Origin of the sequence: Serratia bockelmannii (genome assembly GCF_008011855.1) — a bacterium.
GTDB lineage: Bacteria > Pseudomonadota > Gammaproteobacteria > Enterobacterales > Enterobacteriaceae > Serratia > Serratia bockelmannii.
This window is the reverse complement of sequence record NZ_VOUX01000033.1, coordinates 286,457-737,061: the sequence shown is the minus strand read 5'-3', so window position 1 is coordinate 737,061 and position 450,605 is coordinate 286,457. Positions and strand designations below refer to the sequence as shown.

The following is a 450,605-nucleotide window of genomic DNA, read 5'->3' as shown; positions in this document are numbered from 1 at the left end:
TCACCACCGAGCGCGCCCGGCCTTCGGCACCGAGAATGTTCTCGATAAAGTCTTTGACCTCGCGGCCGCGCTCGCCGATCAGGCCAACGACGATCACATCTGCCTGGGTATAACGGGCCATCATGCCGAGCAACACGCTCTTGCCGACGCCGGAACCGGCGAACAGGCCCATGCGCTGGCCGCGACCGACGGTCAGCAGACCGTTGATGGTGCGCACCCCCACGTCCAGCACCTGCTCGATCGGCGTGCGCTGCAAGGGGTTGAACGGCGCGGTGATCAGCGGCGCGCGGTAACCGGTTTCCGGTGAAGGCAGGCCGTCGAGCGGTTTGGCGCTGCCGTCCAGCACCCGTCCCAACAGGGCTGGGCCGAGCGGCAGCTGTTTGCCGGCGCTTTGGCCTTCCGGCGCGATGCGGGCGTAAACCCGCGCGCCCGGCACGATGCCTTCGACTTCTTCCAGCGGCATCAGGAACAGCCGCTGGCCGTTGAAGCCGACCACTTCGCTTTCCACTTCCTGCACTTCACCGGCGTCGTGCCGTTCGATGAGGCAGGTCGCGCCGAGCGGCAGCTGCAGGCCGGTAGCCTCCAGCACCAGCCCGGTGGCGCGGGTCAGGCGGCCGTAGCGGCGCACCGTCGGCGCGCGGGCGATGCGTTTTTCCAGCGTATCCAGAGAACTCAGCCAGCGGCCGAGACGCGCGGTCATCAGACTTCTCCCGGTGCCGCCAGGCGGCACAGTTCATGCCAGCGCGTCGCCAGGCTGGCGTCGAGATCGCCTTCCTCGGCGCTGACCTTGCAGCCGCCCGGATGCAGTTCGCCGTCCGCCAAAAGGCGCCAGCCGTGCAGGCTGAGGGTAACCCCCAACTGTTGCTCGACGCGGGGGTAGTCGTCCGGGTGGACCCGCAGCTGCGGCTTACCGTTGAACATCGGCTCCTGCTGGATCAGCTGTTGGATCTGCGCGAGCAGGGCGGTGCCGTCGCACACCGGCGGCTGGCCCAGCACCTGTTTGGCGGCGGTCAACGCCAGCTGCATCAACCGTGAAGCGATCACGCTGTCGAGCGCGTCCAGCGTGTGCTGGAATTCGGTAACCAACTGCTGCCAGTGGGCGGTCAGCGGCTGTTGCTGCTGCTGCGCTTCCAGCAGCCCTTGCTGACGGCCTTCTTCCAGACCGGACTGAAAACCGGCTTCATAGCCTTTTTGCTGGCCGTCGGCATAGCCCAACTGCTGGCCCTGTTGCTCAGCCTGCAGCCGCAGCGTCGCCAGCTGCTGTTGCAATTCGGCCTGCGCGTCCGGCGACGGATCGCTTTGTTCGAGATCCGGCAGCGGCGGCAGGTCGAACGCCGGTTTCTGTTCACCCAAATCGTTGAGCGACCAGGGCTGCCAGGGCAGGGTGTTAATGCGATCAGACATAGGTGTCCTCGCCGCCGCCAATGATCATTTCGCCGGTTTCCGCCAGGCGTCTTACTACCAACAGGATGGCTTTCTGCTCGTTCTCCACCTGCGACATGCGCACCGGCCCACGGTTGGCCAGATCGTCGCGCAGGATGTCGGCGGCGCGTTGCGACATGTTCTTGAGGAACTTCTCGCGCAGCGGCTGTTCGGCGCCTTTCAATGCGATCAGCAGCGACTCGCCTTCCACTTCCTGCAGCAGACGCTGGATGCTGCGATCGTCGACTTCCACCAGGTTTTCGAACAGGAACATCTCGTCGATGATCTTCTGCGCCAGCTCGCCGTCGTATTCGCGCATCGCGTCGATGACCGCTTCTTCCTGCTGGGTTTTCATCAGGTTGATGATCTCGGCGGCGGTGCGCACCCCGCCCATTTTGCTGCGCTTGAGGTTCTGGCCGTCGAGCAGGTTGTTCAGCACTTCGGTCAGCTCCGCCAACGCCGCCGGCTGCACGCCGCCGAAGGTGGCGATACGCAGCATCACGTCGTTGCGCAGACGTTCGTCGAACAGGGCCAGGATATCCGCCGCCTGGCCGCGTTTGAGGTGCACCAGAATAGTGGCGATGATCTGCGGGTGTTCGTCGCGGATCAGATCGGCAGCGCTCTGCGGCTCCATAAAGTTGAGCGTTTCCATGCCGGTGGTGGTCTCGCGCGATTCGAGAATGTCTTCCAGCAGGCTGGCGGCGCGCTCTTCGCCCAGGGCCTTGACCAGCACCGAGCGCAGATAGTCGCTGGCGTTGACGCTCAGCGCCGCGTATTGCTCGGCGTCGTCTTCAAACTCGGTCAGTACTTCGCCGAGCTGTTTGTGCGAAACCTGGCTCATGCCGGCCATGGTGCCGCTCAGCAGCTGTACTTCGCGCGAGGAGAGGTGCTTGAACACCTCCGCCGCGCGATCTTCACCCAGCGTCATCAGCAAGATGGCGCTTTTGTCGGTTCCGGTCAGGCTCATATCTCGTTACTCATCCATTGGCGGATTACCAGAGCGACCACGCGTGGGTCTTTATCAGCCAGATCGCGGATCCGCTGGCTCTGGACTTCTGCGCTGACGCGCTGCTGCGATTTACGACGCTGCGCCAGCTCCTCGTTGCTCGGTTTGCCGCTGTCGGCCGGTTTGGCGGCAGGGGCATTGGCGGCGGCGATGGCGGCCTGTTGCGCCGCCTGGCGCTGTTGCAGCTGTGGCCGCACCAGTTTGCGCCACAGCAGCCAGGCCACCAGCAGCACCAGCAGATAGCGGCCCGCGTCGATCAGGCGATCGATAAACGACTGGCTTTGCCAGAACGGCAGTTCGCCACCGGTCACCTGACTGTCGGTAAACGGCGTGTTGACCACGTTCAGGGTATCGCCACGGCTGCTGGAGTAGCCCATCGCTTCACGCACCAGCGCTTCGATCTGCGCCAACTGCTCTTTGCTCATCGGCTGCGGTTTGCCGTCTTTATCTACGCCGAGGTAGTTGACTACCACGGCGACCGACAGACGCTGCACGGTGCCGGCTTTTTGCTGGGTGTGGCGAATGGTGCGGTCGAGTTCGTAGTTGGTGGTCGCGTCGCGACGGGTATTTTGCGGTACGCCGTTGGCCGCCGCGCTGCGGGTGGTTGCGGCGTTTTGCGCGGTGGCATTGTTGCCTGCGGCGTTGGCCGGCTTGGCGGTCTCAATCGGCGCGGTGGCCGGTGCGCTTGGCTGATTGGACAGCGCGCCTGGCACGCCGCCCACCTGTGGCCCGCCGATCTGCTCGCTCAGGCTGGTTTGCTGAGAGCGAATAGCGGCTTTGTCAGGCTGTTGGTTAGGTTGGTACTGTTCATCGGTTTGTTCGCGCGTGGCGAAGTCGATCTGCGCCGTGACCTGCGCGCGCACGTTGGCGCTGCCGACCACCGGGGCGAGGATCGCCTCGATGCGGCGCTGGAAGCCATTTTCCACTTCGTTGGCGTATTTCAGCTGCGAGGCGTTGAGATCGCGCCCGGTGCCGTCGGACTGCGTCAGCAGGCGGCCAGCCTGGTCGACCACGGTCACGTTGCCCGGCGGCAGGCCGGCGACGCTGCTCGACACCATATAAACGATGGCGTTGATCTGGCCGTCGTCCAGCGCACGGCCGGGTTGCAGGGTCAGCGTCACCGACGCGGAAGGGGATTTCTGTTCGCGTACGAACAGCGAAGGTTTCGGCAACGCCAGGTGAACGCGGGCGTTTTGCACCGGCCCCAGCGACTCGATGGTGCGCGACAGCTCGCCTTCAAGGGCGCGCTGATAGTTGATCTGCTCGCTGAACTGGCTGATGCCGAATTTTTCCTGATCCAGCAGTTCGAAACCGACGGCGCCGCCTTTCGGCAGCCCTTGCTGCGCGAGGCGCAGACGGGTTTCATGCACTTTTTCCGCCGGGATCAGCAGCGCTGCGCCATTTTCGGCAAAGCGATAAGGGATATTCATCTGCGTCAGCTGGGTGACGATGGCGCCGCCGTCGCGGTCGTTCAGATTGCTGTACAGCACGCGGTAGTCGGGGCTTTTCACCCACAACAGCAGCGCGACGACGATCGCGATCGCGGCGGAAGCGGCGACCAGCAACGGAATTTTCGGGTTGGCGCGCAGACGATTCCAGATGGCTTGCAGGCCGTTGTCGCGGCTTTCGCCGGCGGTTATCGAAGCACTCATTTTAGGTCTCGTCCTTCAATGGCGCTCACGATCCCGTATGGGCCGCTGAGCAGCTCCCTGCCAGGCTGATGAACGGTATGGTTAGCGTTGTGTGACAAAACAGACTCCCTGATACACATATCTTCTAAATAGCGGCGCTCCCATTTCTGGGCAGGCCATTATTCGCCTTATCAGACGATTCCGATTGCCCGATAAGCCGGGTTTTTTGCAGTTAATTAACCGCTTTAGGTCTGAAAACGCTGTGCTAGGGTGTGCATCATTGGAGAAGTGCAGGGTGAAAACGTCACCCGGCGAGACGAGATGATTGAGGATCAGATGGCGATTCAGGGCATTGAAGGGGTACTGCAGCAGATGCAGACCATGGCAGTTCAGGCCGGCAAGATGGGGCAGAATGCGGCGCCGCAGGGCGTCAGCTTCGCCAGCGAACTGACCGCGGCGCTCGGCAAGATCAGCGAGACCCAGCAAACGGCGCGCAAACAGGCGCAGGATTTCGAACTGGGCGTGCCGGGCATCAGCCTGAACGATGTGATGGTCGATCTGCAGAAATCGTCGGTGTCTTTACAGCTGGGCGTACAGGTGCGCAACAAGCTGGTGGCGGCCTACCAGGATATTATGAATATGCCGGTGTGATGAACGTGCCGATCATTTTTCAGTGAAATTTGGGTCGGCGCTGTTACCCTATAGCGACGGTCATTTATCGGGATAGGATGATGTACAAATCGCTGTATCTTGCTCTGGGTATCATGGCGTTGTCTGGATGCGCCGGGCAAAACGATGACTATTCATCGGCACAAAAAAATGCGGCTCATCAGGACGCCGGCAAAGAATGGAAAGCGTTTGTCGCGCCACTGTCGGTGAAAACGCAGTCGCCCGGCGAGCGAGAAATGAAACGCGCTGCCCGGCAATACTGAAGTCACGACTTCAGCCAATAGGCAAAAAAAACCAGCTATCGAAATAGCTGGCTGAAGGTGCGATAAAACATTTATGTATGTGATGTAGGAGCGTCGACGCCCGCTCGAAGTGGTGCCGACGCGGTTATCATATTTGTTATGTTATAACAAATCAATGCTGCTGTGCGTTTGCTTCAGCCTGCCAATTCTGCGATCCGCTCGCGGGCGTTCGCCAACCCCTGAGCGAGGCCGTGCGGTTTCATATCCAGCCCTTCGGCATAGATAAACTGCACGTCGCCGATCCCCATCAGCCCCATCACCGAGCGCAGGTACGGCGTCACGGCGTCGGTCGGCTGGCCGGCGTGTACGCCGCCGCGTGAACTGAATACCAGCGCATTGACGCCCTCGACCAACCCGACCGGGTAGGTGGCGGTATAGTTGAACGTTACCCGGGCGCGGGCCACCAGATCGAACCAGTTTTTCAGCTGGGTTGGTACATTGAGGTTGTACATTGGTGCCCCGATCAGCAGCATATCGCTCCCTTTCAGTTCGGCAATCAGCCGATCGGAAAGCGCCACCGCCGCTTTGGCGCGTTGACTGGTGTTTTCTGCGCCTCGCAGCGCATCGAACAGCTCGCCGTCCAATACCGGCAGATCCAAGGCCGTCAAATCGTGTTCGACGATCTGATCTTCATATCCTTTGGCCCGACGCGCCGCCAGATAGTGGTCAATCAGGTTATTGGTCTGCGAGTCGTTTCCCATAATGCTGGATTTGAGTACCAGTATTTTTTTCATGCTGTTGTCCTCTGACGGTAATCTGTGGTTTTCACCGGGACTCCGGAATGACTGCAGGTTACCATTGCCTGATTCTCACCAGTGGTGATAGGTTTTCACTTGATTGATTCCAATTTGGAAGCATTAAGATGAAAAGCGATCTCAGCGCACTGCCGGCGTTTGTTGCCGTAGCGGAAGGCGGCAGTTTTGCCGCCGCCGCAGAAAAACTGCATCTGACACGTTCTGCGGTCAGCAAAATCGTGTCGCGTCTGGAGGCGCGGCTGGGCGTGATGTTGTTTATGCGCACGACGCGCAGCCTGAGCCTGACGGATGAAGGGGCGTTGTACTACGAGCACTGCCGGCAGGCGTTGGCGAACGTTCAGGCGGCGGAAAACCAGTTGGACAGTGGCAAGATGCAGGTCCGAGGCCGGCTCAGGATCTCGATGCCGGTGTTGTTCGGCCATCTGTGCATTGCACCCTTGATGACGGCACTGGCGAATGAGCATCCCTTACTGACGCTGGAAATTTCGTTCAACGACCGCAGGATCGATCTGATCGATGAGGGGTTCGATCTGGCGGTTCGCATCGGCGAACTGGCGGACAGCGGCAGTTTGGTTGCCCGGCGCTTGGGCGAACACGGCATGCTGCTGTGCGCCTCGCCCGACTACCTGCGGCGCAGTGGTGAACCGAGCACGCTGGACGCGTTAAGCCAACACCAGGCGGTGGGGTATCTGCACGCCGGCGCCGTGTTGCCCTGGCAACTTCGCGGCGAAAACGGTGAGCTGCAGTCGTTCAGGCCACCGGCCAAGATGATGATGGATGACATGCAGGGGATCGTCGATGCCGTTTCCGCCGGAGCCGGTATTGCCTGGCTGCCGGAGTGGCTGGTACGCGAGCGGCTGATGGCAGGGACGCTGGTGGAAATCATGCGCGGTGGATCCAGCCTCAGTTTTCCGGTGAATGCCGTGTGGCCCTATATGCCTTACCAGCCGCTCAAGGTGCGGCTGGCGGTGGAAAAACTGGTGGCGGAGCTACCGGGGAAATTGGCGCTTGTGGCACCACCGGTATTGCCGTGCTAATGGCCGGTGTCGCAACCGACAAGGAATGGGCGCTAATCTACCGAATAGAGGGGCGAAAACGGTGCTGTCAGGCTTATTGAATACGCAGGTGACCGTTTATTATAGCCTGATTAGTAGGGTTATTATTCGAGGCAGGTCAATGAGCACGAAAAGCGAATCCAGATGGCGTCTGATCAGTATTTTAATGCTGACGGTACTTGCCGTATTAATTGGCGTTCTGGTTAAACTGGACTGAAGTCTGACCAGGCGATAAAAAGCCTGGCCGTTTTATTGTGCGGCAAGTAAACGCATCATGTCTTCTTCATACAACAATACCAACAGCCACAGCCCCAACAACGTGATTGCTAGAGAAAATAATCGCTTTTCATTACGCATCATTTATTTCGCTCTTCGGCGGATGAACGTTGCGTAGCGTATCTCGGCGGTGTGACAATCGTTAGGGATCTGTGTCAAATAAAGCCATTTTGTTACGCGTCTATTTAGGTTTCTCCGGCGACCAGCGACTCAATGCCTTGAGAGCCGGGTTCCATAATCCTTTGATGACCGCGAATAGCGGTAGGGGCGAAACCGAAACGTTTGCGAAAACGTTCGGCGAAACGTGATGCGCTTTCATAGCCGACATGTTGCGCAATGGCGGAGATCGGCCAGTCGGTCGACTGCAGCAGGGCCAGCGCGCTACTCATGCGCACGTCGATCATCAGATTACGCAATGCGGTATTTTCCATCGACAGTTTGCGGCGCAGCATCACTTCACTCATCGACAGGCTCTCCGCCACTTTGGCCGCCGTCCAAATGCTGTGCGGATCGGTTGCCAGGCAGCGACGCACGCGTTGGGTGAGGTCTTTGGCTTCGTTGTGGATGAAGCGAATGCCGAACTGGGCCAGCCACAGCAGAATTTCCAGCATTTTGTGCCGCACGATGATGGTGGGAAACCGCTGCCGGAGCGCCAGCGCCAGGCTGGTCGTCTCAAAACTGTGCTTCAGGGCGCAGGGCAGGTTGCGCAGCGCCAGGACGGCATCGAACGGCATTGGCGTCGGCGCTTCCTCAGCCGGAGGCTGAATCGTGAGCAGCCGTGGATCGCAGGTCAGCAACTGGCAGCTGAAAACACCTTCTGCGGATGGGCCATTAATAATATCCACCGTTTGCCCCCCGTCGATAATCAACAGCTCGCCGGCATGAGCCACCACCTCGTGTTGTTGCCAGCGTACGCGCTTATGGCCTTGTTGTATCAGATACAGATGTGGTTGCTCAAAATAGACTGAAGGGAATAATAATTCAGTATGCTGAATGATGTGCGCTGAGGCGCCAATTCCTGGACAGAGATTAATTGTACGTTCCATCGATATTCATTTCGCAGCCATTATCTGAGAATATCTTTACGCTTTGATCCGCGTTGGAGCAACATTTTTCCATGGGCCGTGAAACACAGCGGCGTGTTTTATCTATCAAAAATCAATTTCCTGCTGAACAGAAAACGTCCGTGTCGGGATAATGTTTATCCATTAAAGTGAGAGCCAGGCTCGAAGCGCGCATTTTACCAATTACCCATAAACTGAATAATTCAAATGCCATAGATTAATATCCTAACGTAACCCGAGAGTAATAGCGCATAGTGCTATTTAATCCATTTTCGTCAGTATTGTCGATCTTATCGGACCTGTGGTTCCCCCAGCAACAGCGCACGATCATGAAACTGGCCGTAGGTATTGTTGACCACGTTCTGGCGCGTGGACTGTTCGATCAGCATCTTCAGCTCATCCATCCGCTGCTGTAACAGACGTTTGAGCTCGGTTTCGTTGTCGAGGATCTGTTGCAGCTTATTGCGCAGCATTTCCTGCAGCGCCATTGACGGGCCGGCTTGCCCGGTGAAGGCGGCGGTTTTTTCCACCGCCGTCACGTAAGCGAATTCGAGCTCGACGAGCTCCTCCCAGCGCCCGGTTTGCGCCAGCGCGATCATCTGGCTGCTCAGGCTATAAATTTGTTGATAAGCGGCTAACAGCTGCTGTTGACGTTCCATTACATGGCGTCCTGCGAAGGTTGGTAGTTAGGGCCAATCTGGCGCCAGGCGTCGGCGATGTTTTCCAGCAGTTTGACCACTTCGGCGATCGCCGCTTCGTCGTTGTGCAGGTTGGCCTGCATCAGCCGACGCTTCATATAGTCGTACAACGCCGCCAGGTTTTCGGCGATCTCGCCGCCCTGCTGAGGATCGAGGCCGCTTTTCAGACCGTTGTCGATGATGTTGATGGCTTTGGACAGCGCCATACCTTTGCCGGCGATATCGCCCTGGTTCATCAGGATGCGTGCGCGAAGCAGGGCGCTGAGCGCCCCGTCGAACAACATCACGATTAACTGGTGCGGGCTGGCGCTCATGGCGCCGCTTTCCAGACTGACCTGTGCATAGGCCTGAGTGCCGCTACGGTTATACATGCTGTTTTCTTTACCTTGTTAAAGGGTTACTTGAACTGTTGAGCCAAATAGTTACTGGTGCCGTTCATTTTCGACATCATGGTATCCAGCTGAACGAACTGTTGTTTATAACGATCGATGGTGTTCTGAATGCTGGCGGTGACCGTGGTGATCTGGCTGTTCAGGCGATCGAGGTTGGTGTTGATGCTCTTGGTCGAGTTCTCGATGATGCCGCCGGATTTGATGTAGCTTTGGATCTGGTTGTGGATCTCGGTGGCCATGCCGGTGTCTTTGCCGTTGCCGACGAAGAAGTTGCTGACCTGATCCGGCTTCTCATCCATCGCTTTCTTCAGCTTGGCGCTGTCGATTTCCAGCTTGCCGGTTTTGGTGTTGGTGGAAATACCGAGGTTGCCCAGGCCTTTCAAATCCGGGTTATCCTGGGCTGCGCTCAGGGCGCTTTTGATCGACGACTGAACGCCGCGCAGGGTGTTGTCGCCCAGCAGCGGACCGTTGCTGGGGTTTGGCGCTTCGCCGGTTTTCACCGGGGTGAACTTGGACAGTGCGTTGAAGGTGTCCAGCAGTGAGTTATAGCTATCGACCCACTCTTTGATTTTGTCGGTGGTGCCGGCGGTGTTGGCGCTGATCACCAGGTGCTGCGGTTCATCGGTTTTGGTTTTGGTTTTCAAATCGATGGTAACGCCCTGCAGGGCATCGCTGATCGAGTTGGTGCTGCGCTTGATGGCTGTGCCGTTCACCATCAGCTCCGCATCCTGCGGCGCGACCGTCTGCTTCATGGCAGTGGTGGTGCCGCGGGTGGCGTTGTAGTTCAGGATATCGCCCAGCTTATCGTCGTTATCGACCTGGAGGGAAATCTTGTTGTTTTCGCCGGTGGTGGAGGAGCTGATCGCCAGCTGATAGTCGTTGTCGCCGACGCGCATGATGCTGGCGGTGACGCCGGCTTTGGCGCCGTTGATGGCGTCGCGCATCTCAAGCAGAGAGGTTTGATCGTCGCTGAGCGGGATCTTGGTTTCTTTCGGCGGGTTGCCGGCGGTGATGGTCAGAGAGCGGTTGGTGATGCCTTCTTTACCTAATTTTTCGCCTTGATCGCTGACTTTCGCCTGCGTGGTCAGGGTTTGCGCCTGCGCCAGTTTGTTCACTTCCACCACGTAGTTGCCCGGTACCGCCTTGGCGTTGGTGGTGATTTTAAAGGCGTCATGTTCGGTGGCGGTAGTCGCCTTGAAGAAGTCCTCTTTCGCCATCTCCTTGCTGAGGTTGTCGAACTTTTCCAATGCGCCTTTGAGCGTGCCGTAACCGGTCAGCTGGGCGTTATAGCTGGATTGCTTGGTGGTGTAGGGGGTCAGGCGCTGTTGTTCCGCCTTGGTCAGCTTATCCAGCAGGCCGTTGAGGTCGAGTCCTGAGCCGAGACCTAATGAACTGATCGTTGCCATGAGTAATTCTCCTTGATGATGACTTTATTCGCTTTACGCGTTATCGGCCCAGTGATGAAAAAGTTTACCGAAAAAAGCAAAAAACCGATGGCGCAATAGAGGAGGGAAAAACCACGTTATTTCTGCCATTGCCGCAGACGCAAAAAATTTTAAAAAATTGCTAAAGGTTGTTAGGGGAGGGCCGATACCTGAGGGGACGGTGGTTGACGCCGTGGGCAAATAAGCCCGAACCTTTTAACTGTGTTGCGAAGAACGCAACTGACTCGTAAGGAAAGCAAACAATGGCACAAGTAATCAACACTAACAGCCTGTCGCTGATGGCGCAGAACAACCTGAACAAATCTCAGTCTTCTCTGGGCACTGCGATTGAGCGTCTGTCTTCCGGTCTGCGTATCAACAGCGCGAAAGACGATGCTGCGGGTCAGGCGATCTCCAACCGTTTCACCGCGAACATCAAAGGCCTGACTCAGGCTTCCCGTAACGCCAACGACGGTATCTCTCTGGCGCAGACCACTGAAGGCGCACTGAACGAAGTTAACGACAACCTGCAGAACATCCGTCGTCTGACCGTACAGGCGCAGAACGGTTCTAACTCCAGCAGCGACCTGAAATCCATCCAGGACGAAATCACCGAGCGCATGTCGGAAATCAACCGTATCTCCGCGCAGACTGACTTCAACGGCGTGAAAGTGCTGAGCAGCGATCAGAAACTGACCATCCAGGTTGGCGCTAACGACGGTGAAACTATCGACATCAACCTGCAGAAAATCGACTCCACTAAACTGGGTCTGGATGGCTTCGACGTTACTACTAAAGGCCCTACTGCGGGTTCCGCGATTGCTACCGGCGCTCACATCAAAGCTGCTACCGGTGAAGACGTTGTTTACGATGCTGCCACTGCGAAAAGCGGTTTGGCTGACGGTAAGGCGCTGATCTCTGGTAAAGGTGCAGATGGTAAAGATGCGATGTTTGTCGAAACTACCGACAAAACTACCGGTGCTAAAACTTACGCTGCAGCCTCTGTAGACAAAGACGGTAAAGTAACCGAAGGCACTGCCGTCACCATGAAAAACCCACTGGATACCCTGGACAAAGCGCTGGCACAGGTTGACGGCCTGCGTTCTTCCCTGGGTGCGGTACAGAACCGTTTCGATTCTGTTATCAACAACCTGAACAGCACCGTGAACAACCTGTCCGCCTCTCAGTCCCGTATTCAGGATGCTGACTACGCGACCGAAGTGTCCAACATGAGCCGTGCCAACATCCTGCAACAGGCTGGCACCTCTGTTCTGGCACAGGCTAACCAGTCTACTCAGAACGTTCTGTCCCTGCTGCGTTAATCGTCTCTCCCGATTAACTGTCGCAAAGAAACCCCGCTTCGGCGGGGTTTTTTTATGCTCGCGCACCGCGCTGTTATTACATGGCGCAAATAAAGCCTGTTTTGTGCGACTGTTCAGCCGATTGGCATTTCGCCCCCTACGCATAATAGCGCTGACTCTCTTATCCGCAGGTTTAAGACATAGTGAGCGATCTGTATACCGCCGAAGGCGTGATGGACAAAAATTCTCTCTGGCTGCGCTACGTGCCGTTAGTGCGCCACGAGGCGTTGCGCCTGCAGGTCAGGCTGCCCGCCAGCGTGGAGCTTGACGACCTGCTGCAGGCCGGGGGAATCGGGCTATTGAACGCCGTTGAGCGTTATGACGCCCTACAGGGAACCGCCTTTACCACCTATGCGGTGCAGCGCATTCGCGGCGCGATGCTCGACGAGCTGCGCAGCCGCGACTGGGTGCCGCGCAGCGTGCGACGCCATGCGCGTGAGGTCGCGCAGGTGATGCGGCAACTGGAACAGCGTTACGGCCGCCCGGCGAGCGAGACGGAAGTGGCGCAGACGCTGAATATCTCGCTGGATGAGTACCGTCAAATTCTGTTGGACACCAATAACAGCCAGCTTTTCTCCTACGACGAATGGCGCGAGGAGCATGGCGAAAACGCGGAACCGATGCTGGAAGGGCATGAAGAGGCCAACCCGCTGCATCACCTGTTGGAAGGCAGCCTGCGCCAGCGGGTGATCGACGCCATCGAGGCGTTGCCGGAGCGCGAAAAAATGGTGCTGACGCTGTATTACCAGGAAGAGTTGAATCTCAAAGAGATCGGCGCCGTGCTGGACGTCGGGGAGTCCCGCGTCAGCCAACTGCACAGTCAGGCGATCAAACGGCTGCGTGCGCGGCTGGCGAACGATACCTGACGGCGACCCGCCGCCCCTCAACTCGATGACTCATGCGACAATCGGACTGCCCTTTATGCCAGGAATACTGTTGAAGAAACGGCCGCTTAGCCGTTACCTGAAAGACTACAAGCACAGCCAGACCCATTGCTCCCAGTGCGGCAAACTGTTGGACCGCATGGCGCTGGTGTTTCGCGGCAAGATTATCAATAAAGAAGCCATCGCGCGCATGGATCAGCCGATCGACGATGCGGTCTGGCAAAACGTGCAGCACGAGCTGACCGCGCTGTGCCGCTTTTGCAGCGAGATCTCCTGCAACAGCCACCCGAGCTATTTCGACATCATGGCGTTCAAGCAGTATCTGTTCGAACAGACCGAGATGAGCCACAGCACCATCCGTGAGTATGTAGTGCGGCTGCGCCGGCTGGACGAAATGCTGGTGGCGCGCAACTATCCGGCGGATAAATTCGCCAGCAGCGCCAGCCATCAGCGCATCATCGACGATCTGCCTACCGCGGCGCACAATAACTACCGCATTGCGCTGCGCAAATACGATCAGTATCTCGCCTGGCAGCGCAGCTACTGAGACTTTTCCCCGGCCGTTGGGCCGGGGCCTGCTGTTTCCCCCGTGATAAAGGATGATTATTCAGTTCACATCTGCTAAATCTATCGGTTATCAGATGTTGATATTCGATTCCCTGGGGGGAAGTAGTGAACCTGCAACAACAACTGGCGCAATTTCCGCGTCTGGATCTGGTTGGCACCGCCACACCGCTCGAAAAGCTGTCCCGTCTCTCCGATTACCTCGGCCGCGAAATCTACCTCAAACGTGACGATGTCACTCCAATGGCCATGGGTGGCAACAAGCTGAGAAAGCTCGAGTTTCTGGCCGCCGACGCGCTGCGACAAGGCGCCGATACGCTGGTCACCGCCGGCGCCATTCAATCCAACCACGTGCGCCAGACGGCGGCGGTGGCGGCGAAACTCGGCCTGCACTGCGTCGCGCTGCTGGAAAACCCTATCGACACCCGCGCGGAAAACTACCTGACCAACGGCAACCGCCTGTTGCTCGGCCTGTTCAACGCCGAGGTGGTGATGTGCGAAGCGCTGCACGATCCGCAGCAACAGCTGGCGGAACTGGCGACGCGCCTTGAGGCGCAGGGGTTCCGGCCTTACGTGGTGCCGGTGGGTGGTTCCAATGCCCTGGGCGCGCTGGGATACGTGCAGTGCGCATTGGAAATTGCCGAACAGAGCCAACGCAGCAACGTGGCGTTCAGTTCTGTGGTGGTGGCGTCCGGCAGCGCCGGCACTCACGCCGGGCTGGCGGTGGGGTTGCAACAGCTGCTGCCGGAAACCGAGTTGATCGGCGTGACGGTCTCGCGCACCGTGATCGATCAACTGCCGAAGGTGGAGCAGATCCAGAAAGCCCTGGCTTGTTCGCTGAATATCGACGAGCTGGCGCCGATCGCGCTGTGGGACGATTATTTCGCGCCGCAGTACGGCATGCCGAACGAAGAGGGCATGGCGGCGGTTCAGCTGCTGGCGCAGCAAGAGGGCGTGTTGCTGGATCCGGTATACACCGGCAAAGCGATGGCCGGTTTGATCGACGGCATCGCCCAGCGGCGCTTCCGCGATGAGGGCCCTATTCTGTTCGTTCACACCGGTGGTGCGCCGGCGCTGTTCGCCTACCATCCGCAGGTGTAAAAACCGCTTGTTATTCCATTTTGAACTATATTTATAAAGTTATATTCCTTTATGCGGGCGGTCGCACTGTTAAAGTGCTGATATCAAAAAAGATAAATAACACACAGGGGTGTTTATGATGTTTGCGAAAGTTCGTCGTCAATGGTTGTTGGGCGTGGTGGGTATTGCGTTGGCCGCCGGTGTGACGACTCAAACCTACGCCGCTGATAACCTGCTGCAGCAGGTGAAACAGCGCGGCACGCTGATCGTCGGGCTGGAAGGCACCTATCCGCCGTTCAGCTTCCAGGGTGAAGACGGCAAGTTGACCGGTTTTGAAGTGGATTTCGCCAACGCGCTGGCGGAACATCTGGGCGTGAAAGCCAAGCTGAACCCGACCAAGTGGGACGGCATGCTGGCGTCGTTGGACTCGAAACGTATCGACGTGGTTATCAACCAGGTGACGCTCTCCGATGAGCGCAAGAAGAAATATGACTTCTCCACTCCGTATACCGTTTCCGGTATTCAGGCGCTGGTGAAAAAGGGCAACGAAGGCACCATCACCAAGCCGGAGGACCTGAAGGGCAAGAAGGTCGGCGTTGGCCTGGGCACCAACTATGAGCAATGGCTGCGCGAGAACGTGCAGGGCGTAGACGTGCGCACCTACGACGACGATCCGACCAAGTATCAGGATCTGCGCGTTGGCCGCATCAACGCCATTCTGGTGGATCGCCTGGCGGCGCTGGATCTGGTGAAGAAAACCGGCGATACGCTGGCGGTAGCCGGCCCGGCGTTCTCTCGCCAGGAATCCGGCGTGGCGCTGCGCAAGAACAACCCAGAGCTGCTGGCCGCGATTGACCAGGCGATCGCCGAGATGCAAAAAGACGGCACGCTGGCGAAGATCTCCGAGAAATGGTTTGGCGCGGACGTAACTAAATAATGCACGAAAGTATTCAACTGGCGCTGGATTCAGCGCCATTTTTATTGAAGGGCGCAATACTGACGCTTCAGCTCAGCCTGGGCGGTATGGCGTTGGGGTTGCTGCTCGGTTTTCTGCTGGCGCTGATGCGTCTTTCACCGCTTTGGCCGCTGTCGTGGCTGTCGCGTATCTACGTGTCGCTGTTCCGCGGTACGCCGTTGATCGCCCAACTGTTTATGATCTATTACGGTCTGCCGCAGTTCGGCATCGAGTTCGATCCCTTCCCGGCGGCGCTGATTGGCCTGTCGCTCAATACCGCCGCCTACACCTCGGAAACGCTGCGTGCGGCGATTTCGTCGATCGACAAAGGGCAGTGGGAAGCCGCCGCCAGCATCGGCATGACCCGTTGGCAAACCCTGCGTCGGGTGATCCTGCCGCAGGCGGCGCGCACCGCCTTGCCGCCGCTGGGCAACAGCTTTATCGGCCTGGTGAAAGACACCTCGCTGGCCGCCACCATACAGGTGCCGGAACTGTTCCGCCAGGCGCAGCTGATCACCTCGCGCACGCTGGAAGTGTTCACCATGTACCTGGCGGCATCGCTGATTTATTGGGTGATGGCAACCCTGCTTTCCGCGCTGCAAAACCGTCTGGAAGCCCACGTTAATCGCCAGGATCAGGAGTAGCGCATGAGTGCCATTGAAGTTAAGCAATTGACCAAGCAGTTCAAGGGTCAGACGGTGCTGCATGGGATCGATCTGGCGGTGGACGCCGGCGAAGTGGTGGCGATCATCGGGCCGAGCGGTTCGGGGAAAACCACCTTGTTGCGCTGCATCAACCTGCTGGAGGAGCCGGATTCCGGCACCATTCGCGTCGGCGATATCCTGATCGACGGCAGCAAGCCGCTGAGCAAACAGAAAAATCAGGTGCGGGCGCTGCGTCAGCAGGTCGGTTTCGTGTTCCAGAACTTCAACCTGTTCCCGCACCGTTCGGTGCTGGAAAACATCATCGAAGGGCCGGTTATCGTTAAAGGCGAGGCGAAAGCCAGCGCGGAACAGCGCGCCCGCGCGTTGCTGGCCAAGGTGGGCCTGAGCGGCAAAGAGCAGGCTTATCCACGTCGACTGTCCGGCGGGCAGCAGCAGCGGGTGGCTATCGCGCGCGCGCTGGCGATGCAGCCGGAGGTGATTTTGTTCGATGAGCCGACGTCGGCGCTCGATCCCGAGCTGGTGGGGGAAGTGCTCAATACCATGCGCTCACTGGCGGAAGAGAAACGCACTATGGTGATCGTCACGCATGAGATGAGCTTCGCCCGCGACGTGGCCGACCGGGTTATCTTTATGGATCACGGCCGCATCGTCGAACAGGGCCCGGCCAAAGCGCTGTTCGCCAATCCGCAGCATCAGCGCACCCAGCAATTCCTCGACAAGTTCCGGAATCAATAAGGCGTCGGGGGCGTTTCCCCCGACCGCATTCACTCCGCTTTCAACCATTCGTTTCGCGCGGCGGCGAGAAATCCGCTGCGGCTGCCGTATCCCGGATATTGCCGAACCCGAGAGTCAATGCGTCTCGTAGCGCTCTGACGCGGCTTTCAAACAGAATAATCCGTCTATGTTGTTATCGTCCAAGAGCGACGCCCCACCCTGTAAGGATAATAAGGCGCTAACGGCTGATCGGCCTGCGGACAATAAAAAACCCTGCACGAGTGCAGGGTTTGCGTAGCGGTGAGCCAATCAGGCGGCCATGCATGGCCGCCTTGGCGATGCGTTAACCGATGGTCATCAGGCTGGCGTTACCGCCGGCGGCGGCGGTGTTGACGCTCAGCGAACGTTCGATCAGCAGGCGTTCCAACAGGATGTTGGTTTCACCGTGGGCGAAGCCCTGCACCGAAACGATGGCGCCGCCGCGCTGCGCGATCTGCTCGCACAGGGTGCGCAGCTGGTCGGCATCGCCGTGGTAGATGGCGGCGTCGAACTCGACCTTATCCTGCTGCCAGTCTTTGCTGAAGGCGATGCGCGCCTGCACATCGTTCGGCAAGCGGCGGAACAGATTGCGCTGCAGTTCCGCTTCCGGCCACAGCACGCAGCTGCCAACCGCCAGCACGGCGGCCAGCTGGGTCAGCGCGTCGGTTTCGTTATCCGCCAGGCACAGCACGCGTTCACGCGGCAACAGGGCATAGGTATTGCGCTCGCCGGTTGGGCCCGGCAGCGGGCGTACGGTGCCGCCCTGGCCCAGTTCCGCATAGCGCTGCGCCAATGCCGCCAGTTCGCCGTGTTGGCTGGTGACCGCCCATTTCTCCAGCGATTGCAGCGCACCCAGCAGCTGCGGCCGTGCGGTGGCTTCCATCGGGCGCTCTTCGTCCTGACGGTGCAGCGTACGTTGCAGCGCGTCGTCCGGGCGGTTGGCCAGCAGACGGTACAGGTACAGCGGACCGCCGGCTTTCGGGCCGGTGCCTGACAGGCCTTCGCCGCCGAACGGCTGCACGCCGACCACTGCGCCGACCATGTTGCGGTTGACGTACAGGTTGCCGACCTTGGCACGTTCGGTCACCCGGGCGATGGTTTCATCGATACGGGTGTGAATGCCCAGCGTCAGGCCATAACCGGCGGCGTTGATCTGATCGACCAGCGCGTCCAGATTGTTGCGCTGGAAGCGCACCACGTGCAACACCGGGCCGAAGATCTCTTTCTGCAGCTCGTCGAAGCTGTCGAGCTCGATCAGCGTCGGCTTGATGAAGGTGCCGCGCGCCCACTCTTTCTCATCCTGCGCGCTGCCTTTGGCGGCCTGGTAGACCTTGCGGCCTTTGGCACGCATCGCTTGGATGTGGCGTTCGATGCCGGTTTTGGCTTCGGCGTCGATCACCGGGCCCACGTCGGTCGACAGGCGCTCCGGATTGCCCATGCGGCATTCGGCCATCGCGCCGCGCAGCATTTGCAGCGTGTGCTCGGCCACGTCTTCCTGAATGCACAGGATTCGCAGCGCGGAGCAGCGTTGGCCGGCGCTGTCGAAGGCGGAGGCCACTACGTCAGTCACCACCTGTTCGGTCAGGGCGGAGGAGTCGACGATCATGGCGTTCAGGCCGCCGGTTTCGGCGATCAGCGGCGTCGGACGGCCTTGAGGATCCAGACGGCCGGCGATGCTGCGCTGCAGAATGCCGGCGACGTCGGTGGAGCCGGTAAACATCACGCCGCGGACGCGGGCGTCGTTAACCAGCGTCGAGCCGACGGTTTCACCCTGGCCCGGCAGCAGCTGCAGCACGCCTTGCGGAATGCCGGCTTCCAGCAGGATACGCACCGCCTGCGCGGCCACCAGCGGCGTTTGTTCGGCCGGTTTGGCCAGCACGCTGTTGCCCGCCGCCAGCGCGGCGGCGATTTGGCCGGTGAAGATCGCCAGCGGGAAGTTCCACGGGCTGATGCAGACCACCGGGCCCAGCGGGCGGTGGCTGTCGTTGGCGAAGTCGTCGCGCACCTGGCCGGCGTAGTAGTGCAGGAAGTCGACCGCTTCGCGCACTTCGGCGATGGCGTTGTTGAAGGTTTTACCCGCTTCACGCACCAGAATGCCCAGCAGGCTTTGCAGCTGGCTTTCCATCAGTTCGGCGGCGCGTTCGAGGATCGCGGCGCGCTCCGTCGGCGGCGTAGCGAACCAGATTGGGCCGGCGGCCGCGGCGGCGTCGAGCGCACGGCTGACTTCGCCTTCGGTGGCTTCACGCACGTAGCCGACCACATCGCCTGGCTCTGCCGGGTTGATCACCGGCTGCTCGACGCCCTGATCCAACTCGGCATCGATGATAGGTTCCGCGCGCCATGGATGGCTAGCGCTGGTGAGCAGGGCACTGGAGAGTGAGGCCAGACGCTGTTCGTTGGACAGATCCAGGCCGCTGGAGTTGGTACGTTTCTCGCCATACAGCTCGCGCGGCAGCGGAATGCGCGGATGCGGCAGACCAATCTGGCCTTCGCTGGCCGCCAGCGCTTCCACGGCGCTGACCGGATCGGCCACCAGCTCGTCGAGCGGCAGGGTGGCGTCGGCGATGCGGTTGACGAACGAGGTGTTGGCGCCGTTTTCCAGCAGGCGGCGCACCAGGTAAGCCAGCAGCGTTTCATGGGTGCCGACCGGTGCATAGATGCGGCAAGGGCGGTTCAGTTTGCCGTCGGCCACTTTGCCCACTACCTGTTCGTACAACGGTTCACCCATGCCGTGCAGGCATTGGAACTCATACTGGCCAGGATAGTAGTTATTGCCGGCCAGGTGATAGATGGCGCTCAGCGTATGGGCGTTGTGGGTCGCGAACTGCGGATAAATCAGGTTCGGCACCGACAGCAGCTTGCGGGCGCAGGCCAGGTAGGATACGTCGGTGTACACCTTGCGGGTGTAAACCGGATAACCTTCCAGGCCATCCATTTGGGCGCGTTTGATTTCGCTGTCCCAGTAAGCGCCTTTCACCAGACGGATCATCAGGCGACGGCGGCTGCGTTGCGCCATGTCGATCACCGCGTCGATGGCGAACGGGCAACGTTTTTGGTAGGCCTGGATCACGAAACCGATGCCGTTCCAGCCGGCCAACTGCGGCTCGAAGCACAGCTTCTCCAGCAGATCGAGCGAGATTTCCAGTCGGTCGGCCTCTTCGGCATCGATGTTGATGCCGATATCATACTGGCGTGCCTGCAGGGTCAGCGACAGCAGGCGCGGGTAAAGCTCTTCCATCACGCGTTCGTACTGCGCGCGGCTGTAGCGCGGGTGCAGGGCGGACAATTTGATGGAGATGCCGGGGCCTTCATAGATGCCGCGGCCGTTGGAGGCTTTGCCGATGGCGTGGATCGCCTGCTGGTAGGAAACCAGGTAGGCCTGGGCGTCGGCCTCGGTCAGGGCGGCTTCGCCCAGCATGTCGTAGGAGTAGCGGAAACCTTTTTCTTCCAGCTTGCGCGCGTTGGCCAGCGCCTCGGCGATGGTTTCGCCGGTCACGAACTGTTCGCCCATCAGGCGCATCGCCATGTCCACGCCTTTGCGGATCAGCGGCTCGCCGCTCTTGCCGATAATGCGGTTCAGCGAGCGGGACAGATTGGCTTCGTTATGGGTCGACACCAGCTTGCCGGTGAACAGCAGGCCCCAGGTGGCGGCGTTGACGAACAGCGACGGGCTGCGCCCGAGGTGCGAATGCCAGTTGCCGTTGCTGATCTTGTCGCGGATCAGGGCATCGCGGGTCGGTTTGTCCGGAATGCGCAGCAGCGCTTCCGCCAGGCACATCAGCGCTACGCCTTCCTGCGAGGAGAGGGAGAACTCTTGCAGCAGGCCTTGCACCATGCCGGCGCGGCCGTTTGCACTTTTTTGGTTACGCAACTTCTCGGCGATGCCGTAGGCCATTTTGTGAGTAGCCTGAGCCAGATCGGCAGGTAATCGCGCCTGTTCGAGCAACATCGGCACCGCTTCGGTCTCCGGGCGACGATAGGCGGCGGTGATGGCGGCGCGGGTCACCGATTGCGGCAGAATTTGTTCGGCGAAATCGAGGAATGGCTGGTGTGACTCTTCCTGCGCTTGCGGCATAATGTCGTCCGCTTCAGGCTGGCCCGCAGCGGCCAGCGCTGGAATTTCAGGAATATCGGTACCGCTCTCGAGACGCTCGAGGTAATTAAAGATGGCCTGCTTGATGAGCCAGTGCGGCGTGCGATCGATGCGCTGCGCGGCGCTCTTGATCCGGTCGCGTGTTGCCTCGTCGAGTTTCACGCCCATTGTGGTAGTGCCCATGCCTATCCAACTCCTGTGTTTAGAACCTATCCCATCAGGCTAGACAAACAGCAGGCTGGAAAGCCTGTTGGGATAGGTTCGTGTGATGTGTGGTGTCAAGAATGCAGACAATATCCTGCATGTTGCAACTTTGTGCAACCTTGTTAAATCAGGCGGATGAACGAAGTGTGAGTTTCATCGATTTTTTAACACAGGCAGTTGGCACGAATGTTGCGTTATTGAGCGAACGCGGCGGGGTTTATTACGCCGCAGGCGCTTTACCTTGCGGTATATGAGGGTAATAGCAGGGTGCAACTCATTTTGTTTGTCGTGAGTGCAACCTTTGAGCCCGGTAAATGTGACGCAGGGTAAACTTTGTGTAACTTTGTTGTTAAATATCTTGTTGGTTGATGAAAGGCTCATCTAGGATAACCGACGGTCAACAATTACGGGCAGAAACTATTTTACCTGCACTTGCTCGCAGGCTGCGCCACGTTCCGGCGCGGCGGCCAGTGAAATGCATTGCGCGTGGGTTTACCGGCGCCGGCTTGGCCGGAGCGAAACGCGAATAATAATGAAAGTGGAGAATTAAATGACAATGAGCACACCTATGCTGGTGACCTTCCTGGTGTACATTTTCGGGATGGTGCTGATCGGCCTGCTTGCCTACCGGGCAACCAACAACTTTGATGACTATATTCTCGGCGGTCGCAGTTTGGGCAGCGTGGTGACCGCGCTGTCCGCCGGCGCTTCCGACATGAGCGGCTGGTTGCTGATGGGCCTGCCGGGCGCCATCTTCCTCTCCGGCATCTCCGAAAGCTGGATCGCCATCGGCCTGACCATTGGCGCTTACCTGAACTGGAAGCTGGTGGCAGGAAGGCTGCGCGTACATACCGAAGCCAACAACAACGCCCTGACGCTGCCGGACTATTTCACCAGCCGCTTTGAAGACAACAGCAAGTTGCTGCGGGTGATCTCGGCCATCGTCATCCTGGTGTTCTTCACCATTTACTGCGCCTCCGGCATCGTGGCCGGCGCGCGCCTGTTCGAAAGCACCTTCGGCATGAGCTACGAAACCGCCCTGTGGGCCGGCGCCGCAGCGACCATCCTCTACACCTTTATCGGCGGTTTCCTGGCGGTGAGCTGGACCGACACCGTGCAGGCCAGCCTGATGATTTTCGCGCTGATCCTGACGCCGGTGATCGTGATCTTCGCCGTCGGCGGCATCGATACCTCGATGCTGGTGATCCAGGCGCAGAACCCGGCCAACCTCGACATGCTGAAGGGCTTGAACTTCGTCGCCATCCTGTCGCTGCTGGGTTGGGGCCTGGGCTATTTCGGCCAGCCGCACATCCTGGCGCGTTTCATGGCGGCGGATTCTCACCGCACCATCCGCAGCGCGCGTCGCATCAGCATGACCTGGATGATCCTGTGCCTGGCCGGCACCATCGCCGTCGGTTTCTTCGGCATTGCTTACTTCGCCAATAACCCGGATCAAGCCGGTAACGTGTCGCAGAACGGCGAACGCGTGTTCATTGAACTGGCGATGTTGTTGTTCAACCCTTGGGTGGCGGGCGTGCTGCTGTCGGCGATTCTGGCGGCGGTCATGAGTACCCTGAGCTGCCAGCTGCTGGTGTGCTCCAGTGCGATCACTGAAGACCTGTACAAGGCATTTCTGCGCAAAGGCGCCAGCCAGCGTGAGCTGGTATGGGTCGGCCGCGTGATGGTGCTGGTGGTGGCGTTGATCGCCATCGCGCTGGCGGCCAACCCGGAAAACCGCGTACTGGGCCTGGTGAGCTATGCCTGGGCCGGTTTCGGCGCCGCCTTTGGCCCGGTTGTGCTGATTTCGGTGATGTGGTCGCGCATGACCCGCAACGGCGCGCTGGCCGGGATGCTGGTCGGTGCGGTGACGGTGATCGTCTGGAAACAGTATGAATGGCTGGGCCTGTATGAAATCATCCCGGGCTTTATTCTGGGCTGTTTCGCCATCGTGGTTGTGAGCCTGATGGGCCGCCAGCCTTCCTCCACCATGACCGAACGTTTCGATCAGGCGGAAGCCGAGTACAAAACGGTATAACGCCGTTCGATGTCAGTCAGCAAGGGGCGCGCAGAGCGCCCCTTCTTTTTGCCTGTTCGCCACTGTCACTCAACTGTAACACCTGGCGACATTTGATTAGAAAAAATCACGCTTGCGCCTCTTGTATTTCTTCTTGGCAGAATGATAATCACTCTCGTTGTATTTTACGTTTCTTTACAGAGTTGCCGCCGCTCATTTCGAGTCAGTTTTCTCTGCCGCCGCGGTCTATTCAGGGGTGATTATTTATGTTCGTTCCCTTTCTTATCATGTTCCGCGAGGGGCTGGAGGCTGCGCTGATTGTCAGCCTGATCGCCAGCTACCTGAAACGCACGCAGCGCAGCCAATGGCTCGGTACGGTGTGGATCGGCGTGATTGTCGCCGCGGCGCTGTGTCTGGCGCTCGGCATCTTCATCAATGAGACCACCGGCGAGTTCCCGCAAAAACAGCAGGAGCTGTTTGAAGGCATCGTGGCGGTGGTGGCGGTGCTGATCCTCACCTATATGGTGTTTTGGATGCGTAAGGTGTCCAAATCGGTCAAGGTGCATCTGGAAGGCGCGATCGATCAGGCGCTTAACGCTGGCAAAGGGCAGGGTTGGGCGCTGGTGGCGATGGTGTTCTTCGCCGTAGCGCGTGAAGGGCTGGAGTCGGTGTTCTTCCTGTTGGCGGCGTTTCAGCAAGACGTGGGCGCCGCGGCGCCGATCGGTGCGGTGCTCGGTCTGGTGGCCGCCATCGTGCTGGGTATGATGATTTACTGGGGCGGGGTGAAGCTGCACCTGGCCAAATTCTTCAAATGGACCAGCCTGTTCATTCTGTTCGTCGCCGCAGGCCTGGCCGCCGGGGCGATCCGCGCCTTCCACGAAGCCGGTCTGTGGAACCATTTCCAGGACATCGCCTTCGATTTCAGCAGCACCCTGTCGACCCATTCGCTGTTCGGTACTCTGCTGGAAGGCATTCTCGGCTATCAGGAAGCCCCAACGGTCAGCGAAGTGGCGGTCTACTTCCTGTATCTGATCCCGGCGCTGATTTTCTTTTTCCTGCCGCAGCGCGCGGAGCCGGCAGCGGCCCCGGCGCAACGTAAAATCAATCATTAATGTTTAATAGGGAATCTCGTATGTCTACTCCGTTATTTCGCCGCAAGGCGTTGCACGCAGCATTACTGGCTATCCCGGCGTTTGCGCTGAGCATCGACGCCTTGGCGGCGGACGTGCCGCAGGTCAAGGTCACGGTCAACGACAAGCAGTGCGAACCGATGCAGCTGACGGTCCCGGCCGGCAAGACGCAGTTTGTGGTGCACAACACCAGCCAGAAAAACGTCGAATGGGAAATCCTGAAAGGGGTGATGGTGGTGGAAGAGCGCGAGAACATCGCGCCGGGTTTCACCCAGAAAATGACCGCCACGCTGGAAGCGGGCGAATATGACATGACCTGCGGGCTGCTGAGCAATCCGAAAGGCAAACTGACCGTCACCGCAGCGGCCAACGGCGCGACCGAGGGCAAACCGAGCGCGCTGGATCTGGTTGGCCCGATCGCCGAATACAAAGTCTACGTCACCAAAGAAGTCGATGGGCTGGTGAAACAGACCAAGCTGTTCACCGACGCGGTGAAGGCCGGTAACGTGGAGCAGGCGCGCAAGCTGTACGCGCCGACCCGCCAGCACTATGAGCGCATTGAGCCGATCGCCGAGCTGTTCTCCGATCTGGACGGCAGCATCGATGCCCGCGAAGACGACTACGAGAAGAAAGCGGCGGATCCTAACTTCACCGGTTTCCACCGCCTCGAGAAGGCGCTGTTTGCCGACAACTCGACCAAAGACATGGGCAAATATGCCGATCGTCTGTATCACGACACCGTTGAGCTTCAAAAACGCGTGAGTGAACTGACCTTCCCGCCGAGCAAAGTGGTGGGCGGCGCAGCCGGGCTGATCGAAGAGGTGGCGGCCAGCAAGATCAGCGGTGAAGAAGACCGCTACAGCCGCACCGATCTGTGGGACTTCCAGGCCAACGTCGACGGTGCGCAGAAGATAGTCAACCTGCTGCGCCCGCTGCTGGTCAAGGCCAATAAGCCGCTGCTGGACAAGATCGACGCCAACTTCAAAACCGTGGACACCATCTTGGCGAAGTACCAAACCAAAGACGGCTATGAGTCCTATGAGAAGCTGACCGATGCCGATCGCAATGCGTTGAAAGGGCCGATCACCACGCTGGCGGAAGATCTTTCCCAACTGCGCGGCGTGTTGGGCCTGGACTGAGGCATACGGTTATGAGCAACAAGGCAGGCCCGCACAGCGGGCCGCATCCGCACTCTCAGGGGGCGGCATCGCCTTCGCGGCGTCGTTTGCTGCAAGGGTTGGGGCTGGGCGCGCTGGCGCTGGGCGGCACCCGCCTGGCGCAGGCGGCGGGCAACGCGGCGGAGCCGTTGGCGACGCCGCAGGATGAGCGCTGGCAGAAACAGCCGTTTTATGGCCGCCATCAGGCTGGGGTGCTGACCCCGCAACAGGCGGCGATGATGCTGGTGGCGTTCGATGTGCTGGCGACCAGCAAAGCGGATCTGGAGCGCCTGTTCCGGCTGCTGACCGATCGCATCGCCTTCCTGACCCACGGCGGCAAGGCGCCGGAGGTGGACGCCAAGCTGCCGCCGCTCGATTCCGGCATCATGGGGCCGGAGATTTACCCGGACAACCTGACCATCACCGTCTCGGTCGGCGCATCGCTGTTTGATGAACGCTTTGGTCTGCAGGCGCACAAGCCGCTGAAATTGCAGAAAATGACCCGTTTCCCCAACGATGCGTTGGACGCCGGGCTTTGCCACGGCGATCTGCTGCTGCAGATCTGCGCCAACACCAATGAAACCGCTCTCCACGCGCTGCGCGATATCATCAAGCACTCTCCGGATCTGCTCAGCGTGCGCTGGAAGCGGGAAGGGTTCATCTCCGCGCACGCCGCGCGCAGCAAAGGCAAAGAGACGCCGATTAACCTGTTGGGTTTCAAAGACGGCACCGCCAACCCGAAAACCGACGACAAACCGCTGATGGATAAAGTGGTGTGGGTCGGCGACAGCGTCGGTGAACCGGCGTGGACGGCGGGCGGCAGCTATCAGGCGGCGCGCATTATTCGTTTCCGCGTCGAGTTTTGGGATCGCACGCCGCTGCAAGAGCAGGAAACCATCTTCGGCCGCGAGAAGCACAGCGGGGCGCCGCTGGGCATGAAGCATGAACATGACGAGCCGAATTACGCGAACGATCCCGACGGCAAGGTGATCCCGATGGATGCGCACATCCGGCTGGCTAACCCGCGCACGCCGGAAAGCCAAAGCAACCTGATGCTGCGGCGCGGCTACAGTTATTCCCTTGGCGTCTCCAATGCCGGGCAGCTGGAAATGGGGCTACTGTTCGTCTGCTATCAGGCCGATCTGGAGAAAGGCTTCCTGACGGTGCAAAAAAGGCTGAACGGCGAAGCGCTGGAGGAATACATCAAGCCGATTGGCGGCGGATATTTCTTCGTCTTGCCGGGCGTGAAAGAGGGCGGCGATTATCTGGCCAGCGGCCTGCTCAAGGCCTGAAGCCGGAATGACGAGGTGGGATCGCCTGCCTCGTTTTACCTGCCGTACGAGAGATTGAGCGTCGAAAGTCAATTCGACACCAGGCCTATGGATTAAAAAGTTTTCACCGCCCGCACTTTTAAACTGCGCAAAATTTAATCAGGAAACCAAAGTGTCATTCGCGGTATTTAATTGCAATTAATTGATATTTATAGATTATAAATTCTTGTGGAATGACGTGTCGTGCGTGATATAGTGTTTTAGCGATAACTAAAAACAAAGCATATAAAATTTTTTTACATTTTAGTAACGCGACCGGATTGAATGTCATTATACTGTAATCATCTGGCGGTAGTTTTCACAGGGTGCACAGCTTGAAGCTGTAAATATCACTGCGGGGATCGCTAATGGTAAAGTCCTTGGTTGGGCTGGAAAGAAAAAATAACACATCTCCCCTGATTTCTCGTTGTAACGAGGGTTCTCTCTCCGACTCTCTTTTACCGGCAACTCCGCACTCTTATCGCTACCGAATCTCATCGCTTTTTACTCCACGTTTATTGATGCAGTCCGCGTTGTCCCGTGAAGACACGGCGCTTAAGCGTTGCCGTCGATTCACCTTGTCCCTTGGCTCTTATTGGCTCGGAGGAGGCCAAAACCTAATACGTGTGTGAAACATAATCGCGCGGCCTGGCCGTTGCGGTAGGTGAAACAAACTGTAAGGTGCCACTATGGGTAGACAGAAAGCAGTGATCAAAGCACGTCGTGAAGCGAAACGCGTTATTCGTCGTGACGCTCGTAGTCATCGCCAGCTGGAAGAAGAGTCTGTGACCTCGCTGGTGCAAATGGGGGGAGTCGAGTCTATCGGCATGGCGCGAGACAAGCGCGATAGCTCACCCATCGAGGCTAGAACCGAAGCTCAGGGTCATTACTTATCAGCCATAGAGAATAAGCAGCTGATCTTCGCCACCGGCGAAGCGGGCTGTGGCAAAACATTCATCAGCGCCGCCAAGGCGGCGGAGGCGCTGATCCATAAAGAGGTGGATCGGATTATCGTTACCCGTCCTGTTTTGCAGGCGGATGAAGACCTCGGTTTCTTGCCGGGGGATATCTCCGAGAAGTTCGCGCCTTATTTCCGCCCGGTGTATGACATTCTGGTGCGCCGTTTAGGATCTTCCTTTATGCAGTACTGCCTGCGGCCGGAAATCGGCAAGGTGGAGATTGCGCCGTTCGCTTATATGCGCGGGCGCACCTTCGAAAATGCGGTCGTTATCCTGGATGAAGCCCAGAACGTGACCGCCAGCCAGATGAAAATGTTCCTGACCCGCCTGGGCGAAAACGTGACGGTTATCGTTAACGGCGACGTGACCCAGTGCGACTTGCCGCGCGGCGTGAAATCCGGTCTCAGCGACGCGCTGGAGCGCTTCGAAGAGGACGAGATGATCGGCGTTATCCGCTTTGAAAAACAGGACTGCGTACGCTCCGCTTTGTGCCAGCGCACGCTCAACGCTTACAGTTAACCTATCCGCTAATGGAAAGGCCGCTTCGGCGGCCTTTTTTATCGCCCCTCATTTATCATTTCGTTTAACCTTTGTGTAAATTATTGTGGTTTTCTGTATAGATTTTCGTTGAGTTAGCGTTAATGATTAATGGGTTCCAGATTGGCGCGCAATTTGCCTGTGCCGCCAAAAGGACATTATCTGGGGTGTGCGCCGCGCGGCGCATAGCGTGTGGGTTCCTTGATGCGATTCAAACATGAAATACATCATTCTGATTTTGCTTATTTTATGCGTCGTCTATGTGCATTACCGCGGACGGGTGCGCTACAACGTGTGGCGACAGCTGTCTGACCATTCTACCTTTACTGCACCGCTGAACGTTTTCATGTATCTGTTTTCCCGTGTGCCGACTACGCCGTACCTGAAGCCGGAGCAGTTCCCTGAGTTGGCGGTACTGCGGGAGAACTGGGAAACCATCCGCGACGAAGGACAGAAGCTGATGGAGATCCAGCAGATCAAGGCGTCCGATCAATTCAACGACGCCGGTTTCAACTCATTCTTCAAGACTGGTTGGAAACGCTTTTATCTTAAATGGTATGAAGACAGCCATCCTTCCGCCATGACCCTGTGCCCGCAGACCACGGAACTGCTGCGCAGCCTGCCTTCGGTCAAGGCGGCGATGTTCGCCGAACTGCCGGACGGCAGCCGGTTGCCGCGCCACCGCGATCCTTACGCCGGTTCGCTGCGTTATCACCTGGGGCTGATTACTCCCAACGATGACCGCTGCTTCATTGAGGTGGACGGCGAACGCTACAGCTGGCGCGACGGTGAAGGCGTGATGTTCGATGAAACCTATCTGCACTATGCGGAAAATCAGAGCGGGCAGAATCGTCTGATCCTGTTCTGCGACATCGAACGGCCGATGCGCTACCGCTGGGCACAGGCGGTGAACCACTGGCTGGGGCGCAATCTGATGAGCGCCGCCACCGCGCCGAACGAAGAGGGCGATCGCACCGGCGGCGTCAACAAGATGTTCAAATACATCTATGCGATACGCCGGGTGGGGAAACGCTTGAAGGCCTGGAACCGCACCGGTTATTACATCATCAAGTGGATTTTGTTCGGGGGGATCGCCGCGGCGATATTCTTCTCGGTATAACGAAGGCAGGGGCGCACAGAGTGCGCCCCTTTTTGATCAGGCGAAGATAGTCATCATGTAGGCGGCGAACAGCGCCAGGTGGGCGGTGCCGTTCAGCACGTTGGTGCGTCCGGTCGAGAACGACAGCTGGCACAGCAGCAGCACCGTCAGCATCACCACGATATGCGGCGTTTGCAGGCCGAAGATCAGCGTCTGCCCGGTCAGGGTGGCGATGATGGTCACCGCCGGCACGGTCAGGGAGATGGTCGCCAGCACCGAACCGAAGAACAGGTTCATGGCGCGTTGCACCTGATTGTTCAACACGGCGCGCAGCGCGCCCAGACCTTCCGGCGACAGGATCAACAGCGCCACCAGGAAACCGGTGAACTGCGCCGGTGCATTCATCTTGGTCAGCAGGCCTTCCAGCGGATTGGCGTTGAACTTGGTGACGGCGATAACCGCGATCAGGTGCACGATGAGCCAGGCGGCGTGCCAGGCGCTGCTGTGCGAAGAGGGCTTGCCGTGATGCGGATCGCCATCGTCGTCTTCATGCTCGTACACGAACAGGCTCTGATGGGTTTTGGTCTGGATCACCAGGAACACGCCATACATGGCGGCGGAGATCAACGCCACCAGCAGCGCTTGCCCGGTGCTGAAGTTGCCGCCAGGCAGCGCGCTCGGGAACACCAGCACGATCACCGCCAACGGGAAAATCGCCATCAGATACTGTTTGATGCCGCCGAGGTTGACGTACTGGGTGGCGAACTTGCGCCCGCCGAGCAGCAGCGCGAAACCGACCAGGCCGGCGGAAACGATCATAATGATGGAATACAGCGTGTCGCGCATCAGCGCCGGTGCGGCGTCGCCGGTGGCCATCAGCGCGGAAATCAGGCTGACCTCGAGGATCACCACCGACAAACTGAGGATCAGCGAGCCATAGGGTTCGCCCAATCGGTGGGCCAGCACGTCGGCGTGGCGCACCACGCTGAAGGCGCTGCTGAGGATCCCCACCAGCGCGAGAATATTGATGCCGACGATTAGCGGAAAGTTATCGGTGCTACCCCATAGATTTAACACCACCAGCGCGGCGATAGGGAAGATCAGAGAGTATTCGGTGTGGCGAGATTTGGTGGATCGGCCAGGATCGTGTTGCGACTTCATGAGGGTGGCACTCCTTCTCAAACAGCGTAGCCCGTCAGCGCCGGTTGCCGTGATACGGCAACTCTGCGTTTCCAGTAGGTATTTTATATTAGGATACACCCACGGCGCCGGTGTGATGTTGTTTTTATCTGAGAAAGCAATTGCTTGCTTTATGTGATCAGGGTAGCAAAAAAACCGCACGGGGTGCGGTTTTATTTACTTACTTTTACGCAATAACGTCAAGTTTTAACGTTAGATTTGAGAAAAGTCATGTTTACTTGTTTAGTACTCGGTTAATCAAGGAAAATGAGACGATCAGTCGTCAATGTTATCCATGATTTCATGCCGTTTATTGTGGTAACCCTCTTCATTTAGCCCCTCACGCCAGTAAGGCACAGCATAAAGACGATTACGATCGCATTGACGTTCACGGCGTAGGTAGCGGCGCAGCTCTACCACCAGGCGATCTTCACCGGCGAGCCAGAAGTGGGTATCGCTCTGCGGCACGGACTGCGCGCGGAACCGAGCGACCAATTCGTCGGTTTTCTCTGTGCCGCCGACAACCCAATTCACCTCAACGCCGGCAGGCTTTTTCAGGTCAATCACGTCGGCAGTACTGTCGACGCGGACGAAAGCGCGTCCGGCGCTGTGCGGCGGCAGGTTTTCCAACAGCGCGGCCAGCGCAGGCAGTGAGGAGGGATCGCCCGCCAGGGAGTAGAAATCGGCGGCCGGCAGCATCGGTTTGGGGCCGCCTGGGTTGCTGATGCCGATTTTATCGCCGGCTTTCGCCTGGCGCGCAAAGTCGACCGCCGGGCCCTGATGGTCATGAATGGCGAACTCGATGTCCACTTCCGCCAGTTCCGGGCGCACGGCGCGGATGGAATAGGTGCGCACGATCGGGCGTACGGCATCTGCGGCCCAACGCGGGCCGTTTTCGGTCAGCGTCGGCAGGTCCGGCTGCGTTTGGCCGGCGAGCGGCAAAAAGACTTTGATGTGTGCAGCGGCGGCGTTGGCCGGGTAGTAACGCAGATCGGGGGCGGTAAAGGTAATGCGGCGCAGGTGCGGCGTAATGTCCTGTACGCGGCTGACGGCGATCAGGTAGGGGGCGCGTGAGCGAGGGGCTTCGGTAGTCACGGGGATCTCCTTATAGTTCGTTTGGCGGTGAGTATAACATGTCGTTTGATAATGAGAATTGTTTGCTAATTGAGGCGAAACCGCATGTGGGCTAGGCTTAAGGTTCACTCATCCTGAAAGGGGAGGCCATATGCCCTACCACAGCACGAACGACTTGCCGGACAATGTGAAGCATGTGCTGCCGGAACATGCGCAGGCGATCTATAAAGAAGCGTTCAACAGCGCCTGGCAACAATACCGCGATCCCGATGACCGGCGCGGTGACGACAGCCGGGAAGAGACGGCGCATAAGGTGGCTTGGGCGGCGGTCAAGCAAAGCTATCGTAAGGGCGATGACGAACGTTGGCATAAAAAGTAACGAATTATCACGCAGTAAAAATCGCGCAGACATTATGTGGAGCCCGGCAATTAATATTATTGCTGCTCAGTACAAATACTTTTTCACTTTAACGCCGCTTTGTAACTTGATTGCACGTCAGGAAAAGAATAAGGTCATTCTTATAAGGCGCGGTGATTGAATTAATAAAAATCCGCAGCCGAAAATAAAACATCAAAGGTTCAGCAGTGGCGAGGGAAGGCGAGAAATCGTATTCCCGGGAGGTAATATCAGTGTTAACGCGAGATTTTCTGCAAAAAGCGGATTGCAAAACTGCATTCGGCGCTATTGAGGAGTCGTTGTTGCTGACGCCTGAACAGCGTGCAGCCTCGTTGGATTGCACCTTATCGCGCCGGCCGGGTCACAGCCCCGTATGGATATTCGGTTACGGTTCGCTGATGTGGAACCCGGTTTTCGAATCGGAAGAAGTGCGGCCGGCCAAGCTGCAGGGTTGGCACCGGGCGTTCTGTATGCGCTTGACCGCCGGGCGCGGCACGCTGCATCAGCCGGGGCGCATGCTGGCGTTGAAGGCCGGCGGCCACACTACGGGCCTGGCCTTTCGCTTGCCGGAAAGCAAACTGCGTGAAGAGTTGGAGCTGCTTTGGAAGCGCGAAATGGTGACCGATTGCTACGTGCCGACCTGGTGCGAGCTGCAGTTGGATGGCGGCGAGAAGGTTACTGCGTTGGTATTCGTGATGAACCCGCAGCATCCGCTGTTTGAAGAAGACACCAGCTACCAGGTGATCGCGCCATTGATCGCCAGCGCCAGCGGCCCGCTGGGCACCAACGCGCAATATCTGTTTGCGCTGGATAACGAGTTGAAGCACCACGGCATGCAGGATGATTGCATCGGCGATCTGGTGCGCTGCGTGCAGCAATGGCTGCAGCAGAACCGCACCGGCGGCATCGGCAGTGAGGCCACCGCCTGAGGCTGCTGCGGGAATGCGCACGGTGAGGGGCTCAGCATGCTGAGCCCTTTTTTTATATCTAATGCCTATATTTAATAACTTTAATTTGCACAGTGATTGAAGGCATGTTTTTATTGTGGTTATCTATCCCTTTATTTTTAAAGTCATTCGCTGTTTTTTTTCAGTTTCCCATCCCCTATGCGAAGCAGAATGATCGACTTAGTATTAAATTGCATAAGTAAAGGTTATTTCTTATTTGTTCAGCCCCGCGGGACTCCGTATCAATATGGCTAACGCTACTGGAAGAAACAGGGAGACGGGGATGAACTTTCAACAATTAAAAATTATTCGTGAATCGGCGCGCTGCAACTACAACCTGACCGAGGTCGCCAATACGTTATTTACCTCGCAGTCCGGCGTCAGTCGGCATATTCGCGAGCTGGAAGAAGAGCTGGGCATCGAAATATTCATTCGCCGGGGCAAACGGCTGCTGGGCATGACCGAGCCCGGCAAAGAGCTGCTGGTGGTGGCGGAGCGCATTCTCAACGACGCCAATAACATCCGTCGCCTGGCGGATGTCTTCAGCAGTAACGACTCGGGCCAGCTGCATATCGCGACAACGCACACCCAGGCGCGCTATAGCCTGCCGGGGGTGATCAAAGAGTTTCGCGCGCTTTATCCGCGGGTGCGGGTGGTGCTCAATCAGGGCAGCCCTGAAGAGATCGTCTCGATGTTGGCCGCCGGCGAAGCCGATATCGGCATTGCCAGCGAACGGCTGATGAGCGACGAATCGCTGGCGTCGTTCCCATATTACCGCTGGCATCACACCATTCTGGTGCCGGAAGGGCACGAGTTGACGCGTCAGCCGCAGGTGACGCTGGAGATGCTCAGCACTTTGCCGCTGATCACTTACCGGCAGGGCATTACCGGGCGCGCGAAGCTGGATGCGGCGTTCAAAGCGGCGGGCCTGACCCCGGACATCGCGCTCAGCGCACAAGACTCCGACGTGATTAAAACCTATGTCGAACTGGGATTGGGCGTGGGCGTGCTGGCGGACATATCGTATGAAAAAGAGCGCGATCGCGGGTTGGTCAGCCTCAACGCCGAGCATTTGTTTGAACCCAATACGGTATGGCTGGGCCTGAAACGCAGCCAGCTGCAGCGCAACTATGCCTGGCGCTTTATCCAACTGTGCAACCCAACGCTGTCGCTGACCGAAATCAAAGACAAGGTCTTCTCGTCGCAGCTGGACGCGGTGATTGATTACCAGATTTAACCGATAAGCGGCAGGCAATTCCTGCCGCGCATTCTGCATTGCCCGCCTAATAATCAAAACCCCATCTATATACATAAAAAGAATATCTATAGTGATTTAAGTACCTTCAGCTGCCGATCGCGCTCGCATACACTCGCAAAATTATTATAAATTCCATCTGCTTGGAGAGTTTCAGATGAAAGCGCTCGTTCCTTCTTTGCTGTTTTTGGCCGTGGCGGCCAGCGTTAACGCACAGGCGGCGACGCCAGCCAACACGTTGGTGATCGCACAGTCTATCGATGACGTGGTCAGCTTTGACCCGGCCCAGGGATTTGAGTTAACCACGGTGCAGTCGTTCAACAGCCTGTATCAACGTTTGATCCAGTCCGATCCGCACAACCCCATCGATCTCAAGCCGACTCTGGCCAGCAGCTGGCAGGCCGGCACCGATAACCGCAGCCTGACTTTCAGCCTGCGCACGGACGCTAAATTCGCCAGCGGTAACCCGCTGCGGCCGGAGGACGTGATCTTTTCGCTTTCACGGGTGGTGAAATTGAATCTGGAGCCGTCGTTTATCCTAACGCAGCTGGGCTGGAACGCGAAGAACGTGGATCAACACCTGACCAAGGTGGATGACCATACGGTAAAAATCAGCTGGGATGAGAACGTCAGCCCGGCCTTCGTGCTCAGCCTGCTGTCGGCGCCGGTATCCTCGATTGTCGACGCCAAAGAGGCGCTGGCGCACCAGCAGGGCGACGATCTGGGGCACCAATGGTTGAACAGCCACTCCGCCGGCAGCGGCCCTTACAAAATTCGCACCTATGTGCCGCACGAAGTGGTGGTGCTGGACGCGAACCCCGGCTCGCCGGAAGGGGCGCCGACGTTGAAAACCATCCTGATCAAAAACGTGCCCGATCCGGCCGCGCGCCGTTTGCTGATTGAGCAGGGCGATGCCGATATCGCCCGCAACCTGGGGGCGGACCAGATGGCGGCCCTGAAGGGCAAGCCGGGCGTCAAACCGTTGGCCATTCCTTACGCCTCGCTTTATTACCTGCAGTTCAACGCCAAGGCGTCGCCGGCGCTCGGCAACCCGGCGTTTTGGGAGGCGGCGCGCTGGCTGTTCGATTACCAAGGCATCGCCGACGATCTGCTGAAAGGGCAGTTCCAGAGCCATCAGGCATTCCTGCCGGACGGTTATCTGGGCGCGCTCAAGGATCAGCCGTACAGCTTCAATCCACAGAAAGCCAAAGAAATACTGGCCAAAGCGGGGCTGAGCAACGTCAGTTTCCGTCTGGACGTCAACAACCAGCCGCCGTACCTGGATATCGCTCAGGCGCTGCAGGCCAGTTTTGCTCAGGGCGGCGTGAAGGTCGAACTGGTACCGGGCATCAGCTCACAGGTCTCCACCAAGGTGAAAACGCTTAACTACGATGCGACGCTGACTTCCTGGGGACCGGATTACTTCGATCCTAACACCAACGCGGCCGCCTTTGCCTACAACCCGGAGGACGGCAGCAAGACGCTGGCCTGGCGAGCCAACTGGCAGATCCCGGCGCTGAGCAAGTTGACGCTGGCCGCCACTGCAGAAAACGACACCGCCAAACGGGTGGCCGACTACCAGCAACTGCAGAAAGAGGTGCAGCAAAGCTCGCCGTTTGTCATCGGCCTGCAGGCGCGCAGCCTGATCGCAGTGCGTGACAACCTTAAGGGCTATGTGCAGGGCATCAACCCTGACATGGTGTTCTACAGCAAGGTCAGCAAGTAATGGCTGCTGACCTGTCCGCCAGCGTCGGGGCGGCCCGGCGGTATTGGCGCAGGGGCGGGCGGCTGCTCGGTGGCGCGCTGTCGCTGGCGTTAACGCTGCTTGGTCTGCTGCTGTTCACCTTCATGCTGTCGCACCTGGCGCCGATCGATCCGGCGCTGCAGGTGGCGGGCGATCACGCCAGCGAAGCCACCTATGCGCAGGTGCGGCACGAGCTGGGGCTGGATCAGCCTCTGCCGGTGCAATTTTGGCGCTATCTGGTGCACCTGGCGCATGGCGATCTGGGCATTTCGCGCATCACCGCCCAGCCGGTGTTGAGCGATCTGCTGCGTACCTTCCCGGCGACGGTGGAACTGGCCACCTGCGCCATTATCCTCGGCGCTCTCGGCGGCATTACGCTGGCGTTTCTGGCGGTGCTCAAACCGGGCAGTTGGCTGGATAACGCGGCGCGTTTGCTGTCGCTGATCGGTTATTCGGTGCCGATTTTCTGGTTGAGCCTGCTCGGGCTACTGCTGTTCTACGCCACGCTGCACTGGTCGGCGGGGCCGGGGCGGCTGGATGACATTTACTTGTACAGCATGGAGCCGCGTACGGGTTTCGTGTTGATTGACAGCTGGCTGTCCGGCGATCGCGAAATGTTCTACAACGCCATCAGCCACCTGTGGCTGCCGGTGGTGGCGCTGGCGCTGCTGTCGATGGCGGGTATCACCCGGCTGCTGCGCGCGGCGATGCTGGAAGAATGCAACAAGGAATACGTGACGCTGGCGCGCTCCAAGGGCGCCGGCCGCCTGCGCATTCTGCTGCGTCATGTGTTCCCCAACGTGCTGGGCACGCTGATCACCGTACTGTCTCTCTCCTACGCCAGCCTGCTCGAGGGCGCGGTATTGACCGAAACGGTGTTCGCCTGGCCCGGCGTCGGGCGTTACCTGACCTCGGCGCTGTTTGCCGCCGACACGCCGGCGATCCTCGGCGCCACGCTGCTGATCGGCACCTGTTTCGTGCTGTTGAATGCGCTGGCTGACGCCTTGACCTATTTAGTGGATCCGCGAACCCGATGAGCCAATATCTCTCTGAACACGAACCGCAAAGCGAGCCGGCCGTCGGTTACCGCCGCGGTCGGCGCCTGACCACGCTGACGCTGGGCGCGGCGCTGGTGGCGATCCTGATCGTCACCGCGCTGCTGGCTCCGTGGCTGGCGCCTTTCGATCCCAATCTGCAGCATATCGAGCTGCGGTTACTGCCGCCTTCCGCCGCACATTGGCTGGGCACCGACGGCTTCGGCCGCGACTTGCTCTCCCGCGTGATTTACGGCGCACGGCCGACGTTGATCCTGGTGTCGTTGATTCTGGTGTTGACCATTCCCATTGGTCTGCTGGTCGGCATTTGCGCCGGTTATCTCGGCGGCTGGGTAGAGCGTATTTTGATGCGTCTGACCGACATTTTCCTGTCGTTGCCGAGCCTGGTGATCGCGCTGGCGTTCGTGGCGGTCATGGGGCCGGGGCTGATGAACGGCGCGCTGGCGTTGGCATTGACCAGCTGGCCGGCCTTTGCCCGCCAAGCGCGGGCCGAAACCCTGGCGCTGCGCCGCAGCGACTACCTGGCGGCAGCGCGTATGCAGGGCATCAACGGGCTGCGGCTGATGGTCGGCCACATTTTGCCTTTATGCCTGCCGAGCGCGGTGGTGCGCGCGGCGTTGAGTCTGGGCGGCATCATCTTGTCCGCCGCCGGTCTGGGGTTCCTCGGCATGGGCGTCGCGCCGCCGACCGCCGAATGGGGATCGATGGTGGCCGAAGGCAGTAAAGTGATTTTCGACCAATGGTGGGTCGCCGCCGCACCGGGCGGGGCGATCCTGTTCGCCAGCCTGGCGTTTAACCTGCTGGGCGATGGCCTGCGCGACAAAATGGATCCTCGTCATGGGCACTGATAACACCTTATTGACCGTTGAACGTTTGGCGATCGGCGTGCCGGGGCCGCAGCCGGTGGCGCTGGTGAAGAATATTTCGTTCAGCATGGGGCGGGAGCGACTGGCGCTGGTCGGTGAGTCCGGCTCCGGCAAATCGTTGACCGCGCGTGCGCTGATGGGGCTATTGCCGCCGCCGTTGCAGCTGCAGGCGCAGCGCCTGACGTTGGGCGATGAAGACTTGACGCGCCTGAGCGAACGCCAGTGGAGCCGCCTGCGCGGCGACCGGGTGGCGATGGTGATGCAAGATCCCAAACATGCGCTGAATCCCAATCAGCCGATCGGCCGTCAGGTGGAGGAACCGCTGGTGCTGCATGCCAAGCTAAGCCGCGCCGAGCGGCGTGAAAAAGTGCTGGATATGTTGGCGGCGGTGGGGTTGCCCGATCCGGCGGCGCTGTGTGGCCGTTATCCGCATCAGCTCTCCGGCGGGATGGGGCAGCGGGTGATGCTGGCCATTGCGTTGATCAACGATCCGCAGCTGTTGATTGCCGATGAACCCACGTCGGCGCTGGATCACCAGATGCGCGATCAGGTGCTGCAACTGATAGACAATCTGGTGGCGCAACGCAACATGGGGCTGATCCTGATCAGCCACGATTTGCAGCAGGTGGCGCACCACTGCGAGCGGGTGCTGGTGATGTACAAAGGCGAGCTGTTGGATCAACTGCCGGCAGCAGAGCTGGCGCAGGCCACGCACCCTTATACTCGCACGCTGTGGGCGTGTCGGCCGAGCCGCGAGACGCGCGGCAAACCGCTGCCGGTACTGGACCGCGCGCTGTTGGAGACGTTGAAATGAGCGTAATTGCACTGGAGAACCTCAGCGTCAGTCACCGTCAGGGCTATGAACAGCGCACCGTGGTGCACGACGTTAACCTGCGCATCGAACCGGGCGAGTGTTTCGGCCTGGTGGGGCCTTCCGGCTGCGGCAAGTCCTCGTTGCTGTGGGTGCTGGCCGGGCTGAACGACAGCTGGCGCGGCGGTTTTGAACTGCTCGGGCGGCAGCTACAACCGGCGCAGGCATTTACCGGTGAACTGCGGCGCGAGGTGCAGATGGTGTTTCAAGATCCCTATGCTTCGCTACACCCTAAACACCGGCTGTTGCGTACGCTGTCGGAACCGCTAAAACTGCTGCAGGAAAGCGACATTGAACGCAAAATCGGCGCGGGCTTTCGCCAGGTGGGGTTGGATCCGCGCCTGCTGGATCGCTATCCGCATCAGCTGTCGGGCGGGCAGCGGCAGCGCGTGGCGATCGTGCGCGCATTGCTGCTGCGGCCGAAGCTGTTGCTGCTGGATGAGCCGACCTCGGCGCTGGACATGTCAGTGCAGGCGGAAATCCTTAACCTGCTTAACGAGCTGAAACAGGCGGGCGATCTGACTATGGTGCTGGTCAGCCACGATGCGGACGTGATTGACCACATGTGCGATCGTTCGGTGGCAATGGCGCACGGCCGCATCATCGTTTGACCCTATGCCCGCCAACGTGGCGGGCATATCCATCTTGGTAATAAATAAAGCAATTTATCGTCGTTCTTCTGTTAATTCTTACCCTCTACACTCGTCAAACAGCGCAACCGCGTGATTGTGGAGAGTGTATCGATGAAACGGTTAATCCCAACCTTGTTGTATGGCGCGCTGGCGGCCGCTTTCGGTGCGCAGGCCGCCACCCCGCAGGATACCTTGGTGGTGGTCAGTTCGCTGGAGGGCATTATCAGCCTCGATCCGGCGGAGAGCTTTGAAACCGTCAGCTCGGCCAATCTGGTCAACCTCTATCAGCGCCTGGTGGCGCCGGATCGCGCCGCGCCGCAAAAGCTGGCGCCGGACGCCGCAGGCAGTTGGCAGGCGGGCGCCGATGGCCACAGCCTGACCTTTACCCTGAAACCGCAGCAACGTTTTGCTTCCGGCAATCCGCTGCGGCCTGAAGACGTGATTTTCTCGCTGGTGCGTGCGGTAAAGCTGAACAAGGCGCCGTCGTTTATTCTCGGTGAGTTTGGCTGGACGCCGGATAACGTTGAGCAGCAGCTGAAGAAGGTGGGGGATAACCAGGTGCAACTCACTTGGCCCGCCAACATCGGCAGCGAGCTGGCGCTGCGGCTGCTGACGGCGAACGTGGCTTCGATCGTGGATGAGAAGCTGCTGAACGAGCACGCGCAGCAGGGGGACTACGGTAACGCCTGGCTGCGCAGCCATTCCGCCGGCGGCGGCCCGTATCGGGTAAATAACTATGTGCCGCATGAGGCGCTGCTGTTTGGCCGCAACGATTACGCGCCGTCGCCGGCAAGGTTGAAAACGGTGCTATTCAAGAACGTCAGCGACGCCGGCACCCGCCGTTTGCTGTTGCTGAAGGGGGATGCCGACGTGGCCTACGATCTGGGCGCCGACCAGTTCGACTCGCTGCGCAACGCGCCGGGCGTGCGCATCGAACAGGCCGATGCGCCCCGGATCTATTACCTCGGTTTCAACACCGGCAGCAAAGACAATCCGGCGCTGGGCAATCCGGCGTTGTGGCAGGCCGCACGCTGGCTGGTGGATTATCAGAGCATCGCCGAGCAGCTGCTGAAAGGGCAATATCGCGTGCATCAGGCCTTCTTGCCGCAGGGATTGGACGGCGCGCTCGACGATCGGCCATTTAAGCTCGACGTAGACAAAGCCAAACAGATCCTGCGCGAGGCCGGCATCGCTGAAGGTACGCGCATCGATCTTATCGTCATCAATCAGCCGCCGTATACCGACATCGCGCAGGCGCTGCAGGCCAGCTTTGCGCAGGCCGGACTGCGGTTGGATATCCATCCGGTGGTGGAAAGCGATCTGTGGGGCAAGATGCGCGGCCGCGATTTTCAGGCGATCTTCACCTACTGGGGCGCCGACTACCTGGATCCGAACACCAACGCCAGTGCCTTTGCTTACAACGTGTCAGGCGGGCCGAAAACCTTGGCCTGGCGCACCCAGTGGGGCATTCCCGCCATCAGCGCGGAAACGCGTGCCGCGGCTGCGGAAGGGAATAGCGCCGCGCGCAGCGCACGCTACGTCACGTTGCAACGGGAATTACAGGCCAGTTCGCCCTATGTGGTGGCGCTGCAGGGGCAAACGCTGGTGGCATTGCGGGACAATGTCGAAGGTGCCCGGCTGGATATCGCCAACAGCATGTTGTATCTGGATCGGGTCAGTAAGTGACGGCAACGCCGTGCGCCTGGCCGAGCTTTCTGTCGCGCCATAGGCCGACAGCGCGTGAAATCGCTTGCTGTTGCCACCACGAATCGTGAAATGTTGTGTCAGGGTGAAATAAAATGAAATTTCATAGCGTGCTCATATGACGGTGATAGATTGGCTTCGAAAGGCGGCGTTGTTTACGCCTTTCACCGCGGTCGTCCGCAATGATGCGGACACATCACGTCAGGAGAGATTATGGACAATAACGAAAATGCTTCAGCAGCGCGCGCAGCAACCTTGCTTGCCACCGGTGAGGTGGTTACGCCGGAACAGTTTTATCAGGACAGCGACGGAAGCAACTGGGGGCCGGCGATCAACAAAGCGGCGGCGGCGGCGCTGCAAGCCGGCGGTACGTTGTCCCTGGGGAAGCGGGTGTATACGGTCGCCGGACACGTACTCATTCAGACGACAACGGACATCTACGGCGGCATCGGTTTACGGGTGGTCGGATTGGGGCGGGCGACCAAAATTGTCAAGACGGCAGACAGCAGTTACACCAACGAACAGGGCGAAACGAAGAAAGCGGTGATCGTGGTGAAAGGCTTCGCCAATCTGACGCTGCACGGCTTGACGTTGCGGGATGATACCGGCGTAGACGACACCCACGGCGTGTGGTTCAGCGACCGCAATATGACGAAGTTTGATATTCGCGACATTTACACCAAGGTCGGCGGTTATTCGCTGTTTGTCTCGGGCGACATGTTCATCAACTGGCTGGTGAACGTGCAGATGGAGGCAAACGCCAATCGCCCGGGCGATGGGGTGCTGTGGATGGACAAGTCTGGCACCACCAATTTTATAGACGGCCTCTACGCCGCTCGCGCCAAGGGTACGGCGTTCAGAATTTCAGGGTTTTACTCTACTATCGGCTCGTTGGCTGCGGATGACTGCATCGGCGATATCTACTCTTTCAAAGATTTTAACGGCACGATCAATTCGTTGGGTTGCGAGAACCGCAACACGCGGCGCGCCGCCAATGTCAGCGTGCTGTCCACCAACTTTGCTCAAGGCACGATAGGCAATATCAATATCCAGGACGCGCAGAATGTGGAGAGCGGGGGCGTGTTGTGCCGATTCATCAACGAATCTCGTTGGGATATCGGTCAGTTGACTCTTTACAGCGGTTCTAAGACGCCTTTCCCGGTGGCGATCGCTGCCTGCAGCAACAATACCGAGGTAACCTTCAGTAACGTATACAACGGCGGCGTCCCGGTGGCCGGCAAAAGCACCGTCGATGTGACGTCGTTTTTAAGCGGGGTTGAAGCGATGTACAGCCTGGGCGAGCGGGGAATTGCCCCTTCCGCCACCAGCAATCATTTGCCGCGCAATATCTCGAAACAGCCATCGTGGACTTTTTTAGGCACCCTGACCGCGCCGGATCGGCAGCCTACAACGCGCATTACGCTTCAACAGGGCGTAAGCACCAAGGTGCTGGCGTGCGATTTATACATCACGTTCGATCTGTCTTCGCAGGCGACCGCTTTTGTCGTCAATAAAGGCAGCTATAGTGCGAAAGGCGCCTTTATGTTGCGGCGCTCCGGGCCGTTGAGCTGCGAAATATATTACCGCGTCGAGAAAGATTTCGGCTTTGGCAGTTATCAGGTGCAGACTACGCGCGGCAGCTACTGGCGGCCGGACGGCGTTTCGTTGAGCGCGCCTCCCTCCGACGCATTGGAAATTCGCAGCGATGAGGTGTTATCCACGACCAGATTCGCGGTGATCCAACCACTGGCCAATCCGACAACGGCCAGCACGGCAGAAGTGGCCGGATTGCTCAATAGGCTGATCGAGACCCTGAAGAACTAACCGAACAACGCCGGCGCGTTCTGACCGGCGCCCATCAAGAGCAGCAGCCAGCCGGCGGCCACCAAGGCGATGCCGAAAGGTTGCGGCGTTCGCCAGGCGCGACGGTTGCGTCGGCCGCGCGCCAATGCCATGCCTAATCCGAACATTGCCGCCAGGCAGACCAGCAGCGGCAACATCGTCCAACCGAGCCAGGCGCCCAGTGCCGCCAGCAGTTTGAAATCGCCCTGGCCAATGCCGTTGCGCCGCCGCACCTGTCGATAAAGCGCGTTGAGCAGCCACAATGCCCCGTAACCGGCCACGGCGCCGAGAACCGCGTCGTCAAGCGTTGCCCAGCGAGCGTCAAGATTGCACAGCAGCCCGCCCCACAGCAGCGGCTGGGTTAGCCGGTCCGGCAGCCACCGGTGACGTCCGTCTAGCCAGGCCAGGGCGATCAGCAGTGCCGCGGCCGGCGGTAACCACAGCCGGTGTGCTGCCGGCAGGTCGAAGGGCAACGCCGTCAACGCCAAACCCAGGGCCGTTAGCAGCAGGCTGCGGCGGCGCAATCTCGGCGGGCTGGCGCGCACGGCCGCCGTTCGCTCCAAGCGGGTGATGAGCGCGAAGGCGACCAGACCCGCCGACAGCAGCGCGGTGAAAAACAGCGCGTGCCACAGTGAGGAAATAAACATCAAGGCTCCGCCAGTCGTGAAACAGATGTTTAAAATAACGGCAAAATGCATATTTCATCGGGGTGAAATGCGGTGGATTGTGAGGAATGCGCAGTCGTACGCATCGCCACTTTACGTATTGCAGAGTGATACAATGCCTTGCGCGGTGGCGCTCAGCAGTGGTGTGCTGTGCTTTTTATCGGCAAAATCGACGCTAAAATGCGGTGAATTCATTTGGCGGCGGGAATGGATCGGTAAATGGTGCAAGTGACGCTGTCACTGAAGCGCGATTGGGGTTTATCCTATTGTTTCTGCTCGTCAAGCCGTTAGGCTTTAAGAGAGAGGCGTCCCCGCCAGGCCGGGACGTAATGTTTTTCAGATCTGCCGTGGGAAAGGCGGCAGCAAAGCAGTGGGTTGGCATGCTCCAGGAGGGAGGGAGGCCAACGGTGTCATGAAAGACGTGATTCAGGCAATACTTATCAAGACCAAAAAACGATTCTGGCGCCGACGCCAGACGGCGTGGCTGGCCGGGCCACTGGTGTGGCTGGCCGGCGCAGCGGCCGCGTGCGCCGAATCCCCGCCGGCGCCGGACAGCGTCATCTCTTCTGAACAGGCCGCCGCGGACCCGGCCGCGAATTTGCCGGAGTTGGGCGGTGCGCCCGACGATGCCGCGCGCGAGAAGCAGTGGGCCGAGATGGCCAAGCAACTCGGCGAAAAAGAGTTGAACAACGTTTCACGTCAACAGATGCGCAGCCGCGCCGAAGATTATTTGCTGGGCCAGGCGACCGGTGCGCTGCAGCAACAGGCGCAGGAGCTGTTGTCGCCGTTGGGTACCGCCAAGCTATCGCTGAAGATGAGCGGCGAGGGGGACTTTACCGGCAGCAACGGGCAGTTATTCAGCCCGCTGTACGACGTCGACGGATTGTTGACCTACAGCCAGATCGGCTGGCTGCAGCAAAGCGCCGGGGCGCTTGGCAATTTCGCGCTGGGGCAACGCTGGATCGCCGGCGACTGGCTGCTGGGGTACAACACGGCGCTCGACAGCGATTTTGCTCGGCAGCGCAATAGAGGCAGCGTCGGTGCGGAAGCCTGGGGGGATTATCTGCGTTTCTCCACCAACTATTACTACCCGCTGTCGGCGTTGTCGCAACAGCCCGGCGATGGGGTATTTTTCAGCCGTCCGGCGCGCGGTTACGACATCACGACGCAAGGTTATCTGCCGTTTTATCGCCAGATCGGCGGTTCGCTCAGTTATGAGCAGTATCTGGGCGATAATGTCGATCTGTTCGGCAGCGGCAAAAAACAAAACGATCCGCGCGCGATGCAGCTGGGGCTCAATTACACTCCGGTGCCGCTGGTGACGATGAAGGCACTGCATAAGATTGGCGCGGGCGGGCAGAGCCAGGATCAGGTCGAACTGGCGCTGAGCTATCGGCTCGGGGTACCGCTGGTGAAGCAGATTTCGCCGGAGTATGTGGCGCAGGCCAAGTCGCTGCGCGGCAGCCGCTACGATCCTATCGAACGCAAGAACGTGCCGGTGCTGGAGTTCCGTCAGCGCAAGTCGCTGCAGGTGTTCCTGGCTACGCCGCCGTGGAGCCTGCAGGCGGGGGAAACCGTGCCGCTGGTGCTGGAAATCAAGGCGCTGAACGGCATCACTCACGTCAGTTGGCAGGGGGATACGCAGGCGCTGAGCCTGACGCCGCCGCACAACGCCAACGATCCGCAGGGCTGGACAGCGATCGTGCCGCCGTGGGACGACGCGCCGGACGCCGCCAACAGCTACCGGCTATCGGTCACGCTGGAGGATGATAAACAGCAGCGCGTGACGTCCAACTGGATAGAGCTGAAAGTGGCGCCGCCGCTGACGGCAACCGCCGGCGATGACGCGGGCCTGCCGCCGATCAAAACCTTGACGCCACCGCCGATCCCGGCGCAAACCGGGCCGCTGTACGGCGGCGATTAACCGTTTTTGCCCTGCAGCACCCATACGGCGGCCTCGACGCGGGATTTTAGCTTCATCTTTTTCAGCAGGTGTTTGACGTGTACCTTGACGGTGCTTTCAGTGATGGTCAGGCGACGGGCGATCAGCTTGTTTGGCAGCCCTTGGGCGATCAGCTTCAGGATATCTCGTTCCCGCGGCGTCAGTTGCTGAATATCACGATCGGCGCTGGGGCGGTTTTCCCGCAGGCTGGCGGCGAGGATCGGCGTCAGCGCTTCGCTCAGTACCATCTGCCCGGCTGCCGCCTGATGCAGCGCCTTCAGCAGATCCTCCGGCTCCATGTCTTTCAACAGATAGCCGTCGGCGCCGCGTTTGAGCGCGCTGACGACGTCATCTTCATGGTTGGACACGCTGAACACCACGATGCGCCCTGACAGGTCGGTTTGGCGCAGACGATCCAGCGTTTCCAGCCCGTTGATGCCGGGCATGTTCAGGTCGAGCAGGATCAGATCCGGATCGTGCTGCTCCGCCAGCGTGACCCCTTGTTCACCGTTGCTGGCTTCGGCAATGACCTGCAGACGAGCATCCATGCCAATCAGCTGTTTTACGCCGTTGCGCAGCATCGGGTGGTCGTCGATCAGTAAGATGGTGGCGGCGGTTTCTGTCGTCATGGTGTCTCCGTTAGTCGATGGCGTGGTTATCTGGCGTGAAGCTGACCCGCACCTCAGTGCCGCCGCCGCTGCGCGGTAAAATGTCGCAGCGGCCGTGCAGGCTCTTGGCGCGATCGCGCATGATGATCAAGCCGTAATGGTCGGGGCGAGACGTCTCGGCCGGCAGGCCGCGTCCGTTGTCGCAGACGCTTAGGGTCACTTCGCCCCGTTTATTGATGACCTGAATGCTCACCTCACTGGCGGCGGCATGCTTAAGGATGTTGCTGAGCGCCTCGCGGGCGATCTGCAGCAGGTGAATGGCCTGATAGGCCGGAACCGTGCGTGGCCCCAGCTGGTAATCGAGGCTGATGGTCAGGCCCAGCTTGGGATTGAACTCCGCCACCGTCGATTGCAGCGCCGCCAGCAGGCCCGGTTCGGTCAGCTGCAGGCGGAAGGTGGTCAACAACTCGCGCAGCTGGCGATAGGCGCCGTTCAGCTCTTCACGCATCTGTTGCACCAGCGCCTGGCTGGCCGAAGTGAGCGTTTCTCCCTGCATCTGCAGACAGGCGATCTGCATTTTCAGGCAGGAGAGCGATTGGGCGATGGAGTCGTGCAGCTCGCGGGCGATCGCCGCCCGCTCCTCCATCAGCATCAGCTGCTGTTGGTGGTCGACCTGACGCTCGATGGCCAGCACGCTGGTCAGCTGTTCCACCAGGGTATTGATCAGTTGGCGATGTTCATCGTTCAGCGGTTGCTGCGGCGCATGCTGTGCCACGATCACGCCGTAGTCGCCGAGCTTGTCGCTCAGGCTCCAGCTCAGCGACGGATTGTCGGGATGCTGGCGGTGGCTGTCGTTCAGGCAGGCGCTGCACACCGGGTTATGGCAATGCTCCGGCCTTAGCGGTTGGTTGCCGCTCAGCTGCAGCAGCGGTTCCCGGCTGTCGTTTTCATACAGCCGCACCTGAATGGCGCGCAACGGCGTCAGGGTTTGCAGTTGGTTGAGCAGCGGCGTCAGGCGGCTGCACAACGGCTCGCTGGCGTGCAGCTGGCGACTGGCGCGGTAGAGGAAGCTCAGCACCTGATTTTTCTGCTGCAGGTCGGCGGTCTTCTCGGCCACGCGCTGCTCCAGCCCACTGTAGGTCGCCGACAGCTCGTCGGACATGGTGTTCAATGCGCCGCCAAGCGACGCCATTTCATCCTGGTGGCCGCGTTGTGCATAGCGGCGGCTAAAATCGCCGCGGCCTACCGCCAAGGCCATCTCCACCAGTTGCCGCCACGGATGCAGCAACCGGCGCCGCAGGTAGCAGGTGGTGCCGATCAACAGCAGCAGGGTCAGCGCGATGAAGCCGGCCTGCACCAGCGTCACCATCAGCAGGCGGCGCTCGGTTTGCCTGTCGATATCCGAGACCAGCTTGTCCAGCAGCTGCACGAAGTGCGCCACCTGCGGGGCGGCATCGGCCGGGCGCTGCGCGCTGCGCAGGCGAGGTTGCAGAGTCTGTTGCCAGTAATCACGCAAGGCGTCGAACGGTTGGGTCAACCCTTCCTGCTCCACCGAACGCTGCAGATCGGGGCTGTTTTCGTCGCGCTCCAGTTCGCGGATCAACGTTTCATGCCGTTCATCCAGCGGCACCTGCGCCAGCAGTCGGTAGCTTTGCATACGCAGCGAGCCGGCTTTGTTGATGGCATGCGCGTTGCCCTGAATGCTTTGCGACATCCAGGCGGAAATCCCCATGCCGGCCACGCCCAGAATGCCCGACAGCAACATCAGCAGGGCGACCTGATTCACGATCGAAAGCGGGGCCAACAGGCGTTTCATAAGCGCGGGTTCCTGGCATTTGGCGCCGCTGAAGCTCAGGGGCGAAGGCGGCGACGAGGTAAATAAGTAACGATTCAGCCGTATTTTTGATTATCCCTGAGCATAACCCCATACCTCGAATGAAGTACCCATTAGTTTCCAGCAGGACGGTGAAGCGGTAAAAATGACGGAGTGATGCTTTCTAATGCATTGATTAAAAGTGATTTAATTTTTATTCGAGGTGTACCCCTAAGGGGATGAAGGCGCTATTTGTGCCGCCAACTACTTGCATTCGGGTTGATATACATCAACTTTGCCGCCGGGGCCGCCCCCTAGGGTGTGCGGAATGATCCCCCGTGTCTGAGGTTTTTATGTCGCAACTTGCAACGCCTTCATCAAAGAAAACCGGTGCGCTGATTCAGGACTGGCGTCCTGAAGACAGCGCCTTTTGGCAGCAGCGTGGCCATCGCATCGCCACCCGCAACCTGTGGATTTCCATTCCCTGCCTGCTGCTGGCCTTCTGCGTCTGGATGCTGTTCAGCGCCGTTGCGGTCAACCTGAACAAGGTCGGTTTCAACTTCACCACCGACCAACTGTTCCTGTTGACCGCGCTGCCGTCGGTCTCGGGCGCTATTTTACGCGTGCCGTATTCCTTCGTGATCCCGCTGTTTGGTGGCCGTCGCTGGACCGCCATCAGCACCTGCTTCCTGCTGGTGCCGTGCCTGTGGCTGGGGTTCGCGGTGCAGGACAGCAGCACGCCGTACAGCGTGTTCGTCATTATTTCCCTGCTGTGCGGTTTCGCCGGCGCGAACTTTGCCTCCAGCATGGCCAATATCAGCTTCTTCTTCCCGAAAGCGCGTCAGGGCGGTGCGTTGGGGCTCAACGGCGGTCTGGGAAATCTGGGCGTCAGCGTCATGCAACTGGTCGCGCCGCTGGCGATTTCTTTCAGCCTGTTTGGCCTGTTTGGCGGCACGGCGCAAAATCAGGCAGAGGGGGGGCAGCTGTGGCTGGAAAACGCCGCCTGGATCTGGGTACCGTTCCTGCTGGTTGCCACCCTGGCGGCCTGGTTCGGCATGAACGATCTGGCCGCGGCCAAGGCATCGCTGCGCCAGCAACTGCCGGTGCTCAAGCGTGGGCATTTATGGATGCTGAGTTTGCTGTACCTCGCGACCTTTGGTTCTTTCATCGGTTTCTCCGCCGGTTTCGCCATGCTGTCGAAGACGCAATTTCCGGACGTAGTGATCCTGCATTACGCCTTCTTTGGGCCATTCCTCGGTGCGCTGGCACGGCCAGTCGGCGGCGCGCTGTCTGACCGTTTCGGCGGCGTGCGGGTGACGTTGATCAACTTTGTAGTGATGGCCGTGTTCGCCGCGCTGTTGTTCCTGACCTTGCCGATGGCGGGTGAGGGCGGTTCGTTCATCGCCTTCTACGGTATCTTTATGGTGCTGTTTCTCACGGCGGGGCTGGGCAGCGGGTCGACTTTCCAAATGATCGCCGTCATTTTCCGTAAAATCACTGTCGATCGCGTGAAAGCGGCCGGCGGCAGCGACGAGAGCGCGCAGCGTGAAGCGGTGACGGACTCCGCCGCCGCATTGGGTTTTATCTCGGCGATCGGTGCCGCAGGCGGCTTCTTCATTCCCCAGGCATTCGGCACTTCGCTGGCGCTGACCGGTTCCCCGGCGGGGGCAATGAAAGTATTCCTGGTGTTCTATATCTTGTGTGTGGTCATCACTTGGGTGGTGTATGGCCGCAAGAAAAAGGCCTGAGTATCAAACGATTTTCTCAATCCCTCCCGACAGGGGAGGGATATTTCGCTCATTCCGAGTCATCTCTCCTCGCTCTCTCAGTGAAATTTTCTGCCTTTAGGTAAAATTCTCATCTCCGCTTGCCGTTTTTTTCTTTTTTTATAGTTATATCTCTCAATATGGGAATGTCTTCTCCCAAGCGTATTATATTATTTGCACGGTTTTTTCGTTTTGTTGAGAGTATTCTTACATTAAAAGATTAATGTCTTTCCCGCAGGTTAAATGAAATTTCTGGGAGGGTAAGGCATAATTAGTGCGATTGTTATAAAATCAGCAATAGGGTTTTGTCTTAGATGCTGCACGCGCCGTGTGGAATGTGTGACAGGGTTAAATCAGATAACTCTCATTCTGTTTTTTCCGGCTTTTTGTAGTCTATCTGACAATCCCATTAGGTGGAAAAACACAATGAACTCACGGAGAAGAATGAAATTTCACAATTTCATTCGGTTAACAACTGAACAGGGTTGTTATTTTTTTCTTTTTAAATCAATGAGGTGATCATTTGAACTTTACGGTAGTCATGAAGGAAATCCATGTTGCCAACAGGGAAAAAGAGTCATTTGGATAAACGGAACATCCTTAATAAGGCCTAATGTAAAAAATGAAATCAGAAAATTTTTATAAAGGCCAATATCCGATGAATGCAACCTGTTGAGTTTACATTTAATTTCTTGAACATTTTTTGATATTTCTATACAAAGTGTGCAGGACAGGCACGCTAAGGAAATTAAAAGTGAATCTTGATAGAAGAATAAAGATTAGGAATCTCGATGTTCTGACTCCTGCCGGGGAGAAATTTCGTCTGCGTTGGAAGGAGTATCAAATTCTTTCGCTGCTTGTCGCCAGATCACCAGAACTGGTAACCCGAACGGAAATTATAGAAAATATCTGGAAAGGAACTTACTGCTCAGATTCAACGATAAATCAAACAATTAAATCTATTCGCCAAAAAATCAGCGACTCGGAACATACGCTTATCAGAACCATTCCTCGGCTGGGTTACAAGGTGGAAAATCAAGCGGCATTTCACTTTATATCCGAGGATGAAGACTACGCTGATGATGATATATTAAATGGCGGTGAGGATATTGGCGTTAATATTCAAGCGGAACTTTCTGAAAGTGAAAGTGAGTCCCCTGAGGCACACGATGAAAAAATAGATAAGCCGCGTAAAACGACGCTTGTTGCAGCGCCTGTTGCAACGGTAGAACCCTCCCAGGAACCCACTCGTGATAAAAAGTCGGCGACGGTGCGCCGATTTTTCAGCATGCCCGCCAGTCGCGTAGTGAAATACCTGACGGCATTTGCTTCTTTGCTGGTTATTTCACATTTTTCATATGTGCTCGGCAACCAAACTCGCCCGCCGGTGATCAATGATATTCAGAACAATACGCGCGTCGTGTTGACGCTGACGTTGAATAACCCCCATACCAACAGCCCACAAACCCTGTTCTGCCTGTACCAGGGGGAGAGCATGGAGCAGGCGACCATCGAATGTGTCGACCCTAAGCAGGGGCAGCTTAAATTACCGGTAAAATATGAGACCTCTTCTACGTCGGGTAAAGGTCGGATTAATCTCATATTGCCGAATAAAACCTTGCAATATCAAGTTTCTTACGATGTTAAAAATTAGTGCTAAATGAGGTTTTATCTTTAGCGATAATTTTACATTTGATGAAATATTTTATTTCATTATTTGTTATTTGAAAGCCGGGTTCGATTTGTCCAGTCTGGAACTCATTACCTAACGCATATTAGCGTCCTGTTTCCATCGAGGTGACAGGAATAATGAGAACCTGCTGAGTGACAAATTATGGATAAGCGTAAAGTAGCTATTATCGGGGGTTCCGGTTTTATCGGAACACGCCTGGCGAAACGTCTCAGTGTGCGCGATGATCTGACGTTGGTCATCGTTGATAAACAACCTAGCGCACATTTTCCGGCGCTCTATCAGTATGGCGACGTGACGCAACCCGAGACCCTGCAAGAGCCGCTGGCGGGCTGCGACGCCATCATTAATCTGGCGGCGGAACATCAGGACAACGTCGATCCCATTTCGCTCTATTATCAGGTCAATGTAGAAGGTGCACGGCATGTCTGCATGACCGCCTCCGCGTTGAATATCCACCAAGTCATTTTCACTTCCTCGGTTGCCGTTTATGGGTTCGTCGAGCAGGAAACCGATGAAGGAGGGCGTTTCGATCCTTTCAATCATTACGGCAAATCCAAGCTCGAAGCGGAATACGTTTATGAAGCGTGGCGCAAGGCGGATAGCGCCAACAAATTGACCATCATTCGCCCGACGGTGGTATTCGGTGAAGGCAACCGCGGCAATGTGTATAACCTGTTCCGCCAGATCGCCAGCGGCCGATTCGTGATGATTGGCAGTGGCAATAATATGAAGTCGATGGCTTACGTTGAAAATATTGCCGCGCGGCTGGAGCATGCGTTGGACCAGCAGTCAAGTTATCAGGTCAGCAACTACGTCGATAAACCGGACTTTACGATGAATCAATTGGTCGACGTTATTTCCTCCTCGCTGGGCAGAGAAAATAAGACGATTCGCATTCCTTATGTGGTGGGAATATGCGGGGCGACCGCATTGGATGTCGTGAGTAAAATAAGTCGTAAAAAATTCCCAATCAGTCGCGTCAGAGTGCAGAAATTCTGCGCCAGAACGCAATTTAAAAGTAATGTGCAAAATAATTTCGTGGCGCCGGTTGAACTTGATTCGGCAATCGAAAGAACCATTAAACATGAGTTTTCTGATAGATAACTTAACCGCACGCTGACGTTATTTACTTATTTCCGCCGACAAGCGGATAAATCTGTATTTTTCAGGATTAATTCATGCTGACTTATATCCTGGCAGGATCAATTTTGTTTTTGTTAATAGCGCATTGGGAGCTGTAACTCAAGGGCGGTAGCGTGCTTATTCGCTGGAGGAACGATGTTATATCAACTGAGCGTGATATTTGTGCTGGCGGTAGCGTGGGTCCTTATTGCCCGCCGGGCCGCCTTAACGGTGGGATTAGTGGATAAGCCCAATGCGCGTAAGCAACATCTGGGACACATTCCGCTGGTCGGCGGTATCGCCGTGTACCTGACGCTGATGCTGATGACGCTGTGGCAACCCGCCTGGCTGCCTGACAGCACCGTCTATCTGCTGTGCATTACGGCGCTGGTGGTGTTGGGCGTGCTGGATGACCGCTTTGATCTGCCCGTGGCGCCACGCGTCATGGTGCAGGGAGGGATCGCGCTGGCGATGATGCTGGCGGCAGGGATGCAGCTTTCCTCATTGGGCTATGTTTGGGGGCATCAGGAAGTGATGCTCGGTTATGGCGCGTTGCTGCTCACGCCGCTGGCGGTATGGGGAGCGATCAACGCCTACAACATGGTGGATGGCATCGATGGGCAACTGGGCGCCTTGTCCTGCGTGACCTTCGTCGCGTTGGCTATCGTGTTCGGATTGGGCGGCAGGGAAGATCTGGCGCTGTGGTGCCTGGGCCTGATCGTCGCGCTGGCGGCCTATCTGTTGTTCAACCTGAGCCTGTTCGGCGCGCGCAACAAGATCTTTATGGGGGACGCCGGCAGCATGGTGATCGGCTTCAGCGTGCTGTGGCTGGTGTTGCTGGCGACGCAGGGGCCACAGGCGGTAATGCGTCCGGTCACCGCGCTGTGGCTGATCGCCATTCCTCTGATGGACATGGTGACTGTGATGGTGCGTCGCCTGTTGCGTCGCCAAAGCCCCTTCAAAGCGGGCCGCGATCATTTGCACCATATTCTGATGCGTCGTGGGCTCAATGCGCGTCAGGCGCTGGCGATGAGCACCATGCTGGCGGTGACGTTGGCCTGCATTGGCATTTGCAGTGAAGTGTTGCAGCTGCAGGAAAGCCAAATGTTGGTGGCGTTTCTGTTCTGTTTTTGCGGTTATTTCGTCATGTTGCGCGAACCGCGTCAGGCGACGGTGTTCAGCGATAATCCGACCGTCGGCCGTTAATCCCCTCACGGGCTGCGGCAGCAGCCCGTTTATCACGGTACTTCCATGAATTTTCATTTGCCTCTTTTGATGCCATTGGCCTTCACCTCCGCGCTGTTGAGTGGATGTACGGTGGTTCCCGGTTCACATTTACCGACCAGCGGAAAAGCCATCGTCGTGCAACAGGACGACGATTTCGATTTGAATGACCAGGTACAGGTTTATCGCATGTCGCCGATGCTGCTGCAGAAAATGCGGCGCGTAGAACCGGTCGCCCGGCCGAACCCGGCGCTGGATCAGCGATTGCAGAGCTATCAATACCGTATCGGCGTCGGTGACGTGTTGAACGTCACCGTCTGGGATCACCCCGAGTTGACCACGCCGGCCGGGCAATACCGCAGCGCCAGCGACACCGGCAACTGGGTGCATGCGGATGGCACGATTTTTTATCCCTATATCGGGCGAGTGGCGGTGGTGGGCAAGACCGTCACCGAAGTGCGCAGCCTGATCGCCGGCCGTCTGGCGCAGTATGTGGAAAGCCCTCAGGTAGACGTCAGTATTGCCGCTTTCCGTTCGCAGAAGGCTTACGTGACCGGCGAAGTGAAAACCTCCGGCCAACAGGCGATCACCAACGTGCCGTTGACCATTCTGGATGCGATTAACGCCGCCGGCGGCCTGACGGACAACGCCGATTGGCGCAACGTGGTGCTGACCCATCAGGGCAAAGAGCGGGCTATCTCGTTGCAGGCGCTGATGCAGCGCGGCGACATCAGCCAGAACGCGCTGCTGCAGCCGGGCGACATCCTCTACATCCCGCGCAATGACGAATTGAAAGTGTTCGTGATGGGCGAGGTGGGCAAGCAAGCGACGCTGAAGATGGATCGCAGCGGCATGACCCTGACCGAGGCCCTCGGATCTTCCGAAGGGATCAGCCAGACGGTGGCGGATGCGACCGGGGTGTTCGTGATCCGGCCGAGCGGCGGTAAAACACCGCAGCGACTGGCGACGCTGTATCAGTTCGATCTCTCCGACGCCAGCGCGCTGGCGATGGGCGCTGAATTTCAGCTGCAACCTTACGACGTCGTGTACGTCACTGCGGCGCCGGTCGCGCGCTGGAACCGTTTGATCAGCCAGCTGGTGCCGACCATCAGCAGCTTTAACGATCTCAGCGAGGCGACCTTGCGCGTGCGCAACTGGTAACTCCGCAGGGTGAATAAGGAACAGAAGATGAAAAATAATGCGCTGTCCGTGATGGTGGCCGAACAAGACGAAAAGCTGGAGTGGGAACGCCTGATTGGGCCGCTGTGGGATAACCGCTGGCGGATCGCCGTCGTGACCGGCGTGGCAGGCATGTTGGGCGTCGCCTACGCCCTGTTGGCCACCCCGGTGTACCAGGCTACGGCGGTGGTGCAGGTGGAGAAGCAGCTGTCCGGCGATTCGCTGCTGCGTGAAACGTTGGACAGTTCAATGATGGGGCAAAATTCGGCGACACAGGATGAGGTGACGCTGGCTAAGTCGCGCTACGTGCTGGGAAAAACGGTGGACACCCTCGGTCTGACGGTGCGCGTCAGCCCGGACTATTTCCCGGTGTTCGGCAAAGGCTTTGCCCGCTTGAGCGGTGAAAAGCCGCCGGTGCTGAGCATTGCCACGCTGACGACGCCGGCGGACATGGAGGGCGAAGCGCTGACGCTGACGGTGCGCGATGGGCAGCATTACGAGCTGAGTTATGACGGCAGCAAACTGTTCAGCGGCGTGGTCGGGCAGCCGGTGGCGCAAGGCGGTTGGAACATGACCGTCTCGGCGCTGGACGCTTCGCCGGGCGCCAGCTTTACCGTGGTCAAAGTCGCGCGTCAAGAAGCGGTGGACGATCTGCGTAAATACCTGGACGTGGTGCCGGGTGGCAAGGATAGCGGCATCATGACCTTTACGCTGCCGAGCGAAGATCCGCAGAGCGCCGAGGCAATGCTGAAGAACATCACCGACAACTACCTGCAGCAGAACGTGGACCGCAAAACGGAAGAAGCTCAGCGAATGCTGGCGTTCCTGCAAGAGCAGCTGCCGCAAACGCAAACCTCGTTGAACAACGCCGAAACCCAACTTAATCAGTTCCGCCAGCAAAATGACTCGGTGGATCTGTCGCTTGAAGCCAAATCGGTGCTGGATACTCAAGTGCAGCTCGAGGCCCAGCTCAACGAGCTGACCTTCAAGGAAGCGGAAATCTCCAAACTCTACACCCGCGCGCACCCGGCTTACCGGGCGCTGCTGGAGAAGCGCGCCACGCTGGAGGCGGAAAAGGCACGGCTGGGTAAACAGGTGCAGACGTTGCCGAAAATGCAGCAGGAGATCCTGCGTCTTACCCGCGACGTGCAGGTGGATCAGCAGGTTTACATGCAGCTGATGAACAAGCAGCAGGAACTGAGCATCAGCAAGGCCGGCACGGTGGGCAATGTGCGCATCATCGACGAAGCGGAAACCGCGCTGCGGCCGATTAAGCCGCAAAAGATGCTGATCGTATTGTTGGCGCTGCTGCTTGGCGCCGGGGGCGGCGCCATCGTAGTGCTGCTGCGTGCGGCCTTCCATCGCGGCATCAATGACATCGATACCCTGGAGAAGCGGGGCATCAACGTCTACGCCACCGTGCCGCTGTCGCCGTGGCAGGTGAAGCGCAACCGCGAGCAACGTCAGCTGCTGCCAAGGTCCGGGGGGCGGCGCTTGCCGATCCTGGCGGTGGCCGAACCGACGGACCTGTCGGTGGAAGCGATCCGCAGCCTGCGCACCAGCCTGCATTTCGCCATGATGGAGGCCAAGAACAACATTCTGATGGTCTCCGGCGCCAGCCCGGAAAGCGGCAAGAGCTTTACCAGCACCAACCTGGCGGTGGTGGTGGCGCAGGCCGGGCAGCGGGTGCTGTTGATCGACGCCGATATGCGCAAAGGCTTCCTGCACCGCTGGCTGGCGGATGATGGGCATCAGGGGCTGTCCGACATGCTGGTGGGCAACGTGATGGCGGAACAGGCGGTGCGGAAAACTGCCATCGCCAATCTGGACTTCGTGCCGCGCGGTCAGGTGCCGCCGAACCCGTCCGAACTGCTGATGCACCGCCGTTTCGCCGACTTCCTGCGCTGGGCCGGGCAGAACTACGATCTGGTGCTGATCGACACGCCGCCGATTCTGGCGGTGACGGACGCGGCGATCGTCGGCAATCACGCGGGTACCTCACTGCTGGTGGTGCGCTTTGAGGTGAATACCGTCAAGCAGATCGAAACCAGCATGCGTCGTTTCGAACAGAATGGCGTGGCGATCAAGGGCGTGATCCTCAACGGGATGGTGAAGAAGGCGGCAACCGACATGAGCTATTACAACTTCGCCTACCCAAGCCATCGGGAAGATCACCCGCAGGCAGGGGAATAAGCGGGTGAAGGCCATTATCACCAATGCCCTGTGGCTGATGCTTGAACGCGTTTCGCTCAGCCTGTCCGGCATCTTCGTCTCCATTTACGTTGCGCGCTATCTGGGGCCCGCGCAGTTTGGCACCCTCAACTATCTGTTGGCGACGATCGCCATCGTAGTGCCACTGGTGCAGTTGGGCGCCGACAGCATCATTTTCAACCGCGTCGCCCGCCGACAGCCGAGCGGCATTCGCCTGATGCTGGCGTCAATACGCCTGCGTCGTTGGCTGTTCCTGGTGGTGGCGCTGCCGATGCTGATATGGAGCTATTTCAGCCAATCGCCCGTCAGCCAACTGATGACGCTGTTGCTGCTTATCAGCGCCTATTTCTCGATTCAGGACGTGTACAAAATTTATTACGATGCCCGCCTGCAGTCGAAACGCAATACGCTGATCAACAACCTGGCGCTGCTGCTGTCGATCGGGCTGCGGCTGGCGCTGGTGAGCGCGGCGCTGCCGCTGGTGTGGTTCGCGGTACCCTACATCCTCAGCAGCGCCGTACCTTACCTGGCGCGCCTCTGGTTATTCCGTGCGGAAGCGGCGGCCTCGCCGCGGGTTACGCCGCGCCAGGCCAGGCGCTATGGCCGTTATTTGCTAAAGGTGGGCCTGCCGTTGGCCATCTCCAGCCTGTCGATAGTGATCTATACCCGCATCGATCAAATCATGCTGGGCAATCTGGTCGGCGAGCAGGCGGTAGGCTGGTTCAGTGCCGCCACCACCCTCAGCCAAGGCTGGGTTTTCGTGCCGATGGCGCTGATCACTTCGTTGATGCCGGGCATTGCCAGCTGTCGCGATCCGTTGGAGCAGGAGTACCGTATTCGGGTGCTTTATCTGGTGGTCTTGGGCCTGTCGTTGCCGGTGTTGCTGGGCCTATGGTGGTTCGCCCACCCGGCGATTGCGCTGCTGTACGGCGCCGCTTTCCAACCGGCCGCCAATATCCTGGCTATTTGCACGCTGACCTCGCTGTTCTCGGTAATGGGGACGGTTTCGTACCGCAGCATCGTGCTGTTCGCCGGCTATCGTTTTATCGCCATCAAGATGCCGTTGGTGGCGGTGGCGAACGTGGTGATGAATCTGCTGCTGATCCCGCGCTACGGCCTGATCGGTGCGGCGGTATCTACGCTGTTGGCGGAGTTCATTTCGTTCTTCGTGCTGAACAGTTTATTCCGTGGCGGAAAAATTACCCGACTGCAGCTGACCTGTTTTTACTGCCTGCCGCGTCTTGTCAGCAAATTAAGGAGAGAGCATGTTAAACATCCTGGTTAAAAATATTTCCAAGCGCCTGCCCGATGCCTGGCACCATCAGGTTAAATACGCGCTCTATTTCAAGAAGCTGCCGCACCTGTCAAAACCGACCGGCTTCAGCGAAAAGATCATGCGCCGCAAAATTTATCCGCGCAGCATCTACACCACTTTGTCGGACAAGTTCAAGGTGCGTGAATTTATCGCCGGCCTGTGGGGCGAGGAGTATCTGGTGGAGCTGTATGCGCATGGCACTGAACTTAGCTACGACATGTTCAGTCAATTGCCTAACGCCTTTGTGCTGAAGGCCAACCACGGCAGCGGCTATAACCGCTTGGTGTTCGACAAGCAGCAGATTAGCTACGCGGAGTTGTACGATCTCAGCAACGCGTGGATGCGCAGCAACTTTTATGAGCAGAGCCGCGAAAAGCATTATCTGGATATCGAACCCTGCATCATGGTGGAGCGCCTGTTGCTGGATGGCGAACAGGTGCCGAACGATATCAAGTTTCATTGTTTCAACGACAATCATGAAATTCGTATGTTCATCCAGGTGGATTACCAGCGTTTCGGCACCCATCGGCGCGATATTTTTGATATCGACTGGAACCGCACCGAAATTCGTATCAACTTGCCGAATGCAGACGAACCGATGCCGCGTCCTACACGGCTGGAGGAAATGATACGTTTGGCTCGCCAGACCGCGCAGCAGTTCTCTTATGTCCGTGTGGATTTCTACCAGGTCGGTGAGAAGGTGTATTTCGGTGAGTTGACGTTTACGCCTGGCGCGGGGTTAAGCAAGCTGATGCCGAAAAACATTGAGCAGGAATGGGGCAGTTATTTTACTGAGTAAACGCTTATGCAAAGAGTCGCCTCCAATTTTCAAATGCATGCCAATGCGGGTTATAATCAGTCGCGAGATTTAGTCAATCAATCAATTGTATTGACCTTCCTGCTGATGTTTTTCGTGAAAACGTTCCTGACCTCGGGATCGTTCAATAGCGAGCTGATTAATAAAGCGGTCATGGGGCTTAATGGCTTGATGTTGCTCTATGTTGGCTATGCATTTTTTATCGCTACGCTGGCGGAAAAGGCGGTTGCGGTTTTTTTGGTTCTGCTGTTTCTTGTTAATATTGCCACCGGTCATGGTGATTATCTGTTTGGTGCGGTATTCAGCACGGCGGTGATCATTTTATTCCGTCGCATCGAAATGGGGCGTGGCGCTGAAATGTTTGCCATCACCTTTGTGGTGGCAGGGTTACTGGTGGTTATTCCCTATATCTTTTACACCGATGGGTTTGTTTACCTTGATGAGCGTTACGGCAATCGATTAACGCTGGGGTTCGATAATCCGAATACCCTGGCGTATTATTCTTTTGCCTTGTTCGCCACACTGCTGTGCCTGATCGACCATGCGAAATTAACGCGAGGAATGAAAAATATCGCTTCGCTGGCGGTATCGGCGTTAATTCTCCCGGTGCTGATGTATTCCTATTCTCGCACCTGTTTTATGTTGGCGCTGTTGATGTTGTTGCTGTTTTGGCTGGCGCCGCTGCTGCGTGTCGCGCCGAACAGAAAAGTCTGCATCGCGCTGACGTTGGCCATTGTAGGCTTTCAATTCGCCAGCGTTATACGCTGGGGGAGTAATCCGGCCTTGGACGTCCTCTTGAACCAGGCGTTGACCGGGCGAATCTGGTTCTCCTGGCAGATGTTTCAGGCGGTGGGGCTACCCAATCCGCTGTTCGGCATGAATATAGAGCCTTATAAGCCCGTCGATTTCTTCTTCATCGCCATGTTTTATTCGGCCGGTGGCATCGCTTCTGTCGTCATGCTTTTTTGTTATTTTCACCTGTTGGGCAATATGCGCAGGCTGAGTCGGTTCATGCGCTGGGTGGTGGTTGTTTTCCTGCTGACAACCTTTACGGAAACCTATTTTTTGGTCCCGGTATTTAACGTGTCGTTATTGTTGCTTTGCCGTGGAAAAGAAATGATAAATTCTAAGTTGGAGGGTTAAGAAATGGATTTCTCGATCGTTATCCCTATTTATAATAGTGCACGCTACCTGCCGAAAACGCTGAAGCGGATTTTCAACGCTTGCCAAGGATTCGACTATCAGGTGATTTTGGTTGATGATTGCTCTGACGAGGATGATATCAAGTATATTCGTCAGATAGCGGCGACGAATAGCAATGTGATGCTGCATGAGAAAAAACAGAAGAGCAATGCGGCGGTGTCGCGCAACTTAGGTACCAAGTTAGCGCAATCGGAGATCGTGTTTTTCCTCGACTCTGATGATTACTTCACGACCAACTATATTATTCGTCGCATGAATAAACATGAGGATCGCCATATTGATATTATCTTCGGCAACTATGCGGAGGTGAGCGGCGATTCGGTGCGTGATTTCAACTTCCATTATAAATCCGGTTCCTCCGGCGAGGATTTTCTTTTTCTGGAAATGGGCGATATTCGTTCATCCACCATCAGCATCCGTAAAAAAAGCGATCGCCGCTTTTTATTTCCCGAGTTCCTCAATAAGCATCAGGACTGGGGTTTTTTGGTCAATGCCACCAATTTGGGCGCGCATGTGGCGCACGACGCCGGCGGAGGGGTGTTTCTCGACGTAGGGCGCTATGGGCGCATGACGGCGAAGCTCAATCTGGAGGCCAGCGACCGGTTTATCAATACCTTCCTCAGCCCCAGCGATCGCCATATCAGCGGATTCGCCTGCAAGCATCTGCTGGCCTCGCTGTATTCGGAAAACGCCCAGGCGTTCAATTATTACTCGTCGCGCATCGTGCGGCACAGCCTGAGTGGCAAGTTCAAGGTGATCAAATGGTATGGCGATTGTCTGGCGCGGTTGGGATTGTTCTCGGTTGGCGGCCGGCTGCTGCGCAATGTGCGCCAGGGATTCAGGAGATGATATGCAAGCACGCAAGGTAATCATCGTTATCGAAAATATCGCGGGCAAGGGCGGTACTGAACGGGTCGCCAGCGGTTTGGCCAACGCGCTGGCGCGTCTGCCGGGTTATGAGGTGGCGGTGTTTTCGCTGTTTGGCGAGCGGAGCTTCTTTCCGCTGGCGAGTGACGTCCGGTTGCGCTGCGGCGGTGGCGATTCGCTGTTCTGGCCATGGCGGCTGGCATTGGCGCTGCGGCGTGAACGCACGGACGTGATCATTACCGTTTCTATGGGAAAACTGTCGGTGGTGATGACGCCTTTTCTGCGTTTGTTCTGTGCCCGCAGCCGGTTGCTATTAAGTGAGCACGTCAGCTTTCACCAGTATCCGCGCGTATTTAAGTGGCTGAAGTTGCTGGTTTACCGGCTGAGCGATCGCGTGATTTTCCTGACGCGGCAAGATAGCGACGCCATCGCTCGCTGGGTGGGGGCCGGAAAATGTCGGGTGATCGAGAACGTTTCGCCATTCGGCGCACAGGCGCCGACGCCGGCGCTGCAAAAAAAGGTGGCGCTGGCGGTGGGGCGATTGAGCAATCAGAAAGGCTTCGATCGACTGATCGCACTGTGGCGAGGGGTGGTGGCACAGGCGCCGGATTGGCGTCTGCTGATTATTGGCGACGGTCCGGAGCGCGACGCATTGCGGCGACAGATTGAAGACGCCGGGCTGGAGCAGCAGGTGAGTCTGCTGCCGGCCACCGCTAACGTGGCGGACTATTATCGCCAGGCCAGCCTGTATTTGATGACCTCTCGCTATGAGGGATTGCCGATGGTGCTGATCGAAGCCATGAGTTTCGGCCTGCCGCTGGTGGCCTACGACTGCAAGACCGGCCCGGCCGAGTTGATAGACGATGGCGTCAACGGCTATCTGGTGCCCGATGACGACGCCGCCGCCTTCAGCGAAGGGGTGATCAAACTGATGCTCGATCCGGGTTTGCGCGAGCACTTCTCTATCGCCGCGTTAGAGAAGTCTCGTCGTTTTTCTCCCGAACGTATTTATCCCCAGTGGCAACAGCTCACCGAGTGAGGACAGAATGGAAAAGATATCCGTGATAATGCCGGCCTACAATGCTGCGAACTCTATTAAAGAGTCGATTCTAGGCGTGCTGAATCAGCGATTTACCGATTATCACCTGTATGTGATCGATGATGCGTCTACCGACGATACTGCCGAGGTGGTACGGCCGTTCATCCACGATCGCCTCACCTATATCCGTAATGAGCATAACCAGGGCGTGGCGGAAACGCGCAACATCGGCATTGAGGCGGCGAAAGGCGACTATATCGCCTTCTGCGACAGTGATGACGTATGGCTGCCCAACAAGCTGTCGCGCCAGGCGAGCATTTTGCAAACCCGCCGCTACGACGTGGTGTGCTCCCATTATTACACCTTCGAAGACGACCTGAAATTGATCAAAAACACCCGTGGTGCGGATGAGCTTATTGGCTATCAGGATATGTTGAAAAGCAACTGGATTGGCAATCTCACCGGCATCTACAACCAGAAGCGCATCGGTAAGGTGTATCAGCAAAAAGTGGGCCATGAGGACTATTTGATGTGGCTGGCGGTGCTGCAGAAGGCGCGTAACGGCCTGGCCTACTGCATTCCCGAACCGCTGGCCTGTTACCGATTGTCTACCCATTCGCTGTCGGGCAACAAAATCCGCGCCGCGGACTGGCAATGGCGGATTTACCGTCAGCATTTGGGGCTGTCTTACCAGAAATCCTGCTATCTGTTCGCCACCTATCTGTTCAATGCCGTGGTGAAAAGGAAGTGACCATGAGGGGAATGTATCAGAGGGTGGCTCTGGGCTGTTGCGCCTTGTGGAGCGCTTCGGCTCTGGCGCAGAGCTGCCAACCCAATCTGTTGGCCAACCCCGGCTTTGAGCAGGGGCTCAGCGGCTGGCGCGCGCAGGGCGCACAGGGCGACGGCGATACGCACAGCGGCCGTGGCAGTTTGCGTTATGACAATGCAGATGCAGCGCAGTACCGTACCTTCAACCAGGCGCTGCAGGTTGTACCCGGGCAGACGATCGATTTCGGCGTCTGGCTCAAGACCCGCGGCGTACGCGGGCAAAGCCGCGACGGCGGCGCCGGGGTTTATCTGCAAAGCTTTGATGCGCAGGGGCGCTTTCTGGAAGGCAGCTATCCGGCTGGCGTGACCGGCGACAGCGGTTGGCGGCAGGTGAACGCCAGCTATACCGTGCCGCCGCAGGCGGCGCGAATCACTTTTGGCGTTTACCTGCGTAAGGGGAGCACCGGTACCGTCTGGTTTGACGACGCCTATGCGTGTACTCGAGCGCCTAAGCCGGCATTGTATCAGCTCGGCGCGTCGGCGCAGGGAAAGGTCGACACGCTGATAGTCACTGCGCAGCCGCAGCATTTGCAGGTCGATAGCGAATTGCTTAATGCCGAGGGGCAGGTTGTTCACCGTAGTCGCGACCGTTATCAAGTTGAAGGGCAGCGCCGTATCGAATACCCACTGCCGACCGGCCTGGCCCAGGGAGAGTACCGCCTGCGTCAGCAGGTCACCGGTCAGCAATCCCAGCCGGCACAGGGCAGCGAGCTGTCTTTTCGCGTTGGCCAGCCTGCGGCCAAAGTGGCGATCGACAGCAAAGGCTTTACCCTGCGCGATGGTCAACGGCTTTTCCCGTTGGGCATTTACGCCAACGTGGCTACCGATGAACATTTGGCGCGCATCGCCTCGGCGGGATTCAACACGGTGCTGAACTATGATTATGGGGAAAAGAAAGATCCTTACGCCTTTTTCCGCAACGCACGCAAGCGCGGGCTGCTGGTCATTTACTCCGTCAAAGATCAGTACCGCGGCAGCCGTTTCGCGCCGGCCGTGCGCGGTGGCGGCTACGCGGCGATGACGGCCTGGTACGTGCAGCGCTTGCGCTCTCAGCCCAACCTGCTCGCCTGGTACATCAACGATGAACTGGGGCCGGAATATCTCGATAAGATCGAGGAAAAAAACCTGCAAATAAAGCGGCTTGACGGCGATCACCCCACCTTCCAGGTGTTGAACAAAACCGGGGAGTTGGACGCCTACTTTAACAGCAGCGACATTTTGGCGACCGACCCTTACCCGGTGGGGAACGATCGCGATCTGACGCGCACTACGCGTTATACCGAACTGACGGTGCAGGCCGCCCGCCAGGCACGCGGGGCCTGGGTGGTGATGCAAATCATGGATCACGCCGCTTATGACGCCCGCCGCAAGCCACATCCGCCGTCAGAGGCGGAAATCCGCAACCAGGCCTGGCAGGCGCTGATCGGCGGCGCTAAGGGGCTGTTGTTTTATTCTTATACCGATCTGTTTTACAAGCGTAAAACCGACCGCTTCGACCAACGGGAGTTTGACGCCACCTGGCGTGGCGTGGCTGCCGTGTCGCAGCAAATTGCCGCTTTCACCCCTTATCTGCTGACGGGAAAATCGACGCCGCTGGCGGGAAGCGACCCGCAAATGCCGGCGCGGATGTTTATTCTGGGCGATCGCGCCTTGCTGCTGGTAGCCAACCCCTACTATCGAGAGGGAAGCACCCGCTTGCGCCTTCCGGCGGGCTGGCGGCAGCAGGGAGAGGGCACGGAGGTCAAGCTGGCGTTGCCCGCCGTGGGCACCGCGACGCTGTGGCTTCAACGCTGAAAGCGACGAGTTAGCATCACGCGGGAGGTTTCTCCCGCGTCCTACCCCCAAATACCCCACCTTGCCCCTCGCCCGTCAGTCTCTGTCATGAATTCCTGGTTTATTCATTCAAATTCAATTAATTAAAGTTAATTCTCGCACCTATACTTTGGTGGTATTTCATCCCCGATGCGCGCGTCGCCTCCCGCTTTCTCTTGATCGCAATCAATTTGCCGCCGGTTGGCCGTCAGTAGGCTGGCGGCAGATTGAGCATGTCTTCTTATAACGACAAGAGCCTTCAGGAGCATTCCGGATGAGCAAATTTTTAGACCGTTTCCGCTATTTCAAGCAGTTGGCGGAGCCTTTTTCTGGCGATCACGGCCAGACCTTGAACACCAACCGCGACTGGGAAGACGGCTACCGCAGCCGTTGGCAGCACGACAAAGTGGTGCGTTCCACCCACGGCGTGAACTGCACCGGTTCCTGCAGTTGGAAGATCTATGTGAAGAATGGTCTGGTGACCTGGGAAACCCAGCAAACCGATTATCCACGCACCCGTCCCGATCTGCCTAACCATGAACCGCGCGGCTGCCCGCGCGGCGCCAGCTACTCCTGGTACCTGTACAGCGCCAACCGGCTGAAATATCCGCTGATGCGCAAGCGTCTGCTCAAACTGTGGCGCGAAGCGAAAGCGCAGCACAGCGATCCGGTCGCGGCCTGGGGCTCTATCGTCGGCGATGCGGAAAAAGCCAAAAGCTACAAGGTGGCGCGCGGCCGCGGCGGTTTCGTCCGCTCCAGCTGGCAAGAGGTCAATGAACTGATCGCCGCCGCCAACGTCTATACCGCCAAAACCTTCGGCCCGGACCGCATTATCGGCTTCTCGCCGATCCCGGCGATGTCGATGGTGTCCTACGCCGCCGGCGCCCGCTACCTGTCGCTGATCGGCGGCGCCTGCCTGAGCTTCTACGATTGGTACTGCGATCTGCCGCCGGCCTCGCCGATGACCTGGGGCGAGCAGACCGACGTGCCGGAATCCGCCGACTGGTACAACTCCTCCTACATTATCGCCTGGGGCTCCAACGTGCCGCAGACGCGTACCCCGGACGCCCACTTCTTTACCGAAGTGCGTTACAAGGGCACCAAAACCGTGGCGGTGACGCCGGACTATGCCGAAGTCGCCAAGCTGTGCGACCACTGGCTGAATCCGAAGCAGGGCACCGACAGCGCGATGGCGCTGGCGATGGGCCACGTAATGCTGAAAGAGTTCCATCTCGACCGCGAAGTTGGCTACTTCCGCGACTATGTACGCCGCTATACCGACATGCCGATGCTGGTGCTGCTGGAGCCGCGTGAAGGCGGCCACTACGCCGCCGGCCGCCTGCTGCGCGCCGCCGATCTGGTGGACGGATTGGGCCAGGAAAACAACCCCGAGTGGAAAACCGTCGCCATCGACAGCCACAGCGGCGATCTGGTGGCGCCGCAGGGTTCCATCGGTTTCCGCTGGGGCGAGAAGGGCAAGTGGAACCTGGAACAGCGCGAGGGCAAATCGCAACAGGAAGTCGAGCTGCAGCTCAGCCTGTTGGGCATGCATGACGACGTCGCCGAGGTGGGCTTCCCGTACTTCGGCGGAGCCGACAGCGAGCATTTCAACAGCGTGGCACTGGACGAGATCCTGCTGCACAAGCTGCCGGTGAAACGCCTGCGGCTGGCGGACGGCAGCGAAGCGCTGGTGACCAGCGTGTATGACCTGACGCTGGCCAATTACGGCCTGGAACGCGGGCTGGACGACGCCAACTGCGCCGCCGACTATGACGAGGTCAAGGCCTACAGCCCGGCCTGGGCCGAACAGATCACCGGCGTGTCGCGTCACAACATCATCCGCATTGCCCGCGAGTTCGCGGAAAACGCCGAGAAGACCCACGGCCGTTCGATGATCATCGTCGGCGCCGGCGTCAACCACTGGTATCACATGGACATGACCTACCGCGGCCTGATCAATATGCTGATCTTCTGCGGCTGCGTCGGCCAGAGCGGCGGCGGCTGGGCGCACTACGTCGGCCAGGAAAAACTGCGGCCGCAAACCGGCTGGCTGCCGCTGGCGTTTGGCCTCGACTGGCAGCGCCCGCCGCGCCACATGAACAGCACCTCGTTCTTCTACAACCATTCCAGCCAATGGCGCTATGAAACTGTCGGCACCGACGAGTTGCTGTCGCCGCTGGCGGACAAGTCGCGCTTCGGCGGCAGCCTGATCGACTTCAACGTGCGCGCCGAGCGCATGGGCTGGCTGCCGTCGGCGCCGCAGCTGGGCACCAATCCGTTGCGCCTGGCGGAGCAGGCCCGCGCCGCCGGCCAGTCACCGGTCGAGTTCACCGTCGACGGCCTGAAAAACGGCACGCTGGGCTTCGCCGCCGAGCAGCCGGACAATCCGCAGAACTTCCCGCGCAACCTGTTCGTCTGGCGCTCCAACCTGCTGGGGTCTTCCGGCAAGGGCCATGAGTACATGCTCAAATACCTGTTGGGCACCGAAAACGGCATCCAGGGGAAAGATCTCGGCCAGCAGGGCGGCGTGAAGCCACAGGAAGTGGAGTGGCGCGAGCAGGGCGGCGAAGGCAAGCTGGATCTGGTGGTGACGCTCGATTTCCGTATGTCGAGCACCTGCCTGTACTCTGACGTGGTGCTGCCGACCGCCACCTGGTACGAAAAAGACGATATGAACACCTCCGACATGCACCCGTTCATCCATCCGCTGTCGGCGGCGGTCGATCCGGCCTGGGATTCGAAGAGCGACTGGGAGATTTACAAGGGCATCGCCAAGGCCTTCTCCGAAGTGTGCGTCGGCCATCTGGGCCAGGAAACCGACGTGGTGACCTTGCCTATCCAGCACGACTCCGCCGCCGAGCTGGCGCAGCCTTACGGCGTGCAGGACTGGAAGAAAGGCGAATGCGATCTGATCCCCGGCAAAACCGCGCCGCACATCATCGCGGTAGAGCGCGATTATCCCGCTACCTACGAGCGCTTCACCTCGCTGGGGCCGCTGCTGGACAAACTGGGCAACGGCGGCAAGGGCATCAGTTGGAACACCCAAACCGAGGTCGACTTCCTCAAGCAGCTTAACTACGTCAAGGCCGACGGCCCGGCGGTAGGGCGGCCGAAGATCGAGAGCGCGATTGACGCGGCGGAAGTGATCCTGTCGCTGGCGCCGGAAACCAACGGCCAGGTGGCGGTAAAAGCCTGGGAGGCCCTGAGCAACGTCACCGGCCGCGATCACCGGCATCTGGCGCTGAACAAGGAAGACGAGAAAATTCGCTTCCGCGACATTCAGGCGCAGCCGCGCAAAATTATCTCCAGCCCGACCTGGTCCGGTCTGGAGGATGAACATGTTTCCTATAACGCCTGCTACACCAACGTGCACGAGTTGATCCCGTGGCGCACCCTCAGCGGCCGTCAACAGCTGTATCAGGACCATGAGTGGATGCGCGCCTTCGGTGAAAGCCTGCTGGTATACCGGCCGCCGATCGACACCCGTGCCGCGCAGCCGCTGCTGAACAGCAAGCCGAACGGCAACAAGGAGAAGGCGCTGAACTTCCTGACGCCGCACCAGAAGTGGGGCATTCACTCCACCTACAGCGACAACCTGTTGATGCTGACGCTGTCGCGCGGCGGCCCGATCGTCTGGCTGAGCGAAGACGACGCCAAAGATCTGGGCATCGCGGACAACGATTGGATCGAGGCCTTCAACGCCAACGGCGCGCTGACGGCGCGCGCGGTGGTCAGCCAGCGTATCCCGGCCGGCATGACCATGATGTACCACGCGCAGGAGCGCATCGTGAACCTGCCGGGCTCGGAGATCACCAGCCAACGCGGCGGCATCCACAACTCGGTGACCCGCGCCTGTCCGAAGCCGACCCACATGATCGGCGGCTATGCGCAGTTGGCCTACGGCTTCAACTACTACGGCACCGTCGGCTCCAACCGCGACGAGTTCGTGGTGGTGCGCAAGATGAACCGCATTGATTGGTTGGACGACGAAGGCAACGACTACGCGCAGGGCAGTCAGCAGGAGAACAGCAAATGAAAATTCGTTCGCAAGTCGGCATGGTGCTGAATCTGGACAAGTGCATCGGTTGCCACACCTGTTCAGTCACCTGCAAAAACGTCTGGACCAGCCGTGAAGGTATGGAATACGCCTGGTTCAACAACGTGGAAAGCAAGCCTGGCGTCGGGTATCCGCACGCCTGGGAAGATCAGGAAAAATGGAAGGGCGGCTGGATCCGTAAAATCAACGGCAAGCTGGAGCCGCGCATGGGCAGCCGCGTCGGCGTGTTGGCGAAAATCTTCGCCAACCCGGACGTGCCGGCGCTGGACGACTACTACGAGCCGTTCGATTACGACTACCAGCATCTGCACACCGCCAAACAGGGCAAACACCAGCCGGTGGCCCGCCCGCGCTCGCTGATTACCGGCCAGCGCATGAACAAAATCGAAAGCGGCCCGAACTGGGAGGAGATCCTCGGCGGGGAATTCGAAAAACGCTCGCAGGACAAGAACTTCGATAACCTGCAGAAGGCGATGTACGGCCAGTTCGAAAACACCTTCATGATGTACCTGCCGCGCCTGTGCGAGCACTGCCTCAACCCGGCCTGCGTCGCCACCTGCCCGAGCGGGGCGATCTACAAACGCGGCGAAGACGGCATCGTGCTGATCGACCAGGACAAGTGCCGCGGCTGGCGCATGTGCCTGACCGGCTGCCCGTACAAGAAAATCTATTTCAACTGGAAAAGCGGCAAGTCCGAGAAGTGCATCTTCTGTTACCCGCGTATCGAAGCCGGGCAGCCGACGGTCTGTTCGGAGACCTGCGTGGGCCGCATCCGCTATCTCGGCGTGCTGCTGTACGACGCCGATCGCATCGAGCAGGCGGCGGCGGTGGAGAACGACAAAGATCTGTATCAGAGCCAGCTCGATATCTTCCTCGATCCGCATGATCCTAAGGTGATTGCTCAGGCGCTGGCGGACGGCGTGCCGCAGGGCGTCATTGAAGCCGCCCAGCAGTCGCCGGTGTACAAAATGGCGATGGACTGGAAGCTGGCGCTGCCGCTGCACCCGGAATACCGCACGCTGCCGATGGTGTGGTACGTGCCGCCGTTGTCGCCGATTCAGTCCGCCGCCGACGCCGGCGAGCTGGCGCACAACGGCGTATTGCCGGACGTCGAGAGCCTGCGCATTCCGGTGCAGTATCTGGCGAATCTGCTGACCGCCGGCGATACCGAACCGGTACTGCTGGCGCTGAAGCGCATGCTGGCGATGCGCCACTACAAACGGGCGGAAACCGTCGACGGCGTGGTGGACACCAGCGCGCTGGAGCAGGTTGGCCTGAGCGAAGCGCAGGCGCAGGAGATGTATCGCTACCTGGCGATCGCCAACTATGAAGATCGCTTTGTGGTGCCGTCGAGCCACCGCGAACTGGCGCGCGAAGCCTTCCCGGAAAGCAAGGGGTGCGGCTTCAGCTTCGGCGACGGCTGCCACGGCAGCGATGGCAAGTTCAATCTGTTCAACAGCCGCCGTATCGACGCCATCGACGTGACCGCGAAAACCGCGCGGCCGGAGGATGCCTCATGATCAGCCTGAAAGTGATCGCCCGCCTGCTGGATTATCCGGAGCAGGTGCTGTTTGACCATCAGCAGGCGCTGATCGAAGCGCTGGAGCCGGCCAGCGAGCTGGATCTGCACCACAGCGCGCAGCTGATTCTGTTTATCCGCCGCCTGTGCGCGCGCCCGTTGCTGGATGCTCAGGCTGACTATTGCGAGCTGTTCGATCGCGGCCGCGCCACCTCGCTGCTGCTGTTTGAGCACGTGCACGGTGAGTCGCGCGATCGCGGCCAGGCGATGGTTGACCTGATGGCGCAGTACCGCACCGCCGGGCTGGAGATCGACAGCCGCGAGCTGCCGGACTTCCTGCCGCTGTACCTGGAGTATTTGGCCAGCCGCAGCGCGGCGCAGGCGCGGGAAGGGCTGCAGGACATCGCGCCGATCCTGGCGCTGCTGGGCGCGCGCTTGCAACAGCGTGAAAGCCCGTACGCGGTGCTGTTCGATCTGCTGCTGGCGCTGTCCGGCAGCGAGGTGCAGGCCCAGGCGCTGGAGACCCAGGTGGCGCAAGAGGCGCGCGACGATACGCCGCAGGCGCTGGATGCGGTGTGGGAAGAGGAGCAGGTCAAGTTTCTCGGCGAACAGGGCTGCGCCTCCGCCCAGCAGACGGCGCACCAGCGGCGCTTCGCCGGCGCGGTGGCGCCACAGTATCTGGATCTGACGGATGCGTTAACCGGAACCAAAGGACGCTAATCATGCAATTTTTGAATCAGTTCTTCTTCGATATCTACCCTTATCTGGCCGGCGCGGTATTCCTGATCGGCAGCTGGTTGCGTTACGACTACGGGCAGTACAGCTGGCGCGCCGGCTCCAGCCAGATGCTGGATAAAAAGGGCATGCGGCTGGCGTCCAACCTGTTCCACATCGGGATTATCGGCATCTTCGCGGGCCACTTCCTCGGCATGCTGACGCCGCACTGGATGTATGAGGCCTTCCTGCCGATCGACGTGAAGCAGAAGCTGGCGATGATCGCCGGCGGCGCCTGCGGCCTGATGACGCTGATCGGCGGCGCGCTGTTGCTGAAGCGCCGGTTGACCAACCCACGGGTGCGCGCCACCAGCAGCTTCGCCGACATCATGATCCTGACGTTGCTGGTGGTGCAGGTGTGTCTGGGGCTGCTGACCATTCCGTTCTCCGCCCAGCATATGGACGGCAGCGAAATGATGAAGCTGGTGGCCTGGGCGCAGGCGGTAGTGACCTTCCACGCCGGCGCCTCTGCGCACCTGGAAGGGGTGGCGATTATCTTCAAACTGCACATGGTGCTGGGCATGACGCTGTTCGTGCTGTTCCCGTTCTGCCGCCTGGTGCATATCTGGAGTGCGCCGGTAGAGTACCTGACCCGCCGTTATCAGCTGGTGCGCAACCGCCGCTGAGCCTGACCCCGCCGCCGCCGATCGCCAGCGGCGGCGCTATTCCGATAATTCCCCCGCCGTCTGCCCATTCTCGCCGCCTTGTCGTAAACTAATTATCTCAGTCATGTTACGCTTATGCTTCCGCCGACGGACGTCGGCCCGTGGTAGCCGATAACAAGAGATACCGCCTTGATGAAAGGCATTTTGGGACATAAAAACCGGGGATGATCCGTGTGGCCTTCGTGCCGTGCGGGAGAATCGCTTTATGGATAGTCAGGTTAATCAATAACAATAATGACCACACAATGTCGCTCACCCGAGCTGTTGCCTCTGAAAATCATTGCCACCGGGGCCGCGTTGCCGCCCAACCGCGTGGCGTCTTCTACGCTCGACGCTCGCCTGGGGAAACCGGCCGGCTACGTTGAAAAACGCTCGGGCATCGTTTGCCGCTATCACGCCGCCGACGATGCCAGCCAGGCCGAACTCGCTGCCGCTGCGCTGCAAGATGCGCTGGCTCGCCACGCCATCCCGGCAGCTTCCATTGACCTGCTGATCTCCGCCTCGGCGATATCGGTGCAGGCGCTGCCATGCACCGCCGCGCATATTCTCAAGGTGGCGGGGCTGGCGGCGGGCACGCCGGGCTTCGACATCAACAGCAGCTGCGTCAGCTTTATCTCTGCGCTGCAGGTGGCGGCGGGGCTGTTGAACGCCGGGACGTATCGGCGTATCGCCATCGTTTCGGCGGATCTCGCTTCACGCGGCATCGACTGGCAGCACGAAGAGTCGTCGCTGATTTTCGGCGATGGTGCCGCCTGCGCCATTGTGGAGTGCGGCGACGGCGCGAGCGGTATCCTCGCCAGCCTGGTGGAAACCTATCCCGCCGGCAGCGAACTGTGCGAGATCCGCGCCGGCGGTACGCGTCGTAACCCGCGCGCCGGCATGTGTGAGCAAGACTTCCTGTTTCATATGCAGGGCAAGCCGCTGTTCCGTCAGGCGTCGGCGCTGATTGAGGGCTACCTCGACCGGCTGCTGAACGCCAGCGGCCTGACCCTGGCCCAGATCGCCACCGTGGTGCCGCATCAGGCCAGCCATCTGTCGCTCGAACATATGCGCAAGCGGCTGCACGTCTCCAGCGAGGCGCTGGTCGACATCTACCGCCATCATGGCAATCAGGTGGCGGCGTCCATCCCGACGGCGCTGCATGCCGCTGCGACCACCGGGCGCTTCAATCCCGGTCAGCCGGTGATGCTGATCGGCACCGCCGCCGGGCTGGCGCTGGCCGGCATGGTGTTGCTGCCATGAGGGTGCTGGTCACCGGGGCGACCAGCGGGCTGGGACGCAACGCGGCGCAGTGGTTGCTGGAGGCCGGACATCAGGTGCGCGCCACCGGCCGCGATGAACGGGCCGGCGCAACGCTGCGTCAGCTGGGCGCCGAGTTTTGTGCGCTCGATCTGGCGCAGGCCACGCCGCAGCAATGTCGGGAGCTGGTGACCGACTGCGAGTGGGTGTGGCACTGTGCGGCCAAGTCTTCGCCCTGGGGCAGCAAGGCGGAATTTCACCGCATCAACGCCGCAGCGACGGAGAAGCTGGCGGAGGCGGCGGGGCGCTGTGGCGTGCGGCGCTTCGTGCATATCTCCACGCCGGCAATCTACTTCGATTTTCAGCCGCATTACGATCTTGACGAGGGTTACCGTGCCCGGCGCTTCGCCAATCACTATGCCGCCAGCAAGTATGCGGCCGAACAGCGCCTGTTGGCGCAGGCGAAGATCTATCCGCAAACCACCTACATTATGCTGCGGCCGCGCGGCCTGTTTGGCCCGCACGATCGGGTGATCGTGCCGCGGCTGTTGCAGCAGCTCGAACGCGATCGCGGCGTATTGCGATTGCCCGGCGGCGGGCAGGCGTTGCTGGATCTGACCTTCGCTCCCAACGTGGTGCACGCCATGGAGCTGGCCAGCCGGCAGCGCGGATTGCCGTCCGGCGCCGTGTACAACATCACCAACCACCAACCGCAGCGGCTGGCGGAGATGCTGGATGCGCTGCTGCGCCAGGCGCTGGGGCTGCGCTACCGGCTGCAGGCCGTGCCCTATCCGCTGCTGCATACGCTGGCCGGCGGCATGGAGCTGTGGGCAAGCCTGAGCGGCAAGGAACCGATGCTGACGCGCTACAGCGTGGCGGCGGTGCATTTCGACATGACCCTGAGCCAGACCCGCGCGATCGAAGAGCTGGGCTATCGGCCGCGTTACTCGATGGAAGAGGGGATCCGCCTGACCGGCGAATGGCTGCGGCAGCAAGGAGGCGGACAACATGGCTAAAGTCACCGTTTTTGAAGTGGGCTATTGCACGCATATCGGCTGCATGGCGCTGCGCGGCGCCGGGTTCCGGGTGTGCAAATTCCCGGCGCGCGCCTATCTGCTGGAGGTAGGGGAGCGCCGCTGGCTGTGGGATACCGGCTACGCGCATTATTTTCAGCAGCACACGCAGTCGGGGCTGTTCAGCCTTTACCGCCGCATGACGCCGGTCTATTTCGATCCCGCCGAGTCGTTGGCGCACCAGCTGCGCGAAGCCGGTTACACCGAAGGTGACATCCAGGCGCTGATCGTCTCGCATTTTCACGCGGATCACATCGCCGGGCTGCAGGATTTCAGCCAACTCGACTTTATTTGCTCTGGCGAAGGCTGGCAGCAAACCCGTGGGCTGCGCGGTTTTGCGGCGCTGAAGCGCGCCTTTATTCCCGGCCTGATCCCGGCGGACTTCGAGAGCCGCCTGCAGTTTATGGAGGCTTTTCCCTCGGTGGCGTTGCCCGCGCTGCTGGTGCCGTTCGATCGCGGTTACGTGCTGCCGGGCAGCGAAGGGCAGATCGTGCTGGTGCCGCTGCCGGGGCATGCGGCCGGCCATATCGGCGCCTTTATCCTCATCGATGCCGGTTGGACACTGCTGGCCAGCGACGCCGCCTGGTCGCCGCAGAGCTACCAGACGCTGCGCGGGCCTTCGCGCCTGGCCAATCTGGTGATGGACGACGCGGCGGCGTACACCCGCACGCTGGAGCGGCTCAACCAGCTGTGGGCGGGCGGCCAGGTCAACATTTTGCTGTGTCATGAGGGGGACCTGTGATCCCCTTCATGACCCTTTGGCACTATTTCCGCGCCCGACGCCTGCGCTTTGGCGATCGTGCGGCGCTGGAGGCGTATCAGGCCCGGCAGCTCACGGGCTTTGCCCGCCGGGTGCTGAGCAAGAGCCCCTATTTTCAGCGGTTCAGCCGCCGGCCGTTCGCCGAATGGCCGCAGATGGACAAGGCGCTGATGATGGCGCAGTTCGACCGGATGAATACCGCCGGGCTGCAGCGCGATGCGGTGCTGGCCTGCGCGCAGCGCAGCGAGGCGGATCGCGATTTCACGCCGAAGATCGGGCGCTACAGCGTCGGATTGTCGTCCGGCACCTCCGGGCAGCGCGGCGTGTTTGTCGTCAGCCCGCGCGAACAGCAGGTGTGGGCCGGCGGCATGCTGGCGAAAATGCTGCCGGACGGGCTGTTGGCCGGCGAGCGCGTTGCGCTGTTTCTGCGGGCGGACAATAACCTCTATCACAGCGTGAACAACCGTTGGCTGAGCCTGGCGTTTTACGATCTGCTCGCGCCGTTCAGTGCGCATCTGCCCGCCTTGGAACGGCAGGCGCCCAGCATCATCGTGGCGCCGGCGCAGGTGCTGCGCGCCCTGGCGCTGGCGGTGCTGGCCGGGCAGGTGACGCTGCCGGTCAAAAAAGCGATCTCGGTCGCCGAGGTGTTGGAAGAACAGGATCGCCGCCTGCTGCTGCAGGTGTTTCCGGCGGTTGGCGAAGTATATCAGGCCACCGAGGGGTTCCTGGCCGCTACCTGCGCGCACGGCACGCTGCATCTGAACGAAGAGTTTTTGCATATCGAACCGCAGTGGATCGACGAACTGCGCTTCACGCCGCTGATCACCGACTTTACCCGCAGTACGCAGCCGATCGTGCGCTATCGGCTGGATGATGTATTGGTGCTGCGCCAGGAACCCTGCCCATGCGGGCAACCGACGCGGGCGATTGCGCGTATCGAAGGGCGGCGCGACGATCAGCTGATGTTACCCGATGCGCAGCGGCAACCGCAGGCGGTGTTCGCCGATGCCTGCAGCCGGACGATCGCCAATGCGTTGCCGCTGACCAGCGATTACCGCCTGATCCAGCGCGGCGAGCAGCGGCTGGAGCTGATTGCCGATTGCAGCCAAGCGGAATTGGCGCACTGCCAGGCGCAGCTGATCGCGCTGTTCGCTCGCCAGGGCATCGCCACCGATCGGCTCGAATGGCGGCTGACGGTGCAGGCGGTATTGCCGCAGTTCGATCGCAAGCGGCGGCGCATCGTGCGCCAGGCGGAGGAAACATGAAAAATACGCTGTTCAGGCTAGGGCACATGTTGCTCGGCTGGGGGACGGTCGGGGTCGTGTATAGCCTGACCGATCGCCTGCAGGGGGCGGGAACCCTGTTGCCGCCGTCGGCGCTTGACCGGGCGATCCCGTTTAACCCGGCGGCCATTTGGCTCTATCTGTCGTTTTTTCTCATCGTCCCGGCAGGCTATTTGCTGGCGCCGCTGCGGCGAATCAAATGGCTGACGCTGGCGATGCAGCTGACGGCGCTGGGCGCCGGAGCGGTTTACCTGCTGTGGCCGACCACCATGGCCTATCCGCAGAACGAGGGCGTTGGGCTCAGCGCGCAGCTGCTGGCGGCGTTAACTCAGGTGGATTCGGCGCAGAACTGCCTGCCTTCGTTGCACATGGCGCTGACGGTGCTGGCGGTGTGGGCGCTGAGCGACGGCGAGCGCAAAATGCGGACGGCGCTGTGGATGCTGTGGGGCGTGGCGATCGCGTTCTCCATTCTGCAGCTGCGCCGTCACTTGTTTGTCGATTTGGCAGGTGGCGCCTTGCTGGCGCTATGCGCCGGTGGGCTGGCGCTGCGTATAAAGGCCCTGCGCAGGCGCGTGGTTAAAGGAGAAATGGGATGAGCGATCTGGCGTTGCCGATAGTGTTCATGCTGTTCATCGTGGTGGCCGAGGCGGTGGCGCTGCAGTGGGGGCGCCGTGAGCCGGTCAACTGGCACGATCTGGTGTTCAACCTGAACTCCGGCCATATCATGCTGTGGCTGTTCCGCGGGCTGGAGATCACCTGCTACGGCTACGTGGCCGCGCATTTCAGCCTGGGGCTGCTGGACGCCTGGCCGCCGCTGCTGATGTGGCTGTTCGCCCTGCTGGCGTGGGACTTCGGTTTCTACTGGCTGCATCGCCTGCACCACCGCTTCCGCGTGCTGTGGGCGGTACACGTGGTGCACCATCAGGGCGAGCACTTTAATTTGTCGCTGGGGGTGCGCAACTCCTGGTATTCGTCGCTGACGTCGATCCCGTTCTTTTTACTGTTGGCGTTGGCGGGCGTACCACTGTCGGTGTTCGTCGCGGTGTCGATTTTTCACTATAGCATTCAGCTGTTTAACCACAATGCGCTGACGCCGAAACTCGGCCTGCTGGAAAAAATTCTGGTCACGCCGGCGCATCACCGGGTGCACCACGTCAAGGACATGGCGTATTCCAATAAGAACTTCGGCGGCAGCTTTATCTTTTGGGACAAGCTGTTCGGCACCTTCTGCCCGGCGTTGCCGACCACGCCGTTCAGCTATGGCGTCAGCGGTGACAGGCCGTCTGCCAACCCGTTCTGGGCGAGTAATCTGCCGTTCCTGCGCTATTTGCGTCTGACATGGCGCCCGGCGCCGGGCCGACCACGCGACCGCCGTTCGGCACTCAGCGTATTCAGCGGCGCCATGCTGTTGTTCACGCTGGTGGTCGGCTACGTCTACCAATACGGCTATGGTTACGGCGACATCAGCTGGCCGCAAATGGCGCTGCTGGTGCTGCTGGCGTTGGGATCGGTAGCGCTGGGCGGCATGACGGAAGGGCGACCGTGGGCGAGCGCCGTCTGGCTGCTGATCGCGCTGGGCATGCCGCTGCTGTTTATCGGCTATCTTGGCTGGCCACAGCGCTATTGGCATATCGCCATGGCCGCCGTGGCGCTGCATGCCCTGTGCATCGCGCTGGGCTGGGGGCGAGTGGCCGCATCGGCCGCCGTGGAGGAACCGCATGGCTGAGTCATTGCCGCCGCTGCGTTTTCCCGCCGATGGCGAGCAGGCGTTTCATCGCGATCTCAAGCGCGCGGCGCACGCCTGCCTGGTGGGCGATCATCGCTATGCCGATGCCGCGCGGCTGGTCAAGGCCGCGCTGTTGTTGGTGTTGTGCGCCGGGTTTTACGCGCTCAGCCTGATGCAGCATCAGCCATGGGCGTTTTTCCTCTGCTATTTCCTGTTCGTGACCATGGGTATGCTGCTCAACGTCAACGTCAACCACGATGCTTCGCATAACGCCTTCCTGCGTGCGCCCTGGGCCAATCGCCTGGTGGGGCGGGTGGTGACGCTGCCGCTGGGCGTCGATCCGGACTATTGGCGTACGCGGCACGTGGATTACCACCACGTTTACGCCAACGTGGAGCATTACGATCTGGACACCGAAGAGAACGGCTTTTTCCGCCAGACGCCTTTCCAGCGCTGGCGGCCCCATATGCGCTATCAGCATCTGTACTGGCCGCTGATCGCCGCGCTCTCCTTGCCCTATATCGCCTGGATTTTCGATTGGTCCGATCGGCTCGATAAAACGCCGCTGCGGGAAAAACGCGTGCTGGCGGGGCGCGGCGGTTGGACGCTGTTCGTGCTGTGCAAGCTCGCGCATCTGGCGCTGGTGCTGGTGGTGCCGCTGATCGTGGGCCACTTGCACGGCATCGGCTGGGGCTGGGTGTTGCTGGCTTACGCGCTCAGCCAGATGTGCGCCTCGCTGCTGGTGGTGTTCTTGCTGCTGGGCACCCATTGGGCGCAGGCCGAGTTTTACCCGGCGCCGACGGGCGACAGCATGCCGCAAGGCTGGTATCGGCACAATTTCGCCACCGCCTGCGACTGGCAGCCCGAACCGCGCTGGCTGGAGCATCTGACCGGCGGGCTGAACTATCACCTGACCCATCACCTGTTTCCCGGTTGGAATCACCGCCACTATCCGGCGCTGGCCGCTGCGGTGGCGGAAGTGGCACAGCGGCACGGCATGGCGTACCGCTGCATCGGCTATCGCGAACTGCTGGCGCAGCAACAGCGCTTCTTGCGGCGGATGGGGCAGCCATGAAACCGCTGCGTCCGTTAGCCTATCGGCGCGACGACAGCGGGTTGCATCGCGCGCTGATGCAGGCCGCCCAGCACTATCTGGCGGCCAACGGCGATCACCGTTTCGCCGACGGCGGCATGCTGGCGAAGGTGACGCTGCTGCTGGCACTGTGCGGCCTGTGTTACGGGCTGAGCCTGCAGCAGCAAAACTGCTGGGCGTTTTTCGCCTGCTATTTCGGTTTTATCTTTATCGGCATGTTCCTGACGGTGAACGTGGTGCACGATGCTTCGCACAACGCGTTTTTCCGTCGGCCCTGGGCCAACCGCTGGTTGAACGCCCTGGTGAGCGTGCCGCTGGGGCTGGATCCCGACTGTTGGCGCGTGCGGCACGTGCTGTTCCACCATGCCCATAACAATATCGAACATTACGATCCCGACATCGACGCCAACGGCGTGCTGCGGCAAACGCCGTTCCAGCGCTGGCGCCCCTTTATGCGCGCGCAGCGTTACTATTGGCCGCTGGTGGCGGCGCTGACGTTCCCGTACTACATCTGGTTGTTCGATTGGCTGGACAGGGCGGGCCGCACCCGCGTGGCGGCGCGCATGGCGCAGCAGGGCGTGCGTGGCTGGTGCGGGTTTCTGGCGGGTAAGGCGGCACACCTGCTGCTGGCGCTGGCGATCCCATGCTGGCTGCTGCCGCCGGCTATCGGCATCGGGCAAATTCTGCTGGTCTATTTGCTGAGCCAGATGCTTTCTTCCTTGCTGTTCGTGATGTTGATCATCGGCACCCACTGGGCCAAGGCCAACTTTTATCAGGCGCCGGCGCAGGGCACGATGCCGCACGGCTGGTATCACCACGTGTTCGCCACCACCTTCGACTGGCTGACCCGGCCGCGTTGGCTGGGGTACTGGCTCGGCGGGGCGAACCTGCATTTGACGCATCATCTGTTCCCGCACTGGAGCCACCGCCATTACCCGGCGCTGAGCCGCATCATCGGCGAGGTGGCGCCGCGTTTCGGCATCGACTACCGCCTGCTGGAACTGGAGGAGCTGTTGCGTCTGCAGCAACGCTTCCTCAGCGCGATGGGCCGCAAGCCGTACTAGCGTTGCATGCGGATTGTGCGAGGCGTTACGCAGTTCACTAATTGAACGATATTTGCCCTTCCAGTAGACTTTCCCTCTGTGAATCAACGGCCACAGGAGGTGGACTATGCGCAGCTTGCCGATTCGGTTATCGAACAAAATTGATGATGATCTGAACGATATCGCCCGGCGTCACGGGATGGAAAAAACCGAGGTAATCAAAATGGCGTTTGCACTGATTACCCTTGCCGATAAGTACTGGATGAAACAGGATGGTACTTCTCTTGGCATTGTTCGGGAGAAGGGTGAACAGCTTGAAGCGGTGGGGCGGGTCGTGGAGATCTTCCCATGAACATCGAAAGCCGTAATCTGCGCGATGAGGCCAGCCAGGTTTATCTGGAGCAGGTCTTGGTCTTCGACGAAATGGAGCGGCTGCGCCTGGCACGCCAGGTGCTGTGCGGGATATTCGCCGTCAGCGTGGGCGTATTCGCCGCCCACGCGTATTGGGAGAAAAACGAAGCGCTGAATCAGGTGTTTGAGCTGGTGAAGATCGGCGCCTTGCCGCTGGTCACGCTGGTGGTCTCTTTTTACTTTCCCAACAGCGCGTCCAGATAAGGCGCCGCGTCAATGCGACTTCATGCCCGCCGCGGTCATCAGCAGGCGGAACAGTGAGGCAACCACGAATAACCCCAGCACGCTGGCGCTCCAGATGATCACCAGCCAACCGATGCGTTTCCACCAGGGCGCCGGAGCGGCGGTTGCCGTTTTATCTTGCATAGCGTCCTCCCTTCTCAATGATAGCCGTGTTCATGGCTGATCTTGCCGCGGAACACGTAGTAGCTCCAGAAGGTGTAGACCAGAATGATTGGGATGATGAACAGCGCGCCCACCAGCATAAAGCCGAGGCTCTGCGGTGGTGCTGCGGCGTCCCACAGGCTGATGGCCGGCGGGATCAGGTGCGGCCAGATGCTGATGCCAAGCCCGCTCAGGCCGAGGAACACCAGCAGCAGCGTCAGCATAAACGGCGAGTAGTGCGCGCCGCGTTTCACTCCGCGTTGAATTCCCCAGGCGCTGAGCAGCACCAGCAGCGGTACCGGCAGCAGCCAGAACAGGTTAGGCAGCGTAAACCAGCGGGCGGCGATTTCCGGATGGGCGATCGGCGTCCAGACACTGACCGCAGCCAGCACCAGCAACAGGATGGCCAGCAGCGGCGTCGCCAGGTGATACATGCGTGCCTGCAGTTCACCGGCGGTTTTCATCACCAGCCAGGTACAGCCGAGCAGGGCATAGGTCACCACCAGCCCCAGCCCGCAGAACAGCGCGAACGGCGTTAGCCAGTCCAGCGCGCCGCCGGCGTAGGTGCGGCCTTCTACCGGGAAGCCGTTGATCACGGCGCCCACCACCACACCCTGGCTGAAGGTGGCGAACAGTGAGCCCCAAATAAACGCCTTGTCCCAGATATGGCGCTTCTCCGGCGTCGCCTTGAAGCGAAACTCGAAGGCCACGCCGCGGAAAATCAGCCCGATCAGCATCAGCGTCAGCGGGATCGCCAGCGCGTCGAGGATGACCGAATAGGCCAGCGGGAAGGCGCCGAACAGTGCGGCGCCGCCCAGCACCAGCCAGGTCTCATTGCCGTCCCACACCGGGGCGACGGTGTTCATCATCAGATCGCGGTCGCCGCTCTCTTTCACCCACGGAAACAGGATGCCGATGCCCAGGTCGAAACCGTCCATCACCACGTACATCATGGTGCTGAACACGATGATGACAAACCAAATCAGCGGAAGATCGATACCCATGTTCAGCTCCTGTCGTCCAGAGTGTCGTTGACCGCGGACAGCGGACGCGCCGGCCGGCCCTCGGTATTGTCTTCTTGGTGTTCATGCGGCTGCGGCCCTTTGCGGATCAGGCGCATCATGTAGGAATACCCCACGCCGAACACCGAACAGTAGACGATGATGAACGCCAGCAGGCTGATGCTCATGTGCAGGTCGCCGTGCGCGGAGACCGCATCCTTGGTGCGCAGCAGGCCGTACACCACCCACGGTTGGCGGCCGATCTCGGTGGTGAACCAGCCCGCCAGCAGCGCCAGCAGCCCGGAAGGGCCCATCCACAAAATGAAGTACAGGAACGGACGCGACTGATACAGCCCGCCGCGCCAGCGCAGCCACAGGCTCCACACCCCGGCCAGAATCATCAGCATGCCCAGCCCGACCATGATGCGGAACGACCAGAACACCACGGTGGAGTTGGGGCGATCTTCCGGCGGGAAGGATTTTAGCGCCGGCACCTGTTCGGTCAGGCTGTGCGTCAGGATCAGGCTGCCGAGGTACGGCACCTCCAGCTTGAAGCGGGTTTCTTCGCGCTGCATGTCCGGCCAACCGACCAGGATCAGCGGCGTGGCTTCGCCCGGCGGGTTCTCCCAGTGGCCTTCGATGGCGGCGATCTTCGCGGGCTGGTGTTTCAGCGTATTCAGGCCGTGCGCATCGCCGATCATCGCCTGCACCGGCGCGACGATCAGCGCCATCCACATCGCCATCGACAGCATTTTGCGCATCGCCGGGGTATCGCGGCCACGCAGCAGGTGCCAGGCGGCGGAGGCGCCGACGAAGAACGCCGAGGAGAGGAAGGCGGCGGTGGACATGTGCAGCAGGCGGTACGGGAAGGATGGGTTGAAGATCACCTTCAGCCAGTCGACCGGCACCACCTGGCCGTTGATGATTTCATGCCCCTGCGGCGTCTGCATCCAGCTGTTGGAGGCCAGGATCCAGAAGGTGGAGATCAACGTGCCGAGTGCCACCATGCAGGTAGCGAAGAAGTGCAGCCCCGGGCCGACGCGGTTCCAGCCGAACAGCATCACGCCGAGGAAACCGGCTTCGAGGAAGAAGGCGGTCAGCACTTCATAGGTCAGCAGCGGCCCGGTAATGCTGCCGGCGAACTCGGAGAAGAAGCTCCAGTTGGTGCCGAACTGATAGGCCATCACCAGCCCGGAGACCACGCCCATGCCGAAGTTAACGGCGAAAATCTTTGACCAGAAATGGTAAAGCTCGCGGTAGGCTTCATTGTGCGTTTTCAACCATAACCCTTCCAGCACCGCCAGATAGCTGGCTAAACCGATGGTGATGGCGGGGAAGATGATATGGAAAGACACGGTGAAGGCGAACTGTATTCTGGCGAGTTCCAGTGCATCAAGACCCAGCATGGCGCCTCCTAGGGTTGAACATAAATTAACCTCTTGAGTATAGCTGTCATTTTTATGTGAAATACTTGGCGTTAAGTTAAGCACGGAGTACAGTGACTATAATAGTGACAGTTATTTTACTTTTTCATATAACAGTTAATGGTTATGACCCGATACGAGCAGCTTGCGCAGCAGATTAGAGAACAGATCCAGAACCGGGTGTGGCGGGCGGGCGACAAGCTGCCTTCGCTGCGCGAGAGCGGCAAACGCGCCGGATTGAGCCTGATGACGGTGGTGCAGTCTTACCAACTGCTGGAGAGCCAGGGGTGGATCGTCGCCCGGCCGCAGTCGGGCTACTACGTGGCGGCGCGTCCGCAGCCGCTGCCCCAGCCTTCGCGCGGCGAGAAGCTGTTGCTGAGCGAGCAGGTGGACATCAACGCCTTTATTTTCGACGTGCTGCAGGCCTGCAAGGATCCGGATATCGTGCCTTTCGGTTCGGCCTTTCCCGACGCCACGCTGTTCGCCCAGCCGAAGCTGGCGCGGGCGCTGAGCAGCGTAGCGCGCAAGTTCACGCCGCACAGTTCGCTGGCCAACCTGCCGCCGGGCAATGACGCGCTGCGGCGGCACATCGCCCAACGCTATGCGCTGAGCGGCATGCAGGTTGCGCCGGACGAAATCGTCATCACCGCCGGGGCGATGGAGTCGCTCAGCCTCAGCCTGCAGGCGGTGACCCAGCCGGGCGACTATGTGGCGATCGAATCGCCGGCGTTTTACGGCGCGCTGCAGGCGCTGGAACGGCTGCGGTTAAAGGCGGTGGCGATCGCCACGCATCCGCAGGACGGTATCGATCTGGACGCGTTGCAGCAGGCGGTGGAACAGTATCCGATCAAGGCCTGCTGGCTAATGACCCACTTCCAAAATCCGCAGGGCGCCACCCTGCCGGAGGCCAACAAGCAGCGCCTGGTGGAGCTGCTGCGCGAACGGCAGATTTCGCTGATCGAAGACGATGTCTACGGTGAGCTGTACTTCAGCGCCGAACGGCCGCTGCCGGCCAAGGCGCTCGACAGCGGCGGCCAGATCTTGCACTGCTCGTCGTTTTCCAAATGCCTGGCGCCGGGCTTTCGCGTCGGCTGGGTGGCGGCGGGGCGTTATGCGCAGCAGATCCAGCGTTTACAGCTGATGAGCACCGTTTCCACCAGCGTGCCGACCCAGATGGCGCTGGCGGATTATCTGCTGCACGGCGGCTACGATACCCATCTGCGGCGGCTGCGGCGCCTGCTGGCTCAACGCCAAAGCGCGATGCGTCAGGCGATCGCCCACCATTTCCCGCCGACGGTGAAGGTCAGCCAGCCCGACGGCGGGTATTTCCTGTGGCTGGAGCTGGATCCGGCGCTGTCGTCGATGGAACTGTACCGGCGGGCCCTTTCCCGGGGCATCAGCATCGCGCCGGGGCGCATGTTCACCACCGGCGACCATTTCAACCACTGCTTCCGCCTCAACGCCTCTTTTGAATGGAACGATCGGTTTGAAGAGGCGATCAAAACCTTAGCCAAACTTATCCGGGGGCTGGCTGCGACCGGTTGAACCGCGATTTGCAGCGGGCTTTGCCCCAGAAAAATTCATAATGCTTTTTTCGGCAATGGAATGCCGGTTTCGTTGTTAGACAGCCCTCCAGCCGCCCATTACTCTGCGATAAATTTTGTCACATTTTTATCAACGGGTAGACGAGGGGCAGTGGGTGAGTAGAATAAAAAACAAGCTAAACAAACTGTTGCGTTATAGGTTGACGCCGCTGGCGTTGATCTGCGCGCTGGGATTGAGCGGCGTCGTTCAGGCGGAAACGCTGGCCGAAGGCATCACGCCGGCCAGCGACGTCAGCCGGGTGCCGGTCGCCGCCAAGCTGCGCAAAGACACCGTGGTGGCGGGCATCTCGGAACCGCAGGGGATTTTCAACCCGTATCTGTTCACCAACGGCTGGGACGAGAACGTAACCGACGTGATCTTCAGCCGCCTGATCGGCCTGGACAGCCAGGGCAAGCCAGAAGGGCGATTGGCGGAGTCCTGGCAGGTCAGCCCCGATAATCTGACCTATACCATCAAGCTGCGGCCGAATCTGGTCTACAGCGACGGCTCGCCGCTGAAAGCCGACGATATCGCCTTTACCCTGACGCTGCTGCACGATCCGGCCTATGACGGCGACACCGATATCACGCCGGCGCACATCCAGGGCGGCGCCGAGTATAAAAACGGTACCGCCGCCGGCATCAGCGGGCTGAAGGTGATCGACGATCGCACCATTCAGATCGTCACCACCCAGCCGGGCGCGACCACGTTGCAACTGATTGGCGGGCCGGTATTGTCGCGGGCTTACTACGGCAAAGACTATCAGCGCGGCAAGCTCGACAGCGTGCGCGCCTTGAACGGCAAGCCGCTCGGCAACGGCCCCTATATTTACGACAAGTACGTGCCGGGGCAGGAGATCCGCTTCCACGCCAACCCGAACTTTTACCTCGGCCCGCCGCCGATGGCGCGCTTTATCTACCGCGTCACCAACCCGGCCACCAACTTCCAGCTGTTCCAGACCGGTGAGACCGACTACGACGCCTTTACCGCCAAGCCGGACGATATCGAACAGCTCAAGCTGCTCGGCTTCGCCAATATCAACCTTTACAGCTCAAGCGATTACAGCCGCGTTGATTTCAACCTCAGACGCCCGGCCCTGCAGGACAAGCGGGTGCGTCAGGCGCTGATTTACGGCCTGGATCGGCAAAAACTGATCGCCGTGGTGTACCAAGGGTATGGCAAGGTCGCCAACCAGCCGATTTCGCCGATCTCCTGGGCTTACGACGCCAACGGCATCAATCCTTACGCTTACGATCTCGATAAGGCCAAAAAGCTGTTGGACGAGGCTGGCTGGCAAGTGGGCGCTGACGGTATCCGGCAGAAAGACGGTAAAAAGCTGGAGCTGACGCTGCTGGTGACCAAAAAGCTGATCAACGACGCGCTGGTGCCGATCGCCAAGGATAACTACCGCCGGCTCGGCGTGGTGCTGAAACCGCAGGTATTGGATTTCAACGCGCTGCTGGCGCAGCGCAAGGCGGGCAATTACGACCTGGCGTCCCTCAGTACCAGCACGCTGAACGATCCGCACGACGGCGTGCGCGATTTCATCAGCCGCGAGAGCGAGACCGGCTACCACAACCCGCAGGTGGATGCGCTGATCGCCAGGGCCAACGCCACGCTGGATATCGCCCAGCGCAAGCCGCTGTACCACCAGCTGTATCAGGCGCTGTCGGACGATCCGCCGGTGATCCTGCTCGGCAACCGCGAGATTTTGAGCGCCAGCAGCGCGCGCGTCACCGGCTTTAAACCGGATATCTACAACGGATTGGTCGGCAGCCTGCCGAACGTCAAACCGGCGCCGTAACGCCCTGACGCCGCCGCGCCATTCCGTGCGGCGGCGATGGAACCCGCGATGAGAAACTTTATCTTGCGCCGTCTGTTGCAGACTATCCCGATGCTGTTGTTGGCTTCCTTGCTGATTTTTTGCATTTTCGCCCTGGCGCCCGGCGATTTTATCGACGGCAACATCAATTTGACCGCGCAACGCGCCGCCGAGCTGCGGGCGCTGTATGGGTTGGATCAGCCGTTGTTCAGCCGCTACCTGCACTGGCTCGGCCGCTTGCTGCAGGGCGATCTCGGTTTTTCGCTGCAGTATCAGATCCCGGTCAGCACGTTGCTGAATCAATACATCTGGAACTCGTTCCTGCTGGCGGCGGTGGCGATGGTGCTGTATTGGGGCATCGCGTTGGCGGTGGGGGTGATCTCGGCGATGAAACCCTATTCGCTGTTCGATCATCTGATCACCGTGGCGGTGTTCGCCGCTATGTCGTTTCCGACGTTCTTCCTGTGTCTGCTGCTGATCAAATGGTTCGCCGTCGACCTGCACTGGCTACCGGCGGGCGGCATGTTGCGTACCGGCAGCGAAGCGAGCGGACTGGCCTGGGCGCTGGAGGTGGCGGCGCACCTGCTGTTGCCGGTGCTGGCGCTGGTGATGCTGCAGGCCGGCAGCCTGACGCGCTATTTTCGCGCCAGCATGCTGGAGGTGATCCGCATGGACTATATCCGCACCGCGCGCGCCAAGGGGCTCAGGGAGAAAACGGTGATCCTCAAACACGCGCTGCGCAATGCGCTGTTGCCGATCATCACCCTGCTGGGGTTCGAGCTGCCGGGATTGTTCTCCGGCGCGCTGATCACCGAAAAAATCTTCAACTGGCCGGGCGCCGGACATATCCATATCGATTCGTTGGCGGCGCGTGATTACCCGGTATTGATGGGGTTCACGCTGTTTCTGGCCGCCTTGACCATTCTCGGCAATCTGCTGGCGGATATTCTGTACGCCTACGCCGACCCGCGCATTCGCTTGAGGTAACACGATGTTGGTTACGCTGTTTTTCGGCCGCCGTCGCCGCTGGCGCCAGGCGCAACTGCCTGCGCTGGCGCAACTGTCGCCACCGCCCGCCGCTCAGGCCTGGCGACGTTTGCGCCGCCACCGACCGGCGATGATTTCGCTGGCGTTGCTGGTGCTGTTGGCGCTGCTGTGCCTGATTGGGCCGTCGCTGTCGCCGTGGCACGACGATGCCGGCGACGTGCTGAATATCAACCAGGCGCCGAGCGGCGCGCACTGGCTGGGCACCGACTTTCTCGGCCGCGATATCTGCACCCGGCTGCTGCTGGCGGGGCGGATATCGCTGACCATCGGCCTGGTGTCGATGCTGCTGTCGGTAACGCTGGGCTACGTGCTGGGGGCGCTCGCCGGTTATCTGGGGGGCGTGGCGGACAGGCTGATCATGCGCTTCGCCGATCTGCTGATGACCATTCCCGGCCTGCCGCTGTTGATCATCATGGGCGCGATGCTGACCGAACTCGACGTGTCGCCGGACTACCGCATCTACATGGTGATGATCATGCTGAGCCTGCTGGGCTGGCCGTCGCTGGCGCGGCTGGTGCGCGGCCAGATCCTGTCGCTGCGCGAGCGGGATTTCATGTTGGCCACCGAAGTGCTGGGGCTCTCCACCCGGCGGCGCCTCTTCGGCCATCTGTTGCCCAATACCGTGCCGATTTTGGTGGTGGTCGCCACCATGGCGGTGGCCAACGCCATCCTCAGCGAGTCGGCGTTGAGCTACCTTGGGCTGGGCGTGGTGCCGCCGACGCCGTCGTGGGGCAACATGATGGACGCCGCCAATAGCCTGATCGACTTTCAGCGCCGCCCCTGGCTGTGGATGCCGCCCGGGCTGGCGATCTTCGTCACCGTGGTGGCGATCAATATTTTGGGCGACGGCCTGCGGGACGCGCTCGATCCGAAAATGAACGGGGTAACACGATGAGCCAACCGCTGGTGGCGTTCGAGCGACTGTCGGTGTCGTTTCAGGGGGAACAAGGGCCGGTGCGGGCGGTGCAGCAGGTCAGCCTTGAGCTGCAGGCCGGGCAAACGCTGGGGATCGTCGGTGAGTCGGGCTGCGGCAAAAGCGTGACCGCCATGGCGCTGATGGGGCTGTTGCCGCAGCCGCTGGCGCAGGTAGACGGCGGTGAAATTCGCTTTGAAGGGCAAAACCTGCTGTCGCTGCGGGCCTCCAAGATGGCCGATCTGCGCGGCAACCGACTGGCGATGATCTTTCAGGAACCGATGAGCGCGCTCAATCCGGTGTTGACCCTCGGCGAACAGCTGGTGGAGCCGCTGATTCGCCACCTGACCCTGTCGCCGAAAGCGGCCTGGCGTCAGGCGATTCAACTCTTGACTGAAGTGGGGTTGGCGCGCGCCGAGGCACTGATGCGCTGCTATCCGCATCAGCTTTCCGGCGGCATGCTGCAGCGCGTGATGATCGCTATGGCGATCGGGTGCCGTCCGGCGCTGCTGATTGCCGACGAACCGACCACGGCGCTCGACGTTACGGTGCAAGCGCAGATCCTGGCGTTGCTGCGTGAGCAGAACCGGCGACACAACATGGCGATGATCTTGATCACCCACGATCTTGGGGTGCTCGCTCAGATGGCGGATCGGCTGGCGGTGATGTACGCCGGGCGCGTCGTCGAGCAGGGCACGACGCGGGAAGTGCTCGCCGAACCGCGGCACCCTTATACTCAGGGGCTGATCGCCTCGCGGCCGGTGCCGGGGCAGCGGCTCCGCCGTCTGTATTCCATTCCCGGCCAGGTGCCGGATCTGGCGCGCTTGCCTGATCACTGTGCGTTTGCCGAGCGCTGTGCGCAGGCTTCCGCTCGCTGCCGCGATGGCATTCCGCCGCTGTACGGCACGCCGCAGCGCCAGTCCGCCTGTTTCCTCAACGCCGGAGGGCGCCCGCATGTCGACTGAACCTTTGGTGGAAGTGAAAGGATTAAAGAAATATTTTCCGCTGCGCGACGGACTGTTCGGGCGCACCACCGGTCAACTGAAGGCGGTGGACGACGTCAGCTTCAGCATTCGCAAGGGGCGCATTTTCGGGCTGGTGGGCGAGTCAGGCAGCGGAAAAACCACCGTCGGCCGCACGCTGCTCGGCCTGCACGACAAGACCGCCGGTGAGGTAATGTTCAAAGGGCTGGCACTGGATAGCCTGAGCAAAGATGCGCTGCGCGCCCTGCGGCCGAAAATGCAGTTAGTGTTTCAAGATCCGTACAGTTCGCTGAACCCGCGCCTGCGCGTGGGCGACGCTATCGGCGAAGCGCTGTTGCAGCACGGCCTGGCAAGCAAGGCAGAACTGCGCGAACGCGTGCTCGATACCCTGGCGATCTGCGGGCTGTCGCCGCAGCATTATGGGCGGTTTCCGCATGAGTTTTCCGGCGGCCAGCGGCAGCGCATCGGCATCGCGCGCGCGCTGATCCTGCAGCCGGAGTTTATCGTCGCAGACGAACCGATATCGGCGCTCGACGTGTCGATTCAGGCGCAGATCATCAATCTGTTCTCCGATTTGCAGGAACGGCAGGGGGTGACGCTGCTGTTTATCTCGCACGATCTCGGCGTGGTGGAGCATCTGTGCCAGGATGTGGCAGTGATGTATCTGGGGCAGATCGTTGAGAGCGCCGATCGCGACGCGCTGTTTCGCCAACCGCTGCATCCCTACACGCAGGCCTTGTTGGCAGCGGTGCCGACGCTGGATGTGCAACGCGCGCCGGCGTGGGTGGCCGGCGGCGAGCCACCGAACCCCGCCAACCCGCCGCGCGGCTGCCGTTTCCATCCCCGCTGCCCGCTGGCCACGGCGCAGTGCCGCGAACAGGCGCCGCAGCTGCGCAGCGTGGCGCCCGGTCATCAGGTGGCTTGCCACCTGGTCGGCTAGCGTCAGGACAGGTAGTGCTTCAACGCGCGCCCGGCCTGGTGGATCGCCGAATGCACCGCCGGGACGTGGGCGAGCGGATTCAACAGGCCGTAGTCGTGGATCAGCCCGTTGTAGCGGGTGGCGGTGACCTCGACGCCGGCGGCATCGAGCAGACGCGCGTAAGCTTCGCCTTCATCGCGCAGCACATCCAGCTCGGCGGTCTGCACCAGCGCCGGCGGCAAGCCCCGCAGCTGTTCCGGCGTGGCGTTGAGCGGCGAAGCGTAGATATCTTTGCGCTGCGCCTTATCGGGCGCGTAGCTGTCCCAAAACCACTTCATCATGTTGCGGGTCAGGAAATGGCCTTCGGCGAACTGATGATAGGAGTCGGTATCAAACTGGGCACGGGTGACGGGCCACAGCAGGATCTGGCAACGCAGTGCCGGTATGCCTTTCTCTTTGGCCATCAGGCTGACCACCGCCGCCATATTGCCGCCGGCGCTGTTGCCGACCACCGCCAGCCGTGAACCGTCGACGTTGATCTTCTCACCGTACTCGGCCACCCATTCGGTGGCGGCGTAAGCCAGGTTGATCGCCTCGGGGTAGCGCACCTCCGGTGAGCGGGGATAGTTGACGAACACCGCCGCCGCGCCGGAGCTGTAAACCAGATCGCGCACCAGGCGCTCGTGGGTGGGGAAATCGCCCAGCACCCAGCCGCCGCCGTGAAAGAACATGAATACCGGCGGCGCCTCGTTGACCCTGGCCGGACGCACCAGCTGCAGCAGAATATCCTGACCTTCTACGTGAATCGTTTTTTCGCTGATCTCGACCTCGCGCAGCGGCACCTCGACGCTGCGTTGCGCGTCCTCCAAGACCCTGCGTGCCTCTTTAGGCTTCATCTGTTCCATGGGTTTACCGCCGGCGGCATTCAGCGCGTCGAGAAATGCGCGGATGTCGTGCTGGGCGTGTGGCTGGCTGAGATCGACGGTTTTCTTGGGCATGGTGACTCCTTGGGCGCAGAAGAGAAGGGGCGGTCAGGATCACAGTGTAGCCGCTGGCAAACAAAGCGGGAGTGGAGGCTGACGGCGGTCAGCGCGGCCCGTGTTTTGGGGATGTTGCAGGTGGGATCTCCGCGTCACTGCCGTCTTGCACAATCCTGACGCACCGCTGCACCCAATTGGGGCAAAAAGTGTGAGGGCGAGCAAATTGGGTGAAATTATTTTTGCGAGCCCGATCAGAAATTCTAAAGTTTTTCGTAATTGAATAGGATTTCGCGCGCAATGATGATTTTAGGCCTTATTTTTTAATTTATGCATTACCAATGCATAGAAAATGAATAAATATTCAATATAAGCCGTTGTTTTAACGTAAAAAATAGCAAAATCCGGCAAAAATCCCGTTTTGGCACGATAGCTGCTCTACACTCTTTATCAAACGACATGTATTTTAACTGCTCGTTAACATTTACTCCCCGCTCAGGGACCGGATATACGCCATAAATAGTGAAAAATCGATTTTATGTAACAGATTTGTTTCTAAATCAGCGGTAAGGGACAGTATTTTCTCCGCCGCGAAAGTCGGTTTTGAACAACGGTTTTTTTGCATTGTGGCGGCCTAACCGGGCTTGAGCGACCCTTACAGTCAAAATTCAGCCTTTGCTGAGATTATGAGGTCACTATGGAACAGCCAATCGCAGTTACCCGCCAGTCTTTCGATGACTGGATGGTCCCGGTTTATGCCCCTGCCGATTTTATTCTGGTGCGGGGCGAAGGATCGCAGGTGTGGGATCAGCAGGGTAAGTCTTATATCGATTTCGCCGGTGGCATCGCGGTTAACGCGTTGGGGCATGCGCACCCGGCGGTCAAGGCGGCGCTGGTGGAGCAGGCAGGCAAGCTGTGGCATCTGGGCAATGGCTATACCAACGAACCGGTGCTGCGCCTGGCCAAAAAACTGATCGACGCCACCTTCGCCGACAAGGTGTTCTTCTGTAACTCGGGCGCCGAAGCTAACGAAGCGGCGCTGAAACTGGCACGCAAACATGCGCACGATCAGCACGGCGCCGGTAAAGATCAGATTGTGGCGTTCAACAACGCGTTCCACGGCCGCACGCTGTTTACCGTGTCCGCCGGCGGCCAGCCAAAATATTCGCAGGACTTTGCGCCGCTGCCGGGCGGTATCACTCATACGCCGTATAACGATCTGGCCGCAGCGGCCGAGCTTATCAACGATCGCACCTGCGCGGTGATCGTCGAGCCGATCCAGGGCGAAGGCGGCGTGCTGCCGGCGGAAGCCAGTTTCCTGCAGGGGCTGCGTGAACTGTGCGATCGTCATAACGCGCTGCTGATCTTCGACGAAGTACAGACCGGCGTCGGCCGCACCGGCCACCTGTATGCCTATATGCAGTACGGCGTGGTGCCGGACGTGTTGACCACCGCGAAAGCGCTGGGCGGCGGCTTCCCGATCGGCGCCATGCTGACCACCGATGCGCTGGCGAAAACGCTGGGCGTCGGCACCCACGGCACCACCTACGGCGGCAACCCGCTGGCGACGGCGGTGGCGGGGGAAGTGTTCTCCATCATCAACACGCCGGAAGTGCTGGAAGGCGTCAAACAGCGTCACCAGTGGTTCATCGACGGGTTGAACGACATCAATCGCCAGTACCCGATCTTCGCCGACATTCGCGGCGGCGGTTTGCTGATCGGCTGCCAATTGACGAAGGACTATGCCGGCAAAGCGAAGCAGATCACCCAACTGGCCAACGAAGAAGGCGTCATCGCGCTGATCGCCGGTCCGGACGTGGTGCGTTTCACGCCGTCGCTGATCATCCCTGAGCAGGATGTGAAAGAGGGGCTGGCGCGATTCGCGCGTGCCGTGGCGCGCATTTGCAGCTAATCAGCGGGCTGCGCCTTCACCGGCGCAGCCTGATTCAGAAGAGGTTCGCATTATGATGATTATTCGCCCTATAGAGCGTCGCGATCTGGCGGATTTGTTGACGCTTGCCGGTAAATCTGGCATCGGTCTCACTTCACTGCCGCAAAATGAAGATACCCTGTCGGCACGCATTGAGCGGGCGTTAAAAACCTGGCAAGGCGAACTTCCGCAAAGTGACCAGTGTTATCTGTTCGTGTTGGAGGACAGCGAGCGCCGGCAGGCGGTGGGGGTCTGCGCGATCGAAGTGGCCGTCGGCCTGGCAGAACCCTGGTACAGCTTCCGCGTCGGCACGCAGGTACATGCCTCCAAACAGCTGAACGTCTATAAATCGGTACCGACCCTGTTCCTCAGCAACGATCATACCGGCCATTCGGAGCTGTGCACGCTGTTCCTCGATCCGGACTATCGCCACGGTGAGAACGGCAAACTGCTGTCGAAGGTGCGTTTCCTGTTTATTGCCGCATTCCGCGAGCGTTTCTCCCGCCGTCTGATCGCCGAGATGCGCGGCTTCTCAGATGAAAACGGCCGTTCGCCGTTCTGGGAGAGCGTCGGCCACCGTTTCTTCTCCATCGAGTTCGCCAAGGCGGACTACCTGAGCGGCACCGGACAAAAGGCGTTTATCGCTGAACTGATGCCGAAACATCCGCTGTATGTCGATTTCCTGGCCGAAGACGCGCAGAAAGTGATCGGCGAAGTGCATCCGCAAACCCTGCCGGCACGCCGGTTGCTGGAGGCGGAAGGCCTGAGCTATCAGGGCTACGTCGATATCTTCGACGGCGGCCCGACGCTGGAAGCCGAGATCGACCATATCCGCGCGGTGAAGCAGAGCCGCCTGGTGAAAGTGGTGCTGGATGACACGCCGATGCGCGCTGATGCGCCGGTGCATCTGGTGGCCAACGACAACTATCAGAACTACCGCGCACTGTTGGTCAATGCCGAACTGTATGACGACCGCCTGCATATCAACGCCGCCACCGCTGCGGCGCTGGGCGTCGAGCAGGGCAGCCCGGTGCGGGTGCTCCCCCTTATTGCACAGGAGAAAGCATGATGTCCCATCCTGCTCTGTTGATTAACGGCGTCTGGCGGCAGGGCCGCGGCGCCGAGTTCGGCAAAGCCGATCCGGTCGGCAACCAGCCGCTGTGGCGCGCTAACGCCGCCGATACTGACGACGTCGCCGCCGCCTGCGAGGCCGCGCGTGCCGCGTTTCCCGCCTGGGCGCGTACGCCGTTTGAACAGCGCGAACAGCTGGTGAAACGCTTCGCCGCCTTGCTGGAAGAGCACAAACAGTCGCTGGCGGAAACCATCAGCCGTGAGACCGGTAAACCGCGTTGGGAAACGTTGACCGAAATTCAGGCGATGATCGGTAAAGTGGGCATTTCGCTGCAGGCCTACCAATCGCGCACCGGTTTTAGCCAGACGGCGATGGCCGACGGCGCTTCGGTGCTGCGTCATCGCCCGCACGGCGTGCTGGCGGTGTTTGGGCCTTACAACTTCCCCGGCCATCTGCCGAACGGCCATATCGTGCCGGCGCTGCTGGCCGGAAACTGCGTGGTGTTCAAACCGAGCGAGCTGACGCCGCTGACCGCCGAGGAAACCCTGAAGCTGTGGCTGCAGGCCGGCCTGCCGGATGGGGTGATCAATCTGGTGCAAGGCGGCCGGGAAACCGGCGAAGCGCTGGCGGCCAGTGCGGATATCGACGGCCTGCTGTTCACCGGCAGCGCCGGCACCGGCTATCACCTGCATCGCCAATTGGCGGGGCAGCCGGAGAAGATCCTGGCGCTGGAGATGGGCGGTAACAACGCGCTGATCGTCGATGGCTTCGAGGATCGCGACGCGGCGGTCAACCTGGCTATCCAATCGGCGTTTATCTCCGCCGGCCAACGCTGCACCTGTTCACGCCGCATTTTGGTGAAGCAGGGGGCGGAAGGCGACGCCTTTATCGCGCGTTTGGTTCAGGTCGCGGGCGAACTGCGCGTTGGCCGTTGGGATGCCGAACCGCAGCCGTTCATGGGCGGGGTGGTGTCGGCAGCCGCGGCGGAGAACATGCTGAAAGCGCAGCAAAACTTGCTGGCGCTGGGCGGCAAATCGCTGCTGACCATGCGCCTGCTGGAGCCGGGCAGTTCGCTGCTCAGCCCGGGCATCATCGAGCTGACCGGCGTGGCCGGCGTACCGGACGAAGAGTACTTCGGGCCGTTGACCACGATTGTGCGTTACCGCGATTTCGACGAGGCGCTGCAGCTGGCCAACCGGACGCGCTACGGCCTGTCGGTGGGGCTGGTATCGCCGCAGCGTGAGCTGTTCGAGCGGTTGCTACTGGAAGCGCGTGCCGGCATCGTCAACTGGAACAAGCCGCTGACCGGAGCGTCCAGCGCGGCGCCGTTCGGTGGCGTGGGAGCCTCCGGCAACCATCGCCCAAGCGCCTTCTATGCGGCGGACTATTGCGCCTGGCCGATGGCGTCGCTGGAAAGCGAAAGCCTGTCGCTGCCGGCGACGCTCTCGCCGGGCTTGTCGTTCCGTTAATCGTCTGCGGCGGCGCGATGGCGCTGCCGCAGGCCATCCCCAGGGGATAGCCATGTCAGGATATGAAGTCAATTTCGACGGTTTGGTGGGGCCGACGCACCACTATGCCGGGCTGTCGTTCGGTAACGAGGCCTCTACGCAGCATCAAAACAGCGTATCGAACCCGAAGCTGGCGGCGAAGCAAGGTCTGCTGAAAATGAAGGCGCTGGCCGATCTCGGTTTCCAGCAAGGGGTATTGCCGCCGCAGGAGCGGCCGCATTTGCCGATGCTGCGTCGCCTGGGCTTCAGCGGCAGCGATGAGACGGTGCTGGCGCAGGTGATGCGTCAATCACCGCGTTTGCTGTCGGCGCTCAGCTCGGCGTCTTGCATGTGGACCGCCAATGCGGCCACCGTGTCGCCCTCGGCGGACAGCGCCGACGGCAAGGTGCACTTCACTGCCGCCAACCTGAACAATAAATTCCACCGCGCCATCGAGGCGGAAACCACCACCGCCGTATTGCGGGCGATGTTCAGCGACGATCGGCATTTTGCCCACCACGAGGCGCTGCCGCAGGTGGCGTTATTCGGCGACGAAGGGGCGGCCAACCATAACCGTCTGGGCGGCGACTACGCCAAGCGCAGCGTGCAGATGTTCGTCTACGGTCGTCAGGAATTCGGTGGCGAAACGGCGCCGACGCGTTATCCGGCGCGCCAAACGCGCGAAGCCAGCGAGGCAATCGCTCGCCTGCACCAACTGGACGAGCAGCATACGGTCTTCGTACAGCAAAACCCGGCGGTGATCGATCAGGGCGTATTCCATAACGACGTGATAGCGGTCAGTAACCAGAACGTGCTGTTCCACCACCAGCAGGCGTTTTACCGCCAGCAACAGGCGTTGGATGACGTGCGCCGCAAGATGGCGACGCTGGACAGCGAGCTGGTGGCAATCGAGGTGCCGACAGAGCGCGTCTCGGTGGCGGACGCGGTAGCGACCTATCTGTTCAACAGCCAAATTCTCACCAAGCCGAACGGCAAGATGATGATCGTGGTGCCAGAAGAGTCGCGCCAACATGCCGGCGTGTGGCGTTATCTGAACGACATGGTCGGCAGCGGCGGCCCGATCGATGAAATTCGCGTGTTTGACCTGCGCGAAAGCATGCGCAACGGCGGCGGCCCGGCCTGCCTGCGGTTGCGGGTGGCGCTCAACGAGCAGGAGCTGCGGGCGGTGAATCCACGCGTGATGATGAACGGGCGGCTGTTCGCGACGCTGAACGAGTGGGTGGATCGCCATTACCGCGATCGCCTGACGCAGGATGACCTGGTCGATCCGCTGCTGCTGCGCGAAGGGCGTGAGGCGCTGGATTCGCTGACGTCGATCCTCGGTCTCGGCGCCATTTATCCGTTCCAACGCTAAGGGAGGCGGCATGATCGATCTACTGCCCCTGACGCTGGAAGGGAACGAACCCGTCGAATGGCAAGGTGAAACGCCGCAGCTGCGCTGGCGTTGGCAGGGGGAAGGCGTGCTGGAGCTTATGCCGCGGCAGCCTTACCGCCAGGCGATGGTCATGTCGGCGGGCGTGCACGGCAACGAAACCGCGCCGATTGAACTGCTCAATCAGCTGGTTGGCGATCTGCTGATCGGCCGGTTGCCGCTGACGGTGCGGCTGTTGGTGGTGCTGGGCAACCCGGCGGCGATGCGGGCCGGCAAGCGTTATCTGCACAGCGACATGAACCGCATGTTCGGCGGCCGCTACCGCAACTTCGCCGCCAGCGGCGAGACCGTGCGTGCGCAGCAGTTGGAGCGTGCGCTCGCCGCCTTTTTCGATGGGGAACTGGCGGCGCGTTTCCATTACGATCTGCACACCGCCATCCGTGAATCGCGGTTGCCACGTTTCGGCATTCTGCCTTTCCAGAAACGCCCGTACAGTGAGCCGATGCTGAAGCTGCTGGATGCCGCCGATTTGGATGCGCTGGTGGTGCACAGCGCACCAGGCGGGACGTTTAGCCACTATTCCAGCGAGCATCTCAATGCGGCGAGCTGTACGCTCGAGCTGGGCAAGGCGCGACCGTTTGGCAGCAACGATCTACAGCAGTTTGCTGCCATCGATCGCGCTTTGCGGGCGGCGGTCAGCGAGGGGCCGTTGCCGGAGCGCGAGGGCGAGGCGATCCGGGTATTCCGTGTGATGCATTCGTTGATCAAACACAGCGAGGATTTCAAGCTGCACCTGGATGATGACACGGCCAACTTCACCGAGTTGAAACCGGGGATGTTGCTGTGCGAGCAGCCGCAGGAGGACTATCGCGTTGGCCAAGAGGGCGCGTGGATACTGTTCCCTAACCCCACTGTGGCGCTGGGCCTGCGCGCTGGCATGCTGTTGAGCGAAGTTTCCCGTTCTACGCTCTATTGATTTATCCTCGGCGGCGCCGTCAGCGCGCCGCCGTTATTCCGTTCATTATTTTGCTCTGCTATTTCCCGCTATTTTAATTGCCCTAAGGCGAATTTTATTCGTTCCTAATACCTCCTTTTATACGCGTGAATAAAAGGAGGTATCAGGTCGTTATCTGAAAGCCTTAATTGCCTGGTGAGATTGTTAAGATAAAAATGTGAAATAAGTAACGTTTTTAATAACCATGCTAATTTTGTTGTTACTTTTGAATCGCGCAGAAAGCACGCAAAACGAAACCAAAATGCACCAAAAGAGTGCGATGCACCATTTTGGTTATAAGTTATGTGATAAAAAATTCTTATATTCAATAAGTTATGTATTTTATTTTTTGAAATATTTGGTTACAAATAAACATGCTTTCTCCTCGTTGTTTCATGAACTTTTTGATTTTAAGTTTTGATTCATGATGCTAATGTCACATCACCCCACATTAGGGGGGCTCATAAAATACCAAAAGATAAAATCACAGCCCAAACTATAAATTGGGCGTGACGGGCAGGGTTCTAATTATAATATCTAGGAAAATAAATGATGAAACGCAGTGTATTAGCCTTAGCTGTCGCCCTCGGGGCGATCACCTCCTTCGCCAACGCGGCTGAAATCTACAATAAGGATGGTAATAAACTCGACCTGTACGGCCGCGTTAACGCCAAGCATTATTTCAGCGACAGTAAGTCCAATGACGGCGATATGACCTATGTTCGCCTGGGCTTCAAAGGCGAAACGCAAATCAATGACCAGTTGACCGGTTACGGTCAGTGGGAATACAACGTCCAGGCCAATCACGACGAAGCGCAGGGCACCGCCGGCACCAAAACGCGTCTGGGCTTCGCGGGGCTGAAATTCGGCAACTACGGTTCTTTCGACTACGGCCGTAACTACGGTGTGGTGTATGACGCCGAGGCTTACACCGACATGCTGCCAGAATTCGGCGGCGACTCCTACAGCTATACCGATAACTTTATGACCGCCCGTTCCAACGGTTTGGCTACCTACCGTAACCGTGATTTCTTCGGTTTGGTGGAAGGCCTGAATCTGGCGGTGCAGTATCAGGGTAAAAACGACGGCGACGGTCGCAGCGTGACCAAGCAAAACGGCGACGGTTACGGCCTGTCCCTGGACTACCAGGACATCGGCGGTTCCGGCATCGGCGTAGCGGCGGCGTTCTCTGATTCTAATCGCACCAGCAAGCAAAAAGAGCTGCAGTATGGTAAGGGCGACAGCGCCACTGCATGGACCACCGCAGTGAAATACGACGCCAACCAGGTTTACCTGGCCGCGATGTATGCCGAAACCCGTAACATGACGCCGATCAGCGTCAATGGCACCTCCGGCTTCGCCAATAAAACGCAAAACTTCGAAGTGGTGGCCCAGTATCAGTTCGAAAACGGCCTGCGTCCTTCCTTGGGCTACGTGCAGTCCAAAGGCAAGGATATCGAAGGGATCGGTGATGCCGACCTGGTGAAATATGTGGAAGTGGGGGCGACTTACTACTTCAACAAAAATATGTACACCTACGTTGATTATCAAATCAACCAGCTGAGCGACAATAACAAACTGAAACTGGCCAACGATGATATCGTTGCCGTCAGCTTGACGTATCGCTTCTAAGCGGCAATTTCATTACCTTCATCCTGTGTCGGGAGTGGTAATCAGGCAGGGCGTAAGCCCTGCCTTAGCTTGCTGACAAAGGAGGAAAAAGCGTGGTTTTTCCTCCTTTGTGGTGAGCAGTCGAAAATCAATGAATTGATTTTCCTTATTTTAAAGGTTGTCTTCGGTAAACCTGGTAATGTCATCAGGTTTGTCATTAACCTCAGGCAGGGCGCAAGCCCTGCCTTTGTTTTATCGGGAACTCAGCCTTTGGGTGCCAACCCGACCAGCTCAATGGCGGAACGCAGCGCGGCGAAACGTTGCTGATCCTGCTCCCGCTCTATTTCGGTCACCAGCTGTGAAAGAATATTGCCGCCGGATACTTTTTTATGGTTTTTGATTAACTGCAACACTGCGTCGCCTAACGCCAGGCTGACGTCGCGCAGCAGAGTTTCATATTGCTCGTTGGAATGAGCTGATGCTGGCATGACCTTTCTCTGTCTCTCTCTTCTTCGGGAGCCGCAATTTAGCAAAACAGCGGCCTTATGCCTCGGAGGAAGGCGAAGTTTCTGATGAAATCAGAAATTCCTCAGCATCGCGCGGGGAGGGAATTAAAAATCCGAATATTCGCTGGCTGGCAACCAGAAGCCGTCAATGAACTCTTCCATGGGATAACAACCGGCGTGTCGCAAGTTCTGTTCCTTCATCGCGACCAGGCATTGTGGCTCGTCGCGCAATATGTCGACCACCATTTCACTGCAGCCACCATCCAGATAACAGACAAACATCACCAATGCGTACATCGTTGCACGCCTCCTTCGTCGAGTTGCCTTGTCTGCAACAGTGTAGGTAAAAAAGCACGATTTTTCAGCATCATTGCGCAATTAATCACCGTTGAAACGCCGCTGACGACACTTTCGGAATACTCTACCCGTTTCTGGCGCCGTGAGCGGATGGCATATCCTTTTGACGATGCTAAGCTTAACAAGCCTTACATAAACGCATTAATGCAACCATCAAAAGGAGTGAATATGGGCTTGTTTAACTTCGTCAAAGAAGCGGGAGAAAAACTGTGGGACACAGTCACCGGCAATGCCTCCGCCGAAGATCAAGGCGCCAAACTCAAGGAGCATCTCGATAAGAGCGGCTTGCCGGGCACCGACAAAGTCGATGTGCAGGTGGTCGATGGTAAAGCCGTAGTGACCGGCGATGCCGTCAGCCAGGAGTTAAAAGAGAAGATCCTGGTGGCTATCGGCAACGTGGCGGGTATCAGCGGGGTGGAAGACAAGGTGGCGGTGACGCAACCCGACGCCGAGAGCCGCTTCTATACCGTGAAGAAGGGCGATACGCTGAGCGCGATCTCTAAAGAGATGTACGGCAACGCCAATCTGTACAACAAGATTTTTGAAGCCAACAAGCCGATGCTGTCGAGCCCGGACAAGATTTATCCGGGGCAGGTATTGCGTATCCCGCAATAACGCGTAGGTCTGCCATAGCCCGGTTGCGTACCGGGCTTTTTTTTGCCCTCTGCAATAGGCGTCTCTTATTTCCCTGCGATCTCCATGCCAGTTACATCTCCCCTGTGTCCCTGCTCGCTCGCCGGCAGGGGCGGTGTTGACCCTGATGGGGAAAATTGATAGCGTCATCTCCCGGTTGAGGCCGGAACGACCAAGGCGCCAACGTGCGTGCCTTATTCTGAGGGGATATTTTGCCCCGTCAAACAGCAATGCAGCAGTTGAACGAGTGAAAACCGATTTAGTGAAACAACAGCGTAACGCCTCAACGGATAAAAATTATCGAGAAACCTTGGGTGATGCGCAATTTGCGATCGTCGTGTTGGCGGTGGCGTCCTGCTCACTGATTATCTTTACGCTGGCGGTCACGCTGTGGGTGACCTGACGCGATTAACTAGGGGAGATAAAATGGAGCCTAATCTCCATGATGAAACCAAACTGCTGGCGATCATCGGCCTGTTGGTGTCCGTGCTGCTGGTGGTATCAATTCTCTTTGGCGTGACCTATTTCTCCGATCTCAGGCACGCGCATGACGATATAGACATCAAGAGCTGCTATATCAAAGCGTCCTGAATCGCGCGAACGCGCTGAGCGTCGCCGCTCTGTGGGGGCTACCCTGTGTTAAGATTGGGGGTACCCTTGGCGAATCGGCGCCATTCAGGAGGTCTTTGCGATGAGTCAGTCACGTCCTACGCTCTCTTCATCTTCACGCGAATGCCCTGTCGTTGACGGCGTGCGCCAGATACAACGTATTGCCGTGCGTAATGCCGAAGTGGGAGGTATCCCGATCAATCGTGCGTTGCCAACTCGGGAGCGGCGCACCGTCGGCGCCTGGTGTTTTCTCGATCACGCTGGACCGACGGTATTCAACGGCACCTCGCCCGGCATGGATGTGGGGCCGCATCCGCACATCGGGCTGCAAACGTTCACCTGGATGATAGAGGGTGAAGTGCTGCACCGTGACAGCCTCGGCAGTGAGCAAGTGATTCGCCCAGGGCAGGTTAATCTGATGACCGCAGGGCGTGGCATTGCGCATACGGAACAGTCGGTGGGCGAGCAGCGGCGATTGCATGCCGCACAATTATGGATCGCGCTGCCGGCCGAACATGCCGACATGGCGCCACGTTTCGATCACTATCCTGACTTGCCACAATGGCAGAATAACGGCGTGAATCACCGTTTGTTGGTCGGGGAATTTGGCGCTTATCGTTCACCGGTGTTTGCTTTCTCGCCACTAATTGCCATTGATATGGAGTGGCAGGAAGCGGCGAGGATAGAATTGCCGCTGCGCGATGATTATGAAATCGGCTTTTTGCCCCTTATTGGTGCATTTGAACTTAATGGTGAAACTTTTTCACCTGATGAGTTTGCCTATTTGGGCATGAAGAATAACTCTATTGGGTTAAATGCACGGAAGGGCAGCCGGGGATTATTAATCGGTGGAGTGCCACTAAACGAAGAGATCCTTATCTGGTGGAATTTCGTTGGCCATACCAAAGCTGAAATTACTCAGGCTCAGCATGATTGGGAGCAAGAGGCGCCGCGTTTCCCGGCGGTTGACGGTTATTCTGGTGAGCGCATGACCGCGCCACGCCTGCCCTGGAGCGATGTTTGATAGCGTTAGGATATAATCGCCGCGGTTATTCGGCTTATTTCGCTCTAATAAGACGTAATTAATGTGATCGCGGCTCCAGCTTTAGGACAATATAAGGTTTCTCGGCGGAAAAGTGATCTGGCGCATATAATGACAACGAGAAGAAGTTTAGGATAATCCTCAGGAAGTCAGGTTGTCTCCCGTTAGTCAGATGTCAGTGAGGTCATTATGAGCCAGGTACTCTATCGTGCAAGACTGTCCCATGTCGTGGTTGCCACGGCGTTGTTTTGGGTCTCTGTCGCGGCATTGTTGGTCGCCGTATTAAACTAACCTCAAAAAATGACTCCTGCATAAACCCGCTTCGGCGGGTTTTTTTATCTCTATCGATGGGGAGGTGAGAGGCGGCGTTTATAATTGACGACATCTTCAATAAACGACAGGGATCATCATGAAGCTCTTTGCCGATATTTTGTTGCTGCTCATCGCAGCGCTCCATCTTTATATCCTGGTGTTGGAAATGTTCCTGTGGCGTACGCCACTCGGCAGACACGCATTTGGCACGACGGCGGAGTTCGCTGCAGCCACGCGGGTGTTGGCCGCCAATCAGGGGTTGTACAACGGCTTTCTGGCGTTGGGGTTGGCATGGAGCTACTGGCGTGAGGATATGGCGCTGCAGCTGTTTTTTCTCGGGTGTGTGCTGGCGGCCGGCGTATTCGGCGGCCTGAGCGCCAGCCGTAAAATTCTCTGGGTGCAGGCTCTGCCGGCCGCGATCGCGATACTGGCGGTCTGGGGGACGCGTTAACCCGCCGGTTTACGGCGGGCTTCAGGCGGATTTTTGATGAATGACGTGCAGCGGCGGATCGATGTGCAGATCGACGCTCAAATCCTGGCGAAAATCATAGGGCGTGATATTAAAACGCTTTCTGAACATGTAGGTGAAGTGGGACTGTGAACCGAAGCCAAAGTCCAGGGCGATATCGAAGATCGACGCTTCACTGCTGCGCAGTTGATAGACCGCGCCGGCCAGACGGCGTTCGCGAATGTATTTGCCGAGCGAAATCCCTGTCGCTTCTTTGAACAGCTTCTGCATGTGCCACAGCGAGTAGCCGGAGTACTCGGCCAACTCTTCGAGATGGATCACTCGTCCGAGGTGAGTTTCGACCCATTTGCTGAGGGCGCAGACCAATGAGAGGTGGTGTTCTTGTATCATCAGTGCGTCAGTGTGAGACCTACATAGCGGTGAAGTATACACAACTTGCCGCCGTGGACAAAAACGCCACCGATGACCGGGGGGGATTATTCGGAAAAACCGTTGAACCGCCGCTTGTCAGCAGAAAGGAAAAACGGCTAATCTGAGACTGTCGCCGCCGCGGTGGGGGACGGAAAGAAGGCCACAGCAAGTAACCGCCAAAACAGAGTCAGCCGTAACAACTCAACGTTGATGGGGTGATCGCATGTTAATGACAGTGATTATTACTCTGGTTGTAATCGTGGGCGTCGGCGCTTTTATGGCGATGCCGGTGATGAGCATGAAAAATGCGGAAAGTGTGGGAGGTGAAGAGCCGTGAGAGCAAGAGACATTGCACGCCGCTGAGCGGGGCGTTCGCTAATCGGGAAAGCCTGGGTCAGAAACCCGGGCTTTTTGTTGCGCGGGCGCTCAAACGTTTTTCCGCTCGACGGTTTCCTCTCCCCAATAAAGCTGGTCGGCGGTGGTTTTGGCAAAGGCCTTCTCCAGTGCTTCATCGCTGCCTTCTTCCCAGATTTTCTGCGCCAACACTTCGTCGTTCCCTGCCAGCTCAAAAATGGCTTCGGCGATTTCCACCGAAGTTTCACGCACTGTCGCCCAGGATTTCACATTGTGATTCGCCATAACTTTCTCCTGTTGGTTGTGGCTTATGGGTGGTTTTTTGCCACCGTCATGCTGCAAGTATAGGCTAATCCGACGCGGGCTTTTGCCCGGCGGTGCGCAGAAGGGGAAAAAAACGGGGAGAGCGGGCAATGGCGCGGACGCCGTGCTATTCTGTGCGGCGTTTGAATCAAGAGGGAAAGTTATTATGTCTGACATGCTGAGCAACGAGCAGGAACTGGCTTCCGATCTGGTCGCTTGCCAACTGGTCATCAAACAGATTTTGGACGTTATCGACGTGATTGCGCCGACCGAAGTGCGCGACAAGATGGCGGGTCAGCTAAAAAGCATTGATTTCTCCACGCACCCGGCAGGTGCCGATCCGGTGACACGCCGAGCGATTGACAAGGCGATTGCGCTGATCGAGATGAAATTCACCCGCAGCTGAGGCGGGGCCGCCGCAAAGCGACGGCGTCGGGCGGTGGCGGTTAATCCACCACCGTTTCGATTTTCTTGAACAACGGGCAGTCGGCTACGCCGATGAAACCGTTGTCGCCATTCACGTACTGGGCGATCGCCACGTTGCGCGCCGTCAGGTATTTGCACTGCAATCCCAACCCGCCAACGTTTTTGTTGCTGCCGATCAGCACGCCGTAACCCGAGATCAAAAAACCGCCGTAAATGACCGCTAGCACCAGTACCCACTTAATCAATTTGCTCATTGCGCTTCCTCATTATCCCTGAGGGTTCATCTAGCCATGACTGCCGCGCGACGACAAGGGTAACAGTCTGAAAACCGGGCAATAGCCAGAAATCTAAACGGAAAGTTAAACTTCGTTTAACTTCGCTGTGATAACATGCGCGATAGATTACCCAGATAACAATGAGGCTGCTAAATTTGTTGCGAAAAAAAATCCTCGTGATAATGACGGCCGTCGCTGCCTGCCTGTTTTTCTACCTGCTGGCGCTGGATAGCTATTGCGACGACGGTGGAAATTTTGCGTTGGGCATCTGTTCGGTGACCCGCTTCGTGCCCTGGTAAGCAATTTTCGGTAGGGATGTTCGCACGGCCGCCGCGAGTGCTAAGATGGCGGCCTGAATTTCGCAGTAGATAGGGTTGTCCATGTACGATTTAGGTTTTGGCCAGAACGGCCTGTTGTCGCTGGCGCTCGCCGTTGTGGCATTGTTGGCCGGGCTGTGGGTTTGGTTCCTGGTGAACCGCGCCAGTGTGCGCGCCAACGAGCAGATTCGCCTGCTGCAGGAAATTGCCGAGCAACAACGCCAGCAAACGGCGCTGTTGAAGCGTTTGGCGCACAGCGCAGGCGCTGACGGCGCCGCTGCGGCTGACGACGACGATCTCAGCCCCGCGCTGGATTTCAAAGGTTTTATCCCCGAACGTTGAACATGATGCTCCGGCCGGCGGCAGCGTCGCCGGGGCGTTTCAGTAAAACACCATGCCCTGATACGGTTTTTCCCGGCATGCCGCCAGGCGGCTGGCCAGATCGCCGGCATGGATCTCCAACTGATGCCCATCGGGATCGAGAAAGTAGAGCGATTCGCCTTCGCTGCGATTGCTTTTCCACTCTTCGACGCCGGCCTGGCGCAGCCGCTCGCTGACCCGTTCAATGTGTTCCGGCGCGACGCTGAAGGCGTAATGGGTGTAATCACGCTCCCGTGGTTGCATGCGGGCCTCATCCAATGACAGACACAGCCACAACGCCCCCAACGACAGATAGGCGCCGCCTTGCCAGCGGGCGTGAGGAGTAAACCCCAACAGATGACGATAAAAATCGAAGCTGCGATCGAGATCGCTGACGGCGAGCGTCAGGTGGTTGAGGCCGGTCAACATGCGTGCGTTTCCTGGGCGCTAAACAGAGGAAAAGTGTACGCAGAAGGGGAGAAAAGTTAAAGGGAGCAAAACATTAGTTCAGATAATGTGAAAACCGGCGGCACTGTCATAAAACTGTCTTACAGACATCGTAATGTAGCGCGAACCTTACGAAAGATGGATGAAGCCGATGATTAAATGGTACGAAGAAAGCGATGCCGAAGTGAACCGCAGCATCGCGCTGCTGACCGGAGAGAACCCGGACAAGTGGTATCCCTACGGTGGCGTGAAAGGTAAAGATTACTGCAAGAATCCCTCCGATGCCTGGCCGATTATTTGCGCCAACAAAATCAGTCTGAACCCCGACAACCAAAGCGACAGCCCGCAGTGGCAGGCGCGCATGAGCACCCAGGGCGGTGAATGGCAGGCGGACAGCGCCAGCCCGCTGCGCGCGGCGATGATCTGCTTCCTGATGAGCCGGCAGGCTAACTGAGTCGAACAATACCGGTGATTGGTAAGAGTTTCTCCTTTTTCTAATAACAGAGCTGTCGTTGGCGGAGGCTGTTTATGAAGCGCATTATCAAAGGTGATAAAAACTTGTCTCATCTGGTGATTGCCCATGCGGCGATCGATCGTCATGCCGAAAGCTTTGGCCAGCGTCGTCAGGGTTGGCCCTCGACCTACCTGATAAAATATCAAAACGATCGCGTGGCGGTGGAAGTGGTCACGCGTCGCCAATCTTATGTCGCCACGCTGATGATAGGCGCGCGCAACCTGACCAAACTGTGCGGCATGCCTGGCTGAACGCCGCCATTTCACGCTTTCTCACGGTTAAAAAATCGCGCTCCGCTACGCCGTCTCGGGGCGCTTCTCCTTGATGCTCACGGGGTTAAGTGTTAAAAAGCCGCCCGCAGATACATTTATTGATTGGTGAAATCTTGGCCGATAACGGCAAGGGTGTACGCCATATGAGGATAAGATGGGCGGTCAGCATCAGGATACTCCGCTAAAACGCGGTTTAAAAAACAGACACATACAGCTTATTGCCCTCGGGGGCGCCATCGGTACCGGTTTATTTCTCGGCATTGCGCAAACCATCAAAATGGCCGGCCCCGCCGTGCTGTTGGGCTACGCCATCGGCGGCTTTATCGCGTTTTTAATCATGCGCCAGCTGGGCGAAATGGTGGTGGAAGAGCCGGTCGCCGGATCTTTCAGCCACTTTGCCTATAAATATTGGGGCGATTTCGCCGGTTTCCTTTCCGGCTGGAACTACTGGGCAATGTTCATTTTGGTCGGTATGGCGGAATTGACCGCCGTCGGCATCTACATTCAGTACTGGTGGCCGGAAATCCCCACCTGGGCCTCCGCCGCGCTGTTTTTCGTGCTGATCAACCTGATTAACCTGGTGAACGTGCGCCTGTACGGCGAAACCGAGTTCTGGTTCGCCATCATCAAAGTGGTGGCGATTGTCGGCATGATCGTGTTCGGTGCCTGGCTGTTGGCCAGCGGCAACGGTGGCCCACAGGCCAGCATCACCAACCTGTGGCAGCAGGGCGGCTTTATGCCGCACGGCTTCTCCGGGCTGGTGATGGCGATGGCGGTGATCATGTTCTCGTTCGGCGGGCTGGAAATGGTCGGCATCACCGCGGCGGAAGCCGCCGACCCGCGTCGCAGCATTCCCAAAGCCACCAATCAGGTGGTGTACCGCATTCTGATCTTCTATATCGGCTCGCTGACCGTGCTGCTGTCGCTCTATCCGTGGGGGCAAGTGGTGGAGGGCGGCAGCCCGTTCGTGTTGATCTTCCATGCGCTGAACAGCAATCTGGTGGCGACCGTGCTCAATGTGGTGGTATTGACCGCCGCGCTGTCGGTCTACAACAGCGGCGTTTACGCCAACAGCCGCATGCTGTTCGGGCTGGCCAGCCAGGGCAACGCGCCGCAGGCGCTGACGCGTGTGAATAAACGCGGCGTGCCGGTGCTGTCCATCGCGCTGTCGGCGTTGATTACCTCGATCGGCGTGCTGATTAACTACCTGATGCCCGGTAAGGCGTTTGAGCTGCTGATGGCGCTGGTGGTTTCAACGTTGGTGATCAACTGGGTGATGATCTGCCTGGCACACCTGAAATTCCGCGCTGCCAAGAACCGTCAGGGCGTCATTCCCAGCTTTAAGGCGCTGTGGTATCCGTACGGCAACTACCTGTGCCTGGCGTTCCTCGGCCTGATTCTGGTGATTATGTATTTCAGCGAAGGGATCCGTATTTCGGTGCTTTTGATGCCGCTGTGGGTTGCGGTGCTGTGGTGCGGGTTTATGCTGACGCGCCGCAAAGACGCCAAGCGTTAATCTGTTTGCTGCGGAGGCGTATGGCGCGCCTCCGCTTCTCTTCTCGTTAGCCGCGCGGCATAAAGGCGCGCCCCTCTCCGTGCCCCCGCCCCAGCAGTTTCCGGCACAGCAACAGCAGAGTACTGATCACGTCGATGGCCACCACGCTGAGCATCAGCAGGGTCAACATGAAGAATCCGAGCAGCGAACCGCCCAGCAGCACCAGCGGTGCAGGTACGCGCACGCGGCGCAGCTTCATGGCGAAATACATTTTCCAGTATTGCTTCTGCGCCAGCAGCGCGCTGCGAATACGGCGCCCCAGGCTTGAGCCTGATTTGCGGGATGTAGAACGACTCATAACTTCTCCTTTTCTGTATGCCCTACAAGTCAATCACAAAGATCTTAAGAGAGTCTTAACGGGCTCTTGGCGGCCCTGGCTGTCTCACCGGAGTGAGACAACAGCATACGGCAAAAGGTCCCGAGATGCAGCGCACGGCTGACAAAGTGCGAGCTTCATCGGGTTTGTTACACTGAAAGTCATGCCCGTGCAGGGCGCAGTGGTCGGGAGAAAAGGCTGGATGAAAAGAATCAACCGTTATTACGACGCGGCCAAGGCGCATCATACGCCGGAGGGATTTCGCAACCTGGAACCTTCGCGGCGTCAGGAGGGGGACCTTCAACGTTGGCAAGATGAACGCAAGCGCCAGGGATTGCCCAAGCCGCCGCAGCAGGGTTACGCACAATTTACCGAACGCTGGTGGCAGCCTGCCGATCTCAGCGGCAACGACGACAGCGTCTGGTGGTTGGGGCATGCCTCGATGCTGCTGCGGTTGAGCGGGCGTTATATCCTGATCGATCCGGTGTTGTCCGAACGTGCATCGCCACTGAGCTTTTACGGCCCGAAGCGCAGAACGCCGCCGCCCCTGACGGTGGAGCAACTGCCGGCGGTGGATGCGGTACTGATCTCCCATAACCATTATGACCACCTTGACAGGCGCACGGTGCGGCAATTGGCGCGGCGTTTCCCTCAGGCCGAGTTCATCGTGCCGCTCGGCTTGAAGCGCTGGTTCCGCCGTTATCGGCTGAAGGTGCATGAGCTGGACTGGTGGCAGAGTCTGCCGTTGGGCGAGCTGACGGTCTACGCCACGCCGGCGCGCCACTGGAGCATGCGCACGCTGTGGGATCGCAATCGCTCACTGTGGTGTGGATGGGTGATCCACCATCCGGGGCTGCGGTTTTATTTTTCCGGCGACAGCGGTTATTCGGAACGGCTGGCGGAGATTGGTCAACGGCTGGGGCCGTTCGACGTGGCGGCGCTGCCCATCGGCGCCTACGCACCGCGCTGGTTTATGCAGGAGCAGCATATGGATCCGCAGCAGTCGGTGACGCTGTACCGTCAACTCAATCAGCCGCGCGCCATTCCCATCCATTGGGGGGTATTCGAATTGGCGGATGAGTCGCTGGACGAACCGCCGCAGCAGTTGAATCTGGCGCTGAGTGAGGCGGGGCTTGAACAGCATCAATTCCACCCGCTGAAGATTGGCGAGCGCATCGCGTTGCAGGATTCTCAGCAAGCGTGGTCTCTTCGCCCTGCGGTACAGAGGAAAGAATAAGAGCAACGGTTTGAAAGCGCGGCAGTAATTAGCAAAATTGATAAGTGCGGGTGGTGATTCAAATAACCACCCGATCTTCAGGATTTAATTCAACGCCACACTTTTGCTATTCATAAGATTATTCCGGTTATTCGGACTGATGGTTTTCGGATTATTTAGGATGAAGCCACTGGCCAGCGGGAGAGGCGTCTGGACGTTGCATGCTTATGCAACCGTTGTGCAGGACGGTAACATCATCGCCCGCCTGTGTGCTGCTCCTGCTCGCGCGGTGTGGCGGCAGGGCTGAAGGCTGATGATGATGCGTTTTCGACGGTAAAGGGGCGGAGCAGCGATGAATAAATTGGCCCCCGTTCATCGATATTCAAATGTTGCATATCAAATTCCATAAAGATTCAAATTTTTTAACGCTATAAGCGGCAAAAAAGCGAAAATGACGAGACGGACATGCGACAAAACGATGAAAGTTTTGTTAAAACTCCACCAGAATGCGGGGTCTGGTGCGGTGGTTTTAGCAAGCAGAAAATAGCCGATGCTTCAACATCTTTTGGCCTATTTAAGCAAATGTGGCTCTCGACCGTTTCAAATATGTGCGACATGTCGTTCAGTGATTAAAAATGGCTTGCCATCGCATACAGAGTATGTGATAACGCATCTGGGTAAAACGAGGTACAGTTCTGTATATGTGTGGCATTTTCAGTAAAGAAGTTCTGAGTAAAGACGTTAGCGTTGAATACCGCTTCTCTGCCGATCCTTATCTTAGTGCCTCAAGCAGTAACGACTCTAGTTTGTCTATGTAACGCCCACGGGCGGTTTAAACAATCCAAAGGAAATACTCAAGATGGCAAAGATCAAAGGTCAAGTTAAGTGGTTCAACGAGTCTAAAGGTTTCGGTTTCATCACCCCGGCTGACGGCAGCAAAGACGTGTTCGTACACTTCTCTGCAATCCAGGGTAACGGCTTCAAAACCCTGGCTGAAGGCCAGAACGTTGAGTTCGAAATCCAAGATGGCCAGAAAGGCCCATCTGCAGTAAACGTTACTGCTATCTAATCAGCGTCAGCTGTACAAAAAGCCCGCCTTCGCGCGGGCTTTTTCGTTTCCGTCATCCGGCGGCGATGACGATGCCTGCGTACTGGTTGCGGCCTTTGATCCCCGGATGCGTCGGATCCTGCGCGCGCCGATGGCTGTTGCGGCGATAGCTGGTGTATTTGAAGCGCTGCGGCCGCTGCGGGTCGACGTCCGGCGTGCAGATGGTGCAACTGCCGGCGCGGTCAACGGCGGCGAAACCGAGCTCCGTCAGCTTGTATTCGGCAATTGCGGCCAGATCCAGATGCCGGTAATGCGGGCTGATCAGCGTGGCGGGCAGCGGCAGGCGCTGTTTAAAATTCTCCACCAGCGCTTCATCGACTTCGTAGCAGCATGGGCCGGCGGCGGGGCCGATAGACACCACCCAATCGGCGGTGTCGCCATCTTGGCGAATGCGGGACGCCATCTGCTCCAGAATGCCGTCCAGTAACCCGCGCCAGCCGGCGTGTACCGCCGCGATAGCGCCACCGTCGCGGCGGCTGAACAGCACCGGCAGACAGTCCGCCGTCAGTACGCTGATCAGAATGCCGGGCTGGCGAGTGTAGAAACCATCGGCCTCGCCGCACGCCTGCGCCGGTTGCAGCACGTCGACGATGCGGGTGCCGTGTACCTGCTTTTTTTCCGGCAGCGTGGCGCTGTAGGGCAGCAGATGCCCTGGCAGCAGCGCGAGTTTGCTGCCGAAGCCGTGCTGAATGTGGGGCACCGCATCGAGCAGCGCGGAACGATCGCTCATAAGTTATGTTCACCTGCGTGAGAAAACAGACTCTCAGTGTAGCCAGCTTTTTCCCCGCTTGGCCAGGTGTTGTTGGCGGCGAAAGCGAGTGGGGATGCGCCTTGCATCAAACCGGCGCCTTCTTTAGACTAGCCGCGCCCTGTCTCTCTGGAAGCCCATTCATGTCTTATCAATGTCCCCTGTGTCATCAATCGCTGCATTTTTCATCACAACACTGGCGTTGTGACGGCAATCATCAGTTCGATCAAGCTAAAGAGGGCTACGTCAATCTGCTGCCGGTACAGCACAAGCGATCGAAGCAGCCGGGAGACAGCGCGGAAATGATGCAGGCGCGGCGAGCGTTTCTCGACGGTGGATATTATCAGCCGTTGCAAGAGCAGGTGGCCGAGTGGCTGGATTTGGCGCTGGCGGCCGATGCTGGCGCGTTGTTGGACATAGGCTGTGGGGAAGGGTATTACACTGCCGCGGTGGCCGCCAGGCTGGCCCAGGAGCGCAATATGGCGGTCAATGGGCTGGATGTCGCCAAGGTGGCGATCCGCTACGCCGCTAAACGTTATCCGGCGGTCTCGTTCTGCGTCGCTTCCAGTCACCGTTTGCCGTTCGCCGATGGGGCGTTGGATGCGGTCTTGCGCATTTATGCACCTTGCAAGGCGGAGGAGCTGGCACGGGTAGTGAAGCCGGGCGGCGTGGTGCTGACGGTGTCGCCGGGCCCGCGTCATCTGTACCAGCTGAAAGAGCAGGTGTACCAGCAGGTGCAGCTGCATGCCGAACAGGATGAACAGTTCGCCGGATTCGACTGCGAGCGCAAAGAGGCGCTGGCCTATACGATGACCCTACCGGGCACGCAGGCCGCCAATCTGCTGCAGATGACGCCGTTCGCCTGGCGCGCCACGCCGGAGGTGCAACAGCGGTTGGCCGAGAGCGGCGAGTTTGTGTGCGAGACGGACTTCGTGCTGGCGTTGTACCGACGTCGCGCTTAAGGGGCCTTGAACTCAAAAACAAAAAAACCTGCCGCGGCAGGTTTTTTTCAAAGCGAGCGCTTCAGGCCAGGTAGCCGAGGTGCTCCAGCAGAATGTTGACGCCGATACCGATCAGCACCACGCCGCCGAGGATTTCGGCGCGCTTGCCCAGCAGTGGGCCGATAAAGCGGCCGATCATCATGCCTAGCGTCGCCATGATCATGGTGGCGCAGCCGATGGCCATCGCGGTATGCACGATGTTCACCTGCAGGAAAGCCAGACCGACGCCGATGGCCATCGCGTCGAGGCTGGTGGCGATGGCGGTGGCGACCAGCAACCAGAAACCATGACGTTTGACCTTCTCTTCTTCATCGGGCTTGTTACGTACCCCTTCGACGATCATGCGCATGCCGAGAATGAACAGCAGCGAGAAGGCGACCCAGTGGTCCCATTCCATGATGTATTGACTGGCGAACAGGCCGATGGCCCAACCGATGAGCGGGGTGATCGCTTCGACCACGCCGAAGATCAGGCCGGTGCGGATCGCTTCGCGGAAACGGGGTTGATGCAAGCTGGCACCTTTGCCGATCGACGCGGCGAAAGCATCCATGGACATGCCAAAAGCGAGAATAAGCGTTGCTGAAAGGTTCATGTGAAATAGCCTCGGCCGGGTGGCTCCATATACACGTAACCCACCCCCAACCAAACGACGGAGTTACGTGTCTATGGTCTCGCCAACCTTACCTGGCTGCCCGCACCACGTTTCTTACGGCGAAACGAGTATGTTGATACGGGCGTTTCTGGCTTTTTATTCTCCAGAAACCGGCTACTCCCCAATGACGGCGCAACCATATCATATTATTTCCGCCACGGACAACCTTATTCTATGGCAATGTTTGTTCTTAATTGAGACTCGTTTTCATTAATCTAATTTCATGCGGGAATATAATGTAGCCAGGGGTAACAATGTTGCAGAAATAATAGTCAGAAAGGAGATTGCGCTGCCGATTAATTACCCATAAGCAGCGCAAGGTTTGAGCTAAAATAACGTTAATTTTTCTTTATTTATTGATTATCAACAAAAAAGTGGTAAATCTTCTCCAGGTCGTCCAGGTGGGTCACCTGAACCAACAGCCGGCGCTGTTCCAGGTCGACGGCCAGAATGCCGTCCTCCGATAAATTCATGGCTTTAATGCGGTTATATTCGACAAACACATTGGCGAAGAAAAAACCGTGCGCTTTAAACACCATCTTGGGAGCGCGAATATAAGAAATATAGATGGCGAGCAACGCCAAAGAAATAAGCAGATAGGTGGTTAATACCGCACCGTTGTCGGTGACATTGCGGTAAATCAGAATGGCGATCAGGCCGACGAAAATCAGGCTGTCGAGGCGGTGGCGGCGTTTAAGCGGTACTTTGAGCCGCGTTTTACCTTTCAGCAGATCCATGCCGAATTCGTCGTACAGCGAATACAGCAACAGCAGGGCGATAAACAGCATCAGTACGGCGTCGGTCAGTGACATCTCTTGCTCCATAAAAAAGCCGGGGGTTGCCCCCCGGCCGTTTCGAACGATTACAGGCCCAGCAGGCCAATCCAATAGCCAAAGATACCGATGACGAAGAAGCCGATGATGATCCACAGCGCGTTGACTTTCTTGCGCAGCAGCCACATACAGGCGAAGGTCAGCAGCAACGGCACCAGGCCCGGCATCAGCTGGTCGAGGATGGTCTGCACCGTGGTGACGTTGGTATGCCCGGTCTGGTCGGTTATCTTGGACACCACCAGCGGGATATTCACGTGCGTCCACTTGTTGACCAGCGCCCCCATGACAAACAGGCCGAGAATGGACGCTCCTTCCGTCAGTTTCTGCAGGAAGCCGCCGCCCATGTCGTTGACGATATCGACCCCTTTACGGTAACCGTAGGCCACGCCGTAGTAGCGGGTCAGCAGGCGCACCAGGTTGAACAGCACGAAGAACAGGATCGGTCCAAGCAGGCTGCCGCTCATGGCGATGCCCGCCCCAAGCGCGGCGAACACCGGTCGCACGGTGCCCCAGAAGATCGGGTCACCGACGCCCGCTAAAGGCCCCATCAAACCGACCTTGATGCCGTTGATTGCGGCGTCATCGATCGGCGCGCCGTTGGCGCGTTGCTCTTCCATCGCCATGGTCACACCGAGCACCGGCGCCGCCACGTAAGGGTGGGTGTTGAAGAACTCCAGGTGACGCTTGATCGCCTGTTTGCGATCGTCATTGTTTTCCGGATACAGGCGGCGGATCACCGGCACCATCGAGAAGCAAAAACCCAGCGCCTGCATGCGTTCGAAGTTCCATGAACCCTGGAACAGGTTCGAACGCAGGAATACGCCGCGAATATCGGCCGGCGTGAGTTTCTTTTGAGCAGTTGTATCAACCATTTCTCTCACCTATTCCTAGTCGAGTTCGTTATCGAGATCGTTCGCGTTAGCCGGGCCGGCCTGTACAACTTGAGACTTGTTGTATTTCGGGCTGAGCTGGATATACAGCACGGCCATCACCACGCCAATGACGCCGAGCGCCACCAGGTTGAAGTTGGTGAAGGCGGCGGTAACGAAACCGAGATAGAAGAACGGCATCAGGTAGCCGGCGCGCATCATGTTAATCACCATTGCGTAACCGACCACGACGATCATGCCGCCGGCGATGTTCAGGCCGCTGGTGACCACTTCCGGGATCGAGTTGAGCAAGGCGTGTACCCCGGCGGTGCCGACCGAGATGGCGACAATGACCGCCGGGATGGCGATACGCATCGCCTGCAGCAGCAGGGCGCCGACATGGATCCAGCTAATGGCGCGCAGGCTGCCGCGCTCCGCTGCGCTATCCGCCGCGTGCTGGAACGCCACGGTGAGGGTACGCACGATGATGGTTAATACCTGGCCGGCCGCCGCCAGCGGAATGGCCAGGGCGATACCGGCGCCGACGCTTTGCCCGCCGGCGATGACCAGAATGGTCGAGATGATGGACGCCAGGGCAGCATCCGGCGCGACGGCCGCACCGATGTTCATCCAGCCCAGGGCGATCATTTCCAGCGTACCGCCGATGATGATACCGGTTTTCATATCGCCGAGGATAAAGCCGATCAGGGTACAGGCGACCAGCGGACGGTGGAACTGGAACTCGTCGAGGACGGAACCCATCCCGGCGATACAGGCAACGATAAATATCAGCACAATCTGAAGAGTGGTGATCTCCATTGCACTTCTCCTATGACCAAAAAAGCTCTGAGTAAAATAATTAGCGGCTGGCGCCACTAACTGAGTTTGTTAATCAGGTCCATCATTTTTAGCCGGCTGTCGGACGAGACCTTACGCACCTCCAGCTCGATACCGCGATCGTTCAGTTTCTTAAACGCTTCGATATCTTTTTCATCGACGGAAACGGCGTTGTTCACCTGGGTTTTCCCCTGGCGGAACGCCATGCCGCCGATATTGACGGATGTAATCTCCACGCCGCCTTCCACCAAACGCCAGACGTCGGTCGGGTTGGTGAATAACAGCATCACGCGATCGTTGGCGTATTTCGGGTTGTTCCAGACGCGGATGGCCTTCGCCACGTCCACCACGTGGGCGGTGACGCCCGGCGGGGCAACCTGGGTCAGCAGGGTCTTGCGCACATGGTCGGCGGCGACTTCATCGCTGACGACGATAATGCGGCTGACGTTGGTCTCTTTGGTCCAGCGGGTAGCAACCTGGCCGTGGATTAAGCGATCATCGATGCGCGCCAGGCCGATTTTCATGTGGTCGTTCGGCCCCAGCGGCGCCTGAGGGGCAGCGGCTTTGGCGACGGGTGCTGCGGGTTTTGCGGGTTCTTCCTGCGGTTTTTTCAGCGCTTTCACGCCTTCACGGCCGGTTTCCAACGCCAGCGCCACCAGTTCATCGAAAGCGGGGTTGTCGTCCCGCGCCATGAAGGTTTCCACCAGCATCGGGATGTTGACCCCGGTGACGACCTCATAGTTTTCTTTGTCGACCGCAATGCGGCTGGCGGCGTTGAACGGGCTGCCGCCCCAGGTATCCACCAGGAACAGCACGCCGCCGCTGGTATCCAACCCACTGATTTTTTCGTTGTACTTGACGATTAACGTTTCGGCATTCTCACCGGGAACGAAGTCTATAAAGGCGACGTTGTCCTGCTCGCCCAATAACATCTCCGCCGTTTTCAGCAGTTGTTCCGCTGCAGCCCCGTGTGTGCCGATGATAATAGCTATTGCCACTCGCTACCTCCTCGTTGAACTCCAGACGCGGTGTGTGTCGTTTCTCCGCGCCGTCTTGGCAGTCACTTCCGCGGTTCAGATACATTATGGTAGAAAAAAAGAAACGCACGCCTAACATTTCTCACGCAGTTTCAAATGCCTGTGCGTGATACTTCACGAACGCGAGATTTATTTTAGTGAGTGAAAAAATATTTTTTGTGACGCTGCTCCGCTATTGAATGCTCGGACAAATCTTAGCTGTCGCAGACGATATGGTGTGGCGCCACCCTAAACCGCCGTTGAAAAAGCCGCTTTGTCCCCCAGAAAAATCCTGATACAGTAATTCCTTCTTTCATCACTAAGGAGTGAAGGGCCTCAGCCCTCCCTATGGACTGTCACCGAAGTTACTGTTTTTCCAGGTTTCACCCGCCACCTGCTGGCGTTGTATATGCTGTTCGGCCCTTCGGCCATCTCCCGGTAACCCCATCCCGTCACCTTGCTATTGTCGACTGCGCCCATGCAGCGGCGGCATCGTCACGTCTGAGCGGCGAGCGCTCATTCCCACTTTTTTCTGGAGTCTGATATGGAATTTTTAATGGACCCCTCTATTTGGGCGGGGTTGCTTACGCTGGTGGTGCTGGAAATCGTGCTGGGCATCGACAACCTGGTGTTCATCGCCATTTTGGCCGACAAATTGCCGCCGAAGCAGCGCGATAAGGCGCGCGTTATCGGCCTGTCGCTGGCGTTGCTGATGCGTTTGGGCCTGCTGTCGGTGATCTCCTGGATGGTAACCCTGACCACACCGCTGTTCAGCGTCGGCGATTTCAGCTTCTCTGGCCGCGATCTTATCCTGCTGTTCGGCGGGGTATTCCTGCTGTTCAAGGCCACCATGGAGCTGCATGAGCGGTTGGAAGGGCAGACGCACCAGGATGGCGCCAACCGCGGTTATGCCAAGTTCTGGGCGGTGGTGGTGCAAATCGTGATCCTGGACGCGGTGTTTTCGCTTGATGCGGTGATTACCGCCGTAGGCATGGTGAACGATCTGCCGGTAATGATGGCGGCGGTGGTGATCGCGATGGCGGTGATGCTGTTGGCATCCAAGCCATTGACCAACTTCGTCAATGCGCACCCGACCATCGTGGTGCTGTGCCTGAGCTTCCTGTTGATGATCGGCCTGAGCCTGATCGCCGAAGGCTTCGGTTTGCATATTCCGAAAGGCTATCTGTACGCCGCGATCGGCTTCTCGATCCTGATTGAATTGTTCAACCAGATCGCGCGTCGCAACTTCATCAAGCATCAAGCGCGTCGGCCGATGCGCGAGCGCACCGCGGAAGCGATCATGCGCCTGATGGGGCAGCAGCGCGCGCAGCAGTCGGACGATGAGGTCGCTTTGCCGAGGGATGAAACCTTTGCGGCGGAAGAGCGTTATATGATCAGCGGCGTGTTGACGCTCGCCTCGCGTTCATTACGCAGTGTGATGACGCCTCGCACGGACATCTCCTGGGTCGACTGCGAGCGCTCCCGCGAGGAGGTGCGCGCCCAGTTGCTGGATACGCCGCACAGCCTGTTCCCGGTGTGTCGTGATTCGGTGGATGAGATCGTCGGCGTGGTACGGGCCAAGGATCTGCTGGTGGCGCTGGAGCAAGGGGAAGATATCGCCGAGTTTGCCGCCCGCACGCAGCCCATCGTGGTGCCGGAAACCATGGACGTCATCAAACTGCTGGCGGTGCTGCGCCGTGCCAAAGGGCGTCTGGTGGTGGTCACCAATGAATTTGGCGTTGTGCAGGGGCTGGTGACGCCGCTGGACGTGCTGGAAGCGATTGCCGGTGAGTTCCCGGACGAGGATGAAACGCCGGATATCGTGGCGGAAGGCGACGGCTGGCTGGTGAAGGGGGGAACCGATTTGCACTCGCTGGAACAGGCGCTGGCCTGCGATGACCTGGTCAGCCCAACCGCAGACTACGCCACCCTGGCGGGGCTGCTGTTGGCTCACTACGGCCAGATGCCGGTGGTGGGGGACACCATTGAACTGAACCACCTGCGTTTCGATATCGTCGAGGTCTCCGACTATCGCATCGAATTGGTGCGTGTTACCCGCGTTGTCTTTGACGAGCCGACGCAGTCGTAACCCTCCCGCCGGGGGCTCAGGCCTCCGGCGGATCCTCTTCCGCTTTCCTGACGCGCGATTCGTACTGTTGCAACCACAGCGGGAAAACGTGGATCGGCATCGGCTTGGCGAAATAATACCCCTGCAGGGCATTGACCTCGCGTGAGCGCAGATAGTCGGCCTGTTCCTCCGTTTCGACCCCCTCTGCCACCAGTTTTAGCTTCAGCCTCTGCGCCAGCGTAATGATGGTGTCGGTCACTGTGGCGTTGACCGCGTCGGTGCCGATGGCCGCGGTAAACCCGCGGTCGATCTTCAACACGTCCGGGCTGAGGTTTTTCAGGTAGCTCAGCGAGCTGTGGCCGGTGCCGAAATCGTCGATGGCCAGCATGATCCCCATGTCTTTCAGCGTGCGAATCTGGTCATACTGGATCGCCGACAGCGCGGTGCGTTCGGTCAGCTCCAGCATCAATGAGGGCATCGGATGTGCCGGCAGCCAAATCTGGCGGATATCGTCGATGATGTTGAGCGTTTTAAAATGCTCGGCAGCAACGTTAATGCTGATGTAGAAGGACGGTCGTGGCGGGAACAGCTGCAGATTTTCCGTCACGGTGTTCATCAGATAGCGAGTGAGCGGAATGATGAGGTCATGCTGCTCGGCCAACGGAATAAACACGTCTGGCGAGATCCACCCCTGCCGCTTCTTTTTCCAACGCAGCAGCATCTCGACGCCGGCACAGCGCCCGGTATCGCTGTGAATGATCGGTTGGCAGTAAACGCGGAACTCCCGATGGGTAATGGCATGGCCAATGTGGTAAGACAGGCTCATGCGGTTAGCGGTGAGCAGGTAGACCACATAGGCCGCCAGCAGGCTGATCAGCAGCGCCAGCGGGATATGGCGCGGCAGTGCGGAAAACGCCAACATGCCGACCTGCGGGCCGAACAGCGAAATCGAGAAGGGGTAACGCTCGGAACCGGCGGTGTAACGCAGATCGTTGGTCAGGGTGTCGCGGCGCAGGATTTCGCGGCGCCCGTATTCCAGGCTGCTGTCGGCTACGTTCAGCACCATGCGCTGAACATAAGGCTCCTGGGGTTCGAGTAAAAAGTTCGATAACAGCTCGATATTGAAGACGTGCAGCACGCCGCTGCTTCTATCGCCGGGGGAGGGTGTCCACATCACCAACGTGGGCAGTCCTTTGCTCACCGCCAACGAAGGGCGCAGCGCCAGCCTGACGTTGCTGTTGACGAAAATCGGCAGCACTGCAGCCAACTGATAATGTCGGGCGCCAAACAGACTGGAGCAGTAGATGATGCCATTTTTTACCAGCAGCATGGCGCGCAGCGCCTGATTTTGCGCGGCGCGAAAGCGCAGGGTCGATGAGACGTTCTCGCAGGGTTGTTCCAGCATGTCCATACTGCGTTCCGCCTGCAGCTGCGCGGGGGACAACAGCTGGTCAATTTTGCCGACGGTGCGGGTGGCCAACGTTTGCTGGCTCTGCTCGATGCTTTTGACCTCTTGATAGTAACGGGTATACAGCGATACCAACAGAATAGCCACGCCCACCGCTCCGGCCAGCAGCCAACGGTAGTAACGATATTGGGACGCGGCGAGGTGGGTCATCAACATCCGGTAAATCCTTGTTCGGTAATCCAGCTCCGAGTCACAGTCAGGCCACAGCTCCTTAAGTTGCGCTCGGCTAATTCTAGCCTGAGGTTATACAAGATTGATGGTAACTCAGTAAATTATTTCGATTTGGCAAAACAGAAGGTCAATTTGCAGGCTAACCGCTGGATCGATGAGAAAAATGCAGGATATTTTCTGGTGACATTGTCACTAAAAACGGTCAATGAATTGATTGCCCATAAAAAACCCCGCCGGGCGGCGGGGTTGTCTGTCAGTCGCATTGCACCTTGATTGCCAGGCCACCGCGTGATGTTTCTCGGTATTTGGCGTTCATGTCTTTGCCGGTTTCGTACATGGTCTCGATCACCTTATCCAGCGAAACGCGCGGTTCGCTGGTGCGGCGCAGAGCCATGCGGGCGGCGTTGATCGCCTTGACCGAGGCGATGGCGTTGCGCTCGATGCACGGCACCTGTACCTGGCCGGCGACCGGGTCACAGGTCAGCCCCAGGTTGTGTTCCATGCCGATTTCCGCCGCCACACAGACCTGCTCAGGGCTGCCGCCCAGCAGTTCAGCCAGGCCGGCGGCCGCCATGGAGCAGGCCACGCCGACTTCGCCCTGACAGCCGACTTCGGCGCCGGAAATGGACGCGTTCATCTTGTACAACGCGCCGATGGCGCCCGCTGCCATAAAGTAACGGATGTAGATATCCGGGCTGACGGACTCGATAAAGTGATCGTAGTAAGCCAGCACCGCAGGCACGATGCCGCAGGCACCGTTGGTCGGCGCGGTGACGACGCGGCCGCCGGCGGCGTTTTCTTCGTTAACCGCCAGTGCGAACATGTTGACCCAGTCGATCACGTTCATCGGATCGTTGGACAGTTTGTCCGACGCCACCAGCATGCGGCGCAACGCGGAAGCACGGCGCGGTACGCGCAGCGGCCCCGGCAGCACGCCTTCGGTGTTCAGACCGCGATCGATACAGGCACGCATGGTTTGCCAGACGTTGCCGAAGTAGGTGTCGATCTCTTGCTTGCTGTGCAGCGCCAGTTCGTTCTGCATCACCATGCCGGACAGTGACAGCCCGGTCTCGCGGCAGTGGTCGAGCATTTCGCGCGCGGAGTTGAATGGATAAGGCATTTGCAGCTCTTGCTCGGCGTCCTTACCGAAGTTCTCCTCGTCGACGATGAAACCGCCGCCGATGGAGTAATAGGTCTTGCTGTACACTTCTTTATCGCTGGCGAAGGCGTGGATTTGCATGCCGTTCTCGTGCAGCGGCAGGTTGTCGCTGCGGAAGACCATGCCGCCGTCGCGTGGGAAATCGACTTCATGCAGGCCGTTGGCCAGCATCAGGCGTTGACGTTGTTCTACATCGCGAATAAAGCCAGGAATGCTATCGATATCGACGGTGTCCGGCATGTTACCGGCCAGGCCGAGAATGATGGCGATATCGGTATGGTGACCTTTACCGGTCAATGAGAGTGAGCCGTAAACGTCTACGGCAACACGCGTGATAGAAGGCATCAGGCCTTTATTTACCAGATCGTCGACAAACTGTTTGCCGGCTTTCATCGGTCCAACCGTATGAGAGCTGGACGGGCCGATGCCGATCTTAAACATGTCGAAAACGCTAATCACGCTAAAACTCCTTAAAGAGACGTATTGTTATGGCTGCGGCGGTTAAAAACCGCGCAGGGAACAGCGATATTGTAAAAGGGCCGTGCGGGTTCGGCTGCCTTTTTCGCATGAAATTAAATAATCCGTGGTGTCGCTTTTTTTACTGATTACCCGGGGCGAACCCTTATGCGAGGTATCCGCTTTCGCCCAAGCTCCATTAGCGGTAATCGCGCCCGCTTTCCGTGCTGAACGCCGCCGGCTTAATCCCTGTTTCTACAGTGGTTTATCTCGGACGGTGGTATTTTACAGGTATTTCGTAAGGTTTAAGAGAGGGTTTACAGTTTTTTTAAAACCATTCGACCGGAACGGTAGTTGAAAAAGCGTTCAAATGAAGTGATTTCGATCGCTTTACCGGCAGCGGAGGCCGTCGGCCATGCCAGATTGCGAGTCAGATCACGTAATATGGGCTAAATACTGACCTGCTGCGCCAGACGCCGAATGATGGCTGCGGTCAGCCCCCAGATAAACTGGCTGTGATACCAGGAGAGGTAAATGCGGTGCGTATGGCCGGCGCGATGAATATCCAGCGGATAGTAACGTGACAGGGTCAGCGCTTCCCTCAAGGGCACCTCGAACACGTCCGCCACTTCACCCTCATTGGCGTGGAACTGCACATCCGGCGAGACCAGGCCGACGATGGGCGTGACCTGAAATCCGGTGCTGCTGTCGAGCGGCGCCATTTGGCCGAGGACGGTCACCGCCTGCGGTGGTATCGCCACTTCTTCCTGCGCTTCTCGCAGCGCCGTGACGATCGCCGACCCGTCTTCGGCATCGGTTTTGCCGCCGGGGAAGGCCACCTGGCCGGCATGTTTGCGCAGCGAATCGGCACGGCGGGTCAATAGCAGGGTGGGCTCAGCACGGCAGACGATCGGGATCAGCACCGCCGCCGGGCGCACATTGTGCGAGATCTGCGCCGCCTGGGGCAGCTGCAGTTGAAAACGGCTGATAAAGGCGTGCAGTGAGGCTGGTGTGTTCGATGGGATCACGACAGGGCGCACTCCCCAAGCTGCGGCAGAATACGGACAACCTTGTCGAAGGTCTCCTGGTATTCCGCCTGCTCCTGGCTGTCCGCCACGATGCCGCCACCGGCGGAGCAGTGGATGCGGCCGTTTTCGGTGACGAGCGTGCGGATGGTGATATTGGTGTCCATGGTGCCGCAGGCGCTTAGGTAACCGATACTGCCGCAATAGGCATTGCGGCGCTGCGGCTCCAGCTCTTCGATGATTTCCATCGCCCGCACCTTGGGCGCGCCGGTGATCGAGCCGCCGGGGAAGCAGGCGCGCAGCAGTTCGGCCGCCGAGGTCTGTTCCGGCAGGGTTGCGGTGATAGTGCTCACCAGGTGATGCACGGCGGGAAACGGCTCCACGGCAAACAGTTCCGGCACCCGTACGCTGCCAGGCTGGGCGACGCGGCCGATATCGTTGCGCAGCAGATCGACGATCATCAGATTTTCAGCGCGATCCTTGGGGGAATCGGCCAAACGGCGAGCCTGAACGGCGTCCTGTTCCGCGTCCGCCAGCCGCGGCAGCGTGCCCTTGATCGGGCGGGTTTGGATGCGCTGCTGCTCCAGCCACAGGAAGCGCTCGGGAGAGACGCTCAGTACGCTGTTGTGCGGCAGGCGCAGGAAGGCCGAGAACGGCGCGCGGTTGCAGGCGCTCAATCGACAGAAAGCCTGCCACTCATCTCCCTGATAGTCGGCGGAGAACCGTTGCGCCAGATTAATTTGGTAACAGTCACCGCTGCGCAGGTAGCGCTGAATACGTTGGAATTTCTCGCCGTATTGCCGCCGGCTCATATTGGCGCGCCAGTCGCTCAGCAGCGTGAAAGGGCGTTCTGTCGGCGCGGTTTGGCTATTGAGCCAGCACCAGCGCTGTTCCACGTCGCCATAGCTGAGCAGCGTCAGGGTTTGCAGACGGTGATCGGCGATCAGCGCCCAGTCATAAATGCCCACCGCCATGTCCGGCAAGGCGAGGTCGGCTGCGGCCAACTGCGGCAAGCTTTCCACCCGCCGCCCGAGATCGTAGCCGAACAGCCCCAGTGCGCCGCCCTGAAATGGCAGATCCGGGTTAAACGCCGGTTGCCAACCTTGCGCCACCAGGTGTTGCTGCAGCAGGGAGAATGGATCTTCCTTTGACTGGATAGTGACGCCGTCACTTTCTATTTTCGTGCTGGCGCCCTGGGTGGTGAGCGTAACGCACGGCTGCGCGACCAGGATGTCGAAGCGGTTATGCGAATGGTCGGCGAAGCCCGAATGCAGCAGCATCGCCCACGGGTGGGTTGAAATCGGGGCGAAAAGCGTCATCAGGGCACTGCGGCTGTAGGGCAAAGATTTTATGTTTGGGGCGGTTACGCTCATGAACGTCAATAAACCTGGCTGTGAGGACGGCGATATCTGGCGGCTAGTGTGCCATAGACGGTCACGTCATGCATGTTTTGCCACGCGCGACATGGAGCACAGTTCACATAAACGGCAGTTCAATAAACCTGAGATAAGGCATTTTTTGCGCCATTGATTATACTTCGATATGTTAAAAATTTAACGTCAAATGCACTGGACGTTTATTCATCGAGGGCGCAAGACCCGAGAAATATAAAAAAGGTTCGTTAATTTCATACTTTTATTGTTGCTTGCTGTTATTAAGCTGGCGATGCGAAACGGTTTTGCCTGTGTTTTTTCATGGTGGCCGTCTTGTGAAAGTTATCCCTTGTTGTGGAACGCTTTTCTTGTCGAAAGCATGAAAAGACAAACAAGATTAATCTTATTTAGCCTGCGGCGGAAATGTGAAGGTTCGCGTTTTATTTCGCTCGTGCGCTGAAGCGGTTTCTATTTTTTAAAAAAATAAAATTATCATTTTGTTACATTATTAGTGAAGAGCTACCTATGTCGTTAATGCTGAGCGTCATCGTCCCGATGCACAATGCGGGGGAGTTATTGGAGCCGTTCCTGGTCTCGCTGCTGGCCCAGCGCGAGCAACGGTTGGAGGTGATCATCGTCAACGATGGTTCCACCGACGGTTCGGGAGAGATCGCGCACCGTTACGCGGCGGTGCATCCGCATATTCGCGTGATCGATCAAGCCAATGCCGGCGTTTCTAATGCACGTAATGCCGGGCTCGCCGTTGCCCGAGGTAAATATGTGGCGTTTCCGGACGCCGACGATTTATTGGCGCCCGAGATGTATTCCACGCTGTTGGAACAGGCAGAACGACACCAATTAGACGTGATGCAATGTAATGGTGAACGCTATTTTACCAGCCAAGACGAATTACAGCCGATTTTTCCCGAGGCGCGTTTACGCACTACCGACGTTATCACTGGCGTTCAGTGGTTCGAACGTGCATTGAAGTCGCGAAAGTTTATTCATGTTGTATGGCTGGCAATATATCGCCTCGATTTTATTCGCCAGCATCGGCTTTATTTTGAGCCGGGGTTGCATCACCAGGATATTCCCTGGACGACGGAAGTCATGTTTAATGCCAAACGGGTCAAATATTTAAGCACGCCGCTGTACCGGCAACGGGTGCACGACAAGTCGATCAGTAACCGTCGTCGCACCGGCAAAGCGAACGTAGAGTATCAGCGTCACTATATGAAAATCGTCGAAATGCTGGAGCGGCTCAACCGGCGCTATGCGGGCACTGTCGCCATTCGTCCCGCTTTCCATTGGCAAATCACCCGTGAGGCGTTGGGCATTTGTCACAGTATCCGTCGTGAGCCGGATCCGGCCGCCCAGAGTCAGATTACCGAAGAGTTCTATCAGCGCGGCATCGACAGAGCGATGTTCGCCAATACGCGCGGCCTGAAGCAGGGATGGCATGTCATGCTGTGGCGGCATCGCCTGAAGCAGTGGCGCAGCGATAACGGCTGTTCGCAACCGGCCTGAGCCACAAGACGTTGGGATCCGCCGCGTTAGCGCGTATACTCGCTCTCCCTTTTGCCGGAGAGAACGACACATGCATGCAGGTATGCCATTACTGAGCCACGCGGAGCAGCAGGAAGCGGCGGATCGCATCCATCAGCTGATGGAACAGGGCATGAGCAGCGGTGAGGCCATTGCTCGCGTTGCGCAGGAAATTCGTGAGCAGCATCAGGGCGCTCAGGTTGCGGTGCTGTTCGATGACGAAGACGAGCAGCAGGATGCCGCACCGGAGGCGTCGCGGGATGACGATGCTGAAGAAGACGAAGACTATTGATGTTATCGGGGCCGCGCAAGCGGCCCCGTGAGTGTCAACCGTTGACCACCACTGCGGTGGCGGCCTGTTTCGCTTGTTCCACCGCCTGTTCCGTGGTGTCCGCCGTCGCCAGCGCTACGCCCAGGCGGCGCTGGCCGGCGATTTCCGGCTTGCCGAACAGACGCAGCTGGTTGTGCCCGCGCAGCGCGTTTTCCAATCCGCTGAAGCGCACATCGGTGCTGGTGAGCTGTGGCAGGATCACCGCCGAAGCGGAAGGGCCGAACTGGCGGATAGCGCCGATCGGCAAACCGAGAAACGCGCGCACGTGCAGGGCGAACTCAGACAGATCCTGTGAAATCATTGTGACCATGCCGGTATCGTGCGGGCGTGGCGACACTTCGCTGAAGATCACGTCGTCGCCGCAGACGAACAGCTCCACGCCGAACAGGCCGAAGCCACCCAGGGCTTTCACCACCTTCTCCGCGATAGCCTGAGCACGGCTCAGCGCCGTAGCCGACATACGCTGAGGCTGCCAGGATTCGCGATAATCTCCGTCTTCCTGACGGTGCCCGATCGGCTCGCAGAAATGCACGCCGTCCACGGCGCTGATGGTCAGCAGCGTAATTTCAAAATCAAATCTTACCAGCCCTTCGACGATCACCCGGCCACCACCGGCACGACCACCCTGTTGGGCGTAATCCCAGGCGCTTTGCAGCTGTTCGGGCGTGCGGATCAGGCTTTGGCCTTTGCCGGAGGAGCTCATCACCGGTTTGACGATGCACGGGTAGCCGATGTGTTCGACCGCCTGCCGGAAGGCGATTTCACTGTCGGCAAAGCGGTAGCTTGAGGTGGGCAGAGCGAGCTCTTCCGCCGCCAGACGGCGGATGCCTTCACGGTTCATCGTCAGGCGGGTGGCTTCGGCACAGGGCACCACGCGGTGGCCCTGGCGTTCAAGCTCGACCAGCATGGCAGTGGCGATCGCTTCGATTTCGGGAACGATATAGTCAGGCCGCTCTTGTTCGATAACGGCTTTCAGCGCGTCACCATCCAGCATATTGATGACGTGGCTGCGGTGCGCCATATGCATGGCGGGGGCGTCGGGATAGCGATCGACGGCGATCACTTCCAGACCGAGGCGCTGGCATTCAATGGCGACTTCTTTACCCAGCTCCCCGGAGCCGAGCAACATAACGCGGGTGGCGGAAGGGCGCAGGGCGGTTCCAATCGTTAACATAGTGTCGTACCTGGATCGGTGAAAGTAAGCGGATTGATGATCGGCGGGCAGTATATACGAAAACGATTGCGTTCACAGCCGCTGCGCCAAGTTTGTTGCTAACTGACTGTTTTTATAACAAACAGAAATATTTGCCCTGCATGAGCGATTATGCGTTAATAACCGACGGCGAAAGAAGGCCTACATATCACAGGGTTTTCGCGTCTCGTGCCGTTAAGGCAGGTTTATCAAGTAAAGGAAACACAAATGAGCAAGATCACTGGTCACGTTAAATGGTTCAACGAAAGCAAAGGTTTCGGCTTCATCACGCCTGCCGACGGTTCTAAAGACGTTTTCGTTCATTTTTCCGCTATCGTTAGCGATGGGTTCAAAACCCTGGCTGAAGGCCAGCAGGTTGAATTCTCCATCCAGGACAGCCAACGTGGCCCTGCTGCAGCCAACGTCGTTGCGATTTAACGACTGCGTTGCCAAGAAACCCGCCGCCGGCGGGTTTTTTTATGCCCGCACCCCGTAACGCCGCCCATCTCTGTTATCATTTACCCCTGATTCGGCGCCAACCTGCGGGCGCGCCGCCATTCCATTCGTCATATAAGAGTTATCGCCGTGAGCACAGTTTCTTTTTCTTCCCTGCCGCTGCCAGCCGAACAGTTGGCCAACCTCAACGAACTGGGGTACGCCGAAATGACGCCGGTACAGGCCGCCGCATTGCCCGCCATCCTGCAAGGGCGGGACGTGCGCGCCAAGGCGAAAACCGGCAGCGGTAAAACGGCGGCCTTCGGCATTGGTCTGCTGAACAGTATCGTCGTCGGTCAGGTCGCCACGCAGGCGCTGGTGCTCTGTCCCACCCGCGAGCTGGCCGATCAGGTGAGCAAAGAGCTGCGCCGCCTGGCGCGTTTCACGCAAAACATCAAGATCCTGACGCTGTGCGGCGGTCAGCCGATGGGGCCGCAGCTCGATTCGCTAGTGCATGCGCCGCACATCGTGGTGGGGACGCCGGGCCGTATCCAGGAACACCTGCGCAAGAAAACGCTGCAGCTGGACGAGCTGAAGGTGCTGGTGCTGGATGAGGCCGATCGCATGCTGGACATGGGGTTCGCCGACGACATCGACGATGTGATCAGCTATACGCCGCCGCAACGTCAGACGCTGCTGTTTTCCGCCACGTACCCGGCAGGCATCGAGCGCATCAGCGCGCGCGTTCAACGCCAGCCGCTGAGCGTCGAGGTGGACGATGGAGAAGCGCAGGCCTCCATCGAACAACGCTTTTATGAGACTACGCGCGATCAGCGCCCGGCGCTCCTGGTGTCGGCTATTCGCTATCATCAACCCGCGTCCTGCGTGGTGTTCTGCAATACCAAACGCGATTGTCAGACGGTGCTTGAGGCCCTGGAGGCCCGCGGCATCAGCGCGCTGGCGCTGCATGGCGATCTGGAACAGCGCGACCGCGACCAGGTGTTGGTGCGTTTCGCCAACCGCAGTTGCCGAGTATTGGTGGCGACCGACGTTGCCGCACGCGGGCTGGATATTAAAGAGCTGGAGCTGGTGGTCAACTACGAACTGGCGTTCGATCCCGAAGTGCATGTGCACCGTATTGGCCGTACCGGCCGCGCCGGCATGAGCGGGTTGGCGATCAGCCTGTGCACGCCGCAGGAAATGGCGCGTGCGCACGCGATTGAAGACTATCTGCAGATGAGCGTCGACTGGTCGCCGGTGTCCGAGCTGAGCGGGGCGGCCAACGGCTCGCTGGAGGCGGAGATGGTGACGCTGTGCATCGACGGCGGCCGCAAGGCGAAGATCCGTCCCGGCGATATTCTCGGGGCGCTGACCGGTGATGCCGGGCTGACGGCGGCGGAAGTGGGCAAGATTGACATGTTCCCAGTGCATGCCTATGTCGCAATCCGCAAAGCCAGCGCGCGCAAGGCGCTGCAACAGTTGCAGCAGGGCAAAATCAAAGGCAAAAGCTGCAAGGTGCGGCTGCTGAAATAAGCCGAAGGCGGGCGGCGGTTTGCCTTCCCGCCACGATCTATTTATACTGTACATAATTACAGTAATTTGAGTTTTTGAGGACGCACGCATGGCGGTTGAAGTTAAATATGTGGTGGTGAGAAACGGTGAGGAAAAAATGACTTTCGCGAGCAAGAAAGAAGCCGACGCCTACGACAAAATGCTGGATCTGGCGGACAATCTCGGGGAGTGGCTGCAGCAGGCACCGCTGACTCTGGATGACGAACAGCGCGAAGGCTTGAGCTTCTTCCTGGCGGAGAATAAGGACGCGCTGGGTCTGATTTTGCGTGGCGCTTCGCCGGCGGAAACCCTCAAAAAACCGGCGGAAAGCAAAGCGAAAAAAGCGACATCTAACCCAAAAGAGGGATCTGCGTCAGAAAAGCAAGCAGCATAATGACTTATGTTGCGGTGTTGTGATGAAAAAGGATCTAAAATGAGCCGTGAAATAACTTTCTTCAGCCGCTTTGAGCAAGACATTCTGGCCGGGCGTAAAACCATCACCATTCGGGATGCCAGTGAGTCGCACTTCGAACCGGGCGAGGTATTGCGCGTAAGCCGCAATGAAGACGGCGTCTTTTTCTGTTTTATCGAAGTGCTGTCGGTAACGCCGGTGCGCCTGGATGCGCTGACCGAACGCCACGCACAGCAGGAAAACATGTCGCTCGGCGAACTGAAGCAGGTGATCAAGGAAATCTATCCGGGCCTGGATGCGCTGTTTGTCATCGAGTTCGTCAAACGGTAACTCTTTGCCGAAACCCTGTTGTGAGCCAGGGATGGGCGCCCGGATAGCGCTAATCACAACGGGAGGACATATGAAAAAAATGGGTTTGGCTATCGCCTTGTTGGCCATGATGGGAGCATCAACCGCGGTGTGGGCGCAGGATCACGAGCAACGCACCGCCAAGGTGGGGCAGTGTGCAGGCCTGCAGCCGGCGGATATCGCCGCCCAGGTCAAGCGCGACTTCTTGCAGAACCGCATCACGCGTTGGGAGGCGGACAAAAAACTGCTGGGCACCGCAACCCCGATCGCCTGGGTGAGCCCGGATGCCATCACCGGCAAGGATCAGGTGTGGCAGGTACCGTTGACGGTGCGTGGCACCAAGGCAGATAAAACCTACAACGTGACGCTCAACTGCAACACCGGCGAAATCGCCTACAGCGCGCCGCAGTAATACTGTTTTGCAATAAAAAGCCCGCCTGGTGGCGGGCTTGATGCATCAAGACGAGGTCAGTCGCTGAACGGGATCACCAACTCACCCGGCTTCACTTCCAACCCCTTCGCCAGTTTTTTCGCCAGCGCTTCGGTTTTGCTGTTGTCAGGATTTAGCACATAAGCCGGCTTTTGGTCGAAGTAAGACTTCAGTGACTGGTTAAGATACGGCGTCAGCGCTTTCATTACCGTCTGCATTTTTTCCGGCTGCACGCTGTAATCAGTCAGCTCCATGTCCTTCAGGAAAATGGCGCCCTGCGCCCGGTCGTAAACCGGCTGCGCCTTCAGCGTCAGCTTCAGATCCGCGGTCTGCGGGCCGAGAATCGACGTGATATTGACCTTGGCGTCGCCGGAAAGGGTAACTTTACCCGGTTCGCTGCGGCCGATTTGGCTTTGCAGCTGAGTCAGCACGATATTGGCGTCCACCAAGCCGGGCACGCCGATCTGCTTCTGATAGTCGTTGTGTTTCTGCAGGTAATCATTCACTTCCTGCTCGCTCAGGGTGTACTGGGTCAGTTGATTGCAACCGGCCAATACGCCGGCGAACAGCAGGGCGGCTGCGCCCATCAGGATCTTCTTCATTAATGCCTCATTGCGACTGCTGGCGAAAAGTGCTGCAGATAATTGATTAATCATTATAAACGTTCCGCCTGCGCGTGAAAACGACAGGCGGCGATGTGCAAAGGATAGTGCGCGCAAAAGCGGGTGAGACCTATCGGATAACGCCGAAAGCATCAGCGCCGCAATCGTAGCGCCAAGAGAATTACGCCGGCCACGCAGGCCGCGCTCCCCAACAGCGGGAACAGCGGGATGCCCCACAGCCGCAGCGACGAATGCATCAGATAAGGCGCCAGGCCCAGAGCAAAAGCGGCGGTGACGATGGCGATAGCCAGCGTGACGGCGGCGCGTTCCAGCGCTTTGCTCAATTGGCCGAGGTTCTTGACGTTGATCTCGGCATTGAGCTGCCCCCGCTTCAGGCGACGTACCAACAACCGCAGGGTTTGCGGCAGCTCCTCTCCGGCGTCGAGCGCTTCCCCGCCCAGGGCCAACAACCGCTGGCGCACGGCGTCGGGGGCATAGCGCTGCAGCACCGTTTGTTGCAACATCGGCTTGAGCGTGGCGACGATGTCGAAGGCCGGATCCAACCGATGCAGCACGCCGTCGGCGGTGATTAATGCCTTGAACAGCAGGACCAGGTCGGGCGGCAACGCCAGCTGGTGTTCACGCGCCATCACCAGCAGGTCGGTCAAGGCTTTGCCCAGCGTCAGGGTGGCGGCGGCCTGTTTGTCGAGAAAGTTTTGCGCCGCCAACTCCAGATCCATCAGGTCCAACGGTTCGCTGTCCGACCAGGCGATCAGCGTGTTAACGATGCCTTCGGATTGGCGATCGGCGATGGCCTGCAGCAGCAGGAGCAACTGGTTGCGCCGCCGCTCGGACAGCTGGCCCACCATACCGAAGTCGATAAAACCGACGCGGTCACCGCTCAGCGCCATGACGTTGCCGGGGTGGGGATCGGCGTGATACAGCCGATGCTCCAGCACCATGCTCATAAAGGCGCGGGCGCCGCGTTGCGCCAGCAGCGGGCCGTCAAAGCCTGCCGCCGCCAATTGCTGAGGGTTCTCCGGCGCGGTACCGGGCAAGTATTCCTGCACTAACAGACGCGGAGACGACCATTGCCAATAGATTTTCGGCACGACCACGTCGGGTTCTCGTGCAAACATCTTGGCGACGCGATCGCAGTTATGCCCTTCGTGAGTTAAATCCAGCTCGTGATTGAGCGCCGTCGCCAGCGCTCGGACCATCTGCCGCGGCCGATAGCGTGCCAGCGTGGGGCTCTGCTGCTCCACGGTTTCCGCCAGCGAGGCCAGCAGCCGCAGATCGGCGTGGATGGTTTTCGCCAGGCCGGGCCGCAGCACTTTCACCACCACCTGTTCGCCACTGTGCAAGCGGGCGCGGTAAATTTGCGCCATCGACGCTGCCGCCAGCGGCGTGCGATCGAACTCGGCAAACAGGTGCTCGGGCTCGCCCCCCAGATCGGCAACGATCTGCGGCGCCAGTGTCTCCCATGGCAATACCGCCGCTTGGCTGTGCAGGCGATCCAGTTCGTCGGTCCAGGCCGGATCCAGGAGGTCAGAACGCGTGGCCAGGATCTGACCGAATTTGACGAAGGTGGGGCCCAGCGCCTCGAGCGCCTCCCGCAGCCGTTCAGGTAGGGTCTGTGCGTCCTGCAGGGCGGGCTCGCCGCGGACACCGCGCAGCAATGCCCCCAGGCCCAGCAAGCGCAGAACGTCTTGCAGACCATAACGAATCAGAACGGAGGTAATTTCCTTCAGCCGCGCCCGATCGCGAGCGGTGGCGAGCACCATTTTCAACATCAGTACGCCATGTCCTTTTTGTGACTCTCGAACGTTATTGTTCCATATCCAGTAGCAACGGCACCTCGCTGCGCTGCGCCATGCGGTTGCGGTAGGCTTCCACGTTATCCGGCAGCGCAACCCCGGCGACGATCGACAACGAACGTAGCAGCGGGAACAGGTGAATGTCGTCCTCGGACAGCTCGCCGTTCACCGCGTCAGCGGAGACGATCAGCGGTGACAGGGTTTGCAGATCGGCCTCCAACTGGGCGATCAGATCGGCGCTGTTGGCGAGATGTTCGGCGAAATCTCCGATTGACGCCTGTTTTTTATCGATAAAGTACTGGCGCGCACTGGCGGTGGCAAACTCTTCGAAATCGGCGTGCGCAATACGCGGCAGCAGCAATTTTGCGCTGTAACCGCCGACCCGCTGCAGCCATTCGGCGATAGCCGGGTTGGTGCGGCCGGTCAGGACCGGCTTGCCGTCCAACCCATCGACATAGCGTACGATATCCAGGCTTTCCGGCATCGCTTCACCGTTGTCTTTAATCAGAATCGGCACCATTTTTTTGCCGATCAGGTTGAACGGGGTCGTCTCATCGTCGTTGAGCAACGTGACCAGGCGAATCGGCAAACGTTTCAGGCCGAAAATCATGCGGGCTTTAACGCAGAATGGGCAATGATCGTAAATGAACAGTTTCATGCTTGCTCCGGGTTGTCAGGTTTTAACAGCAATAGTTACCACAGCTTATCGAGGCTGTCTTGACGTGCGTGTGTTGGATGGTGCGTTATTGCGATATTGCCCGCGCACCGGCACGGGCTAGAGGGCGTTATTTCTTGGTCGGTACCGAGTTGAGCACATCGATCAGGTGAATGCGAGCTTCTTCGAGGTCGATTCTGTCACGTTCGTTGGCGGCGGTGACGACCTGCAGCTGCTTGATAATATCGTCCTTCAGGCCGGCGTCGCTGGCGAGGATGTGGGCCAGTGCTTTTTCCAGCAGGGTGGAACGCGCATAAATCATGCGCAAGTTCAGTATCATATGTTCGAGTAGTTGCGGTAATTTTGCTTCTTCGCTCATGCCGACGGGCTCCTGTGGGTGTTTTTACTAACAGGATAGCAGCTGTTGCCGATTCGGCCGGATTTCTATGGCGTTATCCGCCGCGCAGCATCATCGGGGCGCTGCGTCGTGGGCTGAACTGCCAGTACAGCGCCAGCAGCGTAGCGAAGCCTACTGCCCCAAGCAGCAACCAGGGCAGCTCCGGCATGTTCATCGTGCGTCCGGTATCGTACATCCAGCCGCCGCCGGTGTAACCCAACGCGCCACCCAGCGCCAGGCCAAGGCGACTGAAGCCCATATAGCTGCCGCGTGCACGCGGATCCGCCAGCGAAGCGCTTAGCGTTTCGCGCGCCGGCTCGGCGATAATCGATCCCAGATAGAAGCAGCAGATCAGTGTGAACACCCCCTGCAGGGTGGTGGCGAGGCCAATCGGCAGCAGGCTGAGCGTCATTAGCAACAGGCCCGCCATCAGGCGCTGCTCAAGCCGGAAGTGTTTTTCTCCCCAACGCGCCAACGGATAGAGCAGCGACAATGACAGCGCCGCTTCAATCGCATACATCCATTTTACTGCCGCCGGTGAACCGGCGATTTCGTTGACCACGATCGGCAGCATCAGCATCACCTGTACCGCCAGCATATAGTAACCGGTCAGCGTCAGGACATAGGTGAGGAAGCGGCGATCGCGCAGTACCCGCAACATGCCTTCCTTCATCGGTATACGCACGGTAGAGATGCGGTAAGCCGGCAGTAGCCAAGCGTTCCAGCCAGCGGCGAGCACGAAGATCGCCGCCCCAACCCAGCAGACAAAGTGGAAATCGTACTGCAGCAGCCAACTGCCGATCAGCGCGCCGACCACCGCCCCCGCGCTGTCCTGCATCATCAGCAGCGAGAAAAAACGGCCGCGTTCATGCGGGCGGGTCAACTTGATTACCAAAGCGGTGCGCGGCGGATCGAATAACGTGCCGCCGAGGGCGGACAGCGCGCAGGAGAACCACAGGATCCAAGGCTCATCCGCCATCGCCATGGTAGCGAAACCGGCGGCGCGCAGCAGCATGCCGGTGACGATCATCGGCTTGGCGCCGAAGCGATCGGCGATGGCGCCGCCAAAGATGCCGAGCCCTTGTTGCAGCAGCTGACGCAAACCCAGCGCGATGCCGACGATCAGCGCCGCCCACCCTAATTGATCGACAAAGCGGATCGAAATAAGCGGGAACACGACAAAGAAGCCTAAAACCACCAGCAGGTTGTCGAGCAACAGAAAATATTTACCCAAGCTGCGCGCTTGCGACACCAGAGACATGCATCACCATGAGCAATTAAGAGAGAGGGGAAGGCAACCCCACCATTCTCTACCCAATTGCCAGACGGCGACAGGGGCGGAGTAGATAATATTTTTTTATCGTCAAGGTGTTACCTGCGCTGCAAAATGGGCGGAAAAACGCCGTAAAACGCGTATTCGGCGATTTACTGAGCGACCGGGATTTTACCTCGGGGGCGGGCTACGGTTATATTGAATGCAGGGAAGTGCGGTTCTGAGGCGCTATTGGCTAAATAAAGTCATGGCATTAGATCGGCGCCGGATAATTAACCATGCGGCTTCCCAATAAATACTTCTTATCGAACCGTTTTGACTGCGGGGGAAATGATGTTCGGCTACCGCTCTGCATCGCCAAAAGTACGTCTTACTACCGACCGGATGGTGGTCCGTTTAGTGCATGAACGGGACGCCTATCGTCTGGCGGACTATTATGCCGAGAACCGGACCTTTCTCAAACCCTGGGAGCCGGTGCGCGATGAAAGCCACTGTTATCCGTCCGGCTGGCAGGCGCGCCTGGGGATGATCGCTGAAATGCAAAAGCAGGGCAGCGCCTACTATTTTATCCTGCTCGATCCGGAAGAGCAGGAAGTCCGCGGTGTGGCGAACTTCAGTAACGTGTTGCGCGGTTCGTTTCACGCCTGTTTCCTCGGCTATTCGCTGGGGGAGAAATGGCAGGGGCAAGGGCTGATGTTCGAAGCCTTGCAGTCCGCCATCCGCTATATGCTGCGCCAACAGCGCATGCACCGCATCATGGCCAACTATATGCCGCACAACCAGCGCAGCGGCGCATTGCTGACGCGTCTGGGATTTGAACGCGAAGGTTACGCCAAGGATTACCTGCTGATCGATGGCCAGTGGCAAGACCACGTTTTGACGGCATACACCAATAAAGAGTGGCTCCCCCCACGTTGAGGCCAAACGATGAAATATGAATTGAACGCCAAAGAGGCCCGGGTCATCGGCTGCCTGTTGGAAAAACAGGTGACGACGCCGGACCAATACCCGCTTTCGCTTAACGCCATTACCCTGGCCTGTAACCAAAAGACCAACCGCGAGCCGGTGATGGATCTGAGCGAGAGTGAGGTGCAGCAACTCCTCGATCTGTTGCTGCGCAAACATTTCCTGCGCACCCTCAGCGGATTCGGCAATCGGGTAGTGAAATACGAGCAGCGGTTTTGCAATTCCGAGTTTGGCCAGCTGAAACTTTCACCCGCCGAACTGGCGGTGATCGCCACTTTGTTGCTGCGCGGTGCGCAAACACCGGGCGAGCTACGCACCCGCACCAATCGGATGCACGAGTTCAGCGATGTCAGCGAGGTCGAGCAGGTGCTGCAACAGCTGGCCACGCGGGAAGATGGCCCGTTCGTGGTGCGCCTGGCTCGTGAGCCGGGCAAGCGCGAAAGCCGGTTCATGCATCTGTTCAGCGGCCAGATTGATGAAGCGCCGCCGGCGGCGTTCGAATCCGAGGAAGACAGCGAACTGAGCGCCAGGGTCAGCGCATTGGAAAACGAAGTGGCGGAGCTGAAACGGCAGCTGCAACACCTGTTGGCGAGGGATGCGAATGACTAAATTACGAGTAGGCGTGGTGGGATTGGGCAGTATCGCGCAGAAGGCTTACCTGCCAATCCTCGGCCAAGCGGCGGATTGGACGCTGGTGGGCGGTTTTTCGCCCAATCAGCAAAAAGCGCAGCCGCTGTGCGACAGCTACCGCATGGCCTGTTTCTCCCGGCTGGACAGCCTGGCCGAACAGTGCGACGCCGTATTTGTCCACAGCAGCACCGCCAGCCATTTTTCGGTCATTGGCGAGCTGCTAAACCGCGGCGTGCACGTTTACGTCGATAAGCCGCTGGCGGAAACGCTGGAGCAGGGCGAGCAGCTGCTCGAGTTGGCCGAGCGGCGAGGCAAAACGCTGATGGTGGGGTTCAACCGCCGTTTCGCGCCGCTTTACCGGCAGCTCAAGCTGGAAATGAACCAGCCGGCCTCTATCCGTATGGATAAACATCGGGCGGACAGCGTCGGTCCGCACGATCTGCGTTTTACCCTATTGGATGATTACCTGCACGTGGTAGACACTGCGCTGTGGCTGGCGGGCGGACGCGAGCAACTGTTGAGCGGCAGCTTACGGGCCAGCGCCGCAGGCGAAATGCTGTACGCCGAGCACCACTTCGCCTGCGGCGACACGCAGGTGACGACCAGTATGCATCGCCGCGGTGGCAGCCAGCGCGAAAGCGTGCAGGCGGTGACCGACGGCGCGCTGTATCAGTTGACCGATATGCGCCACTGGCTGCGTGAAGATGTACAGGGTGAGTTGGAACAGCCGGTGCCGGGTTGGCAAAGCACGCTGGTGCAACGCGGCTTCGACGGGGCGGTACGGCATTTCCTTGATGCCGTCGCCAACCAGAGCGCGCCGGAAACCGGCGGCGAACAGGCGCTGGTCGCCCAGCGGGTGGTCGAGCGTTTGCTGCGGGATAACTCTATGTAACATATGGCGGTAGCTATTCTTTTCCGGATGCGTAAACTGAGCCGATTGTTTCACTGACGCCTGCTGTTGCAGGCGTTGATATTTACGGTACCTATCAGACAACCACATGAACCTACTCAAATCCTTGGCTGCCGTCAGCTCGATGACGATGTTTTCGCGGGTGTTGGGCTTTGCCCGCGATGCGATCGTCGCGCGCGTGTTCGGGGCCGGCATGGCAACGGACGCCTTCTTCGTGGCGTTCAAACTCCCTAATCTGCTGCGCCGTATCTTTGCCGAAGGCGCGTTTTCGCAGGCCTTCGTGCCGATCCTGGCCGAATACAAGAGCCAGCAGGGTGAAGAAGCGACGCGCACCTTTATCGCCTATGTCTCCGGGCTGTTGACGCTGGTGCTGGCGGTGGTGACGGTGTTGGGGATGCTGGCCGCGCCCTGGGTGATCTACATTACTGCGCCGGGCTTTACCGACACGCCCGACAAATTTGCGTTGACCTCGGCGCTGCTGCGCATCACGTTCCCCTACATTTTGTTGATCTCACTGGCGTCGCTGGTGGGGGCTATTCTCAATACCTGGAACCGCTTCTCGATCCCGGCCTTTGCCCCCACGTTGCTTAACGTCAGCATGATCGGCTTCGCGCTGTTCGCCGCCCCGTATTTCCACCCGCCGGTGCTGGCGCTGGCCTGGGCGGTGGTGGTCGGCGGCGTGCTGCAGCTGGGTTATCAGCTGCCGCACCTGCGCAAGATCGGCATGCTGGTATTGCCGCGCCTCAAACTGGGTGATGCCGGGGTCTGGCGCGTGATGCGCCAGATGGGGCCAGCGATCCTCGGGGTGTCGGTCAGCCAAATCTCGCTGATCATCAACACCATTTTCGCTTCGTTCCTGGTGTCCGGCTCGGTGTCCTGGATGTACTACGCTGACCGCCTGATGGAGTTTCCGTCCGGCGTGTTGGGCGTGGCGTTGGGCACCATCCTGCTGCCGTCGTTGGCCAAAAGCTTCTCAAGCGGCAACCACGACGAGTATTCGCGCCTGATGGATTGGGGGCTGCGCCTGTGCTTCCTGCTGGCGTTGCCGAGCGCCATCGCGCTGGGTATTTTGGCCAAGCCGTTGACCGTCTCGTTATTCCAGTACGGCAAGTTCAGCGCCTTTGACGCAGCGATGACGCAACGCGCGTTGGTGGCGTACTCGGTAGGGCTGATGGGGCTGATCGTGGTTAAAGTGTTGGCGCCAGGCTTCTATTCGCGGCAGGACATTAAAACGCCGGTCAAGATCGCCATCATCACGCTCATCATGACACAGGTGATGAACCTGGCGTTTATTGGTCCGCTTAAGCATGCCGGTCTGGCGCTGTCGATCGGTTTGGCGGCCTGCCTGAACGCCACGTTGTTGTATTGGCAGCTGCGCAAGCAGAAGATCTTCCAGCCACAGCCGGGTTGGGCACTGTTCCTCACCAAGCTGGTGATCGCCGTGCTGGTGATGTCGGCGGTGCTGATTGGTGTGATGTGGCTGATGCCGGCCTGGGATCAGGGCAATATGCTGGAGCGTTTGCTGCGCTTGGCGGCGGTGGTCGTGGCCGGCGTGGTGGCCTACTTCGGCGTGCTGGCCGGGTTGGGTTTCCGCCCGCGTGATTTTGCGCGCCGCGTCGCCTGAGCCGAATGCAAGAATAAAAAAGGTCGCCAAGGCGACCTTTTTGCTTTCCGCGCAGTGCGGTTTACATACGTTCGACGGTTTCGATGCCGAGCGTATCCAGACCCGTTTTCAGCGTTTTAGAGGTCAGCAGCGCCAGCTTCAGGCGGCTCTGACGCGCTTCTTCGCTGTCGGCGTTGAGGATCTGGCAGTGCTCGTAGAAACCGGAGAACAAGCCCGCCAGATCGTACAGGTAGCTGCACATGACGTGCGGCGTGCCTTCACGTGCAACGGTAGTGAGCACCTCTTCGAACTGCAGCAGGCGAGTGGCCAGTGCAATTTCACGCTCTTCGGTCAGTGTCAGCGGCAGCGTCAGGCTGCTTTCGTCGATCCCGGCGCGTTTGAATACCGATGCCACGCGGGTATAGGCATATTGCATATAAGGCGCGGTATTGCCTTCGAAGGCCAGCATGTTATCCCAGTCGAAAACATAATCGGTGGTGCGGCTTTTCGACAGATCGGCGTATTTCACCGCGCCGATGCCGACCACGCGGGCCACGGTTTTCATTTCCTCTTCCGGCATGTCCGGGTTTTTGCCGGCGATCAGCTGTTCGGCGCGTTCGATGGCCTCATCCAGCAGATCGGAGAGCTTCACGGTGCCGCCTGAGCGGGTTTTGAACGGCTTGCCGTCTTTGCCCAGCATCATGCCGAACATGTGGTGTTCCAGCGAGACGGACTCAGGCACGTAACCGGCTTTGCGCACGATGGTCCAGGCCTGCATCAGGTGCTGATGCTGGCGGGAGTCGATGTAATACAGCACGCGGTTGGCGCCCAGGGTCTCGTAGCGATATTTGGCGCAGGCGATATCGGTGGTGGTGTAGAGGTAGCCGCCATCCTTTTTCTGGATGATGACGCCCATCGGGTCGCCGTCCTTGTTCTTGTATTCGTCGAGGAACACCACGGTGGCGCCTTCGCTTTCCACCGCCAGCCCTTTGGCTTTCAGATCGGCGACGATGCCCGGCAGCATCGCGTTATACAGGCTTTCGCCCATCACGTCGTCTTCGGTCAGCGTGACGTTCAGGCGGTTATAGGTCAGCTGGTTTTGCGCCATGGTGATGTCGACCAGCTTGCGCCACATTTTCAGGCAGTACTGATCGCCGCCCTGTAGCTTCACGACGTAAGCGCGCGCGCGCTCGGCGAACTCGGCGTCTTCGTCGTAATGTTTCTTGGCTTCGCGATAAAACTGTTCGAGATCGGACAGGCCCATATCGCTGGCGTTTTCATTCTGCATTTTTTCCAGGTAGGCAATCAGCATGCCGAACTGGGTGCCCCAGTCGCCGACGTGGTTGGCGCGGATCACTTTGTGGCCCAGAAACTCCTGGGTACGTGCCGCGGCGTCGCCGATGATGGTGGAGCGCAGATGGCCGACGTGCATCTCTTTCGCCACGTTCGGCGCAGAGTAGTCGATAACGATGGTTTGCGGTTCAACCGGGGCAATGCCCAGTTTCGGTGCATTCAGCACCTGGTCGGCCTGGCGGGCGACCCAGTCGCTGTTCAGGAAAATGTTGATAAAGCCGGGACCGGCGATTTCCACTTTACTGGCGACATCGCCGAGATCCAGCAGTTGCACCACTTTTTCCGCCAGCTGACGGGGCGGCATGCCCAGCTTTTTGGCGACTGACATCACGCCGTTGGCCTGGTAATCACCAAACTGCGCCTTGGCGGAAGGGCGGACCTGCGCTTCGCAATCGGCTGGCGCACCAGCGGCGATCAGCGCCTGGCTGACTTTATCTGAAAGAAGAACCTGAATATTCACCGGGTTACCTTAATGACGAACGAGGAGCTGAAGCCAGCCCCTGCGGGATTCAACGGTGGCGGGCGCGACGGGCGACCTCCACAAAACAGCCTGCAATTGTAACCGATCTGACGGAGCCCGTCAGCAGTTGGCGCGGCCGCTGCGATGAAACAGTTGTCGGGTGCGGCGCGTAGAATGCCTGAAGGTGAAAAGCAGAATGACCTGACCAGAATGTACGGAGGGGAGAGTTATGAGGCTAACGCTTTTTATTGTGACGCCTGGCATCCAGCGTGTTGGTGCGGCGTGATTTAAAATGACGGTAGATGGCGTATACGGCGATAATTATCAACACCAAGGAAATCGTCAGCAATAACATAATGATCATCTCGAATTTAAATTTTCTCCAAAGTAGCTGAGTTGTACTGGTGAATCAATTGTCCGAGGTTAAATTAAGATAATCCTTAGTTTTTTATTAATTATTGAATTTTATTGTCTTTGTTTACAATGGGTTGATTGTTGTTTTTTTGTGAATTTGATAAGTGGATAAAGTGTGATTAAATGAAGCGATTCAATCGGTTTAACCCGCGAATCACGAATGGTTTTGTGAAAAATAACTTAAATCATAACGTCATGATGAAGGGTTATAATGGCTTGCGAAAATTCTTAATTTTTATTTTTCTGTTGACTTAATAAGCTGCCTTCTTAATAAAAAGTTGGTTTTTTGCTCTCTCCGCACGCAACCGAAAATCATTCTGAATGACTGCTGAAAACCCTCTCAACGCTGGCGAGCGCTGTCGCCACCGTGTAAATTACGGCGTTTAACTTTGTGCTCCGTTGTTTTGAGGTTCCTATGACCACTCCCTTGCAGGCCATTGCCGAGCTTGACGATCTGAAGCTCGACCTGCCGCGTTTCGAGCAGGCGTTGCAACAATTTGCCGCCAGATTGCGGCTTGATCTGTCTGCCTTTATCGCCGATCACATCTCCCTGCGTTGTCACCAGAACGCTACCGCCGAACGCTGGCGCCAGGGATTGATGCAGTGTGGGACACTGCTGTCCGAATCGATGATCAACGGGCGGCCTATCTGTTTGTTTGATTTACAGCAGCCGCTGGCCGTGGGGCCGTGGCGCATAGATTGCGTCGAGCTGCCGTACCCCGGGGAGAAACGCTATCCGCATGAAGGGTGGGAACATGTCGAATTGGTGCTCAGCGGCGATCCGCAGACGCTGCATGCACGGGCGTTGAGTCACCTTGCTGATGAAGCGTTGTTGGCGCCGGGGATCAAGCTGAAGCAAAGTTCGCCAAAAGGCGAAGGCGAACGGCTGCCGAACCCGACGCTGGCCATCACCGATGGAACGGTTACGATCAAGTTTCATCCTTATTCCATTAGAGACATCGTCGCCAGCGAACAAGGCTAGCCAGCCAGTGCCGCACAGGCTTGCGCCATGCGATCGAGCGCTTCATTGAGCAGGGCCCGCCGGCAACCGAAGTTCAGCCGTACAAAGCGCCGATCGCCGAAATCCAAACCGGCGCTTAACCCAACGCCTGCGTGCTCGAAGAACTGATGCGGGTTATCCACCGGCAAAGCGCTGCAGTCGATCCAGGCTAAATAGGTGGCTTCGATCGGTAACAACGTCAATCCCGGCATAGCGTTGATGCGCTCTGTCAACCGATCGCGATTGGCGCGCAGATAAATTAACTGCTCATCCAGCCAGGGTTGCCCGTATTGATAGGCCGCCTGAGCGGCGACCAGCGCCAGCAGATTAACCTCCGGGACAATGCCGCTGCGTGCGCGTTTCAGCTTTTGTCTCAACGCTTCGTTGGGGACGATCGCCATCGAGGCGCCGAGCCCGGCGAGATTGAATGTCTTTGACGGTGACATCAGCGTCACGCTGCGTTGGGCCGCATCTTCATTCAGGGTGGCGAAAGGGATGTGTCGCACGCCGGGTTCAAGTAGCAGCTCGCAGTGGATTTCATCGGAGCAGACGATTAAATCGTGCTCGCGAGCGAACTGATGGTGCTGCAACAGTTCATCCCGGCGATAAACGGTGCCTCCGGGATTTTGCGGGTTGCACAGCAGCAGGAGCTTCTCATTGCCGCTGAGCCGATCATGCATCGCGGAAAAATCCAGCACCCAACGTTGGCCTGCCGCCGTTAGCGGCACCGAGAGGTGTTTACGCCCCGCGAATTTGGCCGCTTTGCGAAACGGCGGATAAATGGGGGAGGGAGCCAGCGTGCTCTGATGTTCTTCGGTGCAGGCGCGCACGCACAGGTTCAGGCCGCACACCAACCCAGGCAAGAAAATGATCCATTCAGGCTTGATGTGCCAACCGTAGCGCTCTACCATGCGGCGGATAAAAACCTCAAGAAGATCAGGGGATGGGTGGGTGTAGCCGAATACGCCGTGCGCTACGCGCCGCTGCAAGGCTTCTATCACCGCCGGCGACGAGGCGAAATCGCTGTCGGCGACCCAAAGCGGGAGGATGTCGCGGCCGCGATATTTATCCCACTTAACGCTGTCACTGTGACTGCGGTCTACCCATTGATCAAAATTGAATGCCATAGTTACAACCCTGAACCGGTTTATGCCTATGCATGAGCCTACGTGAGAAATGAAGAAATGAACAATTGCCGCCGTATGTTGGCCGTTATCTGGGGGTGACAATGATAAAACTGGAAGTTTGTTGCTTTAGCGTCGACTGTGCGCTGACGGCCGAACGGGCGGGCGCCGATCGCATCGAGTTGTGCGCCAGCCAGAGCGAAGGGGGATTGACGCCGAGCTATGGCACGCTGCGTCTGGCGCGCGAGCGGGTTGCGATCCCGGTGCATCCGATCGTTCGCCCTCGCGGTGGCGATTTTTGCTACGGCGCGGTGGATTTCGAGGTGATCAAGCAAGATATCCGCCACATCCGCGAGATGGGATTCCCCGGCGTAGTGGTAGGCATGTTGGACGAAGAAGGGCACATCGATCTGCCGCGCATGCGCGAAGTGATGAGGCTGTGCGAGGGGATGGCGGTGACGTTCCACCGCGCGTTCGACATGTGCCAGAATCCGATGGTGGCGCTGGAGCAACTGACTGAGCTGGGCGTGGCGCGCATTCTGACCTCCGGCCAACAGCAGAGCGCCGAACTTGGCCTGCCGTTGCTGCGTGATTTGCGTCAGGCCAGCCAGGGCCCGGTGATCATGGCGGGTGCCGGTGTGCGCCTCAGCAATCTGCACAAGTTCGTCGATATCGGCCTGCATGAACTGCACAGCTCTTCCGGCCATCTAGCGCCGTCGACCATGCGTTATCGCAAGGCGGGTGTCACCATGTGCTCCGATAACGAGTTTGACGAATTTAGCCATTATTGCGTGGATGGCGAAATGGTGGAGGCGATGAAAAACGCGCTGGCCTTGGTTGATCCCCTGGCGCAAAGCGCATAAACACGCAGCTAACCGTGTTTGATAACCGGTTTCCGGGCCGTAAGACCCCTTTGCGTGTCACCGAGCCCTCGGCGATCACGCAAGTACCAGGCCCCGGCGTTTTGCCGGGGCTTTTTTTATTTTGCGGATGATTAGTGCTTTGCATCGGGCGAGAAGTTGAAGACTTCGCCCGGAGTAATGCCGCAGTTTAAAACGCGCACCGCATTATTGCCACTTCCGGGATTGACCAGGATATCGTGGATAGTGCGATTGTTGTTCATGACAAAACGCGCGTAGTAGAGGTTGCCGATGCGTATCCAGGGAATAGCTTCATTGCTCTCGACAGTGTCGGTATAATTATCGTTGTACGAGCGGGCCCAAATGCCAGTCGAAGCTTGCGCGGTAGATTGATCGCCGATAGAGGATGCGATGGCCCAGAATGTTCTCAATCCCATACTCCGATGAATACGTTGACCCAAACCTTTATAAGCCGGGTTGTCTCCATTGGCGGTCAGGATATTGCTATCCGCCGTCAGATTCCCGTCAATAAACCAGCCAACAGGCTGTTTGTCAGCACCGATGGCGATCATATTGCTGTTCGTCAAACAATTTAGCGGAGCCGCATGTAGCTGATAGCTGCGTTGCGCAATGCTTAGTGTGCCTCTAAGAATGTTGTAACCCGCTTCATTGTTCAGACTGCCGTTCGTCCACATTGGCATGACGGTGTTGCTGAATGAAAGTTGATACCCGCCGTTCGCTTCGAAGCGAATGGCCTGAGGGGAGAGTGAACCCTTCGGTCCATTAGCGGTAGCGAAGTTAACATTGCTGATTTGCACTGGGGTGATATTTGATTGGCCAGTAGACTTTCTTAATACCAGGAACCCTCCAATGGTATCACCATAGTCATTAATATAAGAACCGTTGGCGATTTGAATATTGGCGGAGGAATCCGAGTCGATATCAATTCCGGTACCATTTCTGTCTGCCATGAAATTGCTCAGGCTAAGGCCGCCTAAATAGGAGGTTCCTTGTGTTGTAGTTTTGATAAAGATCTTTTTGCCATAAGAGAACACATTCACCATAAACGTATTGTCGTGGCGATCGAGATTGAAAGCACAAGAACCGGCTACGGCGATAGAGGCAGTCACCGCGTTTTCTGTCGGGCGCACGACGTTGGCATTGACGTGAACATTGGTAAATCTGTTGATGTCCCTGCTTTCATAAACCCTGTAGTCGCAGCGTACTGCCCAACCGTAGATATTCTCAAAGCTGTTGGCTTCTCCACGAGCTTCAACAAAATCATAGGCGCCTACATAACGGCAGTTGGCGACTGACAGAGCGCCGGTTGCGGTAATGGTGGCTCCGTATGGAACAAACGCCTCCGGCTGGGTGGCAGTATATTTCTGATCTGGATAGAGGAACGACCAACCATCAAAGACAACGTTCTTATCGCAGGCGAAACAAACCGTACCTGCCGGCTTTTTGATGATGAAAGCACTATCGTCAGCAAGGCCTGCCCGATTAGGGCCATTGTTTGTAAGACTTGCAGGGCCTTGAGCAATACCGCGGCGGGATCCTCTGACTGTGACGCCATTTGCGACGTTGATAGGTTGAGTGCTGGTCAGCAGATATTGAGCATTTTCCGAAGCATAGACCACTTTGTTTTTTAAACTCGCGGCATAGTTTAATGTCGCGCTGATTGCTGCGTCAGAGGCGGAAGTGCCACTAGGATCGGCACCGAAGTGATCGAAAGTCAGTTTCTGATCCAGTCGTTTCCAGCGCGCTCCTCCCGTTGTAACCACCACGGTACCGTTATTGTCCGCACTGGTTGTATCCGTTTTCGCATAATAGAATTCGCCGCCTCCGGTGAAGTGTCCAGCGGTGTGAGAAACTAAAAAGACAATCTGGTCATCTGTAACTGGCGTCAGATTACGCAATTCACTGATGTTATTAACACTAATCATATTGTTCATGAAATTTCTCCTGTTGGTTGGCAACACTATTCTCAATCAGGCTGGACGTTTCAAAAAGTCGATGAGGTTTGCTGGGTGCTGATACAGCGTGAAATTCAGGCCGCGGAAAGTGGAGCATGGATTGGCCTGGTACCTTGTAAAGACGCAGCACCGTTTCAACGCTGTTATTCGGTCGGCGGCCCCATCTCTTCTTGCGCTCGCTATGCCCTGCTGATAAATTTGTGAGTTAAAATCCTTTAAATATCATGATATTAAATGATTTTTTGGTATTTATTTGCGTGGTGAATGATTTGCGCTCTGCCGCTCATTATCGCGTCTGCATTTTATACCTGCTCACCGCCGGTTTTATGGCCGGAACATCACAGCATCAATTGAGGAGAGCCGTCGGCGCAGCCACAGAGCACGCCGACGGCGGACTTTACAAGGAGATAACGATAATGACCCGAACGGCACACTGTTTGACCGCTGCGCTTTTGCTGACGTTGGCCCTGACCGGCTGCCAGACCGCCAAGCGGCCTGTTTCTACATTAAGTAAGCCGCCCAGCGCGGAAGAAGTTGCCGAGCAAGACAAACGGCAGCGTGAAGCTGAGCGTATGCAGCAGTGCCAGCGCGAGCTGGATGCCATGCGCGGTATGGATAACGAAAAATACCAAAAATTCAAACGCGAGTTCGATACTTTGATGGGCGGCGCGGCGCAGTATGCCGGGGTACGCCAGCGGGTCAACACGGGCACGCAGGAAACCGTTGACGCCCTGTATCGTTATCGCACCAGCCGTCTGTGCGCAGACATCAGTTCTGCCATGATGACCGGCCTGGCTGAGCGCGGAGAACGCGCCCAATGACTCTCCGTGCGAGAAAGGCGCTACTGAGCCTGATGATAGCGTTGGCGTTTGCGCCGGCGGTGGTCGCTGCGGATGACGACGTGCCGGCGTTATTGCAGTTTGCCGAGCGCTATCAGCGGCAAGATGCACCGGCAGCGGATACCGCAGTCACTCAATCCCAGGCCCCACAAAAGTCAGCATCCCGGCCGGTTCAAACGCGTGAGACGGCGGCGCATAAGAAGCAGCTGGCGCAGTGGCAAAAGGCGCTGCGCGAGAAAGAGGCCCGATTGGAGCAACAGCAGGCGGTAATTCAATCACTGCAGCAGGAGCTGACCGCGTTGCGCGTCGCGTCCACCCTGACGGCTGCCGACAAACCGTCACCGGCACCCGATCTGAGCGCGTTGAGCAACTTCGCCAGCGGCGTGCGGCAGGCGCTGAACCTGACGCCGCAGGAGCGTAAGGCTCAGGCGCAGATCGCCGAAACGCAAGCGGCGTTAGCGCGGCAAAAGCAACAAACCGCGGAGCGCGATCGGCGTATTGCCTTGCTGGAACAACGGCTGGCGGTGCTGCCTGGCCAGGCGGATAACGCCTGGCAGGAGAAATTGGCCGCGGTGCAGACCGCCCACGATAAAGCGCGCCAACGTTATGAGCAGGATAAAAAAGCGGCCGCCGCTGAGCTGGAACAGCAGAAGGCCGAGGCTGCCAGGCTGACGGGCGAACTGCAGCAGCAGCTGGCGAAACTGCAAAAAGAGCAGGTGGATCAACGGCAGCAGGGGGGGCAGCAAGAGCAAAGCCTGAAGACGGCGCTGGCGCAGCAAAAGGCCGAAACCGCCAAGGCTGCGGGTGAACTTCAGCAGCAGCTGGCGCAGGTGCAAAAAGAGAGGGATATCGTACGCCAACAGGCCGAGCGGCAAGAAAAAAGCCTGAAGACGGCGCTGGCGCAACAAAAGGCGGAAGCCGCTAAGGCTGCGGGTGAACTTCAACAGCAGCTGGCGCAGGTGCAAAAAGAGAGGGATATCGTACGCCAACAGGCCGAGCAGCAAGAAAAAAGCCTGAAGACGGCGCTGGCGCAGCAAAAGGTCGAAGCCGCCAAGGCTGCGGCTGAACTTCAGCAGCAGCTGACTCAGCTGCAGAAAGAGCGTGATGGTCAACGCCAACAGGCTGAGCAACAAGAGCAAAACCTGAAGATGGCGCTGGCACAGCAAAAGGCCGAGGCCGCCAAAGCGACGGGTGAACTTCAGCAGCAGTTGGCAACGCTGCAGGGAAAAAACAAAACGCAAACCGAGCAGGCTAAGGCGCTGGAACAGCGTCTGGCGGCGCTGACGACGGAAAACGCGCAGACAGTGCAGCTACGGAATAAAGCGGCACAACAGGCGGATAAAACGGCGACGGAGCTGGCGGTCGCGCAACAGGCACAGCAAGCCTTGCGCGAGGAACTGGATGGGCTGAGATCGCGGGCTAAATGGCTGCCGGAGAGTCAGACGCTCAAGAAAAAGCCGGAGCAACAGAGCTACGCCGCCGGTGTCGCTTTGGGGCGCGATATTCAAACGATGCTGGCGGAACGTAAAAATTGGGGTATCACGCCCGACAAAACCGTGCTGCTGGCGGGCGTGATCGATACCTTCAGCGGCCATTACCAGTTGAGCGATGCGCAGTTGACCAGCGCACTGGCGGAGTCGGAAAAAGCGGTAAATGACGCCAGAAACCAGGCGGCGAAGACGCAGACCAGCAAGGGTGAGGCGTTCGTCGCCGAGTTTAAAAAGAAGAAGGGTACGCAGAAGTCGCCTGCCGGTTTCTGGTATCGCATCGATTATGCGGGTGATGAGGCCATTAAGGAAAACGCGCGGGTGGACATCGTGGTGAAAGAAAGTTTAACCGACGGTCGCGTGATTCAGGATATGGATCGCAGTGGGAAGGTGATGTCCCAGCCGCTCTCCGCCTATCCGCCGTTGTTCCGCGAGGCGATCGGCCACCTGAAAAATCACGGCTCGCTGACGATGGTGGTGCCGCCGGCGTTGGCGTACGGTGAAACCGGCTATGCGCCGCAGATCCCGCCGAACGCGACGATGGTCTATGAGCTGCGAATTGTCGATGTCAGTAACGGGTGAATTCGGGCCGGCGCAGGCCGGCCCGAGTAGCGAGTACTAGGGTTTTTTGGCGGTCAGTACGGCGCGCAGGGGCGCCGGATAGCCTTCGACCGTTTTGCTGCGATCGTTCGGATCGAGGAATTCTGCCAGCGACTCGCTGGTCATCCAGTCGGTGCGGCGCTGCTCCTCGAGGCTAGTGACGCACATATCGGCGATCTTCACGTCGACGAAGCCACACTTCTCCAGCCAGCATTTCAGCGCTTCGGCGGAAGGGATGAAATACACGTTGCGCATCTGCGCATAACGATCGCCCGGCACCAGCACCTGGTGGCGATCGCCTTCCACCACCAGCGTTTCCAGCACCAGTTCACCTTCAGCCACCAGCTGATTTTTCAGCTGATACAGATGATCAAGCGGCGAGCGGCGATGATACAGCACCCCCATCGAGAACACGGTGTCGAACGCCGCCAAATCTGGCAACTGCTCGATGCCGAGCGGCAGCAGGTGGGCGCGCTGATCGCCGCCCAACAGCTTGCGCACCGCTTCGAACTGGCATAGGAACAGCTGCATGGGATCGATGCCTACGGCGAAGTGGGCACCGGCGCCGATCATGCGCCACAGGTGATAACCACTGCCGCAGCCAACGTCGAGAATGGTGCGGCCGGCCAGCGGAGAAATGTGCGGCAGCACGCGATCCCACTTCCAGTCGGAATGCCATTCGGTATCGATATCGATGCCATACAGCGAGAACGGCCCTTTACGCCACGGCATCAGGGTGCGCAGCATTTTCTCGATGCCTTCGAGCTGGCCCGGCGACAGGCCGGGCTCCATTTCGGCGCGCACGCCGTGCAGCAGATCGAGGCGGGTTGGGGTCAGCGTCGGCAAATGTTCTACCGAGTTGAACCACTGTTTGAATTTGCCGTGCAGCGATTCGCGTTGCCAGGCGCTGAGCTGCGCGGGCAGGGTATCCAACCAATGGCTGAGGGGACTCTTGGCAATATGCTGATAGAAATCACCGAACTCGATCATTGCGCCTCTCCCGCTTTCAGGGCGATCAGCGAACCGAAGTTGAAGCACTGGAACCACACTTCGGCATGCTCGAACCCGGCCTGTTGCAGTCGCGCTTTGTGCGCTTCTACCGAGTCGGTGAGCATCACATTTTCCAGCATGCTGCGTTTTTGGCTGATCTCCAGCTCGCTGTACCCGTTAGCGCGTTTGAAATCGTGATGCATGTTGAACAGCAGTTCGCCGACTTCGGCGTCTTCAAAGCTGAATTTCTCCGACAGCACCAGTGCGCCGCCTGGGCGCAGGCCGCGATAGATTTTCTCCAGCAGACGCAGGCGATCGGCCGGCTCGAGGAACTGCAGCGTAAAGTTCAGCACCACCATCGAGGCGTTTTTGATGTCGATGTCGCGAATGTCGGCTTCGATGATGTCGACCGGCGTGTCGGCGCGGAAGGCGTCGATATGGCGGCGGCAACGTTCCACCATCGCCGGCGAATTGTCGACGGCGATGATAGTGCAGCCAGGCACCTTGATATTCCGCCGCATCGACAGCGTCGCCGCGCCCAGCGAGCAGCCCAAGTCATACACCCGGCTGTCGGGTTGCACAAAGCGTTCGGCTAGCATACCGATCATCGAGATGATGTTGGAATAGCCGGGAACGGAGCGTTGGATCATGTCGGGAAACACTTCGGCGACGCGTTCGTCGAAGGTCCAGTCGCCCAGTTTGGCGATGGGGGCGGAGAAAAGGGTATCGCGGTTTGGCATAGCGGCAAATCAGTTCAGAATTCGAAGCTGCGTAGTCTAACAGAAAAGCGTAAAAAAGCGGAGCGGAAGCAGGCGGCGCGGCCGCCTGATGATAAAACGGGATCAATGCAGGCTGAAAATTAGATCCCAGGGCAGATAGAAGATATTTGCCAGAACCATCAACAACAAAGAGATATAGGTCGCGGCCATGCCTGAACGACGCCAGCGAACCTCGCGGTTGCGCAAACCGTAGTAATGCACCAGTCGCCCGGCCATCAGCATCAGGCCGCAAAGGTGAATCATCCAGATTTCCGCGCCGTTCATCTCCATGATCACCAGCAATACGGCAGCGATAGGAATGTATTCAACGGCGTTGCCATGCACGCGGATGGCGGTCTGCAATTCGTAAAAACCGCCGTCGCCGTAGGCTACGCGGTACTGCATCCTTAATCTGACTACGTCATAAGAGAGTTTGATCAACAACAATGCGCCGAGCACTACATAAAGCGCGCTTACCATTTTTAACTCCGTTCCCTAACCAAAACTGGCAGCCAGCATCATAGCCGTCATTGTATTCACTGTCGCGGGGAAATATTTGATGTTATTGGTCAGATTAATAGGTCAAAACAGTGCATCTTGCTCTGGCCAGTCCGGCGGCGCAGGCAAATCGGGGATCGCCCGGCGCAGCTGCTGCCAAATTTTTTGCGCTTGCTGGGGTGAATCGCCGTTGTCCGGCGTATGAATAAACAGATACGGTTGATGTTGTTGCTGCCACAGTGGCAGTTTTTGCTGCCAGGCTTCGAACCAGCGCAGGTTGTCGGCCAATTGGTCGCCGCCGATAAAGCGCACCAGCGGTTGGTCGGCGGTGACCAGAGCGTGCACCGGCAGCTTCGGTTTTTTCTGCTGGGCATCGCGCACGGCGGCGGTATGGGGGGCGGCGTGATGCACCGGGCGGCTGTCGAGGATCACCCGATTGATGCCGCGCTGATGCAGCCCCTGATTCAACGCGCGCTCTTCCTCGCCTTTGGCGAAAAATGCCGGATGACGCACTTCGACGCCGTAGGTGAATTCCTGCGGCAGGCTTTCGAAGAACTGCCACATGCGCGGCAGCTCGTCGGGGCCGAAGGCGGCGGGCAACTGCAGCCACAATTGCCCGATGCGTTGATGCACCGGGCTCAGGCAGTGGTAAAACGCCTGCAGCTCGGCGGCGCAGTTGCGTAGGGCGGCCTTGTGGCTGATGTCCGACGGGAATTTGAAGCAGAAGCGAAAATCGTCGCCGGTCATGTCGCGCCAGCGCTGCACGATGTCCAGCTTCGGCAGCGCGTAGAAGGTGGTGTTGCCTTCCACGCAGTTGAAGTAGCGGCTGTAATCCGCCAAGTCACGCAGCCCGATACGATTCCAGGCTGAATGTTGCCACTGGGGCAGTCCGATGTAGATCACGGCGTCGTCTTCCTTTACTTATCCTTGGCTTATCAGGCTACAACTTAACGTTACCGGTCGAGCGCGGCAAGAATTTCGCCGGTGTCGCGCACTCGCGCCAAACGCGGGAAGATGTGTTCGAACGCGAAACGGTGCATTTCCGCGTTCTGCGCGCTGCAGACGTCTTCGGCGATCACCAGCTCATAGCCGTGTTCCCAGGCGGCGCGGGCGGTGGATTCCACGCCGATATTGGTGGAAATACCGCCCAGCACCACAGACTTGATGCCGCGACGGCGCAGCTGCAAGTCCAGATCGGTGCCGTAGAAGGCGCCCCATTGGCGCTTGGTGATCAGAATATCGCTGTCGCAGACCGCCAGCGGCGCGGGGAACTCCCACCAGCTGGCCGGCAAACCGCCGGCGGGCGCGGGAGTCGGTTTATCCACCGGTTGTTTCAGCGCTTCGGCGAAGGAGTCTGACCAACCGACGCGCACCAACAGCACCGGCGCGCCTAGCAGACGAAAACGCGCGGCCAGCAGGGCGGCGTTCGCCACCACCTGCTCGGCGCCGTGCGGGCCGCCGGCGTAGGGCAGAATGCCATTTTGCAAATCGATCAGCACCAGAGCGGTGGTTTGGGCGTCAAGTTTCAGCATGGATTTCATCTCGTTGCGAAGTGGATAAAAACTGTTCGGCGCGTCGGGCGAGCTGCGTTCGGCGCAAAACCGGGGGAGAATCAGGCTACGTGAAAAAACTGTCGCAGGTTAATGGGAAATTTGTTAACCGATGTGTTGATTCGAGCAAAAACGCGCCATTTAGTGCAGTAACAATGCTGTGTTCGCACTTATCGGGCGGATGAATTTCCTTTATAATGACTCCCTTTTTTCAACACTCTTTAATCCAACGACCTATGCCGATTTATGAATATGCATGTGGTGCTTGCAACCATCGGTTAGAGAAATTGCAAAAATTTTCCGATGCGCCGCTGGCAGACTGCCCGGCGTGTGGGCAGCCCGCGTTGACCAAGTTGATTTCATCCTCCGGCTTCCAGCTTAAGGGCACCGGGTGGTATGCGACGGATTTTAAACCGGGTAACAAGTAGAATTTATCAGATAACAGCCGCGCGACAGGGGCGCAGTAGCCCGGCGCGGCATCGGCTGTGTAAAAGGATAGCGTATGCGTACTGAATATTGCGGACAGTTGAATCTGTCCCACGTGGGCCAGGAAGTCACTCTGTGTGGTTGGGTCAATCGTCGTCGCGATCTCGGCGGCCTGATCTTTATTGATATGCGCGACCGCGAAGGCATCGTGCAGGTGTTCTTCGATCCGGACGAGAAAGTGGCGTTCGACAAGGCCTACGACCTGCGCAATGAGTTCTGCATCCAGATCGTCGGCACCGTGCGTGCGCGTCCGGACAGCCAGATCAATAAAGATATGGCCACCGGCGAAGTGGAAGTGTTTGCCCACGCGCTGGAGATCATCAACCGCTCCGAGCCGCTGCCGCTGGACTCCAACCAGGTCAACAGTGAAGAAGCGCGCCTGAAATACCGCTACCTGGATCTGCGCCGCCCGGAAATGGCTGAGCGTCTGAAGACCCGCGCCAAAATCACCAGCTTCGTACGCCGCTTCATGGACAGCCATGGCTTCCTCGATATCGAAACGCCGATGCTGACCAAGGCGACGCCGGAAGGCGCCCGCGATTACCTGGTGCCAAGCCGCGTGCACAAGGGCAAATTCTACGCGCTGCCGCAGTCTCCGCAGCTGTTCAAACAGCTGCTGATGATGTCCGGCTTCGATCGTTACTATCAGATCGTCAAATGCTTCCGTGACGAAGACCTACGTGCGGACCGTCAGCCTGAATTCACCCAGATCGACGTCGAAACCTCCTTCATGACCGCCGATCAGGTGCGTGAAGTGATGGAGAAACTGGCGCGCGAGCTGTGGCTGGATGTGAAGGGCGTGGATTTGGGCGATTTCCCGGTCATGACCTTCGCCGAAGCGATGCGTCGCTTTGGCTCCGACAAGCCGGACCTGCGTAACCCGCTGGAGCTGGTGGACGTGGCCGACCTGGTCAAAGACGTCGAGTTTAAAGTGTTCTCCGGCCCGGCTAACGACGCCAAAGGCCGCGTGGCGGCAATCCGCGTACCGGGCGGCGCACAGCTGACCCGCAAGCAGATCGACGAGTACGGCGCTTTCGTCAACATCTACGGCGCGAAAGGCCTGGCCTGGCTGAAGGTCAACGACCGCGCCGCCGGCATGGAAGGCGTGCAGAGCCCGATCGCCAAATTCCTCAGCGCGGAAGTGCTGGAAGCTGTCCTGGCGCGCACCAACGCGCAGACCGGCGACATCCTGTTCTTCGGCGCAGACAGTTTCAAGATTGTCACCGACGCGATGGGCGCGCTGCGCCTGAAGCTGGGTCGCGATCTGGGGCTGACCCAACTCGACAGCTGGGCGCCGCTGTGGGTGGTCGACTTCCCGATGTTCGAAGAAGACGAAGAGGGCGGCCTGGCGGCGATGCACCACCCGTTCACCTCGCCGCGCGACATGAGCCCGGAAGAGCTGGCGGCAGCGCCGGTCAACGCTATCGCCAACGCCTATGACATGGTGATCAACGGTTACGAAGTGGGCGGCGGTTCGGTGCGTATTCACCGCAGCGAAATGCAGCAGACGGTATTCAGCATTCTGGGCATTAACGAACATGAACAGCGCGAGAAGTTCGGCTTCCTGCTGGACGCGCTGAAGTACGGTACGCCGCCGCACGCCGGCCTGGCCTTCGGCCTGGATCGTCTGGTGATGCTGCTGACCGGCACCGACAACATCCGCGACGTGATCGCCTTCCCGAAAACCACCGCGGCGGCCTGTCTGATGACCGACGCACCGAGCTTCGCCAACCCGGCGTCGCTGCAGGAGCTGGCGATCAGCGTGGTAAAGAAAGCCGGTGCGGAACAAGAGAGCGAGTGATGAGTTATAAGCGCCCTGAATCTATCCTGGTAGTGATTTACGCGAAATCCAGTGGTCGGGTGCTGATGTTACAGCGGCGCGACGATACCGAGTTCTGGCAGTCGGTCACCGGCAGCCTGGAACAGGATGAGTCACCGCCGCATGCCGCGCGGCGTGAAGTCATGGAAGAAGTCGGCATCGATATCGAAGCAGAGCACCTGCCGTTGTTCGATTGCCAACGCTGCGTGGAGTTTGAACTCTTTGTCCATTTGCGACATCGCTATGCGCCGGGAACCACGCGCAATAAAGAGCACTGGTTCTGTCTGGCGTTGCCCGAGGAGCGCGATCCGGTGATTACCGAGCACCACGCTTACCAATGGCTTGAGGCGGCCGAAGCCGTGAAGTTGACCAAGTCATGGAGCAATCAGCAGGCGATTGAAGAGTTCGTGATCAATTCAGTCCAGTAGTTTTTTTCGGAGATTTTTTATGGCAGGTCATAGTAAGTGGGCCAACACAAAGCACCGTAAAGCGGCGCAGGACGCCAAGCGCGGTAAAATTTTCACCAAGATTATTCGTGAGCTGGTCACTGCCGCGAAGCTGGGCGGCGGCGATCCGGATTCCAACCCGCGTCTGCGCGCGGCGATGGACAAGGCGCTGTCGAACAACATGACGCGCGACACCATGAACCGTGCGATCGCGCGCGGCGTGGGCGGCGATGATGATACCAATATGGAAACCATCATCTATGAAGGTTACGGCCCTGGCGGCACCGCCGTCATGATCGAATGCCTGAGTGACAACCGCAACCGCACCGTGGCGGAAGTGCGTCACGCTTTCACCAAGTGTGGCGGCAACCTCGGCACCGACGGTTCCGTAGCTTATCTGTTCACTAAGAAGGGCGTGATCACTTACGCACCGGGCCTGGATGAAGACAGCGTGATGGAAGCGGCGCTGGAAGCCGGTGCGGAAGACATCGTGACCTATGACGATGGCGCCATCGACGTGTTCACCGCCTGGGAAAGCCTGGGCGCGGTGAAAGACGCGCTGACCGCGGCGGGCTTCGAGGCCGAAGCGGCGGAAGTGTCGATGATCCCATCGACCAAGGCCGACATGGACGCGGAGACCGCGCCTAAGCTGTTGCGTCTGATCGATATGCTGGAAGACTGCGACGACGTGCAGGAAGTTTACCATAACGGTGAAATCTCCGACGAAGTGGCGGCGACGCTGTAATCCGGTAAAACGGGCGCCGCCGTTCGGCGGCGCCGTGCAAGCAAGGTGGATGTAGATATGGCGATCATACTCGGTATCGATCCCGGTTCACGCGTCACCGGCTATGGCCTTATCCGCCAGCAGGGGCGTCAGTTGAGCTATATCGCCAGCGGCTGCATCCGCACGGTGGTGGACGACATGCCGACGCGGCTGAAGCTGATTTACGCCGGCGTCAGTGAGATCATCACCCAGTTTCAGCCCGACTTCTTCGCCATCGAACAGGTGTTTATGGCTAAGAATCCGGATTCGGCGCTCAAGCTCGGCCAGGCACGCGGCGTCGCGATCGTGGCGGCGGTGAATCAGAATCTGGAAGTGTTCGAGTATGCGGCGCGGCAGGTCAAACAGACCGTGGTCGGCACCGGTGCGGCCGAAAAGGCGCAGGTACAGCACATGGTGCGCTCGCTGCTCAAACTCTCGGCCAACCCGCAGGCGGACGCCGCCGATGCTCTGGCTATCGCCATCACCCACTGCCACCTCAGCCAGAACGTGCTGCGGATGAGCGAAGGGCGGTTGAACCTGGCGCGCGGGCGTTTGCGCTGACGCAAAGCGATGATTGCTCAGGCTGGATATTCATCCAGCCTTTTTTATGTTATAAGCTTTACCAGCAACGGCATGGCAGGGCGCCATGCCCGGTCATTCTGCAGGAGGGTAAATGATAGGTCGTCTCAGAGGAAATATTCTGGAAAAGCAGCCGCCGCTGGTGTTACTGGAGGCGAACGGCGTGGGCTACGAGGTACACATGCCGATGACCTGCTTTTACGAGCTGCCTGAACTGGGGCAAGAGGCCATCGTGTTTACCCACTTCGTGGTGCGTGAAGACGCGCAGCTGCTGTACGGTTTCAACGACAAGCAGGAGCGTGCGCTGTTCCGCGAGCTGATCAAGGTCAACGGCGTCGGGCCGAAGCTGGCGCTGGCGATCCTGTCAGGCATGTCCGCGCAGCAGTTCGTCAGCGCGGTGGAGCGTGAAGAGATCACCGCACTGGTCAAGCTGCCGGGCGTGGGCAAAAAAACCGCCGAGCGCCTGGTGGTAGAGATGAAAGACCGCTTCAAAGGGCTTAACGGCGACCTGTTCAACAGCAGCAGCGAGATCAGCCTGCCGTCCGCCGCCGACAACGCGCCGGAAGCGGACGCGGAAGCCGAAGCCGTTTCGGCGCTGGTGGCGCTGGGCTACAAGCCACAGGAAGCGAGTCGCATGGTCAGCAAAATTGCCAAACCGGGCGCCGACTGCGAGACCCTGATCCGCGACGCGTTGCGCGCTGCTTTGTAAGGCCGCTAAGAGGTAGATAATGATTGAAGCCGATCGCCTGATCTCCGCCGAACCGATCAACGAGGAAGAAGTCCTCGATCGCGCCATTCGTCCCAAGCTGTTGACTGAATACGTGGGTCAGCCGCACGTACGCGAGCAGATGGAGATCTTCATCCAGGCGGCCAAGCAGCGCGGCGACGCGCTCGACCACCTGCTGATCTTCGGCCCGCCGGGCCTGGGGAAAACCACCCTGGCCAACATCGTGGCCAACGAAATGGGCGTGAATCTGCGCACCACTTCCGGCCCGGTGCTGGAGAAGGCGGGCGATCTGGCGGCGATGCTGACCAACCTTGAACCGCATGACGTGTTGTTCATCGATGAGATTCACCGTCTATCACCGGTGGTGGAAGAAGTGCTGTATCCGGCGATGGAAGACTACCAGCTGGATATCATGATCGGCGAAGGGCCGGCGGCGCGTTCGATTAAGCTCGATCTGCCGCCGTTCACGTTGGTGGGCGCGACCACCCGCGCCGGTTCGCTGACCTCGCCGCTGCGCGATCGTTTCGGCATTGTCCAGCGGCTGGAGTTTTATCAGGTGGCGGATCTGCAGCATATCGTCTCACGCAGCGCCGGGTGCCTGGGGTTGGAGCTGTCCGACGAGGGCGCCCATGAGGTGGCCCGCCGCGCGCGCGGTACGCCGCGTATCGCCAACCGCCTGCTGCGCCGGGTGCGTGACTTCGCCGAAGTGCGCGCCAACGGCGTGATCAGCGGCGCAGTGGCGGCGCAGGCACTCGATATGCTCAACGTCGATGCCGAAGGCTTCGACTATATGGATCGCAAGCTGCTGCTGGCGATTATCGACAAGTTTACCGGCGGCCCGGTCGGGTTGGACAACCTGGCGGCGGCGATCGGCGAAGAGCGTGAAACCATCGAAGATGTGATCGAACCGTTCCTGATCCAGCAGGGCTTTATCCAGCGCACGCCGCGCGGCCGTTTGGCGACGCAGCATGCCTACCGGCATTTCGGCCTCGAACGCGAAGAGTAAATTTTTAATCCGCCAATAAGAAAGGGCCGCAGATGCGGCCCTTGTCATATCCCGGCTTTAATCAAGCCTGCTGTTTTTTGAACAGGCTCAGCGTGAACAGCACGGCGGCGCTCAGCACCACCGAAGGGCCGGCCGGCGTATCGTAAAATGCCGAGAAGGTCAGGCCGCCGGTGACGGCCACCATGCCGAGCAGCACTGCGACGCCCGCCATCTGCTCCGGCGTGCGTGCGAAGCGCCGAGCGGTGGCTGCCGGAATGATCAGCAGTGAGGTGATGATCAGCGCGCCGACGAATTTCATCGCCAGACCGATGGTCAAAGCGGTGACCAGCATCAACACGGTGCGTGCGCGCACCAGATTAACGCCGTCGACGTGCGCCAGCTCCGGGCTGATGGTCATCGACAGCAGATCGCGCCACTGCCACCACAGCACCAACAGCACCACGGCGACGCCGCCGGCAATCATCACGATATCGCTCAGCGTAACCGACAGTAGATCGCCGAACAGGTAGGCCATCAGATCGACCCGCACGTTAGACATCAACGCCACCACCACCAGTCCCAGCGACAGGGCGCTATGCGCCAGAATGCCGAGCAGGGTATCCACTGAAAGCTGCGGGCGACGTTCCAGCCAAACCAGGGCCAGAGCCAGCAGCAGCGTAATGGCGATCACCGCATAGAAGGGGTTGATGTCGAGCAGCAGACCAAAGGCGACGCCGAGCAGCGAGGCGTGCGCCAGGGTATCACCAAAGTAGGACATGCGGCGCCAGACCACGAAGGAACCCAGCGGCCCGGCGGCGCTAGCCAGCAACACGCCGGCCAGCCAGCCGGGAAGTAACAGTTCAATCATGCTTCGCGGCTCCCGGTTTTCTTCAAGACAATTCTTCCCTGCAGATCGTGGCGGTGGTTGTGATGGTGGCGATACACCGCCAGCTGCTCTGCGCCGCGGTTGCCGAACATGGCGATGAATTCGGGATGCATCGAGACCACCTCCGGCGCGCCGGAGCAGCAGATGTGCTGATTGAGGCACAACACCTCGTCGGTTTTCGCCATCACCAGATGCAGATCGTGCGAGACCATCAGCACGGCGCACCCCAGCTCCTTGCGCAGCTGATCGATCAGATCGTACAGCGCCAGCTGGCCGTTGACGTCTACCCCTTGCGTGGGTTCGTCCAGCACCAGCAGCTGCGGTTTATTCAGCAGCGCTCGCGCCAGCAGCACGCGCTGGTTTTCACCGCCGGAGAGCTTTTGCATCGGCTGGTCGAGCAGGTGGGCGGCGTGCACGCGTTTGAGCGCCGGCAGAATGTCGGCTTTCTTTACGCCAGGTTTAAGACGCATAAAGCGGCTGACGGTCAGTGGCAGGGTGGCGTCGAGGTGCAGCTTTTGCGGCACATAGCCGATGCGCAGATCGGGCTCACGCTCCAGCGTGCCGGCGGTCGGTTTGATCAATCCCAGCACCACGCGCACCAGCGTGGATTTGCCCGCGCCGTTCGGGCCAAGCAGCGTGAGAATACGGCCGGGTTGCAGGCTGAGGGAAATGTTCGACAGCACCTTGCGGCTGCCGAAGGCGACGGAGATATTTTTTAGCGTTATCAGTGTAGACATCTCGAGATTACAGGTTGCAGAACGAAGCGAATGTTATAATATCACGCCTTGTTGATGAAAACGATGGGATTACTGATGATGGCAAAGAAAAATAAATGGCTGCAGCGTACGCTGTTGGCCAGCGCATTGTTGATGGCCGGCCCGCTGAGCAGCGCTTCCGCGGCGGTGGTGACCACGATTCGTCCGCTGGGCTTTATCGCTTCGGCGATCGCCGACGGCGTGACGCCGACCGAGGTGTTGCTGCCGGACGGCGCTTCACCGCACGATTTTGCGCTGCGTCCTTCCGATATCCAGCGTTTGCGCTCTGCGGACCTGGTGCTATGGGTTGGGCCGGACATGGAAGCGTTCCTGAACAAGGCGCTGGTGCCTATCTCGGCAACCCGAAAGCTGGCTGTCAGCGAACTGCCGGCGGTGAAGCCGTTGCTGATGAAAGGCGAAGATGACGACGATCATGATCATGCAGGCGAAGCGCATAACCATGCCGATGACGATCATGGGCATCATCACGGCGAGTACAATATGCACGTTTGGCTGTCGCCGGAGATAGCAAAAGTGACCGCGATCGCGATTCACGACAGATTGTTGGAACTTATGCCGCAAAATAAGGACAAATTAGACGCAAACCTGCGCCAGTTCGAGAATCTGCTGACGCAAACTGACAAAAATGTTGGTAACATGCTTACGCCTGTGCAAGGTAAGGGTTATTTTGTTTTTCATGATGCTTACGGCTACTTTGAGAAACACTACGGTTTGAGTCCGCTGGGCCATTTCACCGTCAATCCCGAAATTCAGCCTGGAGCACAGCGCCTACACCAAATTCGAACACAGTTGGTTGAGCAGAAAGCGGTATGCGTTTTTGCTGAGCCACAATTCAGGCCGGCCGTAATCAATGCCGTCGCCAAGGGTACCAAAGTGCGTTCCGGAACGCTGGACCCGCTGGGCATCGGCATCGCGCTGGGGAAGGACAGCTACGGGAAATTCCTGACTCAGCTGTCAAACCAGTACGTGAGCTGCCTGAAGTAAAGCTTATGAGGATAATATCGAGTGCAGCAGATAGTCCGAACTATCGCTCTGGCGTATAACAACCTGCCACGGCCCCATCGCGTCATGCTGGGGTCGCTGACAGTCGTCACATTGGCCGTCGCTGTTTGGCGGCCTTTTGTTTACCACCCAGAACACAACCCCATCGCCAAGAGCGTCGAGTTAGAATCCAGCCAGATGCGGTCATTGCTCCCCGAAGCCAGTGAACCGATAGATGTCGACCAACCCACCCCCGATGACGAAATCCCGCAGGATGAGCTGGACCAGAAGGATGCCGGCGATGATGGCGTGCATGAATATGTGGTTTCCACCGGCGATACCCTCGGCAGCATTCTGACGCAGTACGGCATCGATATGTCGGATGTCACGCTGCTGGCTTCGCAAAACCGCGATCTGCGCAACCTTAAGATCGGCCAACAGCTGTCGTGGACCGTGAACGATGCGGGCGATTTGCAGCAGTTGACCTGGGAAGTTTCCCGCCGCGAAACCCGCACCTACGATCGCGTCGGCAACAGCTTCAAAGAGTCGAAAGAGGCGCAGCAGGGCGAATGGCGCAACAACGTGATCAGCGGCCGGGTTAACGGCAGCTTCGTCAGCAGCGCCGGCGACGCCGGGCTGAGCCGTAACGAAATCAACTCGGTGATCAAAGCCCTGCAGTGGCAGCTCGATTTCCGCAAGCTGCGCAAAGGCGACCAGTTCTCCGTGCTGATGTCGCGCGAGCATTTCGACGGTAAGAAATCGCAAAGCCAGCTGTTGGGCGTGCGTCTGCGCACCGGCGGCAAAGATTACTATGCGATCCGCGCCGAAGACGGCAAATTCTACGATCGCCAAGGCTCTGGCCTGGCGCGCGGCTTCATGCGTTTCCCGACCATGAAACAGTTCCGCATCTCCTCCAACTTCAACCCGCGCCGCGTGAACCCGGTGACTGGCCGCGTGGCGCCGCACAAGGGCGTCGATTTCGCCATGCCGGTCGGCACGCCGGTGCTGGCGGTCGGCGACGGTGAGGTGGTGATCGCCAAACGCAGCGGCGCAGCGGGCAACTATGTGGCGATCCGCCACGGTCGTCAGTACACCACGCGCTATATGCACCTGAAAAAACTGCTGGTGAAACCAGGCCAGAAGGTGAAACGCGGCGATCGCATTGCGCTCTCCGGCAACACCGGCCGTTCCACCGGGCCACACCTGCACTTTGAACTGTGGACCGGCCAACAGGCGGTGAACCCGCTGACGGCCAAACTGCCGCGTTCCGAAGGGCTGGGCGGCAAAGACCGCAGCGATTATCTGGCACAGGTGAAGGAAGTGGTTCCTCAGCTGCAGTTGGATTAACGTCCCCCTTTTTTCCGGCGCTCCGGCGCCGTTAATTTCATCGGCCTGATTGCGGGCCGATGCTGTTTTATCTGGGTGGTTCGCGGTTGTTAATTGCAAAATCGGTGATGGCAATTATGATTAGCCGAATCGCTAAGCGAAGAGCACGTGCATGCAAAACGAGAAGAAATCGAACGTAGAGTTCATCCCGCAGTTTCAAAAAGCCTTTTTATATCCGCGCTACTGGGGCGTGTGGTTGGGAACCGGTCTGATGGCCGGCATTTCGCTGGTGCCTGCGCGCCTGCGCGATCCGGTGCTGGGTGCGGTCGGCAAACTGGCCGGCAAGCTGGCGAAGGGCGCGCGCCGTCGTGCCCGCATCAACCTGCTGTATTGCTTGCCTGAGCTGCCTGAAAGCGAACGCGAGCACATTATCGACCAGATGTTCGCCTGCGCGCCGCAGTCGATGGTGCTGATGGCGGAACTGGCCTGCACCAAGCCCGAAAAAGTGCTAAAGCGCGTGCGTTGGCACGGTGAAGAGGTGCTGGACAAGATCCGGGCGGAAGGGCGTAACGTGATTTTCCTGGTGCCTCACGGCTGGGCGGTGGATGTGCCAGCGATGCTGATGGCTGCGCGCGGCCAACCGATGGCGGCGATGTTCCACAACCAGCGCAATCAGCTGATCGACTACCTGTGGAATGCCGTGCGTCGTAAATTCGGCGGCCGCATGCACGCGCGCAACGACGGCATCAAACCGTTTATCAGTTCGGTACGGCAGGGGTACTGGGGCTACTACCTGCCCGATCAGGATCACGGCGCCGAGCACAGTGAGTTCGTCGATTTCTTCGCGACCTATAAGGCGACGCTGCCGGCGGTAGGCCGGTTGATGAAAGTGTGTCGTGCGGCGATCGTGCCTTTGTTCCCGGTGTACGATGGCAAAACCAGCATGCTGGATATTTATATTCGCGAGCCCATGGACGATCTGGCCGAAGCCGATGACCCACGGATTGCGCGCCGCATGAATGAAGAAGTGGAAAACCTGGTGGGCCCGAACCCTGAGCAGTACACCTGGATCCTAAAACTGTTGAAGACGCGCAAGGAAGGGGAGATTGAGCCTTACTCGCGCGACGATCTGTATCGCTAATCCTTCCTAACGTTAACGCCGGTCGGGCTATAACCCGGCCGGTATCACTTCAGATGTGCACCATACAGCCGCGCGCCCGCAGGATGTCGATGACTTTAGGCGTGCGGGTGAAATCATTCCAGCGCAGATCCAGCTTGCGCAGCCGGCTCAGTTCGCCGAGGCTTTCCGGCAGCTCGCTTAGGCGGTTGGCGCGCAGATCCAGACTTCTCAGCGCCGTCAGCTCACCGATATTTTCCGGCAGGCGCGTCAGTTGATTGAAACGCAGGTTCAGCTCGCTCAATCGCGGCAGGCGGCAGAAGGCTGCCGGCAGTTCGGTGATAGCATTGTTGGCCGCATCGAGTATCTCCAACTCACCGAGCAGAGCCATTTCCGCCGGCAGCGTGGTCAGGGCATTTTTCATGATATGCAGTTCGCGCAGCGCGCGCAGCTGCCCGATTTCGGCGGGCAGGCTGCGGATGCGATTGTTGTATAAACGCAGCTCCTGCAACGCCGCCAGCCTCGGTATTGCCTGCGGCAAGGCGGTCAGTTGGTTATCGGTCGCGTTGAGATAGATGAGCTGCTGCAGCTGTGCCAGCGAATGGGGCAGGTCGCTAAAACCGTTATCGCTCAGATAGAGGTATTTCAGCCGGTGCAGTTGCCCCAACGCTTCAGGCAGTTCGCTCGCGCGATTGTGGCCAAAGTCGAACATCTCAAGCTGTTGCAACTGACCAATCTCCGGCGGCAGACGGTCGAGCTGATTGCAGGAGATATTCAGCACCTGCAGATTCTGGTGCCGGAAGATTGGGGTGGGGAAGACCGTCAGCTGATTGTCGTACAGGCTGACCTTGCGCAGTGCGCGGCCGGCAAGCTGCGATTCGTCGAGCTGCGTCAGGCTACGGCCGTCGAGATCGAGCTCATCAGCGCTCGCTGCGGGGTTGTGTTGGTGGAGCATGGCGTTCTCCGTCGTTTATGGCGATGTCAGCGCAAAAAAAATGCCGGCCTACGTGAGCCGGCCGGCATTTCGTCTGCGGCGTGAATTACTCGACGCGCAGGATACGGCTGGTATTGGTGGTACCGACGGTTTCCATCACGTCGCCCTGGGTGACGATCACCAGATCGCCGGAGACCAGGAAGCCTTTGTCACGCAGGCGATTGACGGCTTCATTGGCGGCGATCACGCCGTCTTTGTGGCTGTCGAAATATACCGGCGTCACGCCGCGATACAGCGCAGTCAGGTTCAGCGTGTGCTCATGACGCGACATGGCGAAGATCGGCAGGCCGGAGCTGATGCGTGACATCATCAGCGCGGTGCGGCCGGACTCAGTCATGGCGATCAGCGCGGTGACGCCTTTCAGGTGGTTGGCCGCATACATCGAAGACATGGCGATCGCCTCTTCGATATTGTCGAACTGCACGTCCAGACGGTGTTTGGAAACGTTGATGCTCGGGATCTTCTCGGCGCCCAGACAAACGCGCGCCATCGCCGCCACGGTTTCCGCCGGGTATTGGCCAGCAGCGGTTTCCGCCGACAACATGACGGCGTCGGTGCCGTCCAGCACGGCGTTGGCCACGTCCATGACTTCGGCGCGGGTCGGCATCGGGTTGGTGATCATCGACTCCATCATCTGGGTCGCGGTGATCACCGCGCGGTTCAGGGTGCGGGCGCGGCGGATCAGTTTCTTCTGAATGCCGACCAGTTCCGGATCGCCGATTTCGACGCCGAGGTCGCCACGGGCAACCATCACCACGTCGGAGGCCAGAATAATGTCGTCCATCGCTTCGTCGGTGCAAACCGCTTCGGCGCGCTCAACCTTGGACACGATCTTGGCGTTGCAGCCCGCATCGCGCGCCAGGCGGCGGGCATAGTTCAGGTCTTCACCGGTACGCGGGAAGGAGACCGCCAGATAGTCGACGCCAATCTTGGCGGCGGTCACGATGTCCGCCTTGTCTTTTTCGGTCAGCGCTTCGGCTGACAGGCCACCGCCTAGCTTGTTGATGCCCTTGTTGTTGGACAGCGGGCCGCCGACGGTCACTTCGGTAAACACTTTCATGCCCTGAACTTCGAGCACTTTTAACTGAACGCGGCCGTCGTCAAGCAGCAGGACATCGCCCGGCACGACGTCGGCAGGCAGGCCTTTATAGTCGATACCGACTTTTTCTTTATCGCCTTCGCCTTTTGACAGGTTGGCGTCCAGCAGGAATTTATCACCCACGTTGAGGAAGATTTTGCCTTCCTTGAAGGTGGATACGCGGATTTTCGGCCCTTGCAGATCGCCGAGGATAGCGACGTGACGTCCCAGTTTGGCCGCGATTTCGCGCACTTTGTCTGCGCGAGCCTGGTGATCTTCCGGGCTGCCGTGGGAGAAGTTAAGCCGAACTACGTTGGCACCGGCGGCAATGATCTTTTCCAGATTATTGTCGCGGTCTGTAGCCGGACCCAGGGTGGTAACGATTTTGGTTCTTCTGAGCCGTCTGGACATGTATTACTCCGTTGACTGGTGAAGCAAATATTGGTGTTGCGATAACGTCGGATAACGAAACCAGGCGTGAAATGTAATTTTACAACACTGATATTTCACCCGGGTTACCCGCATGAGCATGTTAACAGGGTACCGCCTCTGATGCCGTCATTCAAATGTCTGTTGAACGGCGATTTTTTTCTTCGTCGGGTCACGAATCAAAACTGTTGGGAATGACCACGCCTTTATCAAAGCGCGATTCTTTGAGCGCTTCTTTGACCCGCTTCAAGTTATCTCTGAATTTAGCCCCTCGGCGCAAGGTAAATCCGGTGGCAAGCACGTCAATGAGCGTTAATTGCGCGATCCGCGACACCATCGGCATGTAAACGTCGGTGTCTTCGGGCACATCGAGCAGCAACGCGAGGGTCGCCGCTTGGGCGAGCGGGGTGTCGCGCGAGGTGATAGCCAGTACCGTGGCGTCGTTCTCCCGCGCCAGGTGAGCCATCTCCACCAGATTTTTGGTGCGGCCGGTGTGTGAGATCAGCACCACCACGTCGCCCTCGCCGGAGTTCATGCAGCTCATGCGTTGCATGACGATGTCATCGAAGTAGACCACCGGAATGTTGAAGCGGAAAAATTTGTTCATCGCGTCGTGCGCCACCGCTGCGGAGGCACCCAGGCCGAAGAAAGAGATCTTTTTTGCCTGGGTAAGCAGGTCAACCGCACGATTGATTGCGGCAATATCCAAATTTGCCTTTACTGTATCCAGGCTGGCCATGACCGATTCGAAGATCTTGCTGGTATAGGAATCGACGCTGTCGTCTTCCTCAACGTTACGGTTTACGTAGGGCGTGCCGTTAGCCAGGCTTTGGGCGAGGTGCAGTTTGAAATCGGGAAAGCCTTTGGTATCAAGGCGGCGGCAAAAACGGTTGACGGTAGGTTCGCTGACGTCGGCCATGCGCGCCAGCGTGGCAATGCTGGAGTGAATGGCGGTCTGTGGGGAGGCCAGGATCACCTCGGCGACTTTCCTTTCAGATTTGCTCAGGCGTTCCAGATGGTTCTGGATTTTGTCCAGCGTATTCATATAACGAGAGTCACTCATGGTTTTATCCCTGTGGCTTTCAAGCAACAGCGCCGAATTTCGCCCGTGTTCGCCGTGCACGCAGACGCCAAACGAGCGGCTGTAACCTGGAATCGATAGGGTATGTCGATTTCAAACAAAGGAGAAATCAATGCCGGTTTAGTGAAAATATACTACGTGCTGGTAAACGTTGGCAGTCTCGACAGGGCGTATGCAGGCTTTTTTCACCAGAATATGACCTGTGTCTAACTTTCATAATGGTAACAGAGCGTCAAAAAAGACGAAAAATTACAGTTTTGCCCGCCTGTGCGGGCTCTGGCGCGCATTGGCGCTACCGCTGGAATCTTGAGGTCTTTTTTCCTGCTTCTGCACCGGGTTTGCTGGCCGTAGTCAAACAGAGTACATTAGTAATGTAAGAAAATTACAAATATCCTGCAACGAGGAGATGAACATGGCGGTAACCTCTACAGCCCAGGCGTGTGACCTGGTTATTTTCGGCGCGAAAGGTGATTTGGCGCGCCGTAAGCTGCTGCCTTCCCTGTACCAGTTAGAGAAAGCCGGACACATCCACCCGGATACGCGGATTATCGGCGTCGGCCGCGCGGAGTGGGATAAAAAAGCGTATACCGAAGTGGTCAAGGAAGCGCTTGGCACCTTCATGAAAGAAAAATTGGATGACGAACTCTGGGCCACGCTGAGCGCACGCCTGGACTTTTGCAACCTGGACGTCAACGACAGCAAGAACTTTACCAAACTGGGTAAAATGCTGGATCAGAAACACCGCACCACCATCAACTACTTCGCCATGCCGCCAAGCACCTTTGGCGCCATCTGCAAAGGGTTGGGCGAAGCCAAGCTGAACCATGAGCCGGCGCGCGTGGTGATGGAGAAACCGTTGGGCACCGATCTGGCGTCCTCCCGCGTGATCAACGATCAGGTGGCGGAGTTCTTCAACGAGTCCCAGGTCTACCGCATCGACCACTATCTCGGCAAAGAGACGGTGCTGAACCTGTTGGCGCTGCGTTTCGCCAACTCGCTGTTCGCATCCAACTGGGATAACCGCACCATCGATTCGGTGCAGATCACCGTGGCGGAAGAGGTGGGCATCGAAGGGCGCTGGGGTTACTTCGACCAGGCCGGCCAGATGCGCGACATGATCCAGAACCACCTGCTGCAGATCCTGACCATGATCGCCATGTCGCCGCCGGCGGACCTGACGACCGACCGTATCCGCGACGAGAAGGTGAAGGTACTGCGCTCGCTGCGCCGCATCGATCAGACCAATGTACGGGAAACCACCGTGCGCGGGCAGTACACCGCCGGTTTCGTCCAGGGCAAGAAAGTGCCGGGTTATCTGGAAGAGGAAGGCGCGAACAAAAGCAGCAGCACCGAAACCTTCGTCTCCATCCGCGTGGATATCGACAACTGGCAGTGGGCCGGGGTGCCGTTCTACCTGCGTACCGGTAAACGCCTGCCGACCAAATGTTCGGAAGTGGTGGTGTACTTCAAAAACCCGCCGCTTAACCTGTTCAGCGATTCGTACCAGCAGCTGCCGCAGAACAAGCTGACCATCCGTCTGCAACCGGACGAAGGCATCGAAATTCAGGTACTGAACAAGGTGCCGGGGCTGGATCACAAGCACCGTCTGCAGACCACCAAGCTGGACCTGAGCTTCTCGGAAACCTTCAACCAGGAGCACGTGGCGGACGCCTACGAGCGCCTGCTGCTGGAGACCATGCGAGGCATTCAGGCGCTGTTCGTGCGCCGCGATGAAGTGGAAGAGGCCTGGAAGTGGGTCGACTCCATCATGGATGCATGGAAAGCCGACAACGAGGCGCCTAAACCTTATCAGGCGGGCACCTGGGGGCCGGTGGCCTCGGTGGCAATGATCACCCGCGACGGCCGTTCCTGGAACGAGTTCGAATAATGCGCAATGCCGGCAGCCTGTCTGCCGGCTTTTTTTTGCCTGCGATCTGCGCGTGGGCCACATCACTTACGGTACGGCCGGACGTTCGCGCGCTTGCGCGGAGCCCTGTGGCAGGGGCGTGCCATTGTTAACCGCGAGTCATGGAGAAATAACGATGAAAAACTGGAAAACCAGCGCCGAGCAGATCCTGACGGCAGGGCCGGTGGTGCCTGTTATCGTGATCAACAAGCTGGAGCAGGCGGTGCCGCTGGCGAAAGCGTTGGTTGCCGGCGGCGTGCGGGTATTGGAGGTGACGCTGCGCACCGCCTGCGGGCTGGAGGCTATCCGCGCTATCGCCAAAGAGGTGCCGGAGGCGATCATCGGCGCCGGTACTGTGATCAATCCGCAGCAGCTGCGGGAGGTGACCGAGGCGGGGGCGCAGTTCGCCATCAGCCCGGGGCTGACCGACGCTTTGCTGCAGGCGGCGACGGCGGGGTCAATCCCGCTGATCCCGGGCATCAGCACCGTATCTGAACTGATGCTGGGCATGGATTACGGCCTGCGCGAATTCAAATTCTTCCCGGCGGAAGCCAACGGCGGCGTGAAGGCGCTGCAGGCGATCGGCGGCCCGTTCCCGCAGGTGCGTTTTTGCCCGACCGGCGGCATTACGCCGAACAATTACCGCGATTATCTGGCGCTAAAAAGCGTATTGTGCATCGGCGGCTCCTGGTTGGTGCCGGCCGATGCGCTCGAAAGCGGCGACTATGCGCGCATCACTGAACTGGCGCGCAGCGCGGTCAGCGGCGCCGCGTTGTAACCCGCGCCAGGCCTGGGGTTGGCGCTTATTTGCTCACCCGCGGATATCGCAAGGCTCAACGCTCCGTTGGGCCTTTTTTAATTTTTATCGCAATTAACTTTCTTATTTTTAACCCGTTTTTTTCTGCTTTTTTATGAAAACGGCAGTTTGCTTTCTAATTTTGGCTGTGGTAAAAATATCTCAGTTGAAAATTTTACTTTTATGAGGATATTGGGCAAATCGCACGGTGTGCGGCTGATAATAGAGAACTATTATGATGACTATTAACGGAACTACCCTCAGAACCTCTACGTGCCAACTCTTCCTGTCTGCGATCCTTGCCAGTGAGCATCACTGGTGCAGCGAGCTATAGCGTCTTTCTCCCTTAACCGGTGCTGGTAGCGGGCTTAGGCCTTCGCATTACCGTTCAGCCGGGCAAACATTCTTTTTGCGTTTGGGTCAGTTTATCCCCAGGGATCTCTGCGTCTTGCGCGCCGCATTGCGGCCGTCCGACGAGATAAATCGGGATAAATATGCCTTGGCGCGCGTTATTCGCCGTTTGGGAGAAAAATTATGATTTATTGGATCTTTTTAGGTTTGGCCATCATGACCGAAATCATCGGCACCTTGTCGATGAAATACGCTAGCGTCAATGGCGGCATGATCGGGCACATCGTGATGTACGTGATGATTACCGCGTCTTATGTATTGTTGTCGGTAGCGATAAAACGCGTGGCGCTGGGTGTGGCCTATGCGCTATGGGAAGGCATCGGCATTCTGTTCATCACCCTGTTCAGCGTGCTGTGGTTCGACGAACCGATCTCGGCGCTGAAGGTGTTGGGCTTGGCTACGCTGATCGCCGGCATCATGCTGGTGAAATCCGGTACCCGCAAAGAGCGAAAACAGGTCAGCCCGCGAGGTGACAACCATGCAACAGTTTGAGTTGTACCACATTGGGTTCCTGGGGCTGGCCATCGTACTGGAAATTATCGCCAACATCTTCCTGAAGATGTCGGACGGCTTCCGTAAAATTTGGCTGGGATTGCTGTCGCTGCTGTCGGTGCTCGGTGCGTTCAGCGCCCTGGCGCAGGCGGTTAAAGGTATCGATCTGTCGATCGCCTATGCGCTGTGGGGCGGTTTCGGTATCGCCGCCACCATCGCCGCAGGCTGGATCATGTTCGGCCAGCGGTTGAACGCCAAAGGCTGGATTGGCCTGGCGCTGTTGCTGACGGGGATGGTGATCCTTAAACTGTCTTGATAGCGGGCAATAAAAAACCGCAGGCGTCGCCGTCTGCGGTTTTTTTTTCGTCTGCGCTCAGGCTTACAGCGCGGCGATGATTTTGATTTCCACCTTGTACTTCGGATTCATCAGCTGCGCCTGCACCGTGCAGCGCACCGGCGCGCTGCCGGCGACCACCCAGGCGTCCCAGGCGGCGTTCATCGCGGCGAAGTCGGCGCTGTTGGCCAGGAAAATGGTGGCATCCAGAATACGGCTTTTGTCCGACCCTACGCGTTCCAGCAGCACGTCGATGGCGGCGAGGGCGTTGGCGGTCTGCGCGGTCGCGTCGTCGTCCAGGTTCTCCGGCACGCTGGTGTAGTAAACGGTCTCGTTGTGCACTACGGCTTCGGACCAGCGCTGATCGGGATCAATTCTTTCGATATTCATTTGCTTATCTCCATATCATAGTCGCGCTAAGGGTAGCACAGCCGGTGATAAAAAAGCGCGGCGATAAAGTGGGTGGTAGCCGGGCGGCAGGCTTGGCATAATCACCGTTGAATGACACCGGCAGAGAGACAGCGTGACAGACGATTTTGCAACAGACGGCGCATTGGCGCAGGCTATCAAGGGATTTAAACCGCGTGAGCCGCAGCGGCAGATGGCGCAAGCCGTTACCGAAGCGATCAATTTCAAGCAGGAACTGGTGGTGGAAGCCGGCACCGGCACCGGCAAAACCTTCGCTTATCTGGCGCCGGCGCTGCGTGCCGATCGCAAAGTGATCATCTCCACCGGTTCGAAAGCGCTGCAGGATCAGCTGTATGCGCGCGATCTGCCCACCGTCGCCAAGGCGTTGAAGTACAAAGGCAAGCTGGCGCTGCTCAAAGGGCGCTCCAATTACCTGTGTCTGGAGCGGCTGGAGCAGCAGTCGATGGCCGGCGGCGAGCTGGCGGGGCAGACGCTGATCGATCTGGTGCAGCTGCGCAAGTGGTCGTCGCAGACCAAAGAGGGTGATATCAGCACCTGTAGCGAAGTGGCGGAAGACAGCTTCGTCTGGCCATTGGTGACCAGCACCAATGACAACTGTCTGGGCAGCGACTGCCCGCTGTATCAGGATTGCTTCGTGGTCAAGGCGCGCCGCCGCGCGATGGATGCAGATGTGGTGGTGGTAAACCATCACCTGTTCCTGGCGGATATGGTGGTGAAAGAGGGCGGTTTCGCCGAGCTGATCCCAGAAGCCGAGGTGATGATTTTCGACGAGGCGCACCAAATCCCCGACATCGCCAGCCAGTATTTCGGCCAGCAGCTCACCAGCCGCCAGCTGCTGGATCTGGCGAAGGACATCACCATCGCCTACCGCACCGAGGTGCGCGATGCGGCTCAGCTGCAAAAGAGCGCCGATCGTCTCAGCCTGAGCACGCAAGATTTCCGTCTGAATCTGGGAGAACCGGGGTTCCGCGGTAATCTGCGTGACGTGCTCGGCGAACCCAACGTGCAGCGTGCTCTGTTGCTGCTCGATGACGCGCTGGAGCTGTGTTATGACGTGATGAAGCTGTCGCTGGGGCGTTCGGCGCTGCTGGACGCCGCCTTTGAGCGCGCCACGCTGTACCGCGCGCGTCTCAAACGCCTCAAGGCGGTAACGGAACCGGGCTACAGCTATTGGTATGAGTGCAATTCGCGCCACTTCGTGCTGGCGCTGACGCCGCTGACGGTAGCCGACCGTTTCCGCGAAATGCTGGACGAGAAGCCAGGCAGCTGGATCTTTACCTCGGCCACGCTGTCGGTCAACGATCAGTTGGGCCACTTCACCGAACGGCTGGGGCTGACCAAGGCCAAAACGCTGCTGTTGCCGAGCCCGTTCGACTATGCCAAACAGGCGTTGCTGTGCGTGCCGCGCTTTTTGCCTTCGCCGAATCAGCCCGGTGGGGCGCGCCAGCTGGCGCGCATGCTGCGCCCATTAATCGAAGCCAACAACGGCCGCTGCTTCTTCTTGTGCACATCGCACCAGATGATGCGCGAGCTGGCGGAAGAGTTCCGCGCCACGATGACGCTGCCGGTCTTATTGCAAGGGGAAACCAGCAAAGGGCAGCTGTTGGCGCAGTTCGTCGCCGCCGGTAACGCGCTGTTGGTGGCGACCAGCAGCTTCTGGGAAGGGGTGGACGTGCGTGGCGATGCGCTGTCGTGTGTCATCATCGATAAGCTGCCGTTTACTTCACCGGACGATCCGCTGCTGAAGGCGCGCATTGAAGATTGCCGCCTGCGCGGCGGCGATCCGTTCAATGACGTACAGTTACCGGATGCGGTCATCACCCTGAAACAGGGGGTGGGCCGTTTGATCCGCGATACCGACGACCGTGGCGTGCTGGTGATTTGCGATAACCGTCTGGTGATGCGCCCTTATGGCGAGGTGTTCCTCAATAGCCTGCCGCCTACGCCGCGTACCCGCGATCTGAAACAGGCCATCGCCTTCCTGCAGGCCGCCGATACGTCGGCCACGTGAAAGATGAAGGGCTTACGGGGCTGTGCTACAATGCGCGCCCTGTATGAAAAACCCAGTTTTATTCCCGCCAGAGGTTGGCATGTCCACGCGAATTTTAGCGATCGATACCGCGACGGAAGCCTGTTCCGTCGCCGTCTGGAATCAAGGCGAAATCCACGCCCTGTTTGAGCTGTGCCCACGCGAGCATACGCAACGAATTTTACCTATGGTGCAGCAGGTGCTGGCGGAATCCGGTCTGGCGCTCAACCAGCTCGATGCGCTGGCCTTCGGCCGCGGCCCCGGCAGTTTTACCGGGGTGCGCATCGGCATCGGCATCGCTCAGGGCCTGGCGCTGGGCGCCGATTTGCCGATGATTGGCATTTCCACGCTGCAAACCATGGCGCAGGGCGCCTGGCGCGTCAGCGGCGCGGCGCGCGTGCTGGCAGCGATCGATGCGCGCATGGGGGAAGTCTACTGGGGGCAGTTCGAACGCCAAGTGGACGGCAGCTGGTTGGAAAGCGAAGGCGAGGCGGTGCTGTCGCCGGCGCAGGCGCTCGAGCGTGCACAGCGTCTGCAGGGCGAATGGGCCCACGTCGGCACCGGCTGGCAAACCTATCCCGACCTGGTCAACGGTTCTACGCTGAGCGTGCGTGACGGCCAAATGCTGCTGCCGCAGGCGCAAGACATGCTGCCGCTGGCGCTGCACGCCTGGCAACAGGGGTTGGCGGTGGCGGTGGAAAACGCCGAGCCGACCTATCTTCGCAATGAAGTCACCTGGAAAAAACTGCCGGGCCGCGAGTAATCGCGGCGTATTGTGCTGTTGTTGATGCCGGGCGATGAAGGCCTGCAACTTGAACGACGAAACGCGGTCAAAGTTACAGGCATTTCAGGAGATTGCGACCATGTTAATCCGCACTGCAAGTAAAAAGCTGTCGCTGCTGGCCGTCGCCTGCGGCGCGCTGGTTCTGACCGGGTGCGTCACCGTACCGGATGCGATCAAAGGCTCCAGCCCTTCGCCGGTGACTCAGCTTTCCTCGGTACAAAATGCACCGAACCTGTTTACTGGCGCGGAAGCCCGCTTCGGCGGCACTGTGGTGAACGTCGCCAACGAACAAGGGCGTACGCTGCTGGAGATCGCGGCGGTGCCGCTCGACAGCGGTGCGCGGCCGATACTGGGTGAACCGTCGAACGGCCGCTTGCTGGCCACGGTGAACGGCTTCCTCGAACCGGTCGATTTCAAAGGCCAACTGGTGACCGTCGTCGGCCCTATCACCGGCCTGAAAGAGGGGCGGATCGGCATGACGCCATATCGTTTCGTAACGATGAACGTGACCGGTTTCAAGCGCTGGCATCTGGTGCAGCAGGTGGTGATGCCGCCTGCGCCGATGGGCCCTTGGGGCTGGCGCGGTGGTCCGTGGGGGCCCGGCTGGGGCGCAGGCTATGGCTGGTACAACCCCGGTCCGGCACAGGTGCAAACCATCGTAACCGAGTAGCATACGCTTGATGTGAACATATTTGACAGGGCGGCTCAGGCCGCCCTTTTGCTTTTTGGGATAGGGAATATCCGACAATTAGTGACGTACATCGCAACCTGAATAATGTTTAAAACCCGAACTGGTCTGCTGAGTTAAAATATTGTTATGGTTAGGCTGCGAGTTTGAGGGCTGCGATGATAATTAGTAATGATTTCAGGAGTAATACCTTGGATAAGGTCTGGTTAAAACGGTATCCGGCAGATGTGCCCGCAGAGATTGATGCCGATCGCTATTCGTCGTTGATCGAAATGTTTGAGCATGCCGTGCAGCGTTATGCCGATCAGCCCGCCTTTATCAACATGGGCGAGGTGATGACCTTCCGCAAACTGGAAGAACGCAGCCGGGCTTTCGCGGCTTACCTGCAAAATGAACTGGGCCTGAAGAAGGGCGACCGTGTCGCGCTGATGATGCCTAACCTGTTGCAATACCCCATCGCTCTGTTCGGCATTCTGCGTGCCGGCATGGTGGTGGTCAACGTCAACCCGTTGTATACCCCGCGCGAGCTGGAGCACCAGTTGAACGATAGCGGGGCCAGCGCCATCGTTATCGTTTCCAACTTTGCCCATACGCTGGAAAAAGTGGTGTTCAACACCCAGGTCAAACACGTGATCCTGACGCGCATGGGCGACCAGCTTTCGGCCGCCAAAGGCACGCTGGTCAACTTCGTGGTCAAATACGTCAAGCGCCTGGTGCCCAAATACAACCTGCCGGACGCCATTTCCTTCCGCAGCGCGCTGCAGCGCGGCCGCCGTCTGCAATATGTAAAACCGGACATCATTAATAGCGATTTGGCTTTCCTGCAATACACCGGCGGCACCACCGGCGTGGCGAAGGGCGCGATGCTGACGCACCGTAACATGCAGGCCAACCTTGAGCAGGCCAAGGCCGCCTATTCGCCGCTGTTCCGTGAAGGGCAGGAGCTGGTGGTGACGGCGCTGCCGCTATACCACATTTTCGCGCTGACGGTGAACTGCCTGCTGTTTATCGATCTGGGCGGGCGTAATTTGCTGATCACCAACCCGCGTGACATTCCGGGTCTGGTGAAGGAGCTGGGTAAATATCCGTTCACCGCCATGAGCGGGGTGAATACGCTGTTCAACGCGTTGCTGAACAACGAAGAGTTCCACAAACTCGATTTCTCTACGCTGCGTTTCTCGGTCGGCGGCGGTATGTCGGTGCAAAAAGCGGTGGCCGAGAAGTGGGAGAAAACCACCGGTAAACACCTGCTGGAAGGCTATGGTCTGACCGAGTGCGCGCCGCTGGTGGCCGGTAACCCTTACGATCTGAAACACTACAGCGGCAGCATCGGCCTGCCGGTGCCGTCGACGGACATTCGGTTGGTGGACGACAACGGCCATGACGTGCCGCCGGGCGAACCGGGCGAACTGTGGGTCAAAGGGCCGCAAGTTATGTTAGGCTATTGGCAGCGCCCGGAAGCCACCGATGAAGTGCTTAAAGATGGCTGGCTGGCGACCGGCGATGTGGTGACCGTGGACGATCAGGGATTTGTGCGCATCGTCGACCGCAAGAAAGACATGATCCTGGTCTCGGGTTTCAACGTGTATCCGAACGAGATTGAAGATGTGGTCAGCCAGCACCCGAAAGTGCTGGAATGTGCGGCAATCGGCGTGCCCAGCGAGGCCTCCGGTGAAACGGTGAAGATCTGCGTGGTGAAGAAAGACGCCTCGCTGACCAAGGAAGAGCTGTTGACCCATTGCCGTCGCCACCTGACCGGGTATAAAGTGCCTAAAATTGTTGAGTTCCGCGATGAACTGCCGAAGTCGAACGTCGGCAAGATTTTGCGGCGAGAACTGCGCGATGAGCTAAAAACGCCGAAGCCGGCCGATGCCGCCTAGGTGTCGCTTTCGCGTCTGACTATCAACAACGCCGGTGAATGCCGGCGTTGTTGTGTTTGAATCCTACAAGAGAATGATGTTTTGAATTATCAGTTGATCACTACCGATGCCGGATTGCAGCAGGTCTGCGAGCAGGCGAGAAAGCATGCCCAGATTGCGCTGGACACCGAGTTTGTCAGAACGCGCACCTACTATCCTCAGCTGGGCCTGATCCAGCTCTACGACGGTGAACAACTCTCCCTCATCGATCCTCTGCCGATCAAGCAATGGCAGCCGTTTGTCGACCTGCTGGCCGACACCGCCGTGGTGAAGTTCCTGCATGCCGGCAGTGAAGATCTTGAAGTGTTTCTCAACGCCTTTAAAACGCTGCCGACGCCGATGATCGATACCCAGATCCTGGCGGCCTTTACCGGTCGGCCGCTCTCCTGCGGTTTTGCGACGCTGGTGGCGGAGTACATGAAGGTTGAACTGGACAAGAGCGAGTCGCGCACCGACTGGCTGGCGCGCCCGCTGACTGAAAGACAGTGCGTGTATGCGGCCGCCGACGTGTTCTACCTGCTGCCGATGGCCAAACAGCTGGTGCAGGAGACCGAAGAGGCCGGCTGGACTGCTGCGGCCCATAACGAGTGCCTGCTGCTGTGCCAACGCCGTAGCGAGACGCTGGCGCCGGAAGTGGCCTATCGCGAAATCAGCAATGCCTGGCAGCTGCGCCCGCGTCAGCTCGGCTGTTTGCAGAAGTTGGCAGAATGGCGGTTGCGCCAGGCGCGCGAGCGCGATCTGGCGGTGAACTTCGTGGTGCGTGAGGAGAACCTATGGCAGGTGGCGCGCTATATGCCGTCTTCGCTCGGAGAACTGGATTCTCTGGGGCTGAGCGGGCCGGAGATCCGTTATCACGGCAAAACGCTGCTGGCGCTGGTGGCCGAAGCCGAAGCGCTGGAGGAGTCCGAGTTGCCCGCGCCATTGGCTAACCTTATCGATCAGCCGGGCTACAAGAAGGTGTTTAAGGACATCAAGGCCGCTATCGCTACCGTCAGCGAGCAAAGCGGGTTGAGCAGCGAGCTGCTCGCATCCCGTCGCCAAATTAACCAATTGTTGAACTGGCATTGGAAACTGAAGGACGGCGAGAGTCGCCCTGAATTAATCAGCGGCTGGCGCGGCGATTTATTAATGGCGCCGTTGCAGGACATCCTGAAAGATTATTAATCGCTGGTTATCACCAGGGCAGGGTAGGGAAACTCTGCTCGGGTGAATATAGGCAGGAAATAATGCGTTGAAGGTAAATCTGGCCAGAATTTACTTTAAACGAGGTGGCGGCAAAGTTAATTGGGAATTGTCCCAAAGGGAAAAATCAATTTTTTGCTGCCGATAATGCTTAATAACTGGATATACATACAGTTACCCCCTGCATAAAATATACAGGGGGTAATTAATGCGTCGCAATCATTTAGCTGCTTCTTCCGATTCCGGTAATGTCACGTTAAGTTCAAGTACCGAAATATCGTCCCCTTTCTGCTCGAACTGCACATGCAGCATTTCAGGATCGATCTGAATGTATTTACAAATAACCGCCAGAATATCGCGTTTCAGATCAGGCAGATACGGGGGCTCACTGTCCCCGCGACGACGCTCTGCGACGATAATCTGCAGCCGTTCCTTGGCTATATTGGCTGTCTGTTTTTTGCGGGACAGAAAGAAGTCTAATAAGGCCATGGTTTATCCCCCAAAAAGGCGTTTCAGGAAACCCTTCTTCTCTTCTTCAATGAAGCGGAATGGGCGTTCTTCCCCCAACAAGCGGCAAACGGTATCGTCGTACGCCTTACCGGCGTCTGACTCGGCATCCAGAATGACAGGCTCACCCTGGTTGGAAGCGCGCAGCACGGACTGGTCTTCCGGGATCACACCCACCAGCGGAATGCGCAGAATTTCAAGCACGTCTTCCATGCTCAGCATGTCGCCACGGCTGACGCGGCCCGGGTTGTAACGGGTCAGCAGCAGGTGTTCCTTGATTGGCGATTCGCCTTTCTCGGCGCGGCGTGACTTGGAAGAGAGGATACCCAGGATACGGTCAGAGTCGCGTACCGAAGACACTTCCGGGTTGGTGGTGATGATAGCTTCGTCGGCGAAATACAGCGCCATCAGCGCACCGGTTTCGATACCGGCCGGTGAATCGCACACCACGAAGTCAAAATCCATCTCGCCGAGATCGTTGAGGATTTTTTCAACGCCTTCGCGGGTCAACGCGTCTTTGTCGCGCGTCTGCGAAGCCGGCAGGATATAGAGGTTTTCAGTGCGTTTGTCTTTGATCAACGCCTGATTCAGCGTGGCATCGCCCTGAATCACGTTCACGAAATCATACACTACCCGACGTTCGCAGCCCATAATCAGGTCAAGATTACGCAGGCCGATATCGAAATCGATCACGACGGTTTTCTTGCCTTTCTGGGCCAGGCCGGTAGCGATGGCCGCGCTCGAAGTGGTCTTGCCAACGCCCCCTTTACCCGATGTAACAACAATAATGCGTGCCATGAAATGGATTCCTTGTCAAAAGGGCTTAATTTAAAGGTTGTATGGTTAAAGCGTTATCCAACAGGCTGAGTCGTACGGCCTGCCCGACGTAATCGGACGGGATTTGGTCGCTCAACCAGTACTGCCCTGCGATAGAGACTAGCTCAGCCGCCAGGTGGGTGCAAAAAATCTGACATTGCGTGTCGCCTGACGCGCCTGCCAGTGCGCGACCGCGCATCATGCCGTAGACATGAATATTGCCATCGGCAATCAATTCGGCGCCGGCGCTGACGCTGCTGGTCACGATAAGATCGCAGTTGCGGGCGTAAATCTGTTGGCCGGAACGGACAGGCGTACTGATGATGCGCGTTTTGGCGGGGGCGTTATCCGCCACCACGGGCGCAGGTGCAGGCTCCGGCGCAGCCATCTTCTGGCCTTTGCCTTCGCTCAGCAGCGGCAGCCCGGCACGGGCTATCGCGCGCTTTTGACGCTCATCTCTGCAACCGCTGATACCCACAACGCGCAGGCCTGCTGCCGCGACAGCCTGTTGAAGTTCTTTCCAGTTCGCATCGCCTTCCAGCGTTGCGACGTTGATAACAACAGGGGCGTTTTTCAGAAAAGCGGGCGCTTGCTCAACTTTTTCCTGTAACGCCTGACGTATTACCTCGGGCTGTGAATTATGCAAATGAACAACCGATAGGGTAAAACTGCTGCCTTTTAGCTCAATTGGCGATTGTGACATCTATCCTGACTCAGTCTCAGCAACTTTAAATCCCCGGAATACCACTCGGGGTGCGATATTCCGATGTACTATAAGCATGTTATAGTCAGAGTTATATCCAGGCAAGACGCTCCCTCAATTAAATAGAGTTAAAAAAATGCTTTGTGTGATCTATAGAAGCCCGAAACGCGATCAAACTTATCTTTATGTCGAAAAAAAAGACGATTTCTCTCGTGTGCCGGAAGCGCTGATGAAAAGTTTCGGTGTACCGCAATTCGCCATGATGCTGTCGCTCGATGAGCGCAAGAAATTGGCCTCGGCGGATATCGAAAAGGTGAAGCAGGCGTTGAAAGACGAAGGCTATTACCTGCAGTTCCCGCCGCCGGTAGAAAACCTGCTCAACCAGCATCTGGCGGGCGACAAGGCCTGAGACAGTTGCCACGGCCAGGGGAGGCGCGATGACACCTTCGGCAAGAAGAATTGTATTGGCCGCCTGGCTGACGTTGGGCGGGGTGCTGATGCCGGGCGCAGCGCAGGCGGCGCAGGAGACGACGCTGGCGACGAGCGGCCGGGATCCGGCGCAGTTCCCGGCGTATGTCGAACAGCTCAAGCGCCGGGCGCGGGAGCAGGGCATCAGTCAGGCCACCCTCGACCGCGCCTTTGCGCAAATCCATTTCGTCGATCGGGTGATCAAGGCCGATCGCAATCAGCCGGAGCAGAAGGTAACCCTGGACGACTATCTGCGGCGGGTGATGACGCCCGTTAAAGTGCGCCAGGGGCGCGAACTGTACCGGCAGCGCCACGCGCAATGGACGCGCGCCGGCGAGCGCTACCGGGTGCCGGGGCGCTATATCATCGCGCTGTGGGGCATGGAGAGCGCCTACGGCAAGATTCAGGGGCGGGAAGATGTGGTGTCCGCGCTGGCGACGCTGGCGTTTGAAGGGCGCCGCGAAGCCTTTTTCAGCCAGGAGCTGATGGCGGCACTGCAGATAGTCGAGCAGGGGCACGTCGGCGATACACCGCTGAAAGGTTCCTGGGCCGGCGCGATGGGGCAATGCCAGTTTATGCCGAGCTCTTTCCTGCGCTATGCGGCGGACGGTGACGGTGACGGGCGCATCGATATCTGGAACAACATTGATGATGTCTTCGCGTCTACGGCCAGTTATTTGTCCAAAGAGGGCTGGCAGCCCGGCATCGGCTGGGGGCGTGAGGTCAAACTGCCCGCCGGTTTCAATCGGGCCGAGCTGGGGTTGAAAGACGCGCAGGCGCGCAGCGTCAACGCCTGGCAACAACGCGGGGTGCGTCGTGCGGATGGCAGTGCGTTGCCGCATGCCGTTCAGCGCGGTTGGATCATTGCGCCGGATGATCTGCAGGGCCGGACGTTCCTGGTCTATGATAATTTCCGCACCCTCATGCACTGGAATCGCTCTTACTATTTCGCTATCGCCGTGGGTATGATGGCGGACGCGATCGGACATTGATCCGGCACACCAATAATCGGCTTGGCGCGCCAAGCCTCTACAGTTTGGGAGAAGCGGTATGTATCAACATAGAGACTGGCAGGGTTCGCTGCTCGATTTCCCGGTGAACAAGGTGGTTTGCGTCGGCAGTAACTATGCCGATCACATCAAGGAAATGGGTAGCGCGGTTTCCGTCGAGCCGGTGGTATTCATCAAACCGGAAACGGCGCTGTGCGATATTCGTCAGCCGGTGGCCATCCCCAAAGAGTTCGGTGCGGTGCATCATGAGGTGGAGCTGGCGGTACTGATCGGCACGCCGTTGAAACAGGCCAACGAAGACCGCGTTGCGCGGGCGATCGCCGGCTACGGTGTGGCGCTCGATCTGACGTTGCGCGATTTGCAGGCGGGCTTTAAAAAAGCCGGCCAGCCGTGGGAAAAGGCCAAGGCCTTCGACGGTTCCTGCCCGATGTCGGGGTTTATTCCGGTGGCGGAATTCGGCGATCCGCAAAACGCCGAGCTGTCGTTGACCGTCAACGATCAACTGCGCCAGCAGGGCAATACGCGCGACATGATCACGCCGATCCTGCCGCTAATCAGCTATATGAGCCGTTTCTTCACGCTGCGCGCCGGCGACATTATCCTGACCGGCACGCCGCAGGGCGTGGGCCCGATGGCTTCCGGCGATATGCTGAAAATCAGCCTGAACGGCAAAACGCTCAGCACCCGGGTGATCTGATTTCTCCTTGCCGCCGGCGGTGTCGGCGGCAAAGCTTGCATCTTGTGGCTAAAATGTCTATATAGTCCCCCCTCGAACCTGTGCGCAGGTGACTTATCCATTTACCGAAACCGGACGCTAACATGTCACAACTCGCTTTTTGGCAACAGAAAACGCTGGCGGAAATGTCAGAACAAGAGTGGGAATCGCTGTGCGACGGGTGCGGGCAATGCTGTTTGAATAAGCTGATCGACGAAGATACCGACGAGATTTATTTTACCAACGTAGCCTGCAACCAGCTCAACATCAAATCCTGCCAATGCCGTAACTATGAGCGGCGCTTCGAGCTGGAAGAAGACTGCATCAAATTGACGCGCGAGAATCTCACCACCTTCGAGTGGTTGCCGCCGACCTGCGCCTATCGCCTGATCGGTGAAGGCAAGCCGCTGTTCCCCTGGCATCCGCTGCTGAGCGGTTCCAAGGCGGCAATGCACGGCGAGCGCATTACGGTGCGGCATATCGCGGTGCGTGAAAGCGAGGTGGTGGACTGGCAGGACCATATCCTCAACAAGCCGGACTGGGCTAGGTAAAGGCGGGCGCCTGCAGAGCAATACGCGTTTTCATGCAAGAGGGCGGCGTGTTCAGACATGCCGCCCTCTGCGTTATTGAGCTAACCAACGGGTGTGGGGCTCATGGCATAAGCCGCCATTTCACGCTTTTTTGTCGCGGCGATGCCAGTTAGCCAGATTTTTCAGCGGCTGCTTCACATACGGGCTGGCCTTGATCAGGCTGAACAGCAGTTTATTCACCGCCGTACCTACTTTGTCCATTGGCCGGTCGATATCGAGAAACAGCACAGCGCGCAGTTCGTCGGTATCATTGCGAACCTCGTGTTCGTAGGAATCATCAAACAAAATCACCTTGCCTTCATCCCAGTGCAGAATTTGGTCGTCAACGCGGATCCAGAGCTTTTCCCGATCCTTTGGCACGATTAATCCCAAATGCGCGCGCACCACGGCACGAGTCGGGCCTTTGTGGGGGACGATGTGATAGTGCGGCTTAAGGATCGAAAACATGGCGGTGCGCATGCCGGGGATCTCGCTGACCGCCTGTGCGGTCTGCGGGCAAATGGCGCAGTTCTCATCAACCCGCTGCCCGTAGACAAACAGCCCGAAGGTTTTCCAATTATCCCCTTTGGAGATGCGTTGCTGATCCGGTGATATTTGGTGGAACGCGGGGATATCCTCCGGGTGCTCCAGCAACCGATCCAACTCCTCGCGAATGGCAGGCCAACGGGCTTCCAGCGCCGTGACCCAATTAAATTCATGATTACCGATCCGCGGTGTGGTGGAGATCAGCGAATGGCGAGTCTGAAAATCGCCGTTCCAGCGCAGGAATTTTTTCCCTGCTTTGAGCAGCATGCGCCGCAGGAACGGGCGCTGAGACGAAGGGGGCAATGTGGTATCCGGCATAGTATCGTGTCCTTGATGTCATATGATGTGCAGTAGTCAGCCAAAGCCTGGCTCACAGGAAGAAAGGGTGAAAGTCAACACGTCATTCAGCATAGGGAAAGCATCGCGAACGATTTTAATCTTTAATGCGCGAATGGCGTTGATGCTTGGTGCCGGATAGAGGGAAATTCCAACAATTTATTTAAGGCGGGTAAGGGGTTGCGTGATGGGGGATAGGGGAAAAAAGCCCCTGCAAAGATGAGGGGCAAGACACACAACAACACCAGGGAAATCGGTAGTACTCACGTTGCCGATACTATAAGGATTTTATGGGTAAACTTCACCAAAATATTGTGCTCTGAATGTGACAAAGGCGCAGTCGTTCATAAGTAACGGTAATTTATTGATGCTCGAAGGTTGAAAGGAAGGGCCGGTTTTAGCCGCCGGTATTGCAGAAGTTTAATGTTATGTAAATTACGTGCTGAACTGAGCCGGGATGCTTCTTTTCAAACGATAAGTTGGGTAATTTGGCCGCTCTCCCGCAAGTTCGAGAGCATAACAATGAAAATGGTCCGTCTGTTTGCCGTAGCTGGAGCGCTAATCGTGCTCGTTTACTTCCTTACACATACCTGAAATGGGGTTATCTCTGAATTTGACAGTAATACCCTAAAAAAACGGCGCCTGGTGGCGCCGTTTTTTGTTTGTCTGCCGTTCAGCGGCCGAACAGATCGCGGCGGCGTGGGCGGACAAACTGTGCGATCAGTACAATCAGCGCCACCAGCAGATAGGCGCCGAAGATACCAACCAGCCATTGTGGCATTTCCAGCGTCAGGAACTGCCATTGACGCACGGAACAGTCACCGGAAGCGTGGAACACCGCCGGCAACCATTTGTCCAGCGGCAGCCAGGACGGGAAGCTGACGAAGAAATCGCAGGTATTGAATGGCGAAGGATGCAACTGGATCATGGTGTGCTTCCACGCCAGCTGTACGCCTTCCCAGGCGCTGTAGATCCACAGCAAGATCGCCGCGTAGCGCAGCGGGGTTTTCGGCGCGATAGCGCCTACCAACGAGGCGCCGAGGATGCCGAATAGCGCGCAACGCTCGTAAATGCACATCACGCACGGCTGCAGCAGCATAACGTGCTGGAAATAGAGCGCGACCAGTTCCAACACCAACGCTGTCAGGGCCATCAGCAGCCAGGCGCCGCGTCCTTGTGAACAGCGGTTAAAGAATTGCAACATATCTAGATTCTTCCATGCAGTAAGCAATTGAACCGGCAGTGTAAACCAATTCCCCCTCGCTGCCAGCCACTTGGGCCGGTTTCAGCGTAAAAATATCGGTTCACCCTGCCGGCGCCGTCTCAGTGGCTGACGGTGTCGATGGGCGGCAGCGTCAGCCAATGCCACTGCGTCAACAGCTCGGTCGCCGGCTCCAAAGTGAATTGGACGCACAGCAGGCCAACTACCGTCAACACCACCGTATAAGGCAGGGCCATCCAGACCATGCGGCCATACGACAGACGCACCAGCGGCGCCAATGCCGACGTCAGCAGGAACAGAAACGCCGCCTGCCCATTAGGGGTGGCGACCGAGGGCAGGTTGGTGCCGGTATTGATGGCGACCGCCAGCAGCTCGAACTGCTTCAGCCCGATCGCGCCGGTTTCCAGCGCGGTGCGCGCCTCGTTGATGTAAACGGTGCCGACGAACACGTTGTCGGAAACCGACGACAGCAGGCCGTTGAACAGGTAGAACAGCGAAAGCTGAGAGGAGGGCTCGGCGCGCAGCACAAACTGGATCACCGGGCTGAACAGGTGCTGTTCGATGATCACTGCGACCACGGTGAAGAACACCGTCAGCAGAGCGGTGAATGGCAGCGCTTCCTGGAACGCTTTGCCGATGGCGTGCTCGTCATTCACGCCGCACAGGGAGGTGGCGAGAACGATGACCGACAGGCCGATCAGCCCAACTTCTGCCAGATGGAAGGCCAACGCCAGCACCAGCCAAACGCCGATCAGCGCCTGCATCACCAATTTAAGCCGTTCTTGTTTGCTACGGCCTGCGCTGGCCTTGCGGTCATACTCTTTCAGCACGTCGCGCACCGCTCCCGGCAATTGCGCGCCGTAGCCAAACAGGCGAAAACATTCTACCAGCCAACACACCAGCAGGCCGCACACCAACACCGGCAGCGTGACCGGCGCCATACGCAGGAAGAAATCGATAAAACCCCAGCCCGCGTTTTTGGCGATAATCAGGTTTTGCGGCTCGCCCACCATGGTCATGACCCCGCCGAGCGCGGTGCCGACGCCGGCGTGCATCAGCAGGCTGCGCAGAAAGGCGCGGAATTGCTCCAGCGTCTGTTTGCGCTCTTCGCCGGTAAAATCACTGTCATCGCCAATGTCGCCGTCAGGGCGGTTTGACGTCACGTTGTGATAGATGGAATAGAAACCGGTGGCCACGCTGATCACTACCGCCACGACCGTCAGCGCGTCGAGGAAGGCAGAAAGGAAGGCGGCGGCCAGGCAAAACGCCAGCGACAGCAGCGTTTTCGAACGGATGTTGAGCAGCAGCTTGGTGAACACGAACAGCAGCAGCTGCTTCATAAAGTAGATGCCTGCCACCATAAAGATCAGCAGCAGCAACACTTCCAGATTATGTTCGATTTCCTGCGAAACCTGCGCCGGGCTGGTCATGCCGATGGCCACGGCCTCTAGCGCCAGCAGGCCGCCCGGCAGCAACGGGTAGCATTTCAGTGCCATCGCCAGGGTAAAGATGAACTCGACCACCAGCAGCCAACCCGCAATAAACGGGCTGGCGAAAAAGAACACCAGGGGGTTGATCGCCAGAAAAATGAGAATGGTCAGTTTGTACCAGTCGGGAGATTGCCCCAGAAAATTTTTGAGCAGGGCGCTGCGCAGGGTTGTTTCCATTGTCCTCTATGCATCCTTAATCAGTCGTAGCACGTACCCTAACAATGCGGTGGGGGCGTGTGCAACCGGAGCTTGTTTTACGGCGGCAAATTTCCTTCGGCCGGTGTTTTTGCGCGTTTTTTGCCACTTTATGCACACTTTCGTTTATTGTTTTTCGCTCACGCTATGTCATGTCAGCACGATCTGGTATGATGAGCTGATTACTTTTACTGATTTTATCGTCGCAACGGAACGTCAAACACATGGTCATAAAGGCGCAGAGTCCTGCCGGTTTCGCGGAAGAGTACATTATTGAGAGTATTTGGAATAATCGCTTCCCCCCTGGCTCTATTTTGCCCGCGGAGCGTGAGCTTTCGGAGTTGATTGGCGTCACGCGCACTACGTTACGTGAAGTGTTGCAACGTCTGGCCCGCGATGGTTGGTTGACCATTCAGCATGGCAAACCGACCAAAGTGAACAATTTCTGGGAAACGTCCGGCCTCAATATCCTTGAGACCGTAGCCCGTCTCGATCACAAAAGTGTCCCGCAGCTGATCGATAACCTGCTGTCCGTGCGCACCAATATCGCGTCGATCTTTATTCGCGCCGCGGTGCGCAATCATCCGGAACAGGCCCAGGAAGTGCTGGCGAAAGCCGCCGAGGTAGAAGATCAGGCAGACGCGTTCAATCTGCTCGATTACGAGATCTTCCGTGGTTTGGCGTTCGCTTCTGGCAACCCGATCTACGGCTTGATTTTCAACGGCCTGAAAGGGCTGTACACCCGCGTGGGCCGTTACTACTTCTCCAACCCGGAAGCGCGCAAGCTGGCGCTGACCTTCTACAGCAAGCTGTCCACGCTGTGCCATGAGAAGCTGTACGACCAGGTGATGGACACCGTGCGCAACTACGGTAAAGACAGCGGGGCGATTTGGCAGAGCATGCAGGGCACCATGCCGAGCGATCTGACCGAAGCGCGTCGCTGATTGCGTATTAATGAAATTAAGAAAGGGCGCCATTTTGGCGCCCTTTGTCGTTATGGCGGATTACAGCGGCGTTGGTCGCGGCGGGCACCGATCGAGCAGCTCCACGCTGCCGTCTTCGTTTTGCTGTTCTAGGATCACGTCGAAGCCCCACAGGCGGTGCAGGTGCTTCAACACGTCGCGACGGCTTTTATCCAACGGCGCACGCTCCTGTGGGATATAACGCAATGTTAGCGAGCGGTCGCCGCGCAGGTCCACGTTCCAGATCTGAATGTTCGGCTCGTGATTGCTCAGGTTGTATTGTGCAGACAGCTCCTGACGGATCGCCCGGTAGCCGGCCTCGTTGTGGATCGCGGCAATTTCCAGATAGTTGTTGCGATCGTCGTCCAGCACGGTGAACAAGCGGAAGTCGCGCATCACTTTGGGCGACAGGAACTGGCTGATAAAGCTCTCGTCCTTGAAGTCGCGCATGGCGAAGTGCAGTGTCTCCAACCAGTCTTTTCCGGCGATGTCCGGGAACCAGTAGCGGTCTTCCTCGGTCGGTGATTGGCAGATGCGCTTGATGTCCTGGAACATGGCGAAGCCCAGTGCATAAGGGTTGATGCCGTTATAGTACGGGCTGTTGTAAGGCGGCTGATACACCACGTTGGTGTGGCTGTGTAAAAACTCCAGCATAAACCGCTCGGTCACACGGCCCTCGTCGTACAAATGGTTGAGGATGGTGTAGTGCCAGAAGGTGGCCCAGCCCTCGTTCATCACCTGAGTCTGTTTTTGCGGGTAGAAATACTGGCTGACTTTGCGCACGATGCGTAACACCTCACGCTGCCAAGGTTCCAGTAGCGGTGCGTTCTTCTCGATAAAATAGAGGATATTTTCCTGCGGTTCGCTTGGATAGCGACGAGCCTGCTCCGGCGACTCTTCGCGCTCGACGCGTGGCAGGGTCTTCCACAGCGTGTTCACCTGGCTTTGCAGATATTCTTCGCGGCTTTTCTGGCGCGCTTTCTCTTCCACCAAGGAGATTTTCTGCGGGCGTTTGTACCTGTCGACGCCGTAGCTCATCAGTGCGTGGCAGGAGTCCAGCAACCGTTCCACTTCTTCTACGCCGTAGCGTTCTTCGCACTGGCTGATGTAGTGACGGGCGAACAACAGATAATCGACGATGGAACTGGCGTCGGTCCAGCTGCGGAACAGATAGTTATTCTTGAAGAACGAGTTGTGGCCATAGCAGGCGTGTGCCATCACCAGCGCCTGCATGGTGATGGTGTTCTCCTCCATCAGGTAGGCGATGCAGGGATTGGAGTTGATGACGATTTCATACGCCAGCCCTTGCTGGCCCTGTTTGTAGCGCTGTTCGGTTTCGATGAACTTCTTGCCGAAGGACCAATGGGTATAGTTGATCGGCATGCCGACGCTCGAATAGGCGTCCATCATCTGCTCGGAGGTGATCACCTCGATCTGATGGGGGTAGGTGTCGAGCCGGTAATGCTTGGCGACGCGGTCGATCTGCTCCAAATACACCTGCAGCAGTTCGAACGTCCAGTCCGGTCCATCGCTCAGACGTTTATCATCCTTAACCTTTTCATGTGTTGAAGTAGTCATCAGCGCACCCTCATTATTCACGGGTCTTGCTCAAACGGCAGACCCTGTAACAAGCATAGTTCAAGTCATAATTAATCATTGCAAATCAGTGAAATAAAAATGCCGGTACGCAAAGGCGCGAACGGCGCTCAATTCGACGCCCGTCCTGGCAGAAGGCGGCACAGCACCGCGCGTCTTCTCCGAGTATAGCCCTGCGGCAAGGGCGTGCAACACATGCCTGTTGTACGACAGGGATTGAAAGTTGTTATGTTATATTGTAACTTTTCATTTTCTCAATAACGGACAAGGAGCGCATTTTGGCGAGGCATTTTGGCAAAGTGGCGGTGGCGCTGGCAGCGCTGTTTATCAGCGGGCAGGCGTTTGCCCACGGGCATCATTCACATGGCAAGCCGCTGACGGAAGTGGAAAAAAAGGCCGAGGCGGGCGTGTTCGACGATAAGGACGTCAAAGATCGCGACCTGGCGGATTGGGAGGGTGTGTGGCAATCCGTGTACCCTTACCTGCTCAATGGGGATCTCGATCCGGTGTTCAAGAAGAAAGCGGCGCAGGATAAGAGCAAGACCTTCGCAGAAGTGAAGGCGTATTACCGTAAAGGGTACGCCACCGATGTGGATACCATCGGTATTGAAAACGGCGTCATGGAGTTTCACCGCGGCGACCAAGCCAGCGCTTGTCAGTATAAGTACGCCGGGCATAAGATCCTGACCTATGTCTCTGGTAAAAAGGGCGTGCGTTATCTGTTCGAATGCCAGGAAGCCGGCAGCGTGGCGCCGAAATTCGTGCAGTTCAGCGATCACATTATCGGCCCGCGCAAATCGGCGCATTTCCATATCTTTATGGGCAACACCTCGCAGGAAGCGTTGCTGAAAGAAATGGATAACTGGCCGACTTACTACCCATTCCAACTGCAGACCAAAGAAGTCGTGGACGAGATGCTGCATCATTGATGCCCCCCGCTCCCGCGACCCCAAGCCCGCTTAGGTGGGCTTGTCCTCAGTCAAACGGTCTGACTTGCAGATAATCGTCCGTCACTTCCATTTCAAACAGCGTTTTATCCGCCAGCAAGGTCGCACGCATTCGTTCCCGGGCTTGCCGGTAGCGTTCATCCAACTGAATATCACCGGCGCTTTCCCATGCGACTCGGCTTGGCCATTGCGCATAGCCGATAAACTGCCCGCTCACATCCTGATGCAGGCGCGAGCCCAGGCTGCCGCGCTGCAGATAGATACCTTGGGTCAATTCAAGCCAGGCCTGGCGAAAGGCGTGTTCGTGCCCGGTTTTGACTGAAAATTGGTAGATGGCGATGAACATAAGGCGTTCTCCACGATAGCGACAGTGTGAACTTTAGGCGTTGCTTCTGGCGTTAACGTTCATATCGTGCTGCAGCGTTAATGTAAACGGGCGGGCTAAGGGCTCGGGTGTTTTATTCCAGCACTGAAAGCAAGGTTAACGGTAGCTGTAATTTTACGCGATTTTTCTGCTGCGGAGGGAGGGGGCTCTCTTTGTTTGTTATGTTGGAATTTTTTATTTTATTGGTTTTTTGTTCTGCTTATGTATTGGCTGGTATTTTTATATTCTGTTAAATCAATGTTGCTTATTACGCCTTTTTTGATTGCTATCATTGATAGCATTGCTATCTATTCAGCGGCGGTTTGACGCCATAGGCCCCTCTAAACCGCATCTTATCGCTATTTTCAGGTGGCTATTGCAAATGCATGACCTATCGACGATAAATTAATTGTGAATATTGTCACGTTTGATGACGAAGTTGTTGGACGGATTTTTTCACTGAGTTAATTTCCTGTGAGCAGAAGATTATGCTTTGTGAAGCCTTAGGCTGGAGTCAGCGATGCGAGTGGTAATTTTAGGTAGTGGAGTGGTGGGCGTAGCCAGTGCCTGGTATTTGGCGAAGGCGGGGCATGAGGTGACGGTGATCGATCGTCAGCCAGGCCCCGCACTGGAAACCAGCGCTGCGAACGCTGGGCAGATCTCACCGGGCTATGCCGCACCCTGGGCGGCGCCGGGTGTGCCGCTTAAGGCCATCAAGTGGATGTTCCAGCGCCATGCGCCGCTGGCCATCCGTCTCGATGGCAGCAGCTTCCAGCTGAACTGGATGTGGCAGATGCTGAAAAACTGCAACACCGAACACTACATGACCAACAAAGGCCGCATGGTACGTCTGGCGGAATACAGCCGCGATTGTATCAAGGCGCTGCGTCAGGAAACCGGTATCCAGTACGAAGGTCGCCAGGGCGGCACGCTGCAGCTGTTCCGCACTCAACAACAGTTCGAAAACGCCGCGAAAGACATTGCGGTATTGGAAGATGCCGGCGTGCCTTACCGATTGCTGGAAGCCGGCCAACTCGGTAGCGTCGAGCCGGCGTTGGCGCAGGTGGCGCACAAGCTGACCGGCGGCCTGCAGTTGCCGAACGACGAGACCGGCGATTGCCAGCTGTTTACGCAACAGTTGGCGAAGATGGCAGAGCAGGCGGGCGTAACCTTCCTGTTCAACCGCGGCGTCGATCGTCTGCTGGTTGAAGGCGACAAGATCGCCGGCGTCCAGTGCGGCGAGGAAGTGTTTAAGGCCGACAGCTATGTGGTGGCGTTCGGCTCGTACTCCACGGCGCTGCTGCGCGGCCTGGTGTCCATTCCGGTTTACCCGCTGAAGGGCTATTCGTTGACCATTCCTATCACCGACGAAGCGGCGGCGCCGTTCTCTACGGTATTGGATGAGACGTATAAAATCGCCATCACGCGTTTTGACCAGCGCATTCGCGTCGGCGGCATGGCGGAGATCGTCGGTTTCAATACCCAGCTGGAGCAAAAACGGCGCGAAACGCTGGAGATGGTGGTGCGCGATCTCTACCCGAACGGCGGCAGAGTGGAAGAGGCGACGTTCTGGACCGGCCTGCGGCCGATGACGCCGGACGGCACGCCAATTGTCGGCCGCACTTCGCTGAAGAACCTGTATCTCAATACCGGGCATGGCACGTTGGGCTGGACGATGGCCTGCGGCTCCGGGCAGTTGTTGTCCGATCTGATGTCCGGCATTACGCCGGCGATCCCTTCCGATGACCTGGCGGTGGCGCGTTACAGCGCCGGGTTTCGCCAGCAACACGCGGTTCCGCTGAACGACGTGCATCCCGCACGTTAATCGTCGACGTTGTCATAGACTTTTCCGGCCACGCGCAGGCGCGCGTGGCCGCTGTACGCTGCCCCAAGGAGAACCGATGCCCCGTCCGATAACCGCCACGATGCATCTCGGCGCGATTGAAAATAACCTGCAGGTGGTGCGCCGTTTCGCTCCCGGCGCCAAAGTTTGGGCGGTGGTCAAGGCCAACGCCTATGGCCACGGCATCAAACACGTTTGGCGCAGCATGGCGCAAACCGACGGCTTCGCCATGCTGGATCTGGCCGAAGCGGTGCTGCTGCGCGAGTCGGGTTGGCAAGGGCCGATTCTTCTGCTGGAGGGATTCTTCCAGCCGCAGGATCTGGCGTTGCTCGACCGTTATCGCCTGACGACGGCGGTGCACAGCGACTGGCAGCTGTCGGCGATCGCCGACGCCACGCTGAACGCGCCGCTCAATGTCTATCTGAAAGTGAACAGCGGCATGAATCGGTTGGGGTTCGCACCCGATCGGCTGCATGAGGTGTGGCGCAGGGCGCAGGCGGTTGCCAATATCGGCGAGCTTACGCTGATGAGCCATTTCGCCACCGCCGACGGCCCGGAAGGCGTGGCCCAGCAGATGGCCACTATCGAGGCAGCGGCAGTCGATATACCGTTGCCGCGCTGCCTGGCCAACTCGGCCGCCACGCTGTGGCACCCTTCGACCCACGGCAGTTGGGTCCGCCCTGGGATTGTTCTCTATGGCGCTTCGCCGAGCGGTTGCTGGAATGATGTTGCGGGGACGGGGCTGCAGCCGGCGATGACGCTGAGCAGCGAGATCATCGGCATTCAGCAACTGAAGTCTGGCGATCGCGTGGGGTACGGCGGCCGTTACAGCGCCGCCGGCACGCAGCGTATCGGCGTGGTGGCCTGCGGTTACGCCGACGGCTATCCGCGTCATGCGCCGACCGGTACGCCGGTGTGGGTTGACGGCGTGCTGACGCGCACCCTGGGAACGGTGTCGATGGATATGCTGGCGGTGGATCTGACGCCCTGTCCACAAGTCGAATTGGGCGCCGACGTGGAGCTGTGGGGGAAACGCCTGCCGGTGGACGAGGTGGCCACGGCGGCAGGAACGTTGGGTTATGAGCTGCTGTCGGCGTTAGCGGCGCGGGTGCCGGTAGTCACCGAAGCCTGAGCCGCGGCTCAGGCGACTTTTTTTATCTGCCCTTTAATCTGCTTGCTGAGCCGCCGTGCGTGCAGCGCCAGCAGGCAGCCCGCCAGCATGACCAATGCCAGCGACAACTTCGGCTGCAACGGCAACGCCATCGCCACCAGCCCCAGTGCGGCACCGCCGGCCATCTGTACGAAACCGACCAGCGCGGACGCGACGCCTGCCTCATTGGAGTACGGCTCCAACGCGTAGCTGGTGGCCGGACCCATCACGAACGCCAACCCGGCGCAGGCGCTGGCGACCGGCAGCATATACGCCAGCCAGTGCGCTTGCGCCGCCGCGGGCAGCAGCATGACGCCCAGCAGCAACCCCAGACAGCCCAGCCCCATCAAAATGCCGCCGGTCGCCAGGCAAACCGGACGGCCTACCTTGTGGATGATGCGGTTGGCGAAGAAGCTGACCAGCATGATCCAGAAACCGTTGGCGCCGAACACCAGCGAAAATTGCAGCGGGGTCAGGCCGGCGGTGCCCATTAGCACGTTCGGTGCCAGGGAAACGTAGGTCAGCGCCATGCCCATCGCCCCGGAGTTCACTACCGCAAAGGAAAGGAAACGCCGTTCGCTGAGGATGCGCGCATATTGGCGTACCGGCAGCCCCTTGACCGGGACGGTGTCGGCAGGGCGGGTTTCCGGCAGGCGCAGCGCGATGAGCACCAACACCAGCAGCGCATAACCGACCAGGAACCAGAAAGGAGCTCGCCAGCCGAAGGCTTCGGCGAGCAGGCCGCCGAGCAGCGGCGCCAGCGCGGGGATGATGTTCAGCGTGCCATTGAGAAAGCCGAAGGCGCGGGCAGCGTCGTCACCATTCAGGCGGTCGCGCACGCCGCTGAAGGCGACGACGGCGGTGCAGCAAACCGCCACCCCTTGCAGCAGACGCGAAGCGATGAAAAGCGTCGGGCTGGTAGCCAGCGCCGCCATCGCGGCGCCGATCATGTAGAGGATAATGCCGGCCAGCGCCACCGGCTTGCGGCCATAGTTATCCACCAGCGGGCCGGCGATGACCTGGCCGAGGCCGAGCACCAGAATAAACAGTGAAATGGTGGATTGGATCAGCGCTTCGCTGCTGCCCAGGCCGACGGCAATGGCGGGAATGGTCGGCAGGTAAAGATCGATGCCTAATGGGCCGAGCAGCACCAGGCTGAGAAGCATAAACAGAAACTTTTGCATAACAGGAAAGGCACGTCCGAGTGACAAAGAGGGCTAGAGTAGAGACTCCGGCGACAAATGAAAAGGGGCAAAGCGGGTCAGCGCTACGCCCCCTGGCGGTAATAGAGCGCCGAGACGGCATCGGCCACGTAACGGGCCTGGTGGCGAGCATCATCCAACGCACGGTGCGGCATGCCTTCGAACGGGCGTGTCTTTTTGGGGTTAAAGCCGTGAAGTTCTGCCAACGTGATCACCGTGCGCACGTCCTGAGTATCCCAGAATTTCCACGGGCAGGGCATTTCCAGCTGCTGGAAGGCGTGTTCGAGGATCGCACAGTCGAACTCTTTGCCGTTGCCCCAGACTTTCACCGTATCGGTGCTGTTCATATGGATAAAGCGGCTGAGGCTGCTCAACACGCGTTTCAGGCTCTCGGTGCCGCCGAAGGCCTGTTTGCGCGCTTCGTCGGACTGTTTCGCCCACCAGGCAACCGTATCCAGGCTGATGGTACGGCCCGGTTGCTCTTTCTGGCAACTGACGGCGGCTTCGAATTCGGCGCCCAGTTCCCCGGTTTGGGGATCGAAAAACACCGCCGCAACCACCAGAATGACGGCGCTGGGTTTTGTGTCCAGGGTTTCAATGTCTAACATCAGATGGTGCATCGGCGTTTCCGGTGGTAGGCGTGGTGGCTTAATATTACTACAGAACGTGCGCCGATGCGGGCCGATGCGCACATGAAATCCTTTTAAAGCGCCGCGTTCAGGTTATGATGCTCGGGATACTCTTATCAGGTTGGTCGTTATCGGTGAGAACGCTTATCTTTATTCTGTGCATGGTCGGCTACTTGCTGTTGCTGGGCTACCTTAGCATGTTCGTCACGGACAAGATCTGTGAGAAGGCGGGCAACTTCACTAAAATATGCCGCGTCGTAGACATTTCCGAACCTCATATCCCTAAGTAGCAGTCTGTTTACCCCAGATAGTCGGTGGTAATCAACGGGGTCAGGATGGCCGCCAGCGCCATGAGCGCTCCCCATTGCCGCCAGCCCAGCCGCGCCAGCCAGTCATGTCGCTGCGGCGGCGTGGCCAACTGCCCGACGGCCACGCCGCCGGTCAGCAGCAGCGTCAGAATCAGCAGCACCAGGCCGCGGCTCACCAGCGTGAACTCGACATGCAGCACATTGGCGTAATAGAGGCGCATCAGAATAAAATAGCTCAGCAAGATCCAGGCGAAAACGACGTTCTTCCTGAGTACCTGCTGCAGCATCAACGCGATGAACAGGCTGTGAAAAAGCGACAGTAGCGGGGCCTCGATCGGATGCCGAACGCAGACGTTGTAGACCGCCATGTAAATGTTGAAAACCAGCAGGATATAGATCACGTAAATATACCAGCCGTAGATGACTTTGAGCTTTTTCGGGTTCGGCGGCAGGGAGAGTGCGTCCGGTTTCATTAATGCCTCCTGATGATGCCATGCAAACGCTGCGGTTGAAGACGACGCGGCGACATCGTAATTTTAAATCCACTGGGTATATATCACCCGTGCGCTAAATGACAATTAAACGCATGAACGGCTTTATTTCCGCGTTGACCTGGAACTCTTTGGCGCTTGCGGGGTCGATTAGCGTGCGAATGTCTGGCGGTTTTCCCACCACAATGGAAGACGTAATACATTGATATGAGAGATTATAAAAACACTTCTGGCACAAAAATCCTGCTGCTGTTCAGCCTGACATTTTACACACTGTTGCCACCGTTGTTGACGACGGCCGTGTTCAACCGTTTCAATCTTAATCCGTTCGCGATCGTCAAATTTTTTCACTTTAACCCGTTTTTGGCCGATCGGGGCATACCCAGCTATCAGACTTTCTTCTATTTGCTGATGCTATGGTTGGGGTTCAATGTTTTGCTCTGGCTGCTGGTGTGGGGGGGAGGGCGACTGTATCAGCGCTGGCGAGCGCCGCGCGGCTGATAGTTTTCCAAAGGGAAAAAGTTGCGTGGGGAAATGACTTTACATTCAATAATGAGACGTATTATCATTTGTTTCGCCGGTGAGGGGAAAAGGGTTGTCTCCTTCTGTGCCCCCCGATCCGGCACGACATTGCTCACATTGCTTCCAGTTTTCATGCCAGCCTTGCGCTGGCGTTTTTTTATCCCTCGCCCAAAACCACGACGTCGGTGGTCAGCCTCATTTCATTAACACGATTACTTAAAAGCCACCGCGCGGCATGGGGGGCGTTAGAACAGCGAAAACAGCAACACGACCGGCAGGCTCAACGGCCAGGTTAACCCGATGGTCACTGCGCTGATACAGCGAATTTTGACGGTGTCCCGGCTAACCAGGTAGGTGAAAACCATAGAAACTAAAAGACCAATAAAATAACAGTATTGCGTTGCAACCCACAGCGGCGACATGAAACCCGATCCCAATTGTATTTTTACGCGCGAATTCTAGGAGCTTGGCGGGGGATAATCAATGACCAAAGGCCGTTTATTCAAACCTTTATTCATAAGGACGCATAATTCATTTCTATAAAGAACGTGGGGTTATTAACGGCTTTACGTTTATTACCAAAAGAAATCAACAGTATAGTTACCGGTAACATTCTGCGTCAGGCAAGCCATCGTTTTGGAGGAACTCCGCTGAGCAGTAAAAGGGCCTGTGAGGGGGGGAAAAGCGATGAGTCTATAATTCATAAAAATTAATGATGTATTTGCGGCAAAAAGGCTGAGGTGAAGTGCCGTTGTCCGTTCGCGAGCCCTTTAAGCGTCGGTTTTAGCGCATCGTAACGATGCGCCGCTGACGAGTCGGGAAGAGGGATTGTTGTCGTTGTAGGTTTAATGAATGTTAAGACCGTAGACGAACAGCCACGAAAACAGCAGCGCCAGCAGGCATGCCATAAAAACGATGGAGATCATTTCCTTCACAACTTCATTCCTTTTCCCGTGAGTCAAATTTACTTCTCTTTGTTTTTGCGCGAAATTTTAGATCGTCATGGGTAAAAATCCTAGTTTTAATCCCGTTTTTTTCTCTGGCATTGCGGCGTAAGCCGCGTCGATAGGCCGTGGCGACGCCGGAAAAGCAGGGGACGTTAACTCGTCGTAGCTATTGCTGAACGCTGTGGGGCTGACTATATAAAATAGGGACTGTGTGACGTCGAAGGCAGCCAGGCGTGTCTCTTAAGGGGGGCCGTTCATCTGTCTACGGCGCTTTCCTATGAGATGAGGAGTCGGCAATGAGCACAAAACCCACTATCGTGCTGGTACATGGATTCTGGGGCGGCGCCGCGCACTGGAGTAAGGTTATCATCGAGTTGTCACGCAGGGGCTATTCGGCGATTCATGCGGTAGAAATGCCGTTGACCTCGTTGGCTGAGGATGCGGAACGTACGCGTAAGATGGTCGCGCAGCAAGCGGGACCGGTAGTGTTGGTAGGGCACTCTTACGGTGGTGCCGTGATCACGGAAATGGGCAACCAGCCTAACGTGGTTGGCCTGGTCTACATCGCCGCGTTTGCGCCGGATGCCGGTGAAAGTGCCGGCGGTATTACGCAAGCGCATCCTCCTGCGGCAGTCGAGAATTTGACCCCGGACAGCGACGGTTATCTGTGGATCAAAACCGACAAGTTTCACGAAAGCTTTTGCCAGGATCTGACCGCCGACGAGGCGCTGGTGATGGCGGTGGCGCAGAAGGCTCCGCTGGCTGATACCTTTGGTAACACCCTCGGTGAACCTGCCTGGAAACATAAACCGTCATGGTATCAACTCTCCAGCGACGATCGCATGATAGCCCCGGAGAATCAGCGACGTATGGCGCAGCGGCTGCAGCCTAAGAAAGTGATGGTACTCAATGCCAGCCACGCCTCGCTGGTCTCTCACGCCGAGGAGGTGGCGAGTTTGATTGACGAAGCGGCCGGTTCGCAATAAAGCAAGAGCCGAAAGGTTCTTCGGAATAAAAGGTGACAGACTATTCCTCCGCTGCCTATTACGCCGGGCTAAAGAGCCGGCGTAATAGGGGCCCATTAAGGATAAACGCTGATATCGCTATCGATATTAATGATTAACAGCATCATCAGCACGACGGCGGTGGCAATAATGGCGTAGATGTCTGCCTTACGCATATCGCCTTAACGCCCGTTAACCCCGATCATTTCTATTGCCGCACGATGCAGCCTCTGAAAATAATCATCGGGCTGTTTTTCTATCTCCTGGATAAGGCTGGCGAGCAGGTTCTGTTTGGTTATCGGCTTGTTGGCGGTCAGCACCAGAAGCACGTTTTTGCCGAGCAGGCAGCATATTTGCTTATGGTATTCATCAACGTCGTGTTTGTTGAGGCCATAGAGGGTGTAGTCGATCATGATGTTTAACCTGCTGACAGGTAGATGCCCGCCGCAGCGGGCTGAGAAGCCATAGAAAAATAAAATGAGGCAAATTTCGCTTAGGAAAGGTCTTAAGCGATGGGATAACGATAACTGAATGGGAATATTCCTATCAAGCCGTGTGGACGTGGAGGCGAATGTTTAGGAATAACCTCAGAAGAACAAATAATAGAGAGGGTCGTTCTGGGGAACGCGACTTATTATTGACATTGTTATTGTGTAAAAAACAAACACGGATGATGTAAATATAATGCGGAAAAGAAACAGCCGGAAAACGGCGTTTTCCGGCTGTGGTGACATTCACGCGATGTTATTCACACGGTCTGCTTGCGAAACAGTTCGCGGAATACCGGATAGATATCGTCCGGTTCGCGGATATGCTGCATGGCGAAGTTGTCGAACTTCGCCTGCAGATCCTCATATTCACGCCACAGCGTTTGGTGAGCGCGGCGAGTGATCTCTATGTAGCTATAATAACGCACCATCGGCAGGATCTTCTTCGCCAACAGTTCATGGCACAGCGGTGAATCGTCGGCCCAGTTGTCGCCGTCCGAGGCTTGCGCGGCGTAGATATTCCATTGCGCCGGGTCATAACGTTCTTCGACGACGTCGTTCATCAACTTCAGCGCACTGGAGACGATGGTGCCGCCGGTTTCCTGTGAATAGAAGAACTCCTGTTCATCCACCTCTTTTGCCTGGGTGTGATGGCGAATATAGACCACCTCAACGTTTTTGTAGGTTCGGCTCAGGAACAGATAAAGCAGAATGTAAAAACGCTTGGCCATGTCTTTGGTCGCCTGATCCATCGAACCGGACACGTCCATCAGGCAGAACATCACCGCCTGGCTCGAGGGCTCCGGCCGGCGCTCATAGTTTTTGTAGCGCAGGTCGAAGGTATCGATAAACGGCACGCTTTCGATTTTCTTGCGCAGTTCGGCAATTTCTTTGCGCAGCCGCTCCTCTTCCAGCAATTGCACGGGTTCGGTGTTTTCCAACTGGGTCAGCGCGTCTTCCAACTCGTGCAACGCGCGTCTTTTACCGGCGGTCATGGCGGTACGCCGCGCCAGCGAGTTCTGCAGCGAACGCACGACGCTGATGTTGGCCGGCACGCCGTTGGCGGTATAGCCGGCGCGATGGGTTTTGAACTCGGTCAATTGCTTGTACTGATTCTTCTTCAAGTTGGGCAGGGCGAGATCCTCGAACAAAAGATCGAGATACTCATCTTTGGATATCTGGAAGACGAATTCATCCTGGCCCTCACCGTCCTGACTGGCGTTCCCTTGGCCGCCGCCACCGCCTGCGCCGCCCTGAGGCCGCTCAACGCGATCGTTCTGCACGAAGTGGTCATTGCCCGGGTGAACGCGATGGCGAGTGCCGCCGCGCCCCTGATGAAACATCGGTTCGTTGATATCGTCAGTGGGGATGGAGACCGACTCCCCGCTGTCTACGTCGGTGACCGAACGCTTGTTGATGGCTTCGGCAATCGACTGTTTGATTTGCGACTTGTAACGGCGCAAGAAGCGCTGGCGGTTCACCATGCTCTTGTTTTTGCCGTTCAGCCGTCGGTCAATGAAATAGGCCATACTTCCCCCAAACGACGTTGCCAACTTTTCATGTCCCGGTCGCGGCAGCGCAATGTGCCAGCCCCTCCGTGGGCTGCGCTGCAACGTCCATGACTGTGGACATGGCCCTGATAATGCCGCTTACCTGAGGCATTATGAGGATTTTCTGACCCGCAGATACCATTCACACAGCAGGCGCACCTGCTTGCGGGTATAGCCTTTCTCCATCATGCGGTCGACGAAGTCGTCGTGTTTTTTCTGCTCGTCCGTCGACGTTTTGGCGTTGAACGAAATCACCGGCAACAGCTCTTCGGTATTGGAGAACATTTTTTTCTCGATCACGGTGCGCAGCTTCTCGTAGCTGGTCCAGTTCGGATTGCGGCCGTTGTTGTTGGCACGAGCGCGCAGCACGAAGTTCACGATTTCGTTACGGAAATCTTTCGGGTTGCTGATACCGGCCGGTTTTTCAATTTTTTCCAGTTCGGCGTTCAAAGACTCACGATCGAACAGCTGGCCGGTATCGGGATCGCGATACTCCTGATCCTGGATCCAGAAGTCCGCGTAGGTCACATAACGGTCAAAAATGTTCTGTCCGTATTCCGAGTAGGATTCCAGATAGGCGGTCTGGATCTCTTTGCCGATAAACTCGGCGTATTTCGGGATCAGATAGCCTTTCAGGTGTTCCAGGTATTTCTCGGCCAAATCCTGCGGGAACTGTTCGCGTTCGATCTGCTGCTCCAGCACATAGAACAGGTGTACCGGGTTGGCCGCCACCTCGGCGTGATCGAAGTTGAATACCCGCGAGAGGATTTTAAAGGCGAAACGGGTGGAGAGGCCGTTCATGCCTTCGTCAACCCCAGCGTAGTCGCGGTACTCCTGATAGGACTTGGCTTTCGGATCGGTATCCTTGAGACTTTCGCCGTCATACACGCGCATTTTCGAGTAAATGCTCGAGTTTTCCGGCTCTTTCAACCGCGACAGCACGCTGAACCGCGCCAATGTTTCGAGGGTGCCCGGTGCGCAGGGCGCGTGGGTCAGCTCACTGTGATCCAGCAGCTTGTCGTAAATTTTGATCTCTTCAGACACGCGCAGGCAGTAAGGTACTTTGACGATGTACACGCGGTCGAGGAACGCTTCGTTGTTCTTGTTGTTGCGGAAGGTCACCCACTCGGATTCGTTGGAGTGCGCCAGAATAATGCCGCTGAACGGCAGGGCGGAGATGCCTTCAGTGCCGTTGTAGTTGCCTTCCTGGGTCGCGGTCAGCAGCGGATGCAGCACCTTGATCGGCGCTTTGAACATCTCAACGAACTCCATAATCCCCTGGTTGGCGCGGCACAGGGCGCCGGAGTAACCGTAAGCGTCCGGATCGTTCTGCGCGTGGTTCTCCAGTTTACGGATATCCACTTTACCGACCAGCGCCGAGATGTCCTGGTTGTTTTCATCGCCCGGTTCGGTTTTGGCGATGGCGATCTGTTCCAGAATGGAAGGGCGCACCTTCACGACTTTAAATTTGGTGATGTCGCCGCCGAACTCATGCAGGCGTTTCGCCGCCCACGGCGACATGATAGTGCCGAGGTAGCGACTCGGGATGTTGAACTCTTTCTCCAGGATCGAGGCATCTTCCTGCGGGTTGAACAGGCACAGCGGATGATCGTTGACCGGGCTGCGCTCGCCATTGGCGCTGAGGGTGTAGATGGGCACGCGCTGCATCAACGCCTTAAGACGTTCTGCCAGCGAGGACTTACCGCCGCCCACCGGGCCCAGCAGGTAAAGGATCTGTTTCTTCTCTTCCAGGCCCTGCGCGGCGTGTTTCAGGTAAGAGACGATCTGTTCGATGGCCTCTTCCATGCCATAGAATTCCTCGAAGGCCGGATAGCGTGCGATCACGCGATTGGAGAACAGGCGCGACAGGCGTGATTCTAGCGCAGTGTCGACCATCACAGGTTCACCGATAGCCATCAGCAGACGTTCGGCCGCGTTGGCATAGGCACTGCGATCTTGCCGGCAAATGGTAAGAAATTCCTGCAGTGTGAACTCTTCGTCCTTGGCAGCTTCGTAGCGCTGGCGATAGTGGTCAAATATGTTCATGATGCCCGTCCTTTCGTTATTAGCACAGGTTAAAGAGAGCGTGTGATAGTGTTCTGGCCCCCGGAAGATGAGAATACGCCTGAGTACAGCAACCCGTATGCCAACTTGGTGCGCTTATTATCGCGAGTTGCGCTGTATGCCACTGGGCCCAGGATAAATTCGCCTTCTGATTTAAGCTTAGTTTGCTTGCCGGAAAATTTCCTGCCGCAGAAAAAGCTTTTTTTAAGTCATATCAATGACTCAGTTATTACCGTGTTAGCCAAATGCCTTGTCTGGCGCGGCCTGCGGGATAAAACGTCATCGATCCGCCATGATTAATTCATAATTCCGCTATAAGTTATTCGATCTTGGTCGTTTTCTATTGTAAAGATTAGGCGCGCAACTAAATTTTCACATAAACTATTGCGGCTATTAACCCTGTAATTTATGGAAAAAGAACCAGTGAAGATTTCAAAACTCAAAACGCTAGCAATTATCGCTTCCGCAATGGTTTGTGCGCAAAGTGCTCAGGCGGGGACCTGGTCACTTGGCGCTGCCGCGCTGGTTAGCCCGGACGCGTATCGCGGTTATCAGGACCGCGTTTATCCGGTGCCCGTCATCGACTATGAAGGTGATGACTTCTACTTCCGTACTCTGACCGCCGGTTACTACCTGTGGAAAGATCAAGAAAACCAGCTGAGCATCATGGGTTACTACACGCCATGGGGCTACCGCCCGGGCGACAGCGACGACGATCGCATGAAGCGCCTCGACAAGCGTCGCGGCACGCTGATGGCCGGCCTGGCCTATTCGCACAACGCGGAGTGGGGCACTATCCGTACTACTTTCACCGGCGACACGCTGAACAACAGCAACGGGCTGGTGGGCGATGTGGCTTACCTGTACAAGTTTGATCTGGACGCATTGACGCTGGTCCCGGGCGTGGGCGTAATGTGGAACAGCAAGAACCAGAACAAATATTACTACGGCGTCAGCGCCAATGAATCCCGCCGCAGCGGCCTGGATAGCTACACCCCAGGCGATAGCTGGGCACCGTATCTCGAGCTGAGCGCCAATTACCAGCTCAACAAGAGCTGGAACGCTTTCTTCGTCGGCCGCTATGTGAAGCTGTCGGATGAAGTAAAAGACAGTCCGATGGTGGATAAATCCTACACCGGTTTGTTGATGACGGGTGTGAGCTACACCTTCTAATCACGCATTGCACGATTATCGTGCATGGCGTGCATTAAAAAGGGGCGCAAGCGCCCCTTTTGCACATCTGCAGTGCGCTGCCGCGCACGATCCCTCAGGCTTTTTTACGGCTGCGGAAGGTGACTCCCAAACGGGCGGGTTGCTCGCCGGCGGCGATCAGCGGTTTGCTGACGCGCCCGGTCTCGATACAAACCATGGTCTTGTAACCGTCGTTCGGCATATCCCCCATGCTGCAGGAGAGTTCTGCGCCGGGGTTCCAGGCGATGACGTCGCTCATATGATGGTGGTGAACCTCGATGGTGCGTGCGAGCGCCGGATCGCGGATCTGGCTGAAGGCCTCCGGGCGAGTATAGACACGGTCGGTTTGGCCGACGAAGGTCACTTCACCTGCCTGACGTGCCTCTGCACCGCCCGCCACCTTGTCGATATAAGGCTCGCCCAGACCCGCCACGCTGACCCGTTCGATGTCGCCGACCTGGAAGTAGCTATGTAGCGCCGCCGTGGCCTGATAATCGCCGTGCGATTCCAGTTCGATCTCGCACTCTGCACCCAGTTTGAAGCGGGCAATCAGCGTGAAGGCGTGCGGCCACAGTTTTCGGGTCTGCTCATTGTCTTTCAGCGTGAAGGTCAGAATGACGCCGTTGTCATCTTCATCGTGCGCCGTCAGGCTCCAGGGCTGGTTACGGGCAAAGCCGTGGGAGGGGTGCGCCACTGGACCGAACCACGGCCAGCAGATCGGTACCCCACCGCGGATGGCCTTGCCTTTGGCAAACGGGGTATTGTTGCTGAGCCAAATTACCGGCTGCTCACCGCTGGGCTGCCAGGCCAGCAAATGGGCGCCCTGCAGCGCGACGGCCGCGCGCACTTTCGGGTGCGAGACCACCACCACGCCCAGCTCATCGAGCTGACGTTGGCTGATGTAAGGTGAAATCTGTTCGGAAACGGGCAGGGTGAAAATTTTCTCGTTCATTTCATGACCTATTGTTTGCCGGAGAGACAAATAAAAAAGGGCGACAAAAATGTCGCCCTCATTATCAGCTTAACATCATGCCATTACTTGGAGATGTGAGCGATCAGATCCAAAACCTTGTTGGAATAACCGGTTTCGTTGTCGTACCAGGAAACCAGCTTCACGAAGTTGTCGTTCAGTGCGATACCGGCTTTGGCATCGAACACGGAAGTCAGCACTTCGCCGTTGAAATCGGTGGAAACCACGTCGTCTTCAACGTAGCCCAGAACGCCTTTCATAGAACCTTCAGCGGCGTCTTTGATGGCTTTCTTGATTTCTTCGTAGGTAGCCGCTTTTTCCAGACGTACGGTCAGGTCAACAACGGATACGTTAGGCGTCGGTACGCGGAACGCCATACCGGTCAGTTTGCCTTTCAGCTCTGGCAGAACCACGCCAACCGCTTTCGCTGCGCCGGTAGAAGAAGGGATGATGTTCTGGGATGCGCCGCGGCCGCCGCGCCAGTCTTTGTGGGACGGGCCATCAACGGTTTTCTGAGTAGCGGTGGTCGCGTGAACGGTGGTCATCAGACCTTCAACGATACCGAAGTTGTCGTTGATGACTTTAGCCAGTGGCGCCAGGCAGTTGGTGGTGCAAGAGGCGTTGGACACGATGTCCTGGCCGGCATATTTGTCAAAGTTAGCGCCGCGCACGAACATTGGGGTCGCATCTTTGGATGGGCCAGTCAGAACCACTTTTTTAGCGCCGGCGGTGATGTGTTTACGCGCGGTTTCGTCGGTCAGGAAGATACCGGTCGCTTCAGCAACCACGTCAACGCCTACTTCGTTCCACTTCAGGTTAGCCGGGTCTTTCTCTGCGGTAACACGGATGGTTTTGCCGTTAACAACCAGGTGGCCGTCTTTAACTTCTACCGTACCGTTGAAACGGCCGTGAGTAGAGTCATACTTCAGCATGTAAGCCATGTACTCTGCGTCCAACAGGTCGTTGATTGCAACGATCTCGATGTCAGAACGCTCTTGAGCAGCACGGAAAACAATGCGACCGATACGGCCAAAACCGTTGATACCTACTTTGATAGTCATATATTCCACCAGCTATTTGTTAGTGAATAAAAGGTTGGTTGTAAAATTACAAAAACCTTACCCAGCGTCAAGCGGAATCGTGTCAATTCTTGCGGCAAGTCAAACCAGAAGGGTGGTTTTGCACGCTTATTGCACAGTCCATTTGCGCTTGGCCTCATCCGTTATATGGGGACAAGCCGCCAAGTATAAAGTCAGCATACGCAAGATGTGTGATCGCTATCACATATCATCGTGACGTAGCCTTTATGGGCTACAGTTTAGGCCAAAAACTCCTGCAGCGGTGTTAATTTTTTGTTATTATTAATCATTGTTTTCGTTGACATTATCCACATTCAGAGATAAGCACAAATGGCTAAAGAGACAACCCCCGGTCATCCGGTCACGGAACTGAATGAAATCCAACGTTATGTGACGCAACAGCGTGGTACCGAAGCGCCGTTCAGCGGCAAATTGCTGCACAACAAGCGCGAGGGCGTGTACCATTGCCTGTGCTGCAACCAGCCGCTGTTCTATTCCGAAACCAAATACGATTCCGGCTGCGGTTGGCCGAGTTTTTATGAGCCGGTTTCCGCCGATGCAATCCGCTATCTTGATGATAATTCGCATAATATGCATCGTGTTGAAATCCGCTGCGGCCACTGCGACGCGCACCTGGGGCACGTTTTCCCCGATGGCCCGCAGCCGACAGGCGACCGCTACTGCGTCAACTCCGCCTCGCTGAGTTTCACCGATGGCGAAAATGGCGACCAAACGGCCGGTTAAGTGGTAATTTAACTAACAAAATCGATTCAGCTAATTATTCATCCGTAAGCGAGAAGGGCTCTGATGGACGTGAAAGATCTGATTGCGGCGATGACGCCCGAGATATACCAGCGCCTGGTACTGGCGGTTGAGCTGGGTAAATGGCCGGACGGCGTGGCGCTGACGCCGGAACAGAAAGAAAATAGCCTGCAGGCGGTGATGCTGTGGCAGTCGATGCACAACGTCGATCCGCAGCACATGAGCATCGGTACCGACGGGCAGATTGTGATGAAGAGCAAGCAAGAGCTGAAACAGCAGTTCGTTGCCGAGCCGCTGGCCAAACTCAAACCGCAGTAACGCGACCCTAAAGCGGGGCGATGTCGCCATCGCCCCGTCGACTCACCGTTTTTCGCCCTTAATCCCCAACGATTCCGCCAGCTGCTGTGCCAGCCGGTTGTTGTCGTCCGCGCCGTATTCCCAGAACATCGCACCGCCTAATCCCTGGCTTTTGATGTATTCGGCCTTGATGGCCACCGAACGCGGGTTCTCGTAGGAGATGGCAAACAGCGGCTTGCCTTCGGCGGATTGCAGCGTCAAGTATGGCACTTTGGCGTCGTCATCCCAGTGTTCGCGAAAACGATGCTGCGGATCGTTGAGCAATTTGCTGACGATATCGTGGTATTTAAAGTAAGTGTCTTTGCTGAGATCCAGCCCCAGCGCGTTGAACAGGGCGGTTTCGCGCGCGCTGAAGTCAGGCTGCGTCACCGGATGCTTGGCGGCGTCCGGTTTGTCCCAGTCGATGCCCGCCTCGGTCGCCCGTTTCGGCACCCGGCCGTAGAAACCGATGCCCAGGTTCATCTGTGCCGGTTTCAGTCCGGCAGCCAGATAATGCTTTACCACGAAATCGGCGCTGTAGCGGTCGGCGGCCGCCACGGTTGGCCAACGCGTTGAATCGTACAGGTTGGCATTGAAGTACTGTGTGCCGTAAGCCATGTCGTAAGTCATCAGATTGATGTAGTCGAGGTAAGGGGCAATGCTTTTCACATCGACCCATTCCTGTGGGCTTTTGACGTTGGCCCCGACGGCGATGGTTAACAGCTTGCCTTGCCCCAGCGCTTGGTGAAGCTCTTTCAGCAGCAGGGTGAAGTTATCGCGATCCGCCGGTTGGCTTTCCACCAGCCCCCAGGCGCCGTTCACCGGGTATTCCCAGTCCAGATCGATCCCATCCAGCCGGTACTGTGCGATCACCTGCAGCGCGGAGCGAATGAATATCGCCCGGTTTTCCGCGGTAGCGGCGGCGGCGGAGAAACCGCGTGCGCCCCAGCCACCGACCGACAGCAGCACTTTCAGCTCGGGGTTCTGTTTGCGCAGCACCGGCAGCCGTTGCAGATCGGCCGTGACTTTCGGCGACAGGTAGATCTGGTGGCGGCGAGCGGGGTCTTTCAGCGCCGCATTGGTTTCGTCTTTCTCGCCGTTGTAGATCAGGCCGAACGAATAGTTGAGGTGGGTGATTTGCGTGACGTCCAGCTTATCGATATCGCCACCGGGGCCGGCGGTGACGTCGCCGCCGCCGTTGAAGTAGCCGACGGAGAGATAGGCCGCCTGGGCCGTGCTTGCGCCAGCCATAGCCAATTGCACCGCCGCCAGCAAAGGCAGCAGTTTTCGGGTTATTTTCATGTCAGTCTCCTTGTGGTCGGCAAGGCCGACCGTACCGCCAGGGGCGGGCACAATAAAGCCGGGCTCAGCGGGCCCCGGATGCGTATAACCGATTGACGCCAAAAGCGTCGCAGTCATAACAGCAAAAGCGCCTGCCGGTCACAAGCCGTTGGGGAAGAAGAAAGGCGGTATTGTGAGCAGCGTCGATAATTTCGCCGCCGCGCAGAGAGGGCGCCGGTGGCGCCCGAGCGGATTTAGTTGGCGAGAAACTGTGACAGGGTAACTAGCTGCGCGCCGGCGCGCGCCATCTCCTGCAGCGCTCGCTCACTGTCGTCCGGCTGCAGATTCACGCCGCGGCAGCCGTCGACGATCACTTGCGTCGGATAGCCGGCAGCCAGCGCATCCAGCACGCTGAACTTCACGCAGTAGTCGGTCGCCAGGCCCATGACAGCCAACCGCCGGACGCCCTGCGATTGCAGCCAGCCGTGGAGTTCGGTTTGCGCACGGTGGCCGTTATCGAAGAACGCGCTGTAGCTGTCGATGTTCGTATCTTGCCCTTTGCGAAAGACGGCATTGATGTGTTGCCGCTGTAACTGGGGATGAAAATCGGCGCCGTGGCTCCCTTGCACGCAGTGCACCGGCCACCACACCTGCGGCAGGCCTTCCAGCTCACCGAGAGTGCCGGCCTGCGCATCGGAGTTCACCGCAAAGCTGCGGTGATTGGCGGGGTGCCAGTCCTGGCTGGCCACCACCGGCTCTCCCCGCGCCAGGCAGGCGGCGATCGCCTGATTGGCGACCGGGATGACGGCGTCGCCCGCCGTGACCGCCAGCGCGCCGCCGGGGCAGAAGTCGTTTTGCAGATCGATCAACAACAGGGCCGTTTTCATCGCCGCTCCAGAGTTCAGTCGATTAACCGTTGATGCTCAGCTCGCCGCGCAGATCTTGCTGCATCAGGGCGCGGATTTGTTCCGGCATCAGCGGCTGGCTCAACAGATAGTGCAGCTTGGTCAGGGCGGCTTCCACCGTCATGTCGAAACCGCTGATAACCCCGGCGTGCGCCAGCGCGTTGCCGGTGGCGTAGCCTTCCATATTGACGCGCCCGGAGATGCACTGCGTCAGGTTGACCACCACGATGCCGCGTTCGGAGGCCGCACGCAACTCGTCGATCAGCTCGGCCTTCTGCGGCGCGTTACCAACGCCGTAGGAACGCAGGATCAGCGCCTTGACCGGCTGCAGCAGGAAGTTACGCACCACCGCGCCGGAAATGCCCGGATAGATAGTGACCACGCCGATCGGCTGCGGCGTGATGTCGTGCACCCGCAGAGCGCCGTTGCAAGCCGGGCTGTCGATGCCGTGCTGGCGACGAATGTGAATGCCGGCTTCCAGCAGCGGCGGCAGATTCGGGGAGGCGAAGGCATCGAAGCCGTCGGCGTGCGCTTTGGTGGTGCGGTTGCCGCGGAACAGCTTGTTGTTGAAGAACAGGCTGACTTCGTTCACCGGATGGTTGGCCGCCAGATACAGCGCGTTGAGCAGGTTGGTCTGGCCATCGGAACGCAGCTCCGCCAGCGGAATCTGCGAACCGGTGACGATCACCGGTTTATCCAGGTTTTCCAGCATGAAGGAGAGCGCCGATGCGGTGAACGCCATGGTGTCGGTGCCGTGCAGGATCACGAAGCCGTCGTAGCGATCGTAGTTCTGCTTGATGTCGTCGGCGATGTGCTGCCAGTCTTCCGGCGTCATGTCCGAAGAGTCAATCAATGGCGCGTATTCATGAATGGTGAAATCCGGCATTTCCGGCCGATGGAATTCCGGCATCAGCGCCAGTTGGCGCTGCAGGTGGCCGGAAACCGGGATATAGCCGTGATCGGAGCGCTGCATGCCGATGGTGCCGCCGGTGTAGGCGACGTAAATGGATTTCTTTTGCATGGTCATGATTTTAACAAAGATAAGATGGGCTGAATTATAGGGGCATGGCGGCAGAAAAAAAGCCCGGCGATGGCCGGGCTGCAGAATTATTTGTTAGCGGACTTCTCCGCAGGTCAGACAGATCGCGTAACGGTTCTGCGGATCGTTCAAGTTATTGAACAAACCCGGCTGCTCTTTCACCGCATTGGCGACCGAGGCCAGCGGGGCAGGTAGCATGGCCTGAATCGCCGCCGGCAGCATGGCGTGAATGGAAACGCCGAACTGGCTGAGCACCATATCGCTCAGGCTCGGGGTATCGACGAACCAGTCAAGCTGCCACTGCTGCAGCTTCGCCAGCTCAGCGGCTTTCTTCACCGCGTCGTCGAAATCGCCCAACTGATCGACCAAGCCATTGGCCTTGGCGTCGCTGCCGAGCCAGACGTGGCCTTGGGCGATTTGATCGACCTGCTGCGGGGTCATCTTGCGCGATTTGGCAACCAAATCGAGGAAGTTCTTATACCCGTTTTCGATGTTCAGCTGCATCATCTGCGAGAACTCCTGCGGCAACGCCTTGGTGACCGCGATGTCGGCCAGCGGCGAGGTCGCCACGCCGTCGGTGTGCACGCCCAGCGTATCCAGGGTTTTCTCGTAGGTATTGATGATGCCGAAAATGCCGATGGATCCAGTCAGCGTACTCGGGCTGGCGATGATGTAGTCGGCCGGCGTCGAGACCCAGTAACCGCCCGATGCGGCCATGCCGCCCATCGACACCACCACCGGTTTGCCGGCGGCGCGCACGGCGGCCAGCTCGGAGCGGATCACTTCGGACGCGCTGACGCTGCCGCCAGGGCTGTTGACACGGAACACCACGGCTTTGATGGCCGGATCCAGACGTGCCTGACGCAGCTCGGCGGCGGTGGTGTCGCCCCCGACGTTACCCGGCGTCTGCGGGCCGTCCATGATGGCGCCGTTGGCGAAGACGACGGCGATCTTGCCGCCCTGGTTCGCGTCCGGTTTCGGCTGATAGTCGTAGATGCTGATGGCGTTGAAATCGTTTACCTGTTTGTCCCAGCCGAAGGTCTTGACCAGCTGATTTTCGATCGCGGTGCGCGACGCCAACTCGTCCACCAGCTTGTTGTCCAGCGCATAGCGAGCGGTGTCGCCACCGGCCGCCTGCAGGCCGCTCAGCACGCCGGCGGCGCCGGGGAACAGCTGCTGCGGCGTCAGCTGGCGGTTGGCCGCGACGGTCTCCAGATAGTTCTGCCACAGGCCGCCAATCCAGCGGCTGTCTGCTTCGCGCGCCGCCGGAGACATATCGTCGCGGATCAGCGGTTCGACCGCCGATTTATAGGTGCCGACGCGGAAGATATTGGTGGTGACCTTGAGCATGTCCAGCAACGACTTGTAATACAGGTTGTTGGTGGCGAAACCGTGCAGATCGACCGCGCCCTGCGGCGACAGGTAGACCTTGTTGGCGTAGCTGGCCAGATAGTATTGCGTCTGGTTGTAGCTGTCGCCGATGGCGAAGATCGGTTTGCCGCTGTCGCGGAACTCGCGCAGCGCTTTGCCGATATAGCGCAGCGACGGCTGATCGGCGCCGACGAAATCATTCAGCTGCAACACCATGCCGGTAATGTTTTTGTCGTCTTTGGCCTTGCGGATGCTGTCGACTACGTCGAACAGCGAGTTTTCCTGCAGGCGGCTGCTGGAGGCGCCCAACAGTTCGCGGCCCCACTGCCGCACTCGGTTGTTTACCGAAGGCTGATCGACCACCACGCCGCTTAAATCGACCAGCAGCGCGCCGCGCGCCGGGGCCGTCGAGGTGGAGGAACTTTGGAAGGACAGATAGATGCCGACCCCAACCAGGATCAGCAAGACCAGGAACAGGTTAAGGATCAGTTCCCTGATAAAATTCAGCAGACGCCATGTCCACCGGAAAATGCCGGCAATAATTCGCCACAATGTGCGCATGTGCTCTCCAACAAGAGTCGAGAATGTTCCGCTATCCTAATGAGCGGCCGGGTAAATGTCAGCTTTAAATCGTGGCACACAGACGCTATCGCCGAGGCTGTAACTCGTCGTTTAGCTATGTTAACGTGGCCGGAATGAAAATTGTTATCAGGAGTTTACGATGGATGCTCTGGATCTTTTATTGAATCGTCGCTCGGCTTCGCGCCTGGCGGAACCGGCGCCGGCGGGGGAAGTGCGCCAAAATATCATCAACGCGGGCCTGCGTGCACCCGATCACGGCGCGCTGCAGCCGTGGCGTTTCGTGATGATCGAGAATCAGGGCCTGGAACGCTTCAGTCAGCTGCTGCAGGCGGCGGCGAAGCAGGATCAGCTGGACGAGGCGGCGATCGAAAAAGCCACCAAGGCGCCGTTCCGCGCACCGCTGATCATCACCGTCATCGCGCACTGCACGGAAGAGACCAAAGTGCCGCGCTGGGAGCAGGTGGTTTCCGCCGGTTGCGCCGTGCAGGCGATGCAGATGGCGGCGCTGGCGCAGGGCTTTAACGGCATCTGGCGCACCGGCGCCTGGACCGAGCATGCGCTGGTGCGTGAAGCCTTCGGTTGCCGCGAGCAGGACGAGATCGTCGGCTTCCTCTATCTGGGGACGCCGCAGCTGAAGGCTGCCACCAAGGTGACGCCGCCGGACAGCACGCCTTTCGTCAGCTATTTCTGAGTTTTTTCCAACGGGGCGCGGTGAAAATGCGCCAAACCCCGCAAAATCGCATGGTTTCTGAGCAGGCCGTTCGCTTATCGGCGGCCCGCTCTTATCAATCCCCTCGGCAAGCGCTACCCTATGTTATCTTGAGTGCCGTTACCGAAGGGAGTGGACTATGACATCGCCAGCGATCCGTTTAACCCAGTACAGCCATGGCGCTGGCTGCGGCTGCAAAATCTCACCGAAAGTTCTCGAAACCATCCTGCATAGCGAGCGGGAAAAGTTTGTCGATCCGCGCCTGCTGGTCGGCAATGAAACCCGCGACGATGCGGCGGTGTACGATATTGGCAACGGCGTCGGTATCATCAGCACCACCGACTTCTTCATGCCGATCGTCGACGATCCATTCGATTTCGGCCGCATTGCGGCTGCCAACGCCATCAGCGACGTGTACGCCATGGGCGGCAAACCGATCATGGCGATCGCCATTCTCGGCTGGCCGATCGCCAAGCTGCCGCCGGAGGTGGCGCAGCAGGTGATCGACGGCGGCCGCTTCGCCTGCCAGCAGGCGGGGATCGCGCTGGCCGGTGGCCATTCCATCGATGCACCGGAACCTATTTTCGGCCTGGCGGTGACCGGCGTGGTCAATACCGAGCGGGTGAAGAAAAACAGCGCGGCACAGGCCGGATCAAAACTTTATCTGACCAAGCCGTTGGGCATCGGTGTGCTGACGACCGCCGAGAAGCAAAGCAAGCTGCGCCCTGAGCATCAGGGCCTGGCGACTGAAGTGATGTGTCGCCTGAATAAACCGGGTGCTGATTTTGCCGAGGTGGCGGGCGTCACAGCGATGACCGACATCACCGGCTTTGGCCTGCTGGGTCACCTGAGCGAGGTATGCCAGGGCTCCGGTCTGCAGGCGACGGTCTGGTTTGATCGGGTGCCGAAACTGCCGGACGTCGAGGAGTATATCGCCGAGGGCTGTGTGCCGGGCGGCACCGGGCGCAACTTCGACAGCTATGGCCATCTGGTGGGCGAGATGAGCGATTTGCAGCGCCAGCTGCTGTGCGATCCGCAAACCTCCGGCGGCTTGCTGTTGGCGGTATTGCCGGAGGCGGAAGCGCAGGTGCTGGCGATTGCCGAACAGCACGGTATCACGCTCAACGCTATCGGTGAATTGCATGTGGCATCGGCCGATAAGCCGCTGATCGAGGTCGCGTAGTGTCCAACATGCAAGGAAGGGCGGACAGCGACGATTACCAACGCATTTTCCTGCAGGACGTGCCGCTGATTGACGTGCGCGCACCGATCGAGTTTCAGCAGGGCGCCTTCGCTCAGGCACTGAATCTGCCGCTGATGATCGACAGCGAACGCCAGGCGGTCGGCACCTGCTATAAGCAGCATGGGCAACAAGCGGCGATCGCGCTCGGCCACAGCCTGGTGAACGGCAAACTGCGCGAACAGCGCACCGCCGCCTGGCTGGCGGCCTGCGCAGAGCGGCCCGAAGGCTATATTTACTGCTTCCGCGGCGGGCTGCGCTCGCAGCTGGTGCAGCAATGGCTGCATGAGGCCGGCGTCGAGTACCCGCGTATCATTGGCGGTTATAAGGCGCTGCGCAATTATTTGCTCGGCGTGCTGGCGCAAAGCGCGGCATTGCCGATGGCCCTGGTGGGCGGCAATACCGGCAGCGGCAAGACGTTGCTGGTCAACGAACTGGCCGACGGCGTCGATCTGGAAGGCGTGGCGCGCCATCGCGGTTCATCTTTTGGTCGAACGCTGGCGGGCCAGAGCTCGCAGATCGATTTTGAGAATCGTCTGGCTGTGTTATTGCTGAAAAAACAGCATGGTGGCAGCCGCCGTTGGGTGCTGGAAGACGAAGGGCGGATCATCGGCAGCAACAATCTGCCGCTGCCGCTGTTCAATGGGATGCAGCAGGCGCCGGTGGCGGTGATCGACGATCCGTTCGACATTCGTCTGGCGCGTCTGCAGGCGGAATATATCGACGGCATGCGCGAACAGTTCGAACAGGCCTATGGTGTGGAAGACGGCTGGCGACAGTACGACGACTATCTGCACCACGGTCTGTTCGCCATACGCCGCCGCCTGGGGCTGGAACGCTTCCAGCAGCTGACGCAACGACTGGAAGCGGCGCTGCGGACACAGCGGCTCAGCGGCCAGGGCGAGGCGCACCGCGAGTGGCTGGCGCCCCTGTTGCAGCAGTACTACGATCCGATGTATTGCTATCAGTTGGAAAAGAAAGCCCAGCGGATTGTCTTCCGTGGGAACTATGCAGAAGTAAGAGAATTCTTGATGACGTTCAGCCAGAAAAACGGTGAATAATGCGACTGTTCATAGCCGAGAAACCGAGTTTGGCGCGCGCCATTGCCGACGTCTTGCCCAAGCCGCATCGCCGCGGCGACGGGTATATCGCCTGTGGCAACAACGACGTGGTGACCTGGTGCGTCGGCCACCTGTTGGAGCAGGCTCAGCCTGACGCTTATGACAGCCGCTATGCGCGCTGGTCGTTGGCGGATCTGCCGATCATTCCCGAAAAATGGCGGTTGCAGCCGCGGCCTTCGGTCAGTAAACAGCTCAACGCCATTAAAAAGTTGCTGCTTGAAGCCGATGAAGTGGTTCACGCCGGCGACCCGGATCGCGAAGGGCAACTGCTGGTGGATGAGGTGCTGGACTACCTGGATTTGACGGCGGAGAAGCGTCAGAACGTGCGCCGCTGTCTGATCAACGATCTCAACCCGCAGGCGGTGGAGCGCGCGGTCGAGCGGCTGCGCGACAACCGAGACTTTATCCCGCTGTGCGTGTCTGCGCTGGCACGTTCGCGCGCAGACTGGCTGTACGGCATCAATATGACCCGCGCTTATACGCTGCTGGGCCGCAACGCCGGTTACGACGGTGTGCTGTCGGTGGGCAGGGTGCAGACGCCGGTGCTGGGATTGGTGGTGCGGCGCGATGAAGAGATCGAAAACTTCGTGCCGAAAGATTTCTTTGAGGTCAAAGCGCACATCGTTACGCCGAAAGAAGAACGCTTTGTGGCGCTGTGGCAACCCAGCGACTCCTGCGAGCCTTATCAGGATGAAGAGGGGCGTTTGCTGCACCGGCCGTTGGCGGAGCACGTGGTCAAGCGCATCGAAGGCCAGCCGGCCCTGGTCACGTCTTATAACGATAAACGGGAATCAGATACCGCGCCGCTGCCGTTTTCGCTCTCCACGCTGCAAATCGAAGCGGCCCGGCGTTATAACCTCAGCGCGCAACAGGTGCTGGACGTTTGCCAGCGGCTGTACGAAACCCACAAATTGATCACCTATCCGCGTTCCGACTGTCGCTATCTGCCGGAAGAGCATTTCGCCGGCCGCCACGCGGTGCTGAACGCCATCAGCGTGCACCAGCCTGAACTGTACCCGCAGCCGGTGATCGACAGCGATCGCCGCAACCGCTGCTGGGACGATAAAAAGGTCGATGCGCACCATGCCATCATTCCCACCGCCCGCGCCGGCAAGATTAATCTGACGCAGGATGAACGGAACGTGTATGGACTGGTGGCGCGCCAGTACCTGATGCAGTTTTGTCCGGATGCGGTGTTCCGCAAATGCGTGATCGAGCTCGATATCGCCGGCGGCAAATTCATCGCCAAGGCGCGTTTCCTGGCGGAAGCCGGCTGGCGCACGCTGCTGGGCAGCAAGGAGCGCGACGAGGAAAACGAAGGTGCACCGCTGCCGGTGGTGGCCAAGGACGATGAGCTGCTGTGCGAGCGCGGTGAAGTGGTGGAGCGCCAGACGCAGCCGCCGCGGCCGTTTACCGACGCCAGCCTGCTGTCGGCTATGACCGGCATCGCGCGATTCGTACAAGATAAAGCGTTAAAGAAAATCCTGCGGGCGACCGATGGTTTAGGAACGGAAGCGACGCGAGCGGGGATCATCGAATTGCTGTTCAAGCGGGCGTTTCTGTACAAGAAGGGACGCTATATTCACTCCAGCGAAACCGGGCGCGCGTTGATTCATTCGCTGCCGGATCTTGCTGCGCGCCCTGATATGACGGCCAACTGGGAAGCCACGCTGACGCAAATCAGCGAGAAATCCTGCCGCTATCAGGACTTTATGCAGCCGTTGGTCGGCACGCTGCAAGAGCTGATTTATCAGGCCAAGCAGAGCCGGGCGAGCATGGCGTTTCGTGGATTGCCGCCGCCGCCCTCCAGCGGAGGCAAAAAACGCAGGAAAAGCGCCGGCAAGGCGCAGGAGAAGAGTGAATGAAGCGTGGACTCACAGGGGTATTGGCTGCCGCTGCCCTGATGTTTTCCGGCCTGGCGGTCGCCAATCGCGGCGATGTGGACGTGGTGTTACCGGTTTCGCCGGAGATTTGGGGCACGGCCAAAAGCGGCGTCAACCCGCCGCCGGCACAGCCCTGCAACCGCTGTTGCGTCTACCAGAATCAAAACTATTCCGAGGGCGCGGTGCTTAAAGTGGAAGGGGAAGTGCTGCAGTGCGTGCGTGAGCCTAACACCATCGGCACCAACCCCTTGATTTGGGTGCGATTGAAGAAGTGACGATGTAACCTGTCGCCGCGTTCAGCGTGAATCGGCTTGCGCGGCGATATAGTCCGCCAGCAGTGGAACGTCAGCGGGTGCCAGAGCGTATTCCTGCGCCTGCTGCGGCGTGACCCAGACCAGCGCCGAGTGGCAGCGCTGCTGCAGTTCACCGGAGAACTCCGCGACTCGCCAGGCGTGCAGCCGGATGATGCGTTCGCCTTGCCGCCATTGATTGCTGCCTACATAGTTGCCGATACGGGCGCAAATCCCCAACTCCTCATCCAGCTCGCGCGCCAGCGCTTCTGGCTGGCCTTCGCCGGCTTCAACCTTGCCGCCGGGAAACTCCCATAGACCGGCCTGATCGCTGCCTGCGCCGCGCTGGGCCAGCAAAATGCGGCCGTTCTGTTCCAGAATGGCGGCTACCACATCGATAATTTTCATTGGCTTCACAGAGTAAAACCCCGGCGAGCGCCGGGGTGATGGGTTACAGCGTAAATTCCGCCCACACCGGTGCATGGTCGGAAGGTTTCTCCATACCACGGGTTTGGTAATCGATGCCGGTGGCGATGCAGCGCGAAGCCAGCGGGGTGCTGGCCAGCAGCAGATCGATACGCAGGCCGCGGTTGTCGTCGAACCCTTTGGAGCGGTAGTCGAACCACGAGAATTCGTCGCTGCGCCCCGGGTTGGCGTGGCGGTAGGTATCCACCAGGCCCCAGTTCAGCAGGCGGTCCATCCATTCGCGCTCTTCCGGCAGGAAGGAACACTTGCCGGTGCGCAGCCAGCGTTTACGGCTGTCTTCGCCGATGCCGATGTCATAATCGCTGGGGCTGATATTCATGTCGCCCATGATCAGCACCGGGTATTCTGCCGACAGCTGCTGCTCCAGGTAGTTTTGCAGATCCTGATAAAAGCGTGTTTTAGCCGGGAATTTGATCGGATGGTCGCGGCTTTCACCTTGCGGGAAGTAGCCGTTGATCACTGTCAGCGTACCCTGTGGCGTAGCCAGATCGGCCATGATGATGCGACGTTGCGCGTCTTCTTCATCGGTCGGGAAACCGCGGCGCACGGCCAGAGGCTCCGCTTTGGTCAGCAGCGCCACGCCGTAATGGCCTTTTTGCCCGTGATAGAACACGTGATAGCCGTGCTGGCTGACGTCTTCCAATGGGAACATGTCATCGTGAACTTTAGTTTCCTGCAGACCGATCACGTCGGGCTGGTGCTGTTCGATAATTGCCGCCAGCTGATGCGGACGCGCGCGCAGTCCATTGATATTAAAAGAGACAAACTTCATGAGCGGTGCCGTTTTCACGAGAAAAATGTGCTGTGATAGTAGCAGAGTTTGGCGGGAAATGTAACGCAGACAGCGGCGGGGCCGCTGACTGCGCAGCGGGTTTATTTCGCCCAGCGGTCGTAATTTTTAGGCTGATAGTCGTCAAACTGTTGCAGCAGCGTTTGTGCCGATTCACTGATGTGCAGGGTGCCGAGATAGTCGTGGCGCATAAAGCCCTGATCGGCGACGTGCTCGAGGAACTGGCTCAGCGGGCGGTAGAATCCGTTGACGTTCAGCAGGCCGACCGGTTTGTTGTGATAGCCGATTTGCCCCCAAGTCCAGATTTCAAACAGCTCTTCCAGCGTGCCGATGCCGCCGGGCAGGGCGATAAAACTGTCCGCCAGCGCCGCCATACGGGCTTTGCGCGTATGCATATCGGGCACCACTTCCAGTTCGGTCAGGCCGCGATGCGCCGTTTCCGCTTCAACCAGGCGCTCGGGGATAATGCCGACAGCTTCACCGCCCGCTGCCAACACGGCGTCCGCCACGATCCCCATCAATCCTTTTTTGCCGCCGCCGTAGATTAAACGGCGCCCCTGTGCGGCCAGCAGCTGCCCCAGTTGACGAGCCTGCTCGGCATAAGCGGGATTGACGCCTTCGCTGGCGCCACAAAAAACGCAAATATTGTTTCGCATCCACCTGTTCCTTACTGCACTAAAGAAGCCAGTGGTATAGCGAATTGTCGGCCGGAGTTCAAGTTACGGGCGGAGGAGAGAAATAAAACGTCTGGATGGAAGCGGTTAATAAGGGGAGATAACTTGATTTATTGATACGAGAACATTGGATGCAACGAGTTTTAAGTAGGGTTTGGATTTTTCTGCAAGAGATGGTGGTGGGGGAAGGATGATTCGTCGCTGCGCGACTCACCCTGCGGGCCGCGCTGAAGCGCGTTGTCTCACTGCGTGAGACTCGAACCTTGGTCGAAGCTTCTCATCCTTCCCCAATACGGAACATTATGGAGGCGATGTGCTTTTAATTCGGTTTGGGGATTTTTGCAAGGGATGGTGGTGGGGGAAGGATGATTCGTCGCTGTGCGACTCACCCTGCGGGCCGCGCTGAAGCGCGTTGTCTCACTGCGTGAGACTCGAACCTTGGTCGAAGCTTCTCATCCTTCCCCAATACGGAACATTATGGAGGCGATGTGTTTTTAATTTGGTTTGGGGATTTTTGCAAGGGATGGTGGTGGGGGAAGGATTCGAACCTTCGAAGTCTGTGACGGCAGATTTACAGTCTGCTCCCTTTGGCCGCTCGGGAACCCCACCATGGTATTCATGGATTTACAAATTGTTGTTCTGGTTTTATCCAGAAGAAACCTGGCCGGTTTCTTTACTGCGTCTTCGCTCCTGGCGGAGAGAAGATGGTGGTGGGGGAAGGATTATTCGTCACTTCGTTCCTCACCCTTTGGGCCGCGCTAAAGCGCGTTATCCTTCCCTTTCTGACTCGCTTAAACTCAGTGCGTATCAGCAACGAAAAGATGGTGGTGGGGGAAGGATTCGAACCTTCGAAGTCAGTGACGGCAGATTTACAGTCTGCTCCCTTTGGCCGCTCGGGAACCCCACCATATTACATGGCTATTTAACTGGCCTTGCTTGCGAGAGCGCTGTCTCGGTAAGCGGGGCGCATCATATCAAATGAAGCGGATGTGTAAAGCATTGAAATGCAGAAAATGAATCGTTTGCCGTTTTTTTATTCTTGGCGGTGCATCCCTGAACGAAATGCACCGATTTATTGAGCGATTACAGAATAACGGTGCGGTTGCCGTAAACGAAGACACGCTGCGCCAGCACCTGATACAGCGCGCGGCTAAGCACATTTTTCTCTACGTCGCGCCCGGCGCGCATCATATCCTCGGCGGAATAGGTGTGATCGACGTGGATCACGTCCTGCATGATGATCGGGCCTTCGTCGAGATTGTCGTTAACGTAGTGGGCGGTGGCGCCGATGATTTTTACCCCGCGCTCATAGGCCTGGTGATAAGGGCGCGCGCCGATAAATGCCGGCAGGAACGAATGGTGAATGTTGATCACCTGATTCGGATAATGCTGCACGAAGGCCGGGGTCAGCACGCGCATATATTTGGCCAGCACCACGTAATCCGGCTGGTATTGATCGATCTTGGCCGTCATTTCGCGGTCGTGTTGCTCACGCGTCAAGCCTTCGTGGCTCACCAAATGGAAAGGAATATCGAAACGTTCCACCAGCGTTTGCAGCGTGTCGTGGTTGCCGATCACGGCGGCGATTTCAACGTCGAGGCCGCCATAGGCGCTTTTCATCAACAAGTCGCCCAGGCAGTGAGCCTCTTTGGTGACCAGTACCACGATGCGACGGCGCCCGGTGCTGTGCAGCTCGCGCAGCGAACCTTCCGGCAGCGCGCTGTCCAGATCGGCCAGCAGCGTGTTGTCGTTGAAAATGCCTTCCAGCTCGGTGCGCATAAAGAAACGCCCGGTGCGGTGATCGACAAACTCATTATTCTGGACGATATTGAGTTCGTGCTTGTAACAGATGTTGGTGATCTTGGCGATCAGCCCTTTGGCGTCCGGGCAGATGGTGCGTAACACTTTTCGTTGTACATTTTGGTGTGGCATGGGTTTGAGGATCCTGTCTGATACTGAACGGCCTGTCTGCGCAGGCGTAAACGTGAAGCACCGGCCGGTTAGCGCCCGCAGCACTTCTTATATTTTTTCCCTGAGCCACAGGGACACATCGCATTTCTGCCGGGCTGGGGTTTGGTACCGTCGATATAATACCAACGTTGATCGCGACGAAGGAAGCGTGAGCGCTCATGCATCGCTTGCGGTTCGCCGCTTTCGCCATCGGTAAAACGGGCGATGAATTCGACGAAGCCTTCATCCGGCTCATGACCGGCTTTCTCTTCCACGACAGTCAGGCCCAGCCATTCGGTATTCTTAAAACTGTCGACGATTGCATTGCGCCACGCTTCGGCACCGCAGTCGGGGTGCCAGGTGGCGATCAGATAGTCGACGTTATGACTCACGTAGGCGGTGAAGCGTGAACGCATCAGCTGGCCGGGCGTCGGCGCTGGCTGATTGCCGCTGATAAAAGGGGCGCAGCACGCGTTATACGCCAGTCCGCTGCCGCATGGGCATAATTCGGGCAAAATAACTCCTGAGAACACGAGGCAGAAAATGAATTTAGCGCATATGTTACCTAACAATATTCGTCAGTGACAATCTACCCTGAAAGCAGAGAACACCTTTCACCCTGAGGATGGCGCGATGCGGCAAATCAAGATCGGACTGGCGCTGGGAGCGGGCTCGGCCAAAGGCTGGGCGCACATCGGCGTGATCAATGCGATAAAGAAACTGGGGATTGAGGTTGACGTCGTTGCTGGCTGTTCTGTCGGCGCGTTGGTGGGCGCGGCGTTCGCCAGCCATCGTCTGCCGGCGATGGAGCAGTGGGTGCGATCGTTCAGCTATTGGGACGTCATTCGCCTGATGGATTTTTCCTGGCAGCGCGGCGGCCTGTTGCGCGGCGAGCGGGTGTTTAACGCCGTCGGACAGCTGCTGAAGGTCAATGATATCGCCGATTGCGCGTTGAAGTTCGGTGCCGTGACCACCAATCTCAGCACCGGGCGCGAGCTGTGGCTGACCGAAGGCGATATTCATCAGGCGATACGCGCCTCCTGCAGCATGCCTGGCCTGTTGGCGCCAGTATGGGCCGACGGCTATTGGCTGGTGGATGGCGCGGTGGTCAATCCTGTGCCGGTGTCGCTTTGCCGCGCCATGGGCGCCGATATCGTCATCGCGGTCGATCTGCAGCATGATGCGCATCTGATGCAGCAGGATCTGTTCTCGATACGTATCGAGGAAGAAAGCCCGGGCGATGCGCCTGCGGCGACCTGGCGCGGGCGTCTGCGGGAACGCATCGGCAAAATGCGACAGCGCAAACCGGCGACGGCGCCGACGGCGATGGAGATCATGAGCACCTCGATTCAAATGCTGGAAAATCGTTTGAAGCGTAATCGGATGGCGAGCGATCCGCCGGATGTGTTGATTCAACCTTTTTGTCCGCAAATCTCGACGCTGGATTTCCACCGCGCCGATGAAGCGATCGCAGCGGGGTTGCTGGCGGTGGAAAAACAACTGGATCGGTTGTTGCCGTTGATAAAAAATAGATAATTCTCGGTTCTCGGTTGGCAATGCGCGGTCAGTCTGTTTCAGACGAGCATAAGTGACCTTTTTGAGCCACTATTACACTATGGAAAGGGACGAGGCTCGGCTGATGGCATTACCACTTACTCACAAGCGCATCTTGATCGTTGAGGACGAACAGGTTTTTCGTTCAGTGCTGGTCGGTTATTTGGCCTCACTGGGTGCTGAAACCGGCGAGGCGACCAACGGTATACAGGCGCTGGGTGCCGTCGATGACTTCAAGCCGGATCTGATCCTGTGCGATCTCGCGATGCCGGAAATGGGGGGGATCGAATTCGTTGAGCACCTGCGTTTGCAGGGGCTGCAAATCCCGGTGCTGGTGATCTCGGCCACCGACAAGATGGCTGACATCGCCAAGGTGCTGAGGTTGGGCGTGCAGGATGTGCTGCTCAAGCCGCTGACCGATCTCAATCGCCTGCGTGAAGCGGTGTTGGCATGCTTATACCCCAATATGTTCACTTCCCAGGCGATTGAGGAGGTTGAACTGTTTCAGGACTGGGATGCGTTGAGCAAAAATCCCTCCGAAGCCGTCAAACTGCTTAAACAATTGCAACCGCCGGTACAGCAGACTATTGCGCATTGCCGGATCAACTATCGGCAGTTAACCACCGGCGAAAATCCTGGCCTGGTGCTGGATATCGCCGCTTTGTCAGAAAAGGATCTGGCATTCTATTGCCTGGACGTCACGCGCGCCGGCGATAATGGCGTATTGGCGGCATTGCTGTTGCGTGCATTATTTAATGGGCTGCTGCAAGACCATCTGGCTAATCAACAGCATCGTCTGCCGCAAATGTCGGCATTGTTAAAGCAGGTTAATCAATTATTGCGGCAGGGGAAATTAGACGGTCAATTCCCGCTGTTGCTGGGATATTATCACGCCGAAAATAAAAACCTGATTCTGGTTTCTGCCGGGCTGCATGCCAACGTCAATACCGGTGACAATCAAATCCAGCTGAGCAATGGCGTGCCACTGGGGACGCTGGGGGCCGCCTACATGAATCAGATCAGCCAGCGCTGCACTGCCTGGCAGTGTCAGGTATGGGGAAGCGGTGGTCGGTTACGGCTGATGCTCAGCGCTGAATAACAGGCAACGAACGGCGAGATCTTAAGCTATTCACTTATCGGTAATTAAACCGTTTATTTATTCTCCCGATTATCCGAACGGGTAATAGTCCTAAATTTTTTCTATTTGTGTTCTGGTTAATGCCAGGCGCGCATAAGCTGGTATACTCCGAAGGTTTTTTATATTGAGCCCAAGCTCATAAAATGAGCGCTTTAGCTTCAAGAGAGGAAATAATGCCTGCTGTAAATCGCAAAGTCAGAAAAGCCGTGATCCCGGTTGCAGGCTTGGGTACGCGGATGTTACCGGCCACCAAAGCCATTCCGAAAGAAATGCTGCCGCTGGTTGATAAACCGCTGATCCAATACGTCGTTAATGAGTGCATTGCGGCGGGGATTAACGAGATTGTGCTGGTCACCCACTCCTCCAAGAACTCGATCGAAAACCATTTTGATACCAGTTTCGAACTTGAAGCGATGCTGGAAAAACGCGTCAAGCGCCAATTGCTGGATGAAGTGCAGTCGATCTGCCCGAAAGGCGTTACCGTGATGCAGGTTCGTCAGGGCAATGCCAAAGGCCTGGGGCACGCGATTATGTGTGCCTACCCGATGGTGGGCGATGAACCGGTGGCGGTGGTGTTGCCGGACGTGATCCTCGACGAATACAGCGCCGATCCGAAAAAAGACAACCTCCACGAAATGCTGCAGCGCTTCGAAACTACCGGCGTCAGCCAGATCATGGTTGAACCCGTGCCGCATAAAGATGTCGGAAACTACGGCGTAGCCGACTGTAAGGGCGTTGCTTTGCAACCGGGCGAAAGTGCGCCGATGGTGAGTGTGGTTGAGAAACCTTCGCCGGATAAAGCCCCTTCCAACCTGGCGATTGTCGGTCGTTACGTGTTATCCGCCGATATTTGGCCGCTGTTGGCTAAAACGCCCCCTGGCGCCGGCGACGAAATTCAGCTGACTGACAGTATCGAAATGTTGATGCAGCAGGAAACGGTGGAAGCGTATCACCTGAAGGGCGTAAGCCATGACTGCGGTAACAAGTTGGGGTACATGCAGGCTTTTGTTGAGTACGGCATGCGTCATGCCAGCCTGGGCAAAGAATTTTCTCAGTGGCTGCAACAGGTTGTTGCCGCTGACAAGAAGTAATTTGATCTTTCGTATTAATTTGAAAAACTAGGATTTTCACATGAAAGTAACAGTTTTTGGTATTGGTTATGTGGGGTTGGTACAGGCCGCCGTACTGGCTGAAGTTGGCCATGACGTTATGTGCATTGATGTTGATGAGCGAAAAGTCGAAAACCTGAAAAAAGGGAATATCCCGATTTTTGAACCGGGCCTGACGCCGCTGGTACAGCAAAACTATGAGGCTGGGCGCCTGCATTTCACCACCGATGCCAAAGCGGGCGTGGCACACGGGAATATCCAGTTTATTGCCGTCGGCACGCCGCCGGATGAGGACGGCTCCGCCGATCTGAAATATGTCACCGCGGTTGCACGTACCATCGCCGAACACATGACCGATCGCAAAGTGGTGATCGATAAATCCACCGTGCCGGTCGGTACGGCGGACAAGGTGCGTCAGGTGATGGCGGAAACGCTGGCTAAACGCGGCAGCAACGTGGCGTTCGACGTGGTATCCAACCCTGAATTCCTGAAGGAAGGCGCTGCGGTAGCTGACTGCATGCGCCCTGAACGCATCGTGATCGGTACCGATAATAAAGAGGTAATCGAACCGATTCGCGAACTGTACGAGCCATTTAACCGCAATCACGATCGTATGATCATGATGGATATCCGCAGCGCAGAGCTGACCAAATACGCTGCCAACTGCATGCTGGCGACCAAAATCAGCTTTATGAACGAGATGTCCAATCTGGCGGAAATGCTGGGTGCGGACATCGAGAAAGTGCGTCAGGGCATCGGTTCCGACTCACGCATCGGTTATCACTTCATCTACCCTGGCTGCGGCTACGGTGGTTCTTGCTTCCCGAAAGATGTCCAGGCGTTGATCCGCACGGCGGAACAGATCGGTTACCAACCGAAGCTGCTGCAGGCGGTAGAGCAGGTCAACTACCAACAGAAAGATAAGTTGAACGGCTTTATCAAAGATTACTTCGGCAGCGATCTGAAGGGGAAAACCTTTGCGCTGTGGGGCCTGGCGTTCAAGCCGAATACCGATGACATGCGTGAAGCGTCCAGCCGCGTGCTGATGGAGCAATTGTGGGCTGCCGGCGCCACCGTTCAAGCCTACGATCCTGAAGCGATGAACGAAGTTCAGCGCATCTATGGCCAGCGCGACGACTTGAAGCTGATGGGGACCAAAGAGGCTGCATTGCACGGCGCCGATGCTCTGGTGATCTGCACCGAATGGCAGAATTTCCGCGCACCGGACTTCGATGTGATCAAGAGTGCGTTGAAGCAGCCGGTGATCTTCGATGGACGTAACCTGTACGATCCGGAGCGTTTGGAGAATCGCGGCTTTACCTATTACGCGATTGGCCGCGGCGCCTCGATTAAACCGGTTATTTAAGGAGTGGGCATGAAATTCCTGGTTACAGGCGCTGCAGGGTTTATTGGTTATCACGTTGCAGAGCGTTTATTGGCCGCAGGGCATCAGGTTGTCGGCATCGATAACCTGAATGACTATTATGACGTGGGCCTGAAAATGGCCCGTCTGGACAGACTGGCGGATAAGCCGGGATTCCGCTTTATCAAGCTGGATTTGGCCGATCGTGAAGGTATGGCGGCATTGTTCGCCGAGCATCAGTTCCAACGAGTCATTCATTTGGGTGCACAAGCCGGCGTGCGTTATTCGCTGGTCAACCCGTTGGCTTATGCGGACGCCAACCTGATCGGCCATCTAAACGTTCTGGAAGGCTGCCGCCATAATAAGGTCGAGCATTTACTTTACGCTTCCTCCAGTTCTGTTTATGGTCTCAATCGCAAGCTGCCGTTTGCTACCGAAGATTCTGTCGATCATCCTGTGTCACTGTATGCGGCCACCAAAAAAGCCAATGAGCTGATGTCACACAGCTACTCTCATTTATACGGTCTCCCGACGACGGGGTTACGCTTCTTTACCGTATATGGCCCCTGGGGGCGTCCGGATATGGCGCTGTTCAAGTTTACCAAGGCCATATTGGCGGGGGAGAGCATCGATGTATATAATCACGGTGAAATGCACCGTGATTTTACTTACGTCGATGATATCGCCGAGGCGATTGTGCGGCTGCAGGCGGTTATTCCGCAGGCAGATCCGTCATGGAGCGTTGAACAGGGTTCGTCAGCGACCAGTTCTGCACCGTATCATGTCTATAATATCGGCAATAGCGCTCCCGTTAAACTGATGGAATATATCACGGCGTTGGAGCAGGCTTTGGGGGTAACTGCCCGCAAGAATATGCTGCCGATGCAACCTGGCGACGTGATGGATACCAGCGCGGATACCGCAGAGCTTTATCGTGACATTGGTTTTAAACCGGAAACCAGCGTTGAAGAGGGTGTTAAGCGCTTTGTTGATTGGTATAAGGCATTCTACCAGGTTCAATAATTGAACGAGGGTAAATGCGATAAAGGGGCCTTACGGCCCCTTTTTTTCATTGGGGCTCCATGCAGGGAAGAAATTGCGAATTAGGATATTTACTAAAAGGAGAGGGGTGAGGTGGGATCACGTCGATAAGCTTTAAAATGAAAAGGCCCCCCGGAGGGAGCCTTTCAGATACGGACTGAATCGCTATTACAGCAGGAAATCGTCCAGAGATTTACCTTGCTCTTCGATAGCTTTCTTAATCACCGCAGGCGTACGGCCTTGGCCGGTCCAGGTTTTCAGTTCGCCGTTTTCATCTTTATATTGGTATTTAGCAGGACGTGCTGCACGCTTTGCTTTGCCGGCAGCCTTGTTGGCAGCCATGGTTTGCAGCAGCTCATTTGGATCGATACCATCAGCAATCAGCATTTCGCGGTATTGCTGCAGTTTACGAGTGCGTTCTTCGATTTCTGCTTGAGCCTGGCTGTCTTCTTCGCGACGTTCGTTCACAACAACTTCCAGTTTCTCGAGCATTTCTTCCAGCGTTTCCAGTGTGCATTCTCTTGCCTGGGCGCGCAGAGTGCGGATGTTGTTCAAAATCTTTAATGCTTCGCTCATTGTCCTAGTCTCAAATTATATTGGTGGGGGGCGTCTCGATAATAATAGAGTGCTATTTTCTTTTCTGCAATAGCCAAATTGACTTGAATACTCAAATTTACCTTTTAAAAAACCGTTAATCGGATCTGTCCGACTAATATAGGAAGGGCTGTTAACTATTATCCTCACCGCACTTAAGTCAAAATTTCAGCAGGCATGCTTTAAAAGGCGCGTGTCGCAAGGCTTTCATCGATAAGTTATCGTCGTAATTTATATCAATATTACAATGAGTTCTGTGGGCTTAATCACGCCATGGTAAGGCAGACATTGTAAACAATAGGGGTATATAGGTAAAGGTTGCGTCAGGAAACGTCGGGGGGATAGCGAAGGTGATTAAATGCCCTGTATTGGCCTCACGTATAATAGACAAGCACTCTCCCGCGGCTGCGGTGCCTGCCGCAGTGAAAGAGGATTATGCATTAATGGGCAAATGTTAGGGGTTAACCATTAGCAAGAATTAATAGTGATGACAGGCATACATTATCCTGTAAATAGCTGTAAAAAGAACGGGCCGACAGAACGATATGTTTCGCTTGAAAGCGCATTATTACGGCGAACGCAATATTCGTTCGCTTTGGGCTGAGCCGGGGGGCGGCTTATGGTACACTTACCGTCCTAATCAACATTTGAATATTTCTTATACCATCGGAGTTGCGGGGCCATGGCTCAACTTTATTTTTATTACTCTGCGATGAATGCCGGCAAGTCCACCGCGCTGCTACAGTCTTCATATAACTATCAAGAACGTGGTATGCGCACGCTGGTGTTCACCGCGGAGATCGATCACCGCTTTGGCGTCGGTAAAGTCAGCTCGCGCATCGGTTTATCCTCGCAGGCCCAGCTCTATAACAACGACTCGATGCTGTACGCCATGATTCAGCAAGAGCATCAACAGCAGCCGGTGCATTGTGTGCTGCTGGATGAAAGCCAGTTCCTGACCAAGGCGCAGGTTGAGCAATTGTGCGATGTGGTGGACCAACTGGACATTCCCGTATTGTGCTACGGCCTGCGTACCGATTTTCTCGGTGAACTGTTTACCGGCAGCCAATATTTGCTGGCCTGGGCCGATAAGCTGGTGGAATTGAAAACCATCTGTCACTGTGGGCGCAAAGCCAACATGGTGTTGCGGTTGGATGAAAACGGCCAGGCGATGCACGCTGGTGAACAGGTGGTGATTGGCGGTAACGAGAGCTATGTCTCCGTCTGTCGCAAGCATTATAAAGAGGCGATTCACTCCTTGGAGTAGGAGCGAAAATGCCGCCAGCGCCCGCTGAGGCGTTTTGGCGGCGGGATAAGAAAAACCGCGCGCCAGGCGCAATAAAAAACCCGCCGTTTGGCGGGTTTTTTTATCGGTTCACGGAACCGTTATTTCTTGGGCTTCTTTACCGCGGTTTTGGCTGCAGCCGGAGCCGCCGCTTCCTCGTCGACCGCTTCGCTGAATTCGCGGCCGTAGAAGGTATCCAGCATGATTTGCTTCAGTTCGGCAATCAGCGGGTAGCGCGGGTTGGCGCCGGTGCATTGGTCGTCGAATGCGTCTTCCGACAGCTTGTCGACTTTCGCCAGGAAGTCCGCCTCCTGCACACCCGCCTCACGGATGGAGGTTGGGATGCCCAACTCGGTTTTCAGCTCGTCCAGCCAGGCCAGCAGTTTCTCAATCTTCTGCGCGGTGCGGTCGCCCGGTGCGCTCAGGCCGAGGTGGTCGGCGATTTCAGCGTAGCGGCGGCGCGCCTGAGGGCGGTCGTACTGGCTGAAGGCCGTTTGCTTGGTCGGGTTGTCGTTCGCGTTGTAGCGAATGACGTTGGAAATCAGCATCGCGTTGGCCAGGCCGTGCGGAATGTGGAACTCCGAACCCAGCTTGTGCGCCATGGAGTGACAAACCCCGAGGAAGGCGTTGGCGAAAGCGATACCGGCGATGGTGGCGGCGTTGTGCACGCGTTCACGGGCAACCGGGTTTTTCGCGCCTTCTTTATAGCTGGCCGGCAGATACTCTTTCAACAGTTTCAGCGCCTGCAGCGCCTGGCCGTCGGAGTATTCGTTCGCCAGCACCGACACGTAGGCTTCCAGCGCGTGGGTTACCGCATCCAGACCGCCGAAGGCGCACAGGGATTTTGGCATGTTCATCACCAGGTTGGCGTCGACAATCGCCATGTCCGGGGTCAGCGCATAGTCGGCCAGCGGGTATTTCTGTCCGGTGGTGTCGTCGGTCACGACGGCGAATGGCGTGACTTCCGAACCGGTGCCTGAGGTGGTGGTGATGGCGATCATCTTCGCTTTCACGCCCATTTTCGGGAACTTGTAGATACGCTTGCGGATGTCCATGAAGCGCAGCGCCAGATCCTCGAAGTGGGTTTCAGGATGTTCGTACAGCACCCACATGATTTTCGCGGCGTCCATCGGCGAACCGCCGCCCAGCGCGATGATGACGTCCGGTTTGAAGGAGTTCATCTGCTCGGCGCCTTTGCGCACGATGCTCAGCGTCGGATCGGCTTCCACTTCAAAGAACACTTCAGTTTCGATACCGTGAGACTTCAGAACCTTGGTGATCTGGTCGGCATAGCCGTTGTTGAACAGGAAACGGTCGGTCACGATGAAGGCGCGTTTCGCCCCGTCGGTCGCCACTTCTTCCAGCGCGATAGGCAGTGAGCCACGGCGGAAGTAGATCGATTTCGGAAGTTTATGCCACAACATGTTTTCTGCTCGCTTCGCTACAGTTTTCTTGTTGATCAGGTGTTTAGGTCCGACGTTTTCAGAGATGGAGTTACCACCCCAGGAACCGCAACCCAGCGTCAGCGAAGGCGCAAGTTTGAAGTTGTACAGGTCGCCGATACCGCCCTGAGAAGCCGGGGTGTTGATCAGAATGCGAGCCGTTTTCATTTTATCGCCGAAGTAGGCGATGCGAGCCGTTTGGTTATCCTGGTCGGTGTACAGGCAGGACGTGTGGCCGATACCGCCCATTGCGACCAGTTTTTCGGCTTTGGCGACGGCGTCTTCGAAGTCTTTGGCACGGTACATCGCCAGGGTAGGCGACAGTTTTTCATGTGCGAAAGGTTCAGACTCGTCGACCAGCTTCACTTCACCGATCAGCACTTTGGTGTTGGCCGGCACTTTGATGCCTGCCATTTCGGCGATTTTCGGTGCGGATTGCCCGACGATGGCCGCGTTCAGGCCGCCGTTTTTCAGGATGATGTCCTGCACCGCTTTCAGTTCTTTACCCTGCAGCAGATAGCCGCCGTGGGAAGCGAAGCGCTCGCGTACCGCATCATAGATAGCGTCAACGACGATGACCGACTGTTCGGAAGCGCAGATAACGCCGCTGTCGAAGGTTTTGGACATCAGGATAGAGGCGACCACGCGTTTGATATCTGCGGTTTCGTCTACCACGACCGGCGTATTGCCGGCGCCGACGCCGATTGCCGGTTTGCCGGAACTGTAGGCGGCTTTCACCATGCCCGGGCCACCGGTGGCGAGGATCAGGTTGATGTCAGGGTGGTGCATCAGCTGGTTGGAGAGCTCGACGGTAGGTTGGTCGATCCAACCGATAATGTCTTTCGGCGCACCGGCGGCGATAGCGGCTTGCAGCACGATATCGGCGGCTTTGTTGGTGGCATTCTTCGCACGCGGGTGCGGCGAGAAGATGATGCCATTGCGGGTTTTCAGGCTGATCAGCGCTTTGAAGATCGCGGTAGAAGTTGGGTTGGTGGTAGGCACGATACCGCAAATCAGGCCGATAGGTTCGGCGATGGTGATGGTACCGAAAGTGTCATCTTCAGACAGGATGCCACAGGTTTTTTCATCTTTATAGGCGTTGTAGATGTACTCGGAAGCGAAGTGGTTTTTGATCACTTTGTCTTCGACGATACCCATTCCGGATTCTTCCACGGCCATTTTGGCCAATGGGATACGGGCATCAGCAGCGGCGAGGGCGGCAGCGCGGAAGATTTTATCCACTTGCTCTTGAGTGAAGTTGGCATATTCGCGCTGGGCTTTTTTGACACGTGCGACAAGCTCGTTCAGTTCAGCGACATTCGTTACAGCCATAATGCTCTCCTGATAATGTTAAACTCTTTCAGTAAATAAGCCGTGCGAGCCACTAGTATAGTCGTAACGGGGATAAGCGGTGATGAGAATACCGGGGTCTTCCCGCGTTATTTCTTCGCATGCTGCTGATTTGCTTAAAGAGCTTCACCCTACGCCAACCGGAGGGGCAGGCAGTGAGGAGAACGGAACCGGCGATGCTGCTGCCGACTTTGTTCTACTCCCTGACTACGACTAAGAGCTTACCCACTGTTGGGTAGTTGATTTGTGATCTAAATCATGAAAACTGCAAGCTGACACCTTTCAGCTTGCTGGTGTTGGGAATTATTCTCGATAACTGTGAGCGGTGACTCTTTTTTCAACATAAAAAATCAAAAGGCCATACATCACTTTAACAAAGGGCATTTGTTTTGTTGCATAACCTGCTGGTAGTCAAAAATGCTGCTCTGGCCGGATGGATTACCCGCGGCAATTCCATTACATTAGCGCGCATAGGCAGCACACCTTTTTATAGTACTTAATGCGGAGCCATCTGTGGGCCAATCTCTGTTGGATCTTTCCGGCTTTATCAAGTTCTTTGTCGGTCTGTTTGCGCTGGTCAACCCGGTGGGCATCTTGCCGGTGTTTATCAGTATGACCAGTTATCAGGCGGAAGCGGGGCGCAACAAAACCAACCTGACCGCCAACCTGTCGGTCGCCATCATTCTGTGGACCTCGCTGTTCCTGGGCGAAGGGATCCTGCGGATGTTCGGCATCTCTATCGATTCGTTCCGCATCGCCGGCGGTATTCTGGTGGTGACCATCGCCATGTCGATGATCAGCGGCAAGCTGGGGGAAGACAAACAGAACAAACAAGAGAAGTCGGAGAGCGCGATCCGCGAAAGTATCGGCGTGGTGCCGTTAGCGCTGCCGCTGATGGCGGGGCCAGGGGCGATCAGTTCTACCATCGTCTGGAGTTCACGTTATCACAACTGGCAAAGCCTGCTCGGTTTTACGGTGGCGATCGCCTTGTTCGCCTTTTGCTGCTGGCTGTTGTTCCGCGCCGCGCCGCTGTTGGTGCGTTTGCTTGGGCAGACCGGCATCAACGTGATCACCCGAATCATGGGCCTGTTGCTGATGGCGCTCGGGATCGAGTTTATCGTTACCGGCATTAAGGCGATATTCCCCGGCCTGTTGTAATACCCTTTGTTTAGCCGCGCACCTTTCGCGTTGGCGCGGCTAAAATTAATTTTAAAATTTAAATTATTTATTGGTTCGCATTATTATAGTGCAGAGGATGAATAAAATTTATTCGGTTGCACCCTTATGTTGCATAAATCTCATCTTGCTGTGCAAAAAAAACGCTAAGCGTTATTTCAGACACTTTTCTTCCCCCATTTCCGCGCGTTTTGTCCCCGTTCAACGGTAAAGCTGTTGTTAAATTAATCACATCATTCTGTGGGGCTTGTCTCACTTTCATCCAGGTGTTATTAGTGATTAACCGACCATAGGCAGGTGTTTGTTCTTTGAATGGCTGGATTGTTAAATGAATGTTTCTTTGTGCGACGGTGAGATGACGTCGACGGTTTCAAACGAAATGATTTTGGTTTTTTTATCTTTAAAATCAAAATGATGATTTTGTTTTTTCGTTGCCCCGCTATCGGGGAGCGGATCGGGCTTCGTGCGATAAAAGAGAATTGCTTAACATTTTCGTAAAATTTATTGGCTATGGAATTTGGCTTCTGCTAATTTCCGAGCAACTTTCCCGTGGTCAATTAACTGAAATGCGCCATAAAAACGGGAATGATTTTTGCTGGTATCCGTTTATTTAGAATTCTTATAAACACTTCACAAACTTCGATAAGCGATGCTTGTCGGTGAAAAGGAGCCTCGATTATGCAGCAAACCCTGAAGCGTACTTCTTTGACCTTGTTGATTAGCGGCGCGCTGAGCGTCGGCGCCATAAATAACAGTTTGGCGGCGGAAGTGCCGGCCGGCGTTCAGTTGGCGCAGCAACAGAATATTGTGATCAACAACGGCAGCGAAGTGGCTTCATTGGATCCGCATAAGGTCGAGGGGGTACCGGAAAGCAATATCATTCTTAACCTACTTGAAGGGCTGGTGAGCACCGACGCCAACGGGCATGTGGTGCCGGCGGCGGCGGCGAGCTGGGAAAACCAGAATTATCAGCAATGGACCTTCCACCTGCGCCCCGGCGCGGTGTGGAGCGACGGCACTCCGGTGACCGCGCAGGACTTCGTCTACAGCTGGCAGCGCCTGGCCGATCCGAAAATCGCCTCGCCTTACGCCAGCTATCTGCAATACACCAAAGTCGACAATATCGACGACATCCTGACCGGCAAGAAGCCTCCGCAGACCCTCGGCGTCAAGGCGTTGGATGACCAGACGCTGCAGGTGACGCTCAGCGAACCGGTGCCGTATTTCATCAGCATGCTGAGCCACACGTCGCTCAAACCGGTCAAACGGGCGGTGGTGGAGAAATTCGGCGATAAATGGACGCTACCCGCCAACTACGTCGGCAACGGCGCTTACCGCCTGAAAGAGTGGGTGGTGAACGAGCGCATCGTGCTGGAGCGCAGCCCGAGCTACTGGAACAACAAGCAGACGGTGATCAATCAGGCAACCTTCCTGCCAATTACCTCGGAAGTCAGCGACGTCAACCGCTTCCGCAGCGGCGAGATCGACATCACCAACAGCGCGATCCCGCCGTACCTGTACGTCAAGATGAAGCGCGAAATGCCCGAACAGCTGCACGTTAACCCTTATCTGTGCACCTTCTATTACGAGCTCAATAACAAGCGGGCGCCGTTTACCGATCCACGCGTGCGTACGGCGGTGAAGATGACGCTGGATCGCGACATCATCGCCAACAAGATCATGGGCCAGGGACAGATCCCGGCCTACAGTTTCACGCCGACCTTTACGGAGGGCGCGAACTTTACGCAGCCCGCATGGGCCGGTTGGAGCCAGGAACAGCGCAACGCCGAAGCCAGGAAGCTGCTGGCGGAGGCGGGTTACAGCGATGCCAAACCGCTGAAGTTCTCGTTGCTCTACAACACCTCCGATCAAAACAAACAGCAGGCGATCGCCGCCGCATCGATGTGGAAGAAGAACCTCGGTGCCGAGGTCACGCTGCGTAATCAGGAGTGGAAGACTTCGCTGGAGAGCCGCCATCAGGGGCAATACGACGTGGCGCGCGCCACGTGGTGCGGGGATTACAACGAACCCAGCGCGTTCCTGAATCTGGTGCTGTCCAACAGCAGTATCAATACCGTGTTCTATAAGAGCCCGGCGTTCGACGCCATCATGGCCGCCACGCTGAAGGCGCCGGATGAGGCCGCGCGCGCCGCGCTCTATCAGCAGGCGGAAGCTCAGCTGGACAAAGACTCCGCGTTGATCCCGGTGTATTACCGCGTCAGCGCACGGTTGATCAAGCCGACGGTAGGCGGGTTCACCGGCAAAGACCCGCTGGACTATACCGACGTTAAAAATCTGTACATTATCAAGCAGTAAAAGGGGTATTCCTTGCGCTAACTCGCGGAGGAATATAGGGAAGGCCGGCCGCCGCATTCGTTCCGCGGCGGCGGGAAAACAGAGTCCGCTTACGGGCAACGCAGGTTCCACGAAGAGCCTGTGATAATAAAAAACTGGAGTCGATAAGTATGACCAACATCACGAAGAATACGCTCATTGCCGCCGGCGTCATCGCCGCGCTGGGCATCACAGCAACCACCTCCGCCTTTGCCGCCGACGTTCCTGCCGGCGTGCAACTGGCCGACAAGCAAGAAATTGTCAAAAATAACGGTTCCGAAGTGCAGTCGCTTGACCCGCATAAAATCGAGGGCGTGCCGGAAAACAACGTCACCCGCGATCTGATGGAAGGCTTGGCGAACAACAGCCCGGACGGTTCCATCGTGCCGGGCGTCGCGGAAAGCTGGGATAACAAAGATTTCAAAGTCTGGACCTTCCACCTGCGTAAAGACGCCAAATGGTCCAACGGCAAGCCGGTGACGGCGCAAGATTTCGTCTACAGCTGGCAGCGCGTAGTGGATCCGAAAACTGCATCGCCTTACGCCAGCTACCTGCAGTACGCCCATGTGGAAAACGTCGATGACATCATCGCCGGTAAAAAAGACAAGTCGACACTGGGCGTGAAGGCCATCGACGACCACACCTTCCAGGTGACCCTGAGCGAGCCGGTGCCTTATCTGGTTGAAATGACCCCACACTACGCCATGAAGCCGGTTTACAAAGACGCGGTGGAGAAGTTTGGCGAGAAGTGGACGCTGCCAGCCAACTACGTCAGCAACGGCGCTTACAAACTGAAAGACTGGATTGTCAACGAACGCATCGTACTGGAACGCAACCCGGAATATTGGGATAACGCCAAAACCATCATCAATAAAGTGACGTTCCTGCCTATTTCGTCGGAAGTGACCGACGTTAACCGCTACCGCACCGGCGAAATCGACATGACCTACAACAACATGCCGATCGAACTGTTCCAGAAGCTGAAGAAAGAGATCCCGAAAGAGGTGCATGTCGATCCTTACCTGTGCACCTACTACTACGAAATCAACAACCAGAAGGCGCCGTTCACCGATGCGCGCGTGCGTGAAGCGCTGAAGCTGGGCATGGACCGCGACATCATCGTCAACAAGGTGAAAAACCAGGGCGATCTGCCGGCCTACAGCTTTACGCCGCCATACACCGACGGCGCCAAGCTGACTCCGCCGGAGTGGTTCGGCTGGACGCAGGAAAAACGCAACGAAGTGGCGAAGAAACTGCTGGCGGAAGCCGGCTACGGCCCGGGTAAACCGTTGACCTTCTCCCTGCTGTACAACACCTCCGATCTGCACAAGAAGCTGGCGATCGCCGCCGCGTCCATCTGGAAGAAAAACCTGGGCGTGGACGTGAAGCTGGTGAACCAGGAGTGGAAAACCTTCCTGGATACCCGTCATCAGGGGACCTATGACGTGGCGCGCGCCGGCTGGTGCGCCGACTATAACGAGCCGAGTTCGTTCCTGAACATGATGCTGTCCGACAGCAGCAGTAACACCCCGCACTATAAGAGCGCCGAGTTCGACAAGCTGATGGCCAACGTGTTGACCGCGAAGAGCAAAGACGAGCGCGCCGATCTGTATCAGAAAGCGGAAGTTCAGCTGGATAAAGATTCCGCCATCGTTCCGCTGTATTACTATGTGAACGCCCGTTTGGTGAAACCTTACGTCGGTGGCTACACCGGCAAAGACCCGCTTGATAACGTGTACGACAAAAACCTGTACATCATCAAGCATTGATACGGTAAGAGCCGGCGGCGCAGGCCGCCGGCCCATGTTGAGAATAATAAGCCGTCATCAGGCTGTCGCACAGGGTTAGGGCAATGCTTAAATTTATACTTCGTCGCTTATTGGAAGCGATCCCGACACTATTTATCCTTATCACCATCTCATTCTTCATGATGCGCCTGGCGCCCGGCAGTCCATTTACCGGGGAACGCGCATTGCCGCCGGAAGTTATGGCGAATATCGAAGCCAAATACCATTTGAACGACCCGATCTGGAAACAGTACGGTCATTATCTGGCGCAGCTTGCGCAGGGAGACTTCGGCCCGTCCTTTAAATACAAGGACTATTCGGTCAACGATCTGGTCGCCAGCTCTTTCCCGGTTTCCGCCAAACTCGGCCTGGCCGCGTTTCTGCTGGCGGTGGTGCTGGGCGTGAGCGCCGGCGTGATCGCCGCGTTGAATCAGAACACCAAATGGGACTACACGGTGATGGGGTTCGCCATGACCGGGGTGGTGATACCCAGTTTCGTGGTGGCGCCGCTGTTGGTGCTGATCTTCGCCATCACGTTGAAATGGCTGCCGGGCGGCGGCTGGAACGGCGGCGCGCCTAAGTTCATCATCTTGCCGATGGTAGCGCTGTCTCTGGCCTATATCGCCAGCATCGCCCGTATCACGCGCGGCTCGATGATTGAAGTGCTGCACTCCAACTTCATTCGCACCGCGCGCGCTAAAGGCTTGCCGATGCGCCGCATCATTTTCCGCCACGCGCTGAAGCCGGCGCTGTTGCCGGTGCTGTCCTATATGGGCCCGGCGTTCGTCGGGATCATCACCGGTTCGATGGTGATCGAAACCATCTACGGCCTGCCGGGGATCGGCCAGCTGTTCGTTAACGGCGCGCTGAACCGCGACTACTCCCTGGTGTTGAGCCTGACCATTCTGGTAGGCGCTCTGACCATTCTGTTCAACGCGATCGTCGATGTGCTGTATGCGGTCATCGATCCGAAAATCCGTTATTAATCTGGAGCACGCGAATGATGTTGACTAAAAAGAACAGCGAAGCTCTGGAACACTTCAGCGAGAAGCTGGAAGTGGAAGGACGCAGCCTGTGGCAAGACGCGCGCCGGCGCTTTATGCATAACCGTGCGGCGGTCAGCAGCCTGTTCATCCTGGTGTTGATCACGCTGTTTGTGGTGCTGGCGCCGATGCTGTCGCAATTTGCCTACGACGATACCGATTGGGCGATGATGTCCGCCGCGCCAAGCCTGGAATCGGGGCACTATTTCGGCACCGATTCCTCCGGGCGCGACCTACTGGTGCGCGTGGCGATTGGCGGGCGTATCTCGCTGATGGTCGGCGTGGCGGCGGCGCTGGTGGCGGTGATCGTCGGCACCCTGTACGGCGCGATGTCCGGTTATCTGGGCGGCAAGATCGACTCGGTGATGATGCGTCTGCTGGAGATCCTCAACTCCTTCCCGTTCATGTTCTTCGTGATCCTGCTGGTGACCTTCTTCGGCCAGAATATCCTGTTGATCTTCGTGGCGATCGGTATGGTGTCGTGGCTGGATATGGCGCGTATCGTGCGCGGCCAAACGCTCGGTCTCAAGCGTAAGGAGTTCATCGAAGCGGCGCTGGTGTGCGGCGTCTCCACGCGCAACATCGTGCTGCGGCATATCGTGCCTAACGTGCTCGGCGTGGTAGTGGTGTACGCGTCGCTGCTGGTGCCGAGCATGATCCTGTTCGAATCCTTCCTCAGCTTCCTGGGGCTGGGCACGCAGGAGCCGCTGAGCAGCTGGGGCGCATTGCTCAGCGACGGCGCCAACTCAATGGAAGTTTCACCGTGGTTGCTGCTGTTCCCGGCGGGTTTCCTGGTAGTCACTCTGTTCTGTTTCAACTTTATCGGCGATGGCCTGCGTGACGCCCTCGACCCGAAAGATCGTTAAGGAGTGCAACCATGAGCACCATTGAACATCCTCAACTGCAAACCGGCGCCGGCGTCAAAACGTCGCCGCTGCTGGACGTAAAAGACCTGCGCGTCACGTTTTCCACGCCGGACGGCGACGTGACGGCGGTAAACGATCTGAACTTCGATCTGCGCGCCGGCGAAACGCTGGGCATCGTCGGTGAATCTGGCTCAGGCAAATCGCAGACCGCGTTCGCCCTGATGGGGCTACTGGCGAGCAATGGCCGCATCGGCGGCTCGGCCAAATTCAACGGCCGCGAGATCCTCAACCTGCCGGAAAATCAGCTTAACAAGCTGCGGGCCGAGGAGATCTCGATGATCTTCCAGGACCCGATGACCTCGCTCAACCCTTATATGCGCGTTGGCGAACAGCTGATGGAAGTGCTGATGCTGCATAAGAAACTGAGCAAAAGCGAAGCCTTCGAAGAGTCGGTCCGCATGCTCGACGCGGTGAAAATGCCGGAGGCGCGCAAGCGCATGCGCATGTACCCGCACGAGTTTTCCGGCGGTATGCGCCAGCGCGTGATGATCGCCATGGCGTTGCTGTGCCGGCCGAAGCTGCTGATCGCCGACGAGCCGACCACCGCGCTGGACGTGACCGTCCAGGCGCAGATCATGACGCTGCTCAACGAGCTGAAGCGCGAGTTCAACACCGCCATCATCATGATCACCCACGACCTGGGCGTGGTGGCCGGCATCTGCAACAAGGTGCTGGTGATGTACGCCGGCCGCACCATGGAATACGGCAGCGCGCGCGAGGTGTTCTACCAGCCGAGCCATCCGTACTCCATTGGTCTGTTGAATGCGGTGCCGCGTCTCGACGCCGAAGGCGAAGCGTTGTTGACCATTCCCGGCAACCCGCCGAACCTACTGCGGTTGCCGAAAGGCTGCCCGTTCCAGCCGCGCTGCCCGTACGCCATGGAACAGTGCGCGAGCGCTCCGCCGTTGGAGCAATTTGGGGAAGGGCGCCTGCGCGCCTGCTTTAAACCGGTGGAGGCGTTAGTATGACAGCGGTAACCGACAAGAAAGTGCTGCTCGAAGTCGCCGATCTGAAAGTGCACTTCGACATTCATGACGACAAACAGTGGTTCTGGCAGCCGCCGAAAACCCTGAAGGCGGTCGATGGCGTTACGCTGCGGCTGTTCGAGGGGGAAACCCTGGGCGTGGTTGGCGAATCCGGCTGCGGCAAATCCACCTTCGCGCGCGCCATCATCGGCCTGGTGAAGGCCACCAGCGGGCGCGTCGCCTGGCTGGGCAAAGATCTGCTGGGCATGAGCGACGCCGACTGGCGTAAAACCCGCAGCGATATCCAGATGATCTTCCAGGATCCGCTGGCTTCGCTCAACCCGCGCATGACCATCGGCGAGATCATCGCCGAGCCGCTGCGCACCTACTACCCGAAAATGCCGCGTCAGGAAGTGAAGGACAAGGTCAAGGCGATGATGCTGAAGGTCGGCCTGTTGCCTAACCTGATCAACCGCTACCCGCACGAGTTCTCCGGCGGTCAGTGCCAGCGTATCGGCATCGCGCGCGCGCTGATCCTCGAACCGAAGCTGGTGATCTGCGACGAGCCGGTCTCCGCGTTGGACGTGTCGATTCAGGCGCAGGTGGTGAACCTGTTGCAGCAGCTGCAGCGCGAGATGGGGCTGTCATTGATCTTTATCGCCCACGATTTGGCGGTGGTGAAGCACATTTCCGATCGCGTGCTGGTGATGTACCTGGGCCATGCGGTGGAGCTGGGCACCTATGACGAGGTGTATCACAACCCACAGCATCCTTACACCAAAGCGCTGATGTCGGCGGTGCCGATCCCGGATCCGGACAAGGAGAAGGAAAAACAGATCCAGCTGTTGGAAGGGGAGCTGCCTTCGCCGATCAACCCGCCGACCGGCTGCGTGTTCCGCACCCGCTGCCCGATCGCCGGGCCGGAGTGCGCCAAGACGCGTCCGCTGCTGGAGGGCAGCTTCCGCCACGCGGTATCCTGCCTGAAGGTCGATCCTCTGTAATGCGACGCTAGCCGGCAACAAAAAGCCCCGCTGAATAAGCGGGGCTTTTTTATCCGATGCGCTGGCGGCGAATCACTCTTTCCACAGAATGTGGCACAGCTTGTGGTCTTTCTCGCGGCAGATCAGCACGCGGGCGAACACGTCGTTGATTGGCTCGCCGTCGCTGTCCGCCAGACCGATCACCACTTCGGCGAAGAAGTCTGGGTTCAGATCGTAGTCCACGTGCTCGCTCCAGTCTTCGGAGGGATCGTACAGTTCTGCGCCGCCGCGCTCTTCAAACTGCAGATTGAACAGCAGAATATCCGCCGGATCCAGATTGTCGCCGGCCAATTCGAGAAAGATGTCGTAGGCCTGTTCCAGCGTTTCGTCTTCGGTAAGGCGGTTATTCAAATCCATAAAAAAATCCTGATAACAAATGATTTGGCGCTATTAAAGCACGCTCGTTGCGGCTTTTACAGCAGCGGGCTGAAAAAGTAGAACAGGCGCTCAACCAGGCGATGCCAGAACGGCCGCTTCAGCCACTCTTTGGCGTTCAGCAACTGGGAACGGGCGATGTAATCTTCCTGCACGCAGGCCAGATCGCTGCCGAAGCCGTCGTCGTCGATCACCAGGGTGATTTCGAAATTCAGCCACAGGCTGCGCATATCCAGATTGACGGTGCCGACCAGGCTAAGCTGGCCGTCAACCAGCACACTCTTGGTGTGCAGCAGACCGCCTTCGAACTGATAAATTTTCACTCCGGCTTCCAGCAGCTCGGAGAAGAACGCGCGGCTGGCCCAGCGCACCATCATCGAATCGTTGTCGCGCGGCACGATGATGCTGACCTCGACGCCGCGCAGAGCGGCGGTGCAGATGGCGTGCAGCAGATCGTCGCTCGGCACGAAGTACGGCGTGGTCATGATCAGCTGCTCGCGCGCGGAATAAACCGCGGTTAGCAGCGCCTGGTGGATCATTTCCTCGGGGAAGCCGGGGCCGGAGGCGATCACCTGAATGGTGTGGCCGCTTTCCTGCTCGAACGGCATGATGTTGACGTTCGGCGGCGGCGGCAGAATGCGCTTGCCGGTTTCAATTTCCCAGTCGCAGGCATAGACGATGCCCATGGTGGTGGCCACCGGGCCTTCCATGCGCGCCATCAGATCGATCCATTGGCCGACGCCCGCATCCTGTTTGAAGTAGCGCGGATCGACCATGTTCATGCTGCCGGTATAGGCGATATAGTTGTCGATCAGCACTACTTTGCGGTGCTGACGCAGATCCATGCGGCGCAGGAACACGCGCAAGAGGTTGACCTTCAACGCTTCGACCACTTCGATGCCGGCGTTGCGCATCATCGCCGGGTAGGGGCTGCGGAAAAATTGCAGGCTGCCGGCGGAGTCCAGCATCAGGCGGCAGTGTACGCCGCGCCGGGCGGCGGCCATCAGCGATTCGGCCACCTGATCGACCAGGCCGCCGGGCTGCCAGATATAGAACACCATTTCGATGTTGTGGCGCGCCAGCTCGATGTCGCGGATCAGCGCTTTCAGCGTGTCGTCGGTGGTGGTGAGCAGCTGCAGCTGGTTGCCCTTGACGCCGTCGATGCCCTGGCGGCGGTTGCACAGCTGGAACAGCGGTTCGGCGACTTTACTGTATTCGGTGGCGAAGATGCGACGGCTCTCTTTCAGTTCCTTCAGCCAGCGCGCGGTCGACGGCCACATGGCCTTGGCGCGCTCGGCCCGGCGCTTGCCCAGATGCAGCTCGCCGAACGATAAATAGGCCACGATGCCGAACAGCGGCAGAATATAGATAACCAGCAGCCAGGCCATGGCAGAGGGAACCGCACGGCGTTTCATCAAAATGCGCATCGTCACGCCGGCGATCAGCAGCCAGTAGCCGAACACCATGAGCCAACTGATTACGGTATAAAATGTTGTCATAAAGGCGAAAAATCCCGTTCGCAAACCACCAATGATGAGTGTACGCACAGATCGGGCAAGGCGAAACCTTTTATCGGCGCTTATGTTACATAAATATGATGAAGTTAAGGCACTTGCCGAAATTGAAAGGGGGGCTTTTGCCGGTGCGACGTCCGGTATGTTGCCGATAACGGCGGCTTGGATCACGGGCGGAAAGGGCTATAATGCCCGCGGTTGGCATTAGACGAACGAGTGACGGAATTATGAGACGCAGTAGAAATGAAGTGGGCCGTTGGCGCATGTTGCGACAGAGCCAACGTCGCCGGCATCGCTGGCTGGAACGCCAGTCGTGCAGCAATCGCCATATTATCCGGGTGCGGCGCCGCCTGGACGATCAGCATCGGCGTGCGCTGCTGTTTGCGGTATCCTGCGAGTGGTAAAACGAAAACAGTCCCGAGAGGGACTGTTTTGTTATGGCGTCAGGGTTATTTTCCGAGGTAGGCGTTGAGCATCCAGACCTGTTTTTCCTGCTCTTTGATATAATCGCTCATCAATGACGCGGTGCCTTCGTCGCCGGCGTCTGCCGCTACCGTCAGCAGTTCACGCTGCTGCTGCAGCAAGATTGAATACCCTTCCAACAGGCCGCGCAGCGTGCCCTTATCATCGGTCACGTTGGTGTGTTCCTTGATGTCGGCGGTTTTCAGATAGTCGCTGAAAGCGTGACGCGGCTGCGAGCCCAGCGTCAGGATACGTTCCGCCAGCTCATCCACCTTGGTCAGCAGATCGTTGTAAGTTTCTTCGAATTTCGCGTGCAGCTCAAAAAACTGCGGGCCGGTAATATTCCAGTGATAGCCGCGCACGTTCATATACAGCACCTGATAATTCGCCAACAGCGCATTCAGCGCTTCGGCGAGTTTTGCCGATTGTTTACTGTCGAGGCCGATATGGGTTTTCGCTGCTTTCTTCGCCGTTGCCATAATAATCTTCTCCTGATTATTCGTTCCAAGGGTAGACAGAATCAATTTCCATAGCTGTTACAGTAACCGGATTTATCGCAGGGTTAAACACGATAACAGGCATCATTACCATCGCTTAAACCGATGACGATAAATCCGTCGAGCAAATTGCCGAATCAGTTTACGCAGGATCCGCCGGCGAAAAAAGCCGCTTTTATCGGTTACTTGCGCAGCGCCAGTTTTACCACGCCGGCGCCCAGCGCCATTAACAGCGCGGCGGCGATCAGCACCGTAATAAAGGCGCGATCGAAGGCCAAACGCGCCAGCTGCGTCAGCTGCTGCGCGCGATCGGCCGCCATTCCGGCGGCCAGACGCAGGGCTTCGTCGATACTGTCGTAGGCCAAATCGCTGACCGGCAGCGCCGCCGGCAGCGCCAGGCTGTGACTGTAAACCGCCGTCATCAACCCACCGAGCAGCGTCACGCCCAGCACGCCACCCAGCTCGTAGGAGACGTCTTCGATAGAGGCCGCCATGCCGGATTTCTCCTCCGGCGCGTTCAGCATGATGGCGGTGGACGCGGCGGTGATCACGCCGCCGAGGCCAAAGCCCACCAACGCCAGGCTTACCAGCTGCGGTGCCATGCTGCTTTGATACCACAGGGCGAGGCCGGCGATGCCGAAGGCGGTCAGGACGAAACCGCCGAGGATGATGCTGCGCTCACCGTAGCGCGGCAACAGTAAACCGGCCATTGGCCCCGCCAGCGCCGAGGCCAGTGGGATCGGCAAGATGAACAGCGCTGCCTGCAGCGGGCTGAGGCCGAGCACCAGCTGCAAGCGTTGGCTGAGCACCAGCTCGACGCCGATCAGGGCCACCATCGACAGCAACGCCACGCCGATGCCGCCGGCGAACAGCCGGTTGCGGAACAGGGAGAAATCGATCATCGGGTGAGCGCTGCGCTGCTGACGACGCACAAACAGCACCAGGAACAGGATGCCGATCAGGGCCGCTGCGAGCAACGCGCTGAGGTCAGGCGCCGGCTTGCTCAGTTCCTTCAGCGCATAGATAGCGCCGACCAGACCGATCATGATCTGCACCGAGCCGACGATATCGGCGGGGCGCGGGTTATCGCCGCCGCAGCGGGGGATCAGTTTCCACGCCAGCGGCCAGACCAGCAACACCACCGGTACGTTGATCAGGAACACCGATCCCCACCAGAAATACTCCAGCAGCAGGCCGCCGACCACCGGGCCGATGGCCGCGCCGCCGGAGGCCACCGAGGCCCAGATGCCGATCGCCAGCGCGCGTTCGCGTTCGTCGGTAAAGACGTGACGCACGATGGACAGCGTGGCGGGCATCATCATTGCCGCGCCAACGGCGAGGAATACCCGCGCGGCGATCAGCCACTCGGCGGTGGGCGAGAAAGCGGCGCACAGCGACGCGACGGCAAACACCGGCAGCCCGGCGAGAAACAGCCGCTTATGGCCGATGCGATCGCTCAGCATGCCGGCGCCGGGCAGTAGCCCGGCGACCACCAGCGGGTAGGCGTTGACGATCCAGAGTTTTTGCGAGGCGCTGGCGTCCAGCGCCTGGGTTAAGCGTGGCAGAGCGGTATAGAGCACCGTCATGTCGATAACAATCAGGAACAGGGCGCTGGCGACCATTGTCAGGATTAACCAGCGGTTCTTGGCGTACATAAGTCATAATCCAGTTAACGTGGGCGGCGCGAAGGCGCCGCCATTGTGGTAACCCTCCGGCGATGCCGGGTGGTATACTGGCGATAATATATATCCATACGTTCGTATTGAAAAGAAGGGTTTCTTAATGGGACGTCAACGCAGCATCGATCGCGACAAAGTTTTGGACACCGCCGAAGAGATCGTCGCCACCCAGGGCGCCGCCGGCTTGACCATTGACGCCGTTGCCAAAGCGATGGGGATCTCCAAGGGCGGGGTGCAGTACTGTTTCGGCAGCAAAGACGCCCTGATTGATGCCATGTTCGATCGCTGGGGCAGTGCCTACGAGACGCTGTTCGCCGCTATCGCCGGTGACGATCCTTCGCCGCAGACCGGCGTGCGGGCGCATATGTTGGCGACGCAAAGCTCGGATCAGACCGCCAGCGCCAAGGCCGCCGGGCTAATGGCGACGCTGATTCAAACGCCGGAGCATCTGGCGAGCACGCGTGAATGGTATCGCAGCCGCATCGCCGGTTTGGATTTGACGACGGAAGAAGGCAAGCGCGCGCGCCTGGCGTTTCTCGCCACCGAAGGCGCCTTTATGCTGCGTTACTTTGGTTTGATGGATATCGACCAGGCGGAATGGGAAACGATGTTCACCGATATGCAGGCGTTGATTTTAACTGAGGGTGCCTATCGCACTGATAGCTAGTAAAGCCCGCAGTGAAAGGCGTATGTTTATCGCACAAGATATTCCCTCGAAGAACTTTTTAGCCAGCCACTCCGTGCTGGCTTTTTTTTGCCTGCGGCAAGCTTCGGAGCAAAGGCCCCCTGCGTGCAGGGGGCTCCGGACATTACTTGCGCGCGTCCAACAGTTGCTGGGCATTCTCTGTGGTAACGACGGTCCACGGAATGTAGTAATGCTTCTGCGTGCCACCCTCCCATTTCAGATCCTTGGCGTACTGTTTCCAGATATCCGACTGTGGTTGATAGCTTTCACCTTTCACGGCGCGCAGCGCGACGTCGATGGAACCCTGCATCTGGCCTTTGGCATCTTGCAGAATAGAGACCATTTCACCGGCCTGCACCGCATGAATCGCGTCGGAGACGCCGTCAACGCCGGCAATCGCGAAGTCCTTCACATTCAGGCCAGCGCCTTTGATCGCTTCGATAGCGCCCAGCGCCATCTCGTCGTTTTGACCAATCACGCCGTTGATTTTACCCCGGTGCTTCTGCAGCCAGTTTTCCATCAGCGGCTGCGCTTCCGCGCGTGACCAGTTGGCCGTTTTGCGCTCAAGTACCGTGACCTGGCCGGCGCCGCACTCGGCAATCGCTTTATCGTTACCCTTGCCGCGCTGGATCTCGCCGCTGCCGCCTTTCGGGCCTTCGATAATCACCACATTCACCTTCTGGTTCTTGCAGTCGAGTTTGTCCAGGACGGCTTTGGCTTCCAGATACCCCCCCAACTCGTCATTAGACACCACTTCAGACGTCATCGCGTCCGTGTTCAGGCGCGCGTTGGTGACCACCACCGGGATTTTGGCTTCGTTGGCATTAGTGACGATATCGATATTGGCCTCAAAATCCATTGGGTTGACGATAATGGCATCGGCGCGCGTTTGGATAGCGGTGGCGGCCTGATCGTTTTGCACCGATGCATCATAACGCCCATCGTAGAAGGTCAGCACGGCTTCGCCGCTTTTCACCGCCGGGTGTTCCTTCCCGAACCTTTCCATCAATTGCACGAACTCGGCTTTGTTGCCGTACATCAATACCGCGATTTTTACCGGGGCGGCCTGAGCTGCCGACAGGCTACCGAGCATCATGGCAGAGGCAAACAACGCTATCTTGGTCTTATTCATGGTTTTCTCCTGGTAGAGTTGGGTCTGATGTTATTAATCGCGCTGTTGCTTACGCGATGGGTCGAGCAATACGGCAAGAACGATCAATGCGCCTTTGATAATTTGTTGGTAATACGATTGCACGCCGAGCAGATCGAGGCCGTTATTCATCACCCCGATAATCAGCACGCCGAAGAAGGTGCCGACCAGCGTACCGACGCCGCCGGCCATGCTGGTGCCACCGATCACCACCGCCGCGATGGCGTCCAGCTCATACCCTGCGCCGGCGTTGGTCTGCGCCGAACCGGTGCGTGCGGTGAGGATCAGGCCGGCGATGCCGGCCAGTGCGCCGCACAGCGTATACACCAGTATTTTGATGCGGGTGACGTTAATCCCCGAGGTGCGCGCGCTTTTCGGGTTGCCGCCGACGGCGTAGATGTAACGCCCGAAGAGGGTTTTATTCAGCACCAGCCAGGCGAGGGCGAACAGCACGATGAAGATGATGACCGGCACCGGAACGCCGCCGACATAGCCATTGCCTAACCAGCGGAAATCGCTGTTCAATTGCGATACTGGATTGCCGTTGGTGGTCAACATGGTTAACCCGCGCGCCGCGGAGAGCATGCCCATGGTGACGATAAACGGCTGCAACCGGTAGCGAGCCAACACGGTGCCGTTCACCAGGCCGCAGACGATGCCGATGCCCAGCGCCACGATCAGCGGCGCCATGACGGCGGTCGCGGTGTCGCCGATAGCTAATCCGCTGTTGTTGGTGGCGAAGCGAGCGGCGACGATCCCGCTTAACGCCAGCACCGAGCCCACGGAGAGATCGACGCCGGCCGTAATAATGACAAAGGTCATGCCGATCGCCAGAATGCCGTTGATCGAGACCTGGCGCAGGACGATCAGGGTGTTTTCATTGCTGAGAAAATAATTGCTGCTCCAGGCGCCCTGAGCGACCTGATATTCGCCAATCAGCGCCACGATCAGGCACAGGGCGAAAAAGGCGATGATAATGCCGTACTTGTGCATACGGCGCTTATTGCGGGTGAAAAATGAAATTCCTGGTGATAAGGAGTGGGCGCTGCTCATTTTTTTTCTCTCTCTGTTAAACCGCAAGTTTCATCAGTGCTGCCTGAGTCGCATCGGCCGCCGAAAGCTCGCCGGCCAACTGCCCGTCGCGAAACACCAATATGCGATCGCTCATGCCGATAATTTCCGAAAGCTCGGAGGAAACCATGATGATCCCTTTGTTTTGCAAGGCGAACTCCGACATAAATCGGTAGATCTCTTTCTTGGCGCCGACGTCGATGCCGCGCGTCGGCTCGTCGAGCAGCAAAACCTCCGGATCCAGCAGCGCCCAACGGCCCAGCACCACTTTTTGCTGGTTGCCGCCGCTCAGGTTACCCACGGGTTGTTCGCCATCGTGGGTTTTAACGTTGAAGCGCTGGATCATGTCGCGGGTTCGCGCCTGCTCCCGTTTCTCGCTGACAAACCCCATCCGGCTGATGCCGGCAAAAGAGGCGATATTGATGTTTTCACTGACGGAACGGCACAGCACCAGGCCGGTTTCCTTGCGATCTTCCGTCACGTAGGCAATACCGCTGTCGATGGCCTTGCGCGGAGAATGGCGGTTCAGCGTCTTGTCACCCAAGCGGATCGTGCCGCTGTCGGCATGCTGAATGCCGAAGATAAGATCGAGAAACTCGCTGCGGCCCGAGCCCACCAGGCCGTAGATGCCCAGGATCTCACCGTGCTTCAGTTGCAGGCTGATATCTTTTATCTTGCTGCGCCAACACAGGCCGTTGACCTCCAGCAAGACCTCTTCACCGGGCTGATTGAATTTGGCGAACTCGCTGTCGTACTCGCCGCCAATAATGTGTTCGATCAGCTGCTCACGGGTAATGTCAGCGATATAGCCTTCATGGATATAGGCGCCGTCGCGGAAAATGGTGTAGCTGTCCGCGATTTGGAATATCTCTGACAAACGGTGGGAGACGTAGATAATGCCTTTACCTTTCGCCGCCAGTTGCTGAAGCGTCTGAAAGATTTTTTGCGCATCCTCCTCGCCAATCGCCGAGGTGGGTTCATCCATGATGATGATGTCGGCATTGGCATGCGACAGCGCTTTGGCGATCTCGACCAACTGCTGCTCGGCGACGCTCAGGTTGCGCATTTTCTCTCGGGCGTCGATCTTGAAATCGAGTTCCTTGAGCAAGCTGGTGGTGCGTTGATTGAGCGTAGCGAAATCGACGAACCCCAGGCGCCTCGGCTCGCGGCCCAGCCAAATGTTTTCGGCCACCGTCAGATCCGGGATCGCGCTCAGCTCCTGCTGCACGATGGCGATGCCGGCGTTGAGGGCTTCCCGGGGATGATGAAATTCACAGCGTTGGCCATTGATAAAAATGTCGCCGCCATCGGGTTGAATAAAGCCCATCAGAATGCTGAGAAAGGTGGATTTACCCGCGCCGTTGCCACCGCACAGGGCATGGATGGATCCACGCCGCAGGCAAAACTCCGCATTCTTGAGGGCCACGACCGGGCCAAAAGCTTTCCTGACGCCGCTGACCTCCAGCAGGTAGGCGGGCGCTTGCGTCTGGGGATCTCGCGTCACAGTTGCACCTCCGGATAGGTCTGCTGCAAGCGTTGCAGGTACCGTTGATAAAGCGTCTCGTATTGCGCTTGTCTGCCAGCATGTGGCCGTGTGCGCGTGGCCTCATCCAGCGCAACGAAACGCTGGCACAGTTCGGCCAGCAACGCGCCGGCGTTCCGCTGCGGATCGTCGGCCAACGTCGTCGCCCACATCGCCTGAATGGCGCCGCCCAGCGCGGCGGTCTCTTTGGCTTTCAGACAGACTACCGGGCACCCCATCACGTCCGCGACGATTTGTCGCCAGGCGGCGCTGCGGGCGCCGCCGCCGGTGAGGCGGATCTCGCGCGCTTCGATGCCCTGACGGCGAAACAGCTCGATGCCATAGCGCAACCCATACGTAGCGCTTTCGACTACCGCCAGGCAGAGATTGGCACGGGTAAAATTGTCGCTATCGAGGTTATGCAGACTGGCGCGCGCGTGGGGCAACGGCGGAACACGTTCGCCATTGAAGAACGGCAGCATCTCGACACCGCCTGCACCGGGCGCGGCCTGCGTCAACAAAGCGTTAAAGCCGGCAAGGTCTTCGTCCAGCAGCGTTTGTACCGCAGTGGTGGCCGAGGTGACATTCATGGTGCAAATCAATGGCAGCCACCCATTGGTGCTGGAGCAGAAGCCGGCAATCATGTCCGATTCCGCCGTGACGGGGGCGGCAGACCAGGCGAATAGCGTACCGGAGGTGCCCAGACTCAGGGTAAGGGTGCCGGCCTCGATGTTGCCGGAACCGATGGCCGCCATCATGTTGTCGCCGCCGCCGGTCGATACCCGAACTGCCGGGCCGAGGCCGAGTTTTTCCGCGGCGGCGGGGCGCACCGTGCCGATGCAGCACTCCGCGCTTTTGAGCGGCGGCAGAGCCTGCCACAGGCGGCCGCTGTCGTCGATGAGATCGACCGCGGTTTTGCTCCAGCGACGGGTACGTACATCGAACAACCCGGTGCCGGAAGCGTCGCCATATTCCGCTACGCGCTCCCCGGTCAGCCAGAAGTTCAAATAATCATGAGGCAACAACACGGTGTGCAGTTTTGCCCAGAGCGCCGGATGGTGTGTTTTGAACCAAAGGATTTTTGACGCGGTATAACCGGTGGCGATCCGCAGGCCGAGTGTTTCCAGCGAGCCGTTGGCTCCGCCGAGCTGTTGCAGGAGCCGTTCGTTTTCCTCTGCGGTTTCGGTATCGCACCACAGCTTGACGCTGTGCAGCACGTTGCCGTCTGCGTCCAGTGGCACAAACCCATGTTGTTGGCCCGAGACCCCCAGAGCATGAATCTCCCGTGCATCAACGCCGGCGTTAGTCACGGCTTGGCGAAAAGCGATGACTAACGCCTCAATCCACCAGTCGGCCTCTTGTTCGCGCCGGCCATTGGCTTGGCTGATGAGACGGTGAGGGGCGTTGCCCTCACCGAGGATCACGCCCTGTGTGCTGTCGACAATCACGACTTTCGTGCCTTGCGTACCGCAGTCTATGCCAGCATAGAGCGCCATAGGATCACTCCATTTCCAGCATGATTTTGATGTCCGAGGCATGTCCTGCCGCCGCGCGCTCGAAAGCGGCTACGCTGTCGGAAAACTTGTAGGTTTGGCTTATCAACGGCTGGACGCGCAATTTGCCGCTGCTCAACAGCCGCAGCGTGCGCGGGTACATGTTGGCGTAGCGGAAAATGGTCTTGAAGGTGATTTCCTTGGCCTGCGCGGCGACGATATCCATCGGCGCGGCATCGATCGGCATGCCGACCAGCACGGCGGTCGCCCCGGGCGCCGCATGCTCGGCCAGCGTAGCGATAGCCGGTTTGGCGCCGCTGCATTCAAACACGACATCGGCGCCATTGCCGCTGGTGAGCGCGGCCACTTTCCCCGCCAGGTCGCCGGTTTTGATATTGACGGCGTGCAGCCCCTCATAACTGGCCGCCACGGCGAGTTTTTCGTCAAACAGGTCGCAGATAATGACGTCCGAACAGCCGCCCGCCAGCGCCGCGAGGGCGGTGACCACGCCGATCGGCCCGGCGCCGATCACCAGTGCGATATCGCCGGGTTTGATCCCGGCTTTGGTGGCCGCTTGCATGCCGATGGCTAAGGGTTCCACCATGGCGCCCTCAGCGAAACTGACGTTGTCCGGCAATTTGAACGTGAAGGCGGCGGGGTGGATGACGGTTTCGCGCAGGCAGCCGTGCACCGGTGGCGTCGCCCAGAAGCGAACGGCCGGGTCCAGGTTGTAAATACCGGCGCGCGTCTGCGCCGAGTTGAGATCGGGAATGCCGGGCTCCATGCAAACGCGATCGCCGATGCTGAGGTGAGTGACGTTTTTACCGGTCGCGAGCACCACGCCGGAGGCTTCATGGCCGAGCACCATCGGGGCGTTAACCACGAACGGGCCAATGCGGCCATGTTGGTAATAGTGCACATCGCTGCCGCAGATGCCCACGGAATGAATTTTTATCTGCACATCATCGGGCCCCAGCGTTTCGGCAAGCTGGACGTCCTCGATAGCGATTTCCCCCGCTTTGGCCAACACTAATGCTTTCATATTGCCTCCTGGTGAATCATTTTTATGGTAACGATATCATTTCAATGCGGCGATAGTGGGCTAAAGCGGGGGGTTAAACTGTGATCGATGTTGGAATTACTCGACGGGAGTTAATTTTGCTGGTGGGTTGTTATTCAATATAGGGATGAAGATCACAAAATCGGCGATGCAATGACGGTTTTAATATCAGCATGCTGATATCGATACCGTTACTTTGCAGGGGAAATGATGAACAAACAACAACGTGCCATAGCCGCTACGCTGGAATACTTGCGTGAGGCGGACATTGTTTTGACTGAGGAAGAACAGCAACGTATTGAAATTGCGACGTTTGGCTTGGCTGACTATCCCGTCTCAGGGCTGCAGCTGCTGACCTATGTCAACTCACCTCGGTATTGCGCGAAAGAGCTGGTGCTGTTTCCTGGTCAGACTTGCCCGGAACATTTACATCCTCCCTTTGCCGGCACACCCGGCAAGCAAGAGACGTTCCGTTGCCGTTGGGGAGAGGTGTTTTTGTTTGTCGATGATGAAAACCTGACGCTTAATGATGCCGGCGGCGAACCGGTATGTCGGGTGCCAGAGGGCGCAGAACCTTGGTACACCTGCAATCGCTATATTCTCTTGCGGCCTGGCGAACAATACACCATCGCCCCCAATACCCGGCACTGGTTTCAGGCGGGGAAGCGGGGTGCGGTGGTGTCCGAGTTTTCTTCCGAGAGCCGTGACGAGCTGGATATCTTTACCGATCCCCGGATTAACCGCCTGGCAGGCGTAAACCATTAGCGCCACGATGGAAGTTCTGTCATGATGTTGCCAATGGTACAAAATGATACTTTAAGCTAAGGAGCTGCATTTGGCAGTGGGTCGAGGACGGAAAGCGACGCTGGCTAGCGTGGCCGCACAGGCAAACGTCAGTAAAATCACCGCGTCGCGGGCATTTTCACAGCCGGACAAGGTTCATCCGGAAACGCTGCGCCGCATTCGGGAGACGGCTGCCGAACTCGGCTATGTGGTCAATGCCGCGGCGCGCAACCTGCGGGCGAAAAGCAGCAGAACCATTGGCATCGTCAACCCGGATATGGCCAACCCGTTCTTTGGCGGCCTGACACGCCTGATGACGCTTGAAGCGCAAAAAATGGGGTACGACACCCTGGTGTTCGACTCCTATGAGTCTCAGGAAAGCGAAGACAGAATCATCGACAAACTGATTGGCTACAACGTCGATGCGATCATTCTCTCGGTCATTTCCAACGATCATCTGTACCAGCCTTCCTATCTAAAACGGTTGGAAACATTGAATATCCCGGTGGTGCTGATCGACCGGGAACTGGACAATCGCCACTGCAGCGGCGTGTATATCGATAACCTGGACTGCGGTCTCCAGGCGGGGCGCTGGCTTTTGGAACAGAAAGCGCAGCGGGTGGTGGTGGTGTCCGGACCGGAGAACTCCAACGTTGCACGGGACAGGGTCACAGGGCTGCAGGCGGCGTTGCAAGGGAAAGTGGCGTCGTTTGAAGTGCTGTATGCCGATTTCTTTATGGACGTCGCCTGGCAAGAGACGAGCCGCTGGCTGGCCAATCACCGCGCGCCGGACTTTTTCGTCGGCTGCAATAACCAGATCTCCCTGGGTATCATCAAGGCCTGTATCGAACATCGGCTGCCGTTGATGCAGGACGTGTCGCTGTTCAGCATCGATGAGGTTTCGCATGCCGAGATCTACGGTTTCCATTTCCCTTGCGTGTCGCATGATTTGCAAGAGATCGCCTGGCAAGCCTTGAATCTGGCGATCCGTCGTATTGCCGACCCCGAGATCAAACCGGGCAAAGTGGTGGTACGGGGAAAACTCGTTATATAACGGCAGGTGCAACCTTTATGGGGAGGCTTTGGCTCACTCGTTCCGGGCGTTAGTTTGCACCCAGCCCAAACAGCGCAGCCGCATTGCGATCCAAAATGGCGTTCACGTCTTCCTCCGGCAATCCCGCGCGCCGGATGTAGTCCACCGTGGTTTGAAACAGTTCGCCCGGCTGAAACGGGAAATCGGTGCCGAACAACAGCTGCTCTGCGCCGAACGTCGCTGCTGCCGCTTGCAGTGCGGGCACCTGATCGTGGCCTACCGTGTCGTACCACATGCGCAGGGCGGCGCGGCTTGGCGGTTCCGGCGTGTTCGGCGCCTCCCACGCGACGGTTTGATCGAGACGTTCCAGCGTCATCGGCAGCAGGCCGCCCAGGTGCGGCACAATGATTTTCATCTCAGGAAAGCGTTGGGGGATGCCGTTGAGGATAAAGTGCATGGCGGCGACCGTGTCTTCGATCGGCGCGCCGATCGACCAGGTCAAGGCGTAATCGGCGATGAGCGGCGAGTGCGCGCCGCGGCCGGCGGGATGAATGGCCAGCACGCTGCGGCGGCGATTGAGTTCCTGATAGAGCGGCTCGAACAGCGGATTGGCGATAGACAGCCCGAGCACTGAGGTGGTAATGCAGGCGCCCAGCATATCGAGCTGGGTAAAGGCCCTTTCAAGCTCGCGTAACGCAGCGTCGATATGCGGCAGCGGCAAAGAAGCGATAGCCCGGAAGCGAGTGGGATAACGCGCTACCAGCTCCGCATATTCATCATTGATCCGGCGCGCGGCCTCTACGGCGGCCTGTTCGTCTTCCAGATGCGGCGACAGCGGCGTCGCAGACAGGATTTGCATGTCGATGCCGGCGTTGTCCAGCAGGGCGAAACGCGCGTCGAGTTCGCGTTCGGTGCGGCCGGCGCCCAGGTGCCGATAGGCGGCAACGTCGTGTACGCCATGCGCTTGCAAAAGATCCAGATACTCCGTGCTCCACAGGTGAGCGTGTACGTCGAGTCGCATCGGTCGATCTCCAGAGTTCGCGGCGATGCCGCGGGTTCAGGAGAGTATAGGCAGGCGGCGTTATGTCCCCTGGCGAGAGAGCATTTTTTCTACCGACGGGTTAGGGTGAGAGCACGCATTGATCCGGGAACGGTGCTCCGTTCCCGATCAGGCAGCGCGCAGCAGGTCAGAACACCTGTTTGAACGGCTTCACCGTCACGTCGGCATAGACGCCGGCGGCGATATAGGGATCCTGCTGCGCCCAGGCCTGAGCTTGCGCCAGCGAGGCGAATTCGGCGATCACCGTTGAACCGGTAAAGCCGGCGGCGCCGGGATCGTTGCTGTCGATGGCCGGGTTAGGGCCGGCGACCACCAGGCGGCCGGCGTCGCGCAGCGCCTGCAGGCGCGCCAGGTGTGCCGGGCGCACCGCCAGACGGTTTTCCAGCGAGTTGGGGACGTCTTGCGCGTAGATCAGATAAAGCATGTTTCACCTTTAAAATCATGGCTATAAAACGGTGCTACCAAGGTAGCGCAAAAGGCGCGGCAGGGGAACGGTGCGCGGCGAATTTCCCGACGGATTGGCGCTTATGCCTTGAAGCCGCTACTTTTTATTCGTATAGTGCGGCGCGCTTAAACTGATATGCCATTGAGGTGAGGACATGACGGAACTGGTAAGGGAAAAACTCGATTTGCCGGCGGGCAAAAGTAAATTGCTGCTGCACTCTTGCTGCGCGCCCTGTTCCGGCGAAGTGATGGAAGCGATCCAGGCGTCCGGGATCGAGTACGCCATTTTCTTCTATAACCCCAACATTCACCCGCAAAAAGAGTATCTGCTGCGCAAGGAAGAGAACATCCGTTTCGCTGAGCAGCACGGGGTGCCGATCATTGATGCCGATTACGACACCGACAACTGGTTCGCCCGCGCCAAGGGGATGGAGAATGAGCCGGAGCGCGGTATCCGCTGCACCATGTGTTTCGACATGCGTTTCGAGCGCACGGCGCTGTATGCGCATGAGCATGGTTATGACACTATCTCCAGTTCGCTGGGTATCTCGCGCTGGAAGAATATGCAGCAGATCACCGACTGCGGCATCCGGGCGGCGGAAAAGTATCCCGATCTGGTGTACTGGGATTACAACTGGCGCAAGAAGGGCGGTTCGTCGCGCATGATAGAGATCAGCAAGCGCGAACGCTTCTATCAGCAGGAATACTGCGGCTGCGTCTATTCGCTGCGCGACACCAACCTGCACCGTAAGGCGCAAGGGCGACCGCTGATCAAACTGGGCGTGCTTTACTATGGTGATGAAGAATAGCGCTGACTCACCGCAATTAACCCGCTCCGGCGGGTTTTTTACTTTTTGACGCCTGGCCAAACGTTAATGAAGCGTGTCGCCCCGGCGGTAAAAAAGCAACGGCAAGGTTAATATCCTTATGAGTTTGCTGGTTTTAGCCGCGCATACTGACGATTAAAGCGATAGTTTGCCTTTCGTTATTGAATATGATTGCTATTTGCATTTAAACTTGGCGAACCAGAGGAAACAGAATCATTATGCCGCTAAAAAAGATGTTCCTTAATCGCCGTATATCCGTGCCTTTCGTCTTGTCCGTAGGCCTGCACAGCGCCCTGGTGGCGGGATTGCTTTACGCTTCGGTAAACGAAGTGGTGGAGCTGCCGAAGCCAGAGGACGCGCCGATCAGCGTCATGATGGTCAATACCGCCACGATGGCCGAACCGCCTCCGCCGGCGCCGGCCGAGCCGGAGCCGCCGCAGGTCGAACCTGAGCCGGAGCCAGAACCGGAACCTATTGTGGAGCCGCCGCCGAAGGCGATCGTGAAGCCGGAGCCGGTCAAGCCGAAACCAAAACCTAAGCCGAAGCCAAAGGTCGAAAAACAGGTCAAACCGGAGCCGAAAAAAGTCGAGCCGCGCGAACCGTCACCGTTCAACAACGATTCGCCGGCCAAGCCGATCGACAAAGCGCCGGTGAAACAGGCGCCTGCCGCGCCGGTGCAGGGCAATTCGCGCGAGGTCGTGCCGAAGGCGTTGGTGCAGTCCAAACCGATGTATCCGCCGCGCGCGCTGGCCTTACAGATTGAAGGCAGTGTTAGGGTCCAGTTTGATGTCGACAGCGATGGTCGCTTGAGTAACGTGCGTATCTTGTCGGCCGAACCGCGCAATATGTTCGAGCGCGAAGTGAAGCAGGCGCTACGCAAATGGCGCTATGAAGCCAAAGAAGCGAAAGACCTCATCGTCAACATTCGCTTCAAGCTGGATGGCTCGACCGAATTGAACTGAGGTAGATCTGGCGACAGATATCAAGCGTGTTGATCGTTTGTCGCTTCATCTGACTACCGTCCTTGACTTCCTCGCCCGATGCCTGGGCGAGGAAGCTATCCAGACCTGATAATTCACGTTGATTGTTTTACGTGGACGTCCTCTTTTTTCCTACCGCAATGCCAAATTTATCCTCATAAATATTCGCAATCTGCCGGCAAACTTCACCGTTCTCATAGCAATACTTTTACATGCCTGTTGAAAAACATTCATTTTCATCAGGTTATGAGTTTTTTTGACATGGATACGCAGGTTTTAAATTTATTCCTGTCGTGATTATGCGCCAAGTATGTGTAAAAAATAATCAATGGTAAACGTGTAATATTTAATTCAGGTTTACAATAGAGGGGTGATTTGCTTGAATGCGGAGCGAGATTTGTCACTACGCCCGCTAAGCCGACGACCACTGCATTGTTCGTCGGTGAGCGAGGGAAGGTGCGGTCTCAAACAGCCACTCAGATCAGTGAAGTCTCCGTTAATCTGTGTGACAGAACGGGGGCTGTCTGATGGGGCTGTCACTGCGAATAACATCAGGATGAAAATATGAGCTGGACGATTGATAAAGTGAAAGTGCTGTTTAATAAGCCTTTGTTGGATTTGCTCTATGATGCACAAAAGGTGCATCGTCAACATTTTGATCCGCTGGAAATACAAATGAGCACTTTACTGTCTGTTAAAACAGGAGGGTGCCCAGAGGACTGCAAATATTGTTCGCAAAGCGCAAGGTATAAAACAGGATTGCGGGCAGAAAAGTTGTTGCAGGTAGAAAAAGTCTTACAGTCAGCCCGTACAGCGAAAGAGGCTGGCTCCTCGAGATTTTGCATGGGAGCGGCCTGGAGTAATCCGCACGAACGCGATATGCCTTATTTGGAGGAGATGGTCAGAGGGGTTAAGGCGTTGGGGTTGGAAACCTGCATGACGCTGGGAAAACTGACTGATTCTCAGGTCGAGCGATTGGCTAACGTTGGCTTAGACTACTATAGCCACAATCTGGATACCTCTCCCGAATATTATGGCAGCATCATCACAACCCGCACTTATCAGGATAGATTAACGACGATCGATAAAGTCAGGGCGGCCGGCATCAAGGTCTGCTCCGGTGGAATATTGGGACTAGGTGAAAGTAACCTAGACCGGATAGGTCTGCTTTTGCAATTGGCCAACCTGTCTAAAGCGCCGGAAAGTGTGCCCATTAACATGCTGGTCAAGGTGGCGGGCACCCCCCTGGAAGACAGTGAGCCGGTGGATGCCTTTGACTATATCCGCGTCATTGCCGTTGCCAGAATCATGATGCCTACCTCCTACGTGCGCATCGCGGCAGGGCGCGAGAAAATGAATGAGCAAATGCAGGCCATGTGTTTTATGGCGGGGGCCAATTCAATTTTCTATGGATGCAAATTGTTAACGGCAACGAATCCCGATGAGGATCAGGATATGAAATTGATACGGAAGTTGGGTCTGAAAACACAAAAAGTGCACCAATCACTGACAGACGAGGAAGAGGGCGCTTCATTGCTGAAAGACGTAATGACTATGGATGATGAGAAGTATTATCAGGTTATTTGATGCGGCATTAAATATGCCCACGGATAAAGCGGCAAGCCAACAGCAGTATGCTGTTGGCTTCAATCATCTTATTCTTCGAAACCGACGCGGAAATTCATTTTGCCCTCAGGCAGCGCGCGCGAGTTGCCTTCCGCATCGACCGCCACATAGGTGAACACCGCTTCGGTCGCCCGGTAACGCTGGCCGATCGGGGCGGAAGAAACTTTCTTTACCCACACTTCGATATTGATGGTGATCGAGCTGCGTCCGGTGCGGATACAGTGCGCATAGCAGCAAACCACGTCGCCTACCGCCACCGGTTTCAGGAAGGTCATGCCGTCTACGCGCACCGTCACCACGCGCCCCTCGGCGATCTCTTTTGCCTGGATGGCGCCGCCGATGTCCATTTGCGACATCAGCCAGCCGCCGAAAATATCGCCGTTGGCATTGGTATCGGCCGGCATCGCCAGCGTGCGCAGCACCAGCTCGCCGCTGGGTAAAGGTCGTTGTTGTGTCATAGCAGTCTGCTTTTAAAAGGAAGGGATAACATCATACTGCCCGCGGCAAATGCCGCAGGCATTAACAATTTTGTAACTATTTTGTTTCTTCTGCCGGTACGTGCCGGTATTTGTAACTATTTTTTCTGTTCTTCCGGCATGTGCCGGTAAATATAGATACCGCTGAGGAGGGTGAAGACCAGCGTCAGTACCGTCAGGCCAAAGACTTTGAAATTGACCCAGACGCTTTGCGGCAGCCAGAAGGCGACATAGATGTTCGCCAGGCCGCAGGCCAGGAAGAAGATCGCCCAGGCCAGATTGAGGTTGCTCCACACTTTGTCCGGCAGCGTCAGCTCTTTGCCCAGCATGCGCTGAACCAGCGGTTTTTTGAGCACCCATTGGCTGATCAGCAGCGCCAGCGCGAACAGCGCGTAAATCACCGTGACCTTCCATTTGATGAACAAATCGTTATGGAACACCAGCGTCAGGGTGCCGAATACCAGCACCATCAGGAAGGTGATCAACGTCATCTTCTCGACCTTGCGGTATTTCACCCAGGTGAACACCAGCGCCAGCGCGGTGGCGACAATTAACGCGCCGGAAGCAACGTAAATGTCGTACAGCTTGTAAAACGCGAAAAAGACAATTAACGGGAGGAAATCAAGAAACTGCTTCATAAATCAATCCATCATCTGTTCATCGGCCGACTATACCGGATTCGGCGAGCTCTGTGTACCGCCGGGCGTTGCCGATTATCGGCGTTTGGCCGGCGGATTTCTGCCGCGAAAGCAGGAATTTGCATAAACTTACGCAAGAAAGTGCCGGTACATTGCCAGCGCGGGCCGCAGGCCGCATAGTAAGTGTCATAATAACCAGATAATTTACCGCGGAAAACAAGCATGCAGTGGAAATCTCTCCAGGCCCTGACGCCTGGTTTGACGCATTTATTGGGCTATCAACGCAGTTGGCTCAAGCCGGATATTCGCGCCGGCCTTTCCGTCGCCGCCGTCGCCCTCCCGGTGGCCATCGCCTACGCCGAACTGGCCGGGGTCAGCCCGGTGGTGGGGCTCTACTCCTGTATCTTGCCGATGATGGCCTACGCGCTGTTCGGCTCGTCGCGCCAGCTGATCGTCGGGCCCGACGCTGCCACCTGCGCGGTGATCGCCGCAGTGGTGACGCCGCTGGCAGCGGGCAATATGGAACGCCATTGGCAACTGACCATTATGATGACCGCCATGATGGGCGGCTGGTGCCTGCTGGCCAGCCGGTTCAAGCTGGGGGCGCTGGCGGATTTGCTGTCGCGGCCGATCCTCAGTGGGCTGCTGAACGGGGTGGCGATCACCATTATTGTCGATCAGATCGGCAAGGTGTTGGGGTTTACGATGCGCCCGGCACAGCTGATCGAGCGCATCTACGCGCTGCCCGGTAACCTGCTGCACAGCGACTGGCTGACGATGGCGGTGTCGTTGCTGACGCTGGTGACGCTGCTCGGATTTAAAAAATGGCGGCCTAACTGGCCGGCGCCGCTGTTCGCTATCGTGCTGGCGGCGTTCGTGACCTGGGCGGGCGGCCTGCAGCAGCATGGCGTGGTGACGGTGGGCGGTTTCAGCGGCGTGCTGCCGATCGTCCAGTGGCCGGACTTCCAGCCCGGTTTGCTGCGCGACATGGTGATCCCGGCGCTTAACCTGGCGGTGGTGAGTTTTGTCAGCATGATGCTCACCGCCCGCAGCTTCGCCGCCAAAAACGGTTATGAGGTGAACGCCGACGCCGAGTTTCGCGCGCTGGGGCTGGTGAATATCGTCTCTGCGCTGTCGCAAGGTTTCGCCATCAGCGGCGCGGATTCGCGCACCGCGGTGAATGATGCCAACGGCGGCAAGAGCCAACTGGTGTCGATCATCGCCGCCGCGGTCATTGCCTTTGTCTTGCTGTTCCTGATGGCGCCGCTGCAGTTTATTCCGGTGGCCGGGTTGGGCGTGGTGCTGATGTATGCGGCCTGGTCGCTGCTGGACATCCGCGGCATCTGGATCTTGCGCCGTCGCAACGCGCAGGCGTTCCGCCTGGCGCTGTTTACCTTCCTCAGCGTGCTGCTGGTGGGAGTGATCAGCGGCATTGGGCTGGCGGTGTTGCTGGGGCTGATGCAGTTTCTGCGCACCGTCTTCCGGCCGACGGAACAGCTGCTGGGCGTCAACGACGAAGGCATGATCCATTCCATGGGCAATAACAATGGGGTGAAGGCGGTGCCTGGCGTCATGATGTATCGCTTCAATTCGCCGCTGACCTATTTCAACGTGGCGTATTTCAAACGCCGTATTCTCAATTTGGTCGACGGCACGCCGTTCCAGCCACGTTGGGTGGTGGTGGATGCGGTGGCCAGTTTCACCCACGCCGATATCAGCGTGCTGGCGGCCATCGACGAACTGAAACGCGACCTGTTACAGCGTAACGTAAGGCTGGTGCTGGCGGGGCGCCGCACCGAGCTGACGCGTTGGTTCCGCATCAACCGCTTAGGGCGCGACAAAGAGCTGATTTTGGTGCCGGACCTGTATCTGGCCCTGAAACTGATTCAGAGTAAGGAGCAGGCGGAAGCCGCCGTGGTGGGGTAAACAAAAAAAGGGGCGCGCCGAAGCGTGCCCCTTGGTTTTTGCTTGCGCCGGCGTTAGCCGCGCAGCAGCATGTACAGACGGAACAGGTAGATCAGCAGCAGAGCAGACACCAGGTTGCTCAACGCGGTCAGTACCACGCTGGCGACGTTCGGCGTCAGTACCGACAGATGGCTCACCAAAAACAGCACCAGCAGCTTGGCCGCCAGCCACAGCATCATCGCCGGCACCAGCACGCGCGCATTGGCGAAGGCTAATTTGCTGCTCAGCTTGAGCGAAGCGAAGACGCCTTTTTTGTCGACGGAGGCGATCACCGGCGCCAGTGCGAAGGCGATAGCCATCAGCACGCCCGGCACCACAAACAGCGTCAGGCCAAGTTGGATCAGCAGGGTGCAGATAAACAGCAGCAACAACAGGCGTGGCAGATCGGGCGCCGAAGCGCCGAGCGCGCGCAGGGCGCTGGTGCGTTGCCCTTGCGACACCAGACGGATCAGCGTCAGCATCCCGCCGACCAGCAGCACGTTGCCGACCAGCGCGGAGAAGGTGGCGGCCGCCGACACTTTCAGCAACACCATCTGCTGTTCCGGCGTCATCTGCTGGATCACTTCCTGAATGCCCATGCCGGTAGAGGAAGCGAAATCGCTGGTGGTGGCAGCGAGCGTCGCCAACTGTTCGGCATCGGGGCTGAAGGCCTGATTCAGCAGCACGGAGATAAACGCCGTCAACAGCGCCAGCATCAGGATGCTGGCCAGTTGATTGCGTAAAAAGTTAAAACTGTCACGGTACAAAGCGTTGGCCGTGATAGGCATGCAGACTCCTTGGCGTCGGGAAAACAGAGATAAATCAGTGGGTGATTGTACCCTGTTCCACGCCGCTGTGGCACCCCGCGAATTGCACTACGCCTATTTCTTCAACGATCGTCGTCTCAGGCAGCGATAGCGGCAAGGGCACCGGCAAGGGGGGCAGGCCGTAGCGTTCCCGGGCGCGATCGCAGGCTTCGTTACGCAGGCCGTTTTCACCGGACTGATCGAACTCTCTGCACGGGCTGGGTCGATTGAGGTAGATCGAGCAGGACACGGCTTTGCCGATCTCGCCGTCCAGCGCGGTGCAGCGGGGGGACTTGCTGTTGGTCCCCTGCATGCAGCGCAGGAACGGGCTCAAAGGCTCCGTCAGGGAAAGGGGGACGGTGCCGCCGCCGTCTTCGGCTTCGGCCCAATAGAATGACACTCGAAAATAACCGCAGCATGCGCCGCAACTGACACAGGGATTAAGGATTTCGCTCATCTTGATTGCCCGCCGACTCCTCACGGCACCAACCAAAACCAACACGGAAAATGAAATTACCTCAGCCGCATTTTTCTCCGCAACTGAAATTTGAACATGTAGATAATTTGCAACAAAATCGTTTTTTTGATGCAGATCAATCCTTGATTTATTAGACGGTTAGGTAACCTTGTTTTTAGTGGGATTTTAAATTTTTACACATAAGATGTGATCTCGATGGGATCACAAATACCCGAAAGTAGGTATATTCCCCTCGAGCGATTAACCACACAAATGGAATGGATAATGAAAAAGACAACTCTGATGGTATTGGCGACGATGATGGCGCCTATGTTGGCAAGTGCGCATCAGGCCGGTGATTTCCTGTTCCGCGCGGGAACCGCGACCGTGCGTCCAAATGCGGGTTCAGACAACGTACTGGGGTTGGGCTCGCTGGATGCGAAAAACAACACCCAGCTCGGTCTGACCTTCGGTTACATGGTGACGGACAACATCGGCGTTGAGTTGTTGGCCGCAACGCCATTCCGCCACAAGGTGACGCTGGGCGGTACCGATCTGGCGACCGTTCACCAACTGCCGCCTACGCTGATGGCGCAATACTACTTCGGCGACAAGCAGGACAAACTGCGTCCTTACCTGGGCGTTGGCGTTAACTACACCACCTTCTTCGACGAGAAGTTCAACGACTACGGCAAAAGCGCCGGGTTGAGCGACCTCGATCTGAAAGATTCCTGGGGCGTGGCGGCGCAGGCCGGCCTGGATTACAACCTGGATGAGCACTGGATGCTGAACATGTCGGTGTGGTGGATGAACATCGAAACCAAAACTCGCTTCAACGATGCGAATGGTGGGCACCATAGCTTCGATACGCGTCTGGATCCGTGGGTGTTCATGTTCGGGGCGGGTTACCGCTTCTGATGAAGGCTTCAAGCAGGGAGGCGTTGCGCCTCCCTGTGTCGGTATTATTTAATCTGCATCACGTTTTCAACAGATTTCACGCCGGCTACACCGCGTGTGACCTGCACCGCACGGTTGGCGTCATCGCTGGACGTCACGAAGCCGCTCAGCTGTACGCGCCCTTTAAAGGTTTCCACGCTAATCTCGCGTGACTTGATGTTTTTATCCGCCAGCAACGCCGATTTCACTTTGGTGGTGACCACAGTGTCATCGATATAACCGCCTGTTCCCTCTGATTTTGCCGTCGGCGCGCAAGCGCTCACCGCGACCGCCACAACGGCTGCCATGCACAAGGCCGAAAGGGTTTTAAACAGCTTCATAAATTACTCTCCATGCAATGTTATGGTTGAAATTCGCTACGGTTTTTCGCCGCAGCGAGCGCATTCCCCAAATCAAACGAAGAAATGCATAGCGAACAAAGTTCATTGTGAGACAAGACTGGGTTTTGTTCAAATTTTTGCTGTAAATAAATGGAACAAACTTTGAAGGGAAACAAGCTGTTAAAGCGAGCGCCGGCAGGGCGCTCGCTAAAGAGGATCACGCCCGGGTGGCGCGCTTCATATTGCTGACAAAGGCCGCCAGCTTAGTCAGCATCTCCGCCGGGTTGGCATGGTGCTGTTCGATGATTTTGACGATTGCCGAGCCGGAGATCGCGCCGGCGGCCCCGGCCTGCAGCGCCGCCTTCACCTGCTCGGGTTCGGAGATGCCGAAGCCCTGCAGCGGCGGCGCGGCGTGATACGCGCGCAGCTTGTTCACCAGGTGATGCAACGGCAGCTGCGCTCGGCTTTCGGTGCCGGTGACGCCGGCGCGCGACAGCAGGTAGGTGTAGCCGCGGCCGTGCGACGCGATTTCACGCAGCAGATCGTCATCGGCGTTCGGCGGGCAGATGAAGATCGGTGCGATACCGTGGCGCGCGGCGGCGGCGCGGAACGGCGCAGACTCTTCAAACGGCACGTCGGCGACCAGCACCGAATCCACGCCCACTTCGGCGCAGCGTTGGTAAAACGCATCGATGCCTTTATGGAACACCAGATTGGCGTACATCAGCAGGCCGATGGGAATAGTCGGGTGCTTCTGGCGGATGGCCGCCAGCATCTCGAAGCATTGGGTTGGCGTGACGCCGGCGGCGAAGGCGCGCAGCGTCGCGCTCTGGATGGTTGGGCCATCCGCCAGCGGGTCGGAGAAGGGAATGCCCAGCTCCAGCGCGTCCGCACCGGCTTCGATCAGGGTGTCGATAATCTGCAGCGACAGCGCCGGGTTAGGATCGCCCAGCGTCACGAACGGGACGAAGGCGCCTTCCTTGCTGCTTTCCAGACGCGTGAACAGTTGCTGATAACGTTCCATCAGATTTCTCCCCGAGCTTTCAAAATGTCGTGAACGGTAAATATGTCTTTGTCGCCGCGGCCGGACAGGTTGACCACCAAGATTTGCTCTTTCTGCGGCGTTTCACGGATCATTCTCAGCGCGTGCGCCAGGGCGTGTGAGGATTCCAGCGCCGGGATAATGCCTTCATGGCGCGACAGCGCCTTGAACGCTTCCAGCGCTTCGTCGTCGGTGATCGACACGTATTCGGCGCGGCCGGTGCTGTTCAGGTAGGCGTGCTGCGGCCCGACGGACGGGAAGTCCAGCCCGGCGGAAATCGAATAGGACTCTTCAATCTGGCCTTCGTCGGTCTGCATCATCGGCGCCTTCATGCCGAAGTAGATGCCGACGTGGCCGTGCTTGAGCGGCGCGCCGTGCTGACCGGTTTCGATACCCAGACCGGCGGGTTCCACGCCGATCAGCCCAACGTCGGCGTCATCGATAAAATCGGCGAACATGCCGATGGCGTTGGAGCCGCCGCCGACGCAGGCGATGACCGCATCCGGCAGGCGGCCTTCGCGCTCCAGCACCTGCGCTTTGGTTTCTTCGCCGATCATGCGCTGGAATTCACGCACGATAGTCGGGTACGGGTGCGGGCCGGCGGCGGTGCCGAGCATATAGTGCGCGGTTTCATAGCTGCCGGACCAGTCGCGCAACGCTTCGTTGCAGGCGTCTTTCAGGGTGGCGGAGCCGCTGTGCACCGGGATCACTTCCGCGCCCATCAGCCGCATGCGGAACACGTTCGGCGACTGGCGCTCGACGTCTTTGGCGCCCATATAGATGCGGCATTTCAGGCCGAGCAGTGCGCAGGCCAGCGCCGACGCGACGCCGTGTTGGCCTGCGCCGGTTTCCGCGATGATCTCGGTTTTGCCCATGCGCTTGGCCAGCAACGCCTGGCCCAGCACCTGGTTGGTCTTGTGTGCGCCGCCGTGCAGCAGGTCTTCACGCTTCAGATAAAGCTTGGTGTTGCTGCCGGCGGTGAGGTTTTTGCACAGCGTCAGCGCCGTCGGGCGGCCTGCGTAGTTCTTCAACAGATCGATGAATTCCGCCTGAAACGCCGGATCGCGCTGAGCGCTGACAAAGGCTTCTTCCAGTTGTTTCAGGGCCGGCATCAGAATTTGCGGCACATACTGGCCACCAAATTCGCCGAAGTAGGGGTTAAGCAGCGTCATGAGAGTTCCCGTTATTATCCGTTATTAATGTTGAGCCGTATTCAGTAGGCGCGCAGGGTCTGGAAGACCGAGGCCAGGCGCGCGGGATCTTTGATGCCCGGTTCGCTTTCCACGCCGGAGTTGAAGTCCAGCCCGGCGCAGCCGAGCTTGGCCGCTTCGACGCAGTTGTCGGCGCGCAGGCCGCCCGCCAGCATCACGTTAGTCAGATCTTCGTCTTGCAATACCGACCAGTCGAAGCGTTGGCCGGTGCCACCGGCACCGTTGTCGAGCAGGTAGCGATCGACATACTGCAAATCGCGCGCCGGCACCCGATCTTTCACGCTCAGCGCTTTCCAGATGCGGCAATCGGCCGGCAAGCGGGCGCGCAGGGCGCTGATATAAGCCTGGTCTTCCGCGCCGTGTAATTGCACCGCGTGCAGACCGAGGCGCTCAACGGTCAACGCCACGGTCTCGACCTGGGCGTCGCAGAATACGCCGACGTACTTCAGCGGCGCGCCGGAAATCACTTCGCGGGCGCGGGTGATATCCACGTAGCGCGGGGAGCGGCCGACGAAAATCAGCCCGCCGTAGATGGCGCCCGCCTGATACGCGGCGGCGGCGTCCTGTGGGCGGGTCAGGCCGCACACTTTGTTGTCGCCCAGGATCACGCGGCGCACGGCGGCGCGCAGATCGGGTTCAGACATCAGCGCGCTGCCGATCAGAAAGCCGTTGGCGTAATGGCTCAGCTCGCGGATCTGCCCGTAGTTGTTGATGCCCGACTCGCTGATCACCGTTACGCCATGCGGCACGCGCGGCGCCAGCTCACGGGTGCGGTTCAGGTCGATGCTCAGATCGCGCAGATCGCGGTTATTGATGCCGACCACGCGCGCTTCCAGCGCGATCGCCCGCTGCAGCTCTTCTTCACTGATCACTTCGGTCAGCACGCCCATATTGAGGCTGTGGGCTACCGCGGCCAGCTGGCGGTACTGCTCGTCGGTTAACACCGACAGCATCAGCAGAATGGCGTCGGCCTGATAGTAGCGCGCCAGGTAAATCTGATACGGGTCGACGATAAAGTCTTTGCACAATACCGGCTGGCTGACGGTCTTACTGACCAGCGGCAGGAAATCGAAGCTGCCCTGGAAGTATTTCTCGTCGGTCAGCACCGAGATCGCCGAGGCGAAATCTTTATAGACCGTGGCGATCTCCACCGGATCAAAGCTCTCGCGAATCAGCCCCTTGGAAGGCGAGGCCTTCTTGCATTCGAGAATGAAAGCCGTCCGGGTGCCCTGCAGCGCGTGGTAGAAGCTGCGTTCGCTCGGTACGATGTCATTCTGAAAGCCGGCCAGGGGCTGTTGCTGTTGTCGCGCCGCGATCCATTGCGCTTTGTCGCGGACAATCTTGTGTAGCACGGTTTCCTGCATCATTTATCCTCTTGCCGCCAGTGCGATGACACGCTCATAGGCCTGCCCGCTGTTGATCATATCCAGTGCCTGCCGCGCATTTTGGCGCAGGTCTTCATGTCCGAATAACTTCAGAAGCAACGCGACGTTGGCCGCGACCGCCGCGGCGTGCGCCGGCTCGCCTTTACCTTGTAACAGCCGCGCCAAAATGTCACGGTTTTCTTCCGGCGTGCCGCCCAGCAAGGCTTCCAGCGGATAGGTTTCCAATCCGAAGGACTGCGGCGTGAGCTGGTAGCTGCTGATTTCGCCGTTGTTCAATTCCGCTACGTGCGTCGGGGCGTGGATCGCCACCTCGTCCATGCCGCCGCCGTGAACCACCGCCGCACGCTGATAGCCCAACACGCGCAGTGTTTCGGCAATCGGCAGCACCAGTTCCGGGCTGTATACGCCGATCAGCGCCAGCGGCGGACGCGCCGGGTTAATCAGCGGGCCCAGCACGTTGAACAGCGTGCGGGTCTTCAGCTGCTGGCGCACCGGCATGGCGTGGCGAAAACCGGTGTGGTACTGCGGCGCGAACAGGAAACACACGCCGAGGTCGTCCAGCGCTTTGCGCGCTTCTTCCGCCGGCAGATCCAGACGGATGCCGAACGCAGCCAGCAGATCCGAAGAGCCGGAACGGCTGGAGACGCTGCGGTTGCCGTGTTTGGCGATTTTCGCGCCGCACGCCGCCGCCACGAAGGCGCTGGCGGTGGAAATATTGATGCTGTTGGTGCCGTCGCCGCCGGTGCCGACGATATCGGCGAACAGATAATCCGGGCGCGGGAACGGCTGAGCGTCGTCCAGCAGCGCTTTGGCGGCGCCGGCGATCTCTTCCGGGCGCTCGCCGCGGACTTTCATGCTGATCAGCGCGGCCGCCAGTTGGCTCGGCTCCAGTTCGCCGCGCACGATGGCGCTGAACAGCTGTTGGCTTTCCTGCTGGCTCATCGACTCGGCGCGGTACAGTTTCTCAAGAATAGGTTGCATCGTCGTGTTCCTTATATTACTTCGCCAGCGCCCAGGCGAGGGTCTGCTCAAGCAGGCGCGCGCCGTGGGTGGTCAGAATCGATTCCGGGTGGAACTGGAAGCCGCACACGCGGCGACGGTCGTCGCGCACCGCCATCACCATCTCGCCGAAACGGGCGTTGACGGTGAGATCGGCCGGGATGTTGCTGCCGACCAACGAATGGTAGCGCGCCACCGGCAGCGGGTTGGCCATGCCGGCGAACATGCCTTCGCCATCGTGAACGATCGCCGAGGCTTTGCCGTGCAGGATCTCACCCGCCTGGCCGACCTGGCCGCCGTAGGCTTCGACGATCGCCTGGTGGCCGAGGCAGATGCCGATAATCGGCAGCCGACCGCGCAGGCGCTGCAGCAGTTCCGGCATGCAGCCCGCTTCGGACGGCGTGCCGGGGCCGGGCGACAGCATCAGCACCGGCTGAGTCATGTGCTCCAGGCGTTCGATGATCACCTCGGCGGCGATCTGGTTACGGTAAATCACCACCTGGTGGCCGCTGGCGCGCAGCTGATCGACCAGGTTGTAGGTAAAGGAGTCGACGTTGTCGAGCAGCAGGATATCGGCCATCAGAACACCTCCTTGGCATGGTGCGCAGTGGCTATGGCACGCAGCACGGCACGGGCTTTGTTGCGGGTTTCGTCGGCTTCCGCCTGCGGGATGGAATCCAGTACCACACCGGCGCCGGCCTGCACGGTGGCGATGCCGTCTTCAACGTAGGCAGAGCGAATGACGATGCAGGTATCCAGATCGCCGGTGGCGGTGAAGTAGCCCACCGCGCCGCCGTAGCTGCCGCGGCGCGTGCCTTCTGAGGCGGCGATCAGCTGCATCGCCCGCACTTTCGGCGCGCCGCTGAGGGTGCCCATGTTCATGCAGGCCTGGTAGGCGTGCAGCACGTCGAGATCGGCGCGCAGGGTGCCCACCACCCGGGAAACCAGGTGCATGACGAACGAATAGCGATCCACTTTGGTCAGGTCGGCCACGTAGCGGCTGCCGGCCTGGCAGATGCGTGCCAGATCGTTGCGCGCCAGATCGACCAGCATCAGGTGCTCGGCCAGCTCTTTGTGGTCGGTGCGCATTTCCAGCTCAATGCGGCTGTCGAGATCCAGATCCAGCGAACCATCGGCACGGCGTCCGCGCGGGCGGGTGCCGGCGATCGGGTAGATTTCGATCTGGCGATTGCCCGCGTCGTATTTCAGCGCGCTCTCCGGCGAAGCGCCGAACAGGGTGAAGTCATCATCCTGCATGAAGAACATGTACGGGCTGGGGTTGTTGTCTTTCAACGTCTGGTAGGCCGCCAGCGGCGCCGGGCACGGCAGGGTGAAGCGGCGCGACGGCACCACCTGGAAAATCTCGCCCTGGCGGATCGCTTCCTGCAGCTCGCTGACCACCGCGCCGTACTCTTCGTCGCTCTGGTTACAGCTCAGCTGCATGTTTTCCAGCGTTTGGTGCGGGATCGGCTGCGGGGTTTGTTGCAACTCGGCCTGAAGTTGTTCCAGACGTTGCTGCAAACGCTGCGCTTCACTCGCTTGTTCACTGAAGACGCTGGCCTGCAGACGGGCCGTACCGCGTTGGTGATCAAGCACCAACAGCGTTTCAGCCAGATAGAAGCAGAAGTCCGGGCAGCGCTGATCCTGGCGCAGTGCCGGCAGGTCTTCGAAACCGGCGACCAAATCGTAGGCGAACAGGCCGCCCAGCATCACGGCTTCGCGCTCGTCCGCCGGTGAGTCCACCAGGGTCAGCAGCGTACGCAGCGCGTCGAACACCGACAGTGAGCGCAGGCGGGCATCTTCGTCCTGCACCGCGTCGATCGCCGGGAAGGTCAGCTCGCGGCCGTTGGGGCGTGCCTGGTTGCGTACCTCAGGCGGCAGCGCTTCGTCCAGCAGCGGCAGCAGCGCCGCGCCGTTGGCGGTCAGTGCCTGCACGCTGACGGTGTGGCCCAGTGCGGTAATGCGCAGCGCGCTGTCGATCACCAGCAGGCTCTGCAGATTCTGTTTGCTGTTGATTTCCGCCGATTCCAGCAGCAGGGTGGCCGGACGGGCGCCGCACAGCTGGTGGAAAAGGGTGGTGGGGTCGCCCCGGTAGCTGGCTTGCGCCTTCAGCAATGTCAGTTGTGGTTTGGTGTTCATCATCGGTGGTTCCAGTGAATTCTGTCCATAAAAAAGCCCGCATCAAGTGCGGGCTCAGGAAATCTGCATTGTCAGATGACAGCTATGCGCGATTACACCGCCCGCAAGAGGGAGGTACGCCACCAACCGTGAAGAGAAATATAGTTGTTCATTTGCCGACTCTCTCTGTTAACGCTCATCTGACACGGCCGTTGCCGTGAACTTGTGTACTAGTTAACTGGTTCGTGGCGGCAAAGTCAACCCTCTTTTTGCACAATGTTTTAGCGGCCAGGGTGAATTCTATTCATCATCCGCCTGGCGCCTGCGGCCAGGGCAGAATAGATTTCCGTCCGGCCGTCGATCGCGGGTATGATAGAAAACCAAGCCATTGCCGGATAGCCGTTTTGACAGACAGTAACCCCCCATCCACCGCTTTTACTCTGTACGATCTCCACAGCCACACGACCGCCTCCGACGGTTACCTGACGCCGACGCAGCTGGTACTGCGGGCGGTCGAGATGCGTGTAGGCGTGCTGGCGATCACCGATCACGATACCACCGCCGGATTGGCCGAGGCCGCCGCGGCCATTGCGGAGCAGGCGTTGCCGTTGCGGTTGGTCAACGGGGTTGAAATCTCGACGCTGTGGGAAAATCATGAAATTCATATCGTTGGGTTGGGCATGGACGTCACGCATCCGGCGCTGGTGGCACTGTTGGCGGAACAAACCGAACGCCGCAACTGGCGGGCGCAGGAGATCGGCGTGCGCCTGGGTAAAGCGCGGATCCCTGACGCCTATGCCGGCGCGCAACGGCTGGCGGGCGCCGGCGCGGTCACCCGCGGCCATTTCGCCCGTTACCTGGTGGAGCTTGGCGTGGCGAACAACATGGCGCAGGTGTTCAAGAAATACTTGGCCAAGGGCAAAACCGGCTACGTGCCGCCGCAGTGGTGTACAATAGAACAAGCCATTGATGCGATTCATCAATCGGGCGGTCAGGCGGTGATGGCGCATCCCGGCCGTTACGATCTGACCGCGAAGTGGTTGAAACGTTTACTGGCGCATTTCGCCGAACACGGCGGCGACGCCATGGAAGTGGCGCAGTGTCAGCAGGCGCCGCATGAGCGCGCGCAGCTGGCGAAATACGCGCAGGACTACCACCTGTTGGCCTCGCAAGGCTCTGATTTCCATCAACCTTGTTCGTGGATCGAACTGGGGCGCAAGCTGTGGCTGCCGGGCGGTGTCGAGCCAGTGTGGCGCGATTGGCCGCAACCGGGCCAGGCGGTCTGATTTTACGCGCGTGGCAACGCGCGCGGGCATCATTTTAGGAGCAAGTCATGAGTCAGCTTTTTTATATTCATCCGGACAACCCGCAGCCGCGTTTGATTAACCAGGCGGTCGACGTGCTACGCAAGGGCGGAGTGATCGTTTATCCCACCGATTCCGGCTATGCGTTGGGTTGCATGCTGGAAGAGAAGGCGGCGATGGAGCGCATTTGCCGTATCCGTCAACTGGACGGCAACCACAACTTTACCCTGATGTGCCGCGATCTGTCCGAATTATCGACCTATGCGCACGTCGATAACACGGCCTTCCGCCTGATCAAAAACAATACGCCGGGCCACTACACGTTCATTCTGAAGGCGACCAAAGAAGTGCCGCGCCGCCTGATGAATGAAAAGCGTAAAACTATCGGCCTGCGTGTGCCCTCAAACCCGATCGCGCTGGCGCTATTGGAGGCGTTGAACGAACCGATGATGTCCACCACCCTGATGCTGCCGGGCAATGATTTTGCCGAGTCCGATCCGGAAGAGATCAGCGATCATTTGGGCAAGGTGGTCGATCTGGTGATCCACGGCGGCTTCCTCGGCCAACAGCCGACTACGGTTATCGATCTGACCGAATCCACGCCGGAAGTGGTGCGCGAAGGGGCGGGCGACGCGGCGCCTTTCCGCTGATGTAAAAGGTTGCCACCTTGCCCATTGTCTGAAAATCGGCTGAAGCGAGGCTATTTCGCGTGAAAGCCGCTATTCTTGATTACTTCAGAATTGATAATGGGCAGGATGCGCAGCAATGATTAAACAGGTTTCTTTTTTAGCGGCCTTATTATTTTCCTCAATGGCAAATGCGGGTTTTTATTCAGGCAGCGGTTTGCTGGCGGAATCCGGCGGTTACGTAAAAAATAAAAGCGGTGAAGCCACCGTGGCCGAAGCGCTGAATGGTGGCATGTTTATGGGATACGTCGCCGGCGTATTCGATACCTATTCTATGCAGGGCAATCGCAATATCTGTCCGGCTGCCGGGATGAGCATCGGCGTCGCCGCCGACGCGGTGATGAAGTATTTGAACGAGCACCCAGAGCAACTGCATTATTCCGCTCCGTCGGTGATCATGCTGGCATTAAGCGCTGCCTATCCCTGCGTGCGCCATTAAGTTCCCGTTCCAATTAGTGCGCATTTTTTCATAAGATGCGCTCGGGGCGCATTCCGCACGAACTTCAATAGATCAATGCCTGCTGCGCTGTCACCTTATTCCCGTCGGTATTTCCCGAACGGGTCGGGGAGAGACGCGCAGGAGGTAATATGACCGCATTTCACAGTGCCAACATGATGCTCGACTATCAGGATATCGGCTCAGGGCCGCTCACGCTGGTGCTGTTGCCCGGCTGGTGCGAACCGAAAACCGTGTTCGAGCCGTTCATTGCTTTGGCGGCCGAACGTTATCGGGTGATCAACATCGACTGGCGGGGCCATGGCCTGTCGTCGAAAGCCGCGGAGATGTCGCTGACGGCGGACGATTTGCTGGAGGATGTGCGCCAACTGCTGACGGCGCTGCGTTTGGATAACGTGGTCACCCTGTCGGTGGCGCACGCCAGCTGGCTGGCGGTAGCGTTGGCTGAAGCGTTGCCGCAGAGGGTGCAGGGCATGGTGTTTCTCGACTGGATCATGACGCAGCCGGAACCGGCGTTCTTTACGGCGGTGAGCCGCATGCAGGAGCCGCAGCAGTGGCTGGCGGCGCGCGACGCCTTGTTCGACTTCTGGCAGGGCGGCATCCGCCACGATCGGGTCAAACGCCATCTGGAGGTTGAGATGGCGCAGGAAGATTACCGGCTCTGGCGTGCCGCCGGCGTGGCCATCGAACAGGCCTATCGGCAATTCGGCTCACCGCTGCAACGCCTGGCGGGAATGAGCGCACCGCCGCCGTGCCGGCACATCTACTCGTTGGATCGCCGTGACGACTATCTGCGGCAACAGCAGGCCTTTGCCGCCGAGCAGCCGTTTTTCTCCGTGGTGCGTCTCGGGGAGGCCCGCACTCACCTCGGCATTCTGGAACGGCCTGACTCGGTGCTGTGGGCTGTGGAGGATTTTTTGGCGCCGTGAACGCCGTCTGAAGGGGGGCACCGCCGATAAAGTGGGTTTCAACACCCTAGAAAGCCTGTATAATACGCGGTTCGATCCTGATAAACGTATTATGACCGTTGTGGCTGTTGGCCACGACGGTATCCCCCCGACGCCTGTGAAGGCGACATTAGAGGTTGCTCAATGAGCGAAAAGTTACAGAAAGTATTAGCGCGCGCCGGGCATGGCTCGCGTCGTGAAATCGAAACCATGATTGAAGCCGGGCGCGTCAGCGTCGACGGCAAGGTCGCCAAGCTGGGCGACCGCGTTGAAGTGACCCCGGCGATGAAAATTCGTCTGGATGGTCATGTCCTGTCGATCAAAGAATCCGAAGAGGTGGTTTGCCGGGTGCTGGCTTACTACAAACCGGAAGGCGAGCTGTGTACCCGCAGCGATCCTGAAGGCCGCCCGACGGTGTTCGATCGCTTGCCGAAGCTGCGCGGTTCACGCTGGGTGGCGGTAGGGCGACTGGACGTCAACACCTCCGGTCTGCTGCTGTTCACCACCGACGGTGAACTGGCCAACCGTCTGATGCACCCAAGCCGTGAAGTGGAACGTGAGTACGCGGTACGCGTGTTCGGCCAGGTTGACGATGCGAAAGTGAAGCAGCTGAGCAAGGGTGTGCAATTGGAAGACGGCCCGGCCGCCTTCCGCACTATCAGCTTCCAGGGCGGTGAAGGCCTCAACCAGTGGTACAACGTGACCCTGACCGAAGGCCGCAACCGTGAAGTGCGTCGCCTGTGGGAAGCGGTGGGCGTGCAGGTGAGCCGCCTGATCCGCGTGCGTTACGGCGACATCGATCTGCCGAAAGGCCTGCCGCGCGGCGGCTGGGCCGAACTGGACCTGCCGGCGATCAACTACCTGCGCGAGCTGGTGGAACTGAAGCCGGAAACGGTCAGCAAAATGCCGGTGGAGCGTGAGCGCCGCCGCGTGAAGGCTAACCAGATCCGCCGTGCGGTCAAGCGCCACTCGCAGGTAGCCGGCAGCGGCCGCCGCAGCGCGCCTGGCAGCAAACCGGGTAAACCGGGCAAGCCAAGCAAACGCAGCTAATCCCTCATTCTGGCCCCGTTCGGGGCCAGAACTTTTTGTTACCAATCGATCCCTTGTTGCGCCTTCACGCCTGCGTCGAACGCGTGTTTCACCGGTCGCATCTCCGTGACCGTATCAGCCAGTTCCAATAGATCGCGATGGCAACCGCGCCCGGTCAGGATCACCGTTTGGTGCACAGGGCGCCGTAGGAGCGCTTCCTTCAACTCGTCCAGTTCCAGATAGCCGTAGGTCAGCATGTAGGTCACTTCGTCCAGCAGCACCAGGTCCAGGCTGCTGTCGGCCAGCATGCGTTTACCGTGCTGCCACACCGCCTGGCAGGCGGCGGTGTCGCCGGCCTTGTTCTGCGTCTCCCAGGTGAAACCGGTGGCCATTACCTGAAATTCAACGCCGTGTTGCTGTAGCAGATTCTTTTCGCCATTGGGCCATTCGCCCTTGATGAACTGGATCACCCCGGCGCGCATGCCGTGGCCAACCGCCCGGGTGACGGTGCCGAAGGCGGCGGTGGTTTTACCCTTGCCGTTACCGGTAAACACCAGCAGCAGGCCGCGGGTATCCTGCGCCGCGGCGATGCGCGCATCGACCTGTTCTTTCAGGCGCTGCTGGCGCTGTTGATGACGATCTTCCGCCATGAAACGCTCCTTATTATTCGGCCGCGCCGGGTTTACGGTTCGGCTGCGCGTCGAAGCTCATGCCAGTTTTGCGGCGGCTGTCCTCGCCCATCAGATACAGGTACAACGGCATGATATCGGCGGGGGTCTTCAGTTTGTTCTTGTCTTCGTGTGGGAAGGCGGATGCGCGCATTTTGGTGCGGGTGCCACCCGGATTGATGCAGTTCACCCGCAAATTGCGAGTTTTGTACTCGTCGGCCAATACCTGCATCATGCCCTCGGTGGCGAACTTCGACACCGCATAGGCACCCCAGTCTGCGCGGCCGGTACGCCCGACGCTGGAGCTGGTGAACACCAGCGAACCGGCGTGGGATTTCAGTAGCAGTGGCAACAGTGCCTGGGTCAGCATAAAGGTGGCGTTGACGTTAACCTGCATCACCTCTTGCCACATGGTCATCGACAGCTCGGCCATCGGCGCGATGTCGCCGAGCAGGCCGGCGTTGTGCAGCACGCCGTCAAGGCGGGGGATCTGGCTAGCCAGATCGTCGGCTATCTGCCGGCATTGCTCCTGAGTGGCGTGCAGCAAGTCCAGCGTCACCACCAAGGCCGGGGCGCCGCCCTGGGCCGCAATTTCTTGTTGTACCGCCAGCAGTTTGCTCTCGGTACGGCCCAGCAGCACCAGTTGGGCACCGAAGCGCGCGTAGGTCAGCGCCGCTTCACGGCCGATGCCGTCACCGGCGCCGGTAACTAAAATGATACGTTGTTCGAGCAGGTCTTGTTTGGGTTGGTAATGCACGATACATCCTCGCCTGGGTGGCTGTTCTCCCGCGAATATCGGGGAGCAAGGGTGAAACGCGCGGCCGGGGCGGGAGCAAAGGCTCGACCGTCTGCGGGCCGCGCAGCGAATCCGTCTCATCGTATTGATGAATAATGGGTGTTATATGCCTTAATCCGCGGGCATTTTCAATGCGTAGCAGGCTGAAATGGCATTCTTTTGTAACAAAAGCGCGGCAGCGGCGGCTTGGTTCGACCGTAAATCGTCCCCATAGTGATGCTCCGTGCGCAATGAATTTTCATTTAGCCGCGACAGCAGCCGCTGCGGTTGGCTAGAATGGAAAGAAGTATACTAACAACCTGTAAATAAAGGCGGAATCTGTGGAGTTTATATCTGTTTATGGCCTGTTTCTGGCCAAGGTCGCCACGGTGGTGCTCGCCATCGCCGCGTTGGCCATATTGGCGGTCAGCCTGGGGCAACGCAAGAGCCGCCAAAAAGGGGAGTTGCAGCTGACCGACCTCGGCGAACAGTATCGCGAGATGCAGCGCGATATGCGCCTGGCGCGCATGGATGCCGCCGAGCAGAAGGTCTGGCTGAAACAGTTCAAGAAGCAGACCAAATCTGATGACAAATTGAAGAAGCAGCGCGCCAAGTCCGGCGCGGTGGAAGTGGCCAAGCCGTGCCTGTATGTGCTGGATTTCAAAGGCAGCATGGACGCGCACGAGGTGACGTCGTTGCGTGAAGAGATCTCGGCGGTGCTGGCGGTGGCGTCGGCGCAGGATGAAGTCCTGCTGCGCCTGGAAAGCCCTGGCGGGGTGGTGCATGGCTATGGCCTGGCGGCCTCGCAGTTGGAGCGCCTGCGCAAGGGCGGCATTCGCCTGACGGTAGCGGTGGATAAAGTGGCGGCCAGCGGCGGCTACATGATGGCCTGCGTCGCGGATCGCATCGTGGCGGCACCGTTCGCCATCATCGGTTCCATCGGCGTGGTGGCGCAGATCCCGAACTTCCACCGCCTGCTGAAAAAGAATGACATCGACGTGGAGCTGCACACCGCCGGGCAGTTCAAACGCACGCTGACGCTGTTCGGTGAAAACACCGAGCAAGGGCGCGAGAAGTTTCGCGAAGATCTGAACGAAACCCACGAACTGTTCAAGCGCTTCGTGCATGAGCAGCGCCCGTCGCTGGATATCGATAGCGTCGCCACCGGTGAGCACTGGTTCGGTTCTCAGGCCAAAGAAAAGGGGCTGATCGACGCCATCGGCACCAGCGACGATTTGCTGATCGCCGAGTTGGATAACCACGAAGTGATCGCCGTGCGCTACACGCGCCGCAAACGCCTGATGGATCGCTTCACCGGCAGCGCGGCGGAAAGCGTCGATCGTTTGCTGTTGCGCTGGTGGCAGCGTGGGGAAAAGCCGTTGTTGTAACGGCGATGAGAGCAGGAATCAACGGGGGCCAGGTGCCCCCGTTTTCTTTACTCAATCGACCAGGTGGTATTTTTCCGAAAGCAGATGGGCCAAATGTTTAAACATATTAAATACCGCGGTGGTTTTGGCGGTGGGCAATCCGTCGGTATCCAAAAAGTATTCGCCTCGAAAAACTAAAACGCCGCTTTTTTGTTCAACGTCGGTGGCGAGCATGCCGTGCAGATAATCTTCGTGTTGGCGGATGATGTTATTTGCTTCCGCCAGTAGGGCCTCGCGGCCGATAGGTGCAGTATTCTTGTGCATTTATTAGACTCCAAACAAAAAACGCTGCGCATATTCTAACGCCGGTTCGCTTTTATCCGCAAACCGACTAAGGTTTATTTGCCGTCTGGATGGCCATGGGCGGCCGCCGGTTGGCGAAATCTGCCTTTCCGTGCTAATTAGGTTGCGTGACGCTTTTTATCAGGTACAGTGTGGGATTTTGCGGCGTCGGGTGGAAGGTTTTGTTTACGCCATGAATAAAACTCACACAGCCATACTTCTGGGGCATGGGTGAATAGCAGGCAGGATCAACAACTTGCGTTCAGGTTGAGCAATTGGGCAACCAAAAGAAAAAAATCTGTTGATCTCTTGCCAGACTGCCGCAATATAAAAAAAGAGACACGAATTGCCGCGGCACGGCGAGATAAAAGACTTCTTTTTAGAAGAAATAAATTAGGTAAAGGTAAATATGGGTAAAGCTCTCGTAATAGTTGAGTCCCCGGCAAAAGCCAAAACTATTAATAAATATTTAGGAAGTGACTACGTGGTGAAGTCCAGCGTCGGTCATATCCGTGATTTGCCGACCAGTGGCTCAGCCAGCAAAAAGAGCGCTGACTCAACCGAAGACAAAGCCAAGAAAAAAGTTAAAAAAGATGAGAAGGCGGCGCTGGTAAATCGCATGGGCGTCGACCCTTACCACGGCTGGAAAGCGCATTATGAAATCCTGCCGGGTAAAGAAAAAGTGGTCGCCGAGTTAAAATCGTTGGCGGAAAACGCCGACCACATTTATCTCGCAACCGACCTTGACCGCGAAGGGGAAGCCATCGCCTGGCACCTGCGGGAAGTGATCGGTGGGGATGACAAACGCTTTAGCCGCGTGGTGTTTAACGAAATCACCAAAAACGCAATCCAACAGGCGTTCAAACAGCCGGGCGAGCTGAACATTGACCGCGTCAACGCGCAGCAGGCACGTCGGTTTATGGACCGTGTGGTGGGCTATATGGTCTCGCCGCTGCTGTGGAAGAAAATCGCCCGCGGCCTGTCCGCCGGCCGCGTGCAGTCGGTGGCGGTGCGTCTGGTGGTTGAGCGCGAACGAGACATCAAGGCGTTCGTGCCGGAAGAGTATTGGGAGCTGCATGCCGATCTGCTGGCGAAGGGTGAAACCGCGCTGCAGATGGAAGTGACCCATGCGCACGACAAACCGTTCAAGCCGGTCAACCGCGAGCAGACTCACGCCGCGGTCAAGCTGCTGGAAAAAGCCCGTTATACGGTGCTGGATCGCGAAGATAAACCGACCAGCAGCAAGCCGGGCGCGCCTTTCATTACCTCCACGCTGCAACAGGCCGCCAGTACCCGCCTGAGCTTCGGCGTGAAGAAAACCATGATGATGGCGCAACGGCTGTATGAAGCCGGCCACATCACCTATATGCGTACCGATTCCACCAACCTGAGCCAGGATGCGCTCAACATGGTGCGTGGCTACATCGGTGACAACTTCGGCGACAAATACCTGCCGAAGGCGCCGAATCAGTACAGCAGCAAAGAGAATTCGCAGGAAGCGCACGAAGCGATCCGTCCTTCGGACGTGAACGTGCTCGCCGAGCAGTTGAAAGACATGGAGGCGGACGCGCAGAAGCTGTATCAGCTGATCTGGCGCCAGTTCGTTGCCTGCCAGATGACACCGGCGCAATACGATTCCACCACGCTGACGGTGAAAGCCGGCGATTATCAACTGCGCGCCAAGGGCCGTACGCTGCGCTTTGACGGCTGGACCAAGGTAATGCCGGCGCTGCGCAAGGGCGATGAAGATCGCACTCTGCCATACGTCGAAATCGGCAGCGAACTTGATCTGCAGAAACTGATCCCAAGCCAGCACTTCACCAAGCCGCCGGCGCGCTACAGCGAAGCCTCACTGGTGAAAGAGCTGGAAAAACGCGGTATCGGCCGTCCGTCCACCTACGCCTCCATCATCTCGACCATTCAGGATCGCGGTTATGTGCGGGTGGAAAGCCGCCGCTTCTATGCCGAGAAAATGGGCGAGATCGTCACCGATCGCCTGGAAGAGAACTTCCGCGAGCTGATGAACTATGACTTCACCGCGCGCATGGAAGACGGCCTTGATGAGGTCGCCAACAACCAGGCCGAGTGGAAAGCGGTGTTGGACGAATTCTTCGTCGACTTCAGCGAGCAGCTGGAAACGGCGGAGAAGGATCCGGAAGAAGGCGGCATGCGGCCTAACCAGATGGTGATGACCAGCATTGACTGCCCGACCTGCGGCCGCAAGATGGGCATCCGTACCGCCAGCACCGGTGTGTTCCTCGGCTGTTCCGGCTACGCGCTGCCGCCGAAGGAGCGTTGCAAAACCACCATCAACCTGGTGCCTGAAGCGGAAGTGCTCAACATCCTCGAAGGCGACGACGCGGAAACCAACGCGCTGCGCGCACGCCGCCGCTGCCAGAAATGCGGTACGGCGATGGACAGCTATCTGATCGACAACCAGCGTAAGCTGCACGTCTGCGGTAACAACCCGGCGTGTGACGGTTATGAGATCGAAGAGGGCGAGTTCCGCCTGAAAGGCTATGACGGCCCGGTGGTGGAGTGCGACAAATGCGGCTCGGAAATGCACCTGAAAATGGGGCGCTTCGGCAAGTACATGGGCTGCACCAACGAGAACTGCAAAAACACCCGTAAGATCCTGCGTAACGGCGATGTCGCGCCGCCGAAGGAAGATCCGGTACCGTTGCCAGAGCTGCCGTGCGAGAAGTCCGACGCCTATTTCGTGCTGCGTGACGGCGCTGCCGGCGTGTTCCTGGCGGCCAATACCTTCCCTAAATCGCGCGAAACCCGCGCGCCGCTGGTGGAAGAGCTGGCTCGCTTCAAGGATCGTCTGCCGGAGAAACTGCGTTATCTGGCCGATGCGCCGGTCGCGGATGCCGAAGGCAATAAAACGCTGGTGCGTTTCAGCCGTAAAACCAAGCAGCAGTACGTCTCTTCTGAAAAAGACGGCAAGGCGACCGGTTGGTCTGCGTTCTACGTGGACGGCAAGTGGGTTGAAGGCAAGAAGTAAGGCTGATGTCCTGCCTGTTAAGATGAAAAACCAGCCCTGGCGGCTGGTTTTTTATTGGTGAAAAGGGGCAAACGGATCTATCCTTTGCTGTTTTTATCCCTCCGTTACCGTCGTTTCACGTTGATACCAATGCAAAATAATCGTTATCATAGTGTGATGCGGATCTATACTTGAAGCTGCAACGTGGTATAGTGGTTATATAAAAAGTTTTTTTATTATTAAAGCTTATTAACAACGGCGCTTTCTTCACCATCAGGGTAGAACACGGTGTTTATGGCTTGTGAGTTTCAGCATACCGGGGCGACACCGATATACCTGGCTGCGGGTAAGCCGCAGTGTTTAACCTAGGATGGTATAAGATATGAAATTGCAGCAGCTTCGTTACATTGTGGAAGTGGTTAACCACAACCTGAATGTCTCCTCGACGGCAGAAGGGCTCTATACCTCGCAACCCGGCATCAGTAAACAGGTGCGCATGCTCGAAGATGAGCTGGGCATCCAGATTTTCGCCCGTAGCGGCAAGCACCTGACCCAGGTCACCCCCGCCGGTCAGGAAATCATTCGCATCGCGCGTGAAGTATTGTCTAAAGTGGACGCCATCAAAGCCGTTGCCGGTGAACACACTTACCCGGACAAAGGCTCGCTGTACGTCGCCACCACGCATACGCAGGCTCGCTACGCCTTGCCCAACGTGATCAAGGGCTTTATCGAGCGTTACCCGCGCGTCTCGCTGCACATGCACCAGGGGTCGCCGACGCAGATCGCCGAAGCGGTCTCCAAGGGCACCGCCGATTTCGCCATCGCCACCGAAGCGCTGCACCTGTACGACGATCTCATCATGCTGCCGTGCTACCACTGGAACCGTGCGGTGGTGGTGAAGCCCGATCATCCTTTGGCGGGCAAAAGCAGCATCAGCATTGAAGAACTGGCGGCTTACCCGATCGTCACTTACACCTTCGGCTTTACCGGCCGCTCGGAGCTGGACACCGCCTTCAACCGCGCCGGCCTGACGCCGCGCATCGTCTTTACCGCCACCGACGCCGACGTGATCAAAACCTATGTGCGTCTGGGACTGGGGGTGGGGGTGATCGCCAGCATGGCGGTGGATCCGGTGCAGGATCCGGATCTGGTGACGGTGGATGCGCGCGATATCTTCACCTACAGCACCACCAAGATCGGCTTCCGCCGCAGCACCTTCCTGCGCAGCTACATGTACGACTTTATTCAGCGCTTCGCGCCGCACCTGACGCGCGACGTGGTCGACAGCGCGGTGGCGTTGCGTTCCAACGAAGAGATTGAAGCGATGTTCAAGGACATCAAGCTGCCGATTAAGTAACTTGCACTTGGACTGCTAAGCATTGCATTAATGATGAATGGGAAGGCTAATGCCTTCCCGTTTCCGTTGCTGTGTGTTAACTGCGCAATTTCATATTTCATTCCCCAATGCGGCTAACGCTGCTACTTTCAAAGTGGCTCCCACTGCACCGCTAGAAGTGCAAATCCAACCTGGGGATTGAGCCGCTGTTGCCGATCGTTTGAGAATTAATGTGCCTCTCTGAACACTGCCTGATATTTCGCTATAGCTGCTATCAACGTAGATAATGGGTGGAGAAGTCTTGCCGATACTTACGTTATTGCCCGTTGAGGCAATGTACTCTGTGCCGAGCACTACGTTATGCACTGCGCTGCAGTTGGTGCCGGGTAAGGATAAATCCCCGAAAATATGGCAGCCGGCAACGCTGATCCGCTGGGCCGTTGCTGTGGCTATCAGATTACCTGCAACTTGACTATTACTAATTTTTAACCCACCGGCTGAACCAAGTGGTATACCAGCCCTCCCTGTAACGGTTATATCACCATTGATCCGACAATTTGTGACCAGAGTGGAACCAGAGATAACGGCCGTATTTAAGTACTGTAGTACGCAGTTACTGATTTGATAATCGCCCTGAATATTGCTTGAAATATGTAGACCCTTGCAGATGGTGTTATCAAGCTTGAGGCGAGCACTGCCAATGGTGGAGGTATCGTATGGATAAATATCACCTGAAAGTCTATTGCAGCCGTTAATAATCATCTGTGCATAGGGGCCGTAGGCGATCGCTCGGGTGAAATTGCTAATCCCGCAGTCGGTAAGCCAAACTTCGCCTCCAACTTTCATAAAAGTACCTAACGGCCATTGCCCTTCGGCAAGCCCACCGCCAGGACGTTCCGAGTGCATGCGTGTAAAGTGGATCTGAATCCCTCCTCGTACTTCGACAAATGGAGTTACATTATTGAGTTCGATCGAACCATCAAAAAAACGATTGAAGTTACTCTGATCACCAGGACGAGTGCTCATGATTAGTAGAGGAGGGTAGGCGGTGGCATCAGGGTTGGCTACATCATCCAGGTTGGTATAACTGTACCCGTCCTTCATGCGACCGGAAGCAAATACGGAGACCCGGTTGAAGTTATTGTCGAACGCGTTGTCTAGGTACAGTGCTGCACCGCGGAAGTTTTGAATGGCGACGTCCTCCCACAAAGTGCCTGTGGTGCGGCAATAAACGCCGTGACAGTAGGCCCGGCTGGCTTCATCCTGAGTAGGATCAACGATGCGGGTGCCGATGCCTTGCACCATCAGGCCACGCAGCGTGAGCTGCTGAAATCCGAAAGGCTCTCCCCAACAGTGAATCGCGCCGTATTCACCATAGCCGGCACTGCGAGGAATATTGAAATCGAGTACGCTGCCGGAAGCGCCGTGCCCACCTTGCCCCTCCAAGAACCAGTTTTTGCGATAATCCAGAATGATCGGTTTCTTGAATTGCACTGTTCCACGAGGAAAGACGATTTTAGCAACGTTTCGTCCGGTGGTTGCGGCGAACCCGAGCAGCGCATCCATTGCATTGTCCCAACTGTTGACAGCGGTTTTAAACCAGGCGAGTTGGAGCGTGTCGCCATCCCTGACCAACCGCCAGCGTTTGCCGCTTGCAGTAACGACCACCAATGTTCCATCATCTGGCGCTTTGTCGCCGGCCTTATGGACATAATGCAGTATTCGATCGGTGATGCTGCGTAATAACACGACTTGCCCATCCATGTCGGGTTCTGTCGTTCTTAATTCCTCAACAGTGGAAAGTGTATTGATTTTAGTTTCTGCCACGTTTTTCTCCTGGATAGTCTTGGTTGCGAGTAAAGCGGCCGTGCAATCTGCTGGGCTCACAGGACCAGCTTAATGGCGAGATAAGTGGCAAGCATGTTGTTGAAGGCCTGTCAGAGACCATAGGGCACATTCTATTAAGTAATTGAGTCACCGCCACATGTTGCCCGCTGATTGTTCCCACCTATCGTTGTGATCAAATCGTGTTGTTATCAAAACGTTAACTTATCTTTGTGGTATCTTTAAACAAGACCTCACTGATTACCCTGTTTTAGTCACAATAAGAAATGGAGGAGCTATGTCGTCCGATCTTCGTGAAACAAGTATGGATAAGCTGGTTGCGCTGAATAGCGAATATTACTATTACAGTCTGCCGCTGGCGGCAAAGCAGCTGGGTGATATCGACCGGTTGCCGAAATCAATGAAAGTGCTGTTGGAAAACCTGCTGCGCCATGTGGATGGCGATACCGTGCAGGTTGATGACCTCAAGGCCATCGTCGCCTGGCTGCAAACCGGCCATGCTGACCGTGAGATCGCCTACCGTCCGGCGCGCGTGCTGATGCAGGATTTTACCGGCGTTCCGGCGGTGGTGGATCTGGCCGCGATGCGCGAAGCGGTACGGCGACTGGGCGGCAACGTCGACCAGGTGAATCCGCTGTCGCCGGTGGATCTGGTGATTGACCACTCGGTTACCGTCGATGAATTTGGCGACGATAACGCCTTCGAAGACAACGTGCGTATCGAAATGCAGCGCAACCACGAGCGCTACACCTTCCTGCGCTGGGGGCAGAAAGCCTTCAACCGCTTCCGCGTGGTGCCGCCGGGCACCGGCATCTGTCACCAGGTCAACCTCGAATACCTCGGCCAAACGGTCTGGCACAGCGACGAAAGCGGCCGCCGCGTGGCTTATCCCGATACGCTGGTGGGCACCGATTCCCACACCACCATGATCAACGGCCTGGGTATCCTCGGCTGGGGCGTCGGCGGCATCGAAGCGGAAGCGGCGATGCTGGGCCAGCCGGTGTCGATGCTGATCCCGGACGTGGTCGGCTTTAAGCTGACCGGCAAGCTCCGCGAGGGCATTACCGCCACCGACCTGGTGCTGACGGTGACTCAAATGCTGCGTAAGCATGGCGTGGTCGGCAAGTTCGTCGAGTTTTACGGCGATGGGCTGGCCGATCTGCCGCTGGCGGACCGGGCAACCATCGCCAATATGTCGCCGGAGTTCGGCGCCACCTGCGGTTTCTTCCCGGTGGATGACGTTACGCTCGGCTATATGAAGCTCAGCGGCCGCAGCGCCGAACAAATCGCGCTGGTGGAAGCCTACGCCAAAGCGCAGGGCATGTGGCGCAACCCGGGTGATGAACCGGTCTTCACCAGCTCGCTGGCGCTGGACATGTCAACCGTGGAAGCCAGCCTCGCCGGGCCAAAGCGCCCGCAGGATCGCGTTGCGCTGCCGAATGTGCCGCAGGCGTTCAAGGCCGCCACCGAGCTGGATATCGGGGGACACAAGGCCAATACCGACAGCAAAACCTTCACGCTGGACGGGCAGCAGCACGAACTGCGCGACGGCGCGGTAGTGATCGCGGCGATCACCTCTTGCACCAACACCTCCAACCCGAGCGTCATGATGGCGGCCGGCCTGCTGGCGAAAAACGCCGTCAAGAAAGGGCTACGCAGCAAACCCTGGGTAAAAACCTCGCTGGCGCCGGGTTCCAAAGTGGTGACCGACTACTTTGACAGTGCCAAACTCACCGCCTATCTGGAAGAACTGGGGTTCAACCTGGTGGGATATGGCTGTACCACCTGTATCGGCAACTCCGGGCCGCTGCCGGATCCCATCGAGCAGGCGATCAAAGAGGGCGATCTGACCGTGGGCGCGGTGCTGTCGGGCAACCGTAACTTCGAAGGGCGCATCCACCCGCTGGTGAAAACCAACTGGCTGGCCTCGCCGCCGCTGGTAGTGGCTTATGCGCTGGCGGGCAGCATGAAGATCGATCTGACCAAAGAGCCGCTGGGCGAGGGTAATGACGGTCAGCCGGTCTATTTGAAGGACATCTGGCCGAGCAGCCAGGACATCGCTCAGGCGGTGGAAGAAGTGCGCACCGAGATGTTCCACAAGGAATATGGCGAAGTGTTCGACGGCGACGCCAACTGGCAGGCGATCCAGGTGACCGGTTCGGCGACTTATCAATGGCAGGAGGATTCTACCTATATCCGCCATCCTCCGTTCTTCAGCACCATGAAGGTGAAGCCGGACCCGGTGCAGGACATCAAGGACGCGCGCATTCTGGCGATTCTGGCCGACTCGGTGACCACCGACCACATCTCGCCGGCGGGTAACATCAAGCGCGACAGCCCGGCGGGGCGTTATCTGAGCGAGCACGGCGTGGCGCCGCAGGATTTTAACTCCTACGGTTCACGCCGCGGCAACCACGAAGTGATGATGCGCGGCACCTTCGCCAACATCCGCATTCGCAACGAAATGGTGCCGGGCGTCGAAGGCGGCTATACCCGCCATATTCCGTCGCAACAGCAGCTATCTATCTACGACGCCGCCATGCAGTACCAGCAGGAGAAAGTGCCGCTGGCGGTGATCGCCGGTAAAGAGTACGGTTCCGGCTCCAGTCGCGACTGGGCGGCGAAGGGGCCGCGCCTGCTGGGCGTGCGGGTGGTGATAGCCGAATCCTTCGAGCGCATTCACCGCTCAAACCTGATTGGCATGGGGATTTTGCCGCTGGAGTTCCCGCAAGGGGTGACGCGCAAAACCCTGGGGCTGACCGGGGATGAGCAGATCAGCGTTGGCGGACTGCAACAGCTGCAGCCGGGCCAGACGGTGCCGGTGCATATCACCTATGCCGACGGGCGCAAGGAAGTGGTCGACACCCGTTGCCGCATCGATACCGGCAATGAGCTGACCTACTACGAAAACGACGGTATCCTGCACTATGTGATCAGGAAAATGCTGTAATTAAGCAATAAAAAGGGCGCCGCGAGGCGCCCTGATTGTTTCCACCGCGGTAGCGATCACTTCTGGTCGAGCAAATGGCCCATTTTGGCGGCCTTGGTGGCCAGATAGCGTTCGTTCTTCGGATTGCGGCCGACGATCAGCGGCACGCGCTCGCTGATATTGATACCGGCTTCGGTCAGGATCTCGACCTTTTTCGGGTTGTTGGTCAGCAAACGCACCGCGTCGACGCCCAGCAGTTTGAACATATCGGCGCACAGGGTGAAGTCGCGCTCGTCGGCGGCGAAGCCGAGCTGATGGTTAGCTTCCACGGTGTCTGCGCCCTTATCCTGCAGGGCATAGGCGCGGATCTTGTTCAACAGGCCGATATTGCGGCCCTCCTGGCGATGATAAAGCAGGATGCCGCGGCCTTCTTCGGCGATCTGTTCCAGTGCGGCTTCGAGTTGAAAACCGCAGTCGCAGCGCAGGCTGAATAAGGCGTCACCGGTCAGACATTCGGAATGCACGCGTGCGAGTACCGGCACTTCGCCGGAAATATCACCGAATACCAGTGCCAGATGGTCATGCCCGGTCGCCAGTTCTTCGAATCCTACCATCAGGAAATCGCCCCAAGGTGTCGGCAGTTTAGCCTCTGCCACCCGTTTAAGCTGCATGTCATTCTCCACAAAAACCTACGATTCAATCATTGTCGCGCATCCTAAGTCCGGTTCAGTGAATTGACCAAGACTAAAACGTGCTACGCCGATCTCTATTTCGTTAATTATCGGCTATTTTGCCACAACTTCTTGCCGGGCGGTGCTCAGCAAACCAGCAGATGGCGTTTTCTGACCACCTATTATTGCGATAGGTTGCCTATCTGTTTAATTTTTCGTGTGTTATCAATATTGCACTCTTGTTACACTGCAGACTGATTCACGCAGAGGAAAACGGGAATGTATGAGATAGCGAAGCGTACGGCGGGCGGCGCGCTGCTGCTGCTGTTGATGCCGCTGGTAGTATGGGCATCCGGCTGGCACTGGCAGCCCGGCGGCAATGATCGGCTGCTCAAAGCGCTGTACTGGGTGACCGAAACCGTGACCTCGCCGTGGGGTATTCTGACCAGCGCTATCCTTTGCGGCTGGTTTTTGTGGTGCCTGCGCTTTCGGTTGAAGGCGGCCATCGGTCTGGCAATCCTGCTTTCCGCCGCGTTGGTGATTGGGCAGGGGGTCAAATCGTTGATCAAGGATCGGGTGCAAGAACCGCGACCGTTTGTGGTATGGCTCGAGCAAACCCACGGTGTGGACGGGAAATATTTCTATTCGCTGCAGCGCAAAGAGCGCAGCGCGCTGGTGCGCGAGCAGTTGCAAGACCAGACGCTGGTGCCGAACTGGCTGCGCAAGCACTGGCAGTTTGAAACCGGCTTCGCTTTCCCGTCGGGGCATACGATGTTCGCCGCCACCTGGGCACTGTTGGGCGTAGGGCTGCTGTGGCCGCGCCGCCATTATAAAACTGTCGCGCTGCTGATGGTGTGGGCAACGGGTGTGATGGGCAGCCGTCTGCTGCTGGGTATGCACTGGCCGCGCGATCTGGCAATGGCCACGTTGATCAGTTGGTTGCTGGTGGTGATCACCTGCTGGCTGGCGCAGCGTTGGTTCGGTCCGCTGACGCCGCCGCCGCAAGAGCAGCAGGAAATCGCGGCGCGCAAGCCGGAATAATCACTTCTTTCACAGGCGCCGTTCAGGCGCCTGCCACCAAGACCTTAACGCCTACCTTTTCAAATGCCTGCAGTGCGGAATCGCCAATTCCGTTGTCGGTAATCAAATAGTCGATATGCTGCCAGTCACAAGGCAGCGCAAACATTGAAACCTTATCGATCTTGCTTGAGTCGGCCACCACATACACCGTGTTGGCTGCATTGATCATCGCCATTTTCAGTTTGATGTCGGTTTCGCTTGGGAAACTGAGGCCGTGGCGGGGCGAGATGCAGGCCGTCGCGAGGAACAGCTTTTGTGCCAGCACGTTTTCGAAGAAGCTGGCGGCTTTGTCCCCGGAGGTGGAGAGCGTAGGGAATTTGAATGAGCCCCCGGTCAGCAAAATATTCACGCCCGGTTCGCCGCCCAGCTGCAGTGCAATATTGACGCCGGTGGTGATAACGGACAGTTTCTTTATGTGATTCAGGTGATTGGCGATAGCCGTGGTGGTGGTGCCCGAATCAAGAATGATGGTGTCGCCGGGTTCGATAAAACCGGCGGCGAGCTTGCCGATGCGATCTTTGGCGGTCAGGTTAACCTGGCGTTCCAGCAGCATGGCATGAGTATTTTGCTTGCCATCAACCAGGGTTGCACCACCGTGGAAGCGCTGCACATAGCCTTGCTGCTGCAGGACGCGCAGATCGGTACGAATGGTCGCCTCGGTCAGCTTGAAGGTATCGGTAAGCATTTTGACCGTCGCCGAGCCGTCTTCGCGGATCATGTCGAGGATCTTTTCGCGCCGTTGCTGCATTTCCGCCAGCTGTTCGCTTTTGCTTTTCAATCGAAAGACTCCTGCACCTATCAGTACCTGTCAGTTCCCGCCACGCGGTTTGCTACGGCAACTCCTTATTGATGCGCTGAATTTTAGCTCGCGATTATTGATAAAGCCACGGATAAACTGCATTGGTTTTTGTTCGAAAATCAATGGGGTCCAATGAAATCAACGGTAAAAACTAAATCAAATTCGGTGATTTTACTTTATATTATTGTTATTTATTGGTTTTTATTGATTATTTGATTGTCTGGTAAGCGCTTTTGCTTGAAATTTGATCTTGCCCACATTAATTATCGTTTTTGCTGCATATGATTTCCATTCGAAAATCAATGGCGAGTTAACGGATCAATTTCGATGCGATAACGATAATCAGGGCGCTTATGCAGAGGTGACGATGGACTTTCAGGCGATTAAAAACACGGCACGCCAGGCGCGCCGATATGTGGTGACCATGAACCATAAGGCAGGCAAGGGCCATACCGGCGCCGATCTGTCGGAGATCGACATCATCTGCACCTTGTATATGGCGGTGATGGATCGCAGCAATGCCCGGCCTGATCAGGATCGGTTCATTTTGTCTAAAGGGCATGGCGCCGGCGGTTTCTACTGCAGTTGCGCGGCGATGGGCTTGCTGGATCCTGCGGTGCTCGATCAGTTCATGGGCGACGACACCTTGTTGGCCGGGCATCCGGTGCGGCAGAAGCTGCCGGAGCTGGTGGAGATCAACTCTGGCGGTTTGGGGCATGGGCTGCCGATCGGCGTGGGGCTGGCGCTGGGCAACAAGCTGGCGGGGCGTGCGCATCGCCGCGCTTTCGTGTTGCTGGGCGACGGCGAACTGGCAGAGGGTTCCAATTGGGAGGCGGCGATGGCGGCCAGCAAATTTAAGCTGGATAACCTGATTGCCATCGTCGATCGCAACCGGCTGCAGCTGGCGGGAAAGACAGAGGCCATCATGCCGCTGGAACCGTTGGCGAAAAAATGGCGCGCTTTCGGCTTTGAAACTCTGGAATGTGACGGCCACGATCCTGCGGCGCTGGTGGCGGCGATCCAACGCCCGAGCCAGGACAAGCCGCGAGTGATTTTGGCCAATACCGAAAAGGGGCACGGCGTGTCGTTTATGGCTAACGTTGCCGCCTGGCATCACGCGGTACCGGACGAACAACAGCTGGCGCAGGCGCTGGCGGAACTGGAGGGGTAAACATGCAGGATTTACGCGATGCGGTGGTAACGGCGTTGATCGAACAGCAACGGGCGGGTGCGGATCTGAGCGTGATGGTGGCGGATTCCACGTCCACGTCGAAAATCGCGCCCTTTGAGCAGGCTTATCCGGAGCGGGTGGTGAACGTCGGTATCGCCGAGCAGAACATGGTAGGCATGGCCGCCGGCATGGCGCTCAGCGGCCGCACGGTCTTTACCGCCAACGCGGCACCTTTCCTTTTCGCTCGTTCTAACGAACAGATGAAAAACGATGTTTGCTACACGGAGACCAACGTGAAAATGCTCGGCCTGAATGCCGGATTCGGCTATGGGCCGCTGGGGGCGACGCACCATTGCATGAACGATATCGCCATTGCCCGCACGCTGGGCAATCTCTGCGTCTATGCGCCTGCGGATGCGCGGCAAGCGGCAGAGATTGTCCGTTATGTTATCGCACAACCCGGCCCAGCCTATATCCGTATGGACAGCGACAAGTTGCCGGTATTGAACGCGGACTATCATTTCCGTCCCGGAGAGCCGGAGGTGTTGCACCAGGGGACCGATAGCCTGGTGTTTTGTCTCGGGACGGTAGCGCATGAGGCGATGAAGGTACTGGAATTGGGCGACAACCCGACCATCGTCTCTCTCCCTTCGCTCTGGCCACTCAATGAGGCGGCGGTAGTGGCGCTAATGCGCTCGCACCGCCGGGTGCTGACCATGGAGGAGCATGCGCTCAGCGGTGGTTTAGGCACCATCATCGGTGAATTGTTGCTGCGGCATCAGCTGCCGCGGCCGTTTACCGCGCTGGGCATGCCGGCTTACGAATTTACCCACAGCAGCAGCCGGGCGGCGCTGCGGCGGCAATACGCCATCGATGCGGCAGGATTGCACGCACAGTTAACGCAATAGGGGGATGCGATGGAGCGGAACGAATATGACGTTAATTTACGCTACGGTGTCGATAGCCGGATGTCGCTGGCAGGGAAGGTTGCGGTAATCACCGGCGGTTTGGGCGGCATCGCGATGGCAGCCAATCGCCTGCTGTTGGAAAAGGGCGCGCGCCTGGTGTTGATGTATCCGGCCTTTGAACAAGACAAGGCCGCGGCAGCGCTGCGAGAGTTGGGCGATGAACAGGTGTTCTGTCAGGTGTGCGACGTGACCGAACCCGACTCGGTGGCTGCCGCCTTCAACGCGGCTGAGCGGCGCTTTGGCCGGCTCGATATCCTGGTCAACTGCGCCGGCTACGTTAATTTGCAGCCGGCGACGGAGGTCACGCTTGAGGAGTGGCAGCGCCATTTGGCGGTCAACCTCACCGGACCTTTTCTATGTTCGCAAGAACTGGCGCGCCGCGCGATAACCGCCGGTCACGGCGGAAAAATCATCAATATCGCGTCGCAGGCGGCCTCCATCGCCATTGACGATCACTGTGCTTACACCTCCGCCAAGGCGGGGCTGCTGGGCATGACCAAGGTGATGGCCAAAGAGTGGGCGCCGCACGGCATCACCGTCAATACGTTATCGCCCACCGTGGTGCTGACGCCTATGGGAGAGAAAGCCTGGCGAGGCGAAAAGGGCGAGGCGATGAAAAAGCTGATCCCACTGGGGCGTTTTGCTTATACCGATGAAATCGCGGCGGCGATCCTGTTTTTTGCCAGCAACGGCAGCGACATGATTACCGGCGCGGACCTGATGATCGACGGCGGTTTTACCATTTGGTAAGCGGCAACCGCAGCGATCGCCAACACCAGACGATGTTCAACACAACGATAAGAGAACACCATCATGAGAAAAATAGCCACTTACCTCACCCTGCTCACCGGTTTTGCCTTCACCTCTGCCATGGCGGCGGAAAAGGGCACGATCGCCATCCTCGTCAACTCATTGGACAACCCTTATTACTCCGCGGAAGCCAAGGGGGCCGAGGCCAAAGCCAAGTCTCTCGGCTATCAGACGCTGGTGCTGTCGCACGGCGAAGACGTTAAGCGCCAGGGAGAGCTCATCAGCCTGGTTATCGGCCGTAAGGTTCAGGGCATCATTTTGGATAACGCCGATTCCCAGGCCAGCGTCGCCGCCGTACAGCAGGCGAAAAACGCCGGCATTCCAGTGGTGCTGATCAACCGCGAGATCCCGGTCGATGGCGTGGCGTTGGCGCAGATCACCCATAACAACTTCCAGGCCGGCTCGGACGTCGCCAACCAGTTTGTGGAAAAAATGGGGGAAACCGGCAAATACGCCGAGCTGACCTGCAACCTGGCGGACAATAACTGCGTTACGCGTTCGCAGTCGTTCCACAACGTGATCGACCAATATCCTGAGATGGTCAGCGTGGCGCGTCAGGATGCCAAGGGTAATCTGCTGGAGGGGAAACGCATCATGGACAGCATTTTGCAGGCGCATCCGGACATCAAAGGTGTGATCTGCGGCAACGGACCGGTGGCGCTGGGCGCAGTGGCGGCGCTGAAAGCCGCTGGCCGGCAGGATGTCACCGTGGTGGGCATCGACGGCAGCAACGATGAACGTGACGCCATTCTCAACGGCAACCTCTACGCCAGCGTGATGTTGCAGGCGCAGGCTATCGCTGCGCAGGGCGTTGAAATCCTCGACGGCTATTTCCAATCCGGCAGCTATACCGGCAAGGAACGCGTGATGTTCCGTGGCATCCTGATCGGCAAAGACAATGCGCAACGGGTCAGTGACTTCAACTTCAAACCGTAACCCGCGCTGAGCGGCGTCTTTCACCACCCCGTCCTGGCGGCGGGGTGCGATCGGAGGTGTTGTTATGTCGATGCGCATTGCGTTGACCCTCATCGTCGTCCTGGCGTTGAGCGGTTGCCGTATCGTCTCGGAGAAAAAGCTGGCGGAGCTTCGCTCCCCGGTGAATCCACATGTGGCGCAGGCAGCGGAGATTTACCGCAGCAAAATCGCCCCGCAAGTGGTCAAAACGGCGCAGCCGCTGGGCGAGCTGATCGCCCGGATCGCCCAGGCCAAGGATTTTGACAGCGCTTGCGGCCTGCTGGGGTACCGTGCTCAACCGGAGTTTCCTTGTTACTTCAACGTTAAGGTCAGCGGTGAAGTTGCGGCGGTCAACACCCGCTCGCGCAGCGGAAAATTAACGCTCGCACTGACCGATGCGCCGCTCAGCAGCGTGGAGGTGCAGATCGGGCCGGTCTACCGCGGTACGGCGTTACGCGACAGCTATCGCGGCCTGAGCTACAGCGATTTCAATGACCAAGCGCTGTTCGGCGATTTTGCCAGGGCGATTAACCAGGCTTCGATCGACGAACTGACCGGATCCCAGCCCAAGGTGGGTGACCACATTACCGTGTATGGCGTATTCAGCAGCTGGCAGGCACCTGCCGAGCCGCTGTTGATCACGCCGGTGCGCATTCAACCTTAAGGGGGCGTGATGAGCGATCCGATCATTATTCAAACGCGCAACGTTTCGCGTCTCTATCCGGGCGTCACCGCGTTGGATAGCGTGAGTTATCAAGTGTTTCGCAACCAGGTCAACGTGCTGATCGGCGAGAATGGCGCCGGCAAGTCGACCATGATGAAGCTGCTGGCGGGGGTGGAAACCCCGTCCTCCGGCACTATCGAGCTGGAGGGGAAAGCGGTGACGTTAACCTCCACGCAGCAGGCGGAGCGGCTCGGGATCAGCATTATTTTTCAGGAGCTGAACCTGTTCCCCAACATGTCGGTCATGGACAACATTTTTATGGCCAACGAGTTCTTCCAGCGCGGCCGTATCAATGTGGACTATCAGTATCAGCTGGCCAAATCCTTGCTGCAGCGGCTGGAGTTGGATATCGATCCGCATACGCCGTTGGGCAGCCTCGGTATCGGTCATCAGCAGCTGGTTGAAATTGCCCGTGCCCTGGCGAAGGACACCCGGGTGCTGATCATGGATGAGCCGACGTCGGCGCTGAGTCAGGCCGAAGTGCGCACGCTGTTTCGGGTGATCGCCGATCTGAAAAAACGCGGCGTCACCATCATCTACATTTCTCACCGACTGGAAGAGCTGATGGAGATTGGCGATCGCATCACGGTGTTTCGCGACGGGCGTTTTGTTGCCGCCGAACCGGTCAGTAACGTCAGCATTCCGTGGATCATCGAAAAGATGGTGGGGGAAAAGAGCAAGCACTTTGATTATTGCGCGGCAGAACAAGGGGATGAAGTGTTGAAGGTCGAACAGCTGACGCTGCCGCGTGAAAACGGCGGCTATTGCCTTAACGACGTCAGTTTTTCACTGCGCAAAGGGGAAGTGATCGGCATTTATGGCCTGTTGGGGGCCGGCCGTACCGAACTGTTCAAAGTGCTCAACGGCGTGATGCGTCAGACGGCAGGTCGCATTTTGCTTAATGGCAAAAGCGTGGAGCGGCTGGGATTCCGTCAACGCATGGCGTTGGGCATGGCGCTGGTGCCGGAAGACAGGCAGGCGGAGGGGTTGGTGCAGATGATGTCGATCAAGGCCAACATGACCCTGGCCAGCCTGGGACGTAATGCGCTACGGCCGTTGGCGTCGGCCGGGGAGTGTGCGTTGGTCGATGGCATGATCGAAAAACTGGCGATCAAGGTCAGTGACCGGGAGCTGCCAATTACTAGCCTGAGCGGCGGCAATCAGCAGAAAGTGGTGTTGGGCAAGGCGCTGCTGACCGGGCCGCAGGTGGTGTTTCTTGATGAGCCGACGCGCGGAATTGACGTCGGTGCCAAAACGGACGTTTACCACCTGATTGGTGCGATGGCGCGCCAGGGGCTGGCGGTGATGTTCTCTTCGTCGGAGCTGGATGAGGTGGTCTCACTGGCCGACCGGGTGATGGTGATGGCGGACGGGCAGCTGACAGCCGATCTGCCGCGCGAACGGGCCGATCGCGAAACGCTGATCCGCGCCTCAACCCCTCATGCATAAGGATAAGGCAATGCAAACCAAGTATCGGTTGTATATGTATTTGCTGCAGGCGCGCACCTTCATCGCCCTGTTGCTGGTGGTGCTGTTCTTCAGCAGCATGGTGCCGAATTTTCTGACCGTCTCTAATCTGCTGATCATGACGCAGCACGTGGCGATTACCGGGTTGCTGGCGGTTGGCATGACGCTGGTGATCCTCACCGGCGGCATCGACTTGTCGGTCGGCGCGGTGGCCGGTTTGTGTGGGATGATTGCCGGTGCGCTATTGACCGTCGGTATCCCGCTGTGGGAGGGCAATCGGCTGTTTCTCAACATTTTTGAAGTGATCGGCGCGGTGGCGCTGTTGGGCGTGTTGTTGGGTTTGATCAACGGCACGCTGATCACGCGGCTCGGCGTTGCGCCATTCATCTGCACCCTGGGTGCGATGTACGTGGCGCGTGGGGCGGCGTTGCTGACGGCGGACGGCAAAACCTATCCCAATCTGGTGGGCATGGAAGCGCTGGGCAACACCGGTTTCGCTGTCCTGGGGTCTGGCACCTTCCTGGGAATTTACAACCCGATTTGGCTGATGTTGGCCATCGTGTTGTTGGGGATCTATCTCACCAAGAAAACGCCGCTGGGCCGTTATATCTATGCCATTGGCGGCAATGAGCCGGCGGCGCGGCTGTCGGGGGTGCCGATTGTCAAAGTGAAAATGTTCGTCTATGCGTTTTCCGGGCTGTGTGCGGCGCTGGTGGGATTGGTCATCGCTTCTCAATTGCAAACCGCGCACCCGATGACCGGCAATATGTTCGAGATGGACGCCATCGGCGCGACGGTGCTGGGCGGTACGGCGCTCAGCGGTGGCCGCGGCAGGGTATTCGGTTCGATCATCGGCGCCTTTGTGATCGTTTTTCTGGCGGACGGCTTGGTGATGATGGGCGTCAGCGAATTCTGGCAAATGGTGATTAAAGGGCTGGTGATCGTCACCGCCGTGGTGATTGACCAGTTCCAGCAGCGTTTGCAGAGCAAGGTCATTTTGATGCAGCGCCAGGAAAAAAAAGCGGTGCAGCCGCTGGCTGAGGTGAGCCATGGCTAAAGCGGATTGCATTGTCGCGTTGGACGAGGGCACCAGCAACGCCAAGGCCGTGGTGGTGGATGCGCAGGGTACGATCGTCGCCAGAGCCAGCAGGCCACTGACGTTGCAGACGCCGCAGCCCGGTTGGGTGGAGCAACGGGGTGAGACCTTGCTGGCGGCCTCTTTGGCGGTGTTGCGGGAGGCTATTGCGTTGGCCGGATCATCCCGCATTGCCGGTATCGCCATCAGCAACCAGCGTGAAACCGCCATCGGCTGGCGGCGTTCCAACGGCCAGCCTATTGGGCCAGCCTTAACTTGGCAATGCGCGCGTTCCGCCGATTTCTGCGAACGGCTGCGGTGCGATCGGCAGGAGGAAGCAGTGCGTCGCGCCACCGGTTTGCCGCTTTCACCGTTGTTCTCGGCGTCGAAAATGCGCTGGTTGCTCGATCACTGCGAAGAGGGACAACGGCTGGCGGAGAACGGCGAGCTGTGCCTGGGCACCATCGATGCCTGGCTGCTGTGGCAGTTGAGCGGAGGACAGGCATTCGGTTGCGATATCTCCAACGCCGCTCGCACTCAGCTGCTGAACCTTGTTTCCGGCGATTGGGACGAGCAGATGCTGGCGCTGTTCAATATTCCCCGTCAGGCGCTGCCGACGATCCATCCCTCCAGCCATCTGTTCGGTACGACGTTGGGATTGGACGGCATTGCCGACGGCATTCCAATTGCTGCGATGGTAGGGGATTCGCATGCGGCGCTTTATGGCCATGCGCTGGGTCAGGCTGGGCAGGTCAAAGCCACCTATGGCACCGGATCATCGGTGATGGCGCCAATCGCCGACGCGCAATGCGATACGAGCGCTCTGGCAACGACCATCGCTTGGCATGACGGTGGACGTATGCAGTACGCACTGGAGGGCAATATTCCCCACACCGGCGACGCTATCGCCTGGATGCTGGATATCGCCGCCATGCCGTCGGAGGACGAAGCGCCGTTGAGTGAACTGCCTGTTCGCGTGCCCGACAGCGGTGGCGTCTATTTTGTACCTGCGCTAACCGGTGCCGGCGCACCCTGGTGGGATGAGCAGGCGCGCGGCGTGGTTTGCGGGCTCAGCCGCGGCACGCGGCGAGAACATTTGGTGCGGGCCGCTTTTGAATCGGTGGCTTATCAAATCGCCGATGTGATCGGCGTACTGCGGCAACAACCGGGTTTTGCGCTGCAGGGGCTGATGGCCGATGGCGGCCCCAGCCGCAATGACTGGCTGATGCAGTTTCAGGCCGATCTGCTGGGTTGCCCGGTGTGGCGCAGCAACACGGCGGAACTGTCGGCCCTGGGGGCGGCGTTGATGGCGATGCGCAGCCTGTGGGGAGCTACCGATCGGCAACTGGCGGCACTGTTGCCTCAACATGATGAGTTTAAACCCGATATGCAGCGCCACCACCAGCTGCAGGAAAACTACAGCGCGTGGCGGCAGGCGGTACAGCGCACCTTGTGGCGGCCGCAGACGGCCTCATTGATAACAGGAGAACAATCATGAATCGTGACTTCACGGGGAAAACCGTGGTGATTACCGGCGCATGCCGCGGCATTGGCGCCGGTATCGCCGAGCATTTCGCCAGTTTGGGTGCCAATCTGGCGATCGCATCGAATGCGGAGCGCATTCTGACCGCGGCGGAAACGCTGCGCCAGCGTTATCGGGTGGCGGTGCTGCCGGTCATCCTCGACGTTACCGATGAAGCACAGGTAGTTGATTTTTATCGTCAGGTCTGGGAGCGATTTGGCGCGATCGACGTTTCTATTCAGAACGCCGGGGTGATCACTATCGATCGTTTTGACCAGATGCCCAAAAGCGATTTTGAGAAAGTGTTGGCGGTAAATACTACGGCGGTCTGGCTCTGTTGCCGGGAGGCGGCTAAATATATGGTCGGCCAGCGCAAGGGGCGCCTGATCAACACCTCTTCCGGCCAGGGGCGTAACGGGTTTATTTACACACCGCATTACGCCGCCAGCAAAATGGGGGTGATCGGCATTACGCAGAGTTTAGCGCTTGAGCTGGCGCCACATGGCATCACCGTCAATGCATTCTGCCCCGGCATCATTGAAAGCGAGATGTGGGAATATAACGACCGCGTTTGGGGAGAAATTCTCAGCGGCCCGGAAAAAACTTACGGCAAAGGGGAGTTGATGGCCGAGTGGGTGGCGGGTATTCCGCTCAAGCGTGCCGGGCAACCCGAAGATGTGGCGGGTCTCGTGGCCTTCCTTGCCTCAGATGATGCCGATTATATCACCGGCCAAACCATCAATGTGGATGGCGGGTTAATCATGTCTTAACGTGACGATGTCACAAAAAGCACGGCGTCGGATCGGCGCCGCATCAATCGCTTACATTTTCCCGCCATTGCAATCCACACGGTTGCCCCCATATCCTTATAAATTCGACGTTTTGAGAAGCTTTCTCATCAATTTGTTCGCTAAAGCCGTTTACTGCCGAATATGCCAGCAGATATGTGGTTTTATCGTGCCGCAGGGTTTCCCTGCCGCAGCGGGAAATGCTAACTTAAGGGTTAGGGACGCCACGTTTTGGCATCGTTCATCCGATTCACTCGGCATCGCGGGAAAGAATGTGAAATATTTGCTGATTTTTTTGTTGGTTCTGGTGATCTTCGTGATTTCCGTCACTTTGGGTGCGCATAACGATCAGGTGGTCAATTTTAACTATCTGGTTGCGCAGGGCGATTATCGCGTATCGACCCTGTTGGCCACGCTGTTTGGCGCCGGCTTCGTTCTCGGTTGGATCATTTGCGGCCTGTTCTACCTGCGCACGCGCATTGCGCTGGGCCGCGCCGAGCGCAAGATCAAAAGGCTGGAGCTGCAGCTTGAGCAGCCCGCTGAACCGGCGGCTCAGGCCGTTGTCAGCAAGGAATAACCCTCTATGTTAGAACTGCTGTTTCTGTTGCTGCCCGTGGCTGCCGCGTACGGTTGGTACATGGGGCGCAGAAGCGCTCAGCAGGATAAACAGCAAGAAGCCAACCGCCTGTCGCGCGAATACGTGGCAGGGGTGAACTTTCTGCTTTCCAACCAGCAGGACAAGGCGGTCGATCTGTTCCTCGACATGTTGAAAGAGGACAGCAACACCGTTGAAGCCCACCTGACGCTGGGTAACCTGTTCCGTTCGCGCGGTGAAGTCGACCGCGCCATCCGCATCCATCAGGCTTTGATGGAAAGCGCTTCCCTGACCTTCGAACAGCGCCTGCTGGCGGTACAGCAGCTGGGCCGCGACTATATGGCGGCCGGGCTGTACGATCGCGCGGAAGACATGTTCAGCCAGTTGACTGACGAAGCGGATTTCCGCGTATCGGCGCTGCAGCAGTTGCTGGTGATCCATCAGGCCACCAGCGATTGGCAGAAAGCCATCGACGTGGCGGAAAAGCTGGTCAAGCTGGGCAAAGAGAAACAGCGCGTCGAGATTGCGCATTTCTACTGTGAGCTGGCATTGCAGGCGATGGGCAGTGACGATCTCGATCGGGCGATGAGCTTACTTAAGCGTGCGGACGCGGCCGATAAACAGTGTGCACGAGTATCCATCATGTTCGGGCGCATCTACATGGCGCAAAACGACTACGCCAAAGCGGCAGAGTCGCTGCAGCGCGTACTGAGCCAGGACAAAGAATTGGTCAGCGAAACGCTGCCGATGCTGCAGGAATGCTACACGCATCTGCCGGAACAACAGCACAACTGGGCTGAATTCCTTAAGCGCTGCGTAGAAGAAAACACCGGCGCTACCGCCGATCTGATGTTGGCCGAGATCATCGAGCAGCACGAAGGGCGCGACGTGGTGCAGGTCTATATCAACCGTCAGCTACAGCGTCATCCTACTATGCGGGTGTTTTATCGGTTGATGGATTATCACCTGGCGGACGCCGAAGACGGCCGTGCGAAAGAGAGTCTGCTGTTGTTGCGCGATATGGTCGGCGAGCAAATTCGCACCAAGCCGCGTTACCGCTGCCACAAGTGCGGATTTACCGCACACTCGCTCTATTGGCATTGTCCGTCGTGCCGCGCCTGGTCATCGGTCAAACCGATCCGCGGTCTGGACGGACAATAACGCGGCGGCGCGACAAAATAAAACGGGGCGATTCATCGCCCCGTTTTTTTACGTTCATCGTTTATTTTTTCTTGCCGCCTTTGGTGCCGGTTTTCAACAGCTGACGCAGTTTCTTCAGCTCTTTCTGGCTAAGCGGCTGTTCAATCTCTTCTTCGGTGCTTTGATTGTCGATCTCGCCGTGGTGCAGCTCATCCGCCTTTTTGGTCGGTTTTTCTGCCTTGGCGGCGGGGGCGCTGAAGCTGCTTTCCAGGCGCTGGCACACTTCCACGCTCAATGAAAACTCGTTTTCAGCGGCGGCGGCGCGGATTTTTTCCTTCAGTGCCAGAGGAATTTTAATGGTAAGTGTCGATATCTCGCTCATTTTGAAAGCCTTTCTGCAGGAAGATGCCTTCAAGCTAAGCCACTGGCGATCGGGTGTCTAGTGTGTAATAAAAATTTAATATTTTTGTAACAGTGTAAGGCGAGCAAGATGCGGTTTTTTCAGGCGGGAAACAGAGGCAGGGCCCGAGCGAGCGGGCCCTGTACGGAAACATTATTTGTAGATGACCGCGGTGCCGCTCAGCATGTTGTTACCACCGGCGGAGATGATGCGGTAGCTGCTGGCGCCCTGGGCATCCGCTTTAGCGGCCAGCTTTTTCTCCAGGCTGCTGAGGGTGGTCGCGTGGCCTGCGGAAACGACGCCGGTGGCAGTCAGGCTATCGGCCTGCTGGCTGCTGATCGGTTCAGCCGCGAAGGTGGCGAAAGAGGTCAGTGCGATAGCGGCAGCGGCCGCAAAATATTTGATGGTTTTCATAGGTGACTCCAGTCTGTTTATTAAGGAAGGAAGCCGTTCGCTTCCGATGTGGTGAATAATAAAGCATCTGTACCAATTGAAAATCTGATAATGCTGAGTAAGTCATTCAAAATATCTGATTAACAATTTACGCATCTTTACGGCGTTTTACGCTGCGTGGTTTATTGCTGACGCGCTTTCGTTGACGCGCCATGACAAAGGTGAGAGGTAACATGACAGAGCGCCGGTGCGCGCTGCGGCTGGGATTTCTGGCCCCCGGCATGTAGAATGCGGCGGTCAGTTTCGCGGGTGAGTCCCTGATTATGTCTATTTTACAGAAGGTAGAAGAAATGAAGTCTGAAAATAACGCTAATAACAATGACTTAAAATCATCTCCAATCGTTGTGGCGTTAGATTACGCCGATAAGAATGCCGCGCTGGCGTTCGCCGACCGTATCGATCCGCAAGACTGCCGGCTGAAAGTGGGCAAAGAAATGTTCACGCTGTTCGGGCCGCAGCTGGTGCGCGATCTGCACGGGCGTGGCTTCGACGTATTTCTTGACCTGAAATTCCACGATATTCCCAATACCACCGCGCATGCGGTCGCGGCGGCGGCCGAGCTGGGCGTTTGGATGGTCAACGTCCACGCCAGCGGCGGCGCGCGCATGATGACCGCCGCTAAAGAAGCGCTGGCGTCATTCGGGGCGGATGCGCCGCTGCTGATCGCCGTGACGGTGCTCACCAGTATGGAAGCGGAAGACCTGCGCGGCATTGGTATCGAAGCCAGCCCGGCGGAACACGCCGAGCGCCTGGCGCGCCTGACCCACGACTGCGGGCTGGACGGCGTGGTGTGTTCGGCTCATGAAGCGCAGCGCCTGAAGGCCGCCTGCGGGCAGGCTTTCCAGCTGGTGACGCCGGGGATCCGCCCTGAAGGCAGCGCGGCGGGCGATCAGCGCCGCATTATGACGCCGGTGCAGGCGCAGGCCGCTGGCGTGGACTACATGGTGATTGGGCGTCCGATCACCCAATCTGCGGATCCGGCCGCGACGCTGCGCGCGATCCGCGCCTCTTTGGCCTGAGGAACCGCCGATGAATGACGATAACAGCCGCCTGGTGTATTCCACGGACACCGGCCGCATCAAGCAGGAAGACGTTAAACCGCAACGCGCCAAGGGCGACGGCATCGTGCGCATCCAGCGTCAGACTAGCGGCCGCAAGGGGAAGGGCGTGTGCCTGATTACCGGCGTCGATCTGGATGACGCTGCGCTCGACAAACTGGCGGCCGAACTGAAAAAGAAATGCGGCTGCGGCGGTTCGGTGAAAGACGGGATCATCGAGATCCAGGGCGATAAACGCGATCTGCTCAAACAGCTACTGGAAGCCAAAGGCATGAAGGTCAAACTGGCGGGCGGTTGAGGCGAATCGCCATGCCGCAGTGCAATGCTGCGGCATGGCTTGAGGCTGTTGCTGCCGGGAGTTAGCCCGTTAACGGCGAAAGAACCATAGACTTAAAGTAAAGCAGACCTGAAATCATCGTTATTCTGGTTAATACGTCAAAGCGCCTCGGCGCTTTTGCCCGCCTGTCGGCAGAGGAACATCGGAAAGGTTATTTGCCAACCTGGTGACCGATGATGCCCCCTACCGCAGCCCCACCCAGCGTGCCCAACGCGCTGCCGTCTGTCAGCACTGCGCCGCCGACTGCACCGGCGCCGGCGCCGATAGCGGTGTTGCGATCGCGTTTGGACATGTTGGAACAGGCGCTCAGTGAAAATGCCAGAGTCAGAGCCAGAGCGGCGGTGGCGAAACGTTTATTGATAATCATCATAATGACTTCTCCTTAGCATTGGCTATATGGAAGTGCCCTCTAAGTATAGGCGCTAACCATAAATCAGGCCTGCTGTTGATTCCCGTACAGTATCGATATAAAAAATGGCACTTTTTGTTAACGGCCGAATAATTAGCAGGTTACGGCCCAAAAGTGACCGAAACTGAGTATAGGTTTCTCTGAAAGGATAAACAGGTAAATAGTCTTAAAATCCCGTTGCACAAGGGAAACGGCGCGCGGCGTGGCCCGCGCGACGCGAGAGGTGCGGTGGCGGCCCGCGTTATTCGTTGACCAGCTCCACCTGTACGCCCTGGCGTTTCAGCTGATGCTGATACTCCAGCGCCAGGCGTGAATCGGTGATCACTCGGCTGATTTGCCCCGGCTGCGCCAGCGGGTTGGGTTGGATCTGGCCGAATTTGCTGGAGTCCGTCAGCACGATATTCTCCACGCCCTTGGCCAGCACCGCGCTGACCACGTCGGCGCGCATCATGTCGCGGCCGGTAAAGCCGGTTTCGGCCTGAAAGCCGTCAATGCCGATAAACGCCTTGTTGAAATGCACCTGCTGAATGCACAGCCGTGTGAGCGGGCCGACCACGGTCTCGCTTTTCTTCTGATACATGCCGCCGAGGACAATCACGTCGCAGTCGGTTTCTTTCAGCAGGTTGGCGATATAGTGGCTGACGGTGATCAGCGTAATACGCTTGCGTTCGGCGATGTAGCGCGCCAGCAGGGCGTTGGCGCTGCCGCTCTCGATGAAGATCGTCTCACCGTCGTTGACCTGCGCCGCGGCGTACTGTGCCAATCGTTGTTTGAGGGTGAAATTGGACATCATGCGAGCGTCGACGTCGTCGCTTTCCAACGCCACGGCGGAACCGTGTACTCGCTTCAAATAACTGCGTTTTTCCAGCAGGTTGAGATCCTGCCGGATGGTGACTTCCGATACGCCCGAGGCCCGCGCCAGCTCATTGACGCTGATCCGCCGGCGATCGTTAACCAACTGCAATATGGTCTGTTGTCGTAAATTCATATCGGCCTGATGATGCGGCCGCCAAGGCGCGGCCGCTAAGAGTCAAAGGTTTAAAGAGTATGTTCTGTGCGCGCAATAATATCATCCTGCGCCTCAGGGGATAATGCGGTAAAGAAAGCGGAATAGCCAGCTACGCGAACCACTAAATCACGATATTGGTCAGGGTGTTGCTTCGCCGCCAGCAGCGTTTCGCGCGACACGATGTTGTACTGCACATGCCAACCGCGATAGCTCTCGAAGAAGGTGCGCAACATCAGCATCAGCTTTTCCCGATCGCGCGGGTTGTCCAGCGTCGCCGGATTCAGCTTCTGATTGAGCAGCACGCCGCCAAGGATCGCCTCGGTTGGCAACTTGGCGAGCGAATTGAACACCGCCGTTGGCCCCAGGTGGTCGGTGCCGGACGCCGGGCTGGCGCCTTCCGCCAGAGGCTGGTGCGCCTTGCGCCCATCCGGCGTGGCCAGGGTGGCGGCGCCGAAGGGCACGTTGGCCGAAATCGACGAGGTGCCGGCGTAGTAGCCGCCGCCGATCGGCCCGCGGCCGAAGCGGGTGTTGCGGTACTGTTTCAGTTCTTCGATGTAGGTTTGGTAGGCGCGCACCAGCAGCCGATCGACCTCGTCCACATCGTTGCCGTATTTGGGCGCGGCGTTGAGCAGCCGCTGACGCAGCTGTTCGCCATTCAGTCCGGCGAAGTCTTCGGCCAGCGCGGCCGCCAGCTGCTGCTGGCCGATCGCCCCTTGGTCGAACACCAGTTTGCGCACCGCCGCCAGGCTGTTGCCCAGGTTGGCGATGCCGACCTGCAGGCCGGAAACCCAGTCGTATTTGGCGCCGCCTTGCTTGATGCTTTTGCCGCGTTCAATGCAGTCATCCACCAGCGCGGAGCAGAGGATATCGTGGGCGTTCTCCTCCAGCACGCTGTCCACCACGCACTCGATCTCGATCGACTTGCGCGTGTAGTAGCGAATTTGCCGATCCCAGGCGGTTAAGACCTGTTCGAAATCGGCGAAGTTTCCTTTGGACAGCGCCTGTTCCTGCGGCAGGAAGATCTGCCCGGAGGTGGCGTCGCGGCCTTGTTCCAGCGCCGCCAGCAGCACGCGGGCGAAGTTGATGAAGCTCATGCCGGTGCAGCGATAACCCCATTTGCCGCCGACGGCGGTCTCGATACAGCCGATGGCTGCGTAGTCGTAAGCGTCCTGCGGCTCGACCCCCAGCTTGATGAACTCGGGAATGACGATTTCGTCGTTATTGAATGCCGGCATGCCGAAGCCGCAGCGGATCACCTGTACGCAGGCGTCGAGGAAATCGGCGCTCATCCCGGCGTGGTAACGCACGCTGAGGTTGGGCTGGGTGGAACGCAGGCGGCCGCAGGATTCGAGAATGGCGTAGGACAGCGGATTGACCGCGTCACACGGCCGCCCATCGACCCGTTTTTGCCCGCCGATGGTGACGTTTTGGTACAGCGGGCTGCCGGCGGAGGCCTTGGAGTGCGAGCCGGAGCGGATCTTGTTGATCTCCAGCAGCTTCAGCCAGCAGCTGTGCAGCAGCTCGATGGCGTCTTCCCGCGCCAGGTTTTGCTCCAGCTCCACGTCGCGCCGATACCAGGGATAAAGATATTGGTCGAGGCGACCGAAGGAAACCGAATGGCCGTTGGATTCGATCTGCAACGTCAGCTGGATGAAATAGCACAGTTGCAGCGCCTGCCAGAAGGTTTGCGGCGGGCGATGGGCGATCAGGTCGCAGTTGTCTGCGATAGCCAGCAGCTCGGTGCGACGCCAGTCGCGGGTTTCGCGTTGCGCCATATCGCGCGCCAGGCGTGCGAAGCGTAGGATGTGCTCACTCAGCGACGTCAGCACGATATCGATAGCGTTGAGAAACTGCGCTTTGTGCAGATCTTCCCACTCGGTCAGGCGCAGGCGGCTGCGGCGCGCGTTCACTTTTTCGCGCAGGCCGTCGAGGCCTTGTTCCAGTAGCAGCGGGAAGTTGACCGCCAGATGGGCGTCGCCGGAGGTCATGTTGCCCTCGGCCTTGATGATGCCGGTGGCCAGCAGCGCCTTTTGTTCGTCGGTGAACATGCCGTAGCAGCGATCCTGCACCGTTTGGCCGCGCCACCAGGGGCACAGACGGTGCAAAATCGCCTTATTCTCTTCGCTGACCGAGAAGCCGGCGCCCGGCCGGTCTGCCAACTGGTCTATCTCGTTTTCTATCCAGCCGACGGTGTATTCGGGGAAGATCGGCGCGGCGCGCAGCTCGCTGGCCTGGTTGCCGACGATCAGCTCGTCGTTGGCGATCCAGATGCTGCGCTTCGCCAGGTGGTTGGCCAGCGCCAGCGCACGGCGCACCGGCAGCGGCCGATCCTGATGCTGCTGATAGGCCTCGGTATAGTGCTGCGCGCGTTCGGTGCACACCGGCGGTTTGACGATGTGGATCAGCGCATTCTTATGCGCCTGAATACGGGCGCTGAGGGTGGTCAAATCCAATGTGGTCATGGCGTTATCCTCGCAAAATGGCGGTCAGGCCTTTGGCGCCGGCGTACGTTTCGGCGAAGGCCAGCAGATCGGGCGCGTCCAGCGGTGTGCGGGCGGCGCGGTAGGGTTCGCCGAGCAGGTGATACTTGTTGATGCCCAGCGTGTGGTACGGCAGAAAGTGGATCTCCGATACGCCGATCTCGTCGGCGGCGAAGTCGACAATCGCGCGGACAGAGTGGCGATCGGCATTGAAATCGGGGATCAGCGGTACGCGCACGGTCATTGGCACGCCGTGCGCCGCCAGCCGGCGAAAATTGTTCATCACCCGGCGGGCCGAGCCGCCGGTCCAGGTTTTGAAACGCGCTTCATCGGTGTGTTTGAGATCGGCCAACAGCAGATCCAGCCAGGGCAACGAAGGGGCGATGTAATGCCACGGCACGTGCAGACAGGATTCGACGGCGGTGTGGATGCCGGCTTCGCGACCGCGCCGCAGCAGCTCCGCCGCGACTTCCGGCTGCATAAAGGGTTCGCCGCCGGACAGCGTTAAACCGCCGCCGCTGCGCAGGTAGAAAGGCTTATCCCGCATCACCTCGGCCATGATATCGTCGGGGTTGACCACGCTGCCGCACAGGCTGAGCGCGCCGGTTGGGCAGGCGGCGGCCAGCGCCGCGTAGTCGTCTGCGCTGATGACGTCGCGCCGCAGCGTCAGTGCGCCCTCGTCACGTAGCAGGCCTTGTGGGCAGCGCTCGGTGCACAGCGTACAGCCGCTCAGACACAGGCGCTCGTCAAACAGCAGATCCGCGTGGCGCGAGCGGCTTTCCGGGTTCTGACACCAGCGGCAGCTCAGCGGGCACCCTTTTAAAAAGACCACGCTGCGGATGCCGGGGCCATCATGGGTCGAGTAGCGCTGCAGATTGAAGAACATGAATCACCCGTTTGGCGTTGCTGAATCTTTCGCCATTAAAGATCTTTCGAATGAAAGTTGAATTGATTTTGATCAAAAGTTGACGGGGTTTTTGCCCTATGATGATCAGAGTTTGAATCCGCCCACAGAACATGACACAGGAGTCCGTGATGGAGCTTTATCTCGATACCGCCGATGTGACCGCGGTAAAACGCCTGGCGCGCATTCTGCCGCTGCACGGCGTCACCACCAACCCGAGCATCGTGGCGAAGGAAGGCAAGCCGATCTGGGAAGTGCTGCCTGCGCTGCGCGACGCCCTTGGCGGCACCGGCAAGCTATTCGCGCAGGTGATGGCGGCCGATGCGGAGCGCATGGTGGCGGAGGCGTCGCTGCTCAGCCAGCGGGTACCGGGGCTGGTGGTGAAGATCCCGGCAACCGCGGAGGGATTGGCGGCGATCAAGAAGCTTAAAACGATGTCCATCCCGACGCTGGGCACCGCGGTGTACGGTGCCGGGCAGGGGCTGTTGGCCGCCTTGGCCGGGGCGGAATATGTGGCGCCTTACGTCAATCGGGTTGACGCGCAGGGCGGCGACGGTATTGAAATGGTGCACGAGCTGCAGCAGCTGCTGAGCCTGCACGCGCCGTCGGCGCAGGTGCTGGCCGCCAGCTTCAAAACACCGCGCCAGGCGCTGGAATGCCTGCTGGCGGGCTGCCAGGCCATCACGCTGCCGGTGGATGTGGCGGAGCAGTTCCTCAGTGCGCCGGCGGTGCAGGCCGCGGTCGAGAAGTTCGAGCAGGATTGGCAGGGGGCGTTCGGCTCAACGCTGTTAGGCTAAAACCAGTAAAAAGGGCGCCGCGGCGCCCTTGCTTGATGCTCGGTTCGCTTAGCCGCGGCCGGTCTCCTCTCGCAGCGCGGCGCCGACCTCGTGCGTCGTCGGCTGTTCGGAACGCAGCGCCCGGCGGATCGCGAAGAAGGCGGCAATCATCATGGTTACCGCCACCAGCATAAAGAACCCGCACAGCGCGGCGTTGATCTGGTTGCTGAACACGATGGTTTCCATGTCTTTCAAAGACTTGGCCGGCGCAATGATCGTGCCTTGCTCGATGCCGGTGGAGAATTTCTTCGCCTGCGCCAGGAAACCGATGCTCGGTTTCTCGTGGAAGATCTTCTGCCAGCCGGCGGTCATGGAGGTCACGAACAGCCAGGCGGTCGGTAAAATGGTGACCCAAGCGTAGCGCTGTTTTTTCATCTTGAACAGCACCACGGTGCCGAGGATTAGCGCCATCGACGCCAGCATCTGGTTGCCGATACCGAACAGCGGCCACAGGGTATTGATGCCGCCGAGCGGATCGACCACGCCCTGATACACGAAGAAACCCCAACCGGCCACCGCCACCGTGGTGCCCGCCAGGTTGCCGAACCAGGAGCGGTTGTTGGCCAACTGCGGTACCGCCACGCCCACCAAATCCTGCACCATAAAGCGACAGGCGCGGGTACCGGCGTCGACGGCGGTCAGGATGAACAGCGCTTCGAACAGAATGGCGAAGTGGTACCAGAAGGCCATCATCGCCCGGCTGTTGAACACCTCGCTGATGATGTGCGCCATGCCCACGGCGAAGGTCGGGGCGCCGCCGGCGCGCGACAGGATGGAGTTCTCGCCCACCTCTTTGGCGATCAGCGCCAGCGTTTCCGGCGTGACGATAAAGCCCCAGCTGTTGATCACCTGCGAAGCATTTTCCACCGTGGTGCCGATCAGTGCCGCCGGCGAGTTCATGGCGAAGTAAACGCCCGGATCCAGCACCGAGGCACAGATCAGCGCCATGATGGCGACGAAAGACTCCATCAGCATGGCACCGTAGCCAATAAAGCGAATGTGGCTTTCGCGTTCCACCAGCTTGGGCGTGGTGCCGCTGGAGACCAGCGCGTGGAAGCCGGAAATGGCGCCGCAGGCGATGGTGATGAACAGGAACGGGAACAGGGCGCCGGCGAACACCGGGCCGCTGCCGTCGATGAAGCGCGAGACCGCCGGCATTTTCATCTCCGGCATGGCGAAGACGATGCCGATAGCCAGGCCGATGATGACGCCGATTTTCATAAAGGTGGAAAGGTAATCGCGCGGCGCCAGCAGCAGCCACACCGGCAGCACCGAGGCGACGAAGCCGTAGATCACCAGCACCCAGGTCAGGGTGGTACCGTGCAGCGTGAAGAACGGCCCCCAATAGGGATCTTGCGCCACGTTGCCGCCGTAAACGATCGCCAGCAGCATCAGCACGAAGCCAATCACCGAAATTTCAGCGATTTTGCCCGGCCGGATAAAGCGCATGTAGATGCCCATGAACAGGGCGATCGGGATGGTGGCGGCGATGGTGAACAGCCCCCACGGGCTGTCGGCCAACGCTTTTACCACCACCAGCGCCAGCGCCGACAGGATGATGATCATCACCCCCAGTGCGCCGAGCATGGTGATCACCCCGGCGAATGCGCCCAGCTCTTGCTTGGCCATTTCCCCCAGCGAACGGCCGTCGCGGCGTGTGGAGATGAACAGCACCAGGAAATCCTGCACCGCGCCGGCCAGCATGACGCCGACCAGGATCCAGATGGTTCCCGGCAGGAAGCCCATCTGCGCGGCCAGGATCGGCCCCACCAGCGGCCCGGCACCGGCGATGGCGGCGAAGTGGTGGCCGAACAGCACCCATTTGTTGGTGGGCACGTAGTCCAGGCCGTCGTTGTGACGTTCTGCCGGGGTCAGACGACGGTCATCCAGTTCAAAGACCTTGTCGGCAATGAACCGGCTGTAGAAGCGGTAGGCGATGCTGTAGCAGGCGACGGCGGCGACCACCAGCCAGACGGCGTTGACGTGCTCGCCACGGCTGAGCGCCAGCATGGCGAAAGCGAAGGCGCCGACCAACGCCACCAGCAGCCAGATAAATCCGGACCTGATGTTTTTCATGAAACAACTCCTTGGCGTGCAGAGGTAAAAATCAACGTTGTTATTAGGAATGACGTTTTAACAGTAGAAGTTTTGCCGCCGAACCGCGGCAGGTCGGATGAGAAATGTGAAGCAGGTGGGGTTTTAGTGTAAAAACAACGTGATGAAACCGCGTTGGCGCAGGCTGTCGCCCACACCATCCTGAGCAGTTATTCATTCTGCATTTTCACGGCGCGCACAGCGAATTATCGTCGTTTTTTATCTGGGCACGGTGTCTGGCGGATTATTATTTTATCTGTCGAGGCGTGCCGAAATAAAATTATTCATGCCGTGTTATACCTTTATTTTCACCCGCAGGCTTAATCATTCATCAAATAAATAATAAAGCTACGAAAGGAATTTAATTATGATAAATAAAATCATCGAAGGGTATTTACCGCAGCTCACGGCCATTCGGCACGATATTCATCAGCACCCTGAATTGGGTTTCGAAGAGTTTCGCACCAGCGATCTGGTGGCGGATTATCTGAGTTCGTGGGGCTATGAGGTGCACCGCGGATTGGCGGGCACCGGCGTGGTGGGTACGTTGCGGGTGGGCGACGGCGTTAAACGCCTCGGATTGCGTGCCGATATGGACGCTCTGCCGATCGAAGAGAACAACGGCAAGCCCTGGAGCAGCAGCGTGGCCAACCGCATGCACGCCTGCGGCCATGATGGTCACACCACTATGTTGCTCGGTGCCGCCCGCTATCTGGCGCAAACGCGCAACTTCAACGGCACGCTGCACCTGATTTTCCAACCGGCGGAAGAGATGCTGAACGGCGGCGCGCGCATGGTGGAACAGGGGCTGTTCGAGCGCTTCCCCTGCGACGCCATCTTCGCCATGCACAACATGCCGGGGATGCCGCTCGGCGAGTTCTTCTTCCAACACGGTCCGTTTATGGCCTCGATGGATCAGTTCAACGTGCGGGTGCAGGGGCGTGGCGGCCACGGCGCCATCCCGCAGCTGGCGGTCGATCCCGTGCTGGTGGCCTCGCATATCACTGTCGCCCTACAGAGCATCGTTTCGCGTAATATCGATCCGCTGGAGGCGGCCGTGATCACCGTCGGCAGCATCAAGGCCGGTGAGGCGGCCAACGTGATCCCGGACAGCGCGGAAATGAAGCTCAGCGTACGCTCTCTGGATCGTCAGGCGCGCGCAATCCTGCTGGCGCGCATTCCGGCGCTGATCGAGGCGCAGGCGGCAAGCTTCGGTGCCCACGCGGTGGTGGAGCACGTTAACGGTACGCCGGTGTTGGTCAACGACGAAGCGATGACCCGCTTTGCCCACCGTGTGGCGGAGCAGCAGTTCGGCGCCGCCCGCGCGCACTACGGTGCCCGGCCGCTGATGGGCAGCGAAGATTTCTCCTTCATGCTCGATGCACATCCGCAGGGCTGCTACCTGATCGTTGGCAACGGCGATGGCGAAGGCAGCTGCATGGTGCATAACCCGGGATATGACTTCAATGACGGCTGTCTGGCGGCCGGCAGCCAGTATTGGGGAGCGTTGGCGGAAGCGTATTTAAAATAAACGCGAAAAATAATAACAGGGAAGATAATGATGAGTGAAAATACGGCTGAAACCCAAACGGAAATAATATCGGCCCCGAAGGTCGGTGGCAAAAAGGTCATATTCGCTGCCTCCTTCGGTAATGCGCTGGAGTTTTTCGATTTCGGTATTTATAACTTCTTCGTTATTTATATCAGCGTATTGTTTTTTCCCCCGTCTAGCGATCCGCATCTGGCGTTGCTGTTGGCGTTTGCCACGTTCGGCGTCAGCTTTTTCATGCGGCCGCTGGGCGGCATTCTGATTGGCGCCTATGCCGATCGCTGTGGCCGCAAGCCGGCGATGATCCTGACGATTTCCTTGATGAGCCTGGGCACGGCGATGATCGGCTTTGCGCCGACCTACGCCAGCGCCGGCTATTGGGGAACCGCCACGCTGGTGGCCGCGCGTCTGATCCAGGGCGTAGCGGCGGGCGGCGAGGTGGGGGCGTCGATGTCGTTGCTGGTGGAGTCGGCGCCGCCCCATCGGCGCGGTTTCTATTCCAGCTGGTCACTGGCGACGCAGGGCATCGCCACCGTGGTTGGCGGCGTCACCGCGCTGGCGCTCAGTGCGGCCTTGCCGGTGCTTTCCGGCGAACCGAACGCCATGGCCGAGTGGGGATGGCGCATTCCATTCTTTATCGGCGTGGCGCTGGCGCCGCTCGGTTGCTGGCTGCGTCTCGGGCTGGAAAGCGATCGGCCGTCGGTGGCGCGGGCTCACGAGCCGCCTGCTCAGCTGCGCCAGCACTCGCGGGCGGTAGTGCTCGGTGTGATGCTGACCATCGGCGCCACCGTCGCCACTTACATCTCGATGTATTATCTCGGCACCTACGCGGTGAAATACCTGGGAATGGCGCAGGCCTACGGTTATGCCGCGATGCTATTGGCGGGGCTCATCACCTTCGGCGGCAGTCTGCTGGTCGGGCACTGGTGCGATCGTTACGGCCGTCTGCCGCTGATCCGCGGGTCGCGGATCGCGATTCTGATCGTGGCCCTGCCGGCGTTTTGGTGGCTGAGCGCGGTGCCGCATCCTGCGGTGCTGCTGCTGATCGTCGCGGTGCTGGTCGGGTTGACCACGCTCGGTTCGGTGCCGACCATGTTGATGATTTCGGAGCTGTTCCCGCAGCGCATTCGTGCGCTGGGGTTTGCGTTGGTCTACAGCCTCGGGGTGGCGATCTTCGGCGGCTTCGCCCAGTACATCGCTTCGCAGTCGATCGCGCTGAGCGGTTCGCTGCTGGCGCCCGCCGTCTATCTGATGGTGGCTACGCTGGCTTCGCTGGCGGTGCTGCCATTGCTGCGTGAAACCGGCGGAGAGCCGCTGCGCTAGCCGAAAAAAAACGCCGGCGGTTTTCACCGTCGGCGCTTTGCGTTGCGACCGTTTCAGGCTGGCGTTCAGGCCGCCGGGCGGGCGATCACGCTGCGGGTTTCCATGCGCACTTCGGCGATGGTGACCTGCAAGGTATCGCTCTGGCGGTAAACCACTTCGCCTTTAATCTGCACGGTGCCGGTTTCCTGGCTGCACTGCATCTCGTCACGCACCGCGTGAATGAACGGCGCCGGGATGAAGGCAACCGCGCCGTTGTCCAGCAGGCGTACACGCAAGCCGCCACGGGTCACGTCGATGATCTCGGCGTTGAAGCGGGTATCGGTACCGGCCTTGTCCTGCAGGAAGCGGGCGTACAGCCAGTCGCCGACGTCGCGCTCCGCCATGCGGTTCAGGCGGCGGCGCTCCGCCAGCTGCACCGTGACGTCATCCTGTGGCTTTTCCGCCGGTTGCTGGTTGATGATCGCCTTCAGCAGACGATGGTTGACCATATCGCCGTATTTACGGATCGGCGATGTCCAGGTGGCGTAAGCCTCCAGACCCAGACCGAAGTGTGGCCCCGGCGTAGTGCTGATCTCGGCGAAGGTCTGGAAGCGACGGATGCGGCTGTCGAGGAACTGGGTCGGCTGCGCATCCAGGTGGCGGCGCAGTTCGCAGAAACCGTCGAGGGTCAGCAGCTTCTCGGCTTCGGCTTCCACGCCGTTGGCCTGCAGCACGGTGACCGCTTGTTCAACCAGCGCAGGATCGAAACCGGTGTGCACGTTGTACACGCCGAAGCCCAGGCGATCGCGCAGCACGATGGCGGCGCAGACGTTGGCGGCGATCATGCACTCTTCAACGATGCGGTTGGCGCTGCGGCGCTGCTCGGTAACGATCTCCAGCACGTCGCCTTTTTCACCCAGCACGAAGCGGTAGTCCGGACGATCTTTGAACACCAGCGCATGCTGGTGGCGCCAGGCATTGCGCGCATCGCAAACGCGCTTCAGCAGGGTGATTTGTTGCGCGATGGCGTCGCTCGGCGGTTGCCAGCCGGCAATGCCGTCCAGCCAGTCGGAGACTTCGTCGTACACCAGTTTGGCTTTGGATTCGATCTCGGCGGCGAAGAACTGAATATCGTCGCCTAGCGCGCCGTCGGCGGCGATGGTCACGCGGCAAGCCAGCACCTGGCGGCGCTCGTTAGGGCGCAGCGAGCACAGGTTGTCCGACAGATCGCGCGGCAGCATCGGGATGTTGAAGCCCGGCAGGTAATTGGTGAAGGCGCGCACGCGGGCGATATCGTCCAGCTTGCTGCCTTGTTCGACGTAGGCAGTCGGATCGGCGATGGCGATGGTCAACTGCAGCGAACCGTCACCGTTGTCGGTCACGTACAGCGCATCGTCCATGTCCTCGGTGCTGGCGCTGTCGATGGTGACGAATTCGAGCGCGGTCAGATCTTCACGCACCAGCGCAGCGTCCGGCTCGCTGAGGGCCTGCATCTCCGGCGCCTCTTTTTCCAGGTTGTGACGCGCCAGCGTCACCCACCACGGGGCGAAATGGTCTTCGCCTTCGGTGATAAAGTGGGTCAGGTCGGCGTTGAAGCCGCGATCGCCTTTCAGCGGATGGCGGCGCATTTCCGCCACCGCCCAGTCGCCGGCCTGGAAGTTGTGGGTCAGTTCACGCACCGGGCGGCACGGAATCGCATCTTTCAGCAACGGATGATCGGGCACGATGGACAGGCGATCGTCGCGCTTTTGCACGCGGCCGACAAAGCGCGACAGGAACGGCTCGACCAGGGTTTCCGGCTCGGCGATTTCGCGCTCTTTCTCGGTGTACAGGGTGGCGATAATGCGATCCCCGTGCATGACTTTCTTCATGTACGGCGGTGGAATGAAGTAGCTTTTTTGACCGTCTACTTCAAGAAAGCCAAAGCCTTTCTCGGTCCCTTTCACGACGCCTTCAACGCGCGGGGTCTGAGAGTGAAGTTGCTGTTTAAGCTGCGCCAGCAGCGGGTTATCTTGAAACATATCGTCCAGTGAATGGGTTGTGAGTGGCAAGATTTGCGGCTGACAGTTTTACGCGAATCACCCGCTGCGAGCAAGCCTAACGTCACGGAACCCCGCGTTGCCGCGCGATTTTGCGCAAGAATGGTCAATCGAAGGGCGAACGATGAAAAACCCCGGCGCGCAGGCCGGGGTGAAGGGCGTGGGACAATCAGTCCCGCAGCGGCGTCGGCTGCAGGATTTCAATCCAGTAATCGTCTGGATCGCGAATGAACGCCACGTAGTTCATGCGGCCTTCATGCAGGCGTTTCTGGAAGGTGACGCCCAGGCGCTCAAACCGCTCGCAGGCGGCGCGCACGTCCGGCACCGTGACGCACAGGTGGCCAAAGCCGCGCGGTTCGCTGTTGCCGTTGTGGTAGTGGAAATCCGCCTGATTTTCGGTGCCGTGGTTATGGGTCAGCTCGAGAATACCCGGCTGGCTCAGCGCCCAGCGTTTGCGTTCGTCGTCATCCTGCGGGATCTGCTCGCGCGGGCTGCGCGTCAGGTAGCAGATGGTGAAAGCGGCTTCTTTGAACTCTTCCAGATAGACCGGGGTAAAGCCCAGCACGCGCGTATAGAAATCCAGCGCTTTGGCCAGATCCTTCACGCGGATCATGGTGTGGTTGAACACGTAACCGTCGGTAACCGCGTCCGGTTGGGCCGCCACGCCGGGCAGCGTCAGTAAATCATTCAGTGGCATCAGTGATCCTCCTCAGGGTGTCGGCAGACTGTAGGTGAAATCGATGCTAATCTAAAGTAATTGTTTTTAACTAAAACACTAACTAAAAGTGAATGATAGATGAAGCTGAGCCAGCTGAAGTTTTTCTGCACCGTGGTGGAACACAAAACCATCGCCGCCGCCGCCCGCGAGCTGCACTGCGTGCCTTCCAACGTCACGCTGCGGCTGCGTGAACTAGAGGAGTCGCTGGGCGGTGAGCTGTTTTTCCGCGACAAGAACCGGCTGTACGTCAATCCCAAAGGGCGGCTGTTCTATCAGCAGGCGCGCGACATCGTGGCGCAGGCGGAGCGCAGCAAGCAGCTGTTCGCCGGCGAGCATCAGCATGGGCTGCTGAACCTCGGGGCGCTGGATTTCTCGCTGGTCAGCCATTTACCGGCGCGTATTGCCAGGCTGCGCCGTTTACAGCCTCATCTGCACATCAACGTACTGAGCCGCGACTCGCTGGTGCTGGAACGCATGCTGATCGACAGCGATCTCGACCTGGCGATCACCGACGGCCCGATTGAGCATCCGTTGCTGGCCAGCCAAAAGGCATTCGATGAACGGCTGGTATTGCTGATGCCGGCCGATGTCGGGGAACCCGATGCCGCCACGCTGGTGCCGCTGGAGTTTTACACGTTCAGCCGCGAATGTTCGTTTCGCCTGAAGGTGGATCACTGGCTGGCCTCGCGCGGGCTGAAACCGCGCATGACGCTGGAAATGGAGTCTTATGCCGCGATGGCGGCCTGCGTGCAGGCCGGTTGCGGCGTGGCCTGCGTGCCCGGTTCGTTGCTGCCGCTGATCTTGCCGGCACCAGGGTTGAAGGTGGTGGAAATGGGTGAGGAGGGCGTGAGCGATCTGTACTTCGTCTGGCGACGGCATCAGCTGTCCGACGAGTTGCAGACTATCCTGGAAATATTGGCGCGCCCGGTGTGAACCGGGCGCGCATGTTCAGGCAATACGCAGCGAGGGTTGCTGCTCGCTGCGGCGAATCACCACCGGGATCGACTTCGAGGTCGGGGTGCCGGTACCGTCGCCGAAGCTGGCCAGCGGCACCAGCGGGTTGGTTTCCGGGTAGTAGGCCGCCAGGTTGCCACGCGGAATGTCGTAACTCACCAGCTTGAACCCGTCCACTTTACGCACCACGCCATCGTTCCACAGGGTTTCTATCTCTACCCGTTCGCCATCCTGTAGGCCCAGTGCCGCCAGATCCTCCGGATGGATGAATAACACTTCGCGCTGGCCGTAAACGCCGCGGTAGCGGTCATCCAGACCATAGATGGTGGTGTTGTACTGATCGTGCGAGCGCAGCGTCTGCAGGGTAAACGGCGCTTGCTCGTCGCCCAGCTGCGGGAACAGGGTGGTCGGCAGCGCGGCGGCGCTGAATTCCGCCTTGCCGCTCGGCGTGGCGAAGCGCAGTTCGGCGGCGGCATTGCCCAGGTAGAAACCGCCGGGCTGGTCGCAGCGCCGGTTGAAATCTTCGAAGCCGGGAATGGTGGCGGCGATATGATCGCGGATCAGCGAATAGTCGTCGGCCAGTTCCAGCCAGTCCAGCTGTTGCGTACCTAGCACGGCGTCGGCGATGCCGCAGACGATCGCCGTCTCTGAACGTTGAGTATCCGCCAGCGGTTTGCCGATGCCTTCCGAAGCGTGAACCATGCTGAATGAATCCTCGACCGTGATGTACTGCGAGCCGCTGGCCTGCATGTCCAGTTCGGTGCGGCCGAGCGTCGGCAGGATCAGCGCGTCTTTGCCGGTCACCAGGTGGCTGCGGTTAAGCTTGGTGCTGATATGCACCGTCAAATCGCAGTTGCGCAGGGCGCGGGCGGTGCGTTCGGTGTCCGGCGCTGCGGCGGCCAGGTTGCCGCCCAGCGCGATCAGCACTTTCACTTCGCCGCGCAGCATCGCTTCGATCGCTTCCACCGTGTTGTGCCCCACCGCGCGATTGGCGGTGAAGTTAAAGTGGCGTTCCAGGCTGTCGAGCAGCGCCTTCGGCGACTTCTCATCAATCCCCATGGTGCGGTTACCCTGGACGTTGCTGTGGCCGCGCACCGGGCACAGACCGGCGCCCGGTTTGCCCAGTTGCCCGAACAGCAGCTGCAGGTTGGTGATTTCACGCACCGTCGCAATAGAGTGTTTATGCTGAGTCACGCCCATCGCCCAGGTGCAGATCACCCGTTCGGCACCCTGGTAGGTGGCCGCCGCCTGGCGCAATTGCGCTTCGCTCAGGCCCGATTGCGCGGTAATGGTCTGCCACTCGGTCGCGTCCACCTGCGCCAGGTAAGCCTCCACGCCGACGCTGTGCTGTTCGATAAATGCCAGGTCGAACAGGGCGGGTTCACCAGCGGCCATACGCTGGCGGTGAGTTTCCAGCAGCGCTTTCACCATGCCGCGCACCGCTGCCATATCGCCGCCCAGATTTGGCTGGTAATAGGAAGAGCTGATCGGCGAGGATTTTGGCGTCAGCATCTGTACCGGATCCTGCGGATCGGCGAACCTTTCCAGCCCACGTTCGCGCAGGGTGTTGAAACTGACGATACGCGCGCCGCGTCGGGCGGCGTTTTTCAGGCTGTGCAACATGCGCGGGTGGTTGGTGCCGGGGTTTTGACCGAACACGAAGATGGCGTCGGCCTTTTCGAAGTCATCGATGCGGATGGTGCCTTTGCCAACGCCGATGCTCTGCTTCAGCCCGACGCCGCTCGCTTCGTGACACATGTTGGAGCAGTCGGGGAAATTGCTGGTGCCGAGCATGCGGCCGAACAGCTGATAAAGGTACGACGCTTCGTTGCTGGCGCGGCCCGAGGTATACAGCTCGATCTGGTTCGGGTTGTCCATACCGTTGATGTGCTTGGCGATCAGCGCCAGCGCGTCCGGCCAATGGATAGGCTCATAGTGGTCGGTTTCGGCGTTGTAGCGCATCGGATGGGTGAGGCGACCCTGGTATTCGAGGAAATAGTCGCTCTGCTGCTGCAGGGTGCTGACGCTGTGGGCGGCGAAGAACTCAGGCTCCACGGCGCTGCGCGTCGCTTCCCAACTGACCGCTTTGGCGCCGTTTTCGCAGAAGCTGAAGGTGCTGTGGTTGTCGTCGCCCCAGGCGCAACCGGGGCAGTCGAAGCCGCGTGCCTTGTTGACGCGCATCAGGTTGCGCATGTTTTTTAGCGTTTGTTTACTGTCGAGGACAAAGCGGGTGGTGGCTTCAAGCGAACCCCAGCCGCCCGCTGGGCCGGTATAAGGCTTGATTGACGGTTTGAATTTCATGGTGACACTTCGCAGGTGGTTGTAGCTAAAAAGTAAACGCTTTTTTATGCGTCTTGCGTATTTATGTCACAAGTTTAGGGGCGTGGCAGGCAGGCGTCTAATCGAATGGGGCAATGGCGGCATAGAGCGTATCTATCGCAGGCGGACGCTGACCTAAACAAATGGTTGCATAAAGACACCCGCTGCAAAAGAGTAATGGTTTCGTCTGAAAGTGAATTCATGCAGTCTATCTCGCGGATTATATTGGCATTTTATTCAGCCTGCGGGCCTGAGGAACACAGCGTGAAGCGTTCAGTATCAGTGGTGATCGGCGGTATATTACTGCCTTTAGCGGCGCAGGCGGCGGAAACGACGCCCCATTTTCCCACCATGACCCCACCGGCGATAGACGCCGCCTCTTACGTTTTGATGGATTACACCACCGGCCAGGTACTGGCGGCCGGCAATGCCGACGAACGGCGCAACCCGGCCAGCTTGACCAAACTCATGACCGGGTTGGTGATCGACCACGCGCTCGATCAGCACAAGATTGGCCTCGACGATGTCGTCACCGTGGGGAAAGACGCCTGGGCGCAGGGCAACCCGGTGTTCAAAGGTTCTTCGTTGATGTTCCTGAAGCCTGGTGACAGGGTCACGGTTCGCGATCTCAGCCGCGGTATCATCATCGATTCCGGCAACGACGCCTGCGTGGCGATGGCGGACTATGTGGCGGGCAGCCAGGCCAACTTCGTCAAGCTGATGAACGAGAAGAGCGCGCAGCTGGGCCTGCAGAACACCCATTTCGAAACGGTACACGGGCTGGATGCGCCGGGGCAATTCACCACCGCCGGCGATCTGGCGGTGATTGCGCGCGCCATCATCATGAGTGAGCCGGCGGAATACCACATGTACAGCGAGAAATCGCTGACCTGGAACGGTATCACGCAGCAGAACCGCAACGGCCTGCTGTGGGATAAGACGCTGCACGTCGATGGGTTGAAAACTGGGCACACCGCCTCTGCCGGCTTCAACATCATCGCCTCCGCCACCGAAGGGGATCGCCGCCTGATTGCCGTGGTGATGGGCGGCAAAAGTTCCAAAGGCCGCGAGGAACAGGCGCGCAAGCTGCTGAGCTGGGGGCTGCGCGACTTTACCACGGTACACCTGTTCAGCGCCGGCCAGAGCCTGGGGGAAGAGCCAGTCTGGTACGGCGAGAATCACCGGTTACCGGTCGGCAGCGTGCAAGAGCAGTCGCTCAGCCTGCCAAAAAACGAAGCGGACAAGCTGAAGGCGCAGTACGTGATCAATACCGCGCGGCTGGAAGCGCCGGTGAATAAAGGACAAACCGTTGGTGAGATCCGTATCAGCGACAATGGCCAGGTAGTGAAAACCCTACCGCTGGTGGCGCTGCAGGCGGTACCGCAGGGCGGCGTGTTCTCGCGCCTGGTGGATTACGTGAAGCAGAGGCTCTGACTCGTCGGGCGGGCGGCGGCCCCCGGTGGTATACTGGTGCGAATGCCGATCATTGAGCTGCGCTATGGATATTAAACAACTGATTTATTTGTGCAATCTGGAACGAGAGCGCCACTTCGGCCGGGCGGCGGAGGCCAGCTTCGTCAGCCAGCCGACGCTGTCCATGCGATTGAAAAATCTGGAAAAAGAGCTGGGCGTTTCGCTGATTAACCGCGGCAACCATTTCGGCGGTTTTACCGCCGAAGGCGAGCGGGTGTTGGCGTGGGCGCGTGAGATCGTCTCGGTTTATCAGGGGCTGAAGCTGGAAGTGGAGTCGCTCAAGCACGGTTTGCACGGCACGCTGCGCCTCGGCGTGGTGCCGCAGTGCAGTATCTCGGTATCGGAAATGCTCAAGGCGGTCAGCGAATGTTACCCGCATCTCGATTACCGGCTGGCGGTGCTGAGCGCTGATCAGCTGTTGGAGGCGCTGACGGCGCACACCGTCGACATCGGCATCGGCTTTTTCGAGCTGTCGACCTTGAAGGAGCTGCATTTCCAATCGCAACCGCTGGTGGAAACCGGCGTCGAGCTGGTATTTCATCCGCAACATTTCCCGAAGCTGGTGGGCGATACGCCGTTGCCGCTGGAGGCGGTGGCCGCCTTGCCGTTGTGTCTCGCCGAGCCGACGCGTTATTTCCGCCGCTATCTCGATCAACACTTTCGCGACGCCGGGTTGACACTGCACACGCGGCTTGAGACCGCGTCGATCTTCCAACTGCTCGAAGGTATTTTCGTCGGTTTGGGCTGCGGACTGTTCCCGCGCGGCCAGCTGCAATCGCCGTTGATGCCGGCGTTGCAGCGGCGTCCGGTGGCCATCGGCGCCATGCCGCGTCATGCGGCAGTGGTCGTCGATATGGCGGAGCGCGCTACGCCGTTGGCGCAAAAGTTCTTCGATGCCGCCAGCGAGTGGCTGCGTCAGCAGAATGTCTAAAACGCGCCGTATTGCGGCCGGTAATAAGGCCGCATAGCGGTATTCAGTCGGCGGTGATGGAAGATGTTGCATCGCCCAACGTTTGGCGCAGGCGATTTTCCCAGGCGTAGAGTGCGGCGGTGAGGATCACTTCCAGCGCCTGCGCCTGATTCAGACCGCTGTTGAACAACGGCTGCACGCTCTGCGGGGTAAATTTCTCCGGTGCGCGCGTCAGCTCGGCGGCGGTGTGGATCACCGCGCGTTTGACCGTATCCTCGGTAGAGGCCAATCCCTGAGACAGCCCGGTGAACAGCGCCTGTACCAATCCGTCATCCTGCATTTCATGCGCCACCGTGGCCGCGCAGTAACGGCTGCCGTTGATGCGCGAGACCACCAGCGTCGCCAGCGCCTTCAGGCGGCTCGATAACCCATACCCTTCGGCATTGATGCCATTGAACACGCCGTTGCGTTCGCGCAGTGCGGCGGCATCGTGCGCTAACAGCAGATAATAAGATTCGGCGCGCGCCTGCGGGTGGCTCTGATCCAACACGTCAAGCTGTTCGGCGGCGGCGGTTTCCGTGTCGATCGGCGACAGCCGCGCAGTCCAGCTCAATTCTTCGGTACTGAAAGCGACGCCATCGGCGTCTTCGACATTCGGGAAGCCGGGCACCACTACCGCCGGTCGGCCGGCTAACGCCGCGATGCCAGCTACCACACGCGCCTGATAGCTGACAAAACCGATGATTTGCGAAAAGGTGACGATATCCGCAGGGCTCAGCCCGACGTCGACAAGCTGTTGCAGCGCCCTGCGGCAAATCAGCGTGGGTTGGCTGGCAAGCTGGCGGGCATATTGGGTGATCTGGGCGAGCCGGATATTGCTTTCCCGGGAGGCGTCCGGGCTGTGCAGCGGGGCGAGGCGGGCGGCATAGTGGCTACAGAGGGACTGCACGCCGGTCACCTGAGCGACGGTCAGTGCGGTGCTGAGGCGATCGTAGGGTGACAATGTCACGTATCGTGATAGCGACACCTGGTCGGGAAACAGGGCGTGGTAACCGGCCAGTGAGGCGTTGAATACCCCGGCGCGGGCGCCGAGCGCGCTGTTTAACGCTTCATCGGCGAAGGCACCCAGCCCCAGCAGAAAACGATCGCGCAGGGTAGCCGCCTGCGGCTCCAACGGCGCATCGCCCCGCACGCTGCTTTGGGTTTCGTGATACCACTGGGCATTATGTTGTCGACGGAGTCGTTCCATAGGGTCAATCCTTAATCATGATCAACAGCCACCGCTGCGTACGGCAGCGGTGGCTGGACAAAGAGGCAACATGCCCGCAGGCGGGGCGAAAGGCGGATTTAGCGCAGCTCATCGCAGTACAGCGCGTGGCCGTAAACAGAGAAACCGGTGGCCAGCGTGAGAAGAAACTGCGCGAGGCGGCGATGGCGAAGGCTGTTCATCAGTGCGATATCCTGTCGTATGAGAGGCTCAACGTAGGGGATATCCTCACCGATCGCCCTGGCGAGATAAAATAATGTTACGGACTAATCAATAACTGAAAGGAATAAAATATAAGGATATATAACAAGAATGTAATTTGTATGTGCGTTTTCTCGCTAAGCGACCGAGGCGCGCAGCAATAAAAAACCCGCCGCAGCGGGTTTGTTGCAGGCCAGGACGGGGCTCAGAAACGGCCGCCGTCGCGTCGCCAGGCGTCGGCGGTCAGCGCCTCGCCGAAGTGGCTGGCGATAAGGCGCTTGGTCAATTCGTGCAGCGGCGCCGCCAACACCTCGGCGGTACTGCCGCGTTCGACGATTTCCCCTTCGTGCATCACCAGCACCTGGTCGCTGATATGCTTCATCATGCCGAGGTGCTGGGTGACGTAGATATAGGAAATGCCGTGTTTTTCCTGCAGTTCCAGCATCAGGTTGATGATTTGCGAGCGCATCGACATGTCCAGCGAGGCCAGCGCCTCATCGGCGACGATCACCTTCGGTTGCAGGATCAGCGCACGGGCCAGCGCGACGCGCTGTTTTTGCCCGGAAGCCAGCATGTGCGGATAGTAGTAAGCGTGATCCGGCAGCATGCCGACCTGGCGCAGCGTTTGGTTGATACGCTGCTCGCGCTCGGCGGGTTCCAGATCGGTGTTCAACCGCAGCGGCGCATCCAGCAGCTGGCCGATGCGCTGACGCGGGTTGAGCGAGGTGCTCGGATCCTGAAAAATCATGCGAATGCGCTGGCTGCGGTAGCGATAATCACCGAACGCCAGCGGATGATCGTCGATCAGCAGTTCGCCGGCGGTCGGTTCCACCATGCCGGAGAGCATTTTCGCCAACGTGGATTTGCCAGAGCCGTTCTCACCGATCACCGCCAGCGTCTGACCTTCACGCAGGGTAAAGCTGACGGATTTCACCGCCTCGACGTGCTGACGGCGGAACAGCCCGGTGCGGTAGCGGTAGGTTTTGCTCAGGTTGCGCACTTCCAACAGCGTTTCCATGTTATTGCTCCTCCATGTTCAGCGGGAAGTGGCAGGCGAAGAAGTGGTTTTTGACCGGGCGCAGGCGCGGCGTTTCGATGCACTTCTTCTGCGCGTAAGGGCAGCGTGGCCCCAGGCGGCAGCCGATCGGCAGGTGTTCCAGTGAAGGAATGGCGCCCGGTAGCGTGTTCAACCGGCTTTTGTGCGGCAGCGAGCGGCCGAAGTCCGGCATGGCGCGGATCAGCGCCTGGGTATAAGGGTGGTGCGGCGCCGCCAGCAGCTCTTCGCACTGGGCGCTTTCCACCGTTTGCCCGCAGTACAAGACGTTCACCCGGTCGGCCCACTTGCTCATCATCTGCAGGTCGTGGCTGATCAGCAGAATGGTGGTGTTGTTGTTCTGGTTGAGGCGCGCCAACAGGCGGAAAATCTGCGCCTGAGTGGTCGGCTCCATGGCATTGGTCGGCTCATCGGCGATCAGCAGGCGCGGCTGGTTGGCCAGCGCGATGGCGATCATCACTTTCTGGCACTCGCCCTCGGTCAGCTCGTACGGGAAGCTGCCCATGATGTCGTCGTGATCCTTGATGCCGACGCGGTGCAGCAGTTCGATGGCGCGGCGTTTGCGCCAGTTGAAGCGTTGCCACCAGCGGCCCTTGTAGGTCCAGCCTGGGATGGCCTGCGCCAGCTGGCGGCCGATGCTTTCGGAAGGATCGAGACAGGACTGCGGCTCCTGGAAGATCATCGAGACGTTGTGGCCCACCAGCCTGCGCCGCTCGCGCGGGCTTAGCTGCAGCAGGTCGATGTCGTCGAAGCGAAAGCGATCGGCGGTGACGCGCCAGTTGTCTTTGGTCACGCCGCAGATGGCCTTGGCGATCAGGCTCTTGCCGGAGCCCGATTCACCCACCAGGCCGCGCACCTCGCCCTCGGTCAGCGTCATGCTGACGCGATCGACCGCCTTGACCGGCCCTTCGGCGGTCATAAATTCAATCGTCAGATTGCGGATATCGAGTAACGGCATTATTCCACCCCGGCATTGATTGCGCGGCGCATACCGTCGCCTAACAGGTTAACCAGCAGCACGCTGACGAGGATGGCCGCGCCGGGCAGCATCACCGTCCAGGGCGCAACGTACACCAGCTCGAGCGAATCGCCGAGCATCGCTCCCCATTCCGGCGAAGGCAGCTGCGCGCCGAGATCGAGGAAGCCGAGTGCGGCGATATCCAAAATGGCCATCGACAGCGCGCGGGTGAATTCGGTCACCAACACCGCCGCGATGTTCGGCATGACCGCGTACCACAAGATCTGCAGCGTGGAAGCGCCGTCAAGCCGGGCCGCCACCACGTACTCTTTCTCCAGTTCGTCGTGCACCGCGCTGTAGATAGTGCGCACCATGCGCGGCAACAAGGCGAGCCACACCGCCAGCATGGCGTGTTCAAGTTTGGGGCCGATAAACGCCACCACCACGATCGCCAGCAGCAGCGAGGGAATCGACAGCAGGGTATCGAGGATGTGGTTGAGCACCGCCGAGCGCAGCCCGTGGGTGACGCCGGCGAACACGCCGAGGATCACCCCACAGAACGCCGCGGCCAGCGTCACCGCCAGCGCGGAGCCGAAGGTGGCGGCGGTGCCGGTCAACAGGCGACTAAGGATGTCGCGCCCGAGATCGTCGGTGCCGAGGAAAAACGACACGTTGCCATAGCGCGACCACGACGGCGGCAGCAGCTGATAACCAAGGAACTGCTGATCCAGCGCGTAGGGCGCCAGCAGGCTGCCGAACAGCGACAGTAGCAGCAGGGCGATCACCCCGTAAAAACCGATCATCGCCAGCGCGTCGCCATAGAAAATCCGCCAGGTGTAGCGCAGCGGGCTCGGCATCTTTTTCTCGCGGTATACGTTATCGAAGGGCATACCATTCCTTATGTTTCAGCGGGTTGGTTGCCGCACCCAGAATGTCGGCCAGGACGTTAATGGTGATCACCAGCGTGCCGACCACCATGACGCCGGCGGAAATTGCCGCATAGTCCTGCTGGCGAATGGCGTTGATCAGCCACCGGCCGAGGCCCGGCCAACTGAACACCACTTCGGTGATCATCGCCAGCGTGAGCATGGTGGAGAACTGCAGCCCCAGCTTGGGCACAATTGGCGGCAGCGCATTGTGCAACACGTGGCGGCGAATGATGGTGAAGCGCGACAGGCCGCGGGTAGCGGCGGCCTTGATGTAGTTTTGGCTCAGCACATCGTCGGTGCTGATGCGCATCAGGCGCACCACTTCGGTGGTGGGCGCCACCGCCAGCGCGGCGATCGGCAGGATCATGTGACGCAGTGCGCTGCCGATCATCTCGGCGCGGTACGGCGAGTCCGACAGCCAGGCGTCGATCAGCGCGAAACCGGTGATAGGCTTCACCTGATACAGCAGATCGAAACGGCCGGAAACCGGCAGCCAGCCGAGATGCAGCGAGAAGAACAGCATCAGCAGCAGCGCCAGCCAGAACACCGGCATTGAAAAGCCCAGCAGCGCGAAGGTGCTGATGGCGGTGTCCTGCCACTTGCCGCGCAGCACGCCGGCGATGATGCCCAGCGGAATGCCGATAAACAGCGCCAGGGCGAACGCCAGCAGGCACAGTTCCATGGTGGCCGGGAATACTTCGCGCAGCTGTTCGCTGATCGCCTGGCCGTTGATGCTGGAGACGCCGAAGTCCCAATGGAGCAGGCTGACGAAGTAGAACTGATAGGCGTCCAGCAGGGCGGCGCCGTTCAGCGGTGCGCGCGGCGTGAAATAGCTCAGGCTGAAGCTGACCAGCGTCAGGAAGAACAGCGTGATCAGCAGCAGCAGAATGCGGCGCAGGGTAAAGATAATCACTTGTTCACCTCCGGCGCGGATTCACGGTACACCCCGGCGAACGAGGCGTTGCCGAACGGGCTCAGCACCAATCCCTTGATGTCGTAGCGGTAGGCCTGCAGACGCAAAGAAGAGGCCAGCGGCAGCACCGGCAGTTGCTGCTCGAGGATTTTCTGCGCCTTGCGGTAGTTGTCGATGCGCTGAGACAGCTGCTGCGACAACAGCGCGTTCTGCAGCACCTCGTCGAAGCCTGGGTCACACCAGTGAGCATAGTTGGTTTGCGAACGGATTGCCGCGCAGCTCAGCAGCGGCCGGAAGAAGCTGTCCGGGTCGTTGCTGTCGGTGGCCCAGCCGGTCAGGGTCAGATCGTGGTTCATTTCCATCAGGCGCGCCTCTTGGAAACGGCCTTCTACCGGCACGATGGTGACGTTGATGCCCACCTGGCCGAGATCGGCCTGGATCAGCTCGGCGGTTTTCAGCGGGCTCGGGTTGTAAGACTGCGAGGCGGTCGGCACCCACAGCTTCAGGTTCAGCTGGCCGACGCCGGCCTGCCGCAGCATCTCGCGCGATTTGGCCGGATCGTACTCGGTGACGTGCGCGTCGTTGTCATAGGCCCAGGAGGCGCGCGGCAAGATTGAGGCGGCGGTTTCCGCCGTGCCGTAATAGATCGACTGCATCAATCGTTGGTTGTTGATCGCCAGCGAGATCGCCTGGCGCACATTGAGGTTGTCGAGCGGCGGTTTGCGGGTGTTGAACGCCAGATAGGCGATGTTCATCCCCGGGCGCAGCGTCAGGCGCAGGCGCGGATCGTCGCGCAGGATAGACAGCTGGCTGGCCGCCGGATAAGCCAGTACGTCGCACTCGCCGGTCAGCAGCTTGGAGAGGCGGCCGGTGCCGCCGGCGCCCAGATCGATCACCACCTGCGGCATGCGCGGCAGGCCTTTCCAGTAGGCGGCGTTGCGCGCCAGGCGAATATATTGCCCCGAGCGGTATTCGTTGAGCAGGAACGGGCCGCTGCCGACCGGCTCGCGGTCGATCAGCTCCTGATGGCCTTGGCGCGTCAGCGTGTCGGCGTATTCGGCGGACAGCACCGGCGCGTAGTGGGTCGCCAGGTGCCACAGGAACGAGGCGTCCGGTGACTGTAGGCGAATCTCCACTGTGTAGTCGTCGAGCTTTCTCACGCTCTGCACCGAATCGCCGAACTGCAGGCTGTCGAAATAGGGGTATTCGCCACCGTTGACGTCGTGATACGGGTGTTTTTGGTCAAATACGCGCGCGAAGCTGAACACCACGTCGTCGGCGTTCATCTTGCGGGTGGGCGTAAACCAGGCGGTGGTCTGGAACGGCACGTCCTTGCGCAGATGGAAGCGGTAGGTGGCGCCGTTGTCCAGCACCTCCCAGCTTTGCGCCAGTTCGGGGATCAGCCGGTAGGTGTACGGGTCGACGTCCAGCAGGCGATCGTACAGCTGGGCGGCCAGGGTATCCACCGTCAGGCCGCTGCTGGCCATTTGCGGGTTGAAGGTATTCAGTATGCCGCTGACGCAATAAACAAAGCCGCTCTGGCGAATGTCCGGCAGCGGCGCCGCGCTGGGCGCGGGCGGTGTTGTCGCGGCCAGGGCAGAGCCCGTCAGGCACAACGACAGTATCCAAAAGGGTAAACCACGCATAGAGGCTCATGGGTTAATCAGCAATAGCGTTAGTGTATCGTACTCTGACCAGCAGCCCAATCCATTGAACAAAATCGCTGAGTTTTCTGCGACTTGATTAATCAGGCCGTTCAGCGGCAAGAAAAAAGTTTTTCATGTTATGTTATAATATAACAAAACCGTGTTACCGTTCCCGGGCAAAGTCACAATAACGCAAGGGGATGTATGAACGAAGTTGCACTTCCACCACGCCGTTCGCTGCCGGACGCTCAGGCATGGCGCGGCGAAATGAGTGATGTCGGGCTCGATTGGGTCGGGATGCAAGGGATCGCGCTGCCGCTGGAACTGGCTGGCAAGCCATTGATGGCGAAGGTCGACGCCGGCATCAACCTGCGCGCCGAAGCGGCGGGCGAACGCGGTATTCACATGTCGCGGCTGTATCTGGCGCTGGACGAATTGACGCAGGGCGAGCTGACGCCGCAGCGCATCGGCCGGACGCTGCAGGCCTTTCTGGATTCGCAGCCAGAACACAGCGATCGCGCCAGCTTGTCGATCAGCGGCGAGCTGTTGCTGTCACGTCCGGCGCTGCTGTCGCCACAGCGTGGCTGGAAGGCTTACCCGCTGCGCATCGAGGCCACCCTGGCAGGCACGCTGACGCTGGCGCTGACCGTCGGCGTGCCTTACTCCTCTACCTGCCCGAGTTCGGCGGCGCTCAGCCGTCAGTTGGCGCAACAACAGTTTCAGTTTGATTTTGAACAGGCGGCGGAGCGGGTCAGCCAACGCCAGGTGAGCGAGTGGCTGCTGGAGCAAGGTATGCCGGCCACGCCCCACAGCCAACGCAGCTGGGCCTGGATCACCGTGACGCCCGAGAATGAACGGGCGTTCGAACCGGTGAAACTGATTGACCGCATCGAACACGCGCTGGGCACGCCGGTACAAACGCTGGTGAAACGCCGCGACGAGCAGGCCTTCGCATTAGCCAACGGTCAGAACCTGATGTTTTGCGAGGACGCGGCGCGCCGTCTGTATGGCATGCTGCGCAGCCAGTGCGACTACCGCGCTTTTTCGCTGCGCGTCGAGCATCAGGAGAGCCTGCATGCCCACAATGCGGTGGCGGAGCTGAGCTGGCGGGGAGAACATCATGCTGCGTAAAAATCCCAGCGGCCATCTGCCGCAGGTCTCGCCGCTGGCCTACATCGATCCCACCGCCATTATTTGCGGCCGGGTGATCGTCGAAGATTTCGTCTACGTCGGGCCGTATGCGGTAATTCGCGCCGACGAGTTGAACGCCGCCGGCGACATGGAACCTATCGTCATCGGCTCGCACTCCAATATTCAGGACGGTGTGGTGATCCATTCCAAGAGCGGGGCGGCGGTCACCATTGGCCGTTACAGCTCTATCGCCCACCGCGCCATCGTTCACGGCCCGTGTCGCATCGACGATCGGGTGTTTATCGGTTTCAACAGCGTGCTGTTCAACTGCCACATCCAGTCCGGCTGCGTGGTGCGTTATAACGCGGTGGTGGATGGCGTGACGCTGCCGGAAAACCGCTATATCCCCTCGACCGAGCGCGTGGGGCCGGACAGCGACCTGTCGCGCTATCGCCAGGTCGACCGCGGCGCGCTGCAGTTTTCGGAAGAAGTGGCCGCCACCAACGTCGAGCTGGTGCGCGGTTACCAGGCATTACGCAATGAATTTTAGTGAGGCTCTCATGAAACAACTTCCCGTGACCGTGCTTTCCGGCTTTCTCGGCGCCGGCAAGACCACGGTGCTGAACCACATCCTGAACAACCGGCAGGGCATGCGCGTGGCGGTGATCGTCAACGACATGAGCGAGGTGAATATCGACGCCGCGCTGGTGGAGAATGAAGTGCACCTCGATCGCCAGCAGGAAAAGCTGGTGGAGATGAGCAACGGCTGCATCTGCTGTACGCTGCGCGAAGACCTGCTGGTGTCGGTGCGCGAGCTGGCGCAGGACGGGCGCTTCGATTATCTGCTGATCGAATCGAGCGGCATCTCCGAACCGCTGCCGGTGGCGGAAACCTTTACTTTCGAGGATGAAGAAGGGGAAAGCCTGTCGCAGTTCGCCCGGCTGGATACCCTGGTGACGGTGGTCGACGGGGTGAATTTCATCCAGCAATATCAGCAGGCGCAAAGCCTTCAGGAGGCCGGTCAAAGCCTGGGCGAGGACGATCTGCGCAGCGTGGCGGACCTGTTGATTGAGCAGATCGAATTCTGCGACGTGATCCTGGTCAGCAAAACCGATCTGTTGACGCCAACCCAGCAGGGCGAAGTGATGGCGCTGCTGGCCAGCCTGAACCCGGACGCCCGCATTGTGCCGATCGCGCCGGGCAAACTGCCGCTGGAGGTAGTGCTGAATACCGGCAGCTTCAGCTTTGAAAAGGCTCAGCAGGCACCCGGCTGGCTGAAAGAGCTGCGTGGCGAACACGTGCCGGAAACGGAAAGCTACGGCATCAGTAGCTTTGTCTATCAGGCGCGGCGGCCGTTTGCGCCAGACAAGTTCTACCGCGTGATCAACGGCGACTGGGGAGGCGGCAAGCTGCTGCGGTCGAAGGGCTTCTTCTGGCTGGCGACGCGGCCGCGGCAGGCCGGGCAGTGGAGCCAGGCGGGCGGCATCGCCCATTATGGCCTCGCGGGCACCTTTTGGCGCGCCATCCCGCAAGATAACTGGCCGCAGGATCCCGAAACGCGGGCGCATATTCAGGAGAAATGGGTGGAACCGTTCGGCGACATGCGCCAGGAGCTGGTGTTTATTGGCCAGCATTTGCAGCAGGCGACGATCGTGCGTCTGCTGGACGACTGCCTGCTGAGCGACGATGAAATGGCCGCCGGCGTGGACTATTGGCTGGACATGGCGGACCCGTTCCCTGAGTGGTAATTGCGCAATCTTCGTGTGGTAATGAGAAAAATTCTCAACAAAGTGCTTTACAGACGATACTGATAACTATTATCATCGCCTGGCAGTTCACGGAAGGCCACAGTTTGCGGCTCTGATGTGGAAGGCACGACATTGCTCACATTGCTTCCAGTGTTTTTTAAGCCAGCTCGGGTGCTGGCTTTTTTTTTGCCTGTTATTCCTCGTCCGCTTCGCCGTTTTGCAGCAGCGCATGCTTTTTCAGCATACCGCGCAGCTGATGATAGGTGAGCCCCAGCAGCTGCGCCGCCTTGCGCTGATTGAACCGCCCGTGCTGCAGCGCCGCTTCGATCAATGCCTTCTCCTGCTCCAGCTGCCAGAGTTTCAAATCCAACGGCAGCGGCGGTAACGCGCCGGCGTCTTCAGGAATGGGCGCGACCGGCGTGGCCTCGCGTGGCGCAAACGGGTTGATGACGATCTCATCCAGCGGGCTGTCGCTGTCGCCGTGACGATAGACTGAACGCTCCACCACGTTTTTCAGTTCGCGCACGTTGCCCGGCCAGCCATACTCGAGCAACGTTTGCCTGGCACGTTCGGTAAAGCCGGGAAACAGCGGCAGCGCCAGCTCGCGGCACATTTGAATGGCGAAATGCTCGGCCAACAGCATGATATCGGGCCGCCGTTGGCGCAGTGGCGGCAGTTGCACCACGTCGAACGCCAGCCGATCCAGCAGATCGGCGCGGAATTTGCCCGCCGCCGCCAGCGCCGGCAGATCGTCGTTGGTGGCGCACACCAGGCGCACATCCACCCGCAGCGGCTGGCTGCCGCCCACGCGTTCCAACTGACCGTATTCGATCACCCGCAGCAATTTCTCCTGCACCAGCATCGGTGCGGTTGCCAGCTCATCGAGGAACAGCGTACCGCCGTCGGCGCGTTCGAAGCGGCCCAGATGGCGCTTTTGGGCGCCGGTAAACGCGCCGGCCTCGTGGCCGAACAGTTCGGAATCCAGCAGGTTTTCATTCAGCGCCGCGCAGTTAAGCGAGATGAACGGCCCTTGCCAACGGTTGGAGAGGTAGTGCAGACGGTGGGCGATCAACTCCTTGCCGGTGCCGCGTTCGCCGATCACCAGCACCGGCTTGTTCAGCTTGGCGACCTGGGAGACTTGCTCCAAGACTTCGACAAAGGCGTTTGCCTCGCCCAACAAATTCTCTGGCTGTTCGTTCATGATGAAATTCGCCAATGTTTGGTGAAAATAATCACTCTACAGCAAGCGCGCAGAGAGTCAAAAATAAAGAGTTGTTGTTTTTCAATGAAATAAAAGTTGGCACGGGTTTTGATTATCTCTTTGGGCAAGCTGTACGACTTAACGCGGCGCTTCAGACGCCATCAGAACCAAGAGGAAGTGAATTATGGGTATTTTTTCTCGTTTTGCCGACATCGTGAACGCCAACATCAACACCCTGCTGGACAAGGCGGAAGATCCGCAGAAGCTGGTGCGGTTGATGATCCAAGAGATGGAAGACACGCTGGTTGAAGTTCGCTCTACGTCGGCGCGTGCGCTGGCGGAGAAAAAGCAGTTGCTGCGTCGCATCGAGCAGGGTGAAAACCAGGTCAGTGACTGGCAGGAAAAAGCCGAACTGGCGCTGCGCAAAGATAAAGAAGACTTGGCCCGTGCGGCGCTGATCGAAAAACAAAAGGTGGCCGATCTGATCGTCACGCTGACGCAGGAAGTGGCGACCGTAGAAGAAACGCTGGCGCGCATGAAGAGCGAAATCGGCGAGCTGGAAAACAAGCTGACCGAAACCCGCGCGCGGCAGCAGGCGCTGGCGCTTCGCCATCAGGCCGCGTCTTCTTCGCGCGAAGTGCGCCGCCAGCTCGACAGCGGCAAGCTGGATGAGGCGATGGCGCGTTTCGAACAGTTCGAGCGCCGCATCGACCACATGGAAGCCGAAGCGGAAAGCATCAGCATCGGTAAAAAGAAGTCGCTGGACCAAGAGTTTGCCGAGCTGAAAGCCGACGACGCCATCAGTGAGCAACTGGCGGCGCTGAAAGCTAAAATGAACCGCTCAGAGTAAGGCGAACCGCGGCCACACGCCGGAGGTGGCCGCCTATCCAGGACCCGATAAGAAGGAATAACAATGAGTGCTTTATTACTTGCCATTCCGCTGACAATTTTCGTGCTGTTTGTCGCGCCGATTTGGCTTTGGCTGCATTACAGCAATCGGCAGCAGACCGGCATCCAGCTGAGTCAGCAAGAAATGCAGCGCCTGGCGCAGCTGGCGGAAGACGCCAAACGCATGCGTGAACGCATTCAGGCGCTGGAAGAGATCCTCGATGCGGAACACCCGAACTGGAGACAGTCCTGATGAGCACGACGCTGGGCAGTAAAAAGCTTTATCGCGTTCCCGAAGAAGGCATGGTGAAAGGCGTCTGCGCCGGTTTGGCGCACTATTTCGACGTACCGGTGCGACTGATCCGCGTGATGGTGGTGCTGTCGCTGTTCTTCGGGCTGTTCTTCTTCACGCTGGTGGCCTATATCGCGCTGGTGTTCGTGTTGGATGAAGCGCCGGCCAGCCGTTTCGAAGGCGAGCATCAGAAGACGCCGCGCCAGCTGCTCGATCAGCTGGAGTATGAGTTGGGCAGCGGCGAGCAGCAGCTGCGTCAGGTCGAGCGCTACGTGACGTCCGATACCTTCGGCGTACAGAGCCGTTTCCGCAAGCTGTAACCCTTCTTGCGATACCCGGCCTGCGCAGGCCGGGCATCTTCGCCGCCGTTATCCCGTTGAATGTAACCTTAATCTCTTGTGCCGGAGGGCATTGTCATGAATAAAATCGATGTTGCAAACACCGCCAGAACGGGTGGATTTAAACGAGGAGCGGCGGCAATGTTGAAGACATTGGCTAAAGTCATCATCATAGCGTTATTGAACTATGGCCCGGCGGGCGCCGCCGGCTGGTTGCTGAAGACCGTCGGCCGCAAACCGGTGCGCGTCGTGCTGGCGCTGGTGCTGGAACCGCTGTTCCGTAAAGGCCTGAACAAGGCATTCGGGCGTTACGTCAAGGAGAGCAATGAAACGACTGCAAAATGAGTTAACCTCGCTGGTCAACCGCGGAATGGATCGTCATCTGCGCCTGGCGGTGACCGGCCTGAGCCGCAGCGGCAAAACCGCCTTTATCACCGCCTTCGTCAACCAACTGCTGCATGTGCACAGCGGCGCGCGCATGCCGCTGTTTTCACCGGTGCGCGAAGAGCGCCTGCTGGGCGTCAAACGCATCCCGCAACGCGATCTCGGCATCCAGCGTTTCACCTATGACGAAGGGCTGGCGCAGCTGTACGGCACGCCGCCGGCCTGGCCGACGCCGACGCGCGGCGTCAGCGAAATCCGGCTGGCGCTCCGTTACCGCTCCAACGACTCGCTGCTGCGGCACTTCAAAGACACCTCCACGCTGTACCTGGAGATCGTCGATTATCCGGGCGAATGGTTGCTGGATCTGCCGATGCTCGAACAGGATTACCTGGCCTGGTCGCGCCAGATGACCGGGCTGCTGCAGGGCGAACGCGCCGAATGGGCCAAACCCTGGCTTGAGCTGTGCAAGGCGTGCGATCCGCTGGCCCCGGCCGACGAAAACCGGCTGGCGGCGATCGCCCAGGCCTACACCGATTATCTGTTGCGCTGCAAAAGCGAAGGGCTGCACTTCATTCAGCCGGGGCGTTTCGTGCTGCCGGGCGACATGGCCGGCGCGCCGGCGCTGCAGTTTTTCCCGTGGCCCGACGTGGCCGCGATCGGCGAATCGAAGCTGGCGCAGGCCGACAAACACACCAACATCGGCATGTTGCGCGCTCGCTTCAACTACTACTGCCAGTCGATCGTCAAAAACTTCTACAAAGAACACTTCGTTCGTTTCGATCGGCAAATCGTGCTGGTTGACTGCCTGCAGCCGCTCAACAGCGGCCCGCAGGCGTTCAACGACATGCGACTGGCGCTGACCCAACTGATGCAGAGCTTCCATTACGGCAAGCGCACGCTGTTTCGCCGCTTGTTCTCGCCGACCATCGACAAACTGATGTTCGCCGCCACCAAGGCGGACCATATCACCGCCGATCAGCACGCCAATCTGGTGTCATTGCTGCAGCAGCTGGTGCAAGAGGCGTGGCAGAACGCGGCGTTCGAGGGCATTAGCATGGATTGCGTCGGCCTGGCCTCGGTGCAGGCGACCGAGAGCGGCATCGTCGATCACCAGGGGCAACGCATTCCGGCATTGAAGGGCAACCGCCTGAGCGACGGCGCGCCGCTGACGGTGTTCCCCGGCGAAGTGCCCGCCCGCCTGCCGGGGCCGGCGTTCTGGCAGAACCAGGGGTTCCACTTCGATGAGTTTCGTCCGCGCGCCATGAGCGTGGACAGCCCGTTGCCGCACATCCGCCTGGATGCAGTGATGGAGTTTTTATTGGGAGACAAATTGCGATGAGCGAGCCGATCAAACCGCGTATCGATTTTGACGAGCCGCTGCAGCCGCCGCAGGAGCCGGCGTTGCGCGCCGGCGTCGCTTTCGATGCCGAACAGGCAGAAAGCTTCTTTCCGGCGGCGCCGGAGCTGCAGCAGGAAGAGGAAGAAGGGCGCGCCGAAGGCATCATTAATGCCGCGCTGAAACCTAAACGCAGCCTGTGGCGCAAAATGGTCACCGCCGGGCTGGCGCTGTTCGGCGTCAGCGTGGTGGCGCAGGGTGTGCAGTGGGTGCATACCGCCTGGGTGCAGCAGGACTGGATCGCCATGGGCGGCGGTGTGGCCGGCGGCCTGATCGTGTTCGCCGGCGTCGGTTCGGTGGTCACCGAATGGCGGCGTTTGTATCGGCTGCGCCAGCGCGCGGAAGAGCGCGACGTGGCGCGCGAGCTGCTGCACAGCCACGGGCTGGGGCAAGGGCGCGAATTCTGCGAGAAGCTGGCGCGTCAGGCCGGGCTGGATCAGGGGCATCCGGCGTTGCAGCGCTGGCAGGCCTCGTTGCATGAAACCCAAAATGACCGTGAAGTGGTGGAGCTGTACGCCAAGCTGGTACAGCCAGTGCTCGACAACCAGGCGCGGCGCGAAATCAGCCGCTCCGCCGCCGAATCGACGCTGATGATTGCCGTCAGCCCGTTGGCGCTGGTGGATATGGCGTTTATCGCCTGGCGCAACATCCGTTTGATTAACCGCATCGCGGCGCTGTACGGCATCGAACTGGGTTACTTCAGCCGCATTCGTCTGTTCCGCCTGGTGCTGCTCAACATCGCCTTCGCCGGCGCCTCTGAACTGGTGCGTGAAGTGGGCATGGACTGGATGTCGCAGGATTTGGCGGCGCGGCTGTCGGCGCGTGCGGCGCAGGGTATCGGCGCCGGGTTATTGACCGCGCGGCTGGGCATCAAGGCGATGGAGCTGTGCCGCCCGCTGCCGTGGCTGGAGGGGGAAAAGCCGAAGCTTGGCGATTTCCGCAGCCAGCTGATCGGCCAGTTGAAAGACACGCTGAAAAAGAGCGACGGCAAGGCCAAATAACCCCCACGACGGCGCTCTCAGGAGCGCCGTTTTCTCAACGGCACCGACGCCGGACGTAATCGAGACTTGACGACAGTCGATCCCCCTGTGAGTGCGTGATAAATCTCTGCAAAATTAATTCTGGTTGTGATAACTCTCTGTTTGTAGGCTAAAATGACGCCGATGCTGTTATCCGCTTGCGTTTAAAATCAGCAACCACGGCAATAAATCAGAGTTCTGTCAACTTTTGCTGACAGATCGCTTCTACCGCCCGGTGCGAGGGAGTATCATCATCGTCAACGATCCCCGCACCTGCAGAGATAAGGCCAACACTGATGCGTTTGGAAGTATTTTGCGAAGACCGCCTCGGTCTCACTCGAGAATTACTCGATCTTTTGGTATCGCGCAGCATTGACTTACGTGGCATCGAGATCGATCCCATCGGCCGCATTTACCTCAATTTCTCCCAGCTGGATTTCGATACTTTCCGCGCCCTGATGGCGGAGATCCGCCGCATCGCCGGCGTGACCGACGTGCGCACCGTCAGCTTTATGCCTTCCGAACGCGAACATCGCGCGCTGCGCGCGCTGCTGGAATCGATGCCGGAACCGGTGTTCTCTATCGACATGAAGGGCAAGGTCGAGCTGGCCAACCCGGCGGCGCAGGCGCTGTTCAGCCTGAATGAAGACAAGATCCGCAACCAGACCGCCGGGGCGCTGATCGGCGGCTATAACTTCAGCCGTTGGCTGGAGAGCGAGCATACGGCGCCGCACGCCGAGCGGGTGGTGATCCGCAGCCAGGACTTCCTGATGGACATCACGCCCATCTATCTGGAAGACGAACAGCAGCAGGCGGCCGCGGTCGGCGCGGTGGTGATGCTGAAGTCCACCGCGCGCATGGGCCGCCAGCTGCAAAATCTATCGGTGAACGACGATACCGAATTCGACCACATCGTGGCGGTGAGCGCCAAGATGCGTCACGTGCTGGAGCAGGCGCGCAAGCTGGCGATGCTCGATGCGCCGCTGCTGATCGTCGGCGATACCGGTACCGGCAAGGATATTCTGGCCCGCGCCTGCCATTTACGCAGCCCGCGTGGCAAACAGCCGTTCCTGGCGCTGAACTGCGCCGCGCTGCCGGATGACGTGGTGGAGAGCGAACTGTTCGGCCATGCGCCGGGCGCTTATCCCAACGCGCTGGAAGGCAAGAAGGGCTTCTTCGAGCAGGCCAACGGCGGTTCGGTGCTGCTGGATGAGATCGGCGAAATGTCGCCGCGTATGCAGACCAAGCTGCTGCGTTTCCTCAACGACGGCACGTTCCGCCGCGTTGGCGAAGAGCATGAGGTGCACGTCGACGTGCGCGTGATCTGCGCCACCCAGAAAAACCTTACCGAGCTGGTGCAGCGCGGCGAATTCCGCGAAGATCTCTATTATCGCCTCAACGTACTGACCATCACCATCCCGCCGCTGCGCGAACGTCCGCAGGACATCATGCCGTTGACCGAGCTGTTCGTGGCGCGCTTCGCCGATGAGCAGGGCGTGGCGCGGCCCAAGCTGGCGAACGATCTGGGCGGCTTCCTCAGCAAGTACGGCTGGCCGGGCAACGTGCGTCAGCTGAAAAACGCTATCTACCGCGCGCTGACGCAAACCGAAGGCTACGAACTGCGGCCACAGGATATCGTGTTGCCGGAGTTTGAGGTGGAGATGTCGCTGGGCGACGAGGTGCTGGACGGTTCGCTGGACGACATCAGCAAGCGTTTCGAACGCTCGGTGCTGACGCGCCTGTATCGCACCTATCCCAGCACCCGCAAGCTGGCGAAGCGGCTGGGCGTTTCCCATACCGCCATCGCCAACAAGCTGCGCGAGTATGGCCTGAGCAGCCGCAAAGGCGGCGCTGAGGGCGAAGAATAAGAAAGGCGCCTTGCGGCGCCTTTAATGGGTATCCAAAGCCGGCGTTCGCCGGCTTTGTTATTTCAGCGCAGCCAGCGCCGCGTCGTAGTCAGGCTCGGTGGTGATTTCGTTCACCAGCTCGCTGTACAGCACGTTGTCCTGGCCATCCAGCACCACGACCGCACGCGCGGTCAGGCCTGCCAACGGGCCTTCGGCGATTTCGACGCCGTACGCCTGCTTGAACTCGGCGCCGCGCAGGGTGGACAGGGTAACCACGTTGCTCAGGCCTTCCGCGCCGCAGAAGCGAGACTGCGCGAACGGCAGATCGGCGGAGATGCACAGCACCACGGTGTTATCCAGGCCGCTGGCCAGCTGGTTGAATTTACGCACCGACGTCGCGCAGACGCCGGTATCGATGCTTGGGAAGATGTTCAGGACTTTGCGTTTACCCGCGAAGCTGCTCAGCGCCACGTCTGACAGGTCTTTGGCAACCAGCGAGAAGGCCTTGGCCTGTTCGCCCTGCTGTGGCAGTTTGCCTGCTACGCTGACCGGATTGCCTTGAAAATGTACTGTCTGAGTCATTGCTAGATTCCTTTTACAGGTGTTTATACAAAGGGTATGAACCTGATGAAACGGCGCGTCGGCAACGGCATTTAACATCAGGTTCACACCCTGGCGCCAGTTTATGACAACCGGGGCGGATTGGATATCAAAGTTTGCTAAATAGTTGTATATATTAGGCTGTTCTATAAAACATCACCGGCGCATCAGCCTGGCTGAATGCGCAGTTTTCGCTCAGGAGCCGTTATGAGAGACATGCGTTTTTACCCGGAAGCCTGGCCGCTGCATACCGCCTTCGTGATTGCGCGCGGCAGCCGCACCGAAGCCCGGGTGGTGGTGGTCGAAATCGAACAGCAGGGCGTGCGCGGCACCGGTGAATGTACGCCGTACCCGCGTTACGGCGAGAGCGAGGAATCGGTGATGGCACAGCTGGCAGAGATGGCGCCGGCGATCGCACAAGGCATGACCCGCGAACAGCTGCTGGTGCAGATGCCAGCGGGCGCCGCCCGCAACGCGCTGGATTCGGCGCTGTGGGATCTGGAGTGCCGCCTGCACGGGCAGAGCCTGTGGCAGCGCAGCGGCGTGACGGCCCCGGCGCATATCCGTATGGCGCAGACCGTCAGCATCGGCACGCCGGAAGCGATGGCCTTCGCCGCGCGTGAACTGGAGCAGCAGGGCGCCACGCTGTTGAAGATCAAACTCGACGATCACTATATCAGCGAACGATTGGTAGCGATCCGCGCCGCGGTACCGCGGGCGACGCTGATCGTCGACGCCAATGAGTCCTGGCAGGCGGAAGGGCTGGCGGCGCGCTGCCAGCTGCTGGCCGATCTCGGCGTGGCGATGCTGGAGCAGCCGCTGCCGGCCGGTGATGACGCCGCGCTGGAACACTTTATTCATCCGCTGCCGATCTGCGCCGATGAGAGCTGCCACACCCGCGCCGATCTGCCGCGGCTGGCGCAACGCTATCAGATGGTCAATATCAAACTGGACAAAACCGGCGGCTTGACCGAGGCGCTGGCGCTGGCGCAGGCCGCGCGCGAACAAGGGTTCGCCATCATGCTCGGCTGCATGTTGTGCACGTCACGGGCGATATCCGCCGCCTTGCCGCTGGCGCCGGCGGCGCGCTTCGTCGATCTGGACGGCCCGACCTGGCTGGCGCGGGACGTCGAACCGGGTCTGGCGTTCGAATGCGGGGCGATCGTCGATATCGCCCCGTAGGGATTAATTCGGGTAGGTCAGCAGCTCGATCATCGCGTCGATGTAGCGCTCGCTGGCGGCATCGGCGGAGATCGGCGGGAATTCGGCGGTGATGCACGGTAGCGACAGATCTGCGCACCAGCTGCCGAACGAACCGGGCGTTTCATAGCCGACGCTGGTCACCAGCGGCAGTTCGAACTTGTGCGACAGCCAAACGCCGAGCCGCGAGCTGGCGGGATCTTCGATGCAGGCCAGCGGTTCGTGGAACGACACCACCCAGTGCGGCTTCAGACGATGGATCAGATGACACAGCGCCTGGGTTTCCGGTTCGGAACCGGGGCGCCCACCGGTGGAGAGCTTGACGTCGCGCACCGGCGCCGCGCTGTTCCAGCGGTAGACGGTATCGCCGGAGCGCCAGTTGGCGGCCGGGAAGTTGCGATTCAGATCGACGCCGTTGGCATTGGCGCGCAGCCCCAGCTGACAGCCGTCGGGGTTGACCGCCAGCACCACGTGGTGACGCAGTCGTTCGGGGGCGATGCTGCGCAGCGCGCAAGACAGGGTCACGATGGCGGCGCTCTCATCGCCGTGGGTGCCGGCGATGATAAGCCCGGTCTCCGGGCCGCTGATCGCCGCCGGGAAATAGAGCAGCGGCGCGCCCAGCAGCGAGCTGCCGTAGTTCTCTCCTGCGATGGCCAACTGGCCACGTTCACTGCGTGGTCGATGTTCGGTCATGGTGTTGTCCCTGGATTAAAGGTCGAGAGTCATTGTCATTTTATTCAGTGTATTACGCTTTGAGGCATCTTTCCCATCGCAATTGTGCGACGTTTGCGCAATCTGTGACGCCGCGGCGGTGAAAACGCCAATTAAACCGCACCTGGCCTGACGCTGTTGTTATACTAACGGCAGAGCTAAGCCAATCACCCGCAAGAGGATTTAACATGCCAGTAGCCAGAATCATCGCCAGCTATAGCGAAAATGAAAATGACACCATCACGCTGCTGTGCGGCGTGGATGCTGAAAACCAGATCCGTCAGGGGGAATGGTTCGGCGTGGTGAAAAATGACGACGGGCGCGGGGACGAATCGAACTATCCGTTCACCCTGCATATCGATTACCAAAAAGATGTCTTCTACCTCGACTACGGCTACGACGACGCCGACGCGCGCCAGCTGCAAAAAACCGATATCTCGGCCCGTCCGCTGGCCGAGAAAGGCTTTTTCACCGTGTTCGATGAAGAAGAGGGTGAAGAGTTCAGCTACCGCATCAACAGCATCCACCTGTACGACTGACGGTCGCCGCTGCAAACACCGCCCGTGCCGCCCTGCGCCGCACGGGTTTTTTATTGCCTGAATCGCACTTTTTGCAACTTCTCGGCCGTGAGCGCTAGGCCGGACGGATCTTGTGCTATATGATAAAAAATTCAGATGGTTAACGGGGGTAAATCATAATGACGGGAAGAAAAATGCAACGGGGTTTTCGTTTGGCGCTTTGCGCGGCGGCGATCGGCGCCTGTATGAGCAGCGCTATGGCGGCGCAGGTTCCCCCGGGCACCGCGTTGGCGGCCAAACAGGAAATCGTGCGCCACATTAAAGACGAACCGGCCTCGCTCGATCCGATTAAAGCGGTAGGCCTGCCGGAGGCCCAGCTGGCGCGCGACCTGTTCGAAGGGCTGGTCAATCAGGACGCCAATGGGAAAGTGATCCCCGGCGTCGCCACGCGCTGGCAGACCAGCGATAACCAGACTTATATTTTCCATCTGCGCAAAGATGCGCGGTGGTCAAACGGTGACCCTGTCACGGCGAAGGATTTCGTCTACAGCTGGCAGCGGCTGGTCGAACCGAAAAACCTGTCGCCGTTCGCCTGGTTCGCGCAGTTAGCGGGGATCCAGAACGCCGAGCAGATCATCAGCGGCAAACTGCCGGCCGATCGCTTGGGCGTGTCGGCGCCGGACGACTATACGCTTAAAGTACAGCTGGACAAGCCGGTGCCGTACTTCGTCAGCCTGACGGCTAACTTCAGCCTGTTCCCGGTGAATAAGGCGGTGGTGGAAAAATACGGCAACGACTGGACCAAGGTCGGCGATCTGGTGGGCAACGGCGCGTTCAAACTGCAAGAGCGGGTGGTGAACGAGAAGCTGGTGCTGACGCCTAACGATCATTACTGGGATCATGCGCAAACCGTGCTGACCAAAGTGACCTTCATGCCGATCAATCAGGAATCCAACGCCACCAAGCGTTACCTGGCGGGCGATATCGACATCACCGAATCCTTCCCGAAAAACATGTATCAGAAGCTGCTGAAAGATATTCCGGGGCAGGTGTACACGCCGGATCAGCTCGGCACCTATTACTACGCGTTCAACACCCAGCGCGCGCCGACCAACGACGTGCGGGTGCGCCAGGCCTTGTCCTACGCCATCGATCGCAAGATTATCGCGGAAAAAGTGCTGGGCACCGGCGAAAAACCGGCCTATCACTTCACGCCGGACGTGACTGCCGGGTTCAAACCGGAGGCGAGTTTGCTGCAACAGCAATCGCAGGCGGAGCTGGATGCGCAGGCCAAGGCGTTGTTGCAGGCGGCCGGTTACGGCCCGAACAACCCGCTGAAGCTGACGCTGTTGTATAACACCTCGGAAAGCCACCAGAAGATCGCCATCGCCGTGGCCTCAATGTGGAAGAAAAAGCTCGGCATTGACGTCAAGCTGCAAAACCAGGAGTGGAAAACCTATATCGACAGCCGTAATACCGGTAATTTCGACGTGATCCGCGCCTCCTGGGTAGGTGACTATAACGAGGCGTCGACCTTCCTGTCGCTGTTGACCTCTACCCACAGCGGCAACATTGCCAAGTTCAAGAACGCGGACTACGACAAGCTGCTGGCGCAGGCGGGGCGGGAAACCAACCCGGCGGCGGTGACCGCCGATTACAACAAGATGGAGCAAATCATTGCCGATCAGGCACCGATCGCGCCGATCTACCAGTACACCAACGGCCGCCTGATCAAACCGTGGGTAAAAGGCTACCCGATCACCAATCCGGAAGACGTGGCCTATAGCCAAACGATGTATATTATCAAACACTGATTGGGCTTATTTTTCACCCCCGCATAACGCGGGGGATTTATTTTTATTGACGGTTAAATGAAGAAGGTAATTAATTTATCCACGCGATAAACCCCGTTTAATAATAAACAGGGTTGCCATCATCACATTATTTTTTTGCTATTTCAGAGAGCGGTTACGCTTATAGACAGTCCCGCATGGCATCCACCACCACACGGCCGCTCATGTCGGTTTGGGTGATGCGATAGCTGGTGGGATAAGAGCGGCGAGTGCTGAAACGATCGTGGACGGAGACCTTGCCAATCTGCAGGCCGGCGGCGTTTTTTACCACGAATTCACTGATCTCTTCCTGCCCCTGGTTTTGCAAATGGATATTGCTGATTTTTTCCAGCGTATCGCTGGCGTTTATTTTTAAATGGTCGCGTAACATAACTACCTCCTCGTAGTGAGAAAAGTATATGCCCCTAAAATTTGCGCTGAAACAGCTTTATGTTGATTTATTATTATCATTTTGAATTAAAAGTGATAGCAATATGTTAAGTCATAATAATAACGGCATTACCAGTGCTTTATCGGCGATATTGCCCGATTTATCGGCAATGGTTTATTTCATTACCGTTATTATTAGTCTGCATTAATGGGGAAAAGCGCTCGCCTGGCCGCCGGGGCGGGAAAGACGCAGGCGACGTTGTGCCCGCAGCCGGGAACGATCGTTAACCGATGCGGCTTCTTCGGCGCCAGGTAACGCCGATCGTAGTCGGCATAGGCCAGGGCGCGCTGCAACCGGTAGGGGCCCTGCAGCTGGGCGGCGCAGGATTTGTCGAGTATCCGATAGTAGGCGCCCGGCGCGGTGCCGGTATCCTCGGCGGCAGCCAGATAGGTGATATCGGCTGCGGCGTAGCGCCGGCGCGCCGTGTCTGCGGTGCGTTGCAGATGAGCGGGAAGCGCTTCCAGACCGTATTTCCACTGGTTAGCCTGTGGGCACTGGCCGCCATTCACCGTTTGCCAACGGAAGCGGCAGGTTGTTTCACTGCCGCAGCTTCCCCAGCTTGTGGGCTGAGGACGCAGATTCTCAAAGTAGAGCCAGCTGCCGGGATCGGCCACCACATAGCGCAGACGCACCCCGTTTGGCGGATGGGCAAAGCCCACATAGTGCTGCACGAACTGGGCGCCGGCAGAAAAACCGGCCACGGTTATCGACTGCAGCGATGGCCAGCGCCGTTTCAGATCGGCCAGCAGGTTATCCAGGGCGTTGAACGAACCGGTTTTCCCGCTATTATCCAAATCGCCTGCGATCCAGGAGCCGCAGCGCCACAGGGCCTCGCCGCCTTGCGGCGACGGGAGCCCGGCGGAACGGCAGCGAGCGGCAAGTTTCTCCGGCACCTGGAACAGCGGGGCGACCAATAAGCCGTTGTCTCCCGCTCCCTGCGCGGCATCGATCGCCGCTTGCAACGTCTTGGCGACATCGCGCGGGCGGCCGTGCATCACCACCAGTGCGGTGCGCGGCTGGCGGGAGTGAGCGTGAGCGACAAAATAAGGCAGTGAACCCGCCGCCGTCGGCGCGTGATAGGGCGTGGCGAGGCGTTCTAATACCGGCTCTGCACGAACCGATTGGCCGAACAGCAGCAGGGCGGCCATTGCGATGTAGCGCAGGCGGCGCATCCTCGTCAGGTTCGGCGCAGCGCAGTGCGCAGTTGTCTCAGGACTTCCCGGCATCGTTGTTCCTCACGCGCTCGTTGATAGTAGCGATAAAAGGCGCGTTCCGAACTGAGGTTACCCGCCAGCGCCAGTTGCCTGAAGATTAAGTATGTCAGACTGAGCATGATGATAATAAATATAAAGCCGGGGAACAGCAGCTGCCAGCCGTCGGTGATGCGCGCACCGGACATAAACACCAGCGACGGCGCGATAACCAGCACGCCAAGCTGCCGCAAGCCCCATTGCGCCAGCACAGGCATTAGCACCAACAGAGTGACGAATAGCAGGTATTTCAACAGATAGCGACAGGAAAGCAGCGAGCGTTTTAACGCACTGTCGGCGCGTCGTTGCAAAACGAAACCCTCGGACGTGGTGCGCAGGATCTGCTGTCGGCCGCCAGTAGGTCTGTAGCGCTCCAGCGCCGTTACGCCGTCCGGCAGTGCCAGCAATTGCTGCAACTCCGCCAGCCCGACGGTTTTGCTACCGATGTAATCCCTAAACAGTAAGAGCTGCATGCGCTCACTGTGGGGCTTCTCGACGGATTCGAGTAGCTTGAGCAGCTTGTCATGGTTTTCCCGCCGAATACGAAATGGCGTTTTAACAACGGCGATAAACAGGGTGATAACGGTCAAACTGACTTTGAGAATATCTGCGGCGCTGATCTCAAACATGGGGGCTTCCTGTCGTTGCGATGTGTTCCCTAAGGCCAGAAGTATAGAGCACGTTTTTCACCTGGCGTGAAAACTGGCGTTACAGCTTGGCCTTTGATCTCCAAGGCGTTAAGGCTAGACTCAGCAACATAAGTAAGACTGAGGGGATAAATGAATGGATGTGATTGAGGGGAGCGAGCTGCAGATCGCCGATGCGGTTTACGCCTACCAGTTGGACGGCAAGGGCGGCGTCACGCCGATCGAGCAAGATGACAAGATCACCTGCGACGCGCCGTGCTGGCTGCATCTTGATTACGCGCACCCGGCCAGCGCCGAATGGCTGAGCACCACGCCGCTGCTGCCGGACTCGGTGCGCGAAGCGCTCTCCGGCGAAAGCTCTCGGCCACGCGTCAGCCGCCAGGGCGAAGGCACCATGATCACCCTGCGCAGCATCAACTTCAACGCCAACTCACGGCCGGACCAGTTGGTCACCATCCGTGTGTACATCACCGATAAACTGATTATCTCCACGCGGCACCGCAAGGTGTATTCCATCGATCAGGTGGTGAACGATTTGCAAAGCGGCGCCGGGCCGACCAACAGCGGCAACTGGCTGGTGGAGATTTCCGATGCGTTGACCGATCACACCAGCGAATTCATTGAGGATCTGCACGACAAGATTATCGATCTGGAGGACGCCTTGCTGGAACAGCAGGTGCCGGAGCGTGGTCAGCTGGCGTTGATCCGTAAACAGCTTATCGTGCTGCGCCGTTACATGGCGCCGCAGCGTGACGTTTTCGCACGGCTGGCCAGCGACCGCCTGCCGTGGATGAGCGACGACGATCGCCGCCGCATGCAGGACATCGCCGATCGCCTGGGGCGCGGGTTGGACGATCTGGACGGCAGCATCGCGCGCACCGCTATCTTGTCCGACGAAATCACCACGGTGATGGCCGACGCGATGAACCGCCGCACTTACACCATGTCATTGTTAGCGATGGTCTTTTTACCTACCACCTTCCTGACCGGGCTGTTTGGCGTCAACCTTGGCGGCATACCGGGCGGCGGCAACCCCTTCGGTTTCGCGGCATTTTGCCTGATGTTGGTCGGGTTGGTGCTTGGCGTCGCCTGGTGGCTGAAGCGCAGCCGCTGGCTGTAGGTGAAAATGACGAAAACCCGGTTAACATTGAGCAAAATCAACATTTAGCCGGGGGAAATGGGGCATGATCTCTCTCGCAGGTGAATGCAACGTCAAGCGATGGGCGTTGCGCTCCATAATTGTCTTACTTTCTTATTTTTGAATTACTGCATAGCACATTTGATTCGTACAATGCCGGTTTAATCACCGGCATTTTTTTATTCGGCTTCCCTTCTTCTTCAGGCCGCGCTTTCATCCCAGAAGCTGGCTTCAATCTTGTGCCCATCCAAATCCCGGACAAAGCAGCCGTAGTAAGCCTCACCGTAATGCGGCCGCGAACCGGGCGCGCCTTCATCGACGGCACCGGCCAGCAGCGCCTGGCGATGGAATTCATCCACCTGTTGCTTACTGGTGGCGAAAAAACCGACGTGCGTACCGTTGCCGGGTGAGGCCGGGCGGCCGTCGATCGGCACCTGCAGCCAAAACTCCGGGTAGTCGCGGCCGTAACCGATGGCGCCGGGATGCTCCAGCACCCGTCGGCATCCCAAGGCGGCCAGCGCACGATCGTAAAAGGCGGCGGCGGCCTCGAAATCGTTGGAGCCCAGCGAGATGTGGGACAGGCAGGGGGTAATATTCATTGCGCGATCTCCATATAACTGTATAAATAAACAGTATAGGGTAAAAACGGCACTGCCGAGTAAATTTTGCGCAAACTGTGAACAGGATCGAGATCGTCGAGAAAGGGAAATGTCGCCGCTCGCAGGATGGCAAGCGGCGAGGGGGCTTATTTGATTTCCAGCACGTTCAAACGTTCTGGCGCAGGTATCGCGTCGTCCGAGTCTTCCGGCTGCCAGCCGACCGGCTGCATCGGGATGTCTTCGCGATCGAAGGCCAAATCGCCGCCGTCTACCACGGCGCTCCCGTGGTGAATACCCTTGAAATCGAACAGATTGATATCGCTCAGGTGCGAAGGCACCACGTTTTGCATGGCGCTGAACATGGTTTCCAGCCGGCCAGGATAGCGTTTGTCCCAGTCACGCAGCATATCGCCGATCACCTGGCGCTGCAGGTTAGGCTGCGAGCCGCACAGGTTGCATGGAATGATCGGGAACGCTTTGGCGATCGAGAAACGCTCGATGTCTTTCTCGCGGCAATAGGCCAGCGGGCGAATGACCACGTGCTTGCCGTCGTCGCTCATCAGTTTGGGCGGCATGCCTTTCATCTTGCCGCCGTAGAACATGTTGAGGAACAACGTCTGCAGAATGTCGTCACGGTGATGGCCCAGCGCGATCTTGGTGGCACCCAGTTCGGTGGCGGTGCGGTACAGAATGCCGCGGCGCAGGCGCGAGCACAGTGAACAGGTGGTTTTGCCTTCCGGGATCTTGTCTTTGACGATGCTGTAGGTGTTCTCTTCGACGATCTTGTATTCCACCCCCAGGCTTTCCAGGTAGGCAGGCAAAATATGCTCAGGGAAGCCGGGCTGTTTCTGATCGAGATTCACCGCGATCAGCGAGAAGTTGATCGGCGCGCTCTGCTGCAGGTTGCGCAGGATCTCCAGCATGGTGTAGCTGTCTTTACCGCCGGACAGGCAGACCATGATACGGTCGCCTTCTTCAATCATATTGAAATCGGCGATCGCTTCGCCCACGTTGCGGCGCAGGCGCTTTTGCAATTTATTCAGGTTGTACTGCTCTTTTTGGCTAACGGATTGCTTTTCTGACATTTAAATCGTGCTCATTCTCAATAGGGGGCACTAGGGGCATGGCGTTGTAGACCGCGAGTTTACCATTCAACCGGCCGATTTTGATCATTATTCATCATCCAGCCGCCACGCACCCGACGCGAGGTCTGTATGGTACGGATTGTAGCGATGAATACCAGCAGGTTTTATTGAGTGATCCCAACGATCGTCTTTGCAGCAGAGGGTCTACGTGAATGTCTCACCATAGGATCGAGCGAAAGCGCGCAACGCGTCGTTTTCCAGACGGAAGTACTGTTTGGCGGCGATTTCGTCGGCGCCCAGCTGGCGATAGAAAAGCCCGGCGTTGGGGTTGGACTTTTCAGCTGTCCAGTCCAGGCGGCTACAGCCATGTTCGAGCGCAATGGTTGCGATAAAACTCATCATTGCCTTGCCTACGCCCAACCCTCTGGCAGTGCGGCTGACGAACAGCTCTTTCATAAACATTTGACCGCTGAGCTTAGGGGCGGGGTGCATGATGCAAAAGGTACAAAATCCGCAGACCTTACCTTGTGACCAAGCACTGGCGACAGTAATGCCTGAGTAGGGGCCAAACATGGCGTTATTGAGGTAAGGGAGCACCTCTTGGCGTTTTATCACGTCGGGGCCGAAATAATATTCTTCCATTTCGATGATGATATCGACCAATGCTTCCGAATGGCTGCGATCTGAGATGATGATTTCCATGCGTTCTTTGGCTTCCTTTGGCTTCTGGCGCAATGGCAATGAGAATAGAAGGAAAAGCATCAGGGCGCGAATCGCTCGCGCCCTGAGGGAGGTTACTCAGCAGCGGACTTTTCCGCCTTACCGGCCAGCAGGCTGAGGAAATCGTATTTCTCCTTCAGCTCTTTCTCGGCGGCCTGATACAGCGCGCTGGCCACCTCCGGCTGCTGCGCGTTCAGGCGGCGGAAACGCTGTTCTTTCAGCAGCGTTTCCGACAGGTTGCTGTTTGGCGGCCGCGAATCCAACGCTAACGCGGCCTTGCCCTCGGCGCTGCGGCGCGGATCGAAGCGGTACAGCGGCCAGAAGCCGGTGGCGGTCAGCTGTTTCATCTGATCGTGGCTGAGCGCCAGATCGTAGCCGTGTTCTTCGCACGGGCTGTAGGCGATGATCAGCGACGGGCCCGGATAGGCCTCGGCCTCCTGAATCGCTTTCACCGTTTGGTTAAGCTGCGCCCCCAGCGAGATCTGCGCGACGTAGACATGGCCGTACATCATCATGCTGACGCCCAGATCCTTGCGCGCCTTGCGCTTGCCGTGCTCGCCGAACTTGGTCACCGCGCCGAGCGGCGTGGCTTTCGACTGCTGGCCGCCGGTGTTGGAGTAGCATTGGGTGTCGAGCACCAGCACGTTGACGTTCTCCGTCAGGCTGAGGACGTGATCCAACCCGCCGAAGCCGATGTCGTAGGCCCAGCCGTCCCCGCCGATCAGCCAGATGGATTTATCGACCAGGTAATCGGCGTCGGCCGCCAGCTGGCGTGCGTCTTCACCTTCAATACTCGCCAGCAGCGTGCGCAATTCGGCGATTTGCTTACGGCGCGGCTCCGGCGCCACATCTTCCATCTGCAGGGCATTGACCAACTGCTCCGGCAGCTGCGGCGCCAGCGAATTCAGCAGGCGCAGCACCCGTGCGCGATGTTGATCGACCGTCAGACGGAAGCCCAGGCCGAATTCGGCGTTGTCTTCGAACAGCGAGTTGGCCCACGCCGGCCCGCGCCCTTCGGCGTTGGTGGTGTACGGCGTGGTCGGCAGATTGCCGCCGTAGATCGACGAACAGCCGGTGGCGTTGGCGATCAGCAAACGGTCGCCATAGAGCTGGGTCAGCAGCTTGATGTACGGCGTTTCGCCGCAGCCGGAGCAGGCGCCGGAGTATTCGAACAGCGGCGTGATCAGCTGCGAGGTGCGAATGTCGATGCGCTCCAGCTGCGCTGGATCGATTTCCGGCAGCTGCAGGAAGAAGTCGTAGTTGTCTTTTTCCGCCGTCAGATTATCGAGGCGCGAAGCCATGTTGATGGCCTTGATCTCTGGGTTCTGGCGATCTTTCGCCGGGCAGACCTCGACGCACAGGTTACAGCCGGTGCAATCTTCCGGCGCCACTTGCAGTACGTATTTCTGGCCGCGCATATCGCGTGATTTGACATCCAGAGACTGCAGGGAAGCGGGGGCGTGTTCCATCTCCGACGGCTGAACCACTTTGGCGCGAATGGCGGAGTGCGGGCAGGCGGCGACGCAGTGGTTGCACTGGGTGCACAGATCGGGCTGCCAGACCGGGATCTCTTCGGCGATGTTGCGCTTTTCCCACTGGGTGGTGCCCACCGGCCAGGTGCCGTCCGGTGGGAAGGCGGAAACCGGCAGCGCATCGCCCAGCCCGGCCAGCATCGCGGCGGTAACGGTTTTGACGAAGTCCGGCGCGGCGTCCGAGACCACCGGTGGGCGCATCGGGCTGCTGTCGTCGACCGGCTGCAGTGGAATTTCAATCAGTGCGCCACGGGTGGCGCCCAGCGCCTGCCAGTTGCGCTCGACGATCTCCTGGCCCTTGTTGCTGTAGCTGCGCGCGATGGCATCCTGCAGCTGTTGCAGCGCCACGTCGCTCGGCAGGATCTGCGTCAGGTGGAAGAACGCCATCTGCATTACGGTGTTGATGCGCGCGCCGAGCCGGCATTCGCGCGCCAGCTTGGCGGCGTTGATGATATAGAAACGCGCCTGGCGTTGATGCAGCAGCGCCTGTACCTCCTGCGGCAAGCGTGACCAGACCTCGTCGGCGCCGTAAGGGGTATTGAGCAGGAAGGTACCGCCGGGTTTGAGACGTTCAACCATCTGATACTTATCGATAAACTGCAGCTGGTGGCAGCCGACGAAATCCGCCTGGCTGACCAGATAGGCCGAGTTGATCGGCTGCTCGCTGACGCGCAGATGCGACACCGTCAGGCCGCCGGCCTTTTTGGAGTCGTAGACGAAATAGCCCTGCGCATACAGCGGCGTGGCGTTGCCGATGATTTTGATGTTGTTCTTGGTGGCCGAGACCGAACCGTCGCTGCCCAAACCGTAGAACAGCGCTTCCAGCGAGGCGCGCTGCGGCAGGATTTCGTCGCTCAGCGGCAGTGAAAGCCCGGTGACATCATCGAAGATGCCGACGGTAAAGCGCGGGCGCGGCTGCGGCTGGGCCAGCTCGCGAAACACCGCCAGCGCACAGTCCGGGCCGAACTCTTTCGACGACAGGCCGTAACGGCCGCCGATCACCCGCGGCAGCGTGGCGCGCTCACCCCGGCTGTAGGCCTCCGCCAGCGCGGTCATCACGTCCAGATACAGCGGTTCGGCCAGCGCGCCCGGTTCTTTGGTGCGATCGAGCACCGCGACGTTGCGCACGCTGTCCGGCAGCGCGCCGAGCAGGTATTTGGCGGAGAACGGCCGGAACAACCGGACTTTCAGCACGCCGACTTTCTCGCCGCGGGCCAGCAGGGTGTCAATCACCTCTTCGCAGGTGCCGGCGGCGGATCCCATCACCACCACCACGCGTTCGGCCTGCGGGTGGCCGTAGTAGTCGAACGGCCGATAGTGGCGGCCGGTGAGGGCGGCGAAGGCCGCCATGGCGTCGATCACGTGTTGGCCGGTGGCGTCATACCACGGGTTGGTGGCTTCGCGCGACTGGAAATAGGTGTCCGGGTTGGCGGAAGTGCCGCGCACCACCGGATGATCGGGCGACAGCGCCCGGCTGCGGTGAGCGTCGATCGCCGCCTGCGGCAGCATTTGCCGCAGCGTATCGTCGCTGAGCGGCACGATCTTGTTGATTTCGTGCGAGGTGCGGAACCCGTCGAAGAAGTGGATAAACGGCACGCGCGCGTTGAGAGTGGCGGTCTGTGAGATCAGCGCGAAGTCCTGCGCCTCCTGCACGTTGCTGGCGCACAGCATGGCGCAGCCGGTTTGGCGCACCGCCATCACGTCCGAATGGTCGCCGAAGATCGACAGCGCGTGTGTGGCTACGGTGCGGGCGGCGACGTGCAGCACGAACGGCGTCAGCTCTCCGGCCAGTTTGTACAGCGTCGGGATCATCAGCAGCAGACCCTGCGATGAAGTGAACGAAGTCGACAGTGCGCCGGTTTGCAAGGCGCCGTGCACGGTGGCGATCGCGCCGCCCTCAGACTGCATTTCCACCACCCGCGGAGTATCGCCCCAGATGTTTTGCCGGCCATCGCCTGACCAAGCGTCTGCTTGCTCCGCCATGGTGGAACTTGGCGTGATAGGGTAGATGGCAATCACTTCGTTGGTGCGATAGGCCACGGAAGCGACTGCGTTATTACCATCTGTAGTTATCATCGACATTACCTTTTCATTGCTCACAAAGCCGCGAAAGCACACTTTCGCAGTAATGGGAAAAAGTCTAACAGAGGGTTTGAACGTGGCTTTATCGCGTTTGTGTGGCGGGTGAAAAATCGTCAATGGCGTATTTCCTCGCCGAATGAGATGCAGTGGCAATAAATTGTTTTGACCGTTTAAAGACAATTTATTTCCGGCGCGTCATAATTGCGCATCGGCAAACTGACAGAAGAAAATCATGAGCGCATTTATGTATTTGACGATGGCGATAGTCGCGGAAGTGATCGCCACCACCATGTTGAAAGCCTCCGAGGGCTTTACCCGCCTGTGGCCGTCGCTGCTGGTGGTGCTGGGTTACGGCGTGGCCTTTTGGGGGCTGTCGATGGTGGTCAAGAGCATGCCGCTGGGCATCGTGTATGCGATTTGGTCGGGTATGGGCATCGTGCTGGTGTCGATCGCCGCGGTATTCGTTTACCAGCAAAAATTGGATTGGCCAGCGATTGTCGGCATGGGATTAATTATTGCCGGCGTGCTGGTGATTAATTTACTGTCTAAAGCCTCGGTGCACTGAGTGTTATTTTAATGTGAAAAAAGGCCGGCGTGACAGCAAGTCGCGCCGGTTGAAGAATTCAGCCATCATTCACTGAAAATAGTGGAATGCTAATTACTTAGCGCCGCCAGCATAGACGTAAATATCGTCCTCTCCGGTAGCAAAAAATGCGTCGTCTCACTGAAAGCACGTGAAGATAATGAATACCGATATCGCGGGAGAAATCTCTTCTTCAGCAGCGGTGACGTTATCACTTTCTGCGTGCGGCCGGGGCCAGGCACAGGGTGGCGCTGTCACGTTTGGCGTATCGCGCCGGGGCGGAAATATTCTGCAAACAAAATAAATGTCCGGCCGGTGCAAAAAAATGACAAATAATGGCTGGAATATATTTTCATTATTTATATATCGAGCTAGATTAAACAAGTTTGCATCAAAGATAGCGAAACGTGTCCGCTAAGTGACGCGCGTTATCAGCAATGGCGATTTTACACAGCGCAGTTCCGGGTTCAGGAGTGGGATAATGACGACATCAAAATGGTTGCTTGCCAGCGCCGTGCTGCTTTTAGCCGCCTGCAGCAGCAATAACGAAGAGCCAGTACAGCAGGGCAACAGTGCCAGAATCAATACGTTGCAGACCAGCGCCGGTTGCGCGGCGGTCGGTGGCGTTACTACCATCGCGCATAACCTGAACGGTGAAGCGCTGCGCATGTGCCAAATGCCGAATGGCAAGCAGTGCGAAGAACGCACGCTGGGCCTGGGCAGCTGCGCCGGGTAAGCCCGCAGCGACAGGCCCGGATCAATACACCCAGTCGCGCAGGGTATAAACCAGCGTGTGGCCGCTGCCGTTGAGCGTCAGTTGCTGCGCGTTCAGCATCACGTCGGCGCCGTTTTCGAGCACGGTGCCGATCACCCGATCCCAGCGGTTGCGCTGCTCATCAGGGCACAGCTTGCGCGTCGAGGCCAACGGTTTTACCGTCAGCACGCCGTCGCGTAACTGCCCCTGGCCGAAGAAGCGGTTGCACATCGCGCCGGAGACATGCAGGTTCTCGCCAAATTCCAAATTGAGCAGGCCGCCATCCGTTCGTGATTGTGCCGCTTCACCATCTACGCTCTGCAACACGAAGTTGTGATGCAACAGATCGCCGGGTGTGACGGTAGACTGTGGTTTCATGCTGCATCCCCCTAGGACCAGCGTCGCAAGGGCGGCCACCGTGGTTTTTCTCATTGCGTTCTCTCAAATAAACAGGGCGCCGCAAGGGCGCCCCGAAGTTACGCTCAGGCGTTCAGCTGGTTCGGGCAGGCTTCGCCGCGATCCAACAGGCTGATGTTCTGCAGCGTGGTTTGCGAAATGCTGGTCAGCGCCTCTTCGGTCAGGAAAGCCTGATGGCCGGTGAACAGCACGTTGTGGCAGGCCGACAGGCGGCGGAACACGTCATCCTGAATCACGTCGTTAGACTTGTCTTCAAAGAACAGATCGCGTTCGTTCTCGTAGACGTCCATCCCGAGCGCGCCGATTTTTTGCTGCTTCAACGCGTCGATGGCGGCGGTAGAGTCGATCAGCGCGCCGCGGCTGGTGTTGATCACCATTACGCCGTTTTTCATCATCGCGAAGGCGTCGGCATTCAGCAGATGGTGGTTTTCCGGCGTCAACGGGCAGTGCAGGGTAATCACGTCGGATTGCGCGTACAGCGTTTTCAGGTCGACATACTCCGCGCCCAGCGCCAGCGCCTGTTCGCTCGGGAACGGATCGTAGGCCAGCAGCTTCATGCCGAAGCCTTTCAAAATGCGCATCGTCGCCACGCCGATTTTACCGGTGCCGATCACGCCGGCGGTGCGGTTGTGCATGTTAAAACCGATCAGCCCTTCCAGCGAGAAGTTGGCGTCGCGAGTGCGTTGATAAGCGCGGTGAATACGGCGGTTCAGGCACATCATCATGCCTACCGCGTGTTCTGCCACGGCCTCCGGCGAGTAGGCCGGCACGCGCACCACCTTGATGCCCAGTTCTTTGGCGGCGTCCAGATCGACGTTATTAAAACCGGCGCAGCGCAGGGCGAGGATCTCTACGCCCAGTGCCGCCAGTTCTTCGAGCACTTCACGGCTGCCGTCGTCGTTGACGAAGATACACACCGCCTTGCAACCGGCGGCCGTTTTGGCGGTTTTTTTGCTGAGTAAAAAGTCGAAGAATTCCAGCTCATAGCCAAACTGCTGATTCACCAGTTCGAGATATTTACGGTCATACTGTTTGGTACTGTATATCGCCAATTTCATCGTGGTTTCTCCACCGTGATTTTGTGATCAATTTAACAGATTTTAGTAAATTCGACAATTGGTTAGCGGTTTGGCCAGCGTGGGGTTTGTTCGGTCAACCAGGAGGATGAAACCGGCCCGCATTGGGCCGGTTCACGCGATGTTAGCGAGCGATTTCCGTGTAATGATGCTCATCGTAGTCATGGGTCAAGTACCCGTTGACGGCATCGTTAAAGGCGACCCAATGCGGGGTTTTCTGGTGTGCCGAAAGCGCCGCCTTATCGTCCCAGTTTTCGATCAGCGCGTAGCTGTTTTCATCGTTCTGGCATTGCCAAAGCTGGTAAAAAGAGCAGCCGGTTTCTTTATTGGATTCCTGCACCATGGTGTTGAGCAGGCTGAGAAACGCGGGGCGTTTGGCCGGATTGACCTGAAAAAAGACATTGAGCGTGATCATGGTTTATTTCCTCAGTCGATAATGAAACTGGAATTTCCAGGTGGCAGCAATGTGCTGACTGCGAGGATTCTACGGACTTGATGGTTGACTAAAAGTGAAATAAAGTCCCGATCATATTCGTTTTTGGTGAAGGTTTGTGATGTTGAAACGTGCTCAGTTGGTGACCTTTTGCATGGTGGTTGAGTCAGAGAGTCTCACGGCAGCGGCTGAGAGGCTGTTTTGCGTGCCCTCTAACGTGACCAAGAAATTAAAAGAGTTGGAAATGGCGTGTGGCGTTACGCTATTTGATCGTGAGCGCAATCGACTGTCGCTCACACCGGAAGGTCGGGCGCTTTACCATAAAGCCAAGCGCTTTTTGGCTATCGAAGAGCGGGCGCGAGCGCAGCTTGAACAGGATCCGGTGCAGGGTGAACTGAAGCTTGGCGCGCTGGATATCGCCTTGAGTCATCATCTGCCGCAAAAGTTGGCGCATTACCGTGCGCAGAACCGCCGCGTTCAGTTGAGTGTGGTGCAGGGCTATTCGCTGGATCTGGAGTTTCAATTGCAAAAAGGAACTCTGGACGTGGTGTTTTCAGATGGGCCGATAGAACATCCGCAGCTGCAGAGCCGGCGTGCTTTTCAGGAGCGTTTGGTCTTCATTGGCGGGGCGTATCAGCCAGCGTTGTTGGCAAAAAGCGATCTCTATGTTTATTCGCGTCAATGCCACTATCGCCATCTGGTGGACGCCTGGCTGCAAAAGCAGCAAGTGATCCCCGCCGCGCTGCTGGAGGTGGAATGCTATGACGTGATATTCGCCTGCGTAAGCGCGGGGTTGGGGTATGCGTTTGTCCCTGAGAGCCTGGCGCGACAGCGGGAGGTTGCGTATACCGAGTGCGGGAATGAAATGCGCAGCGATATTTATGCTATCTGGCGTAAAGCGAGCGACAGCCGCATAGTACAGGCTTTTATTGAGGCCGTGATTTGAAATTAGCGGCAAAAAAATCCCCACGGGGGTGTGGGGAATGGCTTCTCTAGTACACAGTTAGCTAGCAGCTAAACTTTTATTAGAATGGTTGCAAGACTATTAATCATCAACGGTAACGACAATAACAAAAGTCTGAAAACCGTCCTATTTATGTGATGTATATGTAACGAAAATCTACAACTTCGCACACGTTTGCGCTAAAAAGGTGCAAATCGCCTTTGCGACCCCGCTCAGCTTCACCCTATGTCAAATTCGTGCCATCATTATTGTCAATTCAGGCATAGACTTAACCAATGCCTAACTCAGGAACGAAGCAATCATTTAATGACCAGGCGATTGAAAGTATTCATAGGGACCGTGGCGGGCTGTGCAATTCTGGTGCTGGCGTTATGGCAAACTTTGCCGCGCTGGCTGCCGGGGGTGTTATCGCATTGGTTGCCGGCGGGAAGCCGACTTGAGTTACAGGGCAAGTTGCATTGGCGCCAAGGCGGCCTGGCGTTGCCGGGGGCACGTTTCACCGCGCAAGATTGCCTGCTGGCCAACGTCGGTCCGACGCGGCTGGCTTACCGCCAAGGCCGCTGGCAGCTGTCGAGCGATAAGGTCAGCGTCGATAGCGCCTGTTTGTCAAAACTGCCGGGCGGCGACGCCAACAGCGCGCCGCTCGCGCTCGATCAATTGCAGCGGCAACTGCCGGCGCTGGATCTCACCATTAATGATCTGACGCTTATTCCCTGGCAGCGCTATGCCGGCAAGCTGCAGATTTCCTCCGGCCCCGACGGGCAACGTCTGCATTATCGGGGACCGAATCTCAGCGCCGAGGCGCGGCTGGATGAAAAACAGCAGCTGACGTTGCAGAGTCTGACCGTCGTCCCGCCCAACAGCGCGCAACCGCTGCACCTCGCCGGTAAGATAACTCTCCCGCTGGATCTGGCCAGCCTGCCGAAGCAGGGCGCGTTGCAGGGTGAAATGCAGACGGCCTATCTGGAAAAACCGGTTTTGCTGGATATGCGCTGGCAACAGCAGCAGGGCGTGTTGACGGTGAGCGAGAAAGGCGACGATCGGCCGCTGGCGGTGCTGCCGTGGGAAGTGACCCCGCAGCGGGTCAGCATCAAGCAGGGCGAGTGGCGTTGGCCCTACAGCGGACAGCCGTTGAACGGCGGCCTCAGCATCGCGCTGCACGACTGGAGCAAGGGATTGGATGAAACGGAGATCAGCGCGCGGCTGAACGTGATCACCGCCGGCCACAACGGCAAGGGTAATGCGGTGCTCACCCTCGGGCCGGGCAAGGTGGGGTTGACCGACAGCGATCTGCGCTTCCAACTGACCGGGCAGGCCAATCTGGCCGATTTCTCCACCACCGCGTCGATCCCGGGCGTGATCGGCGGCAGCATTCTTAACCCGACGCTGGTTCTGCAGCCAGGTTCGCTGCTGCGTCTGTGGGGTAAAGTGACGCCGGAAATGACGCTGGAAGAGGCGCGTCTACCGCTGGCCGGCGTGAAGGTGACCGCCGCCGGCATCACCGGCCGCCTGCAGGCGATTTTGAGCGCCAGCGACAGTTATTGGGGGCGTTTCAAGCTCCACCTGGACGGCCAGGCGCAGGATTTCTGGCCGGACAAGGGCGACTGGCAGTGGCGTTACTGGGGCAACGGCCGGTTGCCGCCGCTGCAGGCCGCCTGGGACGTCGCCGGCAGCGGTCGTTGGCAGGACAGCGAGCTGGTGCTCGACAAGCTCTCCACCGGTTTCGACAAATTGAAGTACGGTCTGGTGACGGTCGCCGCGCCGCGCTTGAGCCTCAACCAGCCGCTGCGCTGGCAGCGTGATGAACAAAGCCCGCAGTTCAACGGCGAATTCCAGCTGGCGGCGGATAAGGTCAGCTTCAGCGACGGTGGCTATCTGCCGGCGCCGGTGCTGGCGCTGCAGGTGAACGGCCGTTCGCCGGACAGTTTCCAGATGCAGGGCAAGCTGCAGGCGCAACAGATCGGGCCGATCGCGCTGCGCGGCCGTTGGGATGGCGAACGTCTGCGCGGCGAAGGCTGGTGGCCGAAACAGTCGCTGAAGGTCTTCCAACCGCTGTTGGCACCGGATCTCAATCTCACGCTGCGCGACGGCGAGTTTTACGCGCAGTCGGCGTTTTCCGCCGCCCGTGAACAAGGGTTCGAGGCCGGTGGCCACTGGGTGGTGAAAAACGGCGGCATGTGGCTGAAAGACGGCGAAATGAGCGGCCTGGATTTCATCCTGTCGTACCGTTTCAAGCAGCATCACTGGCAATTGGGAGCTAAACAGCCGGTATCGCTGCGCATCAAGTCTTTCACCAACCTGTTCGAGATGCAGAACATTTCCGCCGATCTGCAGGGCACCTATCCTTATAGCGAAGGGCAGCCGCTGACGTTGAGCAACGTCGGCGTGGACATGCTCAACGGGCATATCAGCCTGTCGGCGCTGCGGTTGCCGCAGCATGACGCCGCGGTACTGAAGCTGGATAAGGTCGATCTCAGCGCGCTGTTTACCGCCCTGAAACCGAAGCAGTTCGCCATGTCCGGCCGGGTCGACGGCGAGCTGCCGCTGTTCCTGAACCATCCGAAGTGGTTGGTGCAAAACGGCTGGATCGCCAACGCCGGCACCTTGACGCTGCGCCTGGACAAAGACATGGCCGACGCCATCGGCAGCAATAACCTGGCGACCGGCGCGGCGATCGACTGGCTGCGCTACATGGAAATCAACCGTTCGCATGCCCGGGTCGATCTCGACAACCTGGGCGAGTTGACGCTGAGCGCGCGCATCGACGGTATCAACCCGCAGAAAAGCGCCAAGCGCGAGGTGATCCTGAACTATCGCCATCAGGAAAACGTGTTTCAGCTGTGGCGCAGTTTGCGCTTCGGCGACAATTTACAGGAGTGGCTGGAGCAGGCCCTCTCACAACCTGGGGAGCAACAATGAAAATCATGAGTGTGTCGACGCTGGCAGCGGTGCTGTGCGTTTCGCTGCTGAGCGGCTGCGTGCCGCGCATCGAGGTGGCGACGCCGAAGGATCCGATCACCATCAATATGAACGTCAAGATCGAGCATGAAATTCATATCAAGGTGGATAAGGACGTCGAAAACCTGCTGAAAACCCAAAGCGGTCTGTTCTAGGAGCCGACATGAAAAAACGTTATTTGTGGCTGGCCGGCGCCGCCTGGTTGTTCAGTGGCATGGCGATGGCGTTGACGCTGGATGAGGCGAAGCAGCAAGGGCGGGTAGGTGAAACCCTGAGCGGCTACATCGCGCCGGTGAAGCAGGACGCGGAAACCCTGGCGCTGGTGAAACGCATCAACGCCGGCCGCGCCGAGAAGTATCAGGAAGTGGCGAACGGCAACCATATCGCCGTCGACGAAGTGGCGCGCATGGCCGGGCAGAAGCTGGTGACGCGGGCGCAGAGCGGCGAGTATGTGCGCGGCATCAACGGGCAGTGGCTGAAGAAATAAAAAAAGCGCGCCGTCTGGCGCGCCAAAAGATACGGATAGATGATTATTATGAGGGTAGTGCAGGTTTGACAGGACTTGCCTCTTGTCCGGCAGGGGCTCGGCGCCCCTGCGCAGGGTCTTAGGCAGCAACCACCTGAGACAGGGCCGCCTTGGCGTCTTCCTGTGCTTTGGTCGCCACTTCCGGGCCATAGGCGATGCCTTCCGCGAAGACGAACTCCACGTCGGTGATGCCGATGAAGCCCAGGAACAGACGCAGGTAAGGTTCTACCAGGTCGGTCGGGGTGCCTTTATGGATGCCGCCGCGGCTGGTCAGGATCACGGCGCGTTTGTTTTTTACCAGGCCTTCCGGACCGTTTTCGGTGTAACGGAAGGTCACGCCGGCGCGGGCAACCAGGTCGAAATAGTTTTTCAGCTGGGTCGGAATGTTGAAGTTGTACATCGGTGCGGCAATCACGATGACGTCATTGGCCTGCAGCTCGGCGATCAGCTCGTCCGACAGGGCCAGCGCTTCTTGTTGACGTGGAGTCAACGGAGCATCGGAAGGACGCAGCGCGCCGACCAGTTCACCGTCCAGCACCGGGATTGGCTGTGCGGCCAGATCGCGCACGGTGATGGTGTCGCCGCTGTGGGCGTTGCTCCATTGCTCTACGAAGAAATCGGCCAGTTGGTTAGACTGAGAGTAGGTCGCCAGGATGCTTGATTTCAGAACCAATACGTTGCTCATCGATAATTCCTTACGTTGTGACAGTGACATCAGGACTCAGCGTCCCTTGCATGAAGTACATGCTATTCACATTCCCCCAACAGTGATAGCGCAATATTTCGAGATCTCCGTTCAATTTTATTGAATGACATGGCGACGCTTTACTCGCGGAAGTAGGGGGAGAAAGCCGTTTGTGATAGGCTGTGCGGCTAAAGCAAAAAAATCGTTAAAAAAACATTAAACCGTTGCCAAGCCTGGCCTTGGCGGCGAAGAAACAAGGAACACCGAACGTGAAATCTCCGCTCGAGGCACTGCCGGCCCAACTGGGCGAGCTGATGCTCCGCGATCAACAACGCCTGCGTCGTCGCCTGCAGGGCGCACGAAAAATCAAAAATCCCGATGCCCAGCTGGCGGTCGCCGCCGACGTGGAAAGCGACATCGCGACGGCGCGGCAAAAAGTGCAGGCGCGCGCCGCGTCTTGCCCGCGCATTACCTATCCGGAAAGCCTGCCGGTCAGCCAAAAAAAGCAGGACATCTTAAACGCTGTCCGCGACCACCAGGTGGTGATCGTCGCCGGGGAGACCGGCTCGGGAAAAACAACCCAGTTGCCGAAGATCTGTCTGGAGCTGGGGCGTGGGGTGAAAGGGCTGATCGGCCATACCCAGCCGCGCCGCCTGGCGGCGCGCACCGTCGCCAACCGCATCGCCGACGAGCTGGAAACCCCGCTCGGCGGCAGCGTGGGCTACAAGGTGCGCTTCAACGATCAGGTGGGGGAAAACACCCTGGTCAAGCTGATGACTGACGGTATCTTGCTGGCGGAGATTCAGCAGGATCGCCTGCTGATGCAGTACGACACGTTGATCATCGATGAAGCGCACGAGCGCAGCCTGAATATCGACTTTATTCTCGGCTACCTGCGCGAACTGCTGCCGAAGCGCCCGGATCTCAAGGTGATCATCACCTCGGCGACCATCGATCCGCAGCGTTTCTCGCGCCACTTCAACAATGCGCCGATCATCGAGGTTTCCGGCCGCACTTACCCGGTGGAGGTGCGTTACCGCCCGGTGGTGGACGACGGCGATGATACCGACCGCGACCAGTTGCAGGCGATTTTCGATGCGGTGGACGAGCTTGGGCGCGAAGGGCCGGGTGACATTCTGATCTTCATGAGCGGCGAGCGCGAGATCCGCGATACCGCCGACGCTTTGAACCGCCTCAATTTGCCGCACACCGAGGTGCTGCCGCTGTATGCGCGCCTATCGAACAGCGAGCAGAACCGGGTTTTCCAGTCGCACCACGGCCGCCGCATCGTGCTGGCCACCAACGTGGCGGAAACCTCGCTGACGGTGCCGGGCATCAAATACGTCATCGATCCGGGCACCGCGCGCATCAGCCGCTACAGCTTCCGCACCAAGGTGCAGCGCCTGCCGATCGAGCCGGTGTCGCAGGCCTCCGCCAACCAGCGTAAAGGGCGCTGTGGCCGCGTGTCGGAGGGCGTGTGCATCCGTCTGTACTCTGAACAGGATTTCCTCTCGCGGCCGGCGTTTACCGATCCGGAAATTCTGCGCACCAACCTGGCGTCGGTCATTCTGCAGATGACCTCGCTGGGGCTGGGCGACATCGCCGCGTTTCCGTTTGTCGAGGCGCCGGACAAGCGCAACATTCAGGATGGCGTGCGCCTGCTGGAAGAGCTGGGGGCGATCACCACCGCCGATAACGGCCACTATCAGCTGACGCCGCAGGGCCGGCAGCTGGCGCAGTTGCCGATCGACCCGCGTCTGGCGCGCATGGTGTTGGAAGCGCAGAAGAGCGGCAGCGTGCGCGAGGTGATGATCATTACCGCCGCGCTGTCGATTCAGGATCCGCGCGAGCGCCCAATGGATAAGCAGCAGGCCTCGGATGAAAAACACCGCCGTTTTGCCGACAAAGACTCGGACTTCCTGGCGTTCGTCAACCTGTGGGATTATCTGCAGGAGCAGCAAAAGGCGAACTCTTCCAGTCAGTTCCGCCGGCTGTGCCGCAACGATTTTCTCAACTACCTGCGGGTGCGCGAGTGGCAGGATATCTATACCCAACTGCGCCAGGTGGTGAAAGAACTGGGGCTGCCGATCAACAGCACGCCTTCCGACTACCGCAGCGTCCACACCGCGCTGCTGACCGGCCTGCTGTCGCACATTGGCCAGAAAGATGCGGACAAACAGGAATTTACCGGCGCGCGCAACGCCCGCTTCTCGATCTTCCCCGGCTCCGGCCTGTTCAAAAAGCCACCGAAGTGGACCATGGTGGCCGAACTGGTGGAAACCAGCCGCCTGTGGGGGCGCATCGCCGCGCGCATCGAACCGGAATGGATCGAGCCGCTGGCTCAGCACTTGGTGAAACACAGCTACAGCGAACCGCACTGGTCGAAGTCGCAGGGGGCGGTGATGGCCAGCGAAAAGGTCACGCTGTTTGGTCTGCCGATCGTTGCGGCGCGCCAGGTCAACTACGGCGCCATCGATCCGCTGCTGTGCCGTGAGCTGTTTATCCGCCATGCGCTGGTAGAGGGAGACTGGCAGACGCGCCACGCCTTCTTCCGCGAAAACCAAAAGCTGCGCGCCGAGGTGGAAGAACTGGAGCATAAATCGCGCCGCCGCGACATTCTGGTGGATGACGAAATGCTGTTCGGCTTCTACGATCGCCGCATCCCCAACGACGTGGTGTCCGGCCGTCATTTCGACAGCTGGTGGAAGAGCGCGGCCAAACAGCAGCCGGATTTGCTGAACTTCGAAAAAGAGATGCTGATCAAGGACGGCGCCAACAAGATCAGCGCGCTCGACTACCCGAACTTCTGGCATCAGGGCAACCTCAAGCTGCGGCTGAGCTACCAGTTCGAACCGGGCACCGACGCCGACGGGGTGACGGTGCACATTCCGCTGCCAATCCTCAATCAGGTGGAGGAGCAGGGCTTTGAATGGCAGATCCCCGGCATCCGCCGCGAGCTGGTGATTGCGCTGATCAAGTCGCTGCCGAAGCCGGTACGTCGCAACTTCGTGCCGGCACCGAACTACGCCGAGGCGTTCCTTGGCCGCGTAACGGCGCTGGAATTGCCGCTGCTGGACGCACTGGAGCGCGAGCTGCGGCGCATGACCGGCGTGACCGTGTCACGTGATGACTGGCAGTGGGATCAGGTGCCCGATCATCTGAAGATGACCTTCCGCGTGGTGGGCGAGAAAAACCAGACGCTGCGCGAAGGCAAAGACCTGGCCGCGTTGCGCCTGCAGCTGAAAGAGAAGGTGCAGGAAACGCTGTCGGCGGTGGCCGACGACGGGCTGGAGCAGAGCAATCTGCATGTCTGGAGCTTTGGCCAACTGCCGGCGTTTTACGAGCAGAAGCGCGGCGGCTATTCGATGAAGGCTTACCCGGCGCTGGTGGATGAAAAGGACAGCGTGGCGATCCGCCTGTTCGACAGCGAAAGCGAGCAGCAACAGGCGATGTGGCAGGGCACGCGCCGCCTGCTGCTACTGAATATTCCTTCGCCGATCAAATACCTGCATGAAAAGCTGCCGAACAAGGCCAAGCTGGGGCTCTATTTCAACCCGTACGGCAAGGTGCTGGAGCTGATCGACGATTGCATTTCGTGCGGCATTGACAAGCTGATCGCCGAACACGGCGGCCCGGTCTGGCAAGAGGAAGACTTTGCACGGTTGCAGGAGCAGATCCGCGCCGAGCTGAACGACACGGTCGTTGAGGTGGCCAAGCAGGTTGAGCAGATCCTGACGGCGGTCTTCAACATCAACAAACGGCTGAAGGGCCGGGTGGACATGTCGTTGGCGCTGGCGCTGTCGGACATCAAGACCCAGCTCGGCGGGCTGGTCTACCGCGGCTTCGTGACCGGCAACGGGTGGAAACGCCTGCCGGATACGCTGCGTTACCTGCAGGCGATCGAGCGCCGATTGGAAAAATTGGCTATCGATCCGCACCGCGACCGCGCGCAGATGTTGCGGGTGGAGCAGGTGCAGCAGGCCTGGCAGCAGTGGCTGAACAAGCTGCCGCCGAAGCGACAGCAGGAGGAAGAAGTAAAAGCGGTGCGCTGGATGATAGAAGAGCTGCGCGTCAGCCTGTTCGCGCAACAGTTGGGCACGCCTTACCCGATCTCCGATAAGCGCATTCTGCAAACTATCGAGCAGCTTTCGAGCTAAGCTCAGCCGCACCGGCCGGCAAGCGGCCGGCGCAGCGCAAGTTGAAATTCGCAGAGCAGAGCAACAGCAACGGCGCATAATGCGCCGTTGAGAGAGGGTTAGTTGCCTGCCGCCAGCGCGTCCAGCGCTTCGCGGATACCGGGCACCGCCAGGGCACGGTTATCGGCGCGATAGCGATCTTTCGCCGCCGGTGCCGAGCTTTGGATGGCGATCAGTTGCCAGCCGTCGGCGGTTTTCAACAGCAGCGGCGAACCGCTGTCGCCGGGCAGAGTATCGCACTGGTGCGACAGTACGCTTTGCTGGGCCCAGCCGGTGACCTTGCAGTTTTGGTGGCTGTAGAGGTCATCCAGATGATCCTCCGGGTAGCCCGCTTGAGTTATCAGCCGTTTGGCCTGTTTCAGGGCCTGAGTCAGCGCCTTGCTGTCGCCTTGCCACAGCGGCAAGGGTGCGATCGGCAGCGGTTTTTTGTCTTTCAGACGGATCAGCGCAAAGTCATAAGCGGCCGCGGCGGGCGGGACGATCCAGCCATCACCGTCCGGCTTCAGCTTTTTGCCCAGTTTGCTGTCGACCAGGGTCTCGATATTGTCGGTTTGATACTGCCACGACTTATCACCCGCCACGAAGCGCAGAGCGATGGCTTTATCCAATTGCCCCGGCGGTGCCAGCACGCAGTGGCCGGCGGTCAACGCCAGGTGTGGGGAGATCAGCGTGGCGGTACACAGATTGCCGCTGGCTGTTTCGACCTGGCCGATGGCCTGCCACGGCTTGGCGGCGGTATCCGTAACCTTGATTCGTTCATCTTTGCCGAAAAACAGACGCGTTTGCTCGGCCTTGGACGGGCCGTCTGCGCGTGCCGCCTGAGAAGCGATGAGCGGGAGTGAACACAGCAACAGTAAAACGGATATGCGCATAGATCTCTTGCCTGACAAATACGGATCATCCATAAACACACTGAATGCTAACTATAGACTGATTTAGCAGCCATGTGGATGGGCAATAATTGATTTTTCAATAATTTCCCGCCGGCGATGCGGCAGGCTACAGGTAAAAAAAGACGGCGATCAGTCCGCAAAGGATCAGGGCGGTCAGAACGATCTCGAACAGGTAGCGGCGCAGCATCAATGAGAACCCCCCGATGAAAAAACACCCGGTGAACCGGGTGTCGTACACGTCAAGCCTGAAACGGTGAGGGGACCCTCACGACATTACGCTTTTTTGTGGCTGGCTTTCTTGTGGTGCTTTTTAGCCGCCTGGGCTTTTTGCGCCGGGGCTTTCTTGCCGGCTTTTTTGTGATGCTTTTTGGCCGCCTGAGCTTTCTGAACCGGGGCTTTCTTGCCGTGGTGTTTCACCTGAGCTTTAGCCGGCGCAGCGGTGGCGGTGGTTGCGGTAGCCGCAGGTGCGGTGGTGGCAGCCTCGGCAGCGAAAGCCACGGAAGACAGACCCATTGCAGCGGCAACAACCAGAGCTAATACTTTTTTCATCGCAGAATCCTCAACATGACTTTTGGGTACCAACCCCACTGCGGGGCCGTTGAGATGATAGTAGGCAAACGGCGTCCGGCTTTCCGTGAGTGATTGGTTTCGGCATGTAACCTAATGTACAGGGCGGCGGTGGCGAGGGGGATTGCTGCTATAATGACCGCCAGACAAGGAAAAAGGGATTTAAAATGAACGAGATAACGATTCGTTGTGGCGTGACTGAACAGGGCGAGGTGCCGCTGGCCTATGAGGACTGGGGCGATGAGACGCACCCGCCGTTGTTGCTCATCATGGGCATCGGCGCGCAGCTCCTGTTGTGGCCTGACGACTTCTGCCGCGCCCTGGTGTCCATGGGGTTTCGGGTGATCCGTTATGACAACCGCGACGTCGGCCTTTCAGGAAAAACGCAGGCACAACGCTCACAGCCATTGTGGCTGCTGATGTTGCGCGCCCAGCTTGGCTGGCAAACGCCGGTGCCTTATACCCTGGCGGACATGGCAACGGACGCGGCGCATCTGCTCGATCATTTACGCATTCCGCAGGCTCACGTACTGGGCGCTTCGATGGGGGGGATGATCGCCCAGGTGCTGGCCGCCGAATACCCGCAGCGCGTCGCCTCGTTATGCATCTTGTTTTCCAGCACCAATCAGCCGCTGTTGCCGCCGCCGGCGCCTTCGCTGCTGTGGTTGCTGGTGCGCCGGCCTGCCGCCGATATGACGCTGCAGCAGCGCCAGGAAGGGATGAAGGCCTTTCTGCGCGCGCTTGGCACCGCGACTTATCCACCGGAGGAGGCGGAGCTGGATGCCCTGGTGACGCGGTTGCTGAAGCGGGGTGTGGATCCGGCAGGCATGCAGCGGCAACTTTCCGCGTTGCTCGGCAGCGGCGATCTGCGGCGTTACAGCCGGCGCATCGCCGCGCCGACGCTGGTGATTCACGGCGATCGCGATCGGCTGGTGCGCAAGGCCGGCGGGGTGGCGATCGCCCGTGCGGTCGCCAACGCCAAGCTGCATATTATGCCGGGCATGGGGCATGACCTGCCCGCACCGTTGAGGCCGCAGCTGGCGGCGATGATCGCCCGCCATGCATTGGGATGAGAGGCCGGTTGGTTCGGTATTTTTGCTTTTTTAGTTACAACATACTAATGGTGGGTGGCCACCCGCCACTCTGTAGCCAAGGCGTTACCCGCAGGAAAGTGGACTATGGAACAGTGTCAGGTCAACCAGGGGAAAAAAGGGCGCGGCAGGGCCGCGCCAGGAGAGATTACAGGTAGCGGTTTTCCAAATGCTGACGGAAGTAGCGTGGGTTGAGCGCTTCACCGGTCGCGTTGGCGATCAGCGTCTCGGTTGGGAAACGGCTGCCGTGGCGCCAGATGTTGTGCTGCAGCCAGTGGAACAGCGGCTGCAGATTGCCGGCGGCGATATCCTCGCTCAGCGAAGGCAGGGCCTGGCGCACGCTGTGGAACAGCTGCGCGGCGTACATCGCGCCGAGGGTGTAAGTCGGGAAGTAGCCGAACGCGCCGTCTGTCCAGTGGATATCCTGCATGCAGCCGTTGCGATAGTTGCCGATGGTGTCGAGGCCGAGGTAAGCGTGCATCTTTTCATTCCACAATGCCGGAATGTCTTCCACTTCGACCTCGCCTTCGATCAACGCTTTTTCAATTTCGTAGCGCAGGATGACGTGGGCAGGATAGCTCACCTCGTCGGCGTCGACGCGGATCAGGCCCGGTTTAACGCGCTGGTTGAGGCGAATGAAGTTGGCTTCTTCCAGCGCCGGCTGTTCGCCAAATTGCGCGGTGACCAGCGGACGCAAGATTTTCAGGAATTCATTGCCGCGCGCCAGCTGCATTTCGAACAGCAGGCTCTGCGATTCGTGGATGGCGGTAGAGCGGGCCAGGGCGACCGGCTGGCCGAGCAGATCGCGCGGCAGGTTCTGTTCGTAACGGGCGTGGCCGGTTTCGTGCACGATACCGAGCAGCGCGGTCAAAAACTCTTTCTCGTTGTAGCGCGTGGTGATGCGTACATCTTCCGGCACGCCGCCGCAGAACGGGTGGGCGCTGACGTCGACACGGCCGTTGTCGAAGTTGAAACCGAGCAGTTTCATGACGCTCAGGCTCAGCTGACGCTGGGTGTCCACATTGAACGGGCCTTGTGGCGCCTGGCAGGGCTCATTAGCCTGTTTGGCCACCACGCGCTGCAGCAGATCCGGCAGCCAGGTTTTCAGATCGCCGAAGATGCGGTCGAGATCGCTGCTGCGCATGCCCGGTTCATACAGATTGAGCAGGGCGTCGTAACGGCTGGTGCCGGCCGCCTGCGCACGGATCTGCGCCTCTTCCCGGCTGAGTTTGACCACTTCGCGCAGGTTCTCGGCGAAGCCGTCCCAGTCGTTGGCCGGGCGCTGGGCGCGCCAGGCGTGTTCGCAGCGCGCGCCGGCGAGCGATTTGGCTTCGACCAGCGACGCCGGTAGCAGCACCGCGTCTTCATACTGGCGGCGCATTTCGCGCAGGTTGGCGCGGTCGATCTCGTCCAGCGTCTCTTGCTGCGCGCGATCCAACAGCGCGCCGGTGCTTTCCGCTGTTAAAAGCTGGTGCTGCAGCACGCTCAGCTCGGCCAGTGCTTCGGAGCGCGCCTTGCTGCCGCCCGGCGGCATCATGGTTTGCATGTCCCAACCGGCGATGGCGGACAGGTGGCCGAAACGCGACAGACGGCTAAAAAGCGCGCGCAGGTGATCGTAAGCAGACGTGTTGGAATGTGCAGATGTCATTATTATTCGACTCCAATGAGAAGGGTCCGGCGGTATTACGCCAGATCGGCTTTTAAACTGAATGTCGGCTTCACCGGCCAACAGAAACGGAAACTGGCGCCGCCGAGCGAACTGCTCTCGACGAACACCTGTCCCTGGTAGGCGACGGCGATGGAATGGACGATGGCCAGCCCCAGTCCGCAGCCGCCGGTGGCGCGATCGCGGCTGGGATCGAGGCGAACGAAAGGCTCGAATACCCGCTCGCGCTCTTCCGGCGGGATACCCGGCCCGTCATCTTCGACCTGCAAACAGGCGAGGTCGCCGTCGAACCACAGACCCACGCGCAGACGCTGCTCGGAATAGCGCAGCGCGTTATTGACCAGGTTATCGAGCACGCGTTCCATCAGGCGCAGATCGACGCCGCCAAAGTCGCCGACGTGCGGGATATCGAGCTGGATGTCGCGTTCCTGATGAATAAGACGGATATCGTCGACCTTGTCCTCCAGCCACTTTGGCAGATCGATGGGTTCAATGTTTAGCGCAACCTGCGGCCGGTCCAGGCGGGCATAGGTCAGCAGCTCGTCGATCAGCGACTCCAACTGGCCGATATCGCGGTTCAGCGCCTGCTGTTCGCCTTCGGACAGGTTATCGCTCATCTCGAGCCGATAGCGCAGGCGCACCAGCGGCGTGCGCAGCTCGTGCGCGATGCCGTCGATCAGCTGTTTCTTGCTGGCGATCAGGGTGTTGACGTTGTCGGCCATCTGGTTGAACGCCACGCCGAGCCGGCTCAGGCTGGAAGTGGGATCGAAGTGGGTGCGTTCATCCAGATGCCCGGCACCGAGCCGCTGGGCGGCGTTTTCCAGTTTGAGCAGGTCTTGCCAGTGCGGCCGCATCCACAGAAACACCGGCAGCGCCAGCGACATGCCGATAAACACCAGCAACACCAGATCCAGCAGGCGCATCTGGTGCAGATAGAACAGATAAGGAATGGGGCCGACCACCAACACATAGTGGCTGCGCGGAATGCGCTGCATAAAGGTGTACTGATCGTCGAGGGCGATGATTTCACCCAGCCGCAGCCGCTTTTTCAGATCCTCGCTCAGTTCCTGTTTGCCGAGCGGTTCGATATGAAGCTTGAACGACAGATTGAGATCCAGCGTGGCGATAGTCTTGTTCCAGTCCTTCAGCGGGATTTCGCGCAGCTCGCTGCGCATCAGGTACAGCGAGCTTTTCATCAAATCGTCCATCGACTGGCGGCCTGCGCGCTCGGCGGTCACCTTGTACACCAGGCCGACCAGCATCGCCATCACCAGAAAACAGACGAACAGCAGCAGGAAGAACTGGACGAAAAGTTTTCTCATTGTTGCACCGAAGCCCAGGCGTTAGGGGCGAACAGATAGCCCTTGTTGCGCACCGTCTTGATACGGAAAGGCTCCAGCGCATTGTCGTACAGCTTACGACGCAGGCGGGAGATCGCCACGTCGATGCTGCGATCCATACCGTCGTAGCTCACGCCGCGCAGGTTTTGCAACAACGCCTCGCGATCCATGATCTGCCCGGCGTGGGTCGCCAGCTCCCACAGCAGATCGAAATCCGAGGTGGACAGGGTGATGGTTTCTTCGCCCAGCGTAACCTGACGGTTGACCGGATCGATGCACAGCAGCCCGAAATGCAGCGCGTTATGCTGGGTGAGCGGCTGAACCGACTCTTCTTTCGGCTGTTGGCTGTGTTGGCGCAGGTGCAAACGCAGGCGCGCCAGCAACACCGCCGGTGGCGTGGTTTTCAGGATATAGTCGTTGGCGCCCATCTCCAGCGACAGGATATGGTTCATGTCACTGTCGAGCGAAGTGAGCAGCACGATCGGGCCGGGGAAGGTAGGGCGCAGATCGCGGCACAGCGTCATGCCGTCTTTGCCGGGCAGCATGATGTCCAGCAGCACCAAATCGGGTTGCTCGCGCTCGATGCGCGCCTGCGCGCTGTCGCCACGCGGTTCGATCAGCACCTCGATGTCATGTTTGCCCAGATAGGCGGCGATCAGTTTGCCGACTTCAGGATCGTCTTCCACAAAAACAATTTTATGCATATGCCCGTGTTTTAATATAAAAAGCGGATTTGAGCATAGCGCGGCCCGCGACGTTGCGCCATGCGGATCTTGGCGTCAGCGCAGCGGCCGGCCGCCGTCGACGCCGTGGGTGCGGCCGGTGACGTAGCGGCTTTCCAGCAGGTAGTTCACCAGATTGACCACTTCACTTTCGCCGGGCGCGACCTTCATCAGCGATTTCGCCAGCGCCTGCTGGCGATAGGCTTCGTCGTCGCCCGGATTGAAGATGATCAGCGCCGGCGCGATGGCGTTGACCTTGACCTCCGGCGCCAGCTTGCGGGCAAACGAACGAGTCATATTGTCCAGCGCAGCCTTGCTGGCGGCGTAGGCGATATGCTTGTCGCTGCCTTTTTCCACCACGTAGTCGGTGAGATGGATAATGTCGGCGCCAGCCTGGCCCTGGCCGGTCAGACAGGATTCGAGCAGCTGGTTGAGCAAATAGGGCGTGTAAACGTGAATTTGCAGCATTGCTGCCATTACCTGTTCCGGCGGCACCTCCGGTGACTCGGCCTGCCAGGCGCTGGCGTTGTGGATCATCGCGCGCAGCTTGGGCGCCACTTGCCGCACCTGGTCGGCGAAACGGTAGATACCTTCATGTGTGGCAAAGTCGCCCTGAATGCAGCGGGCGCCCAAGGCCTGCAACTCGGCCATCGCCGGATATTCGCTGCGATAGGCGATAATGACCGGAACGCCGCGCTGGAGAAACGCTCTGGCGAGCGCCAGCCCTATGCGCCGCGCGCCGCCGGTAATCAGCACCGGGGCAGAGTTGGGGTGTTCCATTGATTAAAGCTCCTGGACAGACTGGCAAACAATAGGGGAATTATGCCATCATACGGCGGAAAGTCGTTAAAGCTTCGCATGATTATCCATTTCTGGATGTAAGATCCCCAATGCATTTCAGGTTGCCGTCCGGCGGCGGCTTGAAAGACCACGGGTTAACACTGGCCATGAGAGGAATGAGGGGATGAACAGCAATCACCTTGCATCCATCGCGCGCAGTGAGAAAATCTGTTTTGACTACATGGATTTTCTGTCCGCATCGTGCAGGAAGCACTGGCGCTTTGTTGATGCTATTTATGGTGTGATGCCGATCTTCGGCATGGTGTTGAAATCGCGCGTGACCACGTCACAAACGCGCAAAGAGCAGTTGAAAGAGCTGGCGCTGCAGGTGGTGTCAACGCAGGTTAGCGATGAAACCAATATCGTGCGCCTGATTGACCTGGCGCAGCAGCAGGGCCTGACGGTATTTGATATTCAGCTGCCCTATGCGCTGGAGGCGCAACAGCTGGCGGCCATTCAAAAAGAGTGCGCGGAAGGCATTGCGATCACCCTGGTGGGTGAGCGAATGACCGTCACCATTCCCCCTAAAAGCTGACCGGGAATCAACCCGGCCGCCCGTTCATGGTTAGGCAATTGACCTGCTGCGATCGCCTAACCATGAACGTGAAATTTCACGCCGCGTGACGCGTGCTGTCTAAAGTCGGGTCCCGGCATTGGGACCGGAACGCAGGGTGTAAATACTGTCTATATGTATTAACACCGCGTATTTCGGCGGATTCATCCCGTTTTTTTCTGCAAATGCCAGCGCCTCGTCAAACGGTTTGCCCGTCAGAAACAGTTCGGGTGTACCAACGAAGCGGTAGCCGTCCAGTGCCTCGCGGTCGATGACCACAACGGCCATTTTCGAGCCTTCCTTGATGTTTTGCAGCGTTTGGCCACCGGTATTTTCGTTGTAAATCAGTGTACGGTCATCATAGAGGCGCAGAGAACGCTTGGGGCCGATATCGGGCACGCCGCTCGGGCTGCTGGTTGCCTGCACTGGCAGCTGTTTAGCCAGCATCTTCTTCATCTCGTCATTCAATTCATTCATGGGCAGATTACCCCTCAGGTTGATGTGTCACTGTTAATGCACGGTGGCGGAATGGTGGGTAGCGGGCGCGCAGATGCTGGTTTCCGGCAGACGGTGCTCGCGCAGTAAGTGCAGGGTTTCAATCCTGAAGCGCAGCAGGTGCCGCTCAGCGATCTGCTGCATCTGTTCGCACAGCGACGAATCGGCCAAGAGTTGCTCGATAGCGACTCGGGCCCGATGAACATGCAGCTCGACGCCGCGCAGAGGCTTCTGCCGCAGGCGCAGATGGGTGATGTTGTTGAACGTGACGATCAGCGCGGCAAGGGCAGACTCGAAAATATTCAGCGCTTCAAATCTGGCGGTATAGTCCGCATTCAGCCAAGGCTTCTCGGCGATGATCGCCTGAGCCCCCTCCAGCGCCTGTTGATAGCTGGTCATCGCCTGGCGATCGTGCCGCTGATTAAACGCCGTGTTGCCCTCGGCGATCAGCGCCTCCCAGGCGGCAAACAAAGGTAATGCGTGCAGCAGTTTCTCAGCCATGAAATGCCTTCCATTTTAGCCTGTCTTCATCCGCCGCCTGACGCCTCTCGCCAGGGGGCACTCGCGTCTTACCATTAATCAATAAATGATAATGATAATTAATTGCATTTGAGATCGCAAGCGTGGCGCATGGCTGACTGTGCAAAGGGGGGGAGCGTGGTAGCAGGGAAAAGAGGAAGCAAAATGCGGCTGACGGGCAGCCGCATTGACGGGGCACTTTAGTGCAGCATAAACCAGCCGGCGGGCAGCGTGGCCACCAACAGCAGTAAGATACTGCCTTTTTCCAGGCGATTCAGCAGATTGATATCCTGATGGCCGCGGCGGGCGTACATGAACACCAACAGGCCCGGCGCATACAGCAGCACCGACATCAGCAGGTGCATCAGGCCGGAAGCGTACAGCAGCCATAAACCATAGACGCAGGCGCCGGTGGCGGCGAAGATCAGGCGTTTGTCGCGGCGGCGGTAAGCCACCTTGAACAGAAATGCGCCGACCAGGAAGTAAGGCACCAGGATCATTTCCGACGCGATGGTCAACAGCGAGTTGTAGTTGCTACCGGTCAGCCAGATCAGCACCAGCGCCAGCTGCACCGCGATGTTGGTCAGCCACAGCGAAGACGCTGGGGCGTGATGGCGGTTCTGCTTGCCGAACACGCGCGGAAACGCGCCGTGCTGTGCGGCCAGCAGCGGCACTTCCGCCGCCATGATGGTCCAGCTGAGGTAGGCGCCGCACACGGAGATGATAAGACCGGCGGCGATGATCACGTCTCCCCACGGGCCAATCAGTTCCACCATCAGCACCGCCATCGACGGATTGCGCATGTCGGCCAGTTCGCTGCGTGGCACCACGCCCAGCGACAGCAAGGTGACCATCAGGTACACCGCCAGCGCCGACAGCACTGCCAGCATGGTGGCGCGGCCCACGTCTTTCTTATTGCGGGCGCGAGCAGAAACCACCACGGCGCCTTCCACGCCGATAAACACCCACAGGGTGATCAGCATGGTGTCCTTGACCTGTTCCCACACCGGCTTGCCGAGGGCGATACCTTTGAAATCCAGCGTGAACACGTCCATTTTGAAGGCGATCGCCGCCAAAACGGCGAACATCCCCAATGGCAGCAGCTTGGCGAGGGTGGCCGCCAGGTTAATGCTGGCGGCAGTTTGCACGCCGCGCAGTACCAACGCGTGCACGATCCACAGCAGGGCGGATTCGGCGATCAGCGCCTGCCAGGTATTGCCGTCACCGAGAATCACGTTGCCGCCGCGATCGGTAAAAATACTCAGCGCCGCAAACACGATCACCAGATACGAGACGTTGGCGATCACGGCGCACAGCCAGTAACCCCAGGCGGAGCAGAAGCCCATCAGCTCGCCGAATCCTTCTTTGGCGTAGGTGAAGATGCCGCCGTCCAGATCCGGGCGCAGACGCGTAAGCAACAGCATGGCGAACGCCAAAAACAGAATGCCGACGCCGGTGATCCCCCAACCCAGCAGCAACGCGGCGGGGCTGGCGACCTGCGCCATGTTTTGCGGCAGACTGAACACGCCGGCGCCCAGCATCGAGCTGAGCACCAAAGCGGTTAGCGCGGTAAGACCGAGTTTTTTTTCCAATGACGGATCCTGAACGCAGAATAAACAACTGGAAGGGAACTGCTTGGCGGCAACAATGTGTTAACAACCACTGCGCGAATAGACAATAGCCCTAAAAATTGGCGCAAATTTTACGGAGGGATGATTAGAGATGCAATGATTGAATATGCGGAATTTACAAAAAACTATTCAACGTGCGATGAAAAAAGCGGCAATAAAAACGGGCAGCTCAAGGGCTGCCCGATGGTAAACCGAAAAGCGGGTTTTATTTGAACAGATCGGCGCTGACGGTCAGGTTGCCGCCGCTCTTGTTCTGCCACTGACGGGTAACGTGGTAGTACTTGGCGCCTTTCTCGGCCGCGCGTTTCGCCACTTCGGTGGAGACATCGGTCATGCTGTTGAAGTGGCCGGTGAAGGTGACGGAATCGAACGGCACCATCTGCGCGGCGGTCACGTTGTTCACTTCCTGGATCTTGGTGCCGTTAGGCAGCGTGACGGTATAGCGTTGGCCGGTAGAGGACTGGGTTTCGAAGAAACGGCCTACGTCGCGGCTTGGCGAACCGGAAGACGCGACGCCAGGGATTTCGACTTTCGCGGCAGCGGCGCCACCGGCGGCCAGCGCGGCGCGGCCGGCGTCAGAATCGGCCGGAATGGCATCCGGGCTCTGCACGCGGCGTTTTGGCGCATCGGCCTTATAGATGTAGGCGGTGACGAACTGGTTACCGCCGGAGTTGGCGTCAACCTGGCGCACGATGAAGAAGGATGCAGCGCCTTTTTTCTTCGCTTCTTTGGAGATGGCGTCGTTGATGTCCGGCTGGCTGCGGTAGAAACCGCTGACGCTCACGGTATCGTAAGGCTCCAGCAGATAGGCTTCCTCTTTAGGCAGTTCGTTCACGCCGTTAAATACGCGGTATTTTGGTGTTTTGCTCACTTCTGGCGCATCTTTATGATAAAGGTCTGCGGTGACGCGCCAGTTGCCGCCGTTGTTGCTGTTGTTGCTGTCCTGGATATAGAAGGAATCGGCACCCAGTTTGTCTGCACGGCGGGATACGGCGTCGACGGCTTCATTGATGGCATTGAAGCGGCCGGTAATCGTGATGCGATCAAACGGCTTCAGCGCCGCTGCTTTCTCAGGAGTTAACTCTTGCGCCGCATGAGCAGACAGCGCGGTGAGTGATAACAAGGCTGACGCGATGATCGTGGTCTTCAGCTTCATAAAAAATCCTTTCGCCTAGCGCATTAACGTTTATAACGTACTGAACTGTTTAAGTGTAATTCAGCCGTCGATTATTACATGTAATTCTGAAAACTGTCTCAGCATTTTATGTTATCCCGTGCGACAAATCGCTTACGGTGACGCGGGCCGCACGGATGGCGCCATCATCATAAGTTTCCATAATAACGGCCTTGGTGTCATTAATGTTAATTATTCACAAAATGATAACTTTTATGCTTTTCCGCCGCGCGTGGACATAATTCGTTACGTCGGGCGTAAACCTCTTGCCACGCAGAATACGCTGTTCTGTATGGGTTTTTTCACAGTAAATTGCGATTTGTCATATCACGCGCGGCGTTTTTATGTGAAAACAGAGCTGAATGCGTAAGCAATTATGGATCATCGACCTTATTTTCAGTAGGTTATAGTTGGCGTCTGAAATCAGTGCGGGCAAGTTAACGCCTGGCTCGCCGCTGGCGCCGTGCTATGGGCAGGAAAATAATAAACATCATCCAAGACAGGTGAGAAGGGAACATTATGCGTATTGGTGTACCAAGAGAGCGGTTGGCCAATGAAGCCCGGGTCGCAGCCACGCCGAAAACGGTGGAACAACTGCTGAAGCTGGGTTTTACCGTCGCGATTGAACGCGGGGCGGGCAAACTGGCCAGTTTTGAGGACGTCGCCTACGAAGCCGCCGGTGCGGCGCTGGTCGACGAAAGCGAAGTGTGGCAGTCGGATCTGATCCTGAAAGTCAACGCGCCGCAAGACGACGAGATCGCCTTGATGCGCGAAGGCAGCACGCTGGTCAGCTTTATCTGGCCGGCACAAAACCCCGAATTGATGGCCAAGCTGGCGGCGCGCAACGTCACCGCGCTGGCGATGGACTCGGTGCCGCGCATCTCGCGCGCCCAGTCGATGGATGCGCTGAGCTCGATGGCCAACATCGCCGGCTACCGCGCGATCGTCGAAGCGGCGCATGAGTTTGGCCGCTTCTTCACCGGCCAGATCACCGCCGCCGGCAAAGTGCCGCCGGCCAAGGTGATGATCATCGGTGCCGGCGTGGCCGGCCTGGCGGCGATCGGAGCCGCGGGCAGCCTCGGTGCCATCGTGCGCGCCTTCGACACCCGCCCGGAAGTGAAAGAGCAGGTGCAGAGCATGGGCGCGGAATTCCTCGAGCTGGATTTTGAAGAGGAAGCGGGCAGCGGCGACGGCTACGCCAAAGTGATGTCCGAAGCCTTTATCAAGGCCGAGATGGCGCTGTTCGCCGCGCAGGCGGCAGAGGTCGATATCATCGTCACCACCGCACTGATCCCAGGCAAACCGGCGCCGAAGCTCATCACCAAAGAGATGGTGGCGTCGATGAAGCCGGGCAGCGTGATCGTCGATCTGGCGGCGCAAACCGGCGGCAACTGCGAACTGACCGTGGCCGACACCATTACCGTGACCGACAACGGCGTGAAAATCATCGGCTATACCGACCTGCCGAGCCGCTTGCCGACCCAATCTTCGCAGCTGTACGGCACCAACCTGGTCAACCTGTTGAAGCTGCTATCGAAAGAGAAAAACGGCGAGATCGACATCGATTTCGACGATACGGTGATCCGCGGCGTTACCGTGGTGCGCAGCGGTGAAGTCACCTGGCCAGCGCCGCCAATCCAGGTCTCCGCCCAGCCGAAAGCGGCACCTGCCGCTGCACCGGTCGCCAAACCCGAAGCCAAACCGACCTCGCCGTGGCTGAAGTACGGCCTGATGGCCCTGGCGATCCTGCTGTTCGGCTGGCTGGCGGACGCGGCGCCGAAAGAGTTCTTATCGCACTTTACCGTGTTCGCGCTGGCCTGCGTGGTCGGTTACTACGTGGTCTGGAACGTCAGCCATGCGCTGCATACTCCGTTGATGTCGGTCACCAACGCGATATCAGGGATTATCGTGGTCGGTGCGCTGCTGCAAATTGGCCACGGCGGCTGGGTGAGTTTCCTCTCCTTTATCGCCGTGCTGATCGCCAGCATCAACATTTTTGGTGGATTCACCGTCACTCAGCGCATGCTGAAGATGTTCCGCAAGAACTAAGGGGTAACAAATGTCTGGAGGATTGGTTACAGCTGCATACATTGTTGCCGCTATTTTGTTTATTTTCAGCCTGGCGGGCCTGTCGCGTCATGAAACGTCGAAGCAGGGCAACCTGTTCGGCGTCGCCGGTATGGCGATCGCGCTGATCGCCACCATTCTGGGGCCGGATTCCGGCAACGTCGGCTGGATCATCATCGCCATGATCATCGGCGGTTCGATCGGCGTCTATCTGGCGAAGAAGGTCGAGATGACCGAAATGCCGGAACTGGTGGCGGTGCTGCACAGCTTCGTTGGCCTGGCCGCGGTGCTGGTCGGTTTCAATAGCTACCTGGATCACGGCGCGCCGATGGAACCGGTGATGGCGAATATCCATCTGACCGAAGTGTTCCTCGGCATCTTTATCGGTGCGGTGACCTTCACCGGGTCGATCGTCGCCTTCGGTAAGCTGCGCGGCATCATCTCTTCCAAGCCGCTGATGCTGCCGAATCGCCACAAGCTGAACCTGGCGGCGCTGGTGATCTCGTTCCTGCTGCTGGTGGCGTTCGTGCGCGCCGACAGCGTGGGCTGGCAGGTGGTGACGCTGCTGCTGATGACGGCGATCGCGCTGGCGTTCGGCTGGCATCTGGTTGCCTCGATCGGCGGCGCCGACATGCCGGTGGTGGTGTCGATGCTCAACTCTTACTCAGGGTGGGCCGCGGCCGCGGCGGGCTTCATGCTGAGCAACGATCTGCTGATCGTCACCGGCGCGCTGGTGGGCTCTTCGGGGGCTATCCTGTCTTACATCATGTGTAAGGCGATGAACCGTTCGTTTATCAGCGTGATCGCCGGCGGTTTCGGCAGTGACGGTTCATCCACCGGTGATGCCGAAGAGATGGGCGAATACCGTGAAACCACGGCGGAAGAGGTGGCCGAGCAGTTGAAGAACTCCACCTCGGTGATCATCACCCCTGGTTACGGCATGGCGGTGGCACAGGCGCAATATCCGGTGGCTGAAATCACCGAGAAACTGCGGGCGCGCGGCGTGAAGGTCCGTTTCGGTATTCACCCGGTCGCCGGGCGCTTGCCGGGCCACATGAACGTGCTGCTGGCGGAGGCGAAGGTACCGTACGATGTGGTGCTGGAGATGGATGAAATCAACGAAGATTTCCCGGATACCGACACCGTGCTGGTGATCGGCGCCAACGACACGGTGAACCCGGCGGCGCTGGAAGATCCGCGCAGCCCGATCGCTGGCATGCCGGTACTGGAAGTGTGGAAAGCGCAGAACGTGATCGCGTTCAAACGGTCGATGAACACCGGCTACGCCGGCGTGCAAAACCCGCTGTTCTTCAAGGAGAACACTCAGATGCTGTTTGGCGACGCCAAAGACAGCGTGGAAGCGATTCTGCGGGCGTTGCAGAAGTAAAATTGGGCAACCAAAGAAAAACGGGCCGCTTAGCGGCCCGTTTTTTATGCGCGAAGCTTAATCTTCGTCGTCGTGTTCGTCGTCTTCATCCGCTTCGATCGGGCAGTTGAAGTTTTCCGGTTTAATCACCAGCAGGTCGCATTTCAGATGATCGATCACATGTTCCGCGGTGTTGCCGATAAAGGCGGCTGAAATGCCGGTGCGGCCCAGGGTGCCCAGCACCACCACGCCGGCCTGCAGGTGTTCGGCCAGATCGGGGATCACCTCTTCCGGCAGGCCTTTTTCTACGTGGGTGAACTCTTCCTTAATGCAGAATTTCTGCCGCAGCGCCTTCATGGCGATCAGGTGCTGGCCGCGAATGGCGTCGTTGTAGACGCTCGGGTCGAAGTCGGGCAGTTCGATGGCGATGTTGATCGGCGTGACGGGATAGGCGCCGACCAGGTGAACCTCGGTCTGGTTGACGTTTTGCGCCAGTTCGACGGTTTCTTGCACCAGTTTGATATTGAGCGGGTCGTGATAGGGTTCTTCGCTGGCCAGGTTGACCGCCACCAGCGCTTTGCCGCCTTCCGGCCAGGGCTGGTCTTTCACCATCCACACCGGGCAAGGGCATTTGCGCAGCAGGTGCCAGTCGGTGGGGGTAAAGATCACCGACTCCAACCGGTCGTGCTGGTGCGCCATTTTCAGCAGCAGGTCATGTTGGCCAGAAAGCACTTCCTGAATGATGGCTTCGAAGGGGCGGTTATGCCAGACCACTTTGATTTCGATCGGCACGCCGTCGTTGAGATAGAAACGACACTGCTCGTTGATCCAGGCGGCGCGTTGGCTGATCACACCTTGCCGCATCGCCGTTCTTTCGTCCGGGGAGAGCAGGGTCGTCATTTCGTAAGAGAAGTCGTAAATGGGTAGGAAGGCTTTGATGCGCCCGCCGTTCCGTTTTACCAGGTACACGGCGCGGCGCAATGCCGGCTGATCGTCCTGATTGGGGTCAATAGCCACCAGAAGATTCTGATACTTCGCCATAGGGCCTCCTTACAGCTGAAATCAACAGTCTGTTAATTTACAGAGTAACCCAACATTGAAAAACAGAACAACAACAGAAGCGTGCCGGATCAACAATTTCGGTGAAATGTTGATCCGGCAGGGGAATTAGGCGTTGACGGTCACGTTGATACGTGGCGTGCCGGCCAGCACCGACAGGGCGTCGGCATTTTCGATGGTGATGTATTTGCCTTTCACGCTGAGGATTTCGCTTTTCTGGAAGCGGCCCAGCAGGCGGCTGATGGTTTCCACCGTCAGGCCGAGGTAGTTGCCGATGTCGCCGCGGGTCATGGTCAACCGGAACTCGCGTGGTGAGAAACCGCGCTCCGCGAAGCGGCGCGACAGGTTGTAAACGAACGCCGCCAGGCGCTCTTCGGCGTTTTTCTTCGACAGTAGCAGGATCATGTCCTGATCGCCTTTGATCTCGCCGCTCATCAGCCGCATGATCTGCTGACGCAGGTTGGGCATTTTGCCGGACAGATCGTCGAGGGTCTCGAACGGGATCTCGCACACCATCGAGGTTTCCAGCGCCTGGGCGAAGCTCGGGTGCTTCAGGCCGCCGATGGCATCGAAGCCCACCAGGTCACCCGCCAGGTGGAAACCGGTGATTTGCTCGTCGCCTTGCTCGGTGATGGTGTAGCTTTTGATGGTCCCGGAACGGATCGCGTACAGCGATTTCAGCTCGTCGCCGGCCTTGAACAGGGTCTGGCCTTTCTGGATGGGCTTTTTCCTCTCGATAATGTTGTCGAGCTGGTCCAGCTCGTGAGCATTAAGGGTGAAAGGAATGCACAGCTGGCTGATGCTGCAGTCCTGGCAATGGATCGCACAACCACCAGACTGGATACGACGAATCACGCGTTTTTCCGGGATCATAGATTACGCTCATTCAATAATTGATATGAGTCAATTTTAACATCTTTTGCTGCAGCTGATAAGGGTGGCATTAGCATGAATAGGGGTATTGTGTGCGAATTTTGCGCACACATGCCGCCGATTATTCTGTATGGGACTGAAGTTATGAGTATTATTTGTGACTTATGCGTTTTATTCACACAAGCTATTAATAGTACCCAAGTGGTCACGCGCGCGGCGTAGAGCAATGTGTTTTATTAAGCAGCGCCAAACAATGGCGCTGGATAGGTGGCTACAGCAAATTTTTCGGCAGGTAGCCTTCGTGCTGCAGCAGCCACTGCTTGCGTTGTACGCCGCCGGCATAGCCGGTCAGCGCGCCCTGCGAACCGATCACTCGGTGGCAGGGCACCACGATGCTGATCGGATTTGAACCGTTGGCCATGCCGACCGCGCGCGAGGCGGTCGGACGGCCGATGCGTTGCGCCAGTTGGCCGTAGGTCAGGATCTCGCCGCAGGGGATTTGGCGCAGATGTTGCCACACGGTGCGTTGGAACTCGGTGCCGGCAGTCATCACCGGCAACCGATCGATAATGCTCAGTTCACCGGCGAAATAGCGCTGCATGGCGTCGGTCAGCCCGCTGGGATCGCGCTGTTCGCGCAGGGTGAAGCGATCGGCGCGGTAGTGGGTATTCAGCAGCTTCATGAGGCGCGCTTCGTGATCGGTCCAGTCAATCGCCCGCAGGCGCCCCTGTTCATCGGCAATCAGCACCAGTTCACCCACCGGCGTAGCGGTACGATCAATCAAAAAAGTCTGCATCTGGATCACTCCTCGGTTTAGTGTGGGGATTATCGCATGAAACGGAGGGAGACGATGGCGGATTTCGGACATGTTGATGGGCAACCGCAGGGTTACCCAAATAGGCGGCTCAGGGGAAGCCAGGGAGGCATTGTTCGACGAATTTGTAAAATAAATTTATAAGTTATCAAGACAAGTTGTTTCTTGTTTATTATTTCATCAAGCATTGACACATTGGGGTTACTTATAGCTGATGGTCACACGCTTTAAATGGGGATTGTTATTCACCATTTCACTGGTGACGGCAGAGACTAATTCTTTTGGCATCTCTTTTAACGAAGAAGAAATATACCCGTTCTGATATTCCGTCACTTTGCCGAAACAGTTGGAGATAAGCTGTTCATCCTGATGTGTGATGGCGCAGGTTGGCGTAGTAATGGCGCCGGTGAAGCGCACGACGCCGGAGGCGACCTGGTTTCCGGAAAGCGGTTTTGCTTGCAGAGCGAAGGGCAGAATGACCAATGCGCTTAATACGGCTAAGTAATGGTTCATACGCTGTTCCTCTTAGAGTAAAGAATGCTGCCAATTAAAAACAAGCATGCTTGTTTTCATTAAATAAGCTATTTCGTGTGGCGAAATAAAAACGAATGGGCAAAATTCCTACTGCCTTCATCCAATGGATTTGATAATAGGGAGGTAGGGTGAGCAAAACCATGATTTGGATCATAGTGAAGACCGGTTAATGGTTTCCGGTGCGAGCAGGGTAAAAGGCTGTGATCGTTCTCTCAGGAAAGCGGGGAATGGCGGGATGTTTTCGCCCCCGTGGTGTAACGGCAGGAACCGGGGGCGAGAGCGGGCTTACAGCATGCCACTGCTGCCGCAGATGCGGATCTTTTCCGCCACCACTTCTTTCATCGCCAGCTTGCCGGGGACGATGTATTTGCGCGGATCGTTAGCATCCGGGTGCTGCGAAAAGTAGCTTTTTACCGCATCGGCGAAGGCGATTTTCAGTTCGGTAGCGACGTTGACTTTGCAGACGCCGAGCGAAATCGCGCGCTTGACCATCGCTTCCGGAATGCCGGAGGCGCCGTGCAGCACCAGGGGCACGTCCACCTGTTCGCGGATCAGCGCCAGGCGCTCGAAGTCCAGCTTCGGCTCACCGTGATACAGGCCGTGGGCGGAACCGATCGCCACCGCCAGCGAATCGATGCCGGTGGCGGCGACAAACTCGCGTGCCGCCATCGGGTCGGTATAGAAGCTGTCCGCGGTATCGACGATCAGATCGTCTTCCTGCCCGCCCAGGCGGCCCAGCTCCGCCTCCACGCTGGCGCCATAGCGGTGGCACAGGGCCACTGCGGCGGCCACCTTGGCGATGTTCTGCTCGAACGGCAGATGGGAACCGTCGATCATCACCGAGCGGATACCACTTTTCACCTTGTGCTCGATGTCGTCCAGCTCTTCGTGATGATCCAGATGCAGCGCCAGCGGCAAATCGTAGCGGTGCGCGGCCGATTGGCAAATGCCGATCAGGTAGTCGGTGCCGGCGTAGCTGAAGGTGCCGGGCGTGCCGGCCATGATCACCGGTGAGCGCAGCTCGGCGGCGGTCTCCGCCACCACCTGCACGGTTTCCAGATTGTGGACGTTAAACGCCGGAACGGCGTAACCCTGGCGCTGTGCCTTGAGCAGCATTTCTCGATTGGCTATCAGATACATGGGATCTCCTTACAACTCAGGGGAGGGAAAACGGTAAATCGTCACGCCTTTCACCACCCGGTTGACCTCGCCGGTCGGGCAAGGGTTGTCCGGGGTCAGCCCCAGCGCCAGCGAACTCTCGAAGGCCAGCATCTGGGTGAACAGCAGATACGGGAACAGCAGCCAGATATCGTCAGCCGCGTCGTGCATATTCAGCAGAGCGTCGGACAGGGGTTGGCGTTCGCCGGTCAATCCGACCAACTGCATCGCCAGCCCGTCGCGCTGCAGCTCGTTCCACAGATCGCGGTCATACTGGCGGGCGTAGTCGTCGTGGGAGAACATCAGCACCACCAACGTCTGGCCGTCGACCATGAATTTCGGGCCGTGGCGCAGGCCGAGCGGCGAGTCGTAGCGTGTAACGATGCGGCCGGCGGTCAGCTCCAGCATCTTAAGTGAGGCCTCTTCGGCGAGGCCGGTAAAGCAGCTGCCGCCGAGGGTGATGTAGCGGCGGAAGCCGCTGGCGGCCAGCGCTTTCACCTGCGCCTGCAGCGTTTCACGCAGTTCTCGGCAGCGCTGCACCATGGCACTCAGCGGTGCCTGGGCGGCCTCGAGCGACGTTGGGCCGAGCAGCAGCGCGGCGCTCAGCATCATGCAGCTGAAGCTGGAGGTCATGGCGAAGCTCTGATCGTTGGAACCTTGCGGCATCACCAACGAACAGACGTTGTCACGCCGATGCGCGTACTGCGCCAGCCGGCTGTCCGGGTTGCACACTAGCATCAGGTGATAGCTTTCCGGCAGCAGCTGGTCGGCCAGCTCCACCGTCGCCACGCTTTCGGGGCTGTTGCCCGAGCGGGCGAAAGAGACCAGCAGCGTCGGCCGATCAGGGTCGAGATACTGCAGCGGGTTGGCGACGATATCGGTGGTGCCGTAGGCTACCACGTCGCGGCCGGTGCGTTCGCGCAGCCAGGGCGCCAGGGCACGGCCGGCAAATGCCGAACTGCCGGCGCCGCACAGCACGATCTGCAGGCGCGGATTGGCCAGCAGCGGCGCCAGGAACGGCTGCCACTGCGCCTGTTGATCCTGCAGCTGCCGGTGCAGCGCTGCCCACAGATCCGGCTGTTGCCAAATTTCTGCGGCGGTGTGCCAGGCGTTGCGCTGCTTCAGCCAATCCGCCTCGTAAGAGAAATACGCGTTCATGATGACAGCTCCTTAAAAAGCCTCGGTTAACGGTCGGCGATAATCACGTCGATCCCTAAATGGTGCAGCGCCTGCAGGTAGTGCGCCGGAATGCGGCTGTCGGTGACCAGACGGTGGATCTGACCGATTTCGCGGATCATGCAAAAACTGGTGCGGCCGAATTTGCTGGCGTCGGCGATGGCGATCACTTCACGCGCCACCTCGCACATCACGCGGTTCAGCTGCGCTTCGCCCGGATCCGGCGTGGTGATGCCGCTCGTGAGATCGAAACCGTCGACGCCGAGAAACAGCTTGTCGAACCGGTATTGGCGCAGCTGCTGTTCGGCGGCAGGGCCGTAAAGCGACCAGGCTTTGCGGCGCACGCTGCCCCCGACCACCATCAGATCGATCTGCTCGTTGCTGGCTAATTCGAAGGCGATGTTGAGCGCGTTGGTCATCACCACCAGATCCTTTTTCCCCGCCAACTGCGGCGCCATCTGGCTGGTGGTGGAGCCGGAGTCGAGGATGACGGCATCGCCGTCTTCAATCAGCGCCGCGGCCGCACAGGCGATGACGTGTTTTACGTCGCGATTGAGGCGGCCCTTGTCCTGCAATGGGCGGTCGAAGGCGAACTGTTTGTTCAACATAGCGCCGCCGTAGGCGCGCACCGCGCAGCCGTGTTTTTCCAGCTGGCGCAGATCGCTGCGGATGGTGACGCTGGACACCGAAAACTGCTGGCTGAGCTGCTCCACGCGCACCGTGCCCTCGCGGCACAGCTGGTCGATAATTAATTCCCGGCGTTTTGCGGTATTGATCATTAACGCAGACTCCTGATTTACCTGTAGCCGTGCCCGACCGCGGCTTAATAAGCCGCAGCGATACCGACCGGAGCGCTTTCAGTTGTTCGTGGCGAATTACAGCAAACGAAACACTGAAATGCAATCGATTAATTTTAAAATATCTATATCTATCAGATGGTTATATTTAATTTTGCTTTCAGTTTAATGCCAACCGAAAGCGGTGTTAACGCAAAGTGAAAACGGCAAATTCGTTATTTTTCAGTCGCCAATTCCCGGCATTTAATTATTCAGCCCGTCGAGGCCGAAAGCCGCAACGATCGCTCGACAACCGCCAGGCTTTCACTGTTTTTTTATGCCGGCGCGCGTAAAAGCGCCGCGCCGCGTACGCCGCTGCTGTCACCGTGCACCGGCGGGAACACCGCCGCCGGTTCCACGCCCGGCAGCAGCCAGCGCCGCATCACCGGCGGCAACAGCCGGTAAAGCTCGCCGACGTTGGACAATCCACCGCCCAGCACGAAGGCATCAACATCCAGCAACAGCTGTAAGCCGGCCAGCGCGCTGGCCAGAATGTCGACGTAAATCGTCATCAGCCGATGCGCGAGCGCATCACCGGCACGATAGCTGGCGACCAGCGCTGGCACGTCGGCGGCCGGATGGGCGAAATGGCGGCTCAGCGCCAGCAGTCCGCTGCCGGAGACGTAGCGCTCAAAGCAGCCGGTCAGCCCACAGTTGCAGCCGAACAGCGGCAGATCGTAACGCTGCGCCAACTGGGCCGAGATCGGCATATGGCCCCATTCACCCGCCACGCCGCTGCGTCCCTTATGCAGTTGCCGGTTCACCACCAGGCCACCGCCGGCGCCGGTGCCGATGATGGCGCCGAACACCAGCGGCAGGTGTGCGGTTTGCGGCGTACTGGCTTCCGACAGCGCGAAACAGCGGCAATCGTTCTCGATGGCGATCGGCCGCGCCAGCGCCCGCGTTAAATCATCCGCCAGGCAATGCCCGGTCAGGCAGGGCACGTTGACCGCCAGCTGGCGGCGGCTGACGGGATCGGTGATCCCCGGTAAACCGATGCCGATGCTGCCGCGCGTATGCAGTTCGCGATCCGCCTGCTCGACCAGCCCGGCGATGCAGGCCACGAATTCGCCGTAATCTCTGGTAGGGGTGCGCACCCGCTGGATCAACACCTGATTGAGCCGGCGATCGTAAGCGGCCATTTCAATCTTGGTGCCGCCGATGTCGAAGCCGTAACGCATCTCTGTCGTGGCCATGCTTCAGGCTCCGTTCAGGGCGATCACCGCCGCTTCACGGCGTGCGCGTTCGGCGGCGAACACCATCAGGTGGCTCTCCAGCGCTTCGGCCGGGCCGGCCAGCACCTGGCTCGGATCGTTGGCGCGAATGGCCGCGATAAAGTGCTGCATCAGGTAGTAGTCGCCGCCGCCGTGGCCACCCATCGCGTGCAGATCCTGGCCGGCGTCGGTGTCGTAATGCGTTTCGCCGTCGTCGAGGAACGAGGTGATGCGGATATGGCGGCCGTCGCCTTCCAGGCAGCCGCGGCTGCCGAAGATGCGGGTGTGGCGATCTTCGTGGCGAGTGAAGGCCGTCATGGTGAACGACGCAGTGCGGCCGCCGGCGAACTGCATGTTGACCACCTGATGGTCGACCACGTTATTGTCGCAGCGGTAGACGCAGCGGCCGTAGGGCCCGTCGCGCAGCGCCGCCCGCAGCGTCGTCTGGTCGGGTTCCGGCGTCAGCACCCGCAGAAAACCGGGCGTGGCCTTGTGGTCGTCGCCCAGATAGATGCGTTTGGCGGAATAGGGACAGGCTGCCTCCACCGCACAATCCAGGCAGTTGTCCGCCGCGCCGGCCGGTTGGTTTTCCTGGTGGAAGTGGTGCAGGTTGCCGAAGGAGCTGACCTGTTCGCAGGGCTGTTCCATCACGTAGCGGATCCAGTCGATGTCGTGGCAGGATTTCTGCAACAGCATAAACGCGGCCTGTTGATCGTTGCGCCAGTTGCCGCGCACGAAGGAGTGCGCCTGATGCCAGTAGCCAACCGGTTCTAAGTGTTGCAGGCTGACGATGTCGCCGATCGCGCCATCGCGCAGCAGCTGTTTGAGCTTTTGGGTATAGCGGGTATAGCGCAGTACGTGGCCGACTGAGAAGATCAGCTTTTGGCGCACGACCTCGGCGACGATGGCCCGGCACTCGTCGGCGTCCGGCGACAGCGGTTTTTCCAGCAGCATGGCGTAGCCCTGACGGGCGAAGGCCAGCGCCGGCTCTAGGTGCATCTGATCCTGAGTGCAGATCAGCACCGCGTCGGCCAGCTTGCCGGCGTCGGCGGCCTGGCGCCAGTCGGTGAAGACGTTTTCCGGCGCGATGGCGTGCTGCACCACGAACGGCTCGCGGTAGGCATCGCGCGGTTCCGCCACCGCCACCACCTGCATCAAATCGGGGTGCGCCAGCGCATAGCGCGAGTAGATTTCACCGCGCGCACCGGCGCCGACGACCAGCACCCGCACCGGGCGCTGGGCAACGTTGTTGGGTTGTGTTGACGACATTGCTGATACTCCGCTGTTGTTATTTGAGGTTTTGGCCGCTGAGCTCGTCGAACAAATGCGCGCGCGCCAGATCGAATGCCAGATGAATGCTTTCGCCGAGGCGCGGCTCCCAGTCCGGCAGCGACGCCATGCGCAGCACGAAGCGCAGGTCAGCCAGTTCGCAGTGCAGCAACTCTTCGTTGCCCATGCGCTCGATGGTGACGATCTGCGCCGGGAAACAGTTGGCGCTGCCGGGCGCACACAGCCGCAGGGACTCCGGCCGGATGCCGAGACACACCCGCGCATGCGGGTAGTCGGCCAACTGCCGTTGCAGCGCCGGCGGCAGATCGAGCTGGTGCTGCAGGCCGATACGCAGCCGCACCGTTTGGCCGTCGCGCACGATCGCCAGATCGTGCAAATTCATCGACGGGCTGCCGATAAACTCGGCGACGAAACGGTTGGCGGGGTGGTGGTACAGATTGATCGGTTTATCCACCTGCATGATGGCGCCGCGATTCATCACGCAAATGCGATCGCCCATGGTCATCGCTTCGACCTGATCGTGGGTGACGTACACCATGGTGGCGGCGGCGCCTTCCTGCTTCAGCTGGTTGTGCAGTTCGATCAGCTGTACGCGCATCGACACTCGCAGCTTTGCGTCGAGGTTGGACAGCGGCTCATCGAACAGGAACACCTTGGGCTTGCGCACGATGGCTCGGCCGACCGCCACCCGCTGGCACTGGCCGCCGGAAAGCTGGCCCGGCTTGCGCTGCAGCAGGTTGGTGATCTCCAGTTTTTCCGCCGCGTCGCGCACCCGGCGGTCGATCTCGGCCTTGCTCTCTTTGCCGATCAGGCCGAACGCCATGTTCTTGTACACCGTCATGTGCGGGTACAGCGCATAGTTCTGGAACACCATGGCGATGCCGCGATCCTTCGGCATGCTGTCGTTGACGCAGCGATCGTGGATCAGGATCTGCCCCTCGCTGACGCTCTCCAGCCCGGCGATCATCCGCAGCAGGGTAGACTTAGCGCAGCCGGACGGGCCGACGAACACCATAAATTCCCCGTCTTCAATTTCCAGATCGACGCCGTGCAGCGCGTGGAAACCGTTGGGGTAGACTTTTTTAACGCTGTTTAACTGAATTCCGGCCATGTCGTTTACCTTGTCTGCGCGTTAGCCTTTCACCCCGGCGCTGGCGATGCCCTGGATGAAATAGCGTTGGAAAATAATGAACAGCATCAACATCGGGATCACCGCCATCAGCGCCCCGGCCATCAGCAACGGGTATTCCACCCCGGCGCGGCTGGAGAGCGAGGCGAGGCCAACCGGCAGCGTCAGCTTCTCGGTGGTGGTATTGACGATCAGCGGCCACATCAGGTTGTTCCAGCTCCACAGGCCATTGATGATGACGCAGGCGATAATGCCTGGCCGGATCAGCGGCAGCATGATGCGCCAGAAGATGGCGAAGTAGCTGTAGCCGTCGATCAAAGCCGCTTCTTCCATTTCCTTCGGTACCGCCAGGAAGAACTGGCGCAGCAGGAAGGTGGCGTAAACGCTGAAAATGCCCGGCAGCACCAACCCGGTGATGCTGTTGACCAGCCCCAGCTTCTGTACCACCAGGAATTGCGGGATCAGAAATGCCTGACCGGGCACCATCAGGATCGACACGCATACCAGAAACACCGCGTCACGGCCGCGAAAATGCAGGCGCGAGAAGCCATAGGCGGCAAGGGTAGCGATCGCCATCTGCAGGGTGACGGTGAAGAAAGTCGCCAGCAGCGAGTTGAGGTAAAAGCCGGCGAACGGGATTTCGTGCATCACCCGACCGTAGGCCTGCAGGCTAGGGTGCGCCGGCAGCAGCGTCAGCGGGATCTGAATGCTCTCGGCCTGGGTTTTCAGCGAGGTCACCAGCATCCAGATAAAGGGCACCACCGAGGCCAGCGCCGCCAGCCCCATAAACAGGTACACCAGCGTTTTCTTGCTTGCGTTCATGTGCAGCTCCTCAGCTGACTTTCAGGCGCTTGCCGATCGCCATTTGAATCAGGGTGATCACCAGCGTGACGGCGAACAGCACCACGGTGATGGCGGAAGCGTAGCCTTTTTCCTGCAGGTAAAACGCGTACTTGTAGAACAGGTTGGTGACGGTCATCACGTCGTTTTCCACCAGCGCGCGGTCGAACATCAGGAACACCACGTCGAAGATTTGCAGGATCTCGATAAAGCTCATCACCGACACGAAAAACAGCGTCGGCACCATCATCGGCAACGTGATACAGAAGAAGCGGCGCAGGGTGCCGATGCCGTCGATATCCGCCGCCTCGTACAGCTGGCGCGGAATGCTCTGCAGCCCGGCCAGCAAAATGATGATCTTCAGCGCCAGCGACGACCAGATGATGATGATGGACACGCTGATGCGCACCACGTCCGGATCGGACAGCCAGGCGACCGGCGCAATGTGCAGCAGGCCCAGCGCCTGGTTGATCAGGCCGAAATCCTTGTTGAACAGCCATTGCCACACCATGGCCACCGCCGCAGGCATGGTGACCGCCGGCAGGAACAGCAGGGTGCGCAGCAGGCCTTTGCCACGGATGTTCTGATTGAGGCCGATCGCCAGCAGCAGCGACAGGCTCAGGCTGATCGGTACGCACACCACCACGTAGAACAAGGTGTTGGCGGCGGCGGTGTAGAAGTCGTCGTCTTCGAACAGGTTGAGATAGTTATCGACGCTGATGCTGCTCCAGCGCATGAACTGGTTCAGATCGGTAAAGCTGTAAAAAATGTTTTGCAAAAAGGGGATCAGGTAAAACACCGTCACCCCCAACAACAGCGGCAGGATCATCACCCAGCCCCAGAAGCGTTCGGCGCGTTCGAGCCGATTGAGCGCGGGGCGGGCGGTGCGCCGGGATGGTTTCAGGGTGACCGTAGCCGTTTCTGCCAGCGACATGTTGCCATTCCTCACCTATGACGTTCATCGTGGGTCCACCGCGGCGCGCGCTCGGGGCTGCGCGCCGCGGCGGGGCGATTACTGCTCCATGACGCGCGCGATCTTCTTGACCGATTTGTCCATTTCCTGCTTAGCGTCCGCGCCCATAAAGATCTTCTTCAGGCTGGCGATCCACATGTTCTGCCACTTCGGCGTATTGGTGCCGGCGGTGGGGTAAGCCTGGGTCACTTCAAGGGTCTGGATATAAGGCGAAACGTCGACTTTCTGAATCTGCTGCGCCCAGACCTTGGCCGCCGTCTTGTTGGCCGGGATCACCACCTTGGCCAGCTCAGCCTGTGAGGCTTCGCTGCTCATGAAGGCAATATATTTCCAGGCGGCCTGCTTATGGGCGCTTTTGGCCGACATGGCGAAGGCCAGGCTGTGCGCCACGCCGGACTGCCGTTCAATTTTGGGCATCATCACCACGCCGATGTGGTCGTTGATCAGCGGGTTATTGGCGAACGGTGCCGCCAGCCAGGAACCGGCATAGACCATCGCCGCGCGGTTGGACTGGAAGATGTTCTCGGTTTTGACTTCGCTCATCTGCTGGGCGCTTGGCATCAGGCCGTCTTTCATCATGCCCTGCAGCTGCTGGTAGACCCAGAGGGATTTGTCGTTGGCGATGTCGGTGGGCTGGCCGTCTTTCGGCACGATGTGATTGCCGTTTTGGAACAGCAGGTTCATGTAGCTGTCCTGACCGTCGATGCTGAGATCCATCACCAGCGGGAAGGCCGTGCCTTTCAGCCCGTTTTTCAGCGCGGTAGCCTTGCTTTGCAGGTCGTCCCAGCTCCAGTCGCTGGTGGGGTAGCTGACGCCGGCCTGATCGAACAGTTTTTTGTTGTACCACACGGCGATGGAATCGACGTCGCGCGGGATGGCCATCTGCTGGCCGTCGTACTGGTAGGCTTTCACCGAGCTGGCGACCACGTCGTCCAGCTTAAGGCCGCTGTCTTTAATATAGGGTGCCAGCGGCTCCATAATGCCGTTTTTGGCGTACTGCACAAAATAAGGCATATTGATCCAGAATATATCCGGCGCCACGCCGCCGGCGGCTGCGGAATCTAATTTAACGAAATATTGTGCCGAGGGGGTTAATTCTATTTCTATTTTTATATCGGGGTTGGCCTGTTCAAAGCGATTGGCAATCTCCTGTTCGGCGGGTAATTGGTTTCTGTCCCAAACGGCATAGCGTAATGTTATTTTATCTGCGGCGTGGAGCAGCGTGGGTAATAATATTGCACTGGCAAGAATAGAGTGCGCCAGCAGGCGGCCGGTATTTTTTATTGGTGACATTGCTTTCCCCTCGGTGAGCGACGAATAGCGTTTTTCGCAACGTAAATTCTTTCTATCCCTTAACTTTCAATGTGTCAATACACCCCCGGATGCCCAAAAAAGGGGCGTGAATGTTTCATTGTTGTTAAAATCGAAAGGCTTTGGTGGCCAAGTGAAAGGTGTGTTTATTCACAATTCGTTAACCTTTTGGCGGGTTTTTTCCCCGGCGGCGCGGCATTTAGCGGCCTTCGCAGGCATAGGAATAACTGATAACCCTTGCACCATAATGGGGATTAAAAACATTTTTATTGTGCAAGCTACAGCTTCTTTCATTTTTGTGATGCAAATAAACAAAAAAATCTTGCTGTGGCTGTCAGAGGAGGGTGCAGGAACGTTTTTTATTGCCGGCTATTGTTTGTGACGATAAAAGACGCTAGCCTGAATTCCACAACACTTATTTATCCAAAATAAAGAGGGCAGAATATCATGCGCCTGTCTCTGATATTTACTCATTGCCTGGAGAAAGTATTTCATCGCCAAAATATGTCGCCCGTTGCCGTGGAAAATCGGCTGAGCGGGTTAAATAACGAAGTGCTTTCCTGGCAGGCAGTGTACTGTTTGCAAACCCCGGGCAACGAGACTCGCCATGAGCTCTGTTATCAACTTGACGGACCGCTGGCGGAGTATATCAGCGTGCGTCAGGTGCAATCGGTGCCGAGCGGTTTTCCCTGTTATCGCGAGACCGATGAGAATTACCTGACGACCGAGCCGGGCTTATTTCCCGATCCGCTGATGCCGCTGCCGCAACGGCGTTTTTTTGCCGCCTGCCGCTATTATGGCAGCCTGTGGCTGACCTTGACGCCGCCGGCCGACGCGCAACTGGCTGGCGACTTTCCGTTGACCCTGCGGCTGCGGGATGCCCAGAGCGGCGAGGCGCTGGCCGAGGCCACGCTGACGCTGCATCTGGTGCCGGCGGCGTTGCCGCCGCAAACGCTGTTGCACACCGAGTGGTTGCACACCGACTGCCTGGCGGATTACTACCGTCTGGCGGTGTTCAGCCCGGATTACTGGCGCGCGGTGCGCAACTTTGTGCGCTGTGCGGTGCAGGCCGGGGTTAATATGCTGCTGACGCCGCTGTTTACGCCGCCGCTGGATACCGCCGTCGGCGGTGAACGCACCACGGTGCAGTTGGTGAGGGTGTCGCGTTCGGCGCAGGGGTATGACTTCGATTTCAGCCGCCTGGCGCAGTGGATAGCGTTGGCGCAGGAAGAGGGCATCGAGCACTTCGAAATCGCGCCGCTGTTTACCCAATGGGGCGCGGCACATGCGCCGAAGATCGTGGTGGAGGAGCAGGGCGAGGCGCGACCGCTTTTCGGCTGGCACACCGATGCGCAGGGCGAAGCGTACCAGCGTTTTCTGCAGGCGCTGCTGCCGGCGTTGACCGCCTGGTTCCGCGAACGGGGGCTGGAACGGCAGGTGTGGTTCCATGTTTCCGATGAACCGACGCTGGACAACCTGGCGGCCTACCAGCGCGCCAGCGCCGCGCTACGCCCATTGCTGGATGGCTTTCGCACCTTCGATGCGCTGTCGGATTTCGCTTTCTATCAGCGAGGCCTGGTGGAAATCCCGGTCGCTGCCACCGATCATATCGAACCCTTTATCGAACACCGGGTGCCTGGCCTGTGGGCCTATTATTGCTGCGTACAGAAGACCGAGGTCGCCAACCGGTTCTTCGCCCAGCCTTCGGCGCGCAACCGCATATTGGGCGTGCAGCTCTATCTGTATCGCATCGCCGGCTTCCTGCATTGGGGATTCAACTTCTATAACAGCGCCCATTCGCGCGAACGCATCAACCCTTATGCCGTGACCGACAGCGGCCATGCGTTTCCTTCCGGCGACCCGTTCGTGGTCTATCCGGGCGAGGATCTGCAGCCGGTGGAATCGCTGCGTCTGCGGGTGCTGCACCAGGGGCTACAGGATATGCGCGCGCTGCAGCTGTTGGAGAGTTTGACCGACAGGGCGACGGTGGAGGGGCTGATCGAACGCGAACTGGGCATGCGCATCACCTTCAAGCGTTATCCGCACCAGGCCGGGCCGCTGCTGCGCCTGCGAGAAGCGGTGAACCGCCGCATCGAAGCGTTGTTGGCGCCGATGTGAGGGCAAGTGGGGGCGAAAATGCGTCTTTCGCTCCCAAATCGCCATTACTTTGCTATACCTGATAGTCGATGGATTCATTTTATTGTCATGTAACTGACACGTCAGAGTCACGGCTCTGGCTTAAGTTTGCAGCGACTACGTCAGGAGATAACGCGATGTTCAGCCTGGATTCTCTGTTGCAAGATGCATTTCCACACCGCAATACCCCTGCCTGGCAGCGCAGCCTGCTAAGAACCCTTCTCTTCGAAAAAGAATTCAAACAGTTCGCTGCCGACTATCCCCACCTGAAAGGGCTCGATCTGATCGAGCAGGTGGTGGACTACTTCAACCTCAGCTGCGAGCTGGTGGACGGCGATCTGGAAAACATCCCGAGCCAGGGGCCGGTGGTGCTCGTGGCCAATCACCCGATCGGGTCGCTCGACGGCCTGGTGCTGCTGCGTGCCGTCGCGGCGGTACGTCCGGATGTGAAAGTGGTGGCCAGCCAGCTGCTGACCTACATCGAGCCGCTGCGCAACCTGTTCGTGCCGGTGGATAACGTCGCTTATAAAACCAGCCGCAAACAGATTGAAGGGATGCAGCAGCAACTGGACAATCAGGGCGCGCTGATCCTGTTCCCGGCTGGCGAAGTGTCGCGCATGAGCCCGAAAGGCATCCGCGATGGCCACTGGCATACCGGCTTTCTGCGCCTGGCCGCCAAGGCGCGCGCGCCGATCGTGCCAATCCACATCAGCGCGCGCAACAGCAACCTGTTCTACTTTACCTCGCTGGTTTATCGGCCGCTGTCGACGCTGCTGCTGGTGCGTGAAATGTTCCAGCAGCGGGGCGGGCGCATCAAGATCCGCGTCGGCGGCCGTGTGCCGTTCGCCAGCTGGCACGACGGCCACACCAGCGCCAAGGATCTGGCGGAGCGCTTTCGCCGCCACGTCTATCGCCTGGGCCAGGGCAAACCGGGGCTGTTCGCCAGCGAGTCGCCGATCGCGCTGCCGGAAGAGCGTCTGGAGCTGAAAAAGGCGTTGGCGAACTGCGAACGGTTGGGGGTAACGCCGGACGGTAAAACCATCTACCTCTATCGCCGCCGTGACGAAGCGCGTACGCCAATCCTGCGCGAGCTGGGGCGCCTGCGCGAGATCGCCTTCCGCGCGGTGGGGGAAGGATCCGGCCGCCGCCGCGATCTGGATAGCTACGACGACGATTACTACCACCTGGTGCTGTGGGATGAGGAAGAGCTGGAGATCGTCGGCGCCTATCGTTTTATTCCCACCGCCGAACAAATCGAACGCAAAGGGCTGGAAAGCATCTATAGCAACAGCCTGTTCCATTACGACCGCGATATGGAACCGATCCTGGCGCAGGGCATCGAACTGGGGCGCAGCTTCATTCAGCCGGCCTATTGGGGCAAGCGCGGGCTGGACTATTTGTGGCTGGGCATCGGCGCCTATCTGTCGAAATACCCGCAATATCGCTATCTGTTCGGCCCGGTGTCGATCTCCGGCGGCATGCCGCTGGCGGCGCGCGATTTGCTGATCGCCTTCTACCGGCTCTATTTCTCGCCGGATCACGCCTTCGCGCAGTCGCGCCGGCCTTATCCGGCGTCGCTGCCGCAGGTGTTGGCGCAGTTTGCCGGAGACAACTACCAGGAAGATCTGGTACGGCTGAAGAGCCTGCTCAGCAACATCGGCTGCTCGATCCCGACGCTGTACAAGCAATACACCGAGCTGTGCGAACCGGGTGGGGTGCAGTTCATCGACTTCGGCACCGATCCGGCGTTCAACAACTGTATCGACGGACTGGTGCTGGTGGATACCACGCGGCTCAAGCCGTCGCGCTATCAGCGTTATATCGCGGTGCACCAGCCACAGCCAGCCGAGACGGCATGACTACAGTCTGACTCATGCCTTTTTGATCTAAGCACGACCTTGGGGCCGGCGACGGGATAGCGCTACGATAAACGTTTTGCTTTCCACCGCCGGAGCCCGTCATGCCCCATTCGTTTATCCCGCCGTTATTGTCCGCCGATGAACCGCCCGCAGCTGCCGTTGAAATCCCGCGCGGCAAAGCGCCTTTTTTGCTGCTGTGCGATCACGCCGGCAAGGCGATACCGCAGTCCCTTGGCGACCTCGGTTTGCCGCCGGGGGAGATTGAACGCCACATCGGCTGGGATATCGGCGCGCTGAGCGTGTCGCGCCATCTGAGCCGCCAACTGGACGCCACGCTGATCCATCAGCGTTACTCACGGCTGGTGATCGACTGCAACCGGGCGCCCGGCATCGCCAGCTCGATCCCGCCTTTGTCCGAACTGACGCCCATCCCCGGCAATATCGGCATCGACGGCGAACACGCGCTGGCGCGCGAGCGTGAGGTATTTTTGCCGTATCACCACGCCATCGACGATCATCTGGGGCAACGCCAACTGCGCGAACTGCCGACGGCGGTGATCGCCATGCACAGCTTCACGCCGGTGTTCAAGGGCGAATCGCGCCCCTGGCAGGTGGGCCTGCTGTTTAACCGCTACCCGGAATTTGCGCTGCTGCTGGCCGAACTGCTGCGCGAAGAGGGGGATTTGCAGGTGGGGATCAACGAACCCTATGCGATGACCGACGCCACCGACTACACGTTGCCGGTGCATGCGGAACGTCGCGGTTTGCCTTATGTCGGCATCGAAATCCGCCAGGATCTGATCGCCGATGAACGCGGGCAGCAGGCGTGGGCGAAACGTTTCGCACGCCTGCTGCCGCAGGCCTGGCAACGCTGGCAAATTTGACTTTAGGAATATTCCCAGAGATGATAACCGTAAGGAATACGTAATACGTCATTAGAAAAAAAGTCAGGAGAGACGTGTGGAGCACAGCGATAACGGACTGTTTATCAAACGGGAGCGTTTTGAAGTTCTGGCGATTCTGCGTGAAATTTGCAAACAACGCACGCCGCTGCGCGTAGAAAATCAGCAGCACCGGTTTCAAAGTCTGTTATTGAGCGTCGGGCCGGACAATATCGTGTTTAGCGGTGAGGAAGCGGAAAATGCCATCGACGGCGCCTGCACCATCGTGATTGAAAGCAACGACGCCAAAATCGAGTTTTCCGTCGGCCAGGCGGAACTGACCGAACATCAAGGCGTCCAGGCCTGCTCGACCCGGCTGCCGCAGGAGTTGGTCTACATCCAGCGCCGCCGTCAGTTCCGCATCACCACGCCACACTGGCGCCAATTCTTCTGTACCGGCGAATACCCGGACGGTACGCCTTATGAGCTGCGGATCCACGATCTGTCTGCCGGCGGCGTCGGTTTGCGCTTCGACGGGCCGCTACCGGATTTCTTCCAGCCGGGCCTGCAGTTCAAGAAAGCGGAGCTGGATCTGGGCAGCTACGGCAGCTTCAAGGTCAACATGGAGCTGGTGGTGGTCAACGACGATCAGGAAACCGACGATAACGATCAGGTGGTGCACTTCTCGCGCCTGTCATGCCGTTTCCTCAAGCTGGGGTTGGCGATGGAGCGCAAAATTCAGAGCGCCGTGTTCGCCTTCGAGCTGGATTTCAACAAAAAGAAAAAACGCTGATAGTGATCAGGGGCGGCACGCTGCCCCTGACTCTTCACCGGTCTTACGGCTTTAACGCCCGCAGGCTGCCGATTTCCTCCCAACAGAAATGTGCCGCTTCGGCCAGCACGTCGCACACTTCCCCCCCGGCGGCGACCACGGCCGCGTCGAGCGCAGCGCCGTGCAGCAGATGGCTGACCAGCAATGCGGCGAACAGATCGCCGGTGCCTTTGACCGCCGATTTAACCTTCGGATGGGTAAAGCACTGTGTTTCCTGCCGGGTGACCAGCATCAATCCCACCTCGTCTTCGTGCTGCGTGACGCCCGGTGCGCTGGTGACCAGCACCCATTCGGTGGTGTCGTTCAACAGCGCCTGCGCGGCGTGCTGCGTCTGCTCCCGGCTGCTCAGTTGTCGGCCGCACAGCTGTTCCAGTTCAAAGCCGTTCGGCGTCAGGCCGTTGGCCAGCCGCAGGAACGGCGATCGATAGCAGTTGACGATGCGCTCATCCACGTAGATCCCTTCACCGTAATCGCCCATCACCGGATCGATATAGATTTTTATCTGAGGATTGAGCGAGCGCACCCGCTGCAGCCAGTTGGCCAGAATATGGCACTGCATCACATCGCCCAGGTAGCCGACAATCACCGCCCGGGTGCGCTTCATCACGCCGCGGGCAATCAGATCGTCGAGAAAGCCGCCGAACCACTCGCCGGAAATGACGCCGCCGTGCGGCTTGCCGTAATAGGGCGGGCAGCCGAACAGCACGCTCGGCACCTGCAGCGCTTCCAGCCCCTTTTTCAGCAGGGCGCGGTAGGCGATGCCGTTGCCGACGCTGCCGTAGACCACCTGAGATTGAATGCTGATCACGTCGATGGACGGTGACCGCAAGGGTGAAGACTGTTGCATGAGTTACATCCTTGGTTCGTTATTATCCAGCCAGCGTGCGAACACCTGCCGCGCGCGTTGTTCCAGCTGTGCGCCGTGGCGCGCCGCCTGTTCGCGCAGGCTCTGGGGCGCAACGCCGGCCAGTTCCAGCTCGCAGGCATGGCCAATCAGCCAGCGTTCGATATCGCGATGATCCGCCTCCAGATGGAACTGCAGGCCGAGCGCGAACCCCTGATAGTCGAAAGCCTGATGTGGGCAAATCGCCGTGCCGGCCAGGCAGCGGGCACCGTCCGGGATCATGAACATATCGCCGTGCCAATGCAGCACCGGCGTATCGGCCAGCGGGGCCAGCACCGAGTCGTCTTCCGCCGCGAGCGTGCTCAGCGGGGCGAAGCCGATCTCTTTGACGCCGAGCGAGATCACGTCGGCGCCCAGTGCCTGGGCGATCACCTGCGCGCCGAGACAAACCCCGAGGGTCGGTCGCTGCTGCGCCAGGCGCTGTTTGACCAGCGCTAATTCATGGTCGAGAAAATCATAGCGCTGCTCACCGGAAAAGTGTTGGGCGGCGCTGATCGGCCCGCCGAGCACTACCAACAGATCGGTCTCTTCATTATTGATAGCACGAATATCATCGCGGCCGGCATCGTAATAGTCGATCTGATAGCCGCGCAGCGAGAGCAGGGAACCGAGGATACCCAGATTTTCAAAATTGACGTGTCGAATGGCGACGGCTTTTTTCATTGTTCAACCTCGCTAGCGTGAGTGAAAGGGGTCAGCGCCAGCGACTCGCCCAGCACAGTGATGCCTTGCGCACCGCTCTGGTAGACGATGCGACGTTCGCTGACCTGGCTGAGCTGCACCTGATAACCCTGAGCGGCCGGGAACAGCGCGCACGCCTGTTCCAGCTGATCGGCTGCCCAGGGAGTGAACATCTGCAGGCGGGCAAAGGCTTTTCCTGCATACTGAATGTCGAGCACGTAATGTTTATCCATGGAACCCCTTACTTTTGGCCGCGGAAACGGGTAATCTATTTTGAACTAGTACAAAAGGATTTATGTATGAATTCATTGTATGCAAAAGGCGGCGGCGCTGTCCAGATTGCCGAGCAGATCGCCGCACGCATCAAAGACGGCGCGCTGCGGCCAGGTGAGCTGTTGCCGCCGGTACGCCAACTGGCGGCGGAGCTGGAGGTCAATCCGAATACCGTCGCCAGCGCTTACGCCCGATTGCGCGACGCCGGTCTGGTGGCGACGCGCGGGCGGGCCGGAACGGTGGTGCTGGAGCCGCCGCTGGCGGCGGTGAGTGCGGCCTATGTGCCGCGTCAGGTGCCTGCAGGGATGTGCGATCTGGCCAGCGGTAACCTGGATGCCGCATTGTTGCCGGTGCTGGCGCTTGGCACGGCGGAGGTGTTCCCGCAGCAAAACGGCTATGACATCAGCGGTGATCTGCCGATATTGACCGGTCTGGGTCGCGAGTGGCTCGGCCGCCAGGGCGTCGCGCTGGGGGAGCCGGCGGTGTTCTCCGGCGCGCTGGATGCGATGGAAAAGGCGCTGCGCTGCCATGTGCAGCCGGGCGCGGCGGTGTGGGTGGAAGATCCCTGCTGGCCGCCGCTATTGACGCTGTTGCGCCACCTGCGCCTGCGGCCGCTGCCGCTGGCGGTAGATGAACAGGGCTGTCGGTTGCCGGAAAGTGGGGCGGCCGCTGCGGTGATCCTGACGCCGCGCGCCCACAATCCGACCGGCGCCTCGCTCTCTGCGCAACGCGCGCAGCAGTGGCGGCGTTTTCTGCTCGACAACCCGCAGTGTCTGGCGATCGTCGACGATTTCTGGGGGCCGCTGTCGCAGCAGCCGCTGCATCTGCCGTTCGACGGCGATCGCGGCCTGTACGTGCTGTCGCTGAGCAAGTTTCTCAGCCCGGATCTGCGTATCGCGCTGGCCTGCGGCGACCCGACGTTGCTGCAGGCGATGCGCGCCGATCAGTACATCAGCGAACGCTGGGTCAGCCATATCTTGCAGCAGATCGCCGCCAGACTGTGGGAACAGGCGTTGCAGGAAGGGCAACTGCAGCGGGCTCAACAGGCGTATCAGGCCAGAAGGGATGAACTGGTACAGCGGCTCAATACGTTGAATCACACGGCGCTGGCGGCGGGTGAAGGGCTGCATCTGTGGTTGCCGGTGAGATCAGAAACCGCCGCCGCGCAGCTGATGGCGCAGCGGGGGTGGTTGGTGCAGGGCGGTGAACCTTTCCGCCTGAAGGGCGGCCCGGCGCTCCGCGTCAGCCTGGCTAACGTCACGCCGGCGCAGTTGGCGCCGCTGGCGCAGGATCTGACCGACGCCATGCGGGCCAGCGCGGCGATCAACTAGGCCGGCGTCAGGCTCTCCTCCGCCAGCAGCTGTAGCGAAGTGAGCCGGGCGCTCGGTTCGCCGATCGGCGTGTCGATGATGAACTCGTCCACGTCGTACCGCTGCTGCAGCTGCGCCAGTTGCTGATGTACCTGCGGCGCGGTACCAAGCAGGATATGGCTTTCCCGCGGCTCGATGCGGTAGTCGGTCGCGCCGGCCTGCTGCACGAAACTCTCTGCCTGCGCCAGGCTACCGACGGTCACGCTCTGCTCACCGGCGACGTGCACGCGGTATTGCTGAATATCCGCCGCCAGCGTCGCGGCCTGCTCCGGGCTCTGCGCCACGATCGCCGCCACCGCCAGCAGCGCCTTGCGGCCGCCGCTCAGTGCGGTGTAGTGCGCCAGCGCCTCGCGGATATCTTGCGGATTGCCGTTCAGATGCGCGGCAAACACGAAGGCCCAGCCGGATTCGGCCGCCAGCGTCGCGCTCTCTTTACTGGCGCCGAGCAGAAAGCGCTGGGCGGCGTGCGGCGGCAGCGGTGTGGCGCTCAGGCCCGGTTCGGCGTCGTCGTTCAGGTAGGCGGTCAGCTGCGACAGCTGCTGCGGGAATGCCGGTTTGTTTTGTCGGTCATGGGCGGCCTGCAGCGCCTGGGTGGCGAGCGGCAGCCCGCCGGGCGCTTTGCCTACCCCGAGATCGACGCGCCCCGGCGCCAGCGCCGCCAGCAGGTTAAAGTTTTCGGCTACCTTGTAGGCGCTGTAGTGTTGCAGCATCACGCCGCCAGAGCCGATGCGAATGCGCGACGTCTGGCCGAGCAGGTAGCCGATCAGTATTTCCGGCGACGGGCAGGCGAGCTGCGGCGTGTTGTGGTGTTCCGCCAGCCAGAAACGCCGATAGCCCCAGCGTTCCGCCTGTTGCGCCAGATGCAGCGTGCGCGCCAACGCCTGCGCGGCGCTTTCCCCGTCGGCGATCGGACTTTTTTCCAATATGCTCAAGGCATAAGCCATTTTCCCGCTCCTTTGATCATCAGATATGCCTGACAAATACCATGCGGGCGGCGTGAGGCTTAATACTGATTGGCGATAGGATATTCCATTGATCCAAAACGGATTTGGATATGCGTGGGACGGTAAAGCGCCACGGTGTTACCCCTCGAGCCAGGCCTTCAGGCGAATGGCGTCACGGTAGTGGCCGTAGCGCGGCTGCGCGCCGAGCAGGATCATCACCACCGGTTGGCCTTTGATGGTGGTGCGCATCACCAGGCAGTGACCGGCCTCGTCGGTAAAGCCGGTTTTCTGCAGCTGGATCTTCCAGGCCGGGTTATTGATTAAGCCATTGGAGCTGCGGTAGACCAGTTGGCCGCGACCGGGGCGTACGATCTGCTGCTTGTCGGTGCTGAAGCGGCGGATCGACTGATAGCGATAGGCGTGATTGACCATCTTCAGCAGATCGTTGGCGCTCGCCACGTTGCGCGGCGTCAGCCCGGTCGGATCGTAGAAGCGGGCGCGTTTCATGCCGATGGCGCGCGCTTTCTGATTCATTTTCGCCACGAAGGCCTTGCGCCCGCCGGGATAGCTGCGGCTCAGCGCCGCGGCAGCGCGGTTCTCCGAAGACATCAGGGCGATGTGCAGCATGTCGCGGCGGCTGAGCACCGAGCCGATGGTCAGCCGCGAATGGGTTTTCTTCAGCAGATCGCGATCGGCGGCGGTGACTTTGAGCTTGCTGCCCATCGGACGTTTGCTGTCCAGGGCGACCATGGCGGTCATCAGCTTGGTGAGCGAGGCGATCGGCAGTACGCGGTTCGGCTGCTTCTGATAGAGGGTCTTTCCGGTGCGTTGATTGACGACCAGCACCGATTTGGCATTCAGCACCAGCGGTGGCGCAGCGGCATACACGGGCGCCAAAACGAACAGCAGGCTGAACAGAAGGGCGGCGCCGAAGCGCCGGACAGGCAGACGGAGAAAAGCGTGAGATAAAAGCATAACGGCGGAAATAGTGACCCTAAGTGATTAAAAAATATCAAAAGAGTCTGCCCGGCAAATGTGAAGGAAATAGGGCGATAATCGCTCAAACTGTTACAACAATCCCTTTTGCTGCAGCGTGAAGCGGGTAGCCTCGTTCAAATCGTAGTCCCCCAGGCGCTCGCGCGGCACCCAGGCGTAGTCGTCGAACTCGTCGTTGATCGTTACGTCGCGGTTGGCGGCATGGCAGTCGAAAATCAGGTAAATCATGTAGATTTGCTCCTGGCGGCCGTCGGCGTAGGTTTTCATGCGCACGTCGTCGCGGAAGGTCCAGGGCGTGATGTTGTCGAGGATCAGCGCGGCGCCCAGCTCTTCGCGTACTTCGCGCCGCAGCGCTTGCTCTATCTGTTCACCCGGCTCGACGCCGCCGCCGGACAGCGCCCACTGGCCGGGAAACACGCCTTTGTGCGCCGCCATTTTGCACAGCAGGAAGGCGTTATCGTTTTCAATCAGCGGGCAAACAATGATGCGTTGGCGCATGGAAGACTCCTGTCAAAATGGAAAACAACCACTTTAACATGGGGTTTGGCACAGTAGCGTGAGAGAAATCAAAGCGTTGTCCTCGTACAGAGAAGCGGCAACCGCTTCTCTGCGCTAAGGTCAGTAGATTTCCGGCACCACCATGTTGTCCGGCACCGGGCTACGGTGGTATTCCGGGCTGCGTTTGCGCTGCGGCAGCGTGATGACGTTGCCTTCGGCCTCCTCATAAGGCACCTGCTGCAGCAGGTGAGTGATGCAGTTCAAGCGGGCCTTTTTCTTGTCGACGCCCTGAACTACCCACCAGGGTGCCTCGGCAATGTTAGTGCGCGCTAACATGACCTCTTTGGCTTCGGTGTAGTCTTCCCAGCGGCGGCGGCTTTCCAGATCCATTGGGCTGAGCTTCCACTGTTTGAGCGGATCGTGAATGCGGCTGAGGAACCGCAGCTCCTGCTCGTCATCGGTGATCGAAAACCAATATTTGACGATTTGGATGCCGCTGCGCGTCAGCATTTTTTCGAATTCCGGCACGCTGCGGAAAAACTCCTCATACTCTTCGTCGTTGCAAAAGCCCATCACGCGTTCCACGCCGGCGCGGTTATACCAGCTGCGGTCGAACAGCACCATTTCGCCGGCGGCGGGCAGATGCGCGATGTAACGCTGAAAATACCACTGGGTGCGTTCGCGATCGTTTGGCGCCGGCAGCGCCGCCACGCGGCAAGTGCGCGGGTTGAGGCGCTGGGTGATGCGTTTGATCACGCCACCCTTGCCGGCGGCGTCGCGGCCTTCGAAGATGATCACCAGCCGGTGGCCGGTGCGCATCACCCAATCCTGCAGCTTCACCAGTTCGCCCTGCAGGCGCAGCAGTTCGCGGAAGTATTGTTTGCGCCAGGCTTTTTTCGCGTCGCTGTCGACTTCTGCCGTGTCGAAGCGCAGGTCGTCCAGCTCCATTTCCAGCTCTTCATCGTAGCTGTCGTAAAATTCTTGCAGCAGGCGCTGGTTGAAACCGTCATCGCGGTTGAATTCATGCATGGTCATCAGATTTTCTCCGTATCAGCCCGGTGTTAGAAATGGTTGAAGATCCAGTACAGCACCGCCGACAGCAGCACCGAGGCCGGCAGCGTCAGCACCCAGGCCATCAGTAGATTACGCAGGGTGGCCATCTGCAGGCCGGAGCGGTTGGCGGCCATGGTGCCGGCGATGCCGGACGAGAGTACGTGAGTGGTCGAAACCGGCAAACCGAAGGCGTCGGCCGCGCCGATGGTGGTCATCGCCACCAGTTCGGCGCTGGCGCCCTGGGCGTAGGTCAGGTGCGATTTACCGATCTTTTCGCCCACCGTCACCACGATACGGCGCCAGCCGACCATGGTGCCGAGCCCCAGTGCAATCGCCACCACCACTTTCACCCAGAAGGGAATGAAGCGGGTGGCGTTATCGAGTTCACCCTTCAGCGCGTCGAGGTTGCGCTGCGCATCGGGATTGATCTGCAGCTGACGCTCTGCTTTGAGGTGCTTGATGGTCTCGGACGCCAGGTACATGTCGTTGCGGGTGTTCGACACCGCCTGCGCCGGGATCTTGTCGACCGAGCCGTACTGACGGATTTGATCGCCGATCGCGCCGGCCAGCTGCGCCAGCGCCGGTACGACTTCCGGCGTCAGTTCGCTGGTGCGCACATAGCCGGTCAACACCTCACGCGGCGGGGTTTGGCCGCCGGCCGGGAACTGGCGCAGCAGCTCGTTTTTGGTCACCTCCGCCAGCGCCGCCACCCGGGGGATCTGCTCCGGCGGCATCGAACGGTTCAGGGCGTAGGCGATCGGCATGGTGCCCACCAGGATCAGCATGATAAGGCCCATGCCTTTCTGCCCGTCGTTGGAGCCGTGGGCAAAGGAAACGCCGGTGCAGGTGAGGATCAGCAGCCCGCGGATCCACAGCGGCGGCGGGGTATTGCCTTTAGGCGCGCTGTACAACTGGCGGTTCTTGACGAACAGCTTTAGCACCAGCAGCAGCAGGCCGGCGAACACGAAGCCGATCACCGGCGACAGCAGCAGCGCATAGCCCACCTTGATCGCCTGGCCCCAGTCCACGCCGCTGGTGCCGGTGCGCCCGTGGATCAGGGCATTGGCCACGCCGACGCCGATAATCGAGCCGATGAGCGTATGCGACGACGAGGCGGGCAGCCCGAGCCACCAGGTGCCGAGGTTCCAGATGATGGCGGAGAACAGCAGGGCGTACACCATGGCGAAACCGTTGCCGGTGCCGGCTTGCAGGATCAGCTCGACCGGCAGCAGTGAAATGATGCCGAAGGCCACCACGCCGCTGGAGAGCAACACGCCGAGAAAGTTGAAGAAACCGGACCACACCACGGCGACCATCGGCGACAGCGAGTGGGTGTAAATCACCGTCGCGACCGCATTGGCGGTATCGTGGAAGCCGTTGACGAATTCAAAGCCCAGCGCGATCAGCAGCGCCAGCCCCAATAATAAAAACGGAATGTAACTGGTATAGACGGCGCCGGCATCGCTGACGTCGTTAAATAAGTTCACCCCGGCAAACGCGATCCCCAGAATTAATAAGAAAACAAAAAAAAGAACAGTGAGTCGACTGTTCTTTTGATGCAGTTTGGGCAGGCTGGATGCGGCCGGCACACCCGTTTGAACGGCGCTGTTATCGCTCATAATGACCTTCCTGAAAGGATTGAATGCGGTAGCTGTCGCCTGAAAAGTATTCTGAATGAATGTGGCCTTTTTATGACGAAAATATTAATCATCGGGAACGGCGAAAATCATTAACGCCGATAAATAAAGATTGTTATAACAGCGGGGAAGGTCTTGGGTTAACGGCAACAGGCAGGATATGGCGTTATGGTGCAACGGTTAGCGGAAAAGATGCACAAGCTGGATTTTGATGATGAGGTGACCGGGCTGATCTACGGCCATGTGTTCCGCTCCGGTGAGGTGCCGGCGCGCCTGAACTCGCAGCAGGTTTGTCAGGCCTACCAAGCGTTGCCGCCCGGCGACGGTTTTGTCTGGCTGCACCTCAATCTCAACCACGCGGCGGCGGAGAAGTGGTTGAAAAACCATTTCGCCATTTCCGATTTTTTCTTTCACGAGATCCGCCACGGCTCCCACACCACGCGCATCGAGCGCCAGGGCGACGATCTGTTCGCCGTACTCAACGACGTGATTTTCCACCCCGAGGACAGTAACCCGGAAACGGCGACGCTGTGGCTCTATTGCTGCCGTGGGCTGGTGGTCACCGTGCGTCACAAACCGGTGCGACTGATTGAACGGCTGCTCGGCCGCCTGACGGCGCTGCAGCTGGCGTCGTCTACCGAGCTGCTGGCGCACCTGCTGGAAGAGCAGGAAGACGTACTGGAACAGGTGGTGCGGCAGGCCAACCAGTATGTCGATACCATCGAGGATCGTCTGTTGACTCGACGCGTTAAACGCAACCGCGCCGAGCTGGGGCGCATGCGCCGCATGTTATTGCGCTTTCAACGTCTGCTGGCGCCGGAACCGGCCGCGCTGTTTCGCCTGTTGAACCGGCCGCCGACCTGGCTGAGCCGTGAGGTGGTGCAGGATCTGCGGCAGTTTACCGAAGAGTTCACCGTGGTGTTGAACGATCTGGCCAGTTTGACCGAACGCATTCGGCTGCTGCAGGAGGAGCTGAGCGCCAAGCTGATGGAGCAGAATAACCGCACGCTTTATACGCTGACGGTGATCACCGTGCTGGCATTGCCGATCAATATCGTCGCCGGTTTCTTCGGCATGAACGTGGGGGGGATCCCGCTGGCCAGCAATCACCACGGTTTTATCCTGCTGGTGTTGCTGGTCGGCAGTTTTACGCTGATCGCCGGTTATTTGGCGTTCAGGCGCAGGGACGAGACGTAATTACAGGCGGGCGCGGTACTCTTCTTCCAGCCGGGCATGGGTGCTCCAGAACGGCTGCGGCGCCCGGTCGTGCAGGCGATCCAGCAGGATATCCAGATGAGTGTGCCAGCCGCCGGCGACGCTGAGCATCTCGTCGCGGTTGGCCAAGCGCCGGTGGGTGACCGTCAGCAGCACCGCGTTTCCCTGTTCCGTCAGTTCGAAAGTCACCTCGGAAGGGCGGCCCTGATCCTGTTCGGCCCAGGTAAAGCTCAGCAGACGCGGCGGGAACAGGCAGGTGATGTGGCCGCGGTTGCTGACGCAGCCGCCGTGCTGTTTGTACTTGGCCGGCGGTTGTTCGTGCTCGCCCGCCAGATCGGAGTTGCGAAACTCCAGCTCCAGCGGCGCGCCGTTTTCCAACTTCATGGCGCCGGCCGCCAGCCAGGTGGCGCGCTTGTCGGATTCGGTCAGGTAAGCCCACACCCGCTCGATGGGCCCGGGCAGCAAGCGCTGGATGCGCAGCGTGCCGGGTTCGATAATCATGCCGTAATCATTCATGGTTCACTCCTTGGGAGGAAGCTGTTCGGGCTGCAGCAGCGCCTGTTCGAGCGCATCCAGCCGTTCAGTCCAAAAATGTTCATAGGTTTGCAGCCAGTGCATGGCCTGCGCCATAGGCTCGGGTTCGAGCCGGCAGATATGGTTTCTTCCTTGCACGGTGCGTTGCACCAGGCCCGCATGTTCCAGTGCTTTCACGTGCTTGGAGGCGCCGGCGAACGACATCTGCAACGGCGCGGCCAGTTCGCCGATGCTGCGCTCACCGCCGGCCAGCGCGCGTAACATCGAACGGCGGGTCGGGTCGGCCAGCGCATGAAAAATGGCGTCCAGCTGTGAGGAAGATAATTCAACCATATGGTTGAATATAGAACAGGTGGGCTAATATTCAACCGTTTTGTTGAATATTTTTTTGCCCCGGCGAGAAACCGGGGCGAGGATCAGGCGCAGGTGTGCGCCAGCAGGGCGTTGAGCAACACGTCGGCGCCTGCGGCGGCCCAGGCGGGGGTGATATCTTCCCGCTCGTTGTGGCTGATGCCGTCCACGCAGGGAATGAAAATCATGGCGGTCGGGGCGACGCGGTTAAGGTAACAGGCATCGTGGCCGGCGCCGGAAATCATGTCGCGATGGCGATAGCCCAATGCTTGCGCGGCGTGGCGTACGCTGTCGATGCAGCCCCGATCAAAAGCGATAGGGGGATACTGGAAGATGCGGTCGGCGCGGGCGGTCAGACCGTCGCCGTTGACGTGGTTTACCGCCGTCAGCAGACGCTGCTCCATCTGCTCCAGGGTAGACTCTTGCGGATGGCGGAATTCGACGCTGAAAAAGACGCGTCCCGGCACCACGTTGCGTGAATTGGGGGTAATTTGCGCCATGCCCACCGTGGCGCGCGCATCGGGCGCAAAATCCCAACCGATGCGGTTGACCGCCGTGACCAGCGCCGTAAAGCCCAGCAGGGCATCGCGGCGCCGATCCATTGGCGTGGTGCCGGCATGGGCGCTGAAGCCGACGACCTCCAGCTCATACCAGCGCTGCCCTTGTGCGGCGGTCACCACGCCGATGTCGAGATGTTCCGCTTCCAGAATCGGCCCCTGTTCGATGTGCAGTTCGAAGGCGGCGTGGATCGGCGTGCCGCCCACCGGGTGCTCGCCGGCGTAACCAATGCGTTCCAGTGCGTCGCCAAGGCTGACGCCGTGCTCGTCGCGGCGCGTCAGGCCGTATTCCAGGTCGAATACCCCGGCGAACACGCCCGAGGCGATCATCGCCGGCGCGAAGCGCGCGCCTTCTTCGTTGGTCCAGTTGATCACTTCAATCGGGCGTTCGGTGACGATCTGCCGATCGTTAAGGGTACGAATAACCTCTAATCCGGCCAGCACGCCGTAGATGCCGTCGAAACGGCCGCCGCGGGGCTGCGAATCACCGTGCGAGCCGGTGACGACCGGCGCCAGCTCGGGGCGAGCGCCTTCACGCCGCAGGAACATGTTGCCCATTTTGTCGACGCGTACGCTGCAACCCGCCTCCAGCGCCCAGGCGCGCAGCTGATCGCGCGCTTGCCGATCTTCTTCACTCAGCGCCAGCCGGGTGACGCCGTTATTGGCGATGGCGCCGAACTGCGCCATCGTCTGCAGGCTTTGCCACAGGCGCTCGCCGTTGACTCGATACGTCATTGTTCTTCTCCCGACGTTTTGGCGGTGTAGCGAAAATCGCAGCAGGGGGCGCCGGACATGATGGTTTGGCTGCGCTGCAGGTCAACCTCTGGGGCATAGCCGACGATGAACTGGCTGTCGCGGGCGCAGGAGAGCAGGTGGCCGATCTCCCCCAGCCCCATCTCGTGATACATCTCGGCGTAGCGGCAGCGGGTGACGTTATAGTCGAAGTGCTGCGCATCCTGGTTGATCACCTCGACGCGCAGCGCATCGTCTTTTTCCCACAGGTACTGCAAGGCGGCGAAGCTGCGCAGATCCGCGCCGTTCGGTTCCTGGGCGGCGAACTGTTTGCCCGCCTCGATGGCGGCATTCTCGATGGCTTCGCCGATCACTGCCTGAGCGCGCGTCTTGCCGATTTCACGCACCAGGATCTGGTAGATCGGTTTGATGATTTCCGCCTCAATCTTTCTGCGGGCCAAAATGCCCAATTCGTTATTTGCACAGCTCATCGCCTTGCTCCTCTTGATTTATTGTGTTTTGTCGCCGCCCAACACGGTTTGCGGCTGCCATTTGCCGTCGACCACCCGGTACAGGGTGAAGCTCGGCTGTTGCAGGTTGCCCTGCGCATCGAAGGCAATGGCGCCGGTCACGCCCTGGTAATGTATGGCGCGCAGTTTCGGCAGGTAATCGGCCGGATTGGCCGAGCCGGCTTGTTCGATGGCGGCGATCAGCACCCGGGTGGCGTCGTAGGCGAAGGGCGCATGCAGTTCGATGTGGGTGTGGTAACGATCGCGGTAGGCTTGTTCAAACGCCTTGCCGCCCGGCATCTGTTCCAGCGGCAGCCCCGGCTCCAGCGCCACCACGCCTTCGCCTTCCCGCTGCGCCAGTGTCAGGAAGGTCTGGCTGACAAAGCCGCCGGCGCCCATCAGCTGTGCGTTCATGCCCAGCTGTTTCAGTTTGCGCGCCAGCGGCGCCGCCTGGGAGTCCACGCCGCCGAAGAAGATCAGATCGGCGTTTTTGCTGCGCACGGTGGTCAGCACGGCGCTGAAATCGACGGTCTTGTCGTCGACATACTCGCGGGTGACCGGCTGCACGCCCTGAGCCTGCAGCGATTTGATGAACTCATCCGCCAGGCCTTGGCCGAAGGCGGTGCGATCGTCGATTACCGCGATGCGCTGGGCTTTCAGCGTTTTCACCGCATATTGCCCGGCGTAGTTGCCGCCGTCGTCGTCGTGGCCCATCACGCGGAAGCTGGTGTCAAAGCCTTGCTGCGTGTAGCCGTGACCGGTCGCCACCGGCGCCACCTGAGCGATGCCGGCGTCGTGGTAGATGCGCGCCGCCGGGATGCTGGTGCCGGTGTTCCAGTGGCCGACCACGCCGGCGACGCCTTCGTCGACCAAGCGCTGCGCCACGGCCACGGCGGTGCGCGGGTCGGACTGATCGTCCTCGGACAGTAATTTGAAGGTGACCGGTTTGCCGTTCAGCGTCGGTTTCTGTGCGTTAGCGTCGGCGATCGCCAGCCGTGCGCCGTTTTCGAGATCTTTGCCGATGCGCGCGGAAGGGCCGGTCAGCGGCCCGGCCAGGCCGATCAGCACGGTGTCGTCCGCCAGCGCCGGGAGGCTCAGGATCATTGTCATGGCGGCCAGCGCCAACGGCTTGATGCGAATGTTCTGCTGCATGTCATACTCCTGGTGCGGTTAAAGGTAACAACGGTTATTCACCCAAATAGATCTGTTTGATTTTTTCATCGTCCAGCATGTCGGCGGAGCGGCCGCTGTGGCTCAGGCTGCCGCTGTCCAATACGTAGGCGCGATCGGTGGACGCCAGCGCCAGGCGGGCGTTCTGCTCGACCAACAGCAGCGTGACACCGTCACGGGCTAACTGCTTGATGACCGAGAAAATGGCCTCCACCACAATCGGCGCCAGCCCCATCGACGGTTCGTCCAATATCAGCAGCCGCGGGCGGCTGAGCAGCGCGCGGCCCATCGCCACCATCTGTTGTTCACCGCCGGAAAGCAGCCCGGCCGGTTGATGCAGGCGCTCGCTCAGCCGTGGGAAGGTGGCGCACACGCGTTCGAAATCTTGCCGCACCGCCGATGCGTCACGCCGCGCATAGGCGCCCAGCTGCAGGTTTTCTCGCACCGTCAGGCGGGTGAAAATGCCGCGTCCCTCCGGCACCATCACCAGCCCCTGTTGCAGCAAGCGGTGCGGCGGCATGCCGCGAATCGAACGGCCGTCGAACAGGATGTCGCCCTCAAACGGCTGCAGGCCGGTCAGCGCCCGCAGGCTGGAGGTTTTGCCCGCGCCATTGGCGCCGATCAGCGTCACCTGTTCGCCGGCGTTCACCGTGAAATCGATGCCTTTGACCGCATGAATGCCGCCATAAGACACTTTGAGTCGTTTAACGCTCAGCAGGGCTTCAGACATGCGCGCCACCTCCCAGATAGGCCTGAATGACCGCCGGTTCGCGCCGCACCTGCGCCGGTTCGCCTTCGGCGATCGCTTTACCGTAATCCAGCACCGTCAGCCGATCGCACAGACCCATCACCAGCTTGACGTCATGTTCAATCAGCAGCAGCGTTTTGCCGCTGTCGCGGATGCGCAGCAGCAGTTCGCGCAGCGCCACTTTTTCTCCGGCGTTCATGCCGGCCGCCGGTTCGTCCAGCGCCAGCAGCCGGGGCTCGGTCGCCAGCGCGCGGGCAATCTCCAGCCGCCGCTGATGGCCGTAGGCGAGATCGCCGGCGCGGTAATGAGCGAATTGGCTGATGCCGACGTACTCCAGCAGCGCATGAGATTTATCGCGCACCGCCTGTTCCTCCTCCCTGGCGCGACGGTGCCGGGCGATCGCCGCCCACAGGCCGTTGCGGGTGCGCACGTGGCAGCCGACCATCACGTTTTCCAGCACGCTCATTTCATTGAACAACCGCAGGTTTTGGAAGGTGCGGGCAATGCCGGCCTGCGCCACTTTGTCGATCGCCTGGGGTTTATAGCGCTGGCCCGCCAGGCGGAACTCGCCCGCGTCGGCGCGATACAGGCCGGTGATCAGGTTGAAGCAGGTGGTCTTACCGGCGCCGTTCGGCCCGATCAGGCCGTAGATTTCCCCCTGGCGGATGCTCATGCTGACGTCATCCACCGCCGTCAGGCCGCCGAAGCGTTTGCTGATATGGTGTAAAGCGAGCAGCGGTGTCATGCGGCGGTCCTCCCAGCATGGCGAGCCGGCCACAGGCCCGCCGGGCGATACAGCATCACCAGGATCAGCGCCAGGCCGTAAAACAGTTGGCGAATGATTTCCGGGTCGATCAGCACCTGGCCGAACAGCGCCTGCTGCAGCGGCCCCATGCTGCTGCGCAGCAGCTCCGGCAGGGCGGCCAGCAGCAGCGCACCCAGGATCACGCCGGGGATGTGCCCCATGCCGCCGAGCACCACCATCGCCAGTACGGCGATCGATTCCTGCAGAGTGAACGATTCCGGCGACACGAAGCCCTGAAACGCGGCAAACAACGCGCCGGCCACACCGCCAAAGGTGGCGCCGATGGCGAAGGCCAGCAGCTTGAAGTTGCGGGTATTGATGCCCATCGCCCGCGCGGCGTCCTCGTCTTCGCGGATCGCTGTCCATGCGCGGCCAATGCGCGAGTTTTGCAGCCGCAGGCTGATAAACAGGATCGCCAGCAGCAGCGCGGCGAACAGGTAGTAATAGAGATACAGCCCGGAGAAACGCACGCCGAACCACTCATGCATGCCGGAAAACTTCAGGCCGAACAGGCTGACCGGGTCGATGCCGGAAATGCCTTTAGGGCCGTTGGTGAGGTTGACCGGGCGATCGAGGTTACGCATCAGAATGCGCACGATCTCGCCGAAACCGAGCGTGACGATCGCCAGATAGTCGCCGCGCAGCCGCAGCGTCGGCGCGCCAAGCAGGATGCCGCACGCCGCCGCCAGCAGCGCCGCCAGCGGGATCAGCCACAGCATCGACAGGTGCAGCCCGTCGGGGAACCACTGCAGCAGCAGCGGGAATTGCTGCGTCAGATGCGATGATGACAGCAGCGCGGCCAAATAGGCGCCGACGGCGTAAAAGGCGATAAAACCCATGTCCAGCAACCCGGTCATGCCCACCACGATGTTCAGCCCGAGCGCCAGCATCAGGTACAGCAGGGCGAAGTCGACGACCCGCACCCAGTAGTTGCCGCCGGCGGCGCCCGCCACCCAGGGCGCCAGCAGCAGCGCGAGAATGAACAGCGTCAGCCCCAGCCTGGCGCGACGCGGCGTGGCCAGAGGAACGGGGGGAGTCAAAACGGTCATGGTGATGTCCTTATGCGCGCGTGGCGATACGTTCGCCCAAGAGCCCGGAGGGGCGGAAGACCAGCACGGCGATCAGCACCAGAAACGCGAACACGTCCTGGTAGTTGCTGCCGAACACGCCGCCGGTCAGCTCGCCGAGATAGCCGGTGCCCAGCGATTCGAACAGGCCTAGCAGCAATCCGCCGAGCATCGCGCCGCGCAGGTTGCCGATGCCGCCGAGCACGGCGGCGGTAAACGCCTTGATGCCCGGCAGAAAGCCCATCGAGAAACCGGCGTTGCCGTAGTTGCTGGCCATCATGATGCCGGCCACCGCCGCCAGCGCGCCGCCGAGCGCAAAGGTCAGAACGATGATGCGGTCAGGACTGATGCCCATCAGGCCGGCGACCTGCGGGTTTTCCGCCGTGGCGCGCATGGCGCGGCCGAAACGGCTGTGTTCGACCAGCAGCCAGAGGCCGGCCATGACCGCCACGGCCACCACCAGCGTGACGATCGCCGTGCCGGTGATCACCGCTGGCGCATGCCCGCCGCTGCCTGCAGTCAGGGCGATGGGGGTCATTGGCAGCAGCTGCGGAAACATCAGGGGATTGCGTGACCAGATCAGCATCGCCAGGGTTTGCAGCAGCAGCGAGACGCCGATGCCGCTGATCAGCGGAGCCAGGCGCGGCGCAGTGCGCAACCGGCGGTAGGCGAGACGCTCGATCGCCATCGAGGTAATGGCGCAGACCGCCATGGCGAACAGGGCCGCCAGCAGCAGCGTGGCGTACGGCGATAACGCGGGAAAGTGGTGTTGCAACACGCCGATCGCCGACAACGCGCTCAGCGCACCGACCATCAGCACGTCGCCGTGCGCGAAATTGATGATGCGCAGGATGCCGTACACCATGGTGTAACCGAGCGCGATCAGCGCATAGATGCTGCCGAGCATCAAACCGTTGACGGTTTGCTGTACCAGCGTATCCATAAGGAGAGTCCGGAGATAATGAGTCAGGAGGCTCACAGTAGAGAATTTAAAAAAATTGTAAAATACGGAAAAATACTTTCTTATACAAAAAACGAGTGATTTTAATACGTTGATTTTTATGTATATTGAACCCATCCCTTCAGTGTCGATTTCCCAAAAACAGTCAATATATGAAAAAAACAGAACAGTACGATGAGCCATTGCCGATGCTGCCGAACGATCCGCCGCTGCGCGCCGTGCGGGCGTTCGAAGCCATCGCGCGCCTGGGTGGCATCAGCGCGGCGGCTAACGAGCTGATGATTTCGCCTTCGGCGGTCAGTCATCAACTCAAAACGCTGGAGGCATTTTTGCAGATGCCGTTGACCGAACGGCAGGGGCGTAACCTGGTGCTGCGCAGCGAGGGGCGGGAGTATTACCGTTCGATTCGCTCGGCGTTCAACGTGCTGCGCCAGGCGACCGAACACGTGCGCGAGCAGTCCGCATCGCGGCAGGTCACCATCAGCCTGATCCCGCTGTTCGGCATGGGCTGGTTCATTCCGCGGCTGCGTGGCTTTTTGCGCGAAAATCCGGATATCGACATCAATGTGGTTTACGCCAACCACCGCAATTACCTGAGCGACGCCGCCGATCTGTCGATCCGCTTCGGGGTTGGGCAGTGGACCGGCTATCGCAGCGAAAAGCTGATGTCTGGCCAAATGGTGCCGGTGTGCAGCCGGGCATTCAGTAAACTGCACGGTTTGCTGGATACGCCGGATCAGCTGGCGACGCTGCCGCTGCTGCACGACGAGGAGCGCAATACCTGGATGCAATGGTTTCAGCTGGCCGGCGTTAAACGCCCGCTGCGCAGCATCGGGCCGATGTTTGAAGACGGATTGTTGACACTGGCGGCGGTGCAGGCGGGGCTAGGGTGCGCGTTGATGCGTGAACCGTTAATCGCCCAGTACCTTGAGAGCGGTGAGTTGATCAAAATGTTCGATCTGCCGATCGACGACGGCCGCGATTATTACCTGTGCGCTCGACTGGATAGCGAGCTGTCGCAGGAAGGCGAAAATCTGCGGCAATGGCTGCGGCGTGAGGCGGCGGCTCAGAACGTCGGGGCATAATCTACAACCAACGCGTCTTTCAGCACCTGGCGGCTTGCAGTAGAGTGCGGGTTCCTGTGTCGCGATAAGGTATGACGATGCTGTTCGATTTAAACCAGCAGGCGGCCGAACTGCCCGAGGCCTGGCGTTCTGCCGTGCTGGGCCGCGTCGGTGCGGCCAATATCAAAGTGCTGCGCATGGACGCGCGCAGCATTGCGGATGAAGTGCATGATTACAGCGAAGGATTGCTGGTGATCAGCGGCCACCTGCGGCTGCAGGTGGCGGGGGAAGTGGTGGTGGTGCGCGCCGGCCAGCTGTATCAGGCCGCGGCCGGCGTGCCGCATCGCGTGTTGCCGGGCAGCGAAGGCACGCTGGTGATTGTCGATCTGCCGGAGGATTAAGCGGCGCCCAGGACCGCCAGCGCCACCTTTACCGCTGCCAATAGCCGCTCTTCAGTGACGCCGTCACGTGCCTGAATCGACAGGCCGTGCAGGAAGACGGCGAAATAGTCACCCAGGCTGTCGGCGTCGGTATCGGCCGGCAATTCGCCGGTTTGCACCGCCTGCCGCAGCCGTTCGATGATCTGCTGCGTACGCTGCAACCGATGCTCTGCCAGCCAGGTTTTGAGCCCATCGTTTTCCGCACTGACGCTGGCGGCGGCGGAGACCACCATGCAGCCCTGCGGCAGATCTGGCCGGCTGTAGAGACGCACGGCATCTTCCAGGATACGTTGGATCGCCGGGCGAATGCCGCTTTCCTGCGCGAAGGCGCGATCGGCGAAGCCGCCTTCCTCGGTTTCGTAACTGGCGATTGCCTCGCGGAACAGCTGCTCTTTGGAGCCGAACGCCTTGTAGATGCGCGCGGAAGCAATGCCCAATTCCGCCACCAGATCCGACATCGAGGTGCCTTCGTAACCTTGCCGCCAAAATAAGTTTCGCGCCTTCAAGAGCGCCTGTTCGCGGTCGAACTCACGCGGTCTGCCAGCCATTCTCTGCTCCAATTTACCTGCCATTCAGCGACATAGGATCGCTTAAATCGGCGGGAATACCAATGTCTTTATAAATTTCGCTTGCGGTCATCGCGCCTTGCCTCTATTGTTTGTCAATCGACAACTAATAGGAGTTTACGATGAAAACCCTCAAAGGTCCAAGCCTGCATCTCGCGCAGTTCAGCGATGAGACAGCGCCGTTCAACAGCCTGCCGGCCATCGCCGAGTGGGCGGCGCAAACCGGTTTTACCGCCTTGCAGATCCCGGCCTGGGATCGGCGTTTATTTGACGTGGCCACCGCCGCGGAAAGCCAAACCTACTGCGACGATCTGACCGGCATGTTGGCGGAGCAGGGGTTGGTGGTCAGCGAATTGACCAGCCATATCTTCGGCCAGCTGATGGCGGTACACCCGGCTTACGATGCGCTGTTTGACAGCTTCGCGCCGCCGGCGCTGCAGGGCAATCCGCAGGCGCGCGGCGAGTGGGCGCGGCAGCAAATGCTGCTGGCGGTGAAGGCGTCGGCGCGGCTCGGGCTCAGCGAGCTGGGCACCTTTTCCGGTTCGCTGGCCTGGCCCTATCTGTTCCCGTTCCCACAGCGCCCGGAAGGATTGATCGACACCGCGTTCGACGAACTCGCCAAACGCTGGCTGCCGGTGCTCGACGCCTGCGAAGAACAGGGCATCAACCTGTGTTATGAAATTCACCCGAGTGAGGATCTGCACGACGGCGTGACGTTCGAGAGGTTTCTTGAGCGCGTCGGTAACCACCCGCGTTGTCGGGTGCTGTTCGATCCGAGCCATATGGTGCTGCAGCAGCTTAACTATCTGGAGTTTATCGATATCTATAAGGACGTTATCGGCATGTTCCACGTCAAGGACGCCGAGTTCAATCCGACCGGTCGCCAGGGCATTTACGGCGGCTATCAATCCTGGATCGATCGCGCCGGCCGCTTCCGCTCGCTGGGCGACGGCCAGGTTGATTTCAACGGCATCTTTTCGCGCCTGACGCAGTACGGCTATTCGGGCTGGGCGGCATTGGAGTGGGAATGTTGCCTAAAAACCCGCAGGACGGCGCGCGCGAAGGCGCAGCCTTCATTCGCGATCGCATTATCCGCGTCACCGACAAAGTGTTCGATGACTTCGCCGGTGCGCCGGTCAGCCCGCAGCAGATCAACGCCTTGCTCGGCATTCGCTGAGCCCAATCCTTAAGGGAGTCACCCCATGCAATATCGACAGAACGAGGTCCCGTTGGCGGATCTCGCGGCGGAACACGTCTATCTCCAGGTCAACGGCCGGCGCCTTCACTGCGTGGTGGCCGGTGAAGGGCGGCCGGTGCTGCTGATCCCCGGCTGGCCGCAAACCTGGTACACCTGGCGCCATGTGATGCAAGCGCTGGCGGCGGCCGGTTTTCAGGCGATCGCCGTCGATCCGCCGGGCATCGGCGATTCTGACAAGCCCGCTGGCGGCTACGACACCGGCAGCGTCGGCGCGGCGCTGCACACAATGATGGCGCAACTGGGCCATGGACGTTACCAACTGGTTGGCCACGACATCGGCATGTGGATCGGTTACGCCATGGCGAGCGATTTCCCGCAGGCGGTGGAGCGTCTGGTGCTGACGGAGGCCGTGATCCCCGGGCTGGCGCCGCCGCCGCCGATTTTCGTTGCGCCGGAGGAGAACATCTTCCTGTGGCATTTCATGTTCAACCAGCTGGCGGATTTGCCGGAGACCCTGACCCAGGGGCGCGAACGGGAGTATCTTGGCTATATCTTCAACCGCTGGTCCTATCGGCGCGATCGGGTGGCGGCGGAGGTGTATATCGCCGCCTATTCGGCACCGGGCGGCCTGCGCGCCGGATTCGACTATTACCGGGCGATCCCGGAGACCGTGCGGCAGAACCGGCTGCGCGCCGCTACGCCCTTGACGATGCCGGTGTTGACGGTGGGAGCGGAGCACGCCACCGGCGACGCGCCGCTGACGACGCTACAGGGCAATGCGCACGATCTGCGGGGCGAAACCGTCGCCGGCTGCGGCCATTTCATCACCGAGGAGTGTCATGAGGAATTTATTGCACTGATTACGTCATTCCTGGCGGGAGAGCCGTATGCCGCTTGATGAACGCATCGCCGCCTTTTTGACGGCATCGGCCGACGTGCCACCGCCCGCTTCGCTGGCGGCAATGCGCGCGGCCACGGAAACCGGTTTACGCCAGCTGCAGGGCGAGGCGGAACCGAGCGGCGGCGTCAGGGACCATACGGTGGTCGCCGCCGATGGACACCGGATTGCACTGCGCGCCTATCTACCGGCGGGGGAAAACGGCACGACCGCGCAGCCGGCGATGCTGTTCGCCCACGGCGGCGGCTGGTGCCTCGGCTCACTGGCGTTGTACGATCGGCCCTGTCAGGCGTTGGCTAACGCCACCGGCCGGGTGATCCTGTCGGTTGACTATCGTCTGGCGCCGGAATACCCGTTTCCACAGCCGCTGGAAGATGTCTATCAGGCGCTCTGCTGGGTGGCGCAACGGGCGCCGCAGTTGGGGATTGACGCGCAGCGCCTGGCAGTGGGCGGTGATAGCGCAGGGGGCAATCTGGCGGCGGCGGTCGCACTGTTGGCGCGGGATCGCAGCGGCCCGTACATCGAACGTCAGCTGCTGCTGTACCCGGCGCTCAGCCGCGAGATGACGACGACGAGCTATCACGAGTTTGCCGAGGGGCACTTTCTGACGCGCGACGCGATGGGGTTTTGTTGGCAGCAGTATCTGGGCCAGCGGCGCGATCCCGGCGCGGAACCGTTGTATGCCGCCACGCTGCGCGGGTTACCGCCGGCCACCATCCTGAGCTGCGAATACGATCCGCTGCGCGATGAGGCCGAACAGTATGCGCAGCGGCTGCGTGAGGCGGGCGTGTCGGTGCGCTGCGAACGGTTGCCGGGCATGGTGCATGCCTGTATTCACATGCTGGGGCTGACCCCGGCGGCGCGGCAGCTGTTCGAACTGGCCGGTGAGTAAAAAAAAGCCCCGCATTGCGGGGCTTCTGGCTATTCATCTGCCGGGCGATTATCGGCCGGCGACGGTGACAAAGCGCGTTTCCAGGTAGGATTCGATCGCTTCGCTGCCGCCTTCGGTGCCGTGACCGGAGTCTTTCACGCCGCCAAACGGTGTTTCCGGCAGGCCGAAACCGATGTGGTTGATGCTCAGCATGCCGCTCTCCACGTCGCGCCCTAGCGCATTGACCGTGGCGATGTTGCGGCTGTAAGCGTAGGCGGCCAGGCCGTACGGCAGGCGGTTGGCTTCGGCGATCGCCTCGTCATAGGTGGCGAATGGGCGCAGCAGGGCGACCGGGCCAAACGGCTCTTCCGACATGGCGCGCGCGGTCAGCGGCACGTCGCGCAGCACCGTCGGCTCGAAGAAGTTGCCTTTGCCCGCCACGCGTTTGCCGCCGGTGCTGGCCTTCGCCCCGTGGGCGATAGCGTCCTGCACCAGCGCCTCGATATTGTCGACGCTGCGGCCCAACACCATCGGCCCCATCGTCACGCCGTCTTCCAGCCCGTTGCCGAGCTTGAGCTCACGCACCGCGGCGGTGAATTTCTCCACGAAGGCCTCATAAACGCCTTGTTGGATCAGGAAGCGGGTCGGGGCGATACAGACCTGGCCGGCGTTGCGGAACTTGGACTGCGCCAGCTCTTTGGCCGCCGCGTCGAGATCGGCATCGTCGAAGATCAGCACCGGCGCGTGGCCGCCCAGCTCCATGGTGGCCTTTTTCATATGCTGGCCGGCCAGCGCCGCCAAATGCTTGCCCACGCGAGTGGAGCCGGTGAAGGAGATCTTGCGAATGGTCGGATGGGGGATCAGGTATTCCGAAATGTCCGCCGGGGTGCCATACACCAGCGCGATCACCCCGGCCGGAATACCGGCGTCGGCGAAGGCTTTGATCAGTTCAGCCGGTGAGGCCGGCGTTTCTTCCGGACCTTTGACGATGATGGAACAGCCCGCCGCCAGCGCGGCGGACAGCTTGCGCACGATCTGGTTGATCGGGAAGTTCCACGGCGTGAAGGCGGCCACCGGGCCGACCGGCAGTTTCAGGGTTTGCTGCTGCACGTCGCGAGCGCGGGACGGAATAATCTGCCCGTAGGTGCGGGTGGCTTCGCCGGCGAACCACTCGATAACGTCGGCGGCGTTGAGAATTTCGATTTTGGCCTGCGCCACCGGCTTACCCTGTTCCTGCGTCATGACGGCGGCGATGGCGTTGGCGCGTTCGCGCAGCAACGCCGCGGCTTTGCGCATCAGATTGGCGCGCTGGTGCGCGGCGGTGTCGCGCCAGACGTTAAATCCGCGCTCGGTGGCGGCCAGCGCCAGATCGAGATCCTCTGTGGCGGCGTGCGCCACTTGACCGATTATCTCGTCGGTGGCGGGGTTGGTGACCGGCAGGGTTTTCCCGGCCAGTGCGTTGCGCCAGTGTCCATCGATATACAGTTGAGTATCCGGATACATTGTTGCCTCTTGTTTGCGGAGTGTCAGGGGCCGATGAGCTTCGCGATGCGGCGCGCCTGAAAGGGACAGGGACCTTAACCCTACGCCGAATGGCGGCGATCGTCCAGGCGAGGGGCACGAAAGCGCCAGGGCGGCTACTCAACCGGCGATGTTTTGGCTATGCTGAGCAGATTGTCAGCACGGACGAGGAGGTCGGGTGCAAGGGGTACCACAACAGTTTCCGTTCGAGAAGGATTGCGCACAGTTCCGGCATTTGTCACATCTGCCGGGCGTCGAACTCTATCAGGCGCACATCGAGCGCTATGCCTTCGAGCCGCATACCCACGACGCCTTCGCCATCGGCACCGTAGACACCGGGGCGGAGCGTTTCCGCTATCGCGGCGCGCAGCATCTGGCGGCGCCGGGCGCGCTGGTGCTGATGAACCCGGACGAACTGCATACCGGCGAAGCCGAAACGCCGGGCGGCTGGTGTTACCGCATGCTCTATCTGGCGCCCGAGGCGCTGGAGCAGCTGTCCGGCGATCGGAGCCAGTGGTTTACCGATGCAGTGCGCCACGATCCGCGGGCGGCGCAGCGCCTGTCCGCCATTCTCGCCACGCTGTGGCAAACCGACGATCCGCTCACGCTCGACGGCCTGCTGCTTGAGGCGGTCGAGCTGTTGCACCCGCACATCCGCACCGGGCAGCGGGAAAAAGCCGAAGCGGCGCATCGTTTCGAGGTGGTGAAAAGCTACCTGCACGATAACTTCGCTGAGGCGGTGACCCTCAGCCAACTGGCCGAGCTGGTATCGCTCAGCCCGTACCATTTCCTGCGCAAGTTCAAGGCCGAATATCACGTTTCGCCGCAGCAGATGCTGATGGCGATCCGGCTGTCGCAGGCCAAACGCATGCTGGAGCGCGGCATGACCGCCGCACAGGTGGCGGCGGCGGCGGGGCTGACCGATCAGGCGCACCTGACGCGCGCCTTCGCCAATCGTTACGGCGTCACGCCAGTGCGTTTCCAGAAACAGGTGAAATTGGGCTAAAACAGCAACCTGCTACAATAATTCCTCCCCGCGTTTTCGTTATTCTGCCGCTGTCTTGTCGGGCGGGTTGGCCGCGCCGGCCGTTTGTCGGAGTCGTTATGTTCATTGGCGTTGTGTTTGCCCTGGCCGCCGGGCTGATGTGGGGACTGATTTTCGTCGGCCCGCTGCTGGTGCCGGATTATCCCGCCGCGCTGCAGTCCACCGGGCGCTATCTGGCCTTCGGGCTGATCACCTTGCCGCTGGCGTGGTTCGATCGCCGCCGCCTGCGCAAGCTGCGGCGCCAGGATTGGCTGGAAGCGCTCAAGCTGACGGCCATCGGCAATCTGCTGTACTACCTGTGCCTGGCCAGCGCCATTCAGCGTACCGGCGCACCGGTATCGACCATGATCATCGGCACCTTGCCGGTGGTGATCGCCATCTGCGCCAATCTGTTTTACGGCCGGCACGACGGGCGCCTGGCCTGGAGCAAGCTGGCGCCGGCGCTGCTGCTGATCGTCTGCGGGTTAGCGTGCGTAAACATCGCCGAACTGCGCGGCAACGCGCTGCCGATCGACGGCTGGCGCTATCTCAGCGGCCTTGGGCTGGCCGCGTTGGCGGTGGCGTGCTGGACCTGGTTCCCGCTGCGCAATTCGCGTTGGCTGCGGGAGAACCCGACGCAGCGGCCGGCCACCTGGGCCACGGCGCAGGGGCTGGTGACGCTGCCGCTGGCGCTGCTGGGCTATCTGGCGGTCTGCGGCCAATTGGCGCTGAGCGAACCGGCGTTTGCCTTGCCGTTCGGCCCGCGCCCCGAGGTATTTATCCCCCTGATGCTGGTTATCGGCGTGTTCTGCTCCTGGCTGGGGGCGCTGTGCTGGAACGAAGCCAGCCAGCGGCTGCCGACGGTGTTGGTGGGGCCTCTTATCGTGTTCGAAATTCTGGCGGGGTTGGCCTATACCTTTCTGCTGCGCCAGGCCTGGCCGCCGCTGCTGACATTGGCCGGCATCGTCTGCCTGATCGCCGGCGTGGTGTATGCCATGCGTATCAAGCCGCAGCCGGTGGTGGTGGCGTTGGAGGACAAGCTGGGGTGACGCCCGCCGCGAAGGCGGGCATGGGGGTTAACGCTTGCTGTGGTGAATGATCTCTTCGGCCACGTTGCGCGGCGCTTCGGCGTAGTGGCTGAACTCCATGGTGTAGGTGGCGCGGCCCTGCGACATCGATCGCAGGGTCGTCGAGTAGCCGAACATCTCGGACAGCGGCACCTTGGCGCGAATTTCCTTGCCGCCGCCGCCCGGGATCTCTTCCATGCCTTGCACCAGACCGCGGCGTGAGGAGAGGTCGCCCATCACGTTGCCGGCGTAATCTTCCGGCGTTTCCACTTCTACCGACATGATCGGCTCAAGGATCACCGGATCCGCCAGGCGGCAGGCCTCCTTGAAGCCGAAGATCGCCGCCATGCGGAACGCCTGTTCCGACGAGTCGACGTCATGGTAAGAACCGAAGGTCAGGTGTACCTTGACGTCCACCACCTGATAACCGGCCAGCACGCCGTTATTGAGCGCCTCGAGCACGCCTTTTTTCACCGCCGGGATAAATTCGCCCGGAATGACGCCGCCCTTGATCTCATCGAAGAATTCGAAGCCTTTGCCGGGGTCGTTGGGTTCGACGGTCAGCACCACGTGGCCGTATTGCCCTTTACCGCCGGACTGGCGCACGAACTTGCCTTCCACGTCGGTTACCCGTTTGCGGATGGTTTCGCGGTACGACACCTGCGGCTTGCCGGTGGTAGTCTCCACCCCGAACTCGCGGCGCATGCGATCGACGATGATCTCGAGGTGCAGCTCGCCCATGCCGTAGATAATGGTTTGGCCGGATTCTTCATCGGTGCGCACGCGGAACGACGGATCTTCCGAAGAGAGACGCTGCAGCGCGATGCCCATTTTCTCCTGGTCGCCCTTGGTCTTTGGCTCGATCGCCTGGGCGATCACCGGCTCGGGGAAGGTCATGCGTTCCAGCGTGATGATGGCGCCAGGGTCGCACAGCGTATCGCCGGTGGTGACGTCCTTCATGCCAACGCAGGCGGCGATATCACCGGCGTGCAGTTCGTCGATGTCCTTACGATCGTTGGCGTGCATCTGCACGATGCGGCCGATGCGTTCCTTTTTACCCTTGATCGGGTTGTAAACGCTGCTGCCTTTGGCCAGCACCCCGGAGTAGACGCGCACGAAAGTCAGCTGGCCGACGAACGGGTCGGTCATCAGCTTGAACGCCAGCGCCGAGAATTTTTCATTATCGTCGGCTTTGCGGGTGATGATTTCATCGTGTTCACCGTGGCCCTCCATCGGCGGCACGTCGAGCGGCGAGGGCATCAGTTCAATTACCGCATCCAGCATGCGCTGCACCCCTTTGTTGCGGAACGCAGAGCCGCACAGCATCGGCTGGATTTTGCCGGCGACGGTGCGCACCCGCAGCCCGTGAACGATCTCCTCTTCGCTCAGCGGCACCTGGTTGAGGTATTTCTCCATCAGTTCTTCCGACGCTTCGGCGGCGGCCTCAATCATGTTTTCACGCCACTCCTGTGCCGAGTCGCGCAGCTCTGCCGGGATCTCTTCGAAGCTGAAGTTCATGCCCTGCGAGGCCTCGTCCCACAGAATGGCTTTCATCCGCACCAGATCCACCACGCCGCTGAAGTGATCTTCGGCGCCGATAGGGATAACGATAGGCACCGGGTTGGCTTTCAGGCGCTCGATCATCATTTTGCGCACGCGGAAAAAATCCGCGCCGATGCGGTCCATCTTGTTGACGAACGCCAGCCGCGGCACTTTGTACTTGTTGGCCTGGCGCCAGACGGTTTCCGACTGCGGCTGCACGCCGCCCACCGAGTCATAGACCATCACGGCGCCGTCCAGCACGCGCATCGAACGCTCCACTTCAATGGTGAAATCGACGTGCCCGGGGGTGTCGATGATATTGATGCGGTGCTGCGGATAATTATGCTGCATGCCGTTCCAGAAGCAGGTGGTGGCCGCCGAGGTGATGGTGATGCCGCGCTCCTGTTCCTGCGCCATCCAGTCCATGGTCGCCGCGCCGTCATGCACTTCACCCAGCTTGTGGCTGACCCCGGTGTAAAACAGAATCCGCTCGGTGGTGGTGGTCTTGCCGGCATCGATATGCGCGGAGATGCCGATATTGCGGTAACGTTCGATAGGGGTGGTGCGAGCCATAATTAACCTTTCTTAGCCGCATGAAGGAGAGCGGCTTAAACAGCATGGATAATGATGATAATCCTCATAGGGTTATCCGCCGGATCGCAGAGCCTCGCTCTGGTCACAAACTAATCGTAGTTGAAGGCGTTAGTTTTTTTAAGCGATGGCTGTGATAGATGAAAGTTTGCGCGCATAACGGCGCCGGTGCAGAAAAGGGCGAAAAAAAAAGGCCCGTAACGGGCCTGTTGTCGTAGGGCGCATTCGCCGCTTATTTGCGGCCCAGCAGGAAGCCGAAAACGATGCCGACCGCTGCTGCAACGGCTACGCCGGCCAGCGGGTTGGCTTCCACCTGCGTTCTTACGCTGTCCGCTGCGTCACGGGCGGCATAGCTGGCCTGGGAGGCGTATTTGCGCGCCGCGCCGCGCACCTGATGCTCCGGCGAATCAACGGCTTTGCCGAACGCTTCTTGTACCGCGCCTGCGGCTTCATTGGCTTTGTCTTCCGCTTTACCAAACATGCTGCTCTCCTGTTCCTTGTGGGTTAACGAACACTAAGCCTAGCAGGTGAATGGCATTTTTTGCAGCATTCTGTGCGTTATAAGATCAATCTGAGCAAAGAAAAGTCTTTCCATACGCACGGCGTCGGCTTCACCCGCGCGTTTTTTTATGTTCTATTGGCTAGCGGTTTAACCGAGTATCTTTACCCTTTGACCGATTCGTTGAGTTGAAAGGACTCCCCATGTCAGTACTGCGTATTCTGGCGCTGTTCGCCGCGACCGCCGCCGCGTTGCCCGCCCTGGCCAAGCCGGCGGCTCACGGCATGGCGGTCGAGAACGGCATTCGTTGGCAATCTTGTCTCAACAGCGGTTTTCAGCGCTGGTTCGATGAGGCGCCACCGCCGGGGCTGCGCTGCGGTTACCTCGAGGTGCCGTTAGCCTACGCCACGCCGCCCGCCCATGCGGCGCAGGCGGGCGAACAGACCGTGCGTCTGGCACTGACCCTGCAGCCCGCTACCGGGCCGAAAAAGGGCAGCGTAGTAATGATCAGCGGGGGCCCAGGCCTGCCGGGCATCAACCCCTATCTGGGCAACGACGCCCACGTCGCCAGACTGCGAAAATCCTACGATATCATCGGTTACGATCCGCGCGGCGTCGGTCAGTCGACGCCGAAAATTTCTTGTCAGCTGGCCGAAGGCGACGAAACCCCGACGCCGGACGATAACGACGTTGCCGGCGCGGAGAATCAGACGCGCACCCTGATTGCCGCCTGCATCAAACAGACCGGCGCGGACGTGTTGCAACACATCGGCACCGACGAGGCGGTCAACGATCTGAACGCGATCCGCCACGCGCTGGGCGAACCGGGGCTGACGGCGGTGGCATACTCTTACGGCACCAAGGTGGCGGCGCTGTATGCCGAACGTTTTCCGAAGAAGACGCGCGCGCTGGTGCTGGACGGGGTGGTGGATCTGGCGGAGGACGACTTCACCCAGCGCATGAACCAGGAGCGGGGCTTCCAGCAAAGCTTCCTGCGCTTCGCCGCCTACTGCGGCAAAACCGACAGCTGCCAGCTGGGCGGCGGCGCTAATCAGGCGCTGCAGCGCTATCATGCCTTACTGCGCAAGCTGCACGATCAACCGTTCGTCACTGCGGCGGGCTATGAAATCTCCGCCGACGATGTGCTGACGGTCACGCGTTCGCTGCTGCTGTGGCCGGAGCGCTGGCATGAGCTGGCGACCGTGCTGCGTCAACTCGATGCCGGCATCGCCGGGCAGCAGGTTTCCGATCTGATTGACGAAAGCTATTCGCCGGATGCCGATGATGCCCTGAACGTCATCACTTGCGCCGACGTCGCCAACCCGACGGCCGATCCGCAGCAGTTGCGCAGGCAGCGGCAGGAGATCAATACCGCCGCTTTGTACGCTCACTACCTGCCGCTACACGAGTATCCGCTGGAAATGTGCGATCTATGGCCGTACCGCGGCAAAGATCGGCCGCACACCCCGGTGGCGTCCGCCGCGCTGCCGCCGCTGCTGTTCGTCGCCCAGCGCTACGATCCGACCACGCCGTACCGCAACGCCCAGGTGATGGCCGCCGCCTTTAAAAGCCCGCTGATCACCCGCGAACGCGACGGACATACGCTGGCGCTGAACGGCATCGACAGCTGCGTTGACGAAAGCGTGGTGGAGTATCTGCTGGCGCCGAAAAAGCCGCGCCGCGACAAGGTTTGCCGCTGAGGAGGCCGGGGGCAGCCCGGCCTCTTTTCTTGTTTACCTCCGTTCTTTCGCCACTATTTCGTTGATAATGAAAGAAATTCAATACCGCTTTTGGTTATGACTCATAGCGATTAATGATTTAATTTATTCCACTGCCTCATTGCATATTGAACGCGATAAAACACTCATCAGGGATATCGACGTGAAATATTCATTCAATAGCAAGAAATTGGCTGGTTTAATCATCCTGGCTTTTAACGCGACGGTCGCACAGGCGGCCGAGGTGCCGGCGGGCGCTAAACTGGCGGCGGCGCAAGAACTGGTGCGCGCCAACGGGTATGAACCGGCGACGCTGGATCCAAACCTGGCCGAGAGCAATGTGGAGTTCTACATCTTCAACGATCTGTTCGAAGGCTTGCTGCGCGTCGGAAAAGACGGCGAAGTGATCCCGGCGCTGGCACAGAAGTGGGAGCACCAGGGCAACGTCTGGACTTTCCATCTGCGGCCGCAGGCCAAGTGGTCGAACGGCGATCCGGTCACCGCCGACGATTTCGTCTACAGTTGGCAGCGCCTCACCGATCCGAAAACCGCGTCGCCGTACGGCAGCTATCTGGCTTCGGCCTACGTGCTGAACGCGGCGGCGATCAACGCCGGCAGCAAGCCACCGAGCGAGCTGGGCGTCAAGGCGCTGGATGCGCACACCCTGCAGGTGACGCTGTCGGAGCCCAACTCCTATCTGCTCAAACAACTGGTGCATTTTCCGGTCTTGCCGGTTAACCGCAAGGTGGTGGAGCAGTACGGCAAAAACTGGACTCAACCGGCGCATTTTGTCGGCAACGGCGCGTTCCGCCTCAGCCAGTGGGTGGTGAACGAAAAGGTGGTGGTGGAACGCAATCCGCAGTATTGGGACAACGCCAACACCGTGCTCAACAAGGTGACGTTCTTGCCGATACAGGGATTCCCGGAAGTGGCGCGTTTTCGCGCCGGCGAGGTGGAATTGGGGTATACCACGCCGCCGGAGCTGTATCAGCAGCTGAAAAAAACGCTCGGTGAGCAACAGCTGGTGACCTATCCGCTGCTCTCCACCAGCTATTTCGCCTTCAACAACCGCCAGGCGCCGTTCAACGACGTGCGGGTGCGTCAGGCGCTGAATCTGGCGCTGGATAAAGAGATCATCGCCGGCAAGGTGCTGGGATATGGCCAGCAGCCGGCCTGGACCTTTACCCCAACGGGGGCGGGCGGCTATCGCCTGCAGCCCGGCGCCGCGGCCGGCTGGACGCCGGAACAACGGCACGCCCAGGCGAAGCAACTGCTGGCGCAGGCCGGTTTCAACGCCGAGCATCCGCTGCGCTTTACCGTGCTGTACAGTAACGACGCCACCATCAAGAAGATCGTCATCGCCGCCGCCGCCATGTGGAAAAAGAACCTCGGGGTAGAGGCCACCTTGCAAAGCCAGGAGCGTAAAGTGACGCTGGATAATATCAACCGCGGGCAGTACGGCGTGGCCTTTACTCGATGGCTGGCGGATTACAACGATCCGTCTACTTTCCTGAACGTGTTCCGTTCCGACAGCAGCGAAAACAGCCCCAAATACCGCAATCCGGAGTACGACCGCATTCTGCATCAGGCGACGGCGGCGCCGACACCGCAGCAGGTGCAGCAGTATTTCCAGCAGGCCGAGGCGGTGCTGGCCGTCGATACGCCGGTCGCGCCGGTGTACTACGAAGCCAACGCCACGCTGGTCAAACCTTACGTGAAGGGGATCGACTTTACCCGTCAGGGCGCGCTATACGATAAAAACGTCTACATTCTCGCGCACTGAGAAATAAAAAAACGGCTGATTTATATCAGCCGTTTTTATAGATTCACATTTAATAAAATTATCCTAAATACTCCATAAACGACGGGCAATCTTTTCTTCCCGCCGGATAAAACAACGCCTATACTGCGCCGGTAGTTTATATGCAGTATCTCGTTTGGCGAGGCTCCTATACAAACACAGGTTACTGATCTGACGACATCGAGAGATGCCCAAGGTTAAGACAGGCTTTATCGGATTAAGGTTCAGCCCAAAGTAACTTCCGAGCAACAATTCGGATACGTTGTATAGTGCTAAAACCTGGACGCGGAGATAGGCAGTCTGCACTCCCTCTGTGGTTACGCCCCTATGCGATTCGCTGTTGAAGTTCACAACAGAAATAGGGACTGACAAAATGATCAAGTCACATCAATACTCTTCTTCTCCGGCGCTGCGCGCGACTGAAACTCTCGATGAAACTTCAGTTGCCGGTTATATGAACGCCGATTTTATTACCGTTCCCGCGACGATGACGGTCACGCATGCCCGGGAATATTTACTTTCGCAGCTAAAAACGGACGAAATTCCCACCCGGGTCTTTATTACCGCGGACGACTATCATTTGCGCGGCACGCTGTCGGTGAAAAAACTGCTGCAGTGCGACGATGAGGACAAAGCGGTCGGCGTAATGATGGATTACAGCTATTTCCAGGTTTCACCCGACGACGATCGCAATGACGTGGCGCATCTGCTGGGCAAAGGCGGTTTGGACGTGGTGCCGGTCGTGGCGAACAACACGCTGGTCGGCGTGCTGGGCGAGCGCGAGATCGCTCGGCTGGTCGAAGATGAAAACACCGAAGACGCGCAGCGTCAGGGCGCGAGCCTGCCGCTGGACAAGCCTTATCTGGAGACCAGCCCGTGGGCGCTGTGGCGCAAACGCTCGGTGTGGCTGCTGATGTTGTTCGTGGCCGAAGCTTACACCGGCAACGTGCTGAAAGCGTTTGAAGATCAGCTCGAAGCGGCGATTGCGCTGGCGTTCTTCATCCCGTTGCTGATCGGCACCGGCGGCAACAGCGGCACCCAGATCACCTCGACGCTGGTGCGTGCTATGGCGCTGGGCGAGGTCAGCCTGCGCAATCTGGGCGCGGTGATCCGCAAAGAGGTCACGACCTCGCTGCTGATCGCCGTCACCATCGGTCTGGCGGCCTGGGTGCGCGCCTGGATCATGGGCGTCGGCATGGAGGTGACGCTGGTGGTCAGCCTGTCGCTGGTGGCGATCACCGTGTGGAGCGCCATTGTTTCGTCGATCATTCCGATGCTGCTGAAACGGCTCGGTATCGATCCGGCGGTGGTGTCGGCGCCGTTTATCGCCACCTTTATCGACGGCACCGGCCTGATTATTTATTTCAAAATCGCCCAGCACGTCCTGGGAATTTAAACGGGTCCCGCGCTTGAAAGCGCGGGAATGTTGCCAAAAAGAGGAGGACGTTAAAAAACCATGGATACCGACCAACCCCGATATTTAACGCAAGGGGCTTTTATCGATAACATTTAACCTGAGGACAAAATAATGGGAAACATGACTATTTTTATGGGATTCCTGGCAATGATCAGCTCGCTGGGCCTGTTGGCGGCCTATATGAGCACCAAATGGGATGATTGATGAACGCTAAAGATCCGCCTAGATGCATCCTCCCCGTAACCGCTATTTATTATGGGGAGGATTTAGTGGCGCGCTGAACGCGCGGCCTGATACGGGAGTTGATAATAATGACGATTCTTATTTTGGGATTGCTCTACGCCATTTTAATGATCTCGGTGGGCGTTAATGAGATTTATTTTTATTCCACCGGAAAATCCAATTTTCTTACTAGCCTCATGCTGACATTCTCTGGCAGTATGCTGCTGATCGCCTTTGTCTGGCAATTATCCGCTAAAGTAAAAAAATAAATCACCGTCTGAATGTGAGCAGCATCATGCAGAATGAAAAACAGGCCGTGGCCAGAAACTCGATGATTGCCAGCGGGGTGCTGGCCACGGGCAAATTCGTCGCCGGCATTTTTACCGGCAGTATTGGCCTGATATCCGAAGGGATCCACTCTTTCACCGATTTTATCGCCACCAGCATCACTTGGCTGGCGGTGCGCATCAGCGATAAACCCGCCGATGACGATCACCACTTCGGCCACGGCAAAGTGGAAAACCTGGCGGCGCTGTTCGAAGTGCTGTTGTTGCTGGGCGCCGCCGGTTGGATTGTCTATGAGGCGGGCAGCAGCCTGCTCGGGCAACCGCATGAGATCGTCGCGGCGCCGGTGGTGATCGCGGTGTTGCTGATCTCCATCTGCGTCGATTTCTTCCGCGTGCGGGCGCTCAACCGCGTCGCCAAAGCCACCGACAGCGCGGCGCTGGAGGCGGATGCGCTGCATTTCTTCTCCGACATGCTTTCATCCGGCGTGGTGCTGCTGGGCATGGTGTTTGTGCTGCTAGGCTTTGGCCGTGCGGACGCCATCGCCGCGCTGATCGTCGCCGGTTTTATCTTTGTCGCCGCAATCAAGCTCGGTAAACGCTCCTTCGATTCGTTGATGGATACTGCGCCCGCCGGAGCCACCGAAGCGATTCGCGCCACGCTGGACAGCTTTCCGGCGGTGCTGGCCTGCGACAGCGTGCGCATTCGCAACGCCGGCGCCGTAATGTTTGTCGAGATCACGGTGGCGGTGTGCCGCACCTTGCCGCTGGAGCGCATCGATACGTTGAAGCGAGAAATCATCGAACGGCTGCGGGAGCAGTACGCCAGGGCGGAATTCACTGTCATCGCGGTGCCGCAGACCCGCAGCGACGAAGACATGGCGACCCGCATTCGGGCGATTGCCGCCAACCACGGCGCGCAGGTGCAGAATGTGACCTTGCAGCAGTTGCCGACGCGTATGGCGATCGGCATGGATTTGGCGGTGCCGGCCCACGTCAGCGTGGCGCAGGCGCATGACATCGCCACGGAAATAGAAGGGATCCTGCGCCAGGCGATCGGCGAAGACACTGAAATAGAGACGCACCTGGAGCCGCAGACGCCGCACTGGCTGACCAGCGAGGATGTCGATGCGGTGGAGCTGGCCGCTATTCGCCGTATCCTGCAATCGGCGCTGGAGCAGGGGGAGAATGTGCAAGACGTACACAACATCCGTGCGCGCAAGACCGACGGCGGCATCATCGTCAACTTCCACTGCCGCGTGTCGCCGGTGGTAACCATCGCCGCCGCGCACGATGCGGTCGATCGGGTCGAGCGGCGGCTGCGCGCGCTTTATCCGGCCATCACGCGCGCGATAGGGCACGTCGAGCCGATCAAGCCCGGCATTTGAATCAGCGCGGCCAACTGCGGATAGAGCACCGCGTTGGCCAGCAGCAGCGGGTTGCCGCGCCGCAGCCCGTTGTTGTGCATAAAGTCATTCGCCACGCCGCCGGCTTCGCGCGTCAGCACCAGTCCAGGCAGACTGTCCCAGGCATTCATGTGCGGTTCGTAATAGCCCAGCAGCCGTCCGGCGGCCACCTGGGCGGTCATCAACGCGCCGGAGCCGCTGCGCACAAACATTCCTCCCGCCTGCAGCAGGCGACAGAGAAAGCCGCTGAATTCCGCCGCCGAGGCGCGCGGTGATATCCCGACGCCCATCACGCCATCCGCAACGCTGCGCCCGGCATGCACGCCTATCGGTTCCCCGTTGAGGAAGGCGCCGCCGCCGCGGCAGGCGCGGAACATCTCGCGGTGGTTGGGATCGTAGACCACACCGATCGTCGGCTCGCCGTCGATCACCACGCCTATCGCGATACACCAGGTATGCAATCCGTTCAGGAAGCAGGCGGTGCCATCGATAGGATCGACGACCCAAACGCAGGCGGCGTGCTCGCCGCTGCTGCCGCTCTCTTCGCCGAGAAAGCCATCCTGGGGAAACCGGCGATTGATCATGCGGCGGATCAGCGCTTCGACGCGGCGGTCGGCTTCGCTGACCACGTCCTGCAGCCCCTGTTTAAAGTCGACCGCCAGGCTTTGCCGCCGTTGATAAAAACTGAAAGCGAGATCGGCGGCGGCGCGGGCGATCTCACGCGCGAAGCGGTAGCGCGCCTCGATGTCCCGTGGGGAAAGTGAAGTCATGGCAGGCTCGATAGCAAAGAACGAATCGATTTACCCTGCCATAAAAGGATGAAAGTAATGTGTCGCTCAGGGCGGCGGGGATGAAAAGCGCAGCTGCATCATGGCATCGGGGGCCGAAAGTGGTTGAGTCATGGTCCCGGCCGGTATTACCGAGCGCCAAAACGCCAGCCCGCGCGGATTATCCTGGCTGACCGACAGCGACCAACCGCCGGGATGCTGCACGAACAAGGCGCGGGCAGCCCGTTGTCCCAGCCCGTTGCGTCGCCATTCGGGTTTAATGTAGAACTCCGCCATTTCGACGGTGGCGCTATCCAGGCGCCTGACCAACGCGAAACCGGCGGTTTGCCGATCGCTCAACATCAAATAAGGGTAGCGGCCGACCTCGCGCCAGTAGAGCGGCAGATAGGGGTAATCTCCATCGGCGCCCAACTCGCGAAGGCAATCGGACAGCATGGCCGCCAGCAGTGGCCGCTGCGAGAGTGAGGCTTGCTCAAGGGAAAATGCCATGTCGCACTCCATCAAAAAACAGGCCGCCGGATGGCGGCCTGTCAAGGTTAGCCCAGATGCAACCGGGCGGTGATGTCGGCAATCTCGCGGCGCCAGCGCGCCTGAAGCTCCGGTTTCTGGTGCTTCGGCTTGCGCGCCTGGTCGGCCTCCAATTTGCTTTCGAGGGCAAACAGGGCGGTCAACAGCGCTTCTTCGCCTTCCAATCGATCGTCCGGCGTCGGGCCATCAGCATTAGCCCTGTCCGCCGTCGGCAGTGCCGGCGCTTCGCCCGCCAGGCGCTGATACACCGACGCCAGATCGTGCCACTCCTCCAGTTTTTGCTGGTCGATCAGCCAAAAGCGGTTGCAGCTCTGTTCGATCAGCATCCTGTCGTGGGTAACCAGCATGACGGCGCCGGGGAACTGGCGCAGCGTTTCCGCCAGCTCCTCTTTGCCCGCCATGTCCAGGTGGTTGGTGGGCTCGTCCAGCAGCAGCAGCGAATGGTTGGCCAGCGTCAGACCGACGAACAGCAGCCGCGAACGCTCGCCACCGCTCAGCGAACGGATCTGCTGATGGTGGCGCAGGTAAGGAAAACCGGCGCCGATCAGCGCCAGTTTCCGCTGTTCCTCGGTCAGCGGTGCAAACTGCGCCAACGCGTCGCTCAACGTGTCTTCATCGCGCAGCTGTTGCAGGCTCTGATCGTAATAGCCGATGCGCACGCGCGGATGGAACAGCGCCGGGCGCTCCGTTTGTTGCTGATACTCACGCCACAACAGGCGCAGCAGCGACGATTTACCGCAGCCGTTGCGCCCGACGATGGCGATGCGATCGCCGCTTTTCACGCGCAGATGTTCGAGGCTGAACAGCACCGGCGCATCCGGCGCCGGGCGCACCGCCCAGTGCGGCAGCGCCAGCAGGCGATCGGCATCCAGCGCTTCTCCCTGCAGCCGCAACCGCCACGGGCTGCCGGCGGTCAGGGTGGTCTGTTCTTCCTTCAACCGATCGACGCGCTTCTCCATTTGCTTGGCCTTGCGCGCCAGATCTTCGTTGTCGTAGACCTTGCCCCAGGTCGCCAGGCGTTTGGCGCTTTTTTCCACCCGGTCTATCTCTTTCTGCTCGGCGTAGCGCCGCTGTTCGTCCGCGGCGTCCTGTTCCGCCAGCGCGGTGCGCGCCGCAGAGCAGGGCAAACGGAAGAACTGCAGCGTTTTGTCGCGCAGGATCCAGGTGCAGTTAGTCACCTGATCGAGCAGGTAGCGATCGTGCGACACCAGCACGAAGCTGCCGGCCCAGCTGCGCAAGAACTGTTCCAGCCACAGCAGCGTGGGCAGGTCCAGGTGGTTGCTGGGTTCGTCGAGCAACAGCAGATCGGGTTGGCGGATCAGCGCGCGCGCCAACAGCAGCCGTGTATGCTGGCCGCCGCTGAGGGTGCCGGCGGTCAACGTCCAGCTTGCCGGTTCAAACCCCAGCTCGGCCAGTAACGCTTCACAGCGCCAGCGTTCACTGAGGTGTTGGCCCGCAGGCAGCCGCGCCAGCACCGCATCCAGCAGGGTGCAGGCGTGCAGCTCCGGCGGCAGGTGCTGCTCGATGCGCGCCATCAGACATTGGTGTGACAATGTCACTGAACCGGTGTGCGCAGGTAGGTCGCCGCTGAGAATTTGCAGCAGGGTGCTTTTGCCGCAGCCGTTATCGCCGATCAAACCGATGCGATCGCCTTTTTTCAGGCTGAAGGATATCTCGCTCAGCAGGACGCCGAACGCGTTGTCGTAACCGACAGATTGTGCAGACAGTAATGTGCTCATTGCTTACTCAAGAGTTACAGGCATGACAATGCCTATCGTCAAACATCGCTGACGACAACCCGGTAAGCCGGAGGGAAGATCCTGGATTTTAGTAAGCTTCGCTCAAGCTGGGTTATCGCAGCACGATACCGGTAATGCTTGAGCGGCGACGATTACCAAAGAAGTGTGAGTGAAAAACCAATTCACACGTCAGCATAGTAAGTCTCCTTTTATTGGTTGCAGGTTAATCGGTGGCTGGAGTATAGAGCGCTTTATGCCGTATCGCCAGTGTAAAAGCGCCTGAATAATCAGCAGGCTAAGGCGAGCACGGGCGCGTGGCACACAATGGGAATAATTACTGTATTTCGGCCGACATTAAGCAGCTATTATAATTAGCGTTTATGGTTAAGCGACGGTTCATCCGCCGCCTTTTCGTCTGTCTATCAGATAATGATGCTGAGCACTGAATTTATGTTAAAGCCCCGTTCGTTCCTGCTGTTGTTGTTATTGCTGTTGGGTTTGCAGCTGACGCCGCTCGGCGCCGTCGCCGCCCCCCAGGATGATCCCACCGCCGAAAGCGCGCCCGATCCCGCTACGCAGCTGAAAGCCGCGCAAAAGCAGTTGGACAGCATGAAGCAGCTGGTTTCAAAGGCTACCACCGACACCCAGCTCAGCAAGCTGCGGCTGGCGACCGACGATCTGGTCGCCAGCATGGATAAATTGTCTGCCGATCTGCAGCCGCTGCAGGAAAAACTGCAGGCACAGCTGGACGTGCTGGGGCCGGCCCCGGCGGCCGGCGCGCTGCCGGAAACCCCGGCTGTCGCCCAGCAGCGTAATGCGCTGAACAGCAGCAAGAAGCAGCTGGACGATGCGGTAAAACGCGCGCAGGCCATCAAGACCAGCGCTTTCGACCTGGGGCAGCAGATCAGCGATCTGCGCCGGGTAGCGTTTAAAACCCAACTGGCGCTGAACACCGGCAGCATTTTGGGCGTCAAATTCTGGACGCCGGTGGTGCAGCCGTCAGCGGATGACGTGCAGCGGCTGGACCAGTTCAACGCCGAGATGAAAGCGGCCTGGGACGCCAGTTGGCAGGACGAATGGCGTTACGGCACGCTGGCGTTGCTGGCGCTGGCGGTGATCGTCTGGTCCTGGGGGCGCTATTTGTCCGAGCGTTTCCTCGCCTGGGTCAGCATTCGCTTCCTGCCGGACGGGCGCCTGCGCCGCAGCTTTATGGCGATCATCACCGTGGCCGTGACGGTGTTCACTACCTCGATCGCGCTGAATTTGCTGTATTACGTTTTTATCCGCGTGCAGCCGCTGCCGGTGATGCTGGAAGACTTCGCCGAAGGCTTTAACCGTCTGGGGATTTTCTGCGCGCTGATCGCCGGGCTGGGGCGTGCGGCGCTGTCGCTGAATCGTCCGTCGTGGCGTTTGGCTTCGCTGGACAATGAAGTGGCCGCCGGGCTGCGTTACTTCTCGCCGCTGCTGGCCGGTCTGGCGCTGGCGTTCGGCACCGTTGAGCTGATCAACAACGTCGTCAGCGCCTCATTGGCCACCACCATCTTCGGCAACGGCCTGGTAGCGGGATTGATCGGCATGGTGCTGCTGGCGGCGCCGCTGCGCGGCCAGCGCATTCGTCGCCGTCTGGAGCAGCAGGGCGCGCACCTGGAAAAACGCACGCTGGTCGGCGGGCTGGTGCATATCGTCACCCTGGTGTGTTCGGTGGTGATCCTGCTTTCCTTGCTTGTGGGTTACATCGCCTTCGCCCGCTTCCTGACCTACCAGCTGATCTGGGTGGTGCTGGTGCTGATGGCGTTCTACTTCATGGTGTTGTTCGCCACTGACCTGTGCGCCGCGCTGTTTTCGCCGCAGACCGTCAGCGGCAAGATGCTGAAGAAAACGCTCAGCTTCAAGGATCGCCATCTGGAGCAGGTGGCGATCATCACCACCGCGCTGGCCAAATGTTCGCTGTTGCTGTTGATGATCGTCGCGTTGTTCAACGGCTCGTTCGGCAGCACCACGCCAGGCTCGCTGATGGAGAAAATCGTCTCGATCCTGACCGGCGAAGGCTTGCAGCGTTTCAACATCGTGCCCGGCAACCTGCTCAACGCCGTGATCTGTCTGGCGATCGGTATCTACATTCTGCGCGCGGTGCGGCGCTGGCTGGGCTCTGAGCTGCTGCCGAAAACCATTTCGGACGTCGGCATCCGGGCCTCGCTGGTGACGCTGTTCAGCAATATCGGTTATGTGCTGGTGATTCTGATCACCCTGGCGGCGCTCGGCATCCAGTGGAGCAACCTGGCGTGGATCGTCAGCGCCTTGTCGGTCGGTATTGGTTTCGGTTTACAGGAGATCGTGAAGAACTTTATTTCCGGCCTGATCCTGCTAACCGAGCGCCCGGTGAAGGTCGGGGATATGATCGGCATCGGCGGCGTGGAAGGCGACGTGCGGCGCATCAACGTGCGCGCCACTGAAATCCAGCTCAGCGACCGTTCCACCATGATCGTACCGAACTCGCAGCTGATCTCGCAGAACGTGCGCAACGCCACCATGGGCAACGCGCAAGGGGTAGTGACCATCGCGCTGACGTTCCCGACCTCGATCGATCCGGAGCAGGTGCGCAATATCTTGCTCAGCGCCTATAACGAGTACGAAACCATTCTGGAGACGCCGGCACCTTATGTGCGCTTTAGCCAGCTGGGGCCGGACGGTATTATCCTGAGCGTGACTGGCTACGTGCCGAGCCCGCGCATGGTCGGCGCCACCAAGAGCGAACTGCTGTTCAATATCCTCAAGCTGCTGCGCGCGCAGGAAGTGAGCCTGTCCAGCCCGCAAGAAGTGGTGTTTATGAAACAGCAGGCGACGCGGTATCAGGCCAACGAAGAGGAACATTCCTCCTAATCCAGCCCTGAGGCGGCGGGCCGTTAAGTGACGGCCCGCCGAACGTGGCTAGTACATCGACGGTTCCACCGATTGCGAGCAGTCGCTGTTGGCGCTGGATTTGGTGCAGGTGTAAGGTTCATTCGGCGATGCCGAAGGCGCATTCGATGGGCCGCCGCCTCCGCCGATACAACCGCTCAGCATTAGCATCAAAAACACGAGAATTATCTTCTTCATCTCACCGTCCTCCATTGCGATTCCTCCTTTAAGTATATGTCGGGAAAGCGAACGGCACCGCTCACCGGTGCAATCTATACTCCTTTGATAACGTTTCGGCGCACAACGGCGGCGAACGAGGAGGGAAAGATGCAAACCGACGACGATTTGACCCACTTTGCCGCGCAGGGCATGCCGCCTACCTGAGCGACAGCATCCCCGGCGCCCGTCTGGTTACGCTGCCGGGCGTCAGCCACTTCGTGCCGCTGCAGTGGCCGGTGTTGTTCAACCGCGCGCGGCTGGATTTTCTCGCCGGTGTGATGCCGCCGCCTGCACGCTGACGTTCGCTGTTCTATGCTGGAGGCGGGGCATTTTGACATCATCGAAGAGGACATCATGAGCGAAAGCATCGTGGTCAGGTCGCTGGAAGCGCGGGATTACACCGCCTGGCTGGCGCTGTGGCAAGGGTATAACGCATTTTACGGCCGTGAGGGGGGAACGGCGCTGCCGGACGACGTGACGCAGGCCACCTGGCGACGCTTTCTCGACGCCTACGAACCGATGTTTGCGCTGGTCGCGGAACATCAGGGCCAGGTGGTGGGGTTGACGCACTATATCCTCCACCGCAGCACCTCTCAACTTCAGCCAAATTGCTATCTGCAGGATCTGTTTACCGCGGAGGCGATGCGCGGCAAAGGGGTGGCGAGGGCGCTGATCGCGGCGGTCTATGAGCGTGCGCAGCAGTTGGGGTTGCCGCGAGTTTACTGGAATACCCACGAAACCAACCAGACCGCCATGCGGCTGTATGATCGGGTGGCAGAGCGCCCCGGTTTTGTGATGTACCGCAAGGCGCTTTGACGTGGGGTGAATTGCCCAATCTTATTTTGCTTTTTAGGGAAAAGGCGGCGTTTATTGCGGGTAACGGGCCACCCGGAGCTCGGGATGTTAAAAGTGAGGCGCCCAATTCAGCAGTTTCTGCGTTAGAAGGGTGGTGTCGTCAATATATTGATACACAAATATATTTTTCCTAGATGAATAAACAGGTGTCTGGGCCGGCAAAACTGGCAATAATAGGCGGATCGGCCGTTTATACTCTCCTCACCGTCGATGGTTGTGACACGAAAAGACGGTCACTTTATGCTGGCGCAAGTCTCTGGATCCAAGATGCAAACCACTTCGTTGTCCGATACCCGTAAAATCTGGCCCGCACTCACCGTTTTTTTGTTGGTGTTCGCGGTTTGCTTGTTGGGCATCGTGAGCCGTCCCGTCGGATTTTTGGCGGTATTCTGGCCGGCAAACGCCGTACTGCTGGCCGTTCTGGTGCGCCGCCCGCAGTGGGCCACGCGCGCCGGTTGGAGCATGGCGGTGTTGGGGTATCTGGCGGCGGATCTGCTGACCGGCAGCTTGCTGGAAAAGGCGCTGTTGCTGAACGCCGCCAATCTGATCGGCGTAGTGGTAGGGTATCTGTTGTTCATGCGCCTGCCGCCGCCGGCGCGTACGCTGCAGCGTGGCGCTTCCAGCATGTATTTGTTCGGTATCTGTCTGGCCGCTGCTGCCGCTACCGGCGTTGTGGGCGCGGGGGCCTCGCAGTGGCTGTTCGGCCGGCCCTATTTGACCTCGCTGGTGCTGTGGTTCTCTTCTGAATTTACCAACTACGTCACGCTGATGCCGTTCATTCTGGCGTTTCCCGCCGATTGGCGGCATAGGCTGCGCGCGTCCTGCAACATGGTGACGCAGCGCAGCCAGTGGCCGATTGCGGGGCAAAAACTGGTGGTGTTAGCGCTGCTGGCGCTGGCGGCGGTCTGCAGCGTGCTGATCGGCGGCCCCGGCGCGGTGATCTTCCCGATGCCGGTGCTGCTGTGGCTGGCGATGTCCTTTTCGCTGTTCAGCACCATGATCGCGGTGCTGGCCTATGTGCTGTGGTGCCATCTGGCGATCGATTTCGGGTTGCTTAGCACGACGCTCGACATGAAGGTGCCGCAGAACGCGGTATCGATGCGCTTGGGCATCGCGTTGCTGGCGCTGGGGCCCATCGCGGTGGCCAGCATGAACTATGCGCGCAACGCGCTGCTGCGCACGTTGGAGCACGTGGCGAATCACGATGCGCTGACCCACGTGCTGACGCGCAATGCGTTTATGCAGCGCGGCGAGCGGGTGATTGACCAAAAGGGTGAGCTGGTGTGCGTCATGATGCTCGATATCGACTATTTCAAATCGATTAATGATCGTTTCGGCCACGACGGTGGCGATCAGGCGTTGATGGCGTTTACCCGCGCCATCGCCACCGATCTGAACGTCAACGATCTGTTCGGCCGCATGGGCGGCGAAGAGTTCGCCATCGTCTCGACGCTCGGCCAGCCGCAGCAGGGGTTGCAGTTGGCCGAACGGCTGCGGCAACGCATTGAGGCGGAATCGATCACCATGCCGGCCGGCCATCCGCTGCAGATCACCGTCAGCATTGGCATGGTGACCTGCCCAGGCGGTTCCGGCCATAGCCTGGCCGACCTGCTCAAACTGGCGGACCTGGCGGTATACAAAGCGAAAAATGCCGGCCGTAACCGGGTTGCCACGCCGGAATCTTACCCGCCCAACGATCCGAGCCACACGCCCGCCGTCTAAACTGGTAGGAGGCACGGGCAACGTCGCCCGTGCTGAACCGACGGTCCTTAATCAGACAAGAGGATACCAGGATGAAATACGTAGACGGGTTTGTGGTGGCGGTACCGGCCGCCAATAAGGAGGCCTATCACCGGTTGGCGGCCGCAGCGGCGCCGCTGTTCAAAGAGTTTGGCGCCACGCGCATCGTGGAATGTTGGGGCGATGACGTGCCCGACGGCAAACTTACCGACTTTCGCGGCGCGGTGAAAGCCCAGGAAGACGAAGTGGTGGTGTTCAGTTGGATAGAGTACCCCTCCAAGACGGTACGCGACGCCGCCAACGAAAAAATGATGAACGACCCGCGCATGAAAGCGCTGGGCGAGATGCCGTTCGACGGCAAACGCATGATCTTCGGCGGTTTCGCGCCGATCCTCGATGCGTAAAGGAGGCACAGATGGCCAGAATTACGCAACATCTGTGGTTTGAAAAAGACATGGAAGCGGCGCTGAATTGCTATGTCTCGTTGATCCCCGGTTCGTCCGTGAACTGGTTTTCCGATCTGCCGGCGGATACGCCGAGCGGCCCGGCCGGCAGCGTGAAGCTGGCTTCCTTCACGCTGGGTGACCAGCGCTACGCGGCGATCGAAGCCGGGCCGTTGGATCCGTTCAATCACAGCTTCTCCGTGATGGTGGAATGCGACGATCAGGCGGAGGTCGACAGGCTGTGGGGCGCGTTGAGCGAGGGCGGCGAGGCGGAGCAGTGCGGCTGGCTGCGCGATCGCTGGGGGCTGTGCTGGCAAATTGTGCCGCGGCGCCTGACGGAGTTGATGAACGATCCCGACGCCGCCCGCGTGCGGCGTGTCACGGAAGCGATGCTGTTGATGGGCAAAATCGACATCGCCGGGTTGGAAGCGGCGGCGCGCGAGTAGTGCAACGCTCACTGAGGGAGAGAACGGATGCACCGAGAACGGCACAGTATTGAACGCATCGGCTGGCTGCGGGCGGCGGTGCTCGGCGCCAACGACGGCATCGTTTCAACGGCCAGCCTGCTGCTGGGCGTCGCGGCGGCCAGCGCCTCGCATTCCGCGCTGATGATCGCCGGCGTCGCCGGGTGGGTGGCCGGCGCAATGTCGATGGCCACCGGCGAGTATGTGTCGGTCTCATCGCAGGCGGATACCGAAAAGGCCGCGCTGGCGGAGGAACAGGCGGAACTGCTTGAAGACTACCCGGGGGAGTTTCGCGAACTGACGTCAATCTACGTGCATCGCGGTCTGGATCCGGCGTTGGCCCGGCAGGTGGCGGAAAAGCTGATGGCGCATGATGCGCTGGAGGCCCACGCGCGCGACGAGCTGGGCATTTCCTCTGCCACCCGCGCCCGGCCGCTGCAGGCCGCGTTGGCGTCGGCCCTCAGTTTCTCTCTCGGCGCGCTGTTGCCTCTGCTGGTGGCGCTGTGGGTACCGGTCGCCTGGACGCGGCCGGCGCTGGTGGCGTCGGCGCTGATTTCCCTCGGCATTCTCGGCGGCATCGCCGCGAAAACCGGCGGGGCGCCGATCTTGCCGGGCGTGGCGCGCATCCTCATCTGGAGCGCACTGGCGATGGCGGTTTCTTCCGGCGTCGGCCTGCTGTTTGGCGTGACGGCCGGCTAACGTCGCACTTGCATCAATCTATTGCACCTCAAGCTCAGAATTTATCATTTGTCAGCCGCCGGCGTTCGCGGCAAGGTGACGGCAACGCCAACCTCAGTCAGGGACACTTATGCAGAAATCACAGATCCTATCGTGGGTCGCCCAGCATCCGCTGTTGCAACGCATGGTCGCGCTAGAGCCGATCACCTGGTTCAATCCACGCGCGACAACGCTGGCCGCAGGCTTGCCCCACGTCGGGTTGACCGCCGCCGACGTCGCCGACGCGGAGCAGCGCCTGGCGCGCTTCGCGCCTTATCTCGCCGCGGCCTTCCCGGAAACCCAACCCACAAAGGGGATCATCGAATCCGAGCTGGTGGCGATCCCTGCCATGCAGCTCGCGTTGGATCGGCGCTATGGGCAGACGTTGGGCGGACGCCTGCTGTTGAAAAAGGACAGCCATCTGCCGATTTCCGGTTCAATCAAGGCGCGCGGCGGCATCTATGAGGTGCTGACGCACGCGGAAAAGCTGGCGCTGGAGGCGGGGCTGCTGCACACCGGCGACGACTACGCCCGGCTGTTTTCCGACGAGTTCCGTCAATTCTTCAGCCAGTACCGCATCGCCGTCGGATCGACCGGCAATCTGGGATTATCCATCGGCATCATCAGCGCCCGGTTGGGGTTTGACGTCAGCGTGCACATGTCGGCGGATGCGCGAGAGTGGAAAAAACAGAAGCTGCGCGAAAATGGCGTGACGGTGGTGGAGTACGCCGACGATTACGGCGTGGCGGTCGAACAAGGGCGCAAACAGGCGGCGGACGATCCGAGTTGCTTCTTTATCGATGATGAAAACTCGCAAACCCTGTTCCTCGGCTACGCGGTGGCCGGCGGTCGCCTGAAGCGGCAATTTGCCGAACAGGGCATTGTGGTGGACGCGCAGCATCCGCTGTTCGTGTATCTGCCGTGCGGCGTTGGCGGCGGGCCGGGCGGTGTGGCCTTTGGCCTCAAGCTGGCGTTCGGCGATCACGTTCACTGCATTTTTGCCGAACCGACCCATTCGCCCTGCATGCTGCTCGGCGTCTACAGCGGGTTGCATGACGGCATTGCGGTGCAAGATCTCGGCATCGACAA

427 protein-coding genes, 2 tRNA genes, 2 other RNA genes, 3 pseudogenes, 2 riboswitches and 1 other annotated feature (2 of these 437 running past the window's edge) are annotated in these 450,605 nt (G+C 58.9%); of the genes and pseudogenes, 239 read left to right on the top strand and 195 right to left on the bottom strand.

Translation table 11 applies throughout. From position 1 onward, the window contains the following. The 4 genes in view from fliI to fliF are tightly spaced (each overlapping or abutting the next) and all read right to left on the bottom strand, a layout consistent with a single transcriptional unit that may run on beyond the window. Positions 1-700, bottom strand: the 5' portion of a protein-coding gene (fliI, locus tag FOT55_RS20025) for a flagellar protein export ATPase FliI (RefSeq protein ID WP_004934781.1). The gene continues 662 nt to the left of window position 1, outside the view; the window shows 700 of its 1,362 coding nt (coding positions 1-700); it begins with the start codon at positions 698-700; its stop codon lies off the left edge, out of view. Next, positions 700-1,404 (bottom strand): flagellar assembly protein FliH, encoded by a 705-nt coding sequence (fliH, locus tag FOT55_RS20020; protein WP_025303250.1) that lies wholly within the window; start codon positions 1,402-1,404, stop codon positions 700-702. Before fliH ends, fliI begins: the two co-directional genes overlap by 1 nt. After that, positions 1,397-2,389, bottom strand: coding sequence for a flagellar motor switch protein FliG (gene fliG / locus FOT55_RS20015; protein WP_025303249.1), 993 nt, complete (start codon positions 2,387-2,389; stop codon positions 1,397-1,399). The genes fliH and fliG overlap by 8 nt, the downstream gene beginning before the upstream one ends. Then, positions 2,386-4,080, bottom strand: coding sequence for a flagellar basal-body MS-ring/collar protein FliF (gene fliF / locus FOT55_RS20010; protein ID WP_049204117.1), 1,695 nt, complete (start codon positions 4,078-4,080; stop codon positions 2,386-2,388). The genes fliG and fliF overlap by 4 nt, the downstream gene beginning before the upstream one ends. Before the next feature lie 315 nt (positions 4,081-4,395). Here fliF and fliE point away from each other — a divergent pair, with 315 nt between their 5' ends. Both fliE and FOT55_RS20000 read left to right on the top strand, forming a co-directional pair. Beyond that, positions 4,396-4,710 carry a flagellar hook-basal body complex protein FliE gene (gene fliE / locus FOT55_RS20005; protein WP_025159836.1) on the top strand — a complete coding sequence of 105 codons (315 nt, stop codon included), beginning with the start codon at positions 4,396-4,398 and terminating at the stop codon, positions 4,708-4,710. A gap of 80 nt (positions 4,711-4,790) precedes the next feature. After that, the gene (locus FOT55_RS20000; RefSeq protein ID WP_025303247.1) at positions 4,791-4,991 is read left to right on the top strand and encodes a hypothetical protein; all 201 of its coding nucleotides are present in this window, start codon (positions 4,791-4,793) and stop codon (positions 4,989-4,991) included. Positions 4,992-5,164: 173 nt separating this feature from the next. On the opposite strand, the gene FOT55_RS19995 is transcribed toward FOT55_RS20000, so the two are convergent. Continuing rightward, positions 5,165-5,764: an FMN-dependent NADH-azoreductase gene (locus FOT55_RS19995; protein ID WP_147823922.1), complete on the bottom strand. Its 600-nt coding sequence runs from the start codon at positions 5,762-5,764 to the stop codon at positions 5,165-5,167. 128 nt (positions 5,765-5,892) lie between these two features. Here FOT55_RS19995 and FOT55_RS19990 point away from each other — a divergent pair, with 128 nt between their 5' ends. After that, a complete protein-coding gene (locus FOT55_RS19990; protein ID WP_025303245.1) occupies positions 5,893-6,822 on the top strand; it encodes a LysR family transcriptional regulator in 930 nt (309 codons plus the stop codon). Between the two features lie 479 nt (positions 6,823-7,301). Here the strand turns inward: FOT55_RS19990 and FOT55_RS19985 are convergent, their stop codons facing one another. From FOT55_RS19985 to fliD, 4 genes are all read right to left on the bottom strand, one after another. Beyond that, entirely contained in the window at positions 7,302-8,162 is an 861-nt protein-coding gene (locus FOT55_RS19985; protein ID WP_025303244.1) for a helix-turn-helix transcriptional regulator, read from the bottom strand. Between the two features lie 308 nt (positions 8,163-8,470). After that, complete coding sequence (fliT, locus tag FOT55_RS19980) at positions 8,471-8,839, bottom strand: flagella biosynthesis regulatory protein FliT (RefSeq protein ID WP_004934765.1); 369 nt, start codon at positions 8,837-8,839, stop codon at positions 8,471-8,473. Then, complete coding sequence (gene fliS / locus FOT55_RS19975; protein WP_025303243.1) at positions 8,839-9,249, bottom strand: flagellar export chaperone FliS; 411 nt, start codon at positions 9,247-9,249, stop codon at positions 8,839-8,841. The genes fliT and fliS overlap by 1 nt, the downstream gene beginning before the upstream one ends. Before the next feature lie 26 nt (positions 9,250-9,275). Next, positions 9,276-10,676 carry a flagellar filament capping protein FliD gene (gene fliD, locus FOT55_RS19970; RefSeq protein WP_060433356.1) on the bottom strand — a complete coding sequence of 467 codons (1,401 nt, stop codon included), beginning with the start codon at positions 10,674-10,676 and terminating at the stop codon, positions 9,276-9,278. 281 nt (positions 10,677-10,957) lie between these two features. Here fliD and FOT55_RS19960 point away from each other — a divergent pair, with 281 nt between their 5' ends. From FOT55_RS19960 to tcyN, 7 genes are all read left to right on the top strand, one after another. Then, positions 10,958-12,016, top strand: coding sequence for a FliC/FljB family flagellin (locus FOT55_RS19960; protein ID WP_141968195.1), 1,059 nt, complete (start codon positions 10,958-10,960; stop codon positions 12,014-12,016). A gap of 182 nt (positions 12,017-12,198) precedes the next feature. Further along, a complete protein-coding gene (locus tag FOT55_RS19955; RefSeq protein WP_004934752.1) occupies positions 12,199-12,921 on the top strand; it encodes an RNA polymerase sigma factor FliA in 723 nt (240 codons plus the stop codon). Positions 12,922-12,976: 55 nt separating this feature from the next. Then, positions 12,977-13,486, top strand: a complete 510-nt coding sequence (gene fliZ / locus FOT55_RS19950) for a flagella biosynthesis regulatory protein FliZ (RefSeq protein ID WP_025303240.1) — start codon at positions 12,977-12,979, stop codon at positions 13,484-13,486. Positions 13,487-13,611: 125 nt separating this feature from the next. After that, entirely contained in the window at positions 13,612-14,604 is a 993-nt protein-coding gene (locus tag FOT55_RS19945; protein ID WP_025303239.1) for a D-cysteine desulfhydrase, read from the top strand. A gap of 115 nt (positions 14,605-14,719) precedes the next feature. Further along, entirely contained in the window at positions 14,720-15,520 is an 801-nt protein-coding gene (gene tcyJ / locus FOT55_RS19940) for a cystine ABC transporter substrate-binding protein (protein WP_025303238.1), read from the top strand. After that, positions 15,520-16,182, top strand: coding sequence for a cystine ABC transporter permease (gene tcyL, locus FOT55_RS19935; protein ID WP_025303237.1), 663 nt, complete (start codon positions 15,520-15,522; stop codon positions 16,180-16,182). The genes tcyJ and tcyL overlap by 1 nt, the downstream gene beginning before the upstream one ends. A 3-nt stretch (positions 16,183-16,185) precedes the next feature. Then, positions 16,186-16,938, top strand: a complete 753-nt coding sequence (gene tcyN / locus FOT55_RS19930) for an L-cystine ABC transporter ATP-binding protein TcyN (protein WP_089195983.1) — start codon at positions 16,186-16,188, stop codon at positions 16,936-16,938. 29 nt (positions 16,939-16,967) lie between these two features. On the opposite strand, the pseudogene FOT55_RS25735 reads toward tcyN, so the two are convergent. Together FOT55_RS25735 and putA are read right to left on the bottom strand one after the other, a co-directional pair. Next, positions 16,968-17,060: pseudogene (locus tag FOT55_RS25735) on the bottom strand (type II toxin-antitoxin system HicB family antitoxin); the annotation flags it as partial. Positions 17,061-17,260: 200 nt separating this feature from the next. After that, positions 17,261-21,232: a trifunctional transcriptional regulator/proline dehydrogenase/L-glutamate gamma-semialdehyde dehydrogenase gene (gene putA / locus FOT55_RS19920; protein WP_025303235.1), complete on the bottom strand. Its 3,972-nt coding sequence runs from the start codon at positions 21,230-21,232 to the stop codon at positions 17,261-17,263. A 571-nt stretch (positions 21,233-21,803) separates the two neighbouring features. Here putA and putP point away from each other — a divergent pair. The 6 genes from putP (at position 21,804) to lpxO (ending at position 29,480) form a co-directional block, all read left to right on the top strand. Then, a complete protein-coding gene (putP, locus tag FOT55_RS19915; protein ID WP_147823921.1) occupies positions 21,804-23,288 on the top strand; it encodes a sodium/proline symporter PutP in 1,485 nt (494 codons plus the stop codon). A 245-nt stretch (positions 23,289-23,533) separates the two neighbouring features. Then, entirely contained in the window at positions 23,534-24,379 is an 846-nt protein-coding gene (efeU, locus tag FOT55_RS19910; RefSeq protein ID WP_147823920.1) for an iron uptake transporter permease EfeU, read from the top strand. 20 nt (positions 24,380-24,399) lie between these two features. Next, positions 24,400-25,536, top strand: a complete 1,137-nt coding sequence (gene efeO / locus FOT55_RS19905) for an iron uptake system protein EfeO (protein WP_147823919.1) — start codon at positions 24,400-24,402, stop codon at positions 25,534-25,536. Positions 25,537-25,547: 11 nt separating this feature from the next. After that, entirely contained in the window at positions 25,548-26,846 is a 1,299-nt protein-coding gene (gene efeB, locus FOT55_RS19900; protein ID WP_147823918.1) for an iron uptake transporter deferrochelatase/peroxidase subunit, read from the top strand. A gap of 707 nt (positions 26,847-27,553) precedes the next feature. Then, positions 27,554-28,342 carry a phosphate starvation-inducible protein PhoH gene (gene phoH, locus FOT55_RS19895; RefSeq protein ID WP_015378226.1) on the top strand — a complete coding sequence of 263 codons (789 nt, stop codon included), beginning with the start codon at positions 27,554-27,556 and terminating at the stop codon, positions 28,340-28,342. Positions 28,343-28,577: 235 nt separating this feature from the next. Continuing rightward, positions 28,578-29,480, top strand: coding sequence for a lipid A hydroxylase LpxO (lpxO, locus tag FOT55_RS19890; RefSeq protein ID WP_025303230.1), 903 nt, complete (start codon positions 28,578-28,580; stop codon positions 29,478-29,480). A 36-nt stretch (positions 29,481-29,516) separates the two neighbouring features. On the opposite strand, the gene chaA is transcribed toward lpxO, so the two are convergent. Both chaA and FOT55_RS19880 read right to left on the bottom strand, forming a co-directional pair. Beyond that, positions 29,517-30,620: a sodium-potassium/proton antiporter ChaA gene (gene chaA / locus FOT55_RS19885; RefSeq protein ID WP_025303229.1), complete on the bottom strand. Its 1,104-nt coding sequence runs from the start codon at positions 30,618-30,620 to the stop codon at positions 29,517-29,519. A 294-nt stretch (positions 30,621-30,914) separates the two neighbouring features. After that, entirely contained in the window at positions 30,915-31,733 is an 819-nt protein-coding gene (locus FOT55_RS19880; protein ID WP_043138580.1) for a siderophore-interacting protein, read from the bottom strand. 130 nt (positions 31,734-31,863) lie between these two features. Here FOT55_RS19880 and chaB point away from each other — a divergent pair, with 130 nt between their 5' ends. The 10 genes from chaB to FOT55_RS19830 all read left to right on the top strand — a co-directional run bounded on the left by chaB (position 31,864) and on the right by FOT55_RS19830 (position 43,007). Next, complete coding sequence (chaB, locus tag FOT55_RS19875) at positions 31,864-32,091, top strand: putative cation transport regulator ChaB (protein WP_025303227.1); 228 nt, start codon at positions 31,864-31,866, stop codon at positions 32,089-32,091. A 251-nt stretch (positions 32,092-32,342) separates the two neighbouring features. Then, positions 32,343-33,038: a gamma-glutamylcyclotransferase gene (locus FOT55_RS19870; RefSeq protein WP_043138579.1), complete on the top strand. Its 696-nt coding sequence runs from the start codon at positions 32,343-32,345 to the stop codon at positions 33,036-33,038. 301 nt (positions 33,039-33,339) lie between these two features. After that, positions 33,340-34,293: an HTH-type transcriptional regulator Cbl gene (gene cbl / locus FOT55_RS19865; RefSeq protein WP_147823917.1), complete on the top strand. Its 954-nt coding sequence runs from the start codon at positions 33,340-33,342 to the stop codon at positions 34,291-34,293. Positions 34,294-34,468: 175 nt separating this feature from the next. After that, complete coding sequence (locus FOT55_RS19860) at positions 34,469-36,037, top strand: ABC transporter substrate-binding protein (RefSeq protein ID WP_147823916.1); 1,569 nt, start codon at positions 34,469-34,471, stop codon at positions 36,035-36,037. Next, positions 36,037-37,092, top strand: a complete 1,056-nt coding sequence (locus FOT55_RS19855; RefSeq protein WP_147823915.1) for an ABC transporter permease — start codon at positions 36,037-36,039, stop codon at positions 37,090-37,092. Before FOT55_RS19860 ends, FOT55_RS19855 begins: the two co-directional genes overlap by 1 nt. Next, positions 37,089-37,958 carry an ABC transporter permease gene (locus FOT55_RS19850; RefSeq protein WP_016927339.1) on the top strand — a complete coding sequence of 290 codons (870 nt, stop codon included), beginning with the start codon at positions 37,089-37,091 and terminating at the stop codon, positions 37,956-37,958. The genes FOT55_RS19855 and FOT55_RS19850 overlap by 4 nt, the downstream gene beginning before the upstream one ends. After that, complete coding sequence (locus tag FOT55_RS19845) at positions 37,948-38,790, top strand: ABC transporter ATP-binding protein (protein ID WP_025303222.1); 843 nt, start codon at positions 37,948-37,950, stop codon at positions 38,788-38,790. The genes FOT55_RS19850 and FOT55_RS19845 overlap by 11 nt, the downstream gene beginning before the upstream one ends. Then, entirely contained in the window at positions 38,787-39,458 is a 672-nt protein-coding gene (locus FOT55_RS19840; RefSeq protein ID WP_147823914.1) for an ABC transporter ATP-binding protein, read from the top strand. Before FOT55_RS19845 ends, FOT55_RS19840 begins: the two co-directional genes overlap by 4 nt. Positions 39,459-39,590: 132 nt before the next feature. Then, positions 39,591-41,165 (top strand): ABC transporter substrate-binding protein, encoded by a 1,575-nt coding sequence (locus tag FOT55_RS19835; RefSeq protein WP_099817147.1) that lies wholly within the window; start codon positions 39,591-39,593, stop codon positions 41,163-41,165. A 231-nt stretch (positions 41,166-41,396) separates the two neighbouring features. Then, entirely contained in the window at positions 41,397-43,007 is a 1,611-nt protein-coding gene (locus FOT55_RS19830) for a hypothetical protein (RefSeq protein ID WP_147823913.1), read from the top strand. Here the strand turns inward: FOT55_RS19830 and FOT55_RS19825 are convergent. Further along, positions 43,004-43,672, bottom strand: a complete 669-nt coding sequence (locus tag FOT55_RS19825) for a prepilin peptidase (protein WP_147823912.1) — start codon at positions 43,670-43,672, stop codon at positions 43,004-43,006. The two genes, FOT55_RS19830 and FOT55_RS19825, sit on opposite strands and share 4 nt — an antisense overlap. Positions 43,673-44,102: 430 nt before the next feature. On the opposite strand from FOT55_RS19825, the gene FOT55_RS19820 reads away from it, so the two are divergent. Then, entirely contained in the window at positions 44,103-45,614 is a 1,512-nt protein-coding gene (locus FOT55_RS19820) for a YchO/YchP family invasin (RefSeq protein WP_147823911.1), read from the top strand. Here FOT55_RS19820 and narL read toward each other — a convergent pair. Together narL and narX are read right to left on the bottom strand one after the other, a co-directional pair. Continuing rightward, positions 45,611-46,261, bottom strand: a complete 651-nt coding sequence (gene narL, locus FOT55_RS19815) for a two-component system response regulator NarL (protein ID WP_025303216.1) — start codon at positions 46,259-46,261, stop codon at positions 45,611-45,613. The genes FOT55_RS19820 and narL overlap by 4 nt on opposite strands. Positions 46,262-46,271: 10 nt before the next feature. Further along, positions 46,272-48,056 carry a nitrate/nitrite two-component system sensor histidine kinase NarX gene (gene narX, locus FOT55_RS19810; RefSeq protein WP_049209037.1) on the bottom strand — a complete coding sequence of 595 codons (1,785 nt, stop codon included), beginning with the start codon at positions 48,054-48,056 and terminating at the stop codon, positions 46,272-46,274. A 350-nt stretch (positions 48,057-48,406) separates the two neighbouring features. On the opposite strand from narX, the gene FOT55_RS19805 reads away from it, so the two are divergent. From FOT55_RS19805 to FOT55_RS19675, 27 genes are all read left to right on the top strand, one after another. Further along, a complete protein-coding gene (locus tag FOT55_RS19805) occupies positions 48,407-49,801 on the top strand; it encodes a NarK family nitrate/nitrite MFS transporter (RefSeq protein ID WP_049204107.1) in 1,395 nt (464 codons plus the stop codon). A 772-nt stretch (positions 49,802-50,573) separates the two neighbouring features. After that, positions 50,574-51,473: a winged helix-turn-helix domain-containing protein gene (locus tag FOT55_RS19800; RefSeq protein ID WP_147823910.1), complete on the top strand. Its 900-nt coding sequence runs from the start codon at positions 50,574-50,576 to the stop codon at positions 51,471-51,473. Positions 51,474-51,653: 180 nt separating this feature from the next. Continuing rightward, positions 51,654-52,616: an NAD-dependent epimerase/dehydratase family protein gene (locus FOT55_RS19795; protein WP_025303213.1), complete on the top strand. Its 963-nt coding sequence runs from the start codon at positions 51,654-51,656 to the stop codon at positions 52,614-52,616. A 174-nt stretch (positions 52,617-52,790) separates the two neighbouring features. Continuing rightward, positions 52,791-53,840, top strand: coding sequence for a UDP-N-acetylglucosamine--undecaprenyl-phosphate N-acetylglucosaminephosphotransferase (gene wecA, locus FOT55_RS19790; RefSeq protein ID WP_025303212.1), 1,050 nt, complete (start codon positions 52,791-52,793; stop codon positions 53,838-53,840). Between the two features lie 45 nt (positions 53,841-53,885). Next, positions 53,886-55,019, top strand: coding sequence for a polysaccharide export protein (locus FOT55_RS19785; RefSeq protein ID WP_025303211.1), 1,134 nt, complete (start codon positions 53,886-53,888; stop codon positions 55,017-55,019). Between the two features lie 27 nt (positions 55,020-55,046). Then, complete coding sequence (locus FOT55_RS19780; RefSeq protein WP_060433316.1) at positions 55,047-57,230, top strand: polysaccharide biosynthesis tyrosine autokinase; 2,184 nt, start codon at positions 55,047-55,049, stop codon at positions 57,228-57,230. Between the two features lie 4 nt (positions 57,231-57,234). Further along, the gene (locus FOT55_RS19775; RefSeq protein ID WP_025303209.1) at positions 57,235-58,533 is read left to right on the top strand and encodes a flippase; all 1,299 of its coding nucleotides are present in this window, start codon (positions 57,235-57,237) and stop codon (positions 58,531-58,533) included. Further along, entirely contained in the window at positions 58,514-59,362 is an 849-nt protein-coding gene (locus FOT55_RS19770) for an ATP-grasp fold amidoligase family protein (protein ID WP_049204105.1), read from the top strand. Before FOT55_RS19775 ends, FOT55_RS19770 begins: the two co-directional genes overlap by 20 nt. A gap of 6 nt (positions 59,363-59,368) precedes the next feature. Beyond that, on the top strand, positions 59,369-60,523 hold the full coding sequence (locus FOT55_RS19765; protein WP_147823909.1) for a hypothetical protein: 1,155 nt from the start codon (positions 59,369-59,371) through the stop codon (positions 60,521-60,523). Positions 60,524-60,526: 3 nt separating this feature from the next. Then, complete coding sequence (locus FOT55_RS19760) at positions 60,527-61,432, top strand: glycosyltransferase family 2 protein (protein ID WP_025303206.1); 906 nt, start codon at positions 60,527-60,529, stop codon at positions 61,430-61,432. Position 61,433: 1 nt separating this feature from the next. Beyond that, positions 61,434-62,489 carry a glycosyltransferase family 4 protein gene (locus tag FOT55_RS19755; RefSeq protein ID WP_147823908.1) on the top strand — a complete coding sequence of 352 codons (1,056 nt, stop codon included), beginning with the start codon at positions 61,434-61,436 and terminating at the stop codon, positions 62,487-62,489. Positions 62,490-62,496: 7 nt separating this feature from the next. Then, positions 62,497-63,240, top strand: coding sequence for a glycosyltransferase family 2 protein (locus FOT55_RS19750; RefSeq protein ID WP_038876984.1), 744 nt, complete (start codon positions 62,497-62,499; stop codon positions 63,238-63,240). Positions 63,241-63,251: 11 nt separating this feature from the next. After that, complete coding sequence (locus FOT55_RS19745; RefSeq protein WP_147824222.1) at positions 63,252-65,111, top strand: carbohydrate binding domain-containing protein; 1,860 nt, start codon at positions 63,252-63,254, stop codon at positions 65,109-65,111. Positions 65,112-65,403: 292 nt separating this feature from the next. Then, a complete protein-coding gene (locus FOT55_RS19740; RefSeq protein WP_060433303.1) occupies positions 65,404-69,165 on the top strand; it encodes a nitrate reductase subunit alpha in 3,762 nt (1,253 codons plus the stop codon). Continuing rightward, a complete protein-coding gene (gene narH / locus FOT55_RS19735) occupies positions 69,162-70,706 on the top strand; it encodes a nitrate reductase subunit beta (RefSeq protein WP_025303201.1) in 1,545 nt (514 codons plus the stop codon). Before FOT55_RS19740 ends, narH begins: the two co-directional genes overlap by 4 nt. After that, a complete protein-coding gene (gene narJ, locus FOT55_RS19730; RefSeq protein WP_025303200.1) occupies positions 70,703-71,425 on the top strand; it encodes a nitrate reductase molybdenum cofactor assembly chaperone in 723 nt (240 codons plus the stop codon). The genes narH and narJ overlap by 4 nt, the downstream gene beginning before the upstream one ends. 2 nt (positions 71,426-71,427) lie before the next feature. Continuing rightward, entirely contained in the window at positions 71,428-72,105 is a 678-nt protein-coding gene (gene narI, locus FOT55_RS19725; RefSeq protein ID WP_025303199.1) for a respiratory nitrate reductase subunit gamma, read from the top strand. A gap of 273 nt (positions 72,106-72,378) precedes the next feature. Continuing rightward, the gene (locus FOT55_RS19720) at positions 72,379-73,386 is read left to right on the top strand and encodes a 3-oxoacyl-[acyl-carrier-protein] synthase III C-terminal domain-containing protein (RefSeq protein ID WP_049204102.1); all 1,008 of its coding nucleotides are present in this window, start codon (positions 72,379-72,381) and stop codon (positions 73,384-73,386) included. Continuing rightward, a complete protein-coding gene (locus FOT55_RS19715) occupies positions 73,383-74,399 on the top strand; it encodes an NAD-dependent epimerase/dehydratase family protein (RefSeq protein ID WP_147823907.1) in 1,017 nt (338 codons plus the stop codon). The genes FOT55_RS19720 and FOT55_RS19715 overlap by 4 nt, the downstream gene beginning before the upstream one ends. Further along, entirely contained in the window at positions 74,392-75,198 is an 807-nt protein-coding gene (locus FOT55_RS19710; RefSeq protein WP_147823906.1) for an MBL fold metallo-hydrolase, read from the top strand. The genes FOT55_RS19715 and FOT55_RS19710 overlap by 8 nt, the downstream gene beginning before the upstream one ends. Continuing rightward, a complete protein-coding gene (locus tag FOT55_RS19705; protein WP_147823905.1) occupies positions 75,195-76,481 on the top strand; it encodes a F390 synthetase-related protein in 1,287 nt (428 codons plus the stop codon). The genes FOT55_RS19710 and FOT55_RS19705 overlap by 4 nt, the downstream gene beginning before the upstream one ends. After that, the gene (locus tag FOT55_RS19700; RefSeq protein WP_147823904.1) at positions 76,478-77,095 is read left to right on the top strand and encodes a phosphatase PAP2 family protein; all 618 of its coding nucleotides are present in this window, start codon (positions 76,478-76,480) and stop codon (positions 77,093-77,095) included. Before FOT55_RS19705 ends, FOT55_RS19700 begins: the two co-directional genes overlap by 4 nt. Further along, positions 77,092-78,225, top strand: coding sequence for a sterol desaturase family protein (locus FOT55_RS19695; protein ID WP_147823903.1), 1,134 nt, complete (start codon positions 77,092-77,094; stop codon positions 78,223-78,225). The genes FOT55_RS19700 and FOT55_RS19695 overlap by 4 nt, the downstream gene beginning before the upstream one ends. Beyond that, a complete protein-coding gene (locus tag FOT55_RS19690; protein ID WP_147823902.1) occupies positions 78,218-79,300 on the top strand; it encodes a fatty acid desaturase family protein in 1,083 nt (360 codons plus the stop codon). The genes FOT55_RS19695 and FOT55_RS19690 overlap by 8 nt, the downstream gene beginning before the upstream one ends. Then, positions 79,297-80,382, top strand: coding sequence for an acyl-CoA desaturase (locus FOT55_RS19685; protein WP_147823901.1), 1,086 nt, complete (start codon positions 79,297-79,299; stop codon positions 80,380-80,382). Before FOT55_RS19690 ends, FOT55_RS19685 begins: the two co-directional genes overlap by 4 nt. A gap of 106 nt (positions 80,383-80,488) precedes the next feature. Then, the gene (locus FOT55_RS19680; RefSeq protein ID WP_025303190.1) at positions 80,489-80,713 is read left to right on the top strand and encodes a hypothetical protein; all 225 of its coding nucleotides are present in this window, start codon (positions 80,489-80,491) and stop codon (positions 80,711-80,713) included. Beyond that, positions 80,710-80,976, top strand: coding sequence for a hypothetical protein (locus tag FOT55_RS19675; RefSeq protein ID WP_033643416.1), 267 nt, complete (start codon positions 80,710-80,712; stop codon positions 80,974-80,976). Before FOT55_RS19680 ends, FOT55_RS19675 begins: the two co-directional genes overlap by 4 nt. Positions 80,977-80,985: 9 nt before the next feature. Here FOT55_RS19675 and FOT55_RS19670 read toward each other — a convergent pair whose 3' ends face one another. The 3 genes from FOT55_RS19670 to FOT55_RS19660 are packed head-to-tail and all read right to left on the bottom strand — an operon-like array spanning position 80,986 to position 83,563. Further along, positions 80,986-81,138, bottom strand: a complete 153-nt coding sequence (locus FOT55_RS19670; RefSeq protein WP_071605360.1) for a DUF2474 domain-containing protein — start codon at positions 81,136-81,138, stop codon at positions 80,986-80,988. Positions 81,139-81,152: 14 nt separating this feature from the next. Further along, positions 81,153-82,160, bottom strand: a complete 1,008-nt coding sequence (cydB, locus tag FOT55_RS19665) for a cytochrome d ubiquinol oxidase subunit II (protein WP_025303188.1) — start codon at positions 82,158-82,160, stop codon at positions 81,153-81,155. 2 nt (positions 82,161-82,162) lie between these two features. Next, the gene (locus FOT55_RS19660; RefSeq protein ID WP_016927376.1) at positions 82,163-83,563 is read right to left on the bottom strand and encodes a cytochrome ubiquinol oxidase subunit I; all 1,401 of its coding nucleotides are present in this window, start codon (positions 83,561-83,563) and stop codon (positions 82,163-82,165) included. 144 nt (positions 83,564-83,707) lie between these two features. Between FOT55_RS19660 and FOT55_RS19655 the strand changes: the two genes are divergently transcribed. The 6 genes from FOT55_RS19655 (at position 83,708) to FOT55_RS19630 (ending at position 90,870) form a co-directional block, all read left to right on the top strand. Next, positions 83,708-85,126, top strand: coding sequence for an aminotransferase-like domain-containing protein (locus FOT55_RS19655; RefSeq protein ID WP_025303187.1), 1,419 nt, complete (start codon positions 83,708-83,710; stop codon positions 85,124-85,126). A gap of 187 nt (positions 85,127-85,313) precedes the next feature. Further along, on the top strand, positions 85,314-86,969 hold the full coding sequence (locus tag FOT55_RS19650) for an ABC transporter substrate-binding protein (protein WP_060433289.1): 1,656 nt from the start codon (positions 85,314-85,316) through the stop codon (positions 86,967-86,969). 48 nt (positions 86,970-87,017) lie between these two features. Beyond that, positions 87,018-87,974 carry an ABC transporter permease gene (locus FOT55_RS19645; RefSeq protein ID WP_004934604.1) on the top strand — a complete coding sequence of 319 codons (957 nt, stop codon included), beginning with the start codon at positions 87,018-87,020 and terminating at the stop codon, positions 87,972-87,974. 4 nt (positions 87,975-87,978) lie between these two features. Further along, entirely contained in the window at positions 87,979-88,929 is a 951-nt protein-coding gene (opp4C, locus tag FOT55_RS19640; protein WP_060433287.1) for an oligopeptide ABC transporter permease, read from the top strand. Next, the gene (locus tag FOT55_RS19635) at positions 88,926-89,912 is read left to right on the top strand and encodes an ABC transporter ATP-binding protein (RefSeq protein ID WP_060433284.1); all 987 of its coding nucleotides are present in this window, start codon (positions 88,926-88,928) and stop codon (positions 89,910-89,912) included. Before opp4C ends, FOT55_RS19635 begins: the two co-directional genes overlap by 4 nt. Next, positions 89,902-90,870, top strand: coding sequence for an ABC transporter ATP-binding protein (locus FOT55_RS19630; protein ID WP_060433282.1), 969 nt, complete (start codon positions 89,902-89,904; stop codon positions 90,868-90,870). The genes FOT55_RS19635 and FOT55_RS19630 overlap by 11 nt, the downstream gene beginning before the upstream one ends. Positions 90,871-90,872: 2 nt before the next feature. On the opposite strand, the gene FOT55_RS19625 is transcribed toward FOT55_RS19630, so the two are convergent. Continuing rightward, positions 90,873-91,847 (bottom strand): alpha/beta hydrolase, encoded by a 975-nt coding sequence (locus FOT55_RS19625; RefSeq protein ID WP_043143872.1) that lies wholly within the window; start codon positions 91,845-91,847, stop codon positions 90,873-90,875. A gap of 676 nt (positions 91,848-92,523) precedes the next feature. On the opposite strand from FOT55_RS19625, the gene FOT55_RS19620 reads away from it, so the two are divergent. From FOT55_RS19620 to FOT55_RS19595, 6 genes are all read left to right on the top strand, one after another. Continuing rightward, positions 92,524-93,738, top strand: a complete 1,215-nt coding sequence (locus FOT55_RS19620; protein ID WP_025303180.1) for an aspartate aminotransferase family protein — start codon at positions 92,524-92,526, stop codon at positions 93,736-93,738. A gap of 52 nt (positions 93,739-93,790) precedes the next feature. Beyond that, positions 93,791-94,825, top strand: coding sequence for an arginine N-succinyltransferase (gene astA, locus FOT55_RS19615; protein WP_049204091.1), 1,035 nt, complete (start codon positions 93,791-93,793; stop codon positions 94,823-94,825). Then, entirely contained in the window at positions 94,825-96,297 is a 1,473-nt protein-coding gene (gene astD / locus FOT55_RS19610; RefSeq protein ID WP_060433904.1) for a succinylglutamate-semialdehyde dehydrogenase, read from the top strand. Before astA ends, astD begins: the two co-directional genes overlap by 1 nt. A 52-nt stretch (positions 96,298-96,349) precedes the next feature. Beyond that, positions 96,350-97,690, top strand: a complete 1,341-nt coding sequence (astB, locus tag FOT55_RS19605) for an N-succinylarginine dihydrolase (protein ID WP_060433278.1) — start codon at positions 96,350-96,352, stop codon at positions 97,688-97,690. Between the two features lie 10 nt (positions 97,691-97,700). Beyond that, on the top strand, positions 97,701-98,684 hold the full coding sequence (gene astE / locus FOT55_RS19600; RefSeq protein WP_043143868.1) for a succinylglutamate desuccinylase: 984 nt from the start codon (positions 97,701-97,703) through the stop codon (positions 98,682-98,684). A gap of 567 nt (positions 98,685-99,251) precedes the next feature. Beyond that, positions 99,252-100,334 carry a porin gene (locus tag FOT55_RS19595; protein WP_025303175.1) on the top strand — a complete coding sequence of 361 codons (1,083 nt, stop codon included), beginning with the start codon at positions 99,252-99,254 and terminating at the stop codon, positions 100,332-100,334. 242 nt (positions 100,335-100,576) lie between these two features. On the opposite strand, the gene FOT55_RS19585 is transcribed toward FOT55_RS19595, so the two are convergent. Both FOT55_RS19585 and FOT55_RS19580 read right to left on the bottom strand, forming a co-directional pair. Further along, complete coding sequence (locus tag FOT55_RS19585; protein ID WP_016927388.1) at positions 100,577-100,801, bottom strand: biofilm development regulator YmgB/AriR family protein; 225 nt, start codon at positions 100,799-100,801, stop codon at positions 100,577-100,579. A gap of 123 nt (positions 100,802-100,924) precedes the next feature. Continuing rightward, positions 100,925-101,116, bottom strand: a complete 192-nt coding sequence (locus tag FOT55_RS19580) for a YdfD/YebW family protein (protein WP_004934567.1) — start codon at positions 101,114-101,116, stop codon at positions 100,925-100,927. 228 nt (positions 101,117-101,344) lie between these two features. Between FOT55_RS19580 and lysM the strand changes: the two genes are divergently transcribed. The 5 genes from lysM to FOT55_RS19565 all read left to right on the top strand — a co-directional run bounded on the left by lysM (position 101,345) and on the right by FOT55_RS19565 (position 104,223). Continuing rightward, positions 101,345-101,791, top strand: a complete 447-nt coding sequence (gene lysM / locus FOT55_RS19575; protein ID WP_025303174.1) for a peptidoglycan-binding protein LysM — start codon at positions 101,345-101,347, stop codon at positions 101,789-101,791. Positions 101,792-102,056: 265 nt separating this feature from the next. After that, a complete protein-coding gene (locus tag FOT55_RS25480) occupies positions 102,057-102,212 on the top strand; it encodes a hypothetical protein (RefSeq protein WP_016927390.1) in 156 nt (51 codons plus the stop codon). A 23-nt stretch (positions 102,213-102,235) separates the two neighbouring features. After that, positions 102,236-102,400, top strand: coding sequence for a hypothetical protein (locus FOT55_RS25475; RefSeq protein WP_162837923.1), 165 nt, complete (start codon positions 102,236-102,238; stop codon positions 102,398-102,400). A 100-nt stretch (positions 102,401-102,500) separates the two neighbouring features. Next, complete coding sequence (locus FOT55_RS19570) at positions 102,501-103,442, top strand: pirin family protein (RefSeq protein ID WP_049203954.1); 942 nt, start codon at positions 102,501-102,503, stop codon at positions 103,440-103,442. A 427-nt stretch (positions 103,443-103,869) separates the two neighbouring features. Continuing rightward, positions 103,870-104,223: a DUF1304 domain-containing protein gene (locus tag FOT55_RS19565; RefSeq protein ID WP_147823899.1), complete on the top strand. Its 354-nt coding sequence runs from the start codon at positions 103,870-103,872 to the stop codon at positions 104,221-104,223. Positions 104,224-104,244: 21 nt separating this feature from the next. Here FOT55_RS19565 and FOT55_RS19560 read toward each other — a convergent pair whose 3' ends face one another. Then, positions 104,245-104,631 (bottom strand): helix-turn-helix domain-containing protein, encoded by a 387-nt coding sequence (locus FOT55_RS19560; protein WP_004927697.1) that lies wholly within the window; start codon positions 104,629-104,631, stop codon positions 104,245-104,247. 447 nt (positions 104,632-105,078) lie between these two features. Then, the gene (locus FOT55_RS19555; protein ID WP_004927694.1) at positions 105,079-105,291 is read right to left on the bottom strand and encodes a YccJ family protein; all 213 of its coding nucleotides are present in this window, start codon (positions 105,289-105,291) and stop codon (positions 105,079-105,081) included. Between the two features lie 184 nt (positions 105,292-105,475). Between FOT55_RS19555 and FOT55_RS19550 the strand changes: the two genes are divergently transcribed. After that, positions 105,476-105,715, top strand: a complete 240-nt coding sequence (locus FOT55_RS19550) for a DUF2766 family protein (RefSeq protein ID WP_025303170.1) — start codon at positions 105,476-105,478, stop codon at positions 105,713-105,715. 40 nt (positions 105,716-105,755) lie between these two features. On the opposite strand, the gene FOT55_RS19545 is transcribed toward FOT55_RS19550, so the two are convergent. Next, positions 105,756-105,989 (bottom strand): YobH family protein, encoded by a 234-nt coding sequence (locus FOT55_RS19545; RefSeq protein ID WP_004927690.1) that lies wholly within the window; start codon positions 105,987-105,989, stop codon positions 105,756-105,758. A 176-nt stretch (positions 105,990-106,165) separates the two neighbouring features. Between FOT55_RS19545 and mgrB the strand changes: the two genes are divergently transcribed. Together mgrB and FOT55_RS19535 are read left to right on the top strand one after the other, a co-directional pair. Continuing rightward, the gene (gene mgrB, locus FOT55_RS19540) at positions 106,166-106,309 is read left to right on the top strand and encodes a PhoP/PhoQ regulatory lipoprotein MgrB (RefSeq protein ID WP_016927395.1); all 144 of its coding nucleotides are present in this window, start codon (positions 106,166-106,168) and stop codon (positions 106,307-106,309) included. Positions 106,310-106,390: 81 nt separating this feature from the next. Then, entirely contained in the window at positions 106,391-106,669 is a 279-nt protein-coding gene (locus FOT55_RS19535; RefSeq protein ID WP_025303169.1) for a YebO family protein, read from the top strand. Between the two features lie 39 nt (positions 106,670-106,708). Here the strand turns inward: FOT55_RS19535 and fos are convergent, their stop codons facing one another. After that, on the bottom strand, positions 106,709-107,116 hold the full coding sequence (gene fos / locus FOT55_RS19530) for a fosfomycin resistance glutathione transferase (RefSeq protein WP_025303168.1): 408 nt from the start codon (positions 107,114-107,116) through the stop codon (positions 106,709-106,711). 169 nt (positions 107,117-107,285) lie between these two features. Here fos and FOT55_RS19525 point away from each other — a divergent pair, with 169 nt between their 5' ends. From FOT55_RS19525 to FOT55_RS19515, 3 genes are all read left to right on the top strand, one after another. Further along, on the top strand, positions 107,286-107,588 hold the full coding sequence (locus tag FOT55_RS19525) for a phage protein NinX family protein (protein ID WP_004927682.1): 303 nt from the start codon (positions 107,286-107,288) through the stop codon (positions 107,586-107,588). Between the two features lie 74 nt (positions 107,589-107,662). Beyond that, on the top strand, positions 107,663-107,899 hold the full coding sequence (locus FOT55_RS19520; protein ID WP_025303167.1) for a DUF4060 family protein: 237 nt from the start codon (positions 107,663-107,665) through the stop codon (positions 107,897-107,899). Positions 107,900-108,074: 175 nt separating this feature from the next. Continuing rightward, positions 108,075-109,436: an amino acid permease gene (locus FOT55_RS19515; RefSeq protein ID WP_060433275.1), complete on the top strand. Its 1,362-nt coding sequence runs from the start codon at positions 108,075-108,077 to the stop codon at positions 109,434-109,436. A 46-nt stretch (positions 109,437-109,482) separates the two neighbouring features. Here FOT55_RS19515 and FOT55_RS19510 read toward each other — a convergent pair whose 3' ends face one another. Then, positions 109,483-109,773: a hypothetical protein gene (locus FOT55_RS19510; RefSeq protein WP_043143566.1), complete on the bottom strand. Its 291-nt coding sequence runs from the start codon at positions 109,771-109,773 to the stop codon at positions 109,483-109,485. Positions 109,774-109,993: 220 nt separating this feature from the next. On the opposite strand from FOT55_RS19510, the gene FOT55_RS19505 reads away from it, so the two are divergent. The 3 genes from FOT55_RS19505 (at position 109,994) to cspE (FOT55_RS19495) (ending at position 112,076) form a co-directional block, all read left to right on the top strand. Beyond that, on the top strand, positions 109,994-111,028 hold the full coding sequence (locus FOT55_RS19505; protein WP_043143568.1) for an MBL fold metallo-hydrolase: 1,035 nt from the start codon (positions 109,994-109,996) through the stop codon (positions 111,026-111,028). A 680-nt stretch (positions 111,029-111,708) separates the two neighbouring features. Continuing rightward, a complete protein-coding gene (locus FOT55_RS19500) occupies positions 111,709-111,825 on the top strand; it encodes a DUF2627 domain-containing protein (protein ID WP_002211058.1) in 117 nt (38 codons plus the stop codon). 41 nt (positions 111,826-111,866) lie between these two features. Beyond that, positions 111,867-112,076, top strand: a complete 210-nt coding sequence (gene cspE, locus FOT55_RS19495; RefSeq protein WP_002221949.1) for a transcription antiterminator/RNA stability regulator CspE — start codon at positions 111,867-111,869, stop codon at positions 112,074-112,076. Positions 112,077-112,128: 52 nt separating this feature from the next. Here cspE (FOT55_RS19495) and pgeF read toward each other — a convergent pair whose 3' ends face one another. After that, entirely contained in the window at positions 112,129-112,845 is a 717-nt protein-coding gene (gene pgeF, locus FOT55_RS19490; RefSeq protein WP_043143569.1) for a peptidoglycan editing factor PgeF, read from the bottom strand. A gap of 161 nt (positions 112,846-113,006) precedes the next feature. Here pgeF and rlmA point away from each other — a divergent pair, with 161 nt between their 5' ends. Further along, positions 113,007-113,825 (top strand): 23S rRNA (guanine(745)-N(1))-methyltransferase, encoded by an 819-nt coding sequence (gene rlmA, locus FOT55_RS19485; RefSeq protein ID WP_025303162.1) that lies wholly within the window; start codon positions 113,007-113,009, stop codon positions 113,823-113,825. A 61-nt stretch (positions 113,826-113,886) separates the two neighbouring features. Here the strand turns inward: rlmA and mntP are convergent, their stop codons facing one another. The 5 genes from mntP to manX form a co-directional block, all read right to left on the bottom strand. After that, positions 113,887-114,456 (bottom strand): manganese efflux pump MntP, encoded by a 570-nt coding sequence (gene mntP / locus FOT55_RS19480; protein ID WP_025303161.1) that lies wholly within the window; start codon positions 114,454-114,456, stop codon positions 113,887-113,889. Between the two features lie 11 nt (positions 114,457-114,467). Continuing rightward, positions 114,468-114,651, bottom strand: a riboswitch (yybP-ykoY riboswitch). A gap of 218 nt (positions 114,652-114,869) precedes the next feature. Next, positions 114,870-115,328: a DUF986 family protein gene (locus FOT55_RS19475; protein WP_025303160.1), complete on the bottom strand. Its 459-nt coding sequence runs from the start codon at positions 115,326-115,328 to the stop codon at positions 114,870-114,872. 50 nt (positions 115,329-115,378) lie between these two features. Continuing rightward, complete coding sequence (locus FOT55_RS19470) at positions 115,379-116,221, bottom strand: PTS mannose transporter subunit IID (RefSeq protein WP_015378157.1); 843 nt, start codon at positions 116,219-116,221, stop codon at positions 115,379-115,381. Between the two features lie 15 nt (positions 116,222-116,236). After that, positions 116,237-117,037 (bottom strand): PTS mannose/fructose/sorbose transporter subunit IIC, encoded by an 801-nt coding sequence (locus tag FOT55_RS19465; RefSeq protein ID WP_015378156.1) that lies wholly within the window; start codon positions 117,035-117,037, stop codon positions 116,237-116,239. Between the two features lie 56 nt (positions 117,038-117,093). Beyond that, positions 117,094-118,053 (bottom strand): PTS mannose transporter subunit IIAB, encoded by a 960-nt coding sequence (manX, locus tag FOT55_RS19460; RefSeq protein WP_043143571.1) that lies wholly within the window; start codon positions 118,051-118,053, stop codon positions 117,094-117,096. A 562-nt stretch (positions 118,054-118,615) separates the two neighbouring features. On the opposite strand from manX, the gene FOT55_RS19455 reads away from it, so the two are divergent. Further along, complete coding sequence (locus FOT55_RS19455) at positions 118,616-120,160, top strand: TerC family protein (RefSeq protein ID WP_147823898.1); 1,545 nt, start codon at positions 118,616-118,618, stop codon at positions 120,158-120,160. A gap of 16 nt (positions 120,161-120,176) precedes the next feature. Here the strand turns inward: FOT55_RS19455 and FOT55_RS19450 are convergent, their stop codons facing one another. From FOT55_RS19450 to pabB, 4 genes are all read right to left on the bottom strand, one after another. Beyond that, on the bottom strand, positions 120,177-121,763 hold the full coding sequence (locus FOT55_RS19450) for an EAL domain-containing protein (RefSeq protein ID WP_025303157.1): 1,587 nt from the start codon (positions 121,761-121,763) through the stop codon (positions 120,177-120,179). 268 nt (positions 121,764-122,031) lie between these two features. Then, positions 122,032-123,396, bottom strand: a complete 1,365-nt coding sequence (gene sdaA, locus FOT55_RS19445; protein WP_147823897.1) for an L-serine ammonia-lyase — start codon at positions 123,394-123,396, stop codon at positions 122,032-122,034. 446 nt (positions 123,397-123,842) lie between these two features. Then, complete coding sequence (locus FOT55_RS19440) at positions 123,843-124,421, bottom strand: CoA pyrophosphatase (protein WP_060433263.1); 579 nt, start codon at positions 124,419-124,421, stop codon at positions 123,843-123,845. Next, positions 124,418-125,791, bottom strand: coding sequence for an aminodeoxychorismate synthase component 1 (pabB, locus tag FOT55_RS19435; protein ID WP_147823896.1), 1,374 nt, complete (start codon positions 125,789-125,791; stop codon positions 124,418-124,420). The genes FOT55_RS19440 and pabB overlap by 4 nt, the downstream gene beginning before the upstream one ends. Before the next feature lie 525 nt (positions 125,792-126,316). On the opposite strand from pabB, the gene FOT55_RS19430 reads away from it, so the two are divergent. Further along, positions 126,317-127,318 carry a glycosyltransferase gene (locus tag FOT55_RS19430; protein ID WP_049209167.1) on the top strand — a complete coding sequence of 334 codons (1,002 nt, stop codon included), beginning with the start codon at positions 126,317-126,319 and terminating at the stop codon, positions 127,316-127,318. Positions 127,319-127,388: 70 nt separating this feature from the next. After that, positions 127,389-127,628 carry a YoaH family protein gene (locus FOT55_RS19425; protein WP_025303152.1) on the top strand — a complete coding sequence of 80 codons (240 nt, stop codon included), beginning with the start codon at positions 127,389-127,391 and terminating at the stop codon, positions 127,626-127,628. 34 nt (positions 127,629-127,662) lie between these two features. Here FOT55_RS19425 and purT read toward each other — a convergent pair whose 3' ends face one another. After that, positions 127,663-128,841, bottom strand: coding sequence for a formate-dependent phosphoribosylglycinamide formyltransferase (gene purT, locus FOT55_RS19420; protein ID WP_060433260.1), 1,179 nt, complete (start codon positions 128,839-128,841; stop codon positions 127,663-127,665). Between the two features lie 246 nt (positions 128,842-129,087). On the opposite strand from purT, the gene cspE (FOT55_RS19415) reads away from it, so the two are divergent. From cspE (FOT55_RS19415) to yebF, 5 genes are all read left to right on the top strand, one after another. Then, positions 129,088-129,297: a transcription antiterminator/RNA stability regulator CspE gene (gene cspE, locus FOT55_RS19415; RefSeq protein ID WP_004927572.1), complete on the top strand. Its 210-nt coding sequence runs from the start codon at positions 129,088-129,090 to the stop codon at positions 129,295-129,297. Positions 129,298-129,444: 147 nt separating this feature from the next. Next, on the top strand, positions 129,445-130,827 hold the full coding sequence (dbpA, locus tag FOT55_RS19410; protein ID WP_043143580.1) for an ATP-dependent RNA helicase DbpA: 1,383 nt from the start codon (positions 129,445-129,447) through the stop codon (positions 130,825-130,827). An 88-nt stretch (positions 130,828-130,915) separates the two neighbouring features. Then, entirely contained in the window at positions 130,916-131,239 is a 324-nt protein-coding gene (locus tag FOT55_RS19405) for a YebG family protein (RefSeq protein ID WP_025303149.1), read from the top strand. A 39-nt stretch (positions 131,240-131,278) separates the two neighbouring features. Then, positions 131,279-131,587 carry a N(4)-acetylcytidine aminohydrolase gene (gene yqfB / locus FOT55_RS19400; protein WP_004927562.1) on the top strand — a complete coding sequence of 103 codons (309 nt, stop codon included), beginning with the start codon at positions 131,279-131,281 and terminating at the stop codon, positions 131,585-131,587. Positions 131,588-131,657: 70 nt separating this feature from the next. Then, complete coding sequence (gene yebF, locus FOT55_RS19395; RefSeq protein WP_060433258.1) at positions 131,658-132,017, top strand: protein YebF; 360 nt, start codon at positions 131,658-131,660, stop codon at positions 132,015-132,017. A gap of 56 nt (positions 132,018-132,073) precedes the next feature. Here yebF and FOT55_RS19390 read toward each other — a convergent pair whose 3' ends face one another. The 5 genes from FOT55_RS19390 to mdtH all read right to left on the bottom strand — a co-directional run bounded on the left by FOT55_RS19390 (position 132,074) and on the right by mdtH (position 136,767). After that, entirely contained in the window at positions 132,074-132,637 is a 564-nt protein-coding gene (locus tag FOT55_RS19390; RefSeq protein ID WP_025303147.1) for a lipoprotein, read from the bottom strand. Positions 132,638-132,789: 152 nt separating this feature from the next. After that, positions 132,790-134,430 (bottom strand): ABC1 kinase family protein, encoded by a 1,641-nt coding sequence (locus tag FOT55_RS19385; protein ID WP_049203944.1) that lies wholly within the window; start codon positions 134,428-134,430, stop codon positions 132,790-132,792. A 34-nt stretch (positions 134,431-134,464) separates the two neighbouring features. Further along, entirely contained in the window at positions 134,465-135,112 is a 648-nt protein-coding gene (grxB, locus tag FOT55_RS19380; RefSeq protein WP_049295784.1) for a glutaredoxin 2, read from the bottom strand. A gap of 127 nt (positions 135,113-135,239) precedes the next feature. Beyond that, positions 135,240-135,488 (bottom strand): hypothetical protein, encoded by a 249-nt coding sequence (locus tag FOT55_RS19375; RefSeq protein WP_147823895.1) that lies wholly within the window; start codon positions 135,486-135,488, stop codon positions 135,240-135,242. A gap of 73 nt (positions 135,489-135,561) precedes the next feature. Further along, on the bottom strand, positions 135,562-136,767 hold the full coding sequence (gene mdtH / locus FOT55_RS19370; RefSeq protein WP_043143594.1) for a multidrug efflux MFS transporter MdtH: 1,206 nt from the start codon (positions 136,765-136,767) through the stop codon (positions 135,562-135,564). A gap of 345 nt (positions 136,768-137,112) precedes the next feature. Here mdtH and rimJ point away from each other — a divergent pair, with 345 nt between their 5' ends. The 4 genes from rimJ (at position 137,113) to murJ (ending at position 140,909) form a co-directional block, all read left to right on the top strand. Next, positions 137,113-137,697 carry a ribosomal protein S5-alanine N-acetyltransferase gene (rimJ, locus tag FOT55_RS19365; protein WP_025303142.1) on the top strand — a complete coding sequence of 195 codons (585 nt, stop codon included), beginning with the start codon at positions 137,113-137,115 and terminating at the stop codon, positions 137,695-137,697. Positions 137,698-137,706: 9 nt separating this feature from the next. Next, positions 137,707-138,354: a YceH family protein gene (locus FOT55_RS19360; RefSeq protein WP_025303141.1), complete on the top strand. Its 648-nt coding sequence runs from the start codon at positions 137,707-137,709 to the stop codon at positions 138,352-138,354. Then, complete coding sequence (locus FOT55_RS19355) at positions 138,347-139,267, top strand: Gfo/Idh/MocA family protein (RefSeq protein WP_043143598.1); 921 nt, start codon at positions 138,347-138,349, stop codon at positions 139,265-139,267. Before FOT55_RS19360 ends, FOT55_RS19355 begins: the two co-directional genes overlap by 8 nt. Before the next feature lie 106 nt (positions 139,268-139,373). Then, positions 139,374-140,909: a murein biosynthesis integral membrane protein MurJ gene (murJ, locus tag FOT55_RS19350; protein ID WP_043143599.1), complete on the top strand. Its 1,536-nt coding sequence runs from the start codon at positions 139,374-139,376 to the stop codon at positions 140,907-140,909. Positions 140,910-140,970: 61 nt separating this feature from the next. Here murJ and argS read toward each other — a convergent pair whose 3' ends face one another. Continuing rightward, positions 140,971-142,701, bottom strand: coding sequence for an arginine--tRNA ligase (argS, locus tag FOT55_RS19345; RefSeq protein WP_025303138.1), 1,731 nt, complete (start codon positions 142,699-142,701; stop codon positions 140,971-140,973). A gap of 829 nt (positions 142,702-143,530) precedes the next feature. Here argS and FOT55_RS19340 point away from each other — a divergent pair. Further along, positions 143,531-144,097 (top strand): VOC family protein, encoded by a 567-nt coding sequence (locus FOT55_RS19340; protein ID WP_025303137.1) that lies wholly within the window; start codon positions 143,531-143,533, stop codon positions 144,095-144,097. Here the strand turns inward: FOT55_RS19340 and FOT55_RS19335 are convergent. Beyond that, positions 144,094-145,242, bottom strand: coding sequence for a MalY/PatB family protein (locus tag FOT55_RS19335; RefSeq protein WP_147823894.1), 1,149 nt, complete (start codon positions 145,240-145,242; stop codon positions 144,094-144,096). The two genes, FOT55_RS19340 and FOT55_RS19335, sit on opposite strands and share 4 nt — an antisense overlap. A gap of 101 nt (positions 145,243-145,343) precedes the next feature. On the opposite strand from FOT55_RS19335, the gene cutC reads away from it, so the two are divergent. Beyond that, positions 145,344-146,102 (top strand): copper homeostasis protein CutC, encoded by a 759-nt coding sequence (gene cutC / locus FOT55_RS19330; RefSeq protein ID WP_043143046.1) that lies wholly within the window; start codon positions 145,344-145,346, stop codon positions 146,100-146,102. 131 nt (positions 146,103-146,233) lie between these two features. On the opposite strand, the gene FOT55_RS19325 is transcribed toward cutC, so the two are convergent. Further along, positions 146,234-148,054, bottom strand: a complete 1,821-nt coding sequence (locus FOT55_RS19325) for an exopolysaccharide biosynthesis protein (protein WP_147823893.1) — start codon at positions 148,052-148,054, stop codon at positions 146,234-146,236. Between the two features lie 437 nt (positions 148,055-148,491). Here FOT55_RS19325 and FOT55_RS19320 point away from each other — a divergent pair, with 437 nt between their 5' ends. Both FOT55_RS19320 and FOT55_RS19315 read left to right on the top strand, forming a co-directional pair. Beyond that, positions 148,492-148,896 carry a hypothetical protein gene (locus FOT55_RS19320; RefSeq protein WP_025303133.1) on the top strand — a complete coding sequence of 135 codons (405 nt, stop codon included), beginning with the start codon at positions 148,492-148,494 and terminating at the stop codon, positions 148,894-148,896. After that, entirely contained in the window at positions 148,893-150,983 is a 2,091-nt protein-coding gene (locus tag FOT55_RS19315) for an FKBP-type peptidyl-prolyl cis-trans isomerase N-terminal domain-containing protein (protein ID WP_147823892.1), read from the top strand. The genes FOT55_RS19320 and FOT55_RS19315 overlap by 4 nt, the downstream gene beginning before the upstream one ends. A 36-nt stretch (positions 150,984-151,019) precedes the next feature. Here FOT55_RS19315 and cmoB read toward each other — a convergent pair whose 3' ends face one another. From cmoB to FOT55_RS19290, 5 genes are all read right to left on the bottom strand, one after another. After that, entirely contained in the window at positions 151,020-151,991 is a 972-nt protein-coding gene (cmoB, locus tag FOT55_RS19310) for a tRNA 5-methoxyuridine(34)/uridine 5-oxyacetic acid(34) synthase CmoB (protein ID WP_025303131.1), read from the bottom strand. After that, positions 151,988-152,731, bottom strand: a complete 744-nt coding sequence (gene cmoA, locus FOT55_RS19305) for a carboxy-S-adenosyl-L-methionine synthase CmoA (RefSeq protein ID WP_147823891.1) — start codon at positions 152,729-152,731, stop codon at positions 151,988-151,990. The genes cmoB and cmoA overlap by 4 nt, the downstream gene beginning before the upstream one ends. 102 nt (positions 152,732-152,833) lie before the next feature. Then, complete coding sequence (locus FOT55_RS19300; RefSeq protein WP_004932387.1) at positions 152,834-153,229, bottom strand: MAPEG family protein; 396 nt, start codon at positions 153,227-153,229, stop codon at positions 152,834-152,836. A gap of 102 nt (positions 153,230-153,331) precedes the next feature. Next, a complete protein-coding gene (locus tag FOT55_RS19295) occupies positions 153,332-154,147 on the bottom strand; it encodes a DUF72 domain-containing protein (protein WP_089180536.1) in 816 nt (271 codons plus the stop codon). A 53-nt stretch (positions 154,148-154,200) separates the two neighbouring features. Beyond that, entirely contained in the window at positions 154,201-154,779 is a 579-nt protein-coding gene (locus FOT55_RS19290) for a hydrolase (RefSeq protein ID WP_147823890.1), read from the bottom strand. A gap of 215 nt (positions 154,780-154,994) precedes the next feature. Between FOT55_RS19290 and FOT55_RS19285 the strand changes: the two genes are divergently transcribed. From FOT55_RS19285 to ruvB, 7 genes are all read left to right on the top strand, one after another. Further along, positions 154,995-155,225 carry an FmdB family zinc ribbon protein gene (locus FOT55_RS19285; RefSeq protein WP_320204121.1) on the top strand — a complete coding sequence of 77 codons (231 nt, stop codon included), beginning with the start codon at positions 154,995-154,997 and terminating at the stop codon, positions 155,223-155,225. A 74-nt stretch (positions 155,226-155,299) separates the two neighbouring features. After that, positions 155,300-157,084 (top strand): aspartate--tRNA ligase, encoded by a 1,785-nt coding sequence (gene aspS, locus FOT55_RS19280; RefSeq protein WP_025303127.1) that lies wholly within the window; start codon positions 155,300-155,302, stop codon positions 157,082-157,084. Beyond that, on the top strand, positions 157,084-157,530 hold the full coding sequence (gene nudB / locus FOT55_RS19275) for a dihydroneopterin triphosphate diphosphatase (RefSeq protein ID WP_004932373.1): 447 nt from the start codon (positions 157,084-157,086) through the stop codon (positions 157,528-157,530). Before aspS ends, nudB begins: the two co-directional genes overlap by 1 nt. A gap of 19 nt (positions 157,531-157,549) precedes the next feature. After that, the gene (locus tag FOT55_RS19270; protein WP_004932370.1) at positions 157,550-158,293 is read left to right on the top strand and encodes a YebC/PmpR family DNA-binding transcriptional regulator; all 744 of its coding nucleotides are present in this window, start codon (positions 157,550-157,552) and stop codon (positions 158,291-158,293) included. Positions 158,294-158,350: 57 nt separating this feature from the next. Further along, positions 158,351-158,872, top strand: a complete 522-nt coding sequence (ruvC, locus tag FOT55_RS19265; protein ID WP_004932367.1) for a crossover junction endodeoxyribonuclease RuvC — start codon at positions 158,351-158,353, stop codon at positions 158,870-158,872. A gap of 112 nt (positions 158,873-158,984) precedes the next feature. Continuing rightward, positions 158,985-159,599: a Holliday junction branch migration protein RuvA gene (ruvA, locus tag FOT55_RS19260; protein WP_025303126.1), complete on the top strand. Its 615-nt coding sequence runs from the start codon at positions 158,985-158,987 to the stop codon at positions 159,597-159,599. Positions 159,600-159,618: 19 nt separating this feature from the next. After that, entirely contained in the window at positions 159,619-160,623 is a 1,005-nt protein-coding gene (ruvB, locus tag FOT55_RS19255) for a Holliday junction branch migration DNA helicase RuvB (protein ID WP_049209179.1), read from the top strand. 61 nt (positions 160,624-160,684) lie between these two features. On the opposite strand, the gene znuB is transcribed toward ruvB, so the two are convergent. Both znuB and znuC read right to left on the bottom strand, forming a co-directional pair. After that, entirely contained in the window at positions 160,685-161,470 is a 786-nt protein-coding gene (gene znuB, locus FOT55_RS19250) for a zinc ABC transporter permease subunit ZnuB (protein WP_025303124.1), read from the bottom strand. After that, the gene (gene znuC, locus FOT55_RS19245) at positions 161,467-162,225 is read right to left on the bottom strand and encodes a zinc ABC transporter ATP-binding protein ZnuC (protein WP_089180995.1); all 759 of its coding nucleotides are present in this window, start codon (positions 162,223-162,225) and stop codon (positions 161,467-161,469) included. Before znuC ends, znuB begins: the two co-directional genes overlap by 4 nt. A gap of 78 nt (positions 162,226-162,303) precedes the next feature. On the opposite strand from znuC, the gene znuA reads away from it, so the two are divergent. From znuA to lpxM, 3 genes are all read left to right on the top strand, one after another. Beyond that, positions 162,304-163,248: a zinc ABC transporter substrate-binding protein ZnuA gene (znuA, locus tag FOT55_RS19240; protein ID WP_025303123.1), complete on the top strand. Its 945-nt coding sequence runs from the start codon at positions 162,304-162,306 to the stop codon at positions 163,246-163,248. Positions 163,249-163,269: 21 nt separating this feature from the next. Further along, positions 163,270-164,592: a murein DD-endopeptidase MepM gene (gene mepM, locus FOT55_RS19235; RefSeq protein WP_004932347.1), complete on the top strand. Its 1,323-nt coding sequence runs from the start codon at positions 163,270-163,272 to the stop codon at positions 164,590-164,592. A gap of 151 nt (positions 164,593-164,743) precedes the next feature. Beyond that, positions 164,744-165,712: a lauroyl-Kdo(2)-lipid IV(A) myristoyltransferase gene (gene lpxM, locus FOT55_RS19230; RefSeq protein ID WP_015378127.1), complete on the top strand. Its 969-nt coding sequence runs from the start codon at positions 164,744-164,746 to the stop codon at positions 165,710-165,712. A gap of 49 nt (positions 165,713-165,761) precedes the next feature. On the opposite strand, the gene FOT55_RS19225 is transcribed toward lpxM, so the two are convergent. The 3 genes from FOT55_RS19225 to FOT55_RS19215 all read right to left on the bottom strand — a co-directional run bounded on the left by FOT55_RS19225 (position 165,762) and on the right by FOT55_RS19215 (position 169,234). Then, positions 165,762-166,643 (bottom strand): leucine-rich repeat domain-containing protein, encoded by an 882-nt coding sequence (locus FOT55_RS19225; protein ID WP_147823889.1) that lies wholly within the window; start codon positions 166,641-166,643, stop codon positions 165,762-165,764. 85 nt (positions 166,644-166,728) lie between these two features. Then, positions 166,729-168,171 (bottom strand): pyruvate kinase, encoded by a 1,443-nt coding sequence (pyk, locus tag FOT55_RS19220; RefSeq protein ID WP_004932339.1) that lies wholly within the window; start codon positions 168,169-168,171, stop codon positions 166,729-166,731. Between the two features lie 190 nt (positions 168,172-168,361). Beyond that, positions 168,362-169,234 (bottom strand): MurR/RpiR family transcriptional regulator, encoded by an 873-nt coding sequence (locus FOT55_RS19215; RefSeq protein ID WP_025303120.1) that lies wholly within the window; start codon positions 169,232-169,234, stop codon positions 168,362-168,364. A 448-nt stretch (positions 169,235-169,682) separates the two neighbouring features. Between FOT55_RS19215 and zwf the strand changes: the two genes are divergently transcribed. From zwf to mdtI, 4 genes are all read left to right on the top strand, one after another. After that, complete coding sequence (zwf, locus tag FOT55_RS19210; protein ID WP_033643346.1) at positions 169,683-171,158, top strand: glucose-6-phosphate dehydrogenase; 1,476 nt, start codon at positions 169,683-169,685, stop codon at positions 171,156-171,158. Positions 171,159-171,312: 154 nt separating this feature from the next. Then, entirely contained in the window at positions 171,313-171,954 is a 642-nt protein-coding gene (locus FOT55_RS19205) for a bifunctional 4-hydroxy-2-oxoglutarate aldolase/2-dehydro-3-deoxy-phosphogluconate aldolase (protein ID WP_025303119.1), read from the top strand. A 552-nt stretch (positions 171,955-172,506) separates the two neighbouring features. Next, a complete protein-coding gene (gene mdtJ / locus FOT55_RS19200; RefSeq protein ID WP_025303118.1) occupies positions 172,507-172,875 on the top strand; it encodes a multidrug/spermidine efflux SMR transporter subunit MdtJ in 369 nt (122 codons plus the stop codon). After that, positions 172,862-173,191, top strand: a complete 330-nt coding sequence (mdtI, locus tag FOT55_RS19195; protein WP_016927446.1) for a multidrug/spermidine efflux SMR transporter subunit MdtI — start codon at positions 172,862-172,864, stop codon at positions 173,189-173,191. The genes mdtJ and mdtI overlap by 14 nt, the downstream gene beginning before the upstream one ends. A 63-nt stretch (positions 173,192-173,254) precedes the next feature. On the opposite strand, the gene FOT55_RS19190 is transcribed toward mdtI, so the two are convergent. After that, the gene (locus tag FOT55_RS19190; protein ID WP_025303117.1) at positions 173,255-173,599 is read right to left on the bottom strand and encodes a RidA family protein; all 345 of its coding nucleotides are present in this window, start codon (positions 173,597-173,599) and stop codon (positions 173,255-173,257) included. 133 nt (positions 173,600-173,732) lie between these two features. On the opposite strand from FOT55_RS19190, the gene FOT55_RS19185 reads away from it, so the two are divergent. The 5 genes from FOT55_RS19185 to rnd all read left to right on the top strand — a co-directional run bounded on the left by FOT55_RS19185 (position 173,733) and on the right by rnd (position 180,222). Continuing rightward, positions 173,733-175,649: an ATP-dependent DNA helicase gene (locus tag FOT55_RS19185; RefSeq protein ID WP_004932318.1), complete on the top strand. Its 1,917-nt coding sequence runs from the start codon at positions 173,733-173,735 to the stop codon at positions 175,647-175,649. 79 nt (positions 175,650-175,728) lie between these two features. Continuing rightward, positions 175,729-176,430, top strand: coding sequence for a tRNA (adenosine(37)-N6)-threonylcarbamoyltransferase complex dimerization subunit type 1 TsaB (tsaB, locus tag FOT55_RS19180; RefSeq protein WP_025303116.1), 702 nt, complete (start codon positions 175,729-175,731; stop codon positions 176,428-176,430). A 100-nt stretch (positions 176,431-176,530) separates the two neighbouring features. Next, positions 176,531-177,121, top strand: coding sequence for a Slp family lipoprotein (locus FOT55_RS19175; protein WP_021503867.1), 591 nt, complete (start codon positions 176,531-176,533; stop codon positions 177,119-177,121). 209 nt (positions 177,122-177,330) lie between these two features. After that, the gene (fadD, locus tag FOT55_RS19170; protein WP_025303115.1) at positions 177,331-179,019 is read left to right on the top strand and encodes a long-chain-fatty-acid--CoA ligase FadD; all 1,689 of its coding nucleotides are present in this window, start codon (positions 177,331-177,333) and stop codon (positions 179,017-179,019) included. Between the two features lie 81 nt (positions 179,020-179,100). Next, a complete protein-coding gene (gene rnd / locus FOT55_RS19165; RefSeq protein ID WP_025303114.1) occupies positions 179,101-180,222 on the top strand; it encodes a ribonuclease D in 1,122 nt (373 codons plus the stop codon). Between the two features lie 237 nt (positions 180,223-180,459). On the opposite strand, the gene minE is transcribed toward rnd, so the two are convergent. The 3 genes from minE to minC are packed head-to-tail and all read right to left on the bottom strand — an operon-like array spanning position 180,460 to position 182,266. Further along, positions 180,460-180,729, bottom strand: a complete 270-nt coding sequence (minE, locus tag FOT55_RS19160) for a cell division topological specificity factor MinE (protein ID WP_004932303.1) — start codon at positions 180,727-180,729, stop codon at positions 180,460-180,462. A 3-nt stretch (positions 180,730-180,732) separates the two neighbouring features. Next, positions 180,733-181,545, bottom strand: coding sequence for a septum site-determining protein MinD (minD, locus tag FOT55_RS19155; RefSeq protein WP_016927452.1), 813 nt, complete (start codon positions 181,543-181,545; stop codon positions 180,733-180,735). Between the two features lie 25 nt (positions 181,546-181,570). Next, positions 181,571-182,266 (bottom strand): septum site-determining protein MinC, encoded by a 696-nt coding sequence (minC, locus tag FOT55_RS19150; protein ID WP_025303113.1) that lies wholly within the window; start codon positions 182,264-182,266, stop codon positions 181,571-181,573. A gap of 136 nt (positions 182,267-182,402) precedes the next feature. On the opposite strand from minC, the gene FOT55_RS19145 reads away from it, so the two are divergent. The 4 genes from FOT55_RS19145 to FOT55_RS19130 all read left to right on the top strand — a co-directional run bounded on the left by FOT55_RS19145 (position 182,403) and on the right by FOT55_RS19130 (position 185,010). Further along, positions 182,403-182,675 (top strand): YcgL domain-containing protein, encoded by a 273-nt coding sequence (locus FOT55_RS19145; protein WP_033643340.1) that lies wholly within the window; start codon positions 182,403-182,405, stop codon positions 182,673-182,675. Positions 182,676-182,763: 88 nt separating this feature from the next. Beyond that, positions 182,764-183,726, top strand: a complete 963-nt coding sequence (locus FOT55_RS19140; RefSeq protein WP_225735592.1) for a lytic murein transglycosylase — start codon at positions 182,764-182,766, stop codon at positions 183,724-183,726. Positions 183,727-183,784: 58 nt separating this feature from the next. Further along, positions 183,785-184,441, top strand: coding sequence for a fumarylacetoacetate hydrolase family protein (locus FOT55_RS19135; protein ID WP_004932286.1), 657 nt, complete (start codon positions 183,785-183,787; stop codon positions 184,439-184,441). A gap of 122 nt (positions 184,442-184,563) precedes the next feature. After that, on the top strand, positions 184,564-185,010 hold the full coding sequence (locus tag FOT55_RS19130; protein ID WP_025303110.1) for a YcgN family cysteine cluster protein: 447 nt from the start codon (positions 184,564-184,566) through the stop codon (positions 185,008-185,010). 120 nt (positions 185,011-185,130) lie between these two features. On the opposite strand, the gene FOT55_RS19125 is transcribed toward FOT55_RS19130, so the two are convergent. The 3 genes from FOT55_RS19125 to nhaB all read right to left on the bottom strand — a co-directional run bounded on the left by FOT55_RS19125 (position 185,131) and on the right by nhaB (position 188,799). Continuing rightward, positions 185,131-185,892 carry an aspartyl/asparaginyl beta-hydroxylase domain-containing protein gene (locus tag FOT55_RS19125; RefSeq protein WP_043143013.1) on the bottom strand — a complete coding sequence of 254 codons (762 nt, stop codon included), beginning with the start codon at positions 185,890-185,892 and terminating at the stop codon, positions 185,131-185,133. A 691-nt stretch (positions 185,893-186,583) separates the two neighbouring features. Continuing rightward, positions 186,584-187,114 (bottom strand): disulfide bond formation protein DsbB, encoded by a 531-nt coding sequence (dsbB, locus tag FOT55_RS19120; RefSeq protein ID WP_004932277.1) that lies wholly within the window; start codon positions 187,112-187,114, stop codon positions 186,584-186,586. 119 nt (positions 187,115-187,233) lie between these two features. Beyond that, entirely contained in the window at positions 187,234-188,799 is a 1,566-nt protein-coding gene (gene nhaB, locus FOT55_RS19115; protein ID WP_147823888.1) for a sodium/proton antiporter NhaB, read from the bottom strand. A 242-nt stretch (positions 188,800-189,041) separates the two neighbouring features. On the opposite strand from nhaB, the gene fadR reads away from it, so the two are divergent. After that, complete coding sequence (gene fadR, locus FOT55_RS19110; RefSeq protein ID WP_025303107.1) at positions 189,042-189,761, top strand: fatty acid metabolism transcriptional regulator FadR; 720 nt, start codon at positions 189,042-189,044, stop codon at positions 189,759-189,761. Between the two features lie 60 nt (positions 189,762-189,821). Here the strand turns inward: fadR and FOT55_RS19105 are convergent, their stop codons facing one another. Further along, the gene (locus FOT55_RS19105) at positions 189,822-191,357 is read right to left on the bottom strand and encodes a SpoVR family protein (protein WP_025303106.1); all 1,536 of its coding nucleotides are present in this window, start codon (positions 191,355-191,357) and stop codon (positions 189,822-189,824) included. A gap of 296 nt (positions 191,358-191,653) precedes the next feature. On the opposite strand from FOT55_RS19105, the gene zinT reads away from it, so the two are divergent. Next, complete coding sequence (gene zinT / locus FOT55_RS19100) at positions 191,654-192,304, top strand: metal-binding protein ZinT (RefSeq protein WP_147823887.1); 651 nt, start codon at positions 191,654-191,656, stop codon at positions 192,302-192,304. A 46-nt stretch (positions 192,305-192,350) separates the two neighbouring features. Here the strand turns inward: zinT and FOT55_RS19095 are convergent, their stop codons facing one another. Continuing rightward, on the bottom strand, positions 192,351-192,668 hold the full coding sequence (locus tag FOT55_RS19095) for an antibiotic biosynthesis monooxygenase family protein (protein ID WP_025303104.1): 318 nt from the start codon (positions 192,666-192,668) through the stop codon (positions 192,351-192,353). Positions 192,669-193,206: 538 nt separating this feature from the next. Between FOT55_RS19095 and FOT55_RS19090 the strand changes: the two genes are divergently transcribed. Both FOT55_RS19090 and dadX read left to right on the top strand, forming a co-directional pair. Further along, complete coding sequence (locus tag FOT55_RS19090; RefSeq protein WP_049295776.1) at positions 193,207-194,511, top strand: D-amino acid dehydrogenase; 1,305 nt, start codon at positions 193,207-193,209, stop codon at positions 194,509-194,511. A gap of 76 nt (positions 194,512-194,587) precedes the next feature. Further along, positions 194,588-195,661 (top strand): catabolic alanine racemase DadX, encoded by a 1,074-nt coding sequence (gene dadX / locus FOT55_RS19085; RefSeq protein WP_043143003.1) that lies wholly within the window; start codon positions 194,588-194,590, stop codon positions 195,659-195,661. Between the two features lie 8 nt (positions 195,662-195,669). Here dadX and FOT55_RS19080 read toward each other — a convergent pair whose 3' ends face one another. From FOT55_RS19080 to FOT55_RS19055, 4 genes are all read right to left on the bottom strand, one after another. Further along, positions 195,670-196,863: a multidrug effflux MFS transporter gene (locus FOT55_RS19080; RefSeq protein WP_025303101.1), complete on the bottom strand. Its 1,194-nt coding sequence runs from the start codon at positions 196,861-196,863 to the stop codon at positions 195,670-195,672. Positions 196,864-196,946: 83 nt separating this feature from the next. Then, positions 196,947-197,501, bottom strand: a complete 555-nt coding sequence (locus FOT55_RS19075) for a 3'-5' exonuclease (RefSeq protein WP_060433215.1) — start codon at positions 197,499-197,501, stop codon at positions 196,947-196,949. A gap of 307 nt (positions 197,502-197,808) precedes the next feature. Further along, positions 197,809-198,291, bottom strand: coding sequence for a hypothetical protein (locus tag FOT55_RS19065; RefSeq protein WP_025303100.1), 483 nt, complete (start codon positions 198,289-198,291; stop codon positions 197,809-197,811). A 785-nt stretch (positions 198,292-199,076) separates the two neighbouring features. After that, positions 199,077-199,253, bottom strand: a complete 177-nt coding sequence (locus tag FOT55_RS19055) for a GhoT/OrtT family toxin (RefSeq protein ID WP_025303098.1) — start codon at positions 199,251-199,253, stop codon at positions 199,077-199,079. An 821-nt stretch (positions 199,254-200,074) separates the two neighbouring features. Here FOT55_RS19055 and FOT55_RS19050 point away from each other — a divergent pair. After that, the gene (locus FOT55_RS19050) at positions 200,075-200,764 is read left to right on the top strand and encodes an alpha/beta hydrolase (protein ID WP_043142997.1); all 690 of its coding nucleotides are present in this window, start codon (positions 200,075-200,077) and stop codon (positions 200,762-200,764) included. Positions 200,765-200,964: 200 nt separating this feature from the next. Here FOT55_RS19050 and FOT55_RS19045 read toward each other — a convergent pair whose 3' ends face one another. The 3 genes from FOT55_RS19045 to yeaG all read right to left on the bottom strand — a co-directional run bounded on the left by FOT55_RS19045 (position 200,965) and on the right by yeaG (position 204,866). Continuing rightward, the gene (locus FOT55_RS19045) at positions 200,965-201,195 is read right to left on the bottom strand and encodes a hypothetical protein (protein WP_004932237.1); all 231 of its coding nucleotides are present in this window, start codon (positions 201,193-201,195) and stop codon (positions 200,965-200,967) included. A gap of 335 nt (positions 201,196-201,530) precedes the next feature. Beyond that, positions 201,531-202,799 (bottom strand): YeaH/YhbH family protein, encoded by a 1,269-nt coding sequence (locus FOT55_RS19040; protein WP_004932234.1) that lies wholly within the window; start codon positions 202,797-202,799, stop codon positions 201,531-201,533. A gap of 132 nt (positions 202,800-202,931) precedes the next feature. Then, positions 202,932-204,866, bottom strand: a complete 1,935-nt coding sequence (yeaG, locus tag FOT55_RS19035) for a protein kinase YeaG (RefSeq protein ID WP_025303096.1) — start codon at positions 204,864-204,866, stop codon at positions 202,932-202,934. 42 nt (positions 204,867-204,908) lie between these two features. On the opposite strand from yeaG, the gene FOT55_RS25470 reads away from it, so the two are divergent. Together FOT55_RS25470 and FOT55_RS19025 are read left to right on the top strand one after the other, a co-directional pair. Further along, entirely contained in the window at positions 204,909-205,184 is a 276-nt protein-coding gene (locus FOT55_RS25470; RefSeq protein WP_173889450.1) for a hypothetical protein, read from the top strand. Between the two features lie 108 nt (positions 205,185-205,292). Then, positions 205,293-206,057: a MipA/OmpV family protein gene (locus tag FOT55_RS19025; protein ID WP_147823886.1), complete on the top strand. Its 765-nt coding sequence runs from the start codon at positions 205,293-205,295 to the stop codon at positions 206,055-206,057. 94 nt (positions 206,058-206,151) lie between these two features. Here the strand turns inward: FOT55_RS19025 and FOT55_RS19020 are convergent, their stop codons facing one another. Both FOT55_RS19020 and gapA read right to left on the bottom strand, forming a co-directional pair. Further along, positions 206,152-207,027: a D-hexose-6-phosphate mutarotase gene (locus FOT55_RS19020; protein WP_147823885.1), complete on the bottom strand. Its 876-nt coding sequence runs from the start codon at positions 207,025-207,027 to the stop codon at positions 206,152-206,154. Positions 207,028-207,110: 83 nt separating this feature from the next. Further along, positions 207,111-208,106, bottom strand: a complete 996-nt coding sequence (gene gapA, locus FOT55_RS19015) for a glyceraldehyde-3-phosphate dehydrogenase (protein WP_004932222.1) — start codon at positions 208,104-208,106, stop codon at positions 207,111-207,113. Between the two features lie 348 nt (positions 208,107-208,454). Here gapA and msrB point away from each other — a divergent pair, with 348 nt between their 5' ends. Further along, a complete protein-coding gene (msrB, locus tag FOT55_RS19010; RefSeq protein ID WP_004932219.1) occupies positions 208,455-208,868 on the top strand; it encodes a peptide-methionine (R)-S-oxide reductase MsrB in 414 nt (137 codons plus the stop codon). A 63-nt stretch (positions 208,869-208,931) separates the two neighbouring features. After that, positions 208,932-209,204 carry a YeaC family protein gene (locus FOT55_RS19005; protein WP_025303093.1) on the top strand — a complete coding sequence of 91 codons (273 nt, stop codon included), beginning with the start codon at positions 208,932-208,934 and terminating at the stop codon, positions 209,202-209,204. Between the two features lie 42 nt (positions 209,205-209,246). On the opposite strand, the gene chiD is transcribed toward FOT55_RS19005, so the two are convergent. The 4 genes from chiD to sppA all read right to left on the bottom strand — a co-directional run bounded on the left by chiD (position 209,247) and on the right by sppA (position 214,379). Further along, complete coding sequence (gene chiD / locus FOT55_RS19000; protein ID WP_025303092.1) at positions 209,247-210,524, bottom strand: chitinase ChiD; 1,278 nt, start codon at positions 210,522-210,524, stop codon at positions 209,247-209,249. Positions 210,525-210,757: 233 nt separating this feature from the next. Continuing rightward, positions 210,758-211,390: a bifunctional nicotinamidase/pyrazinamidase gene (pncA, locus tag FOT55_RS18995; RefSeq protein ID WP_147823884.1), complete on the bottom strand. Its 633-nt coding sequence runs from the start codon at positions 211,388-211,390 to the stop codon at positions 210,758-210,760. 22 nt (positions 211,391-211,412) lie between these two features. Further along, a complete protein-coding gene (gene ansA, locus FOT55_RS18990) occupies positions 211,413-212,429 on the bottom strand; it encodes an asparaginase (protein ID WP_147823883.1) in 1,017 nt (338 codons plus the stop codon). A gap of 93 nt (positions 212,430-212,522) precedes the next feature. Further along, complete coding sequence (gene sppA, locus FOT55_RS18985) at positions 212,523-214,379, bottom strand: signal peptide peptidase SppA (protein WP_147823882.1); 1,857 nt, start codon at positions 214,377-214,379, stop codon at positions 212,523-212,525. Positions 214,380-214,539: 160 nt separating this feature from the next. Here sppA and FOT55_RS18980 point away from each other — a divergent pair, with 160 nt between their 5' ends. The 5 genes from FOT55_RS18980 to FOT55_RS18960 all read left to right on the top strand — a co-directional run bounded on the left by FOT55_RS18980 (position 214,540) and on the right by FOT55_RS18960 (position 219,628). Continuing rightward, a complete protein-coding gene (locus tag FOT55_RS18980) occupies positions 214,540-215,091 on the top strand; it encodes an NAD(P)H nitroreductase (RefSeq protein ID WP_004932204.1) in 552 nt (183 codons plus the stop codon). Positions 215,092-215,248: 157 nt separating this feature from the next. After that, positions 215,249-216,292 carry a selenide, water dikinase SelD gene (gene selD / locus FOT55_RS18975; RefSeq protein WP_060433208.1) on the top strand — a complete coding sequence of 348 codons (1,044 nt, stop codon included), beginning with the start codon at positions 215,249-215,251 and terminating at the stop codon, positions 216,290-216,292. An 8-nt stretch (positions 216,293-216,300) separates the two neighbouring features. Then, a complete protein-coding gene (gene mnmH, locus FOT55_RS18970; RefSeq protein WP_060433206.1) occupies positions 216,301-217,410 on the top strand; it encodes a tRNA 2-selenouridine(34) synthase MnmH in 1,110 nt (369 codons plus the stop codon). Next, positions 217,410-219,335 (top strand): DNA topoisomerase III, encoded by a 1,926-nt coding sequence (locus FOT55_RS18965; protein WP_043142985.1) that lies wholly within the window; start codon positions 217,410-217,412, stop codon positions 219,333-219,335. Before mnmH ends, FOT55_RS18965 begins: the two co-directional genes overlap by 1 nt. Then, entirely contained in the window at positions 219,332-219,628 is a 297-nt protein-coding gene (locus tag FOT55_RS18960; RefSeq protein ID WP_060433204.1) for a YnjH family protein, read from the top strand. The genes FOT55_RS18965 and FOT55_RS18960 overlap by 4 nt, the downstream gene beginning before the upstream one ends. A gap of 21 nt (positions 219,629-219,649) precedes the next feature. Here the strand turns inward: FOT55_RS18960 and FOT55_RS18955 are convergent, their stop codons facing one another. The 9 genes from FOT55_RS18955 to FOT55_RS18915 all read right to left on the bottom strand — a co-directional run bounded on the left by FOT55_RS18955 (position 219,650) and on the right by FOT55_RS18915 (position 224,058). Next, positions 219,650-220,051, bottom strand: a complete 402-nt coding sequence (locus FOT55_RS18955) for a pyrimidine (deoxy)nucleoside triphosphate diphosphatase (RefSeq protein ID WP_060433203.1) — start codon at positions 220,049-220,051, stop codon at positions 219,650-219,652. Between the two features lie 43 nt (positions 220,052-220,094). Further along, positions 220,095-220,901 (bottom strand): exodeoxyribonuclease III, encoded by an 807-nt coding sequence (gene xthA, locus FOT55_RS18950; RefSeq protein WP_147823881.1) that lies wholly within the window; start codon positions 220,899-220,901, stop codon positions 220,095-220,097. Positions 220,902-221,002: 101 nt separating this feature from the next. Continuing rightward, on the bottom strand, positions 221,003-221,575 hold the full coding sequence (locus FOT55_RS18945) for an LOG family protein (protein ID WP_004932190.1): 573 nt from the start codon (positions 221,573-221,575) through the stop codon (positions 221,003-221,005). 192 nt (positions 221,576-221,767) lie between these two features. Then, a non-coding RNA gene (locus FOT55_RS18940) (RtT sRNA) lies at positions 221,768-221,895 on the bottom strand. Positions 221,896-221,942: 47 nt separating this feature from the next. Next, a non-coding RNA gene (locus FOT55_RS18935) (RtT sRNA) lies at positions 221,943-222,070 on the bottom strand. A 47-nt stretch (positions 222,071-222,117) separates the two neighbouring features. Next, a tRNA-Tyr gene (locus FOT55_RS18930) sits at positions 222,118-222,202 on the bottom strand. A 213-nt stretch (positions 222,203-222,415) separates the two neighbouring features. Next, a tRNA-Tyr gene (locus tag FOT55_RS18925) sits at positions 222,416-222,500 on the bottom strand. A 176-nt stretch (positions 222,501-222,676) separates the two neighbouring features. Continuing rightward, positions 222,677-223,525, bottom strand: coding sequence for a formyltetrahydrofolate deformylase (purU, locus tag FOT55_RS18920; RefSeq protein WP_004932187.1), 849 nt, complete (start codon positions 223,523-223,525; stop codon positions 222,677-222,679). Positions 223,526-223,593: 68 nt separating this feature from the next. Continuing rightward, entirely contained in the window at positions 223,594-224,058 is a 465-nt protein-coding gene (locus tag FOT55_RS18915; RefSeq protein WP_025303082.1) for a YchJ family protein, read from the bottom strand. 118 nt (positions 224,059-224,176) lie between these two features. On the opposite strand from FOT55_RS18915, the gene rssA reads away from it, so the two are divergent. The 5 genes from rssA to FOT55_RS18890 all read left to right on the top strand — a co-directional run bounded on the left by rssA (position 224,177) and on the right by FOT55_RS18890 (position 229,730). Beyond that, on the top strand, positions 224,177-225,079 hold the full coding sequence (gene rssA, locus FOT55_RS18910) for a patatin-like phospholipase RssA (RefSeq protein WP_043142971.1): 903 nt from the start codon (positions 224,177-224,179) through the stop codon (positions 225,077-225,079). A 103-nt stretch (positions 225,080-225,182) separates the two neighbouring features. After that, a complete protein-coding gene (rssB, locus tag FOT55_RS18905; RefSeq protein WP_147823880.1) occupies positions 225,183-226,196 on the top strand; it encodes a two-component system response regulator RssB in 1,014 nt (337 codons plus the stop codon). Positions 226,197-226,408: 212 nt separating this feature from the next. After that, on the top strand, positions 226,409-227,326 hold the full coding sequence (gene galU / locus FOT55_RS18900) for a UTP--glucose-1-phosphate uridylyltransferase GalU (RefSeq protein WP_049295767.1): 918 nt from the start codon (positions 226,409-226,411) through the stop codon (positions 227,324-227,326). A gap of 40 nt (positions 227,327-227,366) precedes the next feature. Then, complete coding sequence (locus FOT55_RS18895) at positions 227,367-228,710, top strand: UDP-glucose dehydrogenase family protein (protein ID WP_147823879.1); 1,344 nt, start codon at positions 227,367-227,369, stop codon at positions 228,708-228,710. Between the two features lie 9 nt (positions 228,711-228,719). After that, positions 228,720-229,730 (top strand): NAD-dependent epimerase, encoded by a 1,011-nt coding sequence (locus FOT55_RS18890; protein WP_147823878.1) that lies wholly within the window; start codon positions 228,720-228,722, stop codon positions 229,728-229,730. 186 nt (positions 229,731-229,916) lie between these two features. Here FOT55_RS18890 and hns read toward each other — a convergent pair whose 3' ends face one another. Then, positions 229,917-230,324 carry a histone-like nucleoid-structuring protein H-NS gene (gene hns / locus FOT55_RS18885; protein ID WP_004932170.1) on the bottom strand — a complete coding sequence of 136 codons (408 nt, stop codon included), beginning with the start codon at positions 230,322-230,324 and terminating at the stop codon, positions 229,917-229,919. 700 nt (positions 230,325-231,024) lie between these two features. On the opposite strand from hns, the gene FOT55_RS18880 reads away from it, so the two are divergent. Next, complete coding sequence (locus FOT55_RS18880) at positions 231,025-231,609, top strand: thymidine kinase (RefSeq protein WP_015378091.1); 585 nt, start codon at positions 231,025-231,027, stop codon at positions 231,607-231,609. Between the two features lie 119 nt (positions 231,610-231,728). Here FOT55_RS18880 and adhE read toward each other — a convergent pair whose 3' ends face one another. Beyond that, positions 231,729-234,401, bottom strand: a complete 2,673-nt coding sequence (gene adhE / locus FOT55_RS18875; RefSeq protein ID WP_025303076.1) for a bifunctional acetaldehyde-CoA/alcohol dehydrogenase — start codon at positions 234,399-234,401, stop codon at positions 231,729-231,731. A gap of 531 nt (positions 234,402-234,932) precedes the next feature. On the opposite strand from adhE, the gene FOT55_RS18870 reads away from it, so the two are divergent. The 7 genes from FOT55_RS18870 (at position 234,933) to oppF (ending at position 243,651) form a co-directional block, all read left to right on the top strand. Next, entirely contained in the window at positions 234,933-235,577 is a 645-nt protein-coding gene (locus FOT55_RS18870; RefSeq protein ID WP_015378089.1) for a YchE family NAAT transporter, read from the top strand. Positions 235,578-236,273: 696 nt separating this feature from the next. After that, positions 236,274-237,911 carry an ABC transporter substrate-binding protein gene (locus tag FOT55_RS18865; protein ID WP_049205525.1) on the top strand — a complete coding sequence of 546 codons (1,638 nt, stop codon included), beginning with the start codon at positions 236,274-236,276 and terminating at the stop codon, positions 237,909-237,911. Between the two features lie 149 nt (positions 237,912-238,060). Beyond that, positions 238,061-239,698 (top strand): oligopeptide ABC transporter substrate-binding protein OppA, encoded by a 1,638-nt coding sequence (oppA, locus tag FOT55_RS18860; RefSeq protein WP_147823877.1) that lies wholly within the window; start codon positions 238,061-238,063, stop codon positions 239,696-239,698. Between the two features lie 83 nt (positions 239,699-239,781). Beyond that, entirely contained in the window at positions 239,782-240,702 is a 921-nt protein-coding gene (oppB, locus tag FOT55_RS18855) for an oligopeptide ABC transporter permease OppB (protein ID WP_004932150.1), read from the top strand. A gap of 14 nt (positions 240,703-240,716) precedes the next feature. After that, the gene (oppC, locus tag FOT55_RS18850; RefSeq protein WP_025303073.1) at positions 240,717-241,625 is read left to right on the top strand and encodes an oligopeptide ABC transporter permease OppC; all 909 of its coding nucleotides are present in this window, start codon (positions 240,717-240,719) and stop codon (positions 241,623-241,625) included. A gap of 11 nt (positions 241,626-241,636) precedes the next feature. Next, positions 241,637-242,653 (top strand): ABC transporter ATP-binding protein, encoded by a 1,017-nt coding sequence (oppD, locus tag FOT55_RS18845; protein WP_043142468.1) that lies wholly within the window; start codon positions 241,637-241,639, stop codon positions 242,651-242,653. Further along, positions 242,650-243,651: a murein tripeptide/oligopeptide ABC transporter ATP binding protein OppF gene (gene oppF, locus FOT55_RS18840; RefSeq protein WP_025303071.1), complete on the top strand. Its 1,002-nt coding sequence runs from the start codon at positions 242,650-242,652 to the stop codon at positions 243,649-243,651. The genes oppD and oppF overlap by 4 nt, the downstream gene beginning before the upstream one ends. Positions 243,652-243,723: 72 nt before the next feature. Here oppF and FOT55_RS18835 read toward each other — a convergent pair whose 3' ends face one another. Then, a complete protein-coding gene (locus tag FOT55_RS18835) occupies positions 243,724-244,047 on the bottom strand; it encodes an HI1450 family dsDNA-mimic protein (RefSeq protein WP_004932139.1) in 324 nt (107 codons plus the stop codon). Between the two features lie 56 nt (positions 244,048-244,103). Further along, positions 244,104-245,564, bottom strand: coding sequence for a cardiolipin synthase (gene cls, locus FOT55_RS18830; protein ID WP_147823876.1), 1,461 nt, complete (start codon positions 245,562-245,564; stop codon positions 244,104-244,106). Positions 245,565-245,806: 242 nt separating this feature from the next. Here cls and FOT55_RS18825 point away from each other — a divergent pair, with 242 nt between their 5' ends. Next, positions 245,807-245,983, top strand: a complete 177-nt coding sequence (locus FOT55_RS18825; protein ID WP_025159792.1) for a YciY family protein — start codon at positions 245,807-245,809, stop codon at positions 245,981-245,983. A gap of 45 nt (positions 245,984-246,028) precedes the next feature. On the opposite strand, the gene FOT55_RS18820 is transcribed toward FOT55_RS18825, so the two are convergent. Both FOT55_RS18820 and smfY read right to left on the bottom strand, forming a co-directional pair. Next, positions 246,029-246,520 carry a Dps family protein gene (locus FOT55_RS18820; RefSeq protein ID WP_004932132.1) on the bottom strand — a complete coding sequence of 164 codons (492 nt, stop codon included), beginning with the start codon at positions 246,518-246,520 and terminating at the stop codon, positions 246,029-246,031. A 200-nt stretch (positions 246,521-246,720) separates the two neighbouring features. Continuing rightward, entirely contained in the window at positions 246,721-248,193 is a 1,473-nt protein-coding gene (gene smfY / locus FOT55_RS18815) for a multidrug efflux MFS transporter SmfY (RefSeq protein ID WP_025303068.1), read from the bottom strand. Positions 248,194-248,320: 127 nt separating this feature from the next. Between smfY and FOT55_RS18810 the strand changes: the two genes are divergently transcribed. Next, positions 248,321-248,884 carry a TetR/AcrR family transcriptional regulator gene (locus tag FOT55_RS18810; protein ID WP_025303067.1) on the top strand — a complete coding sequence of 188 codons (564 nt, stop codon included), beginning with the start codon at positions 248,321-248,323 and terminating at the stop codon, positions 248,882-248,884. 142 nt (positions 248,885-249,026) lie between these two features. Here the strand turns inward: FOT55_RS18810 and FOT55_RS18805 are convergent, their stop codons facing one another. The 5 genes from FOT55_RS18805 to FOT55_RS18785 all read right to left on the bottom strand — a co-directional run bounded on the left by FOT55_RS18805 (position 249,027) and on the right by FOT55_RS18785 (position 255,180). Continuing rightward, positions 249,027-250,034 carry a substrate-binding domain-containing protein gene (locus FOT55_RS18805; protein ID WP_025303066.1) on the bottom strand — a complete coding sequence of 336 codons (1,008 nt, stop codon included), beginning with the start codon at positions 250,032-250,034 and terminating at the stop codon, positions 249,027-249,029. A gap of 33 nt (positions 250,035-250,067) precedes the next feature. After that, on the bottom strand, positions 250,068-251,045 hold the full coding sequence (locus tag FOT55_RS18800) for an ABC transporter permease (RefSeq protein WP_016927501.1): 978 nt from the start codon (positions 251,043-251,045) through the stop codon (positions 250,068-250,070). Positions 251,046-251,121: 76 nt separating this feature from the next. Further along, positions 251,122-252,627, bottom strand: coding sequence for a sugar ABC transporter ATP-binding protein (locus FOT55_RS18795; protein ID WP_060447755.1), 1,506 nt, complete (start codon positions 252,625-252,627; stop codon positions 251,122-251,124). After that, positions 252,624-254,141 (bottom strand): xylulokinase, encoded by a 1,518-nt coding sequence (gene xylB, locus FOT55_RS18790; protein ID WP_043142477.1) that lies wholly within the window; start codon positions 254,139-254,141, stop codon positions 252,624-252,626. The genes FOT55_RS18795 and xylB overlap by 4 nt, the downstream gene beginning before the upstream one ends. 4 nt (positions 254,142-254,145) lie before the next feature. Further along, positions 254,146-255,180 carry an NAD(P)-dependent alcohol dehydrogenase gene (locus tag FOT55_RS18785; protein ID WP_004932112.1) on the bottom strand — a complete coding sequence of 345 codons (1,035 nt, stop codon included), beginning with the start codon at positions 255,178-255,180 and terminating at the stop codon, positions 254,146-254,148. A gap of 228 nt (positions 255,181-255,408) precedes the next feature. On the opposite strand from FOT55_RS18785, the gene FOT55_RS18780 reads away from it, so the two are divergent. Further along, positions 255,409-255,963, top strand: a complete 555-nt coding sequence (locus FOT55_RS18780) for a D-lyxose/D-mannose family sugar isomerase (protein ID WP_025303061.1) — start codon at positions 255,409-255,411, stop codon at positions 255,961-255,963. A gap of 70 nt (positions 255,964-256,033) precedes the next feature. Next, on the top strand, positions 256,034-257,035 hold the full coding sequence (locus FOT55_RS18775) for a LacI family DNA-binding transcriptional regulator (RefSeq protein WP_141968469.1): 1,002 nt from the start codon (positions 256,034-256,036) through the stop codon (positions 257,033-257,035). A 49-nt stretch (positions 257,036-257,084) separates the two neighbouring features. Here the strand turns inward: FOT55_RS18775 and FOT55_RS18770 are convergent, their stop codons facing one another. After that, positions 257,085-258,035, bottom strand: coding sequence for an amidohydrolase family protein (locus FOT55_RS18770; protein ID WP_147823875.1), 951 nt, complete (start codon positions 258,033-258,035; stop codon positions 257,085-257,087). 166 nt (positions 258,036-258,201) lie between these two features. Continuing rightward, a complete protein-coding gene (locus tag FOT55_RS18765; protein ID WP_060433188.1) occupies positions 258,202-258,498 on the bottom strand; it encodes a YciI family protein in 297 nt (98 codons plus the stop codon). 175 nt (positions 258,499-258,673) lie between these two features. Between FOT55_RS18765 and FOT55_RS18760 the strand changes: the two genes are divergently transcribed. The 3 genes from FOT55_RS18760 to bioB all read left to right on the top strand — a co-directional run bounded on the left by FOT55_RS18760 (position 258,674) and on the right by bioB (position 261,912). Next, the gene (locus FOT55_RS18760) at positions 258,674-259,327 is read left to right on the top strand and encodes an epoxyqueuosine reductase QueH (RefSeq protein ID WP_025303057.1); all 654 of its coding nucleotides are present in this window, start codon (positions 258,674-258,676) and stop codon (positions 259,325-259,327) included. A gap of 236 nt (positions 259,328-259,563) precedes the next feature. Then, on the top strand, positions 259,564-260,307 hold the full coding sequence (gene tonB / locus FOT55_RS18755; protein WP_147823874.1) for a TonB system transport protein TonB: 744 nt from the start codon (positions 259,564-259,566) through the stop codon (positions 260,305-260,307). A 582-nt stretch (positions 260,308-260,889) separates the two neighbouring features. Next, positions 260,890-261,912, top strand: a complete 1,023-nt coding sequence (gene bioB, locus FOT55_RS18750; protein WP_043142490.1) for a biotin synthase BioB — start codon at positions 260,890-260,892, stop codon at positions 261,910-261,912. Positions 261,913-261,980: 68 nt separating this feature from the next. Here the strand turns inward: bioB and yciA are convergent, their stop codons facing one another. Further along, a complete protein-coding gene (gene yciA / locus FOT55_RS18745; protein ID WP_004932085.1) occupies positions 261,981-262,409 on the bottom strand; it encodes an acyl-CoA thioester hydrolase YciA in 429 nt (142 codons plus the stop codon). Between the two features lie 116 nt (positions 262,410-262,525). Beyond that, a complete protein-coding gene (locus FOT55_RS18740) occupies positions 262,526-263,065 on the bottom strand; it encodes a septation protein A (protein WP_016927511.1) in 540 nt (179 codons plus the stop codon). A gap of 222 nt (positions 263,066-263,287) precedes the next feature. On the opposite strand from FOT55_RS18740, the gene FOT55_RS18735 reads away from it, so the two are divergent. After that, on the top strand, positions 263,288-264,991 hold the full coding sequence (locus tag FOT55_RS18735; protein WP_025303055.1) for a SulP family inorganic anion transporter: 1,704 nt from the start codon (positions 263,288-263,290) through the stop codon (positions 264,989-264,991). A 53-nt stretch (positions 264,992-265,044) separates the two neighbouring features. Here the strand turns inward: FOT55_RS18735 and FOT55_RS18730 are convergent, their stop codons facing one another. Further along, complete coding sequence (locus FOT55_RS18730) at positions 265,045-265,797, bottom strand: YciC family protein (protein ID WP_016927513.1); 753 nt, start codon at positions 265,795-265,797, stop codon at positions 265,045-265,047. 34 nt (positions 265,798-265,831) lie between these two features. Then, the gene (locus FOT55_RS18725) at positions 265,832-266,272 is read right to left on the bottom strand and encodes a YkgJ family cysteine cluster protein (protein WP_025303054.1); all 441 of its coding nucleotides are present in this window, start codon (positions 266,270-266,272) and stop codon (positions 265,832-265,834) included. 285 nt (positions 266,273-266,557) lie between these two features. Here FOT55_RS18725 and ompW point away from each other — a divergent pair, with 285 nt between their 5' ends. Continuing rightward, complete coding sequence (gene ompW, locus FOT55_RS18720) at positions 266,558-267,190, top strand: outer membrane protein OmpW (protein WP_016927514.1); 633 nt, start codon at positions 266,558-266,560, stop codon at positions 267,188-267,190. Between the two features lie 44 nt (positions 267,191-267,234). On the opposite strand, the gene FOT55_RS18715 is transcribed toward ompW, so the two are convergent. The 6 genes and pseudogenes from FOT55_RS18715 to FOT55_RS18685 form a co-directional block, all read right to left on the bottom strand. After that, entirely contained in the window at positions 267,235-267,549 is a 315-nt protein-coding gene (locus tag FOT55_RS18715) for a BON domain-containing protein (RefSeq protein WP_025303053.1), read from the bottom strand. A gap of 217 nt (positions 267,550-267,766) precedes the next feature. After that, on the bottom strand, positions 267,767-268,573 hold the full coding sequence (trpA, locus tag FOT55_RS18710; RefSeq protein ID WP_147823873.1) for a tryptophan synthase subunit alpha: 807 nt from the start codon (positions 268,571-268,573) through the stop codon (positions 267,767-267,769). Continuing rightward, positions 268,573-269,763, bottom strand: coding sequence for a tryptophan synthase subunit beta (gene trpB / locus FOT55_RS18705; protein ID WP_025303051.1), 1,191 nt, complete (start codon positions 269,761-269,763; stop codon positions 268,573-268,575). The genes trpA and trpB overlap by 1 nt, the downstream gene beginning before the upstream one ends. 41 nt (positions 269,764-269,804) lie before the next feature. Then, positions 269,805-271,166 (bottom strand): bifunctional indole-3-glycerol-phosphate synthase TrpC/phosphoribosylanthranilate isomerase TrpF, encoded by a 1,362-nt coding sequence (trpCF, locus tag FOT55_RS18700; protein ID WP_099817284.1) that lies wholly within the window; start codon positions 271,164-271,166, stop codon positions 269,805-269,807. 3 nt (positions 271,167-271,169) lie between these two features. Then, positions 271,170-272,766: pseudogene (trpD, locus tag FOT55_RS25615) on the bottom strand (bifunctional anthranilate synthase glutamate amidotransferase component TrpG/anthranilate phosphoribosyltransferase TrpD). Next, positions 272,766-274,328 (bottom strand): anthranilate synthase component 1, encoded by a 1,563-nt coding sequence (locus FOT55_RS18685; RefSeq protein WP_025303047.1) that lies wholly within the window; start codon positions 274,326-274,328, stop codon positions 272,766-272,768. Before FOT55_RS18685 ends, trpD begins: the two are co-directional and overlap by 1 nt. Before the next feature lie 24 nt (positions 274,329-274,352). Then, positions 274,353-274,456: a sequence feature (Trp leader region), on the bottom strand. 252 nt (positions 274,457-274,708) lie between these two features. On the opposite strand from FOT55_RS18685, the gene rnm reads away from it, so the two are divergent. The 5 genes from rnm (at position 274,709) to rluB (ending at position 278,748) form a co-directional block, all read left to right on the top strand. Further along, positions 274,709-275,590, top strand: coding sequence for an RNase RNM (gene rnm / locus FOT55_RS18680; protein WP_049205503.1), 882 nt, complete (start codon positions 274,709-274,711; stop codon positions 275,588-275,590). Between the two features lie 47 nt (positions 275,591-275,637). Next, entirely contained in the window at positions 275,638-276,258 is a 621-nt protein-coding gene (locus tag FOT55_RS18675) for an L-threonylcarbamoyladenylate synthase (protein ID WP_025303045.1), read from the top strand. 115 nt (positions 276,259-276,373) lie between these two features. Beyond that, positions 276,374-276,733 carry a Rap1a/Tai family immunity protein gene (locus FOT55_RS18670; protein ID WP_025303044.1) on the top strand — a complete coding sequence of 120 codons (360 nt, stop codon included), beginning with the start codon at positions 276,374-276,376 and terminating at the stop codon, positions 276,731-276,733. Positions 276,734-276,882: 149 nt separating this feature from the next. Next, positions 276,883-277,680 carry an alpha/beta fold hydrolase gene (locus FOT55_RS18665; protein WP_049205501.1) on the top strand — a complete coding sequence of 266 codons (798 nt, stop codon included), beginning with the start codon at positions 276,883-276,885 and terminating at the stop codon, positions 277,678-277,680. Between the two features lie 162 nt (positions 277,681-277,842). Next, entirely contained in the window at positions 277,843-278,748 is a 906-nt protein-coding gene (gene rluB, locus FOT55_RS18660) for a 23S rRNA pseudouridine(2605) synthase RluB (protein ID WP_025303042.1), read from the top strand. Between the two features lie 38 nt (positions 278,749-278,786). Here the strand turns inward: rluB and cobO are convergent, their stop codons facing one another. Both cobO and FOT55_RS18650 read right to left on the bottom strand, forming a co-directional pair. Continuing rightward, complete coding sequence (cobO, locus tag FOT55_RS18655; protein WP_025303041.1) at positions 278,787-279,377, bottom strand: cob(I)yrinic acid a,c-diamide adenosyltransferase; 591 nt, start codon at positions 279,375-279,377, stop codon at positions 278,787-278,789. A 13-nt stretch (positions 279,378-279,390) separates the two neighbouring features. Then, the gene (locus FOT55_RS18650; protein ID WP_025303040.1) at positions 279,391-280,152 is read right to left on the bottom strand and encodes a YciK family oxidoreductase; all 762 of its coding nucleotides are present in this window, start codon (positions 280,150-280,152) and stop codon (positions 279,391-279,393) included. A 359-nt stretch (positions 280,153-280,511) separates the two neighbouring features. Between FOT55_RS18650 and sohB the strand changes: the two genes are divergently transcribed. Further along, the gene (sohB, locus tag FOT55_RS18645; protein WP_004930703.1) at positions 280,512-281,558 is read left to right on the top strand and encodes a protease SohB; all 1,047 of its coding nucleotides are present in this window, start codon (positions 280,512-280,514) and stop codon (positions 281,556-281,558) included. 51 nt (positions 281,559-281,609) lie between these two features. Here sohB and FOT55_RS18640 read toward each other — a convergent pair whose 3' ends face one another. Then, entirely contained in the window at positions 281,610-281,861 is a 252-nt protein-coding gene (locus FOT55_RS18640; RefSeq protein ID WP_147823872.1) for a YciN family protein, read from the bottom strand. A 427-nt stretch (positions 281,862-282,288) separates the two neighbouring features. On the opposite strand from FOT55_RS18640, the gene topA reads away from it, so the two are divergent. Together topA and cysB are read left to right on the top strand one after the other, a co-directional pair. Next, positions 282,289-284,886 carry a type I DNA topoisomerase gene (gene topA / locus FOT55_RS18635; protein WP_004930691.1) on the top strand — a complete coding sequence of 866 codons (2,598 nt, stop codon included), beginning with the start codon at positions 282,289-282,291 and terminating at the stop codon, positions 284,884-284,886. A gap of 361 nt (positions 284,887-285,247) precedes the next feature. Then, positions 285,248-286,222 (top strand): HTH-type transcriptional regulator CysB, encoded by a 975-nt coding sequence (gene cysB / locus FOT55_RS18630; RefSeq protein WP_004930690.1) that lies wholly within the window; start codon positions 285,248-285,250, stop codon positions 286,220-286,222. Positions 286,223-286,312: 90 nt separating this feature from the next. On the opposite strand, the gene FOT55_RS18625 is transcribed toward cysB, so the two are convergent. Beyond that, complete coding sequence (locus tag FOT55_RS18625) at positions 286,313-288,028, bottom strand: hypothetical protein (protein WP_025303038.1); 1,716 nt, start codon at positions 288,026-288,028, stop codon at positions 286,313-286,315. Positions 288,029-288,323: 295 nt separating this feature from the next. Between FOT55_RS18625 and acnA the strand changes: the two genes are divergently transcribed. Beyond that, positions 288,324-290,996 (top strand): aconitate hydratase AcnA, encoded by a 2,673-nt coding sequence (gene acnA / locus FOT55_RS18620; RefSeq protein ID WP_147823871.1) that lies wholly within the window; start codon positions 288,324-288,326, stop codon positions 290,994-290,996. Positions 290,997-291,052: 56 nt separating this feature from the next. On the opposite strand, the gene ribA is transcribed toward acnA, so the two are convergent. Then, positions 291,053-291,646, bottom strand: coding sequence for a GTP cyclohydrolase II (ribA, locus tag FOT55_RS18615; RefSeq protein ID WP_025303036.1), 594 nt, complete (start codon positions 291,644-291,646; stop codon positions 291,053-291,055). Between the two features lie 279 nt (positions 291,647-291,925). On the opposite strand from ribA, the gene pgpB reads away from it, so the two are divergent. Continuing rightward, positions 291,926-292,687, top strand: coding sequence for a phosphatidylglycerophosphatase B (gene pgpB / locus FOT55_RS18610; protein WP_147823870.1), 762 nt, complete (start codon positions 291,926-291,928; stop codon positions 292,685-292,687). 22 nt (positions 292,688-292,709) lie between these two features. Here pgpB and FOT55_RS18605 read toward each other — a convergent pair whose 3' ends face one another. Then, positions 292,710-293,504, bottom strand: a complete 795-nt coding sequence (locus FOT55_RS18605) for a DeoR/GlpR family DNA-binding transcription regulator (RefSeq protein ID WP_025303034.1) — start codon at positions 293,502-293,504, stop codon at positions 292,710-292,712. A 388-nt stretch (positions 293,505-293,892) separates the two neighbouring features. Here FOT55_RS18605 and FOT55_RS18600 point away from each other — a divergent pair, with 388 nt between their 5' ends. The 11 genes from FOT55_RS18600 to lapB all read left to right on the top strand — a co-directional run bounded on the left by FOT55_RS18600 (position 293,893) and on the right by lapB (position 304,760). Next, positions 293,893-294,696, top strand: a complete 804-nt coding sequence (locus tag FOT55_RS18600) for a transketolase (RefSeq protein ID WP_147824221.1) — start codon at positions 293,893-293,895, stop codon at positions 294,694-294,696. Between the two features lie 2 nt (positions 294,697-294,698). Beyond that, positions 294,699-295,604, top strand: a complete 906-nt coding sequence (locus FOT55_RS18595) for a transketolase family protein (RefSeq protein WP_147823869.1) — start codon at positions 294,699-294,701, stop codon at positions 295,602-295,604. Positions 295,605-295,613: 9 nt separating this feature from the next. Next, the gene (locus FOT55_RS18590) at positions 295,614-296,414 is read left to right on the top strand and encodes a GolD/DthD family dehydrogenase (RefSeq protein ID WP_025303031.1); all 801 of its coding nucleotides are present in this window, start codon (positions 295,614-295,616) and stop codon (positions 296,412-296,414) included. A gap of 63 nt (positions 296,415-296,477) precedes the next feature. After that, complete coding sequence (locus tag FOT55_RS18585; RefSeq protein WP_025303030.1) at positions 296,478-297,410, top strand: D-ribose ABC transporter substrate-binding protein; 933 nt, start codon at positions 296,478-296,480, stop codon at positions 297,408-297,410. A 64-nt stretch (positions 297,411-297,474) separates the two neighbouring features. Next, a complete protein-coding gene (locus FOT55_RS18580; RefSeq protein WP_049295736.1) occupies positions 297,475-298,092 on the top strand; it encodes a DUF2291 family protein in 618 nt (205 codons plus the stop codon). A 9-nt stretch (positions 298,093-298,101) separates the two neighbouring features. Beyond that, positions 298,102-299,601 carry a sugar ABC transporter ATP-binding protein gene (locus tag FOT55_RS18575; protein ID WP_060433170.1) on the top strand — a complete coding sequence of 500 codons (1,500 nt, stop codon included), beginning with the start codon at positions 298,102-298,104 and terminating at the stop codon, positions 299,599-299,601. Positions 299,602-299,611: 10 nt separating this feature from the next. Further along, positions 299,612-300,676 (top strand): ABC transporter permease, encoded by a 1,065-nt coding sequence (locus tag FOT55_RS18570; RefSeq protein WP_025303027.1) that lies wholly within the window; start codon positions 299,612-299,614, stop codon positions 300,674-300,676. After that, positions 300,669-302,192, top strand: coding sequence for an FGGY family carbohydrate kinase (locus tag FOT55_RS18565; protein WP_060433168.1), 1,524 nt, complete (start codon positions 300,669-300,671; stop codon positions 302,190-302,192). The genes FOT55_RS18570 and FOT55_RS18565 overlap by 8 nt, the downstream gene beginning before the upstream one ends. After that, complete coding sequence (locus FOT55_RS18560; RefSeq protein WP_060433167.1) at positions 302,189-302,986, top strand: SDR family oxidoreductase; 798 nt, start codon at positions 302,189-302,191, stop codon at positions 302,984-302,986. Before FOT55_RS18565 ends, FOT55_RS18560 begins: the two co-directional genes overlap by 4 nt. Positions 302,987-303,278: 292 nt before the next feature. Then, a complete protein-coding gene (locus FOT55_RS18555) occupies positions 303,279-303,581 on the top strand; it encodes a LapA family protein (protein ID WP_025303024.1) in 303 nt (100 codons plus the stop codon). Between the two features lie 6 nt (positions 303,582-303,587). Beyond that, on the top strand, positions 303,588-304,760 hold the full coding sequence (gene lapB, locus FOT55_RS18550) for a lipopolysaccharide assembly protein LapB (RefSeq protein WP_025303023.1): 1,173 nt from the start codon (positions 303,588-303,590) through the stop codon (positions 304,758-304,760). 61 nt (positions 304,761-304,821) lie between these two features. Here lapB and FOT55_RS18545 read toward each other — a convergent pair whose 3' ends face one another. Continuing rightward, positions 304,822-305,121, bottom strand: a complete 300-nt coding sequence (locus FOT55_RS18545; protein WP_147823868.1) for an Arc family DNA-binding protein — start codon at positions 305,119-305,121, stop codon at positions 304,822-304,824. Between the two features lie 171 nt (positions 305,122-305,292). Beyond that, positions 305,293-305,553, bottom strand: a complete 261-nt coding sequence (bhsA, locus tag FOT55_RS18540) for a multiple stress resistance protein BhsA (protein ID WP_025303021.1) — start codon at positions 305,551-305,553, stop codon at positions 305,293-305,295. 329 nt (positions 305,554-305,882) lie between these two features. Between bhsA and pyrF the strand changes: the two genes are divergently transcribed. Both pyrF and yciH read left to right on the top strand, forming a co-directional pair. Continuing rightward, positions 305,883-306,611, top strand: a complete 729-nt coding sequence (gene pyrF, locus FOT55_RS18535; RefSeq protein ID WP_187181960.1) for an orotidine-5'-phosphate decarboxylase — start codon at positions 305,883-305,885, stop codon at positions 306,609-306,611. A gap of 10 nt (positions 306,612-306,621) precedes the next feature. Then, a complete protein-coding gene (gene yciH / locus FOT55_RS18530; protein ID WP_025303019.1) occupies positions 306,622-306,948 on the top strand; it encodes a stress response translation initiation inhibitor YciH in 327 nt (108 codons plus the stop codon). A 190-nt stretch (positions 306,949-307,138) separates the two neighbouring features. Here yciH and osmB read toward each other — a convergent pair whose 3' ends face one another. The 4 genes from osmB to FOT55_RS18510 all read right to left on the bottom strand — a co-directional run bounded on the left by osmB (position 307,139) and on the right by FOT55_RS18510 (position 311,771). Further along, on the bottom strand, positions 307,139-307,357 hold the full coding sequence (osmB, locus tag FOT55_RS18525) for an osmotically-inducible lipoprotein OsmB (protein ID WP_004945176.1): 219 nt from the start codon (positions 307,355-307,357) through the stop codon (positions 307,139-307,141). A 280-nt stretch (positions 307,358-307,637) separates the two neighbouring features. Next, positions 307,638-308,384 (bottom strand): DeoR/GlpR family DNA-binding transcription regulator, encoded by a 747-nt coding sequence (locus FOT55_RS18520; RefSeq protein ID WP_004930631.1) that lies wholly within the window; start codon positions 308,382-308,384, stop codon positions 307,638-307,640. Between the two features lie 50 nt (positions 308,385-308,434). Further along, positions 308,435-310,867, bottom strand: coding sequence for a formate C-acetyltransferase/glycerol dehydratase family glycyl radical enzyme (locus FOT55_RS18515; protein WP_147823866.1), 2,433 nt, complete (start codon positions 310,865-310,867; stop codon positions 308,435-308,437). Positions 310,868-310,871: 4 nt separating this feature from the next. Then, positions 310,872-311,771: a glycyl-radical enzyme activating protein gene (locus tag FOT55_RS18510; RefSeq protein ID WP_049205489.1), complete on the bottom strand. Its 900-nt coding sequence runs from the start codon at positions 311,769-311,771 to the stop codon at positions 310,872-310,874. A 149-nt stretch (positions 311,772-311,920) separates the two neighbouring features. Between FOT55_RS18510 and fsa the strand changes: the two genes are divergently transcribed. Next, complete coding sequence (gene fsa / locus FOT55_RS18505; protein WP_049205488.1) at positions 311,921-312,586, top strand: fructose-6-phosphate aldolase; 666 nt, start codon at positions 311,921-311,923, stop codon at positions 312,584-312,586. A gap of 48 nt (positions 312,587-312,634) precedes the next feature. On the opposite strand, the gene FOT55_RS18500 is transcribed toward fsa, so the two are convergent. Then, the gene (locus FOT55_RS18500) at positions 312,635-314,701 is read right to left on the bottom strand and encodes a carbon starvation CstA family protein (protein ID WP_147823865.1); all 2,067 of its coding nucleotides are present in this window, start codon (positions 314,699-314,701) and stop codon (positions 312,635-312,637) included. 385 nt (positions 314,702-315,086) lie between these two features. Here FOT55_RS18500 and FOT55_RS18495 point away from each other — a divergent pair, with 385 nt between their 5' ends. Beyond that, a complete protein-coding gene (locus FOT55_RS18495) occupies positions 315,087-316,250 on the top strand; it encodes a M20 aminoacylase family protein (RefSeq protein ID WP_025303015.1) in 1,164 nt (387 codons plus the stop codon). Positions 316,251-316,280: 30 nt separating this feature from the next. Beyond that, positions 316,281-317,591, top strand: coding sequence for an MFS transporter (locus tag FOT55_RS18490; RefSeq protein ID WP_060447740.1), 1,311 nt, complete (start codon positions 316,281-316,283; stop codon positions 317,589-317,591). A gap of 65 nt (positions 317,592-317,656) precedes the next feature. Here FOT55_RS18490 and FOT55_RS18485 read toward each other — a convergent pair whose 3' ends face one another. Both FOT55_RS18485 and gloA read right to left on the bottom strand, forming a co-directional pair. Then, on the bottom strand, positions 317,657-319,591 hold the full coding sequence (locus FOT55_RS18485) for an exoribonuclease II (RefSeq protein WP_147823864.1): 1,935 nt from the start codon (positions 319,589-319,591) through the stop codon (positions 317,657-317,659). 187 nt (positions 319,592-319,778) lie between these two features. After that, on the bottom strand, positions 319,779-320,306 hold the full coding sequence (gene gloA / locus FOT55_RS18480) for a lactoylglutathione lyase (protein WP_025303012.1): 528 nt from the start codon (positions 320,304-320,306) through the stop codon (positions 319,779-319,781). 99 nt (positions 320,307-320,405) lie between these two features. Between gloA and FOT55_RS18475 the strand changes: the two genes are divergently transcribed. Continuing rightward, the gene (locus tag FOT55_RS18475) at positions 320,406-321,260 is read left to right on the top strand and encodes a LysR family transcriptional regulator (RefSeq protein ID WP_147823863.1); all 855 of its coding nucleotides are present in this window, start codon (positions 320,406-320,408) and stop codon (positions 321,258-321,260) included. 15 nt (positions 321,261-321,275) lie between these two features. Here the strand turns inward: FOT55_RS18475 and FOT55_RS18470 are convergent, their stop codons facing one another. After that, complete coding sequence (locus FOT55_RS18470; RefSeq protein WP_025303010.1) at positions 321,276-323,582, bottom strand: FdhF/YdeP family oxidoreductase; 2,307 nt, start codon at positions 323,580-323,582, stop codon at positions 321,276-321,278. Between the two features lie 282 nt (positions 323,583-323,864). On the opposite strand from FOT55_RS18470, the gene dacD reads away from it, so the two are divergent. Together dacD and FOT55_RS18460 are read left to right on the top strand one after the other, a co-directional pair. Beyond that, positions 323,865-325,034, top strand: a complete 1,170-nt coding sequence (dacD, locus tag FOT55_RS18465; RefSeq protein ID WP_147823862.1) for a serine-type D-Ala-D-Ala carboxypeptidase DacD — start codon at positions 323,865-323,867, stop codon at positions 325,032-325,034. A gap of 64 nt (positions 325,035-325,098) precedes the next feature. Further along, on the top strand, positions 325,099-326,004 hold the full coding sequence (locus FOT55_RS18460; protein WP_147823861.1) for a LysR family transcriptional regulator: 906 nt from the start codon (positions 325,099-325,101) through the stop codon (positions 326,002-326,004). 43 nt (positions 326,005-326,047) lie between these two features. Here the strand turns inward: FOT55_RS18460 and FOT55_RS18455 are convergent, their stop codons facing one another. Next, a complete protein-coding gene (locus FOT55_RS18455) occupies positions 326,048-327,232 on the bottom strand; it encodes a CMD domain-containing protein (RefSeq protein WP_147823860.1) in 1,185 nt (394 codons plus the stop codon). Positions 327,233-327,249: 17 nt separating this feature from the next. On the opposite strand from FOT55_RS18455, the gene FOT55_RS18450 reads away from it, so the two are divergent. Further along, the gene (locus FOT55_RS18450) at positions 327,250-327,507 is read left to right on the top strand and encodes a hypothetical protein (protein ID WP_147823859.1); all 258 of its coding nucleotides are present in this window, start codon (positions 327,250-327,252) and stop codon (positions 327,505-327,507) included. Positions 327,508-327,656: 149 nt separating this feature from the next. On the opposite strand, the gene sapF is transcribed toward FOT55_RS18450, so the two are convergent. Genes sapF through sapA form a run of 5 tightly spaced genes read right to left on the bottom strand, consistent with a single transcriptional unit; the run spans position 327,657 to position 332,951 of the window. Then, positions 327,657-328,469: a putrescine export ABC transporter ATP-binding protein SapF gene (sapF, locus tag FOT55_RS18445; RefSeq protein WP_016927550.1), complete on the bottom strand. Its 813-nt coding sequence runs from the start codon at positions 328,467-328,469 to the stop codon at positions 327,657-327,659. A gap of 1 nt (position 328,470) precedes the next feature. Then, positions 328,471-329,463: a putrescine export ABC transporter ATP-binding protein SapD gene (gene sapD / locus FOT55_RS18440; protein WP_019452674.1), complete on the bottom strand. Its 993-nt coding sequence runs from the start codon at positions 329,461-329,463 to the stop codon at positions 328,471-328,473. After that, positions 329,463-330,353 carry a putrescine export ABC transporter permease SapC gene (gene sapC / locus FOT55_RS18435; RefSeq protein WP_004930580.1) on the bottom strand — a complete coding sequence of 297 codons (891 nt, stop codon included), beginning with the start codon at positions 330,351-330,353 and terminating at the stop codon, positions 329,463-329,465. The genes sapD and sapC overlap by 1 nt, the downstream gene beginning before the upstream one ends. Then, a complete protein-coding gene (gene sapB / locus FOT55_RS18430; protein WP_004930575.1) occupies positions 330,340-331,305 on the bottom strand; it encodes a putrescine export ABC transporter permease SapB in 966 nt (321 codons plus the stop codon). Before sapB ends, sapC begins: the two co-directional genes overlap by 14 nt. Then, entirely contained in the window at positions 331,302-332,951 is a 1,650-nt protein-coding gene (gene sapA, locus FOT55_RS18425) for an ABC transporter substrate-binding protein SapA (protein ID WP_049207454.1), read from the bottom strand. Before sapA ends, sapB begins: the two co-directional genes overlap by 4 nt. A 204-nt stretch (positions 332,952-333,155) precedes the next feature. Between sapA and folE2 the strand changes: the two genes are divergently transcribed. From folE2 to zigA, 3 genes are read left to right on the top strand one after another with little or no spacing between them, the layout of a single operon-like run. Beyond that, complete coding sequence (gene folE2 / locus FOT55_RS18420) at positions 333,156-334,082, top strand: GTP cyclohydrolase FolE2 (RefSeq protein WP_060433159.1); 927 nt, start codon at positions 333,156-333,158, stop codon at positions 334,080-334,082. Beyond that, on the top strand, positions 334,072-334,632 hold the full coding sequence (locus FOT55_RS18415) for an LbetaH domain-containing protein (protein WP_025303003.1): 561 nt from the start codon (positions 334,072-334,074) through the stop codon (positions 334,630-334,632). The genes folE2 and FOT55_RS18415 overlap by 11 nt, the downstream gene beginning before the upstream one ends. Positions 334,633-334,642: 10 nt before the next feature. After that, positions 334,643-335,830 carry a zinc metallochaperone GTPase ZigA gene (gene zigA / locus FOT55_RS18410; protein WP_025303002.1) on the top strand — a complete coding sequence of 396 codons (1,188 nt, stop codon included), beginning with the start codon at positions 334,643-334,645 and terminating at the stop codon, positions 335,828-335,830. Between the two features lie 193 nt (positions 335,831-336,023). Here the strand turns inward: zigA and pspF are convergent, their stop codons facing one another. After that, on the bottom strand, positions 336,024-337,031 hold the full coding sequence (gene pspF / locus FOT55_RS18405; RefSeq protein ID WP_043143644.1) for a phage shock protein operon transcriptional activator: 1,008 nt from the start codon (positions 337,029-337,031) through the stop codon (positions 336,024-336,026). 184 nt (positions 337,032-337,215) lie between these two features. Here pspF and pspA point away from each other — a divergent pair, with 184 nt between their 5' ends. The 7 genes from pspA (at position 337,216) to tyrR (ending at position 343,216) form a co-directional block, all read left to right on the top strand. Beyond that, positions 337,216-337,881, top strand: coding sequence for a phage shock protein PspA (pspA, locus tag FOT55_RS18400; protein WP_049277121.1), 666 nt, complete (start codon positions 337,216-337,218; stop codon positions 337,879-337,881). 63 nt (positions 337,882-337,944) lie between these two features. Continuing rightward, complete coding sequence (pspB, locus tag FOT55_RS18395) at positions 337,945-338,172, top strand: envelope stress response membrane protein PspB (RefSeq protein WP_004930553.1); 228 nt, start codon at positions 337,945-337,947, stop codon at positions 338,170-338,172. Continuing rightward, positions 338,172-338,531, top strand: a complete 360-nt coding sequence (pspC, locus tag FOT55_RS18390) for an envelope stress response membrane protein PspC (RefSeq protein ID WP_004930552.1) — start codon at positions 338,172-338,174, stop codon at positions 338,529-338,531. Before pspB ends, pspC begins: the two co-directional genes overlap by 1 nt. 96 nt (positions 338,532-338,627) lie before the next feature. Next, positions 338,628-338,894, top strand: coding sequence for a phage shock protein PspD (gene pspD, locus FOT55_RS18385; protein WP_025302999.1), 267 nt, complete (start codon positions 338,628-338,630; stop codon positions 338,892-338,894). Beyond that, positions 338,875-340,272, top strand: coding sequence for a YcjX family GTP-binding protein (locus FOT55_RS18380; protein ID WP_025302998.1), 1,398 nt, complete (start codon positions 338,875-338,877; stop codon positions 340,270-340,272). The genes pspD and FOT55_RS18380 overlap by 20 nt, the downstream gene beginning before the upstream one ends. Next, positions 340,269-341,330, top strand: coding sequence for a YcjF family protein (locus tag FOT55_RS18375; RefSeq protein ID WP_004930545.1), 1,062 nt, complete (start codon positions 340,269-340,271; stop codon positions 341,328-341,330). Before FOT55_RS18380 ends, FOT55_RS18375 begins: the two co-directional genes overlap by 4 nt. A gap of 314 nt (positions 341,331-341,644) precedes the next feature. Continuing rightward, positions 341,645-343,216 (top strand): transcriptional regulator TyrR, encoded by a 1,572-nt coding sequence (gene tyrR / locus FOT55_RS18370; protein ID WP_025302997.1) that lies wholly within the window; start codon positions 341,645-341,647, stop codon positions 343,214-343,216. A 57-nt stretch (positions 343,217-343,273) separates the two neighbouring features. On the opposite strand, the gene tpx is transcribed toward tyrR, so the two are convergent. Then, a complete protein-coding gene (gene tpx / locus FOT55_RS18365; protein ID WP_004930536.1) occupies positions 343,274-343,777 on the bottom strand; it encodes a thiol peroxidase in 504 nt (167 codons plus the stop codon). Between the two features lie 225 nt (positions 343,778-344,002). On the opposite strand from tpx, the gene ycjG reads away from it, so the two are divergent. Continuing rightward, positions 344,003-344,977, top strand: coding sequence for an L-Ala-D/L-Glu epimerase (gene ycjG / locus FOT55_RS18360; protein WP_147823858.1), 975 nt, complete (start codon positions 344,003-344,005; stop codon positions 344,975-344,977). A 3-nt stretch (positions 344,978-344,980) separates the two neighbouring features. On the opposite strand, the gene mpaA is transcribed toward ycjG, so the two are convergent. After that, positions 344,981-345,688, bottom strand: coding sequence for a murein tripeptide amidase MpaA (gene mpaA, locus FOT55_RS18355; protein WP_043143634.1), 708 nt, complete (start codon positions 345,686-345,688; stop codon positions 344,981-344,983). 206 nt (positions 345,689-345,894) lie between these two features. Here mpaA and FOT55_RS18350 point away from each other — a divergent pair, with 206 nt between their 5' ends. Beyond that, positions 345,895-346,245, top strand: coding sequence for a hypothetical protein (locus FOT55_RS18350; RefSeq protein WP_025302994.1), 351 nt, complete (start codon positions 345,895-345,897; stop codon positions 346,243-346,245). Between the two features lie 158 nt (positions 346,246-346,403). Further along, complete coding sequence (locus FOT55_RS18345) at positions 346,404-348,038, top strand: peptide ABC transporter substrate-binding protein (RefSeq protein ID WP_187181959.1); 1,635 nt, start codon at positions 346,404-346,406, stop codon at positions 348,036-348,038. 160 nt (positions 348,039-348,198) lie between these two features. On the opposite strand, the gene FOT55_RS18340 is transcribed toward FOT55_RS18345, so the two are convergent. The 3 genes from FOT55_RS18340 to FOT55_RS18330 all read right to left on the bottom strand — a co-directional run bounded on the left by FOT55_RS18340 (position 348,199) and on the right by FOT55_RS18330 (position 350,386). Next, the gene (locus FOT55_RS18340) at positions 348,199-348,447 is read right to left on the bottom strand and encodes a hypothetical protein (protein WP_004930507.1); all 249 of its coding nucleotides are present in this window, start codon (positions 348,445-348,447) and stop codon (positions 348,199-348,201) included. Between the two features lie 194 nt (positions 348,448-348,641). Further along, on the bottom strand, positions 348,642-349,733 hold the full coding sequence (locus tag FOT55_RS18335) for a hypothetical protein (protein ID WP_147823856.1): 1,092 nt from the start codon (positions 349,731-349,733) through the stop codon (positions 348,642-348,644). Then, positions 349,685-350,386 carry a hypothetical protein gene (locus tag FOT55_RS18330; RefSeq protein WP_089180967.1) on the bottom strand — a complete coding sequence of 234 codons (702 nt, stop codon included), beginning with the start codon at positions 350,384-350,386 and terminating at the stop codon, positions 349,685-349,687. The genes FOT55_RS18335 and FOT55_RS18330 overlap by 49 nt, the downstream gene beginning before the upstream one ends. A gap of 154 nt (positions 350,387-350,540) precedes the next feature. On the opposite strand from FOT55_RS18330, the gene zntB reads away from it, so the two are divergent. Then, positions 350,541-351,524: a zinc transporter ZntB gene (zntB, locus tag FOT55_RS18325; protein WP_025302990.1), complete on the top strand. Its 984-nt coding sequence runs from the start codon at positions 350,541-350,543 to the stop codon at positions 351,522-351,524. A 218-nt stretch (positions 351,525-351,742) separates the two neighbouring features. On the opposite strand, the gene FOT55_RS18320 is transcribed toward zntB, so the two are convergent. The 4 genes from FOT55_RS18320 to nifJ all read right to left on the bottom strand — a co-directional run bounded on the left by FOT55_RS18320 (position 351,743) and on the right by nifJ (position 357,554). Beyond that, positions 351,743-352,141 (bottom strand): VOC family protein, encoded by a 399-nt coding sequence (locus FOT55_RS18320; protein ID WP_025302989.1) that lies wholly within the window; start codon positions 352,139-352,141, stop codon positions 351,743-351,745. A 146-nt stretch (positions 352,142-352,287) separates the two neighbouring features. After that, complete coding sequence (gene ttcA / locus FOT55_RS18315; RefSeq protein WP_025302988.1) at positions 352,288-353,226, bottom strand: tRNA 2-thiocytidine(32) synthetase TtcA; 939 nt, start codon at positions 353,224-353,226, stop codon at positions 352,288-352,290. Between the two features lie 204 nt (positions 353,227-353,430). Next, complete coding sequence (locus FOT55_RS18310; protein WP_147823855.1) at positions 353,431-353,928, bottom strand: GNAT family N-acetyltransferase; 498 nt, start codon at positions 353,926-353,928, stop codon at positions 353,431-353,433. Between the two features lie 92 nt (positions 353,929-354,020). Further along, positions 354,021-357,554: a pyruvate:ferredoxin (flavodoxin) oxidoreductase gene (gene nifJ / locus FOT55_RS18305; RefSeq protein WP_060433153.1), complete on the bottom strand. Its 3,534-nt coding sequence runs from the start codon at positions 357,552-357,554 to the stop codon at positions 354,021-354,023. A gap of 238 nt (positions 357,555-357,792) precedes the next feature. Here nifJ and ssmE point away from each other — a divergent pair, with 238 nt between their 5' ends. Both ssmE and FOT55_RS18295 read left to right on the top strand, forming a co-directional pair. Beyond that, entirely contained in the window at positions 357,793-358,125 is a 333-nt protein-coding gene (gene ssmE / locus FOT55_RS18300; RefSeq protein WP_025302985.1) for a multidrug efflux SMR transporter SsmE, read from the top strand. 499 nt (positions 358,126-358,624) lie between these two features. Further along, entirely contained in the window at positions 358,625-358,879 is a 255-nt protein-coding gene (locus FOT55_RS18295) for a DUF333 domain-containing protein (protein ID WP_015377999.1), read from the top strand. 21 nt (positions 358,880-358,900) lie between these two features. Here the strand turns inward: FOT55_RS18295 and hslJ are convergent, their stop codons facing one another. The 3 genes from hslJ to FOT55_RS18280 all read right to left on the bottom strand — a co-directional run bounded on the left by hslJ (position 358,901) and on the right by FOT55_RS18280 (position 360,805). Further along, the gene (gene hslJ / locus FOT55_RS18290; RefSeq protein WP_049205463.1) at positions 358,901-359,329 is read right to left on the bottom strand and encodes a heat shock protein HslJ; all 429 of its coding nucleotides are present in this window, start codon (positions 359,327-359,329) and stop codon (positions 358,901-358,903) included. Positions 359,330-359,379: 50 nt separating this feature from the next. Then, a complete protein-coding gene (locus FOT55_RS18285; RefSeq protein ID WP_025302983.1) occupies positions 359,380-360,372 on the bottom strand; it encodes a 2-hydroxyacid dehydrogenase in 993 nt (330 codons plus the stop codon). Between the two features lie 142 nt (positions 360,373-360,514). Beyond that, positions 360,515-360,805: a putative quinol monooxygenase gene (locus tag FOT55_RS18280; protein WP_025302982.1), complete on the bottom strand. Its 291-nt coding sequence runs from the start codon at positions 360,803-360,805 to the stop codon at positions 360,515-360,517. A 142-nt stretch (positions 360,806-360,947) separates the two neighbouring features. Between FOT55_RS18280 and FOT55_RS18275 the strand changes: the two genes are divergently transcribed. From FOT55_RS18275 to FOT55_RS25730, 5 genes are all read left to right on the top strand, one after another. Next, positions 360,948-361,769 carry a LysR family transcriptional regulator gene (locus FOT55_RS18275; RefSeq protein ID WP_043143653.1) on the top strand — a complete coding sequence of 274 codons (822 nt, stop codon included), beginning with the start codon at positions 360,948-360,950 and terminating at the stop codon, positions 361,767-361,769. Between the two features lie 324 nt (positions 361,770-362,093). Further along, entirely contained in the window at positions 362,094-364,706 is a 2,613-nt protein-coding gene (locus FOT55_RS18270; protein ID WP_147823854.1) for a YdbH family protein, read from the top strand. After that, positions 364,703-364,900 carry a YnbE family lipoprotein gene (locus FOT55_RS18265; RefSeq protein WP_025302979.1) on the top strand — a complete coding sequence of 66 codons (198 nt, stop codon included), beginning with the start codon at positions 364,703-364,705 and terminating at the stop codon, positions 364,898-364,900. Before FOT55_RS18270 ends, FOT55_RS18265 begins: the two co-directional genes overlap by 4 nt. Before the next feature lie 8 nt (positions 364,901-364,908). Continuing rightward, positions 364,909-365,232: a YdbL family probable chaperone protein gene (locus FOT55_RS18260; RefSeq protein WP_025302978.1), complete on the top strand. Its 324-nt coding sequence runs from the start codon at positions 364,909-364,911 to the stop codon at positions 365,230-365,232. Further along, positions 365,217-365,354: a hypothetical protein gene (locus FOT55_RS25730; RefSeq protein ID WP_127145959.1), complete on the top strand. Its 138-nt coding sequence runs from the start codon at positions 365,217-365,219 to the stop codon at positions 365,352-365,354. Before FOT55_RS18260 ends, FOT55_RS25730 begins: the two co-directional genes overlap by 16 nt. On the opposite strand, the gene azoR is transcribed toward FOT55_RS25730, so the two are convergent. Then, complete coding sequence (azoR, locus tag FOT55_RS18250) at positions 365,351-365,956, bottom strand: FMN-dependent NADH-azoreductase (protein ID WP_015377994.1); 606 nt, start codon at positions 365,954-365,956, stop codon at positions 365,351-365,353. The genes FOT55_RS25730 and azoR overlap by 4 nt on opposite strands. 269 nt (positions 365,957-366,225) lie before the next feature. On the opposite strand from azoR, the gene hrpA reads away from it, so the two are divergent. Then, complete coding sequence (gene hrpA / locus FOT55_RS18245; protein WP_147823853.1) at positions 366,226-370,113, top strand: ATP-dependent RNA helicase HrpA; 3,888 nt, start codon at positions 366,226-366,228, stop codon at positions 370,111-370,113. A 98-nt stretch (positions 370,114-370,211) separates the two neighbouring features. Here hrpA and FOT55_RS18240 read toward each other — a convergent pair whose 3' ends face one another. From FOT55_RS18240 to asr, 3 genes are all read right to left on the bottom strand, one after another. Further along, a complete protein-coding gene (locus tag FOT55_RS18240; protein WP_025302976.1) occupies positions 370,212-371,024 on the bottom strand; it encodes a trypsin-like serine peptidase in 813 nt (270 codons plus the stop codon). 127 nt (positions 371,025-371,151) lie between these two features. Next, entirely contained in the window at positions 371,152-371,232 is an 81-nt protein-coding gene (ydgU, locus tag FOT55_RS25765; protein WP_455677416.1) for a small membrane protein YdgU, read from the bottom strand. Positions 371,233-371,318: 86 nt separating this feature from the next. Further along, on the bottom strand, positions 371,319-371,594 hold the full coding sequence (asr, locus tag FOT55_RS18235) for an acid resistance repetitive basic protein Asr (protein ID WP_025302975.1): 276 nt from the start codon (positions 371,592-371,594) through the stop codon (positions 371,319-371,321). 185 nt (positions 371,595-371,779) lie between these two features. Between asr and FOT55_RS18230 the strand changes: the two genes are divergently transcribed. Further along, complete coding sequence (locus FOT55_RS18230) at positions 371,780-372,685, top strand: alpha/beta fold hydrolase (protein WP_043143620.1); 906 nt, start codon at positions 371,780-371,782, stop codon at positions 372,683-372,685. Positions 372,686-372,851: 166 nt separating this feature from the next. Here the strand turns inward: FOT55_RS18230 and FOT55_RS18225 are convergent, their stop codons facing one another. The 4 genes from FOT55_RS18225 to folM form a co-directional block, all read right to left on the bottom strand. Then, the gene (locus tag FOT55_RS18225) at positions 372,852-374,351 is read right to left on the bottom strand and encodes a carboxypeptidase M32 (RefSeq protein ID WP_025302973.1); all 1,500 of its coding nucleotides are present in this window, start codon (positions 374,349-374,351) and stop codon (positions 372,852-372,854) included. A gap of 35 nt (positions 374,352-374,386) precedes the next feature. Then, positions 374,387-375,691, bottom strand: coding sequence for a two-component system sensor histidine kinase RstB (gene rstB / locus FOT55_RS18220; protein ID WP_043143616.1), 1,305 nt, complete (start codon positions 375,689-375,691; stop codon positions 374,387-374,389). Beyond that, positions 375,688-376,413, bottom strand: coding sequence for a two-component system response regulator RstA (rstA, locus tag FOT55_RS18215; protein WP_004938307.1), 726 nt, complete (start codon positions 376,411-376,413; stop codon positions 375,688-375,690). Before rstA ends, rstB begins: the two co-directional genes overlap by 4 nt. A 75-nt stretch (positions 376,414-376,488) precedes the next feature. Beyond that, on the bottom strand, positions 376,489-377,211 hold the full coding sequence (gene folM / locus FOT55_RS18210; protein ID WP_025302971.1) for a dihydromonapterin reductase: 723 nt from the start codon (positions 377,209-377,211) through the stop codon (positions 376,489-376,491). 184 nt (positions 377,212-377,395) lie between these two features. Between folM and FOT55_RS18205 the strand changes: the two genes are divergently transcribed. Continuing rightward, positions 377,396-377,806, top strand: a complete 411-nt coding sequence (locus FOT55_RS18205) for a hypothetical protein (RefSeq protein WP_049295707.1) — start codon at positions 377,396-377,398, stop codon at positions 377,804-377,806. A 99-nt stretch (positions 377,807-377,905) separates the two neighbouring features. Here the strand turns inward: FOT55_RS18205 and FOT55_RS18200 are convergent, their stop codons facing one another. From FOT55_RS18200 to ydgH, 4 genes are all read right to left on the bottom strand, one after another. Continuing rightward, complete coding sequence (locus FOT55_RS18200; protein WP_025302969.1) at positions 377,906-378,301, bottom strand: pyridoxamine 5'-phosphate oxidase family protein; 396 nt, start codon at positions 378,299-378,301, stop codon at positions 377,906-377,908. Positions 378,302-378,334: 33 nt separating this feature from the next. After that, complete coding sequence (locus FOT55_RS18195; RefSeq protein ID WP_060433148.1) at positions 378,335-378,820, bottom strand: hypothetical protein; 486 nt, start codon at positions 378,818-378,820, stop codon at positions 378,335-378,337. Positions 378,821-379,038: 218 nt separating this feature from the next. Beyond that, entirely contained in the window at positions 379,039-380,430 is a 1,392-nt protein-coding gene (locus FOT55_RS18190; protein WP_025302967.1) for an amino acid permease, read from the bottom strand. A 244-nt stretch (positions 380,431-380,674) separates the two neighbouring features. Next, complete coding sequence (gene ydgH, locus FOT55_RS18185; RefSeq protein WP_147823852.1) at positions 380,675-381,625, bottom strand: DUF1471 family protein YdgH; 951 nt, start codon at positions 381,623-381,625, stop codon at positions 380,675-380,677. A gap of 537 nt (positions 381,626-382,162) precedes the next feature. Here ydgH and pntA point away from each other — a divergent pair. Then, positions 382,163-383,692 carry a Re/Si-specific NAD(P)(+) transhydrogenase subunit alpha gene (pntA, locus tag FOT55_RS18180; RefSeq protein ID WP_141968606.1) on the top strand — a complete coding sequence of 510 codons (1,530 nt, stop codon included), beginning with the start codon at positions 382,163-382,165 and terminating at the stop codon, positions 383,690-383,692. A 10-nt stretch (positions 383,693-383,702) separates the two neighbouring features. Then, positions 383,703-385,097, top strand: a complete 1,395-nt coding sequence (gene pntB, locus FOT55_RS18175; protein WP_025302964.1) for a Re/Si-specific NAD(P)(+) transhydrogenase subunit beta — start codon at positions 383,703-383,705, stop codon at positions 385,095-385,097. Between the two features lie 57 nt (positions 385,098-385,154). Here the strand turns inward: pntB and uspE are convergent, their stop codons facing one another. From uspE to FOT55_RS18110, 13 genes are all read right to left on the bottom strand, one after another. Beyond that, positions 385,155-386,117 (bottom strand): universal stress protein UspE, encoded by a 963-nt coding sequence (uspE, locus tag FOT55_RS18170; RefSeq protein ID WP_004938281.1) that lies wholly within the window; start codon positions 386,115-386,117, stop codon positions 385,155-385,157. A gap of 126 nt (positions 386,118-386,243) precedes the next feature. Beyond that, entirely contained in the window at positions 386,244-387,008 is a 765-nt protein-coding gene (locus FOT55_RS18165; RefSeq protein ID WP_004938278.1) for an FNR family transcription factor, read from the bottom strand. A gap of 271 nt (positions 387,009-387,279) precedes the next feature. Beyond that, positions 387,280-387,804, bottom strand: a complete 525-nt coding sequence (ogt, locus tag FOT55_RS18160) for a methylated-DNA--[protein]-cysteine S-methyltransferase (RefSeq protein ID WP_060433145.1) — start codon at positions 387,802-387,804, stop codon at positions 387,280-387,282. Between the two features lie 219 nt (positions 387,805-388,023). Then, positions 388,024-388,335 (bottom strand): hypothetical protein, encoded by a 312-nt coding sequence (locus FOT55_RS18155; protein WP_147823851.1) that lies wholly within the window; start codon positions 388,333-388,335, stop codon positions 388,024-388,026. A 306-nt stretch (positions 388,336-388,641) separates the two neighbouring features. Beyond that, on the bottom strand, positions 388,642-389,496 hold the full coding sequence (locus FOT55_RS18150) for a tagatose bisphosphate family class II aldolase (protein ID WP_025302961.1): 855 nt from the start codon (positions 389,494-389,496) through the stop codon (positions 388,642-388,644). A 9-nt stretch (positions 389,497-389,505) separates the two neighbouring features. Then, positions 389,506-390,672: an SIS domain-containing protein gene (locus tag FOT55_RS18145; RefSeq protein ID WP_043144075.1), complete on the bottom strand. Its 1,167-nt coding sequence runs from the start codon at positions 390,670-390,672 to the stop codon at positions 389,506-389,508. Positions 390,673-390,698: 26 nt separating this feature from the next. Then, positions 390,699-391,469 (bottom strand): transcriptional repressor AgaR, encoded by a 771-nt coding sequence (gene agaR / locus FOT55_RS18140; RefSeq protein WP_025302959.1) that lies wholly within the window; start codon positions 391,467-391,469, stop codon positions 390,699-390,701. Positions 391,470-391,801: 332 nt separating this feature from the next. Beyond that, positions 391,802-392,707, bottom strand: coding sequence for an ROK family protein (locus FOT55_RS18135; RefSeq protein WP_049275861.1), 906 nt, complete (start codon positions 392,705-392,707; stop codon positions 391,802-391,804). A gap of 18 nt (positions 392,708-392,725) precedes the next feature. Beyond that, on the bottom strand, positions 392,726-394,009 hold the full coding sequence (locus tag FOT55_RS18130; RefSeq protein WP_025302957.1) for a Gfo/Idh/MocA family protein: 1,284 nt from the start codon (positions 394,007-394,009) through the stop codon (positions 392,726-392,728). A 19-nt stretch (positions 394,010-394,028) separates the two neighbouring features. Beyond that, positions 394,029-395,141, bottom strand: a complete 1,113-nt coding sequence (locus FOT55_RS18125; protein WP_147823850.1) for an ABC transporter ATP-binding protein — start codon at positions 395,139-395,141, stop codon at positions 394,029-394,031. Positions 395,142-395,162: 21 nt separating this feature from the next. Further along, positions 395,163-395,981 (bottom strand): carbohydrate ABC transporter permease, encoded by an 819-nt coding sequence (locus FOT55_RS18120; protein ID WP_004938251.1) that lies wholly within the window; start codon positions 395,979-395,981, stop codon positions 395,163-395,165. Between the two features lie 10 nt (positions 395,982-395,991). Next, positions 395,992-396,933: a carbohydrate ABC transporter permease gene (locus FOT55_RS18115; protein WP_025302955.1), complete on the bottom strand. Its 942-nt coding sequence runs from the start codon at positions 396,931-396,933 to the stop codon at positions 395,992-395,994. Positions 396,934-397,011: 78 nt separating this feature from the next. Next, positions 397,012-398,265, bottom strand: coding sequence for an ABC transporter substrate-binding protein (locus FOT55_RS18110; RefSeq protein WP_147823849.1), 1,254 nt, complete (start codon positions 398,263-398,265; stop codon positions 397,012-397,014). Positions 398,266-398,371: 106 nt separating this feature from the next. Between FOT55_RS18110 and FOT55_RS18105 the strand changes: the two genes are divergently transcribed. The 5 genes from FOT55_RS18105 (at position 398,372) to FOT55_RS18085 (ending at position 403,952) form a co-directional block, all read left to right on the top strand. Continuing rightward, positions 398,372-398,665, top strand: coding sequence for a hypothetical protein (locus FOT55_RS18105; RefSeq protein WP_147823848.1), 294 nt, complete (start codon positions 398,372-398,374; stop codon positions 398,663-398,665). A gap of 65 nt (positions 398,666-398,730) precedes the next feature. After that, entirely contained in the window at positions 398,731-400,401 is a 1,671-nt protein-coding gene (locus FOT55_RS18100; RefSeq protein ID WP_147823847.1) for a DUF4091 domain-containing protein, read from the top strand. A gap of 155 nt (positions 400,402-400,556) precedes the next feature. Further along, positions 400,557-402,278: an ornithine lipid synthase OlsF gene (gene olsF / locus FOT55_RS18095; RefSeq protein ID WP_025302952.1), complete on the top strand. Its 1,722-nt coding sequence runs from the start codon at positions 400,557-400,559 to the stop codon at positions 402,276-402,278. Between the two features lie 101 nt (positions 402,279-402,379). After that, entirely contained in the window at positions 402,380-403,162 is a 783-nt protein-coding gene (locus FOT55_RS18090; RefSeq protein ID WP_025302951.1) for an N-formylglutamate amidohydrolase, read from the top strand. Between the two features lie 76 nt (positions 403,163-403,238). After that, positions 403,239-403,952, top strand: a complete 714-nt coding sequence (locus FOT55_RS18085; protein ID WP_025302950.1) for a flagellar brake protein — start codon at positions 403,239-403,241, stop codon at positions 403,950-403,952. Positions 403,953-403,995: 43 nt separating this feature from the next. On the opposite strand, the gene pdxY is transcribed toward FOT55_RS18085, so the two are convergent. Genes pdxY through FOT55_RS18070 form a run of 3 tightly spaced genes read right to left on the bottom strand, consistent with a single transcriptional unit; the run spans position 403,996 to position 405,809 of the window. Continuing rightward, positions 403,996-404,838, bottom strand: a complete 843-nt coding sequence (pdxY, locus tag FOT55_RS18080; RefSeq protein ID WP_147823846.1) for a pyridoxal kinase — start codon at positions 404,836-404,838, stop codon at positions 403,996-403,998. Positions 404,839-404,841: 3 nt separating this feature from the next. Continuing rightward, a complete protein-coding gene (locus FOT55_RS18075) occupies positions 404,842-405,558 on the bottom strand; it encodes a glutamine amidotransferase (RefSeq protein WP_147823845.1) in 717 nt (238 codons plus the stop codon). Next, positions 405,555-405,809 carry a hypothetical protein gene (locus FOT55_RS18070; protein WP_025302947.1) on the bottom strand — a complete coding sequence of 85 codons (255 nt, stop codon included), beginning with the start codon at positions 405,807-405,809 and terminating at the stop codon, positions 405,555-405,557. The genes FOT55_RS18075 and FOT55_RS18070 overlap by 4 nt, the downstream gene beginning before the upstream one ends. A 66-nt stretch (positions 405,810-405,875) precedes the next feature. On the opposite strand from FOT55_RS18070, the gene FOT55_RS18065 reads away from it, so the two are divergent. Then, on the top strand, positions 405,876-407,180 hold the full coding sequence (locus tag FOT55_RS18065; RefSeq protein WP_147823844.1) for an aminotransferase class I/II-fold pyridoxal phosphate-dependent enzyme: 1,305 nt from the start codon (positions 405,876-405,878) through the stop codon (positions 407,178-407,180). Here FOT55_RS18065 and FOT55_RS18060 read toward each other — a convergent pair. The 5 genes from FOT55_RS18060 to FOT55_RS18040 form a co-directional block, all read right to left on the bottom strand. Continuing rightward, complete coding sequence (locus FOT55_RS18060; RefSeq protein ID WP_043143445.1) at positions 407,177-408,163, bottom strand: MsnO8 family LLM class oxidoreductase; 987 nt, start codon at positions 408,161-408,163, stop codon at positions 407,177-407,179. The two genes, FOT55_RS18065 and FOT55_RS18060, sit on opposite strands and share 4 nt — an antisense overlap. Before the next feature lie 138 nt (positions 408,164-408,301). Then, complete coding sequence (pbpG, locus tag FOT55_RS18055; RefSeq protein ID WP_049295686.1) at positions 408,302-409,138, bottom strand: D-alanyl-D-alanine endopeptidase; 837 nt, start codon at positions 409,136-409,138, stop codon at positions 408,302-408,304. A gap of 93 nt (positions 409,139-409,231) precedes the next feature. Beyond that, positions 409,232-409,657 carry a nucleoside triphosphatase NudI gene (gene nudI, locus FOT55_RS18050; protein WP_060433134.1) on the bottom strand — a complete coding sequence of 142 codons (426 nt, stop codon included), beginning with the start codon at positions 409,655-409,657 and terminating at the stop codon, positions 409,232-409,234. 120 nt (positions 409,658-409,777) lie between these two features. Then, complete coding sequence (ppk2, locus tag FOT55_RS18045; RefSeq protein ID WP_060433133.1) at positions 409,778-410,692, bottom strand: polyphosphate kinase 2; 915 nt, start codon at positions 410,690-410,692, stop codon at positions 409,778-409,780. Between the two features lie 26 nt (positions 410,693-410,718). Then, positions 410,719-412,329, bottom strand: a complete 1,611-nt coding sequence (locus FOT55_RS18040) for an inorganic phosphate transporter (protein ID WP_060433132.1) — start codon at positions 412,327-412,329, stop codon at positions 410,719-410,721. A 186-nt stretch (positions 412,330-412,515) separates the two neighbouring features. On the opposite strand from FOT55_RS18040, the gene FOT55_RS18035 reads away from it, so the two are divergent. Next, entirely contained in the window at positions 412,516-413,544 is a 1,029-nt protein-coding gene (locus FOT55_RS18035) for a transporter (protein WP_043143451.1), read from the top strand. Here FOT55_RS18035 and FOT55_RS18030 read toward each other — a convergent pair whose 3' ends face one another. The 9 genes from FOT55_RS18030 to FOT55_RS17990 all read right to left on the bottom strand — a co-directional run bounded on the left by FOT55_RS18030 (position 413,545) and on the right by FOT55_RS17990 (position 420,978). Further along, positions 413,545-414,078: an SRPBCC family protein gene (locus tag FOT55_RS18030; protein ID WP_016927616.1), complete on the bottom strand. Its 534-nt coding sequence runs from the start codon at positions 414,076-414,078 to the stop codon at positions 413,545-413,547. A gap of 3 nt (positions 414,079-414,081) precedes the next feature. Further along, positions 414,082-414,429 carry an ArsR/SmtB family transcription factor gene (locus tag FOT55_RS18025; RefSeq protein WP_004938187.1) on the bottom strand — a complete coding sequence of 116 codons (348 nt, stop codon included), beginning with the start codon at positions 414,427-414,429 and terminating at the stop codon, positions 414,082-414,084. An 83-nt stretch (positions 414,430-414,512) separates the two neighbouring features. Further along, complete coding sequence (locus tag FOT55_RS18020; RefSeq protein ID WP_060447726.1) at positions 414,513-415,739, bottom strand: Zn-dependent hydrolase; 1,227 nt, start codon at positions 415,737-415,739, stop codon at positions 414,513-414,515. Continuing rightward, positions 415,736-416,227, bottom strand: a complete 492-nt coding sequence (locus FOT55_RS18015; RefSeq protein WP_049205643.1) for an L-2-amino-thiazoline-4-carboxylic acid hydrolase — start codon at positions 416,225-416,227, stop codon at positions 415,736-415,738. Before FOT55_RS18015 ends, FOT55_RS18020 begins: the two co-directional genes overlap by 4 nt. A gap of 18 nt (positions 416,228-416,245) precedes the next feature. Next, the gene (locus FOT55_RS18010) at positions 416,246-417,355 is read right to left on the bottom strand and encodes a branched-chain amino acid ABC transporter substrate-binding protein (protein WP_406882405.1); all 1,110 of its coding nucleotides are present in this window, start codon (positions 417,353-417,355) and stop codon (positions 416,246-416,248) included. A gap of 76 nt (positions 417,356-417,431) precedes the next feature. Continuing rightward, positions 417,432-418,145: an ABC transporter ATP-binding protein gene (locus FOT55_RS18005; RefSeq protein ID WP_043143459.1), complete on the bottom strand. Its 714-nt coding sequence runs from the start codon at positions 418,143-418,145 to the stop codon at positions 417,432-417,434. Further along, positions 418,138-418,908 (bottom strand): ABC transporter ATP-binding protein, encoded by a 771-nt coding sequence (locus FOT55_RS18000; protein ID WP_033643185.1) that lies wholly within the window; start codon positions 418,906-418,908, stop codon positions 418,138-418,140. The genes FOT55_RS18005 and FOT55_RS18000 overlap by 8 nt, the downstream gene beginning before the upstream one ends. Then, a complete protein-coding gene (locus FOT55_RS17995; RefSeq protein WP_147823842.1) occupies positions 418,905-420,017 on the bottom strand; it encodes an ABC transporter permease subunit in 1,113 nt (370 codons plus the stop codon). Before FOT55_RS17995 ends, FOT55_RS18000 begins: the two co-directional genes overlap by 4 nt. A 10-nt stretch (positions 420,018-420,027) precedes the next feature. Continuing rightward, positions 420,028-420,978, bottom strand: a complete 951-nt coding sequence (locus tag FOT55_RS17990) for a branched-chain amino acid ABC transporter permease (protein ID WP_049205650.1) — start codon at positions 420,976-420,978, stop codon at positions 420,028-420,030. 170 nt (positions 420,979-421,148) lie between these two features. On the opposite strand from FOT55_RS17990, the gene FOT55_RS17985 reads away from it, so the two are divergent. Further along, positions 421,149-422,081 (top strand): LysR substrate-binding domain-containing protein, encoded by a 933-nt coding sequence (locus FOT55_RS17985; protein WP_043143466.1) that lies wholly within the window; start codon positions 421,149-421,151, stop codon positions 422,079-422,081. A 77-nt stretch (positions 422,082-422,158) separates the two neighbouring features. Continuing rightward, positions 422,159-422,461: a cupin domain-containing protein gene (locus FOT55_RS17980; RefSeq protein WP_043143548.1), complete on the top strand. Its 303-nt coding sequence runs from the start codon at positions 422,159-422,161 to the stop codon at positions 422,459-422,461. On the opposite strand, the gene FOT55_RS17975 is transcribed toward FOT55_RS17980, so the two are convergent. Further along, positions 422,458-423,048, bottom strand: coding sequence for a TetR/AcrR family transcriptional regulator (locus FOT55_RS17975; protein WP_147823841.1), 591 nt, complete (start codon positions 423,046-423,048; stop codon positions 422,458-422,460). The two genes, FOT55_RS17980 and FOT55_RS17975, sit on opposite strands and share 4 nt — an antisense overlap. Positions 423,049-423,188: 140 nt before the next feature. Between FOT55_RS17975 and FOT55_RS17970 the strand changes: the two are divergent. The 3 genes and pseudogenes from FOT55_RS17970 to FOT55_RS17960 all read left to right on the top strand — a co-directional run bounded on the left by FOT55_RS17970 (position 423,189) and on the right by FOT55_RS17960 (position 426,054). Continuing rightward, positions 423,189-424,243 (top strand): annotated as a pseudogene (locus FOT55_RS17970) (sugar phosphate isomerase/epimerase family protein). A 25-nt stretch (positions 424,244-424,268) separates the two neighbouring features. Beyond that, positions 424,269-425,162 (top strand): alpha/beta fold hydrolase, encoded by an 894-nt coding sequence (locus tag FOT55_RS17965; RefSeq protein ID WP_147823840.1) that lies wholly within the window; start codon positions 424,269-424,271, stop codon positions 425,160-425,162. After that, positions 425,152-426,054: an alpha/beta hydrolase gene (locus tag FOT55_RS17960; RefSeq protein ID WP_147823839.1), complete on the top strand. Its 903-nt coding sequence runs from the start codon at positions 425,152-425,154 to the stop codon at positions 426,052-426,054. The genes FOT55_RS17965 and FOT55_RS17960 overlap by 11 nt, the downstream gene beginning before the upstream one ends. Before the next feature lie 48 nt (positions 426,055-426,102). On the opposite strand, the gene FOT55_RS17955 is transcribed toward FOT55_RS17960, so the two are convergent. Continuing rightward, on the bottom strand, positions 426,103-427,536 hold the full coding sequence (locus FOT55_RS17955; RefSeq protein WP_147823838.1) for an NAD-dependent succinate-semialdehyde dehydrogenase: 1,434 nt from the start codon (positions 427,534-427,536) through the stop codon (positions 426,103-426,105). A gap of 196 nt (positions 427,537-427,732) precedes the next feature. Between FOT55_RS17955 and FOT55_RS17950 the strand changes: the two genes are divergently transcribed. Both FOT55_RS17950 and FOT55_RS17945 read left to right on the top strand, forming a co-directional pair. Beyond that, positions 427,733-428,560 (top strand): AraC family transcriptional regulator, encoded by an 828-nt coding sequence (locus FOT55_RS17950; RefSeq protein WP_147823837.1) that lies wholly within the window; start codon positions 427,733-427,735, stop codon positions 428,558-428,560. A gap of 98 nt (positions 428,561-428,658) precedes the next feature. Further along, complete coding sequence (locus tag FOT55_RS17945) at positions 428,659-429,627, top strand: DMT family transporter (protein ID WP_147823836.1); 969 nt, start codon at positions 428,659-428,661, stop codon at positions 429,625-429,627. 27 nt (positions 429,628-429,654) lie between these two features. Here the strand turns inward: FOT55_RS17945 and fusA are convergent, their stop codons facing one another. Both fusA and FOT55_RS17935 read right to left on the bottom strand, forming a co-directional pair. Next, complete coding sequence (gene fusA / locus FOT55_RS17940) at positions 429,655-431,760, bottom strand: elongation factor G (protein WP_147823835.1); 2,106 nt, start codon at positions 431,758-431,760, stop codon at positions 429,655-429,657. Between the two features lie 250 nt (positions 431,761-432,010). Beyond that, the gene (locus tag FOT55_RS17935) at positions 432,011-432,259 is read right to left on the bottom strand and encodes a CsbD family protein (protein WP_016927634.1); all 249 of its coding nucleotides are present in this window, start codon (positions 432,257-432,259) and stop codon (positions 432,011-432,013) included. A 221-nt stretch (positions 432,260-432,480) separates the two neighbouring features. On the opposite strand from FOT55_RS17935, the gene FOT55_RS17930 reads away from it, so the two are divergent. From FOT55_RS17930 to FOT55_RS17905, 6 genes are all read left to right on the top strand, one after another. Next, a complete protein-coding gene (locus tag FOT55_RS17930) occupies positions 432,481-433,977 on the top strand; it encodes an alpha/beta hydrolase (RefSeq protein ID WP_043143479.1) in 1,497 nt (498 codons plus the stop codon). Positions 433,978-434,158: 181 nt separating this feature from the next. Beyond that, a complete protein-coding gene (locus FOT55_RS17925) occupies positions 434,159-435,778 on the top strand; it encodes an ABC transporter substrate-binding protein (protein ID WP_147823834.1) in 1,620 nt (539 codons plus the stop codon). A gap of 142 nt (positions 435,779-435,920) precedes the next feature. Beyond that, positions 435,921-436,094: riboswitch (M-box (ykoK) riboswitch) on the top strand. A 75-nt stretch (positions 436,095-436,169) separates the two neighbouring features. Next, complete coding sequence (locus FOT55_RS17920) at positions 436,170-437,192, top strand: magnesium transporter (protein WP_025302916.1); 1,023 nt, start codon at positions 436,170-436,172, stop codon at positions 437,190-437,192. A gap of 132 nt (positions 437,193-437,324) precedes the next feature. Next, positions 437,325-437,417 carry a protein MgtS gene (gene mgtS / locus FOT55_RS17915; protein ID WP_004938109.1) on the top strand — a complete coding sequence of 31 codons (93 nt, stop codon included), beginning with the start codon at positions 437,325-437,327 and terminating at the stop codon, positions 437,415-437,417. Positions 437,418-437,524: 107 nt separating this feature from the next. Continuing rightward, positions 437,525-437,704: a hypothetical protein gene (locus FOT55_RS17910; RefSeq protein WP_025302915.1), complete on the top strand. Its 180-nt coding sequence runs from the start codon at positions 437,525-437,527 to the stop codon at positions 437,702-437,704. A gap of 26 nt (positions 437,705-437,730) precedes the next feature. Then, entirely contained in the window at positions 437,731-439,107 is a 1,377-nt protein-coding gene (locus tag FOT55_RS17905) for a cation diffusion facilitator family transporter (protein WP_060433122.1), read from the top strand. Here the strand turns inward: FOT55_RS17905 and FOT55_RS17900 are convergent. The 3 genes from FOT55_RS17900 to FOT55_RS17890 form a co-directional block, all read right to left on the bottom strand. Then, a complete protein-coding gene (locus FOT55_RS17900) occupies positions 439,050-439,895 on the bottom strand; it encodes an inositol monophosphatase family protein (RefSeq protein WP_147823833.1) in 846 nt (281 codons plus the stop codon). The genes FOT55_RS17905 and FOT55_RS17900 overlap by 58 nt on opposite strands. A 66-nt stretch (positions 439,896-439,961) precedes the next feature. Continuing rightward, a complete protein-coding gene (locus FOT55_RS17895; RefSeq protein ID WP_147823832.1) occupies positions 439,962-440,402 on the bottom strand; it encodes a GNAT family N-acetyltransferase in 441 nt (146 codons plus the stop codon). Positions 440,403-440,449: 47 nt separating this feature from the next. Continuing rightward, entirely contained in the window at positions 440,450-442,180 is a 1,731-nt protein-coding gene (locus tag FOT55_RS17890) for an ABC-F family ATP-binding cassette domain-containing protein (RefSeq protein ID WP_147823831.1), read from the bottom strand. 450 nt (positions 442,181-442,630) lie between these two features. On the opposite strand from FOT55_RS17890, the gene FOT55_RS17885 reads away from it, so the two are divergent. After that, positions 442,631-445,060 carry a DUF3772 domain-containing protein gene (locus FOT55_RS17885; RefSeq protein ID WP_065424061.1) on the top strand — a complete coding sequence of 810 codons (2,430 nt, stop codon included), beginning with the start codon at positions 442,631-442,633 and terminating at the stop codon, positions 445,058-445,060. Between the two features lie 48 nt (positions 445,061-445,108). Here the strand turns inward: FOT55_RS17885 and FOT55_RS17880 are convergent, their stop codons facing one another. Continuing rightward, positions 445,109-445,276 carry a hypothetical protein gene (locus FOT55_RS17880; protein ID WP_164550866.1) on the bottom strand — a complete coding sequence of 56 codons (168 nt, stop codon included), beginning with the start codon at positions 445,274-445,276 and terminating at the stop codon, positions 445,109-445,111. Positions 445,277-445,651: 375 nt separating this feature from the next. Here FOT55_RS17880 and FOT55_RS17870 point away from each other — a divergent pair, with 375 nt between their 5' ends. The 6 genes from FOT55_RS17870 to FOT55_RS17845 form a co-directional block, all read left to right on the top strand. Continuing rightward, positions 445,652-446,113: a GNAT family N-acetyltransferase gene (locus FOT55_RS17870; RefSeq protein ID WP_147823830.1), complete on the top strand. Its 462-nt coding sequence runs from the start codon at positions 445,652-445,654 to the stop codon at positions 446,111-446,113. A 306-nt stretch (positions 446,114-446,419) separates the two neighbouring features. After that, a complete protein-coding gene (locus tag FOT55_RS17865; protein ID WP_147823829.1) occupies positions 446,420-447,874 on the top strand; it encodes a GGDEF domain-containing protein in 1,455 nt (484 codons plus the stop codon). 71 nt (positions 447,875-447,945) lie between these two features. Then, on the top strand, positions 447,946-448,296 hold the full coding sequence (locus tag FOT55_RS17860; RefSeq protein WP_060433116.1) for a DUF1428 domain-containing protein: 351 nt from the start codon (positions 447,946-447,948) through the stop codon (positions 448,294-448,296). An 11-nt stretch (positions 448,297-448,307) separates the two neighbouring features. Continuing rightward, positions 448,308-448,781 carry a VOC family protein gene (locus FOT55_RS17855; protein WP_147823828.1) on the top strand — a complete coding sequence of 158 codons (474 nt, stop codon included), beginning with the start codon at positions 448,308-448,310 and terminating at the stop codon, positions 448,779-448,781. Between the two features lie 27 nt (positions 448,782-448,808). Then, positions 448,809-449,498, top strand: coding sequence for a VIT1/CCC1 transporter family protein (locus FOT55_RS17850; RefSeq protein ID WP_049205678.1), 690 nt, complete (start codon positions 448,809-448,811; stop codon positions 449,496-449,498). A gap of 109 nt (positions 449,499-449,607) precedes the next feature. After that, on the top strand, positions 449,608-450,605 hold the 5' portion of the coding sequence (locus FOT55_RS17845; RefSeq protein WP_049205680.1) for a D-serine ammonia-lyase. 340 nt of this gene lie beyond the right edge of the window; 998 of the gene's 1,338 nt are visible here — the first part of the coding sequence; it begins with the start codon at positions 449,608-449,610; its stop codon lies beyond the right edge, outside the window.

What these genes read in the sequence shown, in the direction of transcription:
- sppA (WP_147823882.1), bottom strand. Translation starts at nt 214,379, where the DNA reads ATGCGCACATTGTGGCGAATTATTGCCGGCATTTTCCGGTGGACATGG.
- FOT55_RS18945 (WP_004932190.1), bottom strand. Translation starts at nt 221,575, where the DNA reads ATGCGAAACAATATTTGCGTTTTTTGTGGCGCCAGCGAAGGCGTCAAT.
- fsa (WP_049205488.1), top strand. Translation starts at nt 311,921, where the DNA reads ATGGAGCTTTATCTCGATACCGCCGATGTGACCGCGGTAAAACGCCTG.
- FOT55_RS18980 (WP_004932204.1), top strand. Translation starts at nt 214,540, where the DNA reads ATGGATGCTCTGGATCTTTTATTGAATCGTCGCTCGGCTTCGCGCCTG.
- tonB (WP_147823874.1), top strand. Translation starts at nt 259,564, where the DNA reads ATGCCGCTAAAAAAGATGTTCCTTAATCGCCGTATATCCGTGCCTTTC.
- FOT55_RS19335 (WP_147823894.1), bottom strand. Translation starts at nt 145,242, where the DNA reads ATGGCATTCAATTTTGATCAATGGGTAGACCGCAGTCACAGTGACAGC.
- fliD (WP_060433356.1), bottom strand. Translation starts at nt 10,676, where the DNA reads ATGGCAACGATCAGTTCATTAGGTCTCGGCTCAGGACTCGACCTCAAC.
- pntB (WP_025302964.1), top strand. Translation starts at nt 383,703, where the DNA reads ATGTCTGGAGGATTGGTTACAGCTGCATACATTGTTGCCGCTATTTTG.
- FOT55_RS18820 (WP_004932132.1), bottom strand. Translation starts at nt 246,520, where the DNA reads ATGGCAACGGCGAAGAAAGCAGCGAAAACCCATATCGGCCTCGACAGT.
- trpA (WP_147823873.1), bottom strand. Translation starts at nt 268,573, where the DNA reads ATGGAACGTTATCAGCAACTGTTCACGCGTCTGGAAAGCAGCAAGGAA.
- FOT55_RS19820 (WP_147823911.1), top strand. Translation starts at nt 44,103, where the DNA reads ATGAAAGACGTGATTCAGGCAATACTTATCAAGACCAAAAAACGATTC.
- FOT55_RS17865 (WP_147823829.1), top strand. Translation starts at nt 446,420, where the DNA reads ATGCAAACCACTTCGTTGTCCGATACCCGTAAAATCTGGCCCGCACTC.
- znuA (WP_025303123.1), top strand. Translation starts at nt 162,304, where the DNA reads ATGGCAAAGAAAAATAAATGGCTGCAGCGTACGCTGTTGGCCAGCGCA.
- FOT55_RS19635 (WP_060433284.1), top strand. Translation starts at nt 88,926, where the DNA reads ATGAGCCAACCGCTGGTGGCGTTCGAGCGACTGTCGGTGTCGTTTCAG.
- FOT55_RS18030 (WP_016927616.1), bottom strand. Translation starts at nt 414,078, where the DNA reads ATGAATGATTACGGCATGATTATCGAACCCGGCACGCTGCGCATCCAG.
- FOT55_RS18100 (WP_147823847.1), top strand. Translation starts at nt 398,731, where the DNA reads ATGCGCCTGTCTCTGATATTTACTCATTGCCTGGAGAAAGTATTTCAT.
- fadR (WP_025303107.1), top strand. Translation starts at nt 189,042, where the DNA reads ATGGTCATAAAGGCGCAGAGTCCTGCCGGTTTCGCGGAAGAGTACATT.
- FOT55_RS17920 (WP_025302916.1), top strand. Translation starts at nt 436,170, where the DNA reads ATGATCAAGTCACATCAATACTCTTCTTCTCCGGCGCTGCGCGCGACT.
- FOT55_RS17995 (WP_147823842.1), bottom strand. Translation starts at nt 420,017, where the DNA reads ATGACCGTTTTGACTCCCCCCGTTCCTCTGGCCACGCCGCGTCGCGCC.
- astB (WP_060433278.1), top strand. Translation starts at nt 96,350, where the DNA reads ATGTCAGGATATGAAGTCAATTTCGACGGTTTGGTGGGGCCGACGCAC.
- FOT55_RS18375 (WP_004930545.1), top strand. Translation starts at nt 340,269, where the DNA reads ATGAGCGAGCCGATCAAACCGCGTATCGATTTTGACGAGCCGCTGCAG.
- FOT55_RS18195 (WP_060433148.1), bottom strand. Translation starts at nt 378,820, where the DNA reads ATGGCTGAGAAACTGCTGCACGCATTACCTTTGTTTGCCGCCTGGGAG.
- FOT55_RS19655 (WP_025303187.1), top strand. Translation starts at nt 83,708, where the DNA reads ATGACCCGATACGAGCAGCTTGCGCAGCAGATTAGAGAACAGATCCAG.
- FOT55_RS18570 (WP_025303027.1), top strand. Translation starts at nt 299,612, where the DNA reads ATGCAAACCAAGTATCGGTTGTATATGTATTTGCTGCAGGCGCGCACC.
- FOT55_RS18760 (WP_025303057.1), top strand. Translation starts at nt 258,674, where the DNA reads ATGACGGAACTGGTAAGGGAAAAACTCGATTTGCCGGCGGGCAAAAGT.
- FOT55_RS19860 (WP_147823916.1), top strand. Translation starts at nt 34,469, where the DNA reads ATGAAAGCGCTCGTTCCTTCTTTGCTGTTTTTGGCCGTGGCGGCCAGC.
- tyrR (WP_025302997.1), top strand. Translation starts at nt 341,645, where the DNA reads ATGCGTTTGGAAGTATTTTGCGAAGACCGCCTCGGTCTCACTCGAGAA.
- ycjG (WP_147823858.1), top strand. Translation starts at nt 344,003, where the DNA reads ATGAGAGACATGCGTTTTTACCCGGAAGCCTGGCCGCTGCATACCGCC.
- FOT55_RS19465 (WP_015378156.1), bottom strand. Translation starts at nt 117,037, where the DNA reads ATGGAGATCACCACTCTTCAGATTGTGCTGATATTTATCGTTGCCTGT.
- FOT55_RS17955 (WP_147823838.1), bottom strand. Translation starts at nt 427,536, where the DNA reads ATGTATCCGGATACTCAACTGTATATCGATGGACACTGGCGCAACGCA.
- minC (WP_025303113.1), bottom strand. Translation starts at nt 182,266, where the DNA reads ATGTCACAATCGCCAATTGAGCTAAAAGGCAGCAGTTTTACCCTATCG.
- nudI (WP_060433134.1), bottom strand. Translation starts at nt 409,657, where the DNA reads ATGCGCCAACGCATCATTGTTTGCCCGCTGATTGAAAACGATAACGCC.
- FOT55_RS18595 (WP_147823869.1), top strand. Translation starts at nt 294,699, where the DNA reads ATGCAGGATTTACGCGATGCGGTGGTAACGGCGTTGATCGAACAGCAA.
- dadX (WP_043143003.1), top strand. Translation starts at nt 194,588, where the DNA reads ATGCCCCGTCCGATAACCGCCACGATGCATCTCGGCGCGATTGAAAAT.
- FOT55_RS19795 (WP_025303213.1), top strand. Translation starts at nt 51,654, where the DNA reads ATGGATAAGCGTAAAGTAGCTATTATCGGGGGTTCCGGTTTTATCGGA.
- FOT55_RS18545 (WP_147823868.1), bottom strand. Translation starts at nt 305,121, where the DNA reads ATGAGCGAGATATCGACACTTACCATTAAAATTCCTCTGGCACTGAAG.
- FOT55_RS18640 (WP_147823872.1), bottom strand. Translation starts at nt 281,861, where the DNA reads ATGCACAAGAATACTGCACCTATCGGCCGCGAGGCCCTACTGGCGGAA.
- FOT55_RS19630 (WP_060433282.1), top strand. Translation starts at nt 89,902, where the DNA reads ATGTCGACTGAACCTTTGGTGGAAGTGAAAGGATTAAAGAAATATTTT.
- FOT55_RS19545 (WP_004927690.1), bottom strand. Translation starts at nt 105,989, where the DNA reads ATGAGCAAATTGATTAAGTGGGTACTGGTGCTAGCGGTCATTTACGGC.
- nhaB (WP_147823888.1), bottom strand. Translation starts at nt 188,799, where the DNA reads ATGGAAACAACCCTGCGCAGCGCCCTGCTCAAAAATTTTCTGGGGCAA.
- FOT55_RS19535 (WP_025303169.1), top strand. Translation starts at nt 106,391, where the DNA reads ATGTACGATTTAGGTTTTGGCCAGAACGGCCTGTTGTCGCTGGCGCTC.
- FOT55_RS18000 (WP_033643185.1), bottom strand. Translation starts at nt 418,908, where the DNA reads ATGACACCGCTGCTCGCTTTACACCATATCAGCAAACGCTTCGGCGGC.
- FOT55_RS19285 (WP_320204121.1), top strand. Translation starts at nt 154,995, where the DNA reads ATGACTCCCTTTTTTCAACACTCTTTAATCCAACGACCTATGCCGATT.
- FOT55_RS19375 (WP_147823895.1), bottom strand. Translation starts at nt 135,488, where the DNA reads ATGAGCGAAGAAGCAAAATTACCGCAACTACTCGAACATATGATACTG.
- fliH (WP_025303250.1), bottom strand. Translation starts at nt 1,404, where the DNA reads ATGTCTGATCGCATTAACACCCTGCCCTGGCAGCCCTGGTCGCTCAAC.
- FOT55_RS18110 (WP_147823849.1), bottom strand. Translation starts at nt 398,265, where the DNA reads ATGTCACCAATAAAAAATACCGGCCGCCTGCTGGCGCACTCTATTCTT.
- cls (WP_147823876.1), bottom strand. Translation starts at nt 245,564, where the DNA reads ATGACAACATTTTATACCGTAATCAGTTGGCTCATGGTGTTCGGCTAC.
- lapB (WP_025303023.1), top strand. Translation starts at nt 303,588, where the DNA reads ATGTTAGAACTGCTGTTTCTGTTGCTGCCCGTGGCTGCCGCGTACGGT.
- FOT55_RS17965 (WP_147823840.1), top strand. Translation starts at nt 424,269, where the DNA reads ATGCAATATCGACAGAACGAGGTCCCGTTGGCGGATCTCGCGGCGGAA.
- FOT55_RS19850 (WP_016927339.1), top strand. Translation starts at nt 37,089, where the DNA reads ATGAGCCAATATCTCTCTGAACACGAACCGCAAAGCGAGCCGGCCGTC.
- ansA (WP_147823883.1), bottom strand. Translation starts at nt 212,429, where the DNA reads ATGCAAAAGAAATCCATTTACGTCGCCTACACCGGCGGCACCATCGGC.
- FOT55_RS19835 (WP_099817147.1), top strand. Translation starts at nt 39,591, where the DNA reads ATGAAACGGTTAATCCCAACCTTGTTGTATGGCGCGCTGGCGGCCGCT.
- FOT55_RS18800 (WP_016927501.1), bottom strand. Translation starts at nt 251,045, where the DNA reads ATGCACAAGTACGGCATTATCATCGCCTTTTTCGCCCTGTGCCTGATC.
- FOT55_RS18200 (WP_025302969.1), bottom strand. Translation starts at nt 378,301, where the DNA reads ATGAATGAATTGAATGACGAGATGAAGAAGATGCTGGCTAAACAGCTG.
- FOT55_RS20000 (WP_025303247.1), top strand. Translation starts at nt 4,791, where the DNA reads ATGTACAAATCGCTGTATCTTGCTCTGGGTATCATGGCGTTGTCTGGA.
- FOT55_RS18225 (WP_025302973.1), bottom strand. Translation starts at nt 374,351, where the DNA reads ATGACATCTGCACATTCCAACACGTCTGCTTACGATCACCTGCGCGCG.
- oppB (WP_004932150.1), top strand. Translation starts at nt 239,782, where the DNA reads ATGCTTAAATTTATACTTCGTCGCTTATTGGAAGCGATCCCGACACTA.
- FOT55_RS19205 (WP_025303119.1), top strand. Translation starts at nt 171,313, where the DNA reads ATGAAAAACTGGAAAACCAGCGCCGAGCAGATCCTGACGGCAGGGCCG.
- FOT55_RS18805 (WP_025303066.1), bottom strand. Translation starts at nt 250,034, where the DNA reads ATGAATAAGACCAAGATAGCGTTGTTTGCCTCTGCCATGATGCTCGGT.
- narL (WP_025303216.1), bottom strand. Translation starts at nt 46,261, where the DNA reads ATGACGACAGAAACCGCCGCCACCATCTTACTGATCGACGACCACCCG.
- FOT55_RS19740 (WP_060433303.1), top strand. Translation starts at nt 65,404, where the DNA reads ATGAGCAAATTTTTAGACCGTTTCCGCTATTTCAAGCAGTTGGCGGAG.
- FOT55_RS17975 (WP_147823841.1), bottom strand. Translation starts at nt 423,048, where the DNA reads ATGGCTGGCAGACCGCGTGAGTTCGACCGCGAACAGGCGCTCTTGAAG.
- FOT55_RS18600 (WP_147824221.1), top strand. Translation starts at nt 293,893, where the DNA reads ATGGACTTTCAGGCGATTAAAAACACGGCACGCCAGGCGCGCCGATAT.
- oppF (WP_025303071.1), top strand. Translation starts at nt 242,650, where the DNA reads ATGACAGCGGTAACCGACAAGAAAGTGCTGCTCGAAGTCGCCGATCTG.
- pntA (WP_141968606.1), top strand. Translation starts at nt 382,163, where the DNA reads ATGCGTATTGGTGTACCAAGAGAGCGGTTGGCCAATGAAGCCCGGGTC.
- FOT55_RS18340 (WP_004930507.1), bottom strand. Translation starts at nt 348,447, where the DNA reads ATGTTACGCGACCATTTAAAAATAAACGCCAGCGATACGCTGGAAAAA.
- FOT55_RS19090 (WP_049295776.1), top strand. Translation starts at nt 193,207, where the DNA reads ATGCGAGTGGTAATTTTAGGTAGTGGAGTGGTGGGCGTAGCCAGTGCC.
- pyrF (WP_187181960.1), top strand. Translation starts at nt 305,883, where the DNA reads ATGAAGTCTGAAAATAACGCTAATAACAATGACTTAAAATCATCTCCA.
- FOT55_RS18670 (WP_025303044.1), top strand. Translation starts at nt 276,374, where the DNA reads ATGATTAAACAGGTTTCTTTTTTAGCGGCCTTATTATTTTCCTCAATG.
- FOT55_RS19960 (WP_141968195.1), top strand. Translation starts at nt 10,958, where the DNA reads ATGGCACAAGTAATCAACACTAACAGCCTGTCGCTGATGGCGCAGAAC.
- FOT55_RS18270 (WP_147823854.1), top strand. Translation starts at nt 362,094, where the DNA reads ATGACCAGGCGATTGAAAGTATTCATAGGGACCGTGGCGGGCTGTGCA.
- FOT55_RS18145 (WP_043144075.1), bottom strand. Translation starts at nt 390,672, where the DNA reads ATGAACGCGTATTTCTCTTACGAGGCGGATTGGCTGAAGCAGCGCAAC.
- FOT55_RS18065 (WP_147823844.1), top strand. Translation starts at nt 405,876, where the DNA reads ATGAATTCATTGTATGCAAAAGGCGGCGGCGCTGTCCAGATTGCCGAG.
- FOT55_RS17990 (WP_049205650.1), bottom strand. Translation starts at nt 420,978, where the DNA reads ATGGATACGCTGGTACAGCAAACCGTCAACGGTTTGATGCTCGGCAGC.
- tsaB (WP_025303116.1), top strand. Translation starts at nt 175,729, where the DNA reads ATGTCCACGCGAATTTTAGCGATCGATACCGCGACGGAAGCCTGTTCC.
- FOT55_RS19145 (WP_033643340.1), top strand. Translation starts at nt 182,403, where the DNA reads ATGCTTTGTGTGATCTATAGAAGCCCGAAACGCGATCAAACTTATCTT.
- agaR (WP_025302959.1), bottom strand. Translation starts at nt 391,469, where the DNA reads ATGATCAATACCGCAAAACGCCGGGAATTAATTATCGACCAGCTGTGC.
- ruvA (WP_025303126.1), top strand. Translation starts at nt 158,985, where the DNA reads ATGATAGGTCGTCTCAGAGGAAATATTCTGGAAAAGCAGCCGCCGCTG.
- FOT55_RS18765 (WP_060433188.1), bottom strand. Translation starts at nt 258,498, where the DNA reads ATGCTTTATCTGATCTACGCGCAAGACGTCCCCAACTCGCTGGAAAAC.
- FOT55_RS18155 (WP_147823851.1), bottom strand. Translation starts at nt 388,335, where the DNA reads ATGAACCATTACTTAGCCGTATTAAGCGCATTGGTCATTCTGCCCTTC.
- astE (WP_043143868.1), top strand. Translation starts at nt 97,701, where the DNA reads ATGATCGATCTACTGCCCCTGACGCTGGAAGGGAACGAACCCGTCGAA.
- FOT55_RS19405 (WP_025303149.1), top strand. Translation starts at nt 130,916, where the DNA reads ATGGCGGTTGAAGTTAAATATGTGGTGGTGAGAAACGGTGAGGAAAAA.
- FOT55_RS17885 (WP_065424061.1), top strand. Translation starts at nt 442,631, where the DNA reads ATGTTAAAGCCCCGTTCGTTCCTGCTGTTGTTGTTATTGCTGTTGGGT.
- FOT55_RS18835 (WP_004932139.1), bottom strand. Translation starts at nt 244,047, where the DNA reads ATGGATTTGAATAACCGCCTTACCGAAGACGAAACGCTGGAACAGGCC.
- FOT55_RS18460 (WP_147823861.1), top strand. Translation starts at nt 325,099, where the DNA reads ATGGATATTAAACAACTGATTTATTTGTGCAATCTGGAACGAGAGCGC.
- FOT55_RS17855 (WP_147823828.1), top strand. Translation starts at nt 448,308, where the DNA reads ATGGCCAGAATTACGCAACATCTGTGGTTTGAAAAAGACATGGAAGCG.
- FOT55_RS17860 (WP_060433116.1), top strand. Translation starts at nt 447,946, where the DNA reads ATGAAATACGTAGACGGGTTTGTGGTGGCGGTACCGGCCGCCAATAAG.
- chaA (WP_025303229.1), bottom strand. Translation starts at nt 30,620, where the DNA reads ATGAAGTCGCAACACGATCCTGGCCGATCCACCAAATCTCGCCACACC.
- FOT55_RS19385 (WP_049203944.1), bottom strand. Translation starts at nt 134,430, where the DNA reads ATGTTGAAAATGGTGCTCGCCACCGCTCGCGATCGGGCGCGGCTGAAG.
- FOT55_RS18280 (WP_025302982.1), bottom strand. Translation starts at nt 360,805, where the DNA reads ATGATCACGCTCAATGTCTTTTTTCAGGTCAATCCGGCCAAACGCCCC.
- bioB (WP_043142490.1), top strand. Translation starts at nt 260,890, where the DNA reads ATGAGCTGGACGATTGATAAAGTGAAAGTGCTGTTTAATAAGCCTTTG.
- chaB (WP_025303227.1), top strand. Translation starts at nt 31,864, where the DNA reads ATGCCCTACCACAGCACGAACGACTTGCCGGACAATGTGAAGCATGTG.
- FOT55_RS19130 (WP_025303110.1), top strand. Translation starts at nt 184,564, where the DNA reads ATGTCACAACTCGCTTTTTGGCAACAGAAAACGCTGGCGGAAATGTCA.
- pspD (WP_025302999.1), top strand. Translation starts at nt 338,628, where the DNA reads ATGAATAAAATCGATGTTGCAAACACCGCCAGAACGGGTGGATTTAAA.
- FOT55_RS18470 (WP_025303010.1), bottom strand. Translation starts at nt 323,582, where the DNA reads ATGAAATTCAAACCGTCAATCAAGCCTTATACCGGCCCAGCGGGCGGC.
- FOT55_RS18955 (WP_060433203.1), bottom strand. Translation starts at nt 220,051, where the DNA reads ATGAAAATTATCGATGTGGTAGCCGCCATTCTGGAACAGAACGGCCGC.
- FOT55_RS18495 (WP_025303015.1), top strand. Translation starts at nt 315,087, where the DNA reads ATGATAAATAAAATCATCGAAGGGTATTTACCGCAGCTCACGGCCATT.
- FOT55_RS18810 (WP_025303067.1), top strand. Translation starts at nt 248,321, where the DNA reads ATGGGACGTCAACGCAGCATCGATCGCGACAAAGTTTTGGACACCGCC.
- FOT55_RS19455 (WP_147823898.1), top strand. Translation starts at nt 118,616, where the DNA reads ATGGAATTTTTAATGGACCCCTCTATTTGGGCGGGGTTGCTTACGCTG.
- FOT55_RS19825 (WP_147823912.1), bottom strand. Translation starts at nt 43,672, where the DNA reads ATGTTTATTTCCTCACTGTGGCACGCGCTGTTTTTCACCGCGCTGCTG.
- purT (WP_060433260.1), bottom strand. Translation starts at nt 128,841, where the DNA reads ATGTTAACGATTGGAACCGCCCTGCGCCCTTCCGCCACCCGCGTTATG.
- FOT55_RS18310 (WP_147823855.1), bottom strand. Translation starts at nt 353,928, where the DNA reads ATGGAAATCATCATCTCAGATCGCAGCCATTCGGAAGCATTGGTCGAT.
- narH (WP_025303201.1), top strand. Translation starts at nt 69,162, where the DNA reads ATGAAAATTCGTTCGCAAGTCGGCATGGTGCTGAATCTGGACAAGTGC.
- sapA (WP_049207454.1), bottom strand. Translation starts at nt 332,951, where the DNA reads ATGCGTGGTTTACCCTTTTGGATACTGTCGTTGTGCCTGACGGGCTCT.
- FOT55_RS19785 (WP_025303211.1), top strand. Translation starts at nt 53,886, where the DNA reads ATGAATTTTCATTTGCCTCTTTTGATGCCATTGGCCTTCACCTCCGCG.
- FOT55_RS19320 (WP_025303133.1), top strand. Translation starts at nt 148,492, where the DNA reads ATGACCCGAACGGCACACTGTTTGACCGCTGCGCTTTTGCTGACGTTG.
- FOT55_RS18335 (WP_147823856.1), bottom strand. Translation starts at nt 349,733, where the DNA reads ATGCCGGGAAGTCCTGAGACAACTGCGCACTGCGCTGCGCCGAACCTG.
- FOT55_RS17890 (WP_147823831.1), bottom strand. Translation starts at nt 442,180, where the DNA reads ATGAGCACATTACTGTCTGCACAATCTGTCGGTTACGACAACGCGTTC.
- FOT55_RS25475 (WP_162837923.1), top strand. Translation starts at nt 102,236, where the DNA reads ATGGAGCCTAATCTCCATGATGAAACCAAACTGCTGGCGATCATCGGC.
- FOT55_RS18510 (WP_049205489.1), bottom strand. Translation starts at nt 311,771, where the DNA reads ATGTTCTTCAATCTGCAGCGCTACTCGACCCATGATGGCCCCGGCATC.
- zntB (WP_025302990.1), top strand. Translation starts at nt 350,541, where the DNA reads ATGGATGTGATTGAGGGGAGCGAGCTGCAGATCGCCGATGCGGTTTAC.
- FOT55_RS18490 (WP_060447740.1), top strand. Translation starts at nt 316,281, where the DNA reads ATGAGTGAAAATACGGCTGAAACCCAAACGGAAATAATATCGGCCCCG.
- opp4C (WP_060433287.1), top strand. Translation starts at nt 87,979, where the DNA reads ATGTTGGTTACGCTGTTTTTCGGCCGCCGTCGCCGCTGGCGCCAGGCG.
- FOT55_RS19750 (WP_038876984.1), top strand. Translation starts at nt 62,497, where the DNA reads ATGGAAAAGATATCCGTGATAATGCCGGCCTACAATGCTGCGAACTCT.
- FOT55_RS18090 (WP_025302951.1), top strand. Translation starts at nt 402,380, where the DNA reads ATGCCCCATTCGTTTATCCCGCCGTTATTGTCCGCCGATGAACCGCCC.
- FOT55_RS17900 (WP_147823833.1), bottom strand. Translation starts at nt 439,895, where the DNA reads ATGACTTCACTTTCCCCACGGGACATCGAGGCGCGCTACCGCTTCGCG.
- tcyJ (WP_025303238.1), top strand. Translation starts at nt 14,720, where the DNA reads ATGATGTTTGCGAAAGTTCGTCGTCAATGGTTGTTGGGCGTGGTGGGT.
- acnA (WP_147823871.1), top strand. Translation starts at nt 288,324, where the DNA reads ATGTCGTCCGATCTTCGTGAAACAAGTATGGATAAGCTGGTTGCGCTG.
- FOT55_RS18295 (WP_015377999.1), top strand. Translation starts at nt 358,625, where the DNA reads ATGACGACATCAAAATGGTTGCTTGCCAGCGCCGTGCTGCTTTTAGCC.
- FOT55_RS18500 (WP_147823865.1), bottom strand. Translation starts at nt 314,701, where the DNA reads ATGAAAAACATCAGGTCCGGATTTATCTGGCTGCTGGTGGCGTTGGTC.
- FOT55_RS19690 (WP_147823902.1), top strand. Translation starts at nt 78,218, where the DNA reads ATGGCTGAGTCATTGCCGCCGCTGCGTTTTCCCGCCGATGGCGAGCAG.
- FOT55_RS19755 (WP_147823908.1), top strand. Translation starts at nt 61,434, where the DNA reads ATGCAAGCACGCAAGGTAATCATCGTTATCGAAAATATCGCGGGCAAG.
- yeaG (WP_025303096.1), bottom strand. Translation starts at nt 204,866, where the DNA reads ATGAACATATTTGACCACTATCGCCAGCGCTACGAAGCTGCCAAGGAC.
- lpxO (WP_025303230.1), top strand. Translation starts at nt 28,578, where the DNA reads ATGAAATACATCATTCTGATTTTGCTTATTTTATGCGTCGTCTATGTG.
- FOT55_RS18825 (WP_025159792.1), top strand. Translation starts at nt 245,807, where the DNA reads ATGAGACGCAGTAGAAATGAAGTGGGCCGTTGGCGCATGTTGCGACAG.
- galU (WP_049295767.1), top strand. Translation starts at nt 226,409, where the DNA reads ATGCCTGCTGTAAATCGCAAAGTCAGAAAAGCCGTGATCCCGGTTGCA.
- FOT55_RS17985 (WP_043143466.1), top strand. Translation starts at nt 421,149, where the DNA reads ATGAAAAAAACAGAACAGTACGATGAGCCATTGCCGATGCTGCCGAAC.
- cspE (WP_004927572.1), top strand. Translation starts at nt 129,088, where the DNA reads ATGAGCAAGATCACTGGTCACGTTAAATGGTTCAACGAAAGCAAAGGT.
- FOT55_RS19620 (WP_025303180.1), top strand. Translation starts at nt 92,524, where the DNA reads ATGGAACAGCCAATCGCAGTTACCCGCCAGTCTTTCGATGACTGGATG.
- FOT55_RS19855 (WP_147823915.1), top strand. Translation starts at nt 36,037, where the DNA reads ATGGCTGCTGACCTGTCCGCCAGCGTCGGGGCGGCCCGGCGGTATTGG.
- chiD (WP_025303092.1), bottom strand. Translation starts at nt 210,524, where the DNA reads ATGAAAATAACCCGAAAACTGCTGCCTTTGCTGGCGGCGGTGCAATTG.
- efeO (WP_147823919.1), top strand. Translation starts at nt 24,400, where the DNA reads ATGTCTACTCCGTTATTTCGCCGCAAGGCGTTGCACGCAGCATTACTG.
- rssB (WP_147823880.1), top strand. Translation starts at nt 225,183, where the DNA reads ATGGCATTACCACTTACTCACAAGCGCATCTTGATCGTTGAGGACGAA.
- FOT55_RS18485 (WP_147823864.1), bottom strand. Translation starts at nt 319,591, where the DNA reads ATGTTTCAAGATAACCCGCTGCTGGCGCAGCTTAAACAGCAACTTCAC.
- FOT55_RS18580 (WP_049295736.1), top strand. Translation starts at nt 297,475, where the DNA reads ATGTCGATGCGCATTGCGTTGACCCTCATCGTCGTCCTGGCGTTGAGC.
- FOT55_RS18165 (WP_004938278.1), bottom strand. Translation starts at nt 387,008, where the DNA reads ATGATCCCGGAAAAACGCGTGATTCGTCGTATCCAGTCTGGTGGTTGT.
- nifJ (WP_060433153.1), bottom strand. Translation starts at nt 357,554, where the DNA reads ATGATAACTACAGATGGTAATAACGCAGTCGCTTCCGTGGCCTATCGC.
- FOT55_RS19065 (WP_025303100.1), bottom strand. Translation starts at nt 198,291, where the DNA reads ATGAAACCGGACGCACTCTCCCTGCCGCCGAACCCGAAAAAGCTCAAA.
- FOT55_RS19095 (WP_025303104.1), bottom strand. Translation starts at nt 192,668, where the DNA reads ATGTTCATCGCCATCTACCAATTTTCAGTCAAAACCGGGCACGAACAC.
- FOT55_RS18005 (WP_043143459.1), bottom strand. Translation starts at nt 418,145, where the DNA reads ATGTCTGAAGCCCTGCTGAGCGTTAAACGACTCAAAGTGTCTTATGGC.
- topA (WP_004930691.1), top strand. Translation starts at nt 282,289, where the DNA reads ATGGGTAAAGCTCTCGTAATAGTTGAGTCCCCGGCAAAAGCCAAAACT.
- pspA (WP_049277121.1), top strand. Translation starts at nt 337,216, where the DNA reads ATGGGTATTTTTTCTCGTTTTGCCGACATCGTGAACGCCAACATCAAC.
- nudB (WP_004932373.1), top strand. Translation starts at nt 157,084, where the DNA reads ATGAGTTATAAGCGCCCTGAATCTATCCTGGTAGTGATTTACGCGAAA.
- FOT55_RS18890 (WP_147823878.1), top strand. Translation starts at nt 228,720, where the DNA reads ATGAAATTCCTGGTTACAGGCGCTGCAGGGTTTATTGGTTATCACGTT.
- FOT55_RS18665 (WP_049205501.1), top strand. Translation starts at nt 276,883, where the DNA reads ATGACCGCATTTCACAGTGCCAACATGATGCTCGACTATCAGGATATC.
- ruvC (WP_004932367.1), top strand. Translation starts at nt 158,351, where the DNA reads ATGGCGATCATACTCGGTATCGATCCCGGTTCACGCGTCACCGGCTAT.
- FOT55_RS18120 (WP_004938251.1), bottom strand. Translation starts at nt 395,981, where the DNA reads ATGAACGCAAGCAAGAAAACGCTGGTGTACCTGTTTATGGGGCTGGCG.
- cmoA (WP_147823891.1), bottom strand. Translation starts at nt 152,731, where the DNA reads ATGCCAAACCGCGATACCCTTTTCTCCGCCCCCATCGCCAAACTGGGC.
- FOT55_RS19050 (WP_043142997.1), top strand. Translation starts at nt 200,075, where the DNA reads ATGAGCACAAAACCCACTATCGTGCTGGTACATGGATTCTGGGGCGGC.
- tcyN (WP_089195983.1), top strand. Translation starts at nt 16,186, where the DNA reads ATGAGTGCCATTGAAGTTAAGCAATTGACCAAGCAGTTCAAGGGTCAG.
- FOT55_RS18785 (WP_004932112.1), bottom strand. Translation starts at nt 255,180, where the DNA reads ATGAAAGCATTAGTGTTGGCCAAAGCGGGGGAAATCGCTATCGAGGAC.
- folM (WP_025302971.1), bottom strand. Translation starts at nt 377,211, where the DNA reads ATGGAACACCCCAACTCTGCCCCGGTGCTGATTACCGGCGGCGCGCGG.
- ruvB (WP_049209179.1), top strand. Translation starts at nt 159,619, where the DNA reads ATGATTGAAGCCGATCGCCTGATCTCCGCCGAACCGATCAACGAGGAA.
- FOT55_RS19470 (WP_015378157.1), bottom strand. Translation starts at nt 116,221, where the DNA reads ATGGTTGATACAACTGCTCAAAAGAAACTCACGCCGGCCGATATTCGC.
- FOT55_RS19525 (WP_004927682.1), top strand. Translation starts at nt 107,286, where the DNA reads ATGATTAAATGGTACGAAGAAAGCGATGCCGAAGTGAACCGCAGCATC.
- FOT55_RS18350 (WP_025302994.1), top strand. Translation starts at nt 345,895, where the DNA reads ATGCCAGTAGCCAGAATCATCGCCAGCTATAGCGAAAATGAAAATGAC.
- rstB (WP_043143616.1), bottom strand. Translation starts at nt 375,691, where the DNA reads ATGAGAAAACTTTTCGTCCAGTTCTTCCTGCTGCTGTTCGTCTGTTTT.
- FOT55_RS19550 (WP_025303170.1), top strand. Translation starts at nt 105,476, where the DNA reads ATGTCTGACATGCTGAGCAACGAGCAGGAACTGGCTTCCGATCTGGTC.
- fliG (WP_025303249.1), bottom strand. Translation starts at nt 2,389, where the DNA reads ATGAGCCTGACCGGAACCGACAAAAGCGCCATCTTGCTGATGACGCTG.
- tcyL (WP_025303237.1), top strand. Translation starts at nt 15,520, where the DNA reads ATGCACGAAAGTATTCAACTGGCGCTGGATTCAGCGCCATTTTTATTG.
- asr (WP_025302975.1), bottom strand. Translation starts at nt 371,594, where the DNA reads ATGAAAAAAGTATTAGCTCTGGTTGTTGCCGCTGCAATGGGTCTGTCT.
- minE (WP_004932303.1), bottom strand. Translation starts at nt 180,729, where the DNA reads ATGGCCTTATTAGACTTCTTTCTGTCCCGCAAAAAACAGACAGCCAAT.
- FOT55_RS18770 (WP_147823875.1), bottom strand. Translation starts at nt 258,035, where the DNA reads ATGCGACTCGACGTACACGCTCACCTGTGGAGCACGGAGTATCTGGAT.
- FOT55_RS18455 (WP_147823860.1), bottom strand. Translation starts at nt 327,232, where the DNA reads ATGGAACGACTCCGTCGACAACATAATGCCCAGTGGTATCACGAAACC.
- FOT55_RS18380 (WP_025302998.1), top strand. Translation starts at nt 338,875, where the DNA reads ATGAAACGACTGCAAAATGAGTTAACCTCGCTGGTCAACCGCGGAATG.
- FOT55_RS19595 (WP_025303175.1), top strand. Translation starts at nt 99,252, where the DNA reads ATGATGAAACGCAGTGTATTAGCCTTAGCTGTCGCCCTCGGGGCGATC.
- FOT55_RS19745 (WP_147824222.1), top strand. Translation starts at nt 63,252, where the DNA reads ATGTATCAGAGGGTGGCTCTGGGCTGTTGCGCCTTGTGGAGCGCTTCG.
- znuC (WP_089180995.1), bottom strand. Translation starts at nt 162,225, where the DNA reads ATGTCTACACTGATAACGCTAAAAAATATCTCCGTCGCCTTCGGCAGC.
- trpB (WP_025303051.1), bottom strand. Translation starts at nt 269,763, where the DNA reads ATGACGCTGCTTAACCCCTACTTCGGCGAATTTGGTGGCCAGTATGTG.
- rluB (WP_025303042.1), top strand. Translation starts at nt 277,843, where the DNA reads ATGAGCGAAAAGTTACAGAAAGTATTAGCGCGCGCCGGGCATGGCTCG.
- FOT55_RS18675 (WP_025303045.1), top strand. Translation starts at nt 275,638, where the DNA reads ATGAGTCAGCTTTTTTATATTCATCCGGACAACCCGCAGCCGCGTTTG.
- FOT55_RS19625 (WP_043143872.1), bottom strand. Translation starts at nt 91,847, where the DNA reads ATGCCCAAGAAAACCGTCGATCTCAGCCAGCCACACGCCCAGCACGAC.
- FOT55_RS18035 (WP_043143451.1), top strand. Translation starts at nt 412,516, where the DNA reads ATGGTGCAACGGTTAGCGGAAAAGATGCACAAGCTGGATTTTGATGAT.
- sapC (WP_004930580.1), bottom strand. Translation starts at nt 330,353, where the DNA reads ATGCCCTTCGATAACGTATACCGCGAGAAAAAGATGCCGAGCCCGCTG.
- FOT55_RS19845 (WP_025303222.1), top strand. Translation starts at nt 37,948, where the DNA reads ATGGGCACTGATAACACCTTATTGACCGTTGAACGTTTGGCGATCGGC.
- FOT55_RS19055 (WP_025303098.1), bottom strand. Translation starts at nt 199,253, where the DNA reads ATGTCGCCGCTGTGGGTTGCAACGCAATACTGTTATTTTATTGGTCTT.
- FOT55_RS19215 (WP_025303120.1), bottom strand. Translation starts at nt 169,234, where the DNA reads ATGAATACGCTGGACAAAATCCAGAACCATCTGGAACGCCTGAGCAAA.
- xylB (WP_043142477.1), bottom strand. Translation starts at nt 254,141, where the DNA reads ATGGCGCTCTATGCTGGCATAGACTGCGGTACGCAAGGCACGAAAGTC.
- FOT55_RS18070 (WP_025302947.1), bottom strand. Translation starts at nt 405,809, where the DNA reads ATGGATAAACATTACGTGCTCGACATTCAGTATGCAGGAAAAGCCTTT.
- FOT55_RS17895 (WP_147823832.1), bottom strand. Translation starts at nt 440,402, where the DNA reads ATGGCATTTTCCCTTGAGCAAGCCTCACTCTCGCAGCGGCCACTGCTG.
- pspF (WP_043143644.1), bottom strand. Translation starts at nt 337,031, where the DNA reads ATGAACGAACAGCCAGAGAATTTGTTGGGCGAGGCAAACGCCTTTGTC.
- ydgU (WP_455677416.1), bottom strand. Translation starts at nt 371,232, where the DNA reads ATGCTGCGCCGCTACCTGTTCGAGATCGTTCTGACCGCCCTGATCCTT.
- FOT55_RS18565 (WP_060433168.1), top strand. Translation starts at nt 300,669, where the DNA reads ATGGCTAAAGCGGATTGCATTGTCGCGTTGGACGAGGGCACCAGCAAC.
- narI (WP_025303199.1), top strand. Translation starts at nt 71,428, where the DNA reads ATGCAATTTTTGAATCAGTTCTTCTTCGATATCTACCCTTATCTGGCC.
- FOT55_RS18130 (WP_025302957.1), bottom strand. Translation starts at nt 394,009, where the DNA reads ATGTCGTCAACACAACCCAACAACGTTGCCCAGCGCCCGGTGCGGGTG.
- FOT55_RS19805 (WP_049204107.1), top strand. Translation starts at nt 48,407, where the DNA reads ATGTCGCAACTTGCAACGCCTTCATCAAAGAAAACCGGTGCGCTGATT.
- FOT55_RS19125 (WP_043143013.1), bottom strand. Translation starts at nt 185,892, where the DNA reads ATGCCGGATACCACATTGCCCCCTTCGTCTCAGCGCCCGTTCCTGCGG.
- ppk2 (WP_060433133.1), bottom strand. Translation starts at nt 410,692, where the DNA reads ATGACCATGCATGAATTCAACCGCGATGACGGTTTCAACCAGCGCCTG.
- rstA (WP_004938307.1), bottom strand. Translation starts at nt 376,413, where the DNA reads ATGCATAAAATTGTTTTTGTGGAAGACGATCCTGAAGTCGGCAAACTG.
- fos (WP_025303168.1), bottom strand. Translation starts at nt 107,116, where the DNA reads ATGTTGACCGGCCTCAACCACCTGACGCTCGCCGTCAGCGATCTCGAT.
- FOT55_RS18075 (WP_147823845.1), bottom strand. Translation starts at nt 405,558, where the DNA reads ATGAAAAAAGCCGTCGCCATTCGACACGTCAATTTTGAAAATCTGGGT.
- FOT55_RS19080 (WP_025303101.1), bottom strand. Translation starts at nt 196,863, where the DNA reads ATGCAAAAGTTTCTGTTTATGCTTCTCAGCCTGGTGCTGCTCGGCCCA.
- narX (WP_049209037.1), bottom strand. Translation starts at nt 48,056, where the DNA reads ATGAAACGCCTGTTGGCCCCGCTTTCGATCGTGAATCAGGTCGCCCTG.
- ompW (WP_016927514.1), top strand. Translation starts at nt 266,558, where the DNA reads ATGAAAAAGACAACTCTGATGGTATTGGCGACGATGATGGCGCCTATG.
- FOT55_RS19685 (WP_147823901.1), top strand. Translation starts at nt 79,297, where the DNA reads ATGAAACCGCTGCGTCCGTTAGCCTATCGGCGCGACGACAGCGGGTTG.
- lysM (WP_025303174.1), top strand. Translation starts at nt 101,345, where the DNA reads ATGGGCTTGTTTAACTTCGTCAAAGAAGCGGGAGAAAAACTGTGGGAC.
- FOT55_RS19585 (WP_016927388.1), bottom strand. Translation starts at nt 100,801, where the DNA reads ATGCCAGCATCAGCTCATTCCAACGAGCAATATGAAACTCTGCTGCGC.
- putA (WP_025303235.1), bottom strand. Translation starts at nt 21,232, where the DNA reads ATGGGCACTACCACAATGGGCGTGAAACTCGACGAGGCAACACGCGAC.
- grxB (WP_049295784.1), bottom strand. Translation starts at nt 135,112, where the DNA reads ATGAAACTGTTCATTTACGATCATTGCCCATTCTGCGTTAAAGCCCGC.
- FOT55_RS19355 (WP_043143598.1), top strand. Translation starts at nt 138,347, where the DNA reads ATGACTAAATTACGAGTAGGCGTGGTGGGATTGGGCAGTATCGCGCAG.
- FOT55_RS18020 (WP_060447726.1), bottom strand. Translation starts at nt 415,739, where the DNA reads ATGACGTATCGAGTCAACGGCGAGCGCCTGTGGCAAAGCCTGCAGACG.
- yciA (WP_004932085.1), bottom strand. Translation starts at nt 262,409, where the DNA reads ATGACACAACAACGACCTTTACCCAGCGGCGAGCTGGTGCTGCGCACG.
- purU (WP_004932187.1), bottom strand. Translation starts at nt 223,525, where the DNA reads ATGCCACACCAAAATGTACAACGAAAAGTGTTACGCACCATCTGCCCG.
- FOT55_RS19325 (WP_147823893.1), bottom strand. Translation starts at nt 148,054, where the DNA reads ATGAACAATATGATTAGTGTTAATAACATCAGTGAATTGCGTAATCTG.
- ogt (WP_060433145.1), bottom strand. Translation starts at nt 387,804, where the DNA reads ATGCAGACTTTTTTGATTGATCGTACCGCTACGCCGGTGGGTGAACTG.
- FOT55_RS19300 (WP_004932387.1), bottom strand. Translation starts at nt 153,229, where the DNA reads ATGGTAAGCGCGCTTTATGTAGTGCTCGGCGCATTGTTGTTGATCAAA.
- uspE (WP_004938281.1), bottom strand. Translation starts at nt 386,117, where the DNA reads ATGGCGAAGTATCAGAATCTTCTGGTGGCTATTGACCCCAATCAGGAC.
- FOT55_RS19710 (WP_147823906.1), top strand. Translation starts at nt 74,392, where the DNA reads ATGGCTAAAGTCACCGTTTTTGAAGTGGGCTATTGCACGCATATCGGC.
- FOT55_RS19140 (WP_225735592.1), top strand. Translation starts at nt 182,764, where the DNA reads ATGCCGGGCGCAGCGCAGGCGGCGCAGGAGACGACGCTGGCGACGAGC.
- FOT55_RS18240 (WP_025302976.1), bottom strand. Translation starts at nt 371,024, where the DNA reads ATGCGCATATCCGTTTTACTGTTGCTGTGTTCACTCCCGCTCATCGCT.
- dsbB (WP_004932277.1), bottom strand. Translation starts at nt 187,114, where the DNA reads ATGTTGCAATTCTTTAACCGCTGTTCACAAGGACGCGGCGCCTGGCTG.
- bhsA (WP_025303021.1), bottom strand. Translation starts at nt 305,553, where the DNA reads ATGAAAACCATCAAATATTTTGCGGCCGCTGCCGCTATCGCACTGACC.
- astD (WP_060433904.1), top strand. Translation starts at nt 94,825, where the DNA reads ATGTCCCATCCTGCTCTGTTGATTAACGGCGTCTGGCGGCAGGGCCGC.
- mdtH (WP_043143594.1), bottom strand. Translation starts at nt 136,767, where the DNA reads ATGTCTCTGGTGTCGCAAGCGCGCAGCTTGGGTAAATATTTTCTGTTG.
- FOT55_RS19500 (WP_002211058.1), top strand. Translation starts at nt 111,709, where the DNA reads ATGTGTGGCATTTTCAGTAAAGAAGTTCTGAGTAAAGACGTTAGCGTT.
- FOT55_RS18260 (WP_025302978.1), top strand. Translation starts at nt 364,909, where the DNA reads ATGAAAAAACGTTATTTGTGGCTGGCCGGCGCCGCCTGGTTGTTCAGT.
- cysB (WP_004930690.1), top strand. Translation starts at nt 285,248, where the DNA reads ATGAAATTGCAGCAGCTTCGTTACATTGTGGAAGTGGTTAACCACAAC.
- FOT55_RS19840 (WP_147823914.1), top strand. Translation starts at nt 38,787, where the DNA reads ATGAGCGTAATTGCACTGGAGAACCTCAGCGTCAGTCACCGTCAGGGC.
- FOT55_RS19040 (WP_004932234.1), bottom strand. Translation starts at nt 202,799, where the DNA reads ATGGCCTATTTCATTGACCGACGGCTGAACGGCAAAAACAAGAGCATG.
- mgtS (WP_004938109.1), top strand. Translation starts at nt 437,325, where the DNA reads ATGGGAAACATGACTATTTTTATGGGATTCCTGGCAATGATCAGCTCG.
- mdtJ (WP_025303118.1), top strand. Translation starts at nt 172,507, where the DNA reads ATGATTTATTGGATCTTTTTAGGTTTGGCCATCATGACCGAAATCATC.
- FOT55_RS17980 (WP_043143548.1), top strand. Translation starts at nt 422,159, where the DNA reads ATGCTGTTCGATTTAAACCAGCAGGCGGCCGAACTGCCCGAGGCCTGG.
- FOT55_RS19005 (WP_025303093.1), top strand. Translation starts at nt 208,932, where the DNA reads ATGGACGTGAAAGATCTGATTGCGGCGATGACGCCCGAGATATACCAG.
- FOT55_RS19770 (WP_049204105.1), top strand. Translation starts at nt 58,514, where the DNA reads ATGTTAAACATCCTGGTTAAAAATATTTCCAAGCGCCTGCCCGATGCC.
- FOT55_RS19720 (WP_049204102.1), top strand. Translation starts at nt 72,379, where the DNA reads ATGACCACACAATGTCGCTCACCCGAGCTGTTGCCTCTGAAAATCATT.
- fliS (WP_025303243.1), bottom strand. Translation starts at nt 9,249, where the DNA reads ATGTATAACCGTAGCGGCACTCAGGCCTATGCACAGGTCAGTCTGGAA.
- FOT55_RS18735 (WP_025303055.1), top strand. Translation starts at nt 263,288, where the DNA reads ATGCAGTGGAAATCTCTCCAGGCCCTGACGCCTGGTTTGACGCATTTA.
- selD (WP_060433208.1), top strand. Translation starts at nt 215,249, where the DNA reads ATGACATCGCCAGCGATCCGTTTAACCCAGTACAGCCATGGCGCTGGC.
- fliE (WP_025159836.1), top strand. Translation starts at nt 4,396, where the DNA reads ATGGCGATTCAGGGCATTGAAGGGGTACTGCAGCAGATGCAGACCATG.
- FOT55_RS18285 (WP_025302983.1), bottom strand. Translation starts at nt 360,372, where the DNA reads ATGAAATTGGCGATATACAGTACCAAACAGTATGACCGTAAATATCTC.
- FOT55_RS18590 (WP_025303031.1), top strand. Translation starts at nt 295,614, where the DNA reads ATGGAGCGGAACGAATATGACGTTAATTTACGCTACGGTGTCGATAGC.
- azoR (WP_015377994.1), bottom strand. Translation starts at nt 365,956, where the DNA reads ATGAGCAACGTATTGGTTCTGAAATCAAGCATCCTGGCGACCTACTCT.
- oppA (WP_147823877.1), top strand. Translation starts at nt 238,061, where the DNA reads ATGACCAACATCACGAAGAATACGCTCATTGCCGCCGGCGTCATCGCC.
- pyk (WP_004932339.1), bottom strand. Translation starts at nt 168,171, where the DNA reads ATGTCCAGACGGCTCAGAAGAACCAAAATCGTTACCACCCTGGGTCCG.
- mntP (WP_025303161.1), bottom strand. Translation starts at nt 114,456, where the DNA reads ATGAACCTTTCAGCAACGCTTATTCTCGCTTTTGGCATGTCCATGGAT.
- pabB (WP_147823896.1), bottom strand. Translation starts at nt 125,791, where the DNA reads ATGAGCGTAACCGCCCCAAACATAAAATCTTTGCCCTACAGCCGCAGT.
- FOT55_RS19555 (WP_004927694.1), bottom strand. Translation starts at nt 105,291, where the DNA reads ATGGCGAATCACAATGTGAAATCCTGGGCGACAGTGCGTGAAACTTCG.
- FOT55_RS19340 (WP_025303137.1), top strand. Translation starts at nt 143,531, where the DNA reads ATGACCACTCCCTTGCAGGCCATTGCCGAGCTTGACGATCTGAAGCTC.
- mpaA (WP_043143634.1), bottom strand. Translation starts at nt 345,688, where the DNA reads ATGACCGAACATCGACCACGCAGTGAACGTGGCCAGTTGGCCATCGCA.
- FOT55_RS19675 (WP_033643416.1), top strand. Translation starts at nt 80,710, where the DNA reads ATGAACATCGAAAGCCGTAATCTGCGCGATGAGGCCAGCCAGGTTTAT.
- FOT55_RS18895 (WP_147823879.1), top strand. Translation starts at nt 227,367, where the DNA reads ATGAAAGTAACAGTTTTTGGTATTGGTTATGTGGGGTTGGTACAGGCC.
- FOT55_RS18125 (WP_147823850.1), bottom strand. Translation starts at nt 395,141, where the DNA reads ATGGCCGGAATTCAGTTAAACAGCGTTAAAAAAGTCTACCCCAACGGT.
- oppD (WP_043142468.1), top strand. Translation starts at nt 241,637, where the DNA reads ATGAGCACCATTGAACATCCTCAACTGCAAACCGGCGCCGGCGTCAAA.
- FOT55_RS19190 (WP_025303117.1), bottom strand. Translation starts at nt 173,599, where the DNA reads ATGAATATCGAAAGAATTGATCCCGATCAGCGCTGGTCCGAAGCCGTA.
- FOT55_RS19270 (WP_004932370.1), top strand. Translation starts at nt 157,550, where the DNA reads ATGGCAGGTCATAGTAAGTGGGCCAACACAAAGCACCGTAAAGCGGCG.
- oppC (WP_025303073.1), top strand. Translation starts at nt 240,717, where the DNA reads ATGATGTTGACTAAAAAGAACAGCGAAGCTCTGGAACACTTCAGCGAG.
- olsF (WP_025302952.1), top strand. Translation starts at nt 400,557, where the DNA reads ATGTTCAGCCTGGATTCTCTGTTGCAAGATGCATTTCCACACCGCAAT.
- FOT55_RS17935 (WP_016927634.1), bottom strand. Translation starts at nt 432,259, where the DNA reads ATGTTTGGTAAAGCGGAAGACAAAGCCAATGAAGCCGCAGGCGCGGTA.
- FOT55_RS17930 (WP_043143479.1), top strand. Translation starts at nt 432,481, where the DNA reads ATGTCAGTACTGCGTATTCTGGCGCTGTTCGCCGCGACCGCCGCCGCG.
- pncA (WP_147823884.1), bottom strand. Translation starts at nt 211,390, where the DNA reads ATGAAAACGGCCCTGTTGTTGATCGATCTGCAAAACGACTTCTGCCCC.
- FOT55_RS19020 (WP_147823885.1), bottom strand. Translation starts at nt 207,027, where the DNA reads ATGAACGAGAAAATTTTCACCCTGCCCGTTTCCGAACAGATTTCACCT.
- rlmA (WP_025303162.1), top strand. Translation starts at nt 113,007, where the DNA reads ATGTCTTATCAATGTCCCCTGTGTCATCAATCGCTGCATTTTTCATCA.
- FOT55_RS19990 (WP_025303245.1), top strand. Translation starts at nt 5,893, where the DNA reads ATGAAAAGCGATCTCAGCGCACTGCCGGCGTTTGTTGCCGTAGCGGAA.
- FOT55_RS18415 (WP_025303003.1), top strand. Translation starts at nt 334,072, where the DNA reads ATGCTGCGTAAAAATCCCAGCGGCCATCTGCCGCAGGTCTCGCCGCTG.
- aspS (WP_025303127.1), top strand. Translation starts at nt 155,300, where the DNA reads ATGCGTACTGAATATTGCGGACAGTTGAATCTGTCCCACGTGGGCCAG.
- FOT55_RS19680 (WP_025303190.1), top strand. Translation starts at nt 80,489, where the DNA reads ATGCGCAGCTTGCCGATTCGGTTATCGAACAAAATTGATGATGATCTG.
- fusA (WP_147823835.1), bottom strand. Translation starts at nt 431,760, where the DNA reads ATGGCTCGCACCACCCCTATCGAACGTTACCGCAATATCGGCATCTCC.
- FOT55_RS18330 (WP_089180967.1), bottom strand. Translation starts at nt 350,386, where the DNA reads ATGTTTGAGATCAGCGCCGCAGATATTCTCAAAGTCAGTTTGACCGTT.
- FOT55_RS18060 (WP_043143445.1), bottom strand. Translation starts at nt 408,163, where the DNA reads ATGGCTTATGCCTTGAGCATATTGGAAAAAAGTCCGATCGCCGACGGG.
- FOT55_RS19450 (WP_025303157.1), bottom strand. Translation starts at nt 121,763, where the DNA reads ATGTTGATGACCCACCTCGCCGCGTCCCAATATCGTTACTACCGTTGG.
- pdxY (WP_147823846.1), bottom strand. Translation starts at nt 404,838, where the DNA reads ATGCAACAGTCTTCACCCTTGCGGTCACCGTCCATCGACGTGATCAGC.
- FOT55_RS18780 (WP_025303061.1), top strand. Translation starts at nt 255,409, where the DNA reads ATGAACAAACAACAACGTGCCATAGCCGCTACGCTGGAATACTTGCGT.
- FOT55_RS19510 (WP_043143566.1), bottom strand. Translation starts at nt 109,773, where the DNA reads ATGAGTCGTTCTACATCCCGCAAATCAGGCTCAAGCCTGGGGCGCCGT.
- FOT55_RS19290 (WP_147823890.1), bottom strand. Translation starts at nt 154,779, where the DNA reads ATGCTGAAACTTGACGCCCAAACCACCGCTCTGGTGCTGATCGATTTG.
- FOT55_RS18960 (WP_060433204.1), top strand. Translation starts at nt 219,332, where the DNA reads ATGAAGCGTGGACTCACAGGGGTATTGGCTGCCGCTGCCCTGATGTTT.
- cbl (WP_147823917.1), top strand. Translation starts at nt 33,340, where the DNA reads ATGAACTTTCAACAATTAAAAATTATTCGTGAATCGGCGCGCTGCAAC.
- FOT55_RS19135 (WP_004932286.1), top strand. Translation starts at nt 183,785, where the DNA reads ATGTATCAACATAGAGACTGGCAGGGTTCGCTGCTCGATTTCCCGGTG.
- FOT55_RS19520 (WP_025303167.1), top strand. Translation starts at nt 107,663, where the DNA reads ATGAAGCGCATTATCAAAGGTGATAAAAACTTGTCTCATCTGGTGATT.
- msrB (WP_004932219.1), top strand. Translation starts at nt 208,455, where the DNA reads ATGGCTAAAGAGACAACCCCCGGTCATCCGGTCACGGAACTGAATGAA.
- FOT55_RS19430 (WP_049209167.1), top strand. Translation starts at nt 126,317, where the DNA reads ATGTCGTTAATGCTGAGCGTCATCGTCCCGATGCACAATGCGGGGGAG.
- FOT55_RS18115 (WP_025302955.1), bottom strand. Translation starts at nt 396,933, where the DNA reads ATGTCGCTGGCAGAAACGGCTACGGTCACCCTGAAACCATCCCGGCGC.
- efeU (WP_147823920.1), top strand. Translation starts at nt 23,534, where the DNA reads ATGTTCGTTCCCTTTCTTATCATGTTCCGCGAGGGGCTGGAGGCTGCG.
- FOT55_RS18205 (WP_049295707.1), top strand. Translation starts at nt 377,396, where the DNA reads ATGAACAGCAATCACCTTGCATCCATCGCGCGCAGTGAGAAAATCTGT.
- mdtI (WP_016927446.1), top strand. Translation starts at nt 172,862, where the DNA reads ATGCAACAGTTTGAGTTGTACCACATTGGGTTCCTGGGGCTGGCCATC.
- mnmH (WP_060433206.1), top strand. Translation starts at nt 216,301, where the DNA reads ATGCAAGGAAGGGCGGACAGCGACGATTACCAACGCATTTTCCTGCAG.
- rssA (WP_043142971.1), top strand. Translation starts at nt 224,177, where the DNA reads ATGCGGCAAATCAAGATCGGACTGGCGCTGGGAGCGGGCTCGGCCAAA.
- FOT55_RS18585 (WP_025303030.1), top strand. Translation starts at nt 296,478, where the DNA reads ATGAGAAAAATAGCCACTTACCTCACCCTGCTCACCGGTTTTGCCTTC.
- FOT55_RS19225 (WP_147823889.1), bottom strand. Translation starts at nt 166,643, where the DNA reads ATGCTCCACCAACACAACCCCGCAGCGAGCGCTGATGAGCTCGATCTC.
- FOT55_RS19505 (WP_043143568.1), top strand. Translation starts at nt 109,994, where the DNA reads ATGAAAAGAATCAACCGTTATTACGACGCGGCCAAGGCGCATCATACG.
- yqfB (WP_004927562.1), top strand. Translation starts at nt 131,279, where the DNA reads ATGAGCCGTGAAATAACTTTCTTCAGCCGCTTTGAGCAAGACATTCTG.
- FOT55_RS19105 (WP_025303106.1), bottom strand. Translation starts at nt 191,357, where the DNA reads ATGACTACTTCAACACATGAAAAGGTTAAGGATGATAAACGTCTGAGC.
- FOT55_RS19830 (WP_147823913.1), top strand. Translation starts at nt 41,397, where the DNA reads ATGGACAATAACGAAAATGCTTCAGCAGCGCGCGCAGCAACCTTGCTT.
- FOT55_RS18865 (WP_049205525.1), top strand. Translation starts at nt 236,274, where the DNA reads ATGCAGCAAACCCTGAAGCGTACTTCTTTGACCTTGTTGATTAGCGGC.
- FOT55_RS18725 (WP_025303054.1), bottom strand. Translation starts at nt 266,272, where the DNA reads ATGAGCGAAATCCTTAATCCCTGTGTCAGTTGCGGCGCATGCTGCGGT.
- pgeF (WP_043143569.1), bottom strand. Translation starts at nt 112,845, where the DNA reads ATGAGCGATCGTTCCGCGCTGCTCGATGCGGTGCCCCACATTCAGCAC.
- FOT55_RS19025 (WP_147823886.1), top strand. Translation starts at nt 205,293, where the DNA reads ATGGAAAAAGAACCAGTGAAGATTTCAAAACTCAAAACGCTAGCAATT.
- lpxM (WP_015378127.1), top strand. Translation starts at nt 164,744, where the DNA reads ATGCAAAACGAGAAGAAATCGAACGTAGAGTTCATCCCGCAGTTTCAA.
- FOT55_RS19475 (WP_025303160.1), bottom strand. Translation starts at nt 115,328, where the DNA reads ATGTCACTGACCGACGCCGTACTGATGCTGTTTATCGCCCTGCTGTTG.
- cobO (WP_025303041.1), bottom strand. Translation starts at nt 279,377, where the DNA reads ATGGCGGAAGATCGTCATCAACAGCGCCAGCAGCGCCTGAAAGAACAG.
- FOT55_RS19995 (WP_147823922.1), bottom strand. Translation starts at nt 5,764, where the DNA reads ATGAAAAAAATACTGGTACTCAAATCCAGCATTATGGGAAACGACTCG.
- trpCF (WP_099817284.1), bottom strand. Translation starts at nt 271,166, where the DNA reads ATGCAGGAAACCGTGCTACACAAGATTGTCCGCGACAAAGCGCAATGG.
- FOT55_RS18880 (WP_015378091.1), top strand. Translation starts at nt 231,025, where the DNA reads ATGGCTCAACTTTATTTTTATTACTCTGCGATGAATGCCGGCAAGTCC.
- FOT55_RS18040 (WP_060433132.1), bottom strand. Translation starts at nt 412,329, where the DNA reads ATGAGCGATAACAGCGCCGTTCAAACGGGTGTGCCGGCCGCATCCAGC.
- pspC (WP_004930552.1), top strand. Translation starts at nt 338,172, where the DNA reads ATGAGCACGACGCTGGGCAGTAAAAAGCTTTATCGCGTTCCCGAAGAA.
- ssmE (WP_025302985.1), top strand. Translation starts at nt 357,793, where the DNA reads ATGAGCGCATTTATGTATTTGACGATGGCGATAGTCGCGGAAGTGATC.
- FOT55_RS17905 (WP_060433122.1), top strand. Translation starts at nt 437,731, where the DNA reads ATGCAGAATGAAAAACAGGCCGTGGCCAGAAACTCGATGATTGCCAGC.
- FOT55_RS18010 (WP_406882405.1), bottom strand. Translation starts at nt 417,355, where the DNA reads ATGACAATGATCCTGAGCCTCCCGGCGCTGGCGGACGACACCGTGCTG.
- fliT (WP_004934765.1), bottom strand. Translation starts at nt 8,839, where the DNA reads ATGGAACGTCAACAGCAGCTGTTAGCCGCTTATCAACAAATTTATAGC.
- FOT55_RS19985 (WP_025303244.1), bottom strand. Translation starts at nt 8,162, where the DNA reads ATGGAACGTACAATTAATCTCTGTCCAGGAATTGGCGCCTCAGCGCAC.
- FOT55_RS19780 (WP_060433316.1), top strand. Translation starts at nt 55,047, where the DNA reads ATGAAAAATAATGCGCTGTCCGTGATGGTGGCCGAACAAGACGAAAAG.
- FOT55_RS19700 (WP_147823904.1), top strand. Translation starts at nt 76,478, where the DNA reads ATGAAAAATACGCTGTTCAGGCTAGGGCACATGTTGCTCGGCTGGGGG.
- astA (WP_049204091.1), top strand. Translation starts at nt 93,791, where the DNA reads ATGATGATTATTCGCCCTATAGAGCGTCGCGATCTGGCGGATTTGTTG.
- FOT55_RS17850 (WP_049205678.1), top strand. Translation starts at nt 448,809, where the DNA reads ATGCACCGAGAACGGCACAGTATTGAACGCATCGGCTGGCTGCGGGCG.
- FOT55_RS18685 (WP_025303047.1), bottom strand. Translation starts at nt 274,328, where the DNA reads ATGATGAACACCAAACCACAACTGACATTGCTGAAGGCGCAAGCCAGC.
- cspE (WP_002221949.1), top strand. Translation starts at nt 111,867, where the DNA reads ATGGCAAAGATCAAAGGTCAAGTTAAGTGGTTCAACGAGTCTAAAGGT.
- cydB (WP_025303188.1), bottom strand. Translation starts at nt 82,160, where the DNA reads ATGGGTATCGATCTTCCGCTGATTTGGTTTGTCATCATCGTGTTCAGC.
- FOT55_RS19175 (WP_021503867.1), top strand. Translation starts at nt 176,531, where the DNA reads ATGTTAATCCGCACTGCAAGTAAAAAGCTGTCGCTGCTGGCCGTCGCC.
- FOT55_RS19715 (WP_147823907.1), top strand. Translation starts at nt 73,383, where the DNA reads ATGAGGGTGCTGGTCACCGGGGCGACCAGCGGGCTGGGACGCAACGCG.
- pgpB (WP_147823870.1), top strand. Translation starts at nt 291,926, where the DNA reads ATGTATGAGATAGCGAAGCGTACGGCGGGCGGCGCGCTGCTGCTGCTG.
- efeB (WP_147823918.1), top strand. Translation starts at nt 25,548, where the DNA reads ATGAGCAACAAGGCAGGCCCGCACAGCGGGCCGCATCCGCACTCTCAG.
- gloA (WP_025303012.1), bottom strand. Translation starts at nt 320,306, where the DNA reads ATGCCACTGAATGATTTACTGACGCTGCCCGGCGTGGCGGCCCAACCG.
- pbpG (WP_049295686.1), bottom strand. Translation starts at nt 409,138, where the DNA reads ATGCTTTTATCTCACGCTTTTCTCCGTCTGCCTGTCCGGCGCTTCGGC.
- gapA (WP_004932222.1), bottom strand. Translation starts at nt 208,106, where the DNA reads ATGACTATCAAAGTAGGTATCAACGGTTTTGGCCGTATCGGTCGCATT.
- fliF (WP_049204117.1), bottom strand. Translation starts at nt 4,080, where the DNA reads ATGAGTGCTTCGATAACCGCCGGCGAAAGCCGCGACAACGGCCTGCAA.
- FOT55_RS19565 (WP_147823899.1), top strand. Translation starts at nt 103,870, where the DNA reads ATGAAGCTCTTTGCCGATATTTTGTTGCTGCTCATCGCAGCGCTCCAT.
- FOT55_RS19560 (WP_004927697.1), bottom strand. Translation starts at nt 104,631, where the DNA reads ATGATACAAGAACACCACCTCTCATTGGTCTGCGCCCTCAGCAAATGG.
- znuB (WP_025303124.1), bottom strand. Translation starts at nt 161,470, where the DNA reads ATGATTGAACTGTTACTTCCCGGCTGGCTGGCCGGCGTGTTGCTGGCT.
- FOT55_RS19075 (WP_060433215.1), bottom strand. Translation starts at nt 197,501, where the DNA reads ATGCACCATCTGATGTTAGACATTGAAACCCTGGACACAAAACCCAGC.
- zigA (WP_025303002.1), top strand. Translation starts at nt 334,643, where the DNA reads ATGAAACAACTTCCCGTGACCGTGCTTTCCGGCTTTCTCGGCGCCGGC.
- FOT55_RS19360 (WP_025303141.1), top strand. Translation starts at nt 137,707, where the DNA reads ATGAAATATGAATTGAACGCCAAAGAGGCCCGGGTCATCGGCTGCCTG.
- FOT55_RS18730 (WP_016927513.1), bottom strand. Translation starts at nt 265,797, where the DNA reads ATGCCTATCACGGCCAACGCTTTGTACCGTGACAGTTTTAACTTTTTA.
- minD (WP_016927452.1), bottom strand. Translation starts at nt 181,545, where the DNA reads ATGGCACGCATTATTGTTGTTACATCGGGTAAAGGGGGCGTTGGCAAG.
- FOT55_RS17945 (WP_147823836.1), top strand. Translation starts at nt 428,659, where the DNA reads ATGTTCATTGGCGTTGTGTTTGCCCTGGCCGCCGGGCTGATGTGGGGA.
- cutC (WP_043143046.1), top strand. Translation starts at nt 145,344, where the DNA reads ATGATAAAACTGGAAGTTTGTTGCTTTAGCGTCGACTGTGCGCTGACG.
- FOT55_RS18230 (WP_043143620.1), top strand. Translation starts at nt 371,780, where the DNA reads ATGAACGAGATAACGATTCGTTGTGGCGTGACTGAACAGGGCGAGGTG.
- FOT55_RS18345 (WP_187181959.1), top strand. Translation starts at nt 346,404, where the DNA reads ATGACGGGAAGAAAAATGCAACGGGGTTTTCGTTTGGCGCTTTGCGCG.
- hns (WP_004932170.1), bottom strand. Translation starts at nt 230,324, where the DNA reads ATGAGCGAAGCATTAAAGATTTTGAACAACATCCGCACTCTGCGCGCC.
- FOT55_RS19045 (WP_004932237.1), bottom strand. Translation starts at nt 201,195, where the DNA reads ATGATCGACTACACCCTCTATGGCCTCAACAAACACGACGTTGATGAA.
- folE2 (WP_060433159.1), top strand. Translation starts at nt 333,156, where the DNA reads ATGAACGAAGTTGCACTTCCACCACGCCGTTCGCTGCCGGACGCTCAG.
- ydgH (WP_147823852.1), bottom strand. Translation starts at nt 381,625, where the DNA reads ATGAAGCTGAAGACCACGATCATCGCGTCAGCCTTGTTATCACTCACC.
- FOT55_RS18475 (WP_147823863.1), top strand. Translation starts at nt 320,406, where the DNA reads ATGAAGCTGAGCCAGCTGAAGTTTTTCTGCACCGTGGTGGAACACAAA.
- FOT55_RS19515 (WP_060433275.1), top strand. Translation starts at nt 108,075, where the DNA reads ATGGGCGGTCAGCATCAGGATACTCCGCTAAAACGCGGTTTAAAAAAC.
- FOT55_RS19765 (WP_147823909.1), top strand. Translation starts at nt 59,369, where the DNA reads ATGCAAAGAGTCGCCTCCAATTTTCAAATGCATGCCAATGCGGGTTAT.
- FOT55_RS19580 (WP_004934567.1), bottom strand. Translation starts at nt 101,116, where the DNA reads ATGTACGCATTGGTGATGTTTGTCTGTTATCTGGATGGTGGCTGCAGT.
- FOT55_RS19660 (WP_016927376.1), bottom strand. Translation starts at nt 83,563, where the DNA reads ATGCTGGGTCTTGATGCACTGGAACTCGCCAGAATACAGTTCGCCTTC.
- adhE (WP_025303076.1), bottom strand. Translation starts at nt 234,401, where the DNA reads ATGGCTGTAACGAATGTCGCTGAACTGAACGAGCTTGTCGCACGTGTC.
- FOT55_RS19760 (WP_025303206.1), top strand. Translation starts at nt 60,527, where the DNA reads ATGGATTTCTCGATCGTTATCCCTATTTATAATAGTGCACGCTACCTG.
- FOT55_RS19425 (WP_025303152.1), top strand. Translation starts at nt 127,389, where the DNA reads ATGCATGCAGGTATGCCATTACTGAGCCACGCGGAGCAGCAGGAAGCG.
- tpx (WP_004930536.1), bottom strand. Translation starts at nt 343,777, where the DNA reads ATGACTCAGACAGTACATTTTCAAGGCAATCCGGTCAGCGTAGCAGGC.
- FOT55_RS18520 (WP_004930631.1), bottom strand. Translation starts at nt 308,384, where the DNA reads ATGAATTTACGACAACAGACCATATTGCAGTTGGTTAACGATCGCCGG.
- phoH (WP_015378226.1), top strand. Translation starts at nt 27,554, where the DNA reads ATGGGTAGACAGAAAGCAGTGATCAAAGCACGTCGTGAAGCGAAACGC.
- narJ (WP_025303200.1), top strand. Translation starts at nt 70,703, where the DNA reads ATGATCAGCCTGAAAGTGATCGCCCGCCTGCTGGATTATCCGGAGCAG.
- ribA (WP_025303036.1), bottom strand. Translation starts at nt 291,646, where the DNA reads ATGCAGCTTAAACGGGTGGCAGAGGCTAAACTGCCGACACCTTGGGGC.
- murJ (WP_043143599.1), top strand. Translation starts at nt 139,374, where the DNA reads ATGAACCTACTCAAATCCTTGGCTGCCGTCAGCTCGATGACGATGTTT.
- FOT55_RS18265 (WP_025302979.1), top strand. Translation starts at nt 364,703, where the DNA reads ATGAAAATCATGAGTGTGTCGACGCTGGCAGCGGTGCTGTGCGTTTCG.
- FOT55_RS19315 (WP_147823892.1), top strand. Translation starts at nt 148,893, where the DNA reads ATGACTCTCCGTGCGAGAAAGGCGCTACTGAGCCTGATGATAGCGTTG.
- FOT55_RS18515 (WP_147823866.1), bottom strand. Translation starts at nt 310,867, where the DNA reads ATGACCACATTGGATTTGACCACCCTCAGCGCCCGTATTCAGGCGCAT.
- osmB (WP_004945176.1), bottom strand. Translation starts at nt 307,357, where the DNA reads ATGATGATTATCAATAAACGTTTCGCCACCGCCGCTCTGGCTCTGACT.
- FOT55_RS18575 (WP_060433170.1), top strand. Translation starts at nt 298,102, where the DNA reads ATGAGCGATCCGATCATTATTCAAACGCGCAACGTTTCGCGTCTCTAT.
- FOT55_RS18715 (WP_025303053.1), bottom strand. Translation starts at nt 267,549, where the DNA reads ATGAAGCTGTTTAAAACCCTTTCGGCCTTGTGCATGGCAGCCGTTGTG.
- FOT55_RS18135 (WP_049275861.1), bottom strand. Translation starts at nt 392,707, where the DNA reads ATGCGTTACGGCTTCGACATCGGCGGCACCAAGATTGAAATGGCCGCT.
- pspB (WP_004930553.1), top strand. Translation starts at nt 337,945, where the DNA reads ATGAGTGCTTTATTACTTGCCATTCCGCTGACAATTTTCGTGCTGTTT.
- FOT55_RS18450 (WP_147823859.1), top strand. Translation starts at nt 327,250, where the DNA reads ATGATCAACAGCCACCGCTGCGTACGGCAGCGGTGGCTGGACAAAGAG.
- FOT55_RS17880 (WP_164550866.1), bottom strand. Translation starts at nt 445,276, where the DNA reads ATGAAGAAGATAATTCTCGTGTTTTTGATGCTAATGCTGAGCGGTTGT.
- FOT55_RS18560 (WP_060433167.1), top strand. Translation starts at nt 302,189, where the DNA reads ATGAATCGTGACTTCACGGGGAAAACCGTGGTGATTACCGGCGCATGC.
- cmoB (WP_025303131.1), bottom strand. Translation starts at nt 151,991, where the DNA reads ATGATCGAGTTCGGTGATTTCTATCAGCATATTGCCAAGAGTCCCCTC.
- yciH (WP_025303019.1), top strand. Translation starts at nt 306,622, where the DNA reads ATGAATGACGATAACAGCCGCCTGGTGTATTCCACGGACACCGGCCGC.
- FOT55_RS18150 (WP_025302961.1), bottom strand. Translation starts at nt 389,496, where the DNA reads ATGTATCTGATAGCCAATCGAGAAATGCTGCTCAAGGCACAGCGCCAG.
- rimJ (WP_025303142.1), top strand. Translation starts at nt 137,113, where the DNA reads ATGTTCGGCTACCGCTCTGCATCGCCAAAAGTACGTCTTACTACCGAC.
- FOT55_RS17910 (WP_025302915.1), top strand. Translation starts at nt 437,525, where the DNA reads ATGACGATTCTTATTTTGGGATTGCTCTACGCCATTTTAATGATCTCG.
- FOT55_RS18025 (WP_004938187.1), bottom strand. Translation starts at nt 414,429, where the DNA reads ATGGTTGAATTATCTTCCTCACAGCTGGACGCCATTTTTCATGCGCTG.
- hslJ (WP_049205463.1), bottom strand. Translation starts at nt 359,329, where the DNA reads ATGAGAAAAACCACGGTGGCCGCCCTTGCGACGCTGGTCCTAGGGGGA.
- putP (WP_147823921.1), top strand. Translation starts at nt 21,804, where the DNA reads ATGACAATGAGCACACCTATGCTGGTGACCTTCCTGGTGTACATTTTC.
- FOT55_RS19670 (WP_071605360.1), bottom strand. Translation starts at nt 81,138, where the DNA reads ATGCAAGATAAAACGGCAACCGCCGCTCCGGCGCCCTGGTGGAAACGC.
- smfY (WP_025303068.1), bottom strand. Translation starts at nt 248,193, where the DNA reads ATGTACGCCAAGAACCGCTGGTTAATCCTGACAATGGTCGCCAGCGCC.
- wecA (WP_025303212.1), top strand. Translation starts at nt 52,791, where the DNA reads ATGTTATATCAACTGAGCGTGATATTTGTGCTGGCGGTAGCGTGGGTC.
- yebF (WP_060433258.1), top strand. Translation starts at nt 131,658, where the DNA reads ATGAAAAAAATGGGTTTGGCTATCGCCTTGTTGGCCATGATGGGAGCA.
- sapD (WP_019452674.1), bottom strand. Translation starts at nt 329,463, where the DNA reads ATGCCGTTACTCGATATCCGCAATCTGACGATTGAATTTATGACCGCC.
- FOT55_RS18320 (WP_025302989.1), bottom strand. Translation starts at nt 352,141, where the DNA reads ATGAATATTACCCCCTGCCTGTCCCACATCTCGCTGGGCTCCAACGAT.
- ttcA (WP_025302988.1), bottom strand. Translation starts at nt 353,226, where the DNA reads ATGTCAGAAAAGCAATCCGTTAGCCAAAAAGAGCAGTACAACCTGAAT.
- fliZ (WP_025303240.1), top strand. Translation starts at nt 12,977, where the DNA reads ATGCCAGGAATACTGTTGAAGAAACGGCCGCTTAGCCGTTACCTGAAA.
- FOT55_RS19570 (WP_049203954.1), top strand. Translation starts at nt 102,501, where the DNA reads ATGAGTCAGTCACGTCCTACGCTCTCTTCATCTTCACGCGAATGCCCT.
- zwf (WP_033643346.1), top strand. Translation starts at nt 169,683, where the DNA reads ATGGCGGTAACCTCTACAGCCCAGGCGTGTGACCTGGTTATTTTCGGC.
- xthA (WP_147823881.1), bottom strand. Translation starts at nt 220,901, where the DNA reads ATGAAGTTTGTCTCTTTTAATATCAATGGACTGCGCGCGCGTCCGCAT.
- FOT55_RS18015 (WP_049205643.1), bottom strand. Translation starts at nt 416,227, where the DNA reads ATGAGCTGTGCAAATAACGAATTGGGCATTTTGGCCCGCAGAAAGATT.
- FOT55_RS19645 (WP_004934604.1), top strand. Translation starts at nt 87,018, where the DNA reads ATGAGAAACTTTATCTTGCGCCGTCTGTTGCAGACTATCCCGATGCTG.
- FOT55_RS17870 (WP_147823830.1), top strand. Translation starts at nt 445,652, where the DNA reads ATGAGCGAAAGCATCGTGGTCAGGTCGCTGGAAGCGCGGGATTACACC.
- FOT55_RS18740 (WP_016927511.1), bottom strand. Translation starts at nt 263,065, where the DNA reads ATGAAGCAGTTTCTTGATTTCCTCCCGTTAATTGTCTTTTTCGCGTTT.
- FOT55_RS17960 (WP_147823839.1), top strand. Translation starts at nt 425,152, where the DNA reads ATGCCGCTTGATGAACGCATCGCCGCCTTTTTGACGGCATCGGCCGAC.
- sapF (WP_016927550.1), bottom strand. Translation starts at nt 328,469, where the DNA reads ATGGAAACGCTGTTGGAAGTGCGCAACCTGAGCAAAACCTACCGCTAC.
- FOT55_RS18965 (WP_043142985.1), top strand. Translation starts at nt 217,410, where the DNA reads ATGCGACTGTTCATAGCCGAGAAACCGAGTTTGGCGCGCGCCATTGCC.
- FOT55_RS19390 (WP_025303147.1), bottom strand. Translation starts at nt 132,637, where the DNA reads ATGAAGAAGATCCTGATGGGCGCAGCCGCCCTGCTGTTCGCCGGCGTA.
- FOT55_RS19695 (WP_147823903.1), top strand. Translation starts at nt 77,092, where the DNA reads ATGAGCGATCTGGCGTTGCCGATAGTGTTCATGCTGTTCATCGTGGTG.